Here is a 453592-nt window from a genome sequence, read left to right as displayed (position 1 = left end):
CAGGCGGGGCGGGCCATCTGGGATTTGAACAAGGGCGTGTACCGGGCGCGCGAGCTGAGCCGCGAGCCCCTGCCCATGGACAAGCTGCGCTTCGCCAACGAGCGCGAGGAGCGCGCCACGCGCTTCCTGGACGCGAGGGCGGTGGACCTCAGGGTCCGGCTCGGATCCACGGACGCTTCGGTGGAGCTGAGCGGCGCGGTGAAGGAGGGCACGAAGGTGTTGCGACCCACTTTGCGACTCGACGCGGACCAGCGTATGGTTTTCGGTGAGTGCACGTGCAACTTTTTCCAGCAGAACAAGTTGTTCCGGGGGCCGTGCGAGCACCTGCTCGCGTTGAGGCTCCAGCACTCACGGGTATCTCGCACATGAGAGAGGCGAGGGTCCGCGCACGCGGCGGTCAGGGGGCAGTACCTTGCAACCCGGGCGGTGTTTCGCCGTCCATGCCTCATGGCCTGTCATGCATCACTGGCCCGCTCTTCACTGTGCGTTGCCTCCCTCCCGGTGGCGGCAGCGCTGTCGACCTCGTTGGTCCTGCGCGCCACCGGGAGGGGGCAACGCTTGAGTTGAGACGGTCCAGTCCCGAGAGCAGTACGAAGGTGCTCTCTGACCGCCGCGTGGACGGACCCTCCCTCTCTCCCTGAGTCACCATGTCCTCCCAGCCCCCCCGTAACCGACAGGAGCTGTACGACCGCATCCGCGCCAGCTCCCGGGAAGAGGTCATCCTCGAGGAGATGGTGCGCCTGGGCTTCTGGCCGGCGCGCACGGGCATTCCCGGGGACCCGGCGGACGTGGTGCACCGGCGCAACGAGCTGCGGGGGCAGATCCGCGCGCTCGCCACCGAGCGGAGCCGGCTGGGCAACCTGGAGGCGATGAAGCGCGAGCTGCGCAAGCGGCGGCTGGAGGAGAGCCGGCGCAAGCAGCAGGAGACGAAGGAGCGGCGCGAGCGCGAGCGGCAGGCGCGGGCCCAGGCCTGGAAGGAGCGCAAGGCGAAGGAGCTGCTCTTCCTGGGCCGGGGTGTGTCCGAGGGCCTGAGCGAGCGCGTCACGGATGAGGCGAAGCTCACGCGCCAGGGGCTCCCGGTGCTGGCGGCGCCGGAGGCGCTGGCGCAGGCGTTGGGGCTGAGCGTGGGGAAGCTCCGGGCGTTGTGCTTCGCGCGTACGGTGTCCACCTCGAGCAACTACGTGCGCTTCCTGCTGCCCAAGAAGACGGGCGGCACCCGGCTCATCTCCGCGCCCCTGCCGCGCCTGAAGGCCGCGCAGGCGTGGGTGTTGGAGAACATCCTGGAGAAGGTGCCCGTGCACGAGGCGGCCCACGGCTTCCGCGCGGGGCGCTCCATCGTCACGAATGCCCGGCCGCACGTGGGCGCGGGCGTGGTGGTGAACCTGGACTTGAAGGACTTCTTCCCCTCGGTGCTGTACCCGCGGGTGAAGGGCGTCTTCGTGCGGCTGGGCTACAGCGAGGCCACCGCCACGGTGCTGGCGCTGCTGTGCACCGAGCCGGACGTGGAGGAAGTGGAGCTGGACGGGCGGCGCTACTACGTCGCCCAGGGCGAGCGGCGGCTGCCCCAGGGCGCGCCCACTTCACCCGCGCTGACGAACATCCTCTGCCGGCGGTTGGATCGGCGCCTGTCGGGCGCGGCGCGCAAGCTGGGTTTCGTCTACACGCGCTACGCGGATGACCTCACGTTCTCCGCCCACGGGCCGGGACCGCACGACGCGGGCGAGCTGCTGCGCTTCGTGCGCTGGCTGGTGCGTCAGGAGGACTTCACTCCGCACCCCGAGAAGACGCGCGTCCTGCGCCGGGGCCGGCAGCAGGAGGTGACGGGCATCGTCGTCAACGACAAGCCCGGCGTGGATCGCGAGACGCTCAAGCGCTTCCGCGCCCTGCTGCACCAGCTCGAGAAGAGCGGGCCCGAGGGCAAGACGTGGGGCCGTGGCGGGGATGTCATCGCCTCCGCCGTGGGCTACGCCCACTACGTGGCCATGGTGGATCCGGTGAAGGGCGGGGCGCTCCAGCGGAAGGCCCGGGCGCTCGAGGCGCGTTACGGACGGGCGCCCGTGGCCCCTCCTGCTCCCGCGGCGCCTCCCGTGGAACCCGTGAGCCGCCCGGAGAGCGAGCGGAAGCCTCCCGAGCCCCCGAAGAAGAAGTGGTGGAAGCTGTTCTGAGCGGGGACTCGCGGTAGGTTCGCGCGCGTGAATTGGACCGTCGTCTTCGTGGTGCTCGGCGTGGTGGTGCTGCTCGGGCTCATCTTCTGGGTCGTGGGTGGCAACGAGGTCAGCCGCCTGCGCGAGCAGTACTTCCGCAGTGTCCCTCCACCTCGGGCCCAGGCCGAGGAGTCCCTCGCGCGTCACCTCGCGCGCCTCCAGGAGCGCTACCCCGGGAAGACGGAGGTCTGGTACCTCCGCCGCGTCCTGGCCGATCTGCAACGCGATCGCCGGTGAGCCCCGGGGCGCGGCTCAGCGCGTGCCCGTCGCCGCGCAGCGCAGCATCATCGCTTCCAGCTCCTGGCGCGTCTGTGCCAGCGTCTCGCGCCGCATGTCCTGGCGCAGCGCGTTCGACAGCGAGCGCGACAGCGTCCGGACGATGGTCAGCTCATCCGAGGACCAGCGGCGCTCCTTCTGGCAGTCGTCCAGCCGCAGGAAGCCCCACCACTGGCCGTTGATGTTGCCCACGTTGATGGGGCTCAGCAGCACCGACTGCACGCCCTGCGCCTCCAGGTTCACCTGCAGCGGACCCTGGATGTTGCGCACGAGCTCCCAGACCGGCTGTCCGCGCGAGAGCACCTCCACCCAGCCCGCCATCTGATCCTTCAGCGGGAACGTCTGCAGCAGCGGCGTCATGGGCGCCGAGCCCCACGCGTGCCTCAGCGGCGCCAGCCGCTTGCCCGGCATCGTCGCGGTGCTGTTCTCGTAGACCACCGCCCGGTCCACCCCGATCGCGCGTCCCACCAGCTCGATGGCCGCCATCACCGCCTGACCCGAGAACCCCTTCTCCACCAGCAGCTTCGAGGCCTCGGTGACCTTCGCGAATGCTTCGACCGACATCGCATCCTCCGTGCCGAGGGTGAACCCAGCATCAAACCGGAAAACCCGTCTGGGCCGTCTTCCTGGCCAATCTTGGTCTCATTGAACAGCAAGGATGCCGGGTCTGTCAAGCCTCCCTGGATTTTATCAGCTCATTTGAAATTCCACGGTTCGTCACGGTGTGCGCCTCGGGGCGCCGGGCTCGGGTAGCCTCGGGGCACCCGGTGCCGGCCGATGGGCCCGGACAGGAGGTCTCGACAGGATGGAGAGCCTGGACTCGCGCCTGGAGCAGTTGGAGCGCCGTTGCCGCCGCCTGCAGTCCGTCACCTTCGTCGCACTCGCGCTCGGGGCGCTGGGGATGGGGGTGGCCGCGCTGCGCCCGAGGTGGCCCGTGGAGGGTGGGGAGCTGGTGGCCTCGCGGTTGACCCTGCGTGACGCGCAGGGCCGCACCCGCGCCACGCTCTCCGCGAAGGAGGAGGGTGAGGGCGGCCTGGTGCTGCACGATACCGAGGGCCGGCCCCGGGCCCTGTTGGGCGTGGACAACAGCGGCTCGCCCCGGCTCCGCTTCGCCACCGCGGAGGGCGCCATGCTCGCCGAGCTCACCGTGTACTCGGACGAGGCCCCGCGTCTGGCGCTGGGGAAGAACGGAGGCACCGAGTTCTTCTCCGTGTCGCTCATGACGGACGGCTCCTCGCGCCTGGAGCTCGCGGACGAGGACGGGCGCCCCCGGGCCATCCTCGGCGCCGACGAGCACGGCGCGCCCGGGTTGCTGCTCGTGGATCGCAAGGGGCAGCCCCGGGCCTCGCTGCGGGTGTCTCCCAAGGACGACGCGAGCCTCGTCCTGGAGGGGCAGTACGGAGAGGTGTTCCGCGCCCCCTCCTCCGTTCAGTAGGCCTGGGGGTGGGGGACGGTAGGGGGTCTTACGTACATCATAGTGGAGGAGGCAGGCAGGCGGGCCCGGAGCTCGCGAGGGCTTCTCCGGGCGCGCCGCGTCCCTACCTTCCCACGTTCATGGAGTCACCACCGACGGTCACTCACGGGTGGGAGGGGCCAGACGAGCTCAACCGCCAGCATGAGATGCGGGGGCCCATGGGATTGCCGCCCGGGTTCGGGGCCTTCTGCCATGCGCTCTACCAGTCCACCCGCGTGAAGCTCGAGCCGGGCCACCGGGTGGAGCTCGTCGAGAACGGAGCCGTCTTCGACGAGCTGTGCCGCGCCATCCGCCAGGCCACCGAGTCCATCCACATCCTCGTCTTCATCTGGCGGCCCAGCGAGCCCTCCAACCGGCTCGTGGAGGCGCTGTGCGAGCGCGCCCGCGCGGGAGTCGCCTGCCGCGTCATCGTGGACCCCGTGGGCAGTGAGGAGGTCCGCGGCGAGCACGACTTCGATCCGCAGGTGGAGCAGCGGCTGCGCGACGGGGGCATCGAGGTGCACTACTTCCGGCCGCTGTCGGGCAGGTGGCTCGGGCGGCTGTTCGGGCGCACGCACCACAAGCTGGTCATCATCGACGGGAAGCGGGGCTTCACCGGAGGCTTCGGTATCTGGAAGTCGTGGCAGGGCCAGGGAGACAGCCCCGAGGAGTGGCGCGACACCCACGTGCGCGTGGAGGGCCCCACGGTGCGCGAGATGCAGCTCACCTTCGCGCGGGCCTGGCAGGAGTGTGGTGGAGCGCTGCTTCCGGAGAGCTGCTTTCCGGAAATGGAGCCCATGGGGGATGCGCACGCCGGCTTCGTGGAGAGCATCGGGGCTTCCGGCATCTCCGACGCCGAGCGCATGCTGCGCATGGTGTTCGCCGAGGCGCGAGAGCGCCTGTGGATCGCCAACGCCTACTTCACTCCGCCCAACGCCATCCTCGAGCAGTTGATGGAGAAGCGGAAGCAGGGCGTGGATGTGCGGGTGCTCGCGGCGGGGCCCGTGCATGACTGGCGCATCGTCCGCGCCTCGCAGCGCGCCACCTACGAGAAGCTGCTGAAGGGTGGGGTGCGCATCTGGGAGTACCAGCCCTCGATGATGCATTCGAAGACGGTGCTCGTGGATGACTGGCTGAGCGTGGTGGGCTCCACCAACCTGGACGCGCTGTCGCTGCACCGCATGCGCGAGGGCTCGTTGGTGGTGGCGGACCGGCACCTGGCCTCCCAGCTCGAGACGTGCTGGGCGAGGGACCTGGAGCACTCGAAGGAGATGACGCTCGCGCGCGGGGGGCGCACCAACCCGTGGCGGCGCTTCGCGCGGCAGGTGACGCAGATCCTCGCCGTGGACCGCTGAACCCGGCGCGGCTCAGCGCGGCTGACGGACGCCCACCTGCTGGCACATGGACAGCACCGGGCACGTGGAGCACCGGGGCTGCGTGCCCGTGCACACGTGCTTGCCGAAGGGCACCAGCAGCCGGTTGAGCTCCACCCAGTGCGCCCGGGGCAGCTTCTCCTCCAGCGCGGCCAGGGTCTGCTCGGGAGTGCGTGCTCGCACGTAGCCCCAGCGATTCGTCACCCGGTGCACGTGGATGTCCACGCTGATGCGTGCCTGCCCGCAGGCAATCCCCAGCGCCAGGTGCGCGCACTTGGGCCCCACGCCCTTGAAGGACTGGAGCACCTCGGCGTCGCACGGCAGCTCGCCACCGAACTCCTCCACCGTCCGCACCGCGATGGCGTGGAGCGTCTGCGCCTTTGGCTCGGGGAACGTCACCGGGCGGATGAGGGCGTGGATGCGCTCCGGCCCCAGGTGGCGCAGCGCCTCGGGCGTGCGGGCCTGGGAGAGCAGCCGGAGGGCCACCGGCAACGACACCTCGTCCCGCGTGCGGATGGACAGGATGCAGCCCACGAGCTGCTCGAAGAGGCTCGCGTGGCCGCGCGCCGCCAGCTCGAACATGGCGGCGTCCGCGAAACCCCGGATGGACTCGCGCACCCGTGCCAGCACCTCCTCGAGGTCGAAGGGGGCCTTGTCCGCGCGGGGAGGGACCTCGGGAGCCTCGCGGACCGTGCGTCCGCTGAGGCTCGCCGGGGCCCGCCGACTACTGGGAGCCCGCCTTGGAGCTGCCGGGGGCATGGATCTGCCTCTTGTCTTCCTTCCCGGGCTTGTTGGGGCCGCCGTGGGTGCCGAACTCGCCCGCGTTGCGCTGCTTGGGGTACTCCTCGTCCGGCCGCCGCTCCCGGCCCTGACCCGAGACGTCTCCCGAGTCCACCTTCGGATACAGCTTCTCCTTGTCCTCGTCGGAATGCAGCTTCTCCCTGTCCTGGTCCTGTGCCATCGGGCACCTCCCTTTCCGGGAGAAGATGGGGATGCGGGATGGGGGTGGCTGCCGGGCGCTGCCGCACCGCCGGGCCGGCAGGCCGTCAGGCGCCAGCTCCCATGCCCGAGCCGCCTTCGCCTGGCCTTTCGAGGAGGGAGCACGATGCCTACCCTGTGTTCGCCTCGAGGGAGGGGCGACATCGATTCAGGGGGGAGGGCAGGGGAGGCCTATGCGCAGAGTCGAGCGGACACTGATTCAATCGCTGGAGGAGCGTTTCCGGCGGATCACCGAGCTGCTTTATGACACGCGCGTTCCCGCCGATGTCCTGGATGAGGAGGTCCTCCCCTTCCTGGCGGAGGACATCACCTTCACCGACCCCTGGCAGCGCGGGGCCGGCCGTGAGATCTACCGGCGCGGAGCGGCGGGCTTCCACTGCATGTTCTCGTTCGACTTCGACATCACCCAGCTCAACGTCCAGCTGGAGGAGGGCGGCCTCAAGGGCCGCGCGATCGTCGACGGGGTGATGAACCTGAGGCAGTTCAGCTGGCTGTACACCTATCCGCTCAGGACCATCCTCGTCTACGACTTCACCCTGCTGGCGCCTGCTTCGCCCGGAGGGGACTTCAAGCCGCTCATCCATGCGCACGAGGAGATGTGGAGCTTGGGCGACATGATCGCCGCCGTTCCCGGGGTGGGCTGGGTCTACACGAAACTCTTCCGCAAGGGCTTCAGCTACGGCTTCCTGGCGGCGTCCGCGCTCTGCCGCCGTGCGCGAGGCGCGCCGAGCCCGTCCTGACCCGCCGCGCGAGGCAGCCGCTTCACGTGCGCGGCTTCGTCCCTACCTTCCGGGGACGGAGGTTGCACATGACGAAGGTCACGAATCAGCCGTCGGGGGTCGTCGCGGGCACGTTGGATGTCTCGGGTCCGGCCAAACCGGACGTCGGCTCGCCCACGGATGCCGGAGCGGTGCTCTCGCGTCGGAAGGTCGCGGCGACCCGGGCGAAGAAGGCGGCGCGGAGAGCGAAGAAGCCCGTGGCCCGCCGTGTGGCGAAAGTGGGCAATTCCCGCCAGAAGCGCTGAGGGTTCGCCATGCCCGTGGCACGAATTCTTCCCGTGAGCCCTTTGCAGCGCGCAAAGCGTTCCTACCTTCCCCCGGAGTGAAACGGCCCCGCGGACGGAACGCCGGGGCCACACAAGAGGAGAAACGCATGACGAAGAAGGCACTGCTGGCCGTGGCGCTGGGGACCCTGCTGACGGGAGTGGGCTGCCACCGCAATACCCGTGAGAGCGCCGAGTCGGACATCGAGCGTGCCGGGGAGAAGACCGAGGACGCCGCGGAGAATGCGGGCGACAAGGTCGATGACGCCGCGGAGAACGCCGCCGACAAGACCGAGGACGCCGCGGAGAACGCTGGCGACAAGATCGAGGACGCGACCGACAAGTAGTCCCCGGCGCGCATCGGCGGGAGTGGGCGCTCCGGTGGTGGGGCCCGCTCCCGCGCCCTTTCGCGCCGTCCCGTTACCCGGCCGAGCGCAGGTCGAGTGCGTACCAGCGGTCACAGCTGAAGTGGCCCGTGGCTCCCATGGGCGTGCAGAGCGGCTGGAAGCCCAGGCGGCGGTAGAGCTTCTGCGCCTGCTCCATCCTCGCCAGCGTCTCCAGGTAGCACGTCCGGTAGCCGGCCTCCCGCGCGAACGTCAGGCACTGCCGCAGCAGTCGTTCTCCCACGCCGCGCCCGCGTGCCTCCGGCAGGAAGTACATCTTCCGCAGCTCGCAGACACCCGGCTCGTCTCCCTCCAGCGGGGCGATGCCACCGCCACCCAGCACCCGGCCCGTCTCGTCCTCCACCACCCAATAGGCCCGGCCCGGTCGCGAGTAGGCCGCGCTCATCCCATCCACCTCCGCGTCGTTGATGGCGAAGCCCGGCCCGTTCGCGCCGAACTCGGGCATGACCTCGCGGATGATCGCCGCCACCGCCGCGTCGTCCCGCGGCTCGATGGGGCGCAGCTTCAGTTCCGTGCTCATGATGGGCTCAAACGTTCCACAGCCTCCGCTCCGAGGCCAGTGCCCTTGTGTGAACAGCTCTCCATGGCCCGCCGCGTCAGTGGTGCGGTGTGGTGGATTTCCCGGTCCGGGAGCCCCTATACACCCGCCCGGGAAGTCCCTCCTGGAGACATCGCACATGGCCAACAAGGTCAAGGCAGTCCTCATCGGCGGTACCGGCTACGGCGGAGCGGAGATCCTCCGCCGGCTCCTCTTCCACCCGAACGTGGAGGTGGTGCGCATCACCGCGGTGGACAACATCGGCAAGAAGGTGGGCGACGTTCACTTCAACCTCGCCGGGCTCACGGACCTGACCTTCCAGGAGATGCCCCCCGCCCAGGCGGTGGCCGGCGCGGACGTGGCCTTCCTGGCCATGCCCCACAAGACCACCGCCAAGGTGGTGCTGGACATCATCAACTCGGGCGTGCGCATCGTGGACCTGTCGGGCGACTTCCGCCTGCGCGACGCGGCCTCCTACGCGAAGTACTACGGCGTGGAGCACCCGGCGCCGCAGATGCTCACCGACGGCACCTTCACCTACGGCATGCCCGAGCTCAACCGCGAGGCCATCCGCAAGGCGCGCTACATCGCGAGCCCCGGTTGCTTCGCCACCACCATCGCGCTCGGCCTGCTGCCGCTGGCGAAGGCGGGCCTGCTCTCCGGCCCCATCCACACCGTGGCCGCCACGGGCTCCTCGGGCAGCGGCGCCAATCCGCAAATCACCACGCACCACCCGCTGCGCGCGGCGAACCTGCGTACCTACAAGCCGCTCGAGCACCAGCACATCCCGGAGATTCTCCAGACGCTGCGCATCGCCGGAGGCAAGGAGGACATGTCGCTGGAGTTCGTGCCCGTGTCGGCGCCGCTGCCGCGCGGCATCTTCTCCACCTCGTTCGCCGAGGTGCCCGCCTCCGTCACGCAGGAGCAGCTCACCGCCGCGTGGAAGTCGGCCTTCGCCAACGAGCCCTTCATCCGGACTGTCGGCGGCGGCCGTCAGCCCGAGGTGGTGGGCGTGTCCGGCAGCAACTACGTGGAGGTGGGCTTCACGCTCGGCCCCGTGACGGGCAACACCCGGCGCGTGGTGTGCTTCTCGGCGCTCGACAACCTGGTGAAGGGCGGCGCGGGCCAGTCCATCCAGAGCTTCAACGTGATGATGGGCTGGGACGAGCGTCTCACCCTCGCCGAGCCGGGGCTGTGGCCGTGAGTGGGCTCTCCGACTTCCGCGGGCGCTGGTTCGTCGTGAAGATTGGCGGCGAGCTGGCCATGGACAAGCAGAAGCTGGCCGCGAGCGTGGGCGCCGCCGTGCGCGCCTTCCTCGACGCGGGCATCCGCGTGGCCGTCATCCACGGCGGTGGGCCCCAGGCCACCGAGATGCAGAAGAAGCTCGGGCTCCAGCCGAAGATGGTGGCGGGCCGGCGCTACACCGACGAGGCCACCCTCGAGGTGATGAAGATGACGCTCGCGGGCCAGGTGTCCGTGGATGTGGCCTCGGCCTTCCGCATCGCCGGAGTCCCCGCCCTGTGTACCACCGGCATGTCCGCGGGGCTGATCGACGCGAAGCGCCGGCCTCCCAAGGTGATGAGCGGCGCGGGTCCGGACCCGGTGGACCTGGGGCTGGTGGGCGATGTCGTGGGCGTGGACACCGCGCGGTTCCAGAGCCTCTCGGACGCGGGCTTCGTCCCGGTGCTCGGCTCGCTCTCCGGTGACGCGCAGGGCAACGTCTTCAACATCAACGCCGACACCGTGGCCACCCGCGTGGCCGCGAAGCTGGGGGCGGCCAGGCTGTTCCTCGTGTCCAACGTGCCGGGCGTGCTCGCCAACAAGGACGATCCGTCCACCCGCCTGCCCACGCTGACGCCCGCCGAGGCCCGCGAGAAGATCGCCTCCGGAGTCATCCAGGGCGGGATGATTCCCAAGGTGGAGGAGAGCCTGGAGATGCTCGAGGAGGGCATCGAGGCCATTCACATCGTGGGCATCTCGCCCAACGATGCCGTGCTGCACGAGGCCGAGAAGCCCGGCAGCCACGGCACCGCGTTCCTGCGCGGGTAGTGGGGAAGCCCACGTGCGCCCGTGTCCCCTGTGCGGAGGATGCACCGGGGCGCGGGCGCGCTACCGCAATCCCCTCAACCGCCGATGGGCCCGAGCGACGTGCGCTGCTCCACCGGGGCCTGTGGGCGGGACGCCTCCGTGTTGGGGAACCAGCGGTCCCGCAGGCGGATGACGGGGAGCTCCACCAGCCGACGGATGGCGACGCTCACCACGATGGCCAGGGGGATGGCGAGCGCGGCGACGAGCGCCCCCGAGGCACCGGGGAGGGCACGGCGCGCGAGTCCGAACACGGTCAGGTGGGTCAGATAGAAGGCGTAGGAGATGTCCGAGATGAAGGCCGCGCCGGGAACGGACACCTTCTCGAGCACGCCGCCAGGAGACGCGGACCACACCAACACCGCGAATCCGACTGCCAGCCCCGTGAAGCTCAAGAGCCAGGCGGTGGGAGTGGTGACGAGGAACGGCTTGGCCAGCACGAGCGCCACGGCGGCGGCCACGGCCCAGGGGCCCAGGCGCTTCGCCGCGGCGGTGGGGGAGGGCAGCGCGGCGACGACGAGCCCCATCGCGATCCCATCGAGCCGGCAATGGGAGAACACGTAGAAGGACCGCGTCTCCAGGGCGATCTTCTTGAGCACCTCGAGCGGGGGCATTCCCGCCAGCCACCAGTGCAGGAACCGGGAGGAGATGCTCACCACCAGGCACGCCACTCCGACGCTCAGGAGCATGCGCCGGGCACTCATGCGGGGGAGCAGCCTTCCGACGGCCATCAGCACCAGCGGCAGCATCAGATAGAAGTGCTCCTCGATGCAGAGGGACCACGTCCAGTTGAACCGCGGCATGTCCGACAGGTACGTCTGCAGGAACACGAAGTACGCGGGGAGCGAGCCATTCCAGCTTCCGCGCGAGCGTCCGAACGCCTCCGTCAGGAGTCCCACCAGCAGCACGGCGTAATAGGCCGGGAGCGTTCGCAGCCACCGGCGGGACCAGAAGCCGAGCACGTCGAGCCCGCCGCCGGGCACCAGCATCCGGCAGAGGATGCGTCCGATGAGGAAGCCGCTGAGGACGAAGAAGAGGTCCACTCCCGCGGGGCCAGCGCCCATCAGGGTCCGGATGACCGGAGGGAGCCCGTGCAGCTCCGGGGCGATCTCGAATAGATGTCCCACCATCACCCAGGTGATGGCGATGGCCCGGAGCAGGTCCAGTCCAGGGATGCGATGGGATGAGGCAGACATGAGGAGCCCCCCGTGAAAAGGGGCGCAGCATGCCAGCACCGTCCGTGTACCTCCAGCCTCGCGTGACCCGTTGGAGGCGCGCGCGGAGTTGCCCGCTCGCCCCTCGGGGGTCCTGCTTCCTGCGCTCCCGCTATCTCCTCGTCTTCGGGTCGCGCCGCCCGGCCATGCACTGGGCTGGAGTCGTGCCGAGGAACCGTCTGAACATGGCGATGAACGCGCTCACGCTCTCGTAGCCCAGGGAAAAGGCCACGTTCCCGACCGGCTCCCCCTCCGACAGCAGTTCCAGGGCGCGTGCCAGCTTCGCCTGCTGCCGCCAGTGCACGAAGGTCATGCCCGTCTCCTGCTTGAAGTGGCGCGTCAGGGACCGCTCGCTGATGCCCGCCCAGGAGGCCAGGGCTCCCATGCTTCTCGCATCGGCGGGGTTCGCGAGGAGCACCCGGGCGATGGCGGCGAGCCGCCGCTCCCGAGGCATGGGCAGGCGCAGTGCCAGCTCCTCTTCCGCCACCTGGAGCTCGTCGATGGCGACCTCCGCCAGGCGGGCCTGGGCCGGGCCGAGCGGCGCGCCGGGCTCCCAGTCCGTGGCGCGCTCGACGATGGCCTCCAGCACCCGGGACATGCGCACGACACGGGCTTCCCCGGGGAGCCGGTCACAGGCCCGGGCCGAGACATAGACACTCCAGCCGCGCGTCGGGCCGTACCACTGCGCCGAGTGCCATGTGCCGGGAGGAATCCAGCCGGCCATTCCCGGCGGCATGAGCCAATTGCCGCGTGAGGTATGCACCACCAGCAGCCCGTTCTCGATGGAGAACAGCTGTCCCCGCGCATGGCGGTGCCGGGCGAGCTCGGGCTCCTGGCCCGAGTGGATGGGAATGGCGATGAGCGCCGGGTCGTCCGGGCGCTCGATGGCGGCGATGATGTGCTCACTCGGCTTCGACATGTTGGCGGAAGGTCGGTATTCTTTGGCAGGATGACGTTACCACGCCAGACATGCCCAACCCTATGGTGATGCATGAACAATCATTGCCATGGAGCTCCAGCATGAAGGATGTCATCGAGGTCGCGGTCGTTGGCGGTGGTCCGACCGGGTTGATGCTTGCCTGTGAATTGGCCCTGGCGGGCATTGCCGTGACGGTGTTCGAGCGCAGGGATGCGCCGGTCCAGCAATCGCGCGCATTGACGCTCCATCCGCGCTCGCTCGAGGTCCTGGCGCTGCGCGGATGGGAGGGGCCCTTCCTGGAGCGCGGCAAGCCCGTGCCGACCGGCCACTTCGGCATGCTCGATACACGGCTCGACTTCTCGGCGCTCGACACGACCTTCAAGTTCACGCTGTTCATCTCCCAGGTCGTCACCGAGACGCTGCTCGAGGAGCGCGCCCGTGCGCTCGGGGTGGACATCCGGCGCGGATACGAGATTCGGGAGATGCGGCAGGACGCCGAAGGTGTGGACCTCGTCGGCTCGGCCTCGGGTCAGGCCTTCCGCTGCCGCGCGCGTTATGTGGTTGGCGCGGATGGAGCGCGCAGCATCGTCCGGCAACTCGCGGGGATCGGCTTCGTGGGCACGGACACCACGGTCACCGCCATGCTGGGCGACGTGGTCCTCGCCGAGCCCCCCTCGACGCCCGCCTTCTCCACCATCAACCCCCGGGGCGGCATCATGATCGTCCCGCTCGGCCCCGGCATCCACCGGGTCATCCTCTTCGACCCCGAGCGCATGCAGGTGCCGGTCAAGGAGAGCGTCACCCTCGACGAGCTGCGGCGGAGCGTCACCAGGATTTGCGGCACCGACCTCGGGATGAGGGACCCCCAGTGGCTGTCTCGCTTTGGCAATGAGACGCGGATCGCCGAAACCTACAGGTCCGGCCGCGTCCTGCTCGCCGGCGATGCCGCGCATATCCACTTCCCCGCTGGAGGGCAGGGCCTCAATGTCGGCTTGCAGGACGCCATGAATCTCGGCTGGAAGCTCGCCGGCGTGCTGCGGGAGCGGGCTCCGCTGTCGCTGCTCGAGAGCTACCACCGGGAGCGCTACCCGGTGGGCCATGCGCTCACGCGCAACACGGAGGCGCAGACCGCCCTCATGGCCTGCTCACCGTCCGTCCTGGCCTTGCGCGACATGCTGTCGGGCTTCTTGAAGGACCCGGCCCTGAACCGCTCCCTGGCGGAGCGTCTGGGGGCCATGGACGTGGTCTATCCGGACCTGGAGGTGCCTGCCCCCCGGTTCGAGGGCGGGCTCGTGACGGCGTTGACCGGCAAGCGGCTCCCCGACCTGGAGCTGAAGCTGCTCGATGGGGTCGTGAAGAGGCTCTATTCCTTCATGCACGAGGGGAAGTGGTTGTTGTTGCAGCTCCGAGGTGGCCACGGACCCGCCGTTCAGTTGGACCCGGCGTGGAGGGAGTGGACGAACGTCGTTCAGGCCCGTTTGGGCGATGACCGCGAGGAGCTCCGCGGGCTGAGCGGACTCCTGCTCCGCCCGGATGGGCACGTGGGTTGGGCCTGGGCCTAGGCGCCCCCGTGCGCCCGTGTTCCCTTGTGCAGTAGCATGCACATGAACTTGGGCGCACCGCGTCGTACGGGTGGCACCCCGAGGTCCAAGTTCCTCATTTTCCTGGGCCTCTCGCCCGGCATGGTCGTTGTAGGGGCCTCACCCAACATGTACTGCTCGTCCTGCCGCCAGGAGCGTCTCGGCGGACTTCGCTTCTGCGCCGCGTGTGGCAAGGCCATGGCACCGCGTCCTCGCGAAGTCCTCGAACGAGAGCTCGACCACGTCCACTTCCTCCTCGCGGAGATGAAGGAGTGGGACTCCACATATGTCCCCAAGGGTGCTCGGACCTATCTGACCCAGCGCTATGAGCGGCAGGCTCGCATCCTGCTCTCCGTGCTCGCTGAGTCTCCCGCGGACGCGGTGGCTCCAGCGGTCGCGGTGGCTCCCGCGGACCCGGTGGCTCCCGCCGCGGTTGCCGAGCCCGCTGGGACCCTGGGCGAACAGGACGGCGTGAGTGCTCCCGTGAGTCCTCCGGAGGTCTCGCCCGCGGTGCCGGAGGTCGTGCACGCCGTTCCCCCGGTGGAGGCCGGGGAATTTCAGGGTTCTCCAGAGCAGGTCGAGGTTCCCCTCTACCCTCACCCCGGCCCTCTCCCAGAGGGAGAGGGGGTGGTTCCTCCTGTTGTCACCGAGCCCCTCTTCGAGGCTCCCGCTCCTCGCACCGTCACCGCTCGCATCGTCGAGGAGGTCTCCACCTGGGACACCGTCTGGCGCCCCTTCCTCTACGAGAGCATCGGTTGGTTCATCGGCGCCTTCCTCATCGTCGCTGGCTCCCTCTACCTCGCCTTCGATAGTTGGGCCGGGCTCACTTCCTTCTCCCGCTCGCTCGTCGTCTTCGGCATGACCGCGGGCTACTCCGCCGCCTTCTCCGTCTGCGGAGCCCTGCTCGCCCGCCGCGAGACCCTCGCCGGTGCCGGTCGCATCCTCGGTCTCATCGGCGCCGCCGTCGCTCCGCTCGCGGGTGTCGCGCTAGGGCCTCTCGACAGCCTCAGTCTGGACGGGGTTCCGCTCGCGCTCCTCCTTCCGTTGCTCCTCGCCTGGTCCGTGGGTGCCGCCGCCCTCGTCCGCAAGCCCGCCGAATCCTTCGACGCGCCCTCTCGTCCCATCGTCCAGCTCGCGCTGCTCGGCACCACGTTGATGATGGGGCTCGCGACGCTCCTCGCGCGTCTCGGTGCTCCCGCGTTCTGGCTCGACGTATTGCCCTGCGCCCTCTTCTTCGCGCTCTCCCGCCGGCCCGTCCCCGAGCCCCGGAGTCGCAAGGCGCTCGGCTTCGCACTGGCCGCGCCCCTGTACCTGTTGCTGCTCTACGGGGTGCGCCTGCACCTGGCCCTCTCCGCCGCCGGGGTGCCCCTCTCCCTTGGCAGCTACGCTCCGTTCCTCGCGTTCCTGCTCGCCGCGAGTCTCGGTTTCCGCCGGCTGCCGCCCCACGAGGCCGCGGATTCGCTCTCGGTCGGCGTCGCCTCGCTCCAGGTGGTCTGTCTCGTGCTCGCGGCCACGGGCTCGCCCCCGTCCTTCTTCCTCACCGCGGCCACCTTCACCTGGACCCTGTTCGGGCTCTCCCGTGGCGAGCTGTTCCGGGTGCGTTGGCTGTACCTCGTCTATGCCGGCGCGTACTTCTCCTATTCCTCCTCGGGTCAGCTCGTCCCGGGCGTCGTGCGGGCCCTGCTCGACTCGCTCAAGGCCTCGCTCGGCTACCCCGTGTCGGGGAGGCTTCCGTTCCACTACGGCGCGCTCTCGGCCGTGCCCTTCGTGCTCGCGGGTGTCGTCCTCGCCGGGTGGTTGCGTCACCGCGCGGAACAGTCCCCCTCGGCGCGTGACGAGGCGAGCGCCGAGGTGCTCCTGCGCTCCACCGCCGTCGCCAGCGTCCTCTTCGCCCTCCTCGGGCACGCGGGCGCCGACCAGCGTCCGGCCTTCTGGACCGCGCTCGGGCTCACCGTCGTCTGCGTGGCCAGCGGGCTGTTCTTCGAGCGCCTCTACCTGTCCATTGTCGGCGCCGCGCTCACCTTCCTTCTCTCGTTCTCCGCCCGGATCCTCTTCGGTCCCGCGGTGGCCTCGATGGTGTGCGGTGGGGTGGCGCTCGTGTTCGCCGCGCTGTCGCTCGTCTGCACCCGGCGCACGTGCCTCACCTTCAGCACCGCGGTGGGGTGGCTCGCGTCCGTGGGCTTCGTTCACGGCCTCCAGGCGGGTGCCCATGGGTCCGCGTTGATGGGCATGGTGCTCTGCGGTGCCGCCGGGGTCCTCGTGGCGTGGAACCTGGCCAATCCGTATCTGCTCGCCGTCGCCGGCTTCGTGGCAGCGGCCGTGGTGCCCAAGCTCGCCAGTCTCGTCGAACCCTCGTGGGTGCCCCTGGCGCTCACCGTCTCGGCGTTGGGGCTCGCCTTCCTGGGGTGGCTCGGGGGCCGCGCGCGGCTGCTCGGCTGGTCCGGGGTCGCGTATGCCCTCCTGGCCTTCGTCTGGGGCCTGTCCATCCAGGTGCCCTGGTTCGGCGTCATCGTGCTCCTGGCCGCCGCCGCCGTGGCCGTGGCCTCGCGTGTCACGCCCGGGGTGCGTCCGCTCGCGGTCTTGCTCGCGGGCTTCGCGCTCCTGCCTCCGGTGGGCGCCTTCTCCGTCTGGCCGTGGATGACGCCGGCCCTGTCCGTGGCCCTCTTCCTCCCCTGGGCGCTGGGGGCCTCGGTGGCCGCCGCGCGCTGGGGCCGGAGCGCGAGCACCTTCACCGCGGGTCTCGTGGCGCTCGTGTATCCCGTGGTGGCGGTGCTGGCGGCACGCGGGAATCAGCCGTACCCGCTCTCGCTCGGAGTCGCCTTCACGGCCCTGCTCACCGCGCGTGCGCTCCACCCGTCCCTCAGCGTCGTCGTCGCCTCGCTGTGGGCCTGCGTCCATCTCTTCCCGCACTTCGAGGCCGCGCACTTGCTGGGGGCGGCCACGCTGCTGAGCCTCATCGCCCTCCTCGAGTCGCATCGCGCGGCCTTCCGGCACCTCGCCGGGGAGCGCCGCTTCGCACTGGCGGCGAGTCTCTGCGCGCTTCCCTTCTTGTTCCTGGCATGCGTGGGGTCTCACGGCCAGGTGAGCCCGCCGACGCTCGCGGGCGCGGTGGTGCTGCCCCTGGTGTGGACGCGCGCCAACCGTCAGCCCTTCTTCGCGGCCCTCGCGCCGCTGTTCACCCTCTTCCTCGTCATCCCGTCGCGGCAGTCCATGCCGTGGGCCTGCGCGCTTCCGCTGCTCGCGCTCGGGGTGGTGCGGGCCGCGGAGCACCTGCCGTCCGCGCGAGTCCTCCTCCTTGGACGCAACGAGGACGCGGCCGCGCGTCAACTGTCGGGGTGGATGCAGGGCGCGTTGACGTTGGTGGGCGTGGTGCTCGTGCCCGAGACGAAGGCCAGTCCGTGGGTGTTCGCACCCCTCGTGGCCTCGCTCGTGTTGCTGCCCGGGTCCAGGCCCTCGGTGCGCGTGGGGCTCGGGGTGGGTCTGCTGCTCTTCTGTTTCCCGCTCCACCCGGTGGCCATCGCCCTGTTGCTGGCGCTCGGCTTCCTCACACACCACCGTCCTGACGCGCTGTGGGCCTTCTTCCGCACGCCGGTGGACACGTTGCTGCGGCCCGTCACCGTGTTGGGGTCGCTCGCGCTCTGTGGGTGGACCCTCGTGCTGGACGCGCCCATGCCCGGCGCCATCACCCTGTTGGCCGGGGTGCTGCTGGTGGGGGCCTTCCTCCTGTCGCGGCCCTGGATGTTGACGGCCTCGGTGCTCGTGCTCGCCGGTGCTTCCCTGGGCAGGACGCCGGAGCACGGCTTCCTCGAGTGGCGTCCGGAGTCGGCGCTGGCCTTCGGCGCGGTGGCGCTCGGCGCGGCGTTGCTGTCGGCCCTGTGTCAGGTGGGACGCGTCCAGCGCGCCGTGTCGCGGTGGGCCGAGCGCCTGTCCCCGGGGCTCCCCGGCACGTGGAGCGAGCCGCTGTGGATGGCGGGCGCGCTGGCCACGGGAGTGCCCGTGGTGGTGCACCTGATGAACCTGGGGCCGGGTGCGCTGCCCCTGCCGGTGGCGCTGCTGGCCGGACTCGCCTCGCTGGTGTTGGTGGTGACGCGCGAGCGGGCCATGGCCAACGTGGCCACCGCGTTGTTGGCGGGGGTGCTCGTCGCGGCGGTGCCTCCGCTCTGGGCGCCCGCGGTGGTGAGTGGCACGGGGCTCCTGCTGTGCATGGTGGGCACGTGGCTGGACGAGCGCGACGTCGACGTGGGCGCGGCGCTGCACCACGCGGGCTGGGTGTTGTCGCTCCTCTCCCTCTTCGGGCTCCGGGAGTTGAAGCACCCGGGCACGGCGGCCTGCTTCCTGTTCGGCATCGCGACAGCCTGGGCGGTGGTGTACCGGCGTCCCGAGCGCGCGGTGGTGGGGTGGGTGGCCTCGCTGGTGGGGTTGCACGCGCTGCTCGCGCACGTGGGGGCGCTGCTGTCCACCGGCCGGGGGGCGGAGTTCATCCTCCCGTTCTTCGGGGCCCTCAGCGCGCTGCTGGCCACGGCGGCCCTGTACCTCGCGAGCGACCGGGTGCGCCGGGGCGTGGGGCACTCGTTCGCGGTGGTGGCCATGGTGGAGGTGCTCGGCGGCCTGGCGCTGGTGCCCGGGTCCGCCGGAGTGCTGGTGGCGGCGCTCGTCGACTGTGTCTGCCTGGCGGTGCTCTTCTTCGCCCTGGTGCGCCGCGCCGTGCGTGAGCAGGACGAGACCTCCGCCTTCCTCGCGCAGGGGACGCTGGTGCTCGGCTACCTGTCGGTGCGCCTGCACGCGCTGGCCTCGGGCCTGGGCACGGCGGACAGCCTCGTGGCGCTGGTGGGCGGTGCGCTCTTCTCCGGCCTCTACGTCTTCGCGATGCGCGAGGGCTCGGGGTTGCCCGTCTTCCGCCGGCCGGCGCTGTGGGGCGCGTTCCTCTTCCCCCTGGCGGGCCTGCTCACGGCGCCGTGGCACCAGCCCCTGTACGTGGCGGCCCTGCTCGTGGGCCATGCCGCCCACTTCGCGGCGTTGTCCGTGCACCCCTCGCAGCGTGGCGTGTCCTCGCTGGTGTCGGTGGGGGCCTTCAACGCGGCGCTCTTCCTCGTCTGGGTGGGCACTGGCTCCGGAGAGCCGCAGTACTACGTCATTCCCGGAGGGCTCTCATTGCTGGTGCTGCTGCGCGTCTTCCACGATGCGCTCGAGCCGGACACGCGGGCGAAGCTGCGGGCGTTGGCCATCACCCTCGTCTATGTGGCCGGGGCGTGGAAGCCGCTCATGTTCCAGGACGGTGGGGCCATGTTGCTGTGCGTGCTGCTGTGCCTGGTGGGCGTGGCGGCCGGCATGGCGCTTCGCATCCGCTCCTACGTGTACCTGGGCAGTGCCTTCCTGGTGACGTGCGTGCTCGCCAACCTGGCGCGCTTCGGCATCCGGGACCACCGCATGGGCGCAGCCTTCCTCTCCCTGCTGGGCGTGGGTGTGGTGGGCTTCATGGTGCTCTTCACCGCCAGGCGCGCCGAGCTGCTGGAGCGCTACGAGCGGGTGCGCGCGATGATGGCCACCTGGGAGGGGTGACATGGGCAACGGCAGGCGGCGGTCGTTCCTGTCGGTGATGGCTGTCCCGCTGCTCGTCTGTGCATGCGGGACGGCATCTTCCCCGGTCGTGCCGAGCGCGAGGCCGAGGCGGGACGGGTATGCACAGACGTTGGATTCGGCGTCGAGTGCGTGTCGGCAGAATCCCGCCTACTGCATTGCCCCTGCTGGCGAGGAAATGGTTCTCCCGGTGCAGCCTCGGCCACCACCTCCTCTCCAGAGCAAGAAGCCGCACGACGTCCGAAGGACAAGGCGGAGGAACAGACCCGTGAAAAGACGGGTGAGCTGACGTGGCAGGAGTTCAACAAGAGATGCAACGAGGAGTTCACCCTCTGCTTGCACACCGCCACTCAGGGGAAGAATGGGCCACTGTTCAACCACAGCCATTGCTTCACCTGCCGGGATGTGTGCATGCGCAACCGTGGAGTCTGGCCCGCTGACGTGGACGGAACACCTTGCCTATGAGCCGGGAAGAAGAGGATTTCCACCGGAGATGGAGAGAGGGGGCCGACTCACTCGCCAGACTCTACGTGTCGTTATTGGATGCGTCCTATACCCAGTACGAGCGTGAGTTCCTGGTGCTGCAGCGCCGGTTGCTCTCCACCTGTGAGACCTCCTGGGAGCAGTTGGAAACGCGCCGTCGCGTCGCCGAGGAGTTGTTGATGGGGGCCTACTCGCGGGGGGTTCCATGGGCGGACTTCGGAAGGGCCCTGAAGCGCATCCGGCGGCTGGGGTACTCGAACGTCGAGCGGCGCGTCCATGTGGCCATCCTGTTCGCGCGCTGGTCGACGCTCTACCCGGAGCACAGGCCCGCCGCACGGCGCTTGCTAGACGTAGCGGAGCGGCACTTCCTGGCGGCCCCTCGGGATGTTCCTCTGTACGAGAGCATGAGGCAGAGCCTGGAGCTCATCAGACGAGATCCCGGCTTCGAGAGGCCTTCTCGGTCCTGATAGGGCCGTCGTTCACCGCTGCCGGCCGGAGATGTGTCCGGACGCCGTGTTCGCAGCCTCCCAGGCGGGGAGCCGTGCTGCGTGAATCCAAGACGTCTGTCGTGGCGACACGCATGGCCCACCTCCGCGGTGCCTTCTCCTCGGCCCACTGCTCGAGTTCGTTTCCCTCTGTTGTCCACCGGATGATGCGGCCAGTGATGACGCGCGTTGACGCGCTGCGCATTGTGGCCGCCCACCCCAGCGGCCTAAAGAACGCCTTGTTGGCACTGTGCCAATACGTAATGGAGGGCTGCGCCATGAGACTGCGGTGGAACCGTGAGTTGGCGTTTTCGAGCTTCCTGATTCTCGCCCTGAGCGCTTCTCGGGCAGCCGCGGACCCGTTGCCGTTGTTGGATTCGACGGCCATCCGGTCGCCGTTCTCGGCGGCATGCGCTGGGCAACCGGATTCCACTCCGTTGCCGGTGGATCCGCGCACCCTGGTGGTGCCCGGCGTCAACAAGCCTGGGGCCGCGGTGCAGTTCAATGCCTACTGGGTGGACCTGCACACGCCGCCGCCGCCGTTCGTCTCGACGCTGGCTCCGAATCCGAAGACCTGCGGCGAATTTCGCGCGAGCGTCGCTCGGGGCCGGGAGAACATCGAGACCCGTGCCTACTTCCAGTCCTTCACCAACTCGCTCGCCTACTACAACCTCTATAGGCTCTGGGGCTACCTCACCCGCCCCGTCGACTTCGACGAGCAGGTCATCAAACGCTATGGGCTCGCGAAGGCGCCATTCCGCAACCCCTACCCGCTGCCGTGGGAGAACCCCAACCTCACCGATGGCGGCAGCGGGCAACTTCCGCTGGGGCTCGTGCAGGAGAAGGACGAAAACGGGCGCTACACGGGAAGAATCAGCTCCGGCTGCTCGGGCTGCCACGATTCGCGGCTCGGGAGCGAGCAGGAGGCCGGCTTCGTGTGGGGCCGCTCGAACGACGCGATAGATGCCGGCTTGATCCAGTCCGACTTCTTCCGGTCCACGGGCGTGGGGACGGTGTTCCAACTCGTGCCCGTGCCCTGGAGCGTGGGCCGCGGCACGAGTGACGCCATTGGCATCGTCGACCTCCTGCCCGCCCTCTTCGACATGGACTCGCTCGCACTGGCACCGAGCCTGCTCGAGTTCTTCCCGACCCATGCGGGGGGCATGTCCCGTGCGCCCAACTGGTGGTACCGCGCGTTCAAGACGCGCCAGTTCTGGGATGGGGCGCTCACCTCGGACAACGTCCGTTCGGAGATGGCGTTTGGAATCGCGAACCTGGGTCGCACGCCCGAGCAGCGCCGCGCGCTGACCGCCGAGTTCGAGGACAACGACAACTTCTTCCTCTCGCTTTCGCCCCCCCTCTACCCCAAGGAGATCAACACCGCGCTCGCCGAGCGGGGAGCCGTGCTCTTTCACGAGCGTGACCTCTGGGCGAACGGCGCCAACGACAACATCCCGAAGACCCCCGGCAATGGCTCCTGCGCGAGCTGCCATGGCGTCTACTCGCCACGCTACGCCGCCAACCCCGCGTACCTGCCCGATCCCCGTCTCAAGGGCATTGCCGGCGTCATCACGCCCATCGAAACCATCCGGACGGATCCGGCGCGCGAGCGACTGATGGCCGACGTGCGTAAGCGCAGAGCCTGGAACACGTCCTTCCTCGCCTACAACGACCAGTCCCCCGACCACGGACCCTTCTACGACGACCCCATCACGAGCGCACTGCGCCGCGTGCCTCGCAGCGCGTACGACAACGGCCTCGGGCCCGTCTACTCACCCGAAGGGCCGAACACGTGGATCGAGCCGTTCGGCTACATGGCGCCGCCACTCTACGGCGCGTGGGCCTCCGCGCCTTTCTTCCACAACGGAAGCGTGCCCACCCTCTGGGAGGTGCTGAAGCCGTCGGACCGCCGGGCGGTATGGAAGCGCCAGCAGACCTCCACCAACGCGCTGGGAACCAACGCGGGTTACGACACGAGCCATGCCTCGTATGACTTCGCGAAGCTCGGCTGGAAGGTGACGCCACTTGCCTGCGGAGATGTCCCGAGCAACGACCCGTTCATCCCCTGTAGCCAGGAAATGGCGACGCCCGACATCCTCTTCGCGAGCATCGCCAACCTCGTCGCGAACTACAACTCGCTCGCCTACCAGTCACCGCCGCCCATTACCCGGAAGCAGATTCGCTCGCGGATGATCTTCAATTCGCATCTCTATGGGCTTGGCAATGGCGGGCATGACTTCACGCAATCGCTCACGGACGACGAGCGCTGGGCCATCATCGAGTACATGAAGACGCTCTAGAGCTCCGGGAAGAGCCGCTGCCTCCGGCTTCAATCCGGCCAGAGGCAGCGGTGATTACAGCGAGTGCAGCAGGTGACCGCCATCGACGGGCAGTGCGACACCGGTGATGAAGGCGCCGGCGTCGCTGGCCAACAGCAGCAGCGCGCCCGAAAGGTCTTCCGCCGTACCCAGCTTCTTCGACGGGATGTTGTTCTTGAGGTAGGCCTGACCGCGCTCCGACTTGAAGTAGCCGGAGTTGATTTCGGTTTCGATGTAGCCGGGGCAGAGCGCGTTGACGCGGATGTTGTTGCGCATCAACTCCAGCGCCATGTGCCGGGTGAGTTGGATCAAGCCCGCCTTGGACGTGGCATACAGCGACTCCCCATAGCCGACACCGATGCCGAGGATCGAGGAGATGTTGACGATGCTGCCGGGCCTGCCGGCCATGCCCGGTTGATCGACGAACGCACGGGCGACGCGCCACGCCGCTTTCAGGTTGGTATCGACGACGTACTCCCAGTCTTCTTCCCGCGTTTTCGCGAAGAGCATCGATCGGGCGACGCCGGCATTGTTGATCAGCACGTCGATGGTGCCAAAGAACCTGCCCGCCTCCTCGAATGCGGTTTTCACGCTGTCGCGATCGGTGACATCCATCGCCACGGCCGCGGCATCACCACCGGCACTCTTGATGCGCTCGGCCAGATGCCGCAGGCGATCGACACGGCGCGCGGCGACCACCACCTTGGCGCCGGCTTCGGCCAGGACCCGCGCGAAATGCTCGCCGAGACCGCTCGACGCACCGGTTATCAGCGCCACGCGGCCGGTCAGATCAAAACGATTCTTGTTCATGGTGTTCTCCTGCGGTCCTGCCGGTGTCATGGGAGCATCGCCACGGCCATCTCCGCGATCGGACCGGCCAGCGCGCCGTAGTCCATGGCCTTCCTGCTCGACGCATTGCCGTCGAGAGCGCGCTTGTAGACGCCCTGCAGAATCGCGGCGATGCGGAAGAAACTGAAGATGATGTAGAAATCCCAGTTCGGGATCGCCTTGATGCCGGTCAGCTCGCAATAGCGCGCGACATACTCTTCTTCCGAGGGAATGCCGAGTGCCTCGCGGTCAAGGCCGCCGAGGCCAGGGATCGCCGCATCCGGCGGCAGGCGCAAATGCATGCATTGATACGCGAGATCCGCCCACGGGTGGCCGAGCGTCGACAGCTCCCAGTCGAGCACCGCGACGATGCGCGGTTCGGCCGGGTGGAACATGACATTGTCGATGCGGTAGTCGCCGTGGTTCAGCGCGACCTGACCGTCGTCGGCCGGCACGTTGGCGGGTAGCCACTCCATCAGCTTTTCCATTGCCGGCATGGTGCCGGTCTGGCTGGCTCGGTATTGTTCGCTCCAGCGTCTGATCTGACGCTCGAAATAGTTGCCAGGGCGGCCGTAGTCGGTGAGTCCGGTCTGCTCCAGGTTGACCGTATGCATCGCGGCGAGTACGCGCACCATCTCATCGTAGATTGCGCGGCGCTCGGCTGGTGTCTGTTCAGGCAGCGCGCCGTTCCAGAAAATGCGGCCCTCGACGAATTCCATCACATAGAACATCGAGCCGATGACGCTGTCGTCGTCGCACAGTGCGAGCATCCCTGGCACTGGCACCTGGGTCGCTGCCAGCGCCCTCATCACACGGTATTCGCGGTCGACCGCATGCGCCGATTTCAGTAGCAGCCCGGGCGGCTTCCGGCGCAGCACGTATCTGCTCTTCTCTGTGCGCACCATGAAGGTCGGGTTGGACTGCCCGCCCGCGAATTTGGTGCATTCCTGAATCGTGCCGAAATCGGCGATCCTCGCAGCCAGATACTTCTGCAGATTTTCGACATTCAGCGTGTCGACTGTCTCGGACATGGATACGCCTCCTCGAGAATTCGAGCCCCCACCGGCCGTGCAGGTGCCGGACGCGGCCGCTTCCTGGCTCAAAGTGCTGACAGCTCCTGGATGACCTGCTTGCCGAGCGCCATCATGTGGACCTGATCGGGACCATCGGCGATGCGGCACCAGCGTGCGTAGTTGAACGCCTCGGCGAGGAAATAATCCCCGGTCAGGCCGCCGGCTCCGTGTAGCTGGATGGCCATGTCGATGACCTCGAAGCCGAGTTGCGGCACCATGATTTTCGCCATCGCGATCAGGTCTTTCGCCTCTTTATTGCCGACGCGGTCCATCTTGTCCGCCGCGCGCAGCGTCATCAGGCGGCACATTTCGACCTTGGATGCCATCACCGCGATGGCCTCGCGCACCGAGCCCTGCGTGCTCAGCTTCTTGCCGAAGGCCACGCGATTCTCCACGCGTTTGCAGGCGTACTCCAGTGCGCGCTGGGCGGCGCCGATCACGCGCATGCAGTGATGGATGCGGCCTGGGCCAAGGCGGCCCTGGGCGATCTCGAAACCGCGGCCCTCGCCGAGCAGGAGATTCGATTTCGGCACGCGCACGTTGTCGAACACGATTTCGGCGTGGCCGTGCGGCTCCTCCCAGTAGCCCAGCGTCGACAGAGGCCGCTTGATGATCATGCCCGGCGTGCCGCGTTCGACCAGTACCTGGGACTGCTGCAGGTGGCGGTTCGGATTGTCCGGATCGGTCTTGCCCATGACGATGAAGATCTGGCAGTTCTCGTGCATCGCGCCCGTGGCGAACCACTTGGTGCCGTTGATGACGTACTCGTCGCCTTCAGCGCGGATCGAGAGCTCGACGTTGGTCGCGTCGCTGGAAGCCACATTCGGCTCGGTCATGACATAGGCCGAGCGGATCCTTCCTTCCAGCAGCGGTTCCAGCCATTTCTTCTGTTGCTCGGGCGTCGCGTACCGCGCGAACACTTCCATATTGCCGGTGTCGGGCGCGGAGCAGTTGAAGACCTCGGCAGCCCAGAACACGCGGCCCATGATTTCGGCCAGCGGCGCGTACTCGAGGTTGGTCAGGCCGGCGCCGCCGTGCTCGGTGCCCGGCATGAACAGGTTCCACAACCCCTGAGCTTTCGCCTTGGCCTTCAGCTCCTCGACGATCGGCGGCGACGCCCAACGGTTCTTCTGCACCTGCTGCGTGAACGTGTGTTCGTTCGGATGGACGTGCTCCTTCATGAAGGCATTGAGCCGGTTTTGCAGCTCCGTGACGCGGGGTGAATGTTGAAAATCCACGGGGTTCTCCTTTGAAGGAAAATCAGATGTGGGGGACTTGCATATCATGCAGGGGTTCGGGTGGGCGTCCCCAGGAATGACGCAACACGTCGGACACCAGGCATGGCCTCGCAGGCGGCACTTCAAAGGCTGTTGCTGTTGACACGATGCCAACAAGCCCCCATCATCACGCGGATAGAGGCCCACTCATGAGCTACCAACACATCCGGTCTTCGGTTGCGGATCGGGTCGCTACCCTGGAGTTGAACCGTCCCGAAGCGAGGAACGGATTCACCGTGACCATGGCGGACGAGCTCGCCGACGCGCTCGGCAACGCCGACGCAAACGAAGACGTGCGCGTGGTCGTCCTCACCGGCGCTGGCAGGGACTTCTGCGTGGGCGCGGACCTGAGCGGCCGTTCGTTCGAGGTGTCGAATATCAATCACCTGGAGCGCGGCTGGGTCGAGCCGGCGACTCGGGTGACTCGCAAGATGTTCGCGCTGCGCAAGCCGGTCATCGCCGCCGTCCGAGGCGCCGCGGTGGGCGTGGGCTCGACGATGATCCTCCCCGCGGACTTCCGCCTCGCCGCGAAAGACAGCCGCTTTGGCTTCGTCTTCAGCCGGCGTGGCATCTATCCGGAAGCGGGCTCGTGCTGGTTCCTGCCGCGGCTCGTCGGAATGGGGCGCGCGCTCGATTGGATGGTGAGTGGCCGTCTCATCCGCGCGGAAGAGGCGCTCGGCGCGGGCCTGGTCCATTCCCTCCACGAGCCCGACGCGCTGCTCGATGCCGCCCATGCGCTCGCCCGCGAGCTGGTCGAGAATACCGCGCCGGTGTCCGTGGCCGTCATCCGGCAGGCCCTCTACCAGATGGGCGCGCTCCCTTCGCCCGAGCCCGCCTTCGCACTCGACAGCCAGCTCATCGCGAGCTGTGCCCGGAACGCGGACGCCGAGGAGGGCGTGATGTCGTTCCTGCAGAAGCGGCCCGCGAAGTTCCCCCGAACGTTGGAGCGGGACCTGCCGGCGTTCCTGCCCTGGCGGGAGCAGAACTCATGAGCCAGGCCGCCTCTCCTCGCTGGAAACGGCTCGAGCCGGACACGCGCAGGGAACAGATTCTGGAGTGCGCCACGCGGCTGTTCGGCGAGCGCCCGTACGCGGAAGTCTCCACCACGGACATCGCCCGGGAGGCCGGCGTCGCCCGTGGATTGCTCAATCACTACTTCGGGCAGAAGCGGGACCTCTATTTGAAGGTCGTGAAGAGGATGCTGCTCATGCCCGGCCTGGACGAGAGTGTGCCCATGACGGGAACCTTGCGGCAGCGGGTGGAGCGCAGTGTCGAGTGGTACCTCGATACGGTGGCGACCCACGGAAAGACCTATGTGGCGGTTACCGGCGCGGGGGGCATCGGCGCGGATCCGGAGGTCGAGCGCATCATCTCGGATGCGGACGACGTGGCCGCTTCGAAGACGCTCGAGTTCCTGGGTCTCAAGGTCGAGGTCGGAAGTGACGCGCGGCACCGGGCGATGATGCGCTCCTACGGCGGGCTGGTGAAAGCCACCATCCGCGAGTGGATCCGCGGCGGGACACTCTCGCGCGAGGACGCGCACCTGCTCCTGAGCGAAGCGCTCATCACGATCGTGCGCGACGTGTTCCCCCAGCTCCATCACGACGCCCACCCCGAGCCCGGCGACTCCCGGGGGCCGGGGTCAGGGCGCAAGCGAGGAAAGGACGAGCGATGACCTCGAGGCCGCTTGCGGGACGCACGCTGTTGATGTCCGGAGGAAGCCGTGGAATCGGGCTGGCGATCGGCGTCGCGGCGGGGCGCCTGGGGGCCAACGTCACGCTCCTGGCGAAGACCGACACGCCGGATCCACGGTTGCCCGGGACGGTGCACACGGCGGCCGCGGAGATCGAAGCCGCGGGAGGCCAGGCGCTCGCGGTGGTCGGCGACGTGCGCGAGGAAGCGGCCGTGCAGCGGGCCGTGGATGAGACCGTGGCGCGCTTTGGTGGCATCGACTTCTGCGTCAACAACGCGAGCGCCCTCGCTCCGCTCAAGACCGAAGAGCTGCCGGTCAAGCGCTTCGACCTGATGCAGCAGATCCAGCTGCGGGGGACGTTCCTTCTGACGCGCGCGGCGATTCCGCACCTGCGGAGATCTCCCCACCCGCACATCCTCTCGCTCTCGCCGCCGGTCAACCTCGCGCCGCGCTGGATGGGCCTGCACCCGGCGTACACGCTCGCCAAGTACGGGATGACCCTGCTCACGCTCGGCTGGGCCGCGGAGCTGGCCGAGGCCGGCATCGCCGCGAACGCCCTCTGGCCCCGAACGCTCATCGCCACCGCCGCCGTGAGGAACATGCTCGGGGGCGACGCCTCGATGCAGCGGGCCCGCTCGCCGGAGATCATGGCGGACGCGGCCATGGTCATCCTCCAGCGTCCGCCGCGCGATTGCACGGGGCAGACCTTCATTGATGAAGACGTCCTCCGCGCCGAAGGCATCACCGACTTCAGCCGCTATGGGGGTGGTCCTGACGTCTTGCTCGACCTCTACGTCGACCCCTGAAGAGGAACAAAACAGCACGTCTGGCCATTGACTCGAGGAGGTGCCCATGGGTCCGTCGCTCGCAGCATTGGAAGCGCAGTGCCAATCACAGGCAGGCAGGCTCACGCTGCCGCTGCTCCTCAAGCGCAATGCCGAAGAATACGCGGGCGCTCCCGCCCTCAGCGCCGGAGACAGGACGCTCACCTGGGCACAGCTGCGCGAACAGACCGCCGCGCTCTCCCGCGGGCTCGGCGCGCTCGGGCTGACGCGAGGCGAGCGGATGATGATCATGATGTCCAGCCGGCCAGAGCATTGGATCATCGACTTCGCGGCGGTCCACCTCGCCGCCATTCCCTGTACCGCGTACCAGACCCTGAGCACCGAGCAGGTGGGCTACGTCGCGCGGCACAGCCGGGCCACGGTGGTGGTGCTGGAGGGCGCGGAGGAGATCGCACGGTGGCGGCCGGTGCTCGAAACGCTCCTGGCGCTCAAGGGGATCATCGTCCTCGATTCATCGGCCATTCCGGCCGGGGATGCGCGCTTCGTCTCCTTCGCGGAGGTCGAGGCCGAGGGACGCAGGTTGCACCAGGCGGATCCCACCATCTTCGAGGACGGTTGGAGAAACATCCGGCCCGAGGATCCGATCGCGATGATGTACACCTCGGGCACCACTGGCGACCCCAAGGGCGTGGTGCTGAGCCACCGGAACGCCTTCTATGAGGCGATCGCGGTGGACCTCGCCGTCCCCACTCCCATGCAGTCCCCGTCGATCGCCTATCTCCCGCTGGCGCACATCGCGGAGCGCGAGCTCGGCTTCTACCGCGCACTCTACAAGGCGCTGCACGTGCACATCTGCGCGGATCCGGCGGGCGTGGTGCCGCTGATGGCCAAGGTGTCTCCCCCCGCGTTCTTCGGAGTGCCGCGCGTCTGGGAGAAGCTCGCCGGGGGCCTGCGGGCGAAGCTGGGCACGCTCGAGCCTCCTCAGCGCGAGGCCATCCTCTCCGCTCATGCGCTGGCCCTGGAGGCCTTCCGGCTCGAAGGTGCCGGAAAAGCCGTGCCCCCGGAGCTCCAGCAAAAGGTCGCGGAGGTGGATGCCAGGGTCCTCGAGCCCCTGCGCAGGGCGCTCGGACTGGACGCGCTCGAGTGGGCGAGCAGCGGCTCGGCGCCCATCCCCGCCGAGATTCTCGAGTACCTCGGAGGCTTTGGAATCAAGGTGCTCGAGGTCTGGGGCATGAGCGAAACCACCGGCTGCGCCACCATCAACACGCCCACGGACTTCCGGGTGGGTGCCGTGGGCCGGCCCATTCCCGGAATGCAGCTCCGGCTGGCCGGGGACGGTGAAATCCTCGTCCGCGGCCCCGTGGTGTTCCTCGGCTATCTCGCCTCGGACGGCCAGATCGTCAGCGCGGTCGACGCGGACGGTTGGCTCGCCACCGGCGACATCGGCACGCTCGACCCCGACGGATTCCTCACCATCACCGACCGCAAGAAGGAGCTCCTCATCACCTCGAGCGGGAAGAACATCGCGCCCTCCCGGCTCGAAGGCATGCTGCGCGCGCACCCGCTCGTCGGTCAGGCGATCACGATTGGCGACGGCCGGCCCTTCGTGACGGCACTCGTCTCGCTCGACCCGGACGCCGCGCCGCTCTGGGCCAAGGCCCGTGGCCTCGCGTCCCAGTCGCTCGCCGACCTCGCGCGCGATCCGGCGATTCGCGCCGAGCTCGAGTCGCTCGTTGCCTCGGCCAACGCCCGGCTTTCCCGAGCGGAGCAGATCAAGCGCTTCGAGGTGGTCCCCGAGGCGTGGTCTCCCGCGACGGGCCAGCTCACGCCCACCCTCAAGCTCAAGCGCCGCGTCATCCTCGAGCAGTACGCCGAGCGCATCGCCACGCTCTACGCGAACGCCTGATCCTCCACCTCCCGGAACCCACCACCCAAGGGACTCCCATGCATGCGAGAACACCGGAGCAAGCCTCGTTCGCCGCCGCCATCGATGCGTTCTGCCGCGCCAAGACGGGGACGCGTGCGCAGCGCGACGCCTTGACCGGGAACGGTACCGAGGCCCACAACCCCGCCCTCTACGCGCAGATGGCCGAGCTCGGTTGGCTCGGGGTGGGCATCCCGTCGAAGTATGGCGGCTCGGACGGCGGCATGTCCGACATCTGTCTCTTCGCCGAGCGGACCGCATACGGGCTCGCCCCGGTGGGTGGCTATGTCACCACGGCGGTCGCCGCCGGTCCGTACATGAAGTTCGGGACCGAGGCCCAGCGCGAGACGATTCTCGGCGGCATCACCCGCGGCCGCGTGGAGGCGATCTCCATTTCCGAGCCCGGGGCCGGCTCGGACGTCGCCGCGCTCACCTGCCGCGCGATCCGGACGCCGGGAGGATTCATCATCAACGGGCAGAAGACCTGGTGCTCGAACGCGCACCTCGCGGACCACCTCCTGCTCGTGGCTCGCACCCACGCCTCGAGCTCGCGGCACGAGGGCCTCACCATGTTCTGCGTCCCCGCGGGCACGCCGGGGATGGAGATTCGCGGCATCCCCACGATGGGCGGCAAGGACGTGAATGACGTCTACTTCACCGACTGCTTCCTGCCCGAGAGCGCCGTGGTCGGAACCGTGGACCAGGCCTGGCCCCAGCTGATGGCGGGGCTCAACAGCGAGCGGCTCATCCTCGCCGCGACCATGCTCGGCCGCGGCCGGCGTGCCTTCGATGACGCCGTCGCGTACGTGAAGGAGCGCAAGCAGTTCGGCCGGCCGATTGGTTCCTTCCAGGCGCTCAAGCACCGGATCGCGGACCTCGCCACCGAGCTCGATTGCTGTGAGCTACTCATCTACCGCGTGGCCGCGATGGCGGACGAGGCTCCCGAGCGGATGCTCCCCCGCGAGGCGTCGATGGCGAAGCTGAAGGCGACCGAGACGGCCAAGCGCGTGGCGCTCGAAGGCATGCAGATGATGGGGGGCTACGGCTACGCCCTCGAGTACGACATGGAGTCGCATCTGCGCGCCACGGTGATCTCCACCGTCTATGGCGGCACGAGCGAAATCCAGCGCGACATCATCGGCAAGACGTTCGGACTCTAGAGCGGAACCTGAGAAGAGAGAGGCAGACATGACGAGACGTTCCCCATGGAGCTCGGACGAGCTCGAGCAGGTGCGCGGGCTCGCGGCCGCCTACTTCACGAAAGAGGTCCTTCCCAACGTGCCCAAGCACGTGGCCCAGGGTCATCCGGACAAGGCGCTCTATCGGCGAGCAGGCGAGCTTGGGCTCTTGTGCATGTCCATTCCGGAGGCCTACGGCGGAGGCGGCGGAACGTTCGCGCACGAGGCGGTCCTCATCGAGGAGCAGATCCGCGCCGGGGACCCTTCGATGGGCTTCTCGGTGCATTGCGCCATCGTCGCGCACTACCTCCTCGCCTATGCGTCCGAGGCCCAGAAGCAGAAGTGGCTGCCCAGACTCGCGAGCGGTGAGTGGGTGGGGGCCATCGCCATGACCGAGCCGGGGACGGGTTCGGACCTCCAGGCCATCTCCACCCGCGCGGTGCGGGACGGTGATTTCTACCGGGTGAGCGGCGCGAAGACGTTCATCTCCAACGGCCACGTCTGTGACTTCCTCATCATCGCCGTGCGGACGGGGGATGCGAAGGGGCACGCCGGCATCTCGCTGTTGTGCGCCGAGGTCTCCGACACGACGCCTGGTTTCATGCGGGGCCGCATCCTCGACAAGCTCGGCGGCAAGGGCCAGGACACGACCGAGCTCTTCTTCGATGACATGAAGGTCCCCGCCGTCAATCTGCTCGGCGGCGAGGAGGGCCGTGGTTTCGTCCAGATGATGCAGCAACTGCCCCAGGAGCGGCTGAGCGTGGCGCTCATCGGGATGGCGAGCCTCGAGCGCGCCGTGGATTTGACGGTCGAGTACACCAGGCAGCGCCACGTCTTCGGCAAGCCCCTCTTCGCCTTGCAGAACACACGCTTCGAGCTCGCGGAGTGCGCGACCCTGAGGCGTGTCTGCCGCACCTTCATCGATGACTGCATCCAATCCCACCTCGAGGGCCAGCTCGACGTGACCACGGCGGCCATGGCCAAATACTGGGTGACCGACCAGGCCTGCATCGTCGTGGATCGCTGCCTTCAACTCTTTGGCGGATATGGGTACATGAAGGAGTACCCCATTGCCCACCTGTTCGCCGATACCCGCGTGTTGCGGATTTTCGCCGGTGCGAATGAGATCATGAAAGAGCTCGTCGCCCGTTCCCTCTGAACCACTTCCATCGTTTCGCAAGGAGGCTCCCGGTGAGCCAGGAAGCTTTCATCTTCGACGCCGTTCGCACCCCCCGCGGCAAGGGCAAGAAGGGCGCGCTGCACGGAATCAAGCCCCTCTCGCTGCTCGTCGGCCTGGTGGATGCGCTCAAGAAACGCAACCCGAATTTGGATCCCCAGCGGATCGACGACGTGGTGCTCGGCGTGGTCTCCCCGGTAGGGGACCAGGGCGCGGACATCGCCCGGACCCTCGTGCTCGCGGCCGGACTTCCGGAGACGACTGGCGGAGTCCAGCTCAACCGCTTCTGCGCCTCGGGCCTGACCGCGGTGAACATGGCCGCCCAGCAGGTGCGCTCGGGCTGGGAGCACCTGGTCATCGCGGGCGGCGTGGAGAGCATGTCGCGCGTCCCGATGGGCTCGGACGGCGGCGCCTGGGCCCTGGACCCGGCCACCAACTATGACACGTACTTCGTGCCCCAGGGCATCTCCGCGGACCTGATCGCGACGATGGAGGGCTTCACCCGCGAGGACGTGGACCGCTATGCCGCGCAGTCGCAGGAGCGCGCGGCCAGGGCCTGGGCCGCCGGATACTTCAAGAACTCCGTCGTTCCAGTGGTGGACCAGAACGGCCTCACCGTGCTCGACCGCGACGAGCACATGCGCCCGGATTCCACCGTGGCCTCGCTCGGTCAGCTCAACCCGTCCTTCGCCGGGGTCGGCGAGGCCGGCGGCTTCGACGCGGTGGCGCTGCAGAAGTATCACTTCGTGGAGAAGATCCACCACGTACACACGCCGGGGAACTCGTCCGGCATCGTCGACGGCGCGGCGCTCGTGCTGGTGGGCTCGGAGATGGTCGGCAAGGCGCTCGGCCTCACGCCGCGGGCGCGCATCGCCGCCGTCGCCACGTCCGGTGCGGACCCGACCCTCATGCTCACCGGCCCGATTCCGGCCACCCGGAAGCTGCTCGAGATCGCCGGCCTCTCCGTCAAGGATATCGACCTCTTCGAGCTCAACGAGGCCTTCGCCTCCGTGGTCCTCAAGTACCAGAAGGACCTCGCCATCCCGAGCGAGAAGCTCAACGTCAACGGCGGTGCGATCGCCATGGGCCACCCGCTCGGGGCCACTGGCGCGATGATTCTCGGGACCGTGGTGGACGAGCTCGAGCGGCGCAAGGCACGCCGCGCGGTCGTCACCCTGTGCGTCGGCGGCGGGATGGGCGTGGCCACCCTCGTCGAGCGCGTTTGAACCTCTTCCCCCTCTTTTATCGACAACATTCGAGCGAACCCATGAGCGAGCAGAACACCATCCGCTGGGAGCGAGACGCCGACGGCATCGTGGTCTTGACGTTGGATGATCCGGGCCAGTCCGCCAACACGATGAACGCCGCGTACGTGAAGTCCATGCGCGCGACCGTGGACCGCCTGGTCAAGGAGAAGGACACCCTCACGGGCGTCATCATCACCTCGGCGAAGAAGACGTTCTTCGCGGGCGGTGACCTGAACGATTTGCGCAACGTGAAGAAGGACGAGGCGAAGCAGGTCTTCGAGCTCGGACAGGAAATCAAAGCGCAGCTGCGGACGCTGGAGACCCTGGGTAAGCCCGTGGTCGCGGCCATCAACGGCGCGGCGCTCGGGGGTGGGCTCGAGATCGCGCTCGCGTGTCACCGGCGCATCGTCGCCGACGTCAAGGGCGTGCAGCTCGGGCTGCCAGAGGTGACGCTCGGACTGCTTCCCGGCGGCGGAGGCGTGGTGCGCACGGTGCGCATGCTCGGCATCGTGGACGCGCTGATGAAGGTCCTGCTCCAGGGCCAGAGTTACCGGCCGCGGGAGGCGAAGGAACTGGGCCTCGTGCACGAGGTGGTGGACTCGGTGGACGCGCTCCTGCCCGCGGCCAGGGCCTGGGTGAAGGCGAACCCCACGGCGCAGCAGCCGTGGGACCAGAAGGGCTACAAGATTCCGGGCGGCACCCCATCCTCGCCCTCCCTCGCGGCGAACCTGCCCGCGTTCCCCGCCAACCTGCGCAAGCAACTCAAGGGCGCGAACATGCCGGCGCCGCGCGCCATCATGGCGGTGGCCGTCGAGAGCACGCAGGTGGACATCGACACCGCGTTCACCATCGAGTCGCGCTACTTCACCGAGCTCGTCACCGGCCAGGTCGCGAAGAACATGATTCAGGCGTTCTTCTTCGACATGCAGCACATCAAGTCGGGCGGCGGCCGCCCGAAGGGCTTCCCGCAGCACACGGCGAAGAAGGTTGGAGTCCTCGGCGCCGGGATGATGGGCGCCGGCATTGCCTATGTGTGCGCCAAGGCCGGCATCGACGTGGTGCTCAAGGACGTGAGTCTCGCCTCCGCCGAGAAGGGCAAGCAGTACTCGGTCAAGCTGGTGGAGAAGGCCATCCAGAAGGGCCAGTCCACGAAGGAGAAGGGCGACGCGCTCCTGGCGCGAATCCACCCCACCGCGGATGCCGCCGCGCTCGCGGGCTGTGATCTGGTCATCGAAGCGGTCTTCGAGGACGTGAAGCTCAAGCACCAGGTCTTCCAGGAGATTCAAGGCGTGGTCGCCCCGGACGCGGTGCTTGCTTCCAACACCTCGACCCTGCCCATCACCCTGCTCGCCGAGGGCGTGAAGCGGCCGGCCGACTTCGTCGGGATGCACTTCTTCTCCCCGGTGGACAAGATGCCGCTGCTCGAGCTCATCGCGGGCAAGACGACGAGCGACGCCACGCTGGCGAAGGCCATCGACATCGCGGTCCAGATTGGAAAGACGCCCATCGTCGTCAACGACAGCCGGGGCTTCTTCACCAGCCGGGTGATTGGCACGTTCCTCAACGAGGCCATCGCCATGGTGGGCGAGGGAATTGCGCCTGCCTCCATCGAGCAGGCGGGCCTCCAGGCGGGCTACCCCGCGGCTCCGCTCCAGCTGGTGGACGAATTGACGTTGACCCTGCCGCGAAAGATTCGCCTCGAGACCAAGGCCGCCGCCGAGGCCGCTGGTCAGCCGTGGATGGACCACGGCAGCTACGCGGTCATGGATGCGATGATCGATCAGTACCAGCGCAAGGGCCGCTCCACCGGGGGCGGCTTCTATGACTACGTGGATGGCAAGCGCACGGGCCTCTGGCCGGGGCTCGCCCAGCACTTCACCAAACCCGGTTACACCATCCCCTTCGAGGACATGAAGGAGCGGATGCTGTTCGCCGAGGCCATCGACACGGTGAAGTGCTTCGACGAAGGCGTCCTCCGCTCCGCCGCCGACGCGAACGTGGGCTCCCTCCTCGGAATCGGCTTCCCGCCGTGGACGGGAGGTGTCGTGCAATACATCAACGGCTACGAAGGGCGTACCGGCACGGGGCCGCGCGGCTTCGTCACCCGCGCGCGCGAGCTCGCGGAGCGCTACGGGAAGCACTTCCTGCCGCCCGCGTCGCTCGTCGCGAAGGCCGAAAAAGGCGAGTTCCTGAAGTAGCCCCCTCCCACGCAAGGAGAAGTCCCATGGCTCGGAGTCTCAGCAACCTCGCCGAAAAACAGCGTGCCTACTTCGAGACCCGAGCCACGCTCCCGCTCCAATGGCGGCGGGAGCAGTTGCAGGCGCTCGACCGGGTGGCGCGCAAGTACGAGGCGGAGATTCTCGCCGCCCTCGAGGCGGATCTCTCGAAGAGTCCGGAGGAGGCCTACCTCACCGAGGTCGGGAACATCTACGGCGAGATCAAGAACGCGCTCAAGAACGTGAAGGCGTGGATGGAGCCTCGGCGGGGGTCGGCGCCCCTCATCATCCAGCCGGCGCGGGCCTACCAATACGCGGAGCCGCTCGGCGTGACGCTCATCATCTCGCCCTGGAACTACCCCTACCAGTTGTCGATGGCGCCGCTCATCGGGGCACTCGCCGCGGGCTGCACGGCCGTGTTGAAACCCAGCGAGCTGTCACCCGCGACTTCAGGGGTGCTCAGTCGGATGCTGGGCGAGGCCTTCCCGGCGGAAGTCGTCTCGGTCGTCGAAGGGGGCGCGGAGGTGAGCCAGGCGCTCCTCGCGGAGCGCTGGGACCTCATCTTCTTCACCGGTGGAACCCAGGTGGGCCGGGTGGTGGCCGAAGCCGCCGCCCGGCACCTCACGCCCACCGTTCTCGAGCTGGGTGGAAAGAGCCCCTGCATCGTCGACAGAAGCGCGGACCTCGAGGTCACCGCGCGACGCATCGCCTGGGGCAAGTACGTCAACGCCGGACAGACATGCGTCGCGCCGGATTACGTGCTCATTCCACCCGAGCTCAAGGGCCGCTTCATCGACCTGGTCCAGAAGGCCGTCAGAAGCTTCTACGGTGCCGATGCGCGCACGAGCGGCGACTATGGCCGCATCGTCAGTCATCGCCACTTCGAGCGCATCTCCGCGCTCGCGACCGACGGTCGGATCGCCTTCGGCGGCGAGCGCGACGCGCCCAGCCGCTACTTCGCACCCACCGTCATCACCGATGCACCGGTGTCGAGTCCGCTGATGCAGGAGGAGATCTTCGGTCCCCTGCTCCCGCTCGTCGACTGTCCGAGCATCGACGACGCCATCCGCTTCGTGCGCTCCCGTCCGAAGCCGCTCGCCCTCTACAGCTTCGCGCGCGACGCGGCGGTGAACGAGCGCGTCCTCACGGAGACCTCGAGCGGTGGAGCGGTCACCAACGACGTGTGCGTTCACTTCGCCGCCGAGGGGCTTCCCTTCGGGGGAGTGGGCGAGTCGGGGCTCGGCGGCTATCACGGCCAGGCCAGCTTCGATGCCTTCAGTCACAAGAAGAGCGTGGTGAAGCGGCCCTTCGCGCTCGACATGAAGCTGCGCTACCCGCCCTATGGCGGGAAGCTCGGCCTCCTCAAGCGCTTCTTGTAGGACCGTCACTGCTCGTCGTGGATCTGCGTTGTAAGTGGTCGAAATGACGAGGGTTTCTGGATTCCGCATCCCCCTGTCACGCCAGAATGCGCTGAGTCGTCTCCCGGGCGAAAAACAAGGAGAGGTCATCATGCGCGTCGTCATTCTGGGGGGCGGTTATGCAGGACTCATTTGTGCACTTCGGCTCGCGCAGCGGACGCGCGGGCAGGTCGCGATCACGCTGGTGAGCGCGAGCCCGTGGTTCGTGGATCGCATCCGGCTGCACGAGCGGGCGGCCGGAGCGGAGCTGGTGAAGCGTGGGCTCGCCGAGATGGTGGCGGGCAAGGGCATCACCCTGAAGATCGGCCGCGTCACGCGCATCGATCCACGAGGCGAGGTTCTCCTGGGCGATGAGCGGCTGTCGTTCGAGCAACTGGTGGTGGCGCTCGGCTCCCAGGTGGATGTGGACGCGGTGCCGGGGGTTCGCGAGCACGCCTTCACCCTGGATGCGGCCTCCGTGGGAGCGCTCGCCGAGCGCCTGCCCGCCATCGCCGCTCGCAAGGGGCGGCTGGTCGTCATCGGTGGAGGCCTCACGGGCATCGAGGGCGCCAGCGAGCTCGCCGAGACACACCCCGGGCTCCAGGTGACGCTGCTCTCCTCCGGGGCTCTGGGAGGCGAGCTCTCCGAGGCGGGGCGTGCGCACCTGCGCCGGAGCCTGAGCCGGCTCGGTGTCACCGTCGAGCAGGCGCAGGTGCGGCGGCTCCAGGCGGGCTCCGTCGAGCTCGGGGAGCGCAGCCTGCCGTTCGATGCCTGCCTGTGGGCCGGCGGCTTCATCGTCCCGGAGGTCGTGCGCCAGTCCGGGCTGCGCGTGAACGAGCGAGGACAGGCCCTCGTGGATCCCTTCCTGCGCGCGCTTGGACACGAGAACATCCGCGTCATCGGTGATGCGGCCTCCGTCGTCGAGCCGCCTTCATTCATGCCCATGGGCTGCAAGACCGCCATGCCCACGGGGGCGTACGTCGCCGAGAGCCTCGCGCAGCTCTCGCGAGGACAGGGCTCGCGGCCCTTCGACTACCTGAACCTGGCCTACTGCATCAGCCTGGGGCGCCGCGACGGGCTCGTCCAGCTCTACCGCGAGGACGGCTCTCCGATGCGCTGGGTGTTCAGTGGCCGCATGGGGGCATGGCTCAAGGAGGCGATCTGCCGCGGCGTGGTCGGAACCCTCGCGGCCGAGCGCATGGGCCTGAGCTTCTGCACCTGGCGCAAGACCGGACGAAAGCTTTCGCCCGAGGTCCCGCAACAGGGGAGACTGGCGGCATGACGGACGGAGCCCTGGAGTCCTTCGAGGCCCATCGGCCCGCGATGATCGCCATCGCCTACCGGATGCTCGGCTCGGCCGCCGAGGCCGAGGACATCGTCCAGGAGGCGTGGCTGCGCTGGCAGGCCGCCGCGCGTGAAGGGGTGCGCTCGGATCGGGCATTCCTCTCGACCGTGGTCACCCGGCTGTGCCTCGATCGCCTCAAGAGCGCGCGGGCCAGCCGTGAGCAGTACGTCGGGCCGTGGCTCCCCGAGCCCGTCCGCACGGACACGCCCGTGGACCCCGAGTCGATCTCGCTCGCGTTCCTGGTGCTGCTCGAGAGCCTGTCGCCTGTCGAGCGCGCCGTGTACCTGCTGCATGAGGTGTTCGGGTACAGCCACTCCGAGGTCGCCGAGATGGTCGACAAGGAGGAGGCCGCGTGTCGGCAGATCCTGCACCGCGCCCGCGCGCACATCCAGGCGCGGCGGCCGCGCTTCGCTCCCTCCAAGGAAGCGCATGAGCGGCTGGTGACGGGCTTCATGTCCGCCTGCCTCAGCGGCGATCTGGAGGGTCTCAAGCGCCTGCTGGCCCATGACGTGACGAGCTGGGCCGACGGAGGTGGCAAGGTCCGCGGCGCGGCGCTCAACCCTGTCCGGGGCGCTGATTCCGTGGCTCGCCTGTTCCTCGGCTCCGTGAAGAAGGCTTCGGCCGGAATCATGCTGGAGCTCACCGAGGTGAATGGCTGGCCCGCGCTGGTGCTGAGGCTCAACGGCACCGTCTTCGACGTCATCTCCTTCGAGACGGATGGCGAGCGCATCCACGCCATCCGCTCGGTCCTCAACCCGGAGAAGCTCGCCCGGGTGTGAGCCGCGGACAGTCCTATGCGCCGTCCCTCACCGAAAGGGGAGGGACGCCGGAATCGCGGCGCAGGACGAAGAAGTACGGCGCCGCCATTCCTCGCGCGTCCATCGCGCCAAGCACCGTGTCCGCGTCGACCTTCCGGAATACGTCGAGGGTGGGCCGGTCATCGTAGATCATCGTCGCGCTGAGCTTCCCGCGGTACTCCGTCATGCGCAGCCGCGCCTTGAACTGCCCGGTCTCCACCTCGGCCCGGTGCGAGCCCACGAAGCCTCGAATCCCCGGCGACGGCCACTTGCGTGGGTCCACCGGGAACACCGACGCGCGGTCCTCCGTGAAGAACAGCAGCGGGTGCACGCTCTCGGCGTCGATGAACTGCTTGCCGTACCAGCCGGTCGCGCTGAGCATTCCGTCGATCGGGTGCCCCGTCTGGAGCTCGCTGCCCTTCCACCTGCCGTGCATGAAGGCGAGCTCCACCGTGGGCAGGCTGTCGAACAACGCGAGCGCCGCTTGGGTGTTGATGTTCCCTGCTTTCACTGCTTCGTCGAAGGTCATGGTGTCCTTCCTCCGTGCATGTGCAGCACCGGCTTGATTGCCGTGCGCGTCTCCATGTCGTGAACCGCGTCGTTGATGGCCTCGAAGGCATAGGGGCGGCTCAGCTTCTCGATGGGAAACCGTCCTTCCGCGTGCAGGGAGACCAGGCGCGGAATGAAGGTCTTCGGGTCGGCATTCCCCTCCAGGATGCCCACCAGCTTCTTCCCGGAGAGGAGCGCGCTCATCGGGAGCGAGACCTCCGCGCCGCGACCGGGCAGGCCGAGCAACGCGCAGGTGCCCAGGGGCCGCGTCACGTCGAACGCCTGACGCAGCACCTGGGGTGAGCCCACGCACTCCAGGGCGAGGTCCACGCCGCCCCGGGTTCGCTTCAGAATCGTCTTCGTGAGCTCGGGCTCGTGCGCCAGGAAGGTGTCGGTGGCGCCCAACTCGCGCGCCAGCTCGAGCCGCTCCGCGCTGAGGTCCACGGCGATGATGCGCGCCGCGCCGGCGACTCGCGCCGCCATGATGGCCGCGAGGCCAACGGCGCCCGCTCCGTACACCGCGAGCTGCTGCCCGGCTTCGAGCCGGAACGCCTCGAGCACCGCGCCCGCGCCGGTCTGGAACCCGCAGCCCAGCGGCGCGAGCAGCTCGAGCGGCGCGGACGCGTCGACCTTCACCGCGTTGTGCTGGTGCGCCAGCACGTGCGTGGCGAACGAGGACTGGTGGAAGAAGCTGGAGCGAATCGGCTCACCGTGCCACCGCATGGGGAAGGAGCCATCAGGCCTGGCACCGGAGAAGTTCCCCGCGTACCCGTGCTCGCAATACGCGTGATGGCGGCGTGCGCACGTGCCACACGCGCGGCACGAGAAGTAGCTGAGCACCACCGCGTCGCCGGGCACGAAGTCCGTCACGCCGTCGCCCACGGCCTCCACCACGCCCGCGCCTTCGTGGCCGAGCACGGCGGGGAAGGGGAAGCGGCCCGCGCCCGCCCGGAAGGTGAGGTCGGTGTGACAGATGCCGCTCGCCGTCACCCGCACCCGCAGCTCGCCCGTCCGCGGCGACTCGAGCTCGACCTCGTCGATGGCGAAGGGACCATTCACCACCTGCAGCACCGCGGCGCGCACCGGATGACCCATGGGGCCATATTATTGGCAATCCGCCAATAATGGCACCGCAATGTTCTCGGCCCCGCACCGGGAGCCGGCGGAAGTGCGGGTGCGCCCGTCAAATCATCGGCGCGGGACAGGCTCGGTCCCGAGAGTGCCGTCGTTCACCGCTGCTGGCCGGAGATGTGTCCGGACGCCGTGTTCGCGGCTTCCCAGGCGGAGGGGTTCTCCCGAGAGGATGGCATCACCGGGGACAGGCCGGACGAGCCCTCCGCGGGCGCGGGTTGTTTCGCGCGGGCCAACCGCTCCGCGCATGCCGCCAGGCCGAACAGCACGTAGAAGTGCACGGCCACCAGGAAGCCCGCGAAGAGGCAGGACACCAGGTGCCCCACCACCGCCGCGGCGATGGCCCGTGCCAGCCAGCCCCGCTCCCTGTCCCGCGCGAGCGTCCACAGCGGCCCGAGCGCCGAGCCGATGAAGGCCAGGAAGAGCCCCAGCCCCAGGAAGCCCAGGTCCGAGATGACCTGCAGGAAGATGTTGTGCGCGGCATACGCCCGCGACTCCTGCGGCCCGTAGAGTCGCCACGCGTAGGGGAAGGTGCCCGCGCCCACTCCCAACAGCGGGTGCTCCAGGCTCACCCGGGAGGCCACCGTCCACGCCTGGACGCGGCTCATCGCCGAGGCATCCTCCTCATAGCTGGACACCGAGCGGGTGCGCGTCCAGAAGCTCTCCGGCGAGAGCACCAGCATGGCCCCGGCCACGGCCACGACGACGAGGGTGCGAGCCAGGCGGCGCTCCAACAGCACCCACGTCGCGGCGGCCGTCACCAGTCCGAGGAAGCCGCCTCGCGAGTAGCTGAACACCATGGCGGTGATGGCCATGGCCGCGGCCACGCCACAGGCCAGACGCAGCAGCCACGGACTCTGCTTGCGCACGAAGAAGGCCACCGCCAGCGGTACGATGATGCCCACGCTCATCGCCATGCGGTTGGGGTCCGCGTACACGCCTATCCACCGCGCGCGGTAGCCCTCCACCATGTCCACTCCGGCGTTGTGCCAGGCGATGACGCCGTGCGAGGTGACGAGGGAGCCCATCACGAGCGCCAGACACACCAGATGCAGGCGCCGCTCGCTCGTCACCAGGTTCACCAGTGTCAGGTAGACGAGCACCCACTTGAGGAGCTCCACCGCCGCGAAGCGCGTGGCGTCCGGGTACAGCGACCAACCCAGGGACGCGAAGACGAGCCCACAGAAGGTGATGAGCAACACCCCGCGCTGTCCGTCCACCCACAGCGGCTCCCGGCGCCCCATCCGTCCAAGGAGCATCAATCCGGTGGCCGCCGCCGACGTCAACAGGGCCGGACGCCACCGCTCGAGGCCGGGGATCCACTCGCCCGGGCTGACGTAGATGGCGGCCAGGAACGCGAGCAGGAAGCCGAAGGCCCAGCGATCCTGGCTCTGCACCGCCTTGCTTCCCATTCCCATTCCCCCGGACCCTTCCCCCTGATGGAGCCGACTCGCTCGCGCGGCAAGCCCACGTTGCGCACTCGCCCCAGCAAGTACCACCGCCGTCGGAGTCACTCGTCCAAAAGGCGATTCCTCTCAAGGCTCCGTTCATTCCCAATCACGACCGAGCGTGCTGGCTGACGGCCCCTTCCCACATTCCTGAGCACCCCCGCGGCGGAATCATCCGCGCGGCCCTGCTGTCCCTAATCACTCGATTTCCGCTTCCCAACAGGGTGGGTTCTCATGCGTCTCCGTCTGACCACGCTTTCTCTGCTCTCCACTGCGCTGCTGGCCTCCGCGTGCGGAGGTGGGGTGCGATCTGATAGCGCGTTCGACTCCCAGAACGCTCCGGGTTTCACCCCGACGAGCGGGCAGCCGGCGAGCGGGCAGCCGGGCCTTCCCTCGTCCTCCCAGGAGGGAACGCCCCGGGCGCCAGAGGCGCCGTCCTCGTTCGCGCACGAGTGGGTGGTGAGTCCCACGGGCAATGACGCGGCGGACGGCACGGCGTCGGCTCCCGTGCGCAGCATCTCCAAGGCGCTCTCCCTGGCCGGCCCCGGCGACATCATCCGGGTGCGTGCCGGCACCTATGCCGAGCGCATCCTCATCTCCGGCTCCGTCCGCGCGGGCACTCCGGACGCGCCCATCACCCTCCAGGGCGAGGGCAAGGCGCGCATCATCCCCGGCTCCGAGCCGGGCGCTCTCGTCGTCGTCGAGCGGCCGAACTGGGTCATCCGCGGCTTCGACATCGACGTGCAGAACCGCGCGGCCTTCGGCGTGGCCTTCACTGGAGACAACGAGGGCACGCTCCTCGCGGACTCGGAAATCCACCACGCCAATTACGGCGCCGGTGTCAGTTTCCACAATGGAGCTCACGGGGCGACCCTCGAGAACAATCACATCCACCACATCAGCATCAAGAACAAGGATGCGCATGGGGTGCTCATTCAGCCGACGGTGCGCAACGTCACCGTGCGCGACAGTGTCATTCATGACAACTCGGGCGACGCCATCCAGTGCTACAGCCCGGATGGTTCGGTGCCCGCCGCTCCGGCCGATGGGTTGGTCATCGAGGGCAACGATCTCTACAACAACATCGAGCAGTCGCTGGACATCAAGACCTGCTACAACGTGGTCGTCCGCCGCAACAAGATGCACCACGCCCGCCGCCACCCGACGTTGGGAGGCAACGGCGCCATGGTGGTGCACATGTCGGCCAAGAACATCCTCATCGAGGAGAACGAGTTCTATGACGCGGGCGCGGCCATCGGCGTAGGGGGAAACCGTTATGGCTCCATGCCCTCGGGCATCGTCATCCGCCGCAACCGCATCCGGGACATGCTCACGGAGGGGGGCATGACGGGCGGGGGCGTGATTCTGGCGAACTCGACGGGGACGCAGGTGTTGAACAACACCTTCACCCGGCTGCAGGGGCCGGCGTTCGTCGTGGGGCGGGGTGATGGCGGTCCGACGCAGGATCTGGTGGTGAAGAACAACATCATCGACGCGGCGCGGTCCCTGGAGGTGGGGGCGCAGGCGCCGGGGCTGACGATGGGCAGCAACCTCTACCCACCCGGGACCACCATCTTGAAGGAGGGCGCGACCCTGAACCTGTCCCAGTGGCAGGCCCAGGGACAGGATGCGACTTCCTCCGAGTCGGATGCCCTGCTCGACCCGGAGACGCTGGCGCCGGGACCGGCCGCCATCGACCGCGGTGAGCGTCTGGACCTGGATGGAACCTGTGGTGCGGGACCGGACATCGGCGCGGTGGAGTCTGGTTGCTAGTGCACGTCTTCCTGCCTCGAAAGACGACTTCAGCGGACCGCGGAAGACATTGGCCTTGCGAAGAGCCGGTCCTGACCTCATCACAACGCAATGGGGAGTGGGTTGCGCGCTGCCGGTGAAGGAGCAGGAGACTGCTTTCGATGCAGGGGGGGCGGATGAAGGGGCTTCGCATCGCACTGCTGATGAATCTGGCTCCGCGAAAGCAGGGTTCGCTGGAGGACTGGATCCTCGCCTTCTGTCGGGAGGCCGCGCGGCGCGATCACCAGGTGGATGCCTGGTTGCGCGAGCCCATGCTTCCGTCCTTCGTGTCGGAGCTGAAGGCGAGCGGCGCGCGCCTGGAGAAGCTGGTGGAGTTCGAGGCGTCCGGACTGATGCCGATGACCCGGCGTCTGGGCTCGTATGACGTCATCCACCTCAACTTCATCTCTCCCAGGGGCACGCTGGCGGCGGCGGCCTACGCCGCGTGGCCGGCACAGGTGCTGTATACCGCACACTCGGATCACGTCGAGGTGAACGAGCATGTGGTCCGGCGGAGCCTGCGGTGGGCGGTGAATCACGCCACGATGTTCCGCGTGCACAGCCTGGCGGGCGTCTCCGAGCACGTCCGCATCAAGGAGGGCCGGCGCTTCGGGCTCTACCCCCACCGCTCCCGTACCATCTTCAATGGGGTGGATACCCGGCGCTTCCATCCTCGCACCCGGCCGCAGGGCGGACTGGTGGAGCTCATCACCGTCGCCAACCTGGTGGAGAACAAGGGCGTCCACCACCTGCTGCGTGCGCTCGGGCGCCTGCGCTCCCCGATGGTGCGCCTGCGTGTCGTCGGGGACGGTCCGGCGCAGCCGTCGCTGCGTGCGCTCGCGGTGGAGCTCGGTATCCAGCACCAGACGGAGTTCCTGGGGCTGCGCAATGATGTGCATGAGCTGCTGAGCACGTCGGACATCTGCATCCAGCCCGCCCTGGCGGAGGCGTTCGGCCTGACCATCGCGGAAGCCATGGCCTGTGGGTGTGCCGTGGTGGCCTCCCGCGTCGGCGGCATCCCCGAGCTCATCGAGCACGGCAGGAACGGTCTGCTGGTGGAACCCGGAGACGAGGCGGGACTCGCCGCCGCGCTCGAGCGCCTGGTGGACGACCCGGCGTTGCGGCATCAATTCGGGATGGCCTCACGGCAGCGCGCATGTGAGCGCTTCGATCTCTCCCAGACCGTGCGACGCCATGTGGACTGGTGTGAGGAGGCCGTCGGGTTGGTGTCCAAGCCCATGTCGCGCTTCACGTCCGCGCCAGAGCTACCGGTACAGGAGGCGCTCGAGCCGCGCGCCTCGTATCAGGCCGGGCCTCGAAGCCTGTAGAGCAGACGAGGGTTCAGGCTCCCGTCCCCTCGGTGTGAGGGCAGGACGGGAACCTTCGCATTCGCCTGCTCGAGGGGCAGGCTGGCGTTTCGACAGGAATAGAGGAGTACCAATCACTGTCGAGAACACCCCAAACACAGGAGGGTGTTCATCGTGAAGCAATTCAACAAGTGGCCCCCATTCGTTTCATCCCTGCTGCTGGCTTGTGTGGTCTCCGCCTGTGAGGGGAACGCGATCCACAAGCCCGAGACGCAGGCACCCTCCGTCGGAGCTCCTGATTCCGAGGAGGTACCTCAGACGCCCTCCGAGACGCCCTCCGAGCAGCCGGACACCCAGGCGCCGGGCTCTCCCACCGAGCCCGAGGGCACCGCGGGATCTCCAGCACCCGCTTCGCCACCCGACAGCCCATCGACCGTGGGCTCGCCTGTCACCACGCCGACCTACAACAAGGTGTGGGTGGTGAGCACCACGGGCAATGACGCGGCCTCCGGGTCGGCGACGGCGCCCCTGAAGACGATCTCCCGTGCCATCACCCTCGCCGGTCCGGGCGACCTCATCCGGGTGCTCTCCGGCACCTACACCGAGCGCGTGCTCATCTCCGGTTCCGTTCGCAGTGGCACGGCGACCGCTCCCATCACCCTCAAGGGCGAGGGCAAGCCGCGCATCATCCTGGGCTCGGTGAACGGGGCGTTGATGGTGGTGGAGAAGCCGTACTGGCTCATCAGCGGCTTCAACATCGACCTCCAGAACCGCAAGGCCTTCGGGGTGGCCTTCACCAGCAACCTCCAGGGGACGAAGCTCTCCGATTCGGAGATCCACCACGGCAACTACGGTGCCGGTGTGAGCTTCCACTACAGCGCCAATGGGGCCACCCTCGAGAACAATCACATCCACCACATCTTCATCAGCGGGGATGACGCGCACGGCGTGCTCATCCAGCCCACGGCGCGCAACATCACCGTGCGTAACAACGTCATCCACGACAACTCGGGTGACGCCATCCAGTGCTACAGCGAGGATGGTTCCGTGCCCGGTGCCCCGGCCGATGGCATCCTCATCGAGGGCAACGACCTGTACGGCAACATCGAGCAGTCGTTGGACATCAAGACCTGCTACAACGTCACCGTCCGCCGCAACAAGATGCACCTCGCCCGGCGCCACCCGACCCTGGGAGGCAATGGCGCGATGGTGGTGCACATGTCGGCCAAGAACATCCTCATCGAGGACAACGACTTCTACGACGCGGGTCTGGCCATCGGCGTGGGGGGCAACCGCTACGGCGCGTATCCCTCGGGTATCGTCATCCGCCGCAACCGCATCCGGGACATGATCACCGACGGCGGGATGACGGGCGGCGGCCTGCAGCTGGCGGTCTCGACGGGGACGCAGGTGTACAACAACACCTTCACCCGGCTGCAGGGTCCGGCGCTCACCGTGGGCACCGGTGACGGTGGGCCGACCGAGAACCTGGTGGTGAAGAACAACATCATCGACGCCGCCTACGTCCTGAGGCTGGGCACCCAGGCGCCGGGGTTGAAGATGAACAGCAACCTCTACCGGCCCGGTGCGTCCTTCAGGGGGAGCTCGTCGTGGACCCTGTCCCAGTGGAAGGCGAAGGGTCAGGACGCCAACTCGCTCGAGTCCAGCACCCTGCTCAACAGCGCGGAAACCCTGGCGCCCGCGCCGGCCGCCGTGGATCGCGGTGAGAAGCTGGGCCTCTCGTTCTGCGGGGCCGCTCCGGACATCGGGGCCGTGGAATCCGGCTGCTAGTCTTCCCGCGGTGAGGCGCCCGCTGCCCATCGAGGGGTGGCGGGCGCCCGTTCTCGAGCAACGTCTCTCATTCCCTGGCACGGCACTGGTCTTTCCTGCGAACGTTCTTACTCTGCGGGTGGATCCGGGCCGGATTCAGGGTGGAAATCCCGAGGGGTCGTCGGGGGCGGGCATGAGAGCAGGACGTGGGGCTGGGGTTCTGGCGGGTGTCTTGTTGTTGTCTGGATTGCTGTGGGGTGGATGTCATGACACCACCCTGCGATCGCAACAGGACCCTCCGGAGAATGGTGGTGGTGGCGGCGGTGAGCCCCAGCCGCTTCCGCGTCAATCCCAGCCCAATCCCATTCCCGAGGAGAACAAGCTCCCGGGCGATCGCCGGTGGCGGGGTGGCTCGGCGGCACCTGAGGGGGCGCTCGAGTTCTATACCTCCACGGAGTCCGCCGCGGCGGGCGAGGTCGTCGGGGTAAAGGTTTCCACCGACACGGAGACAGCCGTCACCGCCGAGCTGTTCCGTATCGGCTATTACGGTGGAGCGGGGGCCCGCAAGGTGTGGAGTGGGGGGCCCTTCCGGACGGGGGCGCAGGCGCCGTGCGAGCGTGATGTGCCGACGGCACGCATCGAGTGCGACTGGAACGACACGTTCTCCATTCCCATCGACCCCTCGTGGGTCTCCGGGCTCTACGTCGTGAAGCTCAGCCTGCCCGATGGCGGCATGCGATTCACACCCTTCGTCGTCAGGGATCAGCGCGCGGCGGACATCCTCTATACGCCGAACTTCACCACCTATCAGGCGTACAACACCTGGGGGGGCACGAGCCTCTACTTCGACGCCGCCATGGCGACGCCGTTCGGCCGTGCGCGCGAGGTGTCCTTCAATCGTCCCTACAAGGATTCCAACGGGGCCGGGAAGACGTTCTACCTCGACATCAACTTCATCCAGTTGATGGAGCGCGAGGGCTATGACGTCACCTATGGGACGCAGCTGGACTTCATGCGCTTCTCCAACCTCCTCGAGGGCATCGGGGCCTTCGTCATCGCGGCCCAGGACGAGTATTGGCCGGTGGAGGAGCGGGATCAGGTCGAGGCCGCGCTGGCGGGCGGGAAGACGAGCCTCGTCTACTTCGGTGGAAATGGCGGCTACTGGCGCGTCCGGTTCCGCTCGGACACGAAGGGCAATCCGCTCCGGACGCAGGTCTGTTACAAGAACGAGTCGGATCTGGATCCCCAGCCGGGCTCGACGGTGCGCTTCCGGGACGCGCCCTCGAATCGCCCCGAGAGCAACCTCTTCGGGGCCATGTACGAGGGCTGGCAGCTCGTCATGTTCCCGATGGTGGTGGCCGATGCCTCGCACTGGCTCTTCGAGGGCACGGGGCTCACCCAGGGCACGTTGCTGCAGGGGCTCCTGGGCTACGAGTATGACAAGGCTTTCCCCTCGCTGCCCGGCGCTCCCTCGGGTGTCCGCATCAGCATGTCGAGCCCCGTGGTCAGCGGTGAGGGCGTGCCGTCCTACAGCACCGCGGTGGACTACACCACGCCACAGGGGCGGCTGGTGTTCTCGGCGGGCTCCATCTGCTGGGGGCTCGGTCTGGGGACGGACCCGGAGCTGAGGGATCCCCGCGTGGAGCGCATGACGCTCAACGTGCTCGAGCGCGCGCTGACGCACCGTCGGCCGGCGCGGACGCTGGCGCCCGTGAAGAGCGCGGGGCCGGTGGTGTCTCCGCCGGATGCTCAGTGGGCCCGGCGCGTGGAGGCCTTCGCCGGGCAGGCCGGCGTGGCGGGTTTCAGTGATGGTCCCGCGGCGGAGGCCCGTTTCCAGGCCCCCACCGGACTGGCCGTCACCCCGAGTGGCGAGGTGGTGGTCGCCGATACCGGCAACAACAGCATCCGGCTCATCCAGACGGATGCCGCGCGCACCGTCGTCACACTCGCGGGGAACGGGAAGCTCGGGCACGCCAATGGCCCTGGCGCTCAGGCGATGTTCCGCTATCCCACGGCGGTGGCGGTGGGCCCGGCCGGTGAAATCTACGTGGCGGATTCCGAGAACCACGTCATCCGCCTGTTGAAGCGTGAAGAGTCCGGCTGGACGGTGAGCACGCTCGCGGGGCAGCCCTCCCGGTCGGGCTTCGCCGATGGGCCGGCCGCCAGGGCGCGCTTCAACCGGCCCATGGCGCTCGCCGTCGACGCCGCCGGCAACCTCTATATCGCCGACCAGGTGGGCAATCGCATCCGCATGCTCCGCGCCGACACGCAGGAGGTCGTGACGATCGCCGGCACGGGCGCCGGGGGCAGGCAGGACGCGGCCATCGGCACGAAGGCCACCCTCAACAATCCCACCGCGCTCGCGCTCGGCAAGGACGGCTTCCTGTATGTGTTCGAGGCGGGCAACCAGCTCGTGCGCCGCGTCTCCCTCTCCGCGCCCCACGCGGTCGAGGCCGTCGCCGGCCGGCGGGAGGGGTATGTGTTTGGCTTCGCGGATGGCACGGGTGACGTGGCGCGGTTCCGCGCGCAGCTGGGCATGTCGTTGTCCGCGGATGGACGGGTGGTCCTCGCCGACACGGGCAACTTCCGCATCCGCAAGGTGGAGCCCGCCACGGACAGCGCTCCCGCCCGGGTCATCACCATCGCCGGCTCGGGACAGCTCGGCACGCGCCTCGGCTCCGGGGACGTGGCGGACATCGTCGCGCCCACGGGGCTCGCCACCGACGCCAACGGGTGGTTCTACGTGAGCGACTCGTACAACCACGCCATCCGGCTCATCGTTCCCTGAGGCCTCATCAGGGATGTGCGCGATGCTCCCTCCCCCCTCGGGAGGGGGAGCCGTTGGTCCGGAAGGTGCAATGCCTCCTCCCGAAAGGAGGAGGTGCGGATGCGGACGAGGCGAGTCACGGCGTTGGTGGTGTGTCTGGGGGCACTTCTCGTGACCCGGTGCGGACCCGCCGTGGACGAGAGGGAAACCGTCTTCCCACCGACAGCCCCCGACCTGGATGCCTGTGTGGAGACACTGCCCTCCGATGGGCTGGAGGTGGCTCCCGTGCGGCCGGGAGACACGCCGGAGGGCCCCCGGCCGCAGCCGCCCCTGTTCCAGCCGGGCTTCCACCTGGCCTTGCGCTGGTCGCAGGGCGTGGGCAGTACCACCACGTTCCGCCTGCGCGTGCCGGTGAATCGGGCGGGGCAACGGTTGCGGCTCGCCTTCCGCTCGGGAGATGGCTCCCTGGTGCTGCGGCGGGTCACCGTCGCGCGGGCCGGGCCCGAGGGCTCACTGGCCTCCGAGCCGGTGCCGGTGACGTTCTCCGGCGCGCCCGGCACTTCCCTGGATACGAGGACGCGCGTGGTGTCCGATCCCGTGTTCTTCCCTCTTCACTTCGGTGAGGAGCTGGCGGTGTCCTTCGAGGCGGAGGGCCAACTGGCGGCGAGCGCCATCGAATTGCTTCCCGGTAGCTACGTGCGCTCGGGCGCCTGGGCCACCACGCCGGGGCCGCTCGGGGGCGTGCCCTGGGCCATCCCCGTGGGCCTGGCCACCGTGGATGTCGAGGGTCCTCCCTCGCGCGCCTTCGTCGCCCTGGGCGACAGCATCACCGAGGGCTACATCAACGGCCACGACGACATCCGCGACACCTGGTCCTTCCTGGCCAGCGCGCAACTCGGAGTGCCCATCGTCAACGCCGGCGTCTCCGGCCAGGGCTTCTATGACGCGCTGCGGCTGCTGGATGGAGAGGCGCTCGTCCTGTCGGGCATCACCGACTGCATCGTCCTGCTGGGCACCAATGACCTGAGTGGCTCCCCGGACGACAAACTCCAGGCGGACATGTTCCTGCTGACGGAGCGGCTGAAGCCCTTCTGTCGCACGTGGGTGGGCACCCTGCTGCCCAAGGAGCATGCGAGCAACGGTCGCTACGAGGAGGTGAAGTCGAGCCGGCTGGCGATGAACGCCTGGATACGGACCCACCGGCAGCCCGACGTCATCGACTTCGAGGCGGTGACACACGCGATGGACAACGTGCACCTCTTCATCGACGGCCTGGATGTGGATGGCATCCATCCGAGCGCCGCCGGCCACCGCGTCATGGCGGACGAGGTGGTGCGTGTGCTGCGCGCCAATGGGGTGCGGCCCCAGGAAGCGCCCTGAGCCTCACGCGGGCGTTTCCAGCAGGGGGAGCGTCACCGTGAAGCGGGCTCCCTGTCCGGGCTGGCTCTCCACCGACACGTTCCCGCCGTGCGCTTCGACGATCTCCCTCAGGATGTAGAGCCCGAGCCCGAAGCCGCCATAGTGCCGGACGGAGGCGGCGCGCTCGAAGCGCCCGAAGATGCGCTGCTGGTCTTCCGGCGAGATGCCGATGCCCTCGTCCTCCACGCTCAGCAGTGCGCGGCCCTGTTCGGCCCGGCAGTGGATGTGCACCGGGCTGCATGCCCCGTACTTCATCGCGTTGGACAGCAGGTTCTCCAGCACCTGCTCCAGCCGCAGGCGATCTCCGAGCACCGGGAGGGGTCCCTCCACCTGGGCATCGAGCGAGCACTCCGCCTGCGCGAGCACCTCGCGCGAGCGTTCCAGCACGTCGTTCACCAGCTCCGCCAGGTCGCACGGGGCGGTCTCCAGCTGCAGCGTGCCTCGCGTCAACCGGGACAGGTCCAACATGCTCTCCACCAGCCGGGTGAGGCGCACCACCTGCCGGTTGGTCACCGCCAACCGGGACCGCAGCTCCCCGACGGGGGGCGGCTGTCCGTCCTGGAGCATCCGCTGGGCGCTCTGCAATCCCAGCCGCAGGGGCGTGAGGGGCGTGCGCAGCTCGTGCGAGGCGATGGCCAGGAAGTCGTCCCGGGCTCGCACCGCCTCCTGGGTCTCGTGTAGCAGCCGCGCCCGCTCCGCCTCGGCCGCGCGGCGCTCGGAGATGTCCACGAAGGTGACCACCGCTCCCAGCCGCTCGCCCTCGCGCCAGAGGGGGTAGGACCAGATCTCCGCCGGGAAACCCCTGCCGTCCGCGCGCCACAGCCACTCGTCGTCCAGGTGGATGCCCTCCTTCGCGGTGGCCTCGTAGATGGGGCACTCCTTTCGCGGGTAGGGCGTTCCGTCCTCGTGGCTGTGGTGCATGAGCTCGTGCATGCGGCGCCCGATGAGCGCCGAGGCATCCGGGTAGCCCAGCAGCCGCACACAGGTGCGGTTGGCGAAGGTGCACCGCCCCTTCAGGTCCATGCCGTAGATGGCCTCTCCGGTGGAGTCGAGCAACAACCGGAAGAGCTCCTCGCTCCGCCGCAGCCGCTCCTCGGCGTACTGGCGCGCGATCCCCTGGGCCATCGCGTCCGCCACCGAGGCCATTGCCTCCAGGACATCGTCCTCCAGCCTCCCGCGAGCGAACATCGCCATCACCCCCACCACCCGGCCCTCGGCCAGGAGCGGATAGCCGGCGAAGGCCACCAGGCCCTCGTGCCGCGCCCACTCCCGCCGCACCCTCGGGTCGTTCGGCACGTCGTTGATGAGGAGCGGCATGCCGCTCCGGGCGATCTGGCCAATCTTCAGCTGACCCACGGCAATCCGGGCGTGCTCGCCATCCAGGTGGGTGTAGCGCCCGGCGCTCGCTCGCAGCTCCAGCACCTGTTCATCCGGAGCCAGCACCCAGATGCGCGCGAAGGCTCCTCCGAGGTGGCGCACCATCGCCTCCGCGCACGGTTGCAGCATGTCGTGCAGGGGTCCTGGACGGGCGAGCGCGGCACCTACTTCGGCGCGCAGGAGCGCGGAACCGTCCCGTCCACTCCGCCTCCGCCGGGTGAGCCAGACGCCCGTGGCTCCACCGAGCGCGCTCGCGAGCAGACCGAGGAAGAGGGGATTCACGGTGGAGATATAACCTCTCGGAGTGAAGTGCTCGTCCCCGGGGTTTGGCCGATGCGCGCCCCGCCGTCCGGCGGCGAACATCCTGGGACGCACTTTCCTGGCGTCATCCAACAGGTCATTATTCAAGAGGACCCTGCTCCAGGCTGGACGGGGAGGAGGAGTCATGCCAGGGCAGGGGCCCGAGGTCGTGCAGGCGGCGGTGCGGCGGGAGGCGGAGTTGCTCAGACTCGTCCTGGACGCGCTGCCGTACCCCATCTTCTGGAAGGGCAAGGATCTGCGCTTCCTCGGGTGCAACGCCGCGTTCGCGAGGATCGCCGGCCTGACGCACCCTGACGCGGTGGTGGGTCTCACCGACTACGAGATGCCCTGGCGCAAGGAGGACTCCGACTTCTACCGGGCGTGTGATCTGGATGTGTTGGAGTCGGGAATTCCCTTCGCCGAGTGCGAGGAGCCCATCCGGGGGAAGGATGGCGAGCAGCGCTGGTCCCAGACGAGCAAGGTGCCCTTGAGGGACGCGCAGGGGAATGTCCTGGGCGTGCTCGGCATCCTCGTGGACATCACCGCGCGGCGCGAGGCGCAGGAGCAGATCCAGGTGGCGATCATCGCGGGTGAGGCGGCCAACCGCCTGTTGTCCGCGCAGGTGGCCGAGCGGGAGGCCATGCGGGAGGCCCTGGCCGTCAGTGAGATGCGGCTGCGCACGGCGGTGCGAGGCGCGCAGATGAACATCTGGGCGTTGGATTCCTCGGGCATCTTCACCTTCTCGGATGGGGGAGCGCTGTCCCAGTTGGGTCTCAGGCCGGGGCAGGTGGTGGGGTACTCCATCTTCGAGATCTTCGCGGAGAGTCCGGCCATCCTCGAGAACGCGCGGCGGGCGCTGAAGGGGGAGTCCTTCACCAGCACCGTCGAGTTCTCCGGCATCCATTACGAGACGCGCTACACGTCCGTGTTCGACGAGGCCGGCAGGCTCACGGGCGTCATCGGTATCGCGTTGGATGTCACCGAGCGCATTCGCTACAACGAGATGCTGGAGGCGGAGCTGGGGCGGACGCGCGGGCAGCTGCTGCAGGTGGAGCGGCTGGCGACGCTGGGCACGTTGGCGGCCGGTGTGGGGCACGAGCTGCGCAACATCTCCGCCGTGCTCAACAGTTTGAGGACCTACTTCACCGATTGCGCCCGGCGCGGTGTTCCGCCAGACCCGGAGGAGCTCGAGGAGCTGGGGTGGGCGTGCGAGCACGTGGCCACGCATGGCCGGCATTTGATGGACCTGGGCCGGCCCGGGCGCACCACCGTGGAGCGGGTGGATTTGCGCGAGCTGGTGTCGGGCTCGCTGGCCATGCTGCGCACCGCGGGCATCATCAAGCACGTGAAGGTGTCGTCCTCGATGCCCGACTCCCCCCTCTGGGTGGAGGTGAGCCGGACTCGGGTGGAGCAGGTGCTGCTCAACCTGGTGGGCAACGCCGCCGACGCGGTGGAGCCGGTGCATGACAGGCCCACGGAGGTCCGGGTGCGCCTCTTCGAGGACAGGCAGAAGGGCGTCGTCTGCTGCAGCGTGGAGGACACCGGGGTGGGCATCCCCGAGGACAAGCTCTCCACCATCTTCGAGCCGTGGTTCACCACCAAGCCGCCGGGGCGCGGCACCGGCCTGGGGCTGCCCGTGGTGCGCACCATCCTCCGGGAGTCCGGAGGCGACCTCTCGGTGGAGAGTCAGGTGGGGAAGGGGAGTGCCTTCACCTTCTGGCTGCCCTCGAAGGTCCCGTCCGCCTGACGGCCGGGCAGTGGGGCCCGCGCCCGCCTGGTCGTGGAGGGTGCAGGCCGTGGCGGGTGTGGATAATGTCGTCGCATGCGCTGCCTGCTCCTCGCTCCGGTGTGTCTCCTCGTCGCCTGTGCCGGCACCGCGCCCGCGCTCCGTCCGGCAACGGGGGGGCCGCTCTCCTCGCCAGAGGCAGAGACGCCTCGGGTGGCCGAGGTGGAGCGGGGGGACGCCTCCCAGGAGAGCGTGGCCATGGCCCTGCGCGTTACCGTGGAGACCGCGCGACTCGTGTCCGGGGCCACCAGCCTTCGGGCCTCGCTCCCGGGGTTCACGGGCTCGCCCTCGCGCATCGCGTCCCTCATCGTCGAGCGCGCGGTGCGGCTCGTGGGGGTGAGGCACCTGGGCCGCGTGGAGCGCGGTGTCCCGGACGACTGCTCCGGCCTCGTGCGGGTCGCCTATCTTGAGGCGGGCATCGACCTGGTCAACCATGGCTTCCTCGCGGGCGAGAACGCCGTCTCCGCCATCTACCGCCGCGCGCGTTCCCGCGGCGCCTTCCACAACCGCCGCCCCCGGCCCGGAGATCTCGTCTTCTTCCGCGAGACGTACGACCGCAACCGCGATGGCCTGCGCAACGATGGGATGACCCACATCGGCGTCGTCGAGAGCGTCGGGCTGGATGGCACCGTCACCTTCATCCACCGGGGCAGCAAGGGCATCGCCCGCTCGCGCATGAATCTGCGCTTCCCGCGCACGCACCGCGCCGGCCAGGACGGCGCCGTGCTCAACGACTTCCTGCGGGCGGCGTCCCGAGGTCAGCGCGACTGGCTGTCCGGGGAGCTCTTCGCGGGCTTCGCCTCGCCCGGAACCTTGTAGGCACCCGGGCGGCGGGGACGCTCACTTCTTCGTCAGCGTCTCCAGGGCGTCCTTCGCCTCGTCCTGGCCGCAGTTCTTCAGCGTCTTCTCCCGCGGCTGCTTGATGAGCTGCTCCAGCGCGGGGACCGCCCGGGGGTCTCCCAACCCCGCGAGCCGCCGCGCCGAACGCGCCCGGATGCCACAGTTCTTCGACTCGAGCGACCGCATGTACAGCTTCACCAGGTCGAGCCCGTCGGTGGACTGCACCGCCTCCAGGTAGCGCAGCGCGCCCCACTGCCTGGACGAGGGCTCCTCCTCCGCGAGCTCCTCGAAGTGCTCCTTCACCCGTTCCTTCGGGAGTCCGGAGAGCAACTTGCGCAGGGCCTTGTTCGCCTCGTCCTCGCCGAAGTCCTCGGCGAGCCCGTCCAGCACCGGCTCCTCGATGGACTCGCGCGCCTCCGCGTCGATTCCCGCAAGCGCCGCGTACTCCTCCGAGTGCCGGTCGAGCCCGTGCAGCGCCCGCGCGCGCACCTGCCGCACCGGCGCGTCCTTCTTCGCCTCCGCCGGCACCTCCGACAGGCGCTCGAGTGCGTCCGCCGGCTTGCCCGTCTCCAGCAGCTCGCGCGCCTGGTACACGGGATCGTTCCGGTGCGCCGTCTCGTACGAGGTCAGCCCCACCATCGCCACCAGCCCCAGGCTCACGCCCGCCGTCCGGCCCGGGCTCGCGCGCACGAGCTCCAGCGCCCGCTCGCCCAGATTCCGCCCCGCCCGTGCCACCTCGTCCCAGACCGCTCGCACCGGGCCGAGCTGCTTCTGGAGCGGAGCGCGCATGGACACCTCGTCCTGGCCTCCGAAGGGCAGACCGTCCAGGGCCCGGCGGCAGCGATAGAGGCGGAGCGGCTCTCCGCTGCCGGGCATCGGCACGCTGCCGCAGGGATCGGCGTCTCCCTCCACCCGGCTGCGCACGAGGTTCACCGACTCGGTGAAGACGACCTCGCCGGCCTCGGCCACCGCTTCCACCGCCTTCACCACCTCCACCGGCTCGCCGAGCACCGCGTCACGGGTGACGAGCACCTCGCCGGTGTGGAGGCAGATGCGCACGGGCAGCTGCTCGTCCGGGCCACACCGCTGGTTGTGCCGCCACAGCTTGTCCTGCATGGCCATGCCGCACAGCACCGCGTGGGTGGGGGCGGGGAAGACGGCGAGCAGGGAGTCCCCGCGCTTCTGCACCAGCCGGCCGCCGTAGTCGCGCACCAGCGGCAGCAGCATCCCGTCGTGCGTCTCCAGCATCCGCGCGTTCTGCTCGTGCGTCTGCCGCGAGGTGCGCTCGGTGTAGCCCTGCAGGTCGGTGAGCATCACCGTGAGGTTCTGCGGCTTGCCTCCCGACAGCGTCCCGCTGCCCGTCAGTCCCTTCGTGCTCGCGGGCCTGGCCAGGACCGTGTCCGTGTTGCCGCGCACCGACTGCACGGCGAGCGGCGTGGCGGGGCGGGTGGGCGCGCGCGAGTGCGAGGCGGCCTGTTCGGGCACCACCATGTCCGTGGCGGGGCGGGTGGGCGCGCGCGAGTGCGAGGGCCCCGGGATGTCGGGCGTGCCCGGGACGGGAGGACCGGAGACGACCGTGCCCGAGGCGGGAGACTCGGCCGGAGCCGGCGCGGCGACGGGCGCGGCGAAGGCAACCGTTCCGCTTCCGGGCGGGGCGGACTCGTCGGGGACGATGAAGGTGGAGATGCTCGGGAGGGTGGAGGGCGCACCCGAGGCCATGGCCAGGGGCGTGCTCGCCGCGCCGAGCGTTCCCGCCGCCACCGCGCCGAGCGCATCCACCAGGGCATTCGCATCTTGCAGCCGGTGGGTGGGATCCTTCTGCATCAGCTGCATCACCAGCGCGACGAGCGTGGGATGGCCGACGAGCGTGGGCGCGGCCTCGATGAGGGGCTGGGGCGCCGAGGCGGCATGCTGGGCGACGTACTGGGTGGGACCCGGCCCGGGGAAGGGCAGCTGACCCGAGAGCACGCGGTAGGCGAGCACTCCAAAGGAGTACAGGTCGCTGCGCGGATCCACCGGTGCCCCCACCGCCTGCTCCGGCGAGAGGTACTCCGGCGTGCCCACCACCAGCCCCACCTGACTGAGGTTGCTGGCGGTCGCGTCCGGCTCCACCAGCCGGGCGATGCCGAAGTCCAGCAGCCGTGCCTGCTCGCCGCGCAGCCCCCGGGTGAGGAGCACGTTCTCCGGCTTCAGGTCCCGGTGGATGATGCCCTTGTCATGGATGGCCGCCAGGCCCTCGGCGAGCTGGTACAGCAGGGGCAGCGCGCGCGTCGGGGCCATGGCCCCCTGCTGGAGCACGTCATAGAGGTTCTCTCCCTCCACGTACTCCATGACCAGACAGGCGCCAACGTTCGTCTCGCCGTAGTCGATGACGCGCACCACCGCCGGGTGCTCCACCGCGGACAGCAGGCGAGCCTCGCGCTTGAAGCGCTCGATCATGCTCGGGTGCACCATCAGATCCTGGTGCAGGACCTTGATGGCCACCCTACGCCCCAACGACACCTGCTCGCCCAGGTACACCTCACCCATGCCTCCAGAACCGAGGAGTTGGAGGACGCGGAAACGGCCATCGAGGACGAGTGTACCGGTGTCGATCACGCGCGCTGCATCTTCGCTGGAAACGGGGGTCGCGGGCAGGGGCCTAGCGTGAAACAGGGGCCGCTACTCTGCCTGCCCCTCGGGCAACGGAACAGCGAAAATTGGAAGCCTGTCTCCCAGGTGAGACTCCGGGTGGACCTACAGTGAATCTCTTGTGCCAGGGTGAACAGATGGGGCGTGGGGGCGTGTGTCCCACCGCCTCGCGGCGCGAGCGGCATTTGTCCACGGGCCGTCGTCTTCCCACGGGCTCCCTGCGGCGTTCCCGTTCGCGTGACCGGCAGCAGTCGTCCGGTGAGGGAGGAGGAGTTCTTGCGATCGAGCTACAACCGCACGGAAATGTGAGCGAGGCTTCCTCTTGGCTTTTGAAAACCCTCGTTCTCCCTTCTTCTTTGTTGCGAAGCACGCATTGGGAGCAGCCCACGACACCACTTTCATGAGGGAGGGGGACAACCTGGGTCCAGCTCCCCGCTGCCCACAGTGCGGCGACACAGTGGGCTTGCGGACCTGGTTGCCGCCCTACCGTGGAAAGCTGGATCTGTTCGGCCAGAACCTGGGTGACTTCGTGGAGGGGCCTGGCAACAGCTTCCTGCTCTCGGAGCGGTTCGCGGATGCATTCAGAGCCGAAGGACTCACCGGGCTTGGTGGCTTCCATCCCGTGGAGGTTCGCGTACGCAGGCAACGGAGGGGGCCCAAACCCACCACCGTGCCCGGGTACGTCTACGTCATCCCCGCCTATGGCTGCGCAGTGGTGGACGAGGCGCGCAGCCGACTCCGGCGCGCGGATCCCATGATCTGCACGTACTGCCGTGCCTCCGGCGTGGATTCGATCCATGGCTTCGCACTGGAGTCAGGCTCTTGGACGGGCGAAGACGTCTTCCGCCCCCGAGGTTTGCACGGGCTGTGGGTCGTCTCCGCGCGATTCGCCCACTTCGTTGCCCATCACGGCTTCACGAACATGCTCCTCACCGCGACCGGGGAGTACGTGTGGGATCCGCTTCGACTTGGTCCCCCATCCACCGCTCCGGTAGGCAAGGTCTGAGCCCGCAGGTGCTTCAGCCCGTCATCTTGCGGTAACCCCACCATATTCGCGACGACTGGCTCAAGACATGCATGAAGGCTGAGGTCGAGCGCGTTGGGTTGAGTTATCGGGCACAAGGCAGAGGAAGCCCGCCCCGGGGCAGCGGGTAGCAAGCAGGAGGAGATGGAGAGGGGAGTGGGGAGAGTGCGACACGTGAGCTGCAATTGACTCCAGGCAGCTACGTGATGTGCGCTGTGCTCAGCGAGCCCAGCTTCGTCCACAGCTTCTGCCAGAGGCTGGCCGACTCCCGGCCAATGACCAGCACCACTCTTCTGGCGTGTAACAGCACCCGCGCGGCTACTTTGAGCACCCGCTCGCGCACACGGAGCAGCCCCCAGCCCTCGCCCGTGGCCTGCTCCATCAGCACGCGCGCGGCGTGCACCAGGTTGTAGGCCAGGGCATTGAGCAACAGGCGTACCTCGTTGTTGGCGAAGGCGTCGATGGACACCGAGCGCTGGACGGGCGGCTGCCCCCGGTACTTGGACTTGGGCCGTCTGGCCGAGGAGAGCGCCGGGGCCAGCACGTCCATGAGCTCTCCGAAGTGGCCCTCCGCCGTGCCGCGTTGGCGGTAGTGCTCCAGCAGCGCCTCGGCCGGCATCTGCTCCTTGCTCCAGCTCGTCACCAGCCAGAAGGCGTGCGGGAAGAGCTCGTCCTTCCTCTCCAGCACTACCAACACCACGCGCCGCGCACGGCTCCAGCCCTGCGCCTGGTACTCCCATTCGTACAGGTGGGTGCCCGGCTCCCCCAGCGGCACTCCCGAATTCATGAAGCGCGGCAGCGCCGCCTCCCGCTGCAACACGCTGGTGTTGCGCACGCGCGCCACGTAGGGCGTGCCTCGCTCCTCCAGCTTCGCCAGCAGCTTCTCCTCGGGAAAGCCCGCGTCGAAGCGCACCGCCGCCACCTCACACACCTCCTTCTCCACTCGCCCCAGCAACTCGTCGATGAATTCCAGCGCTCCATTGGCGCTGTGCACGTTTCCCTCGCGCAACCTCACGTCCAGCAGGTCTCCCGTCTCGGCGAGACTGGCGACAATCGGGTGGTACATGCGTACTCCGTAGTGCCCGTTGTACGCGCTGCCCTCCTGGTGCCCATGCACCTCCACCGGCAACCCGTCCACGTCCACCGTCACCTGCTTGAGCTTCTGGCCCTTGGGCTGCTGCGCCCTCAGCCTCCGCCCCGTCTGCCACACCAGCGCCTCGTGCAGCACCTTCCGGTTTTCCTCTCGCGCCAACATGGCCGTCAGCCGCGACAAGGTGGGCTGTGAGGCCAACCCCTCCGCTCCCCCCTCTTTCCCCCTCAGCGGCACGCTGCTCTTGCTGTCCGACACCGCCAACCTCAACGCCGCGTCCCTCCTGAGCGCGTCCGCGTCGTCGTGGTCTCTCCACCCTTGCCCCAACAGCAGAAGGTCCGTGCGCACCAACTCCCTCAGCGAGTGGGTTATCCGCTTCTCGTCTCGCGTGTCCGTCAACATCTCCCCCAGCCAGCGCGTCAGCCCCAACCGCTCGTCCACCTCCCTCAGCAGCACCGCACCTGCCTCCGACGTCAACCGCTCCGCCCTCGCCTCCAGCTTCACGGAGCCGTTGAACTCCAGCCCGAAGTCGTTGAGGATTTCACCCATGACGCGCCTCCTGCCTTGTGGTGGTGGATGTCTGAACAACACCCCTCTACCACTCGGGAGGTCAGGCGCGTCACCCTCCTTTTCCGGTCATCCTCCTGCACCTCTCGTGAATAAGGCGGGGTAACAACTCCGGCACAGGGGTTTGTTCATGGTGGCAGGGAACTCCTCGCCGCAGCTGTGACAGAAGCTGTCTTCGTAATTCGCGTTCTCGTACTCAGCCCACTCCTGGAAGTCGTCCCAGCAGTATGGCTTCGCAGGGTTGAGCGTGATCGGCATGGCGCACCGGATGCAGAACCCGTGCAGCGCAGTTGGCGCGCGAGGGCTCTCCGCCTGCCTGGTGCTCCTGGAAGTTCGGGCCTGCCCACCGGCTTTGCTCTCCACGAATCTCTGGAAGTCTTGACCCGAGAGGATGTGCGGCTCGATCTCCTGTTTGATGAACTGCCGCACCTGGGCCACGTCCGCTGGGTCCTTAGACCAGAGCCCCACCTCGATACTGGAGAGGAATGACGAGGAGAGCAGGTTCAACGAGGAGATGATGACCTCGGATTCCGACCAGTAGAGCTTCGCGTGGAGCTTCGGAAGAACGCGGATCTGAAGGCCCCGCGCGGTGAGCTCCTGAAGGTACTCACTGTACGTTCTGGCGAAGGACTGGAGATCGTCGTCGAGCCGAAAGATCAGGGTAACGGAGACTTTGTTGTTCAGCGCAGCCCGGATCGCTTGCCCGATCCGATCCTCTTTTCCCAGGGTAACGTAGGGGGAAACGAGCAATACCTGCTTGCGCGCGTTCTTGATGAGCGAGACGAGTCGGCTGATGGTCTCGTCGGTGTTCAGGAGGGTCAAGTTCACGTTGTCACCATGCTCGAACACCTCCGCTTGCCACCTCAAGCGCTTCAGCACGTCCCCGTACCGAGAGGGCCGGACTCCTGCTGGGCAGCCGGAGGCGATACGTCGCCTGCTGAGCGGGCAGGAGAACAGCAAAAATTCCGGGGGGTTGGACCACGTGGTAACTTCGCTCGCTCTACAGCAGCCCCCGCGATGGCCATCGACAGCGACTCCCCCAAGCCCGCGTCCGAAGCGCAAGCCGCAGCCCCCGAGCTGCGCCTGTTGGACAGGCGCGCCTTCGTGGGGTTTCCGCCCCTCGAACTGGCGCCCGGACTCTCCATCGCCGACTTCGCGCTGCAGATTCCCGACGTCACCTTCCCCTTCAACGTCAGCGCCGGAGCCTCGCGCTACCAGCGCAAGAAGCTCCTCTTCGGCTTCCTCGAGCTGCACGTCGACGCGGAACTCGTGGTGCGCAAGGTGGCGGAACTCGCCGGACGCGTGGCCGGCCTCGAGGGCCTGAAGCTGCACTTCCGCCCCGGCTACCTGGAGGGCCAGGCCTTCCTCCAGGCCCCGGAGCGCACCCCGCTCACCTTCAAGGTCGCCTTCGACGCCGACGGCGAGCGGCTCGCCCTCTACCTCTACGACGTGCGGCTGTACGGCTTCTCCTCCACGCCCTCGGTACAGGTGCCCGGCCTCATCGCCGCCACCGTGGCCGAGCTGGGCCTGTTGCCCGAGGTGGAGGTGCGTGGCGCCACCGGCTTCTCCACCCGCGTGCTGCCCGCGCTCTGCCAGAAGGCCGCGGTGAGCCGGGGCTTCAAGATGCCCGTGCTGGACACCGCGCGCCTCTCCTCCGCCGAGGTGAGCAGCGCGGGCCTGCGTCTGCGTTTCACCTCTGGAGGCCTGCCACCTCCCGCTCCGCCCGACGAGGAGCTGCTGCTGGCCCTCGAGGGCGCCCGTGCCTTCGCCGATGCCGAGGCCCTCATCGCCCAGGGCAGGCTCGCCGAGGCGCGCGACGCCTGGCTCCAGGCCGGCGACGCCCAGGACGCCCACCCCTTCGCCGCCGAGCGCTTGCTGTCGCTCCTCGTGGCGGATCCGCAGGCGCACGACCTGGCCCTCGACGTGGCCGCCACGCTGCTGCGCCGCCGCGAGAAGAGCCCCGCCGCCCTCTGGGGCGAGGCCGTGGTGCGCGAGCGCCGGGGTGAGCATGCCCGCGCCGCCGAGCGCTACCTCGCCCTGTGCGCCCTCTCGCGCCGCGCCTCCGAGGAGGCCGCCGCCTTCTTCTCCGCCGAGGCCGCCGCCCGCGCCGCTCGCGACCATGCGCCCCAGGTGGCGGTGAAGGCTCTGCATGAGGTGCTCGGCCTCAGGCCGGATCACCTGCCTTCCCTCAAGGCCCTCGCGCGCGCCTCGGACCAGAGCCGCGACCGCGCCGGTGCCGTGCGTGCCTACCGCCGCATCGCCGCGCTCGCGAGAGATCCCGCCGAGGCCGCGGATGCCCACGTGCACCTCGCGCGCCTGTGTGCCCAGACGGAGGACGATGTCGCCGGCGCCCGCCTGCACTGCGAGGCCGCGCTGCGTCTCTCTCCGGATCAGCCGGATGCGTTGCTGCTGCTCGGCGAGCTGTGCCACCGCGGCGGCGAGCACCTGCGCGCCCTCAAGGCCCTGGACCGTCTGCGTGAAGTGGCCATGGCCCGCCACGAGCTGGACCGCGTGGGCCGCGCCAACCTCCTCGCCGGCCGCATCTGGGAGGAGGGCCTCCAGCAGCCGGACAACGCGCTGCTGCGCTACCGAGAGGCCGTGTCACTGTTGCCCGGCGAGCCCGAGCCCCTCTTCTCCACCGCGCGCGTGGCCGAGAAGCTGGGCAAGTTGCAGGAGGCGCTCGCCGGCTACCAACAGGCGCTGGAGCTGGCGGGCCCCGCTCCGCGCTCCGACTCCATCCGCCAGGCCGCGCACCAGAGCCACCACGCCCTGGCGCGCCTGTACCGCACGAAGCTCGGGGACCCCGCCCGTGCCCGCGAGCACCTGGAGGCCGCGCTCGCGTTGGACCCGCGCGACGCCTCCGCGCTCGACGAGCTGATTCCCTACTTCCGCGCCACCGGCCGCACGCAGGAGCTCGCCGAGGCGTTGGAGAAGGCCGCCGCCGTCCACGAGGAGCCCGGCCGCCGCGCCGCCCTCTGGGCCGAGGCCGGTGAGCTGTACCGCGGCCGTCTGCAGCAGCCCGAGAAGGCCGAGCGTCTCCTCACGTCCGCGCTGGAGGCCGATCCCGACCACAAGCCCGCGCTGGAGTCCCTGCTGGCGATCGCCGAGGCCCGGCGTGATGGGGGGCTGCTCACCCGCTGCCTCTCCTCCCTCGCGCGCCTCACCACCGAGCCCAGGGAGCGCGCGCAGAAGTACCGCCGCCTCGCCGTGGCCGCGCGGGACCTGGCCTTCGACCTGGACCTCGCCGCCACCGCCCTCCAGGAGGTGCTGAAGGCCGAGCCGGATGACCTGCCCACCCTGGGCGAGCTGTGTGCCCTCCAGCGCAAGCGCGCGGACATGGCGGGCCTGGCCAACGCCCTGGAGGATCGGGCGCGCGTGGCCGAGGCGCAGGGCGACAAGCGGCTCGCGGCCACGGCGCTGCGCGAGCTCGCCAATGTGCTGGAGGCCCGGCTGGGCCGGCTCGGCGAGGCCCTCGTGGCCCTGGAGAAGGCCGCGCGCCTCTCTCCGGACCAGGCCGTGTTGCTGGAGCTCGCCGACCTCTCGTTGCGCTGCGAGCGCCCCGAGCACGCCCGGCGCGCGCTGGAGACGCTGCTGTCCACCCTGCCGCGCACCACCGCCCCCGAGCGCCTCGCGGACATCCGTTCGCGCCTGGGCCGCGCGTGTGAGCTGGCGGGAGACCGCGAGGCCGCCATCGCCGCCTACGCCCAGGCCTTCCCGCTGCGCCGCCTGGACGACGCGCTCGCCTCCCGGTTGGAGGCCCTCTACACCGAGGCAGGCGAGACGCGGGAGCTGGCCGAGCTGTGGGCCTCGCGCGCCCAGGCCCTCGTCGCCGCCGAGCGCTCCGCGGAGGCCGCGCCCCTCTTCCTGCAGAGCGCTCGCGTCCTCCTGGAGCGCGGGGAGAAGGGCCCCGCCCTCCTGCGCCTGTCCGCCGCGCTCGATGCGAATCCCTCGGGTCCGTTGGCCGCCGAGACCCTCGACGCGCTCGCCGAGCTGGAGTTGGAGCGGGGCGAGAAGCTGGAGGCCGCCCGCCTCTTCGCGCGCAAGGCCGCGCTCGTGACGGACGCTCGTGCCGGCGCGAAGCTCCTCTTCCGCGCCTCCGTGCTCGCCATGGGCACCAGCCGCGAGGAGGCCTTCCTCGCCGAGGCCCTGGAGCGGGATGCCTCCTTCGCTCCCGCGCGCGTGCGCCGGGGCGAGCTGCGGATGCAGGGGGATGCCCGCTCCGCCCTGGAGGACTTCGAGGCCGTGCTGGCCCTGCCTGCGACGGACCCGGATGCGCTCCGCGAGGACGAGCTGCTGGAGCTGACGCGCCGCGCCTCTTCCGCCGCGGTGCGTGCCGGCCGCCCGGATGCCGCCCGTCGCCTGCTGGCCCAGTACTGTGCCCTGGCCCCGGAGGATCTCGAGGCCCAGGTGGAGCTCGCTGGCCTCCACCGCAAGGCGGGCGCGCGCGAGCCCCTGGCCGACCAGCTCGCCCTGTTGTGGCCGCGCCTCTCCGGAGACGCGCGCCGCTCCGCTCGGCGCGAGCTGGCCGAGCTGTCCCTCGCCCTGGGCCGTCCCGCCGAGGCCGCCGACGCCCTGCGCAGCCTCCTCGCCGAGGAGCCTCACGACACGTGGGCCACGCAGTCCCTGCTGGAGCTGCTGCCCCCTCCGGGCGCGGGCACTCCCCAGGAAGAGGTCGAGCGTCTCACCCTGCTCGGCACGCTCATCTCCGCCGCCGAGGGGGATGCCCGCGCGGAGCTGCTCGCCCGCCGCGCCGCGCTCCACCGCAACGCTGGCCGCGCCCAGTCCGCGCGCGACGACTTCCTCGCCGCCACGAAGCTCTCCCGCCGGCCCGCGCCCCTGTGGCTCGCCCTCGCCGCGCTCGCCCGCGAGGCGGGGGACGACGTGGACGAGCTGGAGGCCTGGCGCAACGTCGTCGTCTCCGAGCCGGACCTCGCCGAGCGCGCCCGCGTCCGGCTCCTCGCGCTCGCCTCCACGTTGGTGGAGAAGGACGCGCGCGCTCCGGCCCGTGAGGCCCTGCTCGCCGCCGTGGCGTTGCCGCTCTCCCCGGCCGAGCGCTGTGATGCCTTCTTCGCCCTCGCCACGCTCGCGCGTCGGGATGGGCAGTCGGATGCCGAGGCGGAGGCGCTCGCCGAGGCCGCGCGCCAGGGCCCCGTGCCCCGCCGCGTGGAGGCGTTGTTGTCGCGCGCGAGCCTGCTCGAGAAGGGCGGGAGCCTTCCGGAGGCCGCGAACAGCCTGGAGTCGGCGCTCTCCCTCGCCCCACGTCACGCTGGCGCCATCTCCGCGCTCCATCGCGTGCTGCGTGAGATGGAGGACTGGGCGCGCCTCGCGAGCCTGCTCGCCGCCGAGGCCCCGCATGCGCCTCCCTCCGAGGCCGCCACCCTCTACGCGGAGCTGGGCACCCTCTACCTGGAGCGCCTGGAGCAGCCGGAGGCCGCCGAGGCCGCGCTGCGGCAGGCCGTGCGTCTGGCCCCCGAGAACGTCGACGTGCGCCGCCGCCTCGTGGCCCTCGTGGCCGACCGGGGTGACTCCGCCGAGGCCGCGAAGCTCCTCGACGTCGGCACCGACGACATTCCCTCCTCGGAGGCCGCCACCCTCCTGCGCGAGGGGGCCTCTCATGCCCGCGCCGCTGGAGACATGGTCCGGGCCCTGGAGCTGGCCCGCCGCGCCCATGTCCTCGTCCCCGCGCGCGACGCGCAGCTCGCCGAGCTGGCCGAGCTCCTCTTCCTGCACGGAGAGGTGGTCGAGGCGCTGCCCCTGCAGGAGCAGCTCGCCGCCGCCGCGGACTTCTCCACCGAGCCCGAGAGCGCCGAGAAGGCGTGGCTGCGCCTGGGGGCGCTCGCCGAGAAGCTCGGGGACTCCCGGCGCGCGGTGTCCGCGTACAAGCGGCTGCTCATCGCGCGTCCGTTGAACGAGGTGGCCGTGCATCGGCTCGCCTCGCTGCTGGAGAAGGACGAGCCCCGTGCCGCCTTCGAGGTGCTCGTCACCCACGCGCGTGCCCTGCCTCCGTCCGACGACACCGCGGAGCGGCTCGTCTCGCTGGCGGAGCGTGCCCGCGAGTCGCTGGCGGACGCCGCGCTCGCCGCCTCCCTGCTGGCGCGCGCGGCGGAGATGGCGGAGGAGCCGCTGCCGTTGCACCAGGCGCTCGCCGACCTCTACCGCGACACGGGCCATGCCCCCGAGCTGATGGCCCAGCTCCAGGTGGTGGCCGCGCTCTGCCAGGAGCGTGGAGACCTGGACGGCGCCATCTCCGCCTGCGCGGAGCACGCGCGCCTGGCCGAGGAGTCGGGCCGGGTGGATGACTCGCTGCGCTCGCTGGAGGCGCTGCGCTTCCTCCTGGAGAAGGAGGACCGGAAGGACGAGGCCGCCGCCTACGAGCGCCACCGCGCGGAGATGCTGCGCGACGCGAAGCTGGACCTGTCCGCCGCCGAGGCCGCGCTGGAGCGGGCCTTCGCGCTCTCCGAGCAGCTCGACACGGCGCGCATGGGCATCGAGCTGGCCGTGCGCCGGGACGATACCGTCGCCGAGGCCCGCTGGTTGGAGCGCGTCCTGCCGCTGCTCCCCGAGGCGCCCGGGAAGGCCACGTCGCTGCTGCGGTTGGCGAAGCTCCACCTGGAGGTGCTGGACGACTCCAGCAAGGCCGAGGGCTTCCTGCGCGAGGCGCTCCGCCTGGACCGTTCCCTCCAGGAGGCCGAGACGCTCCTGTGCGAGCTGCTCGAGCGCGAGGGGCGCGTGGCCGAGCTGGCCGCCTGGTTCGAGGACTCCGCCTCGCATGAGGAGGAGCCCACCCTCCGCGCGCAACTGCTGCTGCGCGCCGCCACCCTCTACCGTGAGCGCGCCGGACGTCCGGATGCCGCCGTCATCGCGCTGCTCGCCGCGCGCTCGGCGCTGCCGGACGACCTGGGCCTCACCCGTCAGGCCGCGGACCTGCTCCACGAGCTGGGGCGGGACGCGGACGCCGCCGAGTTCGACGCCCTCCTGCTGGAGGCGGACCCCTTCCAGGAGCCGCTCTACTCCCGCCACCGCGCCTTCCTCACGGAGACGGAGGACCTGCAGTCGCTCGCCGCGCTGATGTTGCGCCGCGCCCAGAAGCAGCCGCCCGCGCAGGCCGCGGAGAGCTACCTGGCCGCCGCGAAGGCCTTCCGCGAGGCCGGTGCGCTGGAGCGCGCGCTGCTGTGCGAGGACCAGGCCTTCGAGCTCGCTCCCTCCAGCGCCGAGGCCTTCCACGTGCTGCGGGCCCGTGCCGCCGGGGACGTGCGCCGCCTGGCGGAGCTGCTGTCCCTTCGTGCCGCCTCCGTACCGTCGGAGCAGGCGCTGCCGCTGCTGCGTGAGCGCGCGGACCTCCTGCTCGAGGCGGGGGAGTCGCTGCTCGCCGCCCAGGCCTTCGACGACTACCTGGCCCACGCGGGTGACGACGTGGACGCGCTCGCCACGCGCGCGGAGCTGGCCGCCAAGGGCGGTGGCCCGAACGCGGCCCAGCCCTATGACCGGCGTCTGCTCGCGGCCGGGGGCGAGTCGCTTCCCGTCCCGGTGCGCGTGCGCACCCACCTGCGGCTCGGTCATGCCTCGCTGTCCTCGGGGGCGTACCGTGATGCCGCGGAGTCCTTCGAGGCCGTGGTGGCGCTCGAGCCCGAGGGGGCGCGTGGCCAGGAGGCCCTGTCCCTCCTCGCCGAGGTGTACGGCCGCACGGGTGATTCCAAGGGCCTGTACCGCGCTTCCCTGAAGCTCGCGCGCAAGGCGGATGCCGCCACCGCCGAGGTGCTCTACCGCCGCGCCGCGGACCTCTTCGAGGACCCCAGGGAGTCCATCGACGCGCTGCTGCACCTGACGCGTCTGCGTCCCGCGGACGCCCACATCATCGATCGGGCGGTGACGGGCCTGCGTGCCCTGGGCCGCCCCGCGGACCTGCTCGCCGTCTACGAGGCCGGTGCGGAGGCCGCCGGGGGCTCGCGCGCCGCGGAGCTGCTGATGGCCGCCGCCGAGGTCGCCGCGGAGCAGCTCGATGACCCGAGGCGCGCCGCGGCCCTCCGGGAGCGCGCGGCCGAGGCGGACCCGACCAACGTGGCCGCGATCCGGGCCCTGGTGGAGGGCCTGCGCGAGCGGGGCGAACAGGCCGCGCTGCTGGAGGCGCTCGAGCGTCTGGTGCCGGCGACGGAGGACGCGGACGAGGCCTCCCTGCTGCGGCTGGAGCTGGCCTCCCTCGCGAGTGCCGCGGGCCGCGAGTCGCTCGCCCGCGAGGCGCTGGAGGCCGTGGTGGCCCGGGGCACTTCCGGTGCGGGCTACGCCGAGGCGCTGGAGGCCCTGGAGCCGTTGCTCGCGGAGGAGCCGGGCCGTCTCGCCGAGGTGCGCCTGGCTCGGGCGGAGCTGCTCGCCAACGCGGAGCGCCGGGAGCTGCTGCTGTCCGCGTCGCGCGAGTTCGAGGCCGCGGGCCGTCTCCCGGATGCACTGCGTTCGGCCCGTGCCGCCGTCTCCATCGAGCCCGACGCGGAGTCGCTGGGGTGGGTGGCCCGGCTGCACCGTGCGGCGGGAGAAACCGGGCGCGCGGCCCAGGCGTTGTTGCAGGCGGCCCGTCTCGCGTACTCCGCGCAGCGTCCGGCGTTGTTGCTGGAGGCGGCGGACCTCTGGGAGTCCGCGGGCGAGCGCATCGAGGCCCTCGAGGTGCTCGAGCGTCTGGCCTCGGAGGCCCCGGGCACGCTGGGCCCGGTGGAGTTGGCCGAGCGCTTCACCCGGTTGGGCGCCCCGGCGCGCGCCGTCGAGGTGGGCTTCGGCCCCGCGCTCGAGTCCGGGGACCTCACGGGGGCGCTCGCGCTCGCCGAGCGTGCAGGGGACATGGCCCGCGTCCGTCAGGCGCTCTGGGCGCTGGTGGCGAGGCCGGACGCGGACGCCTCGCACGTCACGGACCTGACCACCGGCCTGCGCGCGGAAGGAGACTGGGAGGGGCTGCTGCGGTTGGCGGAGCTCCTCACGCAGTGGGACGCGGCCATGGCCATGGGCCTTCGCGACGAGGTGCTGCGCGCGGAGGCCGCTCCGGCCGAGGCCCGCCTGCTCGCGCTGGAGTCCTTCGCGACGTCGCCGGGTTTCACCGAGCGCCTGCGGCTCCTGCTGTCGTCGATCGGCGGTTTCCCCGAGGCCGTGGCCGAGGTGGTGCTGACCCACGTCCGGGCGCTCTCGCTGGACGAGCGCGTCGAGGCGCTCTCCGACGCGGCGGATGGTTGGCCGGAGCGGCGCGGCAAGCTGTTGCGCGAGCGCTTCCGGTTGCAGCGCGACGCGGGGCGCACGGCGGACGCGGCGGACACGCTGGGCCTGCTCATCCTGCTCGAGACGGATCCCAAGGCTCGCGCCAGCCTCCACGTGGAGCATGGCGACATGCTGATGTGGGCGGGAGACAAGGCGCGTGCGCAGGAGGCCTTCGAGAAGGCGCTCGAGGACGCACCCGGGACGGTGCGCGCGCTGGAGTTCCTGCTGCCCATCTACGACGAGACGCGCAACCACGCGCGCTTCGTGGTGGTGGCGGAGCAGCTGGCGGCCATTCTCGCCGGCCCGGCCGCGATGGGGCTGTGGCGCGAGCGGCTGGCGGAGGCCTACGAGGCCCTTGGCCGGCTGCCGGAGGCCGCCGAGCAGCTCAAGCTGTTGCCGGAGACGCCGGAGCGGCTGGAGCGGCGGGTGCGGATCGCCGAGGCCCAGGGCCTCACGGGCGAGGCGTTGCAGCTGCGCGAGCGCCTCACGGATGACCCCGCGACGCTGGAGGGCATCCTCCGCAGGTACCTGGACGGGCAGCTGGTGGTGTTCGCGGTGCGTCTTGCCGAGCGGCTCTTCCAGGCCGGCCAGTTGTCCATGGAGGCCAAGCGCCTGGTGGCGGAGCGGTTGTCGCCCACGTACGAGGGCGCGGCGCTGGCCATCTATCTCTGGCCCGAGCTGCTGCGGCGGCAACCGGTGGACGCGGACGGGTGGACGCTGTACGCCGAGGCGCTGGTGGCCTGCGACGACGTGCCCATGGAGGTGGCGCGCGTGGACGGCTTCGGCGCGGCGCTCGTCTCCAGTACGGCGAGCGCATCGGCCGCGACGATCTCCCGGGTGGCGCTGCCCGAGGGCTTCCGCCATCCGCTGCCTCCGAACGCGGTAGCGGTAACGGCCGAGGTGATGCCCCGCCTGCACGCGGCCCTGCGGCCCACGCTGAAGGAGCTGGGGGCCGAGTCGCTGCGTGTCTTCCTGAACCCGGCCGGTGGCGTGGAGGCGTACCTGGCCTCTCCGGACGAGCTGGTGTTGGGCGCGGGGACGCTGGCCTGCTTCGGCCCGGTGGAGCTGAGCTACCTCTGCGCGCTGGCCCTCTGTCTGGGCGGGTCCGGCGAGGCGCTGACCCGGCCCGGTCCGGTCCAGGGCTTCGATGTCGCAGCGGTGGCGGCCTTCCGCGCGGTGCCCGCCTCGCTCGCCGCGTCGCGCGTGCTGGCACACCTGTCGCCCGAGGTGCGTGGCTCCGACCCATCGTCCCTGGACGTGGGCACGGTGCTGCGGACCAGCACGGCGTTCCGCGCGGTGGCCCTCGCGGCCCTGGAGACCGTGTAACCTCCGAAGACCATGCCTGACTCCCGACGTCTGCTCCTCGTAGCGCTCCCCGTGGTCGCCATCGCCATCGCGTGTGCGTCCGAGACGGTGTACCCGGGGGATCTCGTCATCGGAAGGTTCGACTTCCATGCCCAGGCGAACTGGGACCGGACGGACTGCAATCCGGATGCAGGTGACTTCACCCGGCTCGTGGACGGCGGCTTCGAGTTCTCGGGCACCTTCTCGCGCGACAGCGTGGATGGGGGCGGGTGGTTCACCATCGACGGCTTCTCGCGCAAGGCCACCTTCGATGCCCCGGCGCAGCGCTACGTCACGGTCCACCGGGCCGCGGCCCAGGTTCCGAGCTGTGGAGAGAACTGCGAGGGCGCGGAGATCGAGGAGATGATGTCGGTGGTGCTGCTGAGCGACAGCCAGGACCGGGCCATCGGGAGCAGGTGCGCCAACCTGCCCGACGGAGGCCTGCCGGATGGCGCGGTGCCGGGCCCCACGGTGAATGGTTACGACGCGGAGCGGGCGTGTGGTGAGCTGAGGGTGACCTTCCTTCCGGGGAAGGAGAACTGCAAATGCGTGACGTCGTGCACGGCGGTGTACGGCGTGGAAGGGAAGCGGCGCTTCAATGGCGGTAACTAAGAAGGCGGTGGTGTTGCTGTCGGGCGGGTTGGACTCGACGACCTGTCTGGCGATGGCGAAGGCGGACGGCTTCGAGCCGGTGTGCCTCGCGGTGTCCTACGGGCAGCGGCACCTGGTGGAACTGGAGCGGGCGCGCCGGGTGACGCAGGCCATGGGCGTGAAGGACTTCCGGGTGGTGACGGTGGACCTGCGGCAGGTGGGCGGCTCGGCGCTGACGGCGGACATCGAGGTTCCCAAGGATCGGCCCGAGAGCGAGATGTCCCACGGCATCCCCATCACCTACGTGCCGGCGCGCAACGCGCTCTTCCTGTCGCTGGCGTTGGGTCTGGCGGAGGTGGTGGGCGCGAGCGACATCTACATCGGCGTGAACGCGGTGGACTACAGCGGCTACCCGGACTGCCGGCCCGAGTTCATCCGGGCCTTCGAGCAGATGGCGACGCTGGCGACGAAGGCGGGGGTGGAGGGGACGCGCTTCAAGGTACACGCGCCGCTGTCGGGGATGACCAAGGCGGACATCATCCGCGCGGGCGTGAAGCTGGGCGTGGACTACGGGATGACGCACTCGTGCTACGACCCGGACCCGGAGGGGAGGGCGTGCGGACGGTGCGACAGCTGCGTGCTGCGGCGCCGGGGATTCGAGCAGGCGGGGGTGCCGGACCCCACGCCCTACGTGAAGGGAGCCTGAGGGATGGCGGGACCAGCAAGCGTGGCATTGGGGCTGTGGCTGGCGGCGGGGAGCGCGCCGGTGGTGGATGCCACCGAGGTGGTGAAGGACCTGGTGGTGGACATGAAGTACGCCACGCCGGACAACTTCCTGAAGCAGAAGGTGTACCCGGACGGGGCGCGTTGCCTGCTGTTGCCGGAGACGGCCGAGCGGCTGAAGAAGGCGGCGGACACGCTGCGCCCGCGGGGGTACCGGCTGAAGGTGTACGACTGCTATCGGCCCATCGCGGTGCAGTGGCAGATGTGGAAGATCTTCCCGAAGCCCGGCTACGTGGCGAACCCGAAGAAGGGGGGGAACCACAACCGGGGCGCGGCGGTGGACCTGACGCTGGTGACGCTGGACGGGGCGGAGGTGGAGATGCCGACGCCGTTCGACTCCTTCGAGAAGGCGGCGCACCACGGGTATAAGGGCGGGACGGAGGCCTCGCGCAAGCACCGGGAGATTCTGCGCGCGGCGATGGAGGGGGCGGGCTTCAAGAAGAACGCGATGGAGTGGTGGCACTACGATCTGCCGGGAGCGACGAAGCTCCCGGTGCTGGACGTGCCCTTCACGAAGCCCGAGGAGACCTCCAAGTGAAAAGCGCGAACCGCTCCTCGGTCCTCGTGGGAGCGGCGGTGCTGCTGGAGTTGCCTCGGGCGGTGGGGGGACTGAGCCTCATCCCCGCGTTGTTGCTGGCGGCATCATGATCCCTGTGGGGGCTCCACATCCGGGCGGCGTCACCATGGCCATTGGAGACTTCATCAATAACGCGGTGGATTTCCTCGGACGTATCCACGAGAACACCCAGTCTGCGGAGGAGAAGGAGTGGCTCGTCGCCGCCGCCGATGCGCTCGAGTTCATCTGGGCAACGGGTCGAGCCTACGAATTCGAAGACTATCGAAAGAGTCGTGCGTTAGACGCCCCCGCTCTGGTGGTCGCTGCCTTCAAGACACGCGAGGAGGCGGAGGCCTGGTTGGCAAACAATCCCAGTCCGCCTGCCATGGCGTATGTCCTGATCGCGGACGAATACCATCTCGTTGCATATCGCCGCGAAAGCAACTGGCGCGCATTCCTTCCGCATCCGACCCTCGAGTTCTATCTCGAGGAGATGATGCGGGACGGTCTCCCTCCAGCGGTAGCCACGTTCGATACTCGAGAGGATGCGGACGCCTGGTTTCAGGGCCAGACCGAGCCGCGAGCTCAGTCCGTCATCCAGGTCGGTGGCGAATACTTCCTGGCGGCGTATTACCGGAACATCAATCATCGGGCTCTCTTCCCCTTCTCGATTGTCGAAAGGCACAAGAAGAGGAAGAAGAGGCCGGAAGAATAGGGCGAGCAGGCGCCCCGCCCCTCACAAGGTCGCGTTGAGCTCGATCACGGGGAGCTTGGGCGACATCACATCCGGGTACTTGATACCCGCGCCGGTGTTGAGCAGCAGCACGCGCTGACCCGCATCCAGCCACCCGTCGCGCAGCAGCATGCGAGCGGCGCCCACGAGCGCGGCGCCCTCGGGGCAGATGAAGGCTCCCTCCGTGCGGCTGATGCGCTCCAGGCCCCACATCGTGTCGGCGTCGGGCACGGCCACGCAGGTGCCTCCCGTCTCCCTCACGGCCTGGAGCACCAGGAAGTCACCGATCGCCTTGGGCACGCGGATGCCCTGGGCCACGGTGGTTGCGTTCTCCCACTTCTCGGAGACGTCCTTGCCCTCGCGGAAGGCCTTCACGATGGGCTGGCAGCCCTCGGCCTGCACGGCGACGAGCTTGGGGAAGCGCATGTTCTCCGGCAGCCAACCCAGCTCTCGCATCTCCAGCAGTGCCTTGTAGATGCCGATGATGCCCACGCCGCCACCGGTCGGGTACAGGATGACGTCCGGCAGGCTCCAGCCGAGCTGCTCGGCGATCTCGTACCCCATCGTCTTCTTGCCCTCGATGCGGTACGGCTCCTTGAGCGTGGCGGCCTCGAACCAGCCGTGCGCCTTGGCCGAGCGGCCAACGATGGCGCCAGCGTCGGTAATCTGTCCCCGGACCATGTACGCATCAGCACCCACGGCGGTGGCCTCGAGCACGCTCATTGCGGGCGCGTCGGTGGGCATCACGAGGGTGACGGACATTCCCGCGCGAGCGCCATAGCTGGCCCAGGCGCCGCCCGCGTTGCCGTTGGTGGGCATGGCGAGCGCCTTGATTCCCAGCTCCTTCGCACGGCTCACGCCCGTGGCGGCACCGCGCGCCTTGAAGGAGGCGGTGGGATTGAGGCCCTCGTCCTTCAACCACAGGTCCGGCAGGCCCAGCTCTGCGCCCAGCCGAGGGAGCGGAAAGAGCGGCGTCATGCCCTCTCCGAGCGAGACGATGTTCTTGTCATCCCGGAGGGGCAGCACTTCCCGGTAGCGCCACAGGGAGGAGACGCGGCCGGCCAGGTCGGACGGGCGGACGGCCCTGGCCACGGCCTTCAAATCGTAGCGCACGAGCAGCGGGCCGCCGCAGTCACACAGGTTCTGCACCCGGTCCGCGTCATGGGTCTTGCGGCAGCGGGAGCACTCGAGGTGGGAGAGGAAGGACATGGCGCCCCTTTTACCGGTTACCGGACGAAGCGGGCCATGGGCTCGACGCTGAGCTCGAATTCGGAGGAGAAGGTGGCGCCGGGGGCAACGGTCAGCAGCCGCTGGCCCGTCTGGAGCGCGCCGCCGGGGGCGGTCCAGGGCTCCACGCAGACGAAGTCGCGGCCCGCGAGCGTCCACACCACGAGCATGGTGAAGGATGGGCTCCAGGCGAGCTCCACCGGGCGCAGGCCGGGTCCTCGCTCGAGCGTGGTGCCCTGCGGCGAGTGGTCGAGCAGGTGCATGTCCACCTCGGGCTCGGTGAGGTCCAGGCCGGAGAAGGACACGGTGGCGCCCTGGCGGTTGTCCCAGGCGTTCCTGGCATCCGTCTCGACGTGGGCCGCGGCCTTGTTGGCCTGGGGGACGTGGAAGTACGGGTGGTAGCCGAGGTGCAGCGGCATGGGCCGGGAGTCGCGGTTCTCGGCGCTGAAGGAGAGGTGGAGCGCGCTGCCCTCGAGTGTCACGGTGAGGAGCGCCTCGAAGCGCCAGGGGAACTCGCGCAGCGTCTGCTCCGAGTGCCCGAGCGCGAGCACCACGCGCGAGGCCTCCTGGTTCCGCACTTCCCAGGGCAGGTCGCGGGCGAAGCCATGGCGTCGCATGGGGAACTCGTGGCCCTCGACGGTGTACCTACCGCCGGGGAGGACGCCGGGGGAGGGGAAGAGCACGGGGATGCCGCCGCGCACGTTCTTGGTGGGATCGGCCAGGGTGCTCTCGTCGAGGAAGAGGATGGGCTCGCCCTCGACGATGAAGCGGGTGATGAGCGCTCCGCGTTCGGGGACGAGCTCGACGCGGGAGCCGCCATCCGTGAGGACCACCATGTTGACCTCCAGGGACCGTCGCGCCGGGCGTGGCGCGGGAGCCGGCTTGTAACAGGGGGTGGTCCGCGGACACCTCGGGAAGAGACGCTCCCTGTCGTCTTCCATGCAGGGCGCGGCCCGGTCCGTTCGGAAGGTCTCTACTCCGGCTGGCGCCGAACCCGGATGAGCTCGCCCACGATGGAGACGGCGATCTCCTCCGGTGTCAGCGCGCCGATGTCCACGCCCATGGGTGAGCGCATCCGCTCCACGGCCGGCTCGGTGAAGCCCGCGGCCCGCAGCCGCATCCGGAAGCGCTCGGCCTTGCGACGGCTGCCAATCACCCCCAGGTACGCCGAGGGCTTGTCCAGCAACGCCTCCACCACCGCCTGATCCAACGGGTGGTCGTGCGTCGTCACGCAGAAGTAATGCTCCGGCCCACCGGGCAGTGCCCGCGCGTGGTCCGCCGGGTCCTTCACCCGCAGCTCGCAGTCCGGGAAGCGCTCGGGGTTGGCCCACTCGGGCCGGGCGTCCACCACCGTCACCCGGAAGCCCACCCGGTGCGCCAGCGACGCCAGCTCCTTCGCCACGTGCCCGGCGCCGAACACCGTGAGCCGCGGGGGTGCTCCGTGCTTCTCCAGGAACACCTTCATCCGGCCCCCACAGCACATGCCCAGCTCGTGCGTGAGGTGCGTTTCGATGACGCGCGTCTGCTCCGGCGACGCCAGCAGCTCCCGCGCGGCCTGGATGATCTGATGCTCGATGGCGCCGCCGCCCACGGTGCCCCGCAGGCTTCCGTCCTCGAGCACCACCAGCTTCGAGCCCGGCTTCTGCGGCGTGCTGCCGGCGCTCTCGATGACGGTGGCCAGGACGAAGGGTCGGCCCTCGGACACCAGGGCCGCCATCTCCGCGTACAGGTCCGTGGCAGGGGACATGTCCACCCCCGCTCCCGGCTAGCCGAAGAAGACCTGGGCGACCTCGAAGAACTCCTGGGGAACCTTCTTGAGCTCCCGGGTGGCCTCGGCCAGGTCCACGCTCACGATCTCATTGCCCCGCAGCGCGGCCATCTTGCCGAACTCGCCCCGGGCCACCATGTCGCACGCGTGGACGCCGAAGCGCGTGGCCAGCACGCGATCATGCGCGGTGGGCGCGCCGCCGCGCTGGATGTGACCCAGCACCGACACGCGCGTCTCGTAGCCCGTGCGCTGCTCGATCTCATGCGCCACGATGCTGCCCACGCCACCCAGGCGCGGCCGGCCCGCCTCGTCCAGCGCGCCCGAGGTGACGAGCTGCTCCTGCCCCTCGTGCGACAGCTTGATGCGCGTGCCCTCGGCCACCACCACGATGGAGAAGGAGCGCCCGGTGGAGTGCCGGTGCTTGATGTGCTCGGCGACACGCACCAGGTCCGCGGGGACCTCGGGGACCAGGATCACGTCGGCGCCGCCGGCCATGCCCGCGTAGGTGGCGATCCACCCCACGTGCCGCCCCATCACCTCGCACACGATGACGCGCTTGTGGGACTCGGCGGTGGAGTGCAGCCGGTCGATGGCCTCGGTGGCGATGGCCACCGCGGTGTCGAAGCCGAAGGTGAAGTCCGTGCCGTTGAGATCGTTGTCGATCGTCTTCGGCACACCCACGATGCGCAGCCCCTCCTGGGACATGCGCGTGGCCGCGGAGAGCGTGCCCTCGCCGCCAATGGCGATGACGGCGTGGATGTCGTTGCGCTCCATGGCGCGCTTGACCTTCTCCAACCCGTTCTCGACCTTGAACGGGTTGACGCGAGAAGTGCCCAGGATGGTTCCTCCGCGGTGGAGGATGCCGGAGGTGGTTTCGCGCGTGAGGCGGAAGTGGTTGTCCTCGAGGAGACCCTTCCATCCATCACGCAGGCCCATCATCTCGAAACCATGGGCGGTGGCTCGACGGACAACGGCGCGGATGACCGCGTTGAGGCCGGGGCAATCGCCCCCGCCAGTGAGAACGGCGACTTTCATGAGGTTCCCTTCTAACCTACCTCGGGCGCGAGTCATGCGCGAAGTTGATGTAAACCGCTCGCCAGGCGCGGTGGCGATCGGCCGGAAGGCCCCGGGGTGGTGCGGGGCGGGCGGGCGGGGAGGGACTCCCAGGGTTGGACGTGCGGCTTTGTCGGAGGGAGGGCTTTGGCTATGCTGCCTCGGACCCCCTGGTTACGGCCCCCACCTTGAACGTTCGCGTCTTCGCCTCCGAGAAGGAAGCTGCCGCCGCCTGCGCCGCCTACGTGGCCACGGCGGTGCGGGAGAAGCCGTCCCTGGTGCTCGGCCTGCCCATCGGCCGCACCCCCCTGAATGTGTACCGGGAGATGGTGGTGTTGCACGGGCGCGGGGAGCTGGACTTCTCGCGGGTGACCACCTTCAACCTGGACGAGTTCCTCGGCTTGCCGCCGGATGATCCGGGCAGCTTCCGGGCGTACATGGAGCGACATCTCTTCCAGCACGTCAACCTGGCACGCGAGCGCATCCATTTCCTCGATGGGAGCGCGGACAGGGCGGAACGCGAGTGCGCCCGCTACGACGCGCAACTTGCTGGGGCCGGAGGGCTGGACATGCTGCTGTTGGGCATCGGGCCCAACGGGCAGGTGGGCTGCAACGAGCCGGGGGAGAGCCTCCAGGCGGTCAGCCACCGGGCCCGGCTCTCACGGGAGTCGCGTCTGGCGATGGCCTCCCTCTTCGGAGACGACGTCTCGAAGGTTCCCCTGGCGGCGCTCACGCTGGGGATGGGGGCGCTCCTCCAGGCGCGTCGCGTCATCCTGTTGGCCTTCGGGGTCAACAAGGCGGCCGCCGTGACGGCCATGGTGCGTGGCCCCCTCTCCACGCATTGCCCGGCTTCGTTCCTCCAGCTCCACGGCAACGTGGAGGTGTGGGTGGACTTCGAGGCCGGACGCGGGTTGGACGGTTCGCGCTAATCCGCCAGCGGAGTCCTGACGCGATGCGGCGTGGGGCGGATGCCCGGGGAGGGGTCCTCGTTCTCAATCCTCGGGACGTGATTCCCCGGCGGTGGTGCCGAGTTGCCGGGCGCAGAGGGCCGAGAGTGGGAGGGGCGGAGGGCGCGCGTTCGGGAGCACCTCGCGCAACCGTCCCTCCGCCAGAAGCTGGACAGCGAAGGCAATTGCGCTCGAGCGAGGGGCTCTGCCTCAGTGGCAGCGCTGGACGTCTTCGGTGACGAAGCCGTTCCGCGTGGTGATGCTGCGGTCGTAGCAGGTGCGGCCCTCGGTCAACCGGTAGCGCTGGGTGGAGGTCCCCACCGCGTTGCGCTGCGGGCGCGGGACGCCGGAGTTATAGGCGGCCTCGCCGGTGTAGAGGTCGCTGAGCTCCCGGTGCGACAGCGTGAGCAGGCCCTGGACGGTGCGCTCCTCCTCCTCGTCGTGGAGGGTGATGGTCGTGGTGAGCCGGTTCTCCGGCGTCACGCTGATGAGCCCATCGAGCGTGTAGCGCTTGTCGGACCGGCTCACGGTGGGGAAGAGGCCGCGGCCGATCTCCGTGACGGTGCTGGTGTCGTTCCAGGTCGCGGTGATTCCATCCGGGTTCTCCGCTTCTCCCACCCAGCGGTGCATGCTCGAGTTGGAGACCGACTGCTCGACGCTCGTCACCACCCACCCGCGCGAGGTCCGCAGGTAGCCGGAGACGCGCAGCTGATGACCGCCCTGCGTGTCCACCTGGTTCCAGCCATCCACCAGCGCGTACGTCGAGTCATTGCTCAGGGTCCCGAGCCGATGCTCGATGAGACCGCCGGTGACCCGGGAGACGCGCGGGTCGCGCCAGGCGAGCACCTGGGTCGGCAGCTCCCAGCCAGGGCGGCCCTCGGGGACTCCCAGCACGTTCACCTTGATCTGGTGCGGCTTGCCGTCGGTCAGCAGGCCGACGAACGGGGTGAGGTCATAGCGGATGGGGCGGATGTCGAAGGCGCGCGGCGCGGGCAGCACGTACCAGAGGAACGGGTTGGCCCAGCCGCCCGTGTAGACATGCGGGAAGGGCATGGCGACACCGGCCACCTTTCCGTCCACCTCGAGCTGCACCTCGCGGTACGGGCCCGTATCGGCGGGGCAGGAGTACGGCACGACGGTTGGGACGGTGAAGTACCAGAACTCCTCGCAGCCTCCGCCCGAGCCCGTCGCGTACACCTCGGCGATGAGCCGTTCGGTGTTCTGGGGCACCGTCACTTCGCCCAGCAGGGCGGTGCCCTCGCGGCGCGGGTTGGTCAGGGGAATCACGTCGTCCGCCGTCTCCGCCGGTTTGTACCTGCCCTGCGCCCGGTAGAAGGTCAGGTAGACCTGCACGTCCAGCACGCCGGTGTAGGTGTCGTTGACCACGTTGCCAATCAGCATCCAGACGGGCTGGGACCGGGCCAGCAGCGGCGCGTAGGCGGTGACGTCCTTCTCCACCGACCAGGCGATGCCTTCACGGGAAGGCTCGGGCGTGGACGTCTTGAAGAGGGTGACACCACCGACCTCCAGGTGCCCGAGCCGGTCGTATTGGACGCCCTGGACCTTGCCTTCCATGCGCAGGACGATCTTGTTCCAGGGGCCGGGGCAGTCCGCGGGCGGGGTGAAGGTGCCGGTGTAGGGAGTGAAGTCGTCGAACTTCTCGTCGACGATCTTGACCGTGCACGAGGCCGTCGCCGGCTTTTCCACGGGAGGGGCCGCGGTGCGGGGGTCATCCCAATCGGTGCCGAACTCGGGGGGCGGCTCGGCGGCCCAGGTGGGGGACATCGCACCGAGCGCGAGGCTCGCCGCGGCGAAGACAGCAGAGAGACGTTTCACGTTCTTCTCCAGCTAGGGGGGGTGCTGGAGCCTAGGGTTCACCGGCGGTGTGGGCAACGCCCTCCGGTGTCCATTCAACTCAAGGGGCCGGGAGCCCGTTCAGCGTGTGCCGCAAGGCCTCCACGGTGGCCCGGTCGGTGCGCCGGGCGAGGGGTGGCCCCCAGCCGAGCGCCGCCACGCGCGGATCGGTCGGCACGTGCGGCACCGAACACGACGCGTGCACCTCTCGCGCGCCGGTCCTTGCCAGGAGCTCCGAGACCGTGTCGGGCCGCACGCCGCTGCCCGGCATGATGGAGATCCGGCCCGCCGCGGCTCGCGTCACCATGGCGATCGTCTCCGCTCCCTCGAGCGCCGTCGCGCTTCCTCCGGAAGTGAGAATTCGCGCGAACCCCAGCGCCACGGCCGTCTCCAGCGCCTCCAGCGGGTCGGGCACCAGATCGAACGCCCTGTGCAGCGCCACCTCGAGCCCCGTCGCATGTGCGATGAGCGCCGCGAGCGCGTCCTCGTCGAGCCTCCCGTCCGGCCGGCTCGCGCCCAGCACCACGCCAGCGAGTCCCGCCTCGCGCGCCGTGTCGATGTCGGCGCGCATCACGTCCAGCGTCGCCGCGTCGTAGACGAAGTCACCCGCCCTCGGGCGGATGATCGCCAGCACCGGGATGTCGAGCGCCGCGGCCCGCGCCATCAGCCCTCGCGACGGAGTGAGACCGCCCACCTCCAGCCCGGCGCACAGCTCGATCCGGTCGGCGCCCCCTTCGGCCGCCGACACCAGACCGGCCACGTCGTCCACACACACTTCCAGGGTGATCCGCCGCACACCATTCCTGCCTTCCACGGAGAGGCGCGGGATTACAGCAGGTCTTCGATGCGAACGGGGAGATGGCGGATGCGACGTCCGGTCGCGTGATGGATGGCATTGACGAGCGCGGGGGCCACACCGGTTCAGCGCGCGTCGGTGAGCTGCTCAGCTGCTCATCCGGAGGTGGGCGGCTCAACGGGCGAATGGCGCGGAGGGGCGCTCACCGGTCGGGCCTGTCTCTTCGCGGCGGCGGGCGCGGGCCGTGACGGACGGGAAGGAGGGCGGGGCCGGAGGCGCTCGTATCGGGTGAGCACCTTCTCCACGTAGAACTCCGTCTCCCCGTTGCGCGGGACGCGGCCGTTCACGTTGCCGGGCCCTGCGTTGTAGGCGGCCACCGCGAGCTTCACGTTGCCCCGGTAGCGCGCGAGCTGCTCGGCGAGGTAGCGCGCGCTTCCATCAATGGCGGGTGCCGGGTCGAAGGGGTCCTCCACCCGCAGCAGGCTGGCCGTCGAGGGCATGAGCTGGCCCGGGCCCATGGCGCCCGCGGGGGAGATGCGATGCGGCTGCGTGTTGGACTCCACCTCCACGAGCGCCTGCAGCAGGCCGGGCGGCAGGCGGTGGCGGCGCTCGGTGTCCCGGATGAGGGGCACGAGCTCCGGGTGTCCCTCGAGCAGGCACGTGGGCCGGTGGCGCGCGTAGGCGGCCAGGGCGTGGGCCTTCTCATCCAGGAAGGACAAGGAGAGGGGGAAGACGGTCGTGTCGCCGAAGAAGGCCACCGACACGTTGAGCAGCACGAGGGGCACCAGGGCGAACAGCCCCACCCTCATCACCCAAGGAAGCCCGCTCGCCCGTTTCCGCCGCACGATCTCCTTCCTTACGGGCGGCCGGGCTTCCCGTCCAACTTCCGGCGCGCGGGCGGGGGGCCGGGGTGGGGAAGGCGCAGTCCATCGAGGATGAGGGTGGTGAGGGCGTCGGGCAGCTCCAGGGGGTTGCCGACGTCCTCCTCCTCACTGAGGACGGCGAGCAGCAGGCGCTCCACGGCGCCCACCACCGCCAGTCCGCTGACGGCGGGACGGATGGGGCGCAGCAGCCCATGGGTATGGGCCTTGCGGGTGATATCCACCGCGTGACGGGAGATGAGGCGCTCCACCTCGACGAGCTTCACCCGGGCCCCCACCGCGGGTCCCCGGCACTCCTGGAGGTAGAGCCGCACCACCCCCGGGTGCTGGACGATGGCTCCGGCGATGATTGCGGCCACCGCGCGGTAGGCCTCGAACATGGCCTCCACGTCACGCGCCGCCTCGAGCGCCTCGCCGCAGGTCACCAGCCCCTGGAGCAATTCCCGGCGTACGGGCTCGAGTAGGAAGTCCACCAGCGCCGCCTTGTCCTCGAAGTACCGGTAGAAGGTGCCCTTGGCCACGCCGGCCGCCTGGGTGATGTCGTCGATGGTGACGCCCTCCAGCCCACGCTCCAGGAAGAGCTCGAGCGCCGCGTCGGCGAGTGCGTTCACCCGCTCGCGACGATTGGTGTCCCGCACACCGCCCTGGGGACCCGGCCGGCGGGGCATGGGAGCGGGCGGGCTCTCCACCGCCTGTCGTGAAGGGGGCTTCCGGGTGGCCATATGAGCTCGCGCACCTCACAAATGATGACCGGATGGTCATTCTTTGAGTGACCGTCTGGTCATCATTTCATGCGGGGCACCTGGAGGCAGGGGGTGTTCCGCGAGGAGCAGGGGAGATGATCGGTATTCCACTGGGTCTGGCGTATTCCAACTTCGGGGAGTGGTGGCTGCACCGTTACGTGCTGCACGGGTTGGGCAGGAGACACAAGAGCTTCTGGAGCTTCCACTGGCATGAGCACCACCAGCGCTCGCGCCGCAACGAAATGGTGGACGAGCAGTACCGGGGGTCCCTGTGGGAGTGGGCGCCGCAGAGCAAGGAGGTGCTGGGGCTGGCGGCCATCGTGGTGGGGCACATGCCGCTGCTGAAGCGGGCACCGTGGTTCGTGGCCACGGTGTGGGCCTCGACGGTGCTGTACTACGTGGTGCACCGGCGGGCGCACCTGGACCCCGAATGGGCGCGCGAGCACCTGCCGTGGCACTACGACCACCACATGGGGAAGGACCAGAACGCGAACTGGTGCGTGACGTTCCCGCTCTTCGACTACGTCCTGGGCACGCGCCGCAAGTACCTGGGCACGCCCGCCATGACCGAAGCGCGAGTCTCCGCCGCCTGAGACACCCTCTCCCTTTCGGGAGAGGGCCAGGAGACTTCGGGGCCGCTACGGATTCTTCGGTGGCGCGCTCATCGCGGCCGCGGCACGGCGGTTCATCTCCTTCGGTGTGAGGTCCTCCTTGTGGGTCGCGAGCTGCCACTGGTGGCCGAACGGGTCGGTGACCTTCCCGTAGCGATCTCCCCAGAACATGTCGGAGACGGGCATCGCCACCTTCGCCCCCGCGGCAACGGCCTGGTTGAACAGCGCATCCACGTCGCGCGTGTAGATCATCAAGCTCGACGCGCTGCCGCCGATGGACTGGGGCGAGGAGGCGCCCATGTCGGGGTACTCGTCCCCGAGCATCACGATCGAATCGCCGATCTTGATCTCCGCGTGCAGCATCTTCCCGTCCGGCCCCTGCATCCGGTACAGCTCCTTCGCGCCGAACGCCTTCTTGTAGAACTCGATCGCCTGCGCCGCGCCACGGACGACGATGCTCGGCGTCACCACGTGGTAGCCCTTGGGGATCGGCTGCGCCTTCTTGCGGGCCTTGATCGGCGTCTTCTTGGCCGCCTTCTTGGCCACCTTCTTGGCCACCTTCCGGGCCGCTTCCCGAGCCCGTCCCGCTGCCTGCGTGAGCTTCTTCATCGCCATGGTTCACCTCTCCGTGAATGCACGTCGAACGTCCCGATACTCTACTTGCATCGTGGCACGCGGCTGAATCGGTTGACGCATCCGGAGGGCTCATCCACGCGGCGGGGTTTCATTCTCCGACATCTGGAGGGGCGCCCCCCGCGCTGGGCAGGGTGAAGTGGAACGTCGTCCCCTGGCCCAGGGTGCTCTCGACCGCGAGCCTGCCTCCGTGAGCTTCGACGAGTCCCTTGACGATGGAGAGACCCAGCCCCACTCCCGCGCTGCGGGCATGCCTCGCCTGCCAGAAACGATCGAAGATGTGGGGCAGGCTCGTGGGCTCGATGCCCCGTCCGGTGTCCGAGACGTAGAAGCGGACGTGGCCCTCGCCCACCTCCGTCCGGATGCGGATGGAGCCCCCGGCGGGCGTGAACTTGAGGGCGTTGCCCACGAGGTTCTGGAAGATGCGCAGCACTCGCGCCGGGTCGGCGCGTACGGGTGGCAGGCCGGGCCCGTGCTCCACCTCGAGGTGGATGGCCCTGGCCTCGGCCAACGGCTCATTCGCGTTGCGCACCCGCGAGAGCACCTCCGCCACCTCCAGGTCCTCGAGGTTCAACGTCGGTTGATGCCCCGCCGCCAGCCGGGCCGCCGCGAGCAGATCCTCGATGAGATGCTCCATGTCGCCCACCGCCTGGCGGATCCTCCGCAGGTTCGCCCGGGTCTTCTCGCCCGCCTCCCCCGCGGGCAGCAAATACCGCTCGGTGCTGCCGCACAGGAGCTTGATGACGTGGAGGGGGTTGAGCAGATCATGGGAGACGATGCTGAGCGTCTCGTCCCGCGTGGCGATGGCCTCCTGCGCGGTGCGATAAAGGCGCGCGTTCTCGAAGGCGAGGGCCGTCCGGCGCGCGAGCTCCCGGGCCAGGGTGACGTCCTCGGCGTCGTAGCTCCGGCCCGGCGCGGTCCGCACCAGCACGAGCACCCCCTGCGTCCGCTCGTGTGCCCGCAGCGGAACGGCCAGGAGCCGCTCCTCCTCCAGGAGCACCGTCTCGCCCGTGCGACGCACCCGCTCCACCGCGTCCGCCACCGGGCTGGTGGGGGCGGGTGGATGCCCGATTGCCTCACGCAGGGATTCCTCCAACTCCTGTCCGCTCGCCGCCACCGCCCGCACGTGCTCTCCGGTGGCGCGGTCCGCGATGAGGGCGCACCCGTCCGCGAGCCCCGGCACCGACAGCCGGGCGACGGCCTGGAGGATGTCCTTGTCCTCGAGCGAGCGCACCAGCGTCGCGCTCACCTCCGAGAGGAAGCGCATCCGCTCCTCGGCCCGCCGCTGTTGGGTGGTGTCGCGGAAGTAGATGGAGACGCCCTCCGGGGAGGGGTACGCCGTCACCCGCATCCACCGGCCCCACATGATGGAGGGGAGCTCGGCCTCACACGGCTCCTGCGTGTCCGCCGCCCGGTAGAGGAGCACCTGGAGGGGAGAGCCCTCCAGCGCTGGAAAGACGGTCCAGACGCACTGGCCGAGCAGCTCCTCCCGCGTCCGGTTGACCCAGGTCTCCGTGTACCGGTTCACGTAGGTGTAGCGCCACTGCCGGTCGTACGCGACGAAGCCATCGGTGACGCGCTCGAGCACCTCGTGGAGACGCGCCCGGGCCGCCTCCGCCTCCTCGTGCGCGGCCTCCTCCAGGGTCAGCCGCCGCGTGGTCTCCTCGGCCATCCTCCTCGCGGTGGTGTTCTCGTGGGCCACCACCACCCGCATGGGGCCCGGTCCCGCGAAACGGGTGACGCGCATCAGGAACCACCGCCGCTCGGTGGCGCTGTGGCAGGGGTACTCGAGCTCGAAGAGCTCCCTGCGCCCGGAGAGGACGTCGCGGAGGCCTCGCGCGGCGGCACGGGCGTCTTCGTCTCCCGCTTCGGCGGCCGCTTCGGTGATGGCCAGGTAGTTGGCCCCCACTCCGCGAGAGCCCTCGATGGAGGGAGCGTTGTTGGCCGCGAGGTGTTGCCACGCCGCGTTGACGGCGATGATGGTGCCGGACGCATCGAGCACGGCGAGGTGGGCCGACAGCGAGTCCAGCACCGAGCGGAGGAGCTGCTCCGGCTCGCGCGACAGCCGATCGCCGTGCTTGCGCTCGTGGAGATCCCGGACGCAGACGAAGAGCGCGTCCTGCGAGGGAGACGCGTGCACCTCGAGCCATTCGTCGAGCGAGCAATGGTACGCCTCGAAGGAGACGGAGACCTGCTCGGCGCGGGCCCGGTGGTACTGGCGATGGAGCTCACCGCTGGCCGCCTCGGGGAACTCCTCCCAGACATTGCGGCCGAGCAACTCCTCGCGCGAGCGCCGCAGCAGCCGTGCCGCCTGCTCGTTGAGGTAGGTGAAGCGCCAGTCGCGGTCGAGCACGTAGAGCGCATTCGTGACGCGCTCCTCCCTGTGCGGCCCCTCCACCTGACGGGCCGGCAGTTCCCTGATGGGTTGTGGGCGCGGGTCCGGCGAGGCGAGCGATAGGACCGGCGACCTCCATGTCTTCAGATACGGCGCCATCGGGACTCCCCCCGGCAGGACAGCGATGCGAATCTACACGCTTTCCCGGGAAGTCCTGTAGCCGACAGGTCGAATTCAGGTCAATGGCGCTGGGGTCGCGTCTGTGCGTGGAGGTGTCGGAGCGTTTCCACACCTGGGGTCAACTCGCGCCGGGACATGGCGTGGACCGCCTCCAACAGACGCTCGTTCACGGGCACCTGGAGGCCGTGGATTCTTCCACGCTGGACCACCTCGCCATTGAGGAAGTCCACGGGCGGCTCGCGTCCGCGCTCGATGGCCGCCAGCATGGACGAGCGGAGCCGCCGATACCTCGCGCCGATGGCGAGGAGCATCGCGTGCTTGATGAGGAGCGAGGGGGAGGCATGCGCGCGTTGCTCCGACTCGCTCAGCGTGAGCCACGCGAGGTCCACCGTGGAGGCCACCTTCTCCAGCTTCACGCCCTCGGCCCGGGCCACCTGGAACACCTCGGTGAAGACCTCCATCGCGAGCCGCCGGACGAAGGCGTGCCGCAGGAGTGGCCCGACCCGGCTGCCGCCCACGGTGCCCAACGTGGAGATGGCGCAGTTGATCGCCAGCTTGCTCCAGCGCGCGCCGCGCAGGTTGCCGGTGAAGGTCACCGGGCACACCGCGCGCAATACCTGGGCGAGCTGGGGCAGCCGCGGGTCCGGCTCACCGGAGAGCACACCGAGCACGATGCCGCCCGAGGAGGTCCGCTCGTAGACGCCGGTTTCCGGAGACGATGCGCCCCAGGCCACGATGGCGCCGATCACCCGGGGCTCGCCGACGATCCGGGCCACCAGCTCCTCGCAGAGCCCATTCTGGAGCACCACCATCGCCCCATGAGGCGCGAGCAGGTGGGCCGTGTCCCGGGCCGCCGCCTCCACTCCGTTCGGCGGAGTGGCGAGCAGGATGAAGTCGTAGACGCCCTCACGGGGTGGCTGGACGAAGACCTCCAGGTCGCCGCGGACGGTGCGCTCGCCCTTCTCGTCGCGCAACACCGGGCCGCGCGTCCGGAGCATGTGGGCGATCTCCTCGCGGCGTGCCACCGCGGCGACGCGTTGCCCACCCTCCAGGATGCGGGACAGGAGCACGCCGCCGATTCCACCACAGCCAACGACGAGGACTCGTGGAGCTGTCTGTGCAGGGTCCATTGCCTCGTTGCCTACCACGAGCCACGCCCGGACACGCGAGTGCTGGGAACCCTATGTGTCCTGACCCCCGGTTTGTCCCTCCTCCGCGAGCTCGCGCTCGACCCGCTCGGTCAGCCACGCCATGAAGTCGGAAGCCACCTGGGCGGGTTCCTGCGTCTCTCCGGCTGTAGGGTCCCAGAACACGACAGGCGGCTCGCCCTCCCTCCTCGAGTCGAGGCAGTAGAGGTTGTCTCCCCCATCGTTCATGAGGGGGATGAGATGTCGGGGGAGCGCGGGCCTCATTTCCTCCCGCTCACTCGGGGTCATCGCGGTAGGGCTCAAAGAGCCGATAGTCACCGGCCAGGTTCACGCCAGGTCGAGCGCTGGCGGTGTTGAGCTCCGTCTCGCTCACTCCCTGGCCGAGACACCTCGAGGGGGTCCTCTCCAACATCTCCGCGAGTTCTTCGAAGGTGTTTCTCCGCGGCGTCGCCCACTTTCGCATCGTCTCAGCGGGCATGGCATACCCCAGGACACGCGAACGACCGAGCGAAGCGCGTCCTCGTCGGGATGTCTCAACCTCCGCCGCGCTTGCGAGCTGGAGCCGCCTTGCGAGACGGGCGCTTCGACGCGCTCTTGGCGGTCGGGCGCTTCGCCGTGGTGCGCGCCCCCTTCTTGCCGAGCTGACGAGGTGTGGTCTTGCGCCGGGGCGAGGGCGTCGCCTCGGCCTGGGGTGTGGCCAGGAGCGTCTCCAGCGCCTTCAGCGCGTCGACGGTGGTGAAGATGCCCTCCACTCGGCCCTTGCTGGCGATGACGGCCGAGCCGTACTTGTGCATGGCCATGGTGCGAGCCACCTCGAGCAGCGTGGTCCCCGGGGGCACGGTATAGGCATCCTGGGACATGGCCTCCTCGACGGCGACCTCCTTGGGGTCCACCCCCTTGAGGGTCTCGATCAGGTGCAGGTCCCTCATCGACACCACTCCCACCAGCTTCCCTCCCTCCAGCACGGGCAGGTGGCGGATGGCGTGCTCGTTCATGAGCCTGTGTGCATCGCTCAGGGGGCTCTGCGTGCCGATGGTGTGCACGCCGCGGGTCATGAAGTCATCGACGACATGGGTCATGGCGATCCTCACGTGTTCTAGGGACTCAAGCTAGCAAGGCTCCGGCCAATCAGAAGGCGTGAGTCGCCCGGCCCGGGGCCATCTGTTCGGCGCGCAGCGTCTGCGTCGGGCCGGCTCTCCGGCGCAAGGGCTGCGTGTTCACGAAAGGGCGCTGCCCGGCACTCTTCGTGACATGACCTTCGCGGTCATCTAGTGTGGGGTGACCGCGAAAGGCACCCGAGAGGAGACCTGGAAATGCAGTCAGTGACCGCGCTGCCCGGCTTCGAGCACCTGTTGGAGGTGTGCCGGCGCCGGGCGCATCCGTTGAAGTTGGAGCCTCCGTCCGGGCACCCGGTGGAAGCGTTCGTGGCGGGACAGGTGATGGACCCCCAGCTGGCGGCCTTGCATTCGCGCGCGGGGTATCTCTGGGTGAGGGATGAGCTCTATGTGTTCCCGGAGAAGCACGAGCGGCGGCCCGACCTGCACCGGGTGAACGAGAGCTGGAGCCGGGAGTGGGCGGCGCCATTCGGCTCGCTGCGCGTGTTCGCGAAGGATGATCGGCTGGCCTACTGCTACGCCATGGTGCCGGCGCTGGTGGATGAGCGGGGCCTGCAGCCGGTGGTGTGGGTCGACGTCTACGAGCTGCTGTACGCCGTCCCCGTGGCCTCGAGCGTCGACCAGTTCTTCGACACCTACGCACGTTACCTGGAGAGCGCCCTGGCGCCCGCCGGAGATGGTGGGGAGGGACCGCCACCGCGAGCCTTCCCCTGGAGTGCCTCCGAGGTCATCGCCCGGGACCGGGAGCTGGTGACGCGGGTCCGTGCCGGGCACTTCGACTTCCTGCTGAAGGCGAACGCCCGGGCGCGCGAGTGGGTGGAGAAGCTGCCCGGCGTCTCCGTCAGAAGATGAAGCGGAAGTAGTGCACCTCGGCCCAGAGCGCCGCACAGGCCCGGAGGTCCGCCGTCCATGCCTGGGGGGGCAGTGTGCCCTGTGCCTCGAACACCAGCTCCAGCCGGTCATCGCGCGCCAGTTGTGACACGCTCGCGGCCTCCACCCCGCGCAGGGTGATGCTCGTGGGCGAGAACGCATCCGTGGGCTGTCGGTACTCGAGCAGCGTCCGGATGATCTCCGTCGCGCCCGGCCGCCTCAATGACACCTTCGCGTACTCGAGTCCGCTCAGGTCCACGTCGCCGCCCGTGACTTCCAGCTCGAACAGCCGCAGCCGGAACTCCGTCTCGAGCCGCCCCTCGGGCAGGTCCGCGCCAATCTCCCCTAGCGGGAACTCGAAGGTATGCGTGAGCATCCCCGTGCCCGGCGCGGCGGCGGGAAAGGCGATGCTCCGCTCGGTCTTGCAGATCTCCTCGGTCTCGGCGTTCACCACGAAGAAGGTGTCGGCGATCTTCCGGCAGCCGGAGGTGAGCAGGGTGGCGGCGGTCAGCAGCAGGACGCGGGGAAGGGCGGGCATGGAGGAACCCCGTCAATTGAAATAGAGGATGAAGCCCAGCTTCGCCACCGGGCTGGAGAGACCGAGCCTGAGCGGCCGGGCGGTGATGTCCGGGTTCTCCTCCGCCTCGCGGATGAAGGCCTTCACGTCGCTGCCTCCGATGAACCAGTAGCTGATGCCCACGCCGCCGAAGAGCGTCACATAGCGCCAGGGCGAGAACTCCAGGCCCAGGCTGGCGCTGATCTGGTCGTACTCCACCTGGCGGATACCCGAGGCCGCCGTGGTGGGCTCGCCGTGCAGCTGCGTCAGCAGCTTGTCGTAGTCCGCGTTGAAGTAATGGCCGTACTCCAGCTCCAGCAGGGGCGAGACGAAGAGCTGGAGCGGGATGAGGCTCAGTCCTCCACGCACCCCGAGGCCCAGGCTGTTCCTCGCGGCACCCGCGTGCGCTCGCAGCCAGCGCCGTGGATGGATGAGCGCCGAGACTCCCACGCCGTCGGGTGAGCCCGCGACCAGTCTCACACCGAACCGGGTGTTCCATGGGGGGGCCGCATCGGGATCGACCGGTGCCGGGGTGGATACGGCGGCCTCCGATTCCTCCTCCGTCGCGTCCGGATCCTCCTGTCCTCCCTGGGCCAGGGCTCCGGGGGGGAGTGCCAGTGCCAGCAGGCAGGTGAGCGCACGGGCGCACCGGATGCTCCTCCTGACGAGGCCCGCCATCTCAGGGTCCCCCCTCGGCTCGACCGCTGTGCTCATGTCTCCGTCCCCTCCGGGCTCACCCTGCTCGCCGGGACATCATTCGCGAGCCCGCGCCGGGAGAGAAGCCGCGAGAACGGAGTCCACCTCCCGGCAGGGCAGACAGGCGGACGGGCAGGGCCTCCCGGGTGGGACAGGCACGCCTGCTCATGGGAGGGCTCGACCGATCGGTGGGGTCTGCTACGGTGCATCATCCGGGTGCATCTGGCCCCTGGAGCTGCTCGATGCTCAAGAAGATCCTGATCGCCTTCGCGACCTTGATGGCGCTCGTGCTCGCCATCGGACTCGCGCTGCCGTCGAAGTACCGCGTCGAGCGCTCGACGAGCATCCCCGCTTCGTCCGAGGCGGTGTACGCCCACGTGGCCAGCCTGAAGCGCTGGGAGGAATGGGTGCCGTGGAACGCGACGAGGTTCCCGGGCAACCAGTGGGTGATCGGAGGGCCCGAGGTGGGCGTTGGCGCCGTGCGCAGTTGGAGCGGCGAGGACGTGGGCAATGGCACCCTCTCGCTCACCGAGGCGGACCCGAAGACGGGCGTGGTCTATGAGATGTCGGTGGAGCACGGCGAGTACCTCGTGCACGGTCGCATCTCCTTCTCGCCCGAGGACTCGGGGACCCGGGTCACGTGGGTGGACGAGGGGGAGATCGGCGGCAACCCGTTCGCGCACTACCTGGTCCCCCTCATCGAGTCGAGGCTCGGCGGTCACATCGAAGAGGCGCTGGCCAACCTCCAGAAGCAGGTGGAGGCCCATCCCCTCCCAGCCCAGCCGGAGCCGGAGCCGGAACCCGAACCCGCTCCCGTAGTACAGGCCCCGGAGCCGTCGCCGCCTTCTGCTTTCGAGCCTCCCGCGCCTGTCTCGGGCGCGGAGGGGTCTCCGGGGGTGATTCCTCCGGTGGAGGGGACGGGGGGAGTCGTTCCCGCTCCGCTCGTGGAGGGCTCGCAGGGCTCCGCTCCGGTCGAGGTTCCTCCCACGACGCCGACGACGACTCCTCCCATGGGTGAGCCGGCTCCGGCCTCGCCGGTCGTGGTGGCTCCCTCGGGAGAGGCGGCTCCCCCGCAGGCCGCGCCCGTGGCCGAGCCCGCTCCGGCGCCGACGCCGGCTTCAGCTCAGATCCCACCCCCGGCTTCGGCTCCCGGGGGAGCTTCCTCGACCCTCACTCCGCCGTAGCGAGCCGAAGCCCCACGGCGGGCCGCGTCCTCTGTCCTGGCGCGGACGTGGCGCCAGGGGGTGAAAGCGCTCTTCGCCCTGCTTGTCGGCTTGCGACGGGTGGGCGCCTGCACTAGTGCTCCCGGTATGGCCGACGTGCTCCCCGAAGCGTTCCTCCGTGCTGTTGCCGAAGGCTTCCCCTCGGACTTCCTGACCCGTGAGCCGGGTGAGCTCCAGGAGTACGGGCGCGACTGGACGCGCGTCTATGCTCCGGCTCCGAGTGCGGTGGCATTTCCTCGCACCACTGACGAGGTGGCGCGTCTGCTGGCGCTGTGCAACCAGCACCGGGTGCCGGTGGTTCCCTCGGGTGGGCGCACGGGGCTGGCGGCCGGAGCGGTGGCCCCCCGCGGCGAACTGGTGCTGTCGCTGCGGCGGATGAACCGGATGGATCCGGTGGACCTGCTCGGCAACTCGGTGCGCGTGCAGGCGGGCGCGGTCACCGAGGCCGTGCACCACCACTGCGCCGAGCACGGCCTGACGTGGCCGGTGGACTTCGCCTCCAAGGGCTCGAGCCAGGTGGGCGGCAACATCGCCACCAACGCGGGTGGGGTGAAGGTCATCCGCTATGGCCTCACCCGCCAGTGGGTGCTCGGCCTCCAGGTGGTGACGGCGCAGGGGCAGGTGCTGGAGCTCAACGGCGCGCTGGAGAAGAACAACACCGGCGCGGATCTGCGCCAGCTCTTCATTGGTAGCGAGGGCACGCTGGGCGTCATCACCGAGGCCACCCTCAAGCTGGCGCCGCTGCCGGGCAGGCAGGACGTGTTCCTCTTCGCCGTGCCGGACGTGGCCGCGGTGCTGAATCTGTTCCGCGAGGCCCGCCGCGCTCCGCTGGTGCTGAGCGCCTACGAGTTCTTCACCGACAAGTGCCTGGCGCGGGTGCAGCGCCACCGCAAGCTGCGCTCGCCCTTCGAGGCCCCCAGCGGCTGCTACGTGTTGATGGAGGCAGAGGGCAAGGACCCCTCCGAGGTGGAGAACTGGTTGGGCTCGCTCTTCGAGCGCGGGCTGGTGACGGACGGGACGCTGGCGCAGGGAGCCTCGCAGGCCAGCGAGCTGTGGGCCCTGCGCGAGGGCATCAGCGAGAGCCTGTCGGCCACGGGACTGCCGCACAAGAATGACGTGTCCCTGCCCGTGGCCAACCTGGAGGCCTTCTGCTCCGAGCTGGACGCGGTGTTCAGCGCGCGCTACCCGGGCTGGGAGATCGCCCTCTTCGGTCACATCGGGGACGGCAACCTCCACATCAACATCATGAAGCCGGACGACATGGAGAAGGCCGAGTTCCTCACGCACACGAAGAAGGCGGATCCGACCATGTTCGAGCTGGTGCGCAAGCACGGCGGGAGCATCTCCGCCGAGCATGGCATCGGCCTGCTCAAGAAGGACTATCTGCCCTTCTCGCGCTCGCCGGCGGAGCTGGAGATGCTGCGCACACTCAAGCGGGCGTTGGATCCGAACAACATCCTCAACCCGGGGAAGATCCTCGACGTGTAGCCGTGGCCTCCCGGATGTCTCAAGCCGCGAGACCGTGCCGGACGAGCATCCGGTAGAGGGTGCTCCGCGCCACGCCGAGGCGCCGCGCCGCCTCACTGAGGTTCCCATGGGCGGAGGCCATTGCTTCCCTCAGCGCGCGGGCCTCCGCTTCCTTCCTGCCACCGCCTTCGTTCGTGGCCGCCTTGCCAGAGGGCTCTGCGACATCGTCGGGCAGGTGTTCGGGAGCAAGAGGCTCGCCCTCGCCAGCGAGTGCGAGGGCGTGAGCCAGCGCGGACTTCAGTTCGCGCACGTTCCCCGGCCACGTGTGTGCCTCGATGAGCCGCTCGGCCTCGGGAGTCATCGGGGGGGCCTCTCCTCCTTGGGCTCGAGCGATCTTCTCCACCAACGCGCGCGCCAGTTCGGCCTTGTCCGTTCTTCGGCGAAGGGGCGGGAGGGAGAGCACGGCACCGCGGATGCGGTAGTAGAGGTCGCGCCGGAACTTCCCTGCCTCGACCATCGCGGGGAGATCTCGGCAGGTGGCGCTGATGAGCCGGAACCGCGACTCCCGCGGCCTCGTTTCGCCCAGCCGGAAGTAGTGGCCATCATCGAGCACCCGGAGCAGGAGTGCCTGGAGTTGCTCGGGCATCTCGCCGATCTCGTCGAGGAACAGTGTTCCTCCGTCCACCGCTCCGAGCTTGCCCTTGCTTCCGGCGGCGAGCGCGCCGGTGAATGCACCCGGTGCGTAGCCGAATAGCTCGGCCTCGAGCAGGCCCGCGGGCATGGCTCCGCAGTTGATCGCGAGGAAGGGTCCGGACGCGTGGCCACTCGCCTCGTGAATGGCGCGCGCGAGCAACTCCTTGCCGGTGCCTGTCTCGGCGAGCAACAGGATGGGAAGCTGACTCCGCGCGACCCGGGCCGCGCGTTGCTTCGTGTCCTGCAGCGCGGAATCACTTCCCAGGATCACGTCGAATGGGCGCGGCAGCGGAGCCACCGTGCGCGCTCGGGGAACATCGCGCTCGATGAAGACGGCGAGCGCGAGTGGGCGCCCGCGTGCGTCGAAGTGCGGCACGGGGTGAAGGCGCATGCCGGAGACATGGCAAGGCTTGCCGCTCAGGGCCGCCTCCACGAGCGTGGTCCATGACAGCGTCAGGACGTCCTCGACGGGCCTTCCCATCACGGAAGCGGGGGGCTGGCCGAGCCTCGCCGCCGCATCCGCGCTCACCTGTCTGACCACACCGGGCGCCTCGACCAGGAGCGACGCGGCGCCGGCGAGCCGGGCCTCGAGGCTCCGGCGGCCGCCCACGAACATCTCCTCATAACTCCGCAGCCGGAGCGACTGCTCGGCGGCGTGCGCGGACGCGAGCACGAGCGCCTCGAGCAGCGGGTTCGCCTGGGTCACCGCTCCGCTCACATCCAGAACGGCGACGATGTCTCCGAAGGGATCTCGGATCGGTGCCGCGTAGCAGACGAGACCATGGTTGCGCTCCTCGAGGTGCGCGCGCCCGACCACCGCCACCGGCTCGCCCTCCACGATCGCGGTTCCAATGGCATTCGTGCCACGCGTGCCCTCCGCCCAGCTCGCGCCCTCCACCAGCCGGGACGTGTCCGCGGAACGCAGGGACGCGCCGACGCCACCCCGAGCGAACACCACGACGCCATCGGCATCGGTGAGGACCGCGCGGAACTCGGAGGCGCTCGTCTCCGTGGAGAGCCGCGAGACGAGCTGGACCGCATCCACGCATCGCTCGCTCAGGGATTCGCGCCGGGAACGGAGCTCGGCATCGGTGACGCCCTCGGAGTGCGCGGGACCGTTCGCCTTCGCTCCCAGCGCCACGGCACGCGACCATCGGCGGAGGATGGCGTTTGCGCGCTCCTCCGCTTCGACGGCACCCGAGACAAACCGTTCCCAGAGTCGTGGCCCTGGCTCGACCAGTTTGAGCATCCCGGTTCTCTCCTTTCGGTTCGCTGTTGCTGACGCCCCCGCCTGGACCTCTCGAATTCTGTTACAGGCCGTCAGCGGATTGCACGCGTGCCCCGCGCCCTTTTCCGTGACGTCCCGCGTCATGTCGCGAAACGCTGCAACTGTCTCGCCTCGACGACCGCTTCCGCTCCAGCTCGCGACACCGCGTGAGAGGAGAAGGTCAGGGCACGCACGCTGCAAAAGGGAGTCGGGCGCATGCCGCAATCCCGCGGCGCCCCTACCCCTGGAGCGCAGATGTCCAGCAAGGTGTACGCAGCCCCCAACACGTCGGGTTCGCAGGTCCAGTTCAAGTCCCGCTACGCCAACTACATCGGGGGCGAATGGACACCGCCGAAGCAGGGCCGGTACTTCGAGAACATCACCCCGGTCACGGGCCGTGCGTTCTGTGAGATTCCCCGCTCGGATGCGAGCGATATCGAGGCCGCGCTCGATGCCGCGCACCGCGCGAAGACGGGCTGGGGGAAGACCTCGCCCGCCGAGCGTGCGATCATCCTCAACAAGATCGCGGACCGCATCGAGCAGAACCTCGAGACGCTCGCGATCGCGGAGACGTGGGACAACGGCAAGCCGGTCCGCGAGACGCTCGCCGCCGACCTGCCGCTGACGGTGGACCACTTCCGCTACTTCGCGGGTTGCATCCGCGCGCAGGAGGGCAGCCTGTCCGAGCTGGACGCGGACACGGTCGCGTACCACTTCCACGAGCCGCTCGGTGTGGTGGCGCAGATCATCCCCTGGAACTTCCCGCTGCTCATGGCCGCGTGGAAGCTCGCTCCGGCGCTCGCCGCGGGCAACGCGGTGGTGCTGAAGCCGGCCGAGCAGACACCCGCGTCGATCCTCATGCTCGCGGAGCTCATGGGAGATCTTCTTCCCCCGGGCGTGCTGAACATCGTGAATGGCTTTGGCGTGGAGGCGGGCAAGCCGCTCGCCATGAACAAGCGCGTGGCGAAGGTGGCCTTCACCGGTGAGACCACCACCGGACGGCTCATCATGCAGTACGCGTCCGAGAACCTGATCCCGGTGACACTCGAGCTCGGTGGCAAGTCGCCCAACATCTTCTTCGAGGACATCTTCGCGAAGGACGACGACTTCGCGGACAAGGCGATGGAGGGCTTCGCCATGTTCGCCCTGAACCAGGGCGAGGTCTGCACCTGCCCCTCACGCGCGCTCGTCAGCGAGAAGATTCAAGCGGAGTTCCTGGCACGAGCCATCGAGCGGACGAAGAAGATCAAGACGGGCAACCCGCTCGACACCTCCACGATGATCGGCGCGCAGGCGTCGAACGATCAGCTCGAGAAGATCCTCTCGTACGTGGACATCGGCAAGCAGGAGGGCGCGAAGCTGCTGCTTGGCGGCGAGCGGCTGCGCCATGGGGGGGAGCTGGAGAACGGCTACTACGTCGCGCCGACCATCTTCCAGGGCAACAACCGGATGCGGCTCTTCCAGGAGGAGATCTTCGGACCGGTCGTCTCCGTCACGTCATTCAAGGACCTGGACGAGGCGCTGAAGATCGCGAACGAGACGCTGTACGGCCTCGGCGCGGGAGTGTGGACCCGCGACGCGTCGACGGCGTACCGAGTCGGCCGCGAGGTCCAGGCCGGCCGCGTCTGGACGAACTGCTACCACCTGTATCCGGCGCATGCGGCCTTCGGTGGCTACAAGCAGTCGGGCATCGGCCGTGAGAACCACCGGATGATGCTGAGCCACTACCAGCAGACGAAGAACCTGCTGGTCAGCTACTCGCCCAAGGCGATGGGCTTCTTCTAGTGGATGTCCCCTCTCCCTCCGGGAGAGGGCGAGGGTGAGGGTATTTCCGCCAGTGTGGCACCTGGCGGAATGCTGTTCCTGACGCCATACACAAACAAACGGGGGTACCTGTATGAACAAGACAATGAAGGCCGCGGTCGTACGTGCATTCGGCAAGCCGTTGAGCATCGAGGAGGTGGAGATCCCTCGTCCCGGGCGCGGCGACATCCTGGTGAAAATCAGCGCGTGTGGCGTCTGCCACACGGATCTGCATGCGGCCGAAGGAGACTGGCCGGTCAAGCCGAACCCGCCGTTCATTCCTGGCCACGAAGGCGTCGGCCACGTGGTGGCGGTGGGAGAGGGCGTCACCCACGTCAAGGAGGGCGACCGGGTTGGCATCCCCTGGCTGTACTCGGCCTGTGGCTACTGCGAGCACTGTCTGGGGGGCTGGGAGACCCTGTGCGAGCAGCAGAAGAACACCGGCTACTCGGTCAATGGTGGCTTCGCCGAATACGCGCTGGCCAATGCCAATTATGTCGGACTCCTGCCGGACAAGCTCAGCTTCGCGGAGATCGCGCCCGTGCTGTGCGCTGGCGTGACCGTCTACAAGGGCCTGAAGGTCACCGATACCCGGCCGGGTGACTGGGTGGTGATCTCCGGCGTGGGAGGGCTCGGCCACATGGCGGTGCAGTACGCCCGGGCGATGGGCCTCAACGTGGCCGCGGTGGACGTGGACGAGGGCAAGCTGCAACTGGCCAAACGGCTCGGCGCCACCGTCACCGTCAACTGCCGCGAGACGGATCCGGCGGCCTACCTCGAGAAGGAGATCGGCGGAGCCCACGGCGCACTGGTCACCGCGGTGTCGCCCAAGGCCTTCGAGCAGGCGCTCGGCATGGTCCGCCGCGGCGGTACGGTGTCGCTCAACGGCCTGCCGCCGGGCGACTTCCCGCTGCCGATCTTCGACATGGTGCTCAGGGGAATCACCGTGCGTGGCTCGATCGTCGGTACCCGTCTGGACCTGCAGGAGTCACTGGCCTTCGCCGCGCAGGGCAAGGTCAAGGCGACGGTGACCACCGACAGGCTGGAGAACATCAACGACGTGTTCGCGCGCATGCACGCCGGCAAGATCGAGGGCCGCGTGGTGCTGGATCTGACCGCCTGATACACGGGCCGATGGCCCGCCATCAGCTGCCCTTGCCTTCCACGATCGCGCTCACGATCCGCATGAGGCGTTCGCTGACCTTCGCGGCGCCCATGCACTGGGCGCTGACCTGAGCACCTTCCAGGACGAAGAGGATCTCGCTGGCGGCCGCTTCGGGCTCGGGGATGCCGGCCTGGGCACAGAGGGCCGCCAGCTTCCGGGCCTGCCGGGCCTTGTGCGCTTCGATGACCTGCCGGGCCGGGTGATTCTTGTCTGGCAGCTCGGCCACGGAGTTGCTGAGCGGGCAACCCCGGTTCGATTCTTCCGAGAGCCTCCCGGCGATGAATCGCGCCCATCCCAGGAGCTGCGCGCGTGGGTCGCCAGGATGCTCGGACTCAAGCCGATCGAAGACCGCCTCATCCTGGGTCGCCACGAGGCGGAGCCATTCGGTCACCAGCGCGTCCTTGGACTCGAAATGGCGGTAGAGCGCCATCTTGGTGGTTTCCGCCCTCGCGGCGATCGCCTCGACCCCCACCCCCCGGATCCCCTCGCGATAGAAGAGCTCCTCGGCCGCCTCGAGGATGCGCTCCCGGGGCGAGGGCTTCGTCGTCTTCTTGCCCGTCATCCTTCTTCCTTGACGATGATACCGGTCGGTATCATATAAGAGACCGGTCGGTATCACGAGGCCGGCCGGTATCAGGGAAACATTACACAGCCGCGGGGTCGTTGTCGGCCGTTGCTCACGGGCCGAGGCGGTTCCGTGCGCATTCCTCTGGAGCATTCCGATGATGACGCTACGCACCTTCCTTTCGCGTGCCACGCTCGCCGTGTCCCTCACTGCCGCGACGGGCGCCGTGTTCGCGCCGTCGGCCACACACGCGGCCGCGCCGCAGGTCAGGAGCCAGGCCCCGGGCTTCTACCGGATGATGTTGGGTGATTTCGAGGTCACGGTGATTTCGGATGGAACCGTGCCGCAACAACCGGACAAGCTGCTGACCAACACCCATCCCGAGCATGTGAAGAAGCTGCTGGCCGATGCGTACCTCGAGCTGCCGGTGGAGACCTCGGTCAATGCCTTCCTCATCAATACCGGCTCCAAGTTGGTGTTGGTGGACACCGGAGCGGGCGAGCTGTTCGGACCGGGCATCAAGGGCCTCAACAAGCTGGTCCCCAACCTGCGAGCGGCCGGGTACGAGCCAGAGCAGATCGACGCGGTGCTGCTCACTCACATCCACACGGACCACTCGGGCGGACTGACGGTTGGCGGCAAGCAGGTCTTCTCGAAGGCCCTCGTCTACGCGGACAAGCGCGATGTGGACTACTGGCTGAGCACGGACAACATGGAGAAGGCTCCGGCCGACAAGAAGCCCCGCTTCCAGGAGGCGAGGACCGCGCTCGACTCCTATGTCGCGGCGGGCAGGCTCAAGACGTTCGAGGGCGACACCGAACTGTTCCCCGGCATCCGGGCCATCGCGACCCCGGGCCACACTCCCGGGCACAGCTTCTATTCCGTGGAGAGCAAGGGACAGAGGCTCGTGCTCTGGGGTGATGTGATGCATGTGGCCGCGGTGCAGTTCCCCGAGCCGTCGGTGACCATCCAGTACGACGTCGACTCCAAGGCGGCGGCGGCCCAGCGCGCGAAGGCGTATGCCGACGCCGCGAAGCAGGGGTATTGGGTGGGCGTCGCACACGTCTCGTTCCCGGGCCTCGGCCACGTGCGCGCCAACGGGAAGGGGTACACCTGGGTGCCCGCCAATTACAGCACCGGTCAGTGATGCGCTGGGTGTGTCTCTCTGACACGGAGGCTGACTGACACCGTCCGAGGTTCTTCTTCGTCTCGGTAGGAGACCTCGACGATGAGCTCGTAGGGGCGCGTGGGGTTCGCCCAATTCCCACACCAGACTTGAAAGTCGGTGGACTTGTCGAAGCTCCAGAGGTCGTGCCCCAGCTCGCGCAGCTCCATCGCAATCCGATGACCCTCCTCCTCGGGAGAGGGCGCCGACCGGACCCGAGCGGTCAGCACCTGCTCGAGCTCTCGGCATAACCGGGCGCGATCGCTCGTCTGGGCGAAGCTTTCGTAGGAGAAGCGCTGGCTGAGCACGGGTGGGCTCCACACTGGCGGGGCATCGAGCAGGCTCGCACGACGCTCTCCGAGTGGGCGAATCGGAGAACCTCTTCTGTCGGTGCGAGAACAGCCTCGTACAAGCAGGGCGGCGAGTTGCGCCTGTCGTGGTTATCTGCCGCGCGGGGCGGGCATGTCTAGTCCCAACGTGGGTTGCTTCACCCTCATTGGCCGCCCCGCTCCTGCTTTGGAACCCACCTCGACCTGTGGAGAGAGCCTCATGCGCGCCTTCCTGACGAGTAGTGTTGTCCTTGTCTCGCTCCTGTCTGGTTCGGGGCTGGCACAAGGCCAGCGTCCTCGCACGTCCTCGGACCAGAGTGGGAACCTGGCTCCCGGCCGCGCGGGCGACAGCCAGCAGTCGGTGCCGCGAACGGGGCCCAATCCTGCAGGCGCGCCCGTCGAGACGGCGCCCCCCAACGTGCCCGAGTTCGAGCCAGCCTTCCCTGGCCAGACACGCGCTCCGGCTGTTGAGACGAAGACGCCCTTCCAGGTCACCGAGATTGCCTCTGGCTTCAACAAGCCCTGGGCCATCGCCTTCCTGCCGGACCGGCGCATGCTGGTGACGGAGAAGCCGACGGGCTCCCTCTACATCGTCACTCCCGAGGGCGCGAAGTCCCCGCCCGTCGCGGGTCTGCCGCGCGTGGATGGCCGTGGGCAGGGCGGCCTGCTCGACGTGGAGCTCGGCCCCGACTACGCCAAGAGCCACCTCATCTACTGGACCTATTACGAGCCGCGCGAGGGCGGTAATGGCCTGGCGGTGGCTCGCGCGAGGCTCGTGGAGGGTGCGAAGCCACGTGTGGAGAACGTGAAGGTCATCTTCCGCATGCAGCCCACGCTCGAGTCGACCCTGCACGCGGGGGGGCGCCTCGTGTTCACCCCCGACGGCAAGCTGTTCGTCACGCTCGGCGAGCGCTCCATCCTCCCCGGCCGGGTCCAGGCGAGAGACCTGAAGAGCCACTTCGGGAAGATCGTCCGCATCAACCCCGACGGCTCGGTGCCGAAGGACAACCCGTTCGTTGGCCGCAAGGGCGCCCGGCCCGAGATCTGGTCCCTGGGACACCGCAACATCCTGTCCGCGGCGTTGGACGGCAAGAACCGCCTCTGGGTGGTGGAGATGGGGCCTCGCGGGGGTGACGAGCTCAACCTCATCGAGGTGGGCAAGGACTACGGCTGGCCCACCATCGGCTATGGCGAGGAGTACTCCGGCGAGCCCATCCACAAGAGCCCCCAGGGCCCGGGCATGGAGCAGCCCGTGTACTACTGGGATCCGGTGATCTCCCCCTCGGGGATGACCATCTACTCCGGGGACCTCTTCCCCGAGTGGCGGGACAACATCTTCATCGGAGGCCTGTCCAGCCAGGCGCTGGTGCGGCTCGTCATGAAGAACGACCGCGTGGTGGGTGAGGAGCGGTTGCTCACGGATATGAATGCGCGCATCCGCGAGGTCGTCCAGGGCCCCGAGGGGGCGCTCTATCTGCTCACCGACGAGTCCAACGGCCGGCTGCTCAAGCTCACGCCCCGCTGAGCCCGGTTCATGGGGTGGCAGCGCGGGGATTGGCTGCCATGGTCTACCTCGTCTCTTCCCGGTAGAGGACCATGCCGGCGTGGTAGAGCACGCCATCGCGGAAGTCTCCGTCCGCGGTGAAGCCGGTGTCGTCCACGTAGTCGATATGGTCGCCCTTGATGGTGTACCGGCCGCGGTAGGCGCTCTTCCTCTTCCCGCGGGCCTCGTCATAGCGGCCTCCCGGCAGGAGCTCGTGGCGGATGTAGCCGTCCTGGGTGACCCACATGCCGACGTAGGGATGCTGCTCGCTCGATGGCTTCGTCATGTCTTTCTCCTTGCTGTTCCCAAATCCAAAGTAGGGGCACCCGGCTGCCGCCGCGACCTTCCAATCGTTGATGGGTTGGTTAGAGTGACTTACCAATGAGAGATGAGCTCGGAGGGCTGGCGGCGTTCCTGTCCGTCGCGGAGAAGCGGAGCTTCAAGGCCGCGGCGGAGGAGCTCGGCGTGACGAGATCCGCCGTGAGCCAGACGATCCGCCAGGTGGAGGAGCGGCTCGGCGTCCGTCTGCTGCAGCGAACCACGCGAAGCGTGGGCCTCACCGAAGCAGGTGAGCGCCTCTACCGGGGTCTGCAGCCGGCGTTCTCCGACATGCGCGCGACACTCGAATCGCTGAACGAGCTGCGGAGCCAGCCCGCGGGAACGCTCCGCCTGAATGTCTCATCGATCGCGGAGGACTTTCTCTCCGAAAGGATGCTCTCGGAGTTCCTGGCGGAGTACCCGGACATCAAGCTCGACATCCACATCGACGACAGCCCCTCGGACATTTTTCAGCGGGGCTTCGACGCGGGGGTTCAACTCGGCGAAATCATCGACAAGGACATGGTCGCCGTCAGCATCTCCGGAGAGCAGCGGCAACTGGTGGTCGGGTCACCGGGCTACTTCGCGGTCCACGGCAAGCCACGACACCCGAGGGAGCTCCACGCGCACGCGTGCATCGGGTGGCGGATGCCGAACGGTGCCCCCTACCGCTGGGAGTTCACGGAGAAGGGAAGGGACTTCGAGCTCGCCGTCGATGCCCGCGTGAATACGAACGAGAAGCACCTGATGCTGCGCCTGGCGTGCGACGGGGTCGGTCTCACCATTGGGATGGAGGATTCCTTCCGCCCCTACATCCAGCGGGGTGAGCTCCTTCCCGTCCTCGAGGAGTTCTGCCCACCCTTCGCGGGCTTCTACCTGTACTACCCGAGCCGAGCGCAGACCCCGCTCAAGCTCAAGGCCCTGATCCAGTTCCTGCGCAAGCGTGCGCGTTCACGCGAGCGAAGGAAGTGAGGCCCGGTTGAAGCGCCGGGCGTCGAGTGATTCACGGCTCAGGACACGATGCGCGTCTTGATGTCCGTCTGCAGGCCCGCGATGGCCTGGCACACCGGGTTGGCCACGTCCTGGTCCAGGTCCATCAGCAGGTAGCCGATGTTCGCATCCGTGCTCAGCACCTGCGCGTGGATGTTGGCGTTGAGGTCCGAGACGATCCGGTTGATGTCGCGGAGCACGCCCGGCGTGTTGCGGTGCACGTTGAGGATGCGGTGCGTGTTGGGAATCAGCGGCGCCTCCACGTGCGGGAAGTTCACCGCGCCCGTGGTGGCTCCGCTCCGCACGAACTTGATGAGCGAGGTGGCCACCTCCTTGCCGATGGACGCCTGCGCCTCCTCCGTGGAGCCGCCGATGTGCGGGGTGAGGATGACGTTGGGCAGGCCCTGCAGCTCGGTGACGAAGCCGTCGCTGTTCGTCTCCGGCTCCTCCGGGTAGACGTCCACCGCGGCGCCACCCAGGTGGCCCGACTTGATGGCCGCCGCCAGCGCCTTGATGTCCACCACCGTGCCGCGGCTCGCGTTGATGAGGTAGCTGCCCTTGCGCATGCGCGCCAGCTCGGCGGTGCCGATCATCCACTCGGTGGACGGCGTGGCCGGCACGTGCAGCGTCACGAAGTCCGAGGACTCCAGCAATTCGCCCAGGGTGGCCGTGGGGCGCGAGTTGCCCAGCGGCAGCTTCGTCATGATGTCGTAGAAGATGACGCGCATGCCCATGGCCTCGGCCAGCACGCCCAGCTGCGAGCCGATGTGCCCATACCCGATGATGCCCAGCGTCTTGCCGCGCACCTCGTGGCTGCCCGTCGCCACCTTGCGCCACTGGCCCGCGTGCACCTCGCGGCTGCGGTCCCCGAGCTGGCGCGTGAGCATGACGATCTCCGCGATGACCAACTCCGCCACGCTGCGCGTGTTGCTGAAGGGCGCGTTGAAGACGGGCACGCCGTGGATGTTGGCCGACTTCAAATCCACCTGGTTGGTGCCGATGCAGAAGGCGCCCACCGCCAGCAGGTTGGGCGCCTTGGCGAGCGCCGGTTCGAAGACGTTCGTCTTGCTGCGGATGCCCAGCAGGTGGATGTCCCGGATGCGCTCCTCCAGCTCCTCGGGCTTGAGCGCTCCCTTGAGCCGCTCCACCGAGAACCCCTCCGCCTTGAGCATCTCCTCGGCGGACACGTGGATGTTCTCGAGCAGCAGGACCTTCAGGGGACCTTCGATGGAGATCGGAGTAGAGGGCGACGGGAACTTGGGCGTGCTCATATGACTCTTCGCGTTAGATCCCGCCCCCCGAGCTGTCAAGCGTCGGTTACGGAAAGACGAGGGCCGCCCGCAACGAAGGCGAGCGGCCCTGGGGACCTTCCGTCTGGCAGGTGAGCTACTGGATGGTGTAGGCCACGGTGCCGCCGCATCTTTCGCTGCCGAAGCAGCCGGCGCGGATTTGGTACGTACCGCCCATGTCCGAGGGCACGGCGTAGCGGATGTATGAGAGGGTACCGCAGTTGTCGTCGTTGGAGCGCACCTCGGTGCCCGTCGGGCTGTACAGCCGCAGGAAGGTGTCGCCGCTGCCGGTTCCGCCGCTCACGAAGCAGGTGCCCAGCTGGATGACCTGGCCGCCCGTCAGATACACGTTGTGGTTGATGGTGTTCTGCGTGGCGCTGTTGGTGTCGTGGGCGCCGAAAGAGAACGAGCCGCTGGTGGTGGTGCTCGTGCTGGCGGAGGTCACCTTCCACACCACGGTGCCACTGCAGCTGCCGCTGGAGTAGCAGCCGGCGCGGATGGTGTGGGAGCCGGAGGCCGTCACCGTGTACTTGAAGTAGGAGAGGGTGCTGCCGGAGCAGCCGTCGTCGTTGGAGGCCACCTGGGTGCCCGCGGCGTTGTTGAGGCGCAGCCAGGTGTCACCGGTGCCGGTTGCGCCCTCCAGATTGCAGGTGCCCACTTCCACCACGTCGCCCGCGTTGAGCGTGAGCACCTTGTTCACCGTGTTCTGCTGGGCGTTGTTGGTGTTGCTCGCGGTGAAGGCGTACGAGTTCGCCGGGGGAGGAGGCGGCGGCGGCAGTCCGGCGCACAGCCGCGTGCTGCCGTTGTTGGTCGCGGCGCAGAAGGCGCTGATGGCCGGGTAGACGTAGGTGATGTCCTCGCCGCGGCAGCCCGTCTCGGTGCACGTGTTCACGATGCGGCAGCTGCCGTTGGAGACGTAGTCCGTCTCACCGCGCACGAGGATGCCCGCCACGGTGTAGCCGTTCGTCTCGTACACGCCGGAGCCCGAGTTGCCACCGAAGGTGTCCGTGCTGGCCACGAAGTAGTCCAGCGTGCTCGCGCGCGCGTTGCGCACCGAGCCACCGGAGTCGATCTTGAAGGGGATGCCGCTGCCGCTGCCGATGACGGCCACGTTCTGCCCGACGCTCAGCGCGGTGTTGTCCATGCGCACCGGCGCGGGGGTGAAGCGCGGCGTGGCCGGCCGGTCCAGGCGAAGGATGGCGTAATCCAGGTTCTGCCCGTTCACCGTGCCCTGCTGGCGCGCCACGATGGAGGTGCAGGTGAAGATGTCCTGCGTGGTGACCGGCTGCAGCGTGCCCGCCGAGGGCCGGTAGTAGTTGAAGACGAGGCGCGTGTCGGCGCAAGCCGAGGCACTGGTGACGCAGTGGCCCGCGGTGAGCACCAGGTCGTCGTCGATGAGCGTGCCGGAGCAGAAGGCCCCTGTCGGGTCATCCCGGAAGCGCTCAGTGGTGCAGAGGTTGTAGGCGGATCCCAGCGTCGAACCGGGGAAGGTGACGTCGTTGGGGTCCGTCGCGTTGAAGTCCGACGGGTTCATCAGTGCCACCGTGGCCTGTTGCGCCCGAGCGCGCAGCGTGGCGTCCGGGTGGGCGTAGACGTCCTGCCGGCTGTCCGTGCCGTAGACGACCTCGCCCTTCTTCTTCCCGAGGGCGGAGGAATCCTCGCCCTTCGCCGCCTCCAACTCCTCCGCCGGGCCGCAGCCCGCCGCGAGCGTGAGGGTGCACATCAGCGCGCCCACGAGGGGACGCACCGGCAACCCGAACCTGGGGTGTCGCATTGGATTCGCTCCTGTCTTCCTGGGGTGAAACGGGGGTGTAATGCCGTGCCAGACCTGGACGCCCAGCAGGTGAATGATGCCCCAAGGAAACCGTACCGGAACGAACTTTTGACACGGAGTGAAGTGGACTACTCGTCGTCGGGGTTGCGCAGCCAGGCCAGGGCGGCCTCGCGGGTCTCGAAGGTGCGCGTGGGGATGGAGAGCATGGCCTTCTTCGTCATGCGCCAGGCCTGGAGGCCGGAGGCGGCGTCGCTCACGATGCGCGCCGAGCGCTTCATGCCGTGCAGCTGCGCGTAGGCGTTGAGGCTGGCCATGGTGGCCACCATCTCCGGCGGCATCACGCGCAGCTGTCCCTGGTCCACCAGCGCGCTCCACGGGCCGTTCATGTAGGCGATCGTCTCGCGGATGCGCTTGAGGTAGTCCGTCACGTCCTCCGCCGTGGGCTGCGGGGGATAGACGACGTCGATGATGCGGTCTTCCTCGTAGACGGTGATCTGAAAGGGCATGTGCTGTGGCTCGGTGCTCCCAGGCGGGCGGCCTGTGGGCCGGCGCGTGCCGACGCACTCTAGCCCCAGAGCGGCCCGCGTCGAAACCCTGTCAAGCCTCTTTCGAGCGGTAGGAGGCCCTGCGGGGCAGGGGGGAGGGGGTGGGGCGACTTTTACGTTTCGTGACCCACTGTCGACGCGGCCGTGACGGCCCCATGCCAGGGTCCCGACCTTGGAGGATCTCCATGGAGACCCAACCCCGCCCTCCCAATACCGATGAGCCCGCGCCTCCGCCTCCGTCGGAGGATCCGCTGCTCGGTCGTACCCTGCTGGGGCGCTTCCTGGTGCAGGCCCCCATCGGAGAGGGCGGCATGGGCCGCGTGTACCGCGCGCTCCAGGTCCCGTTGGATCGCGTGGTGGCGCTCAAGATCCTGAGCCCCACGTTCCCCACCAGCAAGGATCCGGGTTTCCTCCAGCGCTTCATCCGCGAGGCCTCGCTCACCGCGAAGCTGCGCAGCCCCAACACCGTCACCGTCATCGACTATGGCCAGACGGAGGACGGCATCTGCTTCATCGCCATGGAGTACATCGAGGGCCGCACGCTCTCGGAGGTGCTCGCCGAGGGGCCGCTGCCGTGGCCCCGGGCGATGGAGCTCGCCCGGCAGGTCTGTTTCTCGCTGCGCGAGGCGCACCGGCTGGGGGTGGTGCACCGGGATCTCAAGCCCGCCAACGTGATGCTGGTGGCGGATGGAGACCGCGACCACGTCAAGGTGCTCGACTTCGGTCTGGTGAAGCCCTTCTCTCCAGAAGGGGCGGGAGCCGAGGCCACTCCGGCCATCACCCAGAGCGGCACCTTCCTGGGCTCACCGGTGTACATGTCACCCGAGCAGGCCCGTAACGTCGCGGACGTGCGCAGCGACATCTACTCGCTCGGTGTCGTCACGTACCACATGCTGATGGGCCGTCCGCCCTTCGTCTCCAAGGACACGCTCGAGCTTCTCTTCGCGCACCACAAGGTGTCGCCCCCGCGCTTCCGGGACCTGCAGCCCGGGCTCGTCATCCCCGAGCGCGTGGAGGCCCTCGTCCTTCGCTGTCTTGAGAAGGATCCCCAGGCACGCTACGCCTCCATGGACGAGCTGCTCGAGGCGCTGCGCGAGGTGCTCGGTCGCGTGGGAGATTCCAGCCCCATCAGCTCGCCGTTCCTCACCCCGCTGCCCGCGCCCCCCGCGCAGGGTCCGGAGGCGGGGACGCTCGTGTTGGACATCAGCCTGGACGTCCCTCCGGCCAGTGGCGCGCAGCGGCCTTCCGCTCCGGTCCAGCCACCGGCTCCACCCCGACGCACGAACCCGTGGATGGGCGTCGCCCTGGCGGTGCTGCTCGTGGGGGCTGGTGCCGGAGTGGCCCTGTGGCGTCGTCCGGAGCCCGTTCCCACGAGCCCGCCCGCTCCCACGCCGGTCGCCGAGGCCCCCGCGCCCGCTCCCGCTCCGGTTCGTTTCTTCATCACCAGTGAGCCCTCGGGTGCGCGCGTCTTCTGGCTGGGCCAGGAGCGAGGCTCCACGCCACTCGTGCTCGACGTCCCCCCGGGTTCCAACGGGGTGGCCACCGCGGAGTTGACCTTCGTGCTCGACGGGTACCAGACGGAGAGCGCGCTCGCGGGCGGCTCCGGGGATGTGCTCTTCACCCAGCGCCTGCGAAAGCAGCCGGCCTCGCGTGTGGCCCAGGTGTCGGGCTCCTCGGCGCGGCAGGGCGCCGCCTACGCCGGGGCGGTGGCGGACTTCAGCACGCCGGAGATGCTCGCCTCCGAGCGTCCTCCCGCGCAGGTGCAACGCCCCGCCCTGGTGGAGAAGCCCGCGCGCCCCGTGGGTCCCATCCAACTTCCGGAGAAGGCCACGGCTCCGAGGGAGCTGGCGTCCAACGTCCAGCCCGAATTCCCCCAGTCCGCGCGGGCTTCGGGTCGGGAGGGCCTCGTCATCCTGAAGATCATCGTGACCGAGGACGGGCGCGTGGGCGACATCTCGGTGATGAGGGGAGAGGAGCCGTTCGCCTCCTCGGCGATCGCCGCGGTCCGCACGTGGCGTTACTCGCCAGCGCTCCTGGATGGGCGGCCCATCTCCGTCTATCGCGTGGTGAAGATTCCCTTCCGTCTTCGCTGAAGGACGGTCCCTACGTCCTCCAGTCCGGCTCGGTGGCCTGCCTGTCCCAGGCGCTGGAGACCGGGCGCCCGGGCCTCGGGACTCGCGCACTCCTGGCGCCACCCGGACCGGGTCCCTAGCTTCGCACTGGCTTCGAGCATGGCCCGTGCCTGCCCGGAGTCCGGCTATCGAGGAGGTCCAGAAGACATGAAGACGCGCGTGAAGGTGCTGGGAGCGGCGGTGCTGGTGGCGGTGCTGGGCGGTGTGGGGTGCGCCGGGACGAAGGAGGCGGCTCGCGACGTCGGGGCGGCGGTGCCAGGGCTCTCGCAGAACCGCGAGGGCGTGGTGACCGACATGGACAAGGACGCCTACCGCATCGCCGTGAAGGCCGTGGATGATCCGTCCGCGCCGGAGGCCTGGTTCGTGCTCACCCCGGGCACGAGGCTGGAGCGTGACGGGCAGGCGGTGACCTGGGACGACCTCGATGAGGGCACTCCGGTGCGCGTCAGCTACGAGCCCGCCACGGGCCCCGAGAAGACATACAAGGTCGAGATCCTCACCGGCGACAAGGCCGATGAGGTGAAGCGGAAGGCCGAGCACCTGGGCCAATAGTCCCAAGGGTGACGACCGGGCCCGCCGGCTACCTGGGACCGGCGCGAGTAGGCCTCCACCTCGTTCTTCTTCTTGGTGAAGCCGTGGCCCTCGTCCGGGAAGATGACGTACTCCACCGGGATGCCGTTCGTGAGGTCACGCTCCTTGGCCATCCGGCGTGCGCACGAATGTGTGAGTGCCTTCACCTTCCCACCGGTCAGCGGTAGGGTGTATGCGTTGAAGATGCCACTCTCGTTGGATGAGAAGAAAACGCGTTCTCATCCGGCGAGAAGGACGCTCCGGAGAGCGTCGTCGTCAAACACCCTTCTCCCCATTTCGGGCCAGTCCTCCCTGAAAATCTTCCCGCATTCCGGTATCGCCCCGCGGTACAGGTTGTCCAACCCCTCGGAATCCGTCAGGTGCGTTCTGGCACGCAACGCGCAATGAGTCGCGCACGGGTTGAGGTTGGGTGGGTCGGGGTGGGCGCGCTCGGGCGTGTAGGTGGGTGGCGAGTGGGGAGGGGGATCGCCCGAGCGCACGCGGTTGTGGGGTCGTGGGGCGGCGGGGGTCGGGCGTGCGGCGGATGCGGCTGGGCGAGCTATGGGTAGCGAGCGGGCTGTTGGCGTCGGCGCAGCATGACGACGTGCGAGGCACCGTCTTCGTCGCCACCAGCGAGCCGGACAATCCGAGCCTGCTCAATGACATGGCCTACGCCACGGGTTGCGCGGTGCGTCCGGTGCTCGCGCTCGAGGACGACATCGAGGCCCTGTTGCGGCGCCACGGCATCCTCGCCCGTCACGAGCGCGCCGTCGAGTTGGAGCCCGCGGACGAGCAGGTGAGCTTCCAGATCTCCCGGGACTACTTCGCGCTCTAGACGCCGCCCTATTCCGCTCTCCTTCCTGCCCCTCGGACAAGCGCTGGCCGGGTGGCCAGGTCACAGGGAAGGGAGTGGGAAGGCTCTTCGTTTTGGTGGCGATGGAAGGACCTCCCTCCTCTTCTTCGTCGTCGTCATCGTCGACTGCTAGCGATGCTGCCCTCCCTGGCGATCTCAAAACGCTGCGCAACGCATTGGCCGCGCCCGTGATGGAGTGGGTGGATTGGAGCAATGCGCTCGAACGCGCGGTCTGCTGGCTGGATGACGTCCACTGGCAGATCACCCGGGGCGATGACCTGCAGCTGGCGCTGGAGTCCCTGTTCCGGGGGCTCACCCTGCTGCATCGCAAGTGGGACCGCGAGGAGTGGACCCGCTTCTGCCTGGAGATCGTGCGGACCCATCCCCTGCGTGAGGTCATCCACCAGTGTCCCTATACCCGGCATGGTTTCGAGAAGCCCCGGGGCTACGCGGGTGACGCGGTCCTCATCGACTATCTCTATGACGAGCACCAGGGGCCCCTGACGCCGCTGGGGCGGGACATCTACCACTTCCTGTGGAACCAGTCCGGCCCCCGGAGCGTCCGCGAGCGGCGGGAATTGCTGGCCCAGGAGATCGACGCCACGGCCGAGCGGGTGCACCAGCCCCGCATCCTCTCCGTGGCCTGTGGGCACCTGCGCGAGGCCGAGCTCTCTCTCTCCGTCGCCGAGGGCCGCGTGGGTGAGTTCATCGCGTTCGATCAGGACCCGGAGAGTCTGGAGGTCGTGGCCCAGCAGCACCCCAGCCACCTCGTCCAACCCGTCCGCGGCACGGTGCGCTCCATCCTGCTGGGCAAGGCCTCGTTCCCGGAGATGGACCTGATCTACTCGGCGGGCCTGTATGACTACCTCTCCGAGTCCGTGGCCGCGCGCCTCACCCGGCTCCTCTTCGGGATGCTCCGCCCCGGTGGGCGCCTGCTGGTGGGCAACTTCGCCACCCGCACCCCCGATGCCGGGTACCTGGAGGCCCTCATGGATTGGTGGCTCCTCTACCGGGACGAGAACCAGGTGCGGGCCTTCGCCTCGGAGATCGACCCCGAGGAGATCGCCTCCGTGGAGCAGTTCCGCGACAGCGTGCAGAACGTCATCTACATGGTGCTCACGCGTCGCTAGCTCCGTTCCCGTTGCCGTTCCGGGACGCCTCGGGGCCGCGGCGGGGCAGGGTGATGGTGAAGGTGGCGCCCTTGCCCGGGGCGCTCTCCACCTCGATGGTGCCGCCGAGCGCCTGGACGATCTCCCGGACGATCCACAGCCCGATGCCGAAGCCACCGTAGTGGCGCACGGACACGGCGCGCTCGAAGCGCTCGAAGATGCGCGCCGCATCCTCCTCGGCGATGCCGATGCCCTCGTCACGCACCCGCAGCCGGGCCTGGTTGGCATCGCCCTCCAGGGTGACGTCGATGGGCCGGCCCGCGCCGTACTTCGTCGCGTTGGTGAGCAGGTTGAGCACCACCTGCTCCAACCGCATGGCGTCCCAGTGGCCCACCATGCTGGGGGGCAGGTGGAGCCGCAGCTCGCACTCGGCCCGTGACAGTGCCTCGCGCGAGCGCTCGACGACGCCGTGCACCACCTGCACCAGGTCCACGTCCTCGAGCTTGCCCAGCATCTGCCCCTGGGCGATGCGCGAGATGTCCAACAGCTCGTTCACCAGCTTGCCCAGGCGCTGTGTCTGGAGGTTGGCCGACTCCAGCTTGGCGCCGAGCCGCTCCGGGGGCAGCCGCTCCATCCCCTGGCGCACCTGGTTCATCAGGCCCTGCAGGTGGAGCTGCAGTGAGGTGAGGGGCGTCTTCAGCTCGTGCGCGGCGATGGAGAGGAAGTCGTCGCGGCGCCGCACCGCCTCCTGCTCCTCGCGGTAGAGCCGGCCCCGCTCCTCGGAGAGGGCGGCCATCTGCTCGAAGCCCTCGGCGTTCTCCAGCGCGGCGCCGGCCAGGATGCAGACGAAGGAGGCCAGGCGCTCCTCGTCCTCGCCGAAGAGCTCGCCCACCTGCCGGTGGCTGACGCACACGCACGCCACCGTCTTGCCGCGCACCTGGATGGGCGCGCACAAGAGCGAGCGCACCCCCAGCATCTCCATGCTCTCGCTCACCCCACCGGGCATGCCCTGGCCCATCACCGCCGGGCGCCCCGTCTCCATGGCCCTGCCAATGGCGGTGCGGCCCACGCCCGCCGCCGCGAGCTGGTCCTCGGGCAGCATCGTCTCCGGGGTGAACACCACGCAGTGCTCCGCGCGCAGCAGCTCCATCATGGACTGACGCACGGCCTCGAATACCGCCTCGCGGGTGAGGGCCGAGGCGATGCGGCGGCCCGCGTCCAGCACCCGGGGGAAGCGGTCCACCAGCGACAGCGTCCCCGGGTGCTCCGTCATCCCTTCGGTTTCGCGCGGCTCGGTGCCCAGGTCCTGCTCCATCTCCTGGAGCTCGCGCGTGGCCTCCTCCTGCCAGGCGGAGGTTCCCGTCCAACCGAGCTCCTTGCCCACGCGGCCGAGCGCCTGGAGCGTCAGGGCGCGCTCGTAGCGCATCTTCAATTCCTCGGCGGCCTTCAGGCTCTGCTCCAGCCAGCGGCGGGCCCGGCGCGGATGGCCGGACATGGCGGCCAGCAGTCCCCGCTCACGCAGCGCGTGGGCGAGGTTGTTGCGGTAGCTGCGCGCCAGGGAGTGGGCGCGCCGCGCCACCTTCTCCGCCCGCTTCATCCATTGCGCGCGCACCGTGGGCGCGAGCGGGGAGATGCTCTCGGCGTGCATGCGCAGCGCGGTCACCAGCCAGGGCACGATGGGGGCCACGTACTCCTGCCGCAGGTGGGCCTGCTCCACCAGCTTGTCGGCCTTCTCCAACATCGTCACCGCGCCCGCGGTGTCTCCCTCGCGCAGCCGGCGCAGCGCCTCGGCCAGCAGGGTGTTGGCATGCGTCTGCGTGTCCTGGCCGGGGTTGGCCAGCGAGCCCTCCAGCAGGCTGTAGGGGATGTGCCCCAGGGACGCCTTCGCCCAGACCTCCAGGGCCAGCCGCACCGCGTACTGGTCACCGATGGCCAGCGCCGCTCCGTGCAGCCGCTGGGCGGACTCCAGTGCCTCCTTCAACCGGCCCAGCCGGTAGAGGGCCATGGCGTACTGGTAGTGGGCGTTGTTGACCTCCCACTGGTCTCCCGTGCGTTGCAGCAGCCGCACCGCCTCGCTGCACTTCTCGATGGACTCCTCGAAGCGGCCCGCGGCATAGAGGCCCAGCCCGTAGAAGTGGAGCGATTGGCCCTGGCCCCAGATGTCGCCCAGCTCCCGGCGGATCGCGAGCGACTTCTCCGCGTAGGCGGTCGCCCGGCTGAACCACGGCACCATGGTGAGCATGGGGGCGTGCTCCGAATAGGCCTGGGCGAGCTCGAGGGTGGGCGGGTAGCGCTCGGCCGTGTTCACCTCGCGCAGGTGGGTCCAGAAGGTGGCGATGGGGCTGCCGAAGTACCAGCTGCTGTACGTCAGGCGGCTGTAGAAATGCACGGCGAGCAGGTCCTCCTCGCCGTTCTCCAGCGAGCGTCGTCCCGTCAGCAGGTTCGGCATCAACGTGTGTCCCGCCTGCACCATGAGCTCCCAGAGGGCGCCCATCGCGGCCGAGACGTTGGAGCGGGGAACCCACCGCCCCAACAACTTCAGTCCCTGCTTCAGTGCCGCGTCGGCCTCCTCCTTGTTGTAGAGCTTGAACGCCAGCTCGCCCAGCTTGGACCAGAGGCGGGCCTGCTCCCGCCTGTCGCGGGCCAGTGACTGGGCCAGCTCGAATTGCTGTTGGGCGGCGTCGTAGCGGCCACGGAGCATCAACACGTCTCCCAACCCGGCGAAGATGCGGAAGCGGGTGCCCGCATCGGCCCGCGCCGCGCCGCGCTCGGCCATGCGGTAGTTGTTCTCCGCCGTCTCCAGGGCGAACTGCTGCCGCGCCCGCTCGGCGGCCACCAGGGCATAGGGGAGGGCCTGGGTATGCTCACCCGCCGCGTCGAAGTGGTAGGCGAGCTCGAATGGGTCCACGGGCGGATTGGCCGCGATGGAGCGCGCCGCCAGCCGGTGCAGCTCCCGGCGCTGTTCGGGCCGTAGCAGTCCCAGCAGGGCCTCGCGCAGCTTGTCGTGGACGAAGGTGTAGCGGCCGTTGCTGCCCTCCCACAGCATGTGCCGCCGCCGCGGCTCCATGAGCGCGCTGACGACCTGCTCGCGAGGCGTGTCCGACAGCGAGGCCACCCGCTCCAGGTCGAAGCTCTTGCCCAGCACAGCGCCCACGGACAACAGGCGCAGCGCCTCGGGCGGCAGCAGCTTCAACCGGCGCACCAGGAAGGAGGCCGCCTGTCTCGAGGAGCGCACGTGCGCCATGGCCTCGGGCTCCACCTGCCAGCCCCGTGGACCCGGCACCAGCGCGCCGTCCTCCACCAGCCCATGCAGCACCGCCGAGGCCATGAAGGGATTGCCCTCGGACAGGCGCCCCACCATCTCCGTGGCCTCGCGGGGCAGGGTGCCGGCCATGGACTCCAGCATCCGCACCACCTCCGTGGTTCCGAAGGCCGCCAGTCGCAGGTGGGCGTCCGGGTGGAGCCGGCGCAGCACGTGCCCGGGCCCCACCTCCTCGGTGCGGAAGGACACGGCGATCATCACGTGCCCCACCGTGTCCCGGCGCGCCTGCTGCCAGTTCTCCAGCGCCCGGAGCGTCGGCTCATCGGCCCACTGGCAGTCCTCGAGCAGCACCACCGCCGGCTCCGACTCCGTGCCCAGCGCGCCCAACAGCGTGGTGAGGGCCCAGATGCCGCGGCTCTCGCCCAGCGACTCGGGACCCAGGCCCTGCTGCTGGGCGGGGCGTAGTACCGGCTGTAGCTGGGGCAGCACCATACATACCGCCGCGGCCTGCTCCACCAACCGCTCGCGCAGCAGCTCCGCCAACGCGGGCCGCTCCCTGGCCGCCGTGGCGATCCCCGTGGCCACGTCCGTGAAGAGCTGGAAGGGCCGTTGCGCGGACTGGGCCACGGCCTGGCCCTGCAACAGCCAGGCGCGGTGTTGGCGGGCGCGCGTGGCGAACTCCTCCAGCAGCCGGCTCTTGCCTCCGCCGCTCTCGGCCTCCACCACCAGCAGCCGTCCAGGCTCGGAGCGCGAGCGCTCCAGCTCACGCTCCAGCAGCGCCAACTCGTCGTGGCGGCCCACGAAGGAGGGCTCGGTGAGGCTGTGGCGCATGTCGTGCGCGCCCGCCACCAGCTCCGGATCCTGCTCGCCACGAGCCAGCGCCACCTCGATGGCGCCCAGGTCCTCTCGCGCGGACTCCGCGGACTGGTAGCGGTCCTGTGGGTCCGTCTGCAGCAGCCGCGCGACGACCTCCTCCAGGGCGCGGGGCACCTCGATGCCCACGCTGCGCAGACGGGGCCGCGCGGCCAGGTGCTGGCGCAGCACCTCTCCCACGGAGGCGCCATCGAAGGCCGGGTGCCCGGCGAGTGTCTCGAAGAGGACGGCGCCCAGCGCGTACAGGTCCGAGGGCGCCTCCACCGGACGGTTGAGGAGCCCGGCCTGCTCGGGAGACAGATAGCGCGCGGTGCCCACCGGCAGGTCTCTCAAGGACGGATCCAACCGTTCACTGCGTGCCAGTCCGAAGTCCACCAGGGTGGCGCGGGTGAGGGTGGGGCTGCCCTCCACGATGATGTTGGAGGGCTTCACGTCCCGGTGGAGGATGCCGTGGGCGTGGGCCTCGGCGAGCGCGGCCAGCACACACTGGCCCACGATGAGGGCCTCGGGCACGGACAGGGTGCCACTGGTGAGCCGTTCCTGGAGCGACACCCCGGGGACGAGCGGCGTCACCAGGAAGAGCAGGTCCCCACCCGTTCCGAAATGCAAGACGGGCACCAGGTAGGGGCTGCGCAAGGTACGCAACACACTGGCCTCGTGCTCCAGCCGCTGCCGGGCGGTGGGCACGAGAGACACGGCGGAGGTCGTCTTGATGACAAGACGCGCTCCGGTGTGCAGGTCCACCCCGAGCCACGTGGTGATGCCACGGCCCTGCTTGATGCGCTGGGTGAGCTCGAAGCGGTTGCCCAGTCGCCTGCCAGGGTGCGCCCCTTCCAGAGAGGGTCCAGTCTGTTCGTAGCCCTCCGCCATCAATGCCCTCCCCCTCTGGTCGCACCACCTACGCATGGTGGGGTCGGCGCGTCATCGACAAGCTTGGGACCGCGGGGTGCGGTGCCAAGGGGGGCGAGGTGGCTACATGCGCCAGAGGGTAGGGTGCTTGAAATGGACAGGCGCCCTCGCTTGCGCATCCCCCCTTGCATGGAGAAGGGGGCCCGTGCCGTCGTCCGGAGGACTGGCGGGCGGGCGGCGGACGGGCCCGGCCCTCACGTGGCGCTCAGCGGGTGACGGTGTTGCTCACCACACGGTAGTAACGGCCGTAGTTGGTGTCCGTCGCCGTGCCCTGGGCGTGGGTGTACACGAAGGAGAGCTGGATGTTGCTCGAGGGCGCGGAGGCCGACACGGGCGCCTCATACGCCCAGTACTCCACGCCAGAGGGCAGGGTGGCCACGTAGGTGGCGGTGGTGGTCCCCGTGGTGGCCCAGTTGTTGTCCGTGTACTTCACGGTGACGGTCTTCTGGGTACCGCGGTTCCTCACCAGGATGTTGCCGACGATGGCGGACTTCGTGGTGTCGCGCTGGCCGGTGGCGCCGCTGATGTCCGGGTAGGTGAGGAGCGCGTCGAACTGGTAGTCCGCCAGCCGGTAGTCCTGGCCGCCGTTGTTGTCCCAGTAGGTGGCGCCATTCACCGTGTATGAGATGGCGAAGCGCGTGGCGTTCGGCGTGGCGATATCGAAGGACCACAGCTCCTTGCCGGAGGAGGAGGGGCCCACGTAGTTGGCGGCGGCGTCCGTCCAGACGTTGTTGCCCGCGGTGTAGCGGATGGTCACCGTCTTCGCGTAGGCGATGTTCCGCACCTCGACGATGCCGCGCAGGTACGGCGTGCGGTAGCAGCCGGAGGTGGGCGGACACTGCGAGCTGGTGACGTGCACCAACTGGACCTCGCCGGCCGCCAGCGCGGTTGAGGCACACAGCATCAGGCCGAGCACGGCCATCAATCCAACACCCTTCATCCTGTCGTCTCCTGTTGCCGTTCGCACCGGAGCATCCGGCGCGAGGGGCGCGCACGGTGCCGCTCCCCCGCTTGGACGGCAAGCGGGATGATGAAGGAGACTGAAGAAGGAAGGGACCCGTGAGGTGTCCCGGGTCCCTTCTCGCATCAGGACGTACTCAGGGAGACATCAGCAGCGTGACCAGCGCCACGCGGACGCATCCCTTCAATGCTCCTCCTTGTGTGGGTTCGGGAACACGTTATCCGAGCCCGTACTCTGGAGCCCGAGATGTGCCGCTCGTGGCCTACTTGTACTCCACGGTCAGCACGGCGCCGGTGCCCTCGGTGAGGAAGAGGTAGGCGGTGCTGGTCTGGTTCCGCGAGAACTGGAGCCGCACCTGCGTCCTCCCGGTCTTGTTGATGGCCGCGAGCCCCGCGGCGTTGAAGTTCGTGGAGCTCTGGGAGCCGGTGGAGAACTTGATGAGCTCGGCCACGCTGGAAGCAGTGGCGGCCGCGGTGTAGTCGGTGGTCTCCGTGGCGGCGGCACCGAACGTTCCGTTCTTCAGGTCGAGGGTGAGGGTGTTGCCGGAAGGAGCGGCCCAGGGATCGGCCGACGAGGAGGACCGCGTCACCTCGAGCGAGGCGCGCACGAGGGTGGCGGTGTCCGGGAGCGAGGAGGTGTCGAAGGAGAAGAGGGCCCGGTTGAACTTCGCATCCACGCCCCTGCCGACAGCCGGAGTGTTCAAGGTCCCCACGGCCGGAGCGTTCCCATCGGCGTTCGCCTTCACGTACCCGTCCTCCGCGGAGATGCTGCTGAACGTCACGGTGGTCGTCGTCCCGGCGCCGCTGTTGCTCACGGTCACGGAGGTGTCGTTGTCCGTGCTCACGTTGTTGGCGGCGTCATAGGCCTTGGCCATGAGCGAGTGGACGCCGTTGGCCACGCCCGCGGTGTTCCAGGTGAAGACATACGGCGCGGTGGTGTCGGTACCGGCCAGCGAGCCGTCGATGTAGAGCTCCACCTTCGTCACGCCCCCCGCGTCCGAGGCGCTCGCCGTGACGTCGACCGTGCCGCTGATGGTGGCGGCGTTGGCCGGGGCGCTCACGTTCACCGAGGGAGGGGTGGTGTCGGCGGAGGCGCTCGGCGGGCCGAGGGTGATGCCATCCACCCACGCCTTCGCGCGGCTGACGTTCGAGCCGGTGTCCGTCCCGGTGACGATGAACTTCAGCGTGACGTTCCGGTTGGTGTACGCCGACAGGTCGATGTCCGCGCGCTGCGTCCAGCTGGACTCGGAGACGGTGCCAACGCCGGTCTTCGACGCCGAGTCCACCACGTGGTCGGAGCCGTCGTTGACGACGACCTTGAAGGCCACCGACGCCGAGGTGTTGGCGGCGGAGAGGTCCAGCTTGCGCCAGTAGGTCAGCCGAGGGTTGGAGGTCAGCGCCACGGCGACGCTCGCGGTGCGGGTGACGGTGTTGAAGGCCGGCGTGGCGGAGCCGAGGATGGACCTGCTCCCGGCCATGCCGGTCTGGTCGCTGGCGTCGAGCGCCCACTCGGTGAGGCTCCAGCCCGCGTTGTCGGGGCCGTCGTTGGAGAAGCGCTCGGTGAATCGCACCGAGTTCTGGTCCACCGTCACCACCACCGCGCCGGAGAGGGCGGTGTTGCCCGCGGCGTCGGAGGCCCGGGCCACGAGGGTATGGGGCCCGGTGGCATACGCGGTGGTGTTCCAGTTGTACGTATACGGCCCTGCCTGCTGGGAGGGGACTCCCTGACCCACCGCGGCTCCGTCGATGAGGAACTCCACCTTCGTCACCCCGATGTCATCCGACGCGGTGGCGGCGATGTCGATGGCACCGGCCACGGTGGCGCTGGCGGTGGGGAAGGTGATGGCCACGGTGGGCGGAGTGGTGTCGGAGATGCCGCCGGTCACGGTGACGGAGACGGTGGTGGAGGTGGCGGTGTTGCCCGCGGCATCGGAGGCCCGGGCCACCAGGGTGTGGGTGCCGTTGGTGGCCGCGGCGGTATTCCAGACGTACTCGAAGGGGGCCGCCGTATCGGTGCCCACGAGCGTGTTGTCGATGGAGAACTCGACCTTGGCGATGCCCACGTTGTCGGTGGCGTTGGCGGTCACCTTCACCGTCCCGCTCAGGCTGGCGCCGTGCGCCGGTGAGGAGATGCTGACGGAGGGCGCGACGGTGTCCGAGTTGTCGAGCCCGAAGAACCTCGCCACGTACCAGGTGGAGCAGATGTCCGTGTCGAGCACGTAGGCGCCCGCCGTGCCGCACGCCACGCTGGTGCCGGGGAACTTGTAGGCCGGGTCGATGGCCGTGCCATGGCCCATGCCGGTGAGGGCGTACGTCTCCACCAGGGCATTGCCCGCGGCGTCCTCGTAGACCTTGTGGGGGTAGCCGGCGACGGTGTCGCTGACGTCCGCCGTCATGTCGATGCCATGCACCGACGTCCACTGCTCCAGGGCCTCCGTCTGGTTGGTGTTCTTCACGGTGTAGTCGGAGGTGCCGTGCCAGAGGGAGATCTTCGGGTAGGCGCCGGTGTAGCCGGACCAGGCGCCGCGGACCAGGTCCCTCCACTGCGTGGCCGTCCTGTCCACGCCCGGGCTCATGCAGCTGAAGGCAGCCGTCATCGTGGTCGCGCACTTGTAGGGGATGCCGGCCATGATGGCGGCCCCGGCGAAGACGTCCGGGTAGGTCGCGGCCATGACGTGCGTCATCGCGCCACCCGCGGACAGGCCAGTGACGAAGACGCGGCGCTCGTCGATGGAGTGGTCGGTCTTCATCTTGTCGACCATCTGCTTGATGGAGAGCGCTTCGCCCTGCCCGCGTGCGATGTCACCCGGCTCGAACCAGTTGAAGCAGCCGTTCTGGTTGTTGGCGCTCTGCTGCTCCGGGTAGAGCACGTAGAACTCGAGCTGGTCCGCCAGGGCGTTCCAGCCGGTATTCGTATAGGCGGAGGCCGTCTGGGTACACCCGTGCATCGCCACCACCAGCGGGGCGTTCGCGGGCACGTTGGCCGGGACGTACTTCCACATCCTCAGGTTGCCGGGGTTGGTCCCGAAGCTCGTCACCTGCGTCAGCGGGCTCCGCAGCTCCTCCAAGGAGGGTGGGGCGTCCTCTGCTGACGGTGGGGCCTCGCACCCGAAGACCGCTACGGCGAGAAGGGCTCCGACGACTCCTCCGAAACGCCTCATCAGCATGTGTCCTCCCTGGAACGGGGAGGCGAGGCTCTACCATGAGCTACTGATGACCGTTCATCCAGATTCATGTCAGTGAATGCGCGGGAACATGACGCACGATGTCAGGATTGTGGCCACGAGGGACGCGCGAACATGAACCTACCATCATGCAAACATGAACCCGGCATCATCTCGAAGGAACTCGAGCTGGGGCAGACGCGCCGCGTCATCCGCCCCAGCTCCCCCGGGACGAGAGCTACCGATGCTTCTGACGCGACCGCTCCCGGTTCTCCAGCCAGAAGCCCGACTGGACGGGCCAGTCCGTGAAGTCGAGCGGATCCGCCCCCAGGGTGCGCCGGGCCTGCAGGGCCCACTGGGGCTCGGCGAGCGCCTCACGGGCCAGCGCCACGAGGTCCGCCTTGCCCTCCGCCACGATCGCCTCCGCCTGCGCCGCGTCGGTGATGGCGCCCACCGCCATGGTGGCGAGCCTCGTCTCCTGGCGCACGCGCTCGGCGTAGCGCACCTGGTAGCCCGGGCCCCCCGGGCCGTTGTAGCGGTTGGCGATCCCTCCCGACGAGCAGTCGAGCACGTCGACGCCCCGGGCCTCGAGCTCCCGGGCGAAGACCACCGTGTCGTCGATGGTCCAGCCACCCTCCACGCCGTCGATCGCGGACACCCGGACGAAGACGGGCTTGTCCTGGGGCCACACCGCGCGGACGAGCTCCACGAGCTCGAGCGGGAAGCGCATCCGGTTCTCCAGGCTGCCGCCATAACGGTCCGTGCGGTGGTTGGAGATGGGCGAGAGGAACTCGTTCAGCAGATAGCCATGCGCGAAGTGCAATTCGATGATGTCGAAGCCCGCCCGCAGGGCCCGCTGGGCGGCGGAGCGCCAGGCTCCGCGCAGACGCTCGAGCCCCTGCTCCGTCAACGCCTCGGGCACGTGCCACCCCTCCGCGTGGGGCAGGGCACTGGGCGCCACCGTGGTCCACGGGCCTTCTTTTTCCCCGCGCGCCGCCACGTCGGCCTGGGTCAGGGGACCATCTCCCTGCCACGGCCGCTGCGCCGAGGCCTTGCGCCCCGCGTGGGCGATCTGGATCGCCGGCACCGCGCCCTGCTTCTTGAGGAGGGTGGCGATGCGGGCGAGCGCCGCCTCCTGCTCATCGTTCCACAGGCCCACGTCCCCGTGGGTGATGCGCCCCTCGGGCGAGACGCCCGTGGCCTCCACGAACACGATGCCGAACCCGCCGAGCGCGAAGCGGCCCAGGTGGGTGAGGTGGTAGTCGTTCGCGACCCCGTCCACCGCCGAGTACTGGCACATGGGGGAGACGACGGTGCGGTTGCGCGCCCGCACGCCGCGCAAGGTGATGGGTTCGAAGAGTTTCGACATGGATGAAGAGCTCCATCGCGGCACGCCCTGGGCGGCCGAGTCTCGAGAAGTTGGTCCCGTGACGGATGCGCGAGAACCGGAAGCGTTTCAAGAGCAGGAGACGGAGGCTCGAACCCCGCCACCCCCCAGCCCCTTGCGGATGCCGGGGGGTAGGTCCTCCGACCTCGCCCCCCATAGATGGTGGAGGGCCGGGGAGTCGCTCTTTGGTTCGCGCACGCCCAACGGCAATATGCGTACAACACCCTGTCGGCTCCGTTCATGAATGGAGCTCGAGATGGGCGAACAGCGACGTGGGGCGTACAAGCCGCGCCATCTTTAGCGCTCTTCGCGATTCACTCCAGAGCCGGACAGATCGTCTGAGCGGCGGCCCGCCACGGCTCGTTGGTGTTTATCGTAGAGGGCCAGCGGAGACGTTCGGCATCATCTACAACAACATGCGCTACTTCGATGGAACCCTGGCCCACGAGGACCAGGACTGGAGCGTCATCGAGTGGAGGAATAGCTTGTTCGAACGCTGTGATTGGAAGACCCTGCTGCCGCTGGAGGGGGCACAGAGGCACGCGCGTCCTCGTGGTCTGCCAGCGGCTTCAGGCAAGTGACCGGAGTGCTTCTTCGCCACCAGCGCAGGGCGTCGGCGCGGGCTCAGTCATTGGGGCACACGCCCCTGGCTTCGTTTCGCATCCAGGCGTCCCAGGGAAGGGGCTCGGCGATGCGCTCGACCAGGAAATCGACGAGGGTGCGGACCTTGGGCGAGAGGTAGCGGCGGCTCGGATAGACAGCGTAGAGGGTCAGGGAGCACAACGGGTACTCCGGCAACAGCCGGACGAGGCGGCCCAGTCTCAGGTCTTCGCCCACCTGGAAGGTGGGTTCCATGATGATGCCCCGGCCCGCCAGCGCCGCCGCGCGCAGCGTGTCTCCGTTATTGGTGGCGAGCGGGCCCGCGACGGAGATCCGGATGCGCCCCGTTGGACCCGTGAATTCCCAGATGCCGGGCACCGCGTCGTAGGTGTAGCGCAGGCACTCGTGGTGACGGAGCTCCTCCGGCGTGCGCGGTGCCCCATGGCGTTTGAGATAGGCGGGCGCCGCGCAGACCACCAACCGCGCCGGGGCCAGCGGCCGGGCCACCAGCATTGTCTTCAACTCATGGGTGATGCGCAGGGCCAGGTCATAGCCCTCCTCGACCAGGTCCACCTGGCTGTCGGTGAGCGACAGCTCCAGCTTCACCTCCGGATAGCGCTCCATGTAGTCCAGGAACAGGGGCGTGAGGTGTTTGATGCCAAAGGACACGGGCGCCGACACCCGCAGCAGCCCCTGGGGCCGCCCCGCCGCGGAGGTGATGCTCAGCTCCGCCTCGTCCAGGTCGTTCAGGATGTGCGTGCACCGCTCGTAATAGCTCCGCCCGCTGTCGGTGAGGTACAGCCTGCGCGTGGTGCGGTGCAGCAGCCTCACCCCCAGCCTCGCCTCGAGATCGGCCACCAGCCGCGAGGCCGCCGTGGCGGAAATGCCCAAGCGTTGCGCTGCCCGGGAGAAGCCGTCCAGCTCCACTACCTTCGCGAACACCCGCATCGCCTGAAGGACATCCATCGGCTGATTCTCCCGTTTTTCGGAAGAATGATTTTACCAAAGCCCTGTTTTTCACATCTATGTCATGGATGTATCGGTTCCGCCCTCGGGGGCTGGCGGCTGACCTGGCCCGGCGCCCCTCATGAGGAGCCGAGCATGCGAGAAGCATTGGAACACCTGGACACCCTCTCCCACGAGCTGGAGGGACACCCTCTCTACCGCTGGATTGACGCCTCTCATTTGAAGGACTCGCGGCGCCACTACGACTGCTTCATTCCCCTGCTCGGCTTCGTGATGTCCTTCCCCTTCTACAATGAACGCTATCTCGCGTTCCGCGAGGATGAGACGGCGCCGGAGCAGGACGCGAAGCTCCAGGACACCATCAACCACCATGTCCAGGAGGACCGGACGCACGCGCGGCTCTTCCTGGCGGACTTCCGCAAGCTGGAGCTCGACGAGCTGTGGGGCACCCGGCGCGCCAGCTCACTGATGTGGGCGCTCTGGGTGTCTCCCCTGCTCGACCCGGGACGCGCCGTGGAGAGCCAGCGCATCCAGGAGGTCGTCGGAGACGAGGCGGCGGCGCCCGCCTACCGCTACCTGCATGTGGAGCAGCTCGAGAAGGATGGCAACCTGCTCTTCTCCTCCACGACGCGCCAGGCGGTGCAGGTGAAGCAGCAGACGGGCATCACCCCGGTCTACTTCGGCATGCACCACCTGGAGCGGGAGTCGGGACACGTGGGCGGCTCGGAGCTCGGGCAGGTGGCGTTCTCCGCCGAGCAGACCGAGCGGGCCTTCCGGCTGGTGGAGCGCAAGCACGCGCTCTCGGTGGAGATGAACGACTTCATGCACCGCTTCGTCCAGATGGCGGAGGATGCCGGTGGGCCGGAACCGCTGCTGTCGTGCGAACGGCGCGAGCGCATGAGCGTCGTACGTGAGCAACTGGCCGAGTACCAGGCCGGCCGGCTTCCGGCTCCGACGTGGAGCCTCCGGCCCGAGAGCTTCACGGAGCAGGGTGAGCTCATCGCCGCCTGGCACCGCCATCACGCCGACTTCGTGGGCCACCCCATCTCCCGGCTGATGCGCGAGGCCCGGGGCCCGGAGGTGGTTTTCGCGCTGCGCTGTGCGGCGCTGCTGTTCGCCCCCCGCATCAGCGCGCTGCATGGCTTCTACCTCCAGGACTGCCGGGTGGCGGAGCCCGCCGCGGGACCCGGTAGGCCCACCGTGGACTTCCTGCGCCGCACGTTCTCCACCGAGGCGGAGCTGTTCTTCCATGACTGGGAGGTGCTGGAGATGGATGACCACATCCCCTGGGCGCCCGCGGAGTTGCTCGAGTGGTGGTTCTTCGACAAGGTATACGGTCGGCCGGAGCTGGAGGCCCTGCACGAGTTCCGGCGCGAGACGCTGCGCCATCCGAACGATCCCCTGCTCAAGTACTGGGCCCTCATGTCCGTGCACTTCATGTCGCGTGCCTTCTTCGGCAACCTGCGTGTGCTCACGGAGCGCTTCGCGGTGGACCACCCGGAGCGCTCGCCTCTCGTCTATCTCGAGGGCACGCACCACCTGCTCTACGGCCAGATGGCGCGGGACTGGCGGAAGCCCACCTGCCCCACCTCGCTGGCGCACCTGCCCGCGACCGACGCGCAACGGCGCGCGGTGCTGCGGATGATGGATGCGTTCGCCACGTATGGTCGCCAGCAGTTCGACAACCTGGCGCGTGCCCTGAGCACGGATCGGGAATGTTTCGCCTTCCTGGGCGAGGAGTGGAGGAGGACCCCGTGATGAAGACCCGGATGACCCAGCAGTACGGACTGGACGTTCCCATCATCAGCGCCGGTATGGCCTTCGTGGCGGGGCCTCCGCTCGCGGCCGCGGTGAGCAACGCCGGAGGAATGGGCACGTTGGGTGGGGCGATGTTGCCGCCCCCGGCCCTGGGAGCCATGGTCCGGGCGACGCGGGCGCTGACCTCGCGCTCCTTTGGAGTGGACCTCATCGGCGACTTCGTGGAGGACGCCCACATCGAGGTGCTGGCCGAGGAGCGGGTGGCGGTGGTGGTGTTCTTCTGGGCCCTGCCCCGGCGCGCGCATGTGGAGAGGCTGCGGAGCGCGGGCACGCGGGTGTGGAGCCAGGTGGGCTCGGTGGCGGAGGCGCGCGAGGCGGCGGCACTGGGCGTCGACGCGATCATCGCGCAGGGAGCGGAGGCCGGCGGCCACAACCGCGCGGAGGCGAGTACCTTCGCGCTGCTGCCGGCGGTGCGGGCGGCGGTGGCTCCTCTGCCGGTGATCGCCGCCGGAGGAATCGTGGATGGCCGGAGTCTGGTGGCGGCGCTGGCGCTCGGAGCGGAAGCGGTGTGGTGTGGCACCCGCTTCCTGGCCAGCGAGGAGGCTCAGGCCCATGACGATTACAAGCGCCGGGTGCTGGCCGCGGGAGTGGGAGACACGGTGCGCACGACGCTGTTCGGCCCTGAGTGGCCCGGCCAGATGATGCGTGTGCTGCGCAACCGCGCGGTGCGCGAGTGGCTCGGGCGGGAGGCCGAGGCCCAGGCGCTGCCGGCGTCCGAGCCCATTGGCCATACGGAGATGGGAGGACAGCGCGTGCCCATGCCCAGGTTCTCGGCGCTGCTGCCCACCGTCCAGACCCAGGGAGATTTCGAGGAGATGGCCCTGACGGTGGGCGAGGCGTGCGGCAACGTGCGTGAGCTACTTCCGGCCGCCACCCTCGTCTCGTCGATGGCGGCGGAAGCTCGCGAAGTGCTCGCCACGCTCGGCCGGAGCGTGGGCGGCTGAAGGATTCGGGCGGCTACTTTGATGCTCCTATTTTCCGGGAGGGGCGTACTTCGCGAAGGGGGCCATGTGGTCGGCCAGGGCCTTCTGGAACGCCGGCCGTGCCTCACACCGCAAGCGGTAGGCCTCGAGCACCGGCATCTCCGCGACCAGCTCCGTGTGACGCAGGATGCGCAGCACCGTCGTCATGAGCAGGTCCGCCGCGGTGAAGCGCTGCTCCTCCAGATAATCCCTCCCCCCCATCCAGTCAGACAAACTCGCCAGCCGCTTCTTCACCGCCTCGACCGCCGCCGGCCGGCGCTGCTTCGCCCACTCTTCCCCGGAGTGGAACAGGTCGATCTCCGCGAGTTTCTGGATCGCCGGCTCCACCGTGTTCAGCGCCGCGAACATCCACGTCTTCGTGCGTGCCCGGGCGTGTGGCTCGGAAGGCATCAGCGCCTCGGAGCGCTCGGCGATATGCAGCACGATGGCACCGGACTCGAACAACACCAACCCGTCCTCCTCGTAGGCGGGCACCTGTCCGAATGGCTGGATGCGACGATAGTGCTCGGAGGTTTGATCCTCCGGTCCGATCAGCCGCTCCTCATAGGCGAGGCCGGCTTCCTCGAGCGCCCAGCGTACGCGCAACTCCCGCACCAACCCCTGCGCCAGAGGGGGTACCCATCGAAATGCGCTCACCTTGATCAGGGTCATCATGTCCTCCCCGCCCAGCGTGGTGTTTCCCGCCCACAATACAGGGAATTCGCCTCTCTATTCCTCCTCAAGGCTTCGGCCAGAGCCTGACCCAATCATCCTGGATGAGCTTGCCGCGCATAGGCCCGTGCGTCGTGATGCTGATGCAATTCAGTTGCATTTGTCGAGGCTTCCGGACGAAATGGGGGGCATGCTCCGTCCCTCCCTGGCGCCCGCCGACGATTCGCTCCGTCCGGTCGACCCCGAAGAGCGCATCTCGGTGCTCGATGCGATCCGTGGTTTCGCGCTGCTCGGCATCCTCTTCGCGAACCTGCTCAGCTTCTCCGGCTTCTACGTGATGAGCCCCGCGCAACTGGCGGCGCTCCCCACGGCGGAGCTCGACCGGCTCGTGGTGTTCTGGATGGACCTGCTCGTGGAGGGGAAGTTCTACTCCCTCTTCTCGTTCCTGTTCGGGGTGGGGTTCTTCCTGCTCCAGGAGCGGACGGAGCGCCGTGGCGGCGATTTCCGGCGGTTGTTCCTCCGGCGGATGGCCGCGCTGCTCTGCATCGGTCTCTTCCACATCCTCGTGATGTGGCACGGCGACATCCTCACCCTCTACGCGCTGATGGGATTCGTCCTCCTCCTGTTCCGCGGAGCGGCGGATCGCGCGTTGCTGGCGTGGGCGCTGGCGCTTCTCGTGATGCCCTTCCTCTTCCAACTCGCCATGATGGGGACGGGTGGGGCGCTCGATCCGACACCCCCGTTCGATGCGCTCTCTCGCGCCATTCAGGATGCCGCGGGAGGTCCGGAGGCCACGCTCTTCTCGCTGCGGTCCTCCGAGCAGCCCTGGCAGGTCTTCCTGGGCAACCTCGCCAACGCCGTCCAGCGCCCGGGGCGGTACCTGCAGACGGGACGGCCGGAGAAGGTCCTCGCGATGTTCGTGCTCGGCGTCTGGGTGGGCCGGCGGCTGTTGCCGGATCCGCTCGTCCACCGCCGGCTCCTCGCCCGGGTTCTTGCTGGAGGCCTGGTGCTGGGTCTCCTGGGGAACTCCGTATCCGCGTGGATCCAGATGGAGACCGGGAAGTCCTTCTCGCTCACGCCCCTGGGGCTCGTGCAGACACTGGCGTACGCGGTGGGCGTGGCCCCGCTCGCGATGGCCTATGCCTCGGGCCTGACCCTGCTGTGGGGCACGGCCTGGGGCCGGCGTCTCCTCTCGCCCTTCGTCCCTCTCGGCCGCATGGCCCTGACGAACTACCTCTGCCAGTCGGTGCTGGGACTCCTGAGCTTCTACGGCTACGGATTGAACCTCATGGGCCGGGTGGGCGCGGTGTGGATGCTTCTGCTCACACCCGCGATCCTCGCCGTGCAATGGGGGCTGAGCGTCCTATGGCTTCGCCGCCACTCGCAGGGGCCGGTGGAGTGGGCGTGGCGCCAGCTCACCTACGGGCGTCCACGCTCCCTCCGTGTCCCGGCGCCCTCCCGCTGAGGCTCTGACGGACGGGCTTCTACCAGGGGGTGAGGGGTTCAGCCCCGGATGATGGGCGGACGCAGGGGCGCCCCGTGGATCTGCGCCTCCAGCTTCCGGGCCTGCTCCACCAGACTCGCGTCGCGGCTGGCCTTGACGCGCTCGATGAACGGCAGGGCCTCCTGTTTGCGGTCCTGTTTGAAGAGCGCCAGCGCCAGGTTGAGGTTCACCCGGGGCTCCTCCGGATGGTCCGCCAACAGCGCGCGAAGCACCCGCTCCGCCTCGGCGGTCCGGTCCTCCGCCAGATACAGACGGGACAGGTCGAGCACGGGCTCCAGGGCCCGCGGCGCGGCGTGCTGGAGCTCCTCCAGCAGCGAGAGCGCCTCCCCCTGCTGACCCTGCGCCGTGCGCACCTGCGCGAGCGCGTGCTTGGGATCGATCGCCTCGGGCGCGAGCCGGATGGCCTCCTGGAGGGCCTGCGCCGCCTCGGGCAGCTTCCCCAGGGTGAGCAGGGCCAGTCCACGCTGGTAGAGGGGATTGGCATCCCCCGGTTTGAGCGTCTCGAGCGCCTGCGCCGCCTCGAGGGCCTTCTGGGGCTCGCCCTGTATGAGGGCGCACTCGAAGCGAGCCTGCTGCAGGGGCACCTCGCGCGGATGGGCGGCCACCGCCTCGTCGAGCACGGTCATCGCCTGGGCGAAGTGGCGCAGGGCCATGAGCGCGCGGGCGTGGAGCAGCCGGGGCATCCACTCTCCGGGCGCGAGCCCACTGGCCACGCGAAACGCATCCCGGGCCTTGTCCGCCCGGCCCTGCCGGAGGGCGATCTGTCCCAGGTCCACCAGCGCCTGGGGGCTCTCGGGCTGGAGCGTCAATGCCGCGCGCAGGGCCTTGGAGGCCTCGTCATCCATGCCCCGGCGCAGCAGGGCCTGTGCATGGGCGTAGTGCTCCACGAACCCGGCGCCAGGGGCCTGGGCCAGACCGGCCAGGCGCTTCAGCACCTCGGGACTGTCCCCATCATCCTCCAGGGACGCGATCAGGGCCCGCGCGGCCGAGTGCCCGGGGGCGAGCGCCACCGTGCGGGACAGCGAGCTCCTGGCCGCTTCGGGTTGACTCAGGGCGAGCTGGGCCCGAGCCAGGCCGAACCAGCTGTCCACGTCCTGGGGATGCGAGCGGAGGATGGTCTCGAAGGAGGAAACCGCGGCTGCGTACTCGCGTTGTGCCAGGAGGCGCAGACCTGGCTGTGCATGCTCGGATGGGTTCATGACACCGGACATTGTAGCCACTCGGGGACTCACACAGCAGGGGATTGGCACCATACTGGGGACATGTGGCGGCATCTCCTCGGGGCGGCCTTCGTGCTCGTTCCCGGTCTGCTCGGGCTCCAGGCCTGGCGTTTCCTCCGGCTGTCCGGCCCCACTCCCGGGAGGCGGCTTCGTGGGCTCCCCCGGTGCACCGCGGCCGAACTGAGCCGCTTGCGGCCCGGCGAGCGCGCCGTGGTGGAAGGGCGGGTGGTGCCCGCCTCACCGGGGGCCGGGTTGCCAACGCTCACCTCGCGGAAGAGGACACGACGGCGGGGGGCGCGCACGCTCGAGGCCTGGCGGGAGCACCCCTCCACTCCGCCCATCGGGCTGGAGACGGAGGAGGGACGCGTGCTGCTCGTCAACGGGGACTACACGCTCCGTTTCCCGAGACAGGCGGAGGCGCCCGGCGGGGAAGCGAAGGACTCGAGGGCCTTGCGCGAGGGAGACCTCGCCTGCGCCCTGGTGTCACTCGAGGAGCCGGGCAGGAAGCCTCGGGCCAGGGCCGAGTGGCTCTACGCCGCTCCCCTGGCGCATTACCTGTCCGAGGTCCCCGTGGACGTACGGCTGATGCGCTGGGCCGTGGTCGCGCTGTGCGGTACCTCGGCCCTGGGCGCGCTCTGGTGGGGATGGCTGAGCTGAAACGGAAGCTCAGTCGTCCCAGGTGGTGAGCAGACCGGGGACTTCCTTGGCCAGGTTGCCCGCGTTCACCTCGCCGGAGATGTCGAAGCCCACGCCCACGCCCACGGCCGCATAGGCCTTGGCCTTGAAGTGGGTGAAGCCTGCCTCGAACTCCGCGCCCGCCATGGCGCCCGCCGCCGCCGTGACGCCCAGCTTGCCCTTGGCCACTTCATGCCCGTTGACGGTGGCGGAGATCTCCCCGGAGAGGCTGCCCTTGGCGCCCGCGAAGCCCTCGGCCCCGGCGGAGATGGACACGCCGTCCTTGCCCATGTGCACCTTGAGGTTGATGGAGCCGTCGATGCCCACCTTCCCCTCGGCGCCCAGCTTCACCTTGACGGAGATGTCCTCGCCGTTGACCTTGAACTTGAACTCCTTCTCGGCGGACCCCTCCGCCTTGAGGAGGTTGGCCTCCACCTCCAGCTTCACGTTCAGGTCGACGCCGCTGAGCCCCTTGGCCTCCGCGTTCGCCTCGCCGTCCAGCTTGAAGCTCGGGCCCTCCACGGAGCCCTTGAGGTCGACGCCACCCGGGAGGGTCGTCTTCCCCTCGGCCAGCGGGGCGCCCTTCGCCTCGACGAGCGGCTTCGCACCCGGCTGCTTCGTGGTGAAGAGGGTGGCCTTGGCCTCTGGCGAGACATTCTTCTGCTCGACCGCCTTGGTGTCCCGGCCCTTGTACTCGTACTGGTCCCGCGTCCCGGTCCGCTTGTTGTCGTACGTCTTGGACTTCGTCGAGGTGGACGTCGTCTCGTTGGAGCGGGTGGTCGTGGTGGTGACGCGGTTCTCCTTCACCGCGCTCTTGGAGGAGCCATTGCCCTTCGTCGCGCGCTGCTTGGTGACCTCGACACTGGAGCTACGAGCCTTGCTGTAGAGGTTCGAATCAGAGCGGCGGATGGGCGGCATGGGGTGTTCTCCAACGGAGCCACGGACGGGCTCGAATGACTTCGACGGTCCCATTATCGGGGGGACGCGGCGCGAGTTGCGTGATTCCAGCCGATTTCCGCGAAGATCATGGCATCGTCCCCGCGATGACTCCAAACCGAAGTCGTTCCAGGGGTTTGTGGCTGGCGCTGGGGTTCGCGGTCCTGGTGTCGGGCGCGCTCGCCGCCGGGATGGGGTATGCCGCGCACCTCGCCAGAGAGGAGGCCCGACAGGCGGAATCACTCCCCGTGAAAACGGCCGCCACCCTGGGTGGGCTGCGTCCTGGGGAGGCCGTGTTGGTGACGGGAAGGCTGGCCAGCGACAACCCCGTGCTGTTCCGCCGCTACGTCGCGTACCTCCATCATGAGCCGTACCGGGACACCTCCGGGAGCACGGCACGGACACGGTGGAGGGTGAAGGAGCGCGTCACGCCCGCCCTGCTGGTGGAGACGCCCTCGGGCGGCCGGGTCCGCATCCGCAACGAGGACTACGCCATCGGAGCGGCCACGAAGGAGCCCGGGGAGTTGGACGAGCGGGGCCCCACCTCCTGGAAGGACGAGAAGAGCGAGGGCTCGTGGGATCCCTCGAGGCCCGCCACGGGTTCGCAGTGGTACACCGGTTTCGAGGCCGGCCAGGACGTCGTGGTCCTGGGGACGCTGGCGAGCGGCGGGGAGACGCCGGAAGTGAACGCCACGCGCGTCTTCGGCGGCACCCGGGAGGAACTGGTGGCCTCGGCCCAGGGCTCGGCCCGGTTCTTCCAGATCGCGTCGTGGGTGCTGTCCCTGGTCTGCGCGGCGGCACTGGTGGCGCTGGTGTGGCCCGTCCTGCGCCGCTCGCGAGGCTGAGCCCGGGGGAGCGAAGCGGGCTCCCTCAAGGAGTGCCGCGAGCGGCCGGCACGCGCTTGCGCGGCAGGGCCAGCAGCGGCTCCATCTCGTCCTCGCCCACCAGGAGTGGACGAACGTCACGTAGGGCAGCAGCAGTCCCACGAGGGCGAAGAGTCCGCCAAGGCCATACAACCTTTATCGGAGCTGCTGTTCCCGGCCCGGGAGGCTCCAGTCGGTTCGAGCCGGCTCAATCACTCCACCGCACGTAGAGCAACATGGCGCGGCAGTGGCTCTCGGTCCACAGGTCGACGCCCCGCATCGGGCCGTTCAGCCAGCGGCTCTTCACCTCTTCGGTTGCCCTGGCCGTGACCTCATCGATCAGCAGCTTGATGCCCGCCTGCTCGTTGTCCCGGTCGCGCTCCAGCAGCTCGGCGACGTTGAGCTCACCATGGATGCGCTTGACGGTTTCATAGACATCGAACGCGTAGGCCTTGGTGCGCTCGACATCCTCGCGGCGCGCGATGTCGGCCGTGTGTCCCGAGATGAAGGTCTCGAAGTCATAGGCGAGCAGCCGGTCGAAGGCGCCGAGGTAGGCGAACATGTTTCCCGTGATGTCGAAGTCCAGCAGCGGTACCCAATCCGGCGCGAGCAGGTCGACCGCCATCATCACCTTCTCCTCGGGCAGGTAGATGATCAGGTCGCCCTCGGATGAATGGAACTCGTCGCGCTCGAGCAGGAGGGTCCGCGAGCCCTTGCGCAGCGTCAGCTTCTCGCTGAAGACGCGAGTGGGGCTCAGGCGGCGCCCGTCGCGCTTCTTCTCGAAGACGCCGGGGGCGAGCTCACGGGTGAGAAAGCCGTGCGAAAGGTCCGTGACGTTGTCGGGTTTGACGTGGATGAAGTGGCAAGGGCCGTGGGCGTCGCCGTGTCCACCGGTGGCATTCAGCATGGGATTGCTCCTGGGGTCCGAAGTCGATGAGGAAGATGTACAGCGACTGTCTTTGCGGTGGAACTGGCATGAAATGGTTCGAAACGTTCGAGAGACTCGACATGCTCGACTCCGTTTCCCTCGCCGCTCGCGCCCTCGGGGCTTGCCTGGAAACAGTTTTCTTCCCGACAATCATTCTCACCGGGGGGGTCCCGGGTCGTACACAAAGGGAAGGGCCATCATGAAGAAGCTGGACAAGAAGGTCGCCATCATCACCGGCGGGGGCGGCGGTATCGGGGCCGCGACGGCGAAGCTGTTCGTGGAGGAGGGTGCCCGGGTGCTCATCGTGGGCCGCAGCGAGGAGAAGCTGCGCAAGACGATGCAGGACATCAACCACGAGAACATCAGCTACACGGTGGCGGACGTGTCGAAGGTGGAGGACACCCAGCGCTATGTGCGGCATGCGGTGGATCGCTACGGTGGCATCGACGTGCTGGTGAGTAACGCGGGCACCGAGGGGCCCTACAAGCACATCCTCGAGCACACCGTGGAGGACTTCGACCAGGTGATCGCCACCAACGTGCGCGGCACGTGGCTGTCCGTCAAATACGCCTTCCCGGAGCTCCAGAAGCGCGGGGGCGGGAGCATCATCCTCACCTCGTCCATCGTGGGGATCGCCGGATTTCCAACGCACTCCGCGTACACCACCAGCAAGCACGCGGTGGTGGGGATGGCGCGCGCGCTGGCGCATGACGGCGCCCCGTTCCACATCCGGGTGAACGCGGTGAGCCCGGGCGTCATCGACAACGACATGATGGCGTCCACCCACCGGCGCCTCTCCCCCGGCGCCGAGGAGCAGATGAAGAACACCATCTCGGCGCGCGTCCCCATGAAGCGCTACGGGACCAACGAGGAGATCGCCCGGATGTATCTCTTCCTCGCCAGCGACGACAGCAGCTACAGCACCGGCGGCGTGTATGTGTCGGATGGTGGCATCACCGCCGGCCTCATGTAGTTCCCCGGGTGGGGGGCTCGCTTGCGTCTGGTACGTTCACGTCGAACAGGAGCGAGTCCATGGACCTTTTCCTCGACTACGGCGGCCGCCGCTCCTTCTCCGGCCCCATCAGCACGGTGCGTGCGCCCGAGGACAACTCCCTCGTGCGCAAGGCGCTGGAGGAGCCCGGACAGGGCCGGGTGCTGGTGGTGGACGGCGGAGGCAGCCGCCGCTGCGCGCTGGTGGGTGACCAACTGGCGGCGCTCGCGCAGAAGAATGGCTGGGCGGGCGTGGTGGTGAATGGCTGCATCCGCGACGCCGAGGAGGTGGGCCGCACCGCCATCGGGATCAAGGCCCTGGGCACGCATCCGCTCAAGAGCGGCAAGCGCAATGAGGGCCAGCGCGAGGTGGAGGTGCGCTTCGCGGGGGTCACCTTCCGGCCCGGTCATTACCTCTACGCGGACGCGGACGGCATCGTCACGTCGGAGAAGGCGTTGAGCTGAGGACAGGCCCGACCGCCCCGTGAGCGGTCGGGCTTCCTACCGTGTTGTCAGAACACCACGTCGATGCAGCCGTGGAAGCGCTCGTACGTGAAGTAGTTGCGTCCCCACTCGGCATAAATGACGTGGCGCCCCTGCCGCTGCGGGATGTTGCACGTGGTGTGGAAGAGCGCGTTGGCCTTGTCCGGAGTGACCGCTGGATTGCCGTTGGGGTTGCGGTCATCGTACTTGAGGACGCAGAACGCTTCTTCCTCGAAGTCGTCCCAGGTCAGGGGCTTGCCGACCTGATAGACGAAGCCGGGCTTGGTGATCCAGTAGCGGAATTCCTCGGTATCGTCGTAGTGCGGCCCCCAGGAGATGTTCCAGGTAATGGTCTGGGGACCGGCGCTGATGGTGCTCGTCGGCCAGTTGATGGACTTGTCCCAGGGGGTGGCGCCGCCGCGCCAGGTCTCGCTGCCGAAGCCGCAGACGTTCGACGGCAGGGGGCTGACCACGGCCCGTCCCTGGGTGTGGGTGAGCACGCTCATGAACTGATAGCCGCCGGAGAAGTCATCGCGGAAGGCGTCGGCGCACTCCGCGTATTCACCGGGCCTGCCCACCTCATCCGGCTTGGTGTGCGCTCCACAGAACCAGTTGCGCGACGGTGGGTCCTGGATCAGTCCATGGCCATGTGCAACCGAAGCGGCTCCCAGTGCCAGGGATAGAGACAGCCATGTCTTTCCATTCTTCGCCAGCATGGTTTTCTCCCTTGGATTACGATCGAGCAAAGTGCTGTTTCATGGCGGTGACATGTTCTTCCGTTGTCACAATGCCTTGAACGCGCCACCGCTGGCTCGGACTCTCGGGCGAGGCGCTGGTCGCCATGATTGATTAAGAATGAATTCAGGTCAAACGATCTTTTGATCCCGACATGCCTCAAGAGCCAGGCGCCGCGGGAACTGTGCGATTCGCTATAGCAGATGTGTCGCTCTCCATTGAGGGTCATGCGTGTATTGACATATGAGAGGTCAAGCCGCGAGAATCGAGTAAATCCGTGAAGTCGGTAAAAAAATTCAATTTCGATGTACTGCCTGAAGGAGCCCTCGAGATGAAGCCTCCCATTCGCGTCTCTCTCTTCGGCGTGCCGGTCGTCATGCTGGCGCTCGCCGCCGCCTCGCTGACGTGGGTTTCGACCCCAGCCCAGGCCCAGCCGCCCGAGCAGATCGTCAACGGAACCTTCGACTCCGGCCATGCTCCCTGGTGGGGCACCAGCAACATCACTCTCGATTCGAGCGGCGGCGAGCTCTGCGCCGACATCCCGGGGGGAACCCTGAACCCCTGGGACGTGATCATCGGCCAGGACAACGTTTCGCTCGTCGCGGGCGAGACGTACCGGTACAGCTTCGTGGCGACCGCGACGTCCGACTTCCCTGGCAGGGCGCTGATCCAACTCCCCGTCGACCCGTGGACGCAGTACCTGGCCGCCTATCCGCAGCTGACCGCGGAGGCCAATACGTACACCTATACCTTCACCTCGCCGGTGAGCCTGCCCAACGCGCAGGTTGTCTTCCAGATGGGCGGCAGTGCCACGCCGTGGCGCTTCTGTGTCGACAACGTGTCCCTGCAGGGGGGCGCCCCGCCTGATGTCTACGAGCCGGACACCGGTCCCCGGGTACGGGTCAACCAGGTGGGCTATCTCACCCACGGTCCGAAGAACGCGACGGTCGTCACCGAGGCCACGACCGCGCTGCCGTGGCAGCTCGTCAACGGCTCCGGCACGGTGGTGGCGAGCGGTCTGAGCACGCCTCGTGGCGTGGACGTCAGCTCCGGCCAGAACGTCCACTCCATCGACTTCAGCGGGTACGTCGTGGCCGGGACCGGCTACACCCTGGTCGCCGACGGTGAGACCAGCCGTCCGTTCGACCTCGGTGACAATCTCTACGGTTCGCTGCGCGACGACGCATTGAAGTTCTACTATCCGCAGCGCAGCGGCATTGAAATCCTCGAGAGCCTGAGGCCGGGGTACGCCCGTCCCGCCGGTCACGTCGGGGTCGCGCCGAACATGGGGGACACGGCCGTGCCGTGTCAGCCGGGCGTCTGTGATTACACGCTGGATGTGTCCAGTGGCTGGTACGACGCGGGCGACCATGGGAAGTACGTGGTCAACGGCGGAATCTCCGTCTTCCAGCTCATGAATGCCTTCGAGCGGACCCGATACGCCCGGGCCTCGCGGCCGTTCACGGACGGGCAGCTCGCCATCCCGGAAAGTGGAAACGGCGTGCCAGACATCCTCGATGAGGCGCGCTGGGAGATGGAGTTCCTGCTCCGCATGCAGGTGCCCGCTGGCAAGCCGCTGGCCGGCATGGTCCACCACAAGGTGCACGACGACTCATGGACCGGCCTGCCGCTCCTGCCCCACCTGGATCCCAAGAGGCGCGAGCTGCACCCGCCGTCGACGGCGGCGACGCTCAACCTCGCCGCGACCGCCGCGCAGGCGGCGCGCCTGTTCGCTCCGTACGACCCGGCCTTCGCGCAGAGGTGTCTGACGGCGGCGCGGGCGGCGTGGGCCGCGGCGCTCGCCCACCCGGCGATCTACGCCAGCCCGTCCGACGGTGTCGGTGGCGGCGCGTACGAGGACTCCGATGTCAGGGACGAGTTCTACTGGGCCGCCGCGGAGCTCTTCCTGACCACCGGGGAGGCACCGTTCCGTGACTTCGTGCTGGGCTCGCCGCTGCATACCGCTGACATCTGGACCGAGCAGGGCATCACCTGGCGGGATGTCGCCGCGCTGGCCCGCATGGACCTGGCGATGGTGCCGAGCAACCTGCCGGACCGCGCCGCGGTGCGGCTGTCCGTCGTGGAGGGCGCAACGAAGTACCTGAACACGCTCGATGCTCATCCGTATGGGCTGCCCTACGCGCCCGCCGACAACATGTATGCGTGGGGCTCCACCAGCCAGGTCCTCAACAACATGATCGTCATGGCGACCGCGCACGACATCTCCGGCGAGAAGCGCTTCGCCGACGGCGTGGCGCAGGGCATGGACTACATCCTGGGCCGCAACGCCCTGAACATCTCCTATGTCACCGGTTACGGGGAGGTGAGCTCCCAGAACCAGCACAGCCGGTGGTATGCGCACCAGCTCAACCCGGCGCTGCCCCACCCGCCTCGGGGCTCCCTGTCGGGCGGTCCGAACTCGTACATCCAGGATCCGATCGCCCAGCAGAAGCTGACGGGTTGTGTGGCCCAGTTCTGCTACATCGACGACATCGAGTCCTATGCCACGAACGAGTTGACCATCAATTGGAACGCCCCCCTGGCCTGGATCGCCGCGTTCCTCGCCGGTCAGGGTGACGGGGCGGCCGCTCCCGCCTCCTCGTGTCAGGTCGGTTACGTCAAGCAGGACGATTGGCGTGATGGCTTCAACGTCCAGGTCACCCTCCGCAACACTGGCGCCAGTGCCATCGACGGCTGGACCCTGCGTTGGTCATTCCTGGGCGGACAGACCGTCACCCGTGCGTGGAGCGTGAACGCCAGTCAGTCCGGCGCCACGGTCAGCGCGAGCAACCTGCCATGGAATGCCCTCATCCCGCCTGGCGGAGAGGTTTCCTTCGGCTTCGTCGGAGCTCCCGCGACGGGGCCGAATCCCAACCCGGAGCTGTTCACCCTGAACGGCTCCGCCTGCATGGTCAGGTGAGGAGGAAAATCGGTTCAAAAAAACATCGCGTCCCTCCCATTCAACCCGGAGTCCGCACCGCATCGGGCGGATTCGTGGGTGATTTCGAGGAGGGACGAACGATGGATTGGAATCCGAGAAGGTCTTGGGGCTTCCTGCTGGTGTGCTCCTCCCTGTGGTGCGCCAGCATGGCGTGGGCCAGCGGCGAGGAGTGAACCTGGTCTCCGGGTGCGAGCATGGCCTACGCTCGCGCCCATCATGCGGCGGTGCCGCTGCCTTCGGGGGAAGTGCTGGTGATGGGCGGCGACGGTAGGAAAGAGGCGAACGGCGAGAGCGAGTATTTCTCGCTCGCCACGGCTGAGCGCTATCAGCCCTTCACGGACACCTGGGCACCCACGGGCAGCATGCGCGAGGCCCGACTCTTCTTCGGGGCGGTGGCACTGCCCTCGGGAAAGGTGCTGGTGGCGGGAGGAGTCGCCACCAGGCACAGCCCCTTGCGCTCGGCGGAGCTGTACGACGCCTCCACGGGCACGTGGTCGGTGACGGGTGACCTGCTCGAGCCGCGGTACGCGCCTGGTGCGACACTGTTGCCTTCGGGGAAGGTGCTGGTGGTGGGGGGAGACAATGGCCGTGGCGCGCTCGCGACGGCGGAGTTGTACGACCCCGTCACGGGCACCTGGACGGCCACCGGGAGCCTGAACACCGCTCGCCTGTCGCACTCGACCACGGTGCTGCCTTCGGGGAAGGTGTTGGTCGCGGGGGGCTACAGCGACTGCTGCGCGCTCGCGTCGGCGGAGCTGTATGACCCCGCCACGGGCACCTGGACCTCCGCCGGTTCGATGTCTTCCCCTCGCAAGGGGCAGTCGGTCACGGTGCTGCCCTCGGGCCAGGTGCTGGTGACGGGGGGAACTGGAGACTGGGACCTCACCGCCACGACCGAGCTCTACACGCCGTGAGCCGTGGCCCGCGCGGAGCTTGATGCCTGGCGGACTACCCGCCGCAGGCCGCCGTATCGTCGTTGCCGGCGATGGTCACCTGGACGTGCGTGCCGATGAACGGCGCCGCCCTGGCATTCACGAGACAGGTGGGCAGGAGCGGGTTGTTCTCCACCGTGAAGCTCTGGCCCACCCGTGTCAGGCGGTCGAGCTCGAAGGTGCTCAGCTTCGCGTTGTCCCGTACGTCCCTCTGGGTCTCCAGGTAGGCGTTGTTCACGATGCGGATGGAGCCTCCCACGCTCCGGAGCGAGGAGGAGATGCAGAACGGCATCTCCTTCGTCACCTCCGAGGTCTCGAGCACGTCGTTGCCATCATCCAGCCCCGCCCGGGACAGGTACCCCCCTTGGGGCAGCGCTCGCCCGGGGGCTCGGGCACCGCGCGCATCAGGACTCCTGCTTTCCTTGGCTCGATGACTGCCAGGAATACGGAGCGGGGAATTCCGCCTGGTCGTTCGCCCGTGTTTTTTCCGCGTCGGGCTCAAGAGCGCTCGATAAATCCCAGGAAGTGAAAGCTGGGTGATCCAAAGGTGGGTGGGGAAGGCAAAGCCCCACCCCTGGGGTTCGGGTGCAAGAGGTACCATGTGAAGTAGGCAGGGGGAGTGAGCCAGAAGAAAGCGCGGGCAGCAGAGGGAAGAGTCCGGACGAAAGAGCCGGACAGGTCGCAAGGCTGGCTGTTCAAGCAGATGCCGGAGCAGTTGGTGGAGCCGGAGCACCCGGTGCGGGTAGTGGCGGCGGCGGTGGAGGCGTTGGACCTGAGAGGCTTTCTGGCCGGGGCCAAGGCGGTGGAGGGACATGCGGGACGCCCGGTGACAAGTCCCCGGTTGCTGTTGGCGCTGTGGGTGTACGGGATTCAGCAGGGAGTGGGGACGGCGACGGAGCTGGCGCGCCGGTGCGAGGAGGACAGGGCGTACCAGTGGCTGGCCGGTGGAGTGAAGGTGAGCCACGACAAGCTGAGCCAGTTCCGGGTGGAGCACCTGGAGGTGTTGCAGCAGGTGTTTACCGACGTGCTCTCGGTGCTGTTGCAGCAGGGGCTGGTGAGTTTGGAGCAGGTGGCGCAGGACGGCACGCGGGTGAGGGCCAGTGCCTCGGCGCCTTCGTTCCGGCGGGAGCAGTCGCTGCGGGAGTGCCAGGAGCAGGCCGAGCTGCACTTGCAAGCGGTGCTGGCGCAGAAGGACGACCCGGAGCTGACGCGTGGGCAGCAGGCGACACGAGAGGCCAAGGCGCGTGACTACCAGGCGCGGGTGGACGCGGCGCTGGAGGCGATAAAGCAACAGCAGGCCAGGAAGAAGGGGGCGGACAAGGAGAAGGTGCGCGCCTCCTCCACGGATGCGGATGCACGGGTGATGAAGATGGCCGATGGGGGTTTCCGACCCGCCTACAACCTGCAATTCGCGGTGGCTGGGGAGGCGCTGGGAGGGCCGCGAACGATTGTGGGAGTGGAAGTCACCAACCAGGGCAGCGACATGGGCAGCGTGAGCCCCATGGTGGAGCAGATTGAGCAACGCACGGGCCAGGTGCCCGAGCGCGTGCTGGCCGATGGCGGCCATGCCACGTGCGCAGACGTGAAGCAGTGCGCGGCCAAGGGGGTTGAAGCGCTCATTTCGGTGCCCGAGCGCATGGCCCAGGCCGGGCAGCAGGGGGACCATTCCCCCGAGGTAGAGGCGTGGCGTGAGCGCATGCGCACCGACGAGGCCAAGGAGCAGTACAAGGCCCGCGCCGGCCTGGTGGAGAACGTCAACGCGCAGGTGAAGGGGCGCTATGGCCTGACGCAGGTGACGGTGCGGGGGCTGGACAAGGTGAAGTGTGTCGCCTTGCTGGTGGCCCTGGCGCACAACCTGGCCGCACACGGCCAGCCTCTGGTGGATGCGCTGCTGGCGCGCCAGAGCGCGCTTGCCGAGCCGGCTCACCTCCTCGAGCTGGCTCCAGGCAACGCGGCCTCTCTCGGTGGCGGCATCAGTCCGGTGCCGGTGGACCAGGTCACCGCCTTGCCTGCTGGCTTCTGACGGCCAGCCCCCTGCCGCGTGTGGTGTGACCGGGCCTCTCAGGCTCCAACCAGGCGATGAGCCCCCGGGCTGTGTGGTTGAATCCCGCTCTCGCCTGCTTCCCACCTGTACAACCCCCCCCTCCAACTCCGCGCCTCGGGATGGGCGATTTCCTCCGCCCTCCCCTCCACTTCCTGATCGCGCTCTGCTCCCGCGAGGGATTTATCGACTGCTCTTCAGCGCCCGAAGGCCAGCTCCACGCCCACATGGGCTCCCACCGGTCCCGGCCATCCGCGGTGAGGAGGTCCATTCCAATGAAGGCGGAGGCTCGCAGCCGCAGCGGGTCCATGTGCGCCACCATGCCCCCGGAGACGTGGGTGGAGAGCACGGTGGGGTCTCCCTGTGTTCCACCCGGGAACTTCACACCCACCAGGCTCCAACCCGCGGCGGCCTCGATGAACGGGCTGACGGGCTTGCTGTCCTGGACTCCCACGAGCCCCTGGACCGAGAGGCGATGGAGGGACACGCCAGAAGAGGAAGGCCAGGGCGAGAGCGCGTACGCGGCGCGGAGTCCAAACATGTACGGCGCCGGGGTGGTGCGCAGCGCCACGCTGGGCCCGAAGGTGAACTGGCCGAGCTCGAGCGGGGCCCGCGAGGCCACGGCGCCCACCTCCCATCCGAAGCGGGAGGCGGGCTCGGGCGTGGGCGGGAGCCGCGGCACCCCGTGCACCCCAGACGCGGGGAAGTCCACGGGCACGAAGGGGGACGTGGTCACGTACCGCTCATAAAAGCTCCGGTCGAACGCCACGGAGAAGAGCCCGCGCCCGCGCGTTTACGGGGCACGGCGGACATTTCCGCCGTGCCCGGGCCGGTTAGAATGCCCTGGGGCCTGCCAGGGCGATGCGGGCGATCTCGCTTCGGAGCGTCTCCTCGGTCTGCCCGTTCGCCCAGTTCGTATGGCCCGCCAGGGTGTGGCCTGCCTCCTTGTTGGCTACGATCACAGCGCCCTGCTTCATGTTCGCGAAGACCTCCACCAACCTGGCCTTGCCGAGCTTGCGGATGTTGCCCAGCGTCGCGTCGACGAGGCGATCGACCTCCCCCTTCACGACAGCATCGGTCTGGCCCCGGGCCCACCGGCGGTGAGCCTCGAGGTCCGTGGCGGTCTGGCCATTGGACACCTGCCAGGCATTCTTGATGTGGGCGAATACGTTGGCCTGCTGCTCCTTGGTGATCGTCGGCCCCCCGGTGAAGAACGAGGTCTGCGCCTGGGCCTCCCCGCTGAACAGGAACAGCACGCCCAGCATGGCCAGCGGCCCAACGAAGTGACGAATCGAAGTCATGGTCTCTTCTCCTTCTCGAGGGTGAGGTTGATACGGCGGGCGGCTGGGATGCATGGCCGGTGCCAGGGCGGTGCGCCCAGAGGCCTCGGAGCGTTGGACGCCTGAGCCCGTCATCCATCCGGGAGTGACACGGCGGTTGACGTGTCAGTTGACGTGTCGGCCAACGACAGGCCCCACCGCATCAAGGCGTCTGGGCGAGCCACGCGTCGCTCCCGCGACCTTGACGTCATCCAGATTGGTGGCGGCGGGACTTGTCGACGGGGAGCTCATGAGCCTTCCTTCCACGGAGCTCCGTTGTCGGAGATGACAGGCGGCGCGTCATCTTCTCCCAGGGTAGGCTTTCTGAGATTCCCATCCGTCTCGAGGCGGTGCGACCGGCAGGGGGAGAAAATCCTCCGGACGTTCCACCGTGAGGGCCTCTTCCACCGAGCGGAGGACCCGCCCATCGCGCAGCATCAGCGGGTGGAGGATGACGGGAATGGTGCGCTCCCTGGCTCCGGCCAGCTGGGAGGAGCGGGCGGGGAGGATCATCAGGTCGAGCGGTGTCCAGAGGGTGAAGACCTGGACGTCCCCGAACGGTGACTCATCGGCGGCGAGCCCCCGCAGCAGATCGCTCCCGGGCCGCATGTCGCGTGCTCCGGGGTTGGCTCGCAGCCACCCCGTCAGCGTTCCCGCGTGGGGGCCGGAGATGGACACGAAGCGGCGCACGTGGTTCCTGCCCTCCAGCCGCTGCAGGTAGTAGCGGCTGACGAGTGCCCCCATGCTGAAGGCCACCACGTCGATTCGCGCACGGCCTGTCCGCGCGCGCAGGCGTCCGGCCGCCTCGGCCACCTGTCCGGCCAGCACGGAGATGGGGGCCGCCCCGTCGTTGGGCTTCAGTTCGACACGCTGCACGTCCTGGAAGCCGGCCCGCGTCAACCCGTCCGCGAGCGGCGCCAGGGAGCGCGCGTCGTCATCGATGCCATGCACCAGCAGCACGGGCAAACGCGTGGAAGCCGCGTCCGGAGCGGCGGTGGTGGTGGAAACGGTGGCGGAGACTCGAGTGGAGGCCGAGGTCATGGCTTCGCACGAGCATGTCGCCAGCGCCAGCAGACACGCAACCCGTCGCCGCAACATCATTCCCTTCTAGCTCTCAAGATGGCGTCCAACGCCACCAGGCCTGTCTTGAAGAGTTTCTTGGTGACCGCTCCGCGCATGGACCCGTTCAGGGTGCGCCGGGACGCTCGAACCACTGGACGGGTTCGCCTGACCATGGCTCGCTCGAACCGCTGCTTTCGAAGAAGCGCGGCCAGAGCGGCGGCATCGCCCAGGACGGTCACTCGAGAGGACGTACGCCACGTTCCAATGTGGTCGGCGCTTCTTATCCGCTTGCAGGTGACATGGCTGGGGGCCGAGACGGAAATCAGGTGGTGCATGTCTGGATGCCACCCGTGAAGTGACTGAAGTGCTCGGGCTTTCAGCGCTTCTCCGGGGAGCGTCATGGGGTTCTCCTCGGATGTAAACCGGTTCGTCTTCAGGAGCAGCGCCCAGACGCTGTACCCGGGCAGCTCGTCGAGCCACGCACGCACGTGGGGTACGTCGTCGAGCGCGCCCGTTTCCCCGTGCCCGGGTAGATGCTGTGAGAGAAAGAGGTTGACGTCGTCCGGCCCGAGCACGAGGCCCAGCCGCTCGAAGCGTCCGCGAGGCATGGACTGGAGCACCCGCTCGGTCGTGGGCACCTTGCCAATGATGATGACGACCCCCGTATCGGAAAGCGGTTGAGCTGGCACGAGTTGCCGGGCAATCGCGGACGCGCTGCCGTCGGCTCCGACCAGCAGACCGCCGCGTTGGGCGCTTCCGTCCTCGAAGTCGACTTCCACCGAGCCGCCTTCGAGCCTGAAGCCCCGTGCCGCGCGGCCAAATTCAACGCTCGCCCGGAGGGTGTGGAGAAGAATCTTCCGAAAAGTCGACCTCGCAATCACGCGAGCGCTCTTCGACGGAGCCCGGAAGTACGCGAGCTGCCGGAGCCGGTGATCGAAGAATCCGAAGCCCTGACCGAGCGGCTCGGAGAGACGGAGGAACAGCTCGAAGGTTTCTGGGGTGAGACATTCCTTCAGCGCGGCGACGCCTTCATCATCGAGGTGCAGGCGGTAGCCCTGAGCACGAGAATGGGTCGCGGCATCCTTTTCGAAGAGGATGACGGGGTGGTTCGCCTTCGCGAGCGCGTGTCCCAGCGCCAACCCACCCATACCTGCACCTGCGATGAGCGTTGGAAGGGGCTCCAGGTCCATGGCCACCAACCGTATAAGAAGGGTGGGAGGCGTGTTGAGGGGAGGGTAGAAGGGAGGTCCATGACCGACCTGAACCCCATCCCCTTCTGGTTCCTCCGACACGGTGAGACGGACTGGAACGCCCGCATGCTCTCCCAAGGCCAGGTGGACATCCCGCTGAACGCCGTCGGAGTCGTCCAGGCGGCACGGGCCGCGGAGGCGCTGGTGGGGAAGGGCATCCGCTCCATTCATGCCAGCACGCTCAGCCGCGCGCGGGTGACGGCGGAGATCGTGGCGGCACGGCTGAACCTGCCGGTGAACCTCGATCCCCAACTGCGGGAATGCGCCTTCGGTGTGAAGGAAGGGCAGGAGATGTCCGGCTGGTTCGACGACTGGATCGCCGGCATCGAGACGCCCGAGGGCGCCGAAACCTTCGCGGCGTTGCGCGAGCGCGCCGTGACGGCCATCAACCGTGCCACCGCCCATCCCGGCCCGGTGCTGATCGTGGCGCATGGGGCCCTGTGGCGCGCCGTGCGCCAGGCGGCGGGGCTGGTGGTGAACATCCGCACCCCCAACGCCCTGCCGCTCTGGGTGGAGCCGCCCTCGGGTGACCGGGGCTGGCGCTTCATCGCGGCGGAACTGAGCGCCTAGAGCACTTCGTTCAATCGGACCCGCTGTCCGGCCGGTGCTTCTTGCAAGTGGGTGTTGGCCTGTTCCTCCGCAGGCCGCTGCGCATGCTTGTAGAACTCCATCACCACCGGCTCGATACGCCCCTCGGCGAAGAGCATCCACTGGTAATAGCAGCCGCGGTCGGTGGATCCTGGCGGCGGCGCCAGGTGCTTCTCCGGGAACAGGTCGGCCAGATAGAGGCAGATCGCCAGGGACTCGAACAGCGTGACATCCCCATTCACCAGCGCGGGGACTTCGCCGAAGGGGTGCACCGCCAGATATGCCGGCCGATATGCCAGGGGACTCTGCCCGTTGAATATCCTGAGAGCCGTCAACCCAGGGGCTCTTCACGAATGATGTGCCCCCCACACCTGGGAGCGGGCTGGCTCCATCCATGATCGACACCCGCTCCGCCTCAGGAGTTTCCGCCACGTTCCGCCTTGGCCTCGCAATCGCCGTGCTCGTCGCGTGCGCGCCCGCCCTCGCGTCCCCTCTCATGCGCACCGAAGCTGAACAGCTCGCGTCCATCAGCGCACCGTTCGCGGTGACGCGCGCGCACGTCACCGATGACATCCATCACTATCAATTCGACATCCGCGTCGGTTCCACGCCAAACGCACGCTTGCGCATCCACCGCGTCGTCCGTGAGCTCTCGCCGTGGCGACCGCGTCCGACCACGCACGCGGTGATGCTGCTGCACGGAGACTTCGCCAGCTTCGTCACGAACTTCGTGCCGTCGCTCGGCAATCCCGCGTCGTCGGCCCCGGGGCTTGCCCCGTATCTGGTGTCCCGAGGCATCGACACATGGGGCGTGGACCGGCGCTGGACGCTGCCTGGCGCCGACGGTGATATCTCCGATCTGGGCGACATGGGCGTCAACCAGGCGATAGGGGACACCTCTGTCGCGCTCGCCTTCGCGCGGGCGGCGCGGACCGTCACAGACCGCGATCCGGGCCGAATCATCCTCGGCGGATTCTCGCATGGCGCCCAGCTCACCTACGCGTACGCCGCCGCCGATGGCCGCCACATCTCGGCGATCGCCGCGCTCGACATCTACTACGACATCGCGCCCGAGGATGCCGACCTGCGGGAGCTGGCGTGCGCCAATGCCGCGGCGGAACGCGACGCCCTGGCCCAGGGCGTGACCGATTCCAGCAACAGCCTCTTCATCACGGCGGGCCAGTTGGCTCGGAGCGCGCCCGATGAGACCTCGCCCCTGTTCCCGTCCTACACGAATCGCGGGGTCCTGCTCACGCTGTCGGGTATGACCTGGTTGCTCGCGCCGTACACGCCGCTGTACCACCTGAGTGCGCCGATCTTCGACGCCGATGGCAATGCCGCGGGGTTGAGCGAGTCGTCCGAGGACATCGTGAGCGCGTGGTTCTCCAGCGCGCCTCCGCACCAGTCGATGCGCGAGACCGTGGAGTTCGATGAGATCTGGTGTGGATCCTCGCCGAGGCCCTCGCTCGCGAACATCCGCGTCCCGTTGTTCTACCTCGGTGCTGCGGGCGGGTTCGGCGACCACGGCCTGTACTCGACGAGGCAGGTGTCGTCGACGGATGTCACGACGCTCGTCGTCCGCCGATTCGAGCCAGCGCGAGTCGCCGAGGACTTCGGCCACGGCGACCTTCTGTACGCGGCCGACGCGCCGACGCTCGCGTGGAAGCCGCTCGCGACGTGGTTGCTGCGTCACTGACCGGACGCGTGGTGCTGTCCGTTCGCGAAGTAGCGCTGCTGGAATCGCTCGCAGTAGCGCACGAGGTTCCGCCGCTCCAGTGTGTACTGCCGGAGCGGCGAGTCCACCGGAAACGCGATGATGCTCACGATGAACGCGTAGAGCGCCGCGTCGAACGAGGTGGGGTTGTCTCCCAGGAGGAACGGCTTGTCGCCGAGCACCGTCGCCACCGCGGAGACGTCCGCCTTGCCCATCTCCAGGAGCTCCTCCGGCCGGTGACGGCCCAGGCCCTGGGTGTGCAGCGCCTTGGTCATCCCCCGGCGAATCAGGGGCACGACGAGCTTGCCGACGACAGGCGGGAAGATGGCCTCGAAGATGGGCTTGTAGACCCGCCACCCCTCCGGTGAGACCCATCGCTCGTGGACGATGTGCCAGTAGAGGCTGTCTTCCAGCACGCGCCGCACCAGGTGGCCCTGGGCGACGTCCTCCGCGCCGAGCTTCTCGTCGAGTGGGTCTCCGTGCTTGCGCTTGAGGTGCTCGATGATGAGCTGGGAGTCACCCAGGAACGAGCCATCCTCCTCGATGAAGGGGAGCTTCCCCTTGGGGGCCTTCCCATGGTCGGCCGCCTTCGCCGTGTAGGGGATTCCGGTCATCCGGAGATAGCTCTCCAGCTTCAGGCAGAAGGGGCTGATGTTGCCGATGCCGAACGCGGCGGGGGCTTGATGGAGGGTGAGCATGGGGGCGGGAGTCTATCCCGCGAAGGGCAGTTCGACCTCGTCCATGAGGGTCTTCAGGCGCGCCCACCCCAGCAGCCCGGTGGTCGTCCCCTCGATGCCGACGTACAGCAACTCCTGGCGCACGTTCGTGAGCTTCCATCTTGAGCTCCGGGTGCGCGACTCCGCCGGAGACGAACCCGTCCCCGGAATCGTGTGAGGCCCTGTCTCCCGCGTTGCGCGAGCGGCTACACATCCCGGGTCTCTCACTCGTCATCCTCCAGGGCTGACACGAGCCCGACGGCGGCCTGCTCCTGCTCTTCGACGGCCAGCCCATCGGCAATCGCGTGCCCTGAGTGCGGGCCACTGTATGGCTTTGAAGGAGCTTCTCCTCTCAGCTCGAGGGATTGAGACGGTGCGCCGTCGTTGGCTCGGGAGAGAAGCGAGCCTGCCGGGGGTCCAACTCGTCACCTCTGTGCTCGACCAGCGTGCCGTACAGCTCGGGACGGCGACCGCGGATCCAGCGGCGCCCGGTGCACAGCGGTAGCAAGCCGAGGTCGAGGTCCGCCACGACCATGTCGTCACCCGCCCGCCAGGTCTCCGCCAGGATGCGGCCATAGGGATCGAGGATCATCGCGTTGCCGGTGCGAACCTCATCGTCGTCCTGGCCGACGCCATTGCTGAACAGGAGGAACATGCCGTTGTCGTGGGCTCGCGCTGGGAGCCAGCGCATCAGCCACTCCCGCCCCTTCGGTCCGCGGAATTCAGCCTCGATGGCACCGGGATCTTCCTCCCTTCGATGCCAGAGCTCGGGGTCGATCCGTCCCATGGCGTGCGGGCTGCGCGAATTCGTCCCGCCGGTCTGATGGGGTGCCATGAGCACGTCCGCACCGAGGAGCGCTGTCGCGCGGGCGTTTTCGACGAGGTTGTTGTCCCAGCAGATCAGGACCCCGACCCGGATTCCCAGCGGCGTTTCGAAGACGGTATAGCGATCGCCACTCGCGATGTGCTCGCTCTCGAATGCATGGAGCTTGCGGTGGGTATGAACCGTCCCATCCGGCAGGCAGACGGCATAGGCGTTGTAGAAGCGGCCGTCGGTGCCCACCTCGAGCAGGCCAGCGCCCAGCACCAGGTCGTGTTCTCGCGCCAGTGCGCGGAGGAACTCGACCGAGGGGCCAGACGGAATGGGCTCAGCCAGCGCCGAGATGCCTTCCCGGTCGAGGTCGCGAACATGCCAGTAGCCCGTCACGCACATCTCCGGGAAGGCGATCAGCTTGACCCCGTTGGAGGAGGCCAGGCCGGCGAAGTACCGGATGCGCTCGAGGTTGTAGGCCTTGTCGCCCGGCATGTGCTGGAACTGCACCGAAGCGACCCGTATGCTCGTCATGGCTCGAACTCCCGTCTGTCAGGATGCGCCCGTGGACAGTGCCGCCAACCTGGTGGTTGGCATCGGTCGCGGGAGGGAGCATCCGAAACGAGGCCCGTCCCGGTAAACTGTCGACCTTTGCCCCATGCCCGCCGAAAAACGCACACCCCCGCTGGATTGGGACGACCTCCGCCACTTCGCGGCCCTGGCCCGGCACGGCAGTCTGGCCGCCGCGAGCCGGGCCCTGGGCACCGCCCGTTCGACGATCGCGCGACGTGTCGAGGGACTGGAGCGCCAGCTCGGTAGGCCGTTGCTCGTTCGGAGGCCAGACGGTTTCGCGCTCACCGATGATGGCGCGGCCGTGTTGGCTCAAGCGACCGCGATGGAGGAGGCCGCGCTGGTGGTGCAGCGTCGTCTCGATGGCGATGACGGTCCAAAGGGACCGGTTCGGCTCACGACATCCCGGTCCCTGGCCCATGGCTTCCTGGTGGATCGGCTGGGACCGCTCCATGACCGCCATCCGGGGCTCGACGTCGAGCTCATCGCCGAGACCCGGGTTCTCAGTCTGTCCCGTTCGGAGGCAGACATCGCGATCCGGCTCGGCCGGCCCGCCGACAGCGACCTGCTGTCCCGACGAGCCGCCACGGTGGGTTATGCCTTCTTCGCTTCCGCTCGGAAGCGTGATGCCCTTCTGTCCCGCGAGCAGCCACCCCTTGTCGGGTATGGAGCGGACGATCAGGCAACAGAAGCGGCGTGGATGGCGTCCCGCTTTCCCAGCCATCGATTCGCCTTCCGAAGCAACAGCCTCCAGGCCCAGGCGGCGGCCGCGCAGGCCGGATATGGCATCGTGCTACTGCCCTGTTTCCTGGCCGAGGGCTACCCAGGCCTCATGCGGGTCCCGTTCGGCCCACTTCCGCCCGGCCGCGAGGTCTGGATTTTGATGCGCCGCGACACGGCCCGGGCACCCCGGGTGCGGGCGGTGGGAGACCATCTGTTCGAGCTCTTCCGCGACGAGCGCGCTCTGCTGTCCGGTGCCCAGGCTCAGGGGGAGTAGCCGCAGCGGACCTCGAGGCCAGCCGCTCTACCCTTCGCGGACATGAATCTACCATCATGCAAACATGAATCTGGCATCATGTTGGGGAAGCTCGAGCGGATGATTCTCGGAGAGGCATGACGATGGGAGAGCTGACAGGAAGGTGCGCGCTCGTCACGGGCGCGGCGAGTGGCATCGGCCGGGCGGTGGCCGAGGACCTGGGCGCACGCGGGGCCCGCGTGCTGGTGTCGGACCTGGACGAGGCCGGAGCGCGCGAGGTGGCCGGGCGGATTCCGGGCGCCATCGCGCAGCGGGCGGATGTGTCCTCGCGCGAGGACTGCCGGGCGCTGGTGGACAGGGCCAGGAAGGAGTGGGATCGGCTCGACATCCTGGTGAACAACGCCGGGCTCCAGCACGTGGCTCCGGTGGAGGAGTTCCCGGAGGAGCGCTGGGAGCAGATGATCCGCATCATGCTGGTGGGGCCCTTCCTGCTGACGAAGTACGCCCTGCCGCTGATGTACGAGCGCAAGTGGGGACGCATCATCAACGTCTCCTCGCTGCATGGGATGGTGGCATCGCCGTTCAAGTCCGCCTACGTCTCCGCCAAGCACGGGTTGATGGGGCTGACGAAGACGGTGGCGCTGGAGGCGGCGGACAAGGGCGTGACGGTGAACGCCCTCTGCCCCAGCTACGTGCGCACGCCGCTGGTGGAGAAGCAGATCGCCGACCAGGCCCGGGTGCATGGCCTCACCGAGGCCGAGGTCGTCGAGCGCATCATGCTGGCCCCGGCGGCGGTGAAGCGTCTGCTGGAGCCGAGCGAGGTGGCGGCGTACGTGGCCTTCCTGTGCTCGGAGGCCGCGGGCGGCATCACCGGGTCCGCCCAGGTCATGGACTGCGGCTGGACGGCCCGCTGAGGCTCAGGCCACCTCGCGCTTCTCGCCGCTCCCCGCGGCTCCCTCCGTGGGGGCCGTGGCGGAGGACTCGGTGAGGTGCTCCCGGAACGTCTCGGCGGAGAGGTAGACGGAGACGAGGGTGATGAGCGCGAGGCCCACCATGTAGAGGGACACGGGCCAGGACCTGCCCCCGGACTCCGTCAGCAGCGCGGTGGCGATCAGGGGGGAGAGCCCACCGGCGAAGACGGAGGCGAGCTGGTAGCCCAATGAGGCGCCGCTGTAGCGCACGCGCGTGCCGAAGAGCTCCGAGAAGAAGCTGGCCTGGGGCCCGTACATGGCCGCGTGGGCGATGATGCCCAACGTGATGGCCAGCCAGATGAGGCCCGTCGATTGGGTGTCGATGAGCCAGAAGAAGGGGAAGGCCAGCACCGCGCAACCCACGGCACCCCCGAGGTAGACGGGACGGCGGCCGAGCACGTCCGAGAGGGCACCGAAGGCGGGGATGACCACCAGGTGCACGGCCGTCGCCCCCAGCACCGCGGTGAGCATGGTGGAGCGCTCCAATTTGAGCTGCCCGGTGCCGTAGGTGAGCACGAAGGTGGTGACGATGTAGAAGAAGCCGTTCTCCGCGAAGCGCGCCCCCATGGCGAGGAGGATCTGCCGGGGGTAGGTGCGCAGGGCCTCGAGCGCGGGAATCCTCGCGCCGGCGCTGGCGGAGGCCTGGGTGGTGGCGGCCCGGGCCTGGTGCGCGCGGAAGGCGGGGGACTCGGCGACGCTGTGGCGGATGAAGACGCCGATGCCGATGAGCACCGCGCTGAAGAGGAAGGGCACGCGCCAGCCCCACGCGACGAACTGCTCCTCGGGCAGGCGGGAGAAGACGGAGAACACGGCGTTGGCCACCAGCAGGCCCGCGGGCGCGCCCATCTGCGGCCAGCTCCCGTAGAAGCCACGGCGGTGCGCGGGGGCGTGCTCCACCGCCATCAGCACCGCGCCACCCCACTCACCTCCCAGGCCGAAGCCCTGGAGGATGCGCAGCACCACCAGCAGGATGGGCGCCCATACTCCGATGCGCTCGTAGGTGGGCAGCAGCCCGATGGCGAACGTGGCCACGCCCATGATCATCAGCGTGGCGCTCAGCATGGACTTGCGCCCGAGCTTGTCGCCGAAGTGGCCGAAGATGATGCCGCCGAGCGGGCGCGCCACGAAGCCCACCGCGAAGGTGGCGAACGCGGCGAGCGTGCCCACCAGCGGATCGAACGAGGGGAAGAAGAGGCGGTTGAAGATGAGCGCCGCCGCGGTGCCGTACAGGAAGAAGTCGTACCACTCCACGGCCGTGCCGATGAAGCTCGCGGCGGCCACCTTCCAGATGCTCGTGTCGTGGGATTGCTCGGGGGGCCGGGCCGCGTCGGGTGCCGTCACGGTGTCTCCTGCGAAGCGGGGCACCCCCTCGAGGAGGGGGCCCCTGGGGGTTCTGGAATGGGGCTCAGTAGGCGTAGGTGGCGACGTCCGCGCGTACCTTGCCGACGATGCCTTCCCAGTTGCCGTTGCCGGAGTGGCTGTAGTCCTCGCCGTCATCGCGGAACTTCACCGAGTGGTAGGACCACTTGGCCTTGCCGTTGCTGGTGGCCGAGGTGCCGGTGTTCAGCGTGCCGTCGCAGAACCAATCGCCCGGGTTGCAGAAGCCGCCCTTGGCGGAGACGCCGCCGGTGGAGTGGTAGGCCACGGCCTCGTCGTCCTGGCCCGAGAGGATGCCCGAGTAGGCCGTGCCCTTGGCGCCGGCGAACATGTAGAACCAGACCGAGCGCGTGGTGTTGTGGTTGTACATGGCGCGCGCCGTGGAGGTGACCAGGTCGCTGACGATGGGATCGCTCACCGCCCAATCGCCGTGGTCGGCCAGCTCGCTGCCGCCACCGGCGCCCGAGGCCACGTCCACCCACTTGATGTTCCAGCCCACCTGGGTGGTGCCATCCGTGTTGCCACACACGCCCGAGGAGTTGGGGGTGGCGTTCTTCTTGTAACGCGTGGAGCCGCCGTACAGGGACAGCGCGTAGCCGATCTGCAGGTCTCCCGCGCTGTGCACGGCGATGTAGCACCAGTTGTTGCCGGTGCAGAAGCAGTCGAGCGCGTCACGGATGCGGTAGTTCTCCACGGAGATCTTCTGCGAGCCGTTCCAGTTGACGGCCTTCTTGTTCACGCCGGCCGAGGTGGTGCTCGGGCCCCAGTTGGAGAAGTCCGCGTAGTTGCCAGCCTGGGTGCCGCCGCCATTCTTGCCGTGGATCCACAGCGTGTAGTTGGTGGCCGAGGCCTCGGGCGCGGCGAGCAAGGTGGCGGCCGTTGCGGCGAGGACGGCCGTTCGGATGGGGGGGCTCATGGGGAGTTCCGGGGAGAGGGGGGGATGCCCGCTCGGGGGACGAGCGGGCAAGCACACACCCTAGCAACCAGGATTCCCCACACAAAAGGGGGCCCCCTTCAAAACCAGACAGAAAGCCCCCACCCCCTCACGCGTTGGGGGTGACCTGACGCCCGAGCGCGCGTGCCAGCTCCGTGCGCGCGGTGGCCAGGTTGTACGAGGCCTGCACGCGCTGGACGGCCGCGTTGGTGGCGGAGAGCTGCGCGTCGGACAGCTCGATGATGTTGCCCACGCCGGCGCGGTAGCGGCCCTCGGCCAGACGCAGCCGCTCGCGGGCATTGGTCAGTGCCTCCTCCGCGGCGGAAAGACTCTCTTGCGCGGCCGTCACGGAGAGTTGCGCGCGCTCCACTTCCAGTCGCACCTGCTGGCGCAATGCGTCACGCTGGGCCTGGATGTTGCTCAGGTTGGCCTGCTGCTCGCGCACCTGGGCGCGGGTGAGGCCCCCCTGGAAGATGGGCCAGCTCAGCCCCACCTGCCCGGTCAGGCCCCAGTCCAGGTTGGACGGGTTCGGGCCCGACTCCGTCGCCGACACCGAGGCGGAGAAGCTCGGCCAGTAGTTGGCGCGCGTGGCGGAGATGGTCAGCTCCTGGGCGCGCAGCTGGTGCTCGGTGGCGGCCAGGTCCGGCCGGCCCTGGAAGGCGACGTCCACCAGCACGTCGACGGTCTGGTTCTCGCCCTCCACCTGGCCCACTACCTCCTCGCGGACGGTGTATTGGGTCGTGCCCTCCACGCCCATGGCCTGGTTGAGCAGGGCCTTGCTGGTGGCCGCGTTGTTCTTCGCCTGGATGAGCTGCACCTGGGCATTGGCCACCGCCGTGCGCTGCTGCAACAGGTCGATCTCCGCCCGGGTGCCCACCTGCACCTGGGCCTGCACCTGCGCCAGGTGCGCCTTCTGGTTCTCCAACGTCTCCTGGGCGACCTGCACCAGCGCCTGCTGTGCCAGGACGTTGAAGTAGGCGGTCTGCACGTTGGCCAGCACGTCCAGCAACGTCTGGGACTCGTTGGACTTCTGGGCCTCGGCGGACTGCTGGGAGGCGCGCCACCGGCCCGTGGTGCGGCCGAAGTCCCAGATGAGCTGGTTGACGGAGGCGCCCAGGTTGAGTCCCTGGCGGGTGATGGTGCCGGTGGGGTCCGCCGTGCCCAGGCCGTCGCCTCCATCCCGGAGGGAGCGGTTGTACGAGGCGTTGGCGTTCACCTGCGGCAACAGCGGGGAGAAGCTCTGGTCCACGCGGGCGTTGGCCGCGGTGGTGTTGGCCTGGGCCTGGCGCAGCTGTGGCTGCCGCTCCCGGGCGGTGCGCAGGGCCTCCTCCAGGGTGAGGACGCGCTGCTGCTGTTGCGAGGACCGCGGGACCTGTTGGGCCTGCTGCGCCCACACGGGCGTGGCGGCGAGCAGCAGGGTGGCAATCGGGAAGAGCGTTCGCATTACTCGTACCTCAAGGCGTCGATGGGATCGAGCTGGCTTGCCTTGCGCGCCGGGTAGAGCCCGAAGCCCACACCCACCAGCGCGCTGAAGCCGAGCGCGATGAAGATGACATCCGGTCGTAGCTGCAGGGGCCATTGGAATTGGGACGCGAGGAGCTTCGCCACTCCCACGCCCAGTGCCGTGCCGATGAGTCCACCGAGCAGCGCCAGCGTCAGCGCCTCGATGAGGAACTGGGCGAGGATGTCCCGGGGCCGCGCGCCCACCGCCACGCGTACGCCGATTTCGCGGGTACGCTCGGTGACGCTCACCAGCATGATGTTCATGATGCCGATGCCACCCACCACCAGGGACACGGCGGCGATGGAGGCCAGCAGCATGCTCAGCGTCTCGGTGCTCTGCTGCCGGCTGTTGGCCAGCTCGGACAGATCCCGGACGTCGAAGTCGTTGGCGGCCTCATCGGACAGGCGGTGCCGCTCGCGCAGGAGCGCGGTGACGTCCTGCTGGGTCTTCGCGGTGCCGGCGGTGGCGTCGGCCTGCACGTAGATGATGCCGGTGAGGTACTTGCCCAGGCTCTGGGCCTGGAGTTGACGTTGGAAGCTGGTGGCGGGGACGAGGATGCTGTCGTCGTAGTCCTGTCCCATGGGGGACTGTCCCTTGCGCGCCGTCATCCCGATGATGGTGAAGGGCGTCTTCTTGATGCGGATGATCTGTCCCACCGGGTCGAAGCCCGAGCCGTAGAGCTTCTCCACCACGGTCTGCCCGATGACGGCCACCTTGGCTCCCGCCTCCACGTCCGCCTCGGTGAAGCGCCTGCCCTTCGCGATGGTCCAGCCGCGCACGTCGAAGAATTCGGGCGTGGTGCCCGTCACGCTCGTCGTCCAGTTCTGGTCCTCGGAGAACACCTGGGTGCTCGTGCGCATCTCCGGAGCGGCGGCGCGCACGCTCGGCAGCTGCGTGCGGATGGCCTCCAGGTCGTCCCAGGTGATGGTGGGCTGGGTGCCGGCGCCGCCCCGCGCGCCTCCCGAGTTGCTGGAGCCGGGCATGACGATGAGCAGGTTGGTGCCCATGGCGTCGAACACCTTCTGCACGTTGGCTCGGGCTCCATCGCCGATGGCCACCATGGCGATGACGGCTCCCACGCCGATGATGATGCCCAGGGCGGTGAGGAAGGAGCGCATCTTGCTGCGCAGCAGCGAGCGCACCGCGAGTGACATCGTTTCCAGCACGTTCATGATGCGGCCTCCTCGAGCGGGGGCACTTCCGCGGGGACCGGCTGCTGGCGCCGGTCCGAGAGGATCCGCCCGTCCTTCACCACCACCACTCGCCCGGCATACCCGGCGATGTCCGGCTCGTGCGTCACCAGCACGAGCGTGATGCCCTCGCGGCGCAGCTCCTGGAAGAGCGCCATCACCTCCACACTGGTACGCGAGTCCAGGTTGCCCGTGGGCTCGTCCGCGAGGATGACGCGCGGCCGGCTCACCAGCGCCCGGGCGATGGCCACACGCTGCTGCTGTCCACCAGACAGCTGGCGCGGGTGGTGGTCCAGGCGTGCGCCCAGGCCCACCCGCTCGAGCGCCTCGCGGGCCCGAAGCTTCCGCTCGCGCGCGGGTACCCCGGCGTAGAGCATGGGCAGCTCCACGTTCTCCAGGGCGCTGGTGCGCGCCAGCAGGTTGAAGCTCTGGAAGACGAAGCCCAGGGTGCGGTTGCGCACGATGGCCAGGTCGTTGCGGTCCAGGCGCGACACGTCCTGGCCCTCCAGCAGGTACTCGCCCGAGGTGGGCCGGTCCAGGCAGCCGAGGATGTTCATCAGCGTGGACTTGCCCGAGCCGCTCGAGCCCATGATGGCCACGAAGTCACCGTGCTCCACGGTGAAGTCCACGCTCCGCAGCGCCGCCACCTCCACGTCTCCCGACCGGTAGATCTTGCTCACACTCCGCAGCTCGATGAGCGGCGTCTGCTCAGCGTTCTCGTTCATGTCACGCCTCTCTCTCTCGCCTAGAAGGGCCCCGGGGGACGGAACCCGCCACCCCTGCCTCCACCCATTCCCGTCCTCGCGCCGGAGCTGGCGGCGCCCTGCGGAGCCTGCGCACCCGCGGCCAGGGCGGTGATGACCTGGTCCCCCTCGCGCAGCTCGCCCTCCACCTCCGTGTACGTGCCATCCGATACTCCGGGCTTCACGCGCACGGGCCTGGGCCGCCCGTCGCGCAGGACGAACACCGTCTTGGTCCCGGGCGCGGGCTTCCGCGCCGGCTCCGGGGCTCCCGCGCCACCCACACCAGGTCCCTGGGGACCGGCTGCTCCGGCGCGCGGCCCGGCTCCCGCGGGAGGCTCGGGCGGCCGGAAGCGCAGCGCCGCGTTGGGCACGGTGAGCACGTTCTCCCGGTGCGCGGTGATGAAGGTGACGTTGGCCGTCATTCCCGGCTTGAGCTTCAGGTCCGGGTTCTCCACGTCGATGACGGCGTCATAGGTGACGACGTTCTGCACCGTCTGGGATTCGTTGCGGATCTGCCGGATGGTGCCCTCGAAGTTCACCCCGGGCCAGGCATCCACGGTGAAGGTGGCGCGCATGCCGTCCTCGAGCCTGCCCACGTCGGACTCGGCGACGCTGGTGTCCACCTGCATCTTCCGCAGGTCCTCGGCGATGGTGAACAGGACGGGGGCCTGCAGCGAGGCCGCCACCGTCTGGCCCACGTCCACGCTGCGTGAGATGACGACGCCGTCCGTGGGCGACACGATGGTGGCGTAGCGCAGGTTCACCTCCGCTTCGTTGAGCGCCGCCTGGGCCTGCGCCAGCGCGGCCTCGGCCGAGGTCACCTGGGCCTGGGCCGACTGGGCCGTGGCCTCCGCGGTGTCCAGCTCCGCCTGGGCGATGAACTGCTGCTCGCGCAGCGTCCGGGAGCGCTCGGCCTGGCGGCGGGAGTTCTCCGCCTCCACGCGCGCCTTCTGCAGGTTGGCCTTCGCGGACATCAGGTTGGCCCGGGCACGCTCCACCGCGGCCTGGAGCAGCTGCGGGTCGAGGCGGGCAATCACCTGCCCCTTCTTCACCGGCGAGTTGTAGTCGACGAGGATCTCCTGGATGCGGCCGGAGACCTGGCTGCCCACCTCCACCGTCACCAGCGCGGACAATGTGCCCGTCGCCGTCACGCGTGACTCGACGGTCCGCCGCTGCACCGCCGTCGTTTCGAAGTTGGCCGAGGGGTCCTTGGCCTTGGGCCGCAACAGCCACACGCCAGCGGCCACCACCACGGCGATGGCCAGCAACCACAGGGGCCATTTCGCGGGCAGGTGCCGACGCCGGGCGGACGTCTCCAGCGCGGGCGCGGGCTTGATGGAACGGGACGTCTCTTCGGTTCGCGGCGACTCGGTCGTTGACCTCATGGACCGAGATCTACGTGCCGCGATGTTTCGGTGAATCTCGCGTTTGTTACGAAATATGACGCGCCAGGTCCGTCAGCCCGGCCGCCTGCTCCACGGCTGGAGCGGCCGGAATGATGACGCGAGCGGTCGTTCCCTGGCCGGGCTGGCTCTCCAGCGTGAGCGTGCCACCGTGGGCGACGACGATACGGCGTGCGAGTACGAGCCCCAGGCCCACGCCGCCCGTCTTCCGGGCCCGGCTGCGATCGCTGCGGAAGAAGGGGGTGAAGAGATGGGGCATATCGGCGGCGTCGATGCCGATGCCCTCGTCACGTACCTCCACCTGGAGACCAGGTTCCAGGGGGCGGGCGAGCAGGCGCACCGTCGTATGGGGCTCGGAGTATTTGCCCGCGTTGTCGAGCAGGTTGTCGAGCGCGCGTCGCAGCAGCACCGGGTCCGCTTCCAGGAAGGGCAGGGTGCCCTCCACGCTCACTTCCAGCCGGTGCTCTGGCCGGGCGGAGCGGAAGCGCGCGGCGGCCTTCTCCACCAGGGACGAGGCCTCCACCAGCTCGCGGCGCAGCGGCGGCGTGGCGCCGGGAGTCTGGTCCGTGGCGAGGTCCAACCGGGCCGCGGTGAGCACGTCCGACACCAGCCGCTCCAGCTCGGTGAGATCCTCGGCGATGTCCCCCAGGGACTCACGCGCCAGCTCGGCGCTTCCCTCATTGGCCAGATCCAGGGCCACCCGGATGCGGGCCAGGGGGGTGCGTAGCTCATGCGACACGTTGGCGAGCAGCTCCTTCTGGGAGCGCAGCAGGTGGGTGATGCGCTCGGCCATCTCGTCGAAGGCCTCGGCGACCTGTCCCAGCTCGTCGCGCCGGCGCACGCCCGTGCGTGCGCTCAGCGTCCCCGCGCCAAAGGCCCGCGCCGCCAAGGCGAGCTTTTGAAGGGGCACGGCCAGGGAGCGGGCGAAGATGATCGAGGTGATGGCCGTGCACCCGAGGGTCACGGTGAGAATCACCCAGAGGTCGGGGGGCAGCCCGGGGGGCGGGGGATGCTCCATCGTGGCGTAGGCCTCCAGCGGACCCGTCGCTGGGATGGCCACCGTCGTGAGGTGATGCGGCTCCTGGCTGTGCATCGAGCGCTCCGTCTCGAGCTGGCGGAGCTCCTCGGCGGAGAGGGGCGCCATGGGCGGCGAGACACTGGACGCGATGAGCTGGCCATCGACGGTGCGCATCGTCACCCGGAGCCGGAGCTGCTGGCCTGCCCGGTCCAGCGCCGCCTGCAGCTCCTCCGGCCGGTCCCGGAGCCGGGCCCACTCGGAGATGAAGTAGGTCGCGCTCCGCTCGAAGAAGCGTGGCCGGGAGCCCTCCTCCATGGCGTACCGGCGGGCCACGTTGAACGCGAAGGCGATGAGCAGCAGCTGCGCGAGGCCCACCAGGTAGATGCGCAGCAGCAGGCGGCCGGGAATCCGGAAGCGCCGGGCCTTCATGCTTCGTCACCCGTGGCGAGCATGTAGCCCGCCCCACGCACCGTCTTGAGCAGCTTCGGGTTGCGGGGATCCTCTTCGAGCTTCTGGCGGATGCGGAAGATGTGCACGTCCACCGAGCGGTCGAACACCTCCTCCGCGTTGCCCTTCACCAGGTCCAGGAGCTGCTCCCGGCTGAGCACGCGCCCGGCCCGCTCGGCGAGGACGCGCAGCAGTCCGAACTCGTAGGAGGTCAGCATCAGCGCCTTGCCATCGAGCGTGGCGCTGAGGCTGCGGGGATCCATCGCCAGCTTGCCGACCTGGAGGGGCTGGGAGGATGGCCCGGAGCGGCCACGGGCCCGGCGGACATGGGCGCGGATGCGCGCGAGCAGCTCGCGCGAGGAGTAGGGCTTGGCGAGGTAGTCGTCCGCGCCCGACTCCAGGCCGAGCACCCGGTCGGCCTCCTCGCCGCGTGCCGTCACCATGATGATGGGAACGTCACTGCGCGTGCGCAGCTCGCGGCACACCTCCATCCCATCCCGCCCGGGCAGCATGAGGTCCAGGAGGATGACGTCGTAGGCATGCCGGCTCGCCTCCGCCAGCCCCTCGGGGCCGGTGCGTGCGGTGGTGACGAGGATGCCGTGCTCCTGGAGGTAGCGGCTGGTGAGACGGGCCAGTCGCTCGTCGTCCTCCACCAGCAGGACCTGGATGGTGCCTTCTTCCGTGGTGGGGTGTGTCGTCTGGTCCATGTGTTCATCTCCTCCAACCGGGGCCCTCATCCCTGGGCTCGCAGCGATGAAGATACGGCCCGGGGGCAAGTAGAGGGGGATTGTCTCGGCACCCCAGGTATGGGCGTCCGGACGCTTGCCCCCGGGTCGCACGCTGAAAGGTGCCTACCGGATGTTTACGGCGCACTTCGAACGTATGAAGAAATATTTCGAGGGGCGGGGGGGAGGCTTGCAACCGAGCATTCCCCTGACGACTTTATGGTTTGCGCCATGTTCAAGACCGCCTTCCTGGTGTCCACCCTTCTGGGTGCAGCCCCGGCTGACCGCGCTCCCTCCGCTGCCACACTCTCCAAGGTCGTGACCTTCGAGGGCATGTGCGACGCGTCAGGTGCCGTGGTGTCGGGTGGGTTCTCGTTCACCGTCGCCGATGACGAGGACAACATCATCCGCGTCTACGATGGAAAGGCCGGAGGCCGCCCGGTCAAGACGACGGACATGTCCCCGTCGCTGCTGCTGCCCGAGGGAAAGAAGCGGGCGCCGGAGACGGATATCGAGGCCGCGACGGAGATACCGCCGCTCGCCTTCTGGCTGACCTCCCATGGGCGCAAGAGCTCCGGCAAGGTGGACGCCAACCGCTTCCGCTTCTTCGCGACCCGCTCCCGGCCCGACGGGACGACCCAGCTCGAGGGAAAGCCCTACACGCGCCTGCTCGAGGACCTGCTCGCGGCCCCTCAGCTCGAGGCGTTCGAGCTCGCCACGGCCTCCACGCGTGCACCGAAGGAAGAGGGCGGGCTCAACATCGAGGGCATGACGGCGATGGAGGATGGGAAGTCCATCCTGATTGGCTTCCGGAGCCCGCTCCACCGGGGCAAGGCCATCACCGTCACGCTGTTGAATCCCCTGGAGCTGCCGCAAGGCAAGCCGGCGCGTCTGGGGCCGGCGCGGTTGCTGGACTTCGGTGGGCTGGGGATTCGCGCCATCTCCTGGTGGCGGGGCCAGTACCTCTTCATCGGAGGCACGACCTCCAGTGGAGGAACCTCCCGCCTGTTCACCTGGGATGGGAAGTCCGAGAAGCCCTCGGTGGTGGAGGGCGTCGACTTCACCGACCTGAACCCCGAGGCCTTCGTCACGTTCGAGGACAAGGAGGAGATCCTCGTCCTCAGTGATGACGGAACCCGCCTGATGGACGGCGTCGAGTGCAAGCGGCTCAAGGAGCCGGAGAAGAAGCGGTTCCGCGGAGTCTGGCTCCGGTTGCCGCAACATCGCTGAGTGGGAGATCCAATTCCAGGGCTTCCCTTCAATTCCAGCCATGAGCCCTCACCCGTCATGAGGGCCTCGAGCGGAGTGGAGGAGACGCGGAATGAAGACACGAGGCGGCGGTCAGGGCCCTGTCGTGGGAGGGGCGAAGTTCCGGAGTGGGCGGCTGTTCGTCACGCTGGGGGTGTTGTCCACGGCGGCGGCTTGCGGCACCACGGCGGCACCGGAGGGCGCGCCAGAGCGGAAGGTGGAGGTGGGAAACCTCTCGGAGCGTTGCGAGGTGAGGCCTCCCTTCGCGGGCACGCTCGAGCCGGAGCTGCAGTGGGCATGGACGGGCAGCCCGGTGATGCCCGAGCACCATCAGGTGATGATGACGCCCGTGGTGGTGGATGTGAGCGGGGACGGCGTCCCGGACATCGTCTTCAGCAGCTTCGCGGGCGCCAACTACAGCGCGGACGGTGTGCTCCGGGCCGTCAGTGGAGATGACGGGCACGAGCTGTGGTCCGTGACGGAGCCATCGGCCCGGGTGAAGCCCGCCGCGAGCCTCGCCGCCGGTGACATCGATGGCGATGGCCAGGTGGAGATCTGCGGCATCCCCGAGAACGGCCGCGGCATCATCTGTTTCGAGAACGACGGCACCTTCAAGTTCCGCTCGGCCGAGGCCGCGTATGACTTCAACGAGTGGGGCGGCCCCACGCTCGCGGACCTGAACGGCGATGGGAGCGTGGAGATCCTCGACGGCAACCGCGTCTACGACAACACGGGCGCGCTGAAGTGGGTGGGCTCCGACGGCATGGGCGGAGCGAAGTACACCGGCCCCGTCTCCCTCGCGGCGGACATCGACCAGGACGGCACGCTGGAGGTGGTCAACGATCGCGCCGTCTACCGGCACGACGGCACCCTGCTGTGCGCCAACACGGAGATTCCCCACGGCTTCGCGGGTGTGGCCAACTTCGATGAGGATCCGGCCGGGGAGATCGTCGTGTCGGGCGATGGCAAGGTGAGCCTGCTCGACCAGGACTGCTCGCTCCTCTGGAGCGTCGATGTGCCCTCGGGGGGCCACGGGGGTCCGCCCAACATCGCGGACTTCGACGGTGACGGCCAGCTGGAGATCGGCCTGCCCGGCGAGTGGGCGTACTCGGTCTTCGGGGCCGATGGCTCCGTGAAGTGGTCGAGCCCCATCCAGGACTACAGCTCCGGCCGGACCGGCTCCACCACCTTCGACTTCGAGGCGGACGGCAGGCTCGAGGTCGTCTTCGCCGACGAGCTGACGCTGCGCATCTACGACGGCGCCACGGGCGCGGTGCGCTGGGAGATTCCCAACAGCTCGAGCACCACGCACGAGAACCCCGTCATCGCGGACGTGGACGGGGACACCGCCGCGGAGCTCGTGGTCGTCTCCAACGATCATATGTTCCCGGACGGCACCGGCACCCACGGCATCCGCGTGTTCCGTGACCGGAACGAGCGCTGGGCCGGCACGCGGCGCATCTGGAACCAGCACGCCTACTCGGTGACGAACATCAACGACGACGGCACCGTCCCGGCGCACCCGGCGACGAACTGGCTCGACCCGAGGCTCAACACCTTCCACGCCAACGTCGCCGCCTACTTCGGTGAGGGCCCGAGCCCCTATGCCGCCTCGGACCTCGTCGTGACCGCGGTGTCCGCCACGTGCGAGGGCGAGGGCTCCGTCGCGCTCGGCGCTCGCGTGCTCAACCAGGGAGATGCCGCGGTGGCCGCGGGCGTGAAGGTGGCCTTCTTCTCGGTGGATTCGACCTCGGGCCGCACGCTGCTCGGCGTGGCCACCGTCCCCGACGCGCTGCCCGCGGGAGGCAGCGCCCTCGCCACGGTCTCCGTATCCTCCTTCTCCGGCGGCGCCGAGCTCCTCGCCATCGTGGACGACGATGGCACGGGCGCGGGCCGCGACACCGAGTGCCTCGAGGACAACAACACCCGCGTGGCGACGGTGGACCTCTCCTGTGAGGTGCCCGTGAGCAACCTGCCGCCGGTGGCGCTCTGCCGTGACGTCACCGTCAGCGCCGATGCCTCCTGCCAGGGCCGCGCCAGTGTGGACGGCGGCAGCTACGACCCGGACAACGGGCCGTCGCCGCTCTTCGTCTCCCAGTCGCCCGATGCGTCCTTTGGCCCGGGCAGCCACGCCGTCACGCTGACGGCCTCGGATGGCGAGGCGAGCGCCCAATGCGTGGGCACCGTCACCGTGGTGGACACCACGAAGCCCTCCATCACCTGCCCCCTGTCGGTGGATGTGAAGGTCGGCTCCGGCATCGGGCTCGCCGTGCAGTACGCCGTGTCGGCCCGGGACAACTGCGGCCCGGTGCCCATCACCTGCTCGCGCCCCTCCGGCTCGCTCTTCCTGCTGGGACTGACGAACGTCACCTGCACCGCGAAGGACACGTCCGGCAACACGGCCTCGTGTGACTTCGGCATCCGGGTGCGCCTCGGCATCTCCCTCTGAGCGCTCGTTCCGGGCTCGAGGCCCCGGGTGGGGGCGCGACACAGGTCGGGAATCCGCAGTGAATTCGGTAGTTTTCCCGACCTGTGTCCAGACGCCAACGAGATTCGCCACGACGGCAAAGTTTCCCCCTACCTGCCGGGGCAGGAGTGGGTTAGAGTGTACCCACGTGTGTCGATTCCGACACCTCTCTGCGACCGAAGAGACCGCGCCCCCAGCGTCTCGAGCACGAGGGTAGATGCATGGGTAACGCCCCCCAGCCGTTGATGGCCGTTTCGCAGTCCCCCGTTTCCATCTCCGCCCTGGCGACACCCGCCCTGGTCACCCTGTGGGGTGACCGGATGCCCTTTGCGTCGGCGGGTGCGCGGCTCCACGAGGTGCTGGGCCGGCCGGAGCTGTTCGCACGCATCTGCGTGAGGGATCCGTACTTCGCGCTGAGCGAGGTGACGGTGGTGGGGCACGGTGAGGTGGTGGCGGGGGTCCCGGTGGAGCAGGAGACGGGAGGTGAGGCCTCGCCCATCAACGCCGCGGAGGTGGGGCGGCACCTGGCCATCCTCGGCTCGTGCGCGGCGTCGCTGGTGAACGCCAAGGAGGGGCAGCACTACTACCTGGCGCGGCGCGCGAGGCTGGAGCGGCTCCACGAGGGGCCGCTGCCCCGGGCCACCGGGCTGCTGCGGGGCGTGGCGAAGGCGGAGTTCAAGGAGCGGCGCACCGCGACGGCGAACACGCTGCTGACGAGCGCCGAGGGCCAGCCGCTCTTCTCGTTGGAAGTGGACTACAACGTGCTGTCCGCGCCGGCCTTCCTGCGCCTCTTCCAGGGGGCGCGTCAGGAGATGCGCCGCGAGCCCCGGGCGGAGCGCGAGGCACGGGGCACGTCGGTCGACTTCGCCGCCATGCGGCAGAATCCCCACCGCCGTCCGCCGCCGCTGCGGGACTTCGTGCGGGATGGGGAGTGCCTGAAGGCCACGCTGGGCCCGGTGAGCGCGGAGCTGTGCAAGGGCCACTTCGCCATGCACCCGGTGCTGCCGGTGGCGGTGGTGATGAGCGGCCTGTCCGGGCTGGCGGGCACGCTGCTGCGCGAGCTGGTGGGCAACGCGTCGGCGCGCTACCTGGTGACGCGCGGAGAGGTGCGCGCGGAGAGCCTCGCCTACGCCGGGGAATCGGTGACGTTCGGTGCCCACCGCCACGGGGGGGAGGGGCGCGACCACCGCTTCTACTGCTGGGCCTCGGTGGGCGAGCGCCTGGTGGGCGTGATGGAGCTGACGCTCACCTGCCTGGAGTGAGCCTCACTCCCAGGAGATTTCGTAGTCCACCGACTCGATGTCGATGGGCTGCGCCGTCACCTTGCCCTTGAAGCCCAGGGCCTCCATGGCCCCCTCGAAGATGCCCACGTGGTAGGCGGGGGGCTGCATGTCGCCGCGGTAGGTGATGATGCACGCCTTGGGGCCGGCGGGGCGGTGCTCGCGCTTGCCGTACGTCACCACGGTGCTGAAGGCCACCCGCGTCTGGGCGAAGAGCCGCTGCGGGTCCCCCTTGCCGAGGATGCCGAAGACGACCTGTCCCGGGCCCTTGGAGAAGCTCTGCACGCAGGCTCTGCCGCAGGCGTTGAAGACGGCGTCCTCGGGCCCCATCTTGTGCTCGAGCGCGTCCGCCGCGTTGTAGAGCATGGTGAGGTAGTCCGAGGCCGGGTAGGTGCGTAGGTCGTTGATGTCCCGGGCCAGCGGGCCGACGCGCACCTGGCGCAGCGCCTGCGGGCCTCCCACCTTCTCGACCATGTCGAACACCACCCGGAAGAAGAGGCCCCGCACTCCGTCGTTGGGCCGGGTGACTGCGATACGCGCGGCGAGCTCGGTCTTGTTGGATGGCATGGGTTCGGGGCCGAACATTAACGGGTAGGGAACCGACGTCCAACCTTCCGTGGTCCTCGTCAGCCTTCGCTTGACACCTCGCTCCCTGGCACGGAAAAGCCCGGGTCCGAAGGCGCTGGCCCGCCTCGTTGTATGTGTATCTTTCCAGGCCGCCTGGAGTCCGACGCGTGAAGCTCGCCACTCTCAATGATGGGACCCGTGATGGAAGGCTCATCGTCGTCAAACGAGACAATTCCGCCTATGCGTTCGCCACCAATGTGGCGCTCACGCTCCAGGGCGCTCTCGACAAATGGGAAGAGTCGGAGCCCCGGTTGCGCGCGCTGGCCGAGGAGCTCGAGGCCGGCCGGGTGCAGAGCCGTCCCATCGACGTCCGGGCGCTGCTCTCGCCGCTGCCGCGCGCCTACGAGTGGGTGGATGGAAGTGCCTATCTCAATCACGTCATCCTCGTGCGCAAGGCGCGCAACGCCGAGCCCCCGGCGACGCTGAGGACGGATCCGCTCGTGTACCAGGGCGGCTCGGGCACCTTCCTCGCGCCCACGCAGGACATTCCCCTGGTGGACGAGGCCTGGGGCATGGACTTCGAGTCCGAGGTGGCCGTCATCCTCGGGGACGTGCCCCTGGGCACCCAGGCGAAGGACGCGGAGAAGCACGTGAAGCTGGTGATGCTCTGCAACGACGTCACCCTGCGCAACCTCATCCCCAACGAGCTGGCCAAGGGCTTCGGCTTCTTCCAGGGCAAGCCCTCCAGCTCCTTCAGCCCCTTCGCGCTCACCCCGGACGAGCTCGGCCCCGCGTGGAAGGACGGCCGCGTGCACCTGCGCCTGCGCTCCACGCTCAACGGCCAGGTGGTGGGTGACACGGACGCCGGCCCGGAGATGCACTTCTCCTTCTTCGAGCTCATCCAGCACATCTCCAAGACGCGCGCCTTCACCGCCGGCACCATCCTCGGCAGCGGCACCGTGTCCAACGAGGATCGCGCCCGCGGCATCTCCTGCCTCGCCGAGCGCCGGATGATCGAAACCATCGAGACGGGTTCCCCCAAGACGCCCTTCATGAAGGTGGGGGACACCATCGACATCGAAATGTTCGGTCCGGAGGGGCAGAGCCTCTTCGGTCGCATCTCCCAGAAGGTGGTGAAGCCGTGAAGCTCTACAACTACTGGCGCTCGTCGGCCTCGTGGCGCGTGCGCATCGGGCTCAACCTCAAGGGCCTGTCCTACGAGTACGTGTCCGTGCACCTGGTGAAGGACGGAGGTGAGCAGCACTCCGACGCCTACCGCACCATCAACCCCATGCGCTCGGTGCCCACGCTGGAGTTCACCGAGGCGGGTCAGGTGCGCCACCTGGCGCAGTCGATGGCCATCCTCGAGTACCTGGAGGAGCGTCATCCTTCGCCCGCCCTGCTGCCGGCGGATCTCTATCTCCGGGCCCGCTGCCGGATGGTGGCGGAGATCGCGAACTCGGGGATTCAACCCCTGCACAACCTGGCCGTGTTGCAGCGCATCAAGGGAGAGCTGAAGGGGGATGACAAGGCCTGGAGCGCGTACTGGATCGACCGGGGTCTGACGGCCTTCCAGGCGTCCATCCAGGAGACGGCGGGCCGCTACTGCTTCGGGAACTCCGTGTCGTTCGCGGACATCTTCCTGACTCCCCAGCTCTACGCCGCCCGGCGCTTCGGGGTGGACCTCGGGCCGTACGAGCTGCTCACCCGCATCGAGGCGGCCTGTGCCAGCCTCCCGGCCTTCCAGGCGGCGCATGCGGACCGGCAGCCCGACGCCGTGCCGGCCTGAGCGTCAGCGGCTCGCGCGCAGCTCTCCGCCCGACTGCCCTTCCGGGGGCAGGGGCGGGACGCGAGGCAGCTCGAGGGTGAAGCGCGTGCCCTTTCCCAGCTCGCTCTCCACCTCGATGCGCCCGCCATGGGCCTTGATGATGCCGTGCACCACCGAGAGCCCGAGCCCCGTGCCCAACCCGGGCGGCTTGGTGGTGAAGAACGGCTCGAAGAGGTGACGCTTCGTCTCCTCGGACATGCCCGTGCCGGTGTCGCGTACTTCCACGCGCACCCGATCGCCCTCGCGGCGCGTGGTGATGTGCACCACTCCGCCCGGTGGGGTGGCCTGTCCCGCGTTGACCAGCAGGTTCACCAACACCTGCACGAGCTGACGCGGACGGCCCACCACCGTCCCTATCTCGTTCAGCTCCCGCTCCACCCGCACGTGGCCGAGCTGGACGTGCGCGATGCGCAGCGCCGTCCGCACCTCGGCGTCGAAGTCGTAGGAGGCGTGGCCCTCGTAGTCCCCGCGCGAGAAGCGGCGCAGGTCCGAGACGATGGAGTTCACCCGCTGGATGCCGTCCAGCGTGGCCGGGAGCACGTCATCCCGGTACTCCTTCATCGGCTCGGGCAGGTTCTGCGTTTCCTTCATCTCCCGGAGCAGCGAGTCGACGTTGATCGTCACGAAGCTCATCGGGTTGTTGATTTCATGCGCCACGCTCGCCGCCATCAGCCCCAGGCTGGAGAGCCGTTCCTGCTCGAGCGCGCGCTGGTGCAGCTGCTGCAGTTCCTGGTGGGCCTTCTCCAGCTCCTCACGCTTCTGCAGCACCAGCTCCAGCATTCCGCGTAGCAGGGCGACGCGCTTCTCGGACACCAGGTAGCCGAAGACGCCGAGCAGGGAGAAGGCCAGGGCCATGGTTGGATTGGCGCCGGTGGACAGGGCCACCGCGTCCAGCCCCACCAGGTAGAGGGCCATGCGCGGACGGACCCAGCGGTCCAGGCCGAAGTACCAGAGCATGTTGTAGGTCACGAAGACCCAGAGCAGCGCCGACCACTGGGTGTGGATGCCCACGAGGGCGACGCCCGCCCCGTTGACCCCCATCCGTATCGTTTCCACCGTGGCGCGGCCGACCTTCTTGGGGAGCCACTCGAAGAACAGGAGGTTGAGCAGGGTGAGCCCCACGCCCACTCCCACGATGACGAGGACCGCGCGCCACTGGCCCCAGAACTCGGCGAGCAACGCGAGGTTGACGACGGTCGCGCCCAGGCCCGCGATGCCCTGGATGGCGCTTTGTACCTTCTCCGGGTCCGCCTCGCTCACTGCGTCTGTGGGTCGGGCAGTCGCCATGGTCCGTTGTTCCGATGTCAACGGACTGTAGTCCGGAGCTGAGCCCCCGGTGCAGTGGACCCGGACGCCACCCGGGCGCGGGGCGTGTGCTTCAAGACGCTATTCGAAGCGGGAGAGCTCGGGGGTCCCCGAGTGTGGCGCATACCCTCACCCCGTCCCTCTCCCAGGGGGAGAGGGGAGGGTGCTCAGGTCAGGGGCAGGGCCGATACGGTGGCCTCGGCCGGGCCTTCACCCACCGTCAGTACCGTCCCCGGCTCCAGGTGGTCCCGGTGCACGTACCCCAGCGCCACGTTCTGCCCCTTCCGCGGCGAGCGCACCACGCTGGTCACCCAGCCCACCTTCTTTCCATCCTTCTTCAGCTCGGTGCCGGGCGTCGCCTCGGTCGCCCCCAGCAGCAGGCCCGCCAGCTTCCGGTTCATGTGCCCTCGGAAGGTGGCTCGCGCGATCACCTCCTGCCCGATGTAGCACCCCTTGTTGTACGAGATGGCGTTCGCGAGGTTCGCCTCCAGCGGAATGGTGGTGTCCACCATGTCCTGGCCGTAGCGCGGCACCCCCGCCTCCACCCGCAGCGTCTCCAGCGCCCGCCAGCCGAGCGGCTTCACTCCGAAGCCCTCGCCTGCCGTCACCAGCGCCTTCCACACCGCCTCCAGCGCGCCCCGCGGCACCAGCACGTCCACTCCGTGGGGCTCCAGGGAGGTGAATCCCACCAGCATGACCTGCTGGCCCGCCAGGGTGGCCGTCCGGGTGGCGTTCTGCGGCAGGGGCTCGAAGGGGCCGCCCAGCGCGGTGCCCAGGAGCTCGGCCGTCCGGGGGCCCAGCAGCCGCAGCACCCCCTGCTCGCTCGTGGCGTCGTGCAGCTCCGCGTCCTCGGAGATGAGGAATTTCTCCAGGAACTTCCGGACCTTGGCGCCCAGCCCGGGCTCCACGTCCAGCAGCAGGTCCGCCTCCCGGCGCAGGACCCGGGCGTCCGCCACCATGGAACCTTTCACGGTGAGCATCGCCGCGTAGGTGGCCGCCCCGGCGGCCAGTCCTTTTATTTCCTGCGTCACCATCCCATGCAGGAAGCTTGCGCGGTCCTCCCCGGTTATCCGCAGCGCTTCCCGGTAGGTGGCATCATGGAGGGCCACTGCTTCCCGGGCTGCCCGGTACTCCGCCTCCATGTCCCCGTAGTCGGCCACGACCTCCCGGCCGTTTACTTCCAGGAAGTGGGCTCCTGCCTGCTCGTGAAGAAAATGCAGAGACAGCGGTTCCATGAGCGTCGCTATATAGAGGCCCGGGAGTGAATGCCACGATGGATGTGAGACACCTGTCGGACTTCCTGGGCTTCTCCGCCGAGAAGCTCCAGAAGCACAACCTTTTCAAGTCGGAACGCTTCTTCCTGGACGTGTACTGCCTCACGCCCGGCCAGTCGCAGAAGCCCCACACGCACGCCTCCTCGGACAAGGTGTACCTCGTCCTCGAGGGGAGGTGCCGTTTCCGTATCGGCGCGGACGAGGCCTCCCATGGCCCCGGCGCCGCCCTCTTCGCACCCGCGGGCGTCGAGCACGGCGTCACCAATGACGGCCCCGACAACGCCCGCCTCCTCGTCCTGATGACCCCCCCTCCGGAGCACGCATGAGCAAGAAGGCCAATCCGCCCCCTCCCGTACCGGTCCGTGGTGCCCTGGCGCTGCTGGGACTGGGCCTCGCCCAGAGCGCGCTCGCCATCTACCAATGGATGGAGCTGATCTCCCTGCGCGGAGGTGGCACCACCAGCTGCGGCATCTCCGAGCATGTCAACTGCGAGACAGTGTGGAACTCGCCCTTCGCCAGCGCGGTGCACGGGCTGTTCCGCATGCCCGTGGCGGGGCTCGGCCTCGTGTGGGGCCTGGTCGCCGTGGCGCTCTCCGCGCTCTACCTGGTGTGGCGGCGCAACGGGTACACCGTGCGTCCCGCCGTCAATGGTCTGCGCCTGACGGCCGCGGCCGGTGTGCTGGCCGTCGCCGTCTTCGCCGCCGCCAGCGCGAGCGCCGGTGCGCTGTGCCCCACGTGTCTGGTCACCTACGCCCTCACGCTCGCCTTCGCCGCCGTGGCCTGGAAGGGCCTGCCCGGTCCCGTGATGCCGCTGGCCGGTGAGTGGGGCCGCGCCCTCCAGTGGGCCGGTGGCTTCGCCGTGGCCGCCTATGTCGCGCTGCTCGGGCCCGGTCTGAAGACTCCCCAGGCCACCGCCGCCGACGAGAAGGTCGCCAAGATGTCCTCCTCCGCGGCCCCCGGCTCGCTCGAGGCCTACCTGGGCTCCCTGTCCCCGCAGGAGCAGCAGGCCGTTTCCAACGGGCTCGCCCAGTACCGCCAGGATACGCCGCTGGCGGCCCGCTCTCCCGCGCGCCGTCTCTACGGGCCCACGACCGCGCCGGTGAAGATGATCGAGTGGACGGACAGCCGCTGCCCCCACTGCAAGTCCCTGGTGGAGGTGCTCGCCCTCATGAAGAAGCGCATCCCCGAGGGCAAGCTGTCGCTGGAGGCCCGCCAGTTCCCGCTCGACAGCGAGTGCAACCCCACCATGCCCCCGCAGGCCACCGACGGCTCGGGTGTGCGCTGCGTGGCCGCCAAGGCGCAGATCTGCCTCGAGTCCGCCCCCGACTTCTGGGTGCTGCGCGAGAAGCTCTTCGCCGCCCAGCGCTCGCTCACGAACCGTGACGCGGTGCTGGACATCCTCGGCTCCGGCTCGGTGCCCCGCTCGCAGCTCGAGGCGTGTGTCGCCAGCGCGGACACGAGCCAGAAGCTGGTGGAGGACATCATGTTCGCCCGGCAGCACGACCTGCACGGCACGCCGCTCGTGGTCATCAACGGCCGCGAGGCGATGGCCAACCCGGCCTTCCTGTACGCCCTCATCATGGCGGACGGGGACGCCAACGCCGAGGCCTTCCGCGTGCTGCCTCCGCCGCAGGCGATGCAGGCCCACGCGCACTGAGAAGGGGCGTCATGGGCAAGCGTGACAAGAAGCCCGAGACGCCCGCTCCGGCGGGGCCCTTCAACAACCCCTTCGCCTCGCTCGGCCTCAAGCGGGAGGCGCTGCCCGAGGGGCCGCCTCCCGCGCCGGTGAGGGCCGAGGAGCCCAAGGGCCCCGCGCGCGCCGTGGTGCGCATGGAGCGCAAGGGCCGCGGTGGCAAGGAGGTGACGGTGGTGGAGCAGCTCGGGCTGCCGGAGGTGGAGCGGGAGAAGTGGCTGAAGGCCCTCAAGGGCGCCCTGGGGTGTGGCGGCGCCGTGGAGGGCGACACGCTGGTGCTGCAGGGAGATCAGCGCGAGCGTCTGCCCTCGCTCCTGGAGGCTCGCGGCGTGCGCCGCGTCACCGTGGGGTGATGAGCCCGGAGAGCCCCCGGCGGGTGGGGCTCAGGGCGGTCCGTGCTTGTGCCGGTGGTGCAGGTCGGACACATGCGGATGGTCGTGGGTGAGGGGCGCGTGCCGGTGGGGATGGCTGTGGGGCTCGGTGGTGTCCGTCATGCCCGGGTGCTCGTGCTGGTGGTGCTCGTCATGCACGTGCAGGTGCTCGTGCTCCAGCGCCTCGTGGGTATGGAGATGGCCATGGCGCTCGCGCACGAGGAGGACGACGCCCAGCGCCATGGCCGCGCCGCCCAGCAGCTCCGTGAGGGAGAGCCGCTCGCCGAGCAGCGGTAGCGCGGCCAGGGCTCCCAGGAAGGGGGCCGTGGCGAAGTAGGCGGCCTCGCGCGCGGCCCCGAGCAGGCGCAGTGCATACATGTCCAGGACGATGCTCAAGCCGTAGCTGGCGGCCCCGAGCGCGAGCGCCGCGGCCACCCCGTGTGCTCCCGGTAGCGGCTGCCTCGTCACGGTGGCGAGGACGAGCATGCAACTGCCCGCCCCCAGCGCCTTGATGCGGACCACGGTCACGGGGTCCTTCAACGAGAGGCGCTGCGTGAGGTTGTTGTCCACCGCCCAGGACAGGCACGCGCCCGCCACGGCCAGCACTCCGGGCCAGTCCGCGCGTACCTCGCCGGACTGGAGCCCGAGCACCGCCGCGCCGCAGAAGATGAACCCGGTGGCGAGTCCCGCCCGCCGGCCCAGGTGCTCGCCGAAGAGGAGCACGGCGAGCAGGATGGTGAAGGGGCCCTCGAGGTTGAGCAGCAGGGAGGTGGCCACCGCCGAGAGCCGTGCGAGCCCCACCAACATCAGCACGGGACCGAGCATCCCACCGCAGAGGATGATGCCCGCGAGCAGGGGCCAGTCCCTCCGCGCCAGGGGCGCCTCACGGCGGGGGACGCCGGCCCGGCGAAGTCGCGCCGCGATGGAGGCGAGGCTCAGCCCCAACCCGCCCCCCAGATAGAGGAGCGAGGCGAGCATCAGGGGGCCGCTTTCGGGGAGGAGCCGCTTGGCCATGGGCGCGCTCAGTCCGAAGAGCGCCGCGGCCCCGAGGCCCATCAACGCCCCCTTCACCTCGGGTGACATGGACACCGTGCGCCTCCTGCTCGGACGTGAGTGCCGGGTGGACCCCGTACTATTGACGGTAGTAGCGGGCGGGGGAGATACTCCAACTCATCGTGAAGAAGCGCGTCTGGGAGCCCCTGGGCCGATTGGAATCGGCTGTGATGGAAGTCGTCTGGACCCATGCCCCGGTGACGGCCCGCGAGGTGTGTGACCGGATGACGGGGGCCGAGGAGCGGGCCTACACCACCATCATGACCACGATGGACCGGCTCCACCGCAAGGGACTGCTCGTTCGCGAGAAGGACGGTCCGGCCTGGCGGTACGCACCCGCGCTCGGCAAGAGCGAGTTCGAGAAGGCGCTCGCGGACGGGCTGGCGGCGGAGATCCTCCAGGCCCACGGCGAGGTCGCGCTCTCCGCCTTCGTCGATGCCGCGGCCCAGGTCGATGAGGGGCTGCTCGATCGGTTGGCGCAGCTCATCACCCAGCGGCGCCGGAGACGCGGGTGATGGCGACCCTGGCCTTCCTCCTGGAGTGCGCGGCGACGGCGGCCCTCGTCGGGACGGCGGTCTCCCTGCTCGTCTGGCCAGCGCTCCTGGTGCTTCGTGCGCGGGCGCTGCAGCGCGTTCCGGCGCTCCGCGCGGACCTGGCCTTCGTGCTCGGCACGTTGCCCGCCCTGGCCTCGGTGGGGGTGGTAGCCGCCGCGGCCGCTCCTCCGCTCGCCGCCGCGCTCGGGCTGGCGGCTGACCACTGTCTGGGTCATGGGCACCACGTCCACCTCTGCTTCCTCCACACGGCGACGGTGCGGCCCGTTCTCGCGACGGTGGGAGCCTTCTCGCTTGTCGTGTTCCTCTTCCGTGCCGGGGACGTCGTCCTTCGGCTGCTGCGGGTGCGTGCACGGCTGTCCGCCCTCGAGTCGCTTGGCACTCCGCGCTCCGGGCCCTTCCCCATCGTCGCCGTGCCAGGGGCTCCACGGCTCTGCCATGCGGTCGGACTCGTGCGCCGACGCATCCTGCTGTCAGCCAGTCTGGAGGAGTCGCTGACCCAGGTGGAGCTGCGCTCGGCACTGGCGCACGAGGAGGCCCACTTGCGCCGGCGAGAGCCGCTGCTCGGGTTGCTCCTCGGGGTGGCCGGGCTGTTCGCCGCGCCGTTCCTCGCTCGGGCGTGCGTGACCGTCTACCAGACGGCCGCGGAGGAAGCGTGCGATGCCGAAGCCGCGGCGGCGGTGGGGGATGGCGGGCTGGTGGCGGGCGCGCTCGTCAAGGTGGCCACCCTGCAGCGACGGCTCTCCAACGTCGCGGGGGAGATGCCCGCCTTCGGGGCCCTCGCGCTGGAGCGGCGTGTCCGGCTCCTGCTCGATGAGGAGGCGCGAGCCACCTCGGCGCAGGCCCTTCGTGTCGCGGGCGTCATGGCCCTCGCCGCGGGGCTGCTCGCATTCGCGTACACCGCCTTCCTCCACCATGCGGTGGAGACGGCGCTCCATCTCCTCTTCTGAGGGTCCCAGGCCATGTGCATGTGCTCGCCCCCTCCTGGTCCGTCCTCCTCTACTATCGCCGGTAGTATCGCCCTGCTGCTGCTGGCCGGCACGGCCCTGGCGCAGCCCGCGCTCGATGAGCAGCAGTACGTCACGCGGGTGCTCGAGTCGGGCCTGGAGGCGCGTGTCGCCGAGCAGGAGGCCCGGCTGGGCCGCGCCGAAGCCGTGGGCGTCGGCCTGTGGCCCGACCCCGCCCTGGAGTGGGAGCGCCAGAAGACGAGCTCCGGAACACGCTCGGGGGAGAGTCAGGACGTGTTGCGGGCCTCCATCCCCCTGGTGCTCTCCGGACGGTTGGGCCTGGAGGCGAAGGCCGCCGAGCAGCACGCACGAGCCGCCGAGGCGCGGCACGAGTGGGCCCGGGCCGGTTTGCGTCATGAGGCGACACGGGCCTTCGCCGCGGTGCTGGCGGCCCGGGAACGCCGGAGCATTCTCGAGGAGTCACTCGCCCAGCTGGGGCGCCTGGTCGAGGCCATCGCCACCCTCGAGCGGGCGGGGGAGGCCGCGGGCTATGACAGGCTGCGCATCGAGCTGGAGCTGGCGACGGTGCGGGATGCGCTGCGCGGTGCCGCGCTGGACGCGCGTCAGGCCGAGGCCCAGGCGTTGCGGCTCCTCGGGCCCGAGGTGACGGTGCTGCCCCCCTTCGAGGGTCCTCTGCTGGCGGAGCGGTCCCTGCCGGAGGGAGCCTCGCTGTTGGCGCGGCTCGAGGAGCGGCGTGGCGACCTGCGCGCCCTCACGCTCGAAGCCCGTGGCGCGGAGGCCGCCCGGCGCGCGGCGGGCCGGGGTTGGATTCCAGAACCCACCGTGCAGGCGGGGGCACAATTCCTCGACGTGGGACAGCCGGGTGCCGGGGCCGGGTACGTGGTGGGCGTGGAGCTGCCGTTGCCCTTCTTCGATCGCCGGCAGGGCGATGCGGCCCGGGCGCGAGCGCGCCAGGGGCTCTCCGAGGCACGTCTCGCGGCACTGCTCCACGAGGCACGGAGCCGGTTCGCGGTCGTTCTCGAGGTGGTGTCCGGCCGACGGGAGCGACTGGCGCGGCACCGGACCGAAGTGCTCGAGCGCGCGGAGGAGTTGAGGCGGATCGCCGCGACGGCCTACCGGGGTGGAGGTGCCGGGCTCCTCGTCCTGGTCGATGCCGAGCGCGCTGTTCGTGAGGCGCGCCTCACCATCGTCGAGCTGGCGGTGTCCCTGCTCGAGGCCGAGACGGATCTTCTTCTTCTCGCGGGTGCCTACGACAGCGCCACGCCCCGGAGTGCCACCCCATGATGAGCCGCCCTCTTCTTCTCGTCCTCTGCCTGGCGTGCATGCCGGCGTGCAAGTGGGCCCCGAGCGACCATGAACATGGCGCTGGCCAGGGCCATGAGCACGGCCACGAGCACGGAGCCGCCGCGAACGAGCCGGAGCGCCCGGGCCAGTCCGTCACCGTCTACCAGGATGGCTTGGAGCTCTTCATGGAGTACCCGTCGTTCGTCGTGGGCCAGCCCTCGCCCCTGGTGGCCCACTTCACCGACGCACGCGACCCCAACGGCTTCCACGTGGTGACGAAGGGACACGTGACGGCCACCCTGCGCTACGCGGACGGCGCGGAGGAGCGCTTCGTGGCCGAGAAGCTCCTGCGTGATGGCATCTTCAAGCCGGAGGTGCGGCCCACGAAGGCGGGAGAGAGCACGCTCACCTTGCGGCTCGAGGGCGAGCAGGTGTCGGGCACCGTGGAGGTGGGCAGGGTGGTGGTGTACCCCACGGTCGCCGCGGCCGTGGCCGCCGCGCCGCCCGAGGAGGAGGGCGGCGCCACCGTGCCCTTCCTCAAGGAGCAGCAATGGAAGACGCAATACGCGACGGCGCCGGCCGAGTCGCGCGTGCTCCAGGGCGGGGTGCGCGCCAACGGAGAGCTGAAGCCCGTGGCGGGCCAGTCCGCGGAGCTGGCCGCTCCGGTCGCGGGGCGTGTCTCCGTGGGTGACAAGGTGGTGCACCTGGGGCAGCGCGTGCGCAAGGGGGAGGTGCTCGTGCGGCTGGTGCCCACCGGCTCGGCGAGCGGCACGGACCTGGCCTCGGTGGAGATGGAGGCGGCGCGCGCGAAGGCGGAGCTGGGCCTCGCGGAGCGGGAGGTGAAGCGCGCGGAGGAGCTGTTCGCGGGCAAGGCCATCCCCGAGAAGCAGCTGGATGCGGCGCGGGTGGCGCACGAGGTGGCGGCGGCGCGGGTGGCGGCCTCCGAGCGCCAGCTCGCGCTCTATCGCAGCACCCAGCGCGGGTCGGCGGGCCCGGGTGGCACGGCCTTCGAGCTGCGCTCCCCGGTGGAGGGGGTGGTGTCCTTCGCGGACGTCATCCCCGGGGCCGTGGTGGAGGCGGGCAGGCTTCTCGTGTCGGTGGTCAACCCCGAGCGGCTGTGGCTGGAGGCTCGCGTGTTCGAGGCGGACGCGCCAAGGGTGGAGCGCTCGCCCGGGGCTTCCTTCTCCGTGGCGGGCTTCGACCATGAGTTCACCGTGGACGAGAAGACGGGGCGCCGGGTCGCGGTGGGCTCGGTGGTGGACAGGGCCTCGCGCACGGTGCCAGTCATCTTCGAGCTGCCCAACCCCGGCGGTGTCCTCAAGCCCGGCATGTTCGCGAAGGTGACGCTCTACACGGGGCAGACGTTGCGCGGGGTGGCCATTCCCGAGTCGGCCGTCGTGGACGACAACGGCAAGCCCACCGTCTTCGTGATGGAGGGCGGTGAGTCCTTCTTCAAGCGCGCCATCCAGGTGGGGGTCCGCTCCGGCGGCTACGTCCAGGTGCTCGAGGGCGTGAAGGAGGGTGAGCGGGTCGTCTCCCGCGGGGCATACGAGCTCAAGCTGTCCACCGCCACGGGCGCCATCCCCGAGCACGGCCACCAGCACTGAGCCGGAGCACCACGAACATGAACCGCCTCATTCGCTGGTCCATCGACAACCGCCTGCTGGTGGTGGCGGCCTGTGTGCTGCTGCTCGTGCTCGGGGTGGAGACCGCCCGGAAGATGCCGGTGGACGTCTTTCCGGACCTCACCGCGCCCACCGTCACGGTCATCACCGAGGCGCATGGGCTGGCGCCCGAGGAGGTGGAGACGCTCGTCACCTTTCCCATCGAGACGTCGGTGAACGGTGCCACGGGCGTGCGCCGGGTACGCTCGGCCTCTGGAGTGGGCATCTCCATCATCTGGGTGGAGTTCGAGTGGGGCACCGACATCTACACCGCGCGGCAGGTGGTGAACGAGAAGCTGCAGCTCGTCGCCGCGCAGCTCCCGCCGGACGTGCCGCCGCCCTCCATGGCGCCCATCTCCTCGGTGATGGGGGAGATCCTCTTCCTGTCCGTCTCCTGGGACAAGTCAGCGCTGGCGCGGGATGAGGCGGGGCGCGAGGCGCAGATGATGGAGGCTCGCAGCCTGTCGGACTGGGTGTTGCGCAAGCGCCTGCTGTCCGTGTCGGGCGTGTCCCAGGTCGTCCCCATTGGCGGGGCGGTGAAGCAGTACCAGGTGTTGCTGCGGCCCGAGGCGCTCCAGGCGCTCGATGTCAGCATCGAGCAGGTGGTGCACTCGCTGCGGACGACGAACCAGAACGCCTCCGGTGGCTTCTACGTGGAGGGTGGGCAGGAGTACCTGCTGCGGGCGGTGGGACGGGCCCGGGGGGCGGGGGACATCGCCAACACGGTCGTCACCGTGCGCGCGGGTCATCCCATCACCGTGGGACAGGTGGCGGACGTGAGGGTGGGACCCAAGCCCAAGCGCGGAGAGGGCAGTGCCAACGCGGAGCCCGCCGTCATCCTCGCGGTGATGAAGCAGCCGGACGCCAACACGCTGGAGCTCACCCGGCGCCTGGACGTGGTGCTCGACGACATCCAGCGCACCCTTCCCCAGGGCCTGGTCATCCACCGCGACATCTTCCGGCAGTCGGACTTCATCTCGGTGGCGGTGCACAACGTGTCCGTGGCGCTGCGCGATGGCGCCATCCTCGTGGCCGTCATCCTGCTCGTCTTCCTGATGAACCTGCGGGCGACGTTCATCTCGCTCATGGCCATTCCGTTGTCGCTGGTGGTGGCGGTGCTGGCGCTCGCGGCGTTCGGCGTCACGCTCAACACGATGACCATTGGTGGGCTGACCATCGCCATCGGCGCGTTGGTGGACGATGCCATCATCGACGTGGAGAACGTCTTCCGGCGCCTGCGGGAGAACGCGCACCTGCCCGAGAGGCAGCGCCGGTCCGCCTTCGAGGTCATCTACCGGGCCTCGGTGGAGGTGCGTGGCGCCATCGTCTTCGCCACCCTCATCATCGTCCTCGTCTTCGTGCCGCTCTTCTTCTTGTCGGGACTGGAGGGGCGGATGCTGGCGCCATTGGGGCTGGCGTACATCGTGGCCATCACCGCCTCGCTGGTGGTTGCGGTGACGGTGACCCCCGCGCTGTGCGCGTACCTGCTGCCCCGGGCCCGCTCGTTGGGCCACGAGGAAGGGTGGGTGCTGCGCTGGCTGAAGGCGCGTTACCAGCCGCTGCTCGCCTGGGCGCTGGCGCGGCCGAAGGCCATCCTCGCCGGTGCGGGCCTGGCCTTCCTGGCCACGCTCGCCATCATTCCGTTCCTCGGGCGCGCCTTCCTGCCCGAATTCAACGAGGGCACGCTCACCCTCAACGTCGTCACCTTGCCGGGCACTTCGCTGGAGGAGTCGGACAAGCTCGGCCGGCGGGTGGAGCAGGCGCTGCTGGCCCTTCCCGAGGTGGTCTCCACATCCCGTCGCACGGGCCGCGCGGAGCTGGACGAGCACGCCCAGGACGTCAACGCGGCGGAGCTCGACGTGAGCCTGGACCTTTCCAGGAGTCACCGCGACAAGGAGGCGCTGCTGGAGGCGATGCGCAAATCTCTCGCCCAGGTGCCGGGGGCCGTCATCACCATCGGCCAGCCGCTCTCCCACCGCATCGACCACATGCTCTCGGGCTCCCGGTCCGCCATCGCGCTGAAGCTCTTCGGGGACGACCTGGAGAAGCTGCGGGAGCTGGCCGAGCGGGTGAAGAAGGTGGCCGAGGGCACCCCGGGCGCGGTGGACGTCGCCATCGAGCAGCAGGTGGACATTCCCGAGCTGGAGATTCGCACCGACCGGGACGCGGTGGCGCGCTACGGCCTCACCACGGGCGAGGTGACCGAGGCGGTGGAGCGGGCCTTCGCCGGGCAGACGGTGGGCTCGGTGCTGGAGGGGCAGCGCGCGGTGGAGCTCGTGGTGCGCCTGGACGATGCCTCCCGGGCGGACCTGGACGCCATCTCCTCCACGTTGATCGACACGCCCGTGGGGCCTCGCATCCCGCTGAAGATGCTCGCGAACCTCTCGCGCTCATCCAGTCCGAACACCATCAGCCGCGAGGGCGTGCAGCGCAAGATGGTGGTGCAGGCCAACGTGGCGGGACGGGACCTGTCCGCGGTCGTGGACGACCTGAGGGCCCGGGTCGCCCGCGAGGTGTCGTTCCCCACGGGGTACTACCTCGTCTACGGCGGCCAGTTCGAGAGCGCCGAGGAGGCGGCCCGCGGCATCGCCCTGCTCAGCGTGGGCGTGGTGGTGGGCATCTTCCTGTTGCTGGTGGTGGCCTTCGACTCCGTGCGCAACGCGCTCCTCACCCTCATCAACCTGCCGCTGGCCCTCATCGGCGGAGTGGTAGCGGTGGCCCTGTCCTCGGGGGTGGTGAGCGTGGCCTCGCTCGTGGGCTTCATCACCCTGTTCGGCATCGCCACGCGCAACGGCATCCTCATGGTGAGCCACTTCGAGCACCTGATGACCGAGGAGGGGAAGAGTCTGTCCGAGGCGGTGGTGCAGGGCTCGATGGAGCGTCTGGCCCCCATCCTCATGACGGCCCTGTCCGCGGGGCTCGCGCTGGTTCCGCTCGTCATCGCCGGCGGCGACGCGGGCAATGAAATCCAGGCCCCCATGGGCGTGGTCATCCTGGGAGGGCTTCTCTCCTCCACCTTCCTCAACATGCTGGTGGTGCCGGTGCTCTTCCGTCTCTACGGCAGGCCCCCCGCGGCGCGCGCGCACCTGGTGTCTGGCGAGGGGTGAGACAGGGGGGCGAGGGGAGGACCCATTGGGCTCGATACCCTCACCCCGTCCCTCTCCCAGGGGGAGAGAGGGGTTGTGTTGCTCGACTACAGCGCCGCGATGACCGCGTCGGTGAACTCGCGCGTGGTGGCGCTGCCACCCAGGTCTCCCGTGCGCGCCTTGCTCTCGCCGTGGACCTTGTTCAGCGCGTTCTCGAACTTGCGCGCCTCGTCCTTCAGGTCGAGCCAGTCCAGCATCATCACCGCCGACATCATCAGCGCCGTGGGGTTGGCCAGGCCCTTGCCCGCGATATCCGGCGCCGTGCCGTGCACCGCCTCGAACATCGCCGTGCGCTCGCCGATGTTGGCGCCCGGCACCAGGCCCAGGCCGCCCACCAGCCCCGCGCACAGGTCGCTGATGATGTCCCCGTACAGGTTCTCCATCACCAGCACGTCGTAGCGGGTCGGGTCCTTCACCAGCTGCATGCACATGTTGTCGATGATGACCTCCTCGTACTGGATCTCCGGGAACTCCCGGCCCACCTTGCGGGTGCAGTCGAGGAAGAGGCCATCCGACAGCTTCATGATGTTGGCCTTGTGGACGCTCGTCACCTTCTTGCGCCCGTTCTTCTTGGCGTACTCGAAGGCGAAGCGCGCGATGCGCGTGGAGGCCTTCTCGGTGATGATCTTGAGCGACTCCACCACGCCCGGGACGATGATGTGCTCGAGGCCCGCGTAGAGCGACTCGGTGTTCTCTCGCACCACCACCAGGTCCACGTTCTCGTAGCGCGTCTTCACGCCAGGAACGCTCTTGACCGGACGCAGCGAGGAGTACAGGTCCAGGCGCTTGCGCAGGCCCACGTTCGCCGAGGCCATGCCGCCACCCACCACGGTGCCCGTGGGGCCCTTGAGCGCCACGCCGCTGCGCAGCACCGCCTCCACCGTCTCGTGGGGCAGGTTGGTGCCGTACTTGGCGATGACCTCAGTGCCCGCGTCCTTGAACTCGAACTCGAGGGGGGCCTTGAGCGCCTCGAGGACGCGGATGGTGGCCGCCATGACCTCGGGGCCGATTCCATCACCATTGATGACCGTGACCGTACGCGTATTCGCCATGTCTCGCGCTTCAAGCACAAAAGGCAGGGGCCCGAAAGGGCGAAAACGCCCCGGCTCCAGCCTGGCTAATGCATGGGTGGAGTCTGGATGGGAGGGGTGGGGGGCGGTCCCTTCGGGCCCGCCGTGGGGATACGCCGGCCCCGGCGGCGCGGGGCGAGGGTGGCGTACGGCCGGTAGAAGGACTCCCACAGCGTGGAGCGGCGCCCGCGCGGCCGGCTGCGCAGCTCTCCCAGCGGGGCCCGGGTGAAGAAGGACGCCACGAAGAGGTAGGTGAACACCAGCACGAGCAGGAAGAGGAACGCCATCACCACCGCTCCGTGGAGGGGGCCCACGTGGGCTCGCTCCACGAAATCTCCGAGGCTGCCGGGCGCTCCCGGGTGGCTGTACACCTTGACGAACCAGGAGAGCGTCAGCACCAGCAGGATGGGGCCGTAGGCACGGTTGAGGCGGGTGGAGATGGCGGAGAAGACCGACAGCTGCAGCTGCGGCCGCTCCATGAGGCTGACCAGTTCGCGCAGGGAGTCGGGATCCGGGGGCTCCCGGCGCAGCATGGGAATCCAGTAGCCCTCCTCCAATAGCCGTACCCGCCTCATCCACAGGTCGTAATAGCGGTAGCGGCGCGCCTCGATGGAGAGGAAGGACACCACCATCCAGATGCCCACGATGAAGACGACGTGGGACGCGGTGGAGGAGAAGCCGAAGGAGATGACGGCCGCGGTGGTGGTGAGGGACCAGTTGGTGGTGTTGTCCAGACGTGAACGCCAGGTGTCCGAGCGGCTCAGCTCACCTCGGAACAGTTGGGCCATGGCCGCGTCCGACAGCGACGGGGCCTCGTACTCGTTCTTGTCGCGCTCGTTGCCGTCGATTGCCATCTCCTACCCTCCCCGAGGCTCCCCGGACGCGCGGCTGGCCAGACCGGCCCGCCGTGCCCACCCTCTCCCGGAGGAACCATGGCCATTCCCTTCCTCCAAGACACCCCGCCGCCCGTGGACCCGGTGGCCGCCCTGCTTCAACTGCTGGAAGAAGAGGAGGCGCGCGTGGTGCGCCTGTGGGCCAAGCGCATCCGGGCGGAGACGTACGAACTGGACATCCCCGGGCGCAACCTGCGCGCTCCCCTGCGCGGAATGATGGATGAGCTCGTCCGACTGCTCAGGGACCGGGGGACGGACGCCTTGCGCCTCTGGCCGGAGGTGGTGCGCTCGCACGGCGCCCGCCGGTATGATCAGCGCTTCGACTCGGAGGACCTGGCGCGCGAGTTCAAGGCGCTGGAGGAGGTGCTCCTCTACGTCTACGCCAAGCGCAACGGCCAGCTGGAGGCGGAGGTGGCCACCTTCATCGTGGAGCTGGTGGGCGAGGCACATGCCTCGGCGCAGGCCTCCTTCGCGCGGGTGCTGAAGACGGAGGAGGTGCGCTTCCGCGAGGCGGCGGTGATGGAGTCGGTGCTGCACCACGTGGAGGTGGGCATCCTCCTGGCCGAGGTGGACGGGACGGTGTCCTTCGCCACGCCGCCGGTGAGCCGCCTCATGGGCGTGCCCATGCGGGCCGTGGTGGGCTCGCGCTCGCAGACGTCGCTGTCGGCGGTGCTCACCCAGGTGAACGCGCGCCACCCGGGCGGCGAGCCCTTCAAGGTGAGCGACATGCCCTTCATGCGGGCGCTGCGCGAGCGCGGGCCGGTGCGCGGGGTGATGATGGTGGTGGAGCGGCCCGGTGGGGGCGAGGCCTCCCTGGAGATGAGCGCCACGCCCGTCTGGGAGGAGGGAGGCGAGCTGGCCGGCGTCATCCAGACCTTCACCGACCGCACCGAGGCGGCCAACAAGACGAAGGCGCTGGTGAGCGCGCACGGCGAGCTGCGGCGGTTGCAGGGACGGCTGCTGCAGCGCACGCGCACGCAGGCGCTGGGCCAGCTGGCCAGTGGCGCGGCCCATGCGCTCAACAACTTCCTCAACGTGCTGCGGCTGCGCATCACCCTCCTGCGGCGCGAGTTCAAGCCCGAGCACCTGGACGCGCTGGACAAGACGGTGGGCCAGGTGGGCGAGCTGGTGGCGCGGCTGCAGGAGTTCAACGTGCAGCGCACCGAGGAGCAGATTTCCGACGTGCAGGTGGACGCGACGGTGCGCGAGGCGCTGGAGCTGGCGCGGGCGGAGCTGGAGCAGCGCGAGCACCCGGTGTCGGTGGAGCTCCACCTGGGAGACCCGGGGGCGGTGAGGGCGGACCCGGGCTTCTTCCGCGAGCTGGTGGTGAACCTGCTGCTGGCCGAGCGGGAGCGGCTGGGCGACGTGGGCGGGCGGGTGCGGGTGGAGACGCGGACGGAGTCGAGCGGGTGGGTGTCGTTGCGCGTGGAGGACCATGGCACGCCGTACGACGCGGAGGACATGACGCGCATGTTCGATCCGCTCAACCGTGACGCGGGGGCGCCGCAGCTCTCGCTCCTCCTGGCGGTGGCGCGCAACCAGGTGCAGCGCTGGGGAGGCGAGCTGTCGGTGGAGAACCTGTCCGGCGGGCATGGGGCCGCCTTCGTGGTGCGGCTGCCGCTGGCCAGGTCCACGGAGGACGCGGAGCGGGCGGGCGCGGGCAGGGGTCCGACCGCGGGCCCTCGGCGCTTCCAGCAGACGCGCCGGGTGCTGGTGGTGGACGACGATCCGGACAACGCGCGGATGATGGCGGAGGTGCTCAGCGAGGAGGGCTACGACGTGAAGGTGGCCCACAGCGGCGACGTGGCGCTGAAGATGTGGGAGGAGCGCCGTTACGACGCCGCGCTGCTCGACGCGGTGATGCCGGACCTCTCCGGATGGGAGGTGGCGCGCGAGCTGCGCAAGCGCTCGCCCCAGGCGCTGCTGGCCATCGTCACGGGCATGGACGTGCGCGGGCAGAACCGCTCCAACCTCGCGCTGGTGGACGCCGTGTTCCGCAAACCCATCGACGTGGGCGCGCTCGACGACTTCCTCGGCCAGTCGGAGTCCCCCGTGACCAGCAGTGGTGGTGGCTCTGGCTCCGCCGGAGCCTCCCCTCCTCCCGCGTGAGTCGTGGAACACCGGGGATGTACTTCTTCAGGCCCAATGACAGACGGGGATGGGTGTGAATTGCCTCGGCTGGGTGTGAGCTGCCTCGCCTGACGAAGACCCGGGGAGTGGATACAGTGTCCGCCCATGCTCGGTTCCTCAACTCGGCAGGGGGGTGTCATGCACGTCGTCGATAACCGGGTCTGGTGGCCGGAGGCTCCATCCGGCTCGGATGAGGACCTGGCGCAGCGCCTGGCCATGGCCTCGCCGTCGGACACGGCGCGAGGCATGTTCCTGCGAGCCACGCTGGACGCCGTGCGGACCCTGGGAGACGAGGAGGCGGTGCTCAGCTGCCAGCGGGCGAGCGGGGAGGAGAAGCTGGTGGACTTCTTCATCTACCCCGTCAGCGCGAACCTGCGGATGGTGTTCGCCGCGGCGAGGATGTTGGAGGCGCGGTGCGGCGGCTTCGACGAGGCGCTCCGGCAGCTCGGGTACAAGGCCGCGGAGAGCTTCCTGGCGTCCGCGGCGGGCATGGCGCTCCAGATACTGGCCAGGGGAGACGTGAAGCGGCTGGTGGGCCATCTGCCCTCGGCGTACCGGGCCTCGGTGAGCTTCGGGGTGCGCTCGGTGGTGTGGACGGGGCCGACGAGCGGCCGGCTCACCATGCGGCGCGAGTTCATGCCCCATGCCTTCCATGAGGGATTGTTGCTGGGCGTGCTGGGGAAGGTGCACGCGCGCGGCGCCCGGGTGCGCGGGCATCAGCTCTCCACGCTCGAGAGCGACTACGACCTCTCCTGGGAGGCGTGATAGGGGGAGGCCCATGAGCCTCCCGTCCCGTCCGCTCTCCGCCGCCATCTTCGACATGGATGGCACCCTGGTCGACAACATGCGCTTCCATGTCCAGGCCTGGGTGTCCCTCTCCCGGAGCCTCGGCATCGAGTCGCCCGCGGAGCGCTTCGAGCGGGAGTTCAACGGCCGGCGCAACGCGGAGATCATCCCCGCGCTGCTCGGCCGTCCCGTCTCCGCCGAGGAGCTGATCCAACTGGAGGAGCGCAAGGAGTCCCACTACCGCGATCTCTACGCGCCGCACCTGCGTTTGTTGCACGGTGGTCACGAACTCCTCACGCGGCTGCGCGAGGCGGGCCTGAAGCTCGCGGTGGCCTCGGCCGCGCCCCACGCCAACCGGGCCTTCGTGCTCGACGGGCTGCGACTGCGCCCGTTCTTCTCCCAGGTCGTCGGCGCCGAGGACGTGGAGCGCGGCAAGCCGGCCCCGGACGTCTTCCTCGCCGCCGCGAAGGCGCTCGGGGTGGAGCCCTCCGCGAGCGTCGTCTTCGAGGACGCCGTCAATGGCATCCTCGCCGCGCGCGCGGCGGGCATGTTCGCGGTGGGTGTCTCCACCCTCATTCCCGCCGAGGTGCTGCGGGAGGCCGGTGCCCACTGGGTCATCCCTGACTTCGCCTCGCTCCCAGATGATTTCGAGCAGCTGCTCTTCGGTGCGCCTCGCGCCCTGGTGTGACCCGGACACGCCTCTACCTACCAGATCACCCATGACCATTCTCCGATGAGGCTGTTTGAATCCCATCCCATCGGAATCGTGAAAAGCATTGCAGCGCTGAAAGCATTCACAGACATGAGGTCCGTGTTCGCTGTCGTTGCAATAGCACAATACGAGTGGATGAACGCGGGCCGGCTTTCGCGTCCTCTGGGAAATGCGTCCGCCGGGGCCGGGGTCTACTGACAGGCCGTCCCAAAACATTTAGGATAGGCTTTCCTCAGCGCGGCTGATTCTGCCCAAGGGGGACACACATGGCCGTGAGCAGTGCCGCACGCACCAAGTGGGTAAAGGCAGACACCTGGGAGCTGGAATTGGAGCGGCGGAGGAGTCTGGCCACATCGGACGACACCATCCGAGGAATGCTGTTCAACGGGACGTTGGAGGTACTGCAGTCGATGGGCGCCGAGGCGCTGGCGAAGCGCTGCGTCGAGGAGAGTGGGGAGACACACTTCCTGGACTTTTTCAGCTATCCCGTCCAGAAGCACTGTCAGATGGTGTCGACGGCGCTGCCCCTCCTGGCGCGGCAGTATGGGGACGCGGAGCAGGCGCTGCGGCAATTGGGGCGGTTGGTGGCCAACCGCTTCCTGCGGGTCGGGGCGGGAAGGGTGATGCTGTCGCTGTCGCCGCGCAGTCCAAGGCAGCTGATGTACACGCTGCCCATGGCGTACCGCATGGCGGTGAGCTTCGGCGAGTACGAGATTCGGTGGACGGGGCCGACGAGCGGCCGTCTCACCCTGAAGCGCGACTTCATGCCCCACCCCTTCCATGAGGGCGTGGTGGAGATGTCGCTGACGTTGTGGGGCGCGCGTGAGGTGTGGGTGGGTGGGCGGCAGACGGGCGGGCTCGACAGCGAGTGCGATTTCTGCTGGCAGTGAGACAAGAGGAGCGGGAATGAGCATCGCGGCGATCTCGTGGAGTGTGTCGCCCCGGGATGGCGGGCAGTTCTGGGGACAGCGAATGGCGCTGGCGACCTCGGAGGACATGGCGCGAGGGCTGTTCCTCCAGAGCGCATTGAAGGCCGTGCGGGAGCTGGGGGACGAGGCGCTGGAGAAGCGCTGTGTCTCCGCATGTGGGCAGGCCCGCTTCTTCGACTTCTTCAACTACCCCATCCGGCAGCACCTGCAGATGCTGTCCGTCGCCATGCCGTCCCTGGCCACGCGCCACGGGGACGTCGAGCAGGCCTTGTGGTTGATGGGGCACTGCGTGGCGATGGACTTCCTGGAGTCCGAGGCCGGGAGGACCATGCAGGTGCTGGTGCGCGGTGAGGCGAAGCGGTTGGTGAACAACCTGCCGTCGACCTACCAGGTGTCGGTGAACGGGGTGCGCTCGGTGAAGTGGACGGGGCCGCAGTGCTGCCGCTTCTCCATGAAGCGCGACTTCCTGCCCGCCGCGTTCCACGAGGGCATGCTGGTGGCGATGCTCGAGCGGATGGACGCCAGCAAGGTGAAGGTGGTGGGACGTCAGGTGGACGTGCTCGACAGCGAGTACGACATCTCCTGGCAGTAGGAGCCAGAGCGACGCAACGTCACTTCTCGCACGGTGAGAAGCCCGGTAGCCTCTCCTCTGGAGCGATGGAGGCTGATGCCATCGACGAGGGGTACAACATGAGCACGGGCGCGGAATCGGGCCCTCTGCCACCGGATGTCTGGGCGCGGGACCTGGCGCGGCGGTTGGAGCTGGCGACGCCCGAGGACTCCGTGCGAGGCATGTTCCTGCGGGGGATGTTGGAGTCGGTCCGGGAACTCGGAGACGAGGCCCTGGTGCAGCGCTGCCTCGAGGCCTGTGGCCACGAGAACTTCGTGGACTTCTTCAGCTACCCCACCGCGCTGGAGCTGCGGATCATCTCCGTCGCGATGGAGCCGCTGGCGGCGCGTTACGGGAGCTTCGAGGAGGGGTTGCGGATGCTGGGACGGCATGCCGTGAACGTCTTCCTGTGCTCCCACGCGGGCAGGATGCTGCTGATGGTGGCGGGGGGAAATCCCAAGATGCTGGTGACCAGCGCGCCCACCTGCTACCGGTTCGGCGCGAGCTACGGCCAGCACCACCTGCAGTGGATGGGACAGACGCGCTGCCTCTGGAGCATGAAGCGGGAGTTCAAGCCCTACCCCTACCAGGAGGGCGTGTTCATGGCCTTCCTCGAGAAGACGAGCGCCCGGAAGGTCCGAGTGGTCGGACGCAAGACAGGCGACCTGGATAGCGAGCTCGACATCTCCTGGGAGTGAGCCACGGGCGCGGGGCGGCCTAGACTCCGCCCCGTGGACCCTTCTTCCCTGGAGTACATCCGCCGCAAGGTGGAGGCTGGCGAACCCCTGAGTGACGTGGAGCTGGACGTGCTCCGCTCCGCGGCACGGGACACGCCCGGGCCCACGCTGCGGCTCGCCGTGGCGCATGCGTTGATGAACGCGGACGCGGAGCGCGAGGCCCTGCGCCTGCTGGAGTCGTTGCGACGCGACTTTCCCCAGGACGTGCAGGTGCGGCTGGGGCTGGCGCGGGCGCTGCTCGGGCTGGAGCGCCCGGGCGACGCGGAGGCCGTGTTGCGCGAGGCGCTCGCCCTCAATCCGGGAGATCCGGAGGCCCTCAAGGTGCTCGCGGTGCTGGCCCTGCGGCGGGGCGAGCACGGCCGGGCGCGGGCCTACGTGGGGGAGGTGTTGGAGGGAGATCCACTCGACGGGGATGCGCGGATGCTGCAGGCGGAGCTGGAGGCCGCGGATGTGCCGCCCGCGCCGGAGCCCCGGGTCCAGGCGCTGCGCTCGGAGTTCACCGCCGCGCTGCTGGCCGCGCTGCACCGGGCCCGGGTTGCGTGCCGGCGGCAGGGGAAGGATCTGCTGGTGAAGCTGGCCTCGGGAGAGGTGGGGCGCGTGGACGTGGCCTCGCTCTACGCCGCCTACCACGACGGCGCGCAGGACCTGACCGTGTACGTGGAGGGGCTGGTGGCTCGGCTCCAGGGCCTGTCCGGGCTCACCGGTGAGACACGCTCCCTGGAGGCGAGGGTGCGACCGGTGCTCCGGCCCGCTGGCTTCGCGGCGCAGGCGGTGGGGGCGCTCCACCGGGAAGGGCCCGCGGGGCTCGAGGTCTTCTACGTCCTGGAGGACGCGGAGTTCGTGCACTACCTGCCCGTGGCGTCGCTCGGGCCCGCCGGGCTCACCGGGGAGGCGGTGGACGCGAGGGCCTGGCGCAACCTGGAGGCGGACCCCGCGCCGGTGAGGCCGGTGGTGCTGGACGAGGGGCAGGTGGTGCTCGCGGAGTCCTTCAGCGGCCTGTGGGCGGTGGCCGGGGGAGATGGGTACGACGCGGCCCGGCTCCTCACGGCGGAGCAGCGGCGGCGACTGGTGCTGCACGCGGGCGAGGTGCCGTTGCGTGTCCACCTGGGCCGCCGGGAGTTCGCGCTGGTGTGCCGCGAGTCGGACGCTCCCGCGTGTGAGTCGTTGTCCCGGTTGGGCAGTGCCCCGGATGGGATTCCCGGCCTCTTCCGCCTCGCGGACGGTGGGCTCGAGCGCACCTGAGTCAGCCCGCGGTGGCCACGGGCGGCAGCACGTCCACCACGTTCACCTCGCGGAAGCCCAGCGAGAGGAACAGCACGCGCAGCGTGTTCTCCGCCGAGCGCCGGGCCCGCTCCTTCAAGCGGGCATCGCCCTTCACCTCGCGCTCGAAGGCCTCGCGGGCCTTCTCCAGGAGGAGCGCCGTCTGGGCGCTGTCCAGGTTGGAGCCGATGATCTCCGTCTCGCCGGGCTTGAGCTCCACCTTCACCTCCAGGGGCGGGAGGGCCACGTCCACGCGCGTGCCCTGGACGCGCAGCGAGGAGCCCGTGAGCCGGCCGAAGTCGTAGCCGAGGTGCACGTCCGCGAAGACGATGGCGCGGCCGCGCGGCGTATGGAGGGAGTAGGCCGCCCAGTTGATGACGTCCTTCCAGAGCGAGTTGGTGGCCTGGGGCTCCGGGGAGAACTCCACCTTCTTGTAGAGGGACACGTCCAGCGTCTCCAGGCGGGCCACCTCGTGGATGCGGGTGACGAGCGCGGGTGTATCCGGCAGGGCAGGGGGCTTGGGACGGAGCCAGAGGAAGGCGCCCCCGGCCCCGACGGCCAGGGCGACGACGACGAGCAACACCCGCAGGAGGAGACGCAGCATGGACCGCCATTCTAGCCATTGTGGGGTAGGGTTCGCCGCGCCATGAGTCCGCTGTCCCTTCGAGATGAAGAAATCCAGTCACTCGGTGAGCGGGGTTGGTTCACCCGCGCGTCCTTCCTCGGGGAGACGAATGCACGGGCCCTTCACGTGGAGGCGAAGGCGCGCGTCGAGGCGGGCCTGCTGCGCCCCGCGGGCATCCGCCGGGGCGCGGACCACTCGCTGGACCGGGACATCCGCGGCGACTTCATCACCTGGGTGAAGCCCGAGGAGCAGGGCTCGGCGCTCGGCCGCCTGCGCGACGCCTATGCCGCGCTGGGTGAAGCGCTGTCGGCGGAGGCCTACCTGGGGCTCGGACGCTTCGATCTGCAGCTCGCCTGGTATCCAGGCGGCGGAGAGCGGTACGCGCGCCACTTCGATGCCTTCCCGGGCCAGTCCAACCGGCGCGTCACGGCCATCTACTACCTCAATCCGGACTGGGTGCCCGCGCACGGCGGCCTGCTGCGCCTCTACCTCGAGGGAGGCACCGTGGACGTGGAGCCCACGCTCGATCGGCTCCTGGTGTTCCTCAGCGAGCGCATCGAACACGAGGTGCTGCCCGCTCACGGCCCCCGGCTCGCGCTCACCGCCTGGTTCTACGGCCGGAACGCGGGCTGAGCCAGCAGCACCACCGAGTAGCCCACCGCGGCCTTCGTCCCCGGGTTCTCGTACGAGTGTTTCTGGTCCCCCCGGAACACCACCACGTCTCCCGTCTCCAGGATGAAGCGCTCGCCGCTGGCCACCAACGCCATCCTCCCCGCCTCGCACACCAGGTACTCGCGCGTGCCCGGCGTATGCGGCACGCCCGTCAGCCGGGCTCCCGGAGGAAGCTCCATCCGGTCGAACTCCATTCCGGGTAGAGGGTCCGGCAGCAACTTGCGCACGAAGCCCGGTCCCCTCGTCCGCACGACCAGGCTGTCCCGCGGGTAGTGCTGGGCGCTGGCCCGGGGCCTCGCCACCAGTTCCTCCAACGACACCTGCAGCGCCGACGCCACCCTGTGCAACACGCCCAGCGTCGGGTTGCTCGCTCCCGACTCCAGATTCGCCCACGTCGCCCGAGGCACTCCCGCCAGCTTCGCGAGCTGTGCCTGGGTCGCTCCTCGTGCCTCACGCAGCGCCTTGACGTTGCGCGCCAACCAGCCCGCCAGTTCCTCGTCGCTCATGAGATGGCATTCTGCCAATGGGTTGTCACCAAGGCCAACGAATGGGCGTCCCGGGCGTACTCCTGATGAAAGGAGGAAACACGATGAAACTCGAAGGAAAGGCAGTACTGGTGACGGGAGCGAGCCGGGGACTCGGAGAGGCGTTGATGGAGACGTTCGCCAGGAAGGGGGCGCGAGTGGTGGGCGTCTCGCGGAACGCCGGGGAAATGGAGGCGGTGGCCTCCCGGCTGCGTGCTCGGGGCCATGAGGCCCATGCGCTCGCCGCGGACGTGGGTGACAAGGAGGCCATCCATCCGCTGGTGGGGGCCGCGGCCGCCCTGGTGGGCCCCATCGACGTCCTCGTCCACAACGCGAGCACGCTGGGCCCCACGCCGCTGCCCCTGTTGTTGGACACCGCTTGCGAGGACCTCGGGCGCGTGCTGGAGGTGAACCTCGTGGGACCCTTCCGGCTCACCAAGGCCATCGTGGGCTCCATGCTGCTGCGCGGCGAGGGCCTGGTGGTGCACCTCACCTCGGATGCCGCCGTCGCCGCCTACGCGCGGTGGGGCGCCTATGGCGTGTCCAAGGCCGCCCTGGAGCACCTCGGGCGCATCTGGGCCGCCGAGCTGGAGGGCACGGACGTCCGCTTCCTCAACGTGGACCCCGGCGAGATGGACACCCGCATGCACCGCGACGCCATTCCCGAGGCGGACCCCGCCAGCCTCGCGCGTCCGGAGGACGTGGCCGCGCGCATCGTCTCCCTCGTGGAGTCCGCCCAGGCCCACCCGTCCGGCGCCCGTCTGGAGGCCGCTCGCGTGGAGCCGGTGCGTCCGGAGGCCGCATGAACGCCGCCCGTTGGCCTCGGGAGCATCCGGACTCCGGACGCCTTCTCCTCGTGGCGCCCCGCTCCGGGCGTCTCGACGATGTCCGCATGACCGAGCTTCCCCGGATGCTGCGTCCGGGCGACCTGCTCGTCCTCAATGACGCCGCGACACTTCCCGCGGCCCTGCCTGGCCAGACGGAAGCGGGTGCCCCCATCGAGCTGCGGCTCGTGTCCCGCGAGGAAGAGGGCACCTGGACCGCCGTCCTCCTCGGCGCGGGGGATTGGCGCACCCGCACCGAGGAGCGGCCACCGCCACCGCCCGTCGCTCCGGGCGAGCGGCTCGTCCTGGGTGGATTGGGTGCGCGCGTGGTGGCCGTGCTCCCTCCCTCTCCCCGCCTCCTGCGCGTGATGTTCGAGGCCCGGGGCGCCGCGCTGTGGGCCGCGCTCTACCGCGCTGGCCGGCCCGTGCAGTACGCCCACGTGGAGCGCCCGCTCGCGCTCTGGCACATCCAGACGGCCTACGCCGCGCGCCCGTGGGCCGTGGAGGCACCCTCCGCGGGCCTGCCGCTCACCTGGGCCCTGCTGCTGGACCTGAAGCGCCGGGGCGTGCGGCTGGCCTCGCTCACGCACGCGGCGGGGCTGTCCTCCACCGGAGAGGCCGCGTTGGATGCCGCGCTCCCTCGCCCCGAGCGCTTCGACGTGCCCGCGTCCACCGTGGACGCCATCCACGCCACGCGGGCCTCGGGGGGACGCGTGGTGGCGGTGGGCACCACCGTGGTGCGAGCACTGGAGGGGCGCGCGGCGCAGACGGGCGGCCGGTTGGAGGCCGGGGAGGGCGTGACGGACCTCCTCCTCGGGCCGGGCTTCGTTCCACGGGTGGTGGACGGGCTGCTCTCCGGGATGCACGAGCCCGGCACCAGCCACTTCACCCTGCTCCAGGCCTTCGCGCCGCCAGAGTTGTTGCGCGCCGCCAACGTGCTCGCGGAGTCACGGGGCTACCTGGGGCACGAGTTCGGTGACTCGTGCCTCATCCTGGAGCCGTGAAGGCTGGAGCCGTGAAGGGCGGGGCTCACGTCAGCATCGCGGGCTCGAGCTCCACCTTCATCCAGCCCGGCTTGCGCGCGTCGAAGGAGCGGTAGGCCTCGAGCGCGCTCGTCAGCGGCTGCACGTGCGAGAGGAGCTCCGTCGGCTCCACCGCGCCCGTGCGCACCAGCTCCATCAGGTGGGGGATGTACTTGCGGTGATTGCAGTTGCCCATGTTCAGCGTCAGGTTCTTGTTCATCGCCTGTCCGAGGGGGAACGTGCGCATCTGCTGCGGGTACACGCCGATGATGGCCAGTGTGCCGGCCTTGGCCAGCGCGTCCACCGCCCACATCATCGCCTGGGCCGGCGCATCACCCGGCACCCAGTTGTCTCCATGCGGGTTGGTGTGCGGCGCCACTTCCTTCTGCTCGCGCTTGAACTCGGCCCTCTCCTTGCGCGCCGTCTTCGCCGCCGGGCCGTGGTGCGCGTGCATCGAGTCCACGCCCACCGCGTCGATGGCCCGGTCCACGCCGATTCCACCCGTCAGCCGGACGAGGGCTTCCACCGGATCCTCCTCGTCGAAGTTGATGATCTCCGCGCCTTGCGCCCGCGCCGCCTCCAGCCTGTCCAGGTGGCAGTCGATGGCGAAGATGCGCCCCGCGTCCATCAGCTTCGCGCTCAGGATGGCGAACTGGCCCACCGGCCCGCAGCCGAACACCGCCACCGTATCGCCCGGGCTGATCTCCGCGATGTCCGCCCCGAAGTAGCCGGTGGGGAAGATGTCCGACAGCAGGATGGCCTCCTCGTCCGTCACCTCGTCCGGAATCTTCACCAACCCCACGTGGGCGAAGGGAATCCGCGCCTTCTCCGCCTGCAACCCGTGGAAGGGCCCGCTCATCTCCGGCCCACCGAAGAACGCCGTCCCCGCGCGCTTGCCATTCGGGTTGGCCACGTCGCATTGCGCGTAGTACCCCGAGCGGCAGTACGAGCACGTGCCGCAGGCGATGGTGGACGGAATCACCACCCGGTCTCCCACGCGCAGGTTGCGCACGTCCCTGCCCAGTGACTCCACCACGCCCACGCCCTCGTGCCCGAGGATGGTGCCCGGCTTCATGCCCGGAAAGGTGCCGCGCACGAAGTGCAGGTCCGTGCCGCAGATGGCGCTCGCCGTCAGTTTGACGATGGCATCCGTGTCCTGCTGGATGACGGGCTCTGGTACGTCCTCGAGCCGGATGTCCCCAATCCCATGAAAGACGACCGCCTTCATTGCCGCTCCTTCCCCCGTGGGGCACCAGGCGCAGGGCGCGCTGGCGTCGCAATCTCCCCGCTAGGGGTGGACACGCGCTCCGTCCGGTGCCAGACGTACGCGCTTCCCTTCCGGGAGGCCGAGCGGCGGGGCTAGCGGCCGATGTGCAGGGTGAGCCGCTTGTTGAAGACGCGGCGGAAGAGGGCCGTCTCACGCTCCACCGTCCACACCTCCAGGTCCACCGGCTGGCGCGCCTTGAAGTGCAGGGACACCGCGTCGCGGCCGTTGACGGCCCGCAGCTCCTTCACCGGCTGGTGGTGGCTGCTGTCCAGCGCGTTCGCCACCCGCAGCAACGTGGCCAGCTTGCGCACCAGCCGGGCCTCGGCGGCGCTCAGCCCCTGCATCCCCGAGTGGTTCAGCTCCGGCGGGCTGCGTTGGTGGTAGCGCGCCACCCGTGCCACCAGCTCGCGCTCGCGATCCGTCAGGCCGGGGATGTCGCCGTTGTGGATGAGGTAGTACGTGTGCTTGTGGTGGCGCTCGTAGCTGACGGCGTTGCCCACGTCGTGCAGCAGCGCGGCGACCTCCAGGTACGGCCGGCACGAGAGCGGCAGGTTGTGCAGCGAGGCCAGCTCGTCGAAGAGGGTGAGGGCCAGCGCCGCCACCTGCCGCGCGTGCTTCTCCTCGAAGAAGAGGCGCCGCCCCATGGACACCGCCGCGTCCGCCAGCGAGTGGTCCTCGCGTGTCGTGTCCTGCCGGTACATCAGGTCCACCAGCAGCCCGTCGCGCAGGCCCCGGTTGACGCCGGTGACGCTCTCCACGCCCAGTTGCCTGGTCACCCGCTCGAGGATGGTGGCGCCCGCCACGATGATGTCCGCGCGCCGGGGATCGAAGCGCTTGCGCCGCCGCTCCGGCGTCATCTCCGCCAGCGTCTCCACCGCCTGGGTGAGCTGGCGCACCGACGCGTGCCCGGTGCCCTCGCTGGCCGCGTAGCCCACCACCGCGTTGATGGTGCCCGAGGAGCCCAATGCCACCCGGGGCAGGTTGGGCAGCCGCTCGGGGATGGCCTTGCGCATCTGCTCCTCCACGTAGCTGCGCATCAGCCGCAACTGCTTGGGCGTTACCTTCCCGGCGGCGTCGAACATCTCCGTGAGCCGCACCGAGCCCAGCGGCAGGCTCCACAGCTCATCCGGCCGCTCCCCCGTGGCGAGCGCCACCTCGGTGGAGCCCCCTCCAATGTCCACCAGCAGCGAGCGCGTGTGCGGTGGCTTGCGGTGCAGCACCCCCAGGCAGATGAGGCGCGCCTCCTCCTTGCCGCTCACCACCTCCAGGTTCAGCCCCGCCTCGTCGCGCACCCGCCGGACGATCTCCTCGCGGTTCCTCGCGTCCCGCATGGCGCTGGTGGCCACCGCTCGCACCCGGGCCTTGTGCCGCCGGCACAGCGCCGCGTAGCGCCTCAGCGTGGACAGGAGCCGATCCGCCGTCTCCCGGGGCATCTCCCCGCTGGCGAAGACGCCCTCGCCCGGGCGGATGGGATCCCTCTCCTGGTGGAGCGTCTCCAGCGAGCCCTCGGCGTCGGGCCGGGCCAGCTCCAGACGCACTGCGTTGGTGCCCACGTCGATGGCGGCGAGCACGGGCTGTAGGGTCGATGTGGGCATGATCTCTAGAAGTCCGGAATGGTTGCGGCTCGAAGGAGTGGGCCTCTCGGCGGGGGCGGTCAATCTTTATTAGAATCAGGTGTTCGTGACAGCTCCGTGACGTGACGTGGAAGAGCACCTGCAAGAGTCTCCGCCCGTGGAATTCAATGATCCGCAGCTCTTCATCAACCGCGAGCAGTCCTGGCTCGCCTTCAACGAGCGGGTCCTCGATGACGCCCGCGACCGTGAGCTCCCTCTCTACGAGCGTTTGAAGTTCCTCGCCATCGCATCCTCCAACCTGGATGAGTTCTTCATGGTCCGCGTGGCGGGCCTGAAGCAGCAGCTGGCCAGTGGGGTGGCCGAGACGGCGGCGGACGGCATGCTACCCGCCGAGCAGCTGAGTGCCATCAGCGAGCGCGTCCACAAGCTGGTGGACGCGGCCTCCCGTCTCTGGGTGGAGGAGCTCCATCCCGGGCTGACGGCCGCGGGCATCTCGGTCCTCACCCGCGACAGGTTGACGGCCGAGCAGAAGGCGGCCGCGCGGACGTACTTCACCACCTCCGTCTTCCCGGCCCTCACCCCGCTCGCGGTGGACCCGGGGCACCCCTTTCCGCACCTGCGCAACAAGTCCCTCAACGTGGCGGTGTTGCTGCGGCGCGAGGGCCCCAAGCGCCGGCGCAACGTGCGTGGCACCTCGCTGGCCGTGGTGCAGGTGCCCAGCGTGCTCCGCCGTCTGGTGCCGATGCCCACCGACAAGGGCTCCGCGTTCCTGCTGCTGGGCGAGCTCATCGCCCTGTGCGCGGGTGACCTCTTCCCCGGCTACGTGGTGGAGCACGCCGCCGCCTTCCGCGTGACGCGCAACTGGGACATCAACGTGGACGAGGAGGAGAGCGAGGATCTGCTCTCGACCATCCAGGAGGAGCTGCGCCGGCGGGACCGGGGCGCGGCGGTGCGCCTGGAGCTGGACGCCGTGGCCAGCCCCCAGATCGAGTCCCTGCTCACCGGGGCCCTGAAGCTGGGGCCCATGGACGTGTACCGGCAGCAGGCCCCGTTGCAGCCCTCGGACCTGATGGTCCTCACGGAGCTGGACCCGCGGCCGGAGCTGCGCGTGGAGCCCTTCGTGCCCACCGTGCCCGCGGTGCTGCGCGACGCCGAGTCCCTCCTGAGCGTCGTCGCCGAGCGCGACATCCTCCTGCACCACCCCTACGAGTCCTTCGATCCGGTGGTGCGCTTCCTGGAGGAGGCCGCCGAGGACCCGGACGTCCTGGCCATCAAGCAGACGCTGTACCGCACCAGCGGTGACAGCCCCATCGCCCGGGCCCTGTCGCGCGCGGTGGAGAATGGCAAGCAGGTGGCGGTGCTCGTGGAGATCAAGGCCCGCCTGGACGAGGCCAACAACATCGCCTGGGCGCGGAAGATGGAGGAGAGCGGGGTGCACGTCGTCTACGGCCTCATCGGCCTGAAGACACACTCCAAGGTGGCGCTGGTGGTGCGCCGCCAGGGCAATGGCATCCGCCGCTTCGTGCACCTGGGCACGGGCAACTACAACCCCAACACCGCGCGCCACTACACGGACCTCTCCCTCTTCACCTCGCGCACGGAGATCGCCGACGACGTCAGCGCCCTCTTCAACATGCTCACCGGCTACGCGGTGGCGCCGCCCTGGAAGCGGCTGGCCGTGGCGCCCATGGGACTGCAGGAGAAGGTGCTCTCGCTCATCCAGCGCGAGGCGGAGAAGGCCCGGCGGGGCGAGCCCTCGCGCATCGTGGCGAAGATGAACTCGCTGGTGGACCCCACCGTCATCCGCGCCCTGTACGCGGCGAGCCAGGCGGGCGTGGAGATCGATCTGCTGGTGCGCGGCATCTGCTGCCTGCGGCCGGGCGTGCCGGGGGTGAGCGAGCGCATCCGCGTGACGAGCGTGGTGGACCGCTTCCTGGAGCACAGCCGGGTGTTCACCTTCGGGGCCGGCAACTCCCCGGAGGTATGGATGAGCAGCGCGGACTGGATGCCGCGCAACTTCCTGCGCCGCATCGAGGTCATGTTCCCCGTGGAGGACCCGGCCATCCGCCAGCGGTTGCTGGACGAGGTGCTGGGCGTGGCCCTGAAGGACAACGTGAAGGCGCGGCGGCTGCAGGTGGACGGCACCTATGTCCCGGTGGGCAGGGATGGGACGCAGGTGCGCAGCCAGGCGGTGCTGATGGAGCTGGCCCGGCGCAACAACCAACAGGACCCCAAGCCGCTCGAGGCCCTGCGCCACGCGACCGCCCCCGAGCGGCGTGACGAGCCGCTCGTGCGTCCGGCGCCGCAGACCGCCAACTGAGCCGCTCCCCCGTGGGCTCCCGGACCCTTTTCCTCATCCGGAGCGATGAGGGATTGGTGTCCGGGTTACCCATGGCGTATGTCATGGCCGATGGAACTTTTCCAGGCGGGCGCCTACTGGGGATGTCGAGACGAGTCCGCCGAGGCGTGTGCCCGGCGAGCGGAGGTGCTGTTCGGGCGGCTGGGCCGGTGCGACCCGGCCTATACCCGGTGGTACGAGTACGTGTATTCGCGCAAGCACGCGCTCGGGCTCCCGTTCGAGCCCACCGCCGAGACGTTCCTGGGCTTCTTCGAGAGGAAGAAGTACCGGCTCGGCAGGGACGGGTTCATCTTCGAGGCCTGGACGGGGCAGGAGCAGCGGGGACGCGGTGGCCTGCTGAGCTTCACCTGTGGCTCCAGCCTGCCCTTCTACGCCAACGGGTGCATTCTCCACCTGCCGCGTGAGCAACCGGCCGCCGGGCGCGTGCTCACCGTGCCCGTGCTGACGGAGGTGGTGCGCGCCCTGGTGCTGGCGTGGGACCCGGACGGCTGCGCGGTGATTTCGGAAGGGGACCGGAGCTCGAAGAAGGCCCTGGAGGCCTCGGCCCCGTGCATGGGGTGGCTCATGTACTTCTCGCACCAGCGGGGCCGCGTGCCACCCCTGCCCAGGCCCGTGCGCGTCGAGCCGATGGAGGACAGGGGCACGCTCGTCGTCCTCACGCCGGAACGCTTCTCCGTGGAGAACCGGGCCCATGTGGAGCTGGCCGAGCGTGTTCGCGTGCGGCTCGCGGCGGCGGGGTTGCTGCCGCCGCCGCGAGGTTGAACCCGGCCCTGCTCAGTTCGCCTGGCAGCCGCCCGGGTCGATGACGCGATCCTGGGAGAACACCTCGAACGTGAGCTCCACTCCTTGGATGGACTGTCCAATCCCTGGCGTGGTCGCGGTGCCGTAGACGCTGTCCGGGATGATCAGGAACCAGTCGCCCAGCAGGCTCCGCTTGTAGAGCAGGATGTCACTGGGGTCATGGCCCTGCCCGGCGATGCTGCACGCCCTCGTGGGCACCTTGGACTGGAAGCCGGTGCTGCAGTTCGGGTCCGAGAAGTCACACGTGGGGGTTGGCGAGGTGCATGGCACGAGGTTCTCGAAGTGAAGCTGCTTCTTGACGGGGTTTTCTCCATCGAAGTAGCGCTCGAGTTCCTGCAGCTCGAAGTCGGCGACCCAGCTCACGTCCGCCGAGCATGCGTCATAGCCCACGGTGAAGGCGTCAATGGGTGTGCGTGCGACGTAGATCAACCCGGGGACCGGCATGGTCGGGCCTACCAGGTTGACGTGCACATTGTTGATGCGATGGTTGCGCAGCACTCCCAGAAATGAATCGTTGCGTACATCCATATGGTCCAGCCTGAAGCGGTAGATATGCGCCGCCGACGAGCCGTTCCCAATGGGGAAGCCGAGGGCACTGAGCTGCGCGATGTCCGTATCGGAGGCGGGGACGAAGGGGTTGCCGACCACGCGGCGGTAGTAGGGCCGTACCGTGCCTGATGCTCGCGGGATGGTACTGTCCAGTGTCAGGGCTCGGTCCTTCAGTTCCTCGTAGTTCAACAGGGTGAAGTTGTTGGGCTTGAGGATGTCGGCCGGTAACCCGGAGGCTCCGGTCGTCGGACTGAAGGGGAGGAACTCGTACTCCGCCTGTCGCACCATCGTCCAATAGAGTCTCGTCAGGATGTCCACTCGCGTGGTGGCGGACGTAAAGGCCTGCCGTGCGAGCAGGATGCGGTCGAGCATGCTCAGCTCCGCGCTCGTGGAGGCAGCTTTGGCACGCCGGGCCAGCTCGTTCGCGGCCATGCTCTGGACGCGCAGGGCCCGGGTCTCGAGCTTCGCTACCTCGTAATCCATCTTCGCCTTCTCATACTCGGCCACCAGATCCGTGTACTCGAGCGTCAACCGCTGCTGGGTCTCCTGGGCCAGCAAGCGCCGGACATCTTCCGCCACGATGCTGCGCGGCACGACGAGCGGAGGCGCCGGCGAGGTGTCGCGCCCACGCGAGAGAAGGTCCCAGAGTACCTGCCCCTGGTCCGACACGGCCTTCTTCACCGGTGCGCTCCCGATGGCGGCCTGCGCCGACCCCGCCACCATGTCCCAGAAATTGCTGCTCGTCTGCTGTGGTGTCTGGTTGTCAGCGGGAGGCTCCGTGACGGGTTTGCCTTCCTCCTTCTGGAGCAAGCCCTTCAGGTCCCTGCCGATGGCATCGGCCACCCTGCCACCGAGCTGGCCCAGGAACTGACCGGTGAAGGATTGGGCCACGCCCAGACCCAGGCCGACGATGAAATCACCCAGGTTCGGCGGATCCTCCTTGGGTTGGGTGAGCACCAGGTCCTCTTCAATCGCATCGATGATTTTCTTGCGATCCGAGAGCGCTGTCGCCAGGTCCACCATGACCTGCCTGGCGATCTCCTGCTTCATCGCCGCCTCCTTCAGATCGGTCCCGATCTCCTTCGACTCATTTTCGAGGACATTGGCGTTTGACTTGAGATCGTTCATCAAGTCGATGGAGTTGGAGAGCATCAGATAGCGACCCACCGCACTGTCCATCGTGTCGTAATGCGCCATGAATTGCTGGTACAGGTTGCTGTAGTGCTCGTTGGTGTTGATCTGCGCTTCACGCGACTGGCCCCAGAAGTCCAGGCCCGACCGCAGGTACGAGAGCCGCAGCTGGACCAGTCCCAGGGTGGGGCAGATGCTCAGGGTGAGCGGATCCAGCGCGGTCACCTCCGGAAGCGGCTCGCAATTGATGTCGTTGCGCACCTGCATGCTCTGCAGCCGTACGAGGGTGTGCAGGTAATGGAAGGTCGCGATCTGCTGCTGCCCCATCTTGAAGTAATGGTTGGCGGCGGAGAGGTCCGTGATCCATTGGTTGGGAGAGAGCAGCGAGCGCAACGTGTCCGTCTGACGACGCTCGATCCATCGGACGTTGATATCCCCGGCGGTGCCCGGTTGCCCCGATACTCCGTCTTGGGACAGGTGGCCGAGGTGACAGGAGACGAAGACCTTGGTGTTCATGCAGGCCGGGTCGCTCGTGGGGGGACACTTGGGCACATAGTTCGAGTACGAATAGCTCTTCCCCTTGAACCCGTATACGCCGGCCGCGCCGAGCTTGCTGGACGCGGTAATCGCGGCGGCGGGGTTCACCCCATTCCATGCCGTAGGCAGTGTCACCATCTGGTCGTGCGGGGTCTGGCTCTTTCCCTCACAGATGAATTCACCAAAGAAGGGGTTGTAGCGGCAGGTGTCCTCACCGCAATCCTTCGCGCCGTTGCCGTTGTTGTCGATGCCGTCCGTGCACTCGGCCAGCGTGTTCTCGAAGTCGCCGCACACGGAGGATGCGAGCTGATTGTTGTTGCACTGGAAGTCCTTGCAGTCGACGAATCCGTCGCTGTCGTTGTCCAGCCGGTCGGAGCAGGTCGCGACCGTGCTTTCCTTCAGGAACGGATAATACTGCGGCGTGCAGATCTTGACATAGGGGTTCCTGGAGCAGTCGTAGTCGTTGCAGTCGGCGAACCCGTCACGGTCGTTGTCAATGCCGTCGGTGCAGGCTTCCAGCGAGTTCTCGGTGGTACACACCTTGATGGTCGGGTTGTTGCGGCACTCGTAGTCCGCACAATCCACCTTGCCGTCGAGGTCGTCGTCGAGGCCATTGCTGCATGCCGCGGTGCTGGCCTCCTCCCCGCCGCTGGTCCGGATGTAGAGCGCGTTGCTCGGGCCACCGCAGATGGAGAGGGACTTGCACTGGTCGTCGTTGCAGTCCGCGGCGGAGTTGCGGTCGTTATCCAGGCCATCCTTGCACGATTCGGGGTTTCCCTCGCCCTTGCAGAAGCCGTGGGAGCGGCAGCTGAAATCGGCGCAGTCCTTGTAGCCGTCACCGTCGTTGTCCACGTCGTCGGTGCAGGCCTCGACCGAGAACTCCCGGAACTGAGGCGTGGAGGTCACCTTGTGGGCGCAGACCGAGACGTAGGGATTGGCCGCGCAGTTGGGGTCCTCACAGTCGACCTTGCCGTCCGCGTCGTTGTCGATTCCGTCACGGCACTGGGCGTTATCGGCCTCGGTGAGGACGTCGCAGATGGCGATGGAGGGATTGTTCGCGCAGAGCGGATTGGCGCAACCGAGGGCAGGATCGCTGAAGCACTGCCACTCGGTGATGGGCGTGGTGGAGACCGGTGCACGAGAGGGTCCGCTGCCGACGAGCGTGGTGTAGCGCACGAGCACGTCACCCGCGTGGCCGCCGTTGCCACCATCACCACCGTCCTGGGAGTCTGTATAGATGGTACCCGTACAGGTGGCCTTCGCCGCGGGCTCGTAGGTGATATGGACGGTGGGCGTCGCGGGATTGGCATCGACATCCCTGCCGTTCGTTCCATTCTCTCCCGGGGCGCCGTCGGTCAGGGTCCGCAGCTTGTCGAGCACGTTGGCGAAGACGATGACGGAACCGCCGTTCTCTCCATGGCGACCGCTCGTGGCCTTGGTGTCCACGGATTCCGGTCGCTCCCGGTAGAAGGTCGCTCGTGTATCGATCTCGTGGCCGTTGCTCTTGAAGGACTCCGAGACAATGAACAGCGAGCGTCCCTGGGTGGCCACGTCACCCGCGAGCTCGACGTTCCATCCCAGGAGCAGGACCACGTCCACCGGCTGCTCCGTCAAGGGAGCGCCCAGGGAGTCCGTTTCGTAGAGGGGGTCGCATTGGAAGTTCGCGGAAGATGCACACTCCGCCGCGGCGTTCAGCGAAGCATGCGTGATGCCGGGAGGCTGCTGCGCGAACACGCCGTCCGCCTGGGGCAACAGGACCTGGTTGCCCGACAGGAAGATGGAGTACTCCCGCGAGTTGGCCTCCAGATAGCGCACCTTCGGATCATACGTGTCCGTCTTCTTGTGGGCCTTCTCCAGCGCGGCGATGACCTCCGGGTGCTTCGAGCCGATCCGGGCCTTGAGCTCGCTCAACCGCATCATGGCGGCCTTGGGGCTGGGCGGGAGGCCCGTGGTTTCGTTGTAGCTCCAGGGTGGATGGATGCCGTTGTTGATCCGCGCCGACTTCGTGATGAGAGGCCCTGTCGGTTGCTCCAGCTCCGCGGGCCCCAACGCCGGTTGACAGCCGTAGATGCCCAGGAGCAGCAGGGCGGCTGCCTTCTTGAATCGCATATGGATTGTCTCCCCTGTAACAAAGGCGGGGAGGTACATGTCAGGCGAGGCGTGATGAAGGCGTGACGGCCACCGCGATCTATCGGAACCCACCCTCTCGTCGAGGGCTCCGTTTCTCAATCTTGAATAAAACGGGTCTACCGCCCAGGCGCGAAAAGTGCCGGTACGCCTCTACTCTCCAATCAAACGAGAAAACCATCCGCCACTGTCCATGTCATCGCGAAAATCCGCTTTTCAGCATTAAACCAGTTGGTGACTGTCTGGATGGGACGTTAGACTCGGAGTGCAGTTGGAATGACATCCAGTCGTAGAACCCGAGTCAAAGACCCCCCATGAACTCCACGAAACCGACAACAATATCCTCCGGTTCGTCTGGGCGCCCCTCCGCTTCGGCCCTGGCGACGGTGTTTGCCGCTGTCGTGTCGTTGACGGCTTGCGGCGGTAGCAGCGAGGGCGGAGGCACGGGTTCCTCCCCGCCCCCGGAAGGCTCGCCCAACGCGCCCATCACCCCCGCCCCGGTGGGCACCGGTGTGTTGGCCGAGTACTCGCCGCTGTTCGCGGCCGATACCCCCATCACCGAGCAGATCCAGTACACCGAGCCCGACGGCACCCTCGTCACCTTCATGGGCGCACGGCCCACCGAGCGCCATGCGCGTGAGCGGGGCGAGGCCTGGGACGCCCCCGACCAGGGCCCGGGCCGGTACTTCACCTTCCCCACCTTCTATTTCCAGAACCGGACCTTCGGTCTGGAGATCCGCGACGAAGTGCCCGCCGGCCGCCAGCGCATCGAGGTGATCCTCCACGTCAACGACGGCACGTTCGACGGCACCACCTTCAGCCTGTTCCGCAACATCAACGACCCGAACGTGCGCGACTTCGGCTGGTCGTTGAACTATGGCTTCAACAACCCCAACGAGGGCAACAAGCCCATCTGTCACGCGGGCGAGCGCACGTGCCGGATGTCCTTCACGTCCAACTGGCGCACGTCTCCGCATAGCCCGTTGAAGATTGGCGACAAGATCGAGCTGGCCCCCGCGCCGCGCCTCCAGCGCCCGGTCATCGACGGTGGCGGTGAGCGCTACTACTCGTTCGAGCAGCTGTACGTGGTGGGCAAGGGGATGCGCCCCTGGTACGGCATCGTCCCCAACCTGGATTCCGAGCCCCTGCCCGACTCGACCCTGCTGGGTGGCCAGGCCAGCGTGTCCTACAACTACTCGGAAGAGCCGCATCGGGTGTTCCAGCAGATGGCCAACAACATTGGCATCGGCAACACCAAGCGGTTCGTGCAGGGACGCCGTCTGTTCCACACCTCGTTCGCCGACGGCAAGCACTCCGAGCACCCGAACACCAACCCCGTGTTCACCGAGCACGTGGGGCAGCTGGGCCCGCGCTACAACCAGGCGCGCTGCATCGAGTGCCACACGGCCAACGGCCGCAGCCCGATGCCGGACCAGGGCGCGCGGCTCGACACCCTGTCGGTGCTCACCGGTATCGCGAGCGCCAACGGCACGGTATTGCCCGATCCCACCTACGGTCTGAACGTGCAGCAGCGGGCCGCCTCCACCACGGCCCCCGACTACGCGGTCAGCGTGGCGTCCTACGAGAAGACAGTGCGCACGCTGGCCGGTGGCGAGCAGGTCGAGCTGGTCAAGCCGGTCTACTCCTTCAAGGGGCCCGTGCCGTCGCTCTATTCCGTGCGGCAGGCGCCGCAGGTCATCGGCATGGGCCTGCTGGAAGCCGTGGCCGAGCCCACCATCCTGGCGCTGGCCGATCCCGATGACAAAAACGGTGACGGTGTGCGTGGCGTGCCGCACTGGGTGAACGACCCCGAGACCGGCAAGGTGCACCTGGGCCGCTTCGGCTGGAAGGCCACCAAGGCGAGCTTGCGTCACCAGGTGGGTGATGCGCTCGTGAAGGACATGGGCGTCACCTCTCCCGTGTTCCCGTCGCGCAGCTGCCAGCAGGGCGCACCCGACTGCCGCAACGGCGCTGGCGCCACGGCGGTGTCGGCCGAGGAGCTCCAGCGCATGTCGGACTACCTGGCGCTCATCGGTGTGCCGGCCCAGCGCAGCCTGCGCAGCGGTTACCCCGAGGGCATCCGCGTCTCGCCGGAGCATGATGTGAACCCGGAGCTGATCGCCCGCGGCAGTGTCCTCTTCGCCCAGGCCCAGTGCACGGCCTGCCACACCGCGCAGATGACCACGGGCAACACCCATCCGTTCGCCGAGCTGCGCAACCAGACCATCCGCCCGTATACCGACATGTTGCTGCACGACATGGGTCCGGAGCTGGCCGACACGCTCACCGAGGGCCAGGCCGCTCCGAGCATGTGGCGCACGGCGCCGCTGTGGGGCCTGGGCTCGCTGAAGTATGTGCAGGGCGGCGTGCAGAACGTCCGGTACCTGCACGATGGCCGCGCCCGCACCCTGAACGAGGCCATCGGGTGGCACGGCGGTGAGGCGAGCGCCAGCCGCGCACTGTACGAGGCGCTCTCGAAGGAAGACCGTACGGCGGTGATCGCCTTCCTCGAGTCGTTGTGAGCTGACCGGGGCGGCCCGGCGGACCCGCCGGGCCCCCTGCGGCGTGTCAGTCCATCGTGCTACCTGCGGCGGATGTCGAATTCGATTTCCAGCATTCCCCGCTCACTGGCACAACATGGGGGCCAATCGGCTCATGCGCCAGGGGGTCATCGATCAGATTCCCGAGGGAAACCACCTGGACATCCTCGATGTAGCGTGTGGCCCGGCGACGTGGATGGGCCAGGCGTGGCTGCAGAACCGGCGGCATCGCTACACGGGAATCGATCTCTCCCCGGCCTACCTGGAGGCGGCCCGGCTGTTGCGCCGCAAGGCCACGCTCCTGCAGATGAACGCCGAGCGGATGCTCCCGGAGTGGACGGGCCGTTTCGATCTGCTCACCTGCATCTGGCTTTTCCACGAGCTGCCGCTGCCGGTCATCGAGCGTGTCACCGCGGAGATGGCGCGCGTGCTCGCGCCGGGAGGGACGCTGCTCTTCATGGATGCCATTCAGGAGGGGGACGGCTCCGGCGAGGAGCCGGGCCCCTTCGAGCACTTCGAGGCCTACTTCAACGAGCCCTTCTTCCTGGACTACTCGCGGCTGGATCTTCCGGCGCTCTTCGCGCGCCACGGGTTGCGGACGGTGAAGACGGAGCGCTGGTACCTGTCGAAGCTCCTGGTGCTGCGCAAGGAGGAGCGCGGGAGCGTGTGAGGGCGGGTACCACCACCGTCCAGGTCGTGAGCGGCCGCCGCGCTTCGGCCGCTCGGGGGGAAGGGCCGTCACGGCGCTCGGCGTCACATGTTAGTGTGACCGCCGTCGGCTGAGACGGGAGTACTTCCGAGTCATGGCGCGCAAATCCCCCGAGGCGCTGCAGAGCACGAGCACGTTGATTCGGGGTGGTACGGAGGCGGAGCCCCTGCTTCCGGGCCCGGTCCCCCCTCCCTCTCCAGGACGAGCGTTCGCCGGGGGAACGAAGGTCGCCGGACGCTACCAGGTGATGCGTTTCCTCTCACGGGGGGGCATGGGCGAGGTGTACGCGGCGGAGGATCTCTCGCTTCACGAGCCCGTGGCGCTCAAGACGATTCGTCCGGAGCTGGCCGCCACGCCGGAGGCACTCCTGCGCTTCAAGCGCGAGCTGCGGCTGGCGCGCCGGGTGACGCATGCCAACGTCTGCCGTGTCTTCGATATCGGAGAGCACGAGGTCGTCCCGGTGGAGGGAGGGCCGTCATACCGGATCGTCTTCCTCACCATGGAGCTGCTCGCGGGGCGGACGCTCCATGCGCAGCTCTCCCGTCACGGGAGGATGCCGCCGGAGCAGGTGCTGCGGCTGGCCGAGCAGATGGCGGGCGCGCTCGATGCGGCGCATGCCGCGCAGATCATCCACCGCGACTTCAAACCCGGCAATGTGATGCTGGTGCCCGCGCCGCCGATGGCGGGGGGCTTGCGCGCGGTGGTGACCGACTTCGGCCTGGCCCGTGGTGAGCTGCTCGAGGGAGACGGCTCGGCATCGAAGGATGGCCATGTCGTCGGCAGTCCCTTCTACATGTCCCCGGAGCAGCTGGAGGGCCTGCCGCTGTCGCCTGCCTCCGACATCTATGCCTTCGGGTTGGTGCTCTTCGAGATGGTGACGGGACGGCGGCCCTTCGTGGCGGAGACGCCGATGGCCGCCTCCCTGCTGCGGCTGCGCCAGGCGCCCCCTTCTCCGCGCGAGCTGGTACCGGAGCTGGCTCCTTTCTGGGAGGAGGCGCTCCTGCGCTGTCTGGCTCGCCAGCCGGAGGCGCGGTTCGCCACCGCGTCCGAGGCCGTCGCCGCGCTGCGCGGCGGAGCGCCCACCCCGGCCCCCGTGACCCCTACTTCGTCCAGGAGGCGCTCTCCCTTGAAGTCCACGACGGCGACGTCGACCGCGGGGACACCGTCGGTGGCACGGCGGGTGGTGGCGGTGCTCGCTCCACGCAACCTGATGGCCAGGGCCGAATTGGCCTGGTTGTCCACCGCCCTGGCGGAGCTGCTCTCCGCGGAGCTGGCCATGGGGGAACAGCTCCGCCTGCTTCCCGGGGAAGGCGTCGTGCAGATGCGCCGGGATCTCCTCCTTCCAGAGGAAGAGGGCTTCGCGGAAGCCACGCTGCAGCGCATCCGCGCGCACTCGGGCGTGGACCTGGTGCTCACCGGGGCCTACCTCGTGCAGGGGCGCGAGGAGGACGCGCGGCTGCGGTTGAACCTGCGTCTGCAGGAGGCCACCACGGGCGAGACGCTGGCCCACCTGACGGAGGTGGGCGCGGAGCGGGAGTTGTTGGAGCTCGTCTCGCGCGTGGGCACCGCGCTACGAAAGCGTCTGGGTCTGGCGCCGCTGACCACCGAGCAGGCCCACGGCGTGCGCAGCGCGATGCCTGGAGAGCCCGAGGCCGCACGGCTCTACGCCGAGGGGCTCGCCGCCCTGCGCGGCCATGACGCGGCCTCCGCCGTGGAGCGCTTCGAACGCGTGGTGGCGCGGGAGCCTGCCTTCGCCCCCGCCCACTCGGCGCTGGCCGCCGCCCTCCAGCAGCTCTACCAGGAGGAGGCGGCGAAGGAGGCAGCGCGCCGGGCCTTCGAGCTATCCGCGAGCCTCTCACGAGAGGAGCGCCTCCTGGTCTCGGCTCGCCACCACGAGGCCCATTCCGAGTGGCCTCGAGCCATCGAGGCGTACCGGACACTCTTCGAGTTCTTTCCGGACAACGTGGAGTACGGCACCGCGCTGGTATTCGCGCAGCTGTCCGCGGGGCAGAACCGGGAGGCCCAGTCCACCCTGGAGGCGTTGCGCCGGCTCCCGCCCCCCCTGGGGGCGGATGCGCGAATAGAGCTGGCCGCGGCGGTGGCCACGAGCGCGACCGCTGACTTCATCTCCTCCCGGCGGCACGCGGAGACGGCGGTGTCCCGCTCCCTCAGGGCCAGCCAGGGCCAGCTCGCCGCTTCCGCGCTCATCATGGAGGCCTACGCGGCGCGCAACCTCGGAGAGCCCCGGCGCGCCGTCGAGCTGCTGGAGGAGTCGGAGGAGCTCTTCCTGGCGAGTGGAGACAGGGGAGGCGCGGCACGCTCGATGCTCGTGCACGCCATGGCGCTCATCGACATGGGGCGGCTGCTCGAGGCCGAGCGCGTGTTCGTCTCCGCCATCCAGGCGGCCCGGGAAATCAAGGGCGCTTCGCTCGAGGCCGAAGCCCTCCTGTGCTCCGGGGGGCTGAGCTGCCGTCTGGGCGAGCTCTCCGAGGGCCTGAGGCGTGCGAGCAGGGCCGTGGAGCTCTACCGGCAGCGCGGGCGGCTCTCCGACATGAACTCCAGCACCATCCTGAAGGGCTCCGTGCGGCGGCTCATGGGGGCGCTGGACGAGGGGAAGCGTCTGCTCGAGGAGGGGAGTCATGCGGCCCAGGTGCTCTTCGAGGATGGCTATACCGAGGCCTGGGGCCGCTACGAGCTGGGCTGTCTGCTGATGGAGTTGGGAGAGCTGGTGCAGGCACGCCGTCAGCTGGAGCGCGCGCTGGAGTTGCGGCGGGCGCGAGGCCTGGGCGCCTTCGTGGCCGAGACCGAGCTGGGCCTGGCATGTCTGTCCCTGGAAGAGGGGCGGCCCCAGGAGGCGCTCGCGGTAGTGGAATCCGCGCTGTCGGCCTATGCGGCGCTGAAGAGCCTGGACGGGGAAGGCCACTCGCACGCGGTGAAGGCCCGGGCGCTGATGGCCCTGGGGAAGCCCGTGGCGGCGCGTGAGTCCCTGGAGCACGCCCGGGCGCTCGCGGGTGGCAGCGAGGACGTGTTCATCGCGGCGGAGGTCGTGCTCACGGGCGCGTCCCTGTTGTCGAGGGATGGAGGACCCTCGGAGCGGGAGGACGCGGCGCGGCAGCTCCAGGCGCTCGCGGCGCGGGCGGCTCGCGCCGGCATGAAGCGGGTGGCGCTCGAGGCGCGGCTCCTCCAGGTGGAGCTTCGCCGCGACACGAAGGCCGCGGCGGCGCGCAAGGTCCTGCTGTCGATCCGGCAAGAGGCGAACCAGCTTGGCTACCGGGGTCTGCTCCAGCGAGCCAATGCCTTGCTCGGAGAGGACGGATTTCCTCCTGGCCGCGTGCCGGCGACGGGACGACGCGGCCCACCCGGAAAGCAATAGCAGGGCCGAGCGGTCCCGCGAGTCCGCCCACGCCACGAGGTAGTTGTCGAGCCCGGCGGCCATGGCGGGGGTGAGCTCCACGTTGGCTGAGGTGGAGCTCTGCACGGGGCCGAATCGAGGGCCGGAGGGCGAGGCGAGTCCGTGGACATCGGGCCGATGTCCACGGGATGACAGCACGACCATTCGCCACAACGCGCCCCGGCGACTGCACGGGCGGAGACTGCTACTCGGCCTTCGCCTTCTTCCCGGCGGAACCCCCCGCCTTCTCCAGCCGCTCGAGCGTCTTCGCCGCGTTCGCATTGGAGGGGTCCAGCTCCAGCGCCCGGCGGTAGTTCACGAGCGCCAGCTCCTCGTTCCCGCTGGCCAGGTACGCTTCTCCCAGGCTGTCGTAGGTGTTCCCGCTCTGGGGGAACATCTCCACATTCAGTTTGAAGATCTCGATCGCGTCCGCCAGGCGCCCGGAGCCGAGCAGCTGATAGCCAACGCGGTTCAGCTGCTGCTCGGAGAAGTCATACTCGGCCGCTTTCGTCGCCTTCAAGGCCTTGTATCTGGCGACTCCCTCCGTCACGGACGCCTTCGCGAGGGTCTCCATCATGACTTCCGAGATTTCCCTCAGGGGCTGCTGGGGCTTGATGCCATGAAGGATGCTCAGCACTCCGGCCACGATGCCGCCGAGTTTGTCACCACGCGACGTGTTGTCCAGGACGACGACGAGCTCCTTGCGCTCGGGTACACGGATGAGCAGCGCGTTGAACCCGTTGATGCCGCCACTGTGGCCAACCGTGACGACCTCTGTCTTGCCATCGTTCAGCTTGAGCGGCTTCACCCACCAGCCATACGCGTACTGCTCCAGCCCTGGCGTGAACATCTGTTGCTCGAGCGGAGCGGGCAGCAGCTTGTGCTGGTGGAGCGCGCGGTCCCAGAGATAGAGGTCCTTCACCGTCGAATACAGTGAGCCGGCGGCGTACGGCAGCGACATGTCCAGGTAGGGGGCGTTGACGTACCCGTTGGGCGTGAGTTGATGGCCACTCGCTCGCTTCGGCAGCACCTCCATGGAGACGTCGTAGCCGGTGCTCTTCATCCCCAGTGGCTCGAAGAGCCGTTGCCGCAGCGCCTGGGCGTACGTCACGCCGGTGACCTTCTCGATGATGGCGCCGAGCAGGAAGTAACCGGAGTTGTTGTACGACCACTTCGTGCCGGGTTCGAACTCGAGGTCGCCACTGGCGAACTTCTTCACGAAGTCCGCCACCGTGTAGGGATCGCGCGAGTCGTTCTGGAAGAACGCGGGCGTCGTGTAGCTGGGGATTCCGGAGGTGTGGTTCAGCAGTTGGGCAATGGTGACGCGGTCGCCCGTGTCCTTGCGATAGTCCGGAAGATGCTTCGTGAGCTTGTCATCGAGCGCGAGCTTCCCCTCCGCGACGAGCTGCAGGATGAGCATCGCCGTGAACTGCTTGGTCACCGAGCCGATGCGGAACTTCGTGTCCGGGGTATTCGGCACCTTCCACTCGAAGTTCGCCTGGCCATAGCCCTTCTCGAGGATGACCCCCTTCTCGTCGGCGACCAGCAGGGCACCGTTGAACTGGCGCAGTTGATGGTACTTCGTGACGAGCCGATCGATGTCCTGCTGCCGCGTCGCTGCGTCGGCGGTGGAGCCGACCAGCGCGAAGACCAGGAGCGCGACGACCATGCGTATGCGTGCGTTGAGCCAATTCATGGGGTTCCCCAACTGATGCGCGGATGTGCCTGCCCACTTCCCACGACGACGACAGGGGGAGCAAGGCGCACAACCCCACGGCCACCGTGGAGGTTTTGCCCTCGTGGGGTGATGGGTCTACGACGCTGTTCCGAAACGATTTCCTCGGGAGGTATCTCGGTGCCTGTTCCCTTCACCGGAGGCTGCGCCTGTGGGGCCATTCGTTATGAGGGCTCCGCCGCGCCCATCGCCGTGCTCAACTGCCACTGCCGCGACTGTCAGCGCTCCAGCGGTACGGGGTCGTCCACGGTGGCCATCGTCCCCACGGATTCGCTGCGCCTGCTGCGCGGTACTCCCAGGCAGTATATGTCGAAGGCGGACAGTGGCAGCGAGGTGAAGCGGGAGTTCTGCGCGGAGTGTGGTACCCCTCTGTTCGCGGGCGGCGGCATCCCGTCGCAATTCATCGCCATCAAGGTCGGCAGCCTCGATGATCCCAGTGGGTTCGCGCCGATGCTCGACATCTGGACACAGAGTGCCCAGCCCTGGGACGTGATGAACCCCGCGCTGCCGAAGTTCCCGAAGAACCTCCCGCCCCGCTGACGCCGCGGGCCATCCGGAGCCCGGTTGGGATGGCAATTCGATTCCCAGAGGGCCGTGCGTAGCGTAGCGTCCGGGCGCATGGAAAGGCATGAGGCGGGGGGAGTCAATCCACGCTGGAGCGCCGCGTGGAACCTGTTGATGGTGGTGCTGGCGGTGGCCAGCTTCGGGGTCATCCTGTGGGTCGAGTTGGAGGGCATCGCCTGGCCGGACCCACGCTTCCAGGTGCTCGCGGTGGTGGATCTGTTCTTCGTCCTGCTCTTCCTCGGGGACTTCCTGGTGGGATGGGCGCGGGCGGAGGACCGCAAGGGCTGGTGGAAGAAGCACTGGTACGAGCTCCCGGGCCTCGTGCCGCTCTACTTCGAGGCGTTCGCCTTCCTGCGCATCGCCCAGGTGCTGCGGCTGGCGCGGGTGCTGCGGCTGCTGCGGGCCCTCACCGCGCTCCGGCGCCTGCGCGGGCTGGCCTTCGTGGACGTGCTCATCAACCGCAACAAGCTGGGGCACACGCTGGTCATCTCCGCGGCGGTGGTGCTGAGCCTGGCCTCGGTCGTGTGGCTGCTGGAGCGTGACACCAACCCGGCGCTCAGCCACTTCGGTGACGCGCTCTGGTGGGCCATCGTCACCACCACGACGGTGGGCTACGGCGATATCACCCCCCAGACGGGTCTGGCCCGGCTCGTCGCAACGGTGCTGATGCTGATGGGCATCGGGCTGATTGGCGTGGTGGCCTCCAGCATCAGCACGGCCATCATCGCGGTGGGAGGTGCGTCGCCCGAGGATGCGCCAGCCCAGCAGCCCGGTCTGGCCGCTGAGCTGGAGCGGCTCGCGGCGTTGAAGGAGCGGGGCCACCTGACCGACGAGGAGTTCTCGGCGGCCAAGCGCAAGCTGCTGAGCTGACTTCCCCTCGGGGGCACGGGTCCTCCCCGTGCCGGGCCGGAGTCTGGGAAGTATGTGATGGCATTGGAATCCGACTGTTTAGGATTTGATGATGGATTGCTGGATGTTTGTGTTTCGCCGCTGCTCGGTTCATCTAGTTGGGGAATTCCTTCAAGCCCTGTTGAATCAGGAGTAGCGGAATGCGAATCAGCACGCCGTGGTGGATGACCAGGCTGTTGGGAGTCTGGCTTGGAGTCTTGCTGGTGGCTGGCTGTGGGCAGCCGCGGGCTGGCGGCGTTTCAGAAGAGCCGGAGGAGCTGGACTCCTCGCTGCTGGGGACGTGGGCCCAGGCCCGTGTCTCGGCGGGAATGTATCATTCCCTGGTGGTGCGCCTGGATGGGACGGTCTGGGCGGCGGGTGCCAACTCCGACGGCCAATTGGGGGATGGGACCACGACCTGGCGCCACGTACCGGTGCGGGTGCAAGGGTTGAGAGGAGTTGCGGCCGTGGCCGCGGGCATCAGGCACTCGCTGGCGCTGCGCTACGACGGCACCGTGTGGGCCTGGGGCTACAACGCCTTCGGTCAGCTGGGGAATGGGACCACGAGCAACAGCTCCGAGCCGGTGTTGGTGCAAGGGTTGAAGGGGGTGACGGCCGTGAGCGCTGGCGGTCACCACGCGCTGGCGCTGGATGCCAAGGGCTTCCTGTGGTCCTGGGGATTCAACAGCTACGGCCAGCTGGGCCATGGCCATCCCGGGAGAGCACCCACCCCCGTTCTCTCCCTGCTGTATTGAGCGCGAGGTTGTTGATGGGGGTCGCGAAGGGTGCTCGGCCTGGTCGGGTCGGGCACCCCGGGCAGCGGCGAGGGCGAGGGCAAGGTGGCCGGTCTCGAGGCTGTCAGTACCGGGAAAAGAAAGAATCAAGAGCGTCCCATGCCGCTCATCCGCGCGCGCAGTTGGACGACGAGCGCGCGCGCCTCGTCCTCCGTAGCGACGAAGTGCAGCGTCTCCAGAGCCGTTGGCTCCGCGCGCTCCTCCATCTGGGCCGCGAGCACGATCCCCTTGGCCAGCCCTTTCTGCGCGAGACGCGCCCCGATGTAGACGGTCCCCAGCAGGAGCCCGGACCGCATGTGCTCACTGATGTAGTCCCTCACCTCCGGCTCGAGCAGCTCGGCGTCCTTCATGTCCGCCAATACGAAGAAGGGCTGCTCCGAACCCAGCTCCTTGTAGAGGGCCACCAGATCAGCGGCTTCGTTCAGGGACAGTCTTCCCTGGAACGTCACCCAGAGCAGGTCGGGTGGCTCGAAGTGGAGGGAATGGGGTCCAATCCTCCACTCGTGCGGGCTGGGCATCATGCGTCCTCTCGGTGAAACACAGTGTACGGCAGGTTCGTATTCGCCCGAACGCCGCAATGACGTGTGGAGGACAGGAGGAGCCGTCAGCCGGTAGGTCCGGACCGGGGCTGGTAGGCTGGAGAAAAACCCCGTTTCCAGGAGGCGGCCATGCCCCTGCTGTCCTCGGGTGTCCAGGCGCGCGGTGGTGGGGCTCTTCCCGTGCTGCTGGCCATGGTGGTCCTGGGCGTGTTGGCCGGGTGCGCCACGGGTGTGCCACGGGGGGACCTGGTGTCGGGCTGGGGCCACTCCTCCCTGACGCCGTCCTTCTTCCGGAGCGCGGAAGGGCAGCGGCCCACGGTGGGCTCCAACGCGGCCTTCGCGCCGGAGGACGCGAGTCCGAGCGACGAGGACGACGACCCGGAGGACGACGTCGACGAGGAGGCGCTCGCTCCCGGAACGATGGCGGGTGAGCCCGAGGCTCCGTCGACTCACTGGAGGGCGCGCCGCCCGGACGCCGGAGAGGACGCGTCGCTGGAGGACAGGGGCGAGGGCGAGGTGGGCTGGCGTGACGGAGTGGGGGATGGGCGCCCTTCTCCCGTGCCCATCAGCCTCGACTACTTCCAGGGCCTCCTGGCGCACGCGGGCGTGCCCGAGGAGGAGCTGCCGGTGGACGGGCGCACCCTGTCTCCCGAGCAGGCCCTGGGGTTGCTGCCGCACGTGTTGAACACGGAGGTGACGCTGGGGGATTTCGCCCGGCGGCGAATGGCGGCGCACCTGCTGTTGGAGGTGGCCACGGGCGAGAGGCCGGTGACGCGCGAGGAGCTCCACGCTCGCATGGACCGCTTCCACCGGCTGCGGGTGCTGAGGCCGGACGGCTACCTGGTGCGGCCCGTGACAGGCGAGGCCGTGCAGAAGGCGGGCGAGGTGCGGCTGGCGGAGGACGGCACCCTGCGCGCGGGCCGCTACGAGGTGGGCCCCTTCTACGCCGTGGAGGACGGGCAGTTGTGGCCGGTGGACACGGGGCTGGAGGTGCCACGAGGGGCGCGGCCACTCGGCCCGTATGTACCGGACGACGGCGTGCTGTTGCCGGCGTTGGAGGGAGCGGGGCTGGCGCTGGGTGACACGGTGCACGGGCTCGTCCGGTCCTTCGTCCACCCCGTGGACACACTGGAGGGCCTCACCCGGGTGCCGGGGGCCGTGCGCGAGCTCGTCCAGAACGCGCCCGAGTACTGGGAGTCCTTCCGCCACAAGCCACGAGGCGAGCAGGCGCGGGCCATTTCGCGCCTCACCACGCACGTGCTGTTGACGGTGGGAACCGCGGGAGAGGGGGCGGTCGCGGCGGCCTCGTGGGGCGACAAGCTGAGCCGGCTCTCGGTGCCCCTCTTGTCACTGACGGGAAAGGGCGAGCTGGCGCTGCGGCTGGTGGCGGTGCCCGGGAGGGTCGTCACCGTGGCGGGAGGGGCGCTCAGCGCCACGTACGTGCTGAACACGGCTGCGGTGGGCGTGGCGGCGGCGGGCGGCGGCCCCTCCTGGACGCCACCCGTGGGAGGGCCGGGCCAGTGGGTGCCCAAGAACGAGCACATGTCCGAGCGCTCGCGCAGGTTCCAGCACAAGGTGACGAAGGCGCCCAAGGGCTGGGTGTACCGCGTCGTCCGCAATGGCGAACAGGCGGACTTCGACGGCCGAGACCCGGTGACGGGTGTTCTACTGGAAACCAAGGGGATGGGCTACGACAAGCACTTCGACGTGGACCTCGAGCCCAAGGGTTATTTCAGAGGCGCAAATCGAATCGTCAGGCAGGCTGCGCGGCAGCTCAGGGTGGCCAATGGAGTTCCCATCCGCTGGAATGTGGCGGAGCCCAGGATGGTGGATATTCTCAAGAAGCTCTTCAATCAGAATGACATCAAGGGCATTGACGTGGTCTACACGCCGCCGTAGCCCTGCGGAGCGCCTATGAAAGAGACCTTCTACGCAGGTGTTTATTGGCCAGGTCGCAAGGAGCCGGCTGAGGAGTGCGCACGGCGCGCGGAGACCTTCTTCCGTCTTCTCTCTAGATGTGATCCCATCTACGCCCGTTGGTTCGAACAGGCGGACTCGCGCAAGAAGGCGCTTCAGCTCCAGTTCGAGCCCTCTCATGAAGCGTTCCTCCGCTTTTTCAAGCGTAGGAAGTACAATGAAGGCGCGTTCGGGTTCAGCTTCAGTGCTTGGACGGGACACGAAGAGAATGGGCGCGGCGGTATGGTGATGCTCAGTTGTGGCTCTGACGTTGTGCCTCCACCCAATTCTTGTCTTCTCTATCTGCCGAAAGTGGAACCTGAAGCGGGGCGGGTCCTCACCGCGTCGGTGTTGATTGAGCTGATGCGAGCCATGGTACTGGCTTGGGAACCCGACTGGGGAGGCGTCATGTCGAACGCCTATCAGGAGCTGCGAAACAACCCAGTGGGCTGCCCTCGCACGGGTTGGCTCATGTACCTCTCCCATCGCCGAGGACAGGTGCCGACCCTTCCTGCGCCCGTACGTGTCGAGCCGGTAGAGGACAAGGGTTCGCTCATCATCCTTACTCCCGAGCGATTCACCGTCAGCAATTCCGATCATGTCAATCTCGCCGATCAGGTGCGCGCGTTGCTCGAGCAGGCGGGCCTGATGAAGGAGTCCAGCGATTACGGCCCCATTCCAACATAAATGAGCGATACCCACGATGCAGGAGTCTATTGGCCAGTTCTCAAGGAGTCGGTCGAGGAGTGTGCGCGTCGCGCGAGACCTTCTCAACAACTGAGGGACCAACCCGTAGGCATCCCCCACATGGGATGGCTGATGTACTTCTCGCATCGACAGGGAGAAGTGCCACCCCAGCCCGAGCCCGTGCGCATCGAGCCAGTGGAGGACAAGGGAACGCTCGTCATCCTCACTCCAGAGCGGTTCACCGTGCACGACCCGGCACACGTTGCCCTGGCTGACCAGGTGCGGTCATCGCTCGATAGGGCGGGGCTCCTGAAGGATTTCAGTGCCTCTTCGCCCGCCAGTAGTTGAAGGGGAGCCCCACGGAGGAACACCCGTGAAAGAGACCTTCTACGCAGGTGTTTATTGGCAAGGCCGCAAGGAGTCGGCTGACGAGTGCGCACGGCGCGCGGAGATCTTCTTTCGCCTCCTTTCGCAGTGCGATCCCATCTACACCCGCTGGTTCGAACAAGCGAACTCGCTCAAGAAAGCGCTCCAGCTTCAGTTCGAGCCCACCCATGAAACGTTCCTGCGCTTCTTCAAGAGTAGGAAGTACAACGAAGGCGCGTTCGGGTTCGGCTTTGGTGCTTGGACGGGGCACGAGGAGGACGGGCACGGTGGCGCAGTGCTGCTCAGTTGTGGCTCCGGCGTTGTTCCTCCTCCGAACTCTTGTCTTCTCGACCTGCCCTATGCGGGACCTGAAGAGGAGCGCGTACTGACTGCACCTGTTTTGACCGGGGTGATGCGCGCCATGGTACTGGCTTGGGAACCGGACTGGGGCGGTGTCATCTCGCACGCCTACCAGGACATGCGTGATGAGCCCGTCGGCCACCCGCGCACGGGCTGGTTGATGTACCTCTCGAGGCCTCGGGGAGAGATTCCTCCTTTGCCCGCCCCTGTACGCGTCGAGCCCGTGGAGGACAAGGGGGCGCTCCTCATCCTCACACCGGAGCGCTTCTCGGTTGACAATCCGGCTCACGTGGCCCTGGCCGATCAGGTTCGCGGTTTGCTCGACCGGGCGGGCTTGTTGAGGGATTTCAGCGATTCGTTCTCAGCGAAGATGTGAAATATATCAATTGGGCCTTCACGAGGAGCCCGCCAACCCCTGCCTGAATTAATCAGGTCAGTTTGATGAAGTAGCGGGGAAGTGGATCTTTGCCAGCCCCTTGTGTCCATCGGGCATCGGGCTTCCATGCGCCGTTAGGTTCTTCGCGCCTGCGGGTCTCGACCATCACACGACCCGGTTCGAAGCGGAGCAGGTTGTACTGAAGAGGAACGCCCTGGCGCCACTCCCTTGTGGGCGCGCCAAAGGTACCGGCACTTACGATGTCGAGGCCTCTGCCGCCTGGGCTGAGGTCGTAGTGGAAATCTGTTTTTTCGGCCTTGTGGATGTGGCCATGCAACGCGATTCGGAAGCCAGCAACAGCCAATCGCTCCAGGAAACCGTGATCCGTGATTCGATCCGCCTCTGCCCCTACGAGTGGGTGGTGCCAAACGGCCACTTTGAGGCAGGTGCTGTATTCTGGAGTGCTGCGGACGTGGTTCAACGCGCGTTCAAGCGCCACTCTGTGGATGCTGGCTCGACTCCTGAAGAACCAGTCGATCTCCCACGCGGAGTTGAGGCCGAGAACCAGGAGGTTGAGGGTCGGGAAGTGTTGCAGGCTGAACTGGGCCTCTGGCTCAATCGGATAAGTGCCTGTTCCGGTAGGGATCATTCCTGGCGATTGCTCCTCGGGCGAGGATGCAGTGCAGCCTCCTACCGGAACAGGCTCTTACTGGGGGCAGTGAGTTGTGCACCCAACCGTTCCGCTACGTGGCGCAAAGGTGCCAGTGGAACCACCTCGTGCAGGGCCGGTTGTTCCTCTATGCCTCGATAGAAGCCGACAGTCAGTTCGCGCAGCAGGGACTCGGTATCAGGTTGGCCAAGGTGCTTGGCGCCGAGACCGCTAGCCTCCATTTCTTCCTGGAGCCGCCGCACGTCGAGTTGGCTGTCGGCTCTCGGGTGCACCAAGTGCAGCAACTCCTTTGAGACGATTCGCTCCCGCATCCAATCGCGCAGCCGGTCCATCTCTGGGGCCTCAGGGGCCTGCGGCTTCCAGTGCTGTAGTGCGGCGGCCAATCCCCACCCCAGTGCATGCTGAAGGGCGCGTTGGCGTTCCGTCTGCTGGAGAGGGGCGCGAGCTGTGCGATCGAGGTTACGGAGCACGTCATCGAGCACCTCGCTCACTAGTCCCCCCGTACCATCGAACGCCGGACCGAACAGTGTCGTGCGAACCCCCAGGGGAAGATGAGGCAGCAAGCCGGCGGACGTAGTCTCTTTACTGTCGGGACTGTCGGGCATGGCCGGTAGCATAGCCCGTTACATCCCTATGACGGATAGGGGGGGTCTTTGGTAGGCAGCTTCGAGCATGAGGGAAAGCGGCAGGCCCCTGGCGGTTGCCACAAGGGCCGTGCGCCGCGCTTGTGCTTCAGCCGTGCAGCCTTCTTCAGGCAACACCCCTGCCTTCGTGCGACGATGGCTCCATGTGGGATCTGGCCGCCGAGTTCCAACACGATGCCGCCCACCGAGGGAACACCCACATATAGCCGGAATCCATCATCCGCGTGACGAGGATGTCCTCAGTCGTGAGCCCCATGGCTTGGCGCTCGTTCTGGATACTCCGTGCCCGGACGCGCACTTGCCCGTTGTTGTTTCCCACACGGGACGCACAGGAAGACGTACCGCAGTTACCAATGGTGCGGCTGCTTTCTACCTTCCGTATTTCTCACGGAAAGGCCACGCCGCGCAGGGTGATGGTTCGCGGGCCGTTCGCCTCCCACAGCTTGAGGATGAAGGTTCCGCGCGCCTGTTCCTCCGTTGCCTCCGCCTCCACCACGAGCTGGAGCGTCTTCCCCGGGGCGATGGGCTCGAAGGGCCACACGCGTAGAACTCGCGGCCGAGAGCCTTTGGGGTCCACCAACTCCGCCCATTCGACCGCCCAGGATTGTGGTCCCGTGTTTTGCACGTGCACCGCCACGGCCACCCGGCGCTCGGCGCGGTAGCTGAAGGCGCTGAACACCTGGAGGGTTTCTCCGGGGCGCTGGGTGAGCTCGGAAATGTCCCGTGCGTGGACACCTCTGCCCCGCTTTACCAATCCGGCATCAAGCAGTCCCGTGAGGCCATCAGGGCGTTTCTGCTCCGCCCGGGTCCGTTCCAACTCGGCCACACACTGCTCGGCCCGCTCATGCTCCTGCCTTGCCTCTTGTTGATAGGACTCGCCGGAGCGGGGGCGGCGGTACACTCGCACCTGTCGCTCGGCTCGGGAGGGATGCACCACCAACCGGAAGATCGCACTTCGTGGGAGCGCGTCATCCGCGAACCGCACCGCCACCGACAACGGCCTCTCCCGTGGCACTGAGTCCGAGGGAATGAGTGTGACCACGCCAGCGACCTCGTCCACCATGACCGACCGGAAGCTCTCTTTCTCCTCCACGAGCACACCCCCGTGTTGCAGTGGCATGTTGAACATGAGGGTACTGGCCTGGTTGGGGCTGATTCGCATCTCGGAGGCCTGTCCGGTGTTGTCCGCTGTCAATTCGAGGTGGCGTTCTCCCGCTGTGTCCCATTCGTCGGAGGCTGGTTGTGCGATGGCCGGGGTACTAGCGAGGAGTGCGAGCATCAGAGGCGCGGTATGGGGCAGGGCGCACATGGATGGGAAGACCTCCAGAGTGATGGAGACTAGCAGGTACCTCCGGCGTTGGCCGCTGTCCCGTCTTTCACCCGCTGATGCCGCTGTCGCTTGCCAGCCACCTACTCGAAGCGCTTCACCGGCTTGAGGAACACGGCGGTCCGTACCCTGGCGGAGTCTCGTTCGTCGGCGGGTTTCTTCTCGACCCCTTTCACCACTTCCGACTGCCACAGCTCCATGCAGACGGGATAAGTGGGTCCTCCGGGAGGGTGGGCCGTGGTGAATCGGCCGTACACATGCGTCTTCCCGAAGAAGAGCTCCCCGGAGAACACTGTATCTTCCGGAAGTTTTTCCCAGACGTCTCCAAGCAATTGCAACGTGCCTGGACCCTGGCGCACGAGGGTGATTCTGGGATTGTCGCTATTCTTGTCGTAGGGAAAGAAGAGCAAAGAGCCGGTCGTGTTGAACTCGAGGCCCAGCGTATTCATGGCCTGCACCGCGCCGGGTGGGCACTCCGCGGCCGGAGGGGTAGGCAGCACCTGGGGAGCGGGGCTGGCGCAGGCGGCCTGACTCACGGCCAGGGCCGTGCCGCACACCTTGGCCACTTCGCCGAGCACCGTTCGCTGCTTCTTCTTTTGCTGCGTCTTCTGAGGCTGGGAGCCCTGCCGTGGAGTCTTCACGCGCGTGCTGTCCTCTGGGGGCGTCGCGCTGGCGACGGGCGCGGAGGTTTCCGCCTTCTCGGGCGCCGCGCCTCCTCCACCTTCCGGCGGCTCTCCCCGGGGCGCCACTTCCTGACCGGCGTTCGTGACCTCCGATATGGTAGGAGCGGAGACTACTTCAGGAGTAGTGGCTGGCACCTCGGGCTCGGGGTGGGGTGGGAAGCGCAGTACGGCCAGGACTCCGAGCAGTCCCAGCACCAGCAAGGCGCTACCCCAGACGCTCGCGCGCCGCGGAGGCGTCCGTGTCCGTTGCCCATGAGGACTCGCTTCCTCTCCGGTGTCGTCCTTCCCTGGGGCCGGGTCATCCGGCGGACCCGGTAGCGTGGTCGCGTCCGCGAGTGACACGGGCCGGCCTCGCCGGGGGTGCCTCCTCGCGTACGCCAACAGCCGCCGCGCCTTGTCCAGCCAGTCGCCCAGGCCGAGCCATTCCACCTGGGGCGTGGTGGCACCGTCCGGGCCCCACTCCTCGCACAGCGGCACGTCCCACGTGCCGTCCGCGTCCTCCAGCAGTTCCTCCAGCGCCTCGCACAGGGCCTCCGCGTCCGGAAAGCGCGCCTCGGGGCGCTTCTCCAACATGCGCAGGCACAGCTCGCTCACCGTCCGGGGCACGCGTGGGTTGCACGCGTGTGGCGGCTCGGGCTCCTGCTTCAGGATGAGGTCCGCCAGCGCGCCCTCGTCCCCCACCTCCGTGTCGAAGGGGTAGCCGCCCGTCAGCAGCCAATAGAGGGCGACTCCCAACGCCCACAGGTCGTCCGAGGTTCGTGCCGGGGAGTGTTCGCCCGCGTGCTCGCGCCGGAAGCGCAGCGCCTCGGGGCTTCGGTAGTGGCGCGTGCCCGGCAGTCCCAGGGGGTTGGTGATCTCGGGCGCCCCCACGTACGTGCCCACGCCGAAGTCCACCAGCACCGGACGCCCGTCCTCGCGCCACACCAGTACGTTGGGGCCCTTGATGTCCCGGTGCACCACTCCGGCCCGGTGCACCTCCACCAACTGCCTCGCCACCTCCAGCACCAGGCGCACCACCTGCCGCGCCGTGGGATTCTTCTCCTTCGCCCACGCGTACAGCGGGCGCCCTCGCACGTAGGGGGTGACGAGGTAGAGGAAGCGCGGGCCCTGGTGCGGCCACAGTCCGTGGCCTTCCACGGCCAGCTCACCCACGTGCCGCAGCCGCAGCCGCACCTCCAACTCCCGCCACGCCCAATCGGGTGACTCCAGGGCGAGGAACTTGAGGGCGTACAGCCGGCCGCCGCGCCGGGCCCGGTACACTGTGCCCTGGCCCCCCTCTCCCAGCCGTGCCTCCAGCCGGTAGCCGCCCACCCGGGTGCCGAGCGGGGGTGATGGCATGTCCAGGCGCTCGCGCGGGACACGTCTCCTCGGGATTCGTCCCGGTGCCTTCCGTCCCTCCCGCTCCGCCCGTCCCTCCATGGCGCCGCTCATGTGCATGACCTCCGAAGTGGGTCACTGTAGCAGAACCTCTCCGGACCCGTGGACGCGTGCGAAGGGAGCGGACCGTTCGACAGGCGACGCTCCGGGGCGGCTCGACTTCCACCCCGTGGTTGCCGTCCTTGACCCCGCGGCCCATCTTGGGTGACTGCGATCACCATGCGACATCGGGTGCCGCGGGCCCCATCCGTTCGTGCTGCACGGGTGGAAAGGGAGAAGGGCGTGTCCGAGCAGCCAGGGCTGGAGAGGGTCCTCGACTTCCTCGCCGTGCCCACACTGCGTGTCGAAGAGGGGACCGCGCGGGTGCTGTTCGCCAACGCGGCGGCACGGCAGTTCCCCTTCATCCTCGAGGTCTCCGGCCGTGGCACCCTCGTGGAGCCGGAGGGCACTCCGCTCCCTCCCGAGCAGCATCCGGTGAAGCGGGCCGCGCGTGGCGAGCCCCTGGAGGGCGTGCTGTTCCGCTGGGCGCGGCCCGAGGGAGTCCGGACCTTCGTGGTGCACGCCCGTCCGGACCGGACCCGCTCGCCGGGCGTGGTGACGATGACCTTCCAGGACGTGACGCAGTGGTTGCGCGCGGAGGCGGACCTGCTGCGGGCGCTCGGGGCTCGCGACACCTTCCTGTCCGTTGCCTCGCACGAGCTCAAGTCCCCCATCACCGTGCTGCAGCTCGTCCTGGAGCGGTTGCAGCGGGGGGCCCAGCGCGAGGCGAGCCTCGCCGGCTCCCTGCTGGCCGAGCGGCTGGAGCCCGCCCTGCGACAGGTGCGCCGGCTGGGCGTGCTGGTGCAGAACCTGCTCGACGTGAGCCGGGCCCGCAACAACCGCTTCGTGCTGGACCGTGAGCGCTTCGAGCTCGGTGGCCTGGTGCGCGAGGTGGGCGAGCGCTTCGTCGAGCAGGCCCGCCAGGTGGGTTCGGTGCTGACGGTGGAGGACTGTCCCCAGGTGGAGGTCCACTGGGACCGGCTGCGGGTGGAGCAGGCGCTCAGCAACCTCATCACCAACGCCATCAAATACGGCGCCGGTGGGCCCATCACGGTCCGGGCCGAGGCGCGCGACGGTGTGGTGTCCCTCCGGGTGGAGGACCGGGGCATCGGCGTACCGGAGGGCGACCGCGAGTGCATCTTCAACCCGTTCGAGCGCGCCGCGTCCGGTCATCGGGTGGAGAGCCTGGGGCTCGGCCTGTACATCGTCCGGGAGATTGCCCGGGCCCATGGGGGCTCGGTGGGAGTCATGGGGCGGGACGGCGGCGGTTCCTGTTTCACGTTGCGTCTGCCCCTGGAGGTCACGGAGGGGGAGAATGAGTAGCGAGGGGCGCGTCCAGAGCGGCATTCCACGCCTGGACTTCATCCTCCAGGGCGGTCTCAAGCAGGGCGGCACCTATGCGCTGATGGGGCCGCCGGGCGGCGGAAAGACCATCTTCGCCAACCAGCTGTGCTGCAACCACATCGCGCGGAGCGGCGGGCGGTGCGTCTACATGACGCTGCTCATCGAATCGCACGCGAAGATGGTGGGGCACCTCTCCAGCCTGAACTTCTTCAAGCCGGAGTACATCCCCGACCGGCTCTACTACGTCAGTGGTTACCAGATGGTGCGTGACGAGGGCTTCAGCGGGTTGCTGGAGCTCATCCGCCGCACCCTGCGCGAGCGCAAGGCCACGCTCTTCGTCATGGACGGCATGGAGAGCGTGGAGCAGTTCGCCACCAGTCCCCAGTCCTACCGGGAGTTCGTGCACTCGCTCCAGGCGCTCGCCAGCATCCTGGGCTGCACCACGCTGCTCATCTCCAACATGCGCGAGCGCTCGCACGTGGAGAACGCCCTGGTGGACGGCGTCATCGAGCTGTCCGACAAGCTCATCGGTCCGCGGGCGGTGCGCGAGCTGACGGTGCACAAGTTCCGCGGCGGCGATTACCTCCGGGGCCGCCACGAGGTGGAGATCACTGGCGAGGGCATGGTCATCCACCCGCGCACGGAGGTTCAATTCAGCAAGCCGCCGGAGAACGCACGTGAGCAGCGCGTCCGCATGGGCTTCGGCCTCCCGCGGTTGGACGAGATGCTCGACGGGGGACTGCCCTCGGGCTCCACCACGGCGCTGCTGGGCTCTCCGGGCACGGGCAAGACGCTGCTGGGGCTCTCCTTCCTGGTGGAGGGGGCCCGGCGGGGCCAGCACGGCACCTACTTCGGGTTCTACGAGCCGCCCCCCCGCCTCATCGAGAAGGCGGAGGACGTGGGCATCCCCCTGGAGCGGTACGTGAAGGACGGAAGCATCGAGCTCATCTGGCAGCCGCCGCTGGAGCACTTCATGGACTCGCTGGCGGAGCAGTTGCTGGAGGGGCTGAAGTCCCAGGAGCAGAAGGAGCGCCGGCGCCTGTTCATCGACGGGGCCAAGGGCTTCCGCGCGGCGGCGGTGTACCCGGATCGCATTCCCCGCTTCCTCTCGGCGCTCACCAACCAGCTGCGCTCGCTGGACGTCACCACCGTCATCACCGACGAGCTGGAGCTCTTCCAGTCCCAGCTCGAGCTGCCCACGCCCGAGCTGGCCAACGTGGTGGAGACGGTCATCCTGCTGCGCTACCTGGAGCTGCGCTCCCAGCTCTACCGGCTGCTCTCCATCATGAAGATGCGGGAGAGCCGCTATGACACCTCGCTGCGCGAGTTCCGTATCTCCCGCGAGGGCATCGACGTGGCCGACTCCTTCGAGAGCGCGGAGTCCATCCTCAGCGGTCAGGCGAGGGTGCGCGGTGGGAAGGCGCCGGGGCCGCTCGGGAAGGCGCTGAAGAAGGTGAGGCGTACCGGGGGCAAGGGCCGGGGCGGCGGGGGTGGGCGGTGACCTCCATTCTGGTCGTCGAGGACGAGTTCGACGTGCAGCAGGTCGTGGCGGACGTGCTGCGGGACGAGGGGTACGAGGTCTCCGTCTGTGGCAACGGACGGGATGCGCTGGAGCGCTTGCGCGAGCACCGCCCCGACGTCGTCGTCATGGACGTGATGATGCCCATCCTCTCCGGGGCGCAGGCGCTCGAGCAGATACGGAAGACGCCCGGCCTGGACGGGGTGCCCGTCATCCTGATGAGCGAGATGCCGCCCCGCTCCGGAGAGCCGCGCCTCTGGCAGGCCTTCCTGAAGAAGCCCTTCCGGCTCGAGCAGCTCCTGAACGCGGTGGCCCGGGTCATCCCCGGCGGCGCATCCTCCGGGAGCCGATGAAGCTGGCGATGCGCTCGGAGAGGCGCGCCACCGCGAGCCCCACCACGTCCAGCAACCAGCGCTGCGGGCCCGAGCGCGCGCAGTCCTCCAGGCCCACCGGACGAGCGCCGCTCACGTGCCGCTCCATCCAGCGGGTGGCCTGGGCGGCCACGGCCGCGTCCTCCACCTCCACCAGCGTCTCCAGGTTCACCAGGGAGAGCGGATCCAGGTTGAAGCTGCCCACCAGCAGGCGCTCCCCATCCACCACCGCCGCCTTGGCGTGCAGGGTGGTGGCCGTCCACTCGTGGATGTGCACGCCCGCGCGCAGCAGGGTGCGGTACAGGCGCATGGTGGCCGCGCGGGCGAAGGGGACGTCGCTGCGGCCGGCCAGCAGCAGGTGCACCTCAACCCCGCGCCGTGCCGCGCGCCGGAGGGCCCGCACGAAGCCCGTGTCCGGCAGGAAGTAGGCGTGGGCCAGCACCACCCTGCGCCGCGCGTCCTTGAGGCCCGCCAGGTAGCGCGCCCGCAGGCGCCGCCCACCCCCGACGCCGGACAGGAGGATGCTCACCGGGCCCGCCACCAACGTGGAGGCTCCGGCGGTGAGCTTCGCGCCCAGCTTCGCGCAGATGTCGCCCCGCAGCTCCAGCGCCAGGTCCGCCCACCCCGGCCGTCCCTCCTCGGCGGCGTAGTGGTCCCCGATGTTGATGCCCCCGAGGAAGGCCACCGCGTCATCCACCAGGAGGATCTTGCGGTGGTTGCGCCAGAAGCGGCCGAGGAAGAGGGAGGTGAGGGGATTGTGGATGCGGACCTTGATGCCGGCCGCGCGCAGGGTGCCCGCCAGCGCGCGGCTCTCGCCGATGGAGCCCCAGCCGTCGACGATGACCTTCACTTCCACGCCCCGCAGGGCCGCGGCGGTGAGCGCGGCGACGAAGCGCGTGCCCACGCCCTCTCGCTCGAAGGCGTAGACCTCCAGGTGGACGCGCCGGGTGGCCGTGCCGATGGCCTCCAGCATGCGCGGGTAGGCCTCGGCGCCGCCATCGAGCAGGGTGATGCGCTGCCCCCGGGCCTCCGCGGACAGCCACTCCCTCTCCCCCGGGGAGAGGGCCGGGGTGAGGGTCTGTCGGGCCGGGGCTTCCATCCGTGTCAGAGGGGGGCGCGTACGTCAGTGGTCGTGCTTGCGCGCGCCCTTGCCCTTTCCCTTGTGGCGGCACTGATCCCCATCCCAGTACTGGCTGGGGTGGCAGTTGCGCTCCTTCTTCTTGGATACGTACCGCGTCTCGCGGACGTAGATGCAGCCAGGGGTGGCGATGAGGAGGGCGGGAACGAGGAGGAGGAGCTTCTTCATGGCGCGCGCAGCGTAGCGGGAGCGTGGCGGCGGGTCCTCTCACTTCTCGTGAATGTCGTAAATAGCGATTTCTACCGCACGGCTGTCTGCACTCCGGGCGTATCGACGCCTCGCGCGCAAATCGGTAGCCTCCCGTCCGTGCCCTCCACCGAGAAGCCCGTTGTCAGACATCGGAAGATAGGCGCCTACCGTGTGCTCGGCGAGCTGGGCCGGGGTGGCATGGCCCAGGTGTACCGGGGGCTGCACGAGATGTTGCAGCGCGAGGTCGCCATCAAGGAAATGCTCGCGGACCCCGTCCGGGACAAGGAGGCCGTGTCGCGCTTCCGCCGTGAGGCGCTCGCGCTCGCCGCCTTCCGCCACCAGAACATCGTCACCTTGTACGACCTGGTGGAGAAGAACGACGTCCTTTTCATGGTGATGGAGTACGTGGACGGGCCCACCCTGCACGAGCTCATCAAGGAGGGGCCGCTGGCGCCCGAGGTGGGCGCCGCCGTGGGGGCGCGCATCGCCGACGCGCTGGAGCACGCCCACTTCCGCCGCATCATCCACCGCGATCTCAAGCCCGCCAACGTGATGCTCACCAAGGCCGGCGACGTGAAGCTGATGGACTTCGGCGTGGCCAAGGACGTGGGCCTGGAGGCCCTCACCGCGCAGGGCATGGCGGTGGGCACGCCCTCGTACATGTCTCCCGAGCAGGTTACGGGCGCGCCGGTGGACGGGCGCACGGATCTGTTCGCGCTCGGGGTGCTGCTCTACGAGGCGCTCTCGGGCACCCGCCCCTTCCTGGGCCGCAACGCCGGCGAGGTCTTCGCCCGCATCCGTGACGGCGAGTACACCCCGCTGCACAAGGCGGCCCCCCACCTGCCCAAGCAGCTCACGGACATCGTCAAGCGCGCCCTCGAGGTTCGGCCCCAGGACCGCTTCGCCAACGCCGCCGCCATGCGCCGCGAGCTGGAGGCGTTCCTCTCCCAGCGCGTGGGCATGTCCTATGAGGCCCTCCTCGTGGGCTTCCTGCGCCACCGGCACAAGCTCACCGAGACCGAGGCGCTCGCCCACCTCACCCAGGAGGAGCTGAGCGTCATCGACGTCTTCGACAAGCAGGCGCGGATTCCCCAGGCGTGGGTCCGCTGGGTCATCGCGTTCCTCGCCGTCGCGGGGGCGCTCGGCACGGGGCTCGTCCTGACCCAACCCTATTGGATGGGGCTGGTGCAGCAGCTGACCACCCGCTGACGCACCTCCGGGCACACATACCCTCACCCCGACCCTCTCCCGGAGGGAGAGGGAGTGTCTACTTGCGGCGCGCGGGGGCGCTCTTCTTCGCCGCCGGCTTCGCGCCCCTGCCCTTCTTCTCGTGCGTCACCGTGACGAGCGTCCCGATGCCGCCGCGCACGAAGAAGTCCCCCTCCACCGTCAGCTTCCGCGGCTGGATGGCGCGCACGATGTCGTCGGCGATCGTATTGGTCACCTTCTCGTGGAAGGCGCCCTCGTTCCGGTACGCCCACATGTAGAGCTTCAGGCTCTTGAGCTCCACGCACAGCTGATCCGGCACGTAGCGGATCTTGAACTTCGCGAAGTCCGGCTGCCCGGTCAGCGGGCAGAGGCACGTGAACTCCGGCACGTCGAAGGCGATCTCGTAGTCCCGATCCGGCGCGGGGTTCGGGAAGGTCTGCAGGTCCTTGGAAGGCTGGGAAGGCATGGCGGGGTGTCGTCTAACACACACCGGGCGGATTGCAGCCTCCCAGTGGTGAACGCTCTCCCCCCCGCCGGGCGCCCCTCCTGTCCTGCCCCCAACGCCCCCTCTGTCCAGGGGGGAGCAGGCGGAGGGGGGCGCCTTGTGTGATCCATCCCAGGGGCGTAACTCCAATCTCCAGCCCCTCATGTTGCCACCCGACTTCCAGGACATCCTCGCTTGCGTCCCCCAGGCTGTGGTGCGGCTCGGGCCGGACCTGCGCGTGGAGTGGGTGGAGCCGGACTTCACCTCCAAGACGGGGGTGTCCCTCCAGGTGGGAGAGCCGGTGTTGTCGGCCCTGGAGGGGGGTTGGGGCCGGGATGCCCTGGAGCGTGCCCTGCGCGAGGGCCGTGGCCATTCGGGGCACGTCATCACCTCGGGCCTCAAGCAGGTGCGTGTCCAGGCCCGCCCCGGCCGTCAGGGCTCGGCCCCCGGCGCCTGGCTCTTCTTCGAGCCCTCCGGCGCGGATGACGACGTGGCCTTCGCCCAGGCCCTCCAGGAGATCGCCCGCGAGGTGGGCGAGACGCTGGACGTGGACAGCGTGTGCAAGGCCGCGGTGCTGGCCGTGGTGCGCTGCGCCCAGGTGCGCCGCGCCGAGGTGTTCCTCGCCGAGGAGGGCCAGCCCCTGCGCCGCGTGGCGGTGTCGGACCTGGCCAGCGTGGACTCCCCCGAGGACGCGCTCGAGAACCACGCCGACTCCTTCGAGGCGGCGCTCATCACCCGGCAGCCGCAGATTGGCGTCCAGCGCGGCTATGGCGACGCCGTGGGCTCCATCTTCGCGGCGGTGCCGCTGCTGTCCCAGAAGCGCGCCCTGGGGCTGCTCGTGCTCTACAAGGAGCAGGGCACCTCCTTCTCCCTGCGCGAGCTGGACCTGTGGAGCGCCGCGGCCGGGCAGGTGGCGGTGACGGTGGAGAACGCCCGCCTGCTGCGCGAGGCCCACGCGGCCCTGCGCGTGCGCGAGGAGTTCATGTCCATCGCCTCGCACGAGCTGAAGACGCCCCTCACCCCGCTCAAGCTGACGCTCTACTCCATGGAGCGCCGCCTCGTGCAGGGCCAGCCCGTGGAGCTCTCCAGCGTGATGAAGTCCAAGCGGCAGGTGGAGCGGCTCGCGGGCCTGGTGAACGACTTGCTGGACGTCTCGCGGCTGGAGCTGGGCCGGCTGTCACTGCAGCCCGCGCCGCTGGAGGTGGGCCACCTGGTGGCGGAGGTGGTGGACCAGTTCCGCCACGCCTTCGAGCGCCCCTTCTCCCTGACCGTGCCCAGTGAGCGCGTCTGGGTGCAGGGAGATAGGGACCGGTTGGAGCAGGTGCTCGTCAACCTGCTGGAGAACGCGCACAAGTACAGCCCGACGGGCGAGCCCATCTGCGTGGAGGTGGAGTCGCTGTCGGGCGAGGCCCGCATCCACGTGAGGGACCGGGGCATCGGGATTCCCGCGCCGGACCAGACGCGGCTCTTCCAGCGCTTCTACCGGGCGGCGAACTCCTCGCACCGTCACTTCGGCGGGCTGGGGCTGGGCCTCTTCATCAGCCATTCCATCGCACGGCTGCACGGAGGCTCGCTGTCGCTCTCGAGCGCCGAGGGCCAGGGCTCCACCTTCAGCCTGGGGCTGCCGCGGATGACCGTGAACGAGGTGCGGCGGCTGCCGCGCCGGGTGCTGCTGCTCGACGAGGACCCCTCGCAGGAGCAGGTGGCCGAGCGCGTGCTGCGCGCCGAGGGCTTCGAGGTGCTCACCTCGCAGGAGGGCGTGGAGGGGCTGCGTCGGGCCTCGTACCTGCCGGTGGACCTGGTGCTGCTGTCGGCGAGCGCCGCGCCCACGCAGATGGGCATCTTCCTGGCGGCCTTCGCGGAACTGCCGCGCGCCCGGCCCATCCCCATCGTGCTCGCCGGGGCCTCGCGGCCCGCCTGGGCCCAGCCGGACCACGCGCTGTGCTCGCGGCCCTACCGCGAGGCGGAGTTGCTCGCCGCGGTGCGCGCCACGCTCACACACCCCGAGGAGCGCGCACGTGCCCTCGAGCGCTCCTCCTCCGTCAAGCACCTGGAGAGAGTGCCAGCGGATTCTTCCATGCCCTCGTGAGCATCGCACCGGAGCCCCTGCTTCCCTGTCCGCTCCTGGCGCTTGCGGACGACCGGGGGTGCTAGATCTGCTTACAGTGAAAGCCCCATCGCACTAGACTCTCCGCGTCAAACGGGATGTACCCGTCGCGAAGGGGAACGCAGATGTCGGACCGAATCCCGGGCCGCTATGGGCTGTACGAACCAGACACCGAGCACGATGCCTGCGGCGTGGGCTTCGTGGCGCACATCCGGGGTGAGAAGTCGCGCGGCATCGTCGAGGACGCGCTGGAACTGCTCAACCGGCTGAGCCACCGGGCCGCGGCGGGCAAGGATCCCGAGACGGGGGACGGCGCCGGCATCCTCGTGCAGCTCCCCCACCGCTTCTTCGAGCGGGAGCGGCTGGGCTTCCCGCTGCCGCCCCGCCGTCAGTATGGCGTGGGCATGGTGTTCCTGCCCTCGGACGCGGAGGCGCGGATCGCCTGTGAGTCCGTGCTGGAGCAGGTGGCCGCCGACGAGGGCCAGCGCGTGCTCGGCTGGCGCGACGTGCCGGTGGAGCCCTCGTTCCTGGGCCGCCTGGCCCGCGAGGGAGCGCCCGTCATCCGGCAGTTCTTCGTGGCCCGGCGCCGCGTGGTGCCCAGCGCCTTCGAGCGCAAGCTGTTCCGCATCCGCAAGCTGGCCGAGCGGCGCATCAACGAGCGCGGGTTGGATCCGGAAGGCCAGTTCCACGTGGCCAGCTTCTCGGCGGAGACGCTCATCTACAAGGGCCTGCTCCTGCCCCGGCAGCTGCCGCGCTTCTACGTGGACCTGCAGCACCCCGAGTTCGTGAGCGCGCTGGGCCTGGTGCACTCGCGCTTCTCCACCAACACCTTCCCGACCTGGGAGCTGGCCCAGCCGTTCCGCTACATCGCGCACAACGGTGAAATCAACACGCTGCGGGGCAACCGCAACTGGATGAACGCGCGACGGGGGTTGCTTCAGTCGGCCAAGTTCGGCGGCAGTCTGGAGCCCCTCTTCCCCATCATCGTCCCGGGCAAGAGCGACTCGGCGCAGTTCGACAACATGGTGGAGCTGCTGTGCCTGGGCGGGCGCCAGCTTCCCCACGCGATGATGATGATGATCCCCGAGGCGTGGGAGGGCCACACGCTCATGAGCGACGAGCGGCGCGCCTTCTACGAGTACTCCAGCTCGCTGCTGGAGCCGTGGGACGGGCCGGCCGCCATCGCCTTCTCGGACGGGCAGCTCATCGGCGCCACGCTGGACCGCAACGGCCTGCGCCCGGCGCGCTACCTCGTCACGGAGGACGATCGCATCATCCTCGCCTCGGAGACGGGCGTCATCGACGTGCCGGCCTCGGCGGTGCGCCGCAAGGGGCGCCTGACCCCGGGCCGCATGCTGCTGGTGGACACGCTCGAGGGCCGCATCCTCGAGGACGAGGAGGTGAAGAGCGACATCACCACGCGCTGGCCCTACCGGCGCTGGCTGGAGCACAACGTCTTCACCTTCGATGACCTGCCCACGGTGCCCGCGCCGACGCGGCTGGGAGGCGAGGAGCTGTGGCGGCTGCAGCGCGCCTTCGGCTACTCGGACGAGGACGTGCGGCTGCTGCTGAGGCCCATGGGCGAGACGGGTAAGGAGCCGGTGGGCTCCATGGGCACGGACACGCCGCTGGCGGTGCTCAGCGACCAGGCGCCCTCGCTCTTCAACTACTTCCACCAGCTCTTCGCGCAGGTGACCAACCCGCCCATCGACCCCATCCGCGAGTCGCTGGTGATGACGCTGGCCACCGGCCTGGGCCCCGAGGGCAACACCTTCGAGGAGACGCCGGACCAGTGCCACCGGCTGTCGCTGCCGGGCCCCATCCTCACCAACGGGCAGCTGGCGAAGCTGGCCGCCATCAGCAACGAGGGCGTCTTCGAGACGCACCGGCTGAGCCTGCTGTACCCGGTGGCCGGGGGGCAGGACGCGCTGGAGGCGGCTCTGGAGCGGCTGTGTACCGGGGCCCTGGAGGCGGTGGACGCGGGCGCGAGCATCCTCGTGCTGAGCGATCGGGGGGTGGACGCGGTCCATGCGCCCATCCCCTCGCTGCTGGCCGTGTCCGCGGTGCACCAGCGGCTGGTGCGCGACGGCATCCGCGTGTACACGGGCCTGGTGCTGGAGACGGCCGAGGCGCGCGAGGTGCACCACTTCGCGTGTCTCTTCGGCTACGGCGTCTCCGCGGTGAACCCGTACCTGGCGCTGGACACGCTGCGCGCCCTGGCGGAGGCGGGCGAGCTGCCGGTGGACCACGAGAAGGCGCAGGAGAACTTCATCCACGCCGTGGAGGAGGGCCTGCTGAAGGTGATGTCCAAGATGGGCATCTCCACGCTGCAGTCGTACCGTGGCTCGCAGCTCTTCGAGGCGGTGGGCCTGGATCGGCGGCTGGTGGAGCGGCACTTCACCGGGACGCCCTCGCGTGTGGAAGGCGTGGGCCTGCCGGAGCTGGGCCGCGAGGTCCAGGAGCGGCACGCACGCGGCTTCGGCGAGGCGGCGGACCACGAGGTGGAGCAGCTCCCCGTGGGCGGCCAGTACCAGTGGCGCCGCCGGGGCGAGACGCACAAGTGGAACCCGGCCACCATCGCCAGGTTGCAGCAGGCGGCGCGCACCAATGACGCCGCGCTCTTCGCCGAGTACTCGAGGCTGGCGGACGACGAGTCGCGCGAGCACTGCAACCTGCGCGGGCTGCTGGAGGTGGCGACGGAGGGCCGTACCCCCGTGCCGTTGGAGGAGGTGGAGCCGGCGTCGGAGATCGTCCGGCGTTTCGTCACCGGCGCCATGTCCTTCGGCTCCATCAGCGCCGAGGCCCACGAGACGCTGGCCATCGCGATGAACCGCATCGGCGGGCGCTCCAACAGCGGCGAGGGTGGCGAGGAGTCGCGCCGCTACCTGCCGGACGAGAACGGAGACATGCGGCGCAGCGCCATCAAGCAGGTGGCCAGCGCGCGCTTCGGCGTCACCACCGAGTACCTGGTCAACGCGGCCGAGCTTCAAATCAAGATGGCCCAGGGCGCCAAGCCGGGCGAGGGTGGACAGCTCCCCGGCCACAAGGTGGACGAGCGGATTGCCCGCGTGCGCTGGTCCACGCCGGGCGTGACGCTCATCTCCCCGCCGCCTCACCACGACATCTACTCCATCGAGGATCTGTCGCAGCTCATCTATGACCTGCAGTCGGTGAACCCGGCGGCGCGGGTGAGCGTGAAGCTGGTGAGCGAGGTGGGGGTGGGCACCATCGCCGCGGGCGTGGCCAAGGCCGGCGCGGGGTGCGTGGTCATCTCCGGTTACGAAGGTGGCACGGGCGCCTCGCCGCTCTCCAGCATCAAGCACGCGGGTCTGCCATGGGAGCTGGGCCTGGCGGAGGCGCAGCAGGTGCTGGTGCACAACGGACTGCGCGGCCGCATCCGGGTGCAGGTGGACGGAGGCCTGCGCACCGCCCGGGACGTGCTCATCGCCACGCTGCTGGGCGCCGAGGAGTTCGGCATGGCCACCGCGAGCCTCATCGCGCTCGGGTGCATCATGCTGCGCAAGTGCCACCTCAACACCTGCTCGGTGGGCATCGCCACGCAGGAGGCGGGTCTGCGCGAGCGCTTCCACGGCAAGCCCGAGCACGTGGTGAACTTCTTCTTCATGGTGGCCGAGGATCTCCGCAAGCAGATGGCGGCCCTGGGCGCGCGCCGGCTGGACGAGCTGGTGGGCCGCGTGGAGCTGCTGCGGCAGCGGCCTTCCATGGACCACTGGAAGGCGCAGCGGGTGGACCTCTCCGCGTTGCTCGTGCAGCCCCATGCCTCCTCGATCGAGGCCCGGCGCTGCGACTCGCCGCAGTTCAAGGACGTGTCGGACCACCTGGACCATGATCTGCTCCAGCACGCGAAGGCCACGCTGGAGGGTGGGGCGCCCACGCTCCTGGTGCGGCCGGTGAGCAACACGCACCGCGCCGTGGGGGCCATGCTCTCCGGTGAGATCGCCCAGCGGTACGGGGCGCGGGGTCTGCCGGACGGGCAGCTGCGCATCCGGCTGCAGGGCTCGGCGGGACAGAGCTTCGGCGCGTTCCTCGCCAGCGGCGTGACGTTGGAGCTGGAGGGTGATTCCAACGACTACCTCGGCAAGGGGCTCTCCGGCGGACGCATCATCGTCTACCCGCCCTCGGACAGCCGCTTCGTCCCCGAGGAGAACGTGCTCGTGGGCAACACCGTCCTCTACGGTGCCACGGCCGGCGAGGTGTACCTGCGAGGGCTCGCGGGCGAGCGCTTCGCGGTGCGCAACAGCGGCGCCCAGGCCGTCGTGGAGGGCGTGGGTGACCACGGCTGCGAGTACATGACGGGCGGCGTGGTGGTGGTGCTCGGGCCCACCGGGCGCAACTTCGCCGCGGGCATGAGCGGAGGCCTCGCCTTCGTGCTCGACCGCGAGCGCTCCTTCCGTCAGCGCTGCAACCTGGAGATGGTGGAGCTGGAGTCGCTGGTGGACGAGTCGGAGATCTGGCTCGTGCACGGGATGATCGAACGGCACCTGCACCACACCGGGAGCGCGCTGGCGCGGCGGGTGCTCGACAACTGGGAGCTGATGGTGCCGCAGTTCGTGAAGGTCATGCCCACCGACTACAAGCGCGTGCTCCAGGCGCGCCGGGCGGCCCGCAAGCCGCCTCCGGCCACCATGCCGCGTCTGCAACTCGTGGGAGGGGAGGGCTGAGCCATGGGCAAGACGACCGGATTCATGGAGTGGAATCGCGTGCCCGCCCCCAAGCGGGAGAAGTCCGATCGGGTGGGGGACTCGCGCGAGTTCGTGTTGCCCCTGGCCGCCGAGGAGGCCAAGCGGCAGGCGGGGCGCTGTATGGACTGTGGCGTGCCCTTCTGTCAGCAGGGCTGTCCGCTGGGCAATCCCATCCCCGACTTCAACGACGCGGTGTACCGGGGGAAGTGGAAGGAGGCCTACGTCGCGCTGAGCGGCACCAACAACTTCCCCGAGTTCACCGGCCGGCTGTGCCCGGCGCCGTGCGAGGCCGCCTGCGTCCTCAACATCGACCAGGAGCCGGTGACCATCGAGCAGATGGAGAAGGAGATCAGCGAGCGGGCCTTCGCCGGGGGCTGGGTGCGTCCCCGTCCGCCCGCGAGCCGCACCGGCAAGCGCGTGGCGGTGGTGGGCTCGGGGCCCGCGGGGCTGGCGGCGGCGGCGCAGCTCAACCAGGCGGGACACAGCGTCACCGTGTACGAGCGGGATGACCGGGCCGGAGGCCTGCTGCGCTACGGGATTCCCGACTTCAAGCTGGAGAAGTCCGTGGTGGACCGGCGGCTGAAGCTGATGGAATCCGAGGGCGTGGAGTTCCGCTGCGGCGTGGACGTGGGCCGTGAGCCGGGCTTCCGCGCGCTGCGCGAGCAGTACGACGCCGTCGTGCTGGCCATGGGCGCCAGGAAGGCGAGGGAGCTCGAGGTGCCCGGACGCGAGCTGTCCGGCGTGGTGCAGGCCATGGACTACCTGGAGCACCAGAACCGGGTGGTGGCGGGACTGACCCAGCTCGAGCCCCGGCTGAGCGCGGCGGGCAAGCGGGTGCTCATCCTCGGAGGTGGAGACACGGGCTCGGACTGCCTGGGCACGGCGCTGCGCCAGGGCGCGGCGAGCGTGACGCAGGTGGAGTTGATGCCCGCGCCCCCGAAGGTGCGTGCCGAGAGCAACCCGTGGCCGCGCTGGCCGCTCATCTTCCGCACCTCGTCGAGCCAGGAGGAGGGCGGGGCGCGCGAGTTCGGCCTGATGACGAAGAAGCTGGTCGGCACGGACGGCCGGCTCCAGGCGCTGCACGCGGTGCGGGTGGAGTTGCAGCGTGAGGCGGGCGGAGCCCTCCGGCTGGTGGAGGTGCCCGGCTCCGAGACGGTCTACGAGGTGGACCTGCTGGTGCTGGCCATGGGCTTCACGGGGCCGGACACCGGGGCGCTGGCGGAGGACCTGGGCGTGAAGCTCACGCCGCGAGGCAACGTGCTGGTGGACGCGAGCTTCGCCACGTCGGTGGACGGCGTGTTCTGCGCGGGCGACGCGAGCCGGGGCGCGAGCCTCATCGTCTGGGCCATCTCCGACGGGCGTGAGGCGGCGAAGGCCGTCGACACGTACCTGTCGCAGGAGGCCTCCGCCTTGCCGACGCGGGGCAAGGACTGCTCCTTCGGCTGAGCCCGTCCGGGTTCTCCTATCGGCGGATGCGCCGCCGCGTCACGGGGATGTCCACGATGGGCGCGGCGCTTCCGTCCGTGCCCACGGCCGAGGCCTTGCGCACGCCGAGCACCAGCCGGCTGCCCTCGGGGCCCCGGATGCGCTGGACGGCGTTCGCGAAGCCCATCTCCACGACGGGGCGCCCGTCGATGTGCACGATGCTGTCCCCCGTGACGAGCCCCGCCTCGGCCGCGCCTCCGCCCGGGGCGATCTCGCCCAGCACCAGCGCGTCCTCTCGCGGGGCGAGCACCGCCCCGATGCCCACCAGTTCCACCTGAGGCTCCTCGCCCTCCTCCGTCTTCCGCAACTCGATGGTCAGCGGGGGCGCGGTGTCTCCACGCGCGGTGATGCCGGAGAGGATGCGGCTGTGGTGCCCGGCGGCGGAGACGAACAGGGACAGCTCGCCCGGGGGCAACCCGTCGAGCGTGAAGTCGCCCCGTGCGTCCGTGAGGGCGTCATAGCGCAGGGACAGCGCTCCCTCTCCCGTTCCCACGCCCTCGACGGAGATGCTCGCGTGCTCCAGCGGGACTCCCGAGCCCTCCTCCACCACGCGCCCCGCCATCTTCGTCCCGCGCGAGAGGGAGAGGTCCGTCGTCACCGGTCCCGAGGCCCCTTCCGGCACCTCGACCTGCGCCTCGGATGGCGCGTAGCCGGACGCGGCCGCCTGGAGCACATAGCTCCCGGCCGGTACTCCTGCCACCACGTAGCGGCCCTGCGCGTCGATGAACGAGTGCTGCGTGAAGACGTCCCGCTGCAAGGGCCCTCGCTTCGTGAACACGGCCAGGGTGAAGGAGGGCAGCGGCCTGCCCGTGGCCGCGTCGCGCACCGTGCCCACCAGCCTCGTCCCCGCCGCGAGCGTCAGCACCAGGTCCTTCCGGCCCGTCCTCACGTCTCGCAGCTCCCCGGGCGCCAGTCCCATCGACCTCGCGGTGACATCGTAGGTGCCCGGCTCCAGGCCCTCGAGCGTGAAGCGTCCCTCCGCGTCCGTCAGCGTCTCGTACCCGAGCTCATCGCCATACCTGCGAGGCCAGGCGCTCGAGGCGGATGTCACGGACACCAGGGCCTGGGGCACGGCCGCTCCTTCTCCGTCCACCACGCGCCCCGCCAGGGACTCTCCCGGAGGGGCGGCCTGAGCGCTCTCGCGCCTGCCCAGCTTCAACACCACGCGGCGCGCCAGCGCGGCCGAGGGTGTCACCTCGGCGCGGGCGGAGGCGTAGGCCGGGTGGCGGGCCTCCACGCTGGCGCCTTCCGGTGCGCGGAAGCGGAACTCCCCGCGCGCATCGGACGTGAAGTGGTCCGACGTGGGGAAGAGCACCGACTCACCCCCCCGGCCCGTCAGCACGCGCACCTGCGCTCCAGCGACGGGCTGTCCGTCCGGGTCCTCCACGCGGCCCAGCAGCTCCACCTCGGGCGTCAGGGCGAGCACGATGTCCGAGATGCGCTGGCCGGGCACGGCCGTGAATCGGATGGGGCTCTGTCCCCACTCGGGGCCGAAGGGCAGGTAGCCCCGTGCCGTCACCACCGCGAGCTGCCACGTGCCCGCCGTGGGCGGGACGAAGCGGAAGCGTCCGTTGGCCTCCGTGCGCGTGGACGCGGCGCCCCCCGCTCCGGCGAAGGTCAGCTCGGCGTTCGCCACGCCCTCACCCGTGGTGGCCGAGATGACGAGGCCCTCGAAGGAGCCCCGCGACTCGGCCGGGTCCTCGGCGTGCGTGGCGGGCACCAGACGCGAGGGGAGGGCGGTCGCGGCGTGCGGGGATTCCGGCCTCTGTGACGTTCGTGTTCCGGCGCGAGCGGGTGCCGGCTTCGAGGCCCCCGCGCCTCCTGCCCGTGGTCCATCGGGCACCCGCTCCCCACCGTCCCCACGGAGCAGGACGAGCAGTCCACCCACGAGCACCAACACGATGATGAGCAACCAGACTGTGCGCTTCCGGTCCATGGCGCGAAAGGCTAGCGCAACGGACGGGATGGCTCTTATAGCCTCGCGCCGCTTCAACCCACGGAGGAACACTCATGAAGCTCTATGGTCATCCGGGCAGCACCTGCACCCGAAAGGTCCTCACCACGCTCGCCGAGAAGGGCCGCGAGGCCGAGTTCGTGTTGATCGACCTCTCCAAGGGCCAGCAGAAGTCGCCCGACTACCTGGCGAAGCACCCCTTCGGCGTCGTCCCCTTCCTCGAGGATGACGGCTTCACCCTGTACGAGTCCCGCGCCATCATCCGCTACCTCGACGCGAAGCTGCCGGGGCCCAAGCTCACCCCGAGCGACCATCCCTCCTTCGGCCGCATGGAGCAGTGGCTCAGCGTCGAGCAGTCCTATTTCACCCCGCACTGCATGGCCATCGTCATGGAGCTCGTCTTCAAGCCCATGCGCGGCGGCACGCCCGACATGGACAAGGTGAACAAGGGCCGGAGCGAGAGCGCCAGGGTGCTCGATGTCGTCGACCGGGCCCTCATGTCCCAGGCCTACCTCGCGGGCGACACGTTCTCGCTCGCGGACATCTCCTGGCTGCCGTACCTGCAGTACCTCTCGGCCACTCCCCACGGCACCCTCATCACCGAGCGTCCGTTCGTGAAGTCGTGGTGGCAGCGCATCAGCACCCGTCCCTCGTGGAAGAAGGTGAACGGCTAAGCCAGTTGAAGTAAGTCCTGTCAGGGGGGGCTCGCGCAGGACGAGCCCTCCGTGCTTGCCCCGAATGCCGCAAGCGGACCAGCAGTCGAACAGTATCGGGATGGAAGGCCTCACCGGCAGCAGGTCGAAGCTTCGCATCGGCGTCAGCACCCCACGCCCAGTGCGGCTTGTACCGTGCCGTAGGGCTGCCGGAGAATGGGGCCCTCGTCGTCCGTCGGAGCAGAGGCCTTGCAATCTCGGTCGAAGGAGAGCCAACACGGTGAGCGGTGCTCGTATGCAGACCTGGGTGAAGGCCATGGGGATGGCATCGGCTTTGGGGCCACTGGTACCAGGGTGCGCTGCCTTCCGGGCCGGGCTGGTCCGGTCGGCTCCAGCTCCCGATTTCGAGACCTTCTTTCCCGGAGACGAGGAGCCCGGCACCGTGGCGATACATGCGGCGGGCGCGGCCACCTATGGCTTCTCCGGAGTGGGTCGGTTGGTGGCTCTGTTGGTGGAAACGCTGGTGGACCTGTGCTCGCGTGAGAACCTCGAGCACCTGAGCCCTGGGGCGGGCCTGTACCTCGCCCTGCCGGATCCGGAGACGCGCGGCTTCACCACGAGGAAGGAGCCGAGGGACGAGGATCCCCCCGACGCGAGCAAGCGCGTGGCCCTGCTGGCGGAACGGGTCGTGCGCGGAGCCTGGGAGGTCTTGGGGTTGCCTTCCTGGAAGGGTCCGCTGCGCGCATTCCATGGAGGCACCGCCGCTTTCGCCCAGGCGCTGGCCGCTGCGGAGGAGGATCTACGCGCTCGACGGACTCAAGCCGGGCTCATTTGCGCGGTGGATAGCCTCGTTTCCTCGCGGACGCTGGAACTCCTCAACGAGGAGGGCCGGCTCAAGACGGCCGCGCACCCTGTGGGCCTCATGGCGGGCGAGGCCGGCGTGGCGCTGGTACTCGTCCCGCCCCCTCCGGCCAGGACTCAGGTGCCGGAGCCGCCCGTGCTCGTCCGGGACGTGGTGCTGGACATGGAGCCCCACCTTCGACACGTCGGGCGTCCATCCGATGGGCGAGCCATCGCTCGGTGCGCGCAGACGGCACTGGGGCCCCTCCCCCCTGGCGTACCTCCTCCCGTGCTCGTCCTGGACCATGATGGCCAGCAGCACCGCGCGCACGAGTGTGGAATGATGCTGCTCCACTTGAGTGCCCAGGAAGCGCGCTTCCGCGACTGTCGTATCTGGTTGCCCGCTGAAGGATTCGGCGCCACCGGTGCGGCCTCTGGAGGAGTGGGCACCGCCACGGCGCTCCGGGCTTTGCGGCGTGGCTACGCTCGTGCCCCGTCCCTCCTCGTCCTTTCCTCCTCAGACACGGGAGAGCGTGCCGCCATCCACCTGGCGCTGGCCCCGGGCCGCGCGGGCTGAGCGCGAGGACACCCGGCGAGCGGGTCCACGCATCACGAAGAGCATCTGGCTCCAGTCTTCGAGGCAGGGTCCTTGGCCATCTACCTGGGCTGCCCCTTCGCCGCCTGGAGGTCGGCCAGCAGGCTGGCGCGCGACGTGCGATACCGCGCAAGCACTACCGAGAGAGGCTGGTGCAGGAGTCGGCCGTCACCCAGGTCCGAGAGCAGCTCCCGGCAGGCGGGGGTGGAGGCGAATGCCCCGCTCAGGAGATGTCGGCGCGAGGCCTCGTCCCTGCCACCAGCGGAGGGCAGCTCGCAGCGAGGAATCTCCGCCTCGAAACCGGGGGAATCGATATCGTCGAAGACGGTCACCCGGAAGCCCGGGCCCGGCGCCATCGGCAGAGCCTCCGGGTGCGACCACAGCCGGTGGGCCACCAGCCCCAGCCCGAGGCGAATCGCGTACCGCGCGAACACCTGGCAGTCCTCATACCAGGCGTCCTGAGCCTCGAAATCGGGAGGGGGGGGTAGGCGAAGCGCTCAACGGCGGTGACGAGCGTCGCGTGCTCACCCGGGTTGAGCAGATCACGCAGCGACAGAGCCGCACTCGCCCCACTCGGCGCCCCTTCATCGGACAGTCCGAGGGCGTAGCCGAAGTAAAAGCTCTCCTGCTCATGGCCCAGACCCAGCCACGCCAACTCATCGGGACGGGCCCAGCGCTCCCGCTCCAATTCGGGCACGGGCAGGTACCGGCGGATGACGAGCCAGTACGTGTCGGCGAGGGTATCGACGAAGGCTTCGAAGGCGAGGTGCGATGACATGCGGCTCGCGGTGAGTCAGAGCTCCAGGCCTTTCCAGCCCTCGGCGGGGTAGGTGCGGAAGCCGGTGAGGCCCGCCTCGTTGAAGGCGGCGAGCACATCCTCGCGGAGGAGGATCAATCGGCGCATGCGGCTGCAACGGAAGAGCTTCGCCTCAGGGGAGATGGCGTCCGGCTTGAGGGCGAGCTTCTTGATGCGGCCAATCTGCTCCTTGTTGATGTTGTTCATCTTGTAGTCGGAGCGCTCCATGTCGATGGCGTCCTCGCCCCCGAGCAGGTTGAGGATGGCGTAGTTCTCGGCCACCACGTTGCCTCGGTGGTCCTTGAGCGCCACGGGGAGGAACTCGGCGTTGGGCACCTTCAGGGACTCGATGAGCTGCCGGGCCTTCTCGGAGACGATGAATGCGCTGAGGATGTTGGGCTGGAAGTCGTAGAGCTTCCGGAAGTCAGGAAAGCTCTTCGAGAAGACGACCTCCGCCCGGCCAGGGAACTCGCGGGCCAGACTGATGCCCTCGTCGAACTTCCAATCTGCCGGGCTGCCCTGTGGGTACGCGTCAATGACCGCACCATCCTGGGAAGCCGTCTTCAGGACAAAATAGTTCATACGCTGATGCTCCTCAGAAGAGCGCCCCGTTCTCGTAGGTGCTACTGCCCTTCTCCGGGGCGAAACGGACGTTGTCGTGGACGTAGGTCTGGCCCGAGGTCACCGCGGCCACGACGACCTCACTCAGGCCAACGATGAAGTCCCAGAATTCTTCTTCCAGGTCCTTGAGTTGCTCGAAGAGGTCCAGTTCCACGTCCTTGTGGTCCTCCCCCTTGTCGATCTTCGCCTGAATGTCCTTGGAGATGTCCTTGAGCCGTCCCATCACCCGCTGGGTGTAGCGGGGGTGGTCGCCCGGGTGCTGGAGCAGGGTGTGGACGGGCACGGCCCAGGACTCCTTGGGGAGCATGATGATGTTGTGGCCGTGGTTGAGGTTGTAGTCGGTCAGCAGGATGAGCCGGAGCTGCTGGTAGGTAAAGCAGGGGCCTCTGGCGGTCTCGTAATAGAAGGCAGAGCCCGGAAGGATGTGGTGCGCCTCCCAGATATAGGGAGTGCTCTGCCCCACCGGCTTGCCGTTTTCCTCTTTCGCCTTCGGGCTGAAGTTCTGTACCGGGCCGCCCGGGAACTCGGCCATCTGCCGCACCATGTCGCGGATCTGCTCCAGATGGGGGTGTCCGAAGTTGCGATAAACCCCGCGTCCGTTCTTGGCGCGGATGTAGTCGGAGCCCCGCTGGGCGTACTCGTCGTCCTTACCGAACACTCCCCCCTGGCGGAAGCAGTAGCCGCAGTGTCCCCCACCGAGTGGCAGAAGCAGGAGGAGTACGAGGATGAGTTCCTCTGGGCTCGCGTGCTGCAAGAGCTGGCGCGTCAGGATCATCCCTCTCTCCCCTCATTGGAGTGCTTGCTCACCCGGTTGGAAGAAGTGGGACAGGAGGCACATGCCAGCCGGTGTGGACTGGTCCGCGCCCTGCTCTCCGGGAATCAGAGTGCCTTCGCCGAGTACTTCGCCACGGCCCGGATGGAATACGAGGAAGAGACGGAGAAGCGCGCCCGAGCTTTCGCCACGCCCGTCACTGCGTTCGCGCCCCACCGCTTCCTCTGGCTGGAAGGACTGGGCCTGCTGCGCCTGGGTGAGCGAGCGGGCTTCCAGCTCACGGACATGATGTACCGCTATTGCCCACCGCTCGCGCGGGTGCCCATGAAGGTCCGGTACACCGGGGACTGGGCCATTCGCACCCAACCCCGCGCATGACCGCATGTCACCCACCAGGCCACCAGGGACTCCTCACCAGACCGGTGCTCGCGCTCTGTGGACCCCGTGCGGTAAGTAATATGTGCCCTTCGGAGGTAGACCCATGGCCGTCAACACCGGTGTCAACAAGATGTCCGTCGTCACCAAGGACAGCGACGGCACCACCGTGGCCTTCCCGGACGTGTGCAAGACGCCCAGCCCCGGAGGCCCCGTCCCAATTCCCTACCCCAACGTGGCGAAGTCCTCGGATACCGCCAAAGGCACCAAGAAGGTAACGGTGGGCGGAAACCCGGTGTGCGTGAAGGACTCCAACTTCAGCACCAGCACGGGCGACGAGGCGGGCTCCGCTGGCGGCGGCGTGGTCTCGAGCAAGACAAAGGGCAAGGCCGAGTTCGTCAACTTCTCCTTTGACGTGAAGTTCGAGGGCAAGAACGTGGCGCGCGCCATGGATCTCATGCTGCACAACGACAAGAACACGCCTCCCTTCCCGCTCATCCAGGGACCAGTCATCGCCAATGGAGGAAGCGCGGGCAAGTCCAAGTGTCTTGTCTGTGATCACGACATCTAAGCACACCCAGTCGACAGGAGCTCGACCAGCCGTCCGCGCTCCGGTGCTCGGAGGGCCGTGAGCTCCCTCCGGCCGCCCCGGGGCATGACGTGCCCCCACCGGGTCCACAATCGAGACGACCTGGTGCTTCTGGTGACCCCCTCCCACTTGAAGGGTTGGGTTTCCCCGTCCGGGGCAGAGGCCCCACGGCCGAGGGTCCGACGACCGCGAATCCCGTGTCGCGGCAGCGGACAAATGCGTTCGCTGGGGTTATTTTGGAAGTCATGTCACAGGAACCACTTGAGAAGTCATCTCCCCAACTCGGACCCTGGTTGGGCCGCTGGCTCAAGCGGGCGGAGCTCCGCGAGCTGGCTGGAGAAGAGGTATACGCGAAGGGCCATTCACTGGTGATCAAGGACCGTGTGCTTCGGTGGACGGTGGAGGGCGACACCGTCCAGGGCGAGGTGCGGGGACGTGGCGGTGTGTTCCTCCCCGTGCGGGTGTCCGCCGACGCGGACGGTCTGGACCTCGACTGCCGGTGCGTTCTCTTCCTCGAGTCCGGCGTCTGCGAGCACGCGGTGGCGCTCGGGCTGGCGCTCCTGGAGCGCGTCTCCCCCGAATCCAAGACCCTTCATTCAGGCTCCTCCCTCGCGGAGCCTCCTGCCCGCACCCATGCGGACGTGCAGCAGTGGCTGGAGACGCACCACGTCACCCACCTGCGCCGTGTCCCCCTCTCCGAGCTGGAGCCCTTCCTCCCGCGTGGCTTCAGCGTCACCCACAGGCTGCACTCCCTCGACTCCCTGCCCATCGTGTCGTTGCTGGATGGGACACTGCCCGTGTTCCCGATGGCCTTCGCCCACGCTCGCTCCACGCTCGAACGGGCGGCCTGGGAGCTGGCCAAGGAGGAGGTGCGGCGGGTTCGTCAGGGGCTCGACTGGGAGCGCCAGGCCTCCCGGCCGCCCCCCACCGATGCGCGCCTCATGCCCCTCGTCCAGGCGCTCCAGCAGGTACGCGCCCGCATTCGGGAGCATGCGTTCCCCCGCCTGCTCTCCGAGGGAGAGCTCCAGCTCCTCTTTCCCCCGCGGGACAAGCCCCTCGTGGTGCACGCCCATGAGATGTCCATGGCGAGCGGCCCGTCGAGGACCCATGGCTACACCCACCGCCAATGCGTGCTGCTGGAGCTGCCGCGGGTGCTCGAGGGAGAGGACGCCGTCAGCTGCTCGGTGTGTGGGCCGGGAGCCCCCCCTCGTTGTGTTCACGCGCTCTCGGCGGTGGATGGGCTGCTCGGCGCGCTAGGGGATGTCCGGCGGAAGCGGGAGAACGCGGAGCTCGCCGAGCTCCTCTTCGTGCTCCCGGGCCGGCAGTTCCTCCTCACGTTGGAGAAGGCCCAGTCGCTGGCGCGAACCCGTCAGGAGTCCCGAGCCCCCGCCCTCTCCGTGTCCTTCCGGTTGGAGGGGATGAACGAGGGGGAGCCACGCCTGCGGCCCTTCCTCCACCGGCCGCTCAAGCGGGGCGGCTGGTCCAAGGGCTCACCCGTGTCACCCTTCGAGGAGCGCGATGCCCTGGCCGTTCTCTCCTCGCCCGAGGAGGTGGAGGCCTTCCAGTTGTGCCGCATGCTGCCCCAGCAGTACAGCGCGGAGGATCGCCGCCGACTCCTCGTGCAGAGCCTGCGTCTGTTGGCGCACAGCCCCCGGCTGGTGCACGAGTCGATACTCGGCAAGCCGCTGCGGGTGCGCGAGGTGCCGCTCGGCTTCGTGTTCGAGGACACGGAGGAGGGGCTGGGGGTGCGTCCCGCCGTCGGGGGCACCCCGGTGTCGCCGGGTGTGTGGCGTGAGCTGGTGCGGAATCAGGTGCCACAGCCGTGGCTCTATCTGGAGCCCGAGTTACCGCGGCTATCGCTGGTGTCCGTGTCTCCCGAGGCGCTCGCGGTGCTGGAGTTCGTGGTGAACCATGGGGGGAGACTGCCGGAGGCGGTGCGCGGAGAGCTGCTGCGCCATCTGGGCGGAGTGGAGTCGGCCTTCCCCGTGTCCCTGCCACCGTCCCTGGAGGGGCGCGAGGTGCCGGCCGAGCCCGGGCTGCTGTTGCGTCTGAGGCCCACGGGCGCGGAGACGCTGGAGGGCGCGCTGCTCGTCCGGCCCCTGCCCGAGGCCGCGCCGCAGGTACCGGGCGAGGGCGCCGAGGTCGTCCGGGGCGTGAGAGGGGGCGAGCGTGTCCGGACTCGCAGGGATCTGGAGGCCGAGCGCGCCGAGGCGGCGGCGTTGCTGGAGCGGCTGGAGCTGCCGGTGGAGGCGCACGCCCGTTTCACCTTGGAGGGGCCGGAGGCGGCGCTCGGCTTCCTCGAGCGGTTGGAGCCCCAGGTGGGCCCCGCCCTGCGCGTGGAGTGGGAGGATCGGCCGTGGAGCGTGGTGCGCTCGCCGGACGCGCAGGGCCTCAAGGTGGAGGTGCGCCGGGAGCGGGACTGGTTCGGCGTGCAGGGCGGCGTGCAGTTGGAGGGTGAGCGGGTGGCGCTGGCCGTGATGCTGGACGCGCTGCGGCGCGGGCACCGCTACGTGCCGCTGGCACCCGGCCGTTGGATGCGGCTCACGGATGCGCTGCGCGAGCGGCTCTCGCCCCTGGCGGACGTGGCGCACGCCTCGCGTGGACGGTGGGAGGTGAGCGCCGCGGCGGCGCCCGTGCTGGACGAGTTGGCGGAAGCGGGAGCGGACGTACAGGCTCCTCCGGACTGGCTCCGTCTGGCCGGGCGCATCCGCGAGGCCCAGCGGATGGAGGTGCCGGTACCCGCGAACCTGAAGGCCGAGCTGCGCGACTACCAACGCGAGGGCTTCGTCTGGATGGCGCGGCTGGCGGCCTGGGGTGGGGGTGGGTGCCTCGCGGACGACATGGGGTTGGGCAAGACGCTGCAGGCGCTCGCGCTGCTGCTGCACCGCGCGGAGCAGGGCCCGGCGTTGGTGGTGGCACCCACCTCGGTGTGCTTCAACTGGCTGCGGGAGGCGGCGCGCTTCGCTCCCTCGCTGAAGGTCCACGCCTACCGCGAGGCGGAGCGGGAGTCGCTGCTCTCCGGCCTGGGCGCCGGGGACGTGGTGGTGGTGAGCTACACGCTGCTGATGCGCGAGGCCGAGCGCTTCGCCGCCGTGTCCTTCGCCACGCTGGTGCTGGACGAGGCCCAGGCGGTGAAGAATCCCGACACGGCCCGGGCGAAGGCGGTGCGGGCGCTGAAGGCCGAGGCGCGCATGGCCCTCTCGGGCACGCCGGTGGAGAACCGGTTGTCGGAGCTGTGGAGCCTCTTCCGGCTCGTCTTCCCGGGCCTGCTGGGCAGCCGTGAGTCCTTCCGCGAGCGTTTCATCGGCCCCATCGAGCGCATGAAGGATCCCCGGGCGCGCGCGACGCTGGCGCGGCTGGTGCGGCCCTTCCTGTTGCGGCGCACGAAGGGCGAGGTGGCGCGCGAGCTGCCTCCCCGTATGGAGACGGTGGTGCCCATCACCCTCTCCGAGGGCGAGCGTCAGCTGTACGAGGACACGCGGCTGGCGGCGCTGGCGCGGCTGGAGGAGGCGCGGGGCCCGAAGAAGCGCTTCGAGGTGTTGGCGGCGCTCACCCGGCTGCGGCTCGCGGCCTGCCACCCGAGGTTGGTGGACGCGGACTCGCCGCTGTCCTCCTCGAAGCTGGAGCGCCTGCTGGAGGTGGTGGACGCCGTGCGCGCCGGGGGGGGCAGGGCGCTCGTCTTCAGCCAGTTCGTCAAGCACCTGGCGCTGGTGCGCGAGGCGCTGGAGGCCCGGGGCGTGCCGCTGCAGTACCTGGACGGGCAGACGCCCGCGGCCGAGCGGGAGACGCGGGTGGCGGCCTTCCAGCGGGGCGAGGGCGATGTCTTCCTCATCTCGCTGAAGGCGGGAGGCACGGGGCTCAACCTCACCATGGCGGACCACGTCCTTCACCTGGACCCGTGGTGGAACCCGGCGGCTGAGGACCAGGCCACGGACCGGGCGCACCGCATCGGCCAGACGAAGCCCGTCACGGTGACGCGCCTCATCTCCGAGGGCACCATCGAGGAGGCCATCCTCGCGCTGCACGAGGAGAAGCGGGACCTGGCCAACAGCCTCCTGTCCGAGGCGGATGGGGCGGCGGCGCTCTCCACCGAGCAGCTCCTCTCGCTGCTGCGTCACGGGCCCGAGGAGGAGTCCACCTCCGGGGCTTCGCTGCCCGAGCCCCTGGCCAGGGCGCGCCCGCGGCTGGCCGAGGCTACCCGGCACCCGTGAGGACACGGAAGTCGGTGGGCTTCAACCCGAGCCGTGTGAGCGCCATGCGGGCCCGCGGGTGGAGGAAGGTGGCGAGCTCCACCTCCCGCTGCCGGGCATAGCCGCTCTTCACCACCTCGGGCGTATGGCCCGGGTGACACATCAGCTCGGTGACGCCCTCCTCGGGGAGCGTGGCGAGGTGCTGCTCCAGTCGCTCCAGCGTCCAGTAGGCCTCCGCGCCCGCTCCGCCGATGAAGTGGTCGTTGGTGGGCACGCCGAGGGCCCGCAGCGCGCGGCGCATGTCTGCGTCCATGGAGCGCACGGGCAGCAGGGCCGCGCGGGCGGCTCGTGCCAGGCCCTCGAGCACGCCGGGGTGGCGGTGCAGGCGCTTGTGCACGTCCACGTGCGTGGCCGGCCGGCCGAGCAGCGCGTCCAACCGCTCCAATTGGGCGAGCGCCTCCGCCTCCACCACGTCCGGCGTCAGGTGCTGGGCGAGCGGCTCCGAGAAGGCACCGTTCCGGAGGAAGCGGCTGGGAAACGCGGCCCACACGGGAAGGCCCTGGGAGAGGTTGAAGTGCAGGCCGAGCGACAGCCCCCGGGCCTCGCGAGCGGCGGTCCCGGAGTAGGGCGTGTTCACCATCAAGGTGGCCGAGGAGACGATGCCCTCCTGCATGGCGCGGAGGATGCCGCGGGTGACGGCCGGGTCGTACCCCAGGTCGTCGGCGTTGATGATGAGGGCACGCCTCGGAGGGTTCACGCGCGGGCCTCGGTGGGCTGGCGGCTCCGCACCACGGTGAGGAGGAGCGCTCCCAGTCCGAAGAGGATGGTGGCCAGCGCGGCGAGCCCGCCCAGCACGGGCACGAGCCCCACCAGCGTCAGCAGGACGAGCCCCACGAGTAGTGCCACCACGAGGTGGGCCCCCGCCTTGTGGAAGCGCTCGAGCAGCCATCGGCCGATGAGCATGCCCACCACGGGGAAGCACAGCGCGATGGCGAGGGCATGGAGGGCGAGGATGAAGAGGCCGATCCACCAGCCTCCGAGGAACAGGCCCACGAGGAAGACGAAGATGGCGGCGATGGGGATGCCCACGAAGAGCGCGGCGCCCCAACCCAGGCTGGGCAGGGGTTGTTGGCGCAGCATCGCGGGCGCGCGGCGCGCGAAGTTGGGAGAGAGGAGCACGAGCAGCAGCCCCAGCGCGAACAGTCCGATGAGCGAGCGAGCCCAGAAGTAGAGGCCCAGGAAGGGGCCCCGGCCCCGGGCGCGCTCGGGGTCGAACCGCTCCACCGTGCCGGCCACGACGGCACCGGGGGCCATCTGCGCGTCCCGGTCTCCGCGGTAGCTCAGGTTGCCGCCGATGCGCGCGCCCTCGTTGAGCCGCAACGTGTCCACCTCCGCCCGCACATCCTGTCCCACCGGCGCCGATAGCGTGAGCGTCCCCGCGGCGGCGTGTAGCTCGCCCACCACCGGGGCGTTGACGCGGGCATCGCCGGAGGCGAGGTAGAGATCCCCGCCCACGCGGGCTTGAGGGGTGAGTATCAGGTTGCCAGCGGCGAGTATCGCGTCCTCACCCACGGGTCCGCTCACGAGGAGCTCGTTGCTCGCGGCCCGGAGGCTGCCGCGCACCTGACTGGAGATCCGGCTCCTCGCGGAGGCGGACATCACATCCCCCTCGACGGTGCCGGAGATATCCACCTGCTCGCCCGCGGCGATGACATCTCCCCGCACGGTGCCCAGGATGCTCACGACTCGGCCGAAGGCGTAGAGATCCTCGTCGATGACCTCCTGGGGACCGACCTGCACCAGGTCGCCGCTGCGGAACTCGGCGGCCAGGGCCAGACCGGGCATCAGCAGGGCCCCGAGTATCATCAGGGTGGGGAGGCAGGAGACCTGGCGCCTCCCGTGGCGCTCGAGCTTCGTGGTCATGACGCATCCCTCCCGCGTGTGGGTACCCAGCTCAACGCTGGAGGCCACCTGTCCCTCGGACAAGAGGCGGCGGGCGGCCATGCCCTCCACCGCAGGTGCCATCGGCTTGGGTACAGGGCTCAACGGTTCGTCAGGGACGCGGGTGGTCGAAGAAGAAGCGCCACATTTCCCGGGTCGCGTCGAGGTCCTGCGTGGTGTAGCCGAGGTGCGGCGGAACGAGCCCTCCAGGCCAGGTATGGCCGCCGCCCAGCACGGTGCAGAGCGTGACGGACGTGTTCTGACCGCACGTGTCGTACGTTTCGCAGGAGCTGTCGCCCTGTGCGTAGGTGTTGACGGTGTTGCCGGCGCAGAGGTTCCGTCGCGCCCAGCGCTCCACCGACTCGCGCGCGGACGGGTAGGGACCGCCGAAGAGGATGTTGGCTCCGCCCTCGTAGAGGATGGTCCGATCGTCCGTGCCGTGGAAGTGCATCACCGAGACCGGGCGCACGGGCTCACAGGGGGAGTAGCCCTCCATTCCGGCCACGGGCGCGATGGCCGCGAACTGCCCCGCGCGCTCGCAGGCGAGCCGGTAGGAGAAGAAGCCTCCGTTGGACAGGCCGGTGGCGTAGATGCGCTTCGTGTCCAGGCACACGCGCGTGTCCAGCTCCGCGAGCATCGCGTCCACGAAGCTCACGTCGTCCACGCGGGAGATCTGCGCCGGTCCACAGCACACGCCCGCGTTCCAACTGCGCGTGTCCTCGTAGCGGGGATCCGTGGTGCCGGTGATCTCCATCTGGTTCAGGCCACGGGGATACACCGCGATGAATCCCTGGGCATTGGCCTGCTCGGACATCCGGCTCAGTCCCTCCTGCTCCTGTTCGTTGGAGCCGAAGCCGTGGAAGGAGAACACCGCGGGGGTGGGCTTCGTCGGGTCATAGCCCGTGGGAACGACGACGCGGTAGAGCCGGGTGCGCCCCTGGTGCGTGAGGGTCCAATCGTAGGTGCCGGCGCCCACGGTGAGCCCGGTGCACGAGGTGCGCTCCGGGAGTGGCGCGGGGGCAGGGGCCGAAGGGGGCCCATAGTCCGGGAGCTGAGGGGGCGGCGTGGTCTCCGGCTCGGAGTCGGAACAGGCCGCGGCGGTGAGCAACAGCGCGGCGGCGCTGAGTGCGTTCAGTGGAAAGGGGCGAGCGTTCATGACGCCATCAGCTCTAATGATCCGGGACGCACGCGTCAGCGAGTGATGCCGCCTTCCGCGGGAATCGAGTCGCCAGTGAACGCTTCTGCTCGTCGACATCGTTCACCCGTCCCGCATGGACGAGCACCTGACAGAACGCGCCTTCCTGGCACGGCCGCGAACGGTTCGGTCCGGTACCCTTCCGTCCCATGAATCCGTCACGCATCGAGCTGGGTGAGCTCGCGGTGGACTTCGTTCGCGAGGGGGGAGTTCCGTATGCCGTGTTGCTTCCGCCCGGTTACGACTCGGGGGGGCCGTACCCGCTCGTGCTCTTCCTGTACGGGGGGGGCGGCTCACGGCAGTCGCTCGTCGAGGCCAGGCCGGTGTTCGAGCAGTGCTGGAGCGCGGGCAGCGCACCGCCGGTGGTGCTGGCGTGCGCGACGGTGGGCGAGTTCAGCTACTACCTCGACCATCCGGACGGCCGTTATCGCTGGGAGAGCTTCTTCGCCGAGGACTTCCCGCGGCATCTGCGCGCCACGTACAAGGTCCGGCCCGAGCGGACCTCCACGGCGCTCCTGGGCATGTCGATGGGCGGGTACGGGAGCCTGAAGATCGCGTTCAAGCATCCCGAGACCTTCGGAGCGGTCGCTGCACTCGCACCGATAACGGAGCCGGGTTTTCGCGCGGCGGACGCGGGCGAGCGCAACCACCTCTACTTCGTCGGAGGGGGTCCGGAGGAGCTCGTCGGGCCGAAGCGGAACCCCGCGCTCTTCGAGGCGAACAATCCGGCCGTACGCGCTCGGGACAACGCGCGGGCCATCCTCGAGCATGGCCTGGCGATCTACCTGGAAGCGGGAGACGCGGACGCGCTCAACGCGCATGATGTCGCGGAGTTCATCCACCGGGTGCTCTGGGACCTCGACATCTCGCACGAGTACCACCTGGTGCGCGGCGCGGATCACGTGGGGCCCTCGGTGGTGCCGCGTCTCCGGGAGGCGTTCGTGTGGCTCGGAGCGGAGCTGCGTCGCGCGGAGGGGGGCGAGGTCCAGGAGGATGCCGCGATTCGCGCGCTGCGTACCCACCTCGAGGGAGCGAGGGCCGCGGCGGCCGAGCGAGACCCCACCACGCTCCGCAGGTTCGGCGTGCTTCCCTCCAGCCATTAATCAATGGCTTCTACGCGAGCAAAACCCGTCCGTCGTGCAGTTGGGCCATGAATTCAGTGAAGCTATTGGCCACGGGGTAGATGAACATCTCCACGGTGACGAGGACGACCTTGGGTTGGTCCGGCGATGTCCGGTAATCGAAGCACAGGTACTCGCCACCAGGAGTGCTGGCGAAAGGGTAGATCCCATCGGGGACATGCGGCTTCACTATTTCGTGGGCGCGCATCACGGAATAGATGTCCCACTTCTCGTCTTCGGCGATCGTCAGGAGCACACCAACGACATTGGTCCCCCTGCCAACATTGAAGACAGCGGGATGGGGAGTCGTACCCTGATATCGGGCAACCGTTTCCTTATAAGCACTGGGGAATGTGATTCCCAGCTCATGCTCGATTCGTTCGATCTCCTGGTGAGTGGCAGGATGGAGTTCATCCCAGACGTAGGGGACCCACTGGAGTGACATCGTCAATATCCTCCGCCCCAGATGGCCATCCCTCCAGTGTGGGGTCGTGAGAGGCGGTGTGTTTCCTCTTGCACGAGCTGCATTCTGCAGACGTCTTGATGATGGTGCCAGAGGTATCCCCTTGGTGCTCTGTCCAAAGTCAGCAGTTGATCGACGTCCATTTGTCTCAATCCGAGTTCCTTGGTCAGGCCTGGGTCCGACTTGAGCGAGTCGAAGAGCCTTCGGTTTGCTGCCCTTATGTGCAGCTCCGGCCGTCCACTGCCAATGTGAGCGTCGTCTAGAATGGTCTCGAACTTCGTTTCGAACTCGGGGAACCCATTCTTGTCGAAGCGGAGGGTGTTCTCGCCATTCGTGACGGTCTGTCCGGCACGGTTGCGGCCCAGGTTCGGGATGGGATTGGGCGGGGTTCTCGTGCCTGGATGGGGCAGGATCTTCCCGTCCTCGGTGAACCTGGGTTTCCTCCACGGCTCGATGAATTTCAGCCGGTACTTGTCTGACTCTCTGACCTGGGCCGCTTTACCGGGCGAAGCCTTGCTTCCGCCATCGTTCGTGCTCTGGGAGGCCATGGCGAGGGCCCCCGGAGCCAGCGTCAGGGTGAGGCTGGCCTGGCCCACCGCCACCTGCCGCACCTGCCCCACCGCGGTCAGCCGTATGCCCAGCTGCATCTTGGCGGTGGCGGCCGCTTGCGTGTAACCGGGCAGCCCCGGCGGTCCCATCATCTGGTTCGTCGTCGAGCCCAGGGCCATCGTCGCCAGCATCACCAGCAGGCGTCCCGCTTGCGCTCCCATCACCCGGCCGAAACGCTCGCCCGCCTCTCGCACCTCGGCGAAGGTGCGTGCCCGCTCCGTCTCCCGCTCCAACCGCGCCCAGCCCTCCAGCAGGCTCCACACCGTGTCCAGTCCCAGATACGCCACCATGAAGCAGGTGAAGGTGATGGCCGCTGTCTGTGTCACGGGATTGGGGAGCACCAGCATCGCCAGGTAGCCCGCCATGGCGGACATCACCAGGGATTGCAGGGCCACCGGATCCACCATGTCCGTCCACACTCCCACGGCTCCCTCCCACACCGAGCCCAGGGAAATGGACAGCGCCAGCGTGCGTCGTGCCTCGGGCCCCAGGGAGCGGCCGTTGCCCAGCAGGGACAGGCAGTCGCCCGGGGTTCCCCGGCGATCGCACCAGCCGTGATAGCTCCGCGTCATCGCCGCCCGCTCGTCCTCTTGTCCGGACCGGCCCCAGGAGATGAGCGTCAGCCGCTGCCGGGGCGGGGTGGGGAGCTCCAACCCGACCACCAGCCTCGCCAGGGTGGCCTCGAACAAGGCCTCGGTGACTTCCACGGGCGCTCGACGCGGAGGGGTGAACGTCCGTGGCGCTCCTTCTCCCGTTTCCAGGCGGACCTGGATGTGGGGGCCACGGGGGGCTTGCTCGGAGGTGGGGACCGTGGTGGGTCGTCCTCCGTCCGTTGCGCAGGCCGCCAGCAGCAGCGCCACCAGCGCGCCGTGCATGCGCATCATGTCGGCACCAGATTGGTGAAGAGTGGCGTGAGTGTAGCCTCCGCGGCGCTCCACCGAGCGCTCATCCGCCAGGCGAGCACTCGTCCGAGCAGGCTCTGTTGACGCATTGTGTCAAGGTGCCTACCCATACGGCATGGACGCCATCGCTCTTCTGAAACAGGACCATGCAGTCATCCAGAAACTGTTCAAGCGTTACGAGACGCTCAAACACCGAGGTGACACGGAAAAGAAGCAGGAGATCGCCAGGCGGGTCATCCTGGAGCTCTCCATCCACGCCGCCATCGAGGAGCAGATCTTCTATCCCTCCGTGAAGGTCCATGACTCACGGTGGGTCGCGCGGATCGACAAGGCCCTCGAGGAGCACCGGGTCGCCAAGTGGGAGCTCGCCGCGCTCCAGAAGATGGACCCGCGGGACTCGCGGTTCGACGCCAGGTTCGCCGTGCTGGTGCAGAACATGCTGCACCACATCGAGGAGGAGGAGAACGAGCTGTTCCCCAGCCTGCGCCGTGCGTTCGCGCAGGAGGAGCTCGACTCCATGGCGGACGCGCTCGCACTTGCGAAGCGGGCCGTGCCGACGCGTCCGCACCCACGGCTTCCGGACGAGCCTCCGGGCAATCTGGTGATGCCGCTGGTGGCTGTCGTCGATCGGAGCCGGGACCTCGTCACCGAGCTGGTGGAGCGGGGCCTGGCCTGGGTGCGGCAACTCGCCCAGGACGGACGCGAGCGCACGCAGGATCTGGAGATGGAGGCGCGGCGCTGGACGTACGAGGCCCCGGGCCAGGCGCTGAAGGCCTCCAGCGATATGCTCGAGGAGACCCAGGACGTGGCGCGCGACGCGACCCGGCGTGCCCGGCGCGTGGCGGAGGATGCGGCGAATGATGTCGCCAACCGGGTGGCGGAGGTGGTCGAGGGTGAGCCACGTCGCAAGGCCTCGGGCACCCGCCGCTCGACGACGGCCCGGGTGGGAAGGCTGCAGGGAAGCGTGACCCTCCAGACGAGCCCCGCCGCCGGAAGGACCGCGCGTCAACGCTCGGGCGGGAAGTCCTCCAAGGCCTCGAAGCGGACGAGCAGCCAGGCCAAGGCCTCGAAGCGTTCCTGAGCGAGGCCCGCTTCACCCCAGGGCCCTCCCGGGGTGCTGGAGCGCCTCACCGCGGGTCGTGAGGACGGGAGGCGGTCTTCCGTCACCGGGTCGTTGCGCACCGCGTTGTGGACTGGACGTGGGGGCGTCCTTTTCCCGCCGTGGTGCGCCATGGGGCGAGGGGAGTGCTAACCTGCGGACAGGTCGGCGTATGGGGCGGGAGCGCTGACGTCGGAAATGGTGACGCAGTCGCAACAGTCCGGAGGGACGGGTGGGCACGCTCCTGAAAGGCGGAATCGTCGTCGAGCTCGAGCCAGCATGTGTCGAGCGGGTGGACCTGCGCATCGAGGGTGAGCGCATCGTGGCCCGGGGTCCCGACCTGCGGGCGGCCCCGGACGACGAGGTCATCGCGCTCTCGGGCAAGCTGGTCTTCCCGGGCCTGGTGAGCTCGCACCAGCGGCTCCACGCGAGCCTGGGCCGCGGCATGCCCCGGCCCAAGCTGGAGGGCTACCAGGAGTTGATGGAGAAGGTGCGCTGGCGCTACGAGGACGCGCTGGACCTGGACGCGGTGCAGGTGGCCGCGACCGCGGGCGGCCTCGAGGCGCTCCAGTGCGGCACCACCACGCTCTTCGACCTGCACTCCTCGCCCAAGGCGGTGCAGGGCTCGCTGCTGCGGGTGGGGCGCGCGCTGCACGAGGTGGGCGTGCGTGGGGTGCTCGCCTACGCGGTGACGGACAGACGGGGCGCGGTGGGGCGCGAGGAGGGGCTGGAGGAGACGGTGGCCTTCACGCGCAAGGCGCGTGGCCGGCTGCGCGGGCAGGTGGGCTCGGCGCCGCTCTTCACCGTGGGCAAGGAGGCCCTGGAGGGGCTGGCCGAGGCCGTGAAGAGCACCAACTCGGGGCTGCACGTGCCGCTGGCGGAGGATCCGCTGGACGAGAAGCTGTCCACGGAGCGTTTTGGCGCCTCGCCGGTGACGCGGCTGGTGGACGGTGGGCTGCTGTCGCCGCAGACGCTGCTGGCGCACGTGGGGCACCTGTCGTGGCCGGAGCTGGCGCAGTTGCTGCCCACGGGCGCGTGGCTGGCGCACACGCCGCGCTCGAACATGGAGGCCGAGGTGGGCTACGCGCCGGCGCTCAAGTTCGGCCACCGGGCCACGCTGGGCGCGGACAGCGTGAGCGCGGACATGTTCGCCGAGGCGCAGGCGGCCTGGTTGCGCTCGCGTGACGCGGGGCAGCCCATCGACGTGCTGCGCTACCTGGCCAATGGGCAACGTCTGGCCTCGCAGGCCTTCGGGGCGCAGGTGGGGATGATGCGCGAGGGGGCGCTGGCGGACCTGCTCCTCATGGACTACCAGCCCGCCACCCCGCTCACGGCGGAGAACCTGGCCTGGCACGTGGTGTTCGGCCTGGGCTCGCGCCACGTGGAGTCGGTGATGGTGGACGGCGTGTGGCGCGTGTGGGCGCGCCGGCCCCTGTCGGTGAATCCGTCCGTGGTGGCGGAGCAGTCACGCGAGGCCGCGGCGGCCGTGTGGGCTCGCATGGGCGAGAAGTGATAGCCTTTCGCGCATGCTCATTCCCACGCTCGTAGCGGGCTTCCTCGCGGGAGCCTCCCCCCAGGTCGGGGACGTCGCGCCGGACTTCACGGTGGAGGACACCGCCGGCAAGTCGTACACGCTGTCGGAGATGGTGAAGCAGGGCCCGGTCATCCTGGCCTTCTTCCCCAAGGCCTTCACAGGTGGTTGAACGCGCGAGCTCTCGGCGTACCGGGATCGGTACGCGGACATCGAGAAGCTCAACGGCCAGGTCCTGGCCGTCAGTACGGATGACAAGGAAACGTTGGCGAAGTTCAAGGAGTCGTTGAAGGCGCAGTTCCCGTTCATTCCGGATCCGGACGCGAAGCTGACGAACCTCTATGAGGTGAAGACGCCGGTGTTGAAGCTGGCCAATCGCTACACGTTCGTGATTGGCGAGGAGCGCAAGGTCCTCAAGGTGGAGTCCGGCAAGGACGCCATCGATCCGAATGGGGCGATCGTATCCTGTCCCCTCCGCAAGCCGAAGACGGACGCGGCGGAGAAGGACGCGGGCAAGAGCCCGGAGCCCAGGAAGTAGCGTGTGCCGGGTCGAAGGGGACCGGGGCCGTTGGGTTCCGGTCCCCCTCGCCCTCGCGCCGGTCGCTTCCGGCGCCGTGCCGGACCCGGGCAAGGACGTTTTCACGTCACGGGAGTGACCTGTCGGGTACCGGGCAGTGGAAGCGTTGACGGGTGGGCAGCGGAGGGGGGGCTCCGTTCAGCAGCCGCTGCTTGGGGGGTCCCCCCGCCTGTTACAGGCACACGGGTGTGTTACCGCCTGTATCCATGCGCGACCGCTCATCGTCCCTCCCTACCGTGCCCGCGCGCCCGAGCGCAGCCGGGGAGGTGCGTCGCGTGCTCATGACCACCGGCACCTCCGGTGGCGTGTGGACGTACGCACTGGAGTTGAGTCGGGCGCTGGGCCGTCGGGGAGTGGCGGTGACGTTGGCCACGATGGGAGCCCCCCTCACTCCGGCGCGCTGGGCCGAGGCGCTGGAGGTGCCGGGGCTCTCCATCGAGCAGAGCTCCTGGAGGCTCGAGGGACCCGAGGCCACCTGGGAGGACATGGAGGCGGCGGGGGAGTGGCTGTTGGAGCTGGAGGAGCGGCTCGCGCCGGACGTGGTGCACCTCAATGGCTACCGCCATGGCGCGTTGCCCTGGAGGCGTCCGCCGCTGGTGGTGGCCCACGACTGTCCGCTCTCCTGGTGGGAGGCGGTGAAGGGGGAGCGGGCCGTGGAGGAGGACGTGCGCTACCGCTGGGAGGTGACGCGGGGCCTGCGCGCCGCGGGCCACGTGGTGGCTCCCACCGTCTTCATGCGGGAGGCCCTGGAGCGGCACTACGGGCCCCTGGGCCCGGCCAGCGTCATCCCCCACGCGCGCCGCCACGAGGACTTCCCGCCCGCCCGGGTGCGCGAGCCCTTCATCCTCGCCACGGGCCGGCTGTGGGACGAGGCGCGCAACCTGGAGGTGCTGGAGACGGTGGCGCCGCGGCTGAACTGGCCGGTCCTCGTGGCCGGTGAGCTCCTGCACCCCGATGGGGGCGAGGTGCGCGCGCGCTACGTGCGCCCGCTGGGGAGACTGCCTCGCCGGGAGCTCGCCGGGTACATGGGCCGGGCCTCCCTCTATGTCATGCCCGCTCGCTACGAGCCCTTCGGCCCGGCGGCGTTGGAAGCCGCGCTCGCCGGGTGTGCGCTGGTGTTGGGTGACATCCCCTCCCTGCGCGAGGTGTGGGAGGACGCGGCCGTCTTCGTTCCACCCGACGACACGGACATGCTCACGCGGGCCCTGCGGCGGCTGGTGTCGGATCCCGTGCTGTGTAGCCGGATGTCAACCCTTGCACGGACGCGTGCATTGGAGTTCTCCCCGGATCGCATGGCCAGTGCCTACCTTGGGATCTACGCCCACCAGGATCGTGTATCCGGGGGGGCGTCCTCCGCCCAGCCCCAGCTGGCGCGGGCGACCTGACCGGGGAGTGTTGGCCGGTAAGCATTGCCAGGGGAACCGGGCGTGAGGCCGGGCTGAGGGACCGGTCGAGGGAGAGGATTTCAGATGAGCAGCCACGGACTTCGGATCGCCTTCTTCGGCGCGAGCCTCGTCTCCGCCTGGTGGAACGGGGCCGCCATGTACTACCGGGGACTGCTCCGGGCGCTGCATGCACGTGGACACCGCATCACGTTCTACGAGCCAGCCCTGCCCGAGCGGCAGCGCCACCGGGACCTTCCGGTGGCTCCGGACTTCGCGACGGTGGTGATGTACTCGGCCGAGGGGACGCAGGGGTTGGAGCGGTGCCTGGAGGACGCCCGGAGCGCGGACGTGGTGGTGAAGGCCAGCGGTGTGGGCATCTTCGACGAGTGGTTGAACGCCCGGGTGCTGGAGCTCAAGTCCGGTACCACGCAGGTGGTGTATTGGGACCTGGACGCTCCGGTCACCCTGGAGCGGATGGCGGCCAACCCGGAGGATCCCTTCCTGGCGCTCGTGCCGGGCTACGACCGCGTCTTCACGCAGGGCGGTGGGGACGCGGTGGTGCTGGCCTACCGCGACTTCGGGGCGCGCGAGTGCATTCCCGTGTACAGCGCGGTGGATCCGGACGCGCACCACCCGGTGGGACCGGAGCCGCGCTTCGACTGTGACCTGGTCTTCATGGACGACCGGCTGCCGGACCTGGAGCGGCGCGTGGAGTCCTATTTCATGCGTGCCGCGGACCTGTTGCCGGACAAGCGCTTCCTGCTGGGCGGCGACGGCTGGGGTGCGCGGTCCCGGCCCGCCAACATGGGCTACCTGGGCCCCGTCCCGCTCCGGGAGCACAACGCCGTGCGGGTGAGCGCGCGTTCGGTGCTCGACGTCAGCCGCGACGGCATGGCGCGCTTCGGCTTCTCTCCGGCCCCGCGTCTGCTCGAGGCGGCGGCCGCGGGCGCGTGTCTGATCACCGACGCCTGGGAGGGCATCGAGCTCTTCCTGGAGCCGGGGCGCGAGTGTCTGGTGGCGCAGGATGGCCTGGAGGTGGCCGAGGCGGTGCTGTGCCTCACGGACGAAGGGGTGCGCCAGCTGGGAGAGGCGGCGCGCCGCCGGGTCCTGGCCGAGCACACGTACGCGCACCGGGCCCTGCTGGTGGAGCAGGCCCTGGGCCACGTGCCGGGGCCGGGCGCCATGAGGGCGTCCGTGGCTTGAGCCGAACCCCGGGGGGATGGGTCGTCCGCATGCCTGTCCTCCTCCGGGCTGTACGGAAATGACCTGCCCGGGCGAATTCCCGCTCTTCCGCATGGGTTGCGCCTAGCATTCGCCCCCCGTTTTCGAGACAACGCAGCGGGGTCGTTCGGAATCCCATGGCCAAGGCACCCAGGAAGAACCCCGAGGGGCGTCGAGCTGCCCGCTCCGGGGATGAGCGGGCGGCCTTGCTGCGGCGTGTGTCCGAATTGGAGGAGCGCGAGGCCCATGCCCGGCAGATCCTCCAGAGGGTGGGTGTCTCCATCTGGGAGGAGGACTTCTCCCGGGTCCAGGAGGCGCTGAGCGCGCTGCGGCGTCAGGGTGTCCAGGATGTGCGCGCCTACTGCGTCGAGCACCTGGACTTCGTCCGCCAGGCGGTGGGCCAGGTGAACGTGGTGAACGTCAACGACACCACGTTGCGGATGTTCCACGCCTCCAGCCGGGAGGAGCTGAGCGGCTCGCTGGAGCGCATCTTCCTGCCGGAGACGCTGACGGTCTTCGCCGAGCAGTTGGCCGCGCTGGCCGAGGGCCGCCCCTCGCTCCAGGCGGAGACGGTGGTGCGGACGTTGGACGGTCAGCGCCTCGATGTGTTCTTCACCTTCACCTGGGACGCGGTGGTGGGGCGGGCGGACCGGGTGCTGGTGACGCTCATGGACATCAGCGAGCGCAAGGCGGCCGAGCGTGCCCTCCAGGAGAGCGAGACGCGCTTCCGCAACATGGCGGACCACGCGCCGGTGATGATGAGGGTGACGGACGCGAGGGGCGAGACCACCTACCTCAACCAGCAGTGGTACGACTTCACCGGCCAGACGGAGGCGACGGCGCTGGGGTTGGGGTGGCTGAACGCCCTCCACCCGGATGACGTCGCGTCGACGCAGGCCGTCTTCCTCGACGCCCATACACGGCGCGCGGCCTTCCAGCTGGACTACAGGCTGCGCCGCGTGGACGGCGAGTACCGCTGGGCCATCGACGCGGCATCCCCCCGCTTCGGGCCGGGTGGCGAGTTCCTCGGTTACATCGGCTCGGTCATCGACATCACCGAGCGGCGCCGGCGCGAGGATCTCCTGCGCTTCCTGGTGGAGACGGGCACGACGCTGGCCTCCTCCCTGGACGGCGCGGCGACGCTCACCTCCCTGGCGCGCCTCGCCGTCCCCACGCTGGCCGACTGGTGCCTGGTGGACCTGGTGGAGGAGGACGGCTCGGTGCGCCGGGTGGAGGTGGCGGTGGCGGATCCGGCGGATGCGCCCCTGGCCGAGGAGGTCCGCCGCTTCCCGGCCCGGATGGATGGCAACCCCGCCCACCCTCCGACGACGGCGCTGCGCGAGGGGCGCTCGGTGCTGCTGCCGAAGGTGGAGCTCACGCGCCTCCTCTCCCTGGCGCACGGCGAGGAGCATGCCCGGGCGATGGCGGCTGCCCGCCCCATCTCCGTGATGGCCGTCCCCCTGATGGCCCGCGGGCGCACCCTGGGGGTCCTCACCTTCCTCTTCACCGCGCACTCGGGGCGGCACTACGGCACGGCGGAGCTCGCGGCGGCGGAGGACCTCGCCCGGCGCGCGGCGCTCACGGCGGACAACGCGCGGCTCTACAGGGACGCGCAGCGCGCGGTGCGGCTGCGCGACGAGTTCCTCTCCATCGCCAGTCACGAGCTGAAGACGCCCCTCACGCCCCTGTCGCTCAAGCTGCAGGTGCTCGTGCGCGAGGTCCAGGCGCGCTGTGAGGCGCCGCTGGCCCAGCGCCTGCTCGGGCACCTGGATGCGTGCCGTCATCAGGTGAAGCGGCTGTCGGAGCTGGTGCACGGCCTGCTCGACGTGACGCATCTGAGCGAGGGACAGCTGAACCTCGAGCGGGAGCAGGTGGACCTGGTGGTGTTGGTGCGGGAGGTGGCCGCGCGCCTCGAGTCCCAGGCGGAGCGGACCGGGAGCCCCTTGATGCTGGAGGCGGATGGGCCGGTGGTGGGGGAGTGGGACAGGCTGCGGCTCGAGCAGGTGGTCTCCCATCTGCTCTCCAACGCCGTCAAATACGGGGCCGGTCACCCCGTGTCCGTCCGCGTCCAGGCCGCCGGAGCGCGTGCCCGTCTGGTGGTGAGGGATCAGGGCATCGGCATGGAGCCGCACATGCTGGCGCGCATCTTCGACAAGTTCGAGCGGGGCGTGTCGGAGCGGCACTACGGTGGGCTGGGGCTGGGGCTCTACGTGACGCGGCAGACCCTCCAGGCCATGGGGGGCACGGTCTCCGTGGAGAGCGCCCCGGGCAAGGGGGCCACCTTCACGGTGGAGCTGCCCCTGCGGCAGTCGGCTGGCGCGTCCTGAGTCAGCCCGCCAGGGACGGTGCCTCGGGGCGGGGGGCGGCCTCGAGAGGGCCCCGCTTCTTGCGCTCGAGGTACCAGCGGCGGAAGGCCAGCGTGGCCCGGTCCGTCGCCACGCTGCGCTCCTGGGACACCGGGGGCACCTCGGAGGGGGCGCTCGATTCCACCGAGGCCCTGTCCTCGCGCAGGACGCTCCGGGTGAAGGCGTCGAGCACGGCCGCGAAGGGCTGGAACCTCAGGAAGTCGCGCGCGGTCACCTGGAGCATCCGCGTGTGGTGCGCGTCCACCGGGATGCACCACATGTGCAGGCGCAGGAGCCGGTCCGGGATGGGCACGGTCAGGCACATGCCGTTGGGCCGCATCCAGTCCAGGTCCGCTTCGGCGGGACCGCCCTCCAGGCGCCACGAGGTGCGGAAGCCCGTGGGCGTGGGGCTCACCTCCATCTCCATCTTCGAGTCCTTCGTGATCCGCCGGCGCACGCCCATGCCGATGGTGCGCCGGTGCACGAAGGGCAGGTGCGGCGCGTCCAGCATGTTCTCCATCGGCCGCGTCCAATGGGCCTTCCACGTCTCGGCGTACATGTGCACGCGCACGCCCTTGCGCTCCAGCGCCTCGGGGAAGGGTGGCTCCTCCGGCGCCTCGGCGCCCGGACGCGTGTAGAGCCAGATGAGGCCGCCGCGCTCGCGCACGGGGAAGGCGGTGGCGGAGAAGCGCCGTCGCTTCTCCTCGGGCATGGGGTTGAGCGGGATGTGCGAGCACGCCCCTCCCGCCGCGAAGCGCCACCCGTGGAAGGGGCACTCCAGGCACCCGTCCTCGCCCACCTTCCCCAGGGACAGCTTCACGCCCCGGTGAGGGCACTGGTCGTGCAGCGCCGACACCCGGCCCTCGTTGTCCCGGAAGAGCACGATGCGCTCCGAGGCCAGCGTCAGCCCGAGGGGGTTCCTACCGACCTCCCGGGACATCGCCACCGGTGTCCACACGTCCGCGAAGCCCTCCTTGGCGAAACCGTCCAGCATTGCGCTCCTCCTGCCCGTACCGGCCTGGGATAGAATATCCTGGTTCGTCTATTCAATTTCAAGCCGGAGATTCAGCGGCATGTAGGCAGACCCCTCGGGACGGTGGATTTCCTACTCCACACGGGTTACTCAGAGGGCATGGCCCGGGTGAAGGGGAGCCGCAACGCGGACTACGAGAAGGAGCGGGGGCGCCTGCTGGAGGCGGTTCGCGTGCGCCTGCTCGCGGCGGATGGGGCCCAGGCGAGCTTCCGGCAGCTCGCCGAGGTGGCCGGGGTGAGCGTGGCCACGCTGCGGCACTACTTCGGCTCGCGAGAGGCCCTGCTGGCGGAAGTCATGGTGGACATGCACCGGCTCGGCATGCCGCGGCTGCTCTCCGTGGCCATGGAGGTCCAGGGCCCGGTGCGCGAGTCGCTCCGGTGGTTCCTCCAGTCACTCGCCAAGGGGTGGCGCGTGGGCTCGGTGGGGGCGGTGCACGCCTTCGGGCTCACCGCGGGCATGGGCCACGAGATGCTGGGGCCGGTGTACGTGAAGGAGTTGCTGGAGCCCACGCTCCAGGCGGCGGAGGCGCGCCTGTCCCGTCACATCGCGGACGGGGAGCTGCGGCACTGCGACGTGCGCCATGCCGCGCTGGAGCTGGTGTGCCCGGTGGTGCTCGGGCTGCTGCACCAGGTGCAGCTCTCGGGGGCGAGCTGCCGGCCGCTGGACGTGGATCGCTTCCTGGAGGACCACCTGGAGACGTTCCTCCGCGCCCATGCCGTGCCCCCCGCCCCCGGGTGAGGGCCCATGGAGAGGGCGCCGCCTCGGTTCCCGCTGATAGCTCCGTCCTATCAGGGCGATGGAGAAGTTGTATTGGTGCTATCAGGCTCCGGAGCGCATCTTTCCATCCGTGAGAGGCCGGCGTGTGTCGGCTGTCGAAGGATTGGGAGGAAGCTCATGACCGCTGCAGCCCTTGCTGGATTGGGATCGGGTGCGTTCCACGCCGTCTCCGGCCCGGACCACCTGCTGAGCCTGGCGCCGCTCTCCGTCGGAGGTGGCCGGAGGGCCTGGCGCGTGGGGCTGCTGTGGGGCATGGGTCATGCGCTCGGCACGCTGGTGTGCGCGGCGGCGGTGGTGCTGGTGGCCGCGGCGTTGGAGCTCGAGGTGCTGCGCTCGTGGGGAGATCGTCTGGCGGGGGGCGCGCTGCTGGTGACCGGGGTGGTGGGCCTGCGCCGTTGGTTGCTCCATCGCTCGCCGGGTAGGGGAGCGGCCGCTTCGAGGAGGGGCGCGGCGACGGCCTGGGGCACCTTCACCATCGGCCTCATCCACGGCCTGACGGGCGCCGCGGCGGTGCTGATGCTGCTGCCGGCGGCGGTGTCCGACTCGGTGGCCTGGCAGGCGCTGTTCCTCGGGGGCTTCGTCTTCGGCAGCACGGTGGCCATGGCGGCCCTGACGGCGGCCCTGTCCGCCAGCTCGCGCGCCATGCCGAAGCCCGGGGTGCTCCTGCGCAACGTGCCCGCGGTGGCCTCGTTCGGCTCGGTGATGCTCGGGGGTTGGTGGGTGGTGGCGTAGCATCCCGGTGTGCGCATCTCCGGAGTACCGCTCATTCCTCGTGGCGCCTCCTTGCCGGTATGGCCTCCACTCCTGGCCACTCGGGGGCAGGGCGGAAGCAGCACGGACCACGCCCACCATGCCATGCACCTCGTGCTGGGGCTCGACGGGCCATTGCGCGTGCGTGCCGGCCTCGGGCCCTGGAGGGAGGTGCCCGGGGTGTTGACGGCGCCGGACGTACCCCATGCCATCGATGCCGCGGGCCGCGAGGTGCTGCTCGTCTTCCTCGAGCCGGAGAGTGAAGCGGGCATGGCGCTCGGCGCCTCTCTCGAGGGCCCCTTCCGTGTCCTCTCCGCCGGGGAGCGCGACCTGCTCGCCCGGGATGCCGAGCCGATGAGCCTCATGCGCGCCGAGGGCGTCGCGTGGACACACCGGGTCGTCGAGGTGCTCGGCGCGGGCACGGCGTCCTCCCGGCGCGCCGTGCATCCCCGAGTACGAAAGCTGCTCCGGCTGCTGCGCGACCTGCCCTCCGAGGGAGACACGTCGCTGTCAGCCCTCGCGGCCGAGGTGGGGCTCTCCCCGGGGCGCCTGATGCATGCCTTCACGGAGTCCATTGGAATGCCGCTGCGGCCCTACCTGGCCTGGCTCAGGCTCCAGCGCGCGGCGGCGGCCATCGTGTCGGGCGTGCCCCTGGGCGAGGCCGCCCATGCCGCGGGCTTCTCGGATGCCGCCCACATGACGCGCACCTTCCGGCGCATGCTGGGCATGCCCCCCTCGGTGCTGCGGCCCACGGCGCAGCCAGCTCGTTCAAGACAGCGGCGCGGGGGCGCCCTACATCCAGGGCATGAATGATCGAACCGAAGGACTTCTCTCCTGGCAGTGGAGCCACTACCCGGACAACCACCGCGATCGCCGCAACCTGCTCCTGCATGCGCTGACGGTGCCCTTGTTCCAGCTCGGCACCGTGCTGCTCGTCACCTCGCCCGTGACCTCGCCCTGGGTGGTCCTGCCCGGCGCCGTGGCCACCGTGAGCGCGCTGGCGCTCCAGGGCCGGGGTCACCGCTTCGAGACGGGCTCGCCCGCCCCCTTCCGGGGCCCCTTCGACGTCATCGCGCGGCTCTTCGTCGAGCAGTGGGTGACGTTCCCCCGCTTCGTGCTGTCGGGTGGCTTCGCTCGCGCGTGGCGCTCGACGCGCGACGCCGCCGCGTCCGTGGCCTGAGCTCCGGTGGGAGTCCGCCCCTCCCTCAGCTCCGTGTGCCAGCCCCCGGGGCTCGCAGCAGCTTGCGCAGGGTGGCTCCCGTCAGTGACGCGAGGTTGTCGGGCGTGAAGCGGAACCAGAAGCCGACGTAGCTGCCGTTGGTCCGGAACTCCGGGTTGACCGTGGCGTAGGCCCTGGCCGCGGGTCTGTCGAAGTAGTCCGGTGAGAAGCGGCCCAGCGTCTCGGGCTTCATGAAGATGTTCACGAGGAAGAGCCCGCGCTCCCCGTCGACCTGGAAGTGGCTCTCCTCGGCCAGGGTGCGGAAGGCCTCCCGGAGGGCGTTGCCCTCTTCTGTGCGCAGGTGGGGATCGAAGATGTGGTACCGGGCGAGCGCCTCGGTGATGGACACGAAGCCGAACAGGCTGGCGATGGACAGGCGGTAGTGGCGGCTGCGCGGGTTTCGAAGCTTCTCCTGGAAGAAGAACGTCAGGCCGGAGAGCAGGTGCAGGCCGCGATTGCGGAACTCGGGCAGGATTCGCAGCTTGCCCCCGAGGATGATGCGGCTCCGGGGCAACCCGATGGGCGCCGTCTTCCAGAACTGGAAGCCAACGATGCTCCGTGTGTCCGCGCGGCGGAAGACGTGCACGACCTCATTGGACAGCGCGTGCACGCGGAAGTGCTCCAGGTCCTCGGCCATCAGGCTGTTGGCGACGGCGTGCAACTCCCGGATGAGCGCGTCCGAGAGCGCCTCCCGGCGGACGATCTCCATGTCGACCGCGGGCGAGTGCCGGGAGAGGCGGAGCAGGTGCTGGAGCATGGGGGGATTATCTACTTGTGGGGAATCTGCTCCATGATCTTTTCGAGGGCGCCCGAGCGCTGGAGCCACACCATGAAGGCGAAGTTGATGGTGTTGAAGGCCGCGTGGGCGAGCATCACGGAGGGCAGGCGGGCGCGGTGAATGAAGACGAAGCCGAAGTAGGCCCCGAGCACGGCGGTCTGGGCCACCGCGAGGGTGCCCTGGTAGAAGTGCCCCATCCCGAAGAGCACGGCCGCGACCAGCACGGCGGCGTGCCAGTGTCCCAGGAGCACCCGCATCCTCGGGACGAGGAAGCCCCGGAAGGTGAGCTCCTCGAAGCTGGCCACGAGCACCATCGCCGCGGCGAAGGCCGGCACGCCGAGCCCCGTCTCCACGAGCGAGGTGGCCACCTCCTTGCGCGCGAGCACCTCCTTCCCGGTGATCTTCAGGAGCGCGCCGAGCGCGGCGAGCGGAATGGCGGCGGCGATGGTGACGGCGTACGCGCCGAGGGCGACGGGGATGCTGAGGAGCAATTCCCGCCCCAGCCCCTCGCGAACGAGGCCGAGCTGCGCCGGCCCCTGCCCATCCCTCCACAGCAGCAGCGCCACGAGCAGGCACATGCCGAGCGCGCGGATGCTCAGCCACATGATGGAGCCGGGCTTGAAGGGTCCGGTCTTCTGGGCGGGCCCGACGTGGACCGTCACCTCGCGCGTCTGTCCCTGGCGCTCGACGGTGAGGCGCATGTCGGTGCTGGCACCTCCTCCCGCCGCCCGGACGCGCTCGCGGAAGTCCTCCTCGGGGTCCGAGGAGGACAGGGGCTCGCCCTCTACCGCGAGGACGCGGTCTCCCACCTCCAGCCGTCCGTCCGCCGGACGCCCGGGCTCCACGTGGGTGAGCTCGACGACCTTTCGGGCTGTCGGGCCGGCGCCTTCCCACGAGACGCTCGTGTACCGCACGCCGAGGCGGGGTGGCGGGGTGGACTCCTCCCTGTACCAGGGACCGGCCAGGGCCGCGCCGAGCGCCAGTCCGAGGAGGAGGACACCCCCGATGGCGCGGCCCCTCTGGCCCGAGCGCCACTCCGTCCAGGGTCGCAGGAGCAGCAGCCCCCAGGCCGCCAGGAGGCAGGTGAGCGTGAGCAGCGGCGCCCTTCCGAACACGGCGAGGTTGGCCGGGAGGAACACGGTGACGAGGATGAACGCCGCCTCGGCCAGCGCTCGCCGACGTGTGGGTGCGTTCTCGCTGAGCGGTTGGGTGTTCGGCATTCGCGGCAGGCTACCCTCGCTCGCCCCCCGGCCCGCCTGGATTTCCACCTCGCACACCCGGGGCACAGTGATGACGTTTGACGGGTGGACAACCAGCCGGCGCGGGCGCGCGGCTCCCGCGACGACAGGAGCGAGACATGAGCATCCGTGACGACAAGAAGGACCTTGATGCGGCGGGCGGGCCGGTTCCCGCCGATCGCTACCGCGGCCAGGCGGAGCGGGTGGCGGACGCCGAGGACCATGACGCGAAGAAGGCGGACAAGAAGCTCACGGACGAGCCGGGGCCGGACTTCCGGGTGGCCTCCGGGGGCGAGTCGGAGGCGGAGCACGCCTTCACCACGGACTCGCCTCGCTGGGGCGAGGAGGGGACGTCTCGCGAGGAGCGTGGGTACCCGCGCGAGGGCGAGGAGGAGCGCCGGGTGGGTGAAGCGCCTCCGGAGCGCGACATCAATCCTCGCGAGTGACGGGGGTGGATCCCCAGACCTTCACCCCGGCCCTCTCCCAGGGGGCGAGGGTGAGGTGACTCAGTTGGTGGCCTCGGTGGTCGCCACGGGATGTTCCCCGTGTGCGTGCTGGCGCGCGTGTTGCGTGGAGAGGAACCTCCGCACGAGCGCTCGCGTCAGCAGCCCGCAGGTCTGACTCCCGGGGGGCCCCTGCACGGGCAGGGCGTCCACGTCCTCCTGGTCCATCAGACGCAGCGCCTGGGCCAGGTCCGTGTCCGGCGACAGCAGCGGCACCTTGCGCGCCAGGTCGCTGGCGACGAGCATCGGGTGCAGCACCTCGTCGCGCCAGATGTCGCGGAACTGGTCCACCTGCACGATGCCGTACAGCTTCCCGTCCCCATCCAGCACGGGCAGCGTGCCGCTCTCGGTGGTGAGCACCTGGTCCATGAGGGGGCGCAGGTGCATGTCGGCGGGCACCGGGGCCAGCTCGCGCATCAGCGCGCGCACCGGCGTGGTGGCCAGCAGCTCCGCGTCCGTCTGCGTCTTGGGTGCCTTGCGCTCGGTGAGGTAGTGGCAGAGCGCCGAGGCGATGGTGCACGTCACCATGAGCGGCAGGATGATGGCGTGGTTGGCGCTCAGCTCGTAGAGCATCATCATCCCCGTGAGGGGCCCTCGGGTGAGCGCGGCCACCGCGCCGCCCATGCCCACGATGGCGTAGGCGCCGCTGGGCCCGGTGGTGGCGGGGAAGAAGTAGTGCACCAGCGTGCCGAAGGCGCCGCCCACCATGGCCCCCATCACCGCCGAGGGGAAGAACGTGCCCCCCGAGCCCCCCGAGCCCAGGGTGATGGCGGTGGCCACCAGCTTCACGCCGCACGCGGTGACGAGGAAGACGAAGCTGAGCTGCCCGATGGCCGCCAGGTTGATGTAGTCGTGCCCGCTGCCCCACACGGTGGGGCTGAGGAAGGCGAGCACGCCCGCGCACAGTCCGCCGAGCCCCGCGCGCTGCCACAGGTGGCGCCGGCCGAACCACGCCGACATCTTCCCTTCCACCCGTCCGGCGAAGAAGTCCTCCGCGTGGTGCAGCAGCCGCACGAAGGCGTACGCGAGCAGGCCGCACAAGAGCCCCAGCCCCACGTAGCAGATCACCTCCCAGCCGCTCACCAGCTCGTAGCCGAGCCGGTCGTTGATCATCGGCGCCGCGCCCATGGTGCCATGGCTCACCAGCGTGCCCGCCACGCTGGCGAGGATGATGGGCGAGAAGACGCGCAGCTCGAACTCGCGCAGGATGATCTCCATCGCGAACACGGCGCCGGCGATGGGGGCGTTGAAGGAGGCGGAGATGCCGGCACCGGCGCCGCACGCCAGCAGGATGGCCAGCTCGCGGCGGGAGAAGCCCAGGATGCGGCCCACGGTGGAGGCGAAGGCGGCGCCTCCGTAGACGATGGGGCCCTCGCGTCCGGCCGAGCCTCCGCTGCCGATGGTGATGGCGCTGGCCACCAGCTTGAGCAGGCCGCGCTCCCCGGGCAGCTCCTGGTTGCTCTTCACCGCGCGCACCACCTCGGGCAGGCCGTGGCCGTGCGTCTCCGGGTAGTCGCGTAGCAGCCGTCCCACCAGCATGCCGCCCAGTGGTGGCGCCACGAGGAAGATCCACCAGGGCAGGTGCGGGAGGATCTCCGTCACGTGGTGGGCATTGCCGAAGGCGCGGTTGAGCGCGGTGAGGGCCACCAGCGGGTAGTAGAGGGCGAGCGCGCCCAGCACCAGCAGGGCCAGCAGACGCAGCCGGCGCTTCACCTCGTCCCGGGGGCCGCCGGGCTCGATGATGCGCGCCAGCAGCAGGGCGCCGGAGACCAGCGGAACTCCGATGATGGCGTGCTCGGGATGCCATTGCGCATGGGCCAGCGCGTCCCAGACCGACAGCAGCGCGCGCGAGCCGGGGCGGCGCAACGCATCGTCCAGCCAGGCGGCACTGAAGGTGAGGCCGCTCACCAGCCCGATGAGGTTGGAGAAGATACCGGCGGCCAGGCCGCTGTAGAGGCCCACCACCGCTCCCGCGATGGGCAGCACCGTGGGGCCAGGCAGGCGGATCCGGTTGAATGCCTGGAGGCTCGCATGGATGAAACGCCTCGACGCCTCGCGAAGCGAGACGGAGGCGGTAGGCGGAGGCTCGTCCTTCATTTGGAGCCCATACTAAGCGCCTCCTGTCGGTGGACTTCAAGGTACTTGAAGATCCAACACTCCGGCTGCTGGCGGGGGAGGAGGCGTGCCCTTCCGTGTCGGACCGGGAGGCCGTTGCTCAGGGGGCGTGGGTGTGGGTGGCCAGGCGCGAGCGCACCAGTAGGGCCAGCCCGCCGATCAGCAGCCATGGACCCACATGCGAGGCCGCCAGGTGGGAGGCGCTCCCATCCGGGCAGTGCACGTGCAGCAGGAGCAGACCCACCGCTCCGGCGGAGAGTCCCGCGGCCACGGCCCTCGCCGGTTGGTACGCCGAGCGCCGCAGCATCACCAGGGCCGCCAGCAGCGGCAGTGCCGACAGCAGCATGTGTGTGCGCGCGCACCCGATGGCACCCGCGAGGAAGCCCTTCACCGCCAGCCCCGAGCCCCCCAGCACCACCGACAGAGCCACCACCGCCGCGCTCGTCCCCACCCAACCCCAGGCTCCGCGCCGCGTCGGCGCCAGCGCCACCACCGCGCCGCCCACCATCGCCAGCCCCACGAGCACGGCCAACCCCACCATCACGCCCAACGACGCCGTGTTCAGGAACGGGCCCACCCGCGTGAACGCCAGAGCACCCAGCAGCGTCGTGCCCACGTACACCCCCAGCAGCACCAGCACTTCGTGCCACCAGGGGCTCGCCTTCGGGTGGGCCGCCAGCTCCCGCAGCGCCTGGCTCCGCGCCGACTCCAGGGCCGGCCCGGCCGCCGGAGCCTTCTCCGCCGGGGCGGGTAGGCCCTCCAGTACGCCGAAGCCCTCCACCAGCGCGCGGCACTCCGCGCACGAGGCCACATGCGCGGCCAGCTCCGGCGGGAGTGGCTGGCCCAGGCTGTCGAGCACGCGCGAGCACTCAGGACTCATGTGTTCGTCTCCTCCCGCAGGGCGGTCAGCAGCTCGCGCAGGCGCGCGTAGCCCCGGTGCGCCCGCACCTTCACCGCGCTCTCCGTGAGCCCCATCGACTCGGCGATCTCCGCGAAGCCCATCCCCTCGAAGCGGTGCAGGACGATGGGGATGCGCTGGCCCTCGGGGAGTTGCGCCAGGGCCCGCTGCACCGCGCTCTCGAGCCCCGTGTCCCGGGCCGCTGGCTCCTCCGCGGGCACGCTGGTGGGCAGCTCGCCCTCGTCCGTCAGGTCCTCGGGGCGTTTGCGCCGTTGCCAGTCGCGCGCCGCGTTGGTGGCGATGGCGTACAGCCACGGCTTCACCCGCGCGCCCGCCTGGAAGCGTCCGCGTGCCCGCACCAATGAGAGGAAGGTCTGCTGCGACAGGTCCTCCGCCGCGGCGGGGCTGCCCGTCAGCCGCGCCAGGTACCCGTGAATGGGCCTCGCGTAGCGCTGGAAGAGGGCATCGAAGGCCCGGGCATCACCCTGACAGAAGCGCGTCATCAGTAGCTCGTCCGACTCACCAGCGGCCGGAGTGGGCGCTGGTTCATCAGCGGTACGCGCGAGGGGGGTGCCGGGTTTCAACGAAGGGGGCGACACGATGGGTCCGGGGGAGCGGACTCTACCCCGGACCGAGTGCTTCCGCCCCTCCTACCTACTGGCGCTTGAGCAGCGCCTGGGGGGACGGCGCGGAGGTAGGCAGGCTGTCGGCCGCGGCGGCGATGGCCTCGCGCACCTTCTCCTCGGCGGCCTTCATCTTCTCCTCGGCGGCCTTCTTCCGGGCGGCCACGGGGGCGAACCAGGGGATGCGCACCGGGGCGTTCAGGGCCGCGCGCTCCTCCGGCGTGTACTTCAGGTACACGTTCTTCACCTGCTCGGAGGGGGTGCGCAGGTCGCTCACCAGCCCCACCCACGAGAGCGCCTTGAGCGAGTAGTAGCTCAGGTCCACTTCCCACCAGAACCAGCCCTGGTTGGCGGTGTTCTGGTAGTAGTGGTGGTTGTTGTGCCAGCCCTCGCCCAGGGTGACGAGCGCCAGGAACCAGTTGTTCTTGCTGGTGTCCGTCGTCTTGTAGCGGCGCTTGCCGAACACGTGGCTGAGCGAGTTGATGGTGAAGGTGCCGTGGTAGAGCAGCGTGGTGCTCACGAAGAAGCCCCACACCAGCATCGAGAAGCCGCCGATGAAGTAGAGCGCCACGGCCAGCAGGACGCCCGGCACCACGTAGAACTTGTTGAGCCACACCAGCTCGGGGAAGCGCGCGAAGTCCTTGATGCTCTCGTAGCGCGTCTCGTTGTACTTGTCGCAGAGGATCCACCCCGTGTGGCTCCACCAGAAGCCCTTCTGGAGCGGCGAGTGGATGTCCTGCTCCTGGTCCGAGTAGCGGTGGTGGTGGCGATGGTGCGCCGCCCACCAGAGCACCCCCTTCTGCACCGCCAGCGTCCCCGCCAGGGCGAGGAAGAACTGGAAGCCGCGGCCCGCCTTGTAGGCGCGGTGGCTGAAGTAGCGGTGGAAGCCGGCGGTAATCCCCCACATGCGGAAGATGTACAGACCCACGCACACCGCGATGTCCACCGGACGGGCTCCCGTGTAGAACACGAAGAGGCACATCAGGTGCACACCGATGAACGGGATGGACGACAGCCAGTTGATCTTCTCTTCCTGGGCCGGTGCGGAGGATTGTGCGGTCAAGGGAGCCTCGTGCTGAATCAGACCGAGCGGGAAATTGCTCAGCCTCGCCCCGCATCAACACCCCCTCTTGTCATGGCTCTGTCAGGCGGACAGAGATTTTGGCAGGCCCGCCAACCACCGCTCGAAATCCGGGTGACCATGCAGCGGAGCGAGGTCCTCGTCGGATGCCGCGTAGTCGGCATCCTGGAAGCCGAGCTCGCTGGCGCGACGCAGCATGCGCATTGCGTCATTTGTGTGACGCGCCCTTGCATGGGCACATGCTGCGTCATAGGCGAGCCGGGAGCCCGGAGCGTGGGCCAGGCCCGACTCGGCGATCGCCGCCGCCTCCGAGTACGCGCCTCGAATGAAGAGGGGCCGCTCGGCGCACACGAAGGCGGCCTCCGCGTCCACTCCGGGTAGCCGCAGCGCGTTCTGGACACGATCCGCGCGGATGAGCGAGCCCGCGTACTCGTGGAGGACGGTGCGGTCCCGCGTCTCGTGCCAGGCCATCTCCCACAGGGCGAGTGCCCGGGACTCGTCACCTATCAAGGAGAAGGCTGCGGCCAGGGCCTGCGTCTCCACCGGCCGGCGCTGCACCTGGGAGAAGTGATCCAACGCCAGTCGTCCCTGGCCGTTCTTGAGGGCCACCCATCCGAGGAGGTGGTGGGCGCGCGAGGCCAGGTCCAGCGTGCACGACTCCGCGTCCAGCACGGAGAGGCCCCGCTGGCGGGCCTCGTCCAGACGTCCACCGGCCATGGCCTCCTGGGCCTGTTGCAGCTCGCGCACCAGCGGCTCCGGCGCCACGCTCGAGGACACCTTGAGCTCTCCGCGCGAGGTGGCCCTGAGCAGCCGCAGGGCCTGGAAGCCATACAGTCCGAAGAGCAGACCGAGCAGGGGCGCGTGGCGGACCCCGAAGGCCACCAGCGCGACGCACAGCACGAGCGCCAGCCACTGGGCGCCCATGAAGCCCGCCTTCCCGAAGAAGCGCGTGGCCAGGGTGCTCACGATGGTGCCTCCATCCAACGTCGGCACGGGCAGCAGGTTGAAGAGGGTCCAGAAGACGTTGGCCGTGAAGAACCAGCCGAGCAGGTAGCGCAACCGCTCGGAGTCCTCCGCCACGGCGTAGTGCCGCAGGGCCAGGGCCGCCAGGCCGAGCAGCAACCCGGCGAGGGGCCCCGCGGCGGTGATCGCCACCAGCTTGTGCCAGGGGAGGGGGGTGGAGGAGTTGGGCCGGGTGCTGCCTCCCAGCCAGATGAGCTGGATGCTCGGCCGGTAGCCGAAGAGCCGGAGCATCAGCGCGTGGCCCGACTCGTGGACGAGCGCCGAGAGGAAGATGATGAACATCCACGAGGCGACGACGAGCAGCGCCGTCCCGGCATACCCGGGCTCCCCGGGCCGCTGGAGCTGCTGGTAGGGCCAGACGTTCGGGTCCAGGGCGAGCGCCGGCAGATCCCGCACCATCAGGACGCCCAGCAGGGCGGAGAAGAGCAGGTGCGAGAGGTGGACCTCGACGGGGATGTCCCCGAGCCGGAAGCGCAACATGGGGCCCGACCTTAACCAAAGGAGGGCGGTCGCGCAGGCTCTCGTCCGGGCCCTGGAACAATCCCGCTAATCCGCTAGGTTCACCGCCGCCATGCTCCGCATCGGTCCCTACTCGCTGCCCAACCCCTTCATCCTCGCGCCCATGGCCGGGGTGAGTGAGATGCCCTTCCGGGTCATCGCCTTCAAGATGGGGGCCGCCCTCTGCCCCACCGAGCTGGTGAGCTCCCAGGGCCTCATGCGCACCAACCAGCGCACCCTCAAGTACCTGCGCTTCGACGCGGAGGTGGAGCGGCCCTACAGCCTGCAGATTTTCGGCGGGGAGCCGGAGGCCATGACGCGCGCGGCGGTCATCGGCAAGCAGTACGGGGCGCAGCTCATCGACATCAACATGGGCTGCCCGGTGAAGAAGGTGACGAAGAACGGCGCCGGCAGCGCCCTGCTGTGCGAGCCGGACCGGGGCGCCACGCTCGTGCGGGACATCCACGCGGCCACCGGTCTGCCCGTCACCTGTAAAATCCGCTCGGGCTGGGACGCCCACACCCTCAACTACCTCCAGGTGGCCGGGAAGCTCTTCGAGGCGGGGTGTGCCGCGATCGCCATCCACCCGCGCACCCGGGCCCAGGGCTACTCGGGCAGGGCGGACTGGAACGTCATCGCCGACCTCAAGCGCCACTTCCCGGACAGGCCCATCATCGGTAACGGCGACGTGAAGACGCCCGCCGACGCGCACCGGATGCTGGAGACCACCGGCTGCGACTTCGTGATGATCGGCCGCGGCGCGCTGGGCAACCCGTGGATCTTCCGCGAGCTGCTCGGGGGCCCGCCGCCCACGCCCGAGGAGCGCAGCGAGCTGGTGCTCCGGCACTTCGCCGCCCACATCGCGTTCGTGGGCGAGGAGCTCCCCGCGGTGCGCTCCTTCCGCAAGCACCTGGCCTGGTACGCCCACGGCCTGCGCGGGGCCGCCGTCTTCCGCTCCGAGGTGAACCAGCTCGACTCGGCGGAAGCGGTGCGGGACTCGGTGCACCGCTTCTTCCTCTCCGCGCACGTCGACCCTCACGCCCCGGAGGAGGAGCAGGATGTCGACTACCGGGCGGCGCTCGGCTGAGGCGGGACGAGCCGCCGCGTCGTGGCGACCTCCTTGAAATAGTGGCAGGCCGGGGTGGGGCGGCGCTCGAGCGTCTCGAAGTCCACGTAGTAGAGACCGAAGCGCGGCCCCCATCCCTCCAGCCACTCGAAGTTGTCCAGGAGACTCCAATAGAGGTAGCCGCGCACGTCCACGCCCTGGGCGCGCGCCTGCAGCACCTGGCCCAGGTGGTTGTGGAGGTAGGCGGGCCGGCGCTGTCCCTCGCGGTCATCCACGCCGTTCTCCGTCACCCACACCGGCAGCCCGTAGCGCTTGAGCTCGCGCAGAATCTGGCCGAAGCCCTCGGGCCAGAGCTCCCAGCCGATGTCGGTGAGGCCCCGGCGGCGCGTGTCCCGGTACTGGAAGGAGATGAAGGGGGGGCGCGGGATGAAGCGCAGGTGGGCGCGCGTGTAGTAGTTCATCCCGATGAAGTCGCACGAGCCGCGCGCACCGGGGACGTCCACGCGGGTGGAGCCGATGCCGGGCATGTTCACCCGGAGCTGGCCGGACACCAGCGCCTCGTGGAAGGCGTGGTTGTAGGCCTGGGCGCCCAGCCGCACGAGCGCCCGGTCCAGTGGGTGCCACCACCGGTCCGGCGCGAAGGCCAGCATGTTCTGCGAGATGCCCAGCTCCACCTCGCCGAGCACCGCCTGGAGCTCCTCGCGCGCGGCCACGTGGGCGCGCACCATGTTCTCCAGCGCGAGCATCGTCTTCGCGCCGTCGGCGATGCCCGGCGGCATGAGGCCCTGCAGGTAGCCGCCGAGCAGCAGCACCATGGGCTCGTTGAGGGAGATGACGAGTGCATCCAACCCCTTGAGAAGAGGGGCGCAGACGCGCGCGTAGGCGCGGAAGGACTCCACGCTTCCGGGCAGGTGCCACGGCGTCTCGCGGTGGAACCAGGTGGGGTGGGTGAAGTGGTGGAGCGTCACCACCGGGCGCAGGCCGCGCGCCTTCATCCGCAGCAGCCGCTCGCGGTAGGCCTCGAGCACCGCGCCATCCAGGCGTCCGCGCTCCGGCTCGATGCGAGCCCACTCCAGCGACACGCGGAAGGCGGTGGCGCCCACGTCGAGCGCCAGGCCGTAGTCCTCCTCGTAGCGGTTCCAGTGGTCCACCGCGCGGCCGCAGCGCACGTGGGGCTCCTTCAGCTTTCCAGCTCGCTCCCACTCGGACCAGTCGTTCTCGATGCCGCCCTCTACCTGGTACGCGGCGGTGGCGACGCCGAAGGTGAAGTTGTCGGGGAAGGTCATGTCGTGAGCACTCATCGCGGGCGCGCACCGTAGATGCGGCACAGGCGCGCGCAAAGCACCTCGTGCTCGTGTCGGCGCGGTGTCGAGTGCGCGCGAGGTGACAGTGGAACGCCTCCAGGGCCGGAAAATCGGCCTGGACGCCGCGTCGAACGCGCGCGATGCCGAAAAATCGGCGCGCCACGCGTTGCACTACATCACCATGCGTTGACACACTGGCACGGCATCTCTACCATTCATGTCAAGCACTCCCCATGCGAGTGCAGGCCCCACTCCAGGGAGTGGTGGTGAACCAACGGAGGCTTTAGATGGCCGCGAAGAAGAAGACCGCGAAGAAGGCCGCGACGAAGAAGACCGCCGCGAAGAAGACCACCCGCAAGACCGCTGCTCCGCGCACGGCCAAGAAGGCCACGGCCAAGAAGGCTCCGGCCAAGAAGGCTCCGGCCCGCAAGACGACCCGCCGCAAGAGCGCGGCGAAGGCCCCCGAGTCCGCCCCTTCCGAGGGCTAGACGTAGGCCAGTAACTTCGCGCAGTTTGAACGGCTCGGCGGATACTCCGCTGGGCCGTTCTTGTTTTTTCGTCCAGGAGGACCCGGTGTCACTGCGTTCCTCGGAGTTGGAGCTGGTGGTGGCGGAAGTATCCGCGCGGCTGGGGGGCGCGGTGGTGCAGAAGGCGTGGTGTCCGCTGCCGCGCCTGGCCTACCTGGAGGTGCGGGTGCCCGGGCGCTCCGTCCTCCTGTGCCTGTGCGCGGAGGGGGAGCTGTCCCGCGTATCGGTGGCGGCGGAGCGCTTCCCCACACCGGGGGAGCCGGCCCCCTTCCAGCGCTGGCTGCGGCAGGAGCTGATAGGCCTCAAGCTGATCGGCGCCTCGTGGTCGGAGGCCGAGCGCCTGGTGACGTTCGACTTCCAGAGCGAGGACTCCCGGCGGAGGCTGGTGCTGGAGCTGGGCTCGCCGGGGGGGCTCGTGCTGCTGACGGACTCGGGCCGGGTGCTGATGCTCTCGGGCGAGGGCCTGGCGCAGCGGCGCTCGCTGCACCCGGGGGCGCAGTGGACGCCGCCGGAGCCGCTGTCCCCGGAGGCGCTCGCCCGGGCCCGGGCCGCTCCGTCGCGCTTCACCACGGATGCGGTGTACCCCCTGGATTTCATGCCCTACGCCGAGGAGGCCGAGCGGCTACTCGGGCCGAAGGACAAGTCGAGCCGCGCGGAAGCCATCCGCCGTCGTCTGGCGCTGCCGTACCGGGCCCGCCTCAAGCGTTCGGGACGCACGTTGGAGAAGGTGCGCGCGGAGGCCGCGCGGGGCCCGGAGGCCGAGCGGCACCGGCAGCTCGGCGAGCTGCTCACCCAGAACCTCTACCAACTGAAGCGGGGGGCCACGGAGGTGACGCTCACCGCGTACACCGAGTCGGGGATGGAGGAGGTGCGGGTGAAGCTGGACCCGAGGCGGACGCCAAAGGAGGAGGCGGACTGGCACTTCCACCAGTACCGGCGCCTGCTGCGGGGCGTGGAGCATGCACGGCAGCGGGAGGCGGAGCTGGCGCGCGAGGTGGGACACGCGGAGGCGGCGCTGAAGCAGCTCGAGGCGCTGGATGAGGACTCGCTGCTGGCGCAGGCGGAGGTGTTGCATCTCTCGGCCGCGGAGGAGGGCCCGCGGGAGGCCCGGCCCTTCAAGGAGTACGTGGGGCATGGGGGCCAGCGCATCTGGGTGGGCAAGGGCGGCGAGGACAACGACACGCTCACCTTCAAGGTGGCGCGCCCCTACCACCTGTGGCTGCACGCGAGGGGGCAGCCGGGCAGCCATGTGGTGGTGCCACTGGCCAAGGGCGTGGAGGTGTCGCAGGAGGTGCTATTGGACGCGGCGCACCTGGCGCTGCACCACTCGGGCGCCAAGGGCGAGCCGCGAGGCGAGGTGAGCTGGGTGCCGGTGAAGTTCGTCAAGAAGGTGAAGGGGGGGGCGCACGGCCAGGTTCTCTACACCCGGGAGAAGACGCTGGTGGTGCGCATGGAGCCGGATCGGCTGGAGCGGCTGTTGAAGACGCGTGGAGGCGAGGCGCCGCCCGCCCCATGAGTGACATGCCCCCCATGGGCCCGGTGTGCGCCCGCTGTCCGGTGGTGTTGGGCACCTCGTGCTGCGAGGTGAAGGAGGGCGAGCACCTGGCCACCCTCACGCGAGCGGACGTGGAGCGCATCGCCGCGCACACGAGGCTCGCACCACGGCGCTTCGTGGCCGAGGAGTACCTCACCGAGGAGGAGGCCGCTGCCTACGAGGCGCGCCGTCCCCTCTACCGGGGCTACTTCCGCCGGGCTCCGGTGCGGCTGACGCTGGCCTCGCGCGCGGGGGCGTGCGTCTTCCACGAGAAGGGAAGGGGGTGTGGGCTGCCCGGAGACGTGCGACCGGTGTCCTGCCGGCTCTATCCCTTCGAGCGCTGGCCAGATGGGAGCTGGAGCGTGCAGATGGAGCGCTACGGTGACCTGGACGAGGCCCGGGCGGGCGGCGGTGCGTGTCTGGCGGTGGAAGAGGCCGGAAGCATGGAGGACGTGCTGACGGCCTTTGGCACCACGCGGGAAGCGGTGGAATCACTGGGAGAACGGCTCGCGGAGGAGACACGGGCACACGGCCGGGGTTGACGGAACGACGGTGGGCAGGCGGGCGAGTGCCGCCGCTCTTGAGTCCCGGAGGCCGCCGGGTACGATGCCGCCCGCGTGTCGTCGCTTCCGCCCCACCAGATGCACCTCTTCCCGCGCCCTCCCGCTCGTGAGGGTGCCGCGTCCCTGCCCGCGCGCAACCGCGCGGCGGAGGCCTCCCATCGTCTGGCCACCGCCCTCCACGAGGAGGAGCTGGTACCGGTCGCCGAGGAGTTCCACCAGCAGTCCGCGCGGGCCATGCAGTCCCATCTCACGGTCGCCACCCGGGAGGAGCTGTGGGCCCGGGCCGAGGCGCTGGCCTACCGGTTGTCCGCGGAGCTGCGGCTGCCGGTGCGGCTGGCGGTGACGGACAACCGCTCCACCATGGTGTCCTTCCGGCGCAGCGCCCACGCGCTGCAGCTGCGGCTGCACCACATGTTCCTCGACGCTCCGGAGCCGGTGGTTCGCGCGGTGGCGGAGTACGCGGGCCGCGGCAACCGCCTGGCGGGCGGCGTGCTGGACGACTACATCCGCGGCCAGCAGCCGCGCATCCGCCAGGAGCGCCACGCGGACGAGGCGGACCTGGAGCCGAGGGGCCGCTACTTCGACCTGCAGGTGCTCTTCGACGAGCTCAACCGCACCTTCTTCCAGGGGGGCATCCAGGCGCGCATTGGCTGGGGCCGCATGCCTCCCCGGCGGCGGCGCAAGTCCATCCGTTTGGGCGTCTACGATCATCAGACGCGGGAGATCCGCATCCACCCGGCGTTGGATCGCGCGGAAGTTCCCTCCTACTTCGTGGAGTTCATCATCTTCCACGAGATGCTCCACCAACTCTTCCCCAGCTCGAACGGGAATGGCCGCCGGGTGCACCACCCTCGGGCGTTCCGGGATCGAGAGAAGGCCTTCCCCCTCTACGCTGCCGCACTGCGTTGGGAGCGGGAGAACCTGAACCTGCTGTTACGGGGCTGAGACGCGATCCACCGCCTGCTGCTTTACCAATTTACCGATCGACGCCCATGTGCGGACGCTGCTTGACCCTGCCCGTGGACCGACCCAATCCTGTTTTGCCATATGCGACGCGCGAAGATTGTCTGCACCCTTGGTCCGGCCAGCCAGAGTCAGGAAATGCTGGAGGCCCTGATTGAAGCCGGGATGGACGTGGCCCGGCTCAACTTCTCTCACGGCAGCCACGAGCAGCACGCCGAGAACATCGCGAAGCTCCGGGCGGCCTCGCTGAAGGTCCGCAAGGCGGTGGGCATCCTGGGAGACCTCCAGGGCCCGAAGATCCGCACCGGCCGCTTCATCACCGGCAGCACGGAGCTGAAGCACGGCGGCGAGTTCCACATCACCACGGACGAGACCGTGAAGGGCACGGATGAGATCGTGTCCACCACGTATCCGTTCCTGGCGGCGGACGTGAACCCGGGAGACCGCATCCTGCTGGATGACGGCCTGCTGGAGCTCAAGGTCATCGAGACGGACAAGAAGCAGCTCATCCGCACGAAGGTCATCCATGGCGGTACCCTGAAGAACAACAAGGGTATCAACCTGCCGGGCGTGGCGGTGCGCGCGGACGCGCTGACGCCGAAGGACCGGGAGGACCTGGTGTTCGGCATCAAGGCGGGCGTGGACTTCATCGCCCTGTCCTTCGTGCGCCAGCCGTCGGACCTGGACATGGCGCGCTCGGCGATGGCGGAGGTGGGCCGCACGGTGCCCATCATCGCGAAGCTGGAGAAGCCGGAGGCCATCGCGCGGCTGGACGCCATCCTGGACAAGACGGACGGCGTGATGGTGGCGCGTGGCGACCTCGGCGTGGAGATTCCGCCCGAGGAGGTACCCTCGGTGCAGAAGGACATCGTGCGCCGGTGCAACATGAGGGGCCTGCCGGTCATCGTGGCCACGCAGATGCTCAACTCGATGATCGACAACCCGCGGCCCACGCGCGCCGAGGCCAGCGACGTGGCCAACGCCGTCTTCGATGGGGCGGACGCGGTGATGCTGTCGGGCGAGACGGCCAGCGGCAAGTTCCCCATCGAGTCGGTGCAGATGATGGAGCGCATCGTGCTGGCGGCCGAGTCCACCGTGCGGGCGCAGGGGCTGATGGCGCCGACGGAGTCTCCGGTGGGGCTGCCTTCGCACTTCCCGGACGTGATCGCGGCGAGCGCGTGCTACGCGGCGAAGCAGGCGGGGGCGTCGCTCATCGCGGCCTTCACGCTGTCGGGAGTGACGGCGCGGCTGCTGGCGCACTACCGGCCGCCGGTGCCCATCGTGGCCTTCAGCCCGAACCAGGAAGTGCGCCGCCGGCTGGCGCTGCTGTGGGGCGTGGTGCCGCGGGTGCTCGAGCCCATCCAGGAGACCGAGGCGATGGTGCGCCGGGTGGAAGAGGAACTGGTCTCGCGGGGTCTGGCGCGCAAGGGAGACCGGGTGGTCATCGTCTTCGGAGCGCCGGTGGGTCAGCCCGGTAAAATCAACAGCATGCGGCTGCACATCATCGGCAGCTGAAGCAGCCTCTCCCATCTCCTCCCCATCCCCTCCCTCCCCATCCCCTCCCTCTCCCTCTGGGAGAGGGTCGGGGTGAGGGTATGTCCACCCCGAGTCGGGTCCGCGGCCCACGAGTCCCCTATCCGCGAGGCTCCCGGAGGGCCCGCTTGGGAATCTCGGCCTCGACGAAGATGCGGAACAGCTCGATATCGAGCTGGCCGCTGTGGGCCTCCTTCTTGAGGATGTCGAGCGCGAGCTGGTGTGGGACGGCCTTCTTGTAGGGCCGATCGCTGGCGGTGAGGGCGTCGTAGATGTCGGCGATGGACATCATCCGGGACTGCACGGGGATGCTGTTGTCGGGGATGGCGCGAGGGTAGCCGGTGCCATCGAGCTTCTCGTGGTGCGCGTAGGCGATCTCCGGAACGCGGCGCAGGGTGCGCGTCCAGGGAATCTGCGAGAGGAAGCGGTAGGTGTGCTCGACGTGGCTCTCGATCTCCCGGCGCTCCTCCTCGGAGAGGGTGCCCTTGGCGATGGAGAGGGACTGGATCTCCCGGTCGAGCAGCAGCGAGCGCTCTTGATCGAAGGCGTCCTGGAAGCGCAGGTGCCGCAGCTCGTGGAGCCGCTCGAAGTTTCCCTGGGCGAGCACGGTGGGGCGGTTGCAGGTGAGGACGAACTCGAGCACCTCGTCCAGCTGCTTGAGCTCCTGGGCGAGCCGGGCGTCCTCCTCGGCGTCGATCTCCGTCAGGTGGTGGGTGCCGCGCAGCTTCGCGGCGGCGAGCCGGCGGCGGTAGCTCTGCAGCTGCAAATCCTTGCGGGCGAGCTGGAAGCGGGCCCGCAGCCCCTCCAGCTCGTGGGGGTAGAGCTTCTCGGCCTTGACGAGCACGGGCTCGCGCACGCCCACCTTGCCGAAGTCATGCAGCAGCGAGGCGTAGCGCAGCTCCTGGAGCTCGGTGACGCTGAAGCGCGTGTGGGCGTAGACGCCGGTGTTCACGTGCTCGAGCGCGCGAGCCATGGCCACGGTGAGGTCGGCCACGCGGCCCGAGTGACCCGCGGTGGTGGGATCTCTCGATTCGATGGCCACCACGGAGGCGGAGACGAAGCCCTCGAAGAGGCGGTTGATCTCCTCGTGGAGCAGGGCGTTCTCGATGGCGCCGGCGGCCTGGGCACCCAGGGCGAGCAGCAGCTCCTCGTCCTCGGAGTCGAAGGGGCGCCCGTTCAGCTTGTTGAGCGCCTGGATGACGCCGGTGACCTCGCCGTTGGCATCGCGCATGGGCACGCAGAGCACGCTCTGGGTGCGGTAGCCGCTGAGGGTGTCGAAGGTGCGGTTGAATCGCTCGTCGGCGTAGGCGTCCGGGAGGTTGATGACCTCGCCCGTCTGGGCCACCTGGCCGGCGATGCCGCTGCCCACGGGGAGGCGGATTTCACTCTTGGAGCCCTGGGCCACCTTGCTCCACAGCTCGTTGCGCTCGCGGTCGAGCACGAAGAGCGAGCACCGGTCCGCCTCCACCACCTTGCTGGCCTCGTAGAGAATGAGGGGCAGCAGCAGGTCCAGGTCGCGCTCGGCGCTCATGGCCTTGGTGACGTCCAGGATGGACGTGAGCTTCTTGAGGCGCCGGTTGAGGTCTGGAGGTTCGGGCGGCTGGGTCTGTGGAAGCACCGGGAATGGCTCCGTCATGGTACGGCGCGCGGCCTGGGAGGAGCCTTCTTAGCACGGGGTAGGTGCCGCCTGCCCCCCCGGGGGGCCAGCTCCTGAGGAATCAGGACATTCGAGGTTGCCTGCTCGCCTTGCGAGCGGGTACCGCCCGGGAGCGGAAGTGGCTATGTAGCCCCCATGAACCGCCGCGTCCTCGTCTCCCCCTCGTTGCTGTCCTCCGATTTCGGCCGCCTGGCCGAGGAAGTCCGGGCGGTGGAAGCCGCCGGAGCGGATTGGATCCACGTGGACGTGATGGATGGGCGCTTCGTGCCCAACATCACCCTGGGCCCGGTGGTGGTGGAGGCGATCAAGAAGGCGGCCACGCGGCCGCTGGATGTCCACCTGATGATCGTCGAGCCCGAGAAGTACGTGGAGGCCTTCGCGAAGGCGGGGGCGGACGTCCTCACGGTGCACGTGGAGGCGTGCACGCACCTGCACCGGGTGTTGCAGCAGATCCGCCACGCGGGGGCGAAGCCGGCGGTGGTGCTCAACCCGGCCACGCCGCTCTCGGCGGTGGAGGAGGTGCTGGGCGATGTGGAGATGGTGCTGCTGATGAGCGTGAACCCTGGCTTCGGGGGCCAGAGCTTCATCGCGCCCACGGTGGACAAGGTGCGGCGGCTGCGCGCCATGCTGGATGCGCGGGGGCTGTCCACGCACATCGAGGTGGACGGAGGCATCAACGCCGAGACGGCCCGGCGGGTGGTGGACGCCGGGGCGGACGTGCTGGTGGCGGGCTCGTACGTGTTCGGCTCGAAGGACTATGCCGCGGCCATCCGCTCGCTGCGCCCCTGAGCGAGCGGCCTCAGGCTCCGACGGCCACCTTCACACCCGCCATCCGAGCCACCCGGGTCATGAAGGTGTGGTCGAAGGGCTTCACCTCGTAGGCGTCGGCGCCGAGCTCGAAGCACACGTGGCGGGTGAACTGGTCCTCGACGCCACTGAGGATGATGACCTTGCACTCGCGCGTCTCGGGATCCTGCTTGAGCCGGGCGAGGAGATCTCTCCCGTCCTGATTCTGGTGGATGTCCAGGATGATGACGGCGGGCCGGTACTTCCGAGCCAGCTCCAGGACATGGTGGGACGTGGTGTCCGCCACCGAGGAGAGCCCAGAGCGACGGGCCTCCCGGGAGAGCGCGGACACGACGAGCGGCTCATCATCGGAGATGAGGACGACCGGAGAGAGCATGGGACCCCGGGGTGGCTTTGCGGTACGGGGCTTTGCCAAGCAAGCAGTGTTCCTGATGGCTCCCCCCGCAAAATGGACGGGTTACGAGCCTGGAGCCTGGGTCAATGGAGCCCCAGGGGTCCTGTAGAACCCCGGGAGGACGGCCGGAATGAAAAGCTGATCCAAGGGCGTTGACTAGGCCGGGCGGGTCGGATACATCCCCGCCCACTTCGACGGCCCGAGAGTAGTTCCGGCGAAGGACGTAGCGGTATCGGGGAGTGGCTCAGCCTGGTAGAGCACTTGGTTCGGGACCAAGGGGTCGCAGGTTCAAATCCTGTCTCCCCGACCATCTAGAAGCCCTGGAGTTTCGCGGACTTCCGCTGAAACTCCAGGGCTTTTGTTTTTCCCCGGAGCCCTCCAGCGGCAAACCAGCAGCAAGCGGAGAGGGCTCACCCCTGGCGACCATCCGGGCCGGGCGTTCGTTGCCCGTGCGTGGAGGCGGGGCTTAAACTCTGCCCGATGGCGACCAAGGAAGACATCCTCTCGGATGTGCTGCGACTCCCTCCCGAGGAGCGCGCCGAGGTTGCCCACAAGCTCCTGCTCAGCTTGGAGGAGGGGGCCGAGGACCCGGAGGCCCAGGCCGAGTGGTCCGCGGAACTGGAGCGCCGGGCCCGTGAAGTGCTCGACGGGAGCGTGAAGACGGTTCCCTGGGAGCAGGTCGAGGAGCGCATCAGTGCCCGGCTCGGTCAGCGGCGGTGAAGATTCGTCTCGAGCTCCACCCCGAGGCTGTCCGTGAGGTGGATGCGGCCGTGGACTGGTCGAAGGCCAGCGCGCGGGCCTGGGAGCCGAATTCCTTCTCGCTGAGGCCGATGATGGTGGTGGAGCGAAGCCGGCTGCCCACCTCGGCCTTCCAGACGTCCATGGCCTCCCCGAAGGTGGCTTGCGTGCGGTGCTGAGAACTTCGTGCTCTTCAACGAGAGCCGCGCCGGTGGCATCCGCAAGGTGGTTGCCCGGAACCACCAGATCCTCGGTGCGTGAACCGGGCGGTCGCCTCCGTCGTAAGGCAGGAGGTGTTGAAGCGACAGTTTCCGATCGACAAGCGGCTTGAGACGCGGCCCGCCGAGCTGGCCACGGAGTCGCCTCCTACTCCGTACGCGCGCCGGGCGGAGGTTACCGTCTTCTCGACGTCGCCCGGCAAGCTTGCCGATGCGCGGCGGCTCGGCGCCAGGCGCGCTGTCCTGTCGACGGACGCCACGGCGATGAAGGAACTCGCCGGCACCTTCGAGCTGCTCATCGCCACGGTGCCGAGGGCCTTCGACATGGGCCCCTTCATGAACGTCCTGAAGCTCGACGGCACGCTCATCAACGTGGGCGCGCTGGAGGCGCTGAAGGGCCTCGACGGCATGGCGATGGCGTTCGGACGCAAGAGCGTCGCGGGCTCGCTCATCGGTGGCGTTGCCGAGACGCAGGAGGTCATCGACTACTGCGCGGCGCGCGGCATCAAGGCGGATGTGGAGTTGGTTCGTGCCCAGGACATCAACCGTGCCTACGAGCGCATCGTGAACAAGGACGTGCGCTACCGCCTCGTCATCGACATGGCCTCGCTGAAGGCCGGCACCTGATGGCGTGCGAGGGGGGTCCACTGTCAACGACTGCTTAACAGCCCATTTGCCTCCGGGGCGTAGTCCGAGGAGGAGTCGGGGCGTACCTCTTTGAAATGGAGCAGACAATGGCGAGGATGAACGAGAGGGGAAGCTTTGCGGGGAAGGTCGCGTTCGTGACCGGCGCCGCCAATGGCATTGGCCGGGAGGCCGCGCTCGCGTTCGCCCGCGAGGGCGCGAGCGTGGTGGTGGCCGACGTCTCCGAACAGAGCAACCAGGAAACGGGGGCGCGCGAGCCGGCCTCGCCAGCAGGGGGCATGTTTGACGGCGAGCGCTCGAAGACGTCAGGAAGCCGCCCTATCTCATTCCTCGTCCCCGACCATGACTCATATGCCTGTCGGGCTTCACCCTCGAGCCGAATGGCTGTCTGCTCGCACGCACGTGGCCGGAGGCGGGACTGGTGCGCCTCTGGCCGTGAAGCGGTCTCCGGGAGGCATCGGCGAGGCCACTGCTACTCCTCCAACTCGCCGCAGGCCCGGTCGAGCTTCAGCAGCCGGCAGGTGTGGAGCATCGACAGCAATCGCTGCTCGGCGCGCGCCGGGTGCCCCGCCGCTTCCTCTTGTCGCGCGAGCTCGCGCTCGACCAGCAGGTGGAACCGGGGCTCCTTCGTCTCCTTCACCCGTTCCATCAGCGCGCGGAGATCTCGCTCGCCGGGATGCGCGTGGATGAGGCTTCCCAGGTGGATGTCCCACTCCGCCGAGGCGCGCAGCCGCTCCAGGAAGGCCTCCTTCTCCGGGTGCGTCCCCGTGATCAACGCCGCGTACTCCCGAGCCAGAGGCGCCCGGAGGGAGAAGTCGTGGGTTGCGATCTCACGCACGTACGTCCCGAGCTCCTTGCTTCCTTCGAGCCGGTCCAGCTGCTCGGCCACGGGCAGGAGGACCCGCAGCTGCGCGGAGGTGCTCGCCGTGCGAACCGCCTCATAAAGCGCCATCCGCGCCACCTCCGGATCCGCGAGGAGCTCCTCCGCGGAGGGAGGGGTGGCCGAGGTGAGACGCGCCAGGGTCGCGGCCATGGTCTCCTGCCGGGCGCCGCGGCGCTTTTCGCGCCGGTGCCGCAGTGCCTGGGCCTGGGCCCTCGCCTCCTCGTTCCAACCGTCCTCGTCCAGGCTGGCCACGAGGGTGAAGGCCCGCTCGGCCTGCTCCGTGAAGCCCAGGTCCCGCAGCACCAGCGCCCGGTTCCACAGCGCCTGGGGATGGCGGGGCTGCTCGTCGAGCGCCTCCCGTAGCAGTCGGAGTGCTTCCTCCAGAGAGCCCTTGCTCATGGCCACCACGGCCAGGTCGTTCTCGCGATCCACGGATGGAGGCTCGCGCTGGAGATAGGCTGCGGCCTGCCCCAGCTCCCCCTGGAGCAGGTACGTGGCGGCGATTCCCCTCAGCTCGCCGCGCTCCTCCATGGAGGCCAGCAGCTTCAGCGGGGCCGCCCCGGACTTCGCGTCTCCTCGCATCGGTTCGTAGGGACGGTAGCGATCCGCGGGCGGATAGCTCAGCCTGGCCTCCAGCCGCCGCGAGGTGGCCTCGGAGAACCACGCCTCCGGCTGCTCCCGTTGGAGCAGGAACACGTGAAGGACGGTGAGCAGCAGGGCCCCAGCCGCGGCGGACACGAGGGTCCACCGCCTGGAGTCCCAGCGGGGTCGGGCACGTATCATCACCTGGGGCGGTTCCTGGTCGAACGCGCGCAGCGTCAGCAACTCCAGCTGCAGCCCCTCGTGCAGCGCGGCCTCGCAGGAGGTGCAGGAGGCCAGGTGGTAGCGGAAGCTCTCGGCCTCTTCCGGGGACAACTCACCATCGAGAAAGAGGGGAAGCTTGTTGCAGGGCCTGTTCATGGCTGTCTCCTCCCTCCGCCTTCCCGGAGCTTGAGGGTGAGCATCTCCTTCAATGCCTGTCGTGCCTCGAGCAACCGGTATCCGACCGTCCCGATGGGAATGCCAAGCTGCTGCGCGATCTGCTTGTAACGCATCCCGGTCGCGTGGAGCTGGTACACCTCCCGGTGTTTGGGTTTGAGCTGGCCGACGGCCTCGCGGAGCTCCTCCTCCGTGAGCGAGGCCCACGGCTCCTCCGGCACGTCCTCCAGGGAGGTGACCTGCTCCTGTACCAACCGCAGCCCGGGCAGTCCCAGCATCTCCGTCCTCCGACGGCGGCACAGGTCGAGGAAGCGGTTCGTCAGCGTGGTGCACAGCCAGGCCCGGCGGGCGGGCTCATCCGCTGGAGAGAGCTTGTCGAATCCCTCCAGCGCCCGCTCCAGCGTCTCCTGGACCAGGTCCTCGGGATCGACCCCTCCTTGCCGACACAACCTCCGGGCCAACTGGAGCAGGTGAGGACGGTGGCTTTGCGCGAACGTCTCTGTCGGCCAGCGCTCTCGCTGTGTGTAGGCCATGGTCCAACCTCCGGGCGCGGAGCGCTCGGCCAGGAATCCTCCGGGAAAATGCTCCCTGGAATGAACGCGGAGGGCCGATTTTATTGGCGGACGATGGGGGCCGGGTAACGGCGTGTGGCAGCCATCCCTCGCGGCCCCTACAATCGCGTGGCGGGTGGATGGCTCGCTTCACTGGAAACATGTCGGCCCGCCACCCGGAGCTCCCCCATGTCGTCTTCCGCGTCCTCCCGCCGCCTTTCGCCGGATTGGCAATGCTGGCTGGCCGACAATCTCGCCCGAGGGGAGCCGCCGGAGCGCATGGTGGAGGCGCTGACACGGGCGGGCATTCCCCCGGAGCTGGCGCGCGACGAGCTGTCCTCCGCCTCGTCCCATCCGGCGGTGGTGGCGGGCAGGCGGCTGGCACGCCGGCTCACACGGCTAGAATCGTTGCTGGAAGTTTACAGCGAGCTGTATCACCAGACAGGCGTGCCTCGGGATGTGGAGCGCCGCTCCGGTCTGTCCGCGCGAGCGTTCTTCGAGCGCTACTACTACCCGCACCGGCCGGTCATCCTGCGGGATCTGATGGTGGGGTGGCCGGCGCTGGAGCGCTGGCGCCCGGAGTGTCTGGCCGAGCGATTCGGGGACGCGCGAGTGGAGATCATGATCGGCCGGGACTCGGATCCCGAGCATGAGAGCCAACCGGACCAGCACCGGAAGGTGGTGCGCCTGCGCGACTTCATCCAGATGCTCGGGGCCCGGGTGACGAACGACTACTACCTGGTGGGGCGGAACTTCGCCCTGGAGCGGCCGGAGTTCCGCGGCATGTTGGAGGAGCTCCGCTTCCCGGAGGGGTACCTCGACCCGGTCTCACCGCCTGGCGCCATCAAGCTCTGGATGGGGCCCGCTGGGACGCTGACGGCGCTCCATCATGACCTGAGCTGCGTCCTCTTCGGCCAGGTCTACGGGCGCAAGCACTTCAAGCTCATCCCGTCCTTCGAGCTCCCGCGTGTCTACAACTCCCAGGGCGTTTTCAGTGATGTGGACGCCGAGGCCCCCGACGAGGCGCGGTTCCCACGATACCTTCGAGCGCACGTTCTGGAGGCGGTGCTCGAACCGGGAGACATGCTCTTCATTCCGGTGGGGTGGTGGCACTGGGTGAAGGCGCTCGACGTCAGCGTGTCGGTGAGCTTCCAGCGCTTCGCGATCCCCGAAGGGAACACGGAGTGGAGGCCCGGATGAGGGGACCCACTCAGCGGAGAGGCGGAGTCTTCGGCGGCGGCGTGGGAGTCGGTCGGGTCGGGCCCTCATTCCTTTCGGGCTGTGGATTCGGGATGGGATTTGGCACGACCTTCGTCCCCCCGTTCTTCGCTGGCGGCTTCTTCTGGTCCTGCGTCATGTCCTCTCCTTCGTGCCGATGGCTCCGGTTGGCATCTTGAATCCAATCAAATGTAGAGCGCGTTTCCGTCAACAATTTTCGGCTCGTGTGAACATGACATATTCGAGCGCAGGTTCGGAGCGGCCATGACACTGTCCGGGAGTGACCCATCAGCCCTGGCGCCGGAGTGGCGCTCATGGCTTGCCGAGAACCTCGCCCGGGGGGTGGAGCCGGAGGCGCTGGCCCGACTCCTGGAGCGGGCCGGGGTGCCGCTCGCACTGGTCCGGCTCGAGCTTCAGCGGGCGATGCGACACCCGGCGCTCCGGGCCGCTCGGAGCCTCTCCACCCGACATGCCCGTCTGGAGGCGTTGCTGGAGTCCTACCGTCGGCTGTATCGGCAGTCCGGCGCGCACCGGCACCTCGAGCGTCGGCGGGCGCTCTCCCCGGAGGAGTTCTTCGAGCGCTACTACTTCCGTAACAGGCCGGTGGTGCTCCAGGGGCTGCTCGAGGACTGGCCCGCGCGTACCCGCTGGTCGCCGGAGTTCTTCGCCGAGCGCTTCGGCGATTGCCTCGTCGAGGTGATGACGGGGCGGGAGTCGGAGCCGGAGGACCATGATTTTCGCGTGGCACCGCACCGGACGAAGATGACCATGCGCGATTACGTGACCCGGGTGCGGAGCGCGGGCGAGACGAATGACTTCTACATGATCGCTCGCAATGTCGTGCTCAACGAGCCGGCGTTTCGCCCGCTACTGGAAGACATCCGGCCCCCAGCGGGTCTCATCCATCCCGAGCTGGGTATGCCGGACAGCATGCACCTGTGGTTCGGTCCCGCGGGCACGCTCTCGAACCTGCACCACGATCACCTGAACGTGCTCTTCTGCCAGCTCCATGGGCGCAAGCGCTTCTGGCTGATGCCCTCCTTCGAGCTCTCCCGCGCCTACAACCACCGTGGCCTCAGCAGCGAGGTGGACATCCGCGCGCCGGCTCTCGAGCGATTCCCGGCCTTCGGTGAGGCCAGCCTCGTCGAGCTGGTGCTGGAGCCCGGCGAGGTGCTGCTCATCCCGGTGGGGTGGTGGCACGCGGTGAAGGCGCTCGACGTGAGCATCTCGCTCACCTTCGTGAGCTTCGCGCTCCCGGAGCGCAACACCTTGTGGAAGAACTTCTGGCTTGGCCCCGTACCCGAGGACGGCTAGGCCGGCGGGGGTGCTGGGCTCAATCGGCGACGGGAGCAGTCCATGACGACGGAACGTTTGACGGACAGCGGAACACCCGGCCTGGCGCCGGAGTGGCGGGAGTGGGTGGTGGAGAATCTTCTGCTGGGGACGGAGCCGGAGGAGTTGGAGGAGGTGCTGTGCGCGGCCGGCGTGGATGCGGAGGTGGCACGCGCCGCGGTCGCCGCGGAGGCCGAGGATCCGTATCTGGTGGGGTGCCGCCGCATTGGCGAGCAGGTGCTGAAGCTCGAGGGCCTGTTGGACGTCTATTCCAGCCTGGCCGAGCAGTCCGGCGCGCACCAGCGGCTCCCGCGTGTCGACGCGCTCACGCCAGAGGCCTTCTTCGAGCACTACTACTTCGCGAACCGGCCGGTGCTCCTCGAGGGGATGATGACCGATTGGCCGGCCATGCGGAGCGGGTCCTCCGGGCTTCTCCGCCAGCGCCTGGGGGGAGCCGGGGCGCTTTCGTCCACCGGGCCTCTTCCCGTCTGCGCTCAGGGCCCGGGGCTCGCCCTCACTCGCGAGCCGGGTACCGAGGGCGCGGCGCTGCTCGAAGAGCTCCGGCCACCTCGTGGCATCGTCCACCCGGAGCACCACCGACTCGGGACCACCCTCTGGCTCGAGCCGGCCGGGGCCCTCACGCCCCTTCATCAGGATGCGCGCAACGTCCTGCTCGCCCAGGTGCATGGGCGAAGGCAGGTGAAGCTCATCCCCTCGTTCCAGCTGCATCGCGTCTACAGCACGGATGGCACCTTCAGCCCGGTGGATCCCTCCGCACCCGATCTCGAGCGCTTCCCGGACTTCGCGAGGGCGGACGTGCTGGATCTGGAGCTCGAGCCCGGCCAGATGCTGTTCCTGCCGGTGGGGTGGTGGCACTGGATGCGCGCGCTCGACGATGGCGCTGCGGTCTGCTTCTTCGCCTTCGACGCGCCGGAGCCAAACGTCGCATGGATGGTACCCGGCTCCTGATTCGCACGTATATTCGGTGAGGCGTGCTTCACCATCGCCCGGTGGATCTCGGAAACACTCCACTCACCATGAGGGGCACCACGCGGGCTTGGGGGGAATGCGAACGTGCGAGCTTCCTCTGAGCAGGGTCTCAAGGTGCCTCCAGGAGCGCCCCCCGGGTGGCTCTGGTTCCTGGTCCTGCTCCTGGGCCTGGGCCTCGCTGGCCTTCCACGCGCGCGCTCCGGACCCCCGGCGCCGGCGCTCTGGCTCTCCGATCTCCCCTACCGTCCCCTGGAGGCGCGGCTGAGCCTCCCCGCCGCCGATCACCACCGCCCCTACGCGCCAGAGTGGAGCGGCGCGGCGAGCACCAGTCCTCTGTCCTTACGTGAGTTGGCCGCTCTGGAGGAGCGCAACGATCTTCGTGGCATCGCCGCCGCCTATCTCCTGCGGTCGGCTCCGGCGCAGGCCGTGGCGTTCCTCGAGCGCATGCCTCCCTCTCCCGAGCGCGACAACGATCGCGCCGTGGCGGCCCTCTCCCTGGGTCGCGCCGAGGAGGCCCTGGCGCTGCTCGATGACGTGCTGGAGGCCCACCCGGGTCTGCCCCAGGCCCTGTGGAACCGCGGGTTGGTGCTGCGCGAGCTGGGCCTCACCTTGCAGGCGGTGGAGTGTCTCGAACAGGTCGCCGCGTTGCGTGAGCCGGGCTGGAGCGAGGAGGCTCGGGCCCTCGCGGCGCGGCTGCGTGAGCATGACCGCTCGCGGGCCCGGAGTTGGAAGGCCGCTCGCGAGGCCATCCTGTCCTGGGTGGGGGTAATCCCCGAGGGCGCTTCCTCCGCCCCGTTGCCGCTCGAGGAGGCCTCGCGGTTCCCCGGAACCCTCCGGGAGGGTTTCTACGAGGCACTCCGCGCGGCACCGAGCCGCGAACGGGCCATGTCCCTGCTGCCACTCGCCGATGCGTTGGACCGTGTCCATGGGGGCACGGTGCTGCACGACCACCTGCTGCGCGTGGCGAATCGGGACTTCCGTCTCAGGGCCCCCCTCGCCCGGGACTACGCCCTTCTGGTTCGTGACCAGCACCCGGCTCCCGACGAGCTCGTCACACGGCTCCGTCGCTCTGGAGAGAAGGATCTCTACCTGGGAGGGCTCCTCCATGTTCCGAGCGCTCCACGCAGCGGGGACGAGCTCCAACGCCTCGCCAGGGGGGAGGAGGATCCATGGACGGCCCTGGTCCTCGAGGAGGAGCAAGCGAAGATGGAGGAGGCGGCGGGCCAGTGGTGGAAGGCCGAGCAGCGCCTGTTGTCCGCGCTGAGCCAGTGCCGTGAGCGTGGGCTGTCCTTTCGCTGTATGAAGATCGAGCACCTCCTGGCCGCCCTCTACACCAACAACAATCGGCTCGCCGAAGCGAGCGAGCACGCACGAGCTGGCTGGACACTGGCGCGGACGTTCGGGGAGTGGGCGCAGGAGTCGACGCTGTTGCAGGCGATGGGGCAGATCGCCCGGTTTCGAGCCAATCCCTCCCTGGCCTGGGCGCTGATGGCCGAGGCGCTCCCACGTGAGCCGGACGACTGCAGGCTTCGCAACTACGTGCGTCGCAACCTGGCGGATCTCGCGCTCTCCCGCTTCCGGGTGGAGGAAGCGCGCCGGCAGATGGAGCTGGCCCTCGAGTGCCAGCTGCCCATTGGCCTGCTCGGTGCGTCCATCATCACGGAACTCAGCCGTGTCCAACCCCGGGCCGACGACGCGCGACTCGTGCGACAGAGCCTGGCCGAGGTTCCCCTCGAGTCCATTCCTCCCGGCCGGAGGCTGCTGCGGTCGCTCATCGCGGGCCGGTTCGAGCTCGAGCACGATCGCGAGGCCGGTCGGGCCCTGCTGCGGGAGGTCATCGCCAAGGCGGATGCGCTGCCCCGCGAGGACACGGATGCCCGCGATTCCCGGATGCTCAGCTACCTGCGGCTCCTCAGCACGGCCGGGAGGGATGGCGCCTTCGACGAGGTCCTTTCCCTGGCCGCGGCGGAGCTGGAGATCGCACCGCTGTCCCGCTGCGTCCTGGCGGCCGCGGTGGATGCGGAGAGGACGGTGGTGGCCGTGCGCGGACCGCGAGGCGAGGTACGCGGCCACTACGACACGAGCCGCCGGACACCGCTTGGCGACGACGTGTCGCGGCTGATTCCGGGGGAGCTGTTGGCGCTGCTCCGAGGCTGCGAGCGCGTGGACGTGCTCGCACTTCCCCCACTGGCCAATCGACCGGGCCTGCTGCCGTCCGAGCTGGCCTGGAGCTACCGCGTCCCTCGCCTCGTTCCCGCCTCCCGTGTTCCGCCACCCACGCTCCAGCTGGTGGCGGCCAATGTGGAGCCGCCACCCTCCTTGAAGCTGGCCCGGTTGCCGGACTGGCACCCGCCCCCAGCCTCCTCCAGCCGGAGCATCCTGCTGAGTGGCTCCGACGCCACCCCCTCACGCCTGCTCGCCTCGATGCCCGAGGCCACCGAGATCGAGATCCACGCCCACGGGATGCTGGATCAGGGCCTCTCCGACGCGTCCCTGATCGTGCTCGCGCCCGAGGAGAACGGCCGCTTCGCGTTGACCGCCCACGATGTGCGCCAGCTTCGCCTGGCCGGTGCGCCCCTGGTGCTCCTCGCCACCTGCGGCGCGGCGCGCATGTCACCGGTCCTTCACGAGTCCTATAGCCTGCCGGCGTCCTTCGTGGCGGCGGGGGCTCGGGCCGTCTTCGCGGCGGCGTCCGATATCCCAGACTCGGCCAGCCGGTTCTTTGGCGCGGTGAGGGATCGGATCCGCGCTGGGGCCGCTCCGGCGATCGCCCTCCGGGACGAGCGCCTCCTTTGGCGGGAGCGGGAGGGCACCGCGGACTGGCTCGACACCGTCCTGGTCTTCGAGTGAGGATGCATCCGGCCCCGGCTGGGGCCTGGGACGCGCTTCCATCCACCAGACGCGATCACGGGGAGATCATGCACAGTCTTTCACCCGCGGCCCCTCTGCAGGTCTTCAGCATCCACTTCCAGCACCCGAACAGTCAGGCCATTCCGCTCAGGGATCCGTGGTCGGAGCTGTTCCTCGGGGCCTCGCCAGAGTGGATCATCGAACGCCGCAACGAGCCGGCCGCCTACGTCCGTGGCACGCGTCCGACCCTGCTGGTGGAGTTCTTCACCGATTACGACTGTCCCTCGGAAGTGGAAGTCTCGGCATACGGGCACTGGCAGGAGGTTGCCGAGCCCTCGGAGTCCCTGCCTCCCGAAGAAGGGGATGGCGAGCCGCTCATCCGGCCCACGCCGCTGAAACTGGATGATTACCGCGCGAAGATGACCAGCCCCATCAAGCTGGTTTTCGCCCGGGAGCTGCCAGATCGGATCGGCAAACACTCGCTCTCCTTGTTCTGGTTCGCTTCGTGGAACGAGAAGGAAGCAGGACCGCGGCGCGTCCTGATTGGCGTCACCACGCACATTCTCTGCACCACCTGGCGCCGCATGCTGACCAACGAGGAGGAGGAGCTGACGGACTGGGCCTATACTCCCCTGGTGCTCTGGACGAGCGAGTGGTGCGCGGGTCTCGATGGCGAGAAGGAGATCTGCGACGCCCTCATCAAGAACATTCCGCGTACCAACCTGCAATATGGCATTCCCGGCTGGTCCGTGCGGTACATGCTGCTCCACGGAGGCGGGATGTGCGGGGGGTGGTTCATCATGTTCCAACACATGGCCCACTGCCAGGGGGTGTATGTCGAACGGCGTTGCTTCTATACCCCGTGGAAGGTCGTTTCACGGTCGCAGGTCCACTGGGCCGCCATGGTCGTGACCCGGGGAGGAATCAACCAGCCTGCCCCCTCGGATCGGGCGGGAATCTATGGCCTGTGGAGGGACGAGCCCGCTCTACAGCCCGTCCAGCAAGAGCTGGGCTTCATCCCGGTCAAGGCGCGGCGCTATTGCTTCTGGGGTTCCCCCGACGGCCTCAGCGACGGGCACTGCATCAACTTCTTGCAGGTCGGACAGAGGCTCTACCTGTATGACTCCTGCTTCCACCGGATGGGGATCGAGGTCCAGATGGAGCTCCCCCCCAAGGACCTTACCCGCCTTCCGCCCGAGCAGGAGCTGGCCTTCAGAGACGCCTACCTGAACCAGACCCTGGGCTTCATCATGGGGAGCCTGATCGTCGACGGAAAACTATACGTCGCGGATCCCGCGAGGAACGAGCTGGGAATCACCGTGCCCCCCCAGCTCATTCCCGAACTGGACATCCTGTGGGGCCCCTAGGTGTCAGCATGCCTTCCACGCTCAAGAGATTCATCGCGCACCGTCCCGATGAGGTAGAGGTCTTCGATTGGTGGGAGCTCCGGGGAAGCCTGGTGGAGACCATCCACGCCCATCAGCAGGGGGATCAGGAGGCGCGGCGCGAGCTGCTCCGCCTGCTGGAGAGCAAGCACTCCCTGCTGCTGAAGCCCGGCTCACCCGTTCCCCACAACATGCCTCCGCTCGATATGCTCAAGTTCATGGCCGCCCAGGCCCTGCATCTCGGCGGCCAGACGGACGACGAGGAGCTCCAGCGCGCGCTGGCTCATGTGGAGGGTTCGGCCGCGTCACCCACGCTTCGTCGGTTCGCGCGGCTCACCCTTCTGGCGCGCCGGCAGGCCTCGGGTTCACCCTCCCGTTGAAACAAAGGCCCGGAGAGAGCGCGCTCACTCCGCGAAGAACAGGAGGCCCGCGCCCTGTGCCTCCGCCTGCTGAGTGAGCGCAACGAGCCGCTCGAGCACGGTCCGTGCGTCCGGCGAAGAGATGCCGGGCAACACCTGGGCGAGCTCTCCGCGCAGAGCGGACATCTCCTCGAGGGCGATGGGGACATCTCCCTCCGGCCCCCATTGGTCGCGCCAGATGCGCTGGAGCAGCGGAAGAACCGGATTGGACATGATGGGATTGTAGAGTTCCCGCCAGACCTCGGTGGGAAGTCCATGCGCCATCGGACCTTCGAACCGTTTGCCGGTCGTATCCACCAGCCAGATGCCTCTCACTCCCATGTCCGGTCCGCTCCCCCACTCGAGTGGTGAAGATGCCCATGCCCACCCTGGATGGCCAGTGTCCTCAGGGCGTGCCGGGGAACTGGGTGACGACGCTGGTCTTGTTGCTCTCGAAGATCACCGTACCGGTCCTGGTCGCTCCGCAGGCGGCCTTGCTGTCCTTTCCTACATCCGAGCCAAGAGTGGCCGTGGCGGCGAACCTGCCGTTCGGCTGCTGCGCCGCGGTGCAATTGCCAGCGGAGATGATCGCCTGGCAGAAGCTCACGGCCGCGGCCTTGTCACCGCAATAGGCCGAGACGAACGCGCTCTTGTCGTTCGCCACGCAAGCGCCGCAGTGCCGCGATGAGATGTGATTCCAGGCGCTCTCGCTGATGTTGCACGTGAAGGAGCTGCAAGAGACGACGAGGGCGGTTTCCGTGGTCTCGACAGGGGGCGGTTGCCGCTGAGACGTCGTGGTACAGCCCGCGAAGAAGAGCGGGGCACCGGCGACCAACAGAAGAGAAAGGCTCGAGAGCCGGGCAGAGAACATGTTGTATCCTCTCTTGGAGTGGAATGGGCGCGTGAGCGCTCGACGTGTACTACTGCTGACCCCACCGCGCCTCGTGGCACTCGTGCCGGGCCTGGAGAAACGCCCTGTTGATCTCGACGGTGGGTTTGATGGTCCAGGAGTCATCCTTGTTCAGGATGGCGGTCATCGAATAGACGTTGATCGGAAACTGGATCTCCGCCGGGTTGATGATCCGAGCGACATCCAGCACCTCGCCCTGCGCATAATCGCCAAAGGTGATCCAGTACCGGGGTCGGGGCACGAAGGTGACGCACATGCTGGGCTGGGCCTGCACCGCGAAGGTACTCCTGCCGGACATGCCGATCCCCACCGCGGCCTGTGCCGAGGCGATGTTCCCGGACTGATTGATGTACAAGACGCCCGCCTGGGGGCCTTTCATTTGATTCGTGAAGGTGTACGCGCCCCCCGCGAAGGTGAAGTCAACCTGGTTCGTTGTCGACAGGTTGGTGCGCCAGATCTGGCCGGCCTCGAAGAGGACCCCTGGCATGAGCTCTCCCACCTCGGCCCAGACGAAGTCGTAGTCCACCGTCCACGCGAAGCGGATTCTCGTGGTCGGGGCCGCGGTCTTCGCGAACCATGCCAGGGACATCATGCCCGGGGCCCCGAGCTCGGGACTGGTCTGATAGACGCATGCGTCGCCCAGGTTGGTGGAGTTGTTCACGAAAAGAAGCGAGTAATTGACGGACATGGGGATGGCTCCTGGCCAATGGCATTGTCGGTGGGCAGCACCTGCCCGCTCGTCTTCCGGCGGGCAGGTGGCCTCGGAGCGCGTTACTTCTGCAGGCCCCACTGCGCCATGCGGTTCTCCTGGCGTGACCGGAGGAACGCCTTGTTGACCTCGCTGGTGGGCTTGACGGTCCAGGAGTTGTCCTTGTTCAGGATGGCGGTCATCGAGTAGACGCCGGGCGGGAACTCGATCTCCGCCGGGTTGGTGATGGCGCCGATGTCCAGCACCTCGCCCTGATCATAATTGCCGAAGGTGATCCAGTACTTCGGGTGGGGCGTGAAGGTGAGGTTCAGGTTCGGCTGGGACTGCACCACGAAGGTGCCCTTGCCCGACATGCCGATGCCCACCGCCGCCTGCTTGAGCGGAATGCTCGCGGACTGCGCGATGTACAAGGTGCCCGACTTGGGTCCCTTCGACTGGTTCGTGAAGGTGTACGCGCCACCCTCATGGGTGAAGCCGACCCTGTTCGTGGTCGACAGGTCGGCGCGCCAGCTCTGGCTGGCCTCGAAGAGGACTCCCGCCTCGAGCACCCCCACCTCGGACCAGACGAAGTCGTAGTCCACCGTCCAGGTGAAGCGGGACTTCGTGGTCGGGGCCGTGGTCTTCGAGAACCACGCCAGGGACATCACGTTCGGGACGCCGATGTCGGGATCGGTCTGATAGACGCATGCGTTGCCCAGGTTGGTGGAGTTGTTCACGAACAAGAGCGAGTAATTGACGGACATGAGATGCCTCTCGGGTTTGGGTTTCACGGCAGGACTCCCGCCGTGCCGACCCCAGGTATCAAGAATCGTTCCAGGCCCTCCACGAGGGGACTGGCACCTCGAGCGCGCCTCGGTCAGCAAGACATTGCCGACAAGGAATTGCCATCAGGCGAAATCCTGCCGGGCTCCTCGAGCCCGTGTCGGCCGCTGCCCCTTGTGCACAGGGCTGGCCCGCGGAGTGCAATATCCTCTCACCGCTCGACGAGAGCAGCAGCTCGAGGGCTGCTTCGAGGTTCCCACTCCACCCTGGAATCATGCACATGAAAGCTTCAACCCAACGGTCGATGCAGGCTCTCCGTACGTTCCCGCTCCTGGTGTGCCTGGTGCCGCTCCTGGGGGCCTGCACGAAGGCCCACACCCCCCAGGTGAACGCCTCCTCTCCGCGGGCCCAGGACCAGAAGACCGAGTCGCAGTCGGGGGGCAATCTCTGCCAGTGCCAGTACGGCCAGAGGATGTGTCCCGAGAACAAGGACTGCGAGTGCGTCGACGGCTATCCGCAGTGCCAGTAGCCCTTCCTCGAATGCCGTCACTCACGCTCTGGGCATGACGAGCCAGGAGCTCGAGCATGCGTGCTCAGGGCCGCCGGAGGCCCAGGAGCTTCATCCGGTAGGAGAGCGTCCGCACCGGAAGGCCGAGTCTCCTGGCCGCCTCGGTCTGGTTCCAACCGGCTCCCTGCAATGCTTCGAGGAGCAGGCCCGCCTCGAAGTGTTGCAAGCGCTCACGGAAGCTCGCACCCTCGCCCTGCTGCGCCAGGGCGGGGGGGGCGGACGGCGGCGGGGCGCCTCGAGGTTCACCCGGCTCCGGGCGTTCGTTGGGCTGGTCTCGGAGGCGCTCCGGGAGATCTTCCTCGGTGATCGTTTGAGCCCGAGCCACCAGGACGGCGCGGTCGATGACGTTCTTGAGCTCGCGCACATTGCCGGGCCAGGAGTAGCCTCGCAGCCGCGCGAGCGCTTGGGGGTGGATGTTCCTCACATCCCGTCCGTTGGCCTGGTTGGCCAGCATCAGGAAGTGCCGCGCGAGGGAGTCGAGCTCGTCGAGTCGCTCACGCAGTGGGGGGATCTCCAGGACGAGCGTGCTCAGCCGGTAGTACAGATCGGCGCGGAAGGAGCCGGCCTCGACCATGGCCTCGAGATCCCGGTGCGTGGCGGCGATGATGCGCACGTCAGCGGTCACCTCCCGGCTGGAGCCGACGCGGCTGAAAGAGCCCGTCTCGAGCACGCGCAGGAGCGCGGCCTGCGCGCTCAGGGGCAGCTCGCCGATCTCATCGAGGAAGATGGTACCCCCGTCTGCCTCCTCGAAGACGCCGCGCTGCTGGTGCACGGCGCCGGTGAAGGCCCCTCGCTCGTGGCCGAAGAGGGTGCCCTCCACGAGCTCCTTGGGGATGGCACCGCAGTTGACGCGCACCATGCGGCGAGCTCTCCGGGGACCCCGCTCGTGCAACAGCCGCGACAACACCTCCTTGCCTGTCCCCGTCTCCCCATGAAGGACGATGGGCACCCGGGAGGCGGCCACACGCTCCACCAGCACGGCGAGCTTTCGCATCGCCCGGCCCGTGAGGATGAAGCCCTCCTCTGTCGGAGCGGGGGGCGTGTGGGGAGACTCGCATGGCGGGTTGTCCCCGTGGAGGATGGATGCCTCTTGCACGAACATGGAGACCCTCGGAGACGTAGAGGGAGAGCTGCTCAGCGATGGGATGCCGCTGGCGATGCCTGGGGGTGAGGTGCTGGCGATTGGTGCGCATCGTGCATGGCGGCCGGGTTCCCCTCTTTGTCCCCAAAAAACGCGGTCGGGCGGATTTATTGGCTCCCCGACATCGCGGGGCCTGGGGCGCGCCCCGGTTTCAGAACCGTTAGAGAGGCCACTCCTCGTCGGATTCCGGGGCGATTCATTCGCGGAGCGGTTGATGACTAGCGTCTCCCGACTGGGGTGTGGAAGCTCCGGACGGGGGCGTCATGCGTCTTGCACGAGGTTCTGTCTCCGTCGCCGTGGGACTGGCGACGGTTCTCGCGGGCTCCGCCTCCGCGCAGGGTGGGGGAGGCAGCATCCAGTGTGGTGACACGATCACCACGAGCACCCGGCTCACCCATGATCTCTCGTGCCCGGGCACGGAGGCTCCCGCGCTCCAGGTTGTTGGCTCGGGCGTCGTCCTCGACCTTGGCGGCCACACCGTGCGCCGCGTTGGCTCGGAGACCGGGCTGTCGGAGGGCATCCGGGTACTGGCCGACAGCACGGTGCGCAACGGTACGATCCGGGGATTCAACCGGGGGTACGTGCTCGGTGACGAGTCGTTGCCCTCCCCCTCGCAGGTAGGGCTGTCCCGGCTCACGTTCATCGACAACGGGGTCGCCGTCTACAACCGGAGTGGCAACACGACGTTGTTCTCGATCACGGACTGCCGTCTGGTCGGGAATGGCTCGGGGCTGGGCAGTGAGCAGGACGCGAGCAGAGGCACCTTCCAGGTGAGGTCGACGCTCTTCTTCGGCAACCGGCTCGCGTTGTCGGCGAACAGCCATTCCGTCGACGTGGTCGACTCGACCTTCAGCCACAACGAGACCGTCGTCTGGTGTCCCGATGGCAGCGTCTCCTTCACATCGAGCCGGCTCCTGCTGAACACGGTCGTGGGCGATATCCGGCTCGGCGAGTTCGGTTATGGCTTCTGCCGGGTGGTTTCGTTCGTCGACACGGTGCTCGCGCGCAACGGCTCTCTCGCACCCTCGAACCAGTCGGCATGGGAACCATTCGACCTCGTGCTGCGCGACTCGCGGGTCGTCGGCAACACCACGGGCCTCATGGTCCGGGCCAGGACGGTCGACATCCAGGGCAATACCTGGTGGGGCAACGAGGGCGGTCTGATCCTGGCGGACCTGCCGGAGTACGTGCCTCCCGAGCTCACCGGCACGGTGAGCGGCAATCGCTTTCTAAGCAACCGGGATGACGGTCTCCGGGTGTTGGTTCCCAGTACCCTCACGGTGTCCCGCAACGCCGCGATCGACAACTCGGGCTGGGGCATCCACGCACCAGGCGTGATCGATGGAGGCGGCAACGTCGCGCGGGGCAACGACGCAGGTGATTGCGTTGGTGTCGTCTGTACCTCCCGTTGACTCACCCACGGGTTCCAGGGCGGGGAATTGTTCGAGGGTTGTACATCAACCCACCCGACAGCCTGATTGTAGGCCTCCCGTCCGTTCTACACAGTGCCGCCCCATGCACCAGATCATCTCGTTCGCGGAGCCCGAGCGGTGGGAGCGCGCGTACGCGCAAGCGTCACGCAAGGACGTCTATTATCGCCATTCCTACGTGGACTTGTGCCGGTGCATGGGGGACGGAGAGCCCTTTCTCTTCGCGTACGAGGACGGCAAGGGCAACAGGGTCTGCTATGTCTTCATCCGCAGGCCGCTTCAGGCGCTGCCCTTCGCGCAGGACGCGCGGCTCGAGGGGGACTGGTATGACATCATCAGCCCCACCTATGGCTATGGCGGCCCGCTCTGCGCGGAGCCCCGCGAGCAGGTGCTTCGTGCGTTCAGGGAGGAATTCGAGGCGTACTGCCGCGGTGCGAATATCGTCAGCGAATTCGTACGCTTCCACCCTCTCTTGAGGAACAACCGTTTCCTCGGTGGGGCGATGGACATCGTCTACGACAGGGAGACCGTCTTCATCGACCTGAACCGCACGGAGGAGGAGCTCTTCGCCCGCTACCACCCCAACCACCAGAGGAACATCCGCAAGGCCCAGAAGAGCGGGTTGGAGTTTCGCGTCCTCGTCGCGCATGAGGCGCTCCAACACCTCGAGGTGTTCTACCGCCTCTACCGGGCGACGATGGATAAGGTGCAAGCGGTCAAATACTATTACTTCTCGATCGAGTACCTGGAGCGGCTGTTCTCTCGCTTCGGTCAGGACGCCCTGCTGGGCGCGGTCTTCCTCGACGGAAGGATGATCTCCGCCGCCCTGTGCCTGCGCGAGGGAGATACGCTCGTCTACCACCTGGGAGCCTCGGAGAAGGAGGCGCTGCACCTGGGGACAAACATCTTCCAATTCCACCACATCTCGCTGTGGGCGAGGCGGAACGGGCTTCGCGCCTTCCACCTGGGCGGAGGCCACCGGGGGAGGGATTCACTCTTCCAGTTCAAGCACCGCTTCAACCCGGAGGGCGTGCTCGAGCTCCACAACGGAATGAAGGTGCACCAGCCGGAGGTGTATGCGCGGCTGGTCGAGAGCTGGAAGCGCTACCACGCCCAGGAGCTTCCCGAGCCCTACTTCCCGGCCTACCGGACCCGGCCGGTGGTGCGCGCGGCGGCTCCCGCTCCAGTGGCGGTCCCCCTCCTCACCGGGGAAACCGCCGCGGCCATCCAGGCGTTGTTGCCGCGCCCCGACGGAAATCCCGTCCAGTTGATGGAGTAGCGGGCCGAGCCGGGCTCAGCGGTCCTCTCGCTGACGTTTGATGCGCGCCGGAACCCCGACCACCACCACTCGGGGTGGAACATCGTCGAGTACCACCGCGCCGGCGCCGACCACGGCTTCATCCCCCACGGCTTTGCCCGGCAGGACGGAGGCCCCAAGGCCCAGGTGCGCGAGGGCTCCGATCCGCACGGCTCCCCCGAGCGTTGCATTGGGCGACAGGTGGGCGAACGCGCCGATCTCACAGTCGTGCTCGACGATGGCCCCGCTGTTGATGATGGCCCCGTTCGCGACCCGCGCATCCGGGTTGATGACTGCCTGGGCCATGACGACGACACCCGCTCCGAGCCGGGCGGACGATGCCACGGCGGCGGTCGGGTGAATCAAGGTGGCCGGAATCATCCCGAGCCGTTCGCACAGCTCGTAGACGCGACACCGCGCCTGGTTCTCTCCAATTCCGAGCGCGACCCTCACGTCGGCTCGACGCGCCTCGAGCCAGGCGGCACCTCCGAGGATGGGAAGGTCGAGTACCCTCCCACCCTCCGGTACCCTATCGTCGACGAAGCCCTCGACGGTCAGACCGCAGGTCAGTGCGATGTCGGCGATCACCTTTCCGTGTCCCCCACATCCATAGATGACCAGCTTGGGCTTTGTTCTCGTTTGGGCCACTGGCATTCACCGGATCGAAAGCTGCGGCTCCGATGGGCTTAGCACCATTCACCCTGCCGTTGACACATCCGCCAGCCGTACGGGACGCCGCGTGAACATTCCCGCGGGGGACGCGCGCGGCCCCTGTCCACGTCCTTGCAGACGCACAGCCGCGCGAGTCCTCAGCGGCTGCCCGTCAGGGAGGGGCATCCGCCCATTTCCTTTCAGGTGACTCGCATCAAAGGTCCATGCTCTCGAGGGCAACTTGGAACCTGAGGTCCCTCTCTCCACCCTCTGCTGCCGGATCAAACAGGGCAACACACAGCAGTGCCCGCGCAAGCCCGGAGTGAGGAGAGCTGATGGCTCGAGGAATGAGTGAAGGGGTTCTTCCTGTAGCCGAGCGCCCGATGGAGCAGGTGGTGGGTATTCAGCGTTCCTCACCACGCCTGCGCTCGTTGCTCGTGCTCCTGTTGGACGCGACCATCACGGTCGGTGCGCTCTTCTGCGCGGTGTTGTTGCGCTTCGATGGGGAGTTGCCCGCCCAATGGCAGACGGCGTTCGAGCACAGGCTGCCCGTGCTGCTCACGGTGCGTCTGGCCACCCTGGTCTGGTTCGGGCTGCACCGCTGGTCGTTCCGCAGCTCCGGTCTCAACGAGGCGGTCCGGCTCGTCCTGGCCAACACGGTCGCCACCGTCGTGTTCGAGGCGATCCGGTCCTTCTTCTTCTTCGAGGCCCTGCCTCGCTCGGTGGTCGCCATCGAGTTCTTCCTCTCCACGGCGCTGATGGGGGCCCACCGGTTCGCCCCACGGATGGCGCGACTGTGGTACCTCGACCAGAAGCGCTCGCGGGCCCGGGGCGCGCAGCGGACCATCGTCGTCGGTGCGGGCAGCGCCGGAGACCTCCTGCTGCACGACCTCCTGCGCACGCCCGGCAGCCCCTGGCACGTCATCGGGCTCGTGGACGATGACCCGGGCAAGCATGGCTCCTTCCTCAATGGCAAGCCGGTGCTCGGCCCCATCGATGCGCTGCCGGACCTGGTGACGAAGCACCGCGTGACCCAGGTGCTCATCGCCATCCCCCGCCTGGCCCCCGAGCGCATCCGGCACATCCTGGGCCTGTGCAAGCATCAGAGCGTGGGGTTCAAGATCATCCCCGCGTCCTTCGCCTACCTCGACCAGAAGATCACCGCCGCGATGCTGCACGAGCTCAGCCCGGAGCACCTGTTGCCCCGGGACGTCATCTCCTTCGACCAGGAAGAGGTGCACAGGCTCGTCGCCGGTCGCCGCATCCTCGTCACCGGGAGCGCGGGCTCCATTGGAAGCGAGATCGCGCGCCAGGTCGCGGCGCACGCGCCCTCTTCACTCGTGTTGCTCGACATCAACGAGAATGAGCTCTACCTCCTCGTCCGCCAGCTCCAGGAGCGCCACCCGAATCTCCCGGTGAGCGCCATCGTGGCGGACATCCGGGACCAGGACCGGCTGATGCGCCTCGGGAGGGAGTACTCCCCCCAGTACGTATTCCACGCGGCCGCGCACAAGCACGTGCCCCTGATGGAGGACTCGCCCGAGGAGGCCATCAAGAACAACGTCTTTGGCACCTTGAACGTCGCACACATGGCGGACGCCTGTGGCGCGGAGCGCTTCGTGCTCATCTCCACGGATAAGGCGGTCCATCCCACCTCGGTCATGGGCGCCTCCAAGCGGCTCGCCGAGATGGTCATCCGGGACGTCGCGGCCCGTTCACGCACCTCGTTCACCGCCGTCCGCTTCGGTAACGTGCTCGGCTCGGCTGGCAGCGTGGTGCCACTCTTCAAGCAGCAGATCCAGCGCGGAGGGCCGGTCACGGTGACGCACCCGGACTGCACCCGCTACTTCATGGTCATCCCCGAGGCGGTCGGGCTCGTGGTGCTGGCGGGGCTGCAGGGCTACGGGGAGCTGTGCATCCTCGACATGGGCACCCCCGTGCGCATCGCGGAGCTCGCCGCGAACATGATCACCATGGCGGGTCTGGTGCCGGGCAAGGACATCTCCATCATCTACACAGGGCTGCGTCCGGGCGAGAAGATCGAGGAGACGCTGATGAGCGAGGAGGAGGAGCTCACCCAGCAGGTCCGCAATCGCATCAAGGTGGCCCAGAGCCCGGCTCCACCCGCGGACTTCCAGCTCCAGCTCGAGCGGTTGCGGCGGGTGGCGCAGGCGGGTGACTCGTTCGGCGTCATGCTCGCCCTCCGCAACCTCATCCCGACGTACAACCCGGCGAAGCTCCGGGCGGCCGAGCGGGTGGAGCGGTTGGAGCGCTCGTGAGCGCTCAGCGCCGGGCCGCCCGGTAGGCTGGAAAGTACTCTCCGCGAGGGGCGCCCGCCGACAGGTGGGCGTACACCTCCGGATTGCAGATGAGCTCGTGGGTGTAGAGGCGGAACCTCGCGTTCGCGAAGCCCCGTTTGAACGCCTCGAGGCTGTCGCCCGGCTGCATTCCTCCCCCCAGGTTGAGCGGCATCCCAAGCTGCCTGCCGAGCTCGAGCAACGCCGTGAAGACGTTCTTGGCTGGCGAGCGTGACAGGTACGCATCCGCCGTCCCGCCGAGGTAATAGTGCAGCACGCCGTCGCTGGAGACTCCGACCGCCGCGGAGGCCACGTGGCCGTCCGGTGCGCGCGCCGTCGCGAGCCACGCGGCGGGTGAGGAGAACAACTCCTCGAAGTACGTGTCCGGGAAGAAGTACCGGGCGCTCGCCTCGTCGCGGACCATGGTCTGCCGGTAGGCTGCCTTGAATCCCTCCCGCTCCTCGCGCGAGGCCTCGCGCGCCGGGCAGTAGGTGCTCTCGAATCCCAGCCGGACGTTGCGCCGGATCTGCCGGCGGTGCATTTCCCGGAACTCGACGGGCAGGCGAGGGTCGATGAAGAACACCTCGTTGCGCTCCGTCCCACCCGCGAAGCACTGGGGACCGGTCAGGCGGTCACGCACGAAGACGCTGACGAGCTCGGTGCCGTGCCAGTCCACCGCTTCCTTCGACACCTGGCTCAGCCCGTTCATCACCCCGCTGGGGTATCCGTACGGGGAGACGGCGTCTCGATAGGGCGTCCCCTCGATGGGCCGCACGATGAGTGGAATCCTCAGCGATCTTCCCTCGCCTCCGTCGATGACGAGCGTGTGCGTCACGCACTCGGCACGCAGGTGGTGCTCCGAGCGGAAGTAGTCCTCCGACAGCGCTGACTTCCCCTCATCGGGGACCAGGACTGCCTTCAGCCGGGTCATCGTCGTCATGTCCACCGTCGTCGTCATGACTGCTTCCCCCCCGTCCCGCGCTCTCCGCATGGGTCGCCTGAGCAGTCAGGCCCACGTCGGCTCGCACCATAGAGCGGGCAACCTGTCCTTTTCACCCTCGGGTCCAGGTTGGAATTCAAATTGTGTACACACGTTCATTGGCGCCGTGAACAGAACGCAATCCAGCGTTCCCCTAACAGAGTATCCCTCCGGTCAAGAGGCGGGCTACTCCCCCAAGGACGCCATTGATGTCTGGTTTCTGTCGTCGAAGCACCCGTGGTCTCGTCACGTCTTCGATGTTGTTCCTCTCCCTCCTGTTCGGAGCGGCCTGCGGCCCCAACGGCGAGCTGGAGTCCTCCAGTGAAGGCATTGCGCCTGGCGGCTCCGAGGCGAGCGCCGAGGCGAGCCCCGAGACGCTGCCCTCGCGGTCGGATGCGCTCACGACGCTCGCGACGCCCGCCGGGCTCCGCTCCGTCGCGGACTGGGAGAAGCTGTTCGTGAACAAGTGGAATTCGGAGCACACCTCGAGCTTCCTGCCCATGAGCACCTCGCTCGACAGCTGGCAGTTCTACAACCTCGCCTACGGCATCGACGGGAACACCGCGATGTACCGGGCCACCGGGAAGACCCAGTACCTCGACCGCGCCCTGCTCTACGTCAACAACGTGGTCAAGAACGCCAAGGTCTCCTCGTCGCTCCCCAAGAGCCAGTTCAAGGACTCGTACCTGGGCTGGGCCTCGGCGCGCTCGGACACGCTGGGGCAGGAGGTCCCTCTGTTCGAGAGCTACTGCTGGCGCTACGTGACCCGCCTGCTGCGCGTCATCCGTGAGACGCCCGAGCTCTACAACAACGCCACCTACCGCGCGCAGTACGACAAGCTGCTGGCGTTCTCCGAGAAGAACATGTTCGAGAAGTGGTTCAAGCGCGGGGCGAACAGCTACATCTACCGCGTCAATACCCACATGGCGTCGCACTGGGCCTATATCGCCATGGACCTGTCGCTCATGACCACCGACGCGACGCGGAAGGCCAACTACCTGGCCGTCTTCAACAACATCAACCGGGACCTGCCGAACTACTCGTCGTCCCTGCGCGGGCAGATGAAGACCAGCCCGGTCCTCGCGTCGGCCTACTTCTGGAGCGACAAGTGGGGCTCCACCGCCCGCCCCGGCCAGGACGTGGCCCACGGCAACGGCGTGATGGCGTACATCGTCGAGGCGCGTGACGCGAAGATGGAGTGGACGGATGCGGACGTCCGCGCCTTCGCCGCGACGCTCAACTCCGTCATCTGGCCCTCGGCCGGCAAGTACGCCGCGTACGTCGACGGCTCGGGGAGCGGCACGGGTTGGTTCAATGATGGTCTGATGAAGCTCGGCCGCTACGACACCAACCTCCAGAAGCGGCTCGAGTCGCACTCCGTCGGGAACAACACCCAGTACTACGGGAACGCCGCGCTCAACGTGCGGCTGTTGTCCGAGGCGGCCGCGAAGTAGCGAACACACCTCCCTCCCTCCCGCCCGAGTGCGCGGGAGGGGGCGGGTGGGCAGGCTCCTGGGCGTGCCGGGCCGAGTGCCCGGCACGCCCCTTCCCCAGGAGCCCCACATGCCTCAGCGCATCTACCTGTCATCGCCTCACCTGGGCAATCTCGAGCGCGGATTCGTCGACGAGGCGTTCGCGAGCAATTGGATCGCTCCGCTGGGCCCTCACGTCGAGGCGTTCCAGGAGGAGTTCGCCCGGTGCGTCGGAGCGCCGCACGCGCTCGCGTTGAGCTCCGGCACGGCCGCGCTCCACCTCGCCCTGCAACTGGTCGGGGTCTCTCCGGGTGACGAGGTGCTGGTGAGCACACTCACCTTCTCGGCCTCGGTGAACCCCATCCGGTACCTGGGGGCGTCCCCCGTCTTCATCGACAGCGAGCGCACCTCCTGGAACATGGACCCCGCGCTGTTGAGCGAGGAGCTCGAGGTGCGCGCCAGGTCCGGACGGCTGCCGCGCGCGGTCGTCGTGGTCCACCTCTACGGACAGAGCGCCGACCTGGACCCCATCCTGGCCGTGTGTGAGCGCCACGGCGTGCCCGTCGTGGAGGATGCCGCCGAGGCGCTGGGGAGCACGTACAAGGGGCGTGTCCCGGGCACGCTGGGCCGCGTGGGCATCTACTCCTTCAATGGCAACAAGATCCTCACCACCTCGGGTGGAGGGATGCTGGTGTCGTCCGACGAGGCGCTCGTCCGTCACGCGCTCAAGCTCGCCACCCAGGCGCGAGACCCCGCGCCGCACTATCAGCACTCCGAGATCGGCTACAACTACCGCCTCAGCAACGTGCTGGCGGCGATCGGCCGGGGGCAACTGCGGGTGCTCGAGGACCGGGTCGCCGCGCGGCGCAGGAACTACGAGTTCTACGTGCGCGCCCTCGCCGGAGTGCCGGGAATCACGTTCATGCCCGAGGCGCCCTGGGGGCGCCACACGCGCTGGCTGACGACACTCACCATCGACCCGGAGCGCTTCGGCGCGGACCGGGAGGCGGTGCGGATCGCGCTCGAGCGGGAGGACATCGAGGCCCGGCCCGTGTGGAAGCCCATGCACCTGCAGCCGGTCTTCGCCGCGTTCGAGCGGCGGGGAGGCGGCGTCGCGGAGGAGTTGTTCCATCACGGGCTCTGCCTGCCGTCCGGCTCCAACCTCACGCCCGACGACTTGTCGCGGGTCGTGGAGGTGGTGCGGTCCGTGGCTCGTTGCCGAGGAACTTGAACATCGTCGCGTCTCCCGCGTGGGAGATGCCCTGGCGCTGCACGACACGCAGGAGGGTCATCGCGAGAATCTTCGCGTCCAGCGCCAGGCTCCAGTTGTCCACGTACCAGACGTCCAGGCGGAACCGTTCCTCCCAGCCCAGTGCGTTGCGCCCGTTCACCTGCGCCCAGCCGGTGATGCCCGGGAGCACGTCGTGGCGCCGGGCCTGCTCGGCGGAGTAGCGCGGCAGGTATTCGACCAGCAGCGGGCGCGGCCCCACCAGGCTCATGTCGCCGCGCAGCACGTTCCACAACTGTGGGAGCTCGTCCAGGCTCGTCGCGCGCAGGAAGCGTCCGACACGGGTGAGGCGCTGCTCGTCAGGGAGCGGATTTCCGTCCGCGTCCTTCGCATCGAGCATGGTGCGGAACTTCACGAGCTGGAACGTCCTTCCTCCGCGTCCCGGGCGCACCTGTCGGAAGAGGACGGGGCCGCCCATCGTGGCGCGGATGGCCAGGGCCGTGGCGGCCATCACCGGGGCGAGGCACACCAGCCCCGCGGTGGCGGCCAGCCGGTCGATGCACTGTTTGAGGAACAGCCCCGCTCCCATCTGTCGTTGCATGTGTTTCATCCCCGTCCCAGGCAGAAGTAGGTGAAGCCGCGCGCGCGCATCCGTTCGGGCTCGAAGAGGTTCCTGCCGTCGAAGATGAGGGGCGTCTTCATGATGTGCTTCAGGCGCTCGAAGTCGGGGTGGCGGAACTCGTTCCACTCGGTGACGATGAAGAGCGCGTCGGCGCCTTCGGCTGCGGCGTAGGGGCCGGGCGCGTAGGTGATGCGGTTGCCGAATACCCGCCGCGCGCTGGCCGTGGCGACGGGGTCGTGCGCGATGATGCGCGCGCCCTTGGCCAGCAGCCCCTCGATGATCTCCACGGAAGGCGCCTCCCGCATGTCATCCGTCCTCGGCTTGAAGGAGAGGCCCCACACGCCCAGCTGGCGCCCCTCGAGCGAGGGGCCGAAGTGGCGCAACGCCTTGTGCACGAGCAGCCGCTTCTGCCGCTCGTTGGTGCGCTCCACGGCCCGTAGCAGGTCCAGCTCGACGCCCACCTCCCGCGCGGTGGCGCCCAGTGCCTTCACGTCCTTGGGGAAGCAGCTGCCGCCGTAGCCCACGCCCGGGAAGAGGAACGAGTGGCCGATGCGCTTGTCCGCCCCCATGCCCCTTCGCACCATCTCCACGTCCGCGCCCACCTTCTCGCAGAGGCAGGCGATGTCGTTCATGAAGGAGATGCGGGTCGCGAGCATCGCGTTGGCCGCGTACTTCGTCAGCTCCGCGCTGGCGGCATCCATGAAGAGCAGGGGCTTGCCCGTGCGCACGAAGGGGGCATGGAGGTCGGCCATGATGGCGCGGGCCCGCTCGCTGTCCGTCCCGATGACCACCCGGTCGGGCCTGGTGAAGTCCTCGATCGCCGCGCCTTCCTTGAGGAACTCGGGGTTGGAGACCACGTCGAACTCGACCCGGGTCACCGCGGCGATGGTGCGCCGGACCCGCTCCGCCGTGCCCACCGGGACGGTGCTCTTGTCCACCACGACGGTGTACTGGCGCAGGGCACGTCCGATCGCCTCCGCGGCGCCGAGGACGTAGCTCAGGTCCGCGTCTCCGCTCTCACCCTCGGGTGTCCCCACGGCGATGAAGACCACCTGGGTTTCCCCCACGGTGCCCGCCAGGTCCGTGGTGAAGGAGAGCCGCCCCTCGCGCACGTTGCGCACGATGAGCTCCTCCAACCCCGGCTCGTAGATGGGGACCTCGCCCGCGCGCAGCCGCGCGATCTTCTCGGCGTTGATGTCCACGCAGACGACGTCGTTGCCCGAGTCCGCGAAACAGGCCCCTGCCACGAGGCCCACGTAACCCGTACCGATGACCGAGATCTTCATGTGCGCCCGTCCTCGCCCCAACCCAAGCCCTTCTGATGGGGCCGGTACCGGCGACTCCCGGCAGCGCCGAGCGCTCGGAGCGAGCAGGATCGTAGGTGCTGCCTGGCGCGCCCACCACTCGTCCCAGGGGACTGGCCATGTGTTGGCGTACGAGCACTGGCCCGTCACCTCGACGCGGCCTCAGGGGCACCTCGTGGCGCCGTCCCCACCTCCTGGAGACCCAGGCGCCTCCATGCACGCACGGAGAGCCACGCGCTCGCGCCCAGCTCGACGAGCCAGCCCAACGCCAGGGCCCACGCCGCACCCACGGTCCCCACGGTGGGCACCCACCACGCGCTCCCCAGCGCGACCACCACGACAGAGGCGGTGAGCATGAGCGCCTGTGCCTTCAACTCCCGCGCCGCCGTGAGCCCGAATTGCAGGCTCACGCAGACGTACTCCAGCGCGGCGGCCACCATGAGCCAGACGAACAGCTCGAGGTTTCGTGCGTAGGCGGCCCCATAGAAGAGCGTCAGCGCCCACTGTCCGAAGAGCACCGCACCGGCGATGGCACAGACACCCACCAGCGCGGCCCCTCCCGTGAAGCCCGCGAGCGCTCGGCCGTAACGGCGCTGCTCTCCCGCCGCGTGGTAGCGCCCCAGCCGGGGGCTCACCGCCTGCCCGAGCGCATGGACCACCCGGCCTCCCAATGCCGTGAAGTAGGCGAGCGCGGCGAACATGCCCAGCTCGGCCTGGCCGAAGTGCGCCTCCAACATATAGCGGGGGACGTTGGGCCGCAGCGAGCTCAGCAGGGCGGTGATTCCAAGCGCATAGGCGAGCCCCAGCAGGCTCTTCAGGCGCACGCCCTGGTCGCGCCAGGACGTCCGCCACAGCAGGCTCCAGGGGCGCTCCCCACCGAACACGCGCCGGTAGGCGTGTGTGTCGAACAGGAAGAGCACGATGGCCCAGGCGAACCCCAGCGCGGCGGCTGCGGCGGCCGCGCTCCTCGTGCTCAGGAGCGCGAGCACCACGAGCACCACGGAGAGCGCGCTCTTGGCGATGATCGAGCGGGCGATGAGGCCCATCCGCTCGGCCTTCTGCAGGGCCCCGTAGAACACCTCGCTGAGGGCCTCGAACCCCTTGGCCAGCGCCAGCAGCGTGATGACGAGGCTGGAGCGCGCCGAATACCCCACCACCCACCCGATGGCACAGCACAGCAGCACGCCTCCGAGCACGTTGAGCACCATCAGCCCGAGATAGTGCTCGAACCCGTAGGCGCACCGGGCGTCGGTGGCCTGGAGCGTGCGCAGGTTCATCCGCGCGAGGAGCATCACCGGCGCGGTGATGGCCAGGCCGAGGGCGAATTCGCCGAGCAGCTCCATGGTGCCGAGCCGGGCGCAGGCCACCAGCACGCCCCATTGGGCGAGCGCGTACACGAGCCCGGCCGAGAGCGTCCACGCGAAGTTGCCCCCCACCGACCGCCGCGTCACGCCCGGCCCACCGCGCGTTGCAGCACCTCGGCGAGCCGGCGGGCCGCGGAGTCCGCGGAGAATCGCTCCCTTCCGAGCCGTCCCGCCCGCTCCCCCGCCTCGGTGAGCCACCGCGAGTCGCGCACCCTGCTCGCCAGCAACGCGCTCGCGCCAGCGACGTCCTTGGGCGGCAGGTACAGGCCGAACTGCTCCCGCTCGAGGAGCTCCGCCTGCCAGCCGCCGTAGTTGAGCGCGAGCGGCCGGCCCGCGGCGAGCGCGTCGAAGAACTTGTTGGCGGAGTTGTCCTGCATGCCCGGCACGTCGGTGAAGAGGGAGGTGGCGATGCTGGCGGCGGAGAGCACCGCGGGAATCTCCGCCTTGGGCACGCCAGGCAGGAAGAAGAGGTTGCGGTCGCGCACGCCGAGCCGCTCGGCGAGCTCGTGCAGGGCCTTCTCCTCCCGTCCGTGCCCCATGATGACGAAGCGCACCTCCGGGTCGCGTGTCAGCATGTCCGCGGCGATCCGGACGAGGTAGTCGACCCCGTTCACCAGGCCCAGGGTGCCCGCGTACAGGACCATGGGCCTCTCCCCCAGCCACGGGTACTTGCGCCGGAAGGCCTCGCCCGCCGAGGCCGGGACCTGGAAGCGTTCCGGATCGCAGAGGTTCGGGATGACGGTGATCTTCTCCGGGGACACGCCCGCCGCCTCCACGCCGGCCTTCATGCCCGGCGAGAGCGCGACGATGTGCGCCGCTCCCGCGTAGGCGGCCCGCTCGAGCATCTGGGCGGCGAGGATCGCCGGGCGGCTCTTGAGGGCGCCGACGGCGATGGGAATGGCGGGCCAGAGATCCCTCACCTCGAAGACCATGGGTTTGTTGTTCCAGCGCGAGGCGAGGATGCCCGGGACCGCGATGGTCAGCGGCGTGCTCGTGGCGAAGACCACGTCACCCGAGAGCTTCATCGCCCGGTGCGCGGAGTTGACGGCGAAGCGGCTGAAGGCGCGCATCCGGTCCGCGTACGTCATCGAGTTGGAGTAGGGCACCGGGAGCCAGTGCACGTGGATGCCGCTCTCGTTCGTCTCGCGCCATCCCTTCGTGTCCTGCGTCGGCTCGGTATCCGAGGTCACCATGTGCACCTCGTGTCCCATGCCCACCAGGCGCCGGGCGAGCTCGTAGGACCGGGTACCGCCATGCATCGCGGGCGTGGTGAAATACTGGTGAAGGTAGATGATCTTCATCTCAGGTGGCTCCATGGACGGCGGGTTGGGCAAGGGGAGGGGAGGGAACCGGCGCGGTCCTCGGGGCCGTGGTGCACGAGGACATCACCATCAGAAGGAAGAGGGCCCGGCTGTCGTAGAGGTCGCCGCTGGACTGGCTGCCGAGCAACACGAGCATCACCGCGCCGACGGTCGCTCCATCGAGGCAGCGCCGCCCTCGGAACGCCGAGAGGAGAAAGGTGAGCAGTACCCACCCGAGGAAGGCGAGGCCCAGCGCGCCGCCCTCGCAGAACACCTCGAGGAAGATGTTGTGGGGATAGACCCCCAGCCCGAGCGCGGGAAACGCCGCGAGTCCGGCCCCCGCCACCGGGTTGTCGAGCCCGAGCTCGTACGCGGCGGCATACAGGGACTCGCGCCCCGAGAGGTACACCTTGCTCTCCGAGTCACTGCCTCCCTCGTACTTCAGCGTCAGGCGGAGGAAGCGCTCCTCCATGGAGCGGTTCAGCGCCTTGCCCAGGGGCGAGAGCGTGGTCGCCACCACGACGGCGGCCGTGGCGAGCAGCGACAGGAGGACGAGCCGGCGCAGCGGGATGCGTCCCACCACGAGGAACGTGGTGACACCCGCGATGATGGCGGCCGTTCCACCCCGTGAGCCGGTGAGCAGCGCGAGGAGCACTCCGGTGGCCGCCAGCGGAATCCAGAGCCACGTCCGCCCCCGCCGGTCCCAGAAGTACAGGGAGCCGAGCGCGAGCATCCCCATGAGCCGGGCGAAGACGTTCGGTCCTCCCCCCAGGACCGCCAGCCGCGCGCCGCCACCGCTGCCCAGCAGTTGGTTCATTCCGGTGAGCGCCAGCATCGCCGTGGCCGCGACCACCACGCCCCAGAATGCGTCCAGCACACGCTCCGCGGGCTGGCGGAGCGCGGCGAGCCCGAAGCCCACGCTCATCACTCCGACCAGGACGAGGTCGTAGAGCTTCTCCAGGGCGAAGCCCGCGTCGGGCGCCCAGAGCGCACTGGTGCACAGGTATCCGAGGAACATCAGCAGCGCCGTCGAGAGCCGGGTATCGAGCCGGGTCTCGCCCGGCCTCGCCGCGCGGTGGGCCCGGTGGACCAGCCCCACGGTGGCGAGCACCAGCCCTCCCATGACGAGCCACAGCCGCAGCTCCAGGAACGGGTCCGGCTCGGGATTCGCGGAGGCCAGTCGGTGGAAGCCCCAGCGGCCCGCCAGCACGTAGAGCGCGGCGATGAAGCCCAGTCCTGCGCATCGGATCCATCTCATGGGGTGGCTCCAGCCTGCGCTCAGCTCACGGTCGGGTACTCGTACTGGTAGATGCCGCTCACGGTGCGTCCCGTCGCCGAGCGCGGCACTCCGTTGAAGACGACCCCCTTCACCAGGACGCCGTCCTGCTCGAGCCGGTGGAGGGCCGAGGCGATCTCCCTCATCGGGTGGGAGTCCGCGCGCACCACGGCGAGGTTCATGCCCGCGTGCCGGCCCACGAGCGCCGCGTCGGTCACCGCCAGGATGGGGGGCGTGTCGATGAGGACCAGGTCGTACCCGGCCGACATCCGCGCCACGAGCGCCGTGAAGGCGTCGCTCATCAGCAGCTCGGCGGGGTTGGGTGGAAGGTCGCCCGTGGACAGGAAGGACAGGCTCTGTCCGGGAACCCGCTGCACCGCTTGCTCCAGCTCGGCCGTGCCGCCGAGGACCTCGGAGAGTCCCTGGGCGCGCCCGGTCCGGAAATAGCGATGGAGCCGCCCCCCGCGCAGGTTGGCGTCCACGAGCAGGACGCGCTTGCCGGAGTCCGCCAGCACCCAGGCGAGGTTGACGGCGACGAAGGACGTGCCCACTCCCGGGCTCGGCCCGGTGATGGCGATCACGTTATTGGGTGCGTCCTTCAGCGCCAACAGGAGGCGGGTCCTCAGGCCGCGCAGGCACTCGGTGACCAGGTCGCGCGGATGGGTCCGGGCCAGGATGGTGAGCACCTCGCGCTCGGATGCCCGCTTTCCGCGGGTCCGGCGCGACCGGCTCCCGCCGAGGGGGATGGCGGCGTGGACAGGCACCCCGAGCGCCGCCTCGAGCGTGGTGGGATCCGAGACCCCCTGGCGGAGCGCCTGCCGGGCGAAGGCGTACGCGACTCCGAGCGTCAGCCCCAGCACGAGGCTGACAGCGAGCACGCCCGGCTTGCTGGGGCGCACCGGCTTGCGGGTCACCACGGGCTCATCGAGGATCCGCGCGTTGCCGGCGATGCTCGACTTCAGGACCCGGTACTCCTGGGCCTTGTTGTTGAGCTGGAGGTACAGCTCGGTGGCGACCGTCACGTCCCGCATGAGCTGGGCCGACTTGAGCTCCGCGCTCGGCAGGCTCTTGAGCTGGGCATTGATGGATTCCCGGTCGGCCCGCAGCCGCTCCAGCTTCCGGCTCGTGGCGACGAGCACCGGATGGTTGTCGGTGAAGCGCTGTCGTAGCTCGGAGCGCTCGAGCGAGAGCGCGGAGAGCGACTTCTCGATATCGACGCTTCGCTCCAGGATCGCCTGGGCCTCCAGCCCGATATCGACGCTCCCCTTCCCGGCGCGGTGGGCGCTCAGGGCCGCCTCCGCGCGCTCCAGCTCCTCGCGCAGGCCGGGCAGCTGGGTGTCGAGGAACGCCAGCGTCCTCTCCGCCTCCTCGCTCCTGCGCTCGACATTCTGGCGGACGTAATGGTGCGCGATGGCCTCGAGCGTCGCGGAGAGCCTCGCCGGCTCCGGCCCCTCGAGGACGGCGGTGAGGACGCCGGTGTTGGTGCCCTTCTCGCTCAGACGCAGTGCGCGCTGGAGCTCCTCCACCACCTCGAGGCGGGAGCGCCGGGTCACCCAGAACCGGGTCCCCGGGCGGGCCTCGAGCTCGGAGACGAGGAGCTCCACCTGCTGGGCCGAGCCCGGTGTCGTCGCCGCCAGCGCGCCCACCTGCCCGTTGAGGAGCGGGTGGGAGTCCGGGTCGAGGAGCGTGTAGGAACCGGCCTCGCCCGCCACGAGCTCGAGCGGGACGTCCTCCAGCTCCGGTGGCACGCTCACCCGCTCCACCTGGATGCGCTCTCCTCCCCAGGCGAACTGCTCCAGGTACCACCGGGGTTCGGCGAGGCCCGGCCCCTCGTGCTCGCGGGCGAGTGCCGCGCCCAGCAGCGGAAAGTGTCGCGGAGTGGCCACCACGTCCAACCGGAGCTCGTCGACGACCCTCCCCAGCAGTGCACGTGAGCTGAGGAGCTCCATCTCCGTGGACGTCTCTCCGGAGAGATCCGCGAGCAGCTCGTCGAGCTCTCCGAGCCGGTTGGCCTTCTTCTCGATCTGGAGGACGGTATTCGCGCGGTAGATGGGCGGCGCGGCGAGCATGTACAGGACACCGCCCACGAGCGTCAGGGCGAGCATCGCGACGATCGACCAGCGGCGCTCAAGCAGGATGCCCAGGTGCCGGCGCAGATCGAGCTCGTCTTCGGGTGCTCCGGGGCTGGCGCGGGTGGGAGCCGCGCGGCTGGGGGGGCTCGTCATGGGGGCGGGTATATGACCGCCCTGTTCCCCATATCTATTGCCTGCCAGAGCATCTGAACTGTTGGCTGGATTTGACTGATGATGCGATTCCAACGTGTCAAGTTGTGCGGCGAGACGAACACAACGTCGTGTGGTTGAAGTTGGAACTGCGTCGCGAGCAGGAGCGCATCCGGCGAGCTGGCATCGAGTTTGTAGATGGTGGGCCGCTCGAAGCTCCCGCGGATGACATAGACCTTCGCCGGGTTCGAGCTGACCGGATCGAAGCCCTCGGTGTCGCCGATGGCCTCCGCGAGCGTCATCCGGCCCTTCACCATGACGCGCGAGGAGGGCTTGCGGACCTCTCCGAGGACGAAGACCTTGTTCCGGCTCCGGTCGGAGACGTGGACGATGTCTCCGTCCTGCAGGAGCCAGTTCTGGCTGATGTCCCCCTGTTCGTAGAGCGCCTGTAGATTCAGGGTGAAGGTCTTTCCGCCCCGGGTGAGCGTGACGTCACTCAGGTCGGCCTCCAGGGTGGGCCCTCGTGCCTGGCTGATGGCGTCCTGCACCCTCAGGGGAACGTCCGTGATGGGGATGCTGCTGGGGGCGACCACCTCTCCGGTGACTTGGACCTTCTGACCCCGGAAGCCCACCACGCGCACGTCGAGCTGCGGCTTCTCGATGACGTGGGTCAGCCGTTGCGTCAGCAGCTCCCGGATCTCCCGCAGCGTCTTTCCCGCGACCTGGACGACCCCGGCATGGGGGAAGAACATCGTCCCATCGGCGGACACCGGGTGGCCGGTGGACTCGGGGGAGCGGAACTCGCCCGCTGGGATGGTGAGCTCGGGGTGGTCCCAGACGATGACGCTCAGCACGTCATGCGCGGTCACCCGGTAGTTGTAGTCCGCCGCGAGCTCCGCCAGCGGATCCTTCAGCGGGGCGGGCCGCATCCGCAGGCGCGCCTCCTGTTGTTTGCTCAACAGGGCCGCATCGATGGGAACGATCTCGAATGCGTCATCGGTGCCCGAGTCTGCCTTTCCGGCGTACCGCTCTCGGAACGCGCCCTCGTCCATATACATGCCGGGACCCCATGCACACGCGCTCGTGCACAGCACCCAGGCCAGTAGCAGGACGCGCCTCATCGATCATCTCCAGAGGCTCCCGGAGGTTCCCCCGACCCCGAGAAGCCGGTTGAACACGATCATCGAGGGGGGGAGAGAAGGACGTTTTGCCTCGAGGCCGAGGGATTGTTCCGATCCGATGGGGCGCATGCAAACACATGCGCATCGGGGGTGTCCGGAAGGCGACCCTCCAGGGCGAGTCACGTATCAGCGGTGGGCAGGAGCACGCGGAAGCAGGTGCCCTTGCCCACGGTACTCTCCACGGTGAGCTCTCCCTGCATCGTGGTGACGAGTCCGTGGCAGATGGCCAGCCCCAGGCCCGCTCCCACGCCCACGGGCCGGGTGGTGAAGAACGGATCGAAGATGCGCTTCAGGTTCTCGGGAGGGATGCCCTCGCCGGTGTCCTGGATCTCGATCACCACCTTGCCGCCTTCCGCGCGCACGCGGGCCTCCACGCTGTTCTCCCCCGGCGCTCCCTCTGGGATGGCCTGGGCGGCGTTGAGCAGCAGGTTGAGGAACACCTGCTCCAGGTACGCTTCGTTGCCGCGCACCAGCGGTACCTCCACCGGCTCCCAGAGCAGACGGGCCCGGTGCCGGAGCTCCGGCAGGACCATGCGGATGGACAGCTCCATCGCCCGCCGGACATCCGCCCGCTGCTCCGCGCCCGTGTCATCCCCTCGCGCGAAGGTCTTCAGGTGTCCCACCACCTCGCGGATGCGCGAGGTGCCCTGTTGCGCCTCGGAGAGCGCCTCTTCACACTCCTTCAGCGTGGACTCCAGCCGGGCGAGCTCTGGCACTCCCGTGGCGCCAGCCAGGGCCTGCCGTACCTCCGCGAGCCCCTCCGCCACGAAGTTGAGATTGGAAGAGAGGTAGCCCAGGGGGTTGTTGACCTCGTGCGCCACCCCCGCGGCCAACGTCCCCAGCGCCGTCAATCGGTCCGCCTGGAGCAGGCGCAGCTCGAGCGTCTTCTGCTGGGTGATGTCCCGGATCAGGTAGGCCACGCTCTTCCGTTGCGGCACCAGCATCGCGTCGGCGCTGAACCAGCGGCGCCCACCCGCCATCTCCAACGAGTACTCGAAGCGCTCGGGCTGCTCCCGCTCCAGCACGCGTTGGATGCTCGCCATGAACAGGGCGGAGACATGGGGATCGACCACCTCGGAGAGGGGGCGTCCCAGCAGCTCCTCCCGGGGCTTCGCGAGCAGTTCGTCGGATCGGGTCCACGCCGTGAGGTAACGGCCCTCGGCGTCGAACTCGAAGATGATGCTGTCCGTGAGGTGGAGCACCACCCGGAGCCGCTCTTCGGCTGTTTCCAAGAATAGGGGCAACGAATCACCGGGGCGCGAAGAGGGCGGGAGGCTCAATCGACGAGCGCCTGATAGACGAGCTGGCGCAGCTGTGAGCGGAGTGGGTAGGTGCTCGAGGGGAGCAGTTGGGTCATGAAGACGACGGTCAGGTCCTCCTCCGGGTCGACCCAGAACCCGGTGCTCGCCATGCCGCCCCAATGGTATTCGCCCACGCTCGTCAGGGTGCGGTAGGCGACGGGGTCGACGACCACGCCGAAGCCGAGCCCGAACCCGACTCCGTCGTACCGTGTCTCCGCGAACAGCGGTCGACCGAAGGCGGTGAGGTCCGCCCCCCCGGGCAGGTGATTGCGCGTCATGTAGTGGAGGGTACGCGGTGAGAGCAGCCGCGCGCCCTCGAGCTCGCCGCCGTTCAGCAGCATCCAGGTGAAGCGCGTGTAGTCACGCGTCGTCGACACCAGTCCGCCACCGCCCGACAGCCAGGCGGGCGGCTTCGTCACCTTCTTGCCGAGCGTGTCGGCGCGGACCGCCCGGATGGGCCCGGAGGAGGGCGTGTACAGCGCGGCCAGGCGTCCCTGCCGGTCCTCGGGACACCAGAACGCGGTGTCCTTCATTCCGAGCGGCTCGAAGATGCGCTCGGCGAAGAACGCGTCGAGCGTCTGTCCGGAGACGACCTCGACGAGCCGGCCGAGCACGTCCGTGGCCACCGAGTAGTTCCACTCCGCGCCGGGCTGGAACGCGAGTGGGAGCTCCGCCCAGGCTCGGACGCACGCGGCCAGATCGAAGCCATCGGGTGCGTCGGTCTCGAAGCCGCGGAGCCGGTAGAGCTCGTCGGTGACGTGCACCCGGTGGAAGCCATACGTCAACCCCGCGGTGTGCGTGAGCAGGTGCCACACGCGGATGGGTTCGGTCGCGGGCACGGTGATGGGGCGGGCCGCGGGCCCCGCGACGTAGACGCGCGGCTGGGCGAATTCGGGCAGCCACCGGCTGACGGGGTCGGAGAGCTCGAACGCGCCCTGCTCCCACAGCATCATCGCCGCGACAGAGGTGATCGGCTTCGTCATGGAGTAGATGCGCCAGAGGGTGTCCGTCTCCACCGCGCGATGGGCCTCCCTGTCGGCGAGCCCATACGACGTCAGGTGCGCGACCTTGCCGTGGCGTGAAACCATCACCTGCCAGCCCGCGAGTCGCCCGTCGTCGACGTACCGGCGGAAGTGTGTATCGATGCGTTGCAGTCGCTGTGCGTCCAGGCCGACCTCTCGCGGGTCGATGTCGATGCCGAACTCCTTCATGTGTTGATTCTCCTCGTGCGTCCGATTCCGTTACACCGCGCCGAATTCCGGCCGGTAGCGCACGATGCCGGGCCGCGTACCAAGAAATCCTTCGCGAAGCTCCAGGGCCATGAAGGCTTCGTCAGGGCACTCCACCTCCCACCTCAGGCCGAAGCGGCTCGCGCGTGCGAAGCCGAAGCGCGGGTAGTAGTCGGGATGTCCGAGCACCACGACGGCTCCGTGCCCGGCCTCGCGAAGCCGGTCGAGTCCGGCACGAATGAGCTTCGAGCCGATGCCGTGTCGCTGGTGGTCCGGAAGCACGGCCATGGGAGCCAGGCCCACGGCGACGTCACGGTCGCCATTCCTGTCGAGCTCGACGGGAGAGAAGAGGATGTGCCCGACGAGCTGCCCGTCCACCTCCGCGACGAGCGACAGCGTGACGCCACCCGCGGCGCGAAGCGCATCGACGAGCGCTGCCTCCGCGGCTCGCCCGAAAGCGAGCGTGTTCACGTGCCGCACGGCCTCGACGTCCTGGGGTTGTTCTGTCCTCACGAGGGCTTCGCTTTGCATGGAATGCCCGACTAGATCAGGTTCGAGCGTCCGACAAGCGCCCTCCCCGGGGGCGTGGCCTGTCTTGTTTCCAGCAGAAGTCCCGGGAGTTTCCTGCGAGTGCGGCTCCCCATGGCCAGCGTAGCGCCGCGAGTGCGGGAGGTTGCACGGGAAAGCGGACGATGTAGGGATGGATGCTCTCTCTGGCCCTGGTCGCATGTGGGGACGGCAAGAAGAGGAGCCCGGAGCCGCCTCCCTCTCTCCCTGTCGTGCCTATGTCCGGCAGGCGGAGGCCTGCGTGGAGATCACACCCCGGGGCTGCGTGCGCCAGCGCACGGAGGGCTCACGCCTCGCGGCAATTCCGCGGGGGGCTCCGCACCGGAATGAGCCGCATCGCCTGGGTTCAGCGGGGGCATCTGCCACAATCCTTGCAGCTGCTGGCGCGGTTGCTGTTGCCGCAGAGCTCGGAGGGCTGACAAATGCCGTCACCGCACGTGGAGATGTCCTGGGGGCGGATCCGGGTGGTGATGGCGGGGTAGGTGATTCCTCCGCGGGTGCACTGCGTGAAGTACGTCCCCGTGGCGTCATGCTGGCAGCTGGTGTGGCAGCTGCCGATATGGGTGAGCGGCGGGCACGTGTTGGGGGCCCAGAGCGCGCAGGCGCGGAAGCTGCTCTGGTTCGTGCTCAGCAGCCCCTGATCATTACCGACGAAGAGCCCCTCGTCGTTGAAGAGGTTGCCGAAGAAGCAGGCTTCCCGCAGCGAGTAGTTGTTCAGCTCCGATGCCGTGTAGGGGATGCGCTGCCCCATCGCGCTCATGCCCAGGAGGGAGACGGTGACGTTGCGCCCGTATTTGTTGACGAGGGCGGCCAGGCACGCGCTGACGACCTGCTGTTCCCTCAGGGTCACGGGCGAGCCGCTGGCCCAGCTCGGCGCCAGCCCCAGGCCGCCGGACCAGGTATAGGTGATACCGCCATGGGAGTACGTCCGGGTCTGACCGGGCGGAACGGCGCACCGGACGAGGTACTTCATGAAGAGGTTGGATTCCTCCGGGTGCCGCTGGAACCATGCGGAGAAAACGCTGCTCGACAAGCCATTGAATGCGAGGCCATTGAATGCGAGGCCATTGAATGCGAGCCCGTTGAATGCGAGCCCGTTGGTCGTCAAGCTATTCTCCATCTCGAGGTCCTGGACCGTGTGGCCGGGCTTCCGGGATGGAGCGGTGGGCATTTCCTGCACGCCACAGCCCCCCGTGAGTGTCAGCAGGAGCACTCCGAGCAATTCCATACGCTTCATCTGGCTTCTCCCCCCGAGCCCGAAGTGGACACCCTGTCCCTGAGAGGTCCGGAAACGAAGTTGGGCTCCAGGAGAATTTCTCACCAATCCTGTAAATCGAATACGTACGGGTGGCCATTTGACACCACTTCGTTGTTCACGAACGGCCATGGCGTGAGCTGACGGACAGTGACCAGACCAGCCGACTCGACGAGGCGACGATTTGCGGATTGAGCCGGGTGGGGGGGCAGGCGCATCCCCGAACGAATCGGTGCACCTGAAAGTACTTCCTCGGCGCGGAGATCCAGTCGGACGTGATCGAGCGCACCTGCATGCTCGGGTCCTTGGGGGGGAACTTCCGGGGCGGGGGGCGAGTACGTCTCCGTCGGGATCGAAGACGGGCAATGGTATCTGACCGGGGGCTCGATGCAGACGGGGCTGCTAGGAATTGAACCCGGAAGGGCCGGGTTCGACGTCGACGCCATCGAGTGCGGCTTCTGAGGAAGTGGACCCGCCGGGATTCGAACCCGGGTCTCTCGGGTGCAAACCGAGAATTCTCCCGCTGAACTACGAGCCCAGAAACGTGAAGCGGGTGACGGGATTCGAACCCGTGTTGCCGGTATGGGAGACCGGTGTCCTGCCACTGAACGACGCCCGCGTTCGAAAAAACGAGAGGCCGGGTTCCCCTTCGGGAACCCGGCCTCTGGTCGACAGCGCCTCGGGAGGGAGGACGCGTCGACATTCAGAGACCGGATGGACTGCCGCGATACAGCCGGGGTCCGGCGGAGAAGACCGGAGCGGGGGCCAGGTTCATCGCATTCTGCTTCGTCACCGTTGCCATGAGCACCGCTCCTTTCAGCGAGAAAAGACGCGGCGGGAAATGCTTCCTGACAGCCCACGAATCATCCCTGGGCGCTTGGGGCTCGGCGGATCACCGAGAGCCTGCCGGACTCGTCATCCAACGGCTCGGTTGCAGGCGGTCGGCATTGGGCGCACTCTGCGCGGCCATGATTCAAGACTTCGAGCGCACGATGACCGAGCGGCTCCTGCTCCGCCGCATCCAGGAGGGTGACCTGGACGCGGTGTTCACGCTGCATGGAGACCCGGAGACGAACCGGTTCAATCCCTCCGCGGCCCTGCGCTCCCTGGACGCCGCACGCGAGCTGTTGGCGCTGTGGCTGGGAGACTGGGCGCGTCACGGCGTGGGGTACTGGGCCGTTGAGCGGCGCGACATGCCCGGGACTGTCGTGGGCTTCAGTGGCGTGCGCCACAAGGAGCTCGAAGGACAGAGGGTGCTCAACCTCGCCTACCGGTTCAGTTCCCGGTCGTGGGGGTCGGGGTATGCGACGGAAGCGGCTCGCGTGGCCCTGTCGTTGGCCCGGAAGCACGTCCCCGACGTTCCGGTGGTGGCCATCATCAACCTGGAGAACGTGCCCTCCCTCCGCGTGGCGGAGCGGCTCGGGATGCGGCGCGACCGGATCATCGACTACGAGGGCATCGCGAGTGCCGTGTATTTGGCGGCGTAGACGGGCAGGGTACTACCGGGGCTTCAGAGCCGGAACACGTCGGCGAGCACGCCGTCCGGCTCGTAACGGCGCTGGGGCGAGGGGGTGTCGTAGACGACGAGCACGGAGTCGTTCGGCGCGAACCAGGAGAACACGGCCACGCCCTCGGCGTTGTCGTCCCTGCTCCCGTTCTTCAGGTCGAAGAGCGGCTCCAGCACGCCCTTCTCCTGCGGATGGAGGGTGTCTCCGGAGAGCAGCAGGCCCTTGTGCAATCGGAACAGCCGGATGGGTCCATCCACTGGCATGGTGGGCCCCGCGAGGATGAGCAGGTCCTCTCCATGGCGGCACAGCTCGCGGATGCCCAGGCCGTCCAGATCCAGGAAGTGTTTGTGATAGGGGCTGCCCTTCTTCGTCCGCCGGGGCGCCAGCAGGCCGTTGCCCACCTCCTCCACCTCCAGTTCCAGGATGACGGCGTAGCCGCGCAGCACGGGGCCCCGGAGCCCGAGGAAGATCCGGTCCCCATGGACGGCGAGCCCCTCGATGTCCAGCCCGTTGTCCTTGCTGGGGATGGCCAGGGCGCCGTCCGGGTCGTCCGGCGAGGCGGGCGCGAGGAAGGGCCCCAGGTGGGGATCCTGGCGCAGCAGCTCCACGAGCACGTTCACCCCCGGGCCCTCCCGGCCCTCCGTGCGCATGAGCTTCGCCGGGCGGGCCGAGCCCGACGCGGACTCCGGTAGCGGCACGCGGGCGAGCAGGAAGCGCCAGGGCTGGTGCTCCACGGTGGCCAGGCGCTCGAGATCCTTCACCATCGTCTTGCCCTTGGGCTTCTTGCGCTTCGCGCTGTGCGAGCCCACGAACCACAGGTGTCCGTCCTGGAAGTCCAGCGCCTCGATGTCCACCTCCTCGCGGACCTCCTCCCCGAGCAGGTCCGCCATGACGAAGTGCCGGTGCTCGCCGAAGACACGTGGGTTCACCGGGGAGAAGCGCTCGAGTGAGTGGTGCTCGTCCGAGGCCACCCAGAGGCCACCGTCGGCGGAGAAGACCGCCGCGGAGAGATCTTCGTGAAGCTCCTCCTTTCCGGCGTCGAAGCGCAGCAGGACACGGCCGAGGAGAGGGGCAAGCAGCATGAAAGTCCTCCAGAACAGGAGCCTTCCGCTTAAGCACGTCCATCGAGTGAGGCAACCGGGGCCTCGAAGATGCGTGCGTCATGGCCGCGGGCGAGCATGCCTCCAGTGTAGCCGGAGGAACACAGGCCGCGAGCAGCTGTCATCCCATGGAAACGGCCGAGCGGAACCCGCGCGGGGTCCAGTAGGATTCACCGGCTTCCCGTCCATTCGTCACCTCGGAGACCGCAGATGATCGCCCCTGGACCCACGATCGAGACCGCACGCCTCATCCTGCGCCCCACGGCGCTGGAGGATCTGGAGGGCTTCGTGACCCTCGCGGGGGATCCGGAGTCCGCGCGCTTCATCGGAGGCGTCCAGCCCCGCTCGATGGTCTGGCGGGCGATGAGCGCGATGGCGGGTTCGTGGGCGCTGCAGGGCTTCGCCATGTTCTCCGTGCTGGAGAAGTCCACGGGCCGCTGGGTGGGCCGCGTGGGTCCGTGGAAGCCGGAGGGCTGGCCGGGCACGGAGGTTGGCTGGGGCCTGATTCGCGATTGCTGGGGCAAGGGTTACGCCACCGAGGCGGCGACGGCCTCCATCGACTGGGCCTTCGACCATCTCGGATGGACGGAGGTCATCCACTGCATCGCTCCGGAGAACACGCCGTCCCAGGAGGTCGCCCGCCGGCTGGGTTCGCGAGTGAAAGGCCCGGTGAAGCTGCCACCGCCCTATGACACCGCAGTCATCGAGGCCTGGGGGCAGAGCCGCGAGGAGTGGCGGGCGCGACGGAAGTGAGGCTCGTCCTCTAGCGCCACCCTTCGTGGAGTGGCGCGACCCGGGCCTTGGTCTGGCGGAGTGCCCACCCGCCCTGGATGGAGCTGGCATGTCCTCGTGGAGACGTCGCCCGCTGCCGCTCCCGCTCCTCGAGGGCCTCCAGGGGAATTCGCACCCCAACGAAATACGCGTTGACGGAGCGCAGCGCATTCGCGAAGTCGGGGAGCCATTCGCGCTCGTAGAGGATGTAGTCCTCGATGACGTTGTTGCCCTGCTCCGCGAACGCCGCGATGGCATGGTGCATGCCTGCGATGACTCGCTGCCCCTTGGGTCCGAAACGCAGCGTGAAGAGTGGCGAGCCGTTCTCGTCCATGGCGGGCGCGCCATTGAGCACCTGCTCTCCATCAGGATGCGAGCCCATGAAGTAGCGCGTCGGCAGCATGGCGACGAGGATCGAGTCGATCCCCATTGCCAGGTAGGGCTCCTCGAGGAGCTCCTGGAGCTTCTTCTGGATGCTCGTCTTGCCCGCGACCGAAGGAGCATTCAGCACGATGACGTTTCCGCTCAATTGCATGGGCTCCTCGCTGATGGGAATCTACACTCAGACCTGTCAGTGGATTGGGTCGAGCGCCGTCCGATGTTATTCATGAGGGGAACACCCCACGCCCCCAGGGCGTGTGCCCGGAGAACGCCTATGGATGTCCAGAACAAGCTCCTTCAAGTCGAGGCCGTTCTTCCGGGCAGCCCTCCGGCGCGCTGACGTTTCCTCTCGCTGACGGAGTCCCTGCTCTGCCCGACGGCCTCCTGGTCGTGAACCAGCCGTCCGTAGGAGCAGTGTGTCTTGTTCTCCCTTTCCAACCTGGGCTTCGGCCCGGACCTTCAATCGCAGTTCGATACCCTCTCTGATTCCTCACTCGTTCCAGCCCGCGTGGCGCTGGAGCACGGATCGCGCTACCTGACATTCACCACGGCCGGCGAGGCCGAAGCGGTGCTGGCCGGACGCTTCAGCTTCACGTCGGAAGACATGCCCGCCGTGGGGGATTGGGTCGCGATTCAACCCGGCCAGCCGGCTCGAATCGTCCACCTTTTCCAGCGGCGAACCCGGATCGTTCGTCAGTCCGCGGGCCGGCGCACGCGGGCCCAGATCCTCGCGGCCAATGTGGACAAGGTGTTCGTCGTCACTTCCACGGGTCGTGACTTCAACCCCCGCCGCGTCGAGCGCTACCTGGTGGCAGTCCAGGGCGGTGGCGCGGAGCCCATCGTGGTGGTGAACAAGGCTGACCTGAGCCCCGATGTCGACGCGCTCGTGGCCGAGCTCGGCGCGGTGGCCCCCGGTGTGCCAGTGCTCGCGGTGAGCGCGCTCCACGCCTCGGGGATGGATGCGCTTCGTGTCCATCTCCACGCGGGTTGCACCGTGGCGGTGGTGGGCTCCTCCGGCGTGGGCAAGTCCACCCTGATCAACCGCCTGCTCGGAGCCGAGGTGCTCGCCACGGGCGAGGTGCGCGAAGTGGACGAGAAGGGCAGGCATACCACCACCCATCGCCAGCTCCTCCCGGTACCCCTCGAGAATGGCGCCCAGGCCCTTCTCGTGGACACGCCGGGGCTGAGAGAGCTTCAGCTCTGGGCCCAGTCCTCCTCCCTGGCCGGAGTCTTCACGGACATCGAGACCCTGGCCGCCGAGTGCCGCTTCAGGGACTGCACCCACGCGCATGAACCGGGCTGCGTGGTTCGAGAGGCCGTCGCACGCGGCGAGCTCGACGAGGCGCGTCTGTCGAGCCTGCACAAGCTCGCCCGCGAGCAGGCCCATCAGGCCGCGCGCCAGGATGGCTGGGCCCGCCAGGAACAGCACCGCAAGGAGAAGCAGTTCGGTCGTATGGGGCGCGAGATCAGTCGGCTCCATCCCAAGCGACGGAAGTGAGGGGGCGCTGGAGCGCTACTCCTCCTGGCCTCGGAGTCGCCGAGGCCGGGAGGTCACCTGTCCGGTGCCAGACGAGCGTGTGGCCGGTCGCGTCGAATGCCTCGTTTCCGACGAGCTTGCCGCTCGTCGTGCGCTCGAGGACGAAGCCCTCGCTCTCGTACAACGCGCGGGCCGGGTGATTGCCGTCGAGCACCGTGAGCTCGACGCGCTCCCCTGCCTGGCTCAGGGCGTGTCGAAGCAGGGCGCGGCCAACGCCGCGTCGGTAGAGCTCGGGAGCAACGTACATCCAGGTGACCTCGTCGTCGGAGAACGCGAGGAATCCCGCGACGACTCCATCGAGCTCGGCAACCCAGACGAGGCCATCGAAGAGTCCTTCATTCTCGAACGTCTGCCGCAGGGGAAGGAAGGCCTCCACTCCCACGGAAGAGGCCAGTTCGTCGACACGGGCAGCGTCGTGGATGCGATTGATCGCCTCCCAATCGGATGGCGCGTAGGGGCGCACGGTGAGGGTACCGGTCATCTCGAAGCACCCGACTCCAGCCGCCAGCCCCAGAGCTGTTCGTACTGCCGTCGCATGACACGCGCCGGGGCCAGCCGGATGGACTGCTCGCGCATCCAGACGGCGAGCGGGTGCTTCCACTGGCCAATGACACCGAAGCGCCACGAAGTCCGCTGCAGCCACGCGGTGCGCTCCCGGCGCCGGGCCTCGTAATCCCGCAGGCCGTGCTCGATGTTCTCCGTCCCGCTCAACGCCTGGGCCAGTACGCCCCCATCCTCGATGGCCGAGCACGCCCCCTGCCCCAGGTTGGGCATCATGGGATGCGCCGCGTCCCCCAGTAGCGTCACCCGGCCCCGCCCCCACCGCTCGAGCGGCGGCCGATCGAGGAGATCGTTGCGCAGCAGGTCCGCTTCGTCCGTGGCGGCGATGAGCTCCGGGATGGGTGCATGGGCCGTCCGGAAGACCTCCCGCAGGAAGGCCTTGTCGCCCCCCGGGACCGGCTGCCCCTGGGGCCAGTCGGCGGTGGCCCACCAGTAGACGACGTCCTCGCGCACATGACCCATGCCGAAGCGTGCCCCTTGGCCCTGCGTCTCGCGCAGCATCCCCCGCGGCAGTCCCGGGTGCTCGAAACCACGCGCCAGTCCGCGCCAGCAGGGATGGCCGGCATAGCGCAAGGGCTCTCCCGGGTGCAGCTGCGCACGCACCGCCGAGCGCAACCCATCCGCTCCCACCAACAGCTCGCCCCTCGCCGCCCGTCCGTCCTCGAAGTGCGCCACTACCCCGGCCCCGTCCTCCTCGAAGCGGGCCAGCCGCGCCCCCAGGTGCACCGGAATCTCGTCACCCAGCGCCTCGTTCAGGGCGCCATGCACGGCCGCCCGGTGGAAGAGCACGGGCGGTGCCCCCTCGCAGGGCAGTTCCTCCGTTCGCTCCTTCGTCAGCGCCGTCCCCCGCCATGTACACATCTCCGCCTGGGTCACCACGACTCCCCGCTCCACCGCGTGCCGCAGTCCCAGCCCGAACAGGACGCGCATGGCGTTGGGGGAGAGCATCAGCCCCGAGCCCACCTCCCGGAGCTGGGGCGCCTGCTCGAAAACCTCCACCCGCCAGCCCCGCTGGTGCAAGGCGAGCGCCGCCGTCAAACCGCCCAGGCCTCCACCGATGATCAATGCCGTCCGCTCAGCCGTGTGCATGCCTCGTCCCTCTGTCGTCAGCGCCTCTCGGCTCCGGTGTGCATCAAAGCGGAGGGCGGCCCCCGTAACAGGGGGCCGCCCTCTGGTACTGACGGAAAGCTTTGCGCCCGAGTGAGGAAGCCGTCAATTCGTGCTCTACCATCTGAGCTACGGGCCCGTGAGAGTGGACCCGGCGGGATTCGAACCCGCGACCCCGGCAGTCAGAGTGCGGTGGCGTGTAGGGCCTCGTCGGCCGGGCGCGAAAGGGTGGGATGCTGGGACTTCGTTGTCTGGAATGACGGCGGGTGCAGTGCGGACCTGACTTCCGGGCCCACGTGACGAACACCCGCTTTCCGCGTACGTGCCCTCCCTCCATCACCCGGTGGGCCCCGGCGCTCCGCCAGACAACGAACGTTTCAAATGTTTCCCCCGTTGAATCGTTCAGCGAGGAAGTCGCGCCGCGATGCCGTCGAGCACGCAGTCCAGCCCCCTGTCGAATCGGACCTCGGACGAGGGGTGGGTGGCGTCCCGAACCACCCTGGCGAGCGTCGGGAAGCGGCCGGTGGCGATCATCCGCTGGATGTAGGGCCACGTGGCGTTCTGCCATTCCGTCTCGTTCATGCCGCTCTCGAGCTCGGCACGCAGCTCGCTGGCTTCGCTCAGGAGCGCGCCGATGACGTAGGCATTGACCGTCCCGACGGCCTGGAGGACGTCATCGATGTTCTCGAAGCCCGGCGTCTCGCTCAACGCGGCGAGTGACGCCTCGAGATGGGCGAGGGCATTCGGGCCGAGATGATGGCGGCCTCCCAGCAGGTCGATGAACCACTTGTGCTTCTTGGCCGCCTGCCGGGTGCGCTGCGCGATCGACCGGAGCGCCTCGCGCCAGTCTCCGCGGATCGGCCCGGCGGACGCCATTTCGCCGTAGACCGCGTCCACCATGAGCTCGAGCAGCTCCTCCTTGGTGGAGAGATAGCCGTAGAGCCGCATCGGCCCGGCATTGAGCTCGGCTCCAACCTTTCGCAACGACACCGAGGCGAGGCCGTCCTTGTCGGCCAACGCGATGGCGGCGCGCACGATCCGCTCCCTGCTCAGGGGTCCGGGGGCGGGACGGTTCGCGGGCTCGGGGCGCTCCCAGATGAGAGCCGCATCGGCCGCGGGCGGTTTCTGTCGAGCGGTCATCGCGGCCCTTCTTGTCCCGAATGGAACGTGGTTGACAACCCTGGTCGCCCGATACACTGTATTTGTCGATACGGTGTATTGGAGGCGGTGATGAAAACGGATTCAACCTCAGTGCTCGTGGTCGGGGGCGGCCTGGTGGGCTTGTCTGCCGCGATGTTCCTCTCGTGGCGTGGTGTGCCAACCGTTCTCGTCGAGCGGCACCCTGGCAGCTCACCGCATCCGCGTGCGATCGGCTACACGCCGAGGACGATGGAGCTCTTTCGCGCGGTCGGGCTGGGCTCCCGCATTCCGCAGGTGCCGGCCGACTTCCGGCTGCGCCGGGGCCGGGTCGAGAGTCTGGCCGGAAAGTGGTTCGAGGAGACCCCATGGACACCCGAGACCCGGCAGGCGCCCAGGCTTGAGTACTCGCCGTGCGCGGGCGCCGCGCTCTCCCAGGATCGTCTCGAGCCCATCCTTCGTGAGAAAGCGCTCTCTCTCGGTGCCGACATCCGGCTCGAAACGGAGCTGATCGGCTTCGATCAGAATGCCGACGGTGTCGTCGCCTCGCTGCGCGCTCGCGATGGACGAGAGTACGCGATGCGGGCTGCGTATCTGATCGCGGCGGATGGTCATGACAGCCCGATTCGCGAGGCATTGGGGATCGGCCGGACGGGACGCGGCCATATCCGGACGCTGCGAAGCGTTCTCTTCCGGGCTCCGCTCGAGGAGTACCTTCGAGCGGGGGTCTCGCAGTTCAACATCGACCAGCCGGGATTCAAGGCGTTCCTCACGACCTACGGCGATGGTCGCTGGGTGCTGATGTTCTCGGATGACGAGGAACGCGACGAAGGCACGCTGAGGGTGATGGTGTCCAAGGCGATTGGCAGGACGGACCTCGAGGTCGAGCTCATCACCACCGGCCGTTGGGAGCTGAGCGCACGCATCGCGGACAGCTTCGCGTCCGGAAGGATCTTCCTGGCCGGAGATGCCGCGCACACCCTGCCACCGACTCGGGGTGGCTATGGTGCGAACACCGGCATCGAGGATGCCCACAATCTCGCGTGGAAGTTGTCCGCGGTCCTCTCTGGTGCGTCGGCGCCGCGGCTGCTCGATACCTACGATGCCGAACGGCGCCCGATCGCATGGCTCCGACATGAGCAGCTATTCGCCCGGGACGACTACGCGGCGGACGCGGCGGAGGGCTCCAGGAAGGTGCCGATCATCGACGACGCCGCGATGGAGTTCGGTCAGTTGTATCGCTCGACCGCGGTGCTCGATGCCGGCAACGAGCTTCCATCCGCGCTGCGGCCCGAGCAGTGGGCCGGTCAACCCGGCACGCGCGCGCCGCATGCGTGGGTGTTCAAAGACGACGAGCGGGTGTCCACGCTCGACTTGTTCCAGCGAGGTTGGGTGCTGCTCGCCCTGGACGAGCGGTGGTGCCCTGCCGTAGCGCAAGTCGGCAAGCAATTGGGTATCGACGTGCAGTGCCTCCGCATCGGCGTCGAGGTGCGTCCGTCCGATGAGAACGCCTTCCGGACGGCGTTTGGCCTCGGGACGGGAGGGGCCTCGCTGATCCGTCCGGATGGCTACGTGGCCTGGCGAGCGATCGAGCTATCCGCGGATCCACTCCGTTTGCTCGGCGATGCCCTCAGGCGGGTGTCGTGCGCCACGCGCTAGCTCGAGGCTCCATCAGGCGGAGCAGGTGGACCTCGAGCCTGTCCCGAGAGTCTCACCGCGATGATGTACAGACTCTCGCGCGGCGAGGGCGAGTCGTCGATGGGACGAAGCGGACCTCGGGAGTCCGCGCGTCGGGAGCGGCGAAGGCGAGCAGTCGAGCCCCCTCCTCGGCCAGTGCGGCTCGCTCGGGCTTCTTCAGCGAGGTGAACGGGTTGATGACCAGGGTTGCCCGCTCCCGTTCCTGCTCGAGCTTCCACGTGCCCCGCACGAAGCCGTCGACGAGGAACGTCGAGAGAAACAGGCCATTGGCGGTGGCGATTGCCTTGCGGTGCTCCTCCGAGATGATTCGGGTGCGGTCGGCGTGGGAGAGCAACACGTTGTCGAAGTCGGGCAGGAAGCGCGGCGGCGCGGGGACGTCAGGGTCGGGGAGCGGAGCGTTGGGGGCATCGAACAACTCCACGCCGTGCTCGTCCCGAAAGGTGCGCAGACGGGGCCGGAGCTCCTCGACGACATCGCGCAGCCGCGTCAGGCCCGACCAGGTCTGGACATCCTTGACGCTGGCCGGCCCGAAGGCCGCGAGGTAGCGGAGAATCAGCTCATCGAGCGACGACCCGGAGACGGCCTTACCTCCGAGCCAGGACTCCGCCGTGGTGCTCGCGGCCTGGCCACCCACGCCCCAGAGGCCCCGTGGAGGCACCTGGACCAGCGGCACCAGGTTGCGGATGGCATGGGCGAGGGAGCTGGCGTCGCGCTCGGGCCATCGCTCCTGGAGGAGCTCGCCGAGCTCGATGAGGGTGCGAGGCTTCTCCTCGACCAGGGCCCGACCGAAGGCCACGAGGGCGGAGATGTCCATTCCCTCGAGGGCTCGGCCGTAGGGGCTGCCGGTGAACAGGGAGCGTTCGAGGACCGGTTGTAGAAGGGTTCGCAGGGGCAGGCAGTCCCGAGCGGTGACCAGATGGATCGTCGAGCGCATCAGTGCGATGCGTACGGCACGGCGACGGGAGATGAGCTGGGACAACGCCTCGGGCTGGAAGCCGTCGAGTCGTGTCCACAGGCCGAAATAGGGCGGATTCGTGGCCTGCGCCTGCATGCCGACCAGGTGCTGGAGCGTCTTCTCGACGGACAGCGTCGAGCGCCGGAGGAGCAGCTGACGTTCGAGCAGGGCCCGATTGAGCGCGCGCAGGGGAAGCACGGTGGAGGGTGGCCGTTTCGGCATGTCCGACACGATGGCCGATGCCCCGGTGCTCGCGTCAATGAAAGTCGCCGGAGCAGGGGGGGCGCGATTCGAACCCAGGGCGCTCCAGCCCGCTCAGTAGAGATTGTCGCGGTAGTCCGCCTCCAGCCCCTTTCCGATGATGTCTCTCGACACGGAGGTGCGCAGCTCGGTGGCCTGCTGGCCGAGCGTCTTGTTCAGCTTCACATGGGCCAGGAGTATCTCCGATGGATCGATGCCGGGCTCGGCCGGCTTCGAGGGCCAGAGACGGGCTCGCTGCAACACCGCGCTCTCGAACACGACAGGCGGCGGGCCTTCGAGCACGGTCGCGAGCAGAGGCGTCTTCCCATCGACGGCGAAGGGGGCACGAGCCCCCTCGTCCGTTACGATTCGCGCCCGGCCTGACAGGGCCGCGACGAAGGGTGAGCCGGGGACGAGCGCGAGTGCGGCCACCTCGGGCCGGACAAGGATGTTGCGAAAGCTGTCGGCCCGGCGATTACCGGGGCGGTCCGCGTAGATTGTCTTTCCGTCCTGCTCACGGACCATCTTGCCCGCGGGATCCCCCTTGGGGCTGAGGTCGGCATTCCCGTTCGCATCCGCCGTGGCGAGCGCCAGGAACCGGGTCTCGGCGAGGAAGGCCGCGACGTCCGTTGGGGCGTCCGGGCGGGGCCGTGCGGCCCAGAACTGCGACCGGAGGAGGGCTTTCGCACAGTGCACATAGCACTCGTCCACGGCGAGCTCGACTCCCGCCCCCGTCATCTTGGAAACGCGGCCATTGACCCGCAGCGTCTCTCCAATGCCGGAGAGCAGGAACAGCATCCCGACACCCTGGCCCGCGCGCGCCAGGGTGGCGTCCTCGAGGGCCTCCGCGGGCAGCACGAGCGCCTGGGGACCCTGGACGGAAGCGAAGCCCGGTGCGCCACCCGCGAGGGTCGCACGGATGGAAGATGCGTCCGAGAAGGCGACGAACGCGAACGGTGAGGCCGCGATCCAGCGTGCCGCGTGCGCGTCCAGATGGTCGATCACCTTCATCTGCACGCCCAGCGGGGTCGTGCCGAGACAAGCTTCCAGCTCGCTGATGCTTCCGAGGGTGTTCTCCATGGCGCCAGTCTGAGGAAATTGATATTGATTTGCAATGTCAAAATTCTCTTCAGGACATTCCGGGGACGCGGTCATTGGAAGCGGCGGGAATCGAACCCGTGGGTAGGGCGATGGAAAATCCCAAGCAGGACGCGCAGTTACCCGCTATCGCCTTGATTTCCCTCGGGTTCGTCATCCCGCCCCGTCCCACGCCGTTTCCCCGTGCGCCGCCTCCAACCCCGCTGGAGGGGCGCACTGAGGGCACATGAGGCCCCCACGTCCCCGGCTCGGCCATCTCCTGAGCCGGGCGGCGTTCGGCTGGCGGGTTCCTATGCTCGGGGCTTGCCGCGTCGGCTCTGGCCCATTTTGTGCGGCCCGAATAGCGAGACTACTCGCCCTCCGATTTCCGAGATGCGCTCGTAGGCCCGTTCAAGCGCGTCCAGGTGGCGGGGTTGTCCAGGTCGAGCGGCGCGTCCGCAAGCCCCAGGCGCGCGATATTCATTCTACAACGGCATGCGGTCCTTCGCTCCTCCGAGCAGCTCGAACGCGGCGTCCCCTGCCTGGGAATCGGATTCAGCGCGCGGCGGCAGGCGGTAGTGCGCGGGCCGACCGTCCTCGTCCGGGGCTCTTCGTCCCACGCGTTGACGTCCGCGCCGTGTTCGTTGAGCAGTGGCGGGTGCAACTCGACGCGAAGGTCACATTCCAGAATGGCGGTGGCGCGGAAGTGACAGCCGAAGTGACGGATGAGCCCAAACGTTTCAACGGGCCGCACCCGCTGGAGTCGGACCTGGGGCTGGTGCCGGTGAGGGTTTCGGACCTCACCCCGTGGTGTCCCGGGTTCTACTGCACGACAAGACGGAGGGGGCCCACGAAGTTGATGTTGGGTTTGACGATGGGCGTCGCGGGCAGGGTGATCGCCAGCGGCACGACATCGGTCTCGAACGAGCTATTGTAGCACTCCGTTGAGCTGGACCTGGTGGATTCGACCTGGACCATCGTGGGGGTGAACGTATCGGGCAGGGTCCGGAACGTATCGGCGGGATCGCCCGCCACCGTGAAAACGAGCCGGGGCAGGGTGCCCGCTGAGGCATAGGCATTACCCGTGCAATCGACGGCGTCGTAGTAGATGGATTGAGTTTCCGTCTCGATCTTTCCGGTCAATACCTCCAGGAGCCAGATGAGGCCTCTGTCATCGAAGTAGGGGACATCGTCGCCCGCGAGCATTCCCGGGGCCACCAGCGCGTTGTTCGCATCCCTCCACACGGCGACGGGGAGCGAGGTGCCGGCGGGACCCTGGGGACCGGCGGGACCCTGGGGGCCAACGGGACCTTGGGGGCCAACGGGACCCGTGTCCCCCTTGGGCCCTTGGATCTCGGAAGTGCAGGCCACGAGCCCGCCCAGCAGCACCGCAACAGCAAACATCCTGGTTCTTCGCATGATGCCTCCTCGGTATTGAAGACCGCGCGGCACTCTGCACGATGTTCCAAAAGGCGGCAACAATCGTGCTTTTGCTACAGGATTGCAGAGCCGGGCCTTTCCCCAGTGCAAGCGTGGCGCCCGTATCCACCGCTTCCGGCTTCGTGCCTGTTTGGAGCTTCTCCATCGATGGCCTCGAGGTAGCCCGCGTAGTCGACGATCTCGGGGGCGTTCTGCGGCATGATCCGGAAGGAGGGGTTCTTGGACTTCGCGTACTGGCTGATGCGCGAGATGAGCGCCTCCATCTTGCGCGCCAGATCGTCACGGTTGGTGCCCGCGGCGTTGGCGGCGATCTCCTCGTAGGTCACTACCAGGTCCAGGTAGCAGCCAGTGAATCCGGCGGCGAGGGCCCGGTCGATATGGCCCTGCACGATAGGCCACCAGCGCTCGTCCCAGTACTTCACGTACTGCTCGTCCTGCCAGCCGTCCACCGCACCGAGCTTCATGTCCGCGGGCACCAGGCTCCATTCAGGGCGGTACTCCTCGATGGCGCGGATCTCGAAGCAGGCGAGCACCTGCTTGTCGGTGGCCTTCACCGCCGCGAGCTCGTCGCTCCGGAAGTAGTCGCTCGCCCCATCACGCGAGAGTTCGATGATGGCCAGGTTGAACTTGGAGGCGGCAATCTGGTCCAGCCGGTTGTTGGCGTACTGGGTCAGTTGGTAGGTGAAGCTGGTGACACCCTTTCAGGGCACGGACGGGACGGTGCCCGCATCCGTGGTGCCCGCGTCCGGCGTCGTGCTGCCCGCGTCCGTCCCCTCGAGCTGGATACGCACCACCAGCAGAGCGAGCAGCGAGGCGTCCGCCGAGGACGTCGTGTCGTAGCGCAGCTTGAAGGGGCCACCGCTCACGATTCTCGAACTTGCCAGATGAGGGCAGAAACACCGCGCCACCTGGCAGGGAGAATAGTCATCAGTCCGCCCTTGTGGGTGTCAACCAGGAGGCGCGAGGCGAGTAGCAGGATTGCCAGTGGGAGGCACAGGGGAAGGAGTCCAGGTATGAATGAGGGCTGCGGGGGCTCATCGACACGAGGATGAGGAGGAGCAATCACATGCTGAAGAGGGTTGAGATCGCGCTGGCAGCGGTGGTGGGCCTGGCCCTCGCAGTGGGGGCTTGTCAGCCCGGGAGTGGGGGGCAGCCCCAGGCCCGCGAGGGAATGGCGCAGGTCATGGTACGCGGGCTGTCCGCGTACGAGATCGACAGGATGGTCATCACCGCGCAGCCGGCCAACGTCACCCAGACGATGGAGTACAACGCGGACGCCGGTGTCTTCACCGGGAGCCTGTTGCTGCCCGCGGGAGAGCAGACCCTAACGGCCGAGGGCTATTCCTACAGCTACGGGTCGGACGGCGGCTTTTCGGACGGTGGCTCATCGGACAGTGGTTCCTCCGACGGTGGTTCCTCCGACGGTGGTTGCTTGGACGCGGGCCTGGCGGATGGCGGCTCCTCGGACGCGGGCCCGACGGATGGAGGGATGCCGGGCCAGGGCACGCTGGTGGCCACCGGCTCCGCGACCGTCACCATCGTGGCCGGTTCCTCGACCGCGGTGACCATGCGCATCCATGACATCACGCCGCCGCGGTCGCAGGGGGACATCGGGCCCCTCCTCCGCTCGATGACGGCCTCCAGCACGACCACCACCGTTGGCACCCCCACCCAGCTCGAGGTGGATGCGGTGGACCTGGACGGGGATGCGCTGTCGTACTCGTGGACGAGCAACTGCGCGTCGAGCACCTTCAGCAATCCCTTCTCCGCCACCACGAGCTGGTCCAGCAGCGTCTCGGGCGTGTGCAGGCTCTCCGTGACGGTGTCCTCCCGGAGTCTGAGCACCACCGAGTGGCTGGAGGTATCGGTCTTCTCGGCTCCGGTGGATGGGGGCCCGGGAGAGGGCAGCGTCCAGGTGAATGGCGAGTACATCCCCCGGCCCCAGATCGAGGGACTCCTCGTCGAGAGTCCCCGCATGTCGACGTTCGTGCACCGCAGCACCTCCAACGCTACGCTGCGCAACGTGTCGGCGGGTGTGACGTACACCCTCGACATGCGGGTGGAGTATGGCACCCGTTTAGGGACCTTCTCGGGCAGCATTGTGTCCGATTGCGGCGGCACCTGGCGCAGCGAATGGAATAACTGCAGGGGCAGTGGCGGTTACTGCAGCGTGGCGTACTCCTGGACGACGCCAGTTGCCGGAACGATCTGCAAGCTGACCCTGCAGGCCGCCAACGGCACCCTCGCCGATAGCTTCTCCATCGGCGTCTCCGTGCGGTAGCGCGGGGGACCTCCGCCAGCCCCAGGCCATGGCGTTGGAGGGAAACGCGCCTCAACCTCGGTGCTGGCCGAGCCACTCCACCAGGAGCCGGTTGACCTCGGCCGGCTTCTCCTGGTGCAGGAGGTGCCCCGCGTCCTGGATGCGCTCGGTGCGCAGGCCCTTCGGGAAGTTCTTCGGATTCACCCGATCGAACAGCTGCGTGCGGGCGCAGCCGTCCTTCGCGCCGGTGAGTGCGAGCGTGGGCACGAGCACGGGGCTGAAGAGCAACTTCTGGGTGCGCCGGTTCGCCGGGCTATAGAACCTGTAGAAGTCGCGGCTGAAGCGGCGCAAGAGGCCTACGTCCACCTTCGAGCCTCCCGCCACCACCGACCCCAGCATCTCGTCGAGCCGCGGGTTGGGCACCTGCGGCTCGGACGAGGCCGCGATGAACAGGTGCGCCGGTTCCATCCCCCACTCCGCCCGCAGCCATCGCGCCAGCTCGAAGGCGATGATTCCTCCCATGCTCGCGCCGAAAAGCGCGAAGGGCTCGTCAAGCAACGGCCGCATCACTCGCGCCAGCTCCGGCAGCAGCGCCGGGAAGCGCTCAAAGGCCGATCCCTTTCAAGGTGAAGGAGAGGACTGCCTCCTGGTAGGGCTTGCAAGAAAGTACTTGGAGAGGGGAAAGCAGCCTCGAGCAGGGCACAGAAGCGCAGGACAAGGCCACTGGCCCGCCAATCCTTATCGAAAGGAATGACCCAGCACAGTCCTCTGGAATCAGGGGGCACCTGTCTTTCCCTTGGGGGCGCTCATTGTCTGCATTCCGTCAGGTCTGCTCTTGCCCTCGTAGCACTCGTGCAATCGATACATGCCGTCGGGCGACCTCTCCCGGGACGTACTCCTTCTTGGCCTTCTTCTTGGATTTGCGCGGGTGCTTGCGCAACCTGGCCACTCTCACGTTCGCCGCCAGTTCCAGTAGCGTTCGACTCAACTCGGACGCTGACTGAGACTCATAAGGCTGCCATGTGGGTTCTGGCAACGCTATCATCATGCCGCCGTAGTTGAACTTCACCTCGTCCGCTATGTAATAGGAGGAAATCTGGACGGTGGAGTCTTCCAGCCGATGCTCTGCTTCCACTGCCGATTGAAGTACCGCCAGCACGTTGTAGGCCAGCACGGAGACTCCGAATGCAAGCAAGGCCGCTCGCGGGTAACCCAGGCTCTTCACCTCGCTCTGGAGGACTGATTCCAAGCGGCCGAACATGCTCTCGATGCTCCAGCGCCGCCGGTACAGCCCCGCTACCTCCAGGGCTCCCATTCGCTCCGCCGGCACATTCGTCAACAGGCGGATGATGGTTTCACCGTGCCGGGTTGGCTCGTAGGGACTGTCCGGGCAGCGCCGCTCCGCGAAACTCTCGCAACGGCTTCATCCGCTTCTCACTGGCCGCCAGGTGGTTGCCGTCCAGCACCCGCACCACGTAGCCCTCCGCCCAGGGCGCTCGCCCCTGCCTCATGGGCTTCACCACCGGAGCCAGCCTCTCGGCGCTCCCGCGCACCAGGGCGCCTACCACCTCCGGCTCGGTTCGCTTCACCTTGTCGTACAGCGCCGTGAGGGACACCCCCAACTCGGGGCTCGCCTGGGCCGCCGCATGCAAGGACGGTTTGAGCCCCAGCGCCACCAACCCCATCAGGTCCACCACCGTGGAGAAGAGCAACTCGCGCGTGTACTGCTTGTCCCGGTGCCGCTCGAATACCTCCTCCATCCACTCCCGGCTCAGCGCCTGCTGCATCACCAGCCGCACCATCACCGTCAGCGGGCTGCTCTTCTTGAATCGCTCCATGATGGCTTCCAGGGCCATGGCTCCCTCCCTTCGGAGTCGTCCCTGAAACATGACCTCGCCGGTAGCCCCGTGCTGCTCCCTCGCTTTCTTGCTCGCCCCCTCGCTCGCTTTCCTTACGGAGTAGTATCACCCGCCCGACCTTGAAAGTGGTCTTCTTCAAAGCCCAGGCCCAGGGGATGCTCCTGTGGTTCATGTTCGAGCGCATCGACGGCCATGACGTCGTCCTGCTCCACTCGGGCTCCGCGGGCCGTCAGTTGTTGGGCGAGCGTGTGACCCCCACCGAAGTGCCTGAGTCCTGGAAGGGCCGGTTGGGCCCGTACACGCTGCCGCAGGGCGCGGCTCGGGAGTTCTTCGATCGTGCCGAGCTGCGCCAGGAGGAGGGCTTCCTCATCCTGGAGCTCTTCGGCTCGATATTGGGAGAGGCGCCGAACACCCTGTTGCTGAGGCCCGACGGCGAGGAGCGGGCCATCGTGCTCGGGCTGGGCCGCGGCAAGGGCGCGGTCGTCCGCTTCGAACGGCAGGGAGACGCGCAGTTCCTGTCCACCAAGGGCGTGCGTCTGCAATTGAAGCCCGCGGGGCAGTCGCTCCAGGCGGAGCGTGCCGCGAGCGTGGCGGACCCGGGTCGCGTGCTCCGGGCCCTGCTCGAGCGGCGCCTGGCCGAGCGCGCCCGCTAATACCCTTCCGGCTTCACCGTCTCAGGGGGGCCGACTCTCCCAATTCTACCCGGGTACTATTGACAGGGGATTCTACCCGGGTAGTATCCGCCCATGGTTCTACCCGGGTGAAATTTCCACCCGGGGGCGGAGGGATGGGACATGGGCGGCGAAAATCCGAGGCATTGCACGGACTTCACGGGGCACCGGCGCATCGCGTCGGGAGCCCTGGATGACGTCGCGTTGAAGGCCAAGGAGTTGGTCGCTCGGCCCACCGCGAAGAAGAGCTGAGCGTCCATCGCAGGAGCAGGGTCGCGCGTCATCACACGCGGACGGAAGGAGGAGTTACATGAAGGAGCTGAGGGACAGGGTCGCGGTCATCACGGGTGCGGCCAGTGGTATCGGACTGGGGTTGGCGGAGCGGTGCGCCCGCGAGGGCATGCGGGTGGTGCTCGCGGACGTGGAGGAGGAGGCACTGCGCCGGGCGGGCGCGGAGCTGGAGGCGGCGGGAGCGCGGGTGCTGTGCGTGCGCACGGACGTCTCGCGGGCGAAGGAGGTGGAGGAGCTGGCGAAGCGCACGCTGAGCACGTTCGGGGCCGTGCATCTGGTGTGCAATAACGCGGGGGTGGCGGCGGGGGGGTTGGCGTGGGAGGCCACGAGCGAGGATTGGGACTGGGTGTTGGGCGTGAACCTCTGGGGCGTCATCCATGGGGTGCGCACCTTCGTGCCGCTGATGTTGGAGCAGGGCTCCGAGGGGCACGTCGTCAACACCGCTTCCATGGCGGGCCTGCTGCCCTTCCACCCGAGCGCGCCCTACCAGGTGAGCAAGTATGGAGTGGTGGCACTCACCGAGCAGCTGCATGGCTCGCTGCGCATGCAGGGCGCGAAGGTGGGGGCCTCGGTCCTCTGCCCGGGTTGGGTGCGCACGCGCATCCTCGATGCGGTACGCAACCGACCCGGAGGACCCCCGCCCCCTCCCGTGGAGCCACCCACTCCCGCCCAGGCCGCGATGAACGCGTTCTTCCGCAAGGAGGTGGAGGCGGGTCTGTCGCCCGCGCAGGTGGCCGACCAGGTGATCTCCGCCGTCCGCGAGCAGCGGCTCTACGTCGTCACCCACCCGGAGATGATGGGGGATGTCCGCTCGCGCATGGAGGCCCTCCTGGCTTCTTGAGAAGTCATCGAAGGAGGAGACCGCCTGGACACCCGAGACCCAGCAGGAGCCCGGGCGCGAGTAGGAGCGTCTCGAGCCCATCCTTCGTGAGAAAGCGATTGCGCTCGGTGCCGGCATCCGGCTCGAAACGGAGTTGATCGGTTTCGAGCCGGACGCTGACGGTGTCGTCGCCTCGCTGCGCACGCGCGAGGGATGAGAGTACGCGAGGCGGGCTGCCTATCTGATTGCGGCGGATGGCCACCGCAGCCCGATTCGCGAGGCGTTGGGGATCGGCCGGAAGGGACGCGGCCATATCCGAACGCTGCGAAGCGTTCTCTTCCGGGCTCCGCTCGAGGAGTACCAGGAGGTGGCGCTCCAGGCGAGCCCTGGTGCGAGCCACACGCCGGGACACGAGCGCGTAGCGCGGGTCATGTCACCCCTTCCGTCGTCATTGCCCATTTCCGCGTACCGCACCGCATCGAGGGGTCCCACCCATTCGCGCTGTTTTGTGAAGGACATCTCACTGAGGATAGGCTCCGCGCTGTGACCCCAGTGCAGGAGGAACTCAGAATGACGACAAACCGTTGGTTGGGACTGGCCTCGCTGTTCGTGTTGTTCGCCTCGAGCGCCCTGGCCCAGGAGCCGAGCGCGGTGGGGCGCTGGACCACCATTGATGACGAGACGAAGAAGCCGAAGTCCGTCATCATCATCTACGAGGAGGGCGGCAAGCTGTTCGGGAAGATCGAGAAGCTCTTCCGCGAGCCCAACGAGGAGCAGAACCCGGTCTGTGACAAGTGCGAGGGGGCGCTGAAGAACCAGCCCATCACCGGGATGGTCATCCTTCGCGACCTCAAGAAGGACGACAACGAGTGGTCGGGAGGGACGATCCTCGATCCGGGCAATGGCAAGACGTACAAGTGCAAGCTCGCCGTCGAGGACGGGGGCAAGAAGCTGAAGGTGCGTGGCTACATTGGCCTCTCCCTCATCGGGCGCACCCAGCAGTGGGTCCGTGCTGAGTAGGAGGTCCGCCAGCTGCGGTCAGGCTCCGTCATGGGGAGGACGGCTGTTTCCCTGCTGGCAACGTTCGCGCGCGTTGACGATGCCCAGGGCGAAGGCGAGCTCACCGAGCGGAGGAGCATGAGGGAGTCTAGGGTCATCTCGCGCCGGTCCCTCGCCATCCGGGCGGGATGGCTCCTGTTCGTCTCGGCGCGAGTGGCCCGCCACTGGTTTCAGGGGTGCAGCTTCTCGTGCCGGGCGAGCATCTCCACGAACTGCGCGATGCGCCGGGCGCGGGTCTCCGCCTTCTTCGCGGTGTGGATCCGGAACAGCACGGCGTAGCGGTTGGCCCCGGTGAGCGTGGCGAAGAACGCAGCCGCGCGGGGGTTCTTCGCGAGGGCAGCCGCCAGGTCCTCCGGCACGGTCGCACGGCTCGGCGAGTCGTAGGCGGCGTCCCAGCGCCCATCCTGCTTGGCCCGCTCCACCTGCTCGAGCCCTGGGGGCCGCATCCGACCCGCTTCGGTGAGGGCCTGGATCTTGTCGCGGTTGACCTTGGACCAGATGCTCCGGGGGCCGCGCGGCGTGAACTTCTGGAGGTAGTACACGTCGTCGAAGGGCAGCTTCTGTCCGTCGATCCACCCCCACGCGAGCGCCTCGTCGAGCGCCTCCGCGTAGGTGATTGACGGGATGCCGGACGCCTTCTTGGCGTGCTTCACCCACACGCCTCGCGCGGACGCATGGTGGGTGGAGAGCCAGTCGGCCCACTCGCGCGGGCTCGCGAACGTGGCGACCAGGAGGTCTCCTGTGGGGGCGTTCTTCTTCGCGGGCGCCTTCGCCGCGGGCTTCTTCGGGAGGGCGGCCTTCTTCACGGAGGTCTTCTTCGTCGCGGGCATCGGGAGTCCCCAGTCATCGGTGCGCCCGCTGTTCTACCTCCGAAAGGCCTCAGCGTTCGGCGATGTCTGCGGTCCGCAGGTACGGGGACGCTTCGACAATCGCTTTCACGGTCCAGCCCCTGTTGGCTCCGCGGCCGTCTTCGTCGCAATCGCCGTCGGAGTGGATGCCCAGCAGGTGGCCTTGACGGTTGAGCACGCCAGCGCCGGAGCTCCCGACCAGGGTGTCCAGGTCCGTGTAGTAGACAAGCTGGTTACATGAGTCCAGGAATCTGCCTTCGGCGATGACCTTGGGCCGGCTCCGGGGATGCTGGATGATCGCCAACCGCACGCGCCCCCAAGAAGGAGAGGAGGGGGAGAGCGTGGCACCAGAGGCAGCGGACGGGAAGGAGCCGAAGAAGGAGCGGAAGCGGCGAGTGGACCAGGCGAAGCTGCTGAGCAGGACGTTCGCATGGGATGTCTTCACGTGTGTATGGAGTGGAGGCAGGAGCCGTGTGTTGGAGTACCTGACGGCCCCCAACGAAGTGCGCGCCAGTGTGGAGCACCTGGAGTTGCCCACGCGGCCTGCTGCCGCTGGCTGCAGTGCAGGGGCCACCCCAGCACGCGTGGTGTTGTGCCTCGAGCAGTCACGGAAAGGAGACATACGAGCCTGCTCCCGCATGGACGCTGAATCCGTATCGTCCACCGCCTCTGTGCTGACCCAGCACCACTGAGGAGAGAGTCATATGCGAACCTTGTCGATGAGCTTCATCGTCGCCGCCTTGCTGTCGGGTCGCGGAAATCAGCCCCCCGACAACCCGGACGGCACGCCGCAAACCACCAAAGACGCGAGCCTCCCGCTGGAAGAACCCCTTCCCAGCGGCCCCCCGTACCGACGGGTCCTCCCAACGTGCCCGAGTTCCAACCGGCCTTCCCCGGTCAGACGCGCGCCCCGGAAGTCAAGTCGAAGACGGCCATCCAGGTCACCGAGATTGCCTCGGGCTTCAGGAACCCCTGGGCCATCGCCTTCCTGCCCGACAAGCGCATGCTGGTGACGGAGAAGCCCACGGGCGCCCTCTACATCGTCACGCCCCAGGGCGCGAAGTCCCCCGCCGTCGCGGGACTGCCGCGCGTGGATGGTCGTGGGCAGGGAGGCCTGCTCGACGTGGAGATCGGTCCCGACTACGCCCAGAGCGGCCTCATCTACTGGACCTATTACGAGCCCCGCCAGGGCGGCAACGGTCTGGCGGTGGCGCGCGCGAAGCTCGTGGATGGCCCGCGGCCGCGCGTGGAGAACGTGCGGTCATCTTCCGCATGATGCCCACGCTCGAGTCGACCCTGCACGCGGGCGGACGGCTCGTGTTCACCCCCGACAACAAGCTGTTCGTCACCCTGGGTGAGCGCTCCATCCTCGAGGGCCGCAAGCAGGCGCAGGACGTGAAGAGCCACTTTGGCAAGGTGGTCCGCATCAACCCCGACGGCTCGGTGCCCCAGGACAACCCGTTCGTGAACACCCCGGGAGCCAAGCCGGAGATCTGGTCGGTGGGCCACCGCAACATCCTGTCGGCGGCGCTCGACAGCCAGAAGCGACTGTGGACGGTGGAGATGGGTCCGCAAGGGGGTGACGAGCTCAACCGGCCCGAGGCGGGCAAGGACTACGGCTGGCCCACCATCGGCTACGGCGAGGAGTACTCCGGCGCGCCCATCCACCAGAGCACCCAGGCTCCGGGCATGGAGCAGCCCGTGTACTACTGGGAGCCGGTGATTTCCCCCTCGGGCATGACCATCTACTCCGGAGACCTGTTCCCCGAGTGGAAGAACAACGTCTTCATCGGCGGCCTGTCCAGCCAGGCGCTGGTGCGGCTCATGATAAGGAATGACCTTGTGGTGGGCGAGGAGCGGTTGCTCACGGAGCGCAGGGAGCGCATCCGCGAGGTGGTGCAGGGCCCCGAGGGAGCGCTCTACCTGCTCACCGACGCCACCAACGGCAAGCTGCTCAAGCTCACGCCGCGCTGACGTTCCACGTCACGGGGACCCGCGAGCAGGAGGCGGCGGGAGGAGGCGGCGGCCGACGCCCTTGCAGGACCAGCTCCCCCAAGCAAGGGGTGCCACCTCCAATTCCACCGTCTCCGGTCCACCCGTCCCCTCCGAGTCTCGTCCCGCATTTCGAGTGCTTTGACACCAGCTCGGGCGGCGGAGGGGCCGGCCCTCACCGCTCTCGCCGTGGGAGATGGCTCTCGAACTGTCTTGAGACCTGCTCCAGGAGACCTCCCGCCGCTGGGCGCGGCGGGAGTCCTTCCGGCGTCAGTTGTCGCCGATGAAGTAGCTGAGGTGCGGCGGCTGGTTGTAGGCGGTGTTCTGCCAGGCGACGCCGAGCCGGTACACCGGATCGTGCATCAGCGTGACGTAGCGGTAGTTGGACGAATACGGCGAGGAATAGATGCGCAGCGCCGTGCTGTCGGTGGTCCGAACGATCAGCTCCTCACGCCAGTCACCGAGGATGTCGGCGCTGAGCACCGGGTTGGCCTTGGTGCCGTTATTGGACGCGGTGCCCGAGGGCGAGAGCAACGTCGAGAGCGTCTGCTCCGTGTAGTTCCACTTGCTGATGGTGACGCCGTCGAGCAGCTCGCGCTGCTTGTCTCCATCCCACCAGATGGCGAAGTTCATCGGGCCGGGGCGCGTGCCGATGTTCTGGCCGGTGGAGTTGTAGAGCGTGCTCGAGTTGGACGCCCACGCCTCGGCGCCGGGGTGGCGCGGATCGATGTCGGCCGAGATGCCGCGGCCGACATCGCTGGAGGCGGAACTCGTCCAGATGCGCTGGCCGGTGCGCGCGTCGAGCATCGCGGCGCCGATGCCGCCGTTGCTGCCCGGGCTCTCATGGACACCGAACCGTTCGAGGCCAGGGCGCGACGGGATGAGATCAGAGACGTGCATCGCGTCGCCATGGCCGAGGCCACTGGACCACAGCCGCGTGCCGTTGTCGTCCAAGGCCATGGCGCCATACAGGATTTCATCGCGGCCGTCGCCATCGACGTCGGCGATGCTGAGCTGATGGTTGCCCTGGCCGGAATAGCGTGAGTCGCCGAGCGCCCGGCTGTCGAACAGCCAGCGCTGGGTGAGCGAGCCGTTGCGGAAGTCCCAGGCGGTGACGGTGGTGCGGGTGTAGTACCCGCGCGCCATGATGATGCTGGGACGGCTGCCATCGAGATAGGCGGTGGCGGCGAGGAAGCGGTCGGCGCGGTTGCCGTAGTTGTCGCCCCAGATGCTGTTGAGCTGGCTCGGCGAAGGATTCTGCGTATCGGGGTGGCGCGGCACGACGTAGTTGACGGTGGACAGCGCGCGGCCGGTGGTGCCTTCGAACACCGTGAGGAATTCGGGGCCGGCGAGGACGTAGCCCGCGCTGTTGCGATGGTCCGCGCTCGCATTGCCGATGACGCGGCCCTGGCCGTCGACGGTGCCGTCGGCGGTCTTCATCACGACCTCGGCGCGGCCGTTGCCGTCATAGTCGAACACCTGGAACTGCGTGTAGTGCGCGCCCGCGCGGATGTTGCGGCCGAGGTCGATCCGCCACAGCCGGGTGCCGTTCAATTGATAGGCGTCGATGTAGACATTGCCGGTGTAGCCCGATTGGCTGTTGTCCTTGGCGTTGGTCGGGTCCCACTTCAGCACGAGCTCGTACTGTCCATCGCCATTGAGATCGCCGACGCTCGCGTCGTTCGCCACATATGTGTAGGCGACGCCGTCGGGCGTGGTGCCGCCGGCGGGCTTCTGCAGTGGGATGTTGAGATAGCCGCCAGACCAGATCGCGGCTGCGGGGGAGGCCTCCTGCTCGCTGCCGTTCACGACCGCGCGAACGGTGTAGGTGGAGCTCGGCGTGCCCCGCGTGTCACGCATGTTGGTGCGGTCGGTGAGCGGAGTCGTCGTGAGCCTGGTGCCATCGCGGTAGACGTGGAAGCCGACGCCGGCCGGGTCTGTGGCCAGCAGGCGCCAGGAGACCAGGGTGCCGCCGTTCGATGCGGGCACGGCAACGACGCCGCGTCCAAGTGTCTCACGCTGGTACTGGGCGGTGGCGGGGGTGGCAATACCAACGATCGCGGCGCCTGCCAGCAGGCAAGCGGCGCGGCCAAACAGGAGATGTCTGAGCATGATAGGGGTCCACTTCAGGAGCACGTTCCAGGACTTCGTTCTGCTCACCGGGCTGGATCTGTCGCGGCATATGGCGGCCCAGGTGCCTCCGCCAGGGGTGAAACCTCTCGCGATGCATGCCCTCAATAGACAAAGGGCCATCCCTGGGAGTCGTAACCGATGAGGTTGATCCCCAGAGTGGGCGCACCGCTGTCCGTGTAGTAGTGATACACCAGCACGTCCGCGTCATTGTCCGTCAGCACCGCCTGATGCCCAGGGCCGTGGATCGAGCCGTGCCCGGCCAGGATCTCGGTTCCCCCGCCGGCAGTCATCACCGTGCCATTGCGGTCCACGAACGGCCCGGTCACGCTCGTCGAGCGGCCGACCATGATCCGGTAGGTGCTCGACGCGCCCTGGCAGCACCGATCGAACGACACCCACAGGTAGTAGTACGACCCGCGCCGGGTGAGGAAAGGCGCCTCGATCGCTCCTCCGCCGCGCCCGGCGATGGAACGGATCGTGTTGTCCGAGCGCTTGCCGGTAGAGGCGTCGAGCGCGATCATCTTGATCCCCGACCAGAACGAGCCGAACGTCAGCCACCAGCGGCCCTGCGGGTCGACGTAAAGGTTGGGATCGATGGCGTTGTAGTCATTGCCTGGCGAGGACTCGATCACCAACCCCTGATGGGTCCACGAACCGGAGGCGCCGGTCGTGCTGGTGGCCAGGAAGATCGCCGAGCGGTTCGAGCCGAACGTCGAGGCCGAGTAGTAGAGGTAGTAACGGCCGTTCCGGTAGGATATGTCCGGCGCCCAGAGGTCGCGGCTGCCGCCGGTGTATGCGGTGGTCCAGGCCGCGCCGTTCGGGAAGACCGCGCCCGCGTTGCGGAAGGCCGTGCGGTCGGCCGACGTCTTGAGCTGCAAATTGGGTCCCGTGGACACGGCCAGGTACGTCCCCGCCGGGGTCTTGACCATGGATGGATCGTGGATGCCAATGTCGCCGGTGACGCGTCCGGGATTCGGGTACGCGGCCAGCGGGTCCGCGAGGGGGGCCTCGGTCGCGGCCATCGTCAGGGAAGCTGTGGTGAGAACCGCCAGAGCTGCAAACCTGATTTTTCGGGTCATCCCCGCATTGTTATCGCTCACATGGCGGCAATGCAATATCCCCCAAGCAGCAGGAGCGGGGGAGGCGAGCGTGGCGCTTGAGGCCGCGGCCAGGAGGAGCCGCAGAAGGAGAGGACGCCGCGAGTGGACTGGGCGGAACTCCTGAGGAAGACGTTCGCATGGGATGTCTTACGTGTGCATGGAGTGGAGGCAGGAGCCGGGTGTTGGAGTACCCGACGGCCCCCAACGCAGTGCGCGCCATTGTGGAGAACCTGTCACAGCCCACGAGGCCTGCGCAGCTGGCTGCAGCGCAGGGGCCACCCCAGCACGCGTGGTGTTGAGCCAGTGGTCATCGCATTGTCGGCTAACGCAAGGCGTGAGCCCCCGGCCGCTCAGCGCAAACGCGCGGCGAGCTTCTGGACGCGCGCCATCCACGAGACGTCCGACTACTCGTTCCTCGGCCACCGGGTGCGGCTCGTGGCCGCCAGTCCGCTCGCGCGAGCGCTGGCCCAACGCGGAGCCCGGACGTTCCTCGAGCTCTTCGCCTGAGGCGGCTCCGGCCAGGCCCTGAGCCGTCATCACCAGGAAGACATGACGGGCCTGTGGGCCATCGAGCCGCACCTGGGCTTCGATGACCACGCCATCAGGTTCGAGGAACTCCTCCTGGTCTCCCCCACGCGCGTCGCCTGGCTTCGCGACGTCGAGACCTGAAGTCCCTTCACCTCGCGACCGTGAGCGCGAAGGGGGCGAAACCGCGGCCGCGGAGGATGTGTGGCACGAGCAGGATGAGCGCTTCCGCTCCCCGGGCGGTGGAGATGTCTCCCAGATCCTCGATCCAATCGGGAGGCCAGCCGAGGTCGTGAAGCAGCTGGCGGACGGTCGCCTTCGCGCCCTCGTCGTTGCCTGACAGGAACGCGGTCGGGGGATGGGCGAGGCCACGCGGGTTGACCATGACGGAGAAGAGCATGGTGTTGAGCGTCTTGACGACACGAGTGCCGGGCAGGGCGTGTTGCAGGTGCTCGGCCAGACTGCTGTCGGGAAAGCTCAATCCCGCCGGCAGTCCCTCCGCGCCACGCCGGGTGGCGTTCGAGACATCCACCAGGATCTTTCCGTCCAACGCCTCGCGGAGGGCACCGAGCCGCTCCAGGCTGGTGTCTCCAGGCGTTGCGTTGATGATGAGAGAGGCCTCGCGCGCGGTCTGGGGAGGAGCCGCGAACGTGACCGCCGGTCCGGTCCACTTCGCTGACGTGCCAGCGACATTCCGCGTTCCGATCGTTACGTCGTGCCCGGCGGTCGCGAGCCTGGTAGCGAGGGCCGTGGCGACACGGCCCGAGCCGAGGATTCCAATGCGGTTCATGGGTGTTCTCCGTTCAGAGAGGGGGCTGGGGGGAATGGCACGCGTCAGGCGAGCCGGGACAACACCTCGACCGAGGCGGCATGGAGGTTCGCGGCGGCGGCCAGGAAGTCGCCACTCGCCAGGCTCCACGGACGGCCGTGCGTGTCGGTAACCCTGCCGCCGGCTTCCTCGACCAGTAGGGCGCCCGCCAGCAGACCGGAGAGGACCTGGCTGTACTGCCAGAAGATGTCCATCCGCCCGGCCGCGACCTGGATGAGTTGCAGGGTGGCCGGCACCGACACGCGCAGGACCAGGGCGCCTTCGAGCATCGCGGTGACGGACTCGCCGATCCGGCGGTGGGTTTCACGGCTCTCGCCCGGCATCGCCTGACCGGTCCCGACCAGGGCCGCGTCCAGCTTCGTCTTGGCCGACGCGTGCAGGCGTACCCCATTGAGATGGGCGCCGCCGCCCCGGAGCGCGGTATAGGTGTCGCCCGTCATGGGCAGGTACACCACGGTGAGCACTGGCGTGTTGTCCCGCACCAGCGTCGCCGTGACACACCAGTCAGCCATCCCGTGGATGTGATTGATGTTGCCCTCCACGGGGTCCGTGACCCACCACTCTCCGGGCGGCAACGGGCCCACCGCGAGCTCGTCCTCGATCCACCCCGCGCCCGGGCGCGCTTGCCTCAACCCCTCGCGCAGAAGTCCTGACGATTCCACGTCGTTGGCGTGGATCGCGGCGACGATTTCCTCCCTGTTTCCCAGGCGGGAGTCGAAGGAGAAACGATTCTTCAGGTGGCGTCCCGCAGCCTGGACGGCCGTCACGACGGCGGGCAGCAACGCTTCATCTTCCATGCGGTTCTTCATGGGTCCCTCTGGTGTGAGTGGCTTGCGAGGGATAAGATGCGAGCAAAAGCTCACGTTCGCTACTCGCTTTCTCCCATGGCCCCCCGAACCACTCCCCCCACGCTGGACCCGAGGAAGAAGCCCCGCCAGAGCCGCTCGGCGGCGACCGTTGCCGCCGTGCTGGAGGCGGCTGCTCGCATTCTGGAGACGGAGGGCTTCGAGGGATACACGACCAACGCCGTGGCCCGGCGCGCGGGCATCAGCATCGGCTCGCTGTACCAGTACTTTCCCAGCAAGGACGCCATCACCAAGGCGCTGATGCTCCGGGAGACGACCCAGCTCCTGGAGGACGTGGCCGCCATCGACGTGAAAGCGGGAGGGCGCGCGGGCCTCCAGCGGCTGATCGAGGTGGCCGTCGCCTATCAGTTGCAACGCCCGGCCCTCGCGCGGCTCCTGGATGTGGAGGAACGCCGCCTGCCGGTCGGTGAGGAGGTGCAGCGCATCGGCGAGCAGTTGGCCCTGACTGTCCAGCGGTGCCTCGACGCGCCCGATATGGCGGGCACCTTTCGAGCCCCGTTCGTCGCCAGCGATCTCCTGGCGATCGTGAAAGGCCTCGTCGATTCCGCGGGAGACCGCGGTGAGCACGACGACGTGTTACTCGCCGCGCGCGTCAGCCGGGCCGTGTTCGGCTATCTGGAGCACGGCTCCACTTCGGCGAAGTCTCGGTGAGCGGCCGTCGCTGACACATCGCCCCCTCTGCGGTGGAGTTGGGGAGAGGGGGCTGGGCTCACGCACCCGAGACGGAGAACCTGTAGAGGGTGCGAGAGCGGTAGTGCTCGCCGGGGCGCAGGAGCGTCGAGGGGAAGTTGGAGCATAGGCGGCAGGGGCGCCCTGTTGCGGGCGAGGGCGGGGGTTGGTGGTCGTCCAGGAGAAGACGTCCTCTGCGAACCTCTTGCGGAGCCACCCCGCCCACTCCAGCCTCCGGGCGCTCTGACGCTTCCGGCACTTGGCCCGAGCTGCCGCATCTGAAGCTGGTGCCTCCTCCTCGCTGGTAGATGCTATCGGCGACTTCCGTCGTGCGGACAGCTGTCGATGTTGTCATGTGCCGTCCTCCGGTCTGCTCCGGCTCGAGGCCGGAAGCGTTTGCTCCAGGTGGTGTAGGGTGGCGGATGGACCGTCACAAGCGCCAATCCCGACGAAGCCGACAGATCCAATCAGGATGAGTCCCCATGGAATTCCATGTGACGCTCTCGGGTTCAAACGCGGCCTGCGTCCGCGCGCTCCACTATAACTCTTGACCATTATTGAACTTTACTTACGAAGCCGCGGCAGGCAGGAACAGTTCCATGACGACCTGGATGAGTGGAGTCTGCGAAACGAACGGCATCAACATCCACTACCTCCGAACCGAAGGCGCCAACCATCCCGTCGTTCTGCTCCATGGATTGACCGGGAACGGCGCCTGCTGGACTCCCTTGGCGCGCGTGCTCGAAGGTGAATTCGACGTCGTCATGCCCGACGCCAGAGGGCACGGCGGTTCGAGCGCGCCGCACCACGGCTACCGGTACGACGATCACGCGAGCGACGTCGAGGGCCTCATCCGCGGCCTGGAGCTCTCTCGTCCGGTTCTGCTTGGCCACTCGATGGGCGGCATGACCGCCGCGGTGGTGGCGAGTCGAGGGGCGGGGGGCATCCGCGGCCTCATCCTGGTCGACCCGACGTTCTTAAGCCCCGAGCGCCAACGCGAGGTGCGCGACAGCGACGTCGCCGATCAACACCGCCGGGCCCTCGGCTTACACAAGTCTGACCTCGTTGCACAGGCCCGAGCCCGACACCCGCGTCGCTCGCCCGAGCTCGTCGAGCTTCTTGCCGAGGCGAGACTGAAAACCCGCATGAGCGCCTTCGACGTTCTCACGCCGCCCAACCCCGAGTATCGCGACGTGGTGAGCGCGATTGACGTCCCGATCCTACTCGTCATTGGGGACAGCAGCCCCGTCGTCACGCTCGAGATGGCAACGGAACTGCGGAGCCTCAACCCACGCGTGCGAATCGAACAGGTACAGGATGCCTCCCACGGCCTTCCGTTTGATCAACCCGAGCGCCTGGGAGAGGTGGTCGCGTCGTTCTTGCGTGAGCTGGCTTAGCTGCTGCAACTCGCGCTCGAGTCTCCCCACGTCCGCGCTGTGGACACCGTCTAATCCGTTTTACCGGGTGCACCACAGCAACAGCGCCCCTATCACCTTCGTAACCGCTGAATCCACCTTGTGCTCGGCGGGGATTGCAGCACTTCGGGGCCGAGCTCCCCCAAGTGTTACCGCGCAGCGTAGATGGGGGAGATCGGCCCGGAATCGGACCGACTGGATGATGGGAAGGGAGCCCGGGTCGTGGTGCGCCCCATCACCCAGCAGGTTCGGGTCAGAGCCTGACGGACGAAGTAGTTGGGGCGCAGGAGGGCGGAGTTGAAACGGCGTTAGGCCGACCCCGACGTCCCGGCGAGCGCGGGGGCCGACAAGTACGCCATCACCTTTCGCCTGCCTCCACACCGGGCACAGGCGAACACGTCCAATGCAAAAGTGCGGCGTAGCAGCCCCGCCTGGTCTACTCGCTGCCTCCTCACCTTCTTCGGCTCCTCCACCGTCGCTGCCAGCACCAGGCACTCCTCCTCCGGCCTGGGCCCCGGCTCCGCCCCGGCTTGGGGGAGCGGGGATTGACTCAGCAGGCAGCGCCCTTCCACGTGCCAGCCCGCGGGGTGGCGCCCGTTACGAGCACTGGCCCGGCGGCTTGGGCACGATCGTGCCATTGGGAGTGTTCAGAGACAGGTTGCCATTCGCATCCAGACTGATGATGAGCTGTCCCCCTCCGTTATAGTAGTATGTGTAGACGTCGGTTCCGTAGGTGATGCCCACAGCCCATGGGCTGCATGGCGCGCCGCTGATGTCGCTGAAGGAAATCGTGCCACGCCCAGTCACCAGGAGATTCATGTGGCCGGCCACGAAGCCGTTGCTGTTGTTGTACCCGTTGTGGACCGGATAGACTGCGTACACCGCTCTACCCCCCGTGTCAGTCACCGTCACGTTGTAGTTCGCATAGGCAGACGTGCTCAGCACCATCATGGGGACGACTGCGATAAGTCGGAGGAGGCTGTTTGTCTTCTTCATGGGAACCTTTCTGGTGTCGTGGAGCCTGGAATAGACTCGCTGCTCTCTTTAGCAATACCTGGGCCAGCTCGGGTTGAGGGTGCAACTCGAGTGGTGCTGCGACTCTGCCAGAGGGCGTGACTGGCAGAGGAGGGGGCTCGCTCCGCGTCCTCGCGTGCCAGCATCCAGCGGTACAGCGTGTCAGTGACGTGTCAGTGACGCGTCAGTGCTCTCATGGGCCGGCCGGCTTGGGATGGGCAAGCCGGCTGCATGGCCTCTACATCCACCCGGCGCACGGCCCCTGCGGCCCCGCTTACAGACGCTCCTCAGTGCTTCTTGGAGCGATGGAGATCGCGCAGGGAAGAGCGCCTAGAGAGCACTTCCACCGTCGGACGGGGAAGGACGAAGCGTTCCCGGCGAGAGATAGGCGTTGTATCCGGTAGCCTCTTGCAGCGTCAGCGACGACATCGGCACGTCTTGGGAGAAGATCTCACAACCTGCCGTACTGACGTTGAAAGCGATGCAATCCATCGTGTCGCACTGCTGTCGGCAGAAGTCGGTGCACTCCTGCGTGATTGGCTCGGCGTTACACACCTGAGCGGGGCCTGGTACTGACATGCCGCTGCCCGTGCTCGAGAAAATCCTCATGCCGTCGATTTCGGCCGGCGGCGGCATGATCGTATCCGGTGTTTTGGCCGGCTTGTTATTGCCAAAATCGAGCAGGAAGCTGAAGTCAGTACCGACCGTGGTCTGCGCGACGCCGTGGCACCCTTTGCAGCCGCCCATGTTGTACGGTTTTTGCTGGAACAAGGTGTTCTGGCACATCCCGAACGTGTTGCCACCGAAGCCCGGGCCGCTGAAGTTGTTGAGGAATGGGTCCGTCTCAACGAAGAGGTTGGCCATGTAGTAATTGGGATCCATGCTCAGGCATGTATTCACGTTCTTGTCCTGCGCGCGGATGCAGGCTGTCTTTGGAGGGGTACCCATTGGCGGGGGGGGATCGGCGATCTCGCAGTCGTACACCTCGGCCTGTACGCCGACGAGCTGGTAATTCGCCCAGACCGAGTTCTCCATTTGCAGGAGGAAGCTATAGAAAAGGTTCATTTTCGCGATATCTGGTGGAATCGCGTGGTTCTGGTCACGGGCCAGGTTGCTGCCAGTCTGCCGCGTCGCGGGAGTCGCCAGTGATGTCTCCGCTCCATCATTGTCAATGATGACGTATTTATCGCCTGCATTGGCCTCCCCTACATGCTCGAAGGAGGTGAAGACGAAGGTCGGGTAATTCTGCAGCTTTCTGATGATGTGAAGCCCGATCAGCGCGAACGTGTCATTGTAGTACTTGTACTGATAACTATTCGACCCCGAATCGTACTCATATTTATAGTAGATGGCTTGCGCGGTGTAATATTGATCGGACGGCTCGTTCGGCAGCAGCTTTCGCCATGCGGCCTTGACCTCAATGGTCCCATCAGTCGTGCTGGTTTCACAGGGAAGGCAGATCGCTTGCTCTGGCGGGCAATCGCATTGAGCCGTATTGCCGTATTGGCCATTCGCGATGTTGTTCTTCAGGCGGAGTTGGGCCTTGCACAGGCTCCCATGGTCTTGGTCTGACACCGTGTTATCGCACGTCGTCGGACCGGCGTTTGGCCCCACGGTATTACCTATGTGCTGATCACTACCATAGACGTTGCGGATGTACTCGTACTCGTCCCGGTTCACTTTCGCCTCGTACAGGACCAACGATTTTTGCCGCTGAGCACCCGGCTGACTATCGTACTGGCCGAAGAGCTGGCAGGAGCCGATCTCGTTATCCTCGTCGAGATTGTTCCAGAGGTCCAATCGAGCGTCCGGGGTTCCCTGGACAAGAGGCACCCTGTATGCCTGATCGTACGTGGGCATGCCCAACGAGTCCCAGGCGGTCGTGAGAGGTTTATTGGGCCGGAGTTCGGTCTTGTGGGCATAGGTCTGCCAGACCAGGAGATCACCCGGTTGACCGAGCCTCCCGCTTGGGTCACGGGTCCCTCGCGGAATGGTCTGACCGTCCGGCGTGGCAGCCAAACTGCTCAGGAAGAGGAACTGTTGCCAGGCAAAATCGGCGCTTTGCTCTAGAGTCGCTGGCCGCGCCAGCGTTTTAGGCAAACTATCTACAGTCCACTGAGCGGTGGCTTTCGCCCGCCTTGCATCAGCGCCCGACTGCCTGGTTTTTTTGGGCGGGCTGCTCGTATTGGTTTTCTCTGAAGAGCAGCCCATCGTGGCGAGCGCTCCTCCCACCACGAATGGAAAGGCCGCCCTGAGCAGCCGACACAAACTAATCATTATCATCTGCGCTCCCTGCATTTTGAGAGATACGACACCTGCCCAAGGCGGCACCCTACAACTCCACAGGACTGGGCCGCCCACGGATACTGCTGAGGAACCGCTACTGCTTCACCATGAGGGAGTGGCGTCGCGGGAGACCCCATCCCCCTCAAGATTTGCATTGAGCGCTTGGGTGCGCTCGTCGATCCGGTTCAGGCCCAGGTGGCACCATTCTGGGTATTGGAATACTTCGGCGACGATGCCCCCCATGGCCGGGAATGGAATCCTCCGGCTGAATGAGCTCGAGGGGGGGCCGGCCGGTGTTCGGGTCATCCGGCAAGGGCTGTACCGAGGCAAAGCCTTGCAGGGCCCCTGTGGGCAGGAAGAGGTTGGGTTCATCTGACCCTGCGCCAATGCACGAGATGATCCAGGCCGGGCTTGAGAGGAGAACCGGGCACTCCGCCACCTGGGATGGCTGCTTCCCGACGCGTCAGCGGCCCGAAATGGCGCGTCAGCGGCTTGGATTGACATGTCAGTTCGTCCCCCGCGCGCTGGGGTGGCCCCTGCGCTGGTGCCCGCTTCGGAGGCCCGCATGAACGCCCGCTGCCGGACGGCACGAGGCACCTGCTCTTCTTCAGCGGGCTTGAACTTTTACGGCGTGTGGTGTCCCTGGTGCCTCCACCTCGGACAAACCTCACGAGGTTCCACGACGTCTTCGCTTAGGCGCCAAACTGCCACCTCCACTTCGAGGGCATATGAATCATCAAGGAGGAGCTCCTTCAGCCGCTCATCGACAGCCAGGCGCAACTCCTCATCGCCCGAGGCGGAGCGCGCGATTCGATCCGGGCGCTCGATCCCGACCAGCACGAGAGCATAGGAGGGATGGGGGCCGTGTTGAGGGGGCGGGCTGGTGCAAAGGGGTCGAGGAGGGCCGCTGCCGGAGCGAGCAAGGCCGAGCGCCGCGCCGGTGCAGAGGGCAGTGCTGAGGAGGGGGAGAGCGTGGCACCAGAGGCAGCGGTCAGGAAGGAGCCGAAGAAGGAGCGGATGCGGCGAGTGGACCAGACGAAGCTGCTGAGCAGGACGTTCGTCTTGGATGTCTTCACCTGTGCCTGGAGTGGAGGCAGGAGCCGGGTGTTGGAGTACCTGACGGCCCCCAACGCAGTGCGCGCCATTATGGAGAACCTGTCACAGTCCGACGCCCACGCCCCTGCTGCCTCCCGCTGGGGGGCCACCTGGGCCAGCGTGTGCCCAATGGGGCTGCACCGCGTCTCCACCGGCCCGGCGCACAGCCCTCATGGCACCCGTCTGCAGGCCTCCTCGACCCCTCGGCTCCAGCCCTCTCCCTCAACACGGCCCCCATCCGCCTATACGCCTCCGGATTTGGTCAAATTCGGTCCGACAAGAACCGATTTGGTCCCCTAAGGCGATCCACGCATCCTTGTTAGGAGTGGGTTTGACTCAAGGCGGCGGGCAACCTCTATTGGAAGCGGCGGGAAGCGAACCCGCCGCTCCAAGGCGTGCCCCGTTACTGAACCCGCGCCAGGATGTCGTTCAGCATCTGCTCGGTGAACTTGCCCTCGGAGAAGTTGATCAGCTTGTAGGCGGGCATGTCGTTGACGAACACCAGCGTCGACATCTCCGCCTTCTTCCAGGCGTACTCCTCCTGCGGCGTACGCTTCACGTGACGCTTCTCCTCGAAGCTTCCCATGATGACGTTCTTCAGCAGGTGGTAGGCCTCCATCCCCTTCGGGTGGTTCTTGAACTCCTTCACCATGGAGTTGCGCGTCAGCGTGGGGACGGCCACCTGGGTCGTCTCCACCTGGACATGCTTTCGCAGGGGCAGGTCCCTGGATGAACCACCCACCAGGATGTCGAACCTGCCAGGGTTGACGACCCACCGGTGGAGGGCGGTGTTGTAGTAGGCGAAATCACGCTGCTTCAGCGTGAAGCTCACCGTCTTCTCCTCGCCGGGCTCGAGCGCCACCTTGGTGAAGGCCTTGAGCTCCTTGTCCGGACGGCTGACCACGGGCCTGTCCTCACGGACGTAGAGCTGGACGATCTCCTTTCCAGCCACCTTCCCCGTGTTCCGGACCTTCAGCTGGACGGTCAGCGTCTCGGTGTCCTTGATGGACGGCGCGCTGAAGGTCAGCTCCGAGTAGGCGAAGGTGGTGTAGCTCAGGCCAAAGCCAAACGGAAACAGCGGCGTGATGTTCCTCTTGTCGTAGTGCCGGTAGCCGATGAAGACGCCTTCGCCGTAGTGGGCCTGCTGATTCAGTCCGGGGAACTCGGTGGCGGTCGGCGTGTCTTCCAACCTCATCGGGAAGGTCTCCGCCAGCTTCGCCGAGGGGTTGACCCTGCCGGTCAGGACGTCGGCGATGGCTCCTCCGCCCGCCTGCCCCGTCAGCCAGCCCTCCAGGATGGCCTTCACCCGGCCCACCCAGGGCATGGTGATGGCGGAGCCGTTCATCAACACCACCACCGTGTTGGGCTGCACCTGGCTGACCGCGTCGATCAGCCGGTTATGCCCCTCGGGCATGTCCAGGGTGGAGCGGTCGAATCCCTCGGACTCGTGGCTGTCCGGCAGGCCCGCGAAGATGATGGCCACGTCCGCGTCCTTCGCCTGCTGCCGCGCTTCCTCGAGCAGCTGGGCGGTGGTGACCCCCTCGATGTCATAGCCGCTCGCGTACCGGATGCGATCGCTCCCGCCCACGAGCGCCAGCAGCTCGTCATACGCATTGGAGATGCGCGTCGGATTCACCTGCGAGCTTCCAGCGCCCTGGTAGCGGGGCTCCTTGGCGAAGGCGCCAATCACGGCGAGCTTCTTCTTCGCCCCGATGTCCAGCGGCAGCAGGTTGTCCTCGTTCTTCAGCAGGATGATGCTCTCACCCGCCACCTGCCTCGCCAGGGCATGGTGCTGATCCACGTCGAAGGTGACACCGGCCTTGCGGCCCTCCGCGGCCTTGAGGACCACGGCGAGCAGCGAGGTCACCACCTCATCCAGGCGCTGCACCGGCAGGAGTCCCGTCTTGACGGCCTCGAGGATCTTCTTGCGATTCACGTCGCCGCTGCCGGGCATCTCCAGGTTCAGCCCGGCCATGATGCCCTTCACGCGATCGTGGACGGCGCCCCAATCCGACACCACGGCCCCCTCGAAACCCCACTCCTCCCGGAGGATGTCCTCGAGCAGGAGATGGTTCTCCGAGGCATAGACACCATTCACCTTGTTGTAGGAGCACATCATCGACCACGGCTGGGCCTGGGTGACCGCGATCTCGAACGCTGGCAGGTAGATTTCGCGCAGGGTCCTTTCATCCAGGTTCGAGCTGTTCACCATCCGCTCGAACTCCTGATTGTTCACCGCGAAGTGCTTCAAGCAGGTCCCCACCCCCTCGCCCTGGACTCCCTGGATGTAGGAAGCCGCCAGCTGACCGGCCAGGGTGGGGTCCTCGGAGAAGTACTCGAAGTTGCGCCCGCCCAGGGGGGAGCGCTTCATGTTGATGCCCGGCCCCAGCAGTATCTGGACGTCATGGGCCTGGCATTCCCGGGCCATGGCGGCGCCCACCTGCTTGATGAGCTCCGTGTTCCAGGTCGAGGCCAGGGCGGACGCCGTGGGAAAACAGGTCGCGGGAACGCTCTCCGCGATGTTCGGCCCCAGTGCCTTCCTGAGTCCATGCGGACCATCCGTCATGAAGATGGAGGGGATGCCCAGCCGCTCGAGCCCGTGGGTCGTCCACGAGCCATTGCCAGACAAGAGCAGGGCCTTCTCCTCCAGCGTCATCTGCGACACCAGTTCCTGCGCTCTTGCCTTGTGAGTCTTGGATTGTTCGGACATGTCTGGGGGCCTCGTCGAGAGACACTGCGCATGGCGGAGGGGCCCCGGCTCCCATGTCTCGGGAGCCGGGCCACCGCCGGGAAGTTCACGGCCGGGTTCAGGGGCTTGGGATTTCCAGTCAGCGTGCTTCTTCGAGACGCCGCGCCGCGACGTTCGCGATGACCGGGTCAGCGGCGTTCTGCTCCTGCGAGCCCACCGTACCGAGCGTGGCGCCCTGGCCGAACAGGTGGCACCGCACCCAGCGATTCTGCTCCAGCTGCGTCGTGCCCGGCATCTCCTGGCGGCATACCGCCATGACACTCGGGCACCGGTCGGCGAACGGACAGCCGGGCGGAGGATCGATCAGCTTGGGCGCACCCGACTTCGCCTTCAGCGCGCTCTGCATCGAGCCGTTCGGATCCGGCACCGCCGAGAGCAGCAGCTGCGTATAGGGGTGCGCGGGCCGTTGCATCAGCTCCTCGCTCGGCGCGCCCTCCACGATGTGCCCCGCGTACATCACCATCGTCCGGTCCGCGAAGTAGCGCGCACTCGCGATGTCATGCGTGATGTACAGATACGAGATTCCCCGCTCCTCCTTGAGCCGCTCCATCAGGTTCAGGACGCCGACGCGGATCGACACGTCGAGCATGGAGATCGGCTCGTCGGCGAGAATCACGGAGGGTCCGGGGGCCAGCGCCCGTGCGATCGCCACACGCTGTCGCTGCCCGCCCGAGAGCTGATGCGGATAGCGGGCCGCGAGCTCCGCCGCTGGCCTCAGGTCGACGGTCTCGAGCAGCTCGTTCACGCGGTCCCTGAGCTCCCCGGCGCCTTTCGCCTTGCCGTGGATGAGCAGAGGCCTCTCGAGGTGCTCGCCAATCGTATGGACCGGGTTCAGCGACCCGAACGGATCCTGGAAGATCATCTGCACCTGCGCCCGGTAGTCGAGCGAGGCCTGCCGGGGCTCCTCCTGGAGGATGTCCCTGCCACGGAAGAGGATCTTCCCGGACGACGGCTCCATCAGCCGCACGAGCAGCCGCGCGATCGTGCTCTTGCCGCTGCCCGACTCGCCGACGAGCGCGACGACCTGCCGTTGCCCCAGGGCGAAGGAGACCTCGTTGAGGGCGCGCAGCCGCTTCGGCCTGAAGCCCCCTCCCACCTGGAAGTACTTGCCAATGCCCTGGGCCTCGAGGATGGCCTGGCTCTGCCGGTCGACGGTGCTCATGCGGACTCCAGGTGGCAGGCTTCGATGTGATCGGGCCCCAGCACGCGCAGCTCGGGCACGTCGATCCGGCAGCGGTCCGTCGCCGACGGGCAGCGCGGGTTGAAGCGGCACCCCGCGGGCAGCTTTCGCATGTCCGGGGGCGAGCCCGGGATGCCCACGAGCTTCTTGCGCGGCCCCCGAACCGAGGGGACCGAGCCCAGCAGGCCCTTCGTGTACGGGTGCCGGGGCGCGTGGAAGAGCTCCTGGGAGGGCGCCATCTCCATGAGCTTGCCCGCGTAGAGGACCGCGATGCGCGTGGAGAACTCGAGGATCAGCGAGAGATCATGCGTGATGAACAGGATGGAGAACCCGAGCTTGTCCTTGAGCTCCGTGACCTGATGCAAAATCTCCTTCTGCACCACGACGTCGAGCGCGGTGGTCGGCTCGTCCATGAGCATCAGTGGCGGCTCGAGCGCGAGCGCGATGGCGATCACCACGCGCTGCCTCATTCCTCCGGAGAGCTGGTGCGGGTAGCTCGTGAGCCGCGAGCTGTCGATACCCACGAGCTTCAGCAGGTAGACGGCCCGGTCGATGGCCTCGGAGCGCTTCACCTTCTGGTGCGCTTCGATCGCGTCGATGATCTGATCGCCGATCGTGAGGATGGGGTTGAGCGAGTTCATCGCGCTCTGGAAGACGAGCGACACCTTGCGCCAGCGCAGCTCGCGCAGCCGCGCCTCGCTCATCGCCAGGATATCCTCGCCCTCGAAGAGCACCTGCCCGCCCGTGATGATCGCGGGAGGCCGGAGGATTCGCAGGAGGGCCTGCGCCACGGTCGACTTCCCGCTGCCCGACTCGCCGGCCAGGCCGAGCACCTCGCCCCGGCCAATGTCGAACGAGACGCCGTCGACGGCGCACACGGGACCCGTGGGCGTCAGGTATTCGACCCGGAGGTCACGCACTGAGAGCAACGTCGAGGGCTTAGTTTCCACTGGGCCTCACCACGGGCGTCGACAGCCCCGATTCCAGGTCATGGCTCTTGAGGACCCGCGTCCAGGTCGCCTCGGCCCGCAGCCGCGGGTTGGTGATCTCGTCGATCGCGTAGTTGACGAGCACGAGCGCGAACCCGACGAGCGCCACGCACACGCCCGTGGGAACGACGGTCCACCACGCGCCCGTCAGCAGGGCCGCGTTGTTCGAGGCCCAGTACAGGTTCGTGCCCCACGTGACCGTGCTGACGTCGCCGATCCCCAGGAACTCGAGACCCACCTGCGCGCCAATCGCGTAGACCGTCGCCGAGATGAAGCCGCTCATCAGCAGCGACGTCATGTTGGGGAGGATCTCCCGGAAGATGATGCGAAGGCGCCCCTCGCCACTCACGATCGCGGCCATGACGAAGTCCTTCTCCCGGAGCGACAGGAGCTGCGAGCGCAGCATCCGCGCGTTCCACGCCCACCCGGTGATGACCAACACGAGCCCGATGGTGACGGGACCGGGCTGGAGGTAGGCCGCGATCACGACGGCCATGGGCAGCCCGGGGATGATCAGGAACACGTTCGTGAAGAACGACAGGACACTGTCGACCCAACCGCCGAAGAATCCGGCGGTCATCCCGACGAGCGCGCCAATCGCCATGACGGCGAAGCCCGTCAGGAAGCCCACCGCGAGCGACGTGCGGGCCCCCGCGATCGTCTGCGCGAGCACGTCCTGTCCCTGCCCGGTGGTTCCGAGGAGGAACTCGGACGAGGGGGGCTGGTGCGGCGGGCCCACGAAGGCGGAGGGATCCACCGACACGAGCAGCGGTCCGAAGAGACCCATCAGCACGAAGAGGAGGATGAGCACCACCCCCACCGTCGCCTTACGATTCTCGAGGAGCTGCCAGATGAACCCCGAGCGTTGCTTGCTTGCTTGATTCGCAGATGACATTCCAGGCTCCCTCCTTCCCACCCGTCAGCGCGCCCGCGTCCGCGGATCGAGCCACACGTAAAGGATGTCCACGAGCAGGTTCGCGCCCAGCACGGCCAGCGTGATGGTGAGGAAGATGCCCTGCATGAGCGCGTAGTCCTGGTTGCGTACCGCCTGGATGAGCAGGTAGCCCTGTCCCGGGTACGAGAAGACGATCTCCGTCAGCAGCGAGCCGGAGAGGACGAACCCCAGCGCCATTCCAAAGCCCGTGACGTTGGGCAGGAGCGCGTTGCGAGCGGCGTAGTGGAACATGATCCGCTTCTGGGACAGGCCCTTGGCATTCGCCATGGTGATGTAGTCCTCGGCCAGCACGCCCACCATGGTGCTGCGCATGTTGAGCATCCAGCCTCCGAGCGAGGCGATCACGATCGCCGTCGCCGGGAGCACCATGTGCTGGAGGACGTCGAGGATGAACTCGGCACTGAAGGCGGGCGCGAGCGTGTCGCTGTAGGCATGGCGGATGGGGAAGGCCTCGAACGTGAGCCCGAGCACGTAGAGGAGCATCATCGCCAACCAGAAGTAGGGGAACGCGCCCAGGAAGATGAGCACCGGCGGCAGCACCGAGTCCAGCCAGCCGCCGCGCCTCCACGTGGCGATCACGCCCAGGAGCGAACCGAGCCCGAAGGCGATGATCACCGCGACGCCCGAGAGCAGGAGCGTCCAGCCGAGTCCCGTGGCGATCACGTCCGTCACCTTCGCGGGGAAGTACGCGACGGAGAGGCCGAGATCGCCCTGGAACAGGTGGCCCACGTAGGTGAAGTACTGCTGGAGCAGGGGCTCGTCCGTGAAGCCGAAGGCCTGGCGCAGGGCCTCGATGGCCTCCGGTTGGAGCTGACCCGCGAAGCGCGCGAACATGGCCGAGGCGGGATCGCCCGGCATGAGGCGTGGAATCAGGAAGTTCAACGTCAGAGAGGCCCACGCGGCGAACGCGTACAAGCCCAGGTTTCTCAGGATGTGTCGCACGGGACCGGGTGAGCCTTTCTCTAACGCGGTGTCGTCACTTGGGCTTCACTTCGACCAGGACGAGCAGGTTCTCCGGAGGAGTGTTGGGCGTCAGCTTCGCGTAGGGATTGTCTTTGTTGGGGAAGTTCGTGAAGCGGCGCGTACTGTACTCGCCCCAGGACGGACCGGGGAAGAGGGGGATGACCGGCGCGTTCTTCACGAAGAGGTCCTGCATCTGATAGGCGATCTTCTTCTGCTCCTCGGGATCATTCGTGGCCTCGAAGGCCTGCAGGAGCGCGTCGGCTTCCTTGCTCCCGTAGCGGTGCCAGTTACGGGCCGACACCTCACCAATGGGCCTGAGCGTCTCGGTTCCCATGAGGTCGCGGTAGACGAAGTACGGCGACGGCTCCTCCGAGGTCCACCCCATGCTCGCGTCGAACTCACCCTTCTGGATGCGCTCGAAGTAGGGGCTGAAGTCGTAGGTCTTCAGGACGGCGTCGACACCCACCTGCTTGAGGTTCTGCGTGATGATCTGCGCCGCGCGCACCCAGTCCGTCCAGCCCGTGACGACGTTGACGTCGAAGCGCAGGGGCTTCTTGTCCGGTCCCACGCGCACGCCGTCCGCGCCCTTCTTGTAGCCGGCCTCGTCGAGCATGGCGTTGGCCTTCTCGATGTTGAGCTTCGTCCAGTCACCCGCCTGGACGGCCTGGGGGTTGCGCCAGCGATCGTGCGTGTCGCTGAGCGCCGTCGCGTCGGAGGGCCGCGTGTAGCCATACATCGCCACCTTGACGATCTGATCGCGGTCGATCGCCATGCTGAGCGCCTTGCGCACGCGGACGTCATTGAAGGGCTTCTTCGTGGTGTTCACGTAGAGCACCGTCGTATTGCCCACGAGCGGGAACCAGTAGTGGTTGTGCTCCTTGTCCTTGGCGACGAAGACCCGGTCGATGTCGGGCACGAAGCTGCCCGCCCAGTCCAGCTCACCGGTGAGCAGCGCGAGGTTCGCCTGGTCATTGCTCGGGTACGCCGGGAAGCGGATGCTCTCGACGGCGGGCTTGCCCGGCTGCCAGTAGTGCGGGTTGCGTCCGAGCTCGAAGACCTGATTCTGGAAGACCTTCACCTCGGTGAAGGGGCCCGTCGCCACGGGCGTCTCGTTCTTGTACATGACCGGATCGGCCACGTCCTTCCACTTGTGCTCCGGAACGATCGGCTGGTGAACGATATAGATGAGGCCGGGCACGAAGGCGCGCGTCATGGTGAACTCGACCGTCGCGTCATCCTTGGCCTGGACCGAATCCAGGAAGGTCCACACCGCCGAGATATCGAGGGCCTTGTGCTGCTTCATGAGCCCGAAGGTGAAGGCCACGTCCTTGGCCGTGAACGGCTGACCATCCGACCACTTCACGCCAGGGCGCAGGGTCAGGGTGAGCTTCTTGTTATCCTCGCTCCACTCGTGCTTCGTGGCCAGCCAGGGCACGAGCTCGCCCTTGAGCGTGTTGAAGATCATCAACGGCTCGTAGACGCCGGCGCGGGTCGGCCAGCGCGAGCTGTTCGACGCGAGCAAGGGATTGAAGTTCCGGATCCACGAGGCCTGCTGCTCCTGAGCGATCGTCATCGCCGTGGCCTTCGGAGCCGCCGTGGCCGCCGCGGTCGCTGTGGCTGGTTGGGCGCCCTCCTTCGGGCTCTTCGAACAGTGAACGAGGCCCCCAAGAGACAGCAGGGACATGCACATCATCAGCAGCCGGCGTGACATGGATCGCTTTCCCCTCCAAGAAGAGGGGCGCATGATACGCAATCCTCCTCATCGCAAGCAGATTCCTTTTTCGACGCAAGGCGTTATCGGAAGTCGTGCCGAAGAGGGCCATACACAAGCGGAGATGCGCGAGGAGCCACAGCTGTTGAAAACAGGACAGCCCCTCTTCCAACGGGTTTCCCAGGGAGTTTCTTACGTGAAGGGAATTCCGCTCGGGGGGCAAATATCTAGCGGAATGTCTGTCGTTGATGTGTAGCGCGATGTCGCGGCCGCCGCTCAGCTCATCAACCGGTGGAGGCTGACGTCCAGGCGGCTGCTCACCCAGCCCAGGAGGCTCTCCAACTCGCGGCCCTCGAGCTTCAGCCGGGAGGAGAGCTCCAGGCGGGTGAGCTTGAGCAGCCGTTCACGTGCCTGGACCACCCGGCGCGCCAGGCTGGAGCGGGGCTCGCCATACATCGTCGCGAGCCGGTCCATGGTGAGGCCGTGGATGTGGTGCATGCGCAGCAGGGCCCGCTCGCGCTCGGAGAGGCGGGCCAGCGCCGCCTGGAGGGACTCGGTGAGGGCCTGGCGCGAATCCGCCCGGGCGAGGACACGCTCCGGATCTTCCGGAGACAGCATCCGCTCAAGGGACTCGGGAGGCTCACCGAAGAGCTCCTGCCGTCCCTCCTGGTTGGCCAGCTCTCCGGCGGCGCGCACGGCGCTGATGCGCACCCAGCCCGCCAGGGGACCCCGGCCCGCGTAGTCGGCGATCTTCGGCGCGGTGCCGCTCGCGCTCATCAACAGCCGCTGACGCAGGAGCTGCAGCACCTCGTCCACGGTGGAGGCGGAGAGCTGTCCGAGGCGGGAAGGCACCTTCTTCAGGACGTGCTGCTCGAAGGCGAGCAGGGCCTGGGCGTCGCCCGCGGCGCAGGCGCAGGCGAGGTACAGGTCGGCTGCGTGGAGTTGGTGCAGCGCCTGGGCGAGGGTGTCGTCCGGGGGCAGGTGCCGGGCCAGATGCCGCATGAATGTCTCGGGTGGGAGCGGGACGGAGGGCCATGCCGTCTGGCCCGCCTCGAGGTGGCTCCGCAGGAGCGCTTCCAGGTCCGCCAGTCCTTCGAGCGCCTCACGCCGCTCCGCTGGAGCATGCGCCAGCAGCATCGCCGTCAGGACACCGGTTTCCGCCTCTCCACTCATGGGGTCTCCTCGCGCTCCTCATCGTGCCCGAGGCGGGTGCCGGGCGATCCAATCCATGACCTGCCGCAGCTCCGGAGTGCCCCGGGGCTTCTGGTTGGACAGCAGGGCCCTGGCCTCTTCCGCGAGCGCGGCGGCGCGCTCCTGCGCCGGAGCCTCGTGTCGTTCCCACAGGGCCCGGGCCAGGAGGAAGGTGGTGTGCGACTCGTCCAGCAGGTCCAGCGGCGCGCGTTGGTGGATCCGCCGTGCGTGCTCCAGCAGTGGCACGGCCTGCTCCGGGGCTCCGAGGGCCAGGTGCACCTCCGCCATGCAGGCGAGGCCCAGCGCCGCGTCCGGGCTCTCCGCGCCCTGGGCCTTCTCGTCGAGCATCCGGGCGCGCTCGCAGTGCACGAGCGCCGCGTGCGGAGCGCCGGTGGCCAGCTCGACCCGGGCGAGGTCGCGGAGCACGGTGGTGGCGGTGGCGTTGTCCGGGCCGTACTCCTTGTCCAACAGGTGCAGCGCGCGCGTCAGGTACCGCCGCGCCTGCTCGTAGCGGCCCGCTTGCAGGGCGATGTGCCCCAGGCATTCCAGCGGAGAGGCGGCGCGTGGGGTGTCCGGACCCAGCGCGCGCTCGACACGTGTCAGGGCCTCCTGGCCATGGGCGAGCGCCTCGTCGAATCGCTGGGCATCGGACTCCACGTAGCCCAGTCCGCAGAGGGCTGCGGCCGTGTTGGGATGGTCCGGCCCCTTGGTGCGCTCGAAGATGGCGAGCGCTCGCTGGAAGTACCGGCGGGACTCGTCGAGCTGGCCCCGGCGCCGCAGGAGGGCGGCCAGGTTGTTGAGCGGTGTGGCGAGACTCGGGTGGTCCGGGGCGCGGGAGGACTCCAGGAGGGCCAGGGAGCGCCGGAAGGTGGCGAGTGCCTCCTCGGGCTGGCCCATCCACAACAGCTCGCTGGCCAGGTTGCTGAGGTTGAGGGCGTGGCCGGGGTGGTCGGGGCCCCAGATGCGCTCGCGCAGCGTCTGGGCCTGGCGGAAGAGGGCCACCGCCTCCGGACCGCGCTGCTGGCGCGTGCGCACCCGGCCGAGGCTGGAGAGGAAATGGGCGGTGCGCAGGCTCTCGGGGCCATACAGCTCGCGCGACAGCGAGAGGCCCCGGGAGAACTCCGCGTCCGCTTCGTCCAGCTTGCCCTGCACCAGCAACAGCCCGCCCATCCGCAGGTGGAACTCGATGGTGATGGCGGGGAAGCGCTCCTTCCCCAGCCGCTCCACGGCGGCGCGGGCGTGATGGACGAGCCGTTCCGCCTCGTCCATGCGGGCCTTCTGCTCGCCCACCACCCAGATGAGGAGGAGCCAGACGCGCGCGACCGTCTCGTCGTCACGTCCGGCATCGGCGGCCCAGAGGGCGCGGTAGAGGATCTCCTCCGCCTCCTGGAGCTTGCCGACGAGGCCGTGGAGTTGGCCGTGCAGGACGAGGACCTCCGCCTCCAGCGGGCGGTAGCCGATGTTCCGGGCTTGCGGGACGAGGGCCGACGTCACCTCGAGGCCCTGGGCGTGGCTGCCCGCGTCCATGCGGGCCCGGGCCTCCGCGAGCCTGCGGCGCACCGCGTCCACCCGGGGGCGGAGGTCGTCCGGGGGTTGTGGCCGGGTGACGAGCGCCGGTGTGGTGTGGCACCCGGTGAGCCCCTCGAGCGAGGCCATCATCTGCGGTGCGTTCTGCACTGTCTGGGCATCGGCCTTCCGCAGCACCTCGGTGATGGCGGCGAACTGCCACAGCTGGGTGTCGAGGCAGGCGGCCGTCAGCAGTCCGGTGGTGGAGGGCGTGCTGGAGGAGGCCATGCACGTCTCGGTGCGCAGCTCGCGCCACCGGGCGGCGTGGGCATCCAGGGCGGCGGAGACGTTCTCCCAGATGGAGGCGGCGTAGGGCTTGCCCGTGGAGAGGAAGGCCGTGCGCACCCGCTCGCGTTGCTCGGGCCCCCAGACCGTGGCGAGCTTCTCCGCCTCCTGGGCACAGCGGACCTCGCGCCGGTGCGCCACCTCGTAGCCCACGGCCAGGCCCACCAGGCTGGCGGTCGCGGCGGAGACGGCCACCCAGGTACGGACGCGGAGGGCGCGCGGGCTGATCGCCGCCAGCAGGGTCTCCATGGAGGGGAAGCGCTCCTCGGGCCGGGCCCGCAGTCCACGCCGCACCGCGCGCCGCACCCAGGAGGGCACCTTCGACTCGCGCCCCGGTGGCCGCACCCGCCCCTCGAGGGCCGCCTGGGCGAGCTCCTCGGGGGTATGCCCCTGGTAGGGGCGCTCTCCATGGAGGGCCTCGTGGAGCGCCACGCAGAAGCTGAACTGGTCCGAGAGCGCGCTCGCGCCGTTGCCCTGGAGTTGCTCCGGCGCCATGTAGGCCGGTGTTCCCAGCAGCGCGCCCGTGCGGGTGAGCGGGGTGGCGGCGTTCTCGCGCGCGGACTCCGGCCGTGGGCGGGGAGTGGGCGCGTCCGGCTGTCCGGAGGAACTGGCGAGCCCGAAGTCCGTTACCCGCACCTGTCCATTGTGGCCCACCAGCACGTTGGCGGGCTTGAAGTCGCGGTGCACCAGCCCCGCGGCGTGCGCCGCCGCCAGGCCCCGTCCGGCCTCCAGGAAGACGCGCAGCACCTCGCGCCAGGGACGCGGCTGCTTCAGCCACTCCGCCAGCGTGGTGCCCTCCACCAGATCCATGGTCAGGAAGAGGCCGTCGCCGCACGTGCCCACGTCATGGGCGGAGACGACGTTGGGGTGGGAGAGCCGGGCCAGGGACTGGGCCTCGCGCAGCAGCCGCCGCCGCAATTCCTCCACGTGGCGCCCCTCCGGGCGCAGCAGCTTGAGGGCCACCTGCCGGTCCAACTCCGGGTCGTACGCCGCGTACACCACCCCCATGGCTCCCTGGCCGATGCGCTCGAGCACCACGTAGCGCGACACGGTGGCGCCCCGCGTCAGCGGTGGGAGTGTCCCGTCGGGAACCTCGGGGGCGGAACTCCCGGGTGCGGAGTCCTCGCCCGCGGCCAACGCGCGCTGGCAGCCCGCGCAGTCCTCCACGTGCGCCAGCACTCGAGCCCTGCTGTCCTCCGGGAGCAACCCCTCCAGGAAGTCGCTCAGCGTCGTTTCGTCCGGGCACGTCATCCAGGCCCTTCAGGTTATCAGAAACCGGAATTCCGGGAGGACCTGAGGGGTCCGCGGAGGGCCCGCGATTGAACCTGTAAATCAGTAACTTTCAGTAATATTTTCCTGGCGGAAAAGAATTGACGGACTCATTTTCTCTGGAAAGCATGAGTAAGTAGTAGAACTCACTCCAGGGAGTAGAAACAGTGAGCAAGCTCATCCCTTGTCTCGTCTCGGCCGCGGGCCTCGCGATGCTGGCGGAGGCGGGAGCCGCCCAGGCCGCCACCCAGCAGGCCCAGGCCAGCAGTGCCATCCTCGTGCAGGGCTTCCACTGGAACTCCGCCAACGCCACGAGCCCGAACTGGTACGGCGTCCTCTCCAGCAAGGCGTCGGACCTGGGAGCCATGGGCTTCACCCATGTGTGGTTCCCGCCGCCGAGCGACGCGGCGTCCAAGGAAGGCTATCTGCCCCGGCAGCTCAATGTCCTCGATTCGAGCTATGGCAGCGAGACCGATCTGAAGAACGCCATCAATGCCTTCTCCAACAGTGGGGTGAAGGTCGTCGCGGATGTCGTCATCAACCACCGCGTGGGCACCTCCAACTGGGCGGACTTCACCAACCCCAGCTGGGGCAGCTATGCCGTGACGTCCAACGATGAGTGGGGTCAGGGAACGGGCGCCGCGGACTCCGGCGATGGCTACGGCGCCGCGCGCGATCTGGATCACAGCAACCCGGTGGTGCAGGGGGATTTGAAGAACTGGCTGAGCAGCCGGCTCAAGGGCGTGGGCTTCAGCGGCATCCGCTACGACTACTCCAAGGGCTACGCCCCCGGCTACGCGAAGGTCTATCACGACGCCATGGCGCCGGACTTCTGCGTGGGCGAGGTGTGGACCGACCTCAACTACGGCAACGTGGATGCCCACCGGCAGCAGCTGCTCAACTACGTCGACGGGACGGGCGGGACGTGCGGCGTGTTCGACTTCACGACCAAGGGACTGCTCAATCAGGCGCTGTCCTACAACGAGTATGGCCGGCTGAGGGACGGCTCGGGCAAGCCGGCGGGTGGCATCGGCTGGTGGGCGCAGAAGATGGTGACGTTCGTGGACAACCACGACACGGGCCCGAGCGAGAACTGCGATGTCGGGCAGCGCCACTGGCCGGTGCCCTGCGACAAGGTGATGCAGGGCTACGCCTACGTGCTCACCCACCCGGGCATTCCCTCGGTGTACTACCCGCACATCTATGATTGGAACCTCAAGGCTGCCATCAAGGCGCTGATGGACGTGCGCAAGTCCCAGGGCATCACCTCGACGTCGACGGTGTCCATCCAGCGAGCCGAGAACGGTCTGTACGCGGCCATCATCAATGGCAACACCGCGATGAAGATCGGCAGCACGGATTGGAGCCCGGGCACGGGTTGGACGCTCGCCACGTCCGGGAGCGGCTACGCGGTGTGGAAGCAGGGGAGCGGGAGCGGCGGTGGTGACGGTGGCGGTGGTACGTGCACGTCCGTGCCGGTGTCCTTCAGCATCAACAACGCCAACACCACCTTCGGGCAGGAGCTCTACGTGGTGGGCAATCAGACCGCGCTGGGGAGCTGGACTCCCGCCAGTGGCTTCAGGCTGACCATCCAGGGAACGGGTGCCAACGCCACCTGGAGCGGAACGGTGCAACTCCCGCCATCCACCGCCACTCAGTACAAGTACGTGAAGTGGAATGGCTCCACCGCGGTCTGGGAGAGCAATCAGTCCACCTCCAGTGGCAATCGTGAATTCACCACTCCGGCTTGTGGAGGTTCCGCCACGCGCGGCGACGGCGGCTTCAATCACTGAGCCGCGCCCGCTGTCGCCCCTATCGCCGGGGTGTCGAGGGCATCGACGTCTGGACCTATGAGGCTGGAGCGGCTGCGGGCCGAGGCCTCCGGCGCGAAGCCCACGTCTCTCGCGACGTACGACTGCGTGGTGATCGACGAGGCCCAGGAGTTCGGAGGATCCCTCCGCGGGCCTCTCGGTGATCTGCCGCTCGCCCGAGGCCGCGCGGACCGTCGAGCGCGCGCTCCGGCACGGCAGTCCGGTGCGGCTGGCGCTCGATGGGGAATTCGAGTTCCGGTCCGGGCTCACGGTGACGTGCGTGCAGGAGGTGAAGGGGCTCGAGTTCGACCATGTGATCGTTCCGGATGCCTCGGCGGGCACGTACCCGGATACGCGGGAGTCCCGCCGGGCGCTGTACGTCGCCGTCACCCGAGCGACGCACCGGCTCGGGCTCGCCTCGGCCGGAGCCTGGAGCCCGTTGCTCGCGCGCTGAGCTCCGCGAGCGCGCGAACCCGGATCCATCGCGGGCCTAACGCGGGGTCCCGGGCAATATCTCCCGGAGGCACCGAGAGATGTCGCCGCGCCAGGTCCACTGCTGGGGATAGCCGAGCGACACCTCCTCGAAGCGCACCCCGTCTCGCCACAGCGTGGCCGGCATGTGCAGGTGGCCGGAGACCACCACCTCGGCCCGGAAGCGCAGGTGCCAGTCCTCCGTCTTCTTCGTGCCGCACCAGATGGAGAAGCGGGGGATTCGCGGCAGGCGCACGTGCTCGTAGCGCAGCGGGAAGTGGTTGATGAGGATGGTGGAGCAGTCCGCCGGCAGGGCCTCCAGGCGGGCGAGCGCCTGTTCGACGCGCGCCGCGCACCAGGCGGACCGGGTGGGGTAGGGGTCCGGGTGGAGCACGGCCTCGTCGGTGCACAGCACGTGCGTCTCCAGCGCCCACTCGATGGCCTTTTCCTCGGGGACGTGGTCCGGGCGGAAGGAGTAGTCGTAGAGCAGGAAGAGTGGCACCAGCACCCGGTGCGGGCCCTCGCCCGGCCAGCGCGGATAGGGGTCCTCCGGTGTGAGCACGCCGTACGAGCGGCACTGGGCCACGACTTGTTGGTATCGGGCCTCGCCTCGGAGCGCGGGCTGCTCGCGCGTCAGTGTCCACAGCTCATGGTTGCCTGGTACCCAGATCACCTGGCGGAAGCGCTTGGTCAGCGTGCGCCACGCGAAGTCCATGTGCTCCAGCGTCTCGCCCACGTCCCCGGCCACGATGAGCCAGTCGTCTGGATGGGGAGCGAGCGATTCGAGCGCCTGCCGGTTGTGCTCGTAACGCAGGTGGAGATCGCTTAGGGCGTAGAGCTTCATGGTGGGGGGGGCGCTGACCGTCCACATTACTGGACTCCTGAACCCCGTCATCGTTTCTCGTCAGCCCCCCTGCTTTTCCTCCGAGCCTCATCCAGGCACCATGGGGCCACCGGTCCGGCCTTCCGTATGGGGAACGAGTCAGCACAGGGGCATCACGCCCGGAAGCCTGCCCCCCAGGCTCCTCAGTCCACAGCCTCCGCCGAGCCCGCCGATCTCGTCGTGCGCTCGGTGCTGCCGGAGGATCTGCTGGCGGCGTTGGAGAGCGAGCGCTCCCTGTACCGCTGGGTGATGCTCAAGGGCGCCGAGGACGTGCGGCTGGAGGACGAGTCGATGCTCGGCCTCACCCCTCAGCCCGCCGCGGATCCGAGCTGGGGCGGAGGGCAGCTCATCGGCTTCCTCCCCGATGAGCGCCGCTTCGTGGGGGAGATCGTCCATGTGGATCCCACCAACGGGCGCGTCTTCATCTCCACGCGCTCGTTGGGCCACATTCCGCCCGAGGTGGTCTCCGCGGAGCGCTGGGCCTTCCAGCCCTTCGACTTCTCCGAGGCGCTCCTCGCCGCCTCTCGGGCCTACGACTCGCGTGGGCCTCATGTCCGCGAGTCGCTGGACCGCGTCCGGGGACTCGTCCCCGACGATGGCGCGGGCCCCTCGCCCGGACCCGAGGACCTCTGGGAGAAGCCCTGGGCCCTGCTCTGGGGACCTCCGGGCACGGGCAAGACGGAGACGGTGGCGCGGCTGCTCGCGCAGGCCATTCAGCGCAACCCCAAGGAGCGCATCCTCGCGGTGGCGCCCACCAACCGCGCCGCCGATACGCTCGCCCTGCGTGTGGCCCGCATGCTGTCCAAGGCCGGGGCCCTCTACGCGCCAGACACCACCTGCCGCATCTTCCGCGGCGGCGTGGGCGTGGGCCAGGAACTGACGCACGCCTTCCCCGCCGTCCTCCACGACTCGGGGTACCAGAAGCACGCGGCGCGCATCGAGCACATGGAGGAGCGCGTGCGCCGCGAGTTCCTCAACGGCGCCACCTCCTCGCGGTTGGCCACCGTGAAGGCCGAGCTGCGCAAGGTGCGCGATAGCCTCACGGACGAGACGCTCTTCGTCGCGCGGGAAGGCTTCGCCACGCTGATGGTGCTCACCGTGCACCGGGCGCTGCGGCTCGTGTCCGAGTTGGAAGGCACCCAGCGTTTCGACCGGCTGGTGGTGGACGAGGCGGGCATGGTGTCGCGGGCCGCCGTGGGGCTGATGGCGCCGCTGGCACGCAAGGTGTTGCTGGGAGGAGACCCCAAGCAGATCGGCCCCGTCAGCCGGGCGCTGGAGGGGGCGGAGCGGCCGGTGCAGACGTGGATGCGCAGCTCGCCGTTGTCGCACCTGGAGGACGCGAAGGCCGCGGTGGAGTCCTCGCACGTGTTGCTGCTGCGCACGCAGCACCGCATGCACCCTCAAATCGGCTCCGTGGTGAGCCGCTTCAGCTACGCGGGGATGTTGGAGGACGGCGAGGGACCGCGCACCCGGCAGCCGAAGACGGTGGACGTGTACCCGGCCGCGCGCGCCTGCTGGGTGGTGCTGGACGAGGCCACCCGGGACGCTCGCCGCGTCTGCCACGAGCGGGGCGAGTCGGGCCACGGCTACCGGAGGCCCTTCTCCGCGGAGATGGTGATGGCGCTCGCCGGGCCGGCGTTGAAGGCGGGCCTGAAGGTGCTGGCGGTGACGCCGTACCGGGCCCAGGCGGCGCTGCTGCGCGCGATGGCCCTGGAGAAGGGGTGGAGCGAGTCGCGCTTCCAGGCCTCCACCATCCACCGGCAGCAGGGCACCGAGTACGACGTCGTCGTGGTGGACACCGTGGCCGCCGGGCGCCCCTTCGCCCCGAGCGAGCTCACCCCCATGCTCAACGTGGCCGCCAGTCGCGCGCGAGAGTACCTCTTCGTGATCTCCTCGCGCGCCGAGTCCGAGGCCGCCATTCCCGCGCAGCTGCTGGAGTTGCTCACCCCCGTGGCGCCGAGCCTGGAGCCCCGCCTCTCGCTGCAGCCCTTGTTGGTGATGCCGGGCGTGCGCGCGCGGGTGGCGCGGCGGCCCGAGGCCCTGGGGCAGGAGATCGACTCACTGCGGAGCATGGGGCCGCTCTTCACCCAGGAGCAGGTGGCGCTCTTCGATCGGCGCTTCGACGAGGGGCACCACCTGGTGCGCGGGGTGGCGGGCAGCGGGAAGACGTACGTGCTGGCGCACTGGGTGGCGCGCTACCTCGCCGAGCACCCGGACTCGCGGGTGCTGGTGTCCTTCTTCAACAAGGCTCTGACGCCACTGCTGTCGCGCCTGCTGGTGGCGGCCCTGCGGCAGCGGCTCGGCAAGCGCGCGCCGTTGATGACGCAGCGGGTGACGCTCATGCACATGACGGGCACGGGGGCCTTCGCTCCGGAGAGCTTCGATGCCGTCTTCGTGGACGAGGCGCAGGACCTGAGCGCCACGGAGCTCGCGCACCTGTACGCGCTGGCCCGTCCGCTCGCGCGCGGCGAGGGTCCTCCGCTCAAGGCGTTCCTGCTCTTCGCGGATGACTCGCAGAACGTGTACGGCCACAGCGCGGTGGAGGCCCTGCGCAAGGAGCTGCCGGACGGACTCGACTTCACCGGCCGGGTGCGCGTGCTGCGCGAGGCCTTCCGCTCCACGCGCCAGGTGTCCGAGCTGGCCTTCAACGTGGTGTTGGATCCCCTCGGACGGCATGGGGTTGCCAACCCCGGCATGCGCGAGTTCATGCGGGCGCACGAGCTGCGGGAGCAGGGCCTGTTGGAGGCACCGGTGGCGGGCGTGGACGGGCTGTACCGGCTGCAGTGCACCGAGCGCGAGGGCGTGGTGCCGGTGGTGCGGGCCTTCGACTCGCCCCAGGCGGAGGAGGCGTGGCTGGTGCGCGAGGTGAAGCGGCTGATGCGGGAGGAGGGGGTGCTGCCCTCGGACGTGCTGGTGGTGGCGCCGGTGCGGCCGGCCCGGTTGTCCGAGGCGCTGGAGCGCGAGGGCCTCCAGGCGGTGGCCTTCGGGGGCCGGAGCGGTCAGGACGTGTCGGGCTTCAGCGTGGGGAAGGTGGACTACGTCCGGGTGACGACGGCCTTCTCGTGCAAGGGGCACGAGAGTCCGGTGGTGTTCCTCTGCGGCGTGGACGCGCTGGACGACATGGCGTGGATGGAGGGCCGGCCGGGGCGCACGGAGCGCGAGCTGGAGCGGACGCGCCGCGCCCTCTTCTACGTGGGGGCCACGCGGGCCATGGTGCGCCAGTACGTGAGCGGGCTCGCCGGTGCCCGCTTCACTCGGGTGGCCGCCGAATACGCGCGGGCGCTCGCGCGGGGCGTACGGTGAGTCCGCCCGGAGGCCGGAATCCGCCCTCCCAGGTCCATGCCCGTTCCCTGTCCGGTCAGGACCCGCCAGGTCCTACCGGTTGAACACCCTCCGAAGTTCCGAGCCAACCTCGGAGGTCGGGCCACTGCTGCGCGTCCGCGCCCTCAAGTCCACATTGACCAGCCGTGCATGGGCGGGGTGAAATGGGAAACATGAGCAACCAGGACACCGAGGACACGCAGAAGTACAAGGTCGTGGTCAACCACGAGGAGCAGTACTCCATCTGGCCGGCGGACCGCGAGAACGCCCTGGGCTGGAAGGACGCCGGCAAGGAGGGCTCCAAGGCCGAGTGCCTCGACTACATCAAGCAGGTGTGGACGGACATGCGTCCGCTGAGCCTGCGCAAGAAGATGGAGGAGGCCGCGAAGGGCTCGTGAGGTACCGGGCCGGGCTCACTTCGCCGCGGTGGCCGAGCCCGACATCAGGAAGGCGCGCAGCCGCTCGGGCGGGCAGGGCTTGAGCAGCACGGTGACATCCGGCGGAAGGATGTCCCTGGCCGGCAGCTGCGTGGTGTGCAGGCCGCAGAGCAGTCCCGGGGTCTTGGCCCGCAGGGCCGCCAGCAACGACAGCCCGTCCATGCCCGGAAGGATGTACGCGGCGACGACGACCGAGGGCGGTTCCGCCTCCGCCATCAGCAGGGCCTCTTCTCCGCTCGTCGCCGAGCGCTTGGTGCCGGGCAGATCCCTCAACAGTCTCCTCAGCGCGGAGAGTTGCAGCGGATCCTCGTCGACGAAGAGGTAGGAGGGCTTGATGTCCGCGCTCATCCGGGACCTCCAGGACTCCGCATGTAACGTGACGGGTCCTCGGACGGACATACTACCCCAGTCGTCCTGGGAAACCAACCTCCCGAGTCATATTGCCACCGGTGAACCACTCGGGTCCCGGGACAATGGCAAAAAAGCTCGCAACGAGGCTGGGAGAGTGCGCGCGCGCAGCCCGGCAGCGCCTCAACCTCACACAGGAAGACGTGGCGGAGCGGATCGGCATCGCCACGGAGGTATACGGGCGCCTGGAGCGAGGCAACATGCTTCCGAGCGTCCCCACCTTCCGCAAGCTGTGTGCCGTGCTCGCGCTGTCCGCCGACGAGGCCCTGGGCCTGTCCTCCGAGAGTCCCGCGCCGTGGACGCCTCCGCCCCCGCCGCCCGAGGCCAGTGAGCCCGCGGAGCTGCGCCGTCTCCTGCGGCGGGCCCGCCAGTTGGATCGCAACTCGCTCCGGGTGCTGAGCCTCGTGGCCGCGCACCTGGGCCAGAAGAACGGGTAGGGCGGGTGTCTGTCTCACGGTGAGAGCCTCGCGCGCAGCTTCTTCGCCGATGGGAATCCATGGAAGAGCACCACCTGTGGATGTGCCTCCAACCGCGCGCGCTCCTGGGTGTCCTTCGCGAGCGCCCGATCCACTCCCAGCAGCAGTCCCGCATCTGGACGCGAGCGCAGCTCCTCCAGCCGCCGCGTCAGTGGGCCGGCATGCCACGCATGGAACAGCTCCAGGGCGACCTCCCTTCCCGTCTTCTTGTGACGGAAGGTCAGGTCCGGCACGCACAGTCCAGAGGCGCCCGTGTGGCGCGGCAGGGGCAGCAGGTCCAGCTCCCAGTCCGCGTCGTCGAAGCCTCCGGCCAGCGTGGCCACCTCGGGAGGGATGTGTCCCAGCGCGCTCGTGTGGGGTGACACCAGGGGATCCTTCTCGTCCAGCACCAACGTCACCCGGCGGCGGGGGCTCTCGAGGGCGGCCGTGAGCTGCCAGCGCTCCAGCACCGGGACCACCGACAGGAAGCTCGCGAGCTGCAGGCCGTACTTCTTCTGCAGCGCCAGCATGGCGCCCGGGCCCTCCACCTCCAGCACCCAGTCCTCGCCGTCGCGCCGCACCTCGGCCACCAGGCGGCAGAACTTCAGCCAGCGCAGCACCTTGCGCACCCGCAGCAGCTCCGGCGCCCGAGCCCGCAGCGTCAGCCGCCGCGCTTCGAACAGGGGCCCCTGGGCCAGCGCCAGGTTGTAGCGATCCAACAACTCCGGGGCGGACAGGGCCTCCCAGCCCAGCAGTCGCCGGTGACCTGGAAGGTCGGCATACAGGGCCTCGCGCAGCTCGGGCAGCGGGCGGGGGAAGGCCTCCGCCAGACGGGCCTCGTAGGCCTCCACCGTCGCGTCCGGCGGCAGGGCGCGCAGCACCCGGGCCGCCTCGCGGAAGGCCGTCGCGCGGGCCTCGGAGATGCCCTCCGCGGGCTCCTCGAAGAGCATCCGGTCCACCAACAGCTTCACCAACCCTCGCGCCACCTTGGGCCGCGTGTACGCGCCGGCACGCAGTCCCAGCGTCTCCTCCACCTCGTCCCGCGTGCGCTCGAGGCCCGCCTCCACCTCGGCGATGAGCTCGCTCGCGAGGCTCAGCAGTCCCGCGTCCTCCCGCTTCACGAAGGTGGGGCGCAGCTTCCCGTCGCGCACGCGGAAGAGGAGCAACTCGCGCGTCAGCATGCCTCGCTCTCCTCTTCCTGGTAGGCCCGGTGCTGGCGCCGCCGCTCGCTGATGGACGCCTCGGCCGTCTGGGCCGAGCACACCTCATACAGGAGCGCGCGCTTGCCCGGGCGTTGGCGCAGGATGCGTCCCAGCCGCTGCACGTGCTCGCGCACGCTGCCACTGCCGCTGAGCACCACGCCCACCCGCGCCTCCGGCACGTCCACGCCCTCGTTGAGCACCCGCGAGGTGAGCAGCACCGGCAGCTCCCCGCTCGCGAAGGCGGCGAGCAGCGCCTTGCGCTCGGGCACGGGGGTGTGGTGCGTCAGCGCTGGCAGCAGCAGCCGCCGCGCCAGCGTGTACACCGTCTCGTTGTCGTCGGTGAAGACGATGACCCGGTCCTCCCGGTGCTCCAGGAGGATGCGCCAGAGCACGTCCAGCTTCGCGCTCGAGGTGAGGGCGATGCGGCGCTGCTCCCGGTAGCCCCGGTAGGCCGCGCGTCCCTCCTCCGTGCGCTGGCTCTCCGCGAGGAAGCGCGCCCAGCCCTCCGGCACGTCGAAGCGGATGCCCTTCTGGCGGATGAAGGTCAGGTAGCGCGTCCGCGCCTCGTCGTGCCGCGCCTGCTCCTCGGGGGTGAGCGGCACCTCGATGTGGCGCACCTCGTACGGGGCCAGGTAGCGACCCTGGAGCTCGCGGATGTCCGTGCGGTGCACCAGCGGCCCCAGCAGCTCCTCGCACACGCGCTCGCCCCCGTCCGTGCGCTCCAGCGTGGCGGTGAGGCCCAGCCGGTACGGTGCCAGCGAGCCCTCGGCGATGAAGCGGTAGCTGGGCGCGGGCAGGTGGTGGCACTCGTCGCAGATGAGGAAGCCGAAGCGGTTGCCGTGGAACTCCGTCTGCATCGCCGCCGAGTCGTACGTCGTCACCGTCAGCGGCTGCCGGTCACTCACCCCGCCCCCCAGCATCCCCACCGGCACGCCGAGGTGGCGCGACAGCACCCCCTGCCACTGCGTCATCAAATCCAACGTGGGGACGACCACCAGGGTGGGCCGCTTCACCCGGACAATGGCCAGCACCGCCAGCAGCGTCTTGCCCGCGCCCGTGGGGAGCTCCACCAGCCCCCTTCCACCCGCGCGGTTCCACGCCTCCAGCGCGGCCTTCTGGTGGGGGAAGGGCTCGATGGGGGTGGTCAGCTCCACCGCCAGCGGTTCGAAGCGCTTCGCCCGGTCCTCGTAGGGCAGGCCCCGCTCGCGCAACCGCAGCACCACCTCCCGGTAGTGTCGGGCCGCGGCCCGGTACACCCCGGTGCGCGTGTCCCGCTGGAAGACGGCGCGCAGGGCGTCATCTTCCGGCAGCGTGGGCGCCACCAGGGTTCCGCAGTCGAAGTGGAGCTCGGTCACCATCGGTCGGGAGGGGGTCTCGAGGTTCTGGGTATCTTCGCACGATCGCCCGGGCATGACTTTCGAGGTCATCTTCGACTCGACCGCCAGGGTGCCCGGAGAGGTTTCCTGCGGGGTGCTTTCTTTACGGGGCGGAGCGGAGATTGTCGCTCAAAAGTCGACATTCGGGTATCTCCCCTCTGGCCGTGGTGTTCGTGGACCCGGGGAGGGTTCGAGCGCTGGCTCGCCAGGTCAGCGGCCCGAGCGGGCTCCCCGCCAGGACTTCCCCTCCTCTTCGAGTCTCGAAACGCCTACCCTTCTTCATCCTCTATGCGACGCATCGTCATCCTCAGTCCGCATCGTCCCTCCCGAGAGCTGCTCTCGCGCCTCCTGTCGGAGCCGGACCTGTCCGTCGTCGCCATGGCGGACGCGGACGAGGCACTCGACTCCATCGCCGAGGAGGAGCCCGCCCTGGTGGTGGTGGACGCGCGCCGGCCGGACGAGGACCACCCGTTGATGCTGGGGCTGCTGAAGCGGCGTCACCCGCGCCAGCCGCTCATCACCCTGGTGCCCGGGCGGCTGCGCGTCTTCGATGGCAACGAGGAGCGTGTGCGCGACGTGCGTGACGGCTCGGCCGAGGGTCTCCATCTGCTCCTCAGCGAGCTGCAGCGAGCCACGCGAGACCTGCTCGCCCAGCACCTGTTGCGAGTGCTGCGTCCTCCGACGGGCGAGGCCTGAGCCTCACCGGGCCCGTCTGCTTGCCCGTCCACCCGGCGGGTCGAGACCAGGCAGGGGCGGGGTTGTCGCGCGAGTAGGAAAGCTTTTTCCCACCTACCCGATGCGCTTTTCCATGTTCCGCGAGCGCGCCGGGAGTTTTTTCCGGCCTCGGTCTGCATTGCTCCGCCCCAAGGTCGGAGAGGTTCCTCAACTCCTTGGAATCACGAGGAGCCGGTGCGTGCCGGGGCTTCGGCACGGCATGTGCTGATGCATCCGTGCGCAGGACGGGGCGGTGCTGCTGGACGGGGTTGGAGGGGGTGGGGAGGGCAGTACCGAGGGGGCCTCGCGACGGGGTGGCGGTGATGGGGTTGGGGACGGATGGGCCACCCGTCGCGAGGGAGGTGGGGGAAGGGGAAGGGCGATGGGGCGCCCTGTGTGGAGCCCGGCCGGGTCACACCGGCCGGGCATTCGCATTGCGGGCGGAGAAGAAGGCCAGCACCTGGGCCTCGCCCCAGAAGGACGGGGAGAAGGCGCTGCCCGCGACGAAGCCGACGTGGCCCCCCCGCTCGGTGACGACGAGGTGCAGGTGGGGGTTGGCGGACACGTCCCGAGGGTGGGTGGAGTCGGGAATCATCGGGTCGTCCTTGGCGCTCAGCATCAGGGTGGGGCGGCGGATGGCGTGGAGGCGTGGACCCGAGGAGGACTCCGCGTAGTAGTGGGCGGCGTCGCGGAAGCCGTGGAGCGGGGCGGTGACGGCGTCATCGAAGCCGCGGATGGTGCGCGCTCGCTCCATGGCGGAGCCGTCGAAGGCACCGGGGAAGCGGCGGAGTTTCTCGCGCGCCTTGTGCTTGAGGGTGCGCAGGAAGCGCTCGCGGTAGAGGCGCTGGAAGGGGCCGGGCCCGTCGAGCGCGTCCGCGCAGGCGCCCAGGTCATAGGGGGCGCTCACGGCGGCGGCGACGTCCACGGGCGAGCGGTCTCCCGTCTCCTCCATCAGTCGCAGCAGCACGTTGGCTCCGAGCGAGAAGCCCACCGCGTGGAGCGGGCCGGTGAGGCGCTCGCGCAGGTGCGTCATCACGGAGAGCGCATCGGCGATGTCTCCCGAGTGGTAGGAGCGGGCGAGCCGGTTGGGCTCGCCGCTACAGGAGCGGAAGTTGATGGCGGTGGCGCCCCAGCCCTGCTCGGCGGCGCCGCGGAGGATGGCGGTGACGTAGCCCGCGCGCGAGGAGCCCTCCAGTCCATGCAGGGTCACCACATGGGGGGCGCCCGGGGAGCCGTCGAAGGAGTCGAGATCGACGAAGTCCCCGTCGGGCAACTCCCAGCGCTCGCGCTTCAGGGTCGGCGCGTGCGTGGGGCGCACGAGCGAGGCGTAGATGGTCTGCGCGTGGGGTGAGGCGAGGCCGCGCGCGGGGGCGAAGGGCTCGGTGGGCTGGAATGGCACGGGCGGGGGGATATCACCCGGGGCGGGCCTTGCGCATGGAGGAACAGCCGCTCTGGCGGACGGACTCGGCCTCGTCCGACAGTCCGAAGAGGTCGAGGTACTTGCGCACGCGCTCCTCGAGCGTGGGGGCCTCGATGAGGCGGCAGACGGCGTCGGCCTGGTAGTCGCGGCAGACCCGCGGGCGCCGGTCGTACACGGAGCAGAGGTTGTCGGCGGTGAGGTGGGGGCAGCGCAAGCCGAGGGGCTTGTCGAGAGCGGCGATGTCCGGCGCCACGCAGCAGGCGCCGCAGCGGGTGCATTCCATGGGGGCTTCTAACGCGTGACGTCGCCGGCGAGGACGTTCACGGAACCGAAGTTGTTGACCTGGAGGGGGACGGACTGGCCCTTCTTCCAGGACAGGAACTCGGCCTCGCTCCTGGGCTCGAGCTGGTGCTGCTTCTCGCCATCGTCCGAGTAGCTGATGTGGACGACGTACTTCTCCTCGCGGCGCAACCGGTCGACGGGGCCCGTGCGGAGCTCGGGCCAGCGGGGGGCGCTGTCCCGGCCGGACTCCTCACGGCGCTCCACCTCCGTCCAGGCGTAGGTGTCGTAGGTGCAGCTCAGATCGTAGACGGGCACGGTGCGGTAGCGCGTGCGGTCGCGGCAGTCCTCGTAGGACTCCTTGCAGTACTTGGGGACGTCGTCGCACTCCTCCTTCATGTAGCCGTTGCCCGTCTTCTTGCGTGTGCACTTCTCCTCGGTGCCGCATTGCACCCGGCGCGTCTTCGTCTCGCACACGCGCTCGGTGCCGTCGGCCACCTGACGGGTGCCTCGCTGGCGGGTGATGCAGTCGCGGATGTTCTCCACGCCGGCCACCTCGCCCTGGCCGTTCACGGGCATGCGGGGTGGGGTGGAGCGCAGCTCGTCGCGCCAGCCCTCGCGCCGCACCCGCTGGAAGCTCTCCCGGTGCACGGTGCGTGTCCACGCGGTGGCGGTGACCTGGCCGGTGACGCCGTGATCGCGCGCGCCCCAGTACATGCAGGTGCCGAAGCACGCGAGGAGACCGAGGCCCACGAAGAGCCATGTGCGGCCGGCGCCCCGGGAGGCCGGCGGAGGCGGCGGTGCGTGGGAGGGCTCGACTTCCTCGGTGAGGGCGCGCGAGGTATCGGAGCGCTGGGCGCGGCAGTGGCGGCAGAGGGGCGCGTCTCCGCGATTGGAGGCGCCGCAGTAGTCGCAGAACCAGTCCACCCCCGCGGCGGCGGCGGAGAGCGCCTTCTCATCCGTGACACCTTCGCGCAGGGACCTGCCGGTGGTGGCGTCGATGCCCCCGAAGTCGAACTCGGACTCCTGGCCCGTCTCCTCGCGCGGGTTGTTGCAGTGGGGGCAGTTGCGGTGCCTCGCGAGGATGTCCCGGGCGTCACAGGAGGTGCAGTTCCAGGTGCCCTCGATGATGCGGGTGCGCTTGGCCATGAGCGCATCCTAGCGGGTCCTCAAACCCAGAGCCCACGTGGGACGGGGAGCAGGGGAGCGAGGGGCAGGTCCGGGCGGAGGGGGCGCACCATGGGGAGGGAGCCGTCACGGGCCACGCGGGTCGCGCCCTCCACGTTGGGAAGGAACGGGGCATGGGTGGGCTCCTCCCAGAGCACCACGCGGGAGAGGCCCGAGCGGTGTGCCTCGCGCCGGGCCGCGCCGAGCAGCTCGTGGGCCTCGTCCTGGGAGCGGGCGTCGAGCATCAGCACCGTCAGCTCGGCATCGCGGCCCACGAGTCCCCAGAGGATGGTGGACGCTCCCGCGGTGGCGCCAAGGGTGGCGGGGAGGGCGCAGTCGAGGTGCTCGACATAGATGCGCCCGCGCTCGAGGTGCCAGTCGATCTGGGCCGGCGTGGGCCAGAAGAAGAAGGGGCTGTCGGGGCGGCGCAGGCGGTCGAGGGCCCGGCTGATGTCGTCCCCGGGCGGGAGCAGGTGCACGTGCTCGCCGGGCTCGCCGGGAGTGGGGGACAGGTGCCAGTCCCAGGCGGGCAGCTCCTGGTAGCCCGTGCGCGCGTAGAGACGGGGGCCCACGTCGGAGAAGAGGAGCGCGGCGTGGGCACGGGGTTGGCGTTCGAGCTCGGCGGCGAGCAGCTCCATCAGCCGGGTGGCGTACCCACGGCCGCGCAGGCGCTCCTCGGTGAAGACGCTGGCGATGGCGAAGCTGTCGCCCGGGGCGAGGGCGCCCGTGGTCGCGCGCAGGAAGCTGGGGGTGCGGAACGTCTCACAGGAGGCGAGCACGCCACCGTCCGCGTCGCACAGCAGCCAGGTGCGCATGTCCGAGTGGGCCCAGGGGTGGGCGCGCAGGCGTTGCTCCCGGGAGAGATAGCCCTCGAGGGTGAGGCGCTTGCCCCACTCCGAGTACGTGAGCGCGTCGCGCTGGGCCTTCTGTTCGTCGGTGGCTTCAACGAGGTGCATGCGTCACAGCCTGGTGGTGTACGGGAAGCGGAAGTGGAGCTGCAGGTACGCCTGCCCGACGTGGAAGATGGCGTCGTCGAGCGGGGTGACGCCGGTGAAGGTGCCGAGCCGCTGGGGGATGTAGAAGGTCGAGCTCCACCCGAGGCTGACGAGGAAGGTGCGGCTGAGCCCGAGCTCGAGGTCCGCGTCGAGGCTGAGGCCGGGCCGCAGGAAGTGGGTGGTGGGCAGCGTGTCCGAGTACAGGTACGCGTAGGTGAGCACCAATCCGGCCCCGAGCGAGAGGCGCGTCGGGCTGGAGCTCAGGGGCAGCCCGATGCCGAGTGGCCGCCAGGTGGCGCCGTAGATGCCGGTGTCGCGCACCTTGGGGGAGATGATGAGCGAGTCCGGGACGAGCAGGGACACGATGCCCGGGGTGAAGCGGAACTCGTCGAGGCGGTTCGCCTGGGCGCGGTACTTCCGGGGGATGAGGCGCTGGTTGCGCCGCAGCCACTCGCGGTCGAGCACCACCTGCGTGGACAGCTCGAGCCCGGTGTGGAGGGGCTGATCCCGGAACACGGGGCCGAAGAAGAAGAAGGCGGCGGGACCCACGCCCACGTCCACGGGGACGGTGACCCGCTGGGCCGAGGCCGGGGCGGACAGCAGCAGCAACAGCAGCGCGAGACCCGGAGGTACGAGGCGGGCGGCGGTCATGGCGCCGAGCCTACGACGTCACCCGGGCCGCCCGTGCCCGCAAATGAAACGCGGCGCCGGGGAGTGACCCGCAGCGCCGCGTAGGCGACATCTCTGGGAGACGCGCCAACTACGGTGTGGTGTCGGGCGACTTCAGCATTCCGCCGTAACGCCCCTGACCGACCTCCACGGGCCAGGTCGGCGGCGTGGCATTGGAGGGCAGGGCAGGACGGAATCGCGTGCCGAAATCGAACAGGGTGAAGAGCAGCAGCAGCACCACGAACAGCATGGAGGTGGCGAACACCAGGCGGTTGGCGCCCTTGTGCTCGGCGAGGTGCATGAAATACAGCGCCACCAGTCCACCCTTCACGCTGGCGATCACCAGGGCGAGCGCCAGACCCCAGTCCGGCAGGTGCATGCGACCGGTGAGCACCGTGACGACGGTGAGCACCAGCAGTGCGAACCAGATCAGGACGTACTTGCCCGGTCCGGAGTGGTGCTCCCCACGCATCTCGTGATCTTCCTTCAGCGACTCATTGGCCATCGCGGACATGTGCGAGAGGCTCCCTTAGATGAGGTACAGCATGGGGAAGAGGAAGATCCACACCAGGTCGACGAGGTGCCAGTACATGCTGCCCAGCTCGACGGCGGTGTAGTTGCGATAGCTGAACTCGTTCCTCATCGCCTTGGTGGTCACCCACGCCAGCACGGCCATACCAATGATGACGTGGAAGGCGTGCAGGCCCGTCGAGAGGAAGTAGATGGTGAAGTACATCGACACGCCCGGCAGCTGGATGCCCTCGAAGCGGTAGTACGCTCCGGGCAGCTGCCCCTCGTGGAACTTGTGGGCGTACTCGAAGTACTTGATGACGAGGAAGCCGAGCGCCATGAGGATGGTGAGCACGAACATCGCCACCACCTTCTTGTTCTGCGCCTCCTTGGCGTAGTGCACCGCCATGGCGGCGGTGAACGACGAGGTGATGAGCACCAGGGTGTTGATGGTGCCCATGAGCAGGTTCAGCTCGCGGCTGGCCGCGGCGAACGCATCCGGGAAGAGGAAGCGGTAGCACGCGTAGCAGACGAACAGACCCGCGAAGAGCAGGATTTCAGTGGCCAGGAACAGCCACATTCCGAGCCGGGCCGCGTGGTTCTGCACCTCGAGCGAAGCGAAGTGCGCCGCCACCTGCGGCACCGGGGGAGCGCCGGCCGTACCGGCGACGGCGGAGCTAGACTGCATCGGGCACCTCGGCCTTCTTGGGATCCACGTAGAAGTGGGGCTCCTCGGAGTAGGTAGGCTGCGGACCCACGAAGTTGTGGGTCGGAGGCGGAGACTCCGTCAGCCACTCGTAGCCGCGGCTGCGCCACGGGTTGGAGGCGGCGCGGCGGCCGTACACCAGCGCGTACGTCAGGTAGATGGCGCTGATGAGGAAGCCGAAGGCCAGCAGCGACGCGCCCGCGGTCGAGGCCACGTTCAGCGTCTGGTAGCGCTCCGGGTACTCATAGTAACGGCGCGGCATGCCCGCGTTGCCCAGGAGGAACTGCGGGATGAACGTCGCGTTGAAGCCCAGGATGATGAGCGCCGCGGACACCAGGCCCCACCCCTCGTGGTACATCTTCCCGAACATCTTCGGGAACCAGTAGTGGAGGGCGGCCATGAAGGCCATGATGGTCGCGCCCACCATGATGAAGTGGAAGTGCGCCACCACGAAGTAGGTGTCGTGCCAGGGCACGTCCAGCGACGCCGTGGCGAACGCCACACCCGTCATGCCACCGAACACGGTGAAGTACAGGAAGCCGCAGAAGTAGGCGAACGGCGTCTTGAAGTCGACCGCGCCCTTGTAGACGGTGCCCACCCAGTTGAACACCTTGATGGCGGTGAACACGCCCACCAGCATCGTCAGCACCGCGAACACGCCCGCGTTGAACGTGGACTGGCCGGACACGAACATGTGGTGGCCCCAGGCGAAGAAGCCCACGAAGGCGATGCCCAGGGACGAGAACGCCACCGCGCGGTAGCCGAAGATGTTCTTGCGGCTGAAGGCGGCCACGACCTCGCTCATCACGCCGAAGGCCGGCAGCACCATGATGTACACGGCCGGGTGCGAGTAGAACCAGAACAGGTGCTGGAAGAGCACCGGGTCCCCGCCAAGGGCCGGGTCGAAGATGCCGAAGTGGAACAGGTGCTCACCCACCACCAGCAGCAGCACCAGGCCCAGCACCGGCGTGGCCAGCACCTGGATGCACGCCGTGGCGTACATGGCCCACACGAACAGCGGCAGCTTGAACCAGGTGATGCCCGGCGCCCGCATGGTGTGCGTGGTGACGATGAAGTTCAGACCCGTGGCGATGGAGCTGAAGCCGATGATGAACGCGCCGAAGAGGATGGGCGCCACCGTCGTCGTCGTGTGCGTGCTGTACGGGGTGTAGAACGTCCAGCCCGTGTCCATTCCGCCGTTGATCATCCCCCAGATGGCGATGGCCGCGCCGCCCAGCAGCAGGTAGAGCGAGGTCAGGTTCAGCTTGGGGAAGGCCACGTCCTTGGCACCCAGCATCAGCGGCAGCATGAAGTTGCCGAAGGCGCCCGGGATGGCCGGGATCATGAACAGGAAGATCATCACCACGCCGTGCATGGTGAAGGCGCGGTTGTACGTCATCGCGTCGATGATGGTCGGCCCCGGAGTCAGCAGCTCCAGGCGGACGATCAGCGCGTAGATGCCGCCAATGAGGAAGAAGAGCAGGACCCAGATGAGGTACATCACGCCGATGCGCTTGTGATCCAGCGTCAGCAGCCACGACTTAACCGTGGTGCCATCGGTGAGGTAGCTCGGGTGGTGCTCGTGATGCTCATCCGGCGCGGGCACGGCGCCCGGCTCGGCTGCGATGCTACTGGATGGGCTCATAGACAGGTCCTTGAGAGGAATCGCCGGTGCGGATGTCCGGAGTGCGCAGGGTCTTGATGTACTCGACGATGGCCGCCGTCTGGGGCCCCGTCAGCTTGCCCTGGAAGGTGGGCATGACGTTGGGGAAGCCTGACACCAGGTGAGCGCCTGGATCCATCATGGACTGGGTGATCCACGCCTCGTCCACGCGCACGCTCTGGCCATTGTCCAACGTCTCCGTACGGCCGTAGAGGCCCAGGAAGGTGGGCCCGATGTGCGGCTCACCATTCACGGTGTGGCACTTGAAGCAGCCCACCTCGGCGGCCACCCTCTGGCCCTGCTCCGCCATGCGGGCGGGGTGCGGCGCCAGGGTCAGGTCCGCCAGGGCGTCCTGACGGTTCTGCAGGCTGCCCCTGCGCTGCTCCTTCACCCACTCGTCCCAGGCCTCGGGCGAGAGCACCACCACCTCACCCCACATCTTCGAGTGGGAGAGGCCGCAGTACTCGGTGCAGAGGATCTGATACGTGCCGGGCTTGGTGGCCTCGAACCAGGCCTGCGTGTAGCGGCCCGGCACCGCGTCCATCTTGACGCGGAAGGCCGGCACGAAGAAGGAGTGGATGACGTCACGCGAGGTGATGAGCAGACGCACCGGGCGGTTGGCCGGCACGTGCAGCACGTTCACCCCGTTGGGGCCCTCCGGATAGGAGAACTTCCACATCCACTGCTTGCCCATGACGTAGACGTCCATCGCGTCCTTGGGCGGCGTGGCAAAGAAGACGAAGTCCCGGAAGCCGATGACGAACCAGGTGAGGAAGAAGAGCAGCGGCAGTGAGACGAAGAGGAACTCCGTCTTCACGGACGGGACCACGTACTCGGTCGTCTGGTTGGGCTTGCGCCGACGATAGCGGAAGAAGAAGAAGACCGCCGCCGTGCCCACGGCGAACGACATCAGCATCGTCACGCCGACGACGAAGTAGTGCAGGTTGTCCACCCGCTCCGCGAAGGTCGACGCCTGTTCCGGAAGGAACAGGATGTTGTTCAGCAACTCGTTCATGCTGCTGCGCCTTTCTTCAGCTCACGCCTCCAGTAGTAGGCGAGCATGGTCGCGAGCGCGCCGAAGACCATGAGCGAGCCTATCCGGAGGAATCCAAAGATGTAGAAGCCGTACCGCCGGGTGGCGGTGTCATACTTGAAGCAGGTGAGGACGATGCGATCGATGCTGGTGCCCACGCGGCCACCGGCCGCTTCCAGCAGGGCCAGCTTCATGTCCTGAGGACGGAAGGACGTACCGTACAGATAGCGCGAAATGGCGCCTTCGGGGGTGAGCACATGCACCACCGCCGGATGTACGTACTGCTTCGTATCCGCGTCATAGGCGTACTTGAAGCCCACCGCGTCCGCCAGCTGGCGGATGTTCTCCTCGGTGCCGGTGAGGAAGTGCCAGGGGGCCGTCTCCGGCTGGCCCATGGACTGAAGGTGCCGCCGCCGCCGCTCGAGGCTCTGCGCCGGGGTGTCCTTCGGGTCGATGCTCACCGTCACCGCCTCGTAGTCCTTGCCGAGCTCCAGCCCCAGCTCACGCATGGTGCGGATCTGCTCGTTGATGACGAGGTTACAGAGCAGGGGGCAGTTGTAATACACGAGCGTCAGCAGCACCGGCCGGGTCCGTGGCAGCACGTCGCGCAGGCGCACGGACTTGCCGAAGGCATCGGTGAACCGAGCCTCCAGCGGAGCCAGCTCCCCAAGGTGCTCCTCGACGTCCACCCCGCGCATCTGCGGCGGGGTATCGGATTGGGCGTCGATGATGCTCTTGGGGACCTTGCCACCGCCCGGGAGGGCGTACGCCGGCATCCCGGCGCCGAGCGCCAGGAGCAGCGCCGCCATCCCGGCGCGCAGATGGATGGAAGAGGAGGGGGTGTACATCGTGCTTCTCTTCTACCGCGAACTACGGGCTCGGGGGCGCCGGTTGCTGCGGTGCGGGGGTGGGGGTGGGGGCCGGAGCCTGCTGCCTCGCGGCCGCCTGCTCGGCGACGACCTGCTCCATCGCCTGGTTGATGGTGGGACGGGCCACCACTCCAGGATCCTCCGCCCAGCCGTTCTGCAGGGCCTGCTGCTGGGCTCGGATCTTCTCCTCGGCGTGCGTGTCCAGCTGGAACAACCGCTGGTTCACGATGCCGATCTCGTAGGCGGTCTTGTAGTCCTTGTCCGGCGTGATGAGGGCCGGAATCTCGGCGGCACCCTCGGGGGCGAACGCACGCATCGTCGCCACCTGGAGCCGCCAGGCCCAGATTCCACCGATGATGAAGATGACGATGGCGCCCACACCCACCTGGACGACCTTCCCGGTGAGGATGTGGTCCTCCTCGGCGGCCACGCCGTGCGCGCCACGGATGACGCGCGACTCGAGCTCCGACTCGGTCTTCTTCATGGCTGCACGTACCTCAGCGACTCAGAGATGTAGGGATCCTTCACGGGCAGCGAGTAGCGGCCCCGGGCCTGCCAGATCGCTCCGGCCACGGCCAGTCCACCCACCCCCGCGAAGGCGGTGATGAGCGTCCAGTGGAACGACGGGCCCTGCGGCGAGAACGCCGGCCAGATGAGCCAGTACATGTCCACCGCGTGCATCACCAGCAGGTACACGGCCACCACCGCGAGCAGCCGCGGCTTGAGCTTCAGGTTGCGCGACAGCAGGGTGAAGAAGGGCACCACGAAGCCCATGACGAAGAGCGAGATGGACAGCGGCTGCCAGCCGCCCTCGATGCGCAGCTTGAACCAGCCGGCCTCCTCCGGGATGTTGGCGATCCAGATGAGGAGGAACTGGGAGAAGGCGATGTAGGCCCAGAAGGCCGTGAAGGCCAGCATGAGCTTACCCAGGTTGTGGTAGTGCGCCGTCGTCACCAAGGTGCCGTACCCATCCTTGCCCTGCGCGTTCACCGTGGCGATCGTCAGCACGCAGAACGCCGCCAGGAAGCTGCCGGCGAAGTAATAGACGCCGAAGATGGTGGACTGCCAGAGCGGCGTGAGGGTCATCAGCCAGTCGAAACCAGCAAAAGTAATGGTCAGCGCAAGGAACGGGAGCGAACCGGGGGAGAAGCGCCGCTGCTTGACGGTGAGCTCCAGCGCGCCGGTGTTGTCCTGCTCGGTGCTCCAGGCGCGCAGCCGCCACGCCACGAAGATCCACACCCCGAAGTAGATGGCCTGACGGATGTAGAAGAAGGTCAGGTTCAGGTACGGGTGCTTGTGGTGCAGGTGGTGCAGCTCCACCTCGCTGAACTTCATGCCGTCGGTGCCGGGGAACTGCCAGGCCGCCGGATCCACCCAGGGGAAGATGTACCCGGCCCCGAAGAGGATGGGCAGCAGCAGGATGACGAACACCACCACGCTGGCGCCCATGGTCTCCATGCTGCGGCGCAGGATGGTGATCCACTTGGCCTTGGCCGTGTGGAAGATGGCCACCATGATGATGGAGGCCACCGAGATGCCCAGCCAGTAGCAGAAGGCGAGCAGGTAGCTGAACATCGTCGCCTGGGGTGCGGTGACGAAGCCCACGATGGTCAGCACCAGGCCGATGACGCCGATGGCCCCAGCCAGCGTCATCGCCTTGGAGCCGCCGTTGAAACGGTCCACGGCAATCATCGGTTCTCCTGCGGAAGAGGCTGGCCGCCCGCCTGCGTGTTGCGGGCGCGCTGCAGCGCACGGACGTAGGCCACGACGGCCCACCGCTCCTGGATGTTGAGCTCGCCAGCGAAGGACGGCATCACGCCGTAGCCCTCGGTCATGGCGACGAAGAAGTGCCCGTCCGGCTTGTTGGCGATCTGCAGCAGCGACGGAGGCAGGCGCAGGGCCATGTTCTCCGCCACCACGCTGTTGCCGTCACCGAGCTGGCCGTGGCACTGCGAGCAGACGATGTTGTAGTGCTTCTGTCCCTGCTCGAGCACCTCGCGGTTGAGCTCGAGCGGGATGGTGGACACGAGCGTGCCGTTGACCCGGCCCGTGGTGAGGCCGGGGTTGCCCACCGGGCGCTCGCGCGGGATGGTGCCCTCGGGTGGGGTGCGCATGGCCTTGCCATCCGCCCAGAACTCGCTCGTCTCGTAGTACTCGTACTTGGCCTGTGCCTCCATGCGCTGGAGGAACTCGGACGGGACGTTGCAACCGGCCAGGGCGAGCCCGGCCGTGGGGATGAGCCACCTCATTCCTTCTCTCCCGAGACAACGGTCACGTGGGTCGCGCCCAGTGCCTTGAGCTGGTCCATGATGTCATCCGCCTTGGCGGTGAGGGCCTTCGGCACGCTCAGCCAGTAGCCGTGCGTGGACGCGCTGCGGAACTCCTCGCTCTCGAAGACCGGGTGGTACGGCTGGGGCAGACGGCTGAGCCCCAGCAGACCGAAGAAGATGCCGAACGCCGTCAGCAGCACCGCGAGCTCGAAGGTGATGGGCACCCAGGCCGGCAGACTCAGCGTCGGACGACCACCCACGTTGATGGGGTAGTCGAAGGTGTTCATGTACGTCTGGAAGGCGAGCGCCGTGACGATACCCGTCAGCGCGCCACCCAGGGCGATGAAGGGCACGCGGGAGGGCGGCAGGCCCAGCGCCTCGGACCCGCCATGCAGCGGGTAGGGCGAATAGGTGTCCATGCCTTCGTAGCCCTTCTCCCGCATCTGCCGGGTGGCATCCACCAGGGCGTCGGGAGTGGCGAACTCGGCGAGCACCCAGCTATCCAGAACCTTGGTCTCGGCGGACATGGATCAGTGCGCTCCGTGGGTGAGGGTCCCGGCGGCGCCAGTCTCCGCGCCATGGGCGGCGTGGTGGGCGGCGTGCTTGAGCTCCAGCTGGAGCTCCTTCACCTCGCTCACCGCGACCGCGGGGACGAACTTGAGGAACAGCAGGAACAGCGTGCTGAACAGGCCCAGCGTGCCCACGTAGATGGCCCAGTCCACCCAGGTCGGGCTGTACAGGTCCCACGAGGACGGCAGGAAGTCCTGCGTCAGCGACGTCACGATGATGATGAAGCGCTCGCACCACATGCCGATGTTCACCAGGATGGACGCCACCCACATGATGGGGATGCTGGTCCGGCACTTCTTGAACCAAAAGATGTTCGGCGTGATGACGTTGCAGGCGATCATCAGCCAGTACACCCCGGCGTATGGGCCCCGCGCGCGGTTCACGTAGAAGGTCCAGATTTCGTACTCGCTGCCGGAGTACCAGGCGATGAAGTGCTCCATCAGGTAGCCGTAGGAGACGATGAGGCCGGTCGCCAGAATCACCTTGTTCATGTTCTCCAGGTGGCGGTCGGTGATGACGTCCCGGAGCTTGAGGTACTTGCGGGCGGGCACGATGAGGGTGATCACCATCGCGAAGCCGCTGAACACGGCGCCGGCCACGAAGTAGGGCGGGAAGATGGTGGCGTGCCAGCCGGGGATGAGCGAGGTGGCGAAGTCGAAGGAAACGATCGTGTGCACGCTGACCACGAGCGGGGTGGAGATACCCGCCAGCAGCAGGTAGCCGATCTTGTAGTTGTGCCAGTGACGGCCGGAGCCGCGCCAGCCGAGCGCGAAGAGGCCGTAGATGGTGCGCTGCAGCTTGCCCTTGGACGAGTCACGCAGGGCCGCCAGGTCCGGGATGAGACCCACGTACCAGAAGAGGGCGGACACGGTGAGGTACGTCGAGATGGCGAACACGTCCCACACCAGCGGCGAGCGGAACTGCGGCCAGGCGCCCAGGGTGGAGGGGTAGGGGAAGAGCCAGAAGGCGAACCAGGGACGGCCCGTGTGCAGGAGCGGGAAGAGACCCGCGCAGCACACGGCGAAGAGCGTCATGGCCTCGGCGAAGCGGTTGATGCTCGTGCGCCACTTCTGCTGGAAGAGCAGGAGGATGGCGGAGATGAGCGTACCGGCGTGACCGATACCGACCCACCAGACGAAGTTGATGATGTCGAACGCCCAGCCGTTGGGCTGGTTGTTACCCCACATGCCGATGCCGCGCGCCAGGGTGATGGTCACACCCAGGACGAGCAGACCGAGCGCGGACAGCGCCAGGCCGAACAGCATGAACCAGCCCTTGCCGGGCTTGGCCCACACGTGGTCGAGCAGGGTCTCGTTGAGCGTCTTGTCGTCGTGGTGCGGCGCGACGAGGGGCCGCGGCTCGAGCGGGTCGAGCGAAGCGGCGGCGATATGAGCAGCGGTCTCGGCCATGACTCAGTGGCCTCCTTCGTGACCCGCCTCGGAGGGGCTGGCGGACGCGAGGGCGGGATTGGGGTTGCGCAGACGGATGAGGTGGGCGGTACGAGGCCTGGTGCCCAGCTCGTTCAGCAGCTTGTAGGCGCGCTCGTCGTTGTGGTGCTTCGTCACCTGGGCGTTGGGGTCGCTCAGGGTGCCGAACACGATGGCCTCGGTGGGGCACGTCTGCTGGCAGGCGGTCTGCAGCTCCTTCTCGAAGATGGGCCGCTTCTCCACCCGCGCCTTGATGCGGACGCGCTCGATGCGCTGCACGCAGTAGGTGCACTTCTCCATGACGCCGCGGTTGCGCACCGTGACGTCCGGGTTCATCTGCATCTTCTGGGTGGGCGTCTTGTCCGCGCTGTAGTGCAGGTAGTTGAAGCGGCGGACCTTGTACGGGCAGTTGTTGGAGCAGTACCGCGTGCCGACGCAGCGGTTGTAGATCATCTCGTTGAGGCCCTCGTCCGAGTGGACGGTGGCGTTCACCGGGCACACGTACTCGCAGGGCGCCTTCTCGCAGTGCACGCACATCACCGGCTGCATGATCATCTCGGGATCGTGCAGCTCGTCACCGGAGAAGTACCGGTCGATGCGCAGCCACTGCATCTCACGGCTGCGGATCACCTGCTCCTTGCCCACCACGGGGATGTTGTTCTCCGCCTGGCAGGCCACCACGCACGCCGAGCAACCCGTGCAGCGGGCCAGGTCGATGGCCATGCCCCACTTGTAGTCGTTGTACTCGTAGTTGGGCAGGAGGTTGGCGTTCTCGACGTCACCTCGCACGCGGGCGAGAATGGGGCTGGCGTGCCTCTTCTCAAGCTCCTGCTCCTTGCGGAACTGGGCCACCGACATGTCCAGGGCCAGCGGGCGGCCCTCCATGCGCCAGTGGCTCTGGCTGAGGGCGAACGTGTGCGTGCCGCGCGTCTTCTCCAGCTTCGCGCCACCGTCGAACCAGGGCGCATCCATGGTGCGCACCCGGTTGGCGTTGAAGCCCACCTCCCGGGCGATGGTCTCGAACAGACCCGTGCGGCCATAACCCAGCGGCAGCACCACCACGTTGTCCGCGGTGCCGGGGAGGATCCACACGGGCACCTCCATCTGGCGGTCGCGGTAGGTGAGCATGGCCACATCTCCCGGCTCCAGCCCCAGCTTCTCGGCGGTGGCCGGGCTGATGTAGGCCGCGTTGTCCCAGGTCATCTTCGAGATGGGATCCGGCAGCTCCTGGAGCCAGGACATGTTGGCGAACTGGCCGTCATAGACCTTGTAGTCCGGGACGAAGTTCACCTCGAGGCCGCCAGCGGCGGGCGGGGTATAGGCGTCCACGAGCGCGCGGGCGCCCTCCACGTTGGGGGTGCCAGCCAGGGGGGCCAGGGCGCTGCCGGGGACGATGCCCACGGACACCCACGTCTCCCACGCCGTCTCGAAGTCCGTGTCGGCGGCGGCGCGACCGCGATAGAAGTCGCGGAGGATCTGATAGCTGCTGCGGAACGGCTCGCCGAGGAAGAGCGCGTACAGCTCCGCGGCGGGCACGCCGTTGAAGAGCGGCTGGATGAGCGGCTGCACGATGGACACCGTGCCGTCGATCGCCCGGCCATCACTCCAGGCCTCCAGCTCGTGCGCGGCCGGGATGAACCAGTCGGCGTAGGCGCTCGTCTCGTCCTCGAAGAGCGAGGTGTAGACGACGGTGAGCTTGTTGCGGTTGGGGTTCGTCTTCGGGTCCAGCACCTCCTGGAGCCCCAGGTCCACCGGCGAGCGGTAGAGCGGGTTCCACGAGGTGATGACGAGCACGTCCACCGCGCCATTCCTCAGCTCGTCCACGAGCGGGCGCAGGCTGGCGGCGCCAGTGCGCTCGTCGATGACGGCCGGGATGTAGCGGACCGTCTGGCCCACGTTGCCGAGCGCCGTGTTGAGGGCGGCGGCCAGGGCGTGCACCACGGCGGGCTGGCGCTCACCGGGCACCACCACGCTGCGGCCGGCGGCGGCACGCAGGTCGGCGGCGACGGCGTCCACCCACTTCTGGTGGGCGGCGTTGAGCTGCGCCTTCGCGGCGGCGGCGCCAGCCAAGCCTTCCACCCCACCACCCACGCGCGAGGCGATGGCGGCGGCGACGGCGAGGACCTCGGCGGACGTCACACGCAGACGGTGGTCCGCCATGCCGCCGGTGATGGAGAAGCGCGGCTCGGCGACGTAGAGGCGGTTGAGGTTGCCCTCGGCCGGGTCACGCCGGCGCGCGAAGGCGCGGGCATAGGCGAGGTTGGACGGGCGGCTCTCCAGGAAGTCCGCGTCCAGCGAGACGATGACGTCCGCCTTGGAGAAGTCGTACAGCGGGGTGGCCGGCTGGCCGAACACGGCGCGCGAGCCCTCGCTGGCGGGATCCTGCGTGACGGCGGTGTAGCTGTGGAAGCGGGCGTTGGGCAGCCGCTGCTGGATGCGCGAGCGCAGGTCGCCGAGCACCGGCGAGGTGTTCGGCTCGGAGAGGAAGCGCACGCGCGCCCCGCCGTTCTGCTGAGCGGCCCGGGCGATGACCGTGCCGAGCTCCTCGCCGAAGGTGCGCAGCGAGCGCGGCTCCTTGCGGTAGCGCAGCACGCGGGCGCGCTGCGGATCGTACAGGGACAGCAGGAAGGCCTGCTCGAAGGGGCCGGCGGCACCCAGGTTGACGGGGTGCTGCGGGTTGCCCTCGACCTTGATGGGGCGGCCCTCGCGCGTCATCACCAGCAGGCCGGAGGTGTGGCCCCCGAACGTCATGCCCGTGGCGTAGTGCAGCGGGTTGCCCGGGACGAGCTCGGGCGGCGTGCGGGTGTAGGGCACCATGCGCTCGTCCACCGGGCGGGTGGAGCAGGCGGTGGCGCCGGCCAGCGCCAGCGAGGCGCCCAGCAGCTGCATGAACTCGCGGCGGGCCACGCCGGTGGGGGGCAGGTCCGCGCCCTCGGGGAACTCGGGGCGGCTCTCCTCGAGGTACTCGGGCTTGTTGAGCTTCTCCTCGAGGCTGCGCCAGTAGGTCTTTCCGTAGGCGCCCTCGGAAGCCACGGCGTGCGCGGAGGCGTGATCGAGCGCCTGGCCAACGACGTCGTGCTCATGGTCGTGGTCGTGCGCGGCTTCGGCCTTGTCCGAGACGACCGGCAGGGCGAAGGAAGTAGGGGTGTCCTTCATGGGGGCTCCGTCGAGCTTGGGCTTCAGCGGTGGCATGTCGTGCAGCTCGTGCGCGCGTGGACGTCGTTCTCGCTAGACAGCTTGTCCGCGAGCGCCGCGGCCTCCTGGGGGTCGGCCGGCGGCTGCCAGGTCATGCTGGTGATGAACTCCTGCGGACGCAGGTTGGGCTTGGGGTTGCGGTGGCAGTCCAAGCACCACTGCATGGTGAGCGGCGCGACCTGCTCGATGGCGCCCATCATGTCCACGCGGCCGTGGCAGGTGACGCAGCCCACTCCCTTGGCCACGTGGATGGCGTGGTTGAAGTAGACGAAGTCCGGCAGGTTGTGGACCCGGACCCAGGGGATGGGCTGGTCCGTGAAGTAGGCCTGCCGCACCAGCGCCAGATACGGGCTCTGGTTCCACACCTGGGCGTGGCAGGACATACACACGGTGGTGGAGGGAATGCCCGCCGACGGCGACTTCTCCACGGAGAAGTGGCAGTAGCGGCAGTCGATCTGCTCGTCACCGGAGTGATGCCGGTGATCGAACTCGATCGGCTGTTCGAGCGGGCGGTTCTGATTCGTGACGAACGGAGAACGCACGTACGCCATCAGACCGCCAAGCGCGATCGCGGGGATTGCAAGAAGCGCCGCGGCGGAAGCCCGCGACACCGTGTTCGTCCAGCGTGGGAAGAGAGGACCGCTCATTACCAGGACCGGGGGCTAGTCAGTGGACTCCGGAAGACGCGACGGGAGGACGAAGCGGCTTTTCGGAGACGGCACAGGGAGACTGGAACAAGAAGCTCATGCACGGCGTTGCTGTGGCTGCTAGGACTCCTGCCCTGGCAGGAGACATGCGGACACGCCCGACCCCATCCAACTGAAGAGTTGCCGTGGACGGGATCCCTCCTCCTTGTCCCGTCCCAACGCGGCGCGTGACCATCGAGCATCATTTTCCGGGTGTCAACCTTTCTCTGTCCGCGAGCGGCGGGATACCACGACCCACGGCGTTGTGGCGCGGCTGCAAACTTGCCCGGATGATGTTCTCTTCTACGAGATCGTAGGGGGGGTTGAACCGCGAGGCCCGTCAGGCGTCGTCGGGGTCGCGCCAACGCTCTCGTCGGCGCTCCAACAAGCGCTCCACCAGTTCCCGGACCCGGGCGTCCCGGTGGTAGTGCCGATCATGCCGGCTGCCTTTGCCCTGGTTGCAGCGCGCACACGCCAGGCCCAGGTTCTCCAGCGCGTCCGTGCCGCCATGCACCCGGGGAACGATGTGCTCGATGGTCGCGCGGCTGATCGGCTCGCCGTCCAAGCCAATGAGCAGGTAGGCGTTGCAGTGCAAGCACTTTCCGAGCCAGACCTCGCGCCCGCGGTGCTCGGTCCGCTCGAAGGTGGCGTCGGTGGCCACGATGTCGAGGATGCGGCGGCGCTTGGAGGAGCTCACACGTCTTCTAATAGGTTGGGAAGGTGCCTCATGCCATGGGGTGGCGGGTGGAAGGCATGCGAGCATGACGCCCCATGAGAGCAAAAACAGCCGTCATCACCGGGGCGTCCTCGGGAATCGGTGAGGAGCTCGCGGTGGCACTCGCGGGCCGTGGAGCCCAGGTGGTGCTCGCGGCGCGAGGCGAGGGAGCGTTGGCCCGGGTGAAGCAGCGGTGCGAGCAGGCTGGAGGTCGTGCGCTCGTGGTGCCCACGGACGTGAGCGACCCCGAGGCCTGTGGGCGTCTGGTGGCTCGGGCCGTGGAAGTCTTTGGCGGCATCGACTACCTCGTGAACAACGCGGGGCTCGCGATGCGCGGGCGGTTCGAGGACGTGACGGACCTGTCGCTCTTCGAGCGCCTCATGCGGGTGAACTACCTCGGTGCGGTCTACTGCACGCACCATGCGCTCCCACATGTGAAGGCGCGCGGGGGCCTGCTCGTCGCCGTCTCCTCGCTGACGGGAAAGAGCGGCGTGCCTACCCGCACGGGCTACTCCGCGAGCAAGCACGCGATGCAGGGATTCTTCGACTCGCTGCGCATCGAGCTGAGCGGCACCGGAGTGGATGTGCTCGTCGTGTCCCCCGGGTTCGTCGCCACCGACATCCGCGCCCGGGCGCTCGGCCCCGATGGGACGGCTGGCCATACGGACATCGCCGAGGAGGAGAACCGGATGATGGACGCGCGCACCTGCTCGGACCTCATCCTGCGCGCCATGGAACGCCGCGAGCGCGAGGTGGTGATGATGCCCGCGGCGAAGCTGATGATGGCCCTCAAGGCGCTCGTGCCGGGCGTGGCGGATCGCCTGGCCTCGCGGATGATGAAGCAGACGCGGCCCTGAGCGCCGTCAGGGCCGCCCGCTCCTGACGCTCAGGGTCGTGCCGGACGGGCCTGCATCACGCCCGAGGCGAGCAGGTCCTCGCGCAGTCGCGTGAGGACCTTGCCGAGCAGGTTCTGGCCCCGCCACGTCGCCGGATCCTGGATGCGCGGATCCTCCGCCGACAGGCCCACGCCCCAGATGCGATCCAACGGGCTGGCCTCCACCAGCTCCGTGCCCGCCGTGGCCAGGAGCGCCGCGAGCAACCCGGCGTTCTGGGTGAACCTGGCGTGGTTGCCCTCGTAGACGATGCGCTCGCGCTCCCGCTCCCACACCGCGCCGTCGAAGCCGCGGACCTTGCGGCCGAGCGCCTTGTGCTCCTTGGGACTCTTCGCCTCCAGCATGCGTGCCGCGATCTCCGTGTCTCCGAAGAGCACCGCCTTGCCGTGCATCATGTACTGCTCGGCGCACGTGAACCGCGCACCGCCCGCCACGAACTCCGACGGGTGCCATTGAGAGAAGGGTGACTCCTGCCGCCAGAAGAAGGTGAACCTGCGCCGCGTGTCGCTCATGGGTCCTCGGATGGTTGGTGTCATTAAAACACCAAGTCTGACGAAGCAAGGGCGTGGGCCTGACAGCGCGGGTGAGGCTCAGGACGTGGGCGGCCGATAGGACACTCCGGTGACGGTGTACTCGATGGCGCCACGCGGGCGCTCGACCCGGACGGACTCGCCTACCTCCTTGCCGAGCAGGGCCCTCGCCAGGGGAGACTCGACGCTGAGACGACCCGCCTTCACGTCCGCCTCGTCCGGACCGACGAGGCGGTACGCCGTCTCCTCGCCTTCCTCGTCCTCGAGCGTCACCCAGGCACCGAAGTAGACGTGATCCTCGTCCGGTGCCTCGGGGGTCACCACCTGGACCTCCTCCAGGGTGGCGGTCAGCTGCTGCACCCGGCGCGTACGCTCCCGGGCCCGCGCGTCATCCCCGAGGGCAGGGGGCTCCTTCTCCCGGGAGGAGGGAGCGGTGAGCGCCTCGAGCTCCTCCTGCAGGGCCCGATAGCCTTCGGGCGTGATGTACCGCTTCCCTCCAGCGGTCGAGCGGGGACGCGGGGGAAGGAGGACGTCCTCTCCACCCGCGTCTTCCTTCGTGAAGGCCTTCGACATGGTGCTCCCTCCCGGATGGTCGGCATCCAGCCTGTGGGGCATGCCCGTTGTTCCAGGGGACAGGGTGGCCTCCGGGCCGGGTCACGCCGACATTCAGAGAATCATGGGATTCGCCCAACTCATTGAGGACCACAAGCAGGAGATCCTGGTTCGCTGGAAGGAAATGGTGCGCACGCTCCGTGACGCGCGCCGCCTCTCCGAGGAGAGCCTGGAGAACCACGTTCCGCATTTGATCGACTGGCTCGTGGTGAAGCTCCGCGAGCGGGACGAGACCGATGTTCGCGGCAGCCAGATGCTCTCCCGGGAGCATGCCTTCCAGCGGGTCGGGGATGATTTCGATCTCGTGGAGGTGCTCGTGGAGCTCTCGATCTTGCGCGACGTGCTGCTCAGTCTGTGGGTCGAGGAGCCAGGCGGAGTCTCGCCCGCGGAGGTGCTCCACCTCAGCCGGGACCTGGATGACGTGGTGACCATCTGCTCGACGGAGTTCGCCCGGCAGGTGCTGGCCCGGCATGGCGCTTCGTCGCAGGCAACCCAGGCCATGGGCCATTGACAGGGCCCTGATGCTCTCCTGGCCGCCCCCCGGCCCGGAGAGCCTGGGATGCCAGTCGCAAGAGGGATGCCGACGATGTCGCGGGAAGAGAACCGGGAGGCGTAGGCATGGCGAGGAAGACGTTGAAGGGCATCCGGGTGGGCGTGCTGGCGGCGGACGGTTTCGAGCAGGTAGAGCTCACCCTCCCCGTGCGAGCGCTCCGCAAGCGGGGTGCACAGGTGGACATCATCTCCCTGCACAAGGGTCGCATTCGCGGCATGAACCTGATGTGGCCGGGCAAGAAGGTCCGCGTGGATGAGACGGTGCACCGGGTGCGGCCCACCGACTTCGACGCGCTGCTCATCCCTGGAGGCTTCGTCAATCCGGACATGCTCCGCCAGAGCGAAGAGGTGCTCGACTTCGTCCGGGAGTTCGACCGTCACGGCCGGCCCATCGCCACGCTGTGTCATGGTCCCTGGGTGCTCGTGTCCGCGGGATTGGCGAGCGGGCGCAAGCTGGCTTCGTGGCCCGGTATCAAGGACGACCTCCGCAACGCGGGAGCCCAGTGGATGGACGAGCCCGCCGTCCGTGATGAGCGGTGGTTCTCCAGCCGTGGGCCCCAGGACATGCGCCACTTCATCAAGGGCATGGTGACGCTCTTCGATGAGCACGCCCCGCGCAACCACCCGGTGGAGGAGCGCTCGCACTGGGGCCGCTGGCTGTTCGCCGCCCTGCTGGGCATGGTGGCCATCCGTCCGATCCGCACGGCGCTGCTCGCACGCTAGGGATTGCCGGGCCAGGGTGGAGACCGACGGACCGTGCGTGGGCCCATGGCGGCCCCGCGCGTCTTGTCAAGCAGGGGCGTACGCGTTGCTCGCAGGGGTTCAGTCCCCTTTTCCCGCCGCTCCGGACGGGGGATAACAGGAGCAATCCCCCAGCCCTCTTCCAGCGGGAGAGGGGGTACACCCAGAGGAACGTGATGAACGCTCAGGAGCGCAAGGCGGCCTACCGCCAACGCGCGGAGAAGGGCGAGGCGGTCCCCGTCTCGGTCGTGCTCCCCGCCGACCTCGACACCCCGCTCTCCGCCTACCTCAAGCTCGGCGGCGCGCGAGGCTTCATCCTCGAGTCCTGCCATGGTGGCGAGCGGTTCGGCCGCTACAGCCACGTCGGCACCGCACCCTCCGGCCGTCTGCGGCTCGACCGCGACGGCGGCACCCTCTGGCGCGGCGACAACTCGCAGCGTCTCGAGGGCAAGCCGCTCGACATCCTGCGCTCCGTCTGGCGCGAGCATGCCGTCGCCAAGCTCCCAGGCGAGCCCCCGTTCGTCGGCGGCCTGGTGGGCTACCTCGGCTACAACTGCATGTCCTGGTTCGAGCGTCACGTGCCCGACCGGCACAGCCCGGACATCTCCTTCCCCGACTCCGAGTGGCTGCTGTGTGATGAGTTCGTCACCCACGACTCGCGCACCCAGACGCTGCACGCCACCGCCATCGCCCGGCCGTCCCGCCACGGCAGCGTCGTCCAGGCCCTCGCGGACGCCGAGGCTCGCGCCGAGGCCCTCGCCGAGCGCCTGCTGCGGCCCCTGCCCGTGGACGCCTATGTCCCGAATCCTCCCATGCGCGGCGAGCCGGAGGTCTCGGTCAGCTGGGACCGCGCCGGCTACGAGGCCGCCGTGGAGCGCGTGAAGGAGTACATCCGCGCGGGTGACTGCATGCAGGTGGTGCTCGCCCGGCGCTTCGAGGCGCGCGGTGCTCCGCCGCCCCTCTCTCTGTACCGCTCCCTGCGCCGCATCAACCCCTCGCCCTACCTCTTCCACATCGAGCTGGGCGAGGCGCGCGCGTTGGTGGGCGCTTCTCCGGAGCTGCTGGTGCAGGTGCGTGACGGAGACGTCGTGGTGCGCCCCATCGCGGGTACCCGGCGCCGTGGTACCACCGAGGCCGAGGACCTGGCGCTGGAGAAGGAGCTGCTCGCAGACGAGAAGGAGCGCGCCGAGCACATGATGCTGGTGGACCTGGGCCGCAACGACGTGGGCCGCGTGGCCGCGCCGGGCACGGTGCGCGTCGAGGACCTGATGGTCATCGAGCGCTACAGCCACGTGATGCACATCGTCTCGCAGGTGCGCGGCAAGCTCGACGCGAAGTACGACGCGCTCGATGCCCTGGCGTACACCTTCCCCGCGGGCACGGTGTCCGGGGCTCCGAAGATTCGCGCGATGCAGATCATCGACGAGCTGGAGCCCACGCGCCGTGGCCCCTACGCGGGCGCGGTGGGCTACCTGTCCTTCTGCGGCGCGCTGGACCTGGCCATCGCCCTGCGCACCTTCTTCATCGACGGGGACCGCACGCTGTGGGAGGCGGGCGCGGGGCTCGTGGCGGACTCGGTGCCCTCGAAGGAAGCGGACGAGACCGAGGCCAAGGCGAGGGTGCTCGCCACGGCCCTGAAGCAGGCGCGTGAGGGAGGTGTGCGGTGATCCTCGTCATCGACAATTACGACTCGTTCACCTTCAACCTCGTGCAGCTCCTCTACACGCTGGGGGCCGAGGTGAAGGTGGCTCGCAACGATGAGATCGACGCCGAGGGCGTGGTGGCGTCGGGGGCGTCGCACCTGGTGGTGTCGCCGGGGCCGTGCACGCCGACGGAGGCCGGGGTGAGCATGGCGGCCATCCGCGCGGTGAATGTGCCGGTGCTGGGCGTGTGCCTGGGCCACCAGTCCATCGGGGCCGTCTTCGGCGGCAAGGTGGTGCGTGGGCCGGAGCCGGTGCACGGCAAGACGGCCTCCATCCGCCACGAGGGCCGGAGCATCTTCGAGGGCATGCCGCAGGGCTTCCAGGCGGCGCGCTACCACTCGCTGGTGGTGGACGCGGCGACGCTGCCGGCCGAGCTGGAGGCGACGGCGTGGTCGCAGGACGGGCTCATCATGGGGCTGCGGCACCGTGAGCGGCCGGTGGTGGGGGTGCAATTCCATCCCGAGAGCGTCCTCACCCCCGAGGGCCCCCGGCTGGTGCGCAACTTCCTCGAGGGCCGACTGTAGTCTGTCATTCCAAGCGGACACGGCGGAGTACTGCCGCCGTGTCCGGGAATTCTTTACATCACAATCCCAGAAGATTGCTCAGGCTCGCAGGAAGAGCGCGGCCGTCATCACCCCGTTGAGCGCCGTGATGCCGAGGCGGATGCGATCGGGTGCGATGCGGCGACCGACGCGCGCCCCGACATAGCCTCCCACCACCGCGGCGATGGCCATCAGGACCGTCTGCGCCCACCAGACTTCTCCCGCGACGATGAAGCACGTGACGGCCACGGTGTTCGTCGCTCCGACCAGCAGCGTCTTGGCCGCGTTCATCGCCTGGATGTCATTGACGCCGAACAGGCTCCAGACCGCCATCATCATGAGTCCGACGGCTCCGCCGAAATAGCCGCCGTAGACCGCGAGGATGAATTGCCCTCCGAGCAGGAGGGCCGGGCCGATGCGGATGTGCCGCCGGAGCCTCTCGCCCGCCTTTCGCCCGAAGGCGAAGGCCAGGGTGCCGAACAGGAGAAGCCAGGGAATGACCGAGTCGAAGGTGGCCTGGGGGGTCAGGAGGAGCAGCAGCGCCCCAGCGAGACCGCCGGCCAGGCTCACCGGGAGCAGGGCCCTCACGGAGACTCCCTCGAAGCTCCTGAAATCGTCGCGATAGGCCCAGGCGCTGGCGAAACTCCCCGGGAACAGCGCGACGGTGCTCGAGGCGTTGGCGGCGATCGACGGCACGCCGCTCAGCACGAGCGCGGGGAAGGTGATGAACGAGCCGCCGCCAGCGACCGCGTTCATGGCGCCAGCGAGGAAGCTGGCGGTGGCCAGCAGCAGGTCGGAGCTCATGCACCCAGCTTGGGGATGCTGGCGGAACGGCACAATCTGGGATTGGCTGAGGCAGCCTTCGTCCCAGACGAAGGCTGGCCATTCGAGACAGGGTGGACGACCGGTGATGCGTTTCGATCTGACGGACTTGAGACTGTTCCTCCATGTGGCCGAAGCCGGGAGCATCACGGGCGGCGCCGCGCGGAGCCATCTCGCCCTGGCCTCCGCGAGCGCTCGCATTCGTGGCATGGAGGAGGCGCTCGGCATCCCTCTTCTGGAGCGGGAGCGCCGCGGTGTCCGCCCCACTCCGGCGGGACGAACGCTGGTCCATCACGCGCGCACCGTGCTGGAGCAGCTCGAGCGGATGCGCGGCGAATTGGGTGAATACGCCCACGGTTTGAAGGGCCATGTCCGCCTCATGGCCAATACCTCCGCGATGACCGAGTTCCTGCCCGAGGCGCTGAGCGCCTTCCTGGCGGACCACCCGAATGTCAATGTCGACCTGGAGGAGCGGCTCAGCTACGACATCGTGCGGGCCGTGGCCGAGGGGCTGGCGGATGTCGGCATCGTCTCCGACTCCGTCGAGCTCGCGGGCCTGGAAACCTTTCCCTTCCGCACGGACAGGCTCGTCCTCGTCACGGCGCGAGCCCATCCCCTGGCGGCGCACCGCGAGCTCCGCTTCGTCGAGGTGCTGGACCACGAGTTCATCGGGCTGGCCACGGGAAGCGCGCTCCAGGACTACCTGTCCGAGCACGCGGCGCGGGCCGGACGCCGGTTGAAGTTCCGGGTCCGCCTGCGCAGCTTCGACGCGATCTGCCGGCTGGTCGAGCGCGGCATCGGCATTGGCGTGGTTCCCGAGACCGCTGCCCGCAGGTGCCGGAAGTCCATGGCGATCCTCGGGATTCGGTTGACGGACTCCTGGGCCCAGCGCCAGCTCACGCTCTGCGTGCGCCGGTTCGCCGAGCTGCCAGTCCATGCCCAGCAGCTGGTCCACCGGCTCCGCGCGCCAGCGTGAGCCGGGACGCCGTTGGCGCTCAATCCGCCGGAACGGTCTCGATGCGGAGCGCCTCGCGCGCGAAGTGGATCATGCGCTCCATCAGCGCCTGCGTGAAGTCCCGCGGGTTGCGACCGGAGAGGTCCGCCGCCGCCTCCAGCTTCTCCTTGCAACGCAGGTCCATGCAGAGGTTCACGCCCACCCGGCGCTTCGAGTTCACGTCCGTGGTGAGCAGGCCGATCTCGTTCGACGAGCCATAGGAATGGCACCAGTCGCACATATGAGACACCGCCCCGCCTCCCTGCGCGTCGCGGCGGAAGGCGATACCCATGGGGCGCTTGTTGTCCGGCGAGGGGAGCACCAGGAACACCCGGGTCCCGGCCGGCTCGACCCACGTCAGGTAGTCGCGGACGAAGAGCGGGAACTTGATGCCCTCGGGGAGCTCGACCTTCTCCCGGTCCCGCGGGCGGAACGCCTGCAGGAGGTCTTTCTCTGTCTTGATCAGGAACATGCCTATCTCCTCGTGCTGCTGCCCGAGCTCGTGCACCCCCTTCATAAGGGCTTCCGTGGAGTGGATGCACGCTTTCGAGCAGCACGAGTGCTCGGTGGGTCCGCTGGTGGGCGGCCCCCGGGCCCGTTCTCAGCGCCGTGTGTCGCGCCGTTTCTGCTGACGGGCCTGCTCCGCCCGCAGCGCGCCACCAATGCGGCGGCCCGCGACCTGGGTCATCTTCGAGACCGGGTTGCCCATCTTCTTGGGCTTGGCCGGACGCCAGTCGAGCTGGTGGCTGGAGAAGCGCTTATCCCTCATGGAGTGAGTCCTCACGGGTGAGAGGAGACGAGACTGACGGGAGCCCGAGCGCCTGTCAGCTCGTTCGCAGGCAGACCATCCATTATCAAGAACGCGGTGCGGACTCCATGGATGCCCCGAGGCCCTGGTGCGCGGCCGTCAGGTCGCCCCACGGCCACCGGGGCCATCGCACCCTGGCCCACGTGCGATGGGGCTCACCCGGTCGGCCTCGCGCCGTACAGCGTCTCCGCGCGGTGGAAGAGCACCCACGAGGTGATGATGTACTTGTCGTTGGACTCCGGCCGGTTGCCGCGATGGGTGTGGGTGAAGCCGGCGGGGAAGATGAGCATCCGGCCGGCCTTCGATTGGACCTTCTTCTCCTGGTAGAAGAACTCGGTCTCGCCGCCCTGGCTCACGTCGTTCAGGTAGAACTGGAACGCGAGCACCCGGTGCAGCGGCTCGCAGCTCGCGTCCTTCGGATATATCTCCGAATGCCAGTGCGGGTAGCCGCCCGTGCCCTTCAGGTACTTCTGCACGTTGAGCTCGCCGTAGCGGTAGAGGAAGCCGACGAGCTGGTCGAAGGACGGGTCTCCCAACTCGGCGAAGTTCTCCCGCGTGAGCGTCACCAGCTGCCCCGTCTTCGGGTGCCGCGTCGACATGGAGACGGCGCCAATCAGGCTGTAGACGTACTTGCGCAGATAGCTCTTGAGCGGGGGAAACGCCGCATCCAGGAGCCGGCGCAGCACGTCCTGGTACTCCGGGAAGAGGTTGAGCGTGAGGTCGTGACTGTCCTTCTTGGTAAGGTCCACGCCACCGCCAGTACGGCCCCGGTGTACGTGGGTGCTCTTGTCGAACAGCTGGATGATTTCCTGGCACATCCCAGGCGACAGGACGTCGTCGTGGACCTCGATGAAATCGGTCATGGTGGCGGGAGGAGGTGAGAGGTTGCGCGAATTATAGATAAGATGGCGCGAGCAGAGAGGACTCCCCCACCATGCGCCGCTTCTTCGTGCTGTCGATAGCCACGACCCTCCTCGGAGGCTGTTCCTGTCAGGGAACCGCAGGCCAGCCCTCCTCGATCGATGCCGGGCCCGCTTCGCCCCAGCAGGTGTCATCTCCCCAGGCGTTGCACCCCCCACCCACGCCTCCGCCGGAGCCCACCGCCTTCCAAAAGGCCTCACAACTTCACGCCCAGGGCCGGTTGAGCGGCGAGTCGGGCAACTTCCAGCAAGCACTCACGTACTTCCAACAGGCACGGGAGCTCGCTCCGGAGTGGCCCCTCCCCGTCTACGACACGGGCCTCACCTACATCTTGATGGGAGACATTCCCAAGGCCCTCGGGTTCTACGAGCAGGTGGACAAGATGGCGCCGGAGGGGTTCTCCGACACCAAGCGCGTCATCGAGTGTCTTCGCCGCGAGAAGTCCGGCCGCGTGCCCAAGGGGACGTTCCGGAAATTCATCGACGCGATGCGGTCGAAGGAGCCGGAGGAGCTCCAGAAGAAACTCGAGGAGCTGACCCGGACGGCTCCGAATTTCTACCCCGCCTGGCGCGAGCTCATCTCCTACGGCGAGGATCTCGACGAGCAGGAGCGCCGCCTCGCCAAGGCGCTGTCCCTCAAGCCCGATTCCGAGAGCAAGGGCGAGCTGCTCATCTACAAGTCGACCCTCCTGCGCCGCCGTGGCAAGGAAGAGGAGGCCCGCAAGCTGCTCCAATCACTTGTCGATGATCCCCAGTCGACTCCGAACACCGTCATCCGGGCCAAGGAGGCACTCTCCTTCACCCTGCCTCCCTGAGGCGGACCCCTCGTCGCGCCGCCGGGCCCGCTTCCCGCCGGGCCCGTGTCTGGCGCCGGGCCGTGTTCCGTGCCGCACCGAGCCCGCAAAGACAAACAGGAGCCGTGGCATGAAGCCACGGCCCCTGGAACTTCAAATCACACCCAGCCTGGGATTACAGCGAGCCCTTGTAGAGGAGCTTGCCGAACGACAGGGTGGTGGCGTTGGTCTTGATCCACGAGTCGACGGTGGCGGAGGACGCGTCGCCGTAGGTGCCCTTGTAGAGCGCGCCCACGCCGGCCACGTGCGGGGAGGCCATCGAGGTGCCGCTCATGGTGGTGGAGGTGCCGTTCAGCCTGGCCGAGGTGATGCTGGAGCCGGGGGCGTAGATGTCCACGCAGCTGCCGATGTTGGAGAACGACGAGCGCGTGTCGTTGCTGGCGGTGGAGCCCACCGTGGTGGCGGCCGCGGCACCGGCCGGCGAGTAGTTGCAGGCATTGGCGCCGCTGTTGTTACCGGCGGCCACCGCGAGGAACACGCCCGAGTTGGCCAGGTTGTTCGCGGCGGTGTTCACGGCGGTGGAGGCGCCGCCGCCGAGGCTCATGTTGGCCACCGCGGGCTTGACGGCGTTGTTGCGCACCCAGTCCATGCCGGCGATCACGCCCGTGTTGGAGCCGGAGCCACTGCAGTCCAGCACGCGCACGCCGCGCAGCTTGACGCCCTTGGCCACGCCGTAGGTGGTGCCACCCACCGTGCCGCCCACGTGCGTGCCGTGACCCTGGCAGTCGGCGCCGGTGCCGCCGAACGCGTCATACACGTTCGCCGCGCGGCCACCGAACTGCGAGTGGTTCGCCTGCAGACCCGTGTCGATGATGTACGCGGTCACGTTCGACGCGGTGGTCGTATAGGTATACGTCCCGTTCAGCGGCAGGGCCCTCTGGTCGATGCGGTCGAGACCCCAGGTGGCGCCAGTCTGGGTCGCGTCGGCCTGGACCACCGCGTCCTCCTCGACGTACTCGACGACGTCGGTGAGGCGGCGAAGGGCATTGAGCTGGCCCTCATTCAGGTTCACCGAAAAGCCGTTGATGATGCTGAACTCGTGACGCGGAGAGACACCCGCCAGGGCCGCCACGGCGCGAGCGGTGGCGCCATCCTTCAGCTTCACGATGTACGAGCCGTCGATGCGAAGGCCGGGAGCGGCCTGGTGCAGCGGAGCGGCGGACTGGCCGAGTCCGTCATCGTTCATGTCCATCTCGCCACCGCAGGCGGCGAGCGTGAGGGCGGAACCAAGGAACAGCACGTTACGAATGGCGCGCATGGAATTTCCTTCCGCGAAACTGGGGGAATGGTTAGGGGGGTGATGCGCGCGAGAAACTACGAAATCAGGAATCAGATGACAAGCCATTAAAGCAACTTTGTTGCGTTTCGCGGCCTGATCTGGAATGTCGGTTTGGCGTAAAAGTTTGGCTTGAAGGTATGATGTTTGATTTGAAGACAGCGCGCCCGAGGTTGGGGGCTCGATGTGTTCAAGAACAGGTCACCTGTCCGGAATGGAGACATCGCTGTCGCGAGTCGAGACACCCCGACCGCGGCTGACCGTCACGGGCGCGGGTCACCACGAGAGAAGGTTGGCCCTACTTTTCGTCCTCGGGCACATGCCCATAGAGCTGGCCCAGGATATCGGTACCGGCCCCCCACTCCCGTCCGCCTATCGCGATACGGAGGTGCAGGCCGGTATCTACGTGCTTCCACGTGAGGCCACCGTCCTCGCTGTGGTGGTACCAGACATCCCCTCCACTCTTGAAAGGGTCCCTGGCGTGGGTGATGACCCGGACGAGGTCTCCAGAGACGGCGAGCTCATGCACATTGTGAGCTTGGTCCGTGATGGGAACCCACTGCGTTCCTGGCACATCGCGTCGGAGGGACAGCGCCCCTCCCACTCGCCCCACGAGGAACCCACCGCTGCCAGCCTGTAGCTCGGCCCCCTGCATGGGGTCGTGTGTCCAGTGCCTGCCCTGGTCCGAGATGCGGAAGAGTCCGGAGGGGCCGAGCAGCCATATGGTCCCGTCCACTCCCCGTGCGAGTTGCTCCGTGATGCCATTGCGTGTCCCCGGGAGGGACACGGGTGTGAGCGTCTGGCCAGCGTCCGTGCTGACGTACAGCGTGCCCGAGCCAAGTCCCCACACCTCCTGCTCCGAGACGACGAGCAGGCTGGAGGTCCCTGGAACCACGCCGCGCTCCTCCCAACTCCTCCCCTCATCACGCGAGCGGATGAGCTTGTAGGTCCGCGTGTCACTCCGGTCCGGGGTCGGTTGCGACAGGATTCCGAACCATGTGCCGTCGGCACTGGTCATCGTGAGGAGCTTCCCCTCGACGGAGGACCAGGGGCGCAGACGGTCGGGACTGATGCGCCAGAGCGTGGTGCGCTCCTCGTCGAAGTGGGACGTCGTGTAGAACGCGGAGCGCTCGCCGATGAAGAGCTTGTCCGGAAGATCGCGATCGCGCCGATGCCCCAGGGGCTTCCACACACTGTTGACCATGTCGATGCCGCGTCGGTGGCGGAATTCGTTGGTCCAGAGAAGTGCCTGGCCGCACATGCACATGAGGACGGGGCTCAAGAGGAGGAGAGCGAGGAGCTTGCGCATGGTCGTGCCGGCTCAGGGGTGGGCGTTGTTCAGGAGTTGATTCAGCATGAGGGACTTCAGCTCCTGCTCCATCTGTGCGAGTGGGGGCTGGACGCGGCGGCGCACCTCCTCGGACGCGGTCGCGGAGAGGATGTCGACCACGCTCTGGGGCTTCACCTTGCCGATGACCTCGAGAATCTGTTTCAGGCCGTCCTCGTCCAGGATGTCCTGGAGGTCCGGCGTGCTGAGAATGGTGAGGAGATCCTGCGTGGGGAGCTCGAGGAGCCCCGCGTTCACATAGGCATCCACATGGGTGACGTAGGCGAACTCCTTGAACTTCTCCGGATTGCGCTCGAGCGTGGCGAAGTCCTCGGGGCGGGCGCGGCGCGCATCCTCCATCTCTTGCTGAAGGTTCTTCAACGCCTTGTCCCGCCACTCGAGTCCCTTGGGGGACAGCTGGTCGGGTCCGAGCGCCTTGAAGGCCTTGATGTACTTGTCTCCGTACTGGAGATAGTACGGCGGCGGCGGCGTCCCCGGGTTGCGCGCGACGAAGTCGAAGTGGCGCTTGCGGTAGTAATCCATCGTCCCCGTGGGGAACTCGCGCGGCGAGTTCGCGCCCGGGGGAAGAGAAGGGGCCTGGGTGACGATGTTCGACCCTTGTGTGTTTACCGTTCGGGTCGTCGGCGTGGACCTGGGAGAAGGGGCTGCGTTCTGGACTTCGGCGAGCTCGTCCGGCGTGGGGGTTGCTCCACCGGCACGGGTGCCGGACACAGAGGTGGTCATGCGTCTGCTCCTGGTTGGGATTCACCCGGCCCTGAGCAAGGCGCCTGCCAGCGGTCCTCTCCTCCGCCGTGTCGCGAACGCGAGCACCCGAGGCATCCATCGAGGTGGATGGTTCCTCCGCACACATGGATGGTTCCAGGCGCGGAGGGTCCGGCGTCATCGACCTCCCCTCAGGGTGGATTCACCTCGCGGAAGGGCCGCACCCAGCCATGGATGTCGTCCCACGGCCCGACCGTCGCGAGGTTCACGGCGGGGTCCACCAATCGCTGACGCGGTCGGCCATTGAGGCTCGCGAAGGCGTCCACGCGCACCTCGACTCCGGGGTATCCCCGCTCGGCGAAGTCACGGGCCAGGTAGTGCGCGAAGGTCAGCAGCATGTCCGGCTGCGTGGCCATCATCGACACCACCCAGCGCTTCCCGGTGGAGGGCTCGCTGACGCGGAACCCGGCCATCCCGTCCTTCTCCATCAGCATCACGTTCCACGAGAAGCGGAAGCCTTCCTCCGTCCACAGCACGTCGCCCGGGTAGAGCAGGTGCCGCAGCGGGAGGAGGAATTGCACCGCGATGAAGGCCAGGGCCAGCCCGGGTCCCCCCCACGGTGCGGCGCCCACGGCTGCTCGAAGAGGTGGCCGAGCACCGGCAGGTTCGTGCTCGCCCTGAGCCAGATCTTCATCGGCTGCGCGTGGAGGAGCCAGTCGCTCTTCAACCTGGCCACGCCGCCCAAGAAATACACGAGGCCCTCCTGGGCCCTGAACAGCCACAGCCACCACGCGGGCACGGTGCGCATCGCGCCCGCCGCGCCTGGTGGGAGCAGCACCATCAGCACCCCCACCAGCGAGATGAAGTCGTAGTGGTTGAGGTAGTACGTCTTGTCGATGAGGTGCGCGTACGTGAAGGTGAGCAGGAACGTGAGCGCGCTCGCCCGGTACGCCACGCCCAGCGTGATGCCCAACGCCCCCAGCCCCATCCGCGCGAAGTGGAGGTACATGCCCACGCCCGGCCACGGGCGGATCCACTTCAGCCCCGCGTAGGGGAAGAGCACCTTCGGTGCCAGGTAGTGCTCGTGAATCCATCCGTACGCGAAGAAGCGCGCGACGGCGATCACCATGAGCAGCCCGAAGAGGACCCGGTACGTCACCAGCGAGGCCGGATCCACCGGGGCGAACAGTGACTCTCCGAGCCGCTCGCGGAGGGCTCGGAGGGGGAACCCGGGGGGCGCGATACCCTCACCCCCGCCCCTCTCCCGGAGGGCGAGGGGAGTGGTGGGCTCAATCGCCATCGTTGTCGTTGAACTTGAGCGTCACTCCCAGGTTGGCCACCACCTCGGAGGTGAGCGTGGCGCGCAGGTCGAAATGGGGTTCCCCGCGCGACGGGGAGGGACCACGCACTCCCGCGCGTTCAGCCGCGCAGGTGGGTGGTGTCGTTCCAGAGCTGGAGGACCTGCTGGTCCCCCTCCGAGTCGAAGCCGAGCACGCTGATGGAGGCGGTATTCAGCGTGAAGAGGCGCCCCTCGGTGGGAGGCAGTCCCAGCCAGCGCGCGGTGAGTACCCGCAGCAGGTGGCCATGGGAGAAGAGGAGCACGTTGCCTTCCACGGTGCGGGCCTCGGCGATGATGCGGTCCGCGCGCGCGCCCACGTCACGTGCCGACTCGCCGCACGGCACGCCGTCCGCCCAGAGGGTCCAGTTCGGACTGGTGGCGCGGATCTCCCCCTTGGTCTTTCCCTCGAAGGTGCCGTAGTCCCACTCCATCAGGTCCGTGCGCAGCTCGGCCTTTTCTCCATGACCAGAGAGCGCGCACGTCTCGCTCGCGCGGCTCAGGGGGCTCGTCCACACCGCGGCGACGTTCCACCTGCGCAGTGCGTGCCGGAGCTCGGTGGCCATACGGCGCCCCTCTTCCACGAGGGGGATGTCCGTGCGGCCGGTGTGCTGACCGGTGCGGCTCCACGCGGTTTCTCCATGGCGGACGAGGACGAGCACGGGGGAAGGGGTTTTCATGGGGCCCATCCTGCGTGCCACGTGGCTCCGTACTCAATGGTGGGGGTGAAGGGGGAGGTGGGCTCCAGGGCGCTCTTTCATGAAATCGGGGCGTACGGGGTCTTAAGAATTATTTCGGGGCAACCCCGGCACTTGGGTGCAAGTAAATTTCGTGAGACATACGCGGGCGGAGCCCGGGTTGTGCCGGACCCGGACCCCTCGTCTGTGAGGGACTTGCATTTGGAATTTGACAAAGCGATGGAGCGCTGGGCCCTGCTGTCGTACCGGCGGCCCGGACGGGTGCTTGCGTGTGTCGTGGCGGTAGCGCTCCTGGCGGGCCTGCTTGCCTCGCGACTCGTCTTCCACGGCTCCTTCGTGGAACTGCTCCCGGCGGACACCCAGGAGGTGCGGGACCTGGAGGCCGTGTCCCAGAAGGCCGGCGGTGACGGCTATCTGGTTCTGCGGGCCCGAGGGGCCGCTCCGGAGACCCTGCGCCGCTTCGCCCACGCGCTGGCGCCGCGGCTGGAGGCCCTGGAGGAGGTCCGCTACACCGAGTTCCGCTACGACACGCGCTTCTTCAAGGAGCGTGCCCTGCTCCTGCTCTCCGCGGAGCAGTTGCGCGGCCTGCGCGAGGATCTCGAGTCCGTGCTCGAGGCGGAGAAGCTCGCCGCCAACCCGCTCTACGTCCAGCTCGAGGACACGCCGCCGCCCTCGCTGGAGGAGATCGCCCGCCGCCATGCGCCGCGCGCGGCCTTGAGCGAGTACCTGACGTCGCCGGACGGCAGCGAGCTGTACCTGTTCGTGAAGCCCTCCGGTGTCGCGGGGGACCTCGTCTTCGCCCAGCGGTTGTTGACGCGGGTGCAGGCCACGAGCGCCGAGGTGGCTCGAGACTTCCCGGGCGTGCAGACGGATGCCACGGGTGCGCACGTGCTCCGGCTCGAGGAGGACCGGCGGATGCGCCAGGATCTCACGCGCTCCTCGCTGCTCTCGTGCGCCATCGCGGCGCTCATCGTCGTGCTGTCCTGCCGGCGCATCACCGCGCTCCTCGTGGTGGGGGCCCCCGTGGGCGCGGGCCTGCTCGTCACCTTCGCGGTGGCTCAGCAGACCGTCGGTTATCTCAACATCATCACCGGCTTCCTCGTCGCCATCCTCATCGGGCTCGGCATCGAGTACGGCCTGCACCTGGCGATGCGCTACTCCGAGGAGCGCCGCCAGTTCCCCGCTGGCGCGGCCCTGCGTGAGGCCGTCCTGGGCACCTGGAAGGGCGCGTTGACGTCGGCCTGCACCAACGCCGCCGCCTTCTCCGCGCTCATGCTCGCCGAGTTCGAGGCCTTCGCCCAGTTCGGGTGGATCGCCGCCGTCGGCGTGATGCTCACCGTGCTGGCCACGTACCTGATCGGCCCCGCGCTCATCACCCTGACCGAGCGGCTCCGTCCGGCGCGCGCCGAGGCTCCGCTGCCGTCCTCCCGGCCCCACCGCGAGCCACGGCGCATGCCCCGGGGCGCGCTGGTGGGCATCGTCGTGGGCGTGGGCGTGCTGGTGGCCTGGTCCGCCTCGGTGGTGGGCAGGATTGGCTTCGAGCCCGACATGCGCAAGCTGCGCGGGGAGTTCGCCGCCACGAAGCTCGATGATCGCATCATCGCCCAGCTGGGACGGCGCCATTCGCCCACCGTCTTCCTCACCCAGGACGTCGCGCAGGCGGGCCAGCTCGCGGCCACGTTGCGCGAGCTCGAGGCCCGCCACGGTGAGTCGCGGACCTTCGCGGAGGTGGTCTCGCTCAGTGACTTCCTGCCGCGCACCGGCGCCGATATCGAGGCCGAGCGCGCCGCGTTGCGAGCGTTCTTCGACGAGCTGCCCGAGAGCGCCCGGAGCTCGGAGCGGCTTCGTCCCGCGCTGAGCCAGCTGGAGACGATGCTGAACGCGAAGCCCTTCGGTGTGGAGGAGCTGCCCACCGAGGTCCGCCGCCGCTTCACCGCGCTGGATGGCGAGGGAAGCTTCGTGCTCGCCTTCAAGCGGGAGTCGCTCTCCGACACGGATGCGCTGCACCGCTTCGGCGACCAGATGGTCGAGCTGCGGGAGGTGGCCCGTGCGAGGGGATTGCGGTTCCAGGTGCTCGACTCGAACCTCATCGCCTACCGCATCTTCGACCTGGTGAAGCTGGATGGCCCCTGGCTGCTGCTGGCCGCGGGCCTCGCGGTGTTCGCGATGATGGTGGTGAGCCTGCGCAGCCTGCGCCGGGCGGGGCTGGTGGCCGGGCCGCTGTACCTCGGGCTCGCCTGTCTGCCGGCGGCGATGTACGCCTACGGGCTCAAGCTCAACTTCATCAACGCGGTGGTGCTGCCCAACCTGCTGGCGATCGCCGTGGACAACGCGGTGCACCTCTACCACCGCTACCGCGAGGAGGGGCCGGGCTCGCTTCCCCATGTGGTGCGCACCACGGGTGTCGCGGCGGTGGTGGCCACCCTGTCCAACGCGGCGGGCTATGGCGCGCTGCTCACCGCGGGCCACCCGGGGCTGCGCTCCATCGGAGAGCTGGCGTTGCTGGGCGTCGCCTGCGCCACCCTGGGGACGACGGTGCTGTTCCCTGCCGTCCTCGCGCTGCTCGAGCGGAACGAGCCCGGCGCACCCCAGGAGCAGGAGGAGGACGCCCTGTCCCTGCCCTTCGAGGTGGAGGCGGACGAGGAGACCCAGCGCTCCGTGTGACGAAGGCGGCCCGGCCTTCGTCGTTCACTCCTCGGTGATCGGCAGCGCCAGGACGAAGAGGGCGCCCTTGCCGGGCTCTGATTGCACCGTCAGCGTGCCGCCGTGGGCCTCGGCGATGCTCCGGACGAGATACAGCCCGAGGCCGAGCCCCTTGGAGCCCGGTCCCTTGGCGAAGCGCTCGAAGAGCCGAGGCATCACCTCCGGAGAGATGCCGGGTCCCTGATCCTTCACCGACACCAGGGCCCACGGCCCGTCCTCACGCTGCTGGCGGGTGACGTCGACGCGCACCGGAATCCCGGCCGGGGAGTGCTTCTGCGCATTGGCCACCAGGTTCGAGAGGGCCTGGCGGATGCGTTCCGGGTCCGCGGGCACCACCAACTCCTGCATGCCGGCGAGTTGGACCTCCCGGCCGGGCGTGGTGGCCAGCCTCGCCACCTCCTCGGAGATCGCCACCAGGTCCACCGGGTACTTCGTCAGGGAGAAGAGGCCCTGCTCCAGCCTCCCCGCGTCCATGAGGTCCGAAATCAGCCGGACGAGCGCCTTGAGCGATTGTTCGGCTGCCTGGGCATCACGCAGGTACTCCGAGGCCCGCTCCCGGATCGCGCGCCGCTGAATCAGCTCGAGGCGTATCCGGAGGGGGTTCAGGTGGTTGCTCATGTCATGGGCCAGGATGGTGATGAGCTCCTCGGCGGCGGCGCGGCGCCCTTGTTCCACGGCCGCTTTCGTCAGTGCTTCGCTGAGCTCGACCCGGTGGACCACCGCGCCCACCCACCGGGCCGCCGTCTCGAGGAAGCGCACGTCGTCCTCGGTGAACAGGTCCGGCGTGGCGGACTGCACGTCGAGCACGCCCCTGCGCTCGCTCCCCACCTCGATGATGACCCCGATATGCGAGCGGACGCCGAGCCCGTTGACGATGCCGAGCAACTCTCCGGGGTCCTCATGCTGGCGGGGGTGGTGCCACGTCTTGCCCGTCTGGAAGACCTCCACGGAGCGTCCCCCGTTGGCGATCGGAAGACGGTCCAACCCCAGGCTTCTCTGCTTCCTGCTCATGGGGCTATCGCTCGTCCCGACGGCGACGAGGCTGGTGGTGGACGGCTTGAAGAGGAACACGTCGACCTTGTCGGCCCCCATGAGCTCGATGACGCATTGAGCGACCTGGTTCAGTGCCGATTCCTCATCCGCGGGAGAAATCTCCAGCAGCTCCTCGAGCGCCCGGAGCATCCGGTCTCGCTGCTCCGATGTCCCTGCCTTCCTCTCAGAGTCCATGGCTTCACCATGGTCATCGAGAGGAAGGTTCAACGCGGAGTAGGAGCAAGGAGGCCAGGATGCGCTTCATGGCCCGAATGGACTCGGACCAGGGCCCTCTCCCAGGAAGGGAGAGGGCCAGGGAGACAATTCAGCGCTTGAGGCCGCGCTTGAGCTCGGCGCACACCTGCCGGGCCGCCGCGGGCCCATCGGCCTGAGCGGCACGGACGATGGCACTGCCCACCACCACGCCATCCGCGTGGGCTCCCACCACCCCGGCCTGCTCGGCGGTGGAGATGCCGAAGCCCGCGACCACCGGTACCGGCGAGAAGCGTCGCACCAGCTCCAACCGCTCGGACAGGTTCGCCGGCAGCTCCGAGCGCATGCCCGTCACGCCCGCCACCGACACGCAGTACACGAAGCCACGCGCGTCCTTCGCGATGGTCTCCGCTCGGGCCGGCGACGTGGTGGGCGCGCACAGCGGGATGAGCGCCAGCCCCTCCTTGTCGAAGGCCGCGCGGATGCTCGCGCTCTCCTCGGGAGGCAGGTCCGGCAGGATGGTGCCCGCCACCCCGCGCTCCCGGGCCAGCTTCGCGTAGCGCTCCTCGCCCAGGGCCATCACCACGTTGACGTACGTCATCACCACCAGCGGTGTCTGGGGGCAGCGCTCGCGCACCGCGGGCACCACCTCGTCCAGCACCCGCCTGAGCGTGGCGCCAGCCTTCAGGGCCCGCTCGGACGCGGCCTGGATGACCGGGCCGTCCGCGATGGGATCGCTGAACGCCACGCCAATCTCCAGGATGTCCGCGCCGCCTTCCACACACGCGGCGAACACGTCCACCGAGCGGGCCAGGTCTGGATCTCCCGCCATGGCGTACGCCACCAGCGCGCCTTCACCGCGGGCCTTCGCCCGGGCGAACGCTTCCGCGATCTCCCCGCTCATGCGCCCTCCTGACCGATGGCGGCGGGAATCCCGCGCGCCGCGATGGTGGCCACGTCCTTGTCGCCGCGGCCCGAGCAGTTGATGACCAGGTGCTTGCCCTTGCCCAGCTCACGGGCCAGGTCTTCCGCGCGCGCGAAGGCATGCGAGGACTCCAGGGCGGGCAGGATGCCCTCGGTGCGAGACACCCGGTAGAAGGCCGCCAGCGCCTCGTCGTCCGTGGCGGTGCGCACTTCCAGCCGCCCCGTCTTCGCCAGGTGCGCCAGCTCCGGCCCCACGCCCGGGTAGTCCAGGCCGGCGGAGATGGAGTGCGCCTCGATGATCTGCCCGTTCTCGTCCTGCAGCACCAGCGAGCGCGAGCCGTGGAGCACGCCCTCGGTGCCCAGCGTCAGGGACGCGCCGTGCTGCCCCGAGCTCAGGCCGTGGCCGCCGGCCTCGACACCCACCAGCCGCACGTCCTTGTCGTGGATGAAGGGGTGCAGGATGCCGATGGCGTTCGAGCCACCGCCGATGCACGCGATGATGGCGTCCGGCAGCTTGCCGAAGGCCACCAGCGACTGCGTGCGCACCTCGCGGCCGATGACGGACTGGAAGTCGCGGACGATGGTGGGGTAGGGGTGGGGGCCGGCCGCGCTGCCGATGACATAGTAGGTGTCCTCCACCTGCGCCACCCAGGTGCGCATGGCCTCGTTCATCGCGTCCTTGAGCGTGCGCGAGCCCGACTCCACCGGCGTCACCTTGGCTCCCAGCGCCTTCATGCGGAAGACGTTGAGCGACTGGCGCTCCACGTCCACCGCGCCCATGAAGACCTCGCAGGGCATGCCGAACAGGGCGCACGCGGTGGCCGTGGCCACGCCGTGCTGGCCCGCGCCCGTCTCCGCGATGATGCGCTTCTTGCCCATCCGCCGCGCCAGCAGCACCTGGCCGATGGTGTTGTTGATTTTGTGGGCGCCCGTGTGCGCGAGGTCCTCTCGCTTGAGCCACACCTCGGCGCCACCCCACAGCTCGGTGAGCCGGCGCGCGGGCGTCAGCGGCGTCTCGCGCCCGACGTACTCGCGCAGCACCTGCGAGACCTGCTCGTCGAAGGCCGGGTCCTTACGGGCCTCGGCATAGGCCTGCTCCAGCTCCAGATGTGCCGGGACCAGCGTCTCCGGCACGTAACGGCCGCCGTAACGCCCGAAGCGGCCCGGGGCGGTTTCCGTGTCCATGGTCTTCATCACTCCCAAAGCAGGGGCTTCACGGCGCGCACGAAGGCGCGCACCGCGTCCGCATCCTTGACGCCGGGGCTGACTTCCACCCCACTCGCCACATCCACGCCGTAGGGCCGGGTGGCCCGCACGGCTTCCCGGACATTGCCGGGGTTGAGTCCTCCGGCCACCAGCACCGGCACGCCCGCGTCCGCGAGCCGCGCCACCAGCGACCAGTCGAAGCCCACGCCTCCGCCGCCGTAGCCCGGCGCCGCCCCGTCCAGCAGCAGCGTGGCCACGTCGCCCACGCCCACATAGGTTCGCGCCCGCTCCACGTCCTCGAGTCCCCGCACCCGCAGGGCCTTGATGACCGGCACGCCGTAGCCCTCGCAGGCCTCGGGCGGCTCGTCCCCGTGCAGCTGCACCGCCGTCAGCCCGCAGTCACGCACCCGAGCGCGGATGATGTCCGCTGACTCGTTGACGAAGACGCCCACCACGGAGCCCAGCGCCGGCCTCGTGCGCGCCAGGACCGCCGCCGTCTCCGGTGTCACGTACCTCGGCGAGCGCAGGTAGAAGTTGAGCCCCAGTGCGTCCGCGCCCGCGGCCCACGCCACCCGCGCGTCCTCCTCGCGGGTGATGCCGCAGATCTTCACCCTCGGGCTCACGGCGCACCCACGGGCGCGAGCAGCTTCGCCAGCGCACGGCCCGGCTCGGCGTCGCGCAGCAGGGACTCGCCCACGAGCACCGCGTCGGCTCCAGCCGCCCGGGCCGCCGCGAAGTCCTCGCGCGTCTTGAGGCCACTCTCGGCCACCAGCGCCTTCGCCCGGCTTCGCAGGGCGGGAATCACCCGCAGGGCGGTGGCCGTGTCCGTGCGCAGCGTGGCGAGGTTCCGGTTGTTGATGCCCACCAGCTCCGCGCCCGCCTTCAGCGCCCGCTCGGCGTGCTCCTGCGTGTGGGCCTCGACGAGCGCCGCCACCCTGCAGGCCTTCGCCGCCGCCACCATCTCCGCGAGCTCCCCGTCCTCCAGCGCGTCCGCGATGAGCAGCACCGCGTCCGCGCCGATGGCCGCGCTCTCCTCCACCTCCTGCGGCGCCACCAGGAAGTCCTTGCGCAGCACCGGCAGAGAGATGGCCGCGCGCACCTGGAGGAGATCCTCGAGGCTGCCTCCGAAGTCCACGTCGTCCGTGAGCACGCTCACCGCGCTCGCTCCGGCGGCCTCGTACGCCTTCGCCACCGCCACCAGGTCCTGGTGCGGGAAGTCGCCACCCGAGGGGCTGCGGCGTTTCACCTCGGCGATGACGTTCACCGGAACGTCCGGGCGGTGCCGGGTGAGGGCGGCCGCGAAGTCCCGGCCGGTGGGGCGGGGCGCGCTCGCCACCAGGGGCTTGCGCGCGGCGAGCTCCCGGCGCTTGCGCGCGAAGATGGCCGCGAGCTTGTCCGTTTCGGGCGCGCTCATGCCGGACCTCCCTTCACGAGGGCTTCCAGTTTGGCCGCCGCGGCGCCGGAGTCGATGGACTCCACCGCGCGCAGCACTCCTTCCTTGAGGTTCGCCGCCTTGCCCACCACGACCAGGGCGGCCGCGGCGTTGAGCAGCACCGCCGTGCGCACGCCGGAGCGCTCACCCGCGAGCAGCGCCTTGAGGCGCCGGGCGTTGTCCTCCACGTCCCCTCCGACGATGGACTCGGGCGGTACCCGCTCCAGTCCCGCGTCCTCGGGGGTGACGGTGAAGGTCCGCACCGAGCCGTCCTCACGCAGCTCCGCCACGTCCGAGGCCGTGCACGGGGAGAGCTCGTCCAGCCCATCGCGGCCGTGCACCACCCAGGCGCGCTTGCTGCCCAGCCGCGACAGGACACGCGCCGTCTGCTCCAGCCGCTCACCCGCGAAGGTGCCGAGCAGCTGGTAGCACGCGCCCGCCGGGTTGGTCAGGGGCCCCAGCAGGTTGAAGAGGGTGTGCAGGCCAATCTCCCGCCGGGCCGGCGCCACGTGCCGCAGGGCGCTGTGGTGCGAGGGCGCGAAGAGGAAGCCCACGCCGTGGAGATCCACATCCCGCGTCACCTGCTCGTGAGAGCGGTCCATGGCGACGCCCAGCGCGGCGAGCACGTCCGAGCTGCCACACCGCGAGGACACCGCCCGGTTGCCGTGCTTGGCCACCGTGACGCCCGCGCCCGCGGCCACGAAGGCCACGGCCGTGGAGATGTTGAAGGTGTGCGCGCCGTCTCCGCCCGTGCCGCAGGTATCCAACACCACCTGGGCCTGGGGGTGGATGCGCGTGGCGCAGGCCCGCATGGCCTCCGCCGCTCCGAGGATCTCGTCCTCGGTCTCACCCTTCATGCGCAACGCGACCGCGAAGGCGCCTACCTGGGCAGGCGTCGCTTCTCCCGCGAGCATCTGGCCCATCACCAGGGCCATCTCCTCGCGGGTCAAGTCGCGCCGGCCAACGACCCTACCCAGCGCTTCCTTGAGTGTCATGTGCCTACCCCGCGTTGTCGGTGATGCCGATGGCCGCGCGCGTCTCTCCGGGGCTCGTGTGCGGTCGCCAGCCGTGACGGCGGATCTCGTCGTTCACACGCTCGATTTCCTGGGCCGTCGCATCCGGGCGCATCACGATCAACATGGCTCTTGACTCTCCGAAGTATTCCGCCGCCTGGGGAAGAGGCGGTCGGTTCGAGGCGCTGCTTTTATTAGGGAAGAGCGGGACGCCTTGCAGGAAGAAAGGTGTCCACTTCCCTCCTTATTCCCGGCAAGTGTGGCTGGGCGGTCTCCGGGAAGCAAGGTAGTACGGGACTTTTCACTTTTACGGAGGGTGCGGCGTGGTGCGTCCGAACGTCATCGTGGTGGGGGCGGGGTTGGCCGGGTTGACGTGCGCGAGGCTGTTGCACCAGGCGAAGGTGAAGGTGCGGGTGCTGGAGGCGAGCGACGGGGTGGGCGGCCGGGTGCGCACGGACGTGGTGGAGGGGTTCCAGCTGGACCGGGGCTTCCAGGTGTTCCTCACCGCGTATCCCGAGCCGCGGCGGTGGCTGGACTATGACGCGCTCGACTTCCAACGCTTCTTCCCGGGGGCGCTGGTGTGGCGCGAGGGGTGTTTGCACAAGGTGGCGGATCCGTTCCGCCGGCCCCTGCAGGCCGCGGCCCATGCCTTCAACCGCGTGGGCTCGTTCACGGACAAGTTGCACATTCTCGATTTGCGCCAGCAGTCGCTCGCGGGCTCGGTGGAGGACGTGCTCCTCCGGAGGCAGAAGACCTCGCGGGAGTACCTGCGGGACGTGGGCTTCTCCGAGGAGATGGTGGAGGCCTTCCTGCGCCCCTTCTTCGCGGGCATCTTCCTGGAGAAGGAGCTGCGCACCTCCAGCCGGGTGTTGGAGTTCGTCTTCCGGATGTTCGCCACGGGGGCCACGGCGGTGCCGGCGAAGGGGATGGGAGCGCTCTCCTCGCAACTCGCCGCGAAGCTGCCCGTTGGCGCGGTGAAGCTGAACGCGCCGGTGGAGGAGGTGTGGGGCCACCGGGTGCGGTTGATCTCGGGCGAGCGGGAGGAGGCCGACGCGGTGGTGGTGGCGACGGATGCTCCCGCGGCGGAGGAGCTGCTGCCCGGCATGCTGCCGCGGAGGATGAACGCGGTGACGTGTCTGTACTTCGCCGCGCCGGAGCCGCCGGTGCGAGGGCCCTACCTGGTGCTGAACGGGGAGGGGAGGGGGCCGGTGAACAACCTCGCGGTGATGAGCGAGGTGGCGCCCGCGTACGCGCCTGAGGGGCAGGCGCTGGTGTCGGTGTCGGTGTTGGAGACGGAGGAGGACCCGGAGACGCTGGAGGCGCGAGTGCGCGAGCAGCTCACGGAGTGGTTCGGCGGAGCGGTGGCGAAGTGGCGGCACCTGCGCACGTACGAGATTCCGCACGCGCTGCCGGCGCAGCCGCCCGAGTCCTTCGCGGAGCCCCACCGGCAGGTCCGGCTGTCCCCGGGGCTGTATGTCTGTGGGGACTACCGGGAGAATGGCTCCATCGAGGGCGCCATGGTCTCGGGGCGGCGAGCGGCGGAGGCCCTGCTGCGGGACCGGGAGCTGCCGCTGCCATGACCTCCTCCGCCGTGACATCGTCCGGGTTGGCGGAGCGGGGTTGGCTCATGGCCAGCGGGGTGGCGGTGATTGCGTGGACCGCGCTGGTGCACGTGCACCCACCGCGCTTCTTCCTGTGGGCCACGCTCTACTGCGCGGTGTGGAACGCGCTCTCGTGGAAGGCGCTGGGCGAGGCGGGACAGCGGTGGCTCGTTCCGAGACGCGCGGATGTGTTGTGGGGCGTGGCCCTCGCGGGGGTGCTGTACGTGGGCGCTCGGGCGGTGCTGTGGGCGATGTGTGGCGGCTTCTCGGAGCTGTTCTGCGAGCCCCTGGCGGCCATCTACGCGACGTTCGGAACGGGCTCGCTCGGAGAGGCGCTGGCGCTGGCGCTGTTCATCGCTCCGGCCGAGGAGCTCTTCTGGCGGGGTGTGGTGCAACAGGCGCTGCGGCCGAGGCTCGGGCGGGTGGGGTGCGTGGTGGTGGCGGCGGTACTGTCGAGCCTCGCGCTGCTCGCCTTCCGTGAGCCGCTGCTGGCGCTCGCGGCGTTCCCCACGTCGCTCGCCTGGGGGCTGCTCGCCGAGTGGCGCCGCAGCCTCGTGGCCTCGTGGGTGAGTCACTCCCTGTGGGACGTGCTCATCGTCATCCTGCTGCCCGCCCTGTGAGGGGCGGCCCCCTCCGTACACGATCTCTCTGATTTTTGTTCAGGGAAGAATGCTCCCTCTCCCGAGGGGAGAGGGGAATGGCCGCGGGATGTTGTCAGCGCATGGTCCCTGGGGCACTCCTTCGCGGGCTTGCTTGATGGGGATCATGCGAGCGGAAGTGCGAGCGTGGCCACGGCTCCCTTGCCGGGACCCTCGCTCTCCAATGTGAGGCTTCCCTTCAAGAGCTGCGCCGCGAGCGCGCTCGAGTGCAGCCCGAAGCCGTGGCCGTCCTTGCGCGTGGTGAAGCCGTGCGCGAACAGCTTGTCCTTCATCCCCGGCGCGATGCCCACCCCATCATCCACCACCTGGATGCGCGCCTCGTTCCCCTCAGCCACCAGCCTCACCCACATGTTGCGCTGGCCCTCGGGGACTTCGTCCAGCGCGTACTTGGCGTTGCTGATGAGGTTGATGAGGATTTGCAGCACCTTGTGCTTGTCCACATGCACCCTGGGCACCGCCGCCAGTTCGCGATGGACGGTGACGCCGTGGCGCTGCAGCGCCGCCATCTGGATGCGCAGCGCGTCGTCGATGAGGCGGGCCAGGTCGCACTCCTCCGTCATCAGCGAGGTCCGGGCGTATGTCTGCTGCACCTGGACGATGGCGCGGATGTGCTCGATGTGCCGGCCCATCGCATCCATGTCCTCCATGAGGGTCATCTGCTCGCGCATCATCTCGTCGGCCAGTGCCGACAGGTAGTCCGGCAGACGGACGCCACGCGTGTCCCTGGTCAGGAAGTCAGCCAGTGACTCCCGGTTCTCCTGCACCAGGGCCGAGGCCTGCTTCAACCGGCCCACGCGCGAGGCGCCCACCGCCTTGCGCATCATCTCCAGGTTGACGACGGCACTGGTGAGCACATTGCCCACGTTGTGCAGCACGTTGGTGGCGATCTCCGCCATGCCCACCTCTCGCGCGGTGTCCACGAGGCGGGCCTGGGCCTGCTTGAGCTCGCGCGTGCGCTCCTCCACCCGCTGCTCCAACGCGTCGTTGGCCTGACGCAGCTCCATCCTGGCGCGCTGCACGTCGGCATAGAGCCGAGCGTTCTCGATGGAGATGGCGGCCTGCGAGGCGATGTGTCCCAGGAGCGCCAGGCGCGCGGGGCTGAAGGCGTTGGTGGCCAGGTTGTTCTCCAGGTAGAGCGCTCCGGAGAACTGCTCCTGTCTCAGCAGTGGCAGGCACAACACCGAGCGCGCTCCACCGCGCACCAGGTAGGGGTCTGACGAGAAGGGGTGGGGCTTGGAGGCATCGCCAATGAGCACGTGCTCCCGTGTGCGCCGGACATAGGAGAGGAGCGTCCACGGCAGCTCGGTGTCCGGCGAGGAGTCGGAGGTGGCCGCCACCGAGAGCGTGTTCCCGTTGGGCAGCAGCAGGGCGCCGCGCTGAGCCCCCGCGTTCTCGATGGCCGCGCGCAGCAGCGTCGTCACCAGCCGCTCCAGCACGATTTCGCCGGAGATGGCCTGCTGGGTCTTGACGATGGTGAGCGCGTCGATCCGGGTCGAGTCCGTGCTGGTGGTGGTGGGCGTGTCCTCGGAGGCCCCCGAGGAGGCGAGGTGTGGCCACAGGGACTCCAGGTGCTGGACCTTGCCCAGGGCGCCCCACTGTTTGTAGGCCGCGAGGGCCTCACGCGCGAAGGCATGGGCGACGATGGGCGCCTGCCGCGTGCGCCAGAAGTTGGCCGCGAGCTCGCAGGCCAGTCCCATGTACTGGGTGGCACCATTCTCGCGGGCCGAGCGGATGGCCTCCTCGTAGGCGCGTGTCGCCGCATCCGGCCGCCCCTGGAGGCGGGCCAGCTCCGCGGAGACCAGTTGCTCGTGCGCGCGGAAGTTCTCGGGACAGTTCTGGGCCCACTCCGCGAGCTGTTGTTGATGGTGCTGGATGTCCTCGAGGTAGCGCCGCTGCTCCTCCGGCGTCGCGCTCTCGAAGCACGCGGCCAGGGCCAGGGCGCGGTAGAGCTCGTAATCGCGGTTCTGGATGTTGCCCTGGATGCTCCACTGGAGCTCGGCCGCCTTGTCCGCTGCTTCGAGGGCCGCCCCGTAGGCGCCGAACATGAAGGACGACTGGAGTTCGAAGACCTGGTAGCCGCACCGCATGCCGGAGCTGCGCTGAGGCGACGTCATCCGGGTCTTGAAATCCCGTTCATCGAAGCCGTCCCCGGTCCGGGGGTCGAACGGGAGGGGCTGCCCGCGCATCTGCTGCACGTAGCGCTGGGCCGTGAGCAGCGAGTACTGGGGCTCCAGGAATCCCGTCCTGCTCAGGAACTCGGCGCGTACGAGCGACTCCTGGTAGACGTCCTCCAGGTTGTGCCCCATGACGAGGCGGTTGATGACGGAATAGAGGCTGGCGTAGGCGGCGGCCGGGATGTCACCCACTTGAATCGCGTGGTGGATGCCTCCCTGGACGAGCTCCTGCGCCTTGGGCAGGGGCTGGGTCCAGTAGCTGCTGAACTGCGTGCTGAGGAGGACATCCCCCCGGTAGGTGGACAGGTTGTGCCGCTCGACGAGCGCGAGGGCGAGCCTCGCGAAGGCATGACCCTCCTGGTACCGCTTGAAGTACGCGCCGGTGATGGCTCCAAACCAGCAATATCCGCTCACGACGGCATCCAAGAAGCCGTGACGGAGAGTGAGGGAGACAATCCGGCTCAGCAGGATGATGAGCAGGTCGTGGCTGGAGGAGTACGCGGGGCCGAAGAGCTTGTACATGGCGCTGACGGCCAGCCTCATGTCCGGGTCGGTCATGAGCGGCAGCTCGACCAGGCTCTCGATGGAGCGCTCCCCCAACGCGGCCCACACCTCCTCATGAGCGGCCACCGCCTCCTCCCGGGTGGGGCGCGGCGGGAGCGGCATGCCCAGCAACGTCAGGCATTCCATGATGCAGGCCATGCCTTCCGGGTATTCATCCATGGCGAAGTGGATGTCCTGCCTCAGCATGTAGACGGCCGCGGTGTCCGAGCGGGTGCGCGCCCGGGAGCGGAACTCCTCGATCAGGCGGCGCGCCTCGGCGACGTTGCCGCTCATGAGCTCGCAGCGCGCCAGGGTGAGGCGCAGCTTGAAGGCCAGCTCGTAGTCCGTCTCCCAGGGGTCCCCTGGAATGAGCGCGAAGGCCGCCGTGAAGTAGGTGCTGGCGGGGCCGAGCGCCATCGAGGCCTTGGCCCTCCCACCCGCTTCGGCGTTCAAGCGCGCGAGGTGGTGGCGCTCCGAGGGGTCCTCGATCAGCTCCGCTCCCGAGTTGAGCTGGCTCACCACGTCGAAGAGCGACTCGCGCACCTCCTCCTGCGACAGGCGCTCGAGCATCAACCGGCCGATGCGCAGGTGGATGGCCTTGCGCTCGGCCTCGGAGGCGAGGGAATGGGCCGCCTGTTGGATGCGGTCGTGAAGGAAGCGGTATTGCTCCGGACCGGCGCGCACCAGCATGCCTTCCTGGAGCGCGGGCTCGAGCTGCTGCTCCACGTCCCCCACCTCGGCCAGGCCGGAGAGGGTCCCCAGCAGCTGGAGGGAGAAGACATTGCCCGCGCACGCCGCCAGCCACAGTTGGCGCTGTGTGGCGGGGGGAAGCTGGCGCAGCCTGCCCACCATGAACTCGACGATGTTCTCCGAGTACCCCCGGGCCCGCACGCCCTCGGCATCCCACCGCCAGCCGCCGGGCACGCGCACCAGCAGGCCATCCTGGTGGAGTGTCACCAGCAGCCGCAGCAGGAAGAAGGGGTTGCCTCCCGTCTTCTCGTGCACCAATGCCGCGAGGGGAGCGACCATCTCCCTGTTCGCGCCCGGCAGGGTGTCGCCGACCAGGCGCTCCACCTGCTCCACGCTCAGCGGTTCCAGGCGGAGGTCCACCGTCCGAGTCCCTTCCTTGCGCACCTCCTCCAACATCTGCATCAGCGGGTGCGAGGGACTCACCTCGTTGTCCCGGTAGGCGCCAATCCACAGCACGGGTGGGGGGGCCGGTTGTGACATCATCTGCCCGAGCAATCGCAGGCTGGCCAGGTCCGCCCACTGCAGGTCATCCAGGAACACCACCAGCGGGCGCTCCGTCGTGGCGAACACCGACACGAACTGGCGGACCACCCGGTAGAAACGGTGCTGGGCCTCGCTGGGAGGGACCTCCTGGAGCGCGGGCTGCGGGCCCACCAGCACTTCCAGCTGGGGCATCAGGTCCACGAGCAGCTGGCCCTGACCCTCCCACGCCTGGTTCACCCGCTCCCGCCACTTCGCGATCTCCTCGTCACTCTCCGCGAGCAGTTGTTGCAGCAGCCCGCGGAGGGTCTGCGCCAGCGTCGCGTACGGAATGTCGCGCTGGAACTGATCGAACTTGCCGCTCAGGAAGAAGCCGCGCCGTTGCACCACCGGCTTGAGCAGCTCGTGCACCACCGAGGACTTGCCGATGCCCGAGTAACCGCTGACCAGGAACAGCTCCGGCCTGCCCGTGCGCGCCACGCGCTCGAAGCCCTCGAGCAGGGCGGACACCTGTGCCTCGCGCCCGTAGAGCCGTTGCGGCAGTTGGAAGCGGTTGGGCGTGTCCCGGGTGCCCAGCGCGAACACCTCTTGCTCGCTCTGGCTCAGCGTCTCGCGGCAGCGCTCCAGGTCCGCCTGGAGTCCCTCGGCGCTCTGGTAGCGCTCCTCTGCCACCTTCGCCATCAGCTTGAGGACGATGGCGGACAAGGCCGGCGGCACCTGGGGGTTCAGCTCGTGCGGTGGCGGCGGCGTCCGCGCCATGTGCGCGTGGAACCACTCGAGGGCATCGCGCGCCTGGAAGGGGCGCTGCCCGGTCAACAGCTCGTAGAACGTCACGCCCAACGAGTAGAAGTCCGTGCGGTAGTCCACCGCGCGGTTCATGCGCCCCGTCTGCTCCGGGGACATGTAGGCCAGCGTCCCCTCGATCAGGTGTGTCGGCGCCGCGTCCAGGTGCTCCACCTGCTGCAACGTGGCCACGCCGAAGTCGATGAGACGTGCCGCACCCGAGGGCTCCACGATGATGTTGGAGGGCTTGATGTCCTTGTGGATGACGTTGCGGCAGTGGACCTCGCCCAGGGTGGAAGCAAGGGAGAGGGCCAGGCTCAGGAACCGGGAGACCTCCATCGGCTGGCCCGTGAGCTCGGACAAGGCGTCGCCTCGCACCTGCTCCAGCAGCAGCACGGGCCGGTTGTGGATGCGCTCACAGGCGTAGGGCGAGGCGACTCCACGCACGTCCCGCAGCCGCTGCAGGATGGCGAACTCCCGCCGGTACCGCTCGTGCTCGCCAGGGCCGGGCAAGGGAGCCATGGGCGTCTTGAGGATGATGGGGAGGTCATCGGCCTCGCGCACGGCCTGGAACAGAACGTTCGAGCCCGTCGCTCGAATGGTGCCAAGAACCCTGTAACCCGGGATGTCCAACATGGAGGAGTGTCCTTGTCGGCGAGCGCCGGACCTCGAGACGCGTCGCGCCTGCTCGCCAGTTCGTACGCGTTCGGGTGTGGGCAGGGGGAGTCGAGCAGGAAAAGGCGCCCGTGACGTGCTCCCGAAGCGACCCAGGAAACATATCACCGAAGTACCGTCGGGGCTCCCTTGGTGCACGCTGTGCTGAGCGATTCACAGCGGGTAAAAGGGCCGCCATGAAACGCAAACTCCTCTCCTTCGTCGCCTCCGCCGCGTTGCTCCTGCCGGGCTCGGCCCGTGCCGCCGAGGCACAGCCCGTGCCCTCCCGTATGCCCAATGCCACCGAGCTCAAGCGCATGACGGCCCGCTTCGCCCCCGTCGACATCCAGGCCGATGTCTCGAAGCTCCCCGAGAACGAGCGGCGCGCCCTGGCGAAGATCCTCCAGGCCGCCCAGGTCATGGACCCGCTCTTCCTGCGTCAGGTCTGGGCGGGCAACGAGACGCTCCTGCTCGAGCTCCTCCAGGATGGTTCCCCACTCGGCCGTGAGCGGCTGCACGCCTTCCTCCTCAACAAGGGGCCCTGGTCCCGGCTCGACCACAACGCGCCCTTCGTTCCCGGCGTCCCCGCCAAGCCCCCCGAGGGCAACTTCTACCCGGCCGGCGCCTCCAAGGCCGACATCGAGGCCTGGGTGAAGTCCCTCCCCGAGGCGCAGCAGCGCGAGGCCACCGGCTTCTTCACGACCATTCGCCGGGACACGAACGGAAGGTTCGTCTCCGTCCCCTACAGCGTCGAGTACCAGGGCGAGCTCGCCCTGGCCGCGCGGCTGCTGCGCGAGGCCGCCGGGCTCACCACCCAGCCCACGCTGAAGGCCTTCCTCACGAAGCGCGCCGACGCCTTCCTCAGCAACGACTACTACCCGAGCGAGGTCGCCTGGATGGAGCTCGACGCCAGCATCGAGCCCACCGTGGGGCCCTACGAGGTCTACGAGGACGAGTGGTTCAACTACAAGGCCGCCTTCGAGGCCTTCATCGGCCTGCGTGACGACGCCGAGACGCAGAAGCTCGCGAAGTTCAGCGGCGAGCTGCAGGGGCTGGAGAACAACCTCCCCATCGATCCGAAGTTGCGCAATCCCAGGCTGGGAGCGCTCGCGCCCATCCGCGTGGTCAACAGCCTCTTCTCCTCGGGTGACGGCAACCGGGGCGTGCAGACCGCGGCCTACAACCTGCCCAATGACGAGCGCGTGGCGGCCGAGAAGGGCACCAAGCGCGTGATGCTCAAGAACATCCAGGAGGCCAAGTTCCAGCGCGTGCTGGTGCCCATCTCCCGGGTGGCGCTGCCCGCGAAGGAGCGCAAGGACATCTCCTTCGACGCCTTCTTCACCCACATCCTCATGCACGAGCTGATGCACGGCCTGGGGCCCCACAACATCACCGTGGAGGGCAAGCAGACCACGGTGCGCCAGGCGCTCCAGGCGTCCTCCAGCGCCATCGAGGAGGCCAAGGCGGACGTCTCCGGCCTGTGGGCCCTGCAGCAGCTGGTGGACAAGGGCGTCATCGGCAAGGAGCTGGAGCGCACCATGTACACCACGTTCCTGGCGTCCGCGTTCCGCTCCATCCGCTTCGGCATCAACGAGGCACACGGCAAGGGCATCGCCCTGCAGCTCAATTACTTCCTGGATGCTGGCGCCGTGGTGGTGAACAAGGACGGGACCTTCTCGGTGGTGCCGGGGAAGATCAAGGAGTCCGTCACCGCGCTGACGAAGCAGCTCATGGAGCTGCAGGCCAGCGGCAACCGCGCCAACGCCGAGTCGCTGCTCGAGAAGATGGGCGTGGTGCGCCCCGAGGTGAAGCGCGTCCTGGACAAGCTGAACAATGTCCCGGTGGACATCGAGCCGCGCTACGTCACCGCCGAGAAGCTCACCGCCGAGCTCGGGGGCTTCTCTTCCCCGGCCGCGAAGTAACACTGTCGTCCGCTCGCCCGCCGCGTGCTTTTTCCCGTGCGCGGCGGGCGGTACATGATGAGAGATGAGGCGGATGCGCAGCCACGTTCCTCGAGGTCCCTGGGGTGTCCTCATCGCGCTGAGCGTGCTCGGCGCGTGGATGGGTCATCTCGTCTGGCTGCTGGTGGCGGCCGACCTGTCCCTCGCCTCGCCGCTCACGTACCTGCACATCGCCCTGCAGGCGTACCTGTGCACCGGGCTGTTCATCACCGGCCATGACGCCATGCATGGCACGGTGAGCCGCCACCGGTGGGTGAATCAGGGCGTGGGCACGCTCGCCTGCTTCCTCTTCGCCGGGCTCTCCTACCGGCGTCTGGTGGTCAACCACCGCGCCCACCACGCCGATCCCACCGGCCCGGACGACCCGGACTTCTCCACCCGCACCCAGGCCTTCTGGCCGTGGTTCGCCACCTTCATGGTGCGCTACATGACCTGGCCCCAGTTCCTCGTCATGGCGGCCAAGTTCAACCTGTTGATGCTGCTCGGCGTGGCCCAGTGGCGCATCGTCGCCTTCTGGGTGGTGCCCGCGGTGCTCGGCACGGTGCAGCTCTTCTACTTCGGCACCTACCTGCCCCACCGTCGGCCGGACACCCCCGACATGGCGCCCCACCACGCGCGCTCCCTGCCGCGCAACCACCTGTGGGCCATGCTCTCCTGCTACTTCTTCGGCTACCACTGGGAGCACCACCAATCCCCCTCTACACCCTGGTGGCGCCTGTGGAAGATGCGGGATGCTCGCGCCCGCGAAGCCGGCCCTGCCCTGAGCCTCCGGCGGATGTAACCGGATTCCGGCTCGGGCGTACGGAAGGGAATCATGCGCCAGAAGCTGCCCGAGCCCCTGGGGTCCGAGATCACCTCCGAGTCGCTGTACCTGCGTCGGCGTGAGTTCCTCAAGAGCGCCGCCCTCTTCACCGGCACCGCCGCGGCGGTGGGTACCGGCCTGCAGCTCCTCAGCCACCGGCCCACGGGGGGGGGGAACTCCCCGCTCCTGGGGGTACCGGGCGAGGCGCCCAAGGTGGCTCGGCCCCGTGGTCCCTACGACACCGACGAGCGCGCCACGTCCTACGAGGACGCCACCACCTACAACAACTTCTACGAGTTCGGCCTCGACAAGGGCGAGCCCGCCCAGAACGCGCACACCCTCAAGCCGCGGCCGTGGACGGTCATCATCGACGGCGAGGTGCACAAGCCGCAGCGCGTGGACATCGACACGCTGCAGTCCTGGTTCCCGCTCGAGGAGCGCGTCTACCGCATGCGCTGCGTGGAGGCCTGGTCCATGGTGATTCCGTGGCTCGGCTTCCCGCTGGCGGGGCTGCTGCGGCGCGTGGAGCCCACCGGCAAGGCGAAGTACGTGGCCTTCACCACCCTGAAGGACCCGGAGCAGATGCCCGGCCAGAAGTACCCCGTGCTGGACTGGCCCTACGTCGAGGGCCTGCGTCTGGACGAGGCCCTGCACCCGCTCACGATGCTCGCCGTGGGCCTGTACGGCCGCGTCCTGCCCAACCAGAACGGCGCGCCGCTGCGGCTCGTGGTGCCGTGGAAGTACGGCTTCAAGGGCATCAAGTCCATCGTCCGCATCTCCCTCACGGAGAAGCAGCCGCCCACCACCTGGAACCTGGCCAACGCGCGCGAGTACGGCTTCTTCGCCAACGTGAATCCCCAGGTGGACCATCCGCGCTGGAGCCAGGCCACCGAGCGCCGCATCGGTGAGTTCCGCCGCCGTCCCACGCTTCCCTTCAACGGGTACGCCGAGCAGGTGGCCAGCCTCTACACGGGCATGGACCTGCGCCGCGACTTCTGACGCCCATGGCCGCTCCTCCGTACCCCTGGCTCAAGCCGGCCGTCCTCGTGGGTGGCCTCTCTCCGTTGGCCCTCCTGGCGCTCCAGTTCGCGCAAGGGACGCTCGGCGCCAATCCCATCGAGCGCACGCTCAACCAGACGGGGATGCTCGCCCTCATCTTCCTGGTGGCCTCGCTCGCGTGCACGCCGCTGAAGGGGGTGTTCGGGTGGACGTGGCCCATGCGCCTGCGCAAGTTGCTGGGCCTGCTGGGCTTCGCCCATGCCTCGCTGCACTTCCTCACGTACGCCGTGCTGGACCAGGGGCTGGCGCTCGACGCCATCCTCGAGGACATCACCAGGCGGCCCTTCATCACCGTGGGCTTCCTCGCGCTGGTGTTGCTGGTGCCGCTGGCCGTCACCAGCACGAATCGCATGGTGCGGCGTATGGGCTTCCCCGCATGGCGGCGATTGCACCGGCTGGCCTACGTGTCGGCGTCGCTGGGGGTGGTGCACTTCGTCTGGCGCGTGAAGAAGGATCTCACCGAGCCGCTCGTGTACGGCGGCGTGCTGGCGCTGCTCTTCGTCATCCGCGTGGCCGAGGCGTTGCGCAAGCGGCGGGCCCGGGCGGAGACCGCGGTCTCGACGCCCTCCGCGTAAGGTCGGGTCCGTCTCAGCCCGTCTTCACGGGCGGGAGGATGGTGTCCACCAGCGTCATCAGCTGGGCACAGCTCACCGGTTTGCGCACGAAGGCGTTGATGCCCGCCTTCTGGCCCTTGTTGCGCACCTCGGCCGCGTTCGCGTCGCCCGTCATCATCAGGATGGGAATCTTGGAGATTTGCGTGTCGCCGTGCGCACGCACCGTCGCCGCGAAGTCCGCGCCGTTCATCCCGTCCATGTGGAAGTCGGTGAGGATGAGGTCCACCTGCTGCGATTCCAGCACCTTCAGCGCCGCTTCCGCCGACTCCGCCTCGATGTACTCGAAGGAGCGCGCCATCAGGTAGATCTTCAGCAGCGTGCGGATGGAGCGGCTGTCATCCACCAGCAGCACGCGCTGCGGCTGCACCGCGGGGTCCGGTATGGCGAAGGGGCGCGGCTCGGGAGGAGCCGTCACCGTCGCGAAGGCCTTCGCCGTCTCGGAGCTGAGCATTCCGAAGGGACGCAAGGGCTCGACGGGGGTCACCGCGGGTCGGGCCGGAGCGGTGCTGGACGAAGCGGACGGCCGCGCGGGCTCGGTGGGAGCCGACGAGGGACGTGGCGAGGTGGTCGCCGTTGCTTCGGGCACGACTGAGGCCGGCTTCATTGGAGGGTCTCCCAAATCGCCTCCATGTTCGCCGACGGACAACTTGAAGTCAAAGTGGAGCGGGTCGGGAGGTGGGTGTTTTTCACTCTCAAGAGATGAGTCTTTTTCACGGTACTTCGAGCACGAAGGATTGGCTCTCCAGCGACGGTAATCCGCTCTCGGACGCGAGGGTGGGCCACAGCTCGTTGGGCACGCGCCACGTCTGGCCGGTGAACTGGACGAGCGTGAGGGCATAGCGTCCGGAAGGCACCGAGCGCAGGTCCATGGGGTGGAGCGGATCACGCACATCGAGCGCCCTGGGTAGGACCACGACGCTCAGTGAGGGCACGGTCACGGCTTCCATGCGCGGAGTTCCATCGGGGTTGCGAAGCGCGTCCAGCACGGAGGGATGCAGCATGGCGGCGAGCACCACCTGGTCCGGGAGTCCGTCGCGCGTTCCGTCGGCCCGAGGGTAGTCGGCGCCCTCGGGGTCGAGGATGCCATCACGGTCCAGGTCGTTCTCGTCGGCGAGCCGCTGTGCTCCGGTGAGCTCCTGCCCACCCGCCAGCTTGCGCACCAGCACACGAGGCCAGAGGTCCTGCGGGTCCACCTGGCCGTCGCCGTTGGTGTCATCGGGCTTGCCGTCGCCGTTGTCGTCCCGGTAGCGCACGATCATGGCGGGGGGCCGCACGTCCACCACGCCCTCGTGGAGCTGTAGGGGCCGCAGCTCCAGCACCTTGGAGCCGGTCGCGGGGTCGAACCGCCTGTCACCCACGACCGTGAAGGCGGGGCGATCCACCGGCACGGTGCTCGAGTCGCTGAAGCTCACGGTGATGCCGGTGGCGGCCTGGAGGGCTCCGTCCGGGCCCGCGGCGATCTCCACCACGCGTGGCGCGCGGGTGAGGGCGTCCACCGCGGCACCGCCCACGTCTCCGGCGTTGGGCTCGCTGGTGACGCCGTACCAGGGGATGAAGTCCGGAGTGTGGCAGGGCCGCGCGCCGGTGCTGCACGTGTCCGCGTCGATGAAGCCGCGCAGCAGGTAGCGCCCCGGGGCCACCAGGCTGAAGGTGAAGGGCGCGGTGAAGGGACCGGAGGCGTTCGGGTCCGCCGGGCCGAAGAGCCGCTCGGCGGGGATGACGGTGAAGCTCAGCGGGCGGCCCGCGCCCTCGGGCGGAGGCGGGCGGTCGGCGTCATAGAGCAGGACGATGGCGTTGCCGCGGGCACGGCTCTGCACCACCACCTGTCCGTCGATGCGTGACAGCTGCTGGTTCTGGCGGCGGTCCGCGGTGGGCACGACGGGTGGGGGCTCGCAGCCGGTGGCGAGCACGGATGCGAGGGCCAGGCCCACCAGGGTCTTCTGGCAGGGGGAGCTCATGGGGTCACCGTCAGGATGGCGAGCACGCGTCGCTCGATGCGGTTGCCGAAGGGGTGCTGGGAGTGCGCGGGGCCCAGGTTCGAGCCCACCAGCGCCACCGACACCTTGTCCTTCACCGGCGTGTAGCCCACGCGGGCGTTGATGATGGCGTAGGCGGGCAGCGGGTTGGCCAGGGGCTCGATGCGGGTGGGATCGTCCGACGCGGGCTCCCGCTCCACCCAGGTGGTGGCGGACGTCCAGGCCGCGTCCACGCCGAGCTCCAACGCCTGGCGCGTGCGGTAGGTGACGCCGCCGTACAGCTTGAACTGGGGCGCCTGGCTGCACGGGCCGCACAGGCCTTCCTCACCCCGGGCCGACACGTGCTGGAAGGCGGCGCTGGCCTTGATGCCGAGGCCATCCACCGGGGCCAGCGTCACGCCAGCCTCGGCCCCGCGCGCGGTGTAGACGGCCGCCTCGTTCTGGTAGACGGAGCGGCCCCGCAGGTACGTCCCCGAGGTCGCGTCCCAGGACTCGCCCGGTGGAAGCGGCTGCAAGGCGGACAGGTGGATGAGGTCGCTCACCGTGTTCTGGTAGAGCGCCACGTCCCAATCCATGCCGAGGGTGGGCGCCTCGCCGCGGTAGCCCAGCTCGAGGGCCACCATCCGCTCGGGCTTGAGCGCCAGGTTGCCGGCGGAGAGCGCGCTGGCTCCGTTGACGCCCGGGATGGGGATGCGCACGCCTATGTAGCTCTCCAGGAACGTGGGCTCGCGGAAGGCCGAGGCGGCGCTGGCGCGGAAGGAATGCCCCTCGAAGGGCATGAAGAGGGCGGACACGCGCGGCGAGCTGGCCAGGCCCGGCTTGCCCCCGTCCAGCAGCGGGTGCCGGTCCACGCGGTAGGAGGCCACGATGCGGAAGGGCTCCGCCAGGCGCCACTCGTCCTGGACGAAGGCCGCGGCGTGGAACTCCTCGCGCAGCGGGCCCAGGTAGCTCCACGCCACGCGCTTGAGGCGGCCCTCCACGCCCACGTTCACCTGGTGCTCGCCCAGCAGCTGGAAGCCCTTGCTGAAGAGCACCTCGCCGTTGAAGAGGTTGGAGGAGACGTGCGTGGCCAGCGAGCTCTGTCCCACGGCCTCGTACTGAGGCCCCGCCGCCGCGGACATGTGGTTCCAGAAGGCCTTCACCTTGAGCGGCCCCAGGCCCGCGTCCGCCTTGACGAAGGCGTTCACCCCGTCCAGGTAGAAGTTGCGCAGCACGCCCAGCGGGTAGGCTTCCGTGTAGTAGCGGTTGACGCCGCCGGACAGGCCCAGCTCGGCGCCCGAGTCCAACTGGTAGACGGTGGCCAGGTTGCCGCGCGCGCTGCGCACGCCCAGGTCGGGCTGGGGGTCCATGATGGCCATGTCCGGCCGGCCGTCCGCGAAGTCACGGCTCCACCTGTCCGCCTGAGAGTACGCCGCCGAGGCGCGGTAGCGCAGCCTGTCCGAGCCGCCATGGCTCACGAAGCTGCCGCCCACGGTGTTGGCGTTGCCGAGCGAGGCCTGGAAGCGCGCCCGAGGGCCCGTGCCCGGGGCCCGGGTGATGATGTTGACCACGCCGAGCATGGCGTTGGCGCCGTACAGCGCGCTGCCCGGGCCGCGGATGACCTCGATGCGTTCGATCTCCTCGAGCTCCACGGGGATGGACGACCAGAGCGTCATGCCCAGGAAGTCCTGGTACTCGGTGCGGCCGTCCACCAACACCAGCACCTTGTTGGCCACGCGCTGGTTGAAGCCGCGCAGCGACAGGTTGGCGCTGCCCGTCCCGAGCATCATCACCTCGGCACCCGGCACGCGGCGCAGCAGCTCCGGCAGGCTGGTGGCGCCCGAGAGGCGGATGTCCTCGGCGGTGATGACGGTGGTGGCGTTGGGGGCCTCCAGGGAGGACTGGGCCCGGCGGCTCGCCGTCACCACGCGCTCCTCGTAGGGCACCGCGCCCGCGTCCTCGTCGGCGCCGACCACGTTCTCCGAGCCGTCATCCCGGATGGCGTTGGACGTGGGCTGCGGGGCGGAGGCGGACGGCGGCGTGGCGGGCAGGGACTCGGCGCGGGCGATGGCCTTCTCCAGCCGCTCGACGAGCACCGCGAGCGTCTTCGCCGCCTCGGCACCAGGCGCGGCGGGCATGGGCGGCAACCCGGGCTTCTTCCCCGGCACCACCGGCTCCCCGGGCTGCGCCGTCCCGGCCTGATTCGCCGCCTCGGCGGCCTTCAGCGACTCCTCCAGCTTCGCCAGCGTGGCCCGCGCGGTGGCCACGTCCGGCGGGTTGGCGGCGATGTAGCGACGCAGGTAGTCCGCCGCCTCGGGCAACCGGCCCGCGTCCTGGTAGGCGCGGGCGATGTTGTAGAGGACGTTGGGGTGGGGCTTGATGGAATACGCTTCCAGCAGCTCGGCGATGCCCTGGTCGTACTGCCCCTGGGCAATGAGGCTCATGCCGGTGCGGAAATGACGGCGGGCCTCCAGGCGCGCGTCGCCGAAGGCACTCCCCGCATACAGCACCAACGCGAGGGCGCCCGCTCGCTTCAAGGCGGTCGGGTTCATCACAATCTCAGTAGGGGTCGTCCTTGTACCCGGAGGAGCTCCTGCTCGAGGGAGAGCGGGAGCCGGACTTCTTCTTCAGCTTCTGGTTGAAGCGCACCACGGGCCCCTCGCCCTCGGCGATGGCGGTGACGCGCTGGTACCCATCCAACGCGAAGGTGAGACGGGCGCTCGCGCGGCCATCCGCGCCCGGAGGCACGGGCAGCTCCACCGGCGTCTCTCCCAGCACCTGCCCTCCGTACATCACCTTCGCGCCGCCGGGCTCGCTGTCGATCAGGAAGCGGATGGGCGCGGGCTCGGCCACGGCGGGCGCGGCCTCTTCGGGAGCGGGCTCGGCGGAGGGCTGTGGGGTGGGGGCCGCGGGCACGGGCTCCATGGCGCGGCGCTGCTCGGCGGGGGGCGTCTTCTCCGCCGGAGCCACCGCGGCGAGGGGCTCGGGAGCGGCCTGGGGCGAGGGGGCGCGCAGGGCCATCACCAGGGCCACGCCCAGGCCGAGCAGCAGGGAGCCACCGAAGAGGGCCAGGGGCAGGGTGCGCCGGACGGGCGGCTTCGCGGGCTCCTCCACGGCGATGTCGAGCGCCACGGTGCTCGCGCCCGTGGCTCCGGGGGAGGGCAGGGGGCCCGTCTGCGGTGCCGAGACGGGGCCACTGCCAGGGCCGGGGAGGACCGTGAAGCCACCGGTGACGGCGCTGCGAGGGCTGGAGAAGGCGCCGCTGAAGCCCGCGGACGCGGCGGCGCGGCGGATGGACTCCAGCACCTCGTCCATGGACTGGAAGCGCTCCTCGGGGCGCTTGTACAGGCACCGCATCACCAGCGCCTCTACCTCCTGCGGCACGGTGTGTCCGGGCCAGATGCCGGCGAAGGCGGGCGGGGCCTCGTTGAGGTGCTTGAAGATGACGTCGATGCTCTGCGCCGCCTGGAAGGGAGGGCGCCCCATCAGCATCTGGAACATCACCACGCCCAGCGAGTACACGTCGCTGCGCGGGTCGGACACGTTGCGCGCCTGCTCGGGCGCCATGTACTGCGGCGAGCCGAGGATGACGCCGGCCTGGGTGATTTCCGTCTCGTTGGGCTGGCCCCGGTCGGGCAGGAAGGACTTCACCAGGCCGAAGTCCAGCACCTTCACCACGTCATGGTCGTCCTCCTGGTTGAGGACCATGATGTTGGCGGGCTTGAGGTCGCGGTGGATGAGCCCCACCTTGTGGGCCTCGCGCAGCGAGCGCGCTACCTGCTGGGCGATGTTCAGCACGCGCATCCACGGCAGGGGCCCCAGCTGCGTGAGGAGCTGCGCCAGCGTCTGCCCCTCCAGGTACTCCATCGCGATGTAGAGCACCCCATCATCCGTCTTGCCGTAGTCGATGATGGTGACGGTGTTGGGATGGCGCAGCTTGGAGGTGACGGCCGCCTCCATGAAGAAGCGCTTCTGGAAGCCGGGGTCCTTGCCCTCGCTGTACTGGGGGTTGAGCACCTTGAGGGCCACCGGCCGGTCCAGCGGCGCCTGCACCGCCTTGTAGACCCGACCCATGCCCCCCGCGCCGAGCGCCTCCACGATGCGGAACTTGTCGTTGAGGATCCGGCCGATGAGGGGATCTCCGACGTCGGCCGGTACGCATTGCGCCTGAGCGCTACCTTGTACCATGAGCTCCCCCGCCGCCCGCCGGGTAGGCGCGGCGAAATGTGACCTTTCCCGTATGCTACCACCAGACCCGCTGGCTCCGAAAAGTCGGGCTCACCAGGAATCGCGTGCTGTGGGGGCCGAGAATACGGCTCTGGCGGAGATACGTCACGTCCTGGACGGGTTCACCTGCCGCGTCCTTCCCTGACGCACCGCGCCACCGTTTGCCCTCCAGCCAGCCACTCATTGTACTTGCGCGCTGCGTCAAGACACTCTGCGAGCAATGGTGATTTCTCCTTGGGTACGAGGCCGGGCTGGCGCAGGCCCAGGCGGCCGAGCCCGTGGCCGACTCGGGTGACACGGCGTGGATGCTGGTGGCCTCCGCGCTGGTGCTGCTGATGACGCCGGGGCTGGCGCTCTTCTACGGCGGCATGGTGCGGCGCAAGAACGTGCTGGCCACGTTCATGTACTCGTTCTTCGCGCTGGCCCTGGTGACGGTGCAGTGGGTGGTGTTCGGCTACTCGCTGGCCTTTGGCAAGAGTCACGGAGGGTTTATCGGCGGTGGCGACTATCTGTTGCTGGAAAACGTGACGACGGCGGCCAAGGGGCGCATTCCGCACCTGGTCTTCATGGGCTTCCAGCTCAAGTTCGCCATCATCACCCCGGCGCTCATCTCGGGCGCGTTCGTGGAGCGGATGAAGTTCAGCGTCTACGCGCTCTTCATCCTGCTGTGGACCACGCTGGTGTACGACCCGGAGGCGCACTGGACGTGGGCCGAGGGCGGGTGGCTGCTTGGACGCCTGGGGCGTGCACGGAGTGGGCGGTCTGCTGGGGGCGCTGCTGGTGGGAGTGTTCTCCCAGGCCTCGCTCAACCCGGCGGGCGCCGATGGGCTGCTGCATGGCAATCCGGCGCTGCTCGGCAAGCAGGCCCTGGCCGTGCTGGCGGTGGGCGCCTATACGGCGGGGGTGACGCTCCTCCTGCTCAAGGTGGTGGACAAGGTGCTGGGCCTGCGTGTCTCCGAGGAGGAGGAGCGCATGGGGCTCGACTCCACCCAGCATGGCGAGGTGGCGTACACCTCGTGAGGGCCGTGGGCTGCCCGGGCTCAGCGGATGGGGCCGAGCAGCCCCGCGCGGTCGAGCAGCTCGCGGACGCGCTCGGCCAGGGCCATGTGCTCGGGGTTGCTCGCGGTGAAGCGCTCGGGAGTGAGGACGAGGAGCGTGCCCTTGTCCTCCACCCGCTCGACGTGCACCGGGGCGGGTAGCGGAGGCACGGTGCCCCGGCGGCGCGAGAGGTAGGTGACCCAGCCGACCAGGGCATCGGGGTGGGGCTCCGCAATCAAATCGCGATGCTTGTGTGACATGGCCACTGCCTCGTCTGGCTCCCACGCCACTGCCATGGCGCGCAGCATTCCGATCAATACAGGGGCCGTGAGGACCCGCTCCGCGTTCGGGCCCGTGTTGGGCAGATTGAGCAAGCACGCATTGCCGACTTCGTCCGCGTAACCGCCGCACGTGATGTGGAAGGCGCAAGCATCGTCATCGTTGCTCTCTCCGTTCCAGCCACTGATACGGAAGCCGAGATCTTCGAAGACCCTGTCCTTGCCTCGTCGGAACATCTTCTCCAACGTGACCTGGTCCGTGTCGATGCGGTGTTTGCTCGCCTCCCTTCGGGACCGCCCCAGCTTGAACCAGCGGGAGAAGGAGGAATCGACAGGAGCAAGTGCTTGGAAGAAAGCTTCCGCGCGTCGGCCGCACTCTTCTGGTGACTCCTTCCGGAGCCGCCAGTAGGCACCCGCGTAGTAGGTCTCGACCAAGTCTCTCCTCCTTCACGGGAGCGCTGGCGTGTGGACGACCTCGATTCCACGTATTTTGCGGTCCGCCAAGAGCTTTCGGATGGCCTCGGCCGTCTTGGATTCCGCCACGTGCCATCGAATGGGAATACCGTTGGCGGCTTTGGTCTGACGCAACGCCTGTGCACGTATGCTTTCAGCACTCTTGGCGAACCACTTCTTGGGCTCCAACTTGTCGGTGAACTTGTTGGCGTAGCCGGGCCCCTTGGCCTCCAGCAGCACGCCGTCCTTGTAGCCATCGAAACGCACGCCGCGCACGGAGTAGGAGTCGTTCACGGGGCGGCCGGAGATCTGCTCCTGGTAGCGCGCCGCGCGCCGGCTCATGGACTCCTTGACCGGGCTCCACTGTCCGGGGCCCCCTGCTTGTACGGATGCGCCCATCTTGCCGCTCGTCCCCTGGAGCGACTGATGGGCCATGTGGAGGACGATGGCGGCACCAGGGCCCCCACCCAGCGTGGTGATGGCTCGCCCCGCGGGGACGACCACGCGCTGGAGCACCAGTGCTCCGTCAGCCGACAATGACAGGGAGGGCATGGAGAGGCGCTCCAGGCCTCTTCCAACCGTTCCGAGGGCCCGAGTGCTCCCGGCGGCGGTGCCGTAGGTCGCCAGCACGGTGACTGTCAGCCGCGAGAGCGCGCGAATCTGCTCTCCATGGGTCATCAACCGGAAGTGTTCACGATACTCCGGCGAGTGGCGCACGAGCGCCGCCACACCCTCGGGAAGCCGTGAGAGCGCGGCGAGATTGTCTCCCGGGTGGAACACCCATCCGCCCAGGGCCAGCACCGTGTCGCGGAAAACATCCTCCGCTCCGTCCAGGACCCGGTTGATGACATCTCCATCGTCATACACCTCGGCTAGCGGTGGAGCGGTACGGACTCGCCGGAGCTCGTCATCCACGGGCACGAAGACGCCACCGTGGCCATCGTAGAACCGGCCCACCTCGAAGGGGCCGGCCTTCAAAGCCCCCTCCTTCAACACCACCTGTCCCACGCGCTGTTGGGTCCGTCCGCTCAGAGCCCAGGCCAGGTAGCCGTCGGGACGGAGTACCGCCAGGTGCTCGAAGCGCTCCACGCGTGCGATCAGGGCACGGCGCGGCAGTCCGTCCTCGCGCTCCATGACTTCACGGAGCAGGGACGCGGCCGTCAGGCGCGGACCGAAACCTGCCAATGTGACGGGGCGCGACAGCAGCACGTCATACAACTCCGCTGCGTCCTCGGGTGTGAAGTCCTCGTCTCCTGGCGGAAGCAGGCCGGGGTCGTTCACTCCGGCGCGAAGGAGCAGGGCCTCGAAGCCGTCCATCTCCACCAGCCGCCCCTGTGCCAGCTGGGGCGCCAGCGAGGCCGGACCGCCACCTCCTCTGTCGAGGTGCTCGCCACGTCCCGTGGCACATCCGGTGAGCAGCACGAGCAGGACGAGCGCCAGCATGCTCGTGTGACGCCACTTGCCCTGTCGGGAGCGGGCCTCCCCGGGACGACGTGACATGAGCGCCCCTATCGCTTCTTGCGCGCGCGCGCCTTCTCCCGGGCGGCCTTGAGCTTCTCCAGCTTCGCCCGGGCCTTGTCCCGCTTCACCTTGGCCTTCTTCAGCTTCACCACCGCGCGCTGGAGGAGCCCCGCCTTCTTCTTGCACCCGGTGGCCACCGCCTTGAGCGCCATCGGGCGGCCCTTCATCGGGAGCGGTCCCCGCGCGAGCTCGGGCACCTCCATGAGCAGCTTGTCCGCCTCGGTTCCACAGCGGCGGTAGCGATCGCGTATCTCCGTGTAGAGCGACAGCCGCGCCTCCAGGTCCTTCTCCCGCCTCGCCTTCTTCTCCAGCGTGGGCGCTTCCCGGCTGTCTCCGAACGGCCCGGACACGAAGTCGATGACCTTCCGCACGCGCCCGACCCTCTCTTCCGCCTGCTCCAGGCGCCGCTCGGTGTTCCTCGCGGATGCCGCGTAATCCGCGCTCCTCGCCTCCAGCTCCTTGCCCGTTCGCAGCCGCTCCCGGGTGCGTTGGATGGCTTCTCGGGCCGTCTCCACCTGCGCCACACCCACGTCCTTGCCCTCGAGCACGTCGACGGCCTCGGTGACCGCGAACATCGCCTCCACGACCAGGTCCCGCTGCTTCTCCACCAGGGCCTCGAGCTCCTTGCGCTCGCGTTCCGCGGCAGCCGCCTTCTCCCGCCGGATCTTCTCCTCCCCGAGGAGCGGAAGGCGCGCCTTGAGCTCCGCGAGCTGCGAGTGGAGCATCTCCGCCTCGGGGGAGAGGTTGACATCCGGATGGGCGAGGAGCTCTTCCGCCTTCGCCAGGAGCGGCGCGGCGCGCTCCGCGTCCAGATTCCGGACGTGCTGCTCGGCCTGGTTGAGCAGCAGGGTGGCTTCGTCGGTCCGCTGCTCGCCGTGGTTCTGGCGCTGCTGCTTGGTACGGGGGCCGCCGCAGGCGCTCACGGTCACCGTCAGGAGCAGAAGGAGTACCCAGGTTCGGGATGTCGTGCGTGGGGGAATCATGTCGGTCGCCAGCCGGGCCCTGCTCGGGTTGGGGGAGAGCATGGTCCGGAAGGCCCACGAGAAGGAAGTCTACGAGCTGACACTGTGAACGATCCAGGCCCGTTGAAGCCTTACACTGAGCATATGACGGATCGACTGAAGGCCCTGTTGTCCTCCGCGCCACGTTACCCCCAGCGCATCGTGTGCATGACGGAGGAGACGACGGAGACGCTGTACCGCATCGGAGCCGGGGACCTGGTGGTGGGTGTTTCTGGCTTCACCGTGCGTCCGCCCGAGGCCCGCGGGAAGCCGCGTGTCAGCTCCTTCCTGGACGCCAACTTCGAGCGCATCCTCGAGCTGAAGCCCGATCTGGTGCTGGGCTTCTCGGACCTTCAGGCGGACCTGGGCCGCGAGCTGTGCAAGCGCGGGGTGCCGGTGGTGCTCTTCAACCAGCGCTCGCTCGCGGAGATCCTCCAGACGGTGCGCGTGGTGGGGGCGCTGGTGGGGCGGGCCGAGGCCGCGGAGAAGCTGGCGGACGAGTTGGAGGCGAACCTCGCGCGGCACGCGGAGGCGGCGGAGCGGCTGCCTCGCCGGCCCCGTATCTTCTTCGAGGAGTGGCACGAGCCGCTCATCTCCGGCATCCGCTGGTGCTCGGAGCTGGTGGAACTGGTGGGCGGTGAGGACGTGTGCCGCGAGTCGCGCGAGCAGCAGGGCGCCAAGGGCCGCATCTTCGATCCGGCCGAGGTGGCCCGGAGGAATCCCGAGGGCGTCATCGCCAGCTGGTGCGGCCGCAAGGCGAAGCGCGAGAAGATCATCTCCCGGCCGGGCTGGGAGCGGGTGACGGCGGTGGTGGACGACCAGCTCTACGAGGTGAAGAGCACGTTCATCCTCCAGCCGGGGCCGGCGTCGCTGACGGACGGGGTGGATCAGCTCGCGCGCATCGTGGCGGCCATCGCCCGGGGCGAGAAGCTGCCGCCACCACGCCCGGGAGACCTGCGCGCCGCGCCGCTACCCGCCCACGGCGCGCAGGGGCATGACTGACTCGTAGACCACCCGCAGGAAGTCGTCGATGTCGAGCGGCTTGTGCATCAGGCGCACGCCCGGTGGCGGACTCACCCGAGGGTGCGCGGTGATCATCACCGCCTCCGTGCCTCGCAGCCGTTGCTCCCGCTCCGCCTGTTCCAACATCCACCTGCCCGTCTCGCCGGGCAGCATGTAGTCGGTGATGACCAGGTGGAAGGACTCCGTCCGCAACAGGGCAAGACCCTCCTCCGCCGAGGCCTTGCTGGTGACGGAGTAACCCTCACCCTCCAGCAGGTCGGTCAGCCCTTCGCGGATGTCCTCGTTGTCCTCTACCAGGAGAATCTTCACGTTGCGTCCGGACCCTACGAAGTCTATCTCTCGGAGCGGCGGAGTCTCCTGCTTCTGGCCGCGCCCGGGAATCCCCTCCTGCCCCGAAGGGGCGGGAGCTGTTCACTACCGTATTCCCGGACCAGGGGCCATGACAGGATGTGGACGTGTCACTCGCCTGGTCCGCCCTGATCGCCGCGTCCCTGCTGGCCGCTCGAGCCATCCCGCCCGTCGAGGGCTATGAGGACGCGCTCGTGCAGTGGGGACTGGCCCAGGAGGGGCTGTCGCCCGAGCCGGACCC

386 protein-coding genes, 3 tRNA genes and 5 pseudogenes (2 of these 394 cut by a window edge) are annotated in these 453592 nt (G+C 68.6%); 188 read left to right on the top strand and 206 right to left on the bottom strand.

Annotated elements, in window-relative coordinates; all coding sequences use genetic code 11:
• The 3 genes from JQX13_RS05335 to JQX13_RS05325 form a co-directional block, all read left to right on the top strand.
• Nucleotides 1-369, top strand: the end of a protein-coding gene (locus JQX13_RS05335) for an SWIM zinc finger family protein (protein ID WP_203407991.1). The gene continues 1278 nt to the left of window position 1, outside the view; the window shows 369 of its 1647 coding nt (coding positions 1279-1647); the start codon falls outside the window, past its left edge; its stop codon occupies nucleotides 367-369.
• Between the two features lie 278 nt (nucleotides 370-647).
• Nucleotides 648-2165 (top strand): reverse transcriptase family protein, encoded by a 1518-nt coding sequence (locus JQX13_RS05330; protein ID WP_203407990.1) that lies wholly within the window; start codon nucleotides 648-650, stop codon nucleotides 2163-2165.
• 27 nt (nucleotides 2166-2192) lie between these two features.
• A complete protein-coding gene (locus JQX13_RS05325; protein WP_203407989.1) occupies nucleotides 2193-2441 on the top strand; it encodes a hypothetical protein in 249 nt (82 codons plus the stop codon).
• A 15-nt stretch (nucleotides 2442-2456) separates the two neighbouring features.
• Here the strand turns inward: JQX13_RS05325 and JQX13_RS05320 are convergent, their stop codons facing one another.
• Nucleotides 2457-3044, bottom strand: coding sequence for a GAF domain-containing protein (locus JQX13_RS05320; protein ID WP_203407988.1), 588 nt, complete (start codon nucleotides 3042-3044; stop codon nucleotides 2457-2459).
• 241 nt (nucleotides 3045-3285) lie between these two features.
• Here JQX13_RS05320 and JQX13_RS05315 point away from each other — a divergent pair, with 241 nt between their 5' ends.
• Nucleotides 3286-3915: a hypothetical protein gene (locus JQX13_RS05315; protein WP_203407987.1), complete on the top strand. Its 630-nt coding sequence runs from the start codon at nucleotides 3286-3288 to the stop codon at nucleotides 3913-3915.
• 197 nt (nucleotides 3916-4112) lie between these two features.
• Nucleotides 4113-5288 (top strand): phospholipase D-like domain-containing protein, encoded by a 1176-nt coding sequence (locus JQX13_RS05310; RefSeq protein ID WP_239014549.1) that lies wholly within the window; start codon nucleotides 4113-4115, stop codon nucleotides 5286-5288.
• 12 nt (nucleotides 5289-5300) lie between these two features.
• Here JQX13_RS05310 and JQX13_RS05305 read toward each other — a convergent pair whose 3' ends face one another.
• Both JQX13_RS05305 and JQX13_RS05300 read right to left on the bottom strand, forming a co-directional pair.
• Nucleotides 5301-6065, bottom strand: coding sequence for an endonuclease III domain-containing protein (locus JQX13_RS05305; protein WP_203407985.1), 765 nt, complete (start codon nucleotides 6063-6065; stop codon nucleotides 5301-5303).
• Nucleotides 6031-6267 (bottom strand): hypothetical protein, encoded by a 237-nt coding sequence (locus JQX13_RS05300; protein ID WP_203407984.1) that lies wholly within the window; start codon nucleotides 6265-6267, stop codon nucleotides 6031-6033. The genes JQX13_RS05305 and JQX13_RS05300 overlap by 35 nt, the downstream gene beginning before the upstream one ends.
• A 211-nt stretch (nucleotides 6268-6478) precedes the next feature.
• On the opposite strand from JQX13_RS05300, the gene JQX13_RS05295 reads away from it, so the two are divergent.
• From JQX13_RS05295 to JQX13_RS05285, 3 genes are all read left to right on the top strand, one after another.
• Nucleotides 6479-7045, top strand: a complete 567-nt coding sequence (locus JQX13_RS05295; RefSeq protein WP_203407983.1) for a hypothetical protein — start codon at nucleotides 6479-6481, stop codon at nucleotides 7043-7045.
• Nucleotides 7046-7113: 68 nt separating this feature from the next.
• On the top strand, nucleotides 7114-7329 hold the full coding sequence (locus JQX13_RS05290; protein WP_203407982.1) for a hypothetical protein: 216 nt from the start codon (nucleotides 7114-7116) through the stop codon (nucleotides 7327-7329).
• Nucleotides 7330-7457: 128 nt separating this feature from the next.
• On the top strand, nucleotides 7458-7694 hold the full coding sequence (locus tag JQX13_RS05285) for a YtxH domain-containing protein (RefSeq protein WP_203407981.1): 237 nt from the start codon (nucleotides 7458-7460) through the stop codon (nucleotides 7692-7694).
• 73 nt (nucleotides 7695-7767) lie between these two features.
• On the opposite strand, the gene JQX13_RS05280 is transcribed toward JQX13_RS05285, so the two are convergent.
• Nucleotides 7768-8271: a GNAT family N-acetyltransferase gene (locus JQX13_RS05280; protein WP_203407980.1), complete on the bottom strand. Its 504-nt coding sequence runs from the start codon at nucleotides 8269-8271 to the stop codon at nucleotides 7768-7770.
• A 157-nt stretch (nucleotides 8272-8428) separates the two neighbouring features.
• On the opposite strand from JQX13_RS05280, the gene argC reads away from it, so the two are divergent.
• Both argC and argB read left to right on the top strand, forming a co-directional pair.
• Nucleotides 8429-9493, top strand: a complete 1065-nt coding sequence (gene argC, locus JQX13_RS05275) for an N-acetyl-gamma-glutamyl-phosphate reductase (RefSeq protein ID WP_203407979.1) — start codon at nucleotides 8429-8431, stop codon at nucleotides 9491-9493.
• A complete protein-coding gene (gene argB / locus JQX13_RS05270) occupies nucleotides 9490-10338 on the top strand; it encodes an acetylglutamate kinase (protein WP_203407978.1) in 849 nt (282 codons plus the stop codon). Before argC ends, argB begins: the two co-directional genes overlap by 4 nt.
• A 74-nt stretch (nucleotides 10339-10412) precedes the next feature.
• On the opposite strand, the gene JQX13_RS05265 is transcribed toward argB, so the two are convergent.
• Nucleotides 10413-11570 carry an acyltransferase family protein gene (locus JQX13_RS05265; RefSeq protein ID WP_203407977.1) on the bottom strand — a complete coding sequence of 386 codons (1158 nt, stop codon included), beginning with the start codon at nucleotides 11568-11570 and terminating at the stop codon, nucleotides 10413-10415.
• A gap of 130 nt (nucleotides 11571-11700) precedes the next feature.
• Nucleotides 11701-12507 carry an AraC family transcriptional regulator gene (locus tag JQX13_RS05260; RefSeq protein ID WP_203407976.1) on the bottom strand — a complete coding sequence of 269 codons (807 nt, stop codon included), beginning with the start codon at nucleotides 12505-12507 and terminating at the stop codon, nucleotides 11701-11703.
• A 101-nt stretch (nucleotides 12508-12608) separates the two neighbouring features.
• Between JQX13_RS05260 and JQX13_RS05255 the strand changes: the two genes are divergently transcribed.
• From JQX13_RS05255 to roxA, 4 genes are all read left to right on the top strand, one after another.
• Nucleotides 12609-14069: an FAD-dependent oxidoreductase gene (locus tag JQX13_RS05255; RefSeq protein ID WP_203407975.1), complete on the top strand. Its 1461-nt coding sequence runs from the start codon at nucleotides 12609-12611 to the stop codon at nucleotides 14067-14069.
• 42 nt (nucleotides 14070-14111) lie between these two features.
• Nucleotides 14112-19646, top strand: coding sequence for a hypothetical protein (locus tag JQX13_RS05250; protein WP_239014548.1), 5535 nt, complete (start codon nucleotides 14112-14114; stop codon nucleotides 19644-19646).
• Between the two features lie 479 nt (nucleotides 19647-20125).
• The gene (locus JQX13_RS05245; RefSeq protein ID WP_203407974.1) at nucleotides 20126-20614 is read left to right on the top strand and encodes a hypothetical protein; all 489 of its coding nucleotides are present in this window, start codon (nucleotides 20126-20128) and stop codon (nucleotides 20612-20614) included.
• 296 nt (nucleotides 20615-20910) lie between these two features.
• Nucleotides 20911-22932 (top strand): rubber dioxygenase RoxA, encoded by a 2022-nt coding sequence (roxA, locus tag JQX13_RS05240; RefSeq protein WP_203407973.1) that lies wholly within the window; start codon nucleotides 20911-20913, stop codon nucleotides 22930-22932.
• Between the two features lie 54 nt (nucleotides 22933-22986).
• Here the strand turns inward: roxA and JQX13_RS05235 are convergent, their stop codons facing one another.
• From JQX13_RS05235 to JQX13_RS05225, 3 genes are all read right to left on the bottom strand, one after another.
• Complete coding sequence (locus tag JQX13_RS05235; RefSeq protein ID WP_203407972.1) at nucleotides 22987-23760, bottom strand: SDR family NAD(P)-dependent oxidoreductase; 774 nt, start codon at nucleotides 23758-23760, stop codon at nucleotides 22987-22989.
• Between the two features lie 26 nt (nucleotides 23761-23786).
• A complete protein-coding gene (locus tag JQX13_RS05230; protein ID WP_203407971.1) occupies nucleotides 23787-24809 on the bottom strand; it encodes a phosphotransferase family protein in 1023 nt (340 codons plus the stop codon).
• A gap of 68 nt (nucleotides 24810-24877) precedes the next feature.
• Complete coding sequence (locus tag JQX13_RS05225) at nucleotides 24878-26089, bottom strand: acyl-CoA dehydrogenase family protein (protein WP_203407970.1); 1212 nt, start codon at nucleotides 26087-26089, stop codon at nucleotides 24878-24880.
• 146 nt (nucleotides 26090-26235) lie between these two features.
• On the opposite strand from JQX13_RS05225, the gene JQX13_RS05220 reads away from it, so the two are divergent.
• The 11 genes from JQX13_RS05220 to JQX13_RS05170 all read left to right on the top strand — a co-directional run bounded on the left by JQX13_RS05220 (nucleotide 26236) and on the right by JQX13_RS05170 (nucleotide 39869).
• Nucleotides 26236-27120: an enoyl-CoA hydratase-related protein gene (locus JQX13_RS05220; RefSeq protein WP_343211068.1), complete on the top strand. Its 885-nt coding sequence runs from the start codon at nucleotides 26236-26238 to the stop codon at nucleotides 27118-27120.
• Nucleotides 27117-27803: a TetR/AcrR family transcriptional regulator gene (locus tag JQX13_RS05215; RefSeq protein WP_203407968.1), complete on the top strand. Its 687-nt coding sequence runs from the start codon at nucleotides 27117-27119 to the stop codon at nucleotides 27801-27803. The genes JQX13_RS05220 and JQX13_RS05215 overlap by 4 nt, the downstream gene beginning before the upstream one ends.
• Nucleotides 27800-28627 carry an SDR family oxidoreductase gene (locus tag JQX13_RS05210; protein ID WP_203407967.1) on the top strand — a complete coding sequence of 276 codons (828 nt, stop codon included), beginning with the start codon at nucleotides 27800-27802 and terminating at the stop codon, nucleotides 28625-28627. The genes JQX13_RS05215 and JQX13_RS05210 overlap by 4 nt, the downstream gene beginning before the upstream one ends.
• Before the next feature lie 46 nt (nucleotides 28628-28673).
• Nucleotides 28674-30512, top strand: a complete 1839-nt coding sequence (locus tag JQX13_RS05205; RefSeq protein ID WP_203407966.1) for an AMP-dependent synthetase/ligase — start codon at nucleotides 28674-28676, stop codon at nucleotides 30510-30512.
• Nucleotides 30513-30550: 38 nt separating this feature from the next.
• Complete coding sequence (locus tag JQX13_RS05200) at nucleotides 30551-31690, top strand: acyl-CoA dehydrogenase family protein (protein WP_203407965.1); 1140 nt, start codon at nucleotides 30551-30553, stop codon at nucleotides 31688-31690.
• 28 nt (nucleotides 31691-31718) lie between these two features.
• The gene (locus JQX13_RS05195) at nucleotides 31719-32867 is read left to right on the top strand and encodes an acyl-CoA dehydrogenase family protein (protein WP_203407964.1); all 1149 of its coding nucleotides are present in this window, start codon (nucleotides 31719-31721) and stop codon (nucleotides 32865-32867) included.
• Nucleotides 32868-32899: 32 nt separating this feature from the next.
• Nucleotides 32900-34111 carry an acetyl-CoA C-acetyltransferase gene (locus JQX13_RS05190; protein ID WP_203407963.1) on the top strand — a complete coding sequence of 404 codons (1212 nt, stop codon included), beginning with the start codon at nucleotides 32900-32902 and terminating at the stop codon, nucleotides 34109-34111.
• A gap of 41 nt (nucleotides 34112-34152) precedes the next feature.
• A complete protein-coding gene (locus JQX13_RS05185) occupies nucleotides 34153-36330 on the top strand; it encodes a 3-hydroxyacyl-CoA dehydrogenase NAD-binding domain-containing protein (RefSeq protein ID WP_203407962.1) in 2178 nt (725 codons plus the stop codon).
• 26 nt (nucleotides 36331-36356) lie between these two features.
• Nucleotides 36357-37727, top strand: coding sequence for an aldehyde dehydrogenase family protein (locus tag JQX13_RS05180; protein WP_203407961.1), 1371 nt, complete (start codon nucleotides 36357-36359; stop codon nucleotides 37725-37727).
• A 130-nt stretch (nucleotides 37728-37857) separates the two neighbouring features.
• Nucleotides 37858-39027 carry an NAD(P)/FAD-dependent oxidoreductase gene (locus tag JQX13_RS05175; RefSeq protein WP_203407960.1) on the top strand — a complete coding sequence of 390 codons (1170 nt, stop codon included), beginning with the start codon at nucleotides 37858-37860 and terminating at the stop codon, nucleotides 39025-39027.
• Nucleotides 39024-39869 (top strand): RNA polymerase sigma-70 factor, encoded by an 846-nt coding sequence (locus JQX13_RS05170; RefSeq protein WP_203407959.1) that lies wholly within the window; start codon nucleotides 39024-39026, stop codon nucleotides 39867-39869. Before JQX13_RS05175 ends, JQX13_RS05170 begins: the two co-directional genes overlap by 4 nt.
• A 13-nt stretch (nucleotides 39870-39882) precedes the next feature.
• Here the strand turns inward: JQX13_RS05170 and JQX13_RS05165 are convergent, their stop codons facing one another.
• The 3 genes from JQX13_RS05165 to JQX13_RS05155 form a co-directional block, all read right to left on the bottom strand.
• Entirely contained in the window at nucleotides 39883-40416 is a 534-nt protein-coding gene (locus JQX13_RS05165) for a DUF4334 domain-containing protein (protein WP_203407958.1), read from the bottom strand.
• Nucleotides 40413-41531 carry an NAD(P)-dependent alcohol dehydrogenase gene (locus JQX13_RS05160; RefSeq protein ID WP_203407957.1) on the bottom strand — a complete coding sequence of 373 codons (1119 nt, stop codon included), beginning with the start codon at nucleotides 41529-41531 and terminating at the stop codon, nucleotides 40413-40415. The genes JQX13_RS05165 and JQX13_RS05160 overlap by 4 nt, the downstream gene beginning before the upstream one ends.
• A gap of 134 nt (nucleotides 41532-41665) precedes the next feature.
• Nucleotides 41666-42985, bottom strand: a complete 1320-nt coding sequence (locus tag JQX13_RS05155) for an O-antigen ligase family protein (RefSeq protein ID WP_203407956.1) — start codon at nucleotides 42983-42985, stop codon at nucleotides 41666-41668.
• 333 nt (nucleotides 42986-43318) lie between these two features.
• On the opposite strand from JQX13_RS05155, the gene JQX13_RS05150 reads away from it, so the two are divergent.
• The 5 genes from JQX13_RS05150 (at nucleotide 43319) to JQX13_RS05130 (ending at nucleotide 52030) form a co-directional block, all read left to right on the top strand.
• Nucleotides 43319-44788 carry a right-handed parallel beta-helix repeat-containing protein gene (locus tag JQX13_RS05150; protein ID WP_203407955.1) on the top strand — a complete coding sequence of 490 codons (1470 nt, stop codon included), beginning with the start codon at nucleotides 43319-43321 and terminating at the stop codon, nucleotides 44786-44788.
• A gap of 155 nt (nucleotides 44789-44943) precedes the next feature.
• Entirely contained in the window at nucleotides 44944-46134 is a 1191-nt protein-coding gene (locus JQX13_RS05145) for a glycosyltransferase family 4 protein (RefSeq protein ID WP_203407954.1), read from the top strand.
• A gap of 153 nt (nucleotides 46135-46287) precedes the next feature.
• Nucleotides 46288-47904, top strand: coding sequence for a right-handed parallel beta-helix repeat-containing protein (locus tag JQX13_RS05140; RefSeq protein ID WP_203407953.1), 1617 nt, complete (start codon nucleotides 46288-46290; stop codon nucleotides 47902-47904).
• Nucleotides 47905-48076: 172 nt separating this feature from the next.
• Nucleotides 48077-50671, top strand: coding sequence for a N,N-dimethylformamidase beta subunit family domain-containing protein (locus tag JQX13_RS05135; protein WP_203407952.1), 2595 nt, complete (start codon nucleotides 48077-48079; stop codon nucleotides 50669-50671).
• A 99-nt stretch (nucleotides 50672-50770) separates the two neighbouring features.
• Entirely contained in the window at nucleotides 50771-52030 is a 1260-nt protein-coding gene (locus tag JQX13_RS05130; RefSeq protein ID WP_203407951.1) for an SGNH/GDSL hydrolase family protein, read from the top strand.
• A 3-nt stretch (nucleotides 52031-52033) separates the two neighbouring features.
• On the opposite strand, the gene JQX13_RS05125 is transcribed toward JQX13_RS05130, so the two are convergent.
• Nucleotides 52034-53728, bottom strand: a complete 1695-nt coding sequence (locus tag JQX13_RS05125) for a sensor histidine kinase (protein WP_203407950.1) — start codon at nucleotides 53726-53728, stop codon at nucleotides 52034-52036.
• Nucleotides 53729-53891: 163 nt separating this feature from the next.
• Here JQX13_RS05125 and JQX13_RS05120 point away from each other — a divergent pair, with 163 nt between their 5' ends.
• A complete protein-coding gene (locus JQX13_RS05120; protein WP_203407949.1) occupies nucleotides 53892-55493 on the top strand; it encodes a PAS domain-containing sensor histidine kinase in 1602 nt (533 codons plus the stop codon).
• A 75-nt stretch (nucleotides 55494-55568) separates the two neighbouring features.
• The gene (locus JQX13_RS05115; protein WP_203407948.1) at nucleotides 55569-56351 is read left to right on the top strand and encodes an NlpC/P60 family protein; all 783 of its coding nucleotides are present in this window, start codon (nucleotides 55569-55571) and stop codon (nucleotides 56349-56351) included.
• A gap of 21 nt (nucleotides 56352-56372) precedes the next feature.
• Here JQX13_RS05115 and JQX13_RS05110 read toward each other — a convergent pair whose 3' ends face one another.
• Nucleotides 56373-58970: a protein kinase domain-containing protein gene (locus JQX13_RS05110; protein ID WP_203407947.1), complete on the bottom strand. Its 2598-nt coding sequence runs from the start codon at nucleotides 58968-58970 to the stop codon at nucleotides 56373-56375.
• Nucleotides 58971-59466: 496 nt separating this feature from the next.
• Here JQX13_RS05110 and JQX13_RS53695 point away from each other — a divergent pair, with 496 nt between their 5' ends.
• Nucleotides 59467-60009, top strand: coding sequence for a hypothetical protein (locus tag JQX13_RS53695; RefSeq protein ID WP_239014547.1), 543 nt, complete (start codon nucleotides 59467-59469; stop codon nucleotides 60007-60009).
• A 217-nt stretch (nucleotides 60010-60226) separates the two neighbouring features.
• Here JQX13_RS53695 and JQX13_RS05100 read toward each other — a convergent pair whose 3' ends face one another.
• Nucleotides 60227-61666, bottom strand: coding sequence for an IS1380 family transposase (locus tag JQX13_RS05100; RefSeq protein WP_203407946.1), 1440 nt, complete (start codon nucleotides 61664-61666; stop codon nucleotides 60227-60229).
• 87 nt (nucleotides 61667-61753) lie between these two features.
• Nucleotides 61754-62563, bottom strand: coding sequence for a phospholipase D-like domain-containing protein (locus JQX13_RS05095; RefSeq protein ID WP_203407945.1), 810 nt, complete (start codon nucleotides 62561-62563; stop codon nucleotides 61754-61756).
• Between the two features lie 138 nt (nucleotides 62564-62701).
• Here JQX13_RS05095 and JQX13_RS05090 point away from each other — a divergent pair, with 138 nt between their 5' ends.
• From JQX13_RS05090 to JQX13_RS05070, 5 genes are all read left to right on the top strand, one after another.
• Nucleotides 62702-72244: a flagellar hook-length control protein FliK gene (locus JQX13_RS05090; protein ID WP_203407944.1), complete on the top strand. Its 9543-nt coding sequence runs from the start codon at nucleotides 62702-62704 to the stop codon at nucleotides 72242-72244.
• Between the two features lie 12 nt (nucleotides 72245-72256).
• Complete coding sequence (locus JQX13_RS05085) at nucleotides 72257-72874, top strand: hypothetical protein (protein ID WP_203407943.1); 618 nt, start codon at nucleotides 72257-72259, stop codon at nucleotides 72872-72874.
• Nucleotides 72861-73559, top strand: a complete 699-nt coding sequence (gene queC, locus JQX13_RS05080) for a 7-cyano-7-deazaguanine synthase QueC (protein ID WP_203407942.1) — start codon at nucleotides 72861-72863, stop codon at nucleotides 73557-73559. The genes JQX13_RS05085 and queC overlap by 14 nt, the downstream gene beginning before the upstream one ends.
• 3 nt (nucleotides 73560-73562) lie before the next feature.
• The gene (gene ddpX, locus JQX13_RS05075; RefSeq protein WP_203407941.1) at nucleotides 73563-74174 is read left to right on the top strand and encodes a D-alanyl-D-alanine dipeptidase; all 612 of its coding nucleotides are present in this window, start codon (nucleotides 73563-73565) and stop codon (nucleotides 74172-74174) included.
• A 145-nt stretch (nucleotides 74175-74319) separates the two neighbouring features.
• The gene (locus JQX13_RS05070) at nucleotides 74320-74907 is read left to right on the top strand and encodes a head protein (protein WP_203407940.1); all 588 of its coding nucleotides are present in this window, start codon (nucleotides 74320-74322) and stop codon (nucleotides 74905-74907) included.
• 21 nt (nucleotides 74908-74928) lie between these two features.
• On the opposite strand, the gene JQX13_RS05065 is transcribed toward JQX13_RS05070, so the two are convergent.
• From JQX13_RS05065 to JQX13_RS05050, 4 genes are all read right to left on the bottom strand, one after another.
• Nucleotides 74929-76134: a threonine synthase gene (locus tag JQX13_RS05065; RefSeq protein ID WP_203407939.1), complete on the bottom strand. Its 1206-nt coding sequence runs from the start codon at nucleotides 76132-76134 to the stop codon at nucleotides 74929-74931.
• 17 nt (nucleotides 76135-76151) lie between these two features.
• Nucleotides 76152-76988: an aldose epimerase gene (locus tag JQX13_RS05060; protein ID WP_203407938.1), complete on the bottom strand. Its 837-nt coding sequence runs from the start codon at nucleotides 76986-76988 to the stop codon at nucleotides 76152-76154.
• A 137-nt stretch (nucleotides 76989-77125) separates the two neighbouring features.
• Nucleotides 77126-77899, bottom strand: coding sequence for a xanthine dehydrogenase accessory protein XdhC (xdhC, locus tag JQX13_RS05055; RefSeq protein WP_203407937.1), 774 nt, complete (start codon nucleotides 77897-77899; stop codon nucleotides 77126-77128).
• An 18-nt stretch (nucleotides 77900-77917) separates the two neighbouring features.
• Complete coding sequence (locus JQX13_RS05050; RefSeq protein ID WP_203407936.1) at nucleotides 77918-78955, bottom strand: 6-phosphofructokinase; 1038 nt, start codon at nucleotides 78953-78955, stop codon at nucleotides 77918-77920.
• 206 nt (nucleotides 78956-79161) lie between these two features.
• Here JQX13_RS05050 and JQX13_RS05045 point away from each other — a divergent pair, with 206 nt between their 5' ends.
• Nucleotides 79162-79902, top strand: a complete 741-nt coding sequence (locus tag JQX13_RS05045; RefSeq protein WP_203407935.1) for a glucosamine-6-phosphate deaminase — start codon at nucleotides 79162-79164, stop codon at nucleotides 79900-79902.
• Between the two features lie 228 nt (nucleotides 79903-80130).
• Here JQX13_RS05045 and JQX13_RS05040 read toward each other — a convergent pair whose 3' ends face one another.
• From JQX13_RS05040 to JQX13_RS05025, 4 genes are all read right to left on the bottom strand, one after another.
• Nucleotides 80131-81756 carry a peptide-N4-asparagine amidase gene (locus JQX13_RS05040; protein ID WP_203407934.1) on the bottom strand — a complete coding sequence of 542 codons (1626 nt, stop codon included), beginning with the start codon at nucleotides 81754-81756 and terminating at the stop codon, nucleotides 80131-80133.
• A gap of 79 nt (nucleotides 81757-81835) precedes the next feature.
• Complete coding sequence (locus JQX13_RS05035; protein ID WP_203407933.1) at nucleotides 81836-82570, bottom strand: copper homeostasis protein CutC; 735 nt, start codon at nucleotides 82568-82570, stop codon at nucleotides 81836-81838.
• A 155-nt stretch (nucleotides 82571-82725) separates the two neighbouring features.
• On the bottom strand, nucleotides 82726-83415 hold the full coding sequence (locus JQX13_RS05030; protein ID WP_239014546.1) for a lytic transglycosylase domain-containing protein: 690 nt from the start codon (nucleotides 83413-83415) through the stop codon (nucleotides 82726-82728).
• Between the two features lie 11 nt (nucleotides 83416-83426).
• A complete protein-coding gene (locus JQX13_RS05025; RefSeq protein ID WP_203407932.1) occupies nucleotides 83427-84119 on the bottom strand; it encodes a TetR/AcrR family transcriptional regulator in 693 nt (230 codons plus the stop codon).
• 170 nt (nucleotides 84120-84289) lie between these two features.
• Between JQX13_RS05025 and JQX13_RS05020 the strand changes: the two genes are divergently transcribed.
• The gene (locus JQX13_RS05020; RefSeq protein ID WP_203407931.1) at nucleotides 84290-84787 is read left to right on the top strand and encodes a sterol desaturase family protein; all 498 of its coding nucleotides are present in this window, start codon (nucleotides 84290-84292) and stop codon (nucleotides 84785-84787) included.
• Nucleotides 84788-84832: 45 nt separating this feature from the next.
• On the opposite strand, the gene JQX13_RS05015 is transcribed toward JQX13_RS05020, so the two are convergent.
• The 6 genes from JQX13_RS05015 to JQX13_RS04990 form a co-directional block, all read right to left on the bottom strand.
• Nucleotides 84833-85420: a VOC family protein gene (locus tag JQX13_RS05015; protein WP_239014545.1), complete on the bottom strand. Its 588-nt coding sequence runs from the start codon at nucleotides 85418-85420 to the stop codon at nucleotides 84833-84835.
• Nucleotides 85421-85529: 109 nt separating this feature from the next.
• On the bottom strand, nucleotides 85530-87932 hold the full coding sequence (locus JQX13_RS05010; protein ID WP_203407930.1) for a PAS domain-containing sensor histidine kinase: 2403 nt from the start codon (nucleotides 87930-87932) through the stop codon (nucleotides 85530-85532).
• An 80-nt stretch (nucleotides 87933-88012) separates the two neighbouring features.
• A complete protein-coding gene (locus JQX13_RS05005; protein ID WP_239014544.1) occupies nucleotides 88013-89023 on the bottom strand; it encodes a ketopantoate reductase family protein in 1011 nt (336 codons plus the stop codon).
• A 111-nt stretch (nucleotides 89024-89134) separates the two neighbouring features.
• Nucleotides 89135-89365 (bottom strand): SMI1/KNR4 family protein, encoded by a 231-nt coding sequence (locus JQX13_RS05000; RefSeq protein WP_203407928.1) that lies wholly within the window; start codon nucleotides 89363-89365, stop codon nucleotides 89135-89137.
• Between the two features lie 10 nt (nucleotides 89366-89375).
• Nucleotides 89376-89579 carry a hypothetical protein gene (locus JQX13_RS04995; protein WP_203407927.1) on the bottom strand — a complete coding sequence of 68 codons (204 nt, stop codon included), beginning with the start codon at nucleotides 89577-89579 and terminating at the stop codon, nucleotides 89376-89378.
• Between the two features lie 55 nt (nucleotides 89580-89634).
• Nucleotides 89635-90180 carry a CBS domain-containing protein gene (locus tag JQX13_RS04990; protein WP_239014543.1) on the bottom strand — a complete coding sequence of 182 codons (546 nt, stop codon included), beginning with the start codon at nucleotides 90178-90180 and terminating at the stop codon, nucleotides 89635-89637.
• A 234-nt stretch (nucleotides 90181-90414) separates the two neighbouring features.
• Here JQX13_RS04990 and JQX13_RS04985 point away from each other — a divergent pair, with 234 nt between their 5' ends.
• The gene (locus tag JQX13_RS04985) at nucleotides 90415-91068 is read left to right on the top strand and encodes a hypothetical protein (protein ID WP_203407926.1); all 654 of its coding nucleotides are present in this window, start codon (nucleotides 90415-90417) and stop codon (nucleotides 91066-91068) included.
• Here the strand turns inward: JQX13_RS04985 and JQX13_RS04980 are convergent.
• Both JQX13_RS04980 and JQX13_RS04975 read right to left on the bottom strand, forming a co-directional pair.
• Nucleotides 91058-91624 carry a hypothetical protein gene (locus JQX13_RS04980; RefSeq protein WP_203407925.1) on the bottom strand — a complete coding sequence of 189 codons (567 nt, stop codon included), beginning with the start codon at nucleotides 91622-91624 and terminating at the stop codon, nucleotides 91058-91060. The genes JQX13_RS04985 and JQX13_RS04980 overlap by 11 nt on opposite strands.
• Nucleotides 91625-91636: 12 nt before the next feature.
• On the bottom strand, nucleotides 91637-92356 hold the full coding sequence (locus tag JQX13_RS04975; RefSeq protein ID WP_203407924.1) for an autotransporter outer membrane beta-barrel domain-containing protein: 720 nt from the start codon (nucleotides 92354-92356) through the stop codon (nucleotides 91637-91639).
• A 224-nt stretch (nucleotides 92357-92580) separates the two neighbouring features.
• Between JQX13_RS04975 and JQX13_RS04970 the strand changes: the two genes are divergently transcribed.
• On the top strand, nucleotides 92581-93522 hold the full coding sequence (locus JQX13_RS04970) for an SRPBCC family protein (protein WP_203407923.1): 942 nt from the start codon (nucleotides 92581-92583) through the stop codon (nucleotides 93520-93522).
• A 126-nt stretch (nucleotides 93523-93648) separates the two neighbouring features.
• Nucleotides 93649-95049, top strand: a complete 1401-nt coding sequence (locus JQX13_RS04965) for an FAD-binding oxidoreductase (protein ID WP_203407922.1) — start codon at nucleotides 93649-93651, stop codon at nucleotides 95047-95049.
• A 19-nt stretch (nucleotides 95050-95068) separates the two neighbouring features.
• On the opposite strand, the gene JQX13_RS04960 is transcribed toward JQX13_RS04965, so the two are convergent.
• On the bottom strand, nucleotides 95069-96970 hold the full coding sequence (locus JQX13_RS04960; RefSeq protein ID WP_203407921.1) for a sigma-54-dependent Fis family transcriptional regulator: 1902 nt from the start codon (nucleotides 96968-96970) through the stop codon (nucleotides 95069-95071).
• Nucleotides 96971-97243: 273 nt separating this feature from the next.
• Between JQX13_RS04960 and exaC the strand changes: the two genes are divergently transcribed.
• Both exaC and adhP read left to right on the top strand, forming a co-directional pair.
• Nucleotides 97244-98773 (top strand): acetaldehyde dehydrogenase ExaC, encoded by a 1530-nt coding sequence (exaC, locus tag JQX13_RS04955; protein ID WP_203407920.1) that lies wholly within the window; start codon nucleotides 97244-97246, stop codon nucleotides 98771-98773.
• A gap of 112 nt (nucleotides 98774-98885) precedes the next feature.
• Nucleotides 98886-99914, top strand: coding sequence for an alcohol dehydrogenase AdhP (gene adhP / locus JQX13_RS04950; protein WP_203407919.1), 1029 nt, complete (start codon nucleotides 98886-98888; stop codon nucleotides 99912-99914).
• Between the two features lie 22 nt (nucleotides 99915-99936).
• Here adhP and JQX13_RS04945 read toward each other — a convergent pair whose 3' ends face one another.
• A complete protein-coding gene (locus tag JQX13_RS04945; RefSeq protein ID WP_203407918.1) occupies nucleotides 99937-100518 on the bottom strand; it encodes a TetR/AcrR family transcriptional regulator in 582 nt (193 codons plus the stop codon).
• A 160-nt stretch (nucleotides 100519-100678) separates the two neighbouring features.
• Between JQX13_RS04945 and JQX13_RS04940 the strand changes: the two genes are divergently transcribed.
• Nucleotides 100679-101668: an MBL fold metallo-hydrolase gene (locus tag JQX13_RS04940; RefSeq protein WP_239014542.1), complete on the top strand. Its 990-nt coding sequence runs from the start codon at nucleotides 100679-100681 to the stop codon at nucleotides 101666-101668.
• On the opposite strand, the gene JQX13_RS04935 is transcribed toward JQX13_RS04940, so the two are convergent.
• Nucleotides 101662-101994, bottom strand: coding sequence for a hypothetical protein (locus JQX13_RS04935; RefSeq protein ID WP_203407917.1), 333 nt, complete (start codon nucleotides 101992-101994; stop codon nucleotides 101662-101664). The genes JQX13_RS04940 and JQX13_RS04935 overlap by 7 nt on opposite strands.
• Nucleotides 101995-102235: 241 nt before the next feature.
• On the opposite strand from JQX13_RS04935, the gene JQX13_RS04930 reads away from it, so the two are divergent.
• Nucleotides 102236-103540 (top strand): PQQ-dependent sugar dehydrogenase, encoded by a 1305-nt coding sequence (locus JQX13_RS04930; protein WP_203407916.1) that lies wholly within the window; start codon nucleotides 102236-102238, stop codon nucleotides 103538-103540.
• 43 nt (nucleotides 103541-103583) lie between these two features.
• On the opposite strand, the gene JQX13_RS04925 is transcribed toward JQX13_RS04930, so the two are convergent.
• Nucleotides 103584-103844 (bottom strand): Atu4866 domain-containing protein, encoded by a 261-nt coding sequence (locus tag JQX13_RS04925; RefSeq protein WP_203407915.1) that lies wholly within the window; start codon nucleotides 103842-103844, stop codon nucleotides 103584-103586.
• Between the two features lie 95 nt (nucleotides 103845-103939).
• Here JQX13_RS04925 and JQX13_RS04920 point away from each other — a divergent pair, with 95 nt between their 5' ends.
• Nucleotides 103940-104848, top strand: coding sequence for a LysR family transcriptional regulator (locus JQX13_RS04920; protein WP_203407914.1), 909 nt, complete (start codon nucleotides 103940-103942; stop codon nucleotides 104846-104848).
• Nucleotides 104849-104886: 38 nt separating this feature from the next.
• Here JQX13_RS04920 and serA read toward each other — a convergent pair whose 3' ends face one another.
• From serA to JQX13_RS04905, 3 genes are all read right to left on the bottom strand, one after another.
• Nucleotides 104887-106137 (bottom strand): phosphoglycerate dehydrogenase, encoded by a 1251-nt coding sequence (gene serA, locus JQX13_RS04915; RefSeq protein ID WP_203407913.1) that lies wholly within the window; start codon nucleotides 106135-106137, stop codon nucleotides 104887-104889.
• A gap of 115 nt (nucleotides 106138-106252) precedes the next feature.
• Complete coding sequence (locus JQX13_RS04910; RefSeq protein WP_203407912.1) at nucleotides 106253-107929, bottom strand: trypsin-like serine peptidase; 1677 nt, start codon at nucleotides 107927-107929, stop codon at nucleotides 106253-106255.
• Nucleotides 107930-108057: 128 nt separating this feature from the next.
• Nucleotides 108058-108435: an STAS/SEC14 domain-containing protein gene (locus JQX13_RS04905; protein WP_203407911.1), complete on the bottom strand. Its 378-nt coding sequence runs from the start codon at nucleotides 108433-108435 to the stop codon at nucleotides 108058-108060.
• 224 nt (nucleotides 108436-108659) lie between these two features.
• Between JQX13_RS04905 and JQX13_RS04900 the strand changes: the two genes are divergently transcribed.
• The 4 genes from JQX13_RS04900 to JQX13_RS04885 all read left to right on the top strand — a co-directional run bounded on the left by JQX13_RS04900 (nucleotide 108660) and on the right by JQX13_RS04885 (nucleotide 113159).
• A complete protein-coding gene (locus JQX13_RS04900; RefSeq protein ID WP_203407910.1) occupies nucleotides 108660-110567 on the top strand; it encodes a TonB family protein in 1908 nt (635 codons plus the stop codon).
• Nucleotides 110568-110753: 186 nt separating this feature from the next.
• Complete coding sequence (locus JQX13_RS04895) at nucleotides 110754-111158, top strand: hypothetical protein (protein WP_203407909.1); 405 nt, start codon at nucleotides 110754-110756, stop codon at nucleotides 111156-111158.
• A 532-nt stretch (nucleotides 111159-111690) separates the two neighbouring features.
• Nucleotides 111691-112011, top strand: coding sequence for a hypothetical protein (locus JQX13_RS04890; protein ID WP_203407908.1), 321 nt, complete (start codon nucleotides 111691-111693; stop codon nucleotides 112009-112011).
• Between the two features lie 209 nt (nucleotides 112012-112220).
• On the top strand, nucleotides 112221-113159 hold the full coding sequence (locus tag JQX13_RS04885; protein WP_239015235.1) for a class I SAM-dependent methyltransferase: 939 nt from the start codon (nucleotides 112221-112223) through the stop codon (nucleotides 113157-113159).
• Here JQX13_RS04885 and JQX13_RS04880 read toward each other — a convergent pair.
• The 5 genes from JQX13_RS04880 to JQX13_RS04860 form a co-directional block, all read right to left on the bottom strand.
• On the bottom strand, nucleotides 113146-118143 hold the full coding sequence (locus JQX13_RS04880) for an ATP-binding protein (protein ID WP_203407906.1): 4998 nt from the start codon (nucleotides 118141-118143) through the stop codon (nucleotides 113146-113148). The genes JQX13_RS04885 and JQX13_RS04880 overlap by 14 nt on opposite strands.
• Nucleotides 118144-118387: 244 nt before the next feature.
• Complete coding sequence (locus tag JQX13_RS04875) at nucleotides 118388-119122, bottom strand: carbohydrate-binding protein (protein WP_203407905.1); 735 nt, start codon at nucleotides 119120-119122, stop codon at nucleotides 118388-118390.
• A gap of 283 nt (nucleotides 119123-119405) precedes the next feature.
• On the bottom strand, nucleotides 119406-122210 hold the full coding sequence (locus JQX13_RS04870) for an extracellular catalytic domain type 1 short-chain-length polyhydroxyalkanoate depolymerase (RefSeq protein WP_239014541.1): 2805 nt from the start codon (nucleotides 122208-122210) through the stop codon (nucleotides 119406-119408).
• Nucleotides 122211-122544: 334 nt separating this feature from the next.
• Nucleotides 122545-123675: an NADH:flavin oxidoreductase/NADH oxidase gene (locus JQX13_RS04865; protein ID WP_203407904.1), complete on the bottom strand. Its 1131-nt coding sequence runs from the start codon at nucleotides 123673-123675 to the stop codon at nucleotides 122545-122547.
• Nucleotides 123676-124317: 642 nt separating this feature from the next.
• Complete coding sequence (locus JQX13_RS04860) at nucleotides 124318-125259, bottom strand: LysR family transcriptional regulator (RefSeq protein WP_203407903.1); 942 nt, start codon at nucleotides 125257-125259, stop codon at nucleotides 124318-124320.
• A gap of 135 nt (nucleotides 125260-125394) precedes the next feature.
• Here JQX13_RS04860 and JQX13_RS04855 point away from each other — a divergent pair, with 135 nt between their 5' ends.
• Together JQX13_RS04855 and JQX13_RS04850 are read left to right on the top strand one after the other, a co-directional pair.
• Nucleotides 125395-127017: a hypothetical protein gene (locus tag JQX13_RS04855; protein ID WP_203407902.1), complete on the top strand. Its 1623-nt coding sequence runs from the start codon at nucleotides 125395-125397 to the stop codon at nucleotides 127015-127017.
• The gene (locus JQX13_RS04850; protein ID WP_203407901.1) at nucleotides 127017-128021 is read left to right on the top strand and encodes an NAD(P)H-dependent flavin oxidoreductase; all 1005 of its coding nucleotides are present in this window, start codon (nucleotides 127017-127019) and stop codon (nucleotides 128019-128021) included. Before JQX13_RS04855 ends, JQX13_RS04850 begins: the two co-directional genes overlap by 1 nt.
• A 27-nt stretch (nucleotides 128022-128048) precedes the next feature.
• Here JQX13_RS04850 and JQX13_RS04845 read toward each other — a convergent pair whose 3' ends face one another.
• Nucleotides 128049-128714, bottom strand: a complete 666-nt coding sequence (locus JQX13_RS04845; protein WP_343211067.1) for a glutathione S-transferase family protein — start codon at nucleotides 128712-128714, stop codon at nucleotides 128049-128051.
• Nucleotides 128715-128901: 187 nt separating this feature from the next.
• On the opposite strand from JQX13_RS04845, the gene JQX13_RS04840 reads away from it, so the two are divergent.
• Complete coding sequence (locus JQX13_RS04840) at nucleotides 128902-130176, top strand: DUF418 domain-containing protein (RefSeq protein WP_203407900.1); 1275 nt, start codon at nucleotides 128902-128904, stop codon at nucleotides 130174-130176.
• A 38-nt stretch (nucleotides 130177-130214) separates the two neighbouring features.
• On the opposite strand, the gene JQX13_RS04835 is transcribed toward JQX13_RS04840, so the two are convergent.
• Nucleotides 130215-131414 carry a tetratricopeptide repeat protein gene (locus JQX13_RS04835; RefSeq protein WP_203407899.1) on the bottom strand — a complete coding sequence of 400 codons (1200 nt, stop codon included), beginning with the start codon at nucleotides 131412-131414 and terminating at the stop codon, nucleotides 130215-130217.
• A 63-nt stretch (nucleotides 131415-131477) separates the two neighbouring features.
• Here JQX13_RS04835 and JQX13_RS04830 point away from each other — a divergent pair, with 63 nt between their 5' ends.
• Nucleotides 131478-132092, top strand: coding sequence for a hypothetical protein (locus JQX13_RS04830; RefSeq protein WP_203407898.1), 615 nt, complete (start codon nucleotides 131478-131480; stop codon nucleotides 132090-132092).
• Nucleotides 132093-132101: 9 nt separating this feature from the next.
• On the opposite strand, the gene JQX13_RS04825 is transcribed toward JQX13_RS04830, so the two are convergent.
• Nucleotides 132102-133028: a hypothetical protein gene (locus JQX13_RS04825; protein ID WP_203407897.1), complete on the bottom strand. Its 927-nt coding sequence runs from the start codon at nucleotides 133026-133028 to the stop codon at nucleotides 132102-132104.
• 266 nt (nucleotides 133029-133294) lie between these two features.
• Between JQX13_RS04825 and JQX13_RS04820 the strand changes: the two genes are divergently transcribed.
• Nucleotides 133295-133891, top strand: a complete 597-nt coding sequence (locus tag JQX13_RS04820) for a hypothetical protein (RefSeq protein WP_203407896.1) — start codon at nucleotides 133295-133297, stop codon at nucleotides 133889-133891.
• A 226-nt stretch (nucleotides 133892-134117) separates the two neighbouring features.
• Here JQX13_RS04820 and JQX13_RS04815 read toward each other — a convergent pair whose 3' ends face one another.
• Nucleotides 134118-134816, bottom strand: a complete 699-nt coding sequence (locus JQX13_RS04815) for a hypothetical protein (protein WP_203407895.1) — start codon at nucleotides 134814-134816, stop codon at nucleotides 134118-134120.
• Nucleotides 134817-135036: 220 nt separating this feature from the next.
• On the opposite strand from JQX13_RS04815, the gene JQX13_RS04810 reads away from it, so the two are divergent.
• Together JQX13_RS04810 and rraA are read left to right on the top strand one after the other, a co-directional pair.
• A complete protein-coding gene (locus JQX13_RS04810; RefSeq protein WP_203407894.1) occupies nucleotides 135037-135810 on the top strand; it encodes an SDR family NAD(P)-dependent oxidoreductase in 774 nt (257 codons plus the stop codon).
• Between the two features lie 59 nt (nucleotides 135811-135869).
• Nucleotides 135870-136292: a ribonuclease E activity regulator RraA gene (gene rraA / locus JQX13_RS04805; protein ID WP_239014540.1), complete on the top strand. Its 423-nt coding sequence runs from the start codon at nucleotides 135870-135872 to the stop codon at nucleotides 136290-136292.
• Between the two features lie 47 nt (nucleotides 136293-136339).
• Here rraA and JQX13_RS04800 read toward each other — a convergent pair whose 3' ends face one another.
• Nucleotides 136340-137026: a lytic polysaccharide monooxygenase auxiliary activity family 9 protein gene (locus tag JQX13_RS04800; protein ID WP_203407893.1), complete on the bottom strand. Its 687-nt coding sequence runs from the start codon at nucleotides 137024-137026 to the stop codon at nucleotides 136340-136342.
• A 350-nt stretch (nucleotides 137027-137376) separates the two neighbouring features.
• Between JQX13_RS04800 and JQX13_RS04795 the strand changes: the two genes are divergently transcribed.
• Together JQX13_RS04795 and JQX13_RS04790 are read left to right on the top strand one after the other, a co-directional pair.
• On the top strand, nucleotides 137377-139965 hold the full coding sequence (locus tag JQX13_RS04795; protein WP_203407892.1) for a glycoside hydrolase family 9 protein: 2589 nt from the start codon (nucleotides 137377-137379) through the stop codon (nucleotides 139963-139965).
• A 215-nt stretch (nucleotides 139966-140180) separates the two neighbouring features.
• Nucleotides 140181-140900, top strand: a complete 720-nt coding sequence (locus JQX13_RS04790; RefSeq protein WP_203407891.1) for a Kelch repeat-containing protein — start codon at nucleotides 140181-140183, stop codon at nucleotides 140898-140900.
• A 34-nt stretch (nucleotides 140901-140934) separates the two neighbouring features.
• On the opposite strand, the gene JQX13_RS04785 is transcribed toward JQX13_RS04790, so the two are convergent.
• Nucleotides 140935-141240, bottom strand: a complete 306-nt coding sequence (locus JQX13_RS04785) for a hypothetical protein (RefSeq protein WP_203407890.1) — start codon at nucleotides 141238-141240, stop codon at nucleotides 140935-140937.
• A gap of 297 nt (nucleotides 141241-141537) precedes the next feature.
• Here JQX13_RS04785 and JQX13_RS04780 point away from each other — a divergent pair, with 297 nt between their 5' ends.
• Entirely contained in the window at nucleotides 141538-142941 is a 1404-nt protein-coding gene (locus tag JQX13_RS04780) for a transposase (protein WP_203407889.1), read from the top strand.
• On the opposite strand, the gene JQX13_RS04775 is transcribed toward JQX13_RS04780, so the two are convergent.
• The 4 genes from JQX13_RS04775 to JQX13_RS04760 all read right to left on the bottom strand — a co-directional run bounded on the left by JQX13_RS04775 (nucleotide 142916) and on the right by JQX13_RS04760 (nucleotide 146530).
• Nucleotides 142916-143695, bottom strand: a complete 780-nt coding sequence (locus tag JQX13_RS04775; protein WP_203407888.1) for a hypothetical protein — start codon at nucleotides 143693-143695, stop codon at nucleotides 142916-142918. The genes JQX13_RS04780 and JQX13_RS04775 overlap by 26 nt on opposite strands.
• Nucleotides 143696-143792: 97 nt before the next feature.
• The gene (locus JQX13_RS04770) at nucleotides 143793-144260 is read right to left on the bottom strand and encodes a hypothetical protein (RefSeq protein WP_203407887.1); all 468 of its coding nucleotides are present in this window, start codon (nucleotides 144258-144260) and stop codon (nucleotides 143793-143795) included.
• Nucleotides 144261-144578: 318 nt separating this feature from the next.
• Nucleotides 144579-145319: an esterase/lipase family protein gene (locus JQX13_RS04765; RefSeq protein ID WP_239014539.1), complete on the bottom strand. Its 741-nt coding sequence runs from the start codon at nucleotides 145317-145319 to the stop codon at nucleotides 144579-144581.
• A gap of 56 nt (nucleotides 145320-145375) precedes the next feature.
• Nucleotides 145376-146530: an FAD-dependent oxidoreductase gene (locus tag JQX13_RS04760; protein ID WP_203407886.1), complete on the bottom strand. Its 1155-nt coding sequence runs from the start codon at nucleotides 146528-146530 to the stop codon at nucleotides 145376-145378.
• Between the two features lie 60 nt (nucleotides 146531-146590).
• On the opposite strand from JQX13_RS04760, the gene JQX13_RS04755 reads away from it, so the two are divergent.
• The gene (locus JQX13_RS04755) at nucleotides 146591-147160 is read left to right on the top strand and encodes a histidine phosphatase family protein (RefSeq protein WP_203407885.1); all 570 of its coding nucleotides are present in this window, start codon (nucleotides 146591-146593) and stop codon (nucleotides 147158-147160) included.
• Here the strand turns inward: JQX13_RS04755 and JQX13_RS04750 are convergent.
• Nucleotides 147157-147513, bottom strand: a complete 357-nt coding sequence (locus tag JQX13_RS04750) for a glutathione S-transferase family protein (RefSeq protein WP_203407884.1) — start codon at nucleotides 147511-147513, stop codon at nucleotides 147157-147159. The genes JQX13_RS04755 and JQX13_RS04750 overlap by 4 nt on opposite strands.
• 59 nt (nucleotides 147514-147572) lie before the next feature.
• Between JQX13_RS04750 and JQX13_RS04745 the strand changes: the two genes are divergently transcribed.
• The gene (locus JQX13_RS04745; protein WP_239014538.1) at nucleotides 147573-148874 is read left to right on the top strand and encodes a hypothetical protein; all 1302 of its coding nucleotides are present in this window, start codon (nucleotides 147573-147575) and stop codon (nucleotides 148872-148874) included.
• On the opposite strand, the gene JQX13_RS04740 is transcribed toward JQX13_RS04745, so the two are convergent.
• Together JQX13_RS04740 and JQX13_RS04735 are read right to left on the bottom strand one after the other, a co-directional pair.
• A complete protein-coding gene (locus tag JQX13_RS04740) occupies nucleotides 148868-149590 on the bottom strand; it encodes a glutathione S-transferase family protein (RefSeq protein WP_203407883.1) in 723 nt (240 codons plus the stop codon). The genes JQX13_RS04745 and JQX13_RS04740 overlap by 7 nt on opposite strands.
• 370 nt (nucleotides 149591-149960) lie before the next feature.
• Nucleotides 149961-150914, bottom strand: a complete 954-nt coding sequence (locus JQX13_RS04735; RefSeq protein WP_239014537.1) for a nitrilase family protein — start codon at nucleotides 150912-150914, stop codon at nucleotides 149961-149963.
• Nucleotides 150915-151077: 163 nt separating this feature from the next.
• Here JQX13_RS04735 and JQX13_RS04730 point away from each other — a divergent pair, with 163 nt between their 5' ends.
• Nucleotides 151078-151986 (top strand): LysR family transcriptional regulator, encoded by a 909-nt coding sequence (locus JQX13_RS04730; RefSeq protein ID WP_203407881.1) that lies wholly within the window; start codon nucleotides 151078-151080, stop codon nucleotides 151984-151986.
• Nucleotides 151987-152102: 116 nt separating this feature from the next.
• Nucleotides 152103-152879, top strand: coding sequence for a 3-hydroxybutyrate dehydrogenase (locus tag JQX13_RS04725; RefSeq protein ID WP_239014536.1), 777 nt, complete (start codon nucleotides 152103-152105; stop codon nucleotides 152877-152879).
• 3 nt (nucleotides 152880-152882) lie between these two features.
• On the opposite strand, the gene JQX13_RS04720 is transcribed toward JQX13_RS04725, so the two are convergent.
• From JQX13_RS04720 to JQX13_RS04685, 8 genes are all read right to left on the bottom strand, one after another.
• Nucleotides 152883-154277 (bottom strand): MFS transporter, encoded by a 1395-nt coding sequence (locus JQX13_RS04720; RefSeq protein ID WP_239014535.1) that lies wholly within the window; start codon nucleotides 154275-154277, stop codon nucleotides 152883-152885.
• A gap of 64 nt (nucleotides 154278-154341) precedes the next feature.
• Entirely contained in the window at nucleotides 154342-155229 is an 888-nt protein-coding gene (locus tag JQX13_RS04715; RefSeq protein ID WP_203407880.1) for a hypothetical protein, read from the bottom strand.
• A gap of 127 nt (nucleotides 155230-155356) precedes the next feature.
• On the bottom strand, nucleotides 155357-156691 hold the full coding sequence (locus JQX13_RS04710; protein ID WP_203407879.1) for a TolC family protein: 1335 nt from the start codon (nucleotides 156689-156691) through the stop codon (nucleotides 155357-155359).
• Nucleotides 156691-157923: an ABC transporter permease gene (locus JQX13_RS04705; RefSeq protein WP_203407878.1), complete on the bottom strand. Its 1233-nt coding sequence runs from the start codon at nucleotides 157921-157923 to the stop codon at nucleotides 156691-156693. The genes JQX13_RS04710 and JQX13_RS04705 overlap by 1 nt, the downstream gene beginning before the upstream one ends.
• Nucleotides 157920-158666: an ABC transporter ATP-binding protein gene (locus JQX13_RS04700; protein WP_203407877.1), complete on the bottom strand. Its 747-nt coding sequence runs from the start codon at nucleotides 158664-158666 to the stop codon at nucleotides 157920-157922. Before JQX13_RS04700 ends, JQX13_RS04705 begins: the two co-directional genes overlap by 4 nt.
• A 20-nt stretch (nucleotides 158667-158686) precedes the next feature.
• On the bottom strand, nucleotides 158687-160069 hold the full coding sequence (locus JQX13_RS04695; RefSeq protein ID WP_203407876.1) for an efflux RND transporter periplasmic adaptor subunit: 1383 nt from the start codon (nucleotides 160067-160069) through the stop codon (nucleotides 158687-158689).
• Between the two features lie 46 nt (nucleotides 160070-160115).
• Nucleotides 160116-161534, bottom strand: coding sequence for a sensor histidine kinase (locus tag JQX13_RS04690; protein WP_203407875.1), 1419 nt, complete (start codon nucleotides 161532-161534; stop codon nucleotides 160116-160118).
• Nucleotides 161531-162259: a response regulator transcription factor gene (locus JQX13_RS04685; RefSeq protein WP_203407874.1), complete on the bottom strand. Its 729-nt coding sequence runs from the start codon at nucleotides 162257-162259 to the stop codon at nucleotides 161531-161533. Before JQX13_RS04685 ends, JQX13_RS04690 begins: the two co-directional genes overlap by 4 nt.
• A gap of 249 nt (nucleotides 162260-162508) precedes the next feature.
• Here JQX13_RS04685 and JQX13_RS04680 point away from each other — a divergent pair, with 249 nt between their 5' ends.
• From JQX13_RS04680 to JQX13_RS04670, 3 genes are all read left to right on the top strand, one after another.
• On the top strand, nucleotides 162509-163507 hold the full coding sequence (locus JQX13_RS04680) for a DUF3616 domain-containing protein (protein WP_203407873.1): 999 nt from the start codon (nucleotides 162509-162511) through the stop codon (nucleotides 163505-163507).
• Between the two features lie 91 nt (nucleotides 163508-163598).
• A complete protein-coding gene (locus JQX13_RS04675) occupies nucleotides 163599-165974 on the top strand; it encodes an FG-GAP-like repeat-containing protein (protein WP_203407872.1) in 2376 nt (791 codons plus the stop codon).
• 239 nt (nucleotides 165975-166213) lie between these two features.
• A complete protein-coding gene (locus tag JQX13_RS04670; RefSeq protein ID WP_203407871.1) occupies nucleotides 166214-167254 on the top strand; it encodes a hypothetical protein in 1041 nt (346 codons plus the stop codon).
• Nucleotides 167255-167257: 3 nt separating this feature from the next.
• On the opposite strand, the gene JQX13_RS04665 is transcribed toward JQX13_RS04670, so the two are convergent.
• Complete coding sequence (locus tag JQX13_RS04665) at nucleotides 167258-167839, bottom strand: TIGR02265 family protein (protein ID WP_203407870.1); 582 nt, start codon at nucleotides 167837-167839, stop codon at nucleotides 167258-167260.
• A gap of 167 nt (nucleotides 167840-168006) precedes the next feature.
• On the opposite strand from JQX13_RS04665, the gene JQX13_RS04660 reads away from it, so the two are divergent.
• On the top strand, nucleotides 168007-168984 hold the full coding sequence (locus JQX13_RS04660; RefSeq protein ID WP_203407869.1) for a fumarylacetoacetate hydrolase family protein: 978 nt from the start codon (nucleotides 168007-168009) through the stop codon (nucleotides 168982-168984).
• Complete coding sequence (gene maiA, locus JQX13_RS04655; protein WP_203407868.1) at nucleotides 168981-169628, top strand: maleylacetoacetate isomerase; 648 nt, start codon at nucleotides 168981-168983, stop codon at nucleotides 169626-169628. Before JQX13_RS04660 ends, maiA begins: the two co-directional genes overlap by 4 nt.
• Before the next feature lie 3 nt (nucleotides 169629-169631).
• On the opposite strand, the gene JQX13_RS04650 is transcribed toward maiA, so the two are convergent.
• Together JQX13_RS04650 and JQX13_RS04645 are read right to left on the bottom strand one after the other, a co-directional pair.
• A complete protein-coding gene (locus JQX13_RS04650) occupies nucleotides 169632-170954 on the bottom strand; it encodes a sensor histidine kinase (RefSeq protein ID WP_203407867.1) in 1323 nt (440 codons plus the stop codon).
• A 185-nt stretch (nucleotides 170955-171139) separates the two neighbouring features.
• On the bottom strand, nucleotides 171140-172207 hold the full coding sequence (locus JQX13_RS04645; RefSeq protein ID WP_203407866.1) for an aminomethyltransferase family protein: 1068 nt from the start codon (nucleotides 172205-172207) through the stop codon (nucleotides 171140-171142).
• 38 nt (nucleotides 172208-172245) lie between these two features.
• Between JQX13_RS04645 and JQX13_RS04640 the strand changes: the two genes are divergently transcribed.
• Genes JQX13_RS04640 through JQX13_RS04630 form a run of 3 tightly spaced genes read left to right on the top strand, consistent with a single transcriptional unit; the run spans nucleotide 172246 to nucleotide 174292 of the window.
• Entirely contained in the window at nucleotides 172246-172572 is a 327-nt protein-coding gene (locus JQX13_RS04640; protein ID WP_203407865.1) for a cupin domain-containing protein, read from the top strand.
• Nucleotides 172569-173903, top strand: coding sequence for a thioredoxin domain-containing protein (locus JQX13_RS04635; protein WP_203407864.1), 1335 nt, complete (start codon nucleotides 172569-172571; stop codon nucleotides 173901-173903). Before JQX13_RS04640 ends, JQX13_RS04635 begins: the two co-directional genes overlap by 4 nt.
• 11 nt (nucleotides 173904-173914) lie before the next feature.
• Nucleotides 173915-174292: a translation initiation factor gene (locus tag JQX13_RS04630; protein WP_203407863.1), complete on the top strand. Its 378-nt coding sequence runs from the start codon at nucleotides 173915-173917 to the stop codon at nucleotides 174290-174292.
• Between the two features lie 30 nt (nucleotides 174293-174322).
• On the opposite strand, the gene JQX13_RS04625 is transcribed toward JQX13_RS04630, so the two are convergent.
• Nucleotides 174323-175393 (bottom strand): DMT family transporter, encoded by a 1071-nt coding sequence (locus tag JQX13_RS04625; RefSeq protein WP_203411875.1) that lies wholly within the window; start codon nucleotides 175391-175393, stop codon nucleotides 174323-174325.
• A gap of 92 nt (nucleotides 175394-175485) precedes the next feature.
• On the opposite strand from JQX13_RS04625, the gene JQX13_RS04620 reads away from it, so the two are divergent.
• The 5 genes from JQX13_RS04620 to JQX13_RS04600 are packed head-to-tail and all read left to right on the top strand — an operon-like array spanning nucleotide 175486 to nucleotide 182937.
• On the top strand, nucleotides 175486-175878 hold the full coding sequence (locus tag JQX13_RS04620; RefSeq protein WP_203407862.1) for a BlaI/MecI/CopY family transcriptional regulator: 393 nt from the start codon (nucleotides 175486-175488) through the stop codon (nucleotides 175876-175878).
• A complete protein-coding gene (locus JQX13_RS04615) occupies nucleotides 175878-176864 on the top strand; it encodes a M56 family metallopeptidase (RefSeq protein WP_203407861.1) in 987 nt (328 codons plus the stop codon). Before JQX13_RS04620 ends, JQX13_RS04615 begins: the two co-directional genes overlap by 1 nt.
• Nucleotides 176865-176876: 12 nt before the next feature.
• Entirely contained in the window at nucleotides 176877-178166 is a 1290-nt protein-coding gene (locus tag JQX13_RS04610) for a TolC family protein (RefSeq protein WP_203407860.1), read from the top strand.
• The gene (locus JQX13_RS04605; RefSeq protein ID WP_203407859.1) at nucleotides 178163-179773 is read left to right on the top strand and encodes an efflux RND transporter periplasmic adaptor subunit; all 1611 of its coding nucleotides are present in this window, start codon (nucleotides 178163-178165) and stop codon (nucleotides 179771-179773) included. Before JQX13_RS04610 ends, JQX13_RS04605 begins: the two co-directional genes overlap by 4 nt.
• A 17-nt stretch (nucleotides 179774-179790) precedes the next feature.
• Nucleotides 179791-182937 carry an efflux RND transporter permease subunit gene (locus JQX13_RS04600; RefSeq protein WP_203407858.1) on the top strand — a complete coding sequence of 1049 codons (3147 nt, stop codon included), beginning with the start codon at nucleotides 179791-179793 and terminating at the stop codon, nucleotides 182935-182937.
• An 86-nt stretch (nucleotides 182938-183023) separates the two neighbouring features.
• On the opposite strand, the gene JQX13_RS04595 is transcribed toward JQX13_RS04600, so the two are convergent.
• A complete protein-coding gene (locus JQX13_RS04595; protein ID WP_203407857.1) occupies nucleotides 183024-184028 on the bottom strand; it encodes an isocitrate dehydrogenase (NAD(+)) in 1005 nt (334 codons plus the stop codon).
• A 65-nt stretch (nucleotides 184029-184093) separates the two neighbouring features.
• A complete protein-coding gene (locus JQX13_RS04590; RefSeq protein ID WP_203407856.1) occupies nucleotides 184094-184900 on the bottom strand; it encodes a DUF2270 domain-containing protein in 807 nt (268 codons plus the stop codon).
• 78 nt (nucleotides 184901-184978) lie between these two features.
• On the opposite strand from JQX13_RS04590, the gene JQX13_RS04585 reads away from it, so the two are divergent.
• The 7 genes from JQX13_RS04585 (at nucleotide 184979) to JQX13_RS04555 (ending at nucleotide 192085) form a co-directional block, all read left to right on the top strand.
• A complete protein-coding gene (locus tag JQX13_RS04585; protein ID WP_203407855.1) occupies nucleotides 184979-187048 on the top strand; it encodes a hybrid sensor histidine kinase/response regulator in 2070 nt (689 codons plus the stop codon).
• A gap of 159 nt (nucleotides 187049-187207) precedes the next feature.
• Nucleotides 187208-187834 (top strand): TIGR02265 family protein, encoded by a 627-nt coding sequence (locus tag JQX13_RS04580; protein WP_203407854.1) that lies wholly within the window; start codon nucleotides 187208-187210, stop codon nucleotides 187832-187834.
• A gap of 13 nt (nucleotides 187835-187847) precedes the next feature.
• Nucleotides 187848-188543: an HAD family hydrolase gene (locus JQX13_RS04575; protein WP_203407853.1), complete on the top strand. Its 696-nt coding sequence runs from the start codon at nucleotides 187848-187850 to the stop codon at nucleotides 188541-188543.
• A gap of 290 nt (nucleotides 188544-188833) precedes the next feature.
• Nucleotides 188834-189457 carry a TIGR02265 family protein gene (locus tag JQX13_RS04570; protein WP_203407852.1) on the top strand — a complete coding sequence of 208 codons (624 nt, stop codon included), beginning with the start codon at nucleotides 188834-188836 and terminating at the stop codon, nucleotides 189455-189457.
• Between the two features lie 16 nt (nucleotides 189458-189473).
• Nucleotides 189474-190088, top strand: a complete 615-nt coding sequence (locus JQX13_RS04565) for a TIGR02265 family protein (RefSeq protein ID WP_203407851.1) — start codon at nucleotides 189474-189476, stop codon at nucleotides 190086-190088.
• A gap of 65 nt (nucleotides 190089-190153) precedes the next feature.
• The gene (locus JQX13_RS04560) at nucleotides 190154-190804 is read left to right on the top strand and encodes a TIGR02265 family protein (RefSeq protein ID WP_203407850.1); all 651 of its coding nucleotides are present in this window, start codon (nucleotides 190154-190156) and stop codon (nucleotides 190802-190804) included.
• 33 nt (nucleotides 190805-190837) lie between these two features.
• Nucleotides 190838-192085 carry a tetratricopeptide repeat protein gene (locus JQX13_RS04555; protein WP_239014534.1) on the top strand — a complete coding sequence of 416 codons (1248 nt, stop codon included), beginning with the start codon at nucleotides 190838-190840 and terminating at the stop codon, nucleotides 192083-192085.
• A gap of 1 nt (nucleotide 192086) precedes the next feature.
• On the opposite strand, the gene JQX13_RS04550 is transcribed toward JQX13_RS04555, so the two are convergent.
• Nucleotides 192087-192707, bottom strand: coding sequence for a DUF4230 domain-containing protein (locus JQX13_RS04550; protein ID WP_203407849.1), 621 nt, complete (start codon nucleotides 192705-192707; stop codon nucleotides 192087-192089).
• 42 nt (nucleotides 192708-192749) lie between these two features.
• On the opposite strand from JQX13_RS04550, the gene JQX13_RS04545 reads away from it, so the two are divergent.
• Nucleotides 192750-193361: a 2OG-Fe(II) oxygenase gene (locus JQX13_RS04545; protein WP_203407848.1), complete on the top strand. Its 612-nt coding sequence runs from the start codon at nucleotides 192750-192752 to the stop codon at nucleotides 193359-193361.
• On the opposite strand, the gene JQX13_RS04540 is transcribed toward JQX13_RS04545, so the two are convergent.
• On the bottom strand, nucleotides 193340-193906 hold the full coding sequence (locus JQX13_RS04540; RefSeq protein WP_203407847.1) for an XRE family transcriptional regulator: 567 nt from the start codon (nucleotides 193904-193906) through the stop codon (nucleotides 193340-193342). The genes JQX13_RS04545 and JQX13_RS04540 overlap by 22 nt on opposite strands.
• Before the next feature lie 83 nt (nucleotides 193907-193989).
• On the opposite strand from JQX13_RS04540, the gene JQX13_RS04535 reads away from it, so the two are divergent.
• On the top strand, nucleotides 193990-194730 hold the full coding sequence (locus tag JQX13_RS04535) for an SDR family NAD(P)-dependent oxidoreductase (protein ID WP_203407846.1): 741 nt from the start codon (nucleotides 193990-193992) through the stop codon (nucleotides 194728-194730).
• Nucleotides 194727-195752, top strand: coding sequence for an S-adenosylmethionine:tRNA ribosyltransferase-isomerase (locus JQX13_RS04530; protein WP_203407845.1), 1026 nt, complete (start codon nucleotides 194727-194729; stop codon nucleotides 195750-195752). The genes JQX13_RS04535 and JQX13_RS04530 overlap by 4 nt, the downstream gene beginning before the upstream one ends.
• A 25-nt stretch (nucleotides 195753-195777) precedes the next feature.
• On the opposite strand, the gene JQX13_RS04525 is transcribed toward JQX13_RS04530, so the two are convergent.
• Together JQX13_RS04525 and JQX13_RS04520 are read right to left on the bottom strand one after the other, a co-directional pair.
• Nucleotides 195778-196998, bottom strand: a complete 1221-nt coding sequence (locus tag JQX13_RS04525) for a zinc-dependent alcohol dehydrogenase (RefSeq protein WP_203407844.1) — start codon at nucleotides 196996-196998, stop codon at nucleotides 195778-195780.
• Nucleotides 196999-197129: 131 nt separating this feature from the next.
• Nucleotides 197130-198632 (bottom strand): Ppx/GppA phosphatase family protein, encoded by a 1503-nt coding sequence (locus JQX13_RS04520; protein WP_203407843.1) that lies wholly within the window; start codon nucleotides 198630-198632, stop codon nucleotides 197130-197132.
• Nucleotides 198633-198768: 136 nt separating this feature from the next.
• Here JQX13_RS04520 and ppk1 point away from each other — a divergent pair, with 136 nt between their 5' ends.
• Nucleotides 198769-200931 carry a polyphosphate kinase 1 gene (ppk1, locus tag JQX13_RS04515; RefSeq protein ID WP_239014533.1) on the top strand — a complete coding sequence of 721 codons (2163 nt, stop codon included), beginning with the start codon at nucleotides 198769-198771 and terminating at the stop codon, nucleotides 200929-200931.
• Between the two features lie 90 nt (nucleotides 200932-201021).
• Complete coding sequence (locus JQX13_RS04510; RefSeq protein WP_203407842.1) at nucleotides 201022-201732, top strand: immunity 52 family protein; 711 nt, start codon at nucleotides 201022-201024, stop codon at nucleotides 201730-201732.
• A gap of 12 nt (nucleotides 201733-201744) precedes the next feature.
• Here JQX13_RS04510 and JQX13_RS04505 read toward each other — a convergent pair whose 3' ends face one another.
• The gene (locus JQX13_RS04505) at nucleotides 201745-206097 is read right to left on the bottom strand and encodes a hypothetical protein (protein WP_203407841.1); all 4353 of its coding nucleotides are present in this window, start codon (nucleotides 206095-206097) and stop codon (nucleotides 201745-201747) included.
• Nucleotides 206098-206516: 419 nt separating this feature from the next.
• On the opposite strand from JQX13_RS04505, the gene JQX13_RS04500 reads away from it, so the two are divergent.
• The 3 genes from JQX13_RS04500 (at nucleotide 206517) to JQX13_RS04490 (ending at nucleotide 212737) form a co-directional block, all read left to right on the top strand.
• Nucleotides 206517-208637, top strand: a complete 2121-nt coding sequence (locus tag JQX13_RS04500) for a di-heme oxidoredictase family protein (protein ID WP_239014532.1) — start codon at nucleotides 206517-206519, stop codon at nucleotides 208635-208637.
• Nucleotides 208638-208770: 133 nt separating this feature from the next.
• On the top strand, nucleotides 208771-209325 hold the full coding sequence (locus tag JQX13_RS04495) for a class I SAM-dependent methyltransferase (RefSeq protein ID WP_203407840.1): 555 nt from the start codon (nucleotides 208771-208773) through the stop codon (nucleotides 209323-209325).
• Between the two features lie 133 nt (nucleotides 209326-209458).
• Nucleotides 209459-212737 carry a protein kinase domain-containing protein gene (locus tag JQX13_RS04490; protein WP_203407839.1) on the top strand — a complete coding sequence of 1093 codons (3279 nt, stop codon included), beginning with the start codon at nucleotides 209459-209461 and terminating at the stop codon, nucleotides 212735-212737.
• Between the two features lie 223 nt (nucleotides 212738-212960).
• Here JQX13_RS04490 and JQX13_RS04485 read toward each other — a convergent pair whose 3' ends face one another.
• The gene (locus JQX13_RS04485) at nucleotides 212961-214451 is read right to left on the bottom strand and encodes a serine hydrolase (RefSeq protein WP_203407838.1); all 1491 of its coding nucleotides are present in this window, start codon (nucleotides 214449-214451) and stop codon (nucleotides 212961-212963) included.
• Between the two features lie 159 nt (nucleotides 214452-214610).
• On the opposite strand from JQX13_RS04485, the gene JQX13_RS04480 reads away from it, so the two are divergent.
• The 3 genes from JQX13_RS04480 (at nucleotide 214611) to JQX13_RS04470 (ending at nucleotide 216697) form a co-directional block, all read left to right on the top strand.
• Complete coding sequence (locus tag JQX13_RS04480; RefSeq protein WP_203407837.1) at nucleotides 214611-215030, top strand: GFA family protein; 420 nt, start codon at nucleotides 214611-214613, stop codon at nucleotides 215028-215030.
• Between the two features lie 78 nt (nucleotides 215031-215108).
• Nucleotides 215109-215924, top strand: a complete 816-nt coding sequence (locus JQX13_RS04475) for an ion transporter (RefSeq protein ID WP_203407836.1) — start codon at nucleotides 215109-215111, stop codon at nucleotides 215922-215924.
• A 179-nt stretch (nucleotides 215925-216103) separates the two neighbouring features.
• Nucleotides 216104-216697 carry an RCC1 domain-containing protein gene (locus tag JQX13_RS04470; protein ID WP_203407835.1) on the top strand — a complete coding sequence of 198 codons (594 nt, stop codon included), beginning with the start codon at nucleotides 216104-216106 and terminating at the stop codon, nucleotides 216695-216697.
• A gap of 125 nt (nucleotides 216698-216822) precedes the next feature.
• On the opposite strand, the gene JQX13_RS04465 is transcribed toward JQX13_RS04470, so the two are convergent.
• Complete coding sequence (locus JQX13_RS04465; RefSeq protein ID WP_203407834.1) at nucleotides 216823-217257, bottom strand: hypothetical protein; 435 nt, start codon at nucleotides 217255-217257, stop codon at nucleotides 216823-216825.
• A 147-nt stretch (nucleotides 217258-217404) separates the two neighbouring features.
• Between JQX13_RS04465 and JQX13_RS04460 the strand changes: the two genes are divergently transcribed.
• Genes JQX13_RS04460 through JQX13_RS04445 form a run of 4 tightly spaced genes read left to right on the top strand, consistent with a single transcriptional unit; the run spans nucleotide 217405 to nucleotide 221020 of the window.
• Nucleotides 217405-219174, top strand: a complete 1770-nt coding sequence (locus tag JQX13_RS04460) for a Tox-REase-5 domain-containing protein (RefSeq protein WP_203407833.1) — start codon at nucleotides 217405-217407, stop codon at nucleotides 219172-219174.
• A 15-nt stretch (nucleotides 219175-219189) separates the two neighbouring features.
• A complete protein-coding gene (locus JQX13_RS04455) occupies nucleotides 219190-219918 on the top strand; it encodes an immunity 52 family protein (RefSeq protein WP_203407832.1) in 729 nt (242 codons plus the stop codon).
• Nucleotides 219919-220266: an Imm52 family immunity protein gene (locus tag JQX13_RS55835; RefSeq protein ID WP_203407831.1), complete on the top strand. Its 348-nt coding sequence runs from the start codon at nucleotides 219919-219921 to the stop codon at nucleotides 220264-220266.
• Nucleotides 220267-220291: 25 nt separating this feature from the next.
• Entirely contained in the window at nucleotides 220292-221020 is a 729-nt protein-coding gene (locus tag JQX13_RS04445) for an immunity 52 family protein (protein WP_203407830.1), read from the top strand.
• Between the two features lie 52 nt (nucleotides 221021-221072).
• On the opposite strand, the gene JQX13_RS04440 is transcribed toward JQX13_RS04445, so the two are convergent.
• From JQX13_RS04440 to JQX13_RS04425, 4 genes are all read right to left on the bottom strand, one after another.
• Entirely contained in the window at nucleotides 221073-221669 is a 597-nt protein-coding gene (locus JQX13_RS04440) for a metallophosphoesterase family protein (protein WP_203407829.1), read from the bottom strand.
• A gap of 41 nt (nucleotides 221670-221710) precedes the next feature.
• On the bottom strand, nucleotides 221711-222181 hold the full coding sequence (locus JQX13_RS04435) for a hypothetical protein (protein WP_203407828.1): 471 nt from the start codon (nucleotides 222179-222181) through the stop codon (nucleotides 221711-221713).
• 538 nt (nucleotides 222182-222719) lie between these two features.
• Nucleotides 222720-223643 carry a DUF2381 family protein gene (locus tag JQX13_RS04430; protein WP_203407827.1) on the bottom strand — a complete coding sequence of 308 codons (924 nt, stop codon included), beginning with the start codon at nucleotides 223641-223643 and terminating at the stop codon, nucleotides 222720-222722.
• Between the two features lie 101 nt (nucleotides 223644-223744).
• The gene (locus tag JQX13_RS04425; RefSeq protein WP_203407826.1) at nucleotides 223745-225682 is read right to left on the bottom strand and encodes a serine/threonine protein kinase; all 1938 of its coding nucleotides are present in this window, start codon (nucleotides 225680-225682) and stop codon (nucleotides 223745-223747) included.
• Nucleotides 225683-226003: 321 nt separating this feature from the next.
• Here JQX13_RS04425 and JQX13_RS04420 point away from each other — a divergent pair, with 321 nt between their 5' ends.
• From JQX13_RS04420 to JQX13_RS04410, 3 genes are read left to right on the top strand one after another with little or no spacing between them, the layout of a single operon-like run.
• Entirely contained in the window at nucleotides 226004-227083 is a 1080-nt protein-coding gene (locus JQX13_RS04420; protein WP_203407825.1) for a sensor histidine kinase, read from the top strand.
• On the top strand, nucleotides 227076-228605 hold the full coding sequence (locus JQX13_RS04415; RefSeq protein WP_203407824.1) for an ATPase domain-containing protein: 1530 nt from the start codon (nucleotides 227076-227078) through the stop codon (nucleotides 228603-228605). The genes JQX13_RS04420 and JQX13_RS04415 overlap by 8 nt, the downstream gene beginning before the upstream one ends.
• On the top strand, nucleotides 228602-228976 hold the full coding sequence (locus JQX13_RS04410) for a response regulator (protein ID WP_203407823.1): 375 nt from the start codon (nucleotides 228602-228604) through the stop codon (nucleotides 228974-228976). The genes JQX13_RS04415 and JQX13_RS04410 overlap by 4 nt, the downstream gene beginning before the upstream one ends.
• Here the strand turns inward: JQX13_RS04410 and JQX13_RS04405 are convergent.
• Nucleotides 228942-230093, bottom strand: a complete 1152-nt coding sequence (locus tag JQX13_RS04405) for a phospholipase D-like domain-containing protein (RefSeq protein ID WP_203407822.1) — start codon at nucleotides 230091-230093, stop codon at nucleotides 228942-228944. The genes JQX13_RS04410 and JQX13_RS04405 overlap by 35 nt on opposite strands.
• Nucleotides 230094-230117: 24 nt before the next feature.
• Nucleotides 230118-230300 (bottom strand): hypothetical protein, encoded by a 183-nt coding sequence (locus tag JQX13_RS04400; protein WP_203407821.1) that lies wholly within the window; start codon nucleotides 230298-230300, stop codon nucleotides 230118-230120.
• Nucleotides 230301-230519: 219 nt separating this feature from the next.
• Between JQX13_RS04400 and JQX13_RS04395 the strand changes: the two genes are divergently transcribed.
• Nucleotides 230520-231530: a serine/threonine-protein kinase gene (locus JQX13_RS04395; protein ID WP_239015231.1), complete on the top strand. Its 1011-nt coding sequence runs from the start codon at nucleotides 230520-230522 to the stop codon at nucleotides 231528-231530.
• Between the two features lie 58 nt (nucleotides 231531-231588).
• On the opposite strand, the gene queF is transcribed toward JQX13_RS04395, so the two are convergent.
• Nucleotides 231589-231996: a preQ(1) synthase gene (queF, locus tag JQX13_RS04390; RefSeq protein WP_203407819.1), complete on the bottom strand. Its 408-nt coding sequence runs from the start codon at nucleotides 231994-231996 to the stop codon at nucleotides 231589-231591.
• Nucleotides 231997-232177: 181 nt separating this feature from the next.
• On the opposite strand from queF, the gene JQX13_RS04385 reads away from it, so the two are divergent.
• The 3 genes from JQX13_RS04385 to JQX13_RS04375 all read left to right on the top strand — a co-directional run bounded on the left by JQX13_RS04385 (nucleotide 232178) and on the right by JQX13_RS04375 (nucleotide 240270).
• Nucleotides 232178-234103 carry an ATP-binding response regulator gene (locus JQX13_RS04385; RefSeq protein ID WP_203411871.1) on the top strand — a complete coding sequence of 642 codons (1926 nt, stop codon included), beginning with the start codon at nucleotides 232178-232180 and terminating at the stop codon, nucleotides 234101-234103.
• Nucleotides 234104-234246: 143 nt separating this feature from the next.
• Nucleotides 234247-238803, top strand: a complete 4557-nt coding sequence (gene gltB, locus JQX13_RS04380) for a glutamate synthase large subunit (RefSeq protein ID WP_203407818.1) — start codon at nucleotides 234247-234249, stop codon at nucleotides 238801-238803.
• Between the two features lie 3 nt (nucleotides 238804-238806).
• Nucleotides 238807-240270, top strand: coding sequence for a glutamate synthase subunit beta (locus tag JQX13_RS04375; protein WP_203407817.1), 1464 nt, complete (start codon nucleotides 238807-238809; stop codon nucleotides 240268-240270).
• 16 nt (nucleotides 240271-240286) lie between these two features.
• Here JQX13_RS04375 and JQX13_RS04370 read toward each other — a convergent pair whose 3' ends face one another.
• Complete coding sequence (locus JQX13_RS04370; RefSeq protein WP_203407816.1) at nucleotides 240287-242245, bottom strand: carboxypeptidase regulatory-like domain-containing protein; 1959 nt, start codon at nucleotides 242243-242245, stop codon at nucleotides 240287-240289.
• A 74-nt stretch (nucleotides 242246-242319) separates the two neighbouring features.
• Here JQX13_RS04370 and JQX13_RS04365 point away from each other — a divergent pair, with 74 nt between their 5' ends.
• Together JQX13_RS04365 and JQX13_RS04360 are read left to right on the top strand one after the other, a co-directional pair.
• Nucleotides 242320-242937, top strand: a complete 618-nt coding sequence (locus JQX13_RS04365) for a glutathione S-transferase family protein (protein WP_203407815.1) — start codon at nucleotides 242320-242322, stop codon at nucleotides 242935-242937.
• A gap of 259 nt (nucleotides 242938-243196) precedes the next feature.
• The gene (locus JQX13_RS04360) at nucleotides 243197-244333 is read left to right on the top strand and encodes a hypothetical protein (RefSeq protein ID WP_239014531.1); all 1137 of its coding nucleotides are present in this window, start codon (nucleotides 243197-243199) and stop codon (nucleotides 244331-244333) included.
• Between the two features lie 80 nt (nucleotides 244334-244413).
• On the opposite strand, the gene JQX13_RS04355 is transcribed toward JQX13_RS04360, so the two are convergent.
• The 3 genes from JQX13_RS04355 to JQX13_RS04345 form a co-directional block, all read right to left on the bottom strand.
• Nucleotides 244414-244785 carry a hypothetical protein gene (locus tag JQX13_RS04355; RefSeq protein ID WP_203407814.1) on the bottom strand — a complete coding sequence of 124 codons (372 nt, stop codon included), beginning with the start codon at nucleotides 244783-244785 and terminating at the stop codon, nucleotides 244414-244416.
• Between the two features lie 359 nt (nucleotides 244786-245144).
• On the bottom strand, nucleotides 245145-245729 hold the full coding sequence (locus tag JQX13_RS04350) for an imm11 family protein (RefSeq protein WP_203407813.1): 585 nt from the start codon (nucleotides 245727-245729) through the stop codon (nucleotides 245145-245147).
• Between the two features lie 13 nt (nucleotides 245730-245742).
• On the bottom strand, nucleotides 245743-246426 hold the full coding sequence (locus JQX13_RS04345) for an AHH domain-containing protein (RefSeq protein ID WP_239014530.1): 684 nt from the start codon (nucleotides 246424-246426) through the stop codon (nucleotides 245743-245745).
• 27 nt (nucleotides 246427-246453) lie between these two features.
• Between JQX13_RS04345 and JQX13_RS04340 the strand changes: the two genes are divergently transcribed.
• The 3 genes from JQX13_RS04340 (at nucleotide 246454) to JQX13_RS04330 (ending at nucleotide 251715) form a co-directional block, all read left to right on the top strand.
• Nucleotides 246454-246918, top strand: a complete 465-nt coding sequence (locus JQX13_RS04340) for a hypothetical protein (RefSeq protein WP_203412651.1) — start codon at nucleotides 246454-246456, stop codon at nucleotides 246916-246918.
• A gap of 103 nt (nucleotides 246919-247021) precedes the next feature.
• Nucleotides 247022-247486, top strand: a complete 465-nt coding sequence (locus JQX13_RS04335; protein WP_203407811.1) for a DUF4150 domain-containing protein — start codon at nucleotides 247022-247024, stop codon at nucleotides 247484-247486.
• A gap of 263 nt (nucleotides 247487-247749) precedes the next feature.
• Nucleotides 247750-251715 (top strand): DEAD/DEAH box helicase, encoded by a 3966-nt coding sequence (locus tag JQX13_RS04330; protein WP_203407810.1) that lies wholly within the window; start codon nucleotides 247750-247752, stop codon nucleotides 251713-251715.
• On the opposite strand, the gene JQX13_RS04325 is transcribed toward JQX13_RS04330, so the two are convergent.
• The 3 genes from JQX13_RS04325 to JQX13_RS04320 all read right to left on the bottom strand — a co-directional run bounded on the left by JQX13_RS04325 (nucleotide 251699) and on the right by JQX13_RS04320 (nucleotide 254791).
• Nucleotides 251699-252451, bottom strand: coding sequence for a carbohydrate deacetylase (locus JQX13_RS04325; RefSeq protein WP_239014529.1), 753 nt, complete (start codon nucleotides 252449-252451; stop codon nucleotides 251699-251701). The two genes, JQX13_RS04330 and JQX13_RS04325, sit on opposite strands and share 17 nt — an antisense overlap.
• The gene (locus JQX13_RS53685) at nucleotides 252448-253617 is read right to left on the bottom strand and encodes a polymer-forming cytoskeletal protein (protein ID WP_239014528.1); all 1170 of its coding nucleotides are present in this window, start codon (nucleotides 253615-253617) and stop codon (nucleotides 252448-252450) included. The genes JQX13_RS04325 and JQX13_RS53685 overlap by 4 nt, the downstream gene beginning before the upstream one ends.
• Before the next feature lie 130 nt (nucleotides 253618-253747).
• Nucleotides 253748-254791 (bottom strand): extracellular catalytic domain type 1 short-chain-length polyhydroxyalkanoate depolymerase, encoded by a 1044-nt coding sequence (locus JQX13_RS04320; protein WP_203407808.1) that lies wholly within the window; start codon nucleotides 254789-254791, stop codon nucleotides 253748-253750.
• A 188-nt stretch (nucleotides 254792-254979) separates the two neighbouring features.
• Here JQX13_RS04320 and JQX13_RS04315 point away from each other — a divergent pair, with 188 nt between their 5' ends.
• A complete protein-coding gene (locus JQX13_RS04315) occupies nucleotides 254980-255933 on the top strand; it encodes an alpha/beta hydrolase (protein WP_203407807.1) in 954 nt (317 codons plus the stop codon).
• A 10-nt stretch (nucleotides 255934-255943) separates the two neighbouring features.
• Here the strand turns inward: JQX13_RS04315 and JQX13_RS04310 are convergent, their stop codons facing one another.
• Nucleotides 255944-256396, bottom strand: a complete 453-nt coding sequence (locus JQX13_RS04310) for an SMI1/KNR4 family protein (RefSeq protein WP_203407806.1) — start codon at nucleotides 256394-256396, stop codon at nucleotides 255944-255946.
• Nucleotides 256397-256398: 2 nt separating this feature from the next.
• Entirely contained in the window at nucleotides 256399-257904 is a 1506-nt protein-coding gene (locus tag JQX13_RS04305; RefSeq protein ID WP_430384198.1) for an HNH endonuclease, read from the bottom strand.
• Between the two features lie 136 nt (nucleotides 257905-258040).
• Between JQX13_RS04305 and JQX13_RS04300 the strand changes: the two genes are divergently transcribed.
• The 6 genes from JQX13_RS04300 to JQX13_RS04275 all read left to right on the top strand — a co-directional run bounded on the left by JQX13_RS04300 (nucleotide 258041) and on the right by JQX13_RS04275 (nucleotide 266065).
• Nucleotides 258041-259006 (top strand): hemerythrin domain-containing protein, encoded by a 966-nt coding sequence (locus tag JQX13_RS04300; RefSeq protein ID WP_203407804.1) that lies wholly within the window; start codon nucleotides 258041-258043, stop codon nucleotides 259004-259006.
• Between the two features lie 250 nt (nucleotides 259007-259256).
• Nucleotides 259257-260537 (top strand): amidohydrolase family protein, encoded by a 1281-nt coding sequence (locus JQX13_RS04295; protein ID WP_203407803.1) that lies wholly within the window; start codon nucleotides 259257-259259, stop codon nucleotides 260535-260537.
• Between the two features lie 13 nt (nucleotides 260538-260550).
• Nucleotides 260551-261093: a peroxiredoxin gene (locus JQX13_RS04290; protein ID WP_203407802.1), complete on the top strand. Its 543-nt coding sequence runs from the start codon at nucleotides 260551-260553 to the stop codon at nucleotides 261091-261093.
• 320 nt (nucleotides 261094-261413) lie between these two features.
• On the top strand, nucleotides 261414-262517 hold the full coding sequence (locus tag JQX13_RS04285; RefSeq protein ID WP_203411869.1) for a glycosyltransferase family 4 protein: 1104 nt from the start codon (nucleotides 261414-261416) through the stop codon (nucleotides 262515-262517).
• Between the two features lie 84 nt (nucleotides 262518-262601).
• The gene (locus JQX13_RS04280; RefSeq protein ID WP_203407801.1) at nucleotides 262602-263720 is read left to right on the top strand and encodes a CgeB family protein; all 1119 of its coding nucleotides are present in this window, start codon (nucleotides 262602-262604) and stop codon (nucleotides 263718-263720) included.
• 224 nt (nucleotides 263721-263944) lie between these two features.
• A complete protein-coding gene (locus JQX13_RS04275; protein WP_203407800.1) occupies nucleotides 263945-266065 on the top strand; it encodes a PAS domain-containing sensor histidine kinase in 2121 nt (706 codons plus the stop codon).
• 1 nt (nucleotide 266066) lies between these two features.
• On the opposite strand, the gene JQX13_RS04270 is transcribed toward JQX13_RS04275, so the two are convergent.
• A complete protein-coding gene (locus JQX13_RS04270; protein WP_203407799.1) occupies nucleotides 266067-267077 on the bottom strand; it encodes an aromatic ring-hydroxylating oxygenase subunit alpha in 1011 nt (336 codons plus the stop codon).
• Between the two features lie 138 nt (nucleotides 267078-267215).
• Here JQX13_RS04270 and JQX13_RS04265 point away from each other — a divergent pair, with 138 nt between their 5' ends.
• The 4 genes from JQX13_RS04265 to JQX13_RS04245 all read left to right on the top strand — a co-directional run bounded on the left by JQX13_RS04265 (nucleotide 267216) and on the right by JQX13_RS04245 (nucleotide 269823).
• Nucleotides 267216-267854 (top strand): TetR/AcrR family transcriptional regulator, encoded by a 639-nt coding sequence (locus JQX13_RS04265; RefSeq protein ID WP_203407798.1) that lies wholly within the window; start codon nucleotides 267216-267218, stop codon nucleotides 267852-267854.
• A gap of 156 nt (nucleotides 267855-268010) precedes the next feature.
• Nucleotides 268011-268625 carry a hypothetical protein gene (locus tag JQX13_RS53680; RefSeq protein ID WP_239014527.1) on the top strand — a complete coding sequence of 205 codons (615 nt, stop codon included), beginning with the start codon at nucleotides 268011-268013 and terminating at the stop codon, nucleotides 268623-268625.
• A gap of 123 nt (nucleotides 268626-268748) precedes the next feature.
• A complete protein-coding gene (locus JQX13_RS04250; protein WP_203407797.1) occupies nucleotides 268749-269456 on the top strand; it encodes a helix-turn-helix domain-containing protein in 708 nt (235 codons plus the stop codon).
• Nucleotides 269449-269823, top strand: coding sequence for an Mpo1-like protein (locus JQX13_RS04245; RefSeq protein WP_203407796.1), 375 nt, complete (start codon nucleotides 269449-269451; stop codon nucleotides 269821-269823). The genes JQX13_RS04250 and JQX13_RS04245 overlap by 8 nt, the downstream gene beginning before the upstream one ends.
• Before the next feature lie 25 nt (nucleotides 269824-269848).
• Here JQX13_RS04245 and JQX13_RS04240 read toward each other — a convergent pair whose 3' ends face one another.
• Both JQX13_RS04240 and JQX13_RS04235 read right to left on the bottom strand, forming a co-directional pair.
• Nucleotides 269849-270619 (bottom strand): hypothetical protein, encoded by a 771-nt coding sequence (locus JQX13_RS04240; RefSeq protein WP_203407795.1) that lies wholly within the window; start codon nucleotides 270617-270619, stop codon nucleotides 269849-269851.
• 11 nt (nucleotides 270620-270630) lie between these two features.
• A complete protein-coding gene (locus tag JQX13_RS04235) occupies nucleotides 270631-271860 on the bottom strand; it encodes a CPBP family glutamic-type intramembrane protease (RefSeq protein ID WP_203407794.1) in 1230 nt (409 codons plus the stop codon).
• Between the two features lie 137 nt (nucleotides 271861-271997).
• Here JQX13_RS04235 and JQX13_RS04230 point away from each other — a divergent pair, with 137 nt between their 5' ends.
• Nucleotides 271998-272324, top strand: coding sequence for a hypothetical protein (locus JQX13_RS04230; protein ID WP_203407793.1), 327 nt, complete (start codon nucleotides 271998-272000; stop codon nucleotides 272322-272324).
• 60 nt (nucleotides 272325-272384) lie between these two features.
• Here the strand turns inward: JQX13_RS04230 and JQX13_RS04225 are convergent, their stop codons facing one another.
• From JQX13_RS04225 to JQX13_RS04205, 5 genes are all read right to left on the bottom strand, one after another.
• A complete protein-coding gene (locus tag JQX13_RS04225) occupies nucleotides 272385-274478 on the bottom strand; it encodes a chloride channel protein (RefSeq protein ID WP_203407792.1) in 2094 nt (697 codons plus the stop codon).
• A gap of 118 nt (nucleotides 274479-274596) precedes the next feature.
• Complete coding sequence (locus JQX13_RS04220) at nucleotides 274597-275376, bottom strand: NrsF family protein (RefSeq protein ID WP_203407791.1); 780 nt, start codon at nucleotides 275374-275376, stop codon at nucleotides 274597-274599.
• On the bottom strand, nucleotides 275373-275897 hold the full coding sequence (locus tag JQX13_RS04215; RefSeq protein ID WP_203407790.1) for an RNA polymerase sigma factor: 525 nt from the start codon (nucleotides 275895-275897) through the stop codon (nucleotides 275373-275375). Before JQX13_RS04215 ends, JQX13_RS04220 begins: the two co-directional genes overlap by 4 nt.
• 151 nt (nucleotides 275898-276048) lie before the next feature.
• Entirely contained in the window at nucleotides 276049-277080 is a 1032-nt protein-coding gene (locus JQX13_RS04210) for an acyl-CoA desaturase (RefSeq protein ID WP_203407789.1), read from the bottom strand.
• An 81-nt stretch (nucleotides 277081-277161) separates the two neighbouring features.
• Nucleotides 277162-278601 carry a site-2 protease family protein gene (locus JQX13_RS04205; protein ID WP_203407788.1) on the bottom strand — a complete coding sequence of 480 codons (1440 nt, stop codon included), beginning with the start codon at nucleotides 278599-278601 and terminating at the stop codon, nucleotides 277162-277164.
• Nucleotides 278602-278692: 91 nt separating this feature from the next.
• On the opposite strand from JQX13_RS04205, the gene dusB reads away from it, so the two are divergent.
• A complete protein-coding gene (gene dusB, locus JQX13_RS04200; protein WP_203407787.1) occupies nucleotides 278693-279706 on the top strand; it encodes a tRNA dihydrouridine synthase DusB in 1014 nt (337 codons plus the stop codon).
• On the opposite strand, the gene JQX13_RS04195 is transcribed toward dusB, so the two are convergent.
• On the bottom strand, nucleotides 279685-280986 hold the full coding sequence (locus tag JQX13_RS04195; protein ID WP_203407786.1) for a glycoside hydrolase family 1 protein: 1302 nt from the start codon (nucleotides 280984-280986) through the stop codon (nucleotides 279685-279687). The two genes, dusB and JQX13_RS04195, sit on opposite strands and share 22 nt — an antisense overlap.
• A 290-nt stretch (nucleotides 280987-281276) precedes the next feature.
• Here JQX13_RS04195 and JQX13_RS04190 point away from each other — a divergent pair, with 290 nt between their 5' ends.
• The 5 genes from JQX13_RS04190 to pyk all read left to right on the top strand — a co-directional run bounded on the left by JQX13_RS04190 (nucleotide 281277) and on the right by pyk (nucleotide 286091).
• On the top strand, nucleotides 281277-281477 hold the full coding sequence (locus JQX13_RS04190) for a hypothetical protein (protein WP_203407785.1): 201 nt from the start codon (nucleotides 281277-281279) through the stop codon (nucleotides 281475-281477).
• Between the two features lie 85 nt (nucleotides 281478-281562).
• Nucleotides 281563-283032, top strand: coding sequence for an NFACT RNA binding domain-containing protein (locus JQX13_RS04185; RefSeq protein ID WP_203407784.1), 1470 nt, complete (start codon nucleotides 281563-281565; stop codon nucleotides 283030-283032).
• The gene (locus JQX13_RS04180) at nucleotides 283029-283592 is read left to right on the top strand and encodes a hypothetical protein (protein WP_203407783.1); all 564 of its coding nucleotides are present in this window, start codon (nucleotides 283029-283031) and stop codon (nucleotides 283590-283592) included. Before JQX13_RS04185 ends, JQX13_RS04180 begins: the two co-directional genes overlap by 4 nt.
• Nucleotides 283593-283691: 99 nt before the next feature.
• A complete protein-coding gene (locus JQX13_RS04175) occupies nucleotides 283692-284558 on the top strand; it encodes a hypothetical protein (RefSeq protein ID WP_430384197.1) in 867 nt (288 codons plus the stop codon).
• Nucleotides 284559-284660: 102 nt separating this feature from the next.
• A complete protein-coding gene (gene pyk / locus JQX13_RS04170; protein WP_203407781.1) occupies nucleotides 284661-286091 on the top strand; it encodes a pyruvate kinase in 1431 nt (476 codons plus the stop codon).
• Nucleotides 286092-286209: 118 nt separating this feature from the next.
• Here pyk and JQX13_RS04165 read toward each other — a convergent pair whose 3' ends face one another.
• Nucleotides 286210-287745, bottom strand: a complete 1536-nt coding sequence (locus JQX13_RS04165) for an HD domain-containing phosphohydrolase (RefSeq protein ID WP_203407780.1) — start codon at nucleotides 287743-287745, stop codon at nucleotides 286210-286212.
• 156 nt (nucleotides 287746-287901) lie between these two features.
• Here JQX13_RS04165 and rpe point away from each other — a divergent pair, with 156 nt between their 5' ends.
• Nucleotides 287902-288555 (top strand): ribulose-phosphate 3-epimerase, encoded by a 654-nt coding sequence (rpe, locus tag JQX13_RS04160; RefSeq protein WP_203407779.1) that lies wholly within the window; start codon nucleotides 287902-287904, stop codon nucleotides 288553-288555.
• Between the two features lie 10 nt (nucleotides 288556-288565).
• Here rpe and JQX13_RS04155 read toward each other — a convergent pair whose 3' ends face one another.
• Nucleotides 288566-288949 (bottom strand): response regulator, encoded by a 384-nt coding sequence (locus JQX13_RS04155; RefSeq protein ID WP_203407778.1) that lies wholly within the window; start codon nucleotides 288947-288949, stop codon nucleotides 288566-288568.
• Between the two features lie 251 nt (nucleotides 288950-289200).
• Here JQX13_RS04155 and JQX13_RS04150 point away from each other — a divergent pair.
• The 5 genes and pseudogenes from JQX13_RS04150 to JQX13_RS53675 form a co-directional block, all read left to right on the top strand.
• Nucleotides 289201-289277: transfer RNA gene (locus JQX13_RS04150), tRNA-Pro, on the top strand.
• 170 nt (nucleotides 289278-289447) lie between these two features.
• Nucleotides 289448-289687, top strand: coding sequence for an addiction module protein (locus tag JQX13_RS04145; protein ID WP_203407777.1), 240 nt, complete (start codon nucleotides 289448-289450; stop codon nucleotides 289685-289687).
• Nucleotides 289684-289884 (top strand): hypothetical protein, encoded by a 201-nt coding sequence (locus JQX13_RS04140; RefSeq protein WP_203407776.1) that lies wholly within the window; start codon nucleotides 289684-289686, stop codon nucleotides 289882-289884. The genes JQX13_RS04145 and JQX13_RS04140 overlap by 4 nt, the downstream gene beginning before the upstream one ends.
• Nucleotides 289885-290001: 117 nt before the next feature.
• Nucleotides 290002-290550 carry a zinc-binding dehydrogenase gene (locus JQX13_RS04135; protein ID WP_203407775.1) on the top strand — a complete coding sequence of 183 codons (549 nt, stop codon included), beginning with the start codon at nucleotides 290002-290004 and terminating at the stop codon, nucleotides 290548-290550.
• A 95-nt stretch (nucleotides 290551-290645) separates the two neighbouring features.
• Nucleotides 290646-290756 (top strand): annotated as a pseudogene (locus JQX13_RS53675) (hypothetical protein); the annotation flags it as partial.
• A 284-nt stretch (nucleotides 290757-291040) separates the two neighbouring features.
• On the opposite strand, the gene JQX13_RS04130 reads toward JQX13_RS53675, so the two are convergent.
• The gene (locus JQX13_RS04130; RefSeq protein ID WP_203407774.1) at nucleotides 291041-292411 is read right to left on the bottom strand and encodes a zf-HC2 domain-containing protein; all 1371 of its coding nucleotides are present in this window, start codon (nucleotides 292409-292411) and stop codon (nucleotides 291041-291043) included.
• Nucleotides 292408-292962 (bottom strand): RNA polymerase sigma factor, encoded by a 555-nt coding sequence (locus JQX13_RS04125; RefSeq protein WP_203407773.1) that lies wholly within the window; start codon nucleotides 292960-292962, stop codon nucleotides 292408-292410. The genes JQX13_RS04130 and JQX13_RS04125 overlap by 4 nt, the downstream gene beginning before the upstream one ends.
• A gap of 426 nt (nucleotides 292963-293388) precedes the next feature.
• Here JQX13_RS04125 and JQX13_RS04120 point away from each other — a divergent pair, with 426 nt between their 5' ends.
• From JQX13_RS04120 to JQX13_RS04095, 6 genes are all read left to right on the top strand, one after another.
• Nucleotides 293389-294180 (top strand): cupin-like domain-containing protein, encoded by a 792-nt coding sequence (locus JQX13_RS04120; RefSeq protein ID WP_239014525.1) that lies wholly within the window; start codon nucleotides 293389-293391, stop codon nucleotides 294178-294180.
• A 282-nt stretch (nucleotides 294181-294462) separates the two neighbouring features.
• A complete protein-coding gene (locus tag JQX13_RS04115) occupies nucleotides 294463-295512 on the top strand; it encodes a cupin-like domain-containing protein (RefSeq protein WP_203407771.1) in 1050 nt (349 codons plus the stop codon).
• Nucleotides 295513-295554: 42 nt separating this feature from the next.
• Nucleotides 295555-296499: a cupin-like domain-containing protein gene (locus JQX13_RS04110; protein ID WP_203407770.1), complete on the top strand. Its 945-nt coding sequence runs from the start codon at nucleotides 295555-295557 to the stop codon at nucleotides 296497-296499.
• 105 nt (nucleotides 296500-296604) lie between these two features.
• Complete coding sequence (locus JQX13_RS04105; protein WP_203407769.1) at nucleotides 296605-299370, top strand: CHAT domain-containing protein; 2766 nt, start codon at nucleotides 296605-296607, stop codon at nucleotides 299368-299370.
• Nucleotides 299371-299438: 68 nt separating this feature from the next.
• A complete protein-coding gene (locus JQX13_RS04100; RefSeq protein ID WP_203407768.1) occupies nucleotides 299439-300737 on the top strand; it encodes a hypothetical protein in 1299 nt (432 codons plus the stop codon).
• Nucleotides 300738-300745: 8 nt separating this feature from the next.
• Nucleotides 300746-301135, top strand: coding sequence for a hypothetical protein (locus JQX13_RS04095; RefSeq protein ID WP_203407767.1), 390 nt, complete (start codon nucleotides 300746-300748; stop codon nucleotides 301133-301135).
• Between the two features lie 24 nt (nucleotides 301136-301159).
• On the opposite strand, the gene JQX13_RS04090 is transcribed toward JQX13_RS04095, so the two are convergent.
• From JQX13_RS04090 to JQX13_RS04075, 4 genes are all read right to left on the bottom strand, one after another.
• Entirely contained in the window at nucleotides 301160-301495 is a 336-nt protein-coding gene (locus tag JQX13_RS04090; protein WP_203407766.1) for a hypothetical protein, read from the bottom strand.
• A gap of 64 nt (nucleotides 301496-301559) precedes the next feature.
• Nucleotides 301560-302024, bottom strand: a complete 465-nt coding sequence (locus tag JQX13_RS04085; protein WP_203407765.1) for a hypothetical protein — start codon at nucleotides 302022-302024, stop codon at nucleotides 301560-301562.
• A gap of 49 nt (nucleotides 302025-302073) precedes the next feature.
• Nucleotides 302074-302751: a hypothetical protein gene (locus tag JQX13_RS04080; protein WP_203407764.1), complete on the bottom strand. Its 678-nt coding sequence runs from the start codon at nucleotides 302749-302751 to the stop codon at nucleotides 302074-302076.
• Nucleotides 302752-302834: 83 nt separating this feature from the next.
• A complete protein-coding gene (locus tag JQX13_RS04075; RefSeq protein ID WP_203407763.1) occupies nucleotides 302835-303515 on the bottom strand; it encodes a hypothetical protein in 681 nt (226 codons plus the stop codon).
• A 299-nt stretch (nucleotides 303516-303814) separates the two neighbouring features.
• Here JQX13_RS04075 and JQX13_RS04070 point away from each other — a divergent pair, with 299 nt between their 5' ends.
• The gene (locus JQX13_RS04070; RefSeq protein ID WP_203407762.1) at nucleotides 303815-304063 is read left to right on the top strand and encodes a hypothetical protein; all 249 of its coding nucleotides are present in this window, start codon (nucleotides 303815-303817) and stop codon (nucleotides 304061-304063) included.
• A gap of 64 nt (nucleotides 304064-304127) precedes the next feature.
• On the opposite strand, the gene JQX13_RS04065 is transcribed toward JQX13_RS04070, so the two are convergent.
• Nucleotides 304128-305204 carry a sigma-54 interaction domain-containing protein gene (locus JQX13_RS04065; protein ID WP_203407761.1) on the bottom strand — a complete coding sequence of 359 codons (1077 nt, stop codon included), beginning with the start codon at nucleotides 305202-305204 and terminating at the stop codon, nucleotides 304128-304130.
• Between the two features lie 302 nt (nucleotides 305205-305506).
• Between JQX13_RS04065 and JQX13_RS04060 the strand changes: the two genes are divergently transcribed.
• Nucleotides 305507-306655: a right-handed parallel beta-helix repeat-containing protein gene (locus tag JQX13_RS04060; protein WP_203407760.1), complete on the top strand. Its 1149-nt coding sequence runs from the start codon at nucleotides 305507-305509 to the stop codon at nucleotides 306653-306655.
• 103 nt (nucleotides 306656-306758) lie between these two features.
• Nucleotides 306759-307952, top strand: a complete 1194-nt coding sequence (locus tag JQX13_RS04055) for a lipid II:glycine glycyltransferase FemX (protein WP_203407759.1) — start codon at nucleotides 306759-306761, stop codon at nucleotides 307950-307952.
• 27 nt (nucleotides 307953-307979) lie between these two features.
• Here JQX13_RS04055 and JQX13_RS04050 read toward each other — a convergent pair.
• Nucleotides 307980-308624 (bottom strand): annotated as a pseudogene (locus tag JQX13_RS04050) (acetyltransferase); the annotation flags it as partial.
• Between the two features lie 332 nt (nucleotides 308625-308956).
• On the opposite strand from JQX13_RS04050, the gene JQX13_RS04045 reads away from it, so the two are divergent.
• Nucleotides 308957-310900: a nucleoside-diphosphate sugar epimerase/dehydratase gene (locus JQX13_RS04045; protein ID WP_203407757.1), complete on the top strand. Its 1944-nt coding sequence runs from the start codon at nucleotides 308957-308959 to the stop codon at nucleotides 310898-310900.
• Nucleotides 310901-310904: 4 nt separating this feature from the next.
• Here JQX13_RS04045 and JQX13_RS04040 read toward each other — a convergent pair whose 3' ends face one another.
• Complete coding sequence (locus tag JQX13_RS04040) at nucleotides 310905-311876, bottom strand: GNAT family N-acetyltransferase (protein ID WP_203407756.1); 972 nt, start codon at nucleotides 311874-311876, stop codon at nucleotides 310905-310907.
• A gap of 278 nt (nucleotides 311877-312154) precedes the next feature.
• On the opposite strand from JQX13_RS04040, the gene JQX13_RS04035 reads away from it, so the two are divergent.
• Together JQX13_RS04035 and JQX13_RS04030 are read left to right on the top strand one after the other, a co-directional pair.
• Entirely contained in the window at nucleotides 312155-313351 is a 1197-nt protein-coding gene (locus JQX13_RS04035) for a hypothetical protein (protein ID WP_239014524.1), read from the top strand.
• A gap of 109 nt (nucleotides 313352-313460) precedes the next feature.
• A complete protein-coding gene (locus JQX13_RS04030; RefSeq protein ID WP_203407754.1) occupies nucleotides 313461-314600 on the top strand; it encodes a DegT/DnrJ/EryC1/StrS family aminotransferase in 1140 nt (379 codons plus the stop codon).
• Here JQX13_RS04030 and JQX13_RS04025 read toward each other — a convergent pair.
• The 13 genes from JQX13_RS04025 to JQX13_RS03965 all read right to left on the bottom strand — a co-directional run bounded on the left by JQX13_RS04025 (nucleotide 314533) and on the right by JQX13_RS03965 (nucleotide 328838).
• A complete protein-coding gene (locus JQX13_RS04025; protein ID WP_203407753.1) occupies nucleotides 314533-315198 on the bottom strand; it encodes a sugar transferase in 666 nt (221 codons plus the stop codon). The two genes, JQX13_RS04030 and JQX13_RS04025, sit on opposite strands and share 68 nt — an antisense overlap.
• 5 nt (nucleotides 315199-315203) lie before the next feature.
• Nucleotides 315204-316505: a UDP-glucose dehydrogenase family protein gene (locus tag JQX13_RS04020; RefSeq protein WP_203407752.1), complete on the bottom strand. Its 1302-nt coding sequence runs from the start codon at nucleotides 316503-316505 to the stop codon at nucleotides 315204-315206.
• A 164-nt stretch (nucleotides 316506-316669) separates the two neighbouring features.
• Nucleotides 316670-317974, bottom strand: a complete 1305-nt coding sequence (locus JQX13_RS04015) for a lipopolysaccharide biosynthesis protein (protein ID WP_203407751.1) — start codon at nucleotides 317972-317974, stop codon at nucleotides 316670-316672.
• On the bottom strand, nucleotides 317971-319188 hold the full coding sequence (locus JQX13_RS04010) for a glycosyltransferase family 4 protein (protein WP_203407750.1): 1218 nt from the start codon (nucleotides 319186-319188) through the stop codon (nucleotides 317971-317973). The genes JQX13_RS04015 and JQX13_RS04010 overlap by 4 nt, the downstream gene beginning before the upstream one ends.
• Before the next feature lies 1 nt (nucleotide 319189).
• Nucleotides 319190-320446, bottom strand: coding sequence for an O-antigen ligase family protein (locus JQX13_RS04005; RefSeq protein WP_203407749.1), 1257 nt, complete (start codon nucleotides 320444-320446; stop codon nucleotides 319190-319192).
• Nucleotides 320447-320466: 20 nt separating this feature from the next.
• Complete coding sequence (locus JQX13_RS55250; protein WP_203407748.1) at nucleotides 320467-322689, bottom strand: polysaccharide biosynthesis tyrosine autokinase; 2223 nt, start codon at nucleotides 322687-322689, stop codon at nucleotides 320467-320469.
• Nucleotides 322686-323807 (bottom strand): polysaccharide export protein, encoded by a 1122-nt coding sequence (locus tag JQX13_RS03995; RefSeq protein WP_203407747.1) that lies wholly within the window; start codon nucleotides 323805-323807, stop codon nucleotides 322686-322688. Before JQX13_RS03995 ends, JQX13_RS55250 begins: the two co-directional genes overlap by 4 nt.
• A 179-nt stretch (nucleotides 323808-323986) precedes the next feature.
• Complete coding sequence (locus JQX13_RS03990) at nucleotides 323987-325099, bottom strand: sensor histidine kinase (protein ID WP_239014523.1); 1113 nt, start codon at nucleotides 325097-325099, stop codon at nucleotides 323987-323989.
• Nucleotides 325100-325143: 44 nt separating this feature from the next.
• Nucleotides 325144-326379, bottom strand: a complete 1236-nt coding sequence (locus JQX13_RS03985; RefSeq protein ID WP_203407745.1) for a serine hydrolase domain-containing protein — start codon at nucleotides 326377-326379, stop codon at nucleotides 325144-325146.
• Nucleotides 326380-326409: 30 nt separating this feature from the next.
• On the bottom strand, nucleotides 326410-326910 hold the full coding sequence (locus JQX13_RS03980) for a GNAT family N-acetyltransferase (protein ID WP_239014522.1): 501 nt from the start codon (nucleotides 326908-326910) through the stop codon (nucleotides 326410-326412).
• A gap of 400 nt (nucleotides 326911-327310) precedes the next feature.
• Entirely contained in the window at nucleotides 327311-328201 is an 891-nt protein-coding gene (locus JQX13_RS03975; protein WP_203407743.1) for a hypothetical protein, read from the bottom strand.
• Nucleotides 328202-328686: 485 nt separating this feature from the next.
• Nucleotides 328687-328757 (bottom strand) — tRNA-Ala (locus tag JQX13_RS03970).
• A 10-nt stretch (nucleotides 328758-328767) separates the two neighbouring features.
• Nucleotides 328768-328838 (bottom strand) — tRNA-Gly (locus JQX13_RS03965).
• Nucleotides 328839-329187: 349 nt separating this feature from the next.
• Here JQX13_RS03965 and JQX13_RS03960 point away from each other — a divergent pair.
• Complete coding sequence (locus JQX13_RS03960) at nucleotides 329188-329706, top strand: GNAT family N-acetyltransferase (protein ID WP_203407742.1); 519 nt, start codon at nucleotides 329188-329190, stop codon at nucleotides 329704-329706.
• Nucleotides 329707-329729: 23 nt separating this feature from the next.
• Here JQX13_RS03960 and JQX13_RS03955 read toward each other — a convergent pair whose 3' ends face one another.
• Complete coding sequence (locus JQX13_RS03955) at nucleotides 329730-330809, bottom strand: DUF3616 domain-containing protein (RefSeq protein ID WP_203407741.1); 1080 nt, start codon at nucleotides 330807-330809, stop codon at nucleotides 329730-329732.
• A 228-nt stretch (nucleotides 330810-331037) separates the two neighbouring features.
• Here JQX13_RS03955 and JQX13_RS03950 point away from each other — a divergent pair, with 228 nt between their 5' ends.
• Nucleotides 331038-331580, top strand: coding sequence for a GNAT family N-acetyltransferase (locus JQX13_RS03950; protein WP_203407740.1), 543 nt, complete (start codon nucleotides 331038-331040; stop codon nucleotides 331578-331580).
• Between the two features lie 10 nt (nucleotides 331581-331590).
• Here JQX13_RS03950 and JQX13_RS03945 read toward each other — a convergent pair whose 3' ends face one another.
• The gene (locus JQX13_RS03945; RefSeq protein WP_203407739.1) at nucleotides 331591-332133 is read right to left on the bottom strand and encodes a chloramphenicol phosphotransferase CPT family protein; all 543 of its coding nucleotides are present in this window, start codon (nucleotides 332131-332133) and stop codon (nucleotides 331591-331593) included.
• A gap of 267 nt (nucleotides 332134-332400) precedes the next feature.
• Here JQX13_RS03945 and rsgA point away from each other — a divergent pair, with 267 nt between their 5' ends.
• Nucleotides 332401-333477, top strand: a complete 1077-nt coding sequence (gene rsgA, locus JQX13_RS03940) for a ribosome small subunit-dependent GTPase A (protein ID WP_203407738.1) — start codon at nucleotides 332401-332403, stop codon at nucleotides 333475-333477.
• Here rsgA and JQX13_RS03935 read toward each other — a convergent pair.
• From JQX13_RS03935 to JQX13_RS03925, 3 genes are all read right to left on the bottom strand, one after another.
• Nucleotides 333446-333997 carry a GNAT family N-acetyltransferase gene (locus tag JQX13_RS03935; protein WP_203407737.1) on the bottom strand — a complete coding sequence of 184 codons (552 nt, stop codon included), beginning with the start codon at nucleotides 333995-333997 and terminating at the stop codon, nucleotides 333446-333448. The genes rsgA and JQX13_RS03935 overlap by 32 nt on opposite strands.
• The gene (locus JQX13_RS03930) at nucleotides 333994-335166 is read right to left on the bottom strand and encodes an FAD-dependent monooxygenase (protein ID WP_203407736.1); all 1173 of its coding nucleotides are present in this window, start codon (nucleotides 335164-335166) and stop codon (nucleotides 333994-333996) included. The genes JQX13_RS03935 and JQX13_RS03930 overlap by 4 nt, the downstream gene beginning before the upstream one ends.
• Before the next feature lie 420 nt (nucleotides 335167-335586).
• Nucleotides 335587-336324 carry a TetR/AcrR family transcriptional regulator C-terminal domain-containing protein gene (locus JQX13_RS03925; RefSeq protein ID WP_203407735.1) on the bottom strand — a complete coding sequence of 246 codons (738 nt, stop codon included), beginning with the start codon at nucleotides 336322-336324 and terminating at the stop codon, nucleotides 335587-335589.
• Between the two features lie 90 nt (nucleotides 336325-336414).
• On the opposite strand from JQX13_RS03925, the gene JQX13_RS03920 reads away from it, so the two are divergent.
• Nucleotides 336415-337980, top strand: a complete 1566-nt coding sequence (locus tag JQX13_RS03920) for an FAD-dependent monooxygenase (RefSeq protein ID WP_203407734.1) — start codon at nucleotides 336415-336417, stop codon at nucleotides 337978-337980.
• A gap of 52 nt (nucleotides 337981-338032) precedes the next feature.
• Here JQX13_RS03920 and JQX13_RS03915 read toward each other — a convergent pair whose 3' ends face one another.
• The 6 genes from JQX13_RS03915 to JQX13_RS53655 form a co-directional block, all read right to left on the bottom strand.
• On the bottom strand, nucleotides 338033-339196 hold the full coding sequence (locus tag JQX13_RS03915) for a winged helix DNA-binding domain-containing protein (protein WP_203407733.1): 1164 nt from the start codon (nucleotides 339194-339196) through the stop codon (nucleotides 338033-338035).
• Between the two features lie 93 nt (nucleotides 339197-339289).
• Nucleotides 339290-340294, bottom strand: a complete 1005-nt coding sequence (locus JQX13_RS03910; protein ID WP_203407732.1) for a pyridoxamine 5'-phosphate oxidase family protein — start codon at nucleotides 340292-340294, stop codon at nucleotides 339290-339292.
• 308 nt (nucleotides 340295-340602) lie between these two features.
• Nucleotides 340603-340716 carry a hypothetical protein gene (locus JQX13_RS53660; protein WP_239015225.1) on the bottom strand — a complete coding sequence of 38 codons (114 nt, stop codon included), beginning with the start codon at nucleotides 340714-340716 and terminating at the stop codon, nucleotides 340603-340605.
• Between the two features lie 397 nt (nucleotides 340717-341113).
• A complete protein-coding gene (locus tag JQX13_RS03905; RefSeq protein WP_203412650.1) occupies nucleotides 341114-341710 on the bottom strand; it encodes a collagen-like protein in 597 nt (198 codons plus the stop codon).
• Nucleotides 341711-341784: 74 nt separating this feature from the next.
• Nucleotides 341785-342372, bottom strand: a complete 588-nt coding sequence (locus tag JQX13_RS03900; protein ID WP_239015223.1) for an endo alpha-1,4 polygalactosaminidase — start codon at nucleotides 342370-342372, stop codon at nucleotides 341785-341787.
• Between the two features lie 60 nt (nucleotides 342373-342432).
• Nucleotides 342433-342597 carry a hypothetical protein gene (locus tag JQX13_RS53655; protein WP_239014521.1) on the bottom strand — a complete coding sequence of 55 codons (165 nt, stop codon included), beginning with the start codon at nucleotides 342595-342597 and terminating at the stop codon, nucleotides 342433-342435.
• A gap of 200 nt (nucleotides 342598-342797) precedes the next feature.
• Here JQX13_RS53655 and JQX13_RS03895 point away from each other — a divergent pair, with 200 nt between their 5' ends.
• The gene (locus JQX13_RS03895; RefSeq protein ID WP_203407731.1) at nucleotides 342798-344012 is read left to right on the top strand and encodes a hypothetical protein; all 1215 of its coding nucleotides are present in this window, start codon (nucleotides 342798-342800) and stop codon (nucleotides 344010-344012) included.
• Between the two features lie 51 nt (nucleotides 344013-344063).
• Here the strand turns inward: JQX13_RS03895 and JQX13_RS03890 are convergent, their stop codons facing one another.
• Both JQX13_RS03890 and JQX13_RS03885 read right to left on the bottom strand, forming a co-directional pair.
• Nucleotides 344064-344558: a thioesterase domain-containing protein gene (locus tag JQX13_RS03890; RefSeq protein WP_203407730.1), complete on the bottom strand. Its 495-nt coding sequence runs from the start codon at nucleotides 344556-344558 to the stop codon at nucleotides 344064-344066.
• A 256-nt stretch (nucleotides 344559-344814) separates the two neighbouring features.
• Nucleotides 344815-345793, bottom strand: a pseudogene (locus tag JQX13_RS03885) (transposase).
• A 176-nt stretch (nucleotides 345794-345969) separates the two neighbouring features.
• On the opposite strand from JQX13_RS03885, the gene JQX13_RS03880 reads away from it, so the two are divergent.
• The 5 genes from JQX13_RS03880 to JQX13_RS03865 all read left to right on the top strand — a co-directional run bounded on the left by JQX13_RS03880 (nucleotide 345970) and on the right by JQX13_RS03865 (nucleotide 348652).
• The gene (locus tag JQX13_RS03880) at nucleotides 345970-346503 is read left to right on the top strand and encodes a hypothetical protein (RefSeq protein WP_203407729.1); all 534 of its coding nucleotides are present in this window, start codon (nucleotides 345970-345972) and stop codon (nucleotides 346501-346503) included.
• Between the two features lie 141 nt (nucleotides 346504-346644).
• A complete protein-coding gene (locus JQX13_RS55245) occupies nucleotides 346645-346773 on the top strand; it encodes a hypothetical protein (RefSeq protein WP_275424980.1) in 129 nt (42 codons plus the stop codon).
• Between the two features lie 58 nt (nucleotides 346774-346831).
• The gene (locus JQX13_RS03875; protein ID WP_203407728.1) at nucleotides 346832-347653 is read left to right on the top strand and encodes an SDR family NAD(P)-dependent oxidoreductase; all 822 of its coding nucleotides are present in this window, start codon (nucleotides 346832-346834) and stop codon (nucleotides 347651-347653) included.
• A 262-nt stretch (nucleotides 347654-347915) separates the two neighbouring features.
• Nucleotides 347916-348179, top strand: a complete 264-nt coding sequence (locus JQX13_RS56095; RefSeq protein WP_239014520.1) for a hypothetical protein — start codon at nucleotides 347916-347918, stop codon at nucleotides 348177-348179.
• A gap of 23 nt (nucleotides 348180-348202) precedes the next feature.
• Nucleotides 348203-348652, top strand: coding sequence for a DUF2147 domain-containing protein (locus JQX13_RS03865; protein ID WP_203407727.1), 450 nt, complete (start codon nucleotides 348203-348205; stop codon nucleotides 348650-348652).
• Between the two features lie 209 nt (nucleotides 348653-348861).
• On the opposite strand, the gene JQX13_RS03860 is transcribed toward JQX13_RS03865, so the two are convergent.
• Together JQX13_RS03860 and JQX13_RS03855 are read right to left on the bottom strand one after the other, a co-directional pair.
• Complete coding sequence (locus JQX13_RS03860; protein WP_203407726.1) at nucleotides 348862-349521, bottom strand: YdeI/OmpD-associated family protein; 660 nt, start codon at nucleotides 349519-349521, stop codon at nucleotides 348862-348864.
• A 49-nt stretch (nucleotides 349522-349570) separates the two neighbouring features.
• Nucleotides 349571-349843 (bottom strand): serine protease, encoded by a 273-nt coding sequence (locus tag JQX13_RS03855; RefSeq protein ID WP_239014519.1) that lies wholly within the window; start codon nucleotides 349841-349843, stop codon nucleotides 349571-349573.
• A 400-nt stretch (nucleotides 349844-350243) separates the two neighbouring features.
• Here JQX13_RS03855 and JQX13_RS03850 point away from each other — a divergent pair.
• A pseudogene (locus JQX13_RS03850) lies at nucleotides 350244-351513 on the top strand (PQQ-dependent sugar dehydrogenase).
• 288 nt (nucleotides 351514-351801) lie between these two features.
• Here JQX13_RS03850 and JQX13_RS03845 read toward each other — a convergent pair.
• Nucleotides 351802-353643, bottom strand: coding sequence for a rhamnogalacturonan lyase (locus JQX13_RS03845; RefSeq protein WP_239014518.1), 1842 nt, complete (start codon nucleotides 353641-353643; stop codon nucleotides 351802-351804).
• Between the two features lie 122 nt (nucleotides 353644-353765).
• The gene (locus JQX13_RS03840) at nucleotides 353766-354743 is read right to left on the bottom strand and encodes an arabinan endo-1,5-alpha-L-arabinosidase (protein WP_239014517.1); all 978 of its coding nucleotides are present in this window, start codon (nucleotides 354741-354743) and stop codon (nucleotides 353766-353768) included.
• Nucleotides 354744-355067: 324 nt separating this feature from the next.
• Between JQX13_RS03840 and JQX13_RS03835 the strand changes: the two genes are divergently transcribed.
• Entirely contained in the window at nucleotides 355068-355271 is a 204-nt protein-coding gene (locus JQX13_RS03835) for a hypothetical protein (protein ID WP_203407725.1), read from the top strand.
• Between the two features lie 169 nt (nucleotides 355272-355440).
• On the opposite strand, the gene JQX13_RS03830 is transcribed toward JQX13_RS03835, so the two are convergent.
• Both JQX13_RS03830 and JQX13_RS03825 read right to left on the bottom strand, forming a co-directional pair.
• Complete coding sequence (locus JQX13_RS03830) at nucleotides 355441-356079, bottom strand: NADPH-dependent F420 reductase (RefSeq protein ID WP_203407724.1); 639 nt, start codon at nucleotides 356077-356079, stop codon at nucleotides 355441-355443.
• A gap of 44 nt (nucleotides 356080-356123) precedes the next feature.
• Nucleotides 356124-356927: an inositol monophosphatase family protein gene (locus tag JQX13_RS03825; protein WP_203407723.1), complete on the bottom strand. Its 804-nt coding sequence runs from the start codon at nucleotides 356925-356927 to the stop codon at nucleotides 356124-356126.
• Nucleotides 356928-357002: 75 nt separating this feature from the next.
• On the opposite strand from JQX13_RS03825, the gene JQX13_RS03820 reads away from it, so the two are divergent.
• Together JQX13_RS03820 and JQX13_RS03815 are read left to right on the top strand one after the other, a co-directional pair.
• On the top strand, nucleotides 357003-357635 hold the full coding sequence (locus JQX13_RS03820) for a TetR/AcrR family transcriptional regulator (RefSeq protein WP_203407722.1): 633 nt from the start codon (nucleotides 357003-357005) through the stop codon (nucleotides 357633-357635).
• A gap of 617 nt (nucleotides 357636-358252) precedes the next feature.
• Nucleotides 358253-359050: an alpha/beta fold hydrolase gene (locus tag JQX13_RS03815; RefSeq protein WP_203407721.1), complete on the top strand. Its 798-nt coding sequence runs from the start codon at nucleotides 358253-358255 to the stop codon at nucleotides 359048-359050.
• A 615-nt stretch (nucleotides 359051-359665) separates the two neighbouring features.
• On the opposite strand, the gene JQX13_RS03810 is transcribed toward JQX13_RS03815, so the two are convergent.
• The 8 genes from JQX13_RS03810 to JQX13_RS03770 all read right to left on the bottom strand — a co-directional run bounded on the left by JQX13_RS03810 (nucleotide 359666) and on the right by JQX13_RS03770 (nucleotide 371872).
• Nucleotides 359666-360064, bottom strand: a complete 399-nt coding sequence (locus tag JQX13_RS03810) for a hypothetical protein (RefSeq protein ID WP_203407720.1) — start codon at nucleotides 360062-360064, stop codon at nucleotides 359666-359668.
• 348 nt (nucleotides 360065-360412) lie between these two features.
• Nucleotides 360413-362359, bottom strand: a complete 1947-nt coding sequence (locus JQX13_RS03805; RefSeq protein WP_203407719.1) for a hypothetical protein — start codon at nucleotides 362357-362359, stop codon at nucleotides 360413-360415.
• A 1507-nt stretch (nucleotides 362360-363866) separates the two neighbouring features.
• Nucleotides 363867-366173, bottom strand: coding sequence for a glycoside hydrolase family 3 C-terminal domain-containing protein (locus tag JQX13_RS03795; RefSeq protein ID WP_203407718.1), 2307 nt, complete (start codon nucleotides 366171-366173; stop codon nucleotides 363867-363869).
• A 118-nt stretch (nucleotides 366174-366291) separates the two neighbouring features.
• On the bottom strand, nucleotides 366292-367374 hold the full coding sequence (locus JQX13_RS03790) for an ABC transporter ATP-binding protein (RefSeq protein ID WP_203407717.1): 1083 nt from the start codon (nucleotides 367372-367374) through the stop codon (nucleotides 366292-366294).
• Complete coding sequence (locus JQX13_RS03785) at nucleotides 367371-368312, bottom strand: ABC transporter ATP-binding protein (protein WP_203411863.1); 942 nt, start codon at nucleotides 368310-368312, stop codon at nucleotides 367371-367373. The genes JQX13_RS03790 and JQX13_RS03785 overlap by 4 nt, the downstream gene beginning before the upstream one ends.
• A gap of 19 nt (nucleotides 368313-368331) precedes the next feature.
• The gene (locus JQX13_RS03780) at nucleotides 368332-369276 is read right to left on the bottom strand and encodes an ABC transporter permease (RefSeq protein WP_203407716.1); all 945 of its coding nucleotides are present in this window, start codon (nucleotides 369274-369276) and stop codon (nucleotides 368332-368334) included.
• Nucleotides 369277-369300: 24 nt separating this feature from the next.
• The gene (locus JQX13_RS03775; RefSeq protein WP_203407715.1) at nucleotides 369301-370278 is read right to left on the bottom strand and encodes an ABC transporter permease; all 978 of its coding nucleotides are present in this window, start codon (nucleotides 370276-370278) and stop codon (nucleotides 369301-369303) included.
• A gap of 34 nt (nucleotides 370279-370312) precedes the next feature.
• The gene (locus tag JQX13_RS03770; protein WP_343211066.1) at nucleotides 370313-371872 is read right to left on the bottom strand and encodes an ABC transporter substrate-binding protein; all 1560 of its coding nucleotides are present in this window, start codon (nucleotides 371870-371872) and stop codon (nucleotides 370313-370315) included.
• 109 nt (nucleotides 371873-371981) lie between these two features.
• Between JQX13_RS03770 and JQX13_RS03765 the strand changes: the two genes are divergently transcribed.
• The gene (locus JQX13_RS03765; protein ID WP_203412649.1) at nucleotides 371982-372266 is read left to right on the top strand and encodes a hypothetical protein; all 285 of its coding nucleotides are present in this window, start codon (nucleotides 371982-371984) and stop codon (nucleotides 372264-372266) included.
• 20 nt (nucleotides 372267-372286) lie between these two features.
• Here the strand turns inward: JQX13_RS03765 and JQX13_RS03760 are convergent, their stop codons facing one another.
• A complete protein-coding gene (locus JQX13_RS03760) occupies nucleotides 372287-373183 on the bottom strand; it encodes a sigma factor-like helix-turn-helix DNA-binding protein (RefSeq protein ID WP_203407713.1) in 897 nt (298 codons plus the stop codon).
• Nucleotides 373184-373201: 18 nt separating this feature from the next.
• Nucleotides 373202-376303 (bottom strand): tetratricopeptide repeat protein, encoded by a 3102-nt coding sequence (locus tag JQX13_RS03755; protein WP_203407712.1) that lies wholly within the window; start codon nucleotides 376301-376303, stop codon nucleotides 373202-373204.
• 185 nt (nucleotides 376304-376488) lie between these two features.
• On the opposite strand from JQX13_RS03755, the gene JQX13_RS03750 reads away from it, so the two are divergent.
• Both JQX13_RS03750 and JQX13_RS03745 read left to right on the top strand, forming a co-directional pair.
• Nucleotides 376489-378114, top strand: a complete 1626-nt coding sequence (locus tag JQX13_RS03750; protein WP_203407711.1) for a carbohydrate-binding module family 20 domain-containing protein — start codon at nucleotides 376489-376491, stop codon at nucleotides 378112-378114.
• Between the two features lie 178 nt (nucleotides 378115-378292).
• Nucleotides 378293-378586, top strand: a complete 294-nt coding sequence (locus JQX13_RS03745) for an ATP-binding domain-containing protein (protein WP_203407710.1) — start codon at nucleotides 378293-378295, stop codon at nucleotides 378584-378586.
• Between the two features lie 36 nt (nucleotides 378587-378622).
• Here the strand turns inward: JQX13_RS03745 and JQX13_RS03740 are convergent, their stop codons facing one another.
• Nucleotides 378623-379447 carry a metallophosphoesterase family protein gene (locus tag JQX13_RS03740; protein WP_203411862.1) on the bottom strand — a complete coding sequence of 275 codons (825 nt, stop codon included), beginning with the start codon at nucleotides 379445-379447 and terminating at the stop codon, nucleotides 378623-378625.
• A gap of 219 nt (nucleotides 379448-379666) precedes the next feature.
• Between JQX13_RS03740 and JQX13_RS03735 the strand changes: the two genes are divergently transcribed.
• Both JQX13_RS03735 and JQX13_RS03730 read left to right on the top strand, forming a co-directional pair.
• The gene (locus tag JQX13_RS03735) at nucleotides 379667-382789 is read left to right on the top strand and encodes an AAA domain-containing protein (RefSeq protein WP_239014516.1); all 3123 of its coding nucleotides are present in this window, start codon (nucleotides 379667-379669) and stop codon (nucleotides 382787-382789) included.
• Nucleotides 382790-382980: 191 nt separating this feature from the next.
• Nucleotides 382981-383205, top strand: coding sequence for an MbtH family protein (locus JQX13_RS03730; RefSeq protein ID WP_203407708.1), 225 nt, complete (start codon nucleotides 382981-382983; stop codon nucleotides 383203-383205).
• Between the two features lie 15 nt (nucleotides 383206-383220).
• Here JQX13_RS03730 and JQX13_RS03725 read toward each other — a convergent pair whose 3' ends face one another.
• On the bottom strand, nucleotides 383221-383592 hold the full coding sequence (locus JQX13_RS03725; protein ID WP_203407707.1) for a response regulator: 372 nt from the start codon (nucleotides 383590-383592) through the stop codon (nucleotides 383221-383223).
• A gap of 125 nt (nucleotides 383593-383717) precedes the next feature.
• Between JQX13_RS03725 and JQX13_RS03720 the strand changes: the two genes are divergently transcribed.
• Entirely contained in the window at nucleotides 383718-384089 is a 372-nt protein-coding gene (locus tag JQX13_RS03720) for a helix-turn-helix transcriptional regulator (protein WP_203407706.1), read from the top strand.
• A 14-nt stretch (nucleotides 384090-384103) separates the two neighbouring features.
• Here JQX13_RS03720 and JQX13_RS03715 read toward each other — a convergent pair whose 3' ends face one another.
• Nucleotides 384104-385288: a DUF790 family protein gene (locus JQX13_RS03715; RefSeq protein ID WP_203407705.1), complete on the bottom strand. Its 1185-nt coding sequence runs from the start codon at nucleotides 385286-385288 to the stop codon at nucleotides 384104-384106.
• Complete coding sequence (locus JQX13_RS03710; protein WP_203407704.1) at nucleotides 385282-386667, bottom strand: DEAD/DEAH box helicase; 1386 nt, start codon at nucleotides 386665-386667, stop codon at nucleotides 385282-385284. Before JQX13_RS03710 ends, JQX13_RS03715 begins: the two co-directional genes overlap by 7 nt.
• Before the next feature lie 306 nt (nucleotides 386668-386973).
• Here JQX13_RS03710 and JQX13_RS03705 point away from each other — a divergent pair, with 306 nt between their 5' ends.
• The gene (locus JQX13_RS03705) at nucleotides 386974-387381 is read left to right on the top strand and encodes a DNA-binding response regulator (protein ID WP_203407703.1); all 408 of its coding nucleotides are present in this window, start codon (nucleotides 386974-386976) and stop codon (nucleotides 387379-387381) included.
• Between the two features lie 430 nt (nucleotides 387382-387811).
• Here the strand turns inward: JQX13_RS03705 and JQX13_RS03700 are convergent, their stop codons facing one another.
• From JQX13_RS03700 to JQX13_RS03615, 18 genes are all read right to left on the bottom strand, one after another.
• The gene (locus JQX13_RS03700; RefSeq protein ID WP_203407702.1) at nucleotides 387812-388798 is read right to left on the bottom strand and encodes a hydrolase; all 987 of its coding nucleotides are present in this window, start codon (nucleotides 388796-388798) and stop codon (nucleotides 387812-387814) included.
• Between the two features lie 13 nt (nucleotides 388799-388811).
• Nucleotides 388812-389102, bottom strand: a complete 291-nt coding sequence (locus JQX13_RS03695) for a YkgJ family cysteine cluster protein (RefSeq protein WP_203407701.1) — start codon at nucleotides 389100-389102, stop codon at nucleotides 388812-388814.
• 8 nt (nucleotides 389103-389110) lie between these two features.
• Nucleotides 389111-390247 (bottom strand): hypothetical protein, encoded by a 1137-nt coding sequence (locus JQX13_RS03690; protein WP_203407700.1) that lies wholly within the window; start codon nucleotides 390245-390247, stop codon nucleotides 389111-389113.
• A 20-nt stretch (nucleotides 390248-390267) separates the two neighbouring features.
• Nucleotides 390268-391221, bottom strand: a complete 954-nt coding sequence (locus JQX13_RS03685; RefSeq protein WP_203407699.1) for a GNAT family N-acetyltransferase — start codon at nucleotides 391219-391221, stop codon at nucleotides 390268-390270.
• 3 nt (nucleotides 391222-391224) lie between these two features.
• Nucleotides 391225-391911 (bottom strand): hypothetical protein, encoded by a 687-nt coding sequence (locus JQX13_RS03680; RefSeq protein ID WP_203407698.1) that lies wholly within the window; start codon nucleotides 391909-391911, stop codon nucleotides 391225-391227.
• Between the two features lie 109 nt (nucleotides 391912-392020).
• Entirely contained in the window at nucleotides 392021-392443 is a 423-nt protein-coding gene (locus JQX13_RS03675; RefSeq protein ID WP_203407697.1) for a cytochrome C oxidase subunit IV family protein, read from the bottom strand.
• A gap of 15 nt (nucleotides 392444-392458) precedes the next feature.
• Nucleotides 392459-393127 (bottom strand): cytochrome c oxidase subunit 3 family protein, encoded by a 669-nt coding sequence (locus JQX13_RS03670; protein WP_203407696.1) that lies wholly within the window; start codon nucleotides 393125-393127, stop codon nucleotides 392459-392461.
• A complete protein-coding gene (locus JQX13_RS03665) occupies nucleotides 393117-394790 on the bottom strand; it encodes a cbb3-type cytochrome c oxidase subunit I (protein WP_203407695.1) in 1674 nt (557 codons plus the stop codon). Before JQX13_RS03665 ends, JQX13_RS03670 begins: the two co-directional genes overlap by 11 nt.
• The gene (gene coxB, locus JQX13_RS03660) at nucleotides 394774-395823 is read right to left on the bottom strand and encodes a cytochrome c oxidase subunit II (RefSeq protein WP_203407694.1); all 1050 of its coding nucleotides are present in this window, start codon (nucleotides 395821-395823) and stop codon (nucleotides 394774-394776) included. Before coxB ends, JQX13_RS03665 begins: the two co-directional genes overlap by 17 nt.
• Nucleotides 395820-396689 (bottom strand): SCO family protein, encoded by an 870-nt coding sequence (locus JQX13_RS03655; RefSeq protein WP_203407693.1) that lies wholly within the window; start codon nucleotides 396687-396689, stop codon nucleotides 395820-395822. Before JQX13_RS03655 ends, coxB begins: the two co-directional genes overlap by 4 nt.
• Nucleotides 396690-396711: 22 nt before the next feature.
• Nucleotides 396712-397194 carry a hypothetical protein gene (locus JQX13_RS03650; RefSeq protein WP_203407692.1) on the bottom strand — a complete coding sequence of 161 codons (483 nt, stop codon included), beginning with the start codon at nucleotides 397192-397194 and terminating at the stop codon, nucleotides 396712-396714.
• Nucleotides 397191-398402, bottom strand: a complete 1212-nt coding sequence (locus JQX13_RS03645; RefSeq protein WP_203407691.1) for a hypothetical protein — start codon at nucleotides 398400-398402, stop codon at nucleotides 397191-397193. Before JQX13_RS03645 ends, JQX13_RS03650 begins: the two co-directional genes overlap by 4 nt.
• Entirely contained in the window at nucleotides 398399-398959 is a 561-nt protein-coding gene (locus JQX13_RS03640; RefSeq protein ID WP_203407690.1) for a c-type cytochrome, read from the bottom strand. The genes JQX13_RS03645 and JQX13_RS03640 overlap by 4 nt, the downstream gene beginning before the upstream one ends.
• The gene (locus JQX13_RS03635; protein WP_203407689.1) at nucleotides 398956-399507 is read right to left on the bottom strand and encodes a DUF3341 domain-containing protein; all 552 of its coding nucleotides are present in this window, start codon (nucleotides 399505-399507) and stop codon (nucleotides 398956-398958) included. The genes JQX13_RS03640 and JQX13_RS03635 overlap by 4 nt, the downstream gene beginning before the upstream one ends.
• Nucleotides 399508-399510: 3 nt before the next feature.
• Nucleotides 399511-400959: an NrfD/PsrC family molybdoenzyme membrane anchor subunit gene (gene nrfD / locus JQX13_RS03630; RefSeq protein WP_203407688.1), complete on the bottom strand. Its 1449-nt coding sequence runs from the start codon at nucleotides 400957-400959 to the stop codon at nucleotides 399511-399513.
• Between the two features lie 3 nt (nucleotides 400960-400962).
• On the bottom strand, nucleotides 400963-404160 hold the full coding sequence (locus tag JQX13_RS03625) for a TAT-variant-translocated molybdopterin oxidoreductase (RefSeq protein ID WP_203411861.1): 3198 nt from the start codon (nucleotides 404158-404160) through the stop codon (nucleotides 400963-400965).
• The gene (locus tag JQX13_RS03620) at nucleotides 404157-404819 is read right to left on the bottom strand and encodes a cytochrome c3 family protein (RefSeq protein WP_203407687.1); all 663 of its coding nucleotides are present in this window, start codon (nucleotides 404817-404819) and stop codon (nucleotides 404157-404159) included. The genes JQX13_RS03625 and JQX13_RS03620 overlap by 4 nt, the downstream gene beginning before the upstream one ends.
• Before the next feature lie 379 nt (nucleotides 404820-405198).
• Nucleotides 405199-405555 carry an HNH endonuclease gene (locus JQX13_RS03615; protein ID WP_203407686.1) on the bottom strand — a complete coding sequence of 119 codons (357 nt, stop codon included), beginning with the start codon at nucleotides 405553-405555 and terminating at the stop codon, nucleotides 405199-405201.
• 74 nt (nucleotides 405556-405629) lie between these two features.
• Here JQX13_RS03615 and JQX13_RS03610 point away from each other — a divergent pair, with 74 nt between their 5' ends.
• The gene (locus JQX13_RS03610; RefSeq protein ID WP_203407685.1) at nucleotides 405630-406430 is read left to right on the top strand and encodes an SDR family oxidoreductase; all 801 of its coding nucleotides are present in this window, start codon (nucleotides 405630-405632) and stop codon (nucleotides 406428-406430) included.
• A 29-nt stretch (nucleotides 406431-406459) separates the two neighbouring features.
• Here JQX13_RS03610 and JQX13_RS03605 read toward each other — a convergent pair whose 3' ends face one another.
• Both JQX13_RS03605 and JQX13_RS03600 read right to left on the bottom strand, forming a co-directional pair.
• The gene (locus JQX13_RS03605; RefSeq protein ID WP_203407684.1) at nucleotides 406460-406978 is read right to left on the bottom strand and encodes an NADAR family protein; all 519 of its coding nucleotides are present in this window, start codon (nucleotides 406976-406978) and stop codon (nucleotides 406460-406462) included.
• Nucleotides 406979-407056: 78 nt separating this feature from the next.
• Nucleotides 407057-407569, bottom strand: a complete 513-nt coding sequence (locus tag JQX13_RS03600; protein ID WP_203407683.1) for a GreA/GreB family elongation factor — start codon at nucleotides 407567-407569, stop codon at nucleotides 407057-407059.
• Nucleotides 407570-407672: 103 nt separating this feature from the next.
• Between JQX13_RS03600 and JQX13_RS03595 the strand changes: the two genes are divergently transcribed.
• From JQX13_RS03595 to JQX13_RS03580, 4 genes are all read left to right on the top strand, one after another.
• The gene (locus tag JQX13_RS03595) at nucleotides 407673-408119 is read left to right on the top strand and encodes an RsbRD N-terminal domain-containing protein (protein WP_203407682.1); all 447 of its coding nucleotides are present in this window, start codon (nucleotides 407673-407675) and stop codon (nucleotides 408117-408119) included.
• Nucleotides 408120-408226: 107 nt separating this feature from the next.
• Complete coding sequence (locus tag JQX13_RS03590) at nucleotides 408227-408883, top strand: type 1 glutamine amidotransferase domain-containing protein (protein ID WP_203407681.1); 657 nt, start codon at nucleotides 408227-408229, stop codon at nucleotides 408881-408883.
• 194 nt (nucleotides 408884-409077) lie between these two features.
• A complete protein-coding gene (locus tag JQX13_RS03585; protein WP_203407680.1) occupies nucleotides 409078-410568 on the top strand; it encodes an anthranilate synthase component I family protein in 1491 nt (496 codons plus the stop codon).
• Nucleotides 410565-411128 (top strand): anthranilate synthase component II, encoded by a 564-nt coding sequence (locus JQX13_RS03580; RefSeq protein ID WP_203407679.1) that lies wholly within the window; start codon nucleotides 410565-410567, stop codon nucleotides 411126-411128. The genes JQX13_RS03585 and JQX13_RS03580 overlap by 4 nt, the downstream gene beginning before the upstream one ends.
• A 78-nt stretch (nucleotides 411129-411206) precedes the next feature.
• On the opposite strand, the gene JQX13_RS03575 is transcribed toward JQX13_RS03580, so the two are convergent.
• The gene (locus JQX13_RS03575) at nucleotides 411207-411950 is read right to left on the bottom strand and encodes a sulfite exporter TauE/SafE family protein (RefSeq protein WP_203407678.1); all 744 of its coding nucleotides are present in this window, start codon (nucleotides 411948-411950) and stop codon (nucleotides 411207-411209) included.
• Nucleotides 411951-412056: 106 nt separating this feature from the next.
• Here JQX13_RS03575 and JQX13_RS03570 point away from each other — a divergent pair, with 106 nt between their 5' ends.
• Nucleotides 412057-412944 (top strand): LysR substrate-binding domain-containing protein, encoded by an 888-nt coding sequence (locus JQX13_RS03570; RefSeq protein WP_203407677.1) that lies wholly within the window; start codon nucleotides 412057-412059, stop codon nucleotides 412942-412944.
• A gap of 19 nt (nucleotides 412945-412963) precedes the next feature.
• Here JQX13_RS03570 and JQX13_RS03565 read toward each other — a convergent pair whose 3' ends face one another.
• From JQX13_RS03565 to JQX13_RS03555, 3 genes are all read right to left on the bottom strand, one after another.
• Entirely contained in the window at nucleotides 412964-413434 is a 471-nt protein-coding gene (locus JQX13_RS03565) for an FBP domain-containing protein (RefSeq protein ID WP_203411860.1), read from the bottom strand.
• 129 nt (nucleotides 413435-413563) lie between these two features.
• The gene (locus tag JQX13_RS03560) at nucleotides 413564-413731 is read right to left on the bottom strand and encodes a hypothetical protein (protein ID WP_203407676.1); all 168 of its coding nucleotides are present in this window, start codon (nucleotides 413729-413731) and stop codon (nucleotides 413564-413566) included.
• A 194-nt stretch (nucleotides 413732-413925) separates the two neighbouring features.
• Nucleotides 413926-414633 carry a 2OG-Fe(II) oxygenase family protein gene (locus JQX13_RS03555; protein WP_203407675.1) on the bottom strand — a complete coding sequence of 236 codons (708 nt, stop codon included), beginning with the start codon at nucleotides 414631-414633 and terminating at the stop codon, nucleotides 413926-413928.
• A 71-nt stretch (nucleotides 414634-414704) separates the two neighbouring features.
• Here JQX13_RS03555 and JQX13_RS03550 point away from each other — a divergent pair, with 71 nt between their 5' ends.
• Nucleotides 414705-415505, top strand: a complete 801-nt coding sequence (locus tag JQX13_RS03550) for a hypothetical protein (RefSeq protein WP_203407674.1) — start codon at nucleotides 414705-414707, stop codon at nucleotides 415503-415505.
• Nucleotides 415506-415659: 154 nt separating this feature from the next.
• On the opposite strand, the gene JQX13_RS03545 is transcribed toward JQX13_RS03550, so the two are convergent.
• The 6 genes from JQX13_RS03545 to JQX13_RS03520 all read right to left on the bottom strand — a co-directional run bounded on the left by JQX13_RS03545 (nucleotide 415660) and on the right by JQX13_RS03520 (nucleotide 420886).
• Complete coding sequence (locus JQX13_RS03545; protein WP_203407673.1) at nucleotides 415660-416802, bottom strand: S8 family peptidase; 1143 nt, start codon at nucleotides 416800-416802, stop codon at nucleotides 415660-415662.
• 316 nt (nucleotides 416803-417118) lie between these two features.
• Nucleotides 417119-418024, bottom strand: a complete 906-nt coding sequence (locus JQX13_RS03540) for a WD40/YVTN/BNR-like repeat-containing protein (RefSeq protein ID WP_203407672.1) — start codon at nucleotides 418022-418024, stop codon at nucleotides 417119-417121.
• A 117-nt stretch (nucleotides 418025-418141) separates the two neighbouring features.
• Entirely contained in the window at nucleotides 418142-418891 is a 750-nt protein-coding gene (locus tag JQX13_RS03535) for a hypothetical protein (protein WP_203407671.1), read from the bottom strand.
• 170 nt (nucleotides 418892-419061) lie between these two features.
• A complete protein-coding gene (locus JQX13_RS03530; protein WP_203407670.1) occupies nucleotides 419062-419451 on the bottom strand; it encodes an HTTM domain-containing protein in 390 nt (129 codons plus the stop codon).
• Nucleotides 419364-420170, bottom strand: coding sequence for an HTTM domain-containing protein (locus tag JQX13_RS03525; RefSeq protein WP_203407669.1), 807 nt, complete (start codon nucleotides 420168-420170; stop codon nucleotides 419364-419366). The genes JQX13_RS03530 and JQX13_RS03525 overlap by 88 nt, the downstream gene beginning before the upstream one ends.
• 119 nt (nucleotides 420171-420289) lie before the next feature.
• Nucleotides 420290-420886 carry a histidine phosphatase family protein gene (locus tag JQX13_RS03520; RefSeq protein WP_203407668.1) on the bottom strand — a complete coding sequence of 199 codons (597 nt, stop codon included), beginning with the start codon at nucleotides 420884-420886 and terminating at the stop codon, nucleotides 420290-420292.
• Nucleotides 420887-421105: 219 nt separating this feature from the next.
• On the opposite strand from JQX13_RS03520, the gene JQX13_RS03515 reads away from it, so the two are divergent.
• A complete protein-coding gene (locus JQX13_RS03515) occupies nucleotides 421106-423568 on the top strand; it encodes an efflux RND transporter permease subunit (RefSeq protein WP_239014515.1) in 2463 nt (820 codons plus the stop codon).
• Nucleotides 423569-423592: 24 nt separating this feature from the next.
• Here the strand turns inward: JQX13_RS03515 and JQX13_RS03510 are convergent, their stop codons facing one another.
• The 7 genes from JQX13_RS03510 to JQX13_RS03480 all read right to left on the bottom strand — a co-directional run bounded on the left by JQX13_RS03510 (nucleotide 423593) and on the right by JQX13_RS03480 (nucleotide 429554).
• Nucleotides 423593-424834: a GAF domain-containing sensor histidine kinase gene (locus JQX13_RS03510; protein WP_203407667.1), complete on the bottom strand. Its 1242-nt coding sequence runs from the start codon at nucleotides 424832-424834 to the stop codon at nucleotides 423593-423595.
• A gap of 130 nt (nucleotides 424835-424964) precedes the next feature.
• A complete protein-coding gene (gene trpA / locus JQX13_RS03505; RefSeq protein ID WP_203407666.1) occupies nucleotides 424965-425756 on the bottom strand; it encodes a tryptophan synthase subunit alpha in 792 nt (263 codons plus the stop codon).
• Nucleotides 425753-426961, bottom strand: a complete 1209-nt coding sequence (gene trpB, locus JQX13_RS03500; RefSeq protein ID WP_203407665.1) for a tryptophan synthase subunit beta — start codon at nucleotides 426959-426961, stop codon at nucleotides 425753-425755. The genes trpA and trpB overlap by 4 nt, the downstream gene beginning before the upstream one ends.
• Before the next feature lie 8 nt (nucleotides 426962-426969).
• Entirely contained in the window at nucleotides 426970-427605 is a 636-nt protein-coding gene (locus tag JQX13_RS03495; RefSeq protein WP_203407664.1) for a phosphoribosylanthranilate isomerase, read from the bottom strand.
• Nucleotides 427602-428396, bottom strand: a complete 795-nt coding sequence (locus tag JQX13_RS03490) for an indole-3-glycerol phosphate synthase TrpC (RefSeq protein ID WP_203407663.1) — start codon at nucleotides 428394-428396, stop codon at nucleotides 427602-427604. The genes JQX13_RS03495 and JQX13_RS03490 overlap by 4 nt, the downstream gene beginning before the upstream one ends.
• Entirely contained in the window at nucleotides 428393-429409 is a 1017-nt protein-coding gene (trpD, locus tag JQX13_RS03485; RefSeq protein WP_203407662.1) for an anthranilate phosphoribosyltransferase, read from the bottom strand. Before trpD ends, JQX13_RS03490 begins: the two co-directional genes overlap by 4 nt.
• 4 nt (nucleotides 429410-429413) lie before the next feature.
• Complete coding sequence (locus JQX13_RS03480; protein WP_239014514.1) at nucleotides 429414-429554, bottom strand: hypothetical protein; 141 nt, start codon at nucleotides 429552-429554, stop codon at nucleotides 429414-429416.
• A 196-nt stretch (nucleotides 429555-429750) separates the two neighbouring features.
• On the opposite strand from JQX13_RS03480, the gene JQX13_RS03475 reads away from it, so the two are divergent.
• Together JQX13_RS03475 and JQX13_RS03470 are read left to right on the top strand one after the other, a co-directional pair.
• A complete protein-coding gene (locus JQX13_RS03475; RefSeq protein ID WP_203407661.1) occupies nucleotides 429751-431007 on the top strand; it encodes an NAD(P)/FAD-dependent oxidoreductase in 1257 nt (418 codons plus the stop codon).
• On the top strand, nucleotides 431004-431648 hold the full coding sequence (locus JQX13_RS03470; protein ID WP_203407660.1) for a CPBP family intramembrane glutamic endopeptidase: 645 nt from the start codon (nucleotides 431004-431006) through the stop codon (nucleotides 431646-431648). Before JQX13_RS03475 ends, JQX13_RS03470 begins: the two co-directional genes overlap by 4 nt.
• Before the next feature lie 143 nt (nucleotides 431649-431791).
• On the opposite strand, the gene JQX13_RS03465 is transcribed toward JQX13_RS03470, so the two are convergent.
• Entirely contained in the window at nucleotides 431792-437053 is a 5262-nt protein-coding gene (locus JQX13_RS03465; protein ID WP_203407659.1) for a trifunctional serine/threonine-protein kinase/ATP-binding protein/sensor histidine kinase, read from the bottom strand.
• 215 nt (nucleotides 437054-437268) lie between these two features.
• Between JQX13_RS03465 and JQX13_RS03460 the strand changes: the two genes are divergently transcribed.
• The 4 genes from JQX13_RS03460 (at nucleotide 437269) to JQX13_RS03445 (ending at nucleotide 441468) form a co-directional block, all read left to right on the top strand.
• The gene (locus JQX13_RS03460; RefSeq protein WP_203407658.1) at nucleotides 437269-438993 is read left to right on the top strand and encodes a dipeptidyl-peptidase 3 family protein; all 1725 of its coding nucleotides are present in this window, start codon (nucleotides 437269-437271) and stop codon (nucleotides 438991-438993) included.
• Nucleotides 438994-439066: 73 nt separating this feature from the next.
• The gene (locus JQX13_RS03455; RefSeq protein ID WP_203407657.1) at nucleotides 439067-439813 is read left to right on the top strand and encodes a fatty acid desaturase; all 747 of its coding nucleotides are present in this window, start codon (nucleotides 439067-439069) and stop codon (nucleotides 439811-439813) included.
• A 33-nt stretch (nucleotides 439814-439846) separates the two neighbouring features.
• Nucleotides 439847-440833, top strand: a complete 987-nt coding sequence (msrP, locus tag JQX13_RS03450) for a protein-methionine-sulfoxide reductase catalytic subunit MsrP (RefSeq protein WP_203407656.1) — start codon at nucleotides 439847-439849, stop codon at nucleotides 440831-440833.
• A gap of 5 nt (nucleotides 440834-440838) precedes the next feature.
• The gene (locus JQX13_RS03445; RefSeq protein WP_203407655.1) at nucleotides 440839-441468 is read left to right on the top strand and encodes a sulfite oxidase heme-binding subunit YedZ; all 630 of its coding nucleotides are present in this window, start codon (nucleotides 440839-440841) and stop codon (nucleotides 441466-441468) included.
• A 13-nt stretch (nucleotides 441469-441481) separates the two neighbouring features.
• Here JQX13_RS03445 and JQX13_RS03440 read toward each other — a convergent pair whose 3' ends face one another.
• The 4 genes from JQX13_RS03440 to JQX13_RS03425 form a co-directional block, all read right to left on the bottom strand.
• Nucleotides 441482-442111 (bottom strand): response regulator, encoded by a 630-nt coding sequence (locus JQX13_RS03440; protein ID WP_239014513.1) that lies wholly within the window; start codon nucleotides 442109-442111, stop codon nucleotides 441482-441484.
• Nucleotides 442112-442217: 106 nt separating this feature from the next.
• On the bottom strand, nucleotides 442218-443465 hold the full coding sequence (locus JQX13_RS03435; RefSeq protein ID WP_203407654.1) for a hypothetical protein: 1248 nt from the start codon (nucleotides 443463-443465) through the stop codon (nucleotides 442218-442220).
• Nucleotides 443462-446014 (bottom strand): TonB-dependent receptor domain-containing protein, encoded by a 2553-nt coding sequence (locus JQX13_RS03430; RefSeq protein ID WP_203407653.1) that lies wholly within the window; start codon nucleotides 446012-446014, stop codon nucleotides 443462-443464. The genes JQX13_RS03435 and JQX13_RS03430 overlap by 4 nt, the downstream gene beginning before the upstream one ends.
• Before the next feature lie 7 nt (nucleotides 446015-446021).
• On the bottom strand, nucleotides 446022-447650 hold the full coding sequence (locus tag JQX13_RS03425; protein WP_203407652.1) for a serine/threonine protein kinase: 1629 nt from the start codon (nucleotides 447648-447650) through the stop codon (nucleotides 446022-446024).
• Nucleotides 447651-447994: 344 nt separating this feature from the next.
• Between JQX13_RS03425 and JQX13_RS53650 the strand changes: the two are divergent.
• A pseudogene (locus tag JQX13_RS53650) lies at nucleotides 447995-448357 on the top strand (ammonium transporter); the annotation flags it as partial.
• Between the two features lie 61 nt (nucleotides 448358-448418).
• Nucleotides 448419-448709: a hypothetical protein gene (locus tag JQX13_RS53645; RefSeq protein WP_239014512.1), complete on the top strand. Its 291-nt coding sequence runs from the start codon at nucleotides 448419-448421 to the stop codon at nucleotides 448707-448709.
• Nucleotides 448710-448729: 20 nt separating this feature from the next.
• On the opposite strand, the gene JQX13_RS03415 is transcribed toward JQX13_RS53645, so the two are convergent.
• Genes JQX13_RS03415 through JQX13_RS03405 form a run of 3 tightly spaced genes read right to left on the bottom strand, consistent with a single transcriptional unit; the run spans nucleotide 448730 to nucleotide 451962 of the window.
• Entirely contained in the window at nucleotides 448730-449440 is a 711-nt protein-coding gene (locus tag JQX13_RS03415) for an immunity 52 family protein (RefSeq protein WP_203407651.1), read from the bottom strand.
• A gap of 12 nt (nucleotides 449441-449452) precedes the next feature.
• A complete protein-coding gene (locus JQX13_RS03410) occupies nucleotides 449453-450958 on the bottom strand; it encodes a Tox-REase-5 domain-containing protein (RefSeq protein ID WP_203407650.1) in 1506 nt (501 codons plus the stop codon).
• An 8-nt stretch (nucleotides 450959-450966) separates the two neighbouring features.
• On the bottom strand, nucleotides 450967-451962 hold the full coding sequence (locus tag JQX13_RS03405) for a hypothetical protein (RefSeq protein ID WP_203407649.1): 996 nt from the start codon (nucleotides 451960-451962) through the stop codon (nucleotides 450967-450969).
• Between the two features lie 123 nt (nucleotides 451963-452085).
• On the opposite strand from JQX13_RS03405, the gene JQX13_RS03400 reads away from it, so the two are divergent.
• Nucleotides 452086-452982 carry a cobalamin-binding protein gene (locus JQX13_RS03400; protein WP_203407648.1) on the top strand — a complete coding sequence of 299 codons (897 nt, stop codon included), beginning with the start codon at nucleotides 452086-452088 and terminating at the stop codon, nucleotides 452980-452982.
• Here JQX13_RS03400 and JQX13_RS03395 read toward each other — a convergent pair.
• Nucleotides 452950-453312, bottom strand: a complete 363-nt coding sequence (locus tag JQX13_RS03395; protein ID WP_239014511.1) for a response regulator — start codon at nucleotides 453310-453312, stop codon at nucleotides 452950-452952. The genes JQX13_RS03400 and JQX13_RS03395 overlap by 33 nt on opposite strands.
• A gap of 146 nt (nucleotides 453313-453458) precedes the next feature.
• On the opposite strand from JQX13_RS03395, the gene JQX13_RS03390 reads away from it, so the two are divergent.
• Nucleotides 453459-453592 carry the 5' end (the start) of a BamA/TamA family outer membrane protein gene (locus tag JQX13_RS03390; protein WP_203407647.1) on the top strand. Its footprint extends 1600 nt past the window's final position, so the window shows 134 of its 1734 coding nt (coding positions 1-134); the start codon lies at nucleotides 453459-453461; its stop codon lies off the right edge, out of view.

Origin of the sequence: Archangium violaceum, assembly GCF_016859125.1 — a bacterium.
In the GTDB taxonomy this organism is placed as follows: Bacteria; Myxococcota; Myxococcia; order Myxococcales; family Myxococcaceae; genus Archangium; species Archangium violaceum_A.
The sequence above is the reverse complement of the archived record's forward strand: the minus strand, read 5'-3'. Positions and strand labels throughout refer to the sequence as shown.

Excerpts from the sequence above, each read along its gene's own strand:
- JQX13_RS03635 (WP_203407689.1), bottom strand. The coding sequence starts at position 399,507 with ATGTCCGCCGAGACCAAGGTTCTGGATAGCTGGGTGCTCGCCGAGTTC.
- JQX13_RS03815 (WP_203407721.1), top strand. The coding sequence starts at position 358,253 with ATGACGACCTGGATGAGTGGAGTCTGCGAAACGAACGGCATCAACATC.
- JQX13_RS04865 (WP_203407904.1), bottom strand. The coding sequence starts at position 123,675 with ATGTCGAAACTCTTCGAACCCATCACCTTGCGCGGCGTGCGGGCGCGC.
- JQX13_RS03760 (WP_203407713.1), bottom strand. The coding sequence starts at position 373,183 with ATGAGTGGAGAGGCGGAAACCGGTGTCCTGACGGCGATGCTGCTGGCG.
- JQX13_RS04005 (WP_203407749.1), bottom strand. The coding sequence starts at position 320,446 with ATGAGATGGATCCGATGCGCAGGACTGGGCTTCATCGCCGCGCTCTAC.
- JQX13_RS05025 (WP_203407932.1), bottom strand. The coding sequence starts at position 84,119 with ATGCCCCGCCGGCCGGGTCCCCAGGGCGGTGTGCGGGACACCAATCGT.
- gltB (WP_203407818.1), top strand. The coding sequence starts at position 234,247 with ATGTCGGACCGAATCCCGGGCCGCTATGGGCTGTACGAACCAGACACC.
- JQX13_RS04800 (WP_203407893.1), bottom strand. The coding sequence starts at position 137,026 with ATGCTGGCGAAGAATGGAAAGACATGGCTGTCTCTATCCCTGGCACTG.
- JQX13_RS03560 (WP_203407676.1), bottom strand. The coding sequence starts at position 413,731 with ATGAGGGATAAGCGCTTCTCCAGCCACCAGCTCGACTGGCGTCCGGCC.
- JQX13_RS03575 (WP_203407678.1), bottom strand. The coding sequence starts at position 411,950 with ATGAGCTCCGACCTGCTGCTGGCCACCGCCAGCTTCCTCGCTGGCGCC.
- JQX13_RS04945 (WP_203407918.1), bottom strand. The coding sequence starts at position 100,518 with ATGACGGGCAAGAAGACGACGAAGCCCTCGCCCCGGGAGCGCATCCTC.
- JQX13_RS03950 (WP_203407740.1), top strand. The coding sequence starts at position 331,038 with ATGATCGCCCCTGGACCCACGATCGAGACCGCACGCCTCATCCTGCGC.
- JQX13_RS03585 (WP_203407680.1), top strand. The coding sequence starts at position 409,078 with ATGAACGCTCAGGAGCGCAAGGCGGCCTACCGCCAACGCGCGGAGAAG.
- JQX13_RS04740 (WP_203407883.1), bottom strand. The coding sequence starts at position 149,590 with ATGCTCACCCTCCATCAAGCCCCCGCCGCGTTCGGCATCGGCAACATC.
- JQX13_RS04315 (WP_203407807.1), top strand. The coding sequence starts at position 254,980 with ATGAATCCGTCACGCATCGAGCTGGGTGAGCTCGCGGTGGACTTCGTT.
- JQX13_RS04335 (WP_203407811.1), top strand. The coding sequence starts at position 247,022 with ATGGCCGTCAACACCGGTGTCAACAAGATGTCCGTCGTCACCAAGGAC.
- JQX13_RS04535 (WP_203407846.1), top strand. The coding sequence starts at position 193,990 with ATGAAACTCGAAGGAAAGGCAGTACTGGTGACGGGAGCGAGCCGGGGA.
- JQX13_RS03905 (WP_203412650.1), bottom strand. The coding sequence starts at position 341,710 with ATGCGAAGAACCAGGATGTTTGCTGTTGCGGTGCTGCTGGGCGGGCTC.
- JQX13_RS05170 (WP_203407959.1), top strand. The coding sequence starts at position 39,024 with ATGACGGACGGAGCCCTGGAGTCCTTCGAGGCCCATCGGCCCGCGATG.
- JQX13_RS04270 (WP_203407799.1), bottom strand. The coding sequence starts at position 267,077 with ATGCTGGACGGTTTCGCCAAGGAGGGCTTCGCGGACGTGTGGACACCG.
- JQX13_RS03490 (WP_203407663.1), bottom strand. The coding sequence starts at position 428,396 with ATGAGCGCGCCCGAAACGGACAAGCTCGCGGCCATCTTCGCGCGCAAG.
- JQX13_RS03780 (WP_203407716.1), bottom strand. The coding sequence starts at position 369,276 with ATGTCATCTGCGAATCAAGCAAGCAAGCAACGCTCGGGGTTCATCTGG.
- JQX13_RS04850 (WP_203407901.1), top strand. The coding sequence starts at position 127,017 with ATGAAGACCCGGATGACCCAGCAGTACGGACTGGACGTTCCCATCATC.
- JQX13_RS05010 (WP_203407930.1), bottom strand. The coding sequence starts at position 87,932 with ATGGCGCCGTATCTGAAGACATGGAGGTCGCCGGTCCTATCGCTCGCC.
- JQX13_RS03790 (WP_203407717.1), bottom strand. The coding sequence starts at position 367,374 with ATGAGCACCGTCGACCGGCAGAGCCAGGCCATCCTCGAGGCCCAGGGC.
- JQX13_RS04395 (WP_239015231.1), top strand. The coding sequence starts at position 230,520 with ATGGCCCAGGTGTACCGGGGGCTGCACGAGATGTTGCAGCGCGAGGTC.
- JQX13_RS04415 (WP_203407824.1), top strand. The coding sequence starts at position 227,076 with ATGAGTAGCGAGGGGCGCGTCCAGAGCGGCATTCCACGCCTGGACTTC.
- JQX13_RS04080 (WP_203407764.1), bottom strand. The coding sequence starts at position 302,751 with ATGTCCGTCAATTACTCGCTTCTTTTCGTGAACAACTCCACCAACCTG.
- JQX13_RS03640 (WP_203407690.1), bottom strand. The coding sequence starts at position 398,959 with ATGAGGTGGCTCATCCCCACGGCCGGGCTCGCCCTGGCCGGTTGCAAC.
- JQX13_RS03545 (WP_203407673.1), bottom strand. The coding sequence starts at position 416,802 with ATGCGCGCCATTCGTAACGTGCTGTTCCTTGGTTCCGCCCTCACGCTC.
- JQX13_RS05185 (WP_203407962.1), top strand. The coding sequence starts at position 34,153 with ATGAGCGAGCAGAACACCATCCGCTGGGAGCGAGACGCCGACGGCATC.
- JQX13_RS04085 (WP_203407765.1), bottom strand. The coding sequence starts at position 302,024 with ATGTTCTCTGCCCGGCTCTCGAGCCTTTCTCTTCTGTTGGTCGCCGGT.
- JQX13_RS04130 (WP_203407774.1), bottom strand. The coding sequence starts at position 292,411 with ATGAACAGGCCCTGCAACAAGCTTCCCCTCTTTCTCGATGGTGAGTTG.
- trpB (WP_203407665.1), bottom strand. The coding sequence starts at position 426,961 with ATGGACACGGAAACCGCCCCGGGCCGCTTCGGGCGTTACGGCGGCCGT.
- JQX13_RS03650 (WP_203407692.1), bottom strand. The coding sequence starts at position 397,194 with ATGAAGAAGACCGAGTCGGAGCTCGAGTCGCGCGTCATCCGTGGCGCG.
- JQX13_RS04215 (WP_203407790.1), bottom strand. The coding sequence starts at position 275,897 with ATGACGCGCTTCTGTCAGGGTGATGCCCGGGCCTTCGATGCCCTCTTC.
- JQX13_RS04225 (WP_203407792.1), bottom strand. The coding sequence starts at position 274,478 with ATGAAGGACGAGCCTCCGCCTACCGCCTCCGTCTCGCTTCGCGAGGCG.
- xdhC (WP_203407937.1), bottom strand. The coding sequence starts at position 77,899 with ATGTCCCCTGCCACGGACCTGTACGCGGAGATGGCGGCCCTGGTGTCC.
- JQX13_RS04110 (WP_203407770.1), top strand. The coding sequence starts at position 295,555 with ATGACGACGGAACGTTTGACGGACAGCGGAACACCCGGCCTGGCGCCG.
- JQX13_RS04715 (WP_203407880.1), bottom strand. The coding sequence starts at position 155,229 with ATGAGCCCCCCCATCCGAACGGCCGTCCTCGCCGCAACGGCCGCCACC.
- JQX13_RS04020 (WP_203407752.1), bottom strand. The coding sequence starts at position 316,505 with ATGAAGATCTCGGTCATCGGTACGGGTTACGTGGGCCTCGTGGCAGGG.
- JQX13_RS03665 (WP_203407695.1), bottom strand. The coding sequence starts at position 394,790 with ATGAGCCCATCCAGTAGCATCGCAGCCGAGCCGGGCGCCGTGCCCGCG.
- JQX13_RS04840 (WP_203407900.1), top strand. The coding sequence starts at position 128,902 with ATGCTCCGTCCCTCCCTGGCGCCCGCCGACGATTCGCTCCGTCCGGTC.
- JQX13_RS03460 (WP_203407658.1), top strand. The coding sequence starts at position 437,269 with ATGAAACGCAAACTCCTCTCCTTCGTCGCCTCCGCCGCGTTGCTCCTG.
- JQX13_RS04845 (WP_343211067.1), bottom strand. The coding sequence starts at position 128,714 with ATGATGACCCTGATCAAGGTGAGCGCATTTCGATGGGTACCCCCTCTG.
- JQX13_RS03915 (WP_203407733.1), bottom strand. The coding sequence starts at position 339,196 with ATGCCGAAACGGCCACCCTCCACCGTGCTTCCCCTGCGCGCGCTCAAT.
- trpA (WP_203407666.1), bottom strand. The coding sequence starts at position 425,756 with ATGAGCGGGGAGATCGCGGAAGCGTTCGCCCGGGCGAAGGCCCGCGGT.
- JQX13_RS04175 (WP_430384197.1), top strand. The coding sequence starts at position 283,692 with ATGCACCTCTTCCCGCGCCCTCCCGCTCGTGAGGGTGCCGCGTCCCTG.
- JQX13_RS05000 (WP_203407928.1), bottom strand. The coding sequence starts at position 89,365 with ATGAGGCCCGCGCTCCCCCGACATCTCATCCCCCTCATGAACGATGGG.
- JQX13_RS05305 (WP_203407985.1), bottom strand. The coding sequence starts at position 6,065 with ATGCCCCCGGCAGCTCCAAGGCGGGCTCCCAGTAGTCGGCGGGCCCCG.
- JQX13_RS04635 (WP_203407864.1), top strand. The coding sequence starts at position 172,569 with ATGAGCAAGAAGGCCAATCCGCCCCCTCCCGTACCGGTCCGTGGTGCC.
- JQX13_RS05065 (WP_203407939.1), bottom strand. The coding sequence starts at position 76,134 with ATGTCCTTCCTCTCCCACCTCGAGTGCTCCCGCTGCCGCAAGACCCAT.
- JQX13_RS05330 (WP_203407990.1), top strand. The coding sequence starts at position 648 with ATGTCCTCCCAGCCCCCCCGTAACCGACAGGAGCTGTACGACCGCATC.
- JQX13_RS03620 (WP_203407687.1), bottom strand. The coding sequence starts at position 404,819 with ATGAGCGGTCCTCTCTTCCCACGCTGGACGAACACGGTGTCGCGGGCT.
- JQX13_RS04460 (WP_203407833.1), top strand. The coding sequence starts at position 217,405 with ATGCCCCTGCTGTCCTCGGGTGTCCAGGCGCGCGGTGGTGGGGCTCTT.
- JQX13_RS05015 (WP_239014545.1), bottom strand. The coding sequence starts at position 85,420 with ATGGCGATGAAGAAGCTCACGCAGGCAGCGGGACGGGCTCGGGAAGCG.
- JQX13_RS04455 (WP_203407832.1), top strand. The coding sequence starts at position 219,190 with ATGAAAGAGACCTTCTACGCAGGTGTTTATTGGCCAGGTCGCAAGGAG.
- JQX13_RS05215 (WP_203407968.1), top strand. The coding sequence starts at position 27,117 with ATGAGCCAGGCCGCCTCTCCTCGCTGGAAACGGCTCGAGCCGGACACG.
- JQX13_RS04155 (WP_203407778.1), bottom strand. The coding sequence starts at position 288,949 with ATGCTCTCTCCGGTCGTCCTCATCTCCGATGATGAGCCGCTCGTCGTG.
- JQX13_RS04010 (WP_203407750.1), bottom strand. The coding sequence starts at position 319,188 with ATGAAGATCATCTACCTTCACCAGTATTTCACCACGCCCGCGATGCAT.
- JQX13_RS55250 (WP_203407748.1), bottom strand. The coding sequence starts at position 322,689 with ATGACGAGCCCCCCCAGCCGCGCGGCTCCCACCCGCGCCAGCCCCGGA.
- JQX13_RS03930 (WP_203407736.1), bottom strand. The coding sequence starts at position 335,166 with ATGCACACGGCTGAGCGGACGGCATTGATCATCGGTGGAGGCCTGGGC.
- JQX13_RS03945 (WP_203407739.1), bottom strand. The coding sequence starts at position 332,133 with ATGCAATTGAGCGGAAACGTCATCGTGCTGAATGCTCCTTCGGTCGCG.
- JQX13_RS03960 (WP_203407742.1), top strand. The coding sequence starts at position 329,188 with ATGATTCAAGACTTCGAGCGCACGATGACCGAGCGGCTCCTGCTCCGC.
- JQX13_RS04060 (WP_203407760.1), top strand. The coding sequence starts at position 305,507 with ATGCGTCTTGCACGAGGTTCTGTCTCCGTCGCCGTGGGACTGGCGACG.
- JQX13_RS04190 (WP_203407785.1), top strand. The coding sequence starts at position 281,277 with ATGGCCGCGAAGAAGAAGACCGCGAAGAAGGCCGCGACGAAGAAGACC.
- JQX13_RS04790 (WP_203407891.1), top strand. The coding sequence starts at position 140,181 with ATGGCCTACGCTCGCGCCCATCATGCGGCGGTGCCGCTGCCTTCGGGG.
- JQX13_RS04065 (WP_203407761.1), bottom strand. The coding sequence starts at position 305,204 with ATGTTCGTGCAAGAGGCATCCATCCTCCACGGGGACAACCCGCCATGC.
- JQX13_RS03845 (WP_239014518.1), bottom strand. The coding sequence starts at position 353,643 with ATGCTCAGACATCTCCTGTTTGGCCGCGCCGCTTGCCTGCTGGCAGGC.
- JQX13_RS04525 (WP_203407844.1), bottom strand. The coding sequence starts at position 196,998 with ATGAAGGCGGTCGTCTTTCATGGGATTGGGGACATCCGGCTCGAGGAC.
- JQX13_RS04475 (WP_203407836.1), top strand. The coding sequence starts at position 215,109 with ATGGAAAGGCATGAGGCGGGGGGAGTCAATCCACGCTGGAGCGCCGCG.
- queC (WP_203407942.1), top strand. The coding sequence starts at position 72,861 with ATGGCGGTAACTAAGAAGGCGGTGGTGTTGCTGTCGGGCGGGTTGGAC.
- JQX13_RS05300 (WP_203407984.1), bottom strand. The coding sequence starts at position 6,267 with ATGGCACAGGACCAGGACAGGGAGAAGCTGCATTCCGACGAGGACAAG.
- JQX13_RS04585 (WP_203407855.1), top strand. The coding sequence starts at position 184,979 with ATGGCCATTCCCTTCCTCCAAGACACCCCGCCGCCCGTGGACCCGGTG.
- JQX13_RS05260 (WP_203407976.1), bottom strand. The coding sequence starts at position 12,507 with ATGTCGAAGCCGAGTGAGCACATCATCGCCGCCATCGAGCGCCCGGAC.
- JQX13_RS04605 (WP_203407859.1), top strand. The coding sequence starts at position 178,163 with ATGATGAGCCGCCCTCTTCTTCTCGTCCTCTGCCTGGCGTGCATGCCG.
- JQX13_RS04550 (WP_203407849.1), bottom strand. The coding sequence starts at position 192,707 with ATGCTGCGTCTCCTCCTGCGGGTGTTGCTCGTCGTCGTCGCCCTGGCC.
- JQX13_RS03565 (WP_203411860.1), bottom strand. The coding sequence starts at position 413,434 with ATGTTCCTGATCAAGACAGAGAAAGACCTCCTGCAGGCGTTCCGCCCG.
- JQX13_RS04610 (WP_203407860.1), top strand. The coding sequence starts at position 176,877 with ATGTGCATGTGCTCGCCCCCTCCTGGTCCGTCCTCCTCTACTATCGCC.
- JQX13_RS04365 (WP_203407815.1), top strand. The coding sequence starts at position 242,320 with ATGAAGCTCTATGGTCATCCGGGCAGCACCTGCACCCGAAAGGTCCTC.
- JQX13_RS04685 (WP_203407874.1), bottom strand. The coding sequence starts at position 162,259 with ATGGACCAGACGACACACCCCACCACGGAAGAAGGCACCATCCAGGTC.
- JQX13_RS04645 (WP_203407866.1), bottom strand. The coding sequence starts at position 172,207 with ATGGAACCGCTGTCTCTGCATTTTCTTCACGAGCAGGCAGGAGCCCAC.
- JQX13_RS03645 (WP_203407691.1), bottom strand. The coding sequence starts at position 398,402 with ATGATTGCCGTGGACCGTTTCAACGGCGGCTCCAAGGCGATGACGCTG.
- JQX13_RS04220 (WP_203407791.1), bottom strand. The coding sequence starts at position 275,376 with ATGAGTCCTGAGTGCTCGCGCGTGCTCGACAGCCTGGGCCAGCCACTC.
- JQX13_RS03465 (WP_203407659.1), bottom strand. The coding sequence starts at position 437,053 with ATGTTGGACATCCCGGGTTACAGGGTTCTTGGCACCATTCGAGCGACG.
- JQX13_RS03890 (WP_203407730.1), bottom strand. The coding sequence starts at position 344,558 with ATGCGGCCGTTGCTTGACGAGCCCTTCGCGCTTTTCGGCGCGAGCATG.
- JQX13_RS05115 (WP_203407948.1), top strand. The coding sequence starts at position 55,569 with ATGCGCTGCCTGCTCCTCGCTCCGGTGTGTCTCCTCGTCGCCTGTGCC.
- JQX13_RS05160 (WP_203407957.1), bottom strand. The coding sequence starts at position 41,531 with ATGGGTCATCCGGTGCGCGCCGCGGTGCTGCAGGTGGTGAATGGTCCC.
- JQX13_RS04675 (WP_203407872.1), top strand. The coding sequence starts at position 163,599 with ATGAAGACACGAGGCGGCGGTCAGGGCCCTGTCGTGGGAGGGGCGAAG.
- JQX13_RS03875 (WP_203407728.1), top strand. The coding sequence starts at position 346,832 with ATGAAGGAGCTGAGGGACAGGGTCGCGGTCATCACGGGTGCGGCCAGT.
- JQX13_RS04350 (WP_203407813.1), bottom strand. The coding sequence starts at position 245,729 with ATGAACTATTTTGTCCTGAAGACGGCTTCCCAGGATGGTGCGGTCATT.
- JQX13_RS05050 (WP_203407936.1), bottom strand. The coding sequence starts at position 78,955 with ATGAAAGTCGCCGTTCTCACTGGCGGGGGCGATTGCCCCGGCCTCAAC.
- JQX13_RS03895 (WP_203407731.1), top strand. The coding sequence starts at position 342,798 with ATGCTGAAGAGGGTTGAGATCGCGCTGGCAGCGGTGGTGGGCCTGGCC.
- JQX13_RS04180 (WP_203407783.1), top strand. The coding sequence starts at position 283,029 with ATGAGTGACATGCCCCCCATGGGCCCGGTGTGCGCCCGCTGTCCGGTG.
- JQX13_RS55245 (WP_275424980.1), top strand. The coding sequence starts at position 346,645 with ATGGGCGGCGAAAATCCGAGGCATTGCACGGACTTCACGGGGCACCGG.
- JQX13_RS05195 (WP_203407964.1), top strand. The coding sequence starts at position 31,719 with ATGACGAGACGTTCCCCATGGAGCTCGGACGAGCTCGAGCAGGTGCGC.
- JQX13_RS03685 (WP_203407699.1), bottom strand. The coding sequence starts at position 391,221 with ATGCACCTCGTTGAAGCCACCGACGAACAGAAGGCCCAGCGCGACGCG.
- JQX13_RS03730 (WP_203407708.1), top strand. The coding sequence starts at position 382,981 with ATGAGCAACCAGGACACCGAGGACACGCAGAAGTACAAGGTCGTGGTC.
- JQX13_RS04960 (WP_203407921.1), bottom strand. The coding sequence starts at position 96,970 with ATGCTCAAACTGGTCGAGCCAGGGCCACGACTCTGGGAACGGTTTGTC.
- JQX13_RS04490 (WP_203407839.1), top strand. The coding sequence starts at position 209,459 with ATGGCGCGCAAATCCCCCGAGGCGCTGCAGAGCACGAGCACGTTGATT.
- JQX13_RS04830 (WP_203407898.1), top strand. The coding sequence starts at position 131,478 with ATGTGGCGGCATCTCCTCGGGGCGGCCTTCGTGCTCGTTCCCGGTCTG.
- JQX13_RS04310 (WP_203407806.1), bottom strand. The coding sequence starts at position 256,396 with ATGTCACTCCAGTGGGTCCCCTACGTCTGGGATGAACTCCATCCTGCC.
- JQX13_RS04975 (WP_203407924.1), bottom strand. The coding sequence starts at position 92,356 with ATGAGCACAGCGGTCGAGCCGAGGGGGGACCCTGAGATGGCGGGCCTC.
- JQX13_RS04045 (WP_203407757.1), top strand. The coding sequence starts at position 308,957 with ATGGCTCGAGGAATGAGTGAAGGGGTTCTTCCTGTAGCCGAGCGCCCG.
- JQX13_RS04520 (WP_203407843.1), bottom strand. The coding sequence starts at position 198,632 with ATGCCCACATCGACCCTACAGCCCGTGCTCGCCGCCATCGACGTGGGC.
- JQX13_RS03550 (WP_203407674.1), top strand. The coding sequence starts at position 414,705 with ATGCGCCGCTTCTTCGTGCTGTCGATAGCCACGACCCTCCTCGGAGGC.
- JQX13_RS04760 (WP_203407886.1), bottom strand. The coding sequence starts at position 146,530 with ATGGACCTGGAGCCCCTTCCAACGCTCATCGCAGGTGCAGGTATGGGT.
- JQX13_RS04970 (WP_203407923.1), top strand. The coding sequence starts at position 92,581 with ATGCTCAAGAAGATCCTGATCGCCTTCGCGACCTTGATGGCGCTCGTG.
- JQX13_RS04910 (WP_203407912.1), bottom strand. The coding sequence starts at position 107,929 with ATGCGACACCCCAGGTTCGGGTTGCCGGTGCGTCCCCTCGTGGGCGCG.
- JQX13_RS03910 (WP_203407732.1), bottom strand. The coding sequence starts at position 340,294 with ATGGAGAACACCCTCGGAAGCATCAGCGAGCTGGAAGCTTGTCTCGGC.
- JQX13_RS03440 (WP_239014513.1), bottom strand. The coding sequence starts at position 442,111 with ATGAAGCCGGCCTCAGTCGTGCCCGAAGCAACGGCGACCACCTCGCCA.
- JQX13_RS03445 (WP_203407655.1), top strand. The coding sequence starts at position 440,839 with ATGGCCGCTCCTCCGTACCCCTGGCTCAAGCCGGCCGTCCTCGTGGGT.
- JQX13_RS04375 (WP_203407817.1), top strand. The coding sequence starts at position 238,807 with ATGGGCAAGACGACCGGATTCATGGAGTGGAATCGCGTGCCCGCCCCC.
- JQX13_RS04070 (WP_203407762.1), top strand. The coding sequence starts at position 303,815 with ATGAAAGCTTCAACCCAACGGTCGATGCAGGCTCTCCGTACGTTCCCG.
- JQX13_RS05085 (WP_203407943.1), top strand. The coding sequence starts at position 72,257 with ATGCCTGACTCCCGACGTCTGCTCCTCGTAGCGCTCCCCGTGGTCGCC.
- JQX13_RS05230 (WP_203407971.1), bottom strand. The coding sequence starts at position 24,809 with ATGTCCGAGACAGTCGACACGCTGAATGTCGAAAATCTGCAGAAGTAT.
- dusB (WP_203407787.1), top strand. The coding sequence starts at position 278,693 with ATGCTCCGCATCGGTCCCTACTCGCTGCCCAACCCCTTCATCCTCGCG.
- JQX13_RS04600 (WP_203407858.1), top strand. The coding sequence starts at position 179,791 with ATGAACCGCCTCATTCGCTGGTCCATCGACAACCGCCTGCTGGTGGTG.
- JQX13_RS04650 (WP_203407867.1), bottom strand. The coding sequence starts at position 170,954 with ATGGCGACTGCCCGACCCACAGACGCAGTGAGCGAGGCGGACCCGGAG.
- JQX13_RS03955 (WP_203407741.1), bottom strand. The coding sequence starts at position 330,809 with ATGCTGCTTGCCCCTCTCCTCGGCCGTGTCCTGCTGCGCTTCGACGCC.
- JQX13_RS04990 (WP_239014543.1), bottom strand. The coding sequence starts at position 90,180 with ATGACCCATGTCGTCGATGACTTCATGACCCGCGGCGTGCACACCATC.
- JQX13_RS04040 (WP_203407756.1), bottom strand. The coding sequence starts at position 311,876 with ATGACGACGACGGTGGACATGACGACGATGACCCGGCTGAAGGCAGTC.
- JQX13_RS04330 (WP_203407810.1), top strand. The coding sequence starts at position 247,750 with ATGTCACAGGAACCACTTGAGAAGTCATCTCCCCAACTCGGACCCTGG.
- JQX13_RS03610 (WP_203407685.1), top strand. The coding sequence starts at position 405,630 with ATGAGAGCAAAAACAGCCGTCATCACCGGGGCGTCCTCGGGAATCGGT.
- JQX13_RS04430 (WP_203407827.1), bottom strand. The coding sequence starts at position 223,643 with ATGTGCGCCCTGCCCCATACCGCGCCTCTGATGCTCGCACTCCTCGCT.
- JQX13_RS04245 (WP_203407796.1), top strand. The coding sequence starts at position 269,449 with ATGAATGATCGAACCGAAGGACTTCTCTCCTGGCAGTGGAGCCACTAC.
- trpD (WP_203407662.1), bottom strand. The coding sequence starts at position 429,409 with ATGACACTCAAGGAAGCGCTGGGTAGGGTCGTTGGCCGGCGCGACTTG.
- JQX13_RS03725 (WP_203407707.1), bottom strand. The coding sequence starts at position 383,592 with ATGAGCGCGGACATCAAGCCCTCCTACCTCTTCGTCGACGAGGATCCG.
- JQX13_RS03425 (WP_203407652.1), bottom strand. The coding sequence starts at position 447,650 with ATGGTACAAGGTAGCGCTCAGGCGCAATGCGTACCGGCCGACGTCGGA.
- JQX13_RS04580 (WP_203407854.1), top strand. The coding sequence starts at position 187,208 with ATGCACGTCGTCGATAACCGGGTCTGGTGGCCGGAGGCTCCATCCGGC.
- JQX13_RS04665 (WP_203407870.1), bottom strand. The coding sequence starts at position 167,839 with ATGCCATCCAACAAGACCGAGCTCGCCGCGCGTATCGCAGTCACCCGG.
- JQX13_RS04280 (WP_203407801.1), top strand. The coding sequence starts at position 262,602 with ATGAGCAGCCACGGACTTCGGATCGCCTTCTTCGGCGCGAGCCTCGTC.
- JQX13_RS04930 (WP_203407916.1), top strand. The coding sequence starts at position 102,236 with ATGCGCGCCTTCCTGACGAGTAGTGTTGTCCTTGTCTCGCTCCTGTCT.
- JQX13_RS53685 (WP_239014528.1), bottom strand. The coding sequence starts at position 253,617 with ATGACCACGAAGCTCGAGCGCCACGGGAGGCGCCAGGTCTCCTGCCTC.
- JQX13_RS55835 (WP_203407831.1), top strand. The coding sequence starts at position 219,919 with ATGAGCGATACCCACGATGCAGGAGTCTATTGGCCAGTTCTCAAGGAG.
- JQX13_RS05310 (WP_239014549.1), top strand. The coding sequence starts at position 4,113 with ATGGGATTGCCGCCCGGGTTCGGGGCCTTCTGCCATGCGCTCTACCAG.
- JQX13_RS03600 (WP_203407683.1), bottom strand. The coding sequence starts at position 407,569 with ATGTCGAAGGCCTTCACGAAGGAAGACGCGGGTGGAGAGGACGTCCTC.
- JQX13_RS04745 (WP_239014538.1), top strand. The coding sequence starts at position 147,573 with ATGATCGACACCCGCTCCGCCTCAGGAGTTTCCGCCACGTTCCGCCTT.
- JQX13_RS04440 (WP_203407829.1), bottom strand. The coding sequence starts at position 221,669 with ATGATCCCTACCGGAACAGGCACTTATCCGATTGAGCCAGAGGCCCAG.
- JQX13_RS05255 (WP_203407975.1), top strand. The coding sequence starts at position 12,609 with ATGAAGGATGTCATCGAGGTCGCGGTCGTTGGCGGTGGTCCGACCGGG.
- JQX13_RS04700 (WP_203407877.1), bottom strand. The coding sequence starts at position 158,666 with ATGAACGAGAACGCTGAGCAGACGCCGCTCATCGAGCTGCGGAGTGTG.
- JQX13_RS03865 (WP_203407727.1), top strand. The coding sequence starts at position 348,203 with ATGACGACAAACCGTTGGTTGGGACTGGCCTCGCTGTTCGTGTTGTTC.
- JQX13_RS04590 (WP_203407856.1), bottom strand. The coding sequence starts at position 184,900 with ATGGCAATCGACGGCAACGAGCGCGACAAGAACGAGTACGAGGCCCCG.
- JQX13_RS04385 (WP_203411871.1), top strand. The coding sequence starts at position 232,178 with ATGTTGCCACCCGACTTCCAGGACATCCTCGCTTGCGTCCCCCAGGCT.
- JQX13_RS04730 (WP_203407881.1), top strand. The coding sequence starts at position 151,078 with ATGCCCGCCGAAAAACGCACACCCCCGCTGGATTGGGACGACCTCCGC.
- JQX13_RS04905 (WP_203407911.1), bottom strand. The coding sequence starts at position 108,435 with ATGCCCTTTCAGATCACCGTCTACGAGGAAGACCGCATCATCGACGTC.
- pyk (WP_203407781.1), top strand. The coding sequence starts at position 284,661 with ATGCGACGCGCGAAGATTGTCTGCACCCTTGGTCCGGCCAGCCAGAGT.
- JQX13_RS05285 (WP_203407981.1), top strand. The coding sequence starts at position 7,458 with ATGACGAAGAAGGCACTGCTGGCCGTGGCGCTGGGGACCCTGCTGACG.
- JQX13_RS05100 (WP_203407946.1), bottom strand. The coding sequence starts at position 61,666 with ATGGGTGAAATCCTCAACGACTTCGGGCTGGAGTTCAACGGCTCCGTG.
- rpe (WP_203407779.1), top strand. The coding sequence starts at position 287,902 with ATGAACCGCCGCGTCCTCGTCTCCCCCTCGTTGCTGTCCTCCGATTTC.
- JQX13_RS03995 (WP_203407747.1), bottom strand. The coding sequence starts at position 323,807 with ATGAGGCGCGTCCTGCTACTGGCCTGGGTGCTGTGCACGAGCGCGTGT.
- JQX13_RS04875 (WP_203407905.1), bottom strand. The coding sequence starts at position 119,122 with ATGAAGGGTGTTGGATTGATGGCCGTGCTCGGCCTGATGCTGTGTGCC.
- JQX13_RS05265 (WP_203407977.1), bottom strand. The coding sequence starts at position 11,570 with ATGTCTGCCTCATCCCATCGCATCCCTGGACTGGACCTGCTCCGGGCC.
- JQX13_RS04055 (WP_203407759.1), top strand. The coding sequence starts at position 306,759 with ATGCACCAGATCATCTCGTTCGCGGAGCCCGAGCGGTGGGAGCGCGCG.
- JQX13_RS05200 (WP_203407965.1), top strand. The coding sequence starts at position 30,551 with ATGCATGCGAGAACACCGGAGCAAGCCTCGTTCGCCGCCGCCATCGAT.
- JQX13_RS03555 (WP_203407675.1), bottom strand. The coding sequence starts at position 414,633 with ATGACCGATTTCATCGAGGTCCACGACGACGTCCTGTCGCCTGGGATG.
- JQX13_RS03795 (WP_203407718.1), bottom strand. The coding sequence starts at position 366,173 with ATGTCCGAACAATCCAAGACTCACAAGGCAAGAGCGCAGGAACTGGTG.
- JQX13_RS03570 (WP_203407677.1), top strand. The coding sequence starts at position 412,057 with ATGCGTTTCGATCTGACGGACTTGAGACTGTTCCTCCATGTGGCCGAA.
- JQX13_RS03540 (WP_203407672.1), bottom strand. The coding sequence starts at position 418,024 with ATGGTCAACAGTGTGTGGAAGCCCCTGGGGCATCGGCGCGATCGCGAT.
- JQX13_RS04165 (WP_203407780.1), bottom strand. The coding sequence starts at position 287,745 with ATGACGGAGCCATTCCCGGTGCTTCCACAGACCCAGCCGCCCGAACCT.
- ddpX (WP_203407941.1), top strand. The coding sequence starts at position 73,563 with ATGGCGGGACCAGCAAGCGTGGCATTGGGGCTGTGGCTGGCGGCGGGG.
- JQX13_RS03830 (WP_203407724.1), bottom strand. The coding sequence starts at position 356,079 with ATGAACCGCATTGGAATCCTCGGCTCGGGCCGTGTCGCCACGGCCCTC.
- JQX13_RS04570 (WP_203407852.1), top strand. The coding sequence starts at position 188,834 with ATGGCCGTGAGCAGTGCCGCACGCACCAAGTGGGTAAAGGCAGACACC.
- JQX13_RS04735 (WP_239014537.1), bottom strand. The coding sequence starts at position 150,914 with ATGCCGGGCGACAAGGCCTACAACCTCGAGCGCATCCGGTACTTCGCC.
- JQX13_RS04510 (WP_203407842.1), top strand. The coding sequence starts at position 201,022 with ATGGAACTTTTCCAGGCGGGCGCCTACTGGGGATGTCGAGACGAGTCC.
- JQX13_RS04240 (WP_203407795.1), bottom strand. The coding sequence starts at position 270,619 with ATGCTCCAGCACCTGCTCCGCCTCTCCCGGCACTCGCCCGCGGTCGAC.
- JQX13_RS03410 (WP_203407650.1), bottom strand. The coding sequence starts at position 450,958 with ATGTCACGTCGTCCCGGGGAGGCCCGCTCCCGACAGGGCAAGTGGCGT.
- JQX13_RS05130 (WP_203407951.1), top strand. The coding sequence starts at position 50,771 with ATGCGGACGAGGCGAGTCACGGCGTTGGTGGTGTGTCTGGGGGCACTT.
- JQX13_RS05315 (WP_203407987.1), top strand. The coding sequence starts at position 3,286 with ATGGAGAGCCTGGACTCGCGCCTGGAGCAGTTGGAGCGCCGTTGCCGC.
- coxB (WP_203407694.1), bottom strand. The coding sequence starts at position 395,823 with ATGAACGAGTTGCTGAACAACATCCTGTTCCTTCCGGAACAGGCGTCG.
- JQX13_RS04405 (WP_203407822.1), bottom strand. The coding sequence starts at position 230,093 with ATGGAAGCCCCGGCCCGACAGACCCTCACCCCGGCCCTCTCCCCGGGG.
- JQX13_RS04285 (WP_203411869.1), top strand. The coding sequence starts at position 261,414 with ATGACCACCGGCACCTCCGGTGGCGTGTGGACGTACGCACTGGAGTTG.
- JQX13_RS05250 (WP_239014548.1), top strand. The coding sequence starts at position 14,112 with ATGAACTTGGGCGCACCGCGTCGTACGGGTGGCACCCCGAGGTCCAAG.
- JQX13_RS05155 (WP_203407956.1), bottom strand. The coding sequence starts at position 42,985 with ATGGGAATGGGAAGCAAGGCGGTGCAGAGCCAGGATCGCTGGGCCTTC.
- JQX13_RS04705 (WP_203407878.1), bottom strand. The coding sequence starts at position 157,923 with ATGAACGTGCTGGAAACGATGTCACTCGCGGTGCGCTCGCTGCTGCGC.
- JQX13_RS03470 (WP_203407660.1), top strand. The coding sequence starts at position 431,004 with ATGACCTCCTCCGCCGTGACATCGTCCGGGTTGGCGGAGCGGGGTTGG.
- JQX13_RS03480 (WP_239014514.1), bottom strand. The coding sequence starts at position 429,554 with ATGTTGATCGTGATGCGCCCGGATGCGACGGCCCAGGAAATCGAGCGT.
- JQX13_RS03695 (WP_203407701.1), bottom strand. The coding sequence starts at position 389,102 with ATGGAATGCACCCGCTGCGGCGCCTGCTGCGTGGCGCCGGACATCGCC.
- JQX13_RS04985 (WP_203407926.1), top strand. The coding sequence starts at position 90,415 with ATGCAGTCAGTGACCGCGCTGCCCGGCTTCGAGCACCTGTTGGAGGTG.
- JQX13_RS04025 (WP_203407753.1), bottom strand. The coding sequence starts at position 315,198 with ATGCAACGACAGATGGGAGCGGGGCTGTTCCTCAAACAGTGCATCGAC.
- JQX13_RS04595 (WP_203407857.1), bottom strand. The coding sequence starts at position 184,028 with ATGGCGAATACGCGTACGGTCACGGTCATCAATGGTGATGGAATCGGC.
- JQX13_RS04855 (WP_203407902.1), top strand. The coding sequence starts at position 125,395 with ATGCGAGAAGCATTGGAACACCTGGACACCCTCTCCCACGAGCTGGAG.
- JQX13_RS04895 (WP_203407909.1), top strand. The coding sequence starts at position 110,754 with ATGAAGACGCGCGTGAAGGTGCTGGGAGCGGCGGTGCTGGTGGCGGTG.
- argC (WP_203407979.1), top strand. The coding sequence starts at position 8,429 with ATGGCCAACAAGGTCAAGGCAGTCCTCATCGGCGGTACCGGCTACGGC.
- JQX13_RS04305 (WP_430384198.1), bottom strand. The coding sequence starts at position 257,904 with ATGCGCATGCACGGCGCGCTGGTGGCGCTGCTGCTGGCGGCCTGCGCA.
- JQX13_RS04565 (WP_203407851.1), top strand. The coding sequence starts at position 189,474 with ATGAGCATCGCGGCGATCTCGTGGAGTGTGTCGCCCCGGGATGGCGGG.
- JQX13_RS03715 (WP_203407705.1), bottom strand. The coding sequence starts at position 385,288 with ATGCTGACGCGCGAGTTGCTCCTCTTCCGCGTGCGCGACGGGAAGCTG.
- JQX13_RS53680 (WP_239014527.1), top strand. The coding sequence starts at position 268,011 with ATGACCGCTGCAGCCCTTGCTGGATTGGGATCGGGTGCGTTCCACGCC.
- JQX13_RS03755 (WP_203407712.1), bottom strand. The coding sequence starts at position 376,303 with ATGACGTGCCCGGACGAAACGACGCTGAGCGACTTCCTGGAGGGGTTG.
- JQX13_RS04370 (WP_203407816.1), bottom strand. The coding sequence starts at position 242,245 with ATGGACCGGAAGCGCACAGTCTGGTTGCTCATCATCGTGTTGGTGCTC.
- JQX13_RS03680 (WP_203407698.1), bottom strand. The coding sequence starts at position 391,911 with ATGACCGCCGCCCGCCTCGTACCTCCGGGTCTCGCGCTGCTGTTGCTG.
- JQX13_RS04880 (WP_203407906.1), bottom strand. The coding sequence starts at position 118,143 with ATGGCGGAGGGCTACGAACAGACTGGACCCTCTCTGGAAGGGGCGCAC.
- JQX13_RS03590 (WP_203407681.1), top strand. The coding sequence starts at position 408,227 with ATGGCGAGGAAGACGTTGAAGGGCATCCGGGTGGGCGTGCTGGCGGCG.
- JQX13_RS03720 (WP_203407706.1), top strand. The coding sequence starts at position 383,718 with ATGGCAAAAAAGCTCGCAACGAGGCTGGGAGAGTGCGCGCGCGCAGCC.
- JQX13_RS04530 (WP_203407845.1), top strand. The coding sequence starts at position 194,727 with ATGAACGCCGCCCGTTGGCCTCGGGAGCATCCGGACTCCGGACGCCTT.
- JQX13_RS03690 (WP_203407700.1), bottom strand. The coding sequence starts at position 390,247 with ATGGCCAAGCGCACCCGCATCATCGAGGGCACCTGGAACTGCACCTCC.
- JQX13_RS04265 (WP_203407798.1), top strand. The coding sequence starts at position 267,216 with ATGGCCCGGGTGAAGGGGAGCCGCAACGCGGACTACGAGAAGGAGCGG.
- JQX13_RS04640 (WP_203407865.1), top strand. The coding sequence starts at position 172,246 with ATGGATGTGAGACACCTGTCGGACTTCCTGGGCTTCTCCGCCGAGAAG.
- JQX13_RS04815 (WP_203407895.1), bottom strand. The coding sequence starts at position 134,816 with ATGCTGAATGCCACCGGTGGACACGGCGACGCCCACGGCCCTTGCCAC.
- JQX13_RS03925 (WP_203407735.1), bottom strand. The coding sequence starts at position 336,324 with ATGACCGCTCGACAGAAACCGCCCGCGGCCGATGCGGCTCTCATCTGG.
- JQX13_RS05145 (WP_203407954.1), top strand. The coding sequence starts at position 44,944 with ATGAAGGGGCTTCGCATCGCACTGCTGATGAATCTGGCTCCGCGAAAG.
- JQX13_RS04115 (WP_203407771.1), top strand. The coding sequence starts at position 294,463 with ATGACACTGTCCGGGAGTGACCCATCAGCCCTGGCGCCGGAGTGGCGC.
- JQX13_RS03525 (WP_203407669.1), bottom strand. The coding sequence starts at position 420,170 with ATGGCGATTGAGCCCACCACTCCCCTCGCCCTCCGGGAGAGGGGCGGG.
- JQX13_RS03740 (WP_203411862.1), bottom strand. The coding sequence starts at position 379,447 with ATGAAGCTCTACGCCCTAAGCGATCTCCACCTGCGTTACGAGCACAAC.
- JQX13_RS05175 (WP_203407960.1), top strand. The coding sequence starts at position 37,858 with ATGCGCGTCGTCATTCTGGGGGGCGGTTATGCAGGACTCATTTGTGCA.
- roxA (WP_203407973.1), top strand. The coding sequence starts at position 20,911 with ATGAGACTGCGGTGGAACCGTGAGTTGGCGTTTTCGAGCTTCCTGATT.
- JQX13_RS04920 (WP_203407914.1), top strand. The coding sequence starts at position 103,940 with ATGAGAGATGAGCTCGGAGGGCTGGCGGCGTTCCTGTCCGTCGCGGAG.
- JQX13_RS04540 (WP_203407847.1), bottom strand. The coding sequence starts at position 193,906 with ATGAGCGACGAGGAACTGGCGGGCTGGTTGGCGCGCAACGTCAAGGCG.
- JQX13_RS03405 (WP_203407649.1), bottom strand. The coding sequence starts at position 451,962 with ATGATTCCCCCACGCACGACATCCCGAACCTGGGTACTCCTTCTGCTC.
- JQX13_RS05210 (WP_203407967.1), top strand. The coding sequence starts at position 27,800 with ATGACCTCGAGGCCGCTTGCGGGACGCACGCTGTTGATGTCCGGAGGA.
- JQX13_RS04230 (WP_203407793.1), top strand. The coding sequence starts at position 271,998 with ATGAGCATCCGTGACGACAAGAAGGACCTTGATGCGGCGGGCGGGCCG.
- serA (WP_203407913.1), bottom strand. The coding sequence starts at position 106,137 with ATGAGCACGCCCAAGTTCCCGTCGCCCTCTACTCCGATCTCCATCGAA.
- JQX13_RS03770 (WP_343211066.1), bottom strand. The coding sequence starts at position 371,872 with ATGACGATCGCTCAGGAGCAGCAGGCCTCGTGGATCCGGAACTTCAAT.
- JQX13_RS04125 (WP_203407773.1), bottom strand. The coding sequence starts at position 292,962 with ATGGCCTACACACAGCGAGAGCGCTGGCCGACAGAGACGTTCGCGCAA.
- JQX13_RS03520 (WP_203407668.1), bottom strand. The coding sequence starts at position 420,886 with ATGAAAACCCCTTCCCCCGTGCTCGTCCTCGTCCGCCATGGAGAAACC.
- JQX13_RS04090 (WP_203407766.1), bottom strand. The coding sequence starts at position 301,495 with ATGGGAGTGAGAGGCATCTGGCTGGTGGATACGACCGGCAAACGGTTC.
- JQX13_RS03710 (WP_203407704.1), bottom strand. The coding sequence starts at position 386,667 with ATGGTGACCGAGCTCCACTTCGACTGCGGAACCCTGGTGGCGCCCACG.
- JQX13_RS04035 (WP_239014524.1), top strand. The coding sequence starts at position 312,155 with ATGTTGTTCCTCTCCCTCCTGTTCGGAGCGGCCTGCGGCCCCAACGGC.
- JQX13_RS05320 (WP_203407988.1), bottom strand. The coding sequence starts at position 3,044 with ATGTCGGTCGAAGCATTCGCGAAGGTCACCGAGGCCTCGAAGCTGCTG.
- JQX13_RS04900 (WP_203407910.1), top strand. The coding sequence starts at position 108,660 with ATGGAGACCCAACCCCGCCCTCCCAATACCGATGAGCCCGCGCCTCCG.
- JQX13_RS03605 (WP_203407684.1), bottom strand. The coding sequence starts at position 406,978 with ATGAGCGACACGCGGCGCAGGTTCACCTTCTTCTGGCGGCAGGAGTCA.
- adhP (WP_203407919.1), top strand. The coding sequence starts at position 98,886 with ATGAACAAGACAATGAAGGCCGCGGTCGTACGTGCATTCGGCAAGCCG.
- JQX13_RS04145 (WP_203407777.1), top strand. The coding sequence starts at position 289,448 with ATGGCGACCAAGGAAGACATCCTCTCGGATGTGCTGCGACTCCCTCCC.
- JQX13_RS03920 (WP_203407734.1), top strand. The coding sequence starts at position 336,415 with ATGAAAACGGATTCAACCTCAGTGCTCGTGGTCGGGGGCGGCCTGGTG.
- JQX13_RS03400 (WP_203407648.1), top strand. The coding sequence starts at position 452,086 with ATGACGGATCGACTGAAGGCCCTGTTGTCCTCCGCGCCACGTTACCCC.
- JQX13_RS05220 (WP_343211068.1), top strand. The coding sequence starts at position 26,236 with ATGCCAACAAGCCCCCATCATCACGCGGATAGAGGCCCACTCATGAGC.
- JQX13_RS05020 (WP_203407931.1), top strand. The coding sequence starts at position 84,290 with ATGATCGGTATTCCACTGGGTCTGGCGTATTCCAACTTCGGGGAGTGG.
- JQX13_RS04680 (WP_203407873.1), top strand. The coding sequence starts at position 162,509 with ATGTTCAAGACCGCCTTCCTGGTGTCCACCCTTCTGGGTGCAGCCCCG.
- JQX13_RS03860 (WP_203407726.1), bottom strand. The coding sequence starts at position 349,521 with ATGCCCGCGACGAAGAAGACCTCCGTGAAGAAGGCCGCCCTCCCGAAG.
- JQX13_RS05245 (WP_203407974.1), top strand. The coding sequence starts at position 20,126 with ATGAGCCGGGAAGAAGAGGATTTCCACCGGAGATGGAGAGAGGGGGCC.
- JQX13_RS05060 (WP_203407938.1), bottom strand. The coding sequence starts at position 76,988 with ATGGTGGTCCTCACGGATGGCGGCTCCCGCGTCGAGCTCGTCCCCGAA.
- JQX13_RS05090 (WP_203407944.1), top strand. The coding sequence starts at position 62,702 with ATGGCCATCGACAGCGACTCCCCCAAGCCCGCGTCCGAAGCGCAAGCC.
- JQX13_RS03510 (WP_203407667.1), bottom strand. The coding sequence starts at position 424,834 with ATGGACTCTGAGAGGAAGGCAGGGACATCGGAGCAGCGAGACCGGATG.
- JQX13_RS04925 (WP_203407915.1), bottom strand. The coding sequence starts at position 103,844 with ATGACGAAGCCATCGAGCGAGCAGCATCCCTACGTCGGCATGTGGGTC.
- JQX13_RS04710 (WP_203407879.1), bottom strand. The coding sequence starts at position 156,691 with ATGCGAACGCTCTTCCCGATTGCCACCCTGCTGCTCGCCGCCACGCCC.
- JQX13_RS04545 (WP_203407848.1), top strand. The coding sequence starts at position 192,750 with ATGAGTCCGCTGTCCCTTCGAGATGAAGAAATCCAGTCACTCGGTGAG.
- JQX13_RS03655 (WP_203407693.1), bottom strand. The coding sequence starts at position 396,689 with ATGTACACCCCCTCCTCTTCCATCCATCTGCGCGCCGGGATGGCGGCG.
- JQX13_RS03455 (WP_203407657.1), top strand. The coding sequence starts at position 439,067 with ATGCGCAGCCACGTTCCTCGAGGTCCCTGGGGTGTCCTCATCGCGCTG.
- JQX13_RS05290 (WP_203407982.1), top strand. The coding sequence starts at position 7,114 with ATGACGAAGGTCACGAATCAGCCGTCGGGGGTCGTCGCGGGCACGTTG.
- rraA (WP_239014540.1), top strand. The coding sequence starts at position 135,870 with ATGGACCTTTTCCTCGACTACGGCGGCCGCCGCTCCTTCTCCGGCCCC.
- JQX13_RS04695 (WP_203407876.1), bottom strand. The coding sequence starts at position 160,069 with ATGAGGTCAACGACCGAGTCGCCGCGAACCGAAGAGACGTCCCGTTCC.
- nrfD (WP_203407688.1), bottom strand. The coding sequence starts at position 400,959 with ATGGCCGAGACCGCTGCTCATATCGCCGCCGCTTCGCTCGACCCGCTC.
- queF (WP_203407819.1), bottom strand. The coding sequence starts at position 231,996 with ATGCCTTCCCAGCCTTCCAAGGACCTGCAGACCTTCCCGAACCCCGCG.
- JQX13_RS04300 (WP_203407804.1), top strand. The coding sequence starts at position 258,041 with ATGGACGCCATCGCTCTTCTGAAACAGGACCATGCAGTCATCCAGAAA.
- JQX13_RS03670 (WP_203407696.1), bottom strand. The coding sequence starts at position 393,127 with ATGCAGTCTAGCTCCGCCGTCGCCGGTACGGCCGGCGCTCCCCCGGTG.
- JQX13_RS04835 (WP_203407899.1), bottom strand. The coding sequence starts at position 131,414 with ATGAACCCATCCGAGCATGCACAGCCAGGTCTGCGCCTCCTGGCACAA.
- JQX13_RS04495 (WP_203407840.1), top strand. The coding sequence starts at position 208,771 with ATGCGCCAGGGGGTCATCGATCAGATTCCCGAGGGAAACCACCTGGAC.
- JQX13_RS04075 (WP_203407763.1), bottom strand. The coding sequence starts at position 303,515 with ATGTCCGTCAATTACTCGCTCTTGTTCGTGAACAACTCCACCAACCTG.
- JQX13_RS03825 (WP_203407723.1), bottom strand. The coding sequence starts at position 356,927 with ATGAAGAACCGCATGGAAGATGAAGCGTTGCTGCCCGCCGTCGTGACG.
- JQX13_RS04575 (WP_203407853.1), top strand. The coding sequence starts at position 187,848 with ATGAGCCTCCCGTCCCGTCCGCTCTCCGCCGCCATCTTCGACATGGAT.
- JQX13_RS03430 (WP_203407653.1), bottom strand. The coding sequence starts at position 446,014 with ATGAACCCGACCGCCTTGAAGCGAGCGGGCGCCCTCGCGTTGGTGCTG.
- JQX13_RS04030 (WP_203407754.1), top strand. The coding sequence starts at position 313,461 with ATGCCTCAGCGCATCTACCTGTCATCGCCTCACCTGGGCAATCTCGAG.
- JQX13_RS04810 (WP_203407894.1), top strand. The coding sequence starts at position 135,037 with ATGAAGAAGCTGGACAAGAAGGTCGCCATCATCACCGGCGGGGGCGGC.
- JQX13_RS03675 (WP_203407697.1), bottom strand. The coding sequence starts at position 392,443 with ATGTCCGCGATGGCCAATGAGTCGCTGAAGGAAGATCACGAGATGCGT.
- JQX13_RS03840 (WP_239014517.1), bottom strand. The coding sequence starts at position 354,743 with ATGACCCGAAAAATCAGGTTTGCAGCTCTGGCGGTTCTCACCACAGCT.
- JQX13_RS04860 (WP_203407903.1), bottom strand. The coding sequence starts at position 125,259 with ATGGATGTCCTTCAGGCGATGCGGGTGTTCGCGAAGGTAGTGGAGCTG.
- JQX13_RS03935 (WP_203407737.1), bottom strand. The coding sequence starts at position 333,997 with ATGACCGGTACCCTCACCGTGCGCCCCTACGCGCCATCCGATTGGGAG.
- JQX13_RS04485 (WP_203407838.1), bottom strand. The coding sequence starts at position 214,451 with ATGAATTGGCTCAACGCACGCATACGCATGGTCGTCGCGCTCCTGGTC.
- JQX13_RS05280 (WP_203407980.1), bottom strand. The coding sequence starts at position 8,271 with ATGAGCACGGAACTGAAGCTGCGCCCCATCGAGCCGCGGGACGACGCG.
- JQX13_RS04250 (WP_203407797.1), top strand. The coding sequence starts at position 268,749 with ATGCACCTCGTGCTGGGGCTCGACGGGCCATTGCGCGTGCGTGCCGGC.
- JQX13_RS04770 (WP_203407887.1), bottom strand. The coding sequence starts at position 144,260 with ATGACTTCGATTCGTCACTTCGTTGGGCCGCTGGCCATGCTGGGCGTG.
- JQX13_RS04425 (WP_203407826.1), bottom strand. The coding sequence starts at position 225,682 with ATGCCATCACCCCCGCTCGGCACCCGGGTGGGCGGCTACCGGCTGGAG.
- JQX13_RS04995 (WP_203407927.1), bottom strand. The coding sequence starts at position 89,579 with ATGCCCGCTGAGACGATGCGAAAGTGGGCGACGCCGCGGAGAAACACC.
- JQX13_RS04560 (WP_203407850.1), top strand. The coding sequence starts at position 190,154 with ATGGAGGCTGATGCCATCGACGAGGGGTACAACATGAGCACGGGCGCG.
- JQX13_RS04205 (WP_203407788.1), bottom strand. The coding sequence starts at position 278,601 with ATGTTGCGCTTCCGGCTCGGGGACATCCCCGTCGAGGTCCACCTCTCG.
- JQX13_RS04825 (WP_203407897.1), bottom strand. The coding sequence starts at position 133,028 with ATGCCGCCCATCCGCCGCTCTGATTCGAACCTCTACAGCAAGGCTCGT.
- msrP (WP_203407656.1), top strand. The coding sequence starts at position 439,847 with ATGCGCCAGAAGCTGCCCGAGCCCCTGGGGTCCGAGATCACCTCCGAG.
- JQX13_RS04100 (WP_203407768.1), top strand. The coding sequence starts at position 299,439 with ATGCACAGTCTTTCACCCGCGGCCCCTCTGCAGGTCTTCAGCATCCAC.
- JQX13_RS04195 (WP_203407786.1), bottom strand. The coding sequence starts at position 280,986 with ATGAGTGCTCACGACATGACCTTCCCCGACAACTTCACCTTCGGCGTC.
- JQX13_RS05165 (WP_203407958.1), bottom strand. The coding sequence starts at position 40,416 with ATGACCTTCGACGAAGCAGTGAAAGCAGGGAACATCAACACCCAAGCG.
- JQX13_RS05235 (WP_203407972.1), bottom strand. The coding sequence starts at position 23,760 with ATGAACAAGAATCGTTTTGATCTGACCGGCCGCGTGGCGCTGATAACC.
- JQX13_RS05180 (WP_203407961.1), top strand. The coding sequence starts at position 36,357 with ATGGCTCGGAGTCTCAGCAACCTCGCCGAAAAACAGCGTGCCTACTTC.
- JQX13_RS04980 (WP_203407925.1), bottom strand. The coding sequence starts at position 91,624 with ATGCCCGCCCTTCCCCGCGTCCTGCTGCTGACCGCCGCCACCCTGCTC.
- JQX13_RS04235 (WP_203407794.1), bottom strand. The coding sequence starts at position 271,860 with ATGCCGAACACCCAACCGCTCAGCGAGAACGCACCCACACGTCGGCGA.
- JQX13_RS04965 (WP_203407922.1), top strand. The coding sequence starts at position 93,649 with ATGGCCGACGTGCTCCCCGAAGCGTTCCTCCGTGCTGTTGCCGAAGGC.
- JQX13_RS04400 (WP_203407821.1), bottom strand. The coding sequence starts at position 230,300 with ATGAAGAAGCTCCTCCTCCTCGTTCCCGCCCTCCTCATCGCCACCCCT.
- JQX13_RS05120 (WP_203407949.1), top strand. The coding sequence starts at position 53,892 with ATGCCAGGGCAGGGGCCCGAGGTCGTGCAGGCGGCGGTGCGGCGGGAG.
- JQX13_RS04095 (WP_203407767.1), top strand. The coding sequence starts at position 300,746 with ATGCCTTCCACGCTCAAGAGATTCATCGCGCACCGTCCCGATGAGGTA.
- JQX13_RS03810 (WP_203407720.1), bottom strand. The coding sequence starts at position 360,064 with ATGAAGAAGACAAACAGCCTCCTCCGACTTATCGCAGTCGTCCCCATG.
- JQX13_RS04470 (WP_203407835.1), top strand. The coding sequence starts at position 216,104 with ATGCGAATCAGCACGCCGTGGTGGATGACCAGGCTGTTGGGAGTCTGG.
- JQX13_RS05205 (WP_203407966.1), top strand. The coding sequence starts at position 28,674 with ATGGGTCCGTCGCTCGCAGCATTGGAAGCGCAGTGCCAATCACAGGCA.
- JQX13_RS05295 (WP_203407983.1), top strand. The coding sequence starts at position 6,479 with ATGCGCAGAGTCGAGCGGACACTGATTCAATCGCTGGAGGAGCGTTTC.
- JQX13_RS04625 (WP_203411875.1), bottom strand. The coding sequence starts at position 175,393 with ATGTCACCCGAGGTGAAGGGGGCGTTGATGGGCCTCGGGGCCGCGGCG.
- JQX13_RS05135 (WP_203407952.1), top strand. The coding sequence starts at position 48,077 with ATGAGAGCAGGACGTGGGGCTGGGGTTCTGGCGGGTGTCTTGTTGTTG.
- JQX13_RS04320 (WP_203407808.1), bottom strand. The coding sequence starts at position 254,791 with ATGAACGCTCGCCCCTTTCCACTGAACGCACTCAGCGCCGCCGCGCTG.
- JQX13_RS03705 (WP_203407703.1), top strand. The coding sequence starts at position 386,974 with ATGCGACGCATCGTCATCCTCAGTCCGCATCGTCCCTCCCGAGAGCTG.
- JQX13_RS04765 (WP_239014539.1), bottom strand. The coding sequence starts at position 145,319 with ATGACCTCGGCCTCCACTCGAGTCTCCGCCACCGTTTCCACCACCACC.
- JQX13_RS03975 (WP_203407743.1), bottom strand. The coding sequence starts at position 328,201 with ATGAAGCGTATGGAATTGCTCGGAGTGCTCCTGCTGACACTCACGGGG.
- JQX13_RS04505 (WP_203407841.1), bottom strand. The coding sequence starts at position 206,097 with ATGCGATTCAAGAAGGCAGCCGCCCTGCTGCTCCTGGGCATCTACGGC.
- JQX13_RS04465 (WP_203407834.1), bottom strand. The coding sequence starts at position 217,257 with ATGATGCCCAGCCCGCACGAGTGGAGGATTGGACCCCATTCCCTCCAC.
- JQX13_RS04690 (WP_203407875.1), bottom strand. The coding sequence starts at position 161,534 with ATGAAGGCCCGGCGCTTCCGGATTCCCGGCCGCCTGCTGCTGCGCATC.
- JQX13_RS03820 (WP_203407722.1), top strand. The coding sequence starts at position 357,003 with ATGGCCCCCCGAACCACTCCCCCCACGCTGGACCCGAGGAAGAAGCCC.
- JQX13_RS04725 (WP_239014536.1), top strand. The coding sequence starts at position 152,103 with ATGACGATGGGAGAGCTGACAGGAAGGTGCGCGCTCGTCACGGGCGCG.
- JQX13_RS03765 (WP_203412649.1), top strand. The coding sequence starts at position 371,982 with ATGCACATCATCAGCAGCCGGCGTGACATGGATCGCTTTCCCCTCCAA.
- JQX13_RS03535 (WP_203407671.1), bottom strand. The coding sequence starts at position 418,891 with ATGACCACCTCTGTGTCCGGCACCCGTGCCGGTGGAGCAACCCCCACG.
- JQX13_RS03595 (WP_203407682.1), top strand. The coding sequence starts at position 407,673 with ATGGGATTCGCCCAACTCATTGAGGACCACAAGCAGGAGATCCTGGTT.
- JQX13_RS03805 (WP_203407719.1), bottom strand. The coding sequence starts at position 362,359 with ATGATTAGTTTGTGTCGGCTGCTCAGGGCGGCCTTTCCATTCGTGGTG.
- exaC (WP_203407920.1), top strand. The coding sequence starts at position 97,244 with ATGTCCAGCAAGGTGTACGCAGCCCCCAACACGTCGGGTTCGCAGGTC.
- JQX13_RS03985 (WP_203407745.1), bottom strand. The coding sequence starts at position 326,379 with ATGAAGGAGTTCGGCATCGACATCGACCCGCGAGAGGTCGGCCTGGAC.
- JQX13_RS04755 (WP_203407885.1), top strand. The coding sequence starts at position 146,591 with ATGACCGACCTGAACCCCATCCCCTTCTGGTTCCTCCGACACGGTGAG.
- JQX13_RS05070 (WP_203407940.1), top strand. The coding sequence starts at position 74,320 with ATGGCCATTGGAGACTTCATCAATAACGCGGTGGATTTCCTCGGACGT.
- JQX13_RS04885 (WP_239015235.1), top strand. The coding sequence starts at position 112,221 with ATGGAGTGGGTGGATTGGAGCAATGCGCTCGAACGCGCGGTCTGCTGG.
- JQX13_RS03435 (WP_203407654.1), bottom strand. The coding sequence starts at position 443,465 with ATGAGCTCCCCCTGCCAGAAGACCCTGGTGGGCCTGGCCCTCGCATCC.
- JQX13_RS04630 (WP_203407863.1), top strand. The coding sequence starts at position 173,915 with ATGGGCAAGCGTGACAAGAAGCCCGAGACGCCCGCTCCGGCGGGGCCC.
- JQX13_RS04940 (WP_239014542.1), top strand. The coding sequence starts at position 100,679 with ATGATGACGCTACGCACCTTCCTTTCGCGTGCCACGCTCGCCGTGTCC.
- JQX13_RS04615 (WP_203407861.1), top strand. The coding sequence starts at position 175,878 with ATGGCGACCCTGGCCTTCCTCCTGGAGTGCGCGGCGACGGCGGCCCTC.
- JQX13_RS04795 (WP_203407892.1), top strand. The coding sequence starts at position 137,377 with ATGAAGCCTCCCATTCGCGTCTCTCTCTTCGGCGTGCCGGTCGTCATG.
- JQX13_RS04670 (WP_203407871.1), top strand. The coding sequence starts at position 166,214 with ATGGGTAACGCCCCCCAGCCGTTGATGGCCGTTTCGCAGTCCCCCGTT.